We start from the raw sequence: 454,454 nt of genomic DNA on the forward strand, positions 1-454,454 counted from the left end.
GCCCGCCCGGCGGGCGCGATCCCGGTGGCCGAACCGGTGGCCCGGGTGACCGCCAGCGGCGAGAACCCGCCCAGCGAGACCAAGGAGAAGCTGACCGACGGCGACGCCAACACCAAGTGGCTGGTCCGCACCCCCACGGCCTGGGTGAGCTACGAGCTGGCCGCGCCGAAGCGGATCACCGGGTACGCGTTGACCTCGGCCAACGACTTCGTCGGGCGGGACCCGAAGGACTGGACCCTGCAGGGCTCCACGGACGGCCAGAACTGGTCCGACCTGGACACCCGCACCAACCAGACCTTTGCCGAGCGGTTCCAGACCCGGCGGTTTGACATCGCCACGCCGCAGGAGTTCAGCCGCTACCGGCTGAACATCACCGCCAACAGCGGGGAGCCGCTGATCCAGCTCGCCGACCTGCGCCTGTTCACCGGGACGGCCACCGCACCGCCGCCGACCCCGGTGAACCGGGCGGTGGTCGACATCACGGACCGCAAACACCCGGCCACCGCCTCGCTGCCGCTGACCCTCACCCGGTCGGACCGCTGGGACAACTGGGAGACGAACCCGATCGGCACGGTGCACACCCTCGCGCAGGTCGAGGAACGGCACTACGACCCGGGCCCGGGCGCCAACGGCCCGTTCCACCCGGTGTCCTGGTGCCGGGACTACGGCGGCGGCCGGTCGTTCTACACCGGCATGGGCCACACCGAGGGCAGCTACGGCGAGGAGGCGTTCCGTGCCCACCTGGCCGGGGCGCTGAACTGGACCACCGGCCGGGTACGCGGTGACTGCCAGGCGACGATCGCCGCGAACTACAAGATCGAGCGGCTGACCGCCGCGAACCAAACCGGGCAGCTCGACCAGATCGGCGAGCCGCACGGTCTGACCATCGCCCCCGACGGCACCGTCTTCTACGTCGGCAAGGCGGCCTGCCCGAGCGGCCCGATCGCCGACTGGAACGACCCGAACGTCGGCCTGGGCTGCGGCACCATCCACTCCTTCGACCCGCGCAGCAAGCAGGTCAAACTGCTCACCACCCTGCGGGTGATGGGTAACCGGGGCAGCGGCTCGGAGTTGGTGAAGAACGAGGAGGGCCTGCTCGGCATCGTGCCGGACCCGAAGTTCGCCGACAACGGCTGGCTCTACGTCTACTGGATGCCGCACGAGTCGATCGACCGGGTGAAGCGGGTCGGGCAGCGGACCATCTCCCGCTTCACCTACGACCTGGCGACCCAGACCATCGACCAGGGCACCCGCAAGGACCTGTTGCAGTTCCCGGTGCAGATCCACAGCTGCTGCCACGCCGGTGGCGGCATGGCCTTCGACGCCAAGGGCAACCTCTACGTCGGCTCCGGCGACAACAACTCCTCGGAGGGGTCGCAGGGCTACTCCGGCAACAACTGGACCGAGGAGTACCAGGGCATCTCGTTCCAGGACGCCCGCCGTACGTCGGGTAACACCAACGACCTCGCCGGCAAGATCATCCGGATCCACCCGGAGCCGGACGGCACGTACACCATCCCCGAGGGCAACCTCTTCCCGCCGGGCACCGAGAAGACTCGGCCGGAGATCTACGTGATGGGCGTACGCAACATCGCCCGCCTCCAGATCGACCCGGTGCACCAGTGGCTGACCGCCGGCTGGGTCGGTCCGGACGCCTCGTCGCCCAGCCCCACCCTCGGCCCGGCCAAGTACGAGACGGCCACCATCATCACCTCGGCCGGCAACCAGGGCTGGCCGTACTGCATGGGCAACCGGCAGCCGTACCGGGACCGCAGCAACACCGACGCCAGCGTGCTGACCGGCTGGTACGACTGCGACAACCTGAAGAACACCTCGCCGCGCAACACCGGCCTGGTGGACATCCCCGCCGCCCGGGACAACATGATCTGGTACTCGCCGGACGGCGGCGGCCCGGTCTTCCCGAAGCGGACCGACGGCAGCGGCCTGCCCACCTACGTCGCGGCCGACGCCACCTACACGCAGCCGTACCTGCGCGGCGGCGGGCAGGCCATCATGTCCGGCCCCACCTACCACCGCAGCCTCGTCGACACGAACAGCGGCGTCGCGTGGCCGGAGCACTGGGACGGCAAGTGGCTCATCGGCGACCAGTCGAACCCGGTCAACCGGGTCGCGGTCACCGTCGACCCCGCCGGCGTGCCGCAGGCCGCCCCGCCGGTGTACGCCGAGTCGCTGCGGGCCATCATCCCCAGCGGCAACGGTGACAACCGCTTGCAGAGCTGGATGGACGCCAAGTTCGGCCCGGACGGCGCCCTCTACCTGCTCGACTACGGAGGCGGCTTCTTCAGCCTCAACCCCAACCAGAAGCTGATCCGGGTCACCTACACCGGCGGCGCGCCCACCCCGGCACCGGCGGCGACCTCGGTGGCCGTGCAGAACAAGCCGCTGACGATCGCCTTCACCGGCTCGAAGTCCGGCGGGGTGAGCCACCGGTGGGAGTTCGGCGACGGTGCCACGTCGACCGAGGCGGACCCCCGACACACGTACGCCAAGGTGGGCACCTACACCGCGAAGCTCACCGTCACGTACGCCGACGGCGAGACGGCCACCGTACGGACCACCGTCACGGTCGGGTGCGCGGTGCCGGACGCCCGGGCCACCGTGTGGCTCGGCGACACCGACACCGGCGTGGCCAGTCGGACGGTCGGGCAGGGCTGCACGATCAACGACCTGATCGACGACGAGAGCACCTGGCCCGACCACAACGCCTTCGTCCGGCACGTCACCACGGTGACCCGCGCGTTGCAGGACGACGGTCTGCTCAACGCCCGCGAGGCGGGCACGCTCACCCGCCTGGCCGCCGCGTCCGACATCGGCCGGGACGGACGCACCGGGTATGAGCCGCTCTACGACGGCACCGCCGAGTCGCTGCGCGGTTGGGAGCAGGCGCCGACCGGGTCGTTCAGCATCCAGCCGGACGGGGCACTGCGCTCCAGCGGTGGTCTCGGCATGCTCTGGCACACCAAGGAGCTGGGTGACTTCTCGCTGAAGGTGCAGTTCAAGGACATCGCGCCGGGCACCAACCGGGCCAACACCGGGGTCTTCATCCGCTTCCCGGACCTGCGGGTCCCGCTGGAGCAGCGGCCGCCGGGCAGCTGCGGCACCATCGGGTCGGCCCGGACCTCGACCGCCTGGATGGCGATCTACTGCGGACACGAGATCCAGATCTACGACGGTGAGAGCGGCGAGCCGCAGAAGACCGGCTCGGTCTACAACTTCGACCCGGTGCCGCTCGCCCAGGCCGGCGTCACCCCGAAGAACGTCTGGAACGACTACGAGATCCGGGTGGTCGGGCAGCACTACACGATGATCCGTAACGGCGTGGTGATCAACGAGTTCGACAACACGCCGGGCAAGCAGTCCTCCCGGGCCGGCGATCCGCCGACCGACCTGCGGCAGTTCCTGCGCGGCTTCATCGGCCTGCAGAACCACGGTGACAACGACCTGACCGAGTTCCGCAACATCCGCGTGCGCGAACTCTAGGAGAGACGATGATCCGACGACTCACGGCCGCGTTGGCGGCGGTCCTGCTCACGGTCGCACCGTTGGCCGCGCCGCCCGCCTCCGCCGCCCCCCGTGCCGCCGCGGACCAGGTGCTGACCTGGACCGCCGACGACAACACCACCCGCTACAAGTCCGTGCCCACCACCGCGGTGGCCGGCACGACGACGATCGTCTGGGAGAACAGCGCGGCCACCGGCAACACCACCGGGATGCCGCACACGCTGACCTTCGACACGTCCACCGAGGGCTACAACCACGACGTCACCATCAACATCCTGGCCAGTCCGTTCGACGCCAACAACGGCCGCCACGAGGCGACCGTCACGCTGACCCCGGGCCGGTACCGCTACTTCTGCGCCATTCCCGGCCACAGCCAGATGGTCGGCGAGCTGGTGGTCACCGACGGCGGGGGAGGCGGCGACACCACAGCGCCGACCGTCACCGCCGCCGTGTCGGGTGACCGCGACGGCGACGGCAACTACGTCGGCGCGGCGACGGTGACCGTCACGGCCACCGACGCGGACTCCGGCGTCGACACCGTCGAGTACCAGGTCGACGACACCAGCTTCCAGCCGTACACCCAGCCGGTGCGGGTCACCGCGGTCGGCGACCACTCGGTGCAGTTCCATGCCACCGACCAGGCCGGCAACACCAGCGCCGTCGGCTCGGTGTCGTTCCGGGTCGTCGAGCCGACCGAGGAGGACACCACCGCGCCGGTGGTCACGGCCGCGCTGGCCGGCGACCGCGACGGCGACGGCAACTACGTGGGTACGGTCACCGCCACGCTGACCGCCACCGACGCCGGGTCGGGCGTCGCCACCATCGAGTACGCCCTCGACGGGGCCGCGTTCACCTCGTACACGAGCCCGGTCGTGGTGACCGCCACCGGGATGCACATGCTGCACTACCGGGCCACCGACGTCGCCGGCAACACCTCGGCCGAGCAGATGGCCCACTTCACCGTCGTCGCGCCGCCGGCCGAGGACACCACCCCACCCACCGTGACGGCCACGGTGGCCGGCGACCGCAACGATGACGGCGCGTACGTCGGCGCGGCGACCGTCACCGTGACGGCCACCGACGCCGACTCGGGCGTGGCGCGGACCGAGTACGCCCTCGACACCGGCGCGTGGACCGCGTACACCACCCCGGTCGTCGTCCGTACCGTCGGGGCGCACACCCTGCGCTACCGGGCGACGGACACCGCCGGTAACACCGCCGCCGAGCAGTCGGTGACGTTCACCGTCGTGGCCGACGGCAACGACGCCTGCCCCGCCTCCGACACGCGGGACACGGTGATCGTCGGCGGCGTCGACACCGGCGTGGCCAACGTCGACACCGGGAACGGCTGCACCATCAACGATCTGATCGACGAGGACGCCGACTATCCCGGTCACGCCGACTTCGTCCGGCACGTCGAGGCGGTCACCACCGCGCTGGTGACCGCCGGCACGCTCACCAAGCGCCAGCAGGGCGCCATCGTCCGGGCCGCGGCCCGATCGGACGTCGGCGCATGAGCCCCCGCATCCCATCGAGAGGGAGAACCACGATGCCCGGACGTACCGCCGCCAAGCTGGCCACTGTGAGCGCCGTCATCGCCGCCTCGGTGCTGGCCGTGGCACCGACCGCCCACGCCGACCTGGTCACCCACTGCATCGGCACCGGCGGTGCGGTGACCGTGCCCAACGACCTGCTCGTCCCGGCCGGTGAGTCCTGCGCGCTGACCGGCACCACGATCACCGGCAACGTCACCGTCGCCGCCGGCGCCAACCTGGTGGTCACCGGCGGCCGGGTCAGCGGCGAGGTACGGGTCGCCGCCGACGGCTACCTCGACGCCACCGAGACGACCGTCGACGGCCAGGTCGTGCTGGCCGCCGGAGGCTACGGCGTCTATCTGTCCGACGCCTCGACGGGCGCGTTGACCGTCCGGCCGAAGGGCTCGGCGACCATCGACAGCTTCCTGTTCGCCGAGGCGTCCACGATCAGCGGGAACGTCACCGTCGGCGCCGGTGAGGTACGGCTCGACGGCGGCACCCAGGTGACGCGCAACGTCAGCAGCACCGGCACCTACTACACGGACGTGCACGACTCGTTCGTCGACGGCACCCTGTCGGTGCTCAACAGCGCCACCGGCAGTGTCGTGTGCGGCAGCGCCGTCCGGGGCCGGGCCACCTTCGCCGGAAACCTCGGCGGCGTCCAGCTCGGTCCGAACGGCGCCCTGGACAGTTGCGCCTCCGGCGGCTACTGGGGCGCGGACGTCAGCGTCACCAACACCACCGGTGGCGTCACCGTCGACGACAACATCATCAACGGCCAGTTGACCGTGACGGGCAACGACCCGGCCGCGCAGGTGGCGGCGAACAACCGCATCCGAGGCGGCGTGACGGGCGACCAGGCCGCGCCGAGCGCCAACCGGGCGGCCCGGATGACCGCCCCGGACCGCGAGGAGGCGGGCGACGAGCGGGCCGAGGTCCGTCGTACCTCGGCGGTGCAGGACGCCACCGAGGCGGGCGCCGCCAAGCTCTGACGTACAGCTCACGAAGGCGGCCGGTCACCTTTCGGGGTGACCGGCCGACCCCGTAGACACGTGTGGAATGTGGTGCCGGAGCGCCCAGAAGTTGCCGGCGAGGGGGTTATGAGGGACTTGGCCGCTCGGTAGCGTTGATGCAACGTCGGCCCTGGATACGGCTGGTGTTGTCGCGCTACGAGGAGGTTCGGGATGGATTCCCTGCCGGAACTGACCTTCGGGCAGCGGCTGAAGGCCTACCGCGAGCGGTCCGGCAAGACCCGCGCGGTGCTTGGCGGGCTGGTCGGCCGAAGTGCTGAGTGGGTCAAGGCGGTGGAGACCGATCGGATCCTGCCGCCGCGCATTCACATGCTGGACCGGATCGCGCGTGCTCTGAAGGTCGAGGTGTCCGTCCTTGCCGGCGAGTTGGGGGCGTGGTCTGCTGCTGTCAATGGGCCGGAGCACCCGGCGCTGGCGTCGGTGCGGGACGCGGTGAACCGCTTCGCAACTTTTGACGAGACATCGCCAGAGTCGTTGACGAGACTGAGGGATCGGCTCGCGATGGCATGGCGTGCGCGTCATCAGGCGTCGGATCACCGTACGGTGCTGGGCGGATTGTTGCCGGGGTTGCTGCGCGACGTGCAGCGCGCAGCGTTGGCGTACGAGGGTGACGAGCGTCGGCAGGCTCAGGCACTGTTGGCGGAGACGTTCGGGCTGGCGCAGATGTTCCTCGCCTATCAGCCGGCCGCGGAGCTGTTGTGGCGGGTCGCGGACCGGGCGATGGTGGCGGCGCAGGAGTCCGGCGATCCGGAGGCGGTGGCGTGCGCGGGGTGGTTCCTGTGCCAGGTGCATCGGGACGCCGGTGATTGGGACACCGCGATGGCGGTGACAGTGAACCTCCTGTCGGCGCTGGAGTCCCGTGCCGCCGATGGGAACACGAACCTGATGGCGCTCTGGGGTGCGTTGAACTTCGAGGCTGCCTACACCGCCGCCCGCGCTGGTGAGGAAGGTAGGGCCTGGCGGTACTGGGATCGTGCGGATCGGGTGGCGCAGCGCCTGCCAACAGGTTTCTATCAGCCGCAGACATCGTTCTCGAAGGTCATCATGGGCGCTCATGCGGTGACCGTGGCGGTGGAGTTGCAGAAGTCCGGTGAGGCGGTGCGACAGGCGCGCCGTCATGATTCCGCGCCGATTCCGTCGAGGCCGCGCCGGGCACGCCATCTCATCGAGGTCGCGCGGGCGCACCACGGCAAGAACGACAAGGAAGCGACCGTGTCGACCCTCCGGCAGGCGTACGAGTCGGCACCGGAGACCATCCGCTTCAACGGGTACGCCCGCCAGATCACCGTGGACCTGCTCGACGGCCCACGTTCGACTCGTGACGACGTCCGTGACCTCGCAGTCAAGGTCGGGCTTCTCTCGTGATCCAGGGGTAGGAACTTTACCCATTCCGTTCCGCGACCCACCGTAGCTTCTTGCTCACGGGATGCGGTGGGCGGTGCGGGTATCGCCTGGTCGCCGTGTCCCTCAGCTTCGAGGGCAGAAAGCCGTCCTCGTGCTCGAACGAGGGGAGAAGTCGGTGCGGCGCGTCTCTTATGAGGAGTACCTTTCGGCCACCGCGCTGACGTTCGCCCGCAGGCATCGGCCGGTCTGGTCGTGGCGGCTCTGGCGACATGTCTGCCGCTGCGGAGCGGACCTGCCATGCCGTGCCCGGCACCGGATCCCGATCAGTCGTGGCCACTGGCCACAGGAGGGCGAGCAGTGAGCAGCGGGCGGCAAGAGGCGATCATCGCGGTTCACATCCGGGGCTTGGCCGACAGGTGTGACGGCTTCCGGACGTCGTGGACGTGGCTCACGTCGTACCCCTGCTGGCAGGGCGGATGGGCGACCAGGCGGCAGACGCCGACGATCATCGCTGGCCTCCTGGCGGGTGCGCGGTGACCGCCCACGGCCCGGTCATGCCGATCTGGAGCTGCGATGGGTGCGGCCTGCCCTGGCCCTGCATGACCCGGAAGCGCGAGTTGCGCGCGGAGTACGCGGATGATCCTGTGTCGTTGGCCCTCTACCTCGGGTCCTACCTGGTGCAGGCGACAGTGGACCTGCGCTGGACGCCGGCCGGTGCGCTGCACCGCCGATTCCTCGGTTGGACCAGGGATGTCCGCGCTTGCGCGCCGCTGCTGGCGTCGGAAGAATTCCCGGCCATGTCGGAAGATCATCAGCCGGAGCGCGGCGAGGACGAGACGGACATCGAGGAGCACGTCGCCAGCTGCCCCATCGGCGGGGAGTTGGTCGGTCAGCTCATTGGGTTGGCCGACCTGCCCTGGCACGATCCGGCCGTCACCAGCCGGGCGATGCGGAGCCTCGGCTGGTCCACCGACGGGGTGCCGACCGACGAGGCGCGTTTCGTCACGCCGGCCGGTCACGCCGTCTACACCGACTACGGCCTCTACCTGCCCTTCGTCCACTACTACGTGGTGGGCGGAGAGTTGTGGCCGGATGACTTCTGGGGTTCGCAGCCCGGCTGGTCGAGCGAGCGGGGCGCCGGACGCGTGGAGTTCGAGGCGTACCTGGATGCGGCGATCGACCGGTTTTCCGAACGGCTCGGGCCGCCGGAGTGTGACGTCCGGACCGAGGGCAGGTACCTCGCCATCGGTCACTACTCCTGGCGGTACGCCGCCTGGCGACGCGGCGGCACCATCATCGTGCTCGGTCCCGCCCTGGACGGTTACTCCTACGGTCAGGACGAGGAGGCCGTCGTCTACATCGGCGAGTTCGCCCCGGACCGTCCGTTCCCGGCGGCAGCCGACTTCCTGGGCCTGCTGCGCAAGTAGGTGATTACGTGAGGTCTCCGGCGTCGGGTTCGGCCCGGTCGCCCGAACCCGACCACTGGAGACCGCGCGGGTCAGGTCAGCTCAGAAGTTGCCAGCGGAGTTGCACTTCACGCCCTGGTCGAGGCAGTTGCGGACCCGTGCGGCCAGCGCCTCGTCCTTCCAGGCGTTGAAGAAGTCGGCGTGCATCGAGAACGAGGTGCCGGACGCGAGGGTGATGCCGTTCGTGTTCGCGCTCAACGGGTACGAGATCACGAAGGACACCGACGGGACGGGCACCGGGTGGCTCTTCGGGCAGGCTCCCGTGTGGTCGCCGTTGGCCATGTGCGCCTTGTGGTCGGGGCTGTCCAGGTGCTTGCCGTCCCAGCAGTCCGGGAAGGTGATCTGCCGGACGACGTGCGCGGTCTTGGCGCAGACCGGGAAGGTCTTGTCGGCGCTGCGGCCGATCTCGCCACCGATGCCGGCGCACCAGAAGTGGTTGCCCTGCTTGTCCGGGGTGTCCACCTGGTTCTTGGCGTTGCCGGTGATCATCCGCAGGCCGAACGGGAAGGGCTGGGTCCTGCTCGGGTCCTTCAGCCGGGAGCCGTAGTAGACGGTCACCTCCGTGGGGTCGACGACCTTGCCGTTCTGGTACATCGTCGGCACCCAGTAGGCGGACTGGTCGTCGGGCGAGTTGCAGGTGGTCGCCTTCGACGCCCGCAGCGACTCGGCGGTCGAGGTGGCGTCGGTCGACCTGTTGCCCCAGAAGGTGTGGTTGTGCGAGGCGCCCTTGAGGTTGGGCAGGACGATCGGGTCGTCGCTGTTGTGGTGGCTGACCGTGCAGCCGACGTTGAACTCCGGAACCTTGACCGGGTTGCCCGTCACCGGCTTCGGCTTGCGCGCGAAGAACGCCCTCGTCGCGGCGGCCTGCGCGGCGGCGTCGACGGTGATCCAGCCACCCGATGTGATCGGCGGCGCGGCGCTCGTGGACGAGGGGTCCGGCTTGGCCGGAGCGGGCGGGCTGGTCGAGGTGCCCGGTGCGCTCGGCGTGGTCGCCGGGGCGGTCGTCGGTGTCGCGGGGCCGGGCGAGCCGATGCCGGTGTCGCTGGACGGACCGGACGCGCCGGGCGTGCCCGGGGACTCCTTGCATCCGCCGGTGAATGCCAGGCCCACCACCAGCAGGGCGGTCAGGGCATGACGGTGTCGAGGGGTGGGTCGCAAATATGTCAACGGGGGTGCACCTTTCTTCCGAGGAAGAAGAGTACGAGTCGACCCTCTGCGTCGATCGCTTAGGCCGATTAAATGTGCCTTAAATATCGCTCCGGGATTGCCCGGTGGGCTCTGCGCGACGATCGCCGTGTCGATTGCGTATCGAATCTTAAAAAAACGTAATCGGTGGCTCCGTCGACGGTCTATCTCGTTGCTGCGCTGGTGGCGGTCATGTCCACAGCATTGCACGGAGTCGTCCGCCCCGGTGCCTCGCCGGCCTCACGAGGTGTCCGATGCCGTTCGATGTCAATCTTCTGCTTCGTGTTTGCCGAACCCGCGCGAGGTCCAGCCGACGCGCGCACTTATGCGGGAGCGACAAATGTGGGGGCGGGGTCCTATCCGTGCCGAAGAGCGCGTGTGCTTGCGGGGCGGCTCTACCGTCCAGGTCATGACGTACGAGCCGATAATGGTGCCCGCCTCGCCGCCCCGGACGGCTCGTCGGGTGTTGCTCGTCCTCGCCGGTCTGCTGGCGGTCTGCTGTGTCGTGGGCAGCTGCGTCGGCCTCTGGTTCTACCGCAGTCTCAAGCGGGAGGTCGGGCCGGCCCGGGCGGTCGCGGTCGGGTACATCGATGACGTGCGGGCCGGTGACTATTCGGGCGCGTACGGGCGGCTGTGCGAGCGGGTGCGCACGGCCATGACCCAGGAGGACTTCTCCCGGGTCCAGGCCGCGCAACTGGAGATCAGCAGTTACGAGATCACCGGTGTGTACGTCAACAACTACAACGGGCGGCTGACCGCCACCGCCACCGTGACCATGGTCCAGAAGTCCACCGGCGCCCAGGCCACCCAGACCATGGGTCTGGTCAAGGAGGACGACGAGTGGCGCGTCTGCCAGTGAGCGCCACCTCGCGCTCCAACGGCGACGGCCCGGCCGGGCCGTGATTGGGCGATGACATGAACGCGGCCTACGCTGGAACCTGACGTTGACGTGAGAGACAGAGCCGTGGCGCCCGTCACGGCCAGGGGGAGGGGTCGTGCGGATCGGGGAACTGGCGTCCCACACGGGAGTGTCGGTGCGCGCCCTGCGCTACTACGAGGAGCAGTCGCTGCTGGTCCCCGAGCGCAGCGGCGGCGGCCAGCGTCACTACGACCAGGGAGCGGTCGACCGGGTCCAGCTCATCCAGACGCTGTACGCCGCGGGTCTGTCCAGCCGGACGATCCTGGATCTGCTGCCCTGCGTCGACGCCCAGGTCAACACGCCGCAGTCCCGTGCCCTGCTGAACGCCGAACGGGACCGCATCACCCACCAGATCGACCAGCTCGTCCAGGTCCGGGATCGCCTCGACGCCGTGATCGGCGCCAGCGAGGACCCGGCCGGCGGCTGCGGCTACGCCGACACCGTCCCGCGGTAGTCGGCCGCGCGGTCCCGGGGCCGCTCAGCGGGCGCCGACGACGGCCTGTCGCACGATCGTGGGCGGGGTGCCGGAGGTGAGGTCCGGGATGCCGTAGAGCTGGTCGAGGACCTGCATCGCGGCTCCGGCGGCGATCACGTCCGCGCCGAGGCCGGACAGGGTCACGGTCGGGACCAGCCAGTCCGCGCGCCGGACGTCGGTGCGGACGGCCTGCTCGACGGCGGCGCGGTAGACCTCCGCGTGGCGCAGCAGGTCCGCGCCGGCCAGGACCACGTGGGCGAGGTCGAGGGTCTGGAGCAGGTTGACGACCCCGATCGCCAGCACCCGGGCGGCACGCGGCACGTCCCCGGCCTCGGCGGCGTGTAGGTGGACGACCTCCAGGCAGCCGTGGCGTCCGCAGACGCAGGCGGGCCCGTCCAGGTCGACGACCGTGTGCCCGAACTCGCCGGCGTTGGTGTGCGCGCCCCGATGCGCCGTGCCGCCCAGCCAGAACCCGCCCCCGATGCCGGATTCGACCATGATGAGCGCCGCGTCGCCGAACGTCGTGCCGTGCCGCCACGCCTCGGCGGTGACCCCGGCGGTCACGTCCTTGTCCAGGTGCACCGGCAGGCGTAGCCGCGCCTCGGCCAGCTCGCGCAGCGGTACGTCGTGCCAGTGCCGCAGGCCGTGCGCGTCCCGAACGAGGCCGTTGGCGTGGTCGAGGGGGCCGATCATGCCGAGGCCCACGCCCGTCAGTCGGTCCTGTGGGGCGGAGTCTGCGGTGATCGTCTCGATGCCGGCGCACAGGGCGTCGAGGAGTTGGTCGGGGGTGAAGTCCTCCGGCAGCGGGCTGACCGTCGAGTGGCGTACGGCGCCGGCCAGGTCGACCAGGACCAGTCGCAGCGTGCGCCGGGCGACGTGCGCGCCGATCGCGTACCGGCTGTCCGGGACCAGTTCGTAGACGACGGCCGGTTTGCCGATGCCCGGGCGGCGGACACCGGCGGGACGGATCAGCCCGTCGGCGGTCAGCCGAGCGATGACTTTGGAGACGGCCTGCGGGGTCAGGCCGGTGGCGGCGACCACCGTCGACCGCTCGAACGTGCGCGCCGTACGCGCGACGGCCAACACCTGCGCCTGGTTGTAGCCGCGCAGGAACGTCACGTCCGCTGTGGTCCGCGTCATCTCGCCACTCTATTACGCAACGCTGTTGCTAAATTCGCTCGGTGAACGAACTGAGCAGAGGTCAGCGACTCGCGGCGCTTGTCGCCCTGGCGCTCGGCGGCGTCGCGGTCGGCCTGACGGAGTTCGTGGCGATGGGCCTGCTACCCGAGATGGCACGCGACCTGCTGGCGCAGCAGTACGCCCGCTCCTCGTCGGACGCCGTTGCCCGCGCCGGTTGGATGATCACGGCGTACGCGCTGGGTGTCGTCGTGGGCGCGCCACTGATCGCCGCGCTCAGCGCGCGCCTGCCCCGCCGCAGGCTCGTGCTCGGGCTGCTCGTCCTCTTCGCCGCCGGCACGATCGCCTCGGCGACCGCCCCGAACTTCGAGCTGGTGCTGGTCGCGCGGTTCGTCGCCGCGCTGCCGCACGGCGCGTACTTCGGCGCGGCCGGCCTGCTCGCCGCGACCCTGATGGGCCCCGGCAACGAGGCCCGGGGCTTCGCCACCGTGCTCGGTGGCCTGACCGTGAGCAACGTGGTGGGCGTACCGCTGATCACGCGACTCGGGCAGGCAGCCGGCTGGCGTACCGCGTACCTGGTCATCGCCGGTGTCTTCCTGCTCACGCTGCTGGCGGTGCTGGCGGTCGTGCCGGAGGTGGCCGCGGCGGCGGACGGCTCGCCGGCCGCCGAGCTGCGGGCGCTGCGGACCTCGCAGGTCTGGCTGGTGGCGGCCACCGGCGCGATCGGCTTCGCCGGGTTCTTCGCGGTCGACTCGTACATCGCGCCGGTCACCACCGACGTCGCCGGCCTCTCCGCCGCGACGGTGCCGTGGGTGCTGGTCGCGGTGGGCCTCGGCATGACCGTCGGCAACGCCCTGGGCGGCTGGCTCGCCGACCGGGACCTGCGTCGCAGCATGATGATCGGCTTCGTGGCGATGATCGCCAGCATCGGCGTGTTCAGTCTCGTCGCGTCGCACCGGGTGGGCCTGTTCGTCGGCGCGTTCCTGGTCGGCGCGACGAGCCTCTACCTCGGTCCGGTGCTCCAGGCACGCCTCATCACGGTCGCCCCCGGAGCGCAGTTGATGGGCGCGGCCCTCAACCAGTCCGCCATGAACATCGCGAACAGCCTGGGCGCGGCGCTGGGCAGCGTCGGCATCGCCGCCGGGCTCGGCTACCTCGCGCCGGCCCGGGTGGGACTGGTCCTCGCGGTCGTCGGGCTGGGCCTGGGAATCGTCAGCTACGCGGGGCGTCGTCGGGACCGGGAACCGGCCACCGTGGCAGGCTGACCGCCGCCGCCGCCGCCGCCGCCGCCGCCGCCGCCGCCGCCGCCGGCGTCGGTCAGCGGACCGCTGCCGCGAGGAGGTCGCCGACGGCCGCGCGGACCGGATCGGGGTTCGCCCAGGACCAGTTCGGGTGGGCCCGGTTCGTGAGCAGGGCGAGGACCAGCCTGCGGCCCGGGTCGACCAGCAGCGAGGGGCCGGCGAACCCGGTGTGACCGAAGGTGCGGCTCGACGCGAGCCGCCCCATGAACCACGGCTGGTCGAGGACGACGCCGAGACCGTGGGCGGCCGTGCGCTGGGGACGCTCCGGGTCGACGGCCGGCTTGCCCGCGTTGTGGTTGGTCAGCATCCGGCGCACGGTGCCGGCGGCGAGGACCCGTCGGCCCTGGTAGGTGCCGCCGTCGAGGAGCATCTGGCCGACGGCGGCGAGATCGCTGGCGCTGGCGAACACCCCGGCGTGACCGGCGACGCCGCCGAGGTTGTTGGCGACGTCGTCGTGCACGGTGCCGCGGAGCAGGCCGCGCGACGAGCGGGCGTCGGTGGCGACCATCCGGGCCGCCCGCTCGGTGGCCGACAGCCAGGTCATCGGGTTGAAGCCGGTGTCGCGCAGGCCGAGTGGACCGGTGAGGTTGGCCTTGAGCGCCTGGTCGAGGCGTTTCCCGGTGACCTTCTCGACGATCTTGCCGGCGACCATGAGGCCGACGCTGGAGTAGCGGAACGTGTCCCCGGGCACGGCGCCTGAGACCAGCGGGGTGGCGAGCACCGCGTTCCACCGGGCGGCGTTGTCCGGCAGGCCGGTGACCTTGGCACCGACCGGGAGGCCGCCGGTGTGGGTGAGCAGCATCTCGACGGTGACCCGGTCCTTGCCCGTGCCGGTGAACGCCGGCAGGTAGTCGCGCACCGGGGCGCCCAGGTCGACACGACCCTTGTCGACCTGCTGGAGCAGCAGGATGGCGGTGTAGACCTTGGTGACCGAGGCCAGATCGAAGATGGAATCGGGGCGCATCGCGACCCGGCTCTTCGCCGCGAGCAGCTTCGGGCCGGCCGCGTAGCGCAGGGCCTCCCCGACAGCGGTGTGCACGGTCGTCCTGCCGTCGACCAGCACGACGGCGACCGCGCCGGGAAAGCCGTGGTGCGTGACGGTCTGCGCCGAGGCGGGCAGGTGCCGGCGCAGCAACGCGGTCACGTCCGCCGCGTACCGGGCCTGGTTGCCCGGCGCGCCCGTGCCGGCCGTGGGGGAGGTGCTCGGCGTACCCGCCGAAGGCGTCGTGGGTCTGCCGGCCGCGCCGAAACCCACCCGGTTCCCCGCCGCGTCGGTGGCGGTCACCGCGCCGCCCGGGTCGGCCCCACCCGCCGACTCACCGCCGCAGCCGGCGAGGGCGGAGGTCGCGGCGGCCAGACCAACCCCGAGCAGGGTACGACGGGCGACGGGCATGCCGGTGATGCTGACAGATCCGAACGGCGTGCGCCACGCCTCGTCAGCCGTACGCCGACCCCGTCCAGCGATGTGGCCGGTTTCCGACACCCGTGCGGGCCGTACGGGCAACCGACACTGCCTGTGCAACTATCGTCAGGCATCCTGTCGAACGGCCGGCGCCGCCGGTCTGTCCGTGCGGCAGACCCGGGGGAGGGTGCCCTGCCGCGTACTCCTTTGGAGAGCACCATGTCCCTCTCCCCGGTTCGGGTCTTCGCCGCGTTGAACGCCGTGCGACCTCCCGAGCAGCCCACTCCGATCCTGGGTAAGGCGGTGGTGGTCGGCGGCAGCGTCGCCGGCCTGCTGGCCGCCCGGGTCCTGTCCGACCACGCCGAGAGTGTCGTCCTCATCGACCGGGACGACCCGCAGCTCAGCGGCGCCCGGCCCGGCGTACCCCAGGGCACCCAACTGCACGCGCTGCTGCCCGGCGGCCTCCTTCAGTTGGAGCAGTTGTTCCCCGGTTTCCGCCAGCAGGCGCTGGCCCACGGCGCGATCGAGGCGCCACCCGCCACCCGGCGCAGCTACCTCGACGGCCGTCGCAAGGTGGTGGTACCCGACGATGACGACAGCCTGGCCGGCAGCCGGCCGCTGCTGGAGGGGCTGATCCGCCAGCAGGTGCTCCAACTGCCGAACGTCAAGACGGTCACCGCCCGCGCCACCGGGCTCCTCATCGAGAACGGCGCGGTCACCGGCGTGCGCTGCGAGGTCAACGGGGTCGCCGGCGTCGAGGGTGGCGACCTGGTGGTGGATGCCATGGGCCGGTCCAGCCGGCTCTCCGACTGGCTGGAGCAGGCCGGTTGGGAGCGCCCCGTCACCCGCCGGATGCCCGTGCACCTCAACTACGCCACCGCGCTGTTCCGACGCCCGGAAGAGACTCCGCAGGCGCGCGTCGTCATGGCCCTGCACACCCCACGGACCATGACGGACGTCGCCGGCGCCGCCTTCTTCGCCATCGAGGACGACCGTTGGATGGCGATGATGGCCGGCTACGGTGACGACCGGCCCGGACGCACCGCGCAGGACTTCGTCCGCCGGCTGCGCGAGCAGTTCCCGCCCGAGTTCGGCGAGATCGCCGACCGGGAGATGCTCGGTGACGTCCAGACCTACCACCACGCCGACAGCCGGCGACGGGACTTCTACGCGCTGCGGCGTTTCCCGGCCCGGCTCGTCAGCGTGGGCGACGCCGTCGCGTCGTTCAACCCGGTGTACGGGCAGGGCATGACGGCCGCGGCCCTGCACGCGGCCTGCCTGTCGGCGTACCTGCGCCCCGGACCGGACCTGAACGCGCCCGCCCGCCACTTCCTCGACCTGCAGAAGGTCGTGGTCGACGCCGCGTGGTCCACGTCGACCTCCGCCGACCTGGGGTTGCCGCACGTCGACGGTCCCTACCCGCGCGGCTACCGGGTCACGAGCTGGGTGAGCCGGCAGATCCTCTCGGCGACCGTGACGGACGTGGGGATCGCCCGCCGGTTCAACGAGGTCGTCTCCATGCGTGAGCACCCGCTGTCGCTGGCCACTCCCGGCGTGATCCTGGGCGCCCTGCGGGCCAATCGCCGGGCGGGCTGACGGCACACCCCCGCCGCCCGTCAGGCGTCTGACGGGCGGCGGGACCCGCCGGCTACCGCGCGGCGTCGCGCAGGATGTCGACGACGAAGCGGTGGTCGTCCACCTGCGGAAGCCCCGACACGCCCATCCAGCCCACCACGCCGGTGCCGCGCACCCGCAACGGCAGCGCGCCCCCGGCGGCGGCGTACCGGGCCGCCGGCAGGCCGTAGCGCTCGGTCAGCGTCACGTTCTTGTCCCGGCAGAGCCGGGCCATGTAGAGCGACGAGTGCTCGAACCGCATCACCACCCGGCCCTTGCGGCGCAGCCAGGCGTCGTTGTCCGCCGTCGATCCGGGCAGGCCACAGTGGAAGAGCTGACGTCCGGCCCGCCACACACCTACGGAGATCGGGAGCCCGCGTTCCGCGGCGGCGGTGACGGCCCGCACGCCCAGCTCGTACGCGTCGGTCTCGGTCAGGCCCGCGAGCTCCAGCTCGTTCTCCTCGCGCTGCAGCTCGTCAAGCGTCGGCCACTGGTCAGATGACATGTGTTTCTCCTCGTCGAGCGTCGTTCACCAGGCGCACGGCGCGTAGTCCTTCAGGAAGCAGCCGTACAGGTCCTCGCCCTGCTCGCCGCGCACGATCGGGTCGTACACCCGGGCCGCGCCGTCGACCAGGTCCAGCGGGGCGTGGAACCCCTCGTCGGCCAGCCGCATCTTCGTCGGATGCGGCCGCTCGTCGGTGATCCAGCCCGTGTCGACGCTGGTCATCAGGATGCCGTCGGTGAGCATCTCCTGGGCGCTGGTACGGGTCAGCATGTTCAACGCGGCCTTGGCCATGTTGGTGTGCGGGTGTCCCGGACCCTTGTAGCCGCGACCGAACTGGCCCTCCATCGCCGAGACGTTCACCACGTACTTGCGGCGGGCCTTCGCGGCGGCCATCGCCGGACGTAGCCGGCTGACCAGCACGAACGGCGCGGTCACGTTGCACAGCTGCACTTCCAGCAGCTCGACCGGGTCGACCTCCTGCACCCGCTGCACCCAGCTGTTGACCGGGTCGAGGTCCGGCACGAGGCCGCCGGCGTCGATGGCGGTGGACGCGGCGATCCGCTCCGGCGAGGCGGAGCCGCTGGTCAACGCCAACGCGGTGAGCGCGTGCGGCGTGAGAGCGGGCGGCTCCGACCCGGTGGTGAGGCTGCCGGCCGAGCCGGTCGGCTTGGCGAACGTGATCAGTTCCGGCAGCGGACCCTCCGGGAGGGCCGCGGCCTCCGCGGCGACGAGCTGGGCGTACGCCCCGGGCGAGCGGCGCACGGTCTGCGCCGCGTTGTTGATCAGGATGTCGAGGGGGCCCTGACTGCTGACCGAGTCGGCCAGGGCGATCACCTGCGCCGGGTCACGCAGGTCGATCCCGACGATCCGCAGCCGGTGCAGCCAGTCCGCGCTGTCCGGCATCGCGGCGAACCGGCGGACCGCGTCGTGCGGGAACCGCGTGGTCACCGTCGTGTGCGCGCCGTCGCGCAGCAGCCGCAGCGCGATGTACATGCCGATCTTCGCCCGCCCGCCGGTGAGCAGCGCCCGCCGGCCGGTCAGATCGGTACGGGCGTCGCGGCGCTCCCGGTTCAGCGCGGCGCAGGACGGGCAGAGCTGGTGGTAGAAGGCGTCCACCTCGCGGTAGCGCTGCTTGCAGACGTAGCAGCCGCGCGGGTTGTGCAGGAATCCCGCCGTCGCGCCGGTGGTGGGCGAGGCCAGCGGGATGCCCTGGGTCTCGTCGTCGATCCGGCCCGGGGCGCCGGTGGCGGTGGCCTCCGTCACCGCCCGGTCGGCGGCCAGGATGGCGTCCCGCCGCTCCTCACGCCGCCGCTGCTTGATCACCTTGTAGAGCCGCGCGGTGGCCCGCTGCACCCGCACCACGTCGGGGTGGTCCGGCGGCAGGGCCTCCAACGCCTCGAAGACGCTCAGGCAGGTCTCCAACCGGTTCCGGTCGATGCCGTTCTGAGCGTTGTCGGGAATGTTGTCCACCGTCATGCGTCGTTGTCTCGTCCCGTTTCCTGTGCCGGATTCTCCCGGCCCACCCCACGTCCGACCCGAAACTGTACGCACCACGGCGTCGAGGACGCACCCCACGCCGTCGGGCACCCCGCACGGCCCGTGGCGGCCGTGGGGGATGCTGGTCCCGTGCAGATCACGATCCTCGGTCCCCTTGCCGTCGACGGCCGGCCGGTCCGGGGCGAGCGGCTGGCCGCGGTGCTCCGCGCGCTCGTCGACGCGCGCGGCCGGGCGGTCTCCACCAGCCTGCTCGTGGACGCGGTGTGGGACGGGACCCCGCCGGACGACGCGACCGGCGCCGTGCAGGCGCTCGTGTCCCGCGTCCGCCGACTCGGGCTGCCCGTGGTTGCCGTGCCGGGGGGATACCGCCTTCCCGCCGAGGAGGTCACCGTCGACGCGGTCGAGGCCCGGGCGCTCGTCGAGGGCGGCCGGGTCGCCCTGCGGGCCGGCGACGCGCGTGCCGCCCGCGACGCGGCCGACCGTGCCCGTGCCCTGTTCCCCGAGGTCCCGGAGATCGTCGACGCGGACGACGCGCGCCTGTTCGCCGACGTCGCCGCGCTGCGGGCCGAGGCGGCGCTCGCCGGCGCGGGGCCGTACGACGAGACCGACCTGCGCCGGCTGGCCGCGCGGACGCCGCCGGACGAGCCGTCCGCCGCCCTGCTGGTCCGGCTGCTCGCCGCCCAGGGGCGGGAGGCGGAGGCGTTGGAGGTGGTCGAGCGTCTCCGGGACGACCTCGCCGACCGCTACGGCACCGACCCGTCCCCGGTGGTCACTCAGGCCCACCTGGCGCTGCTGCGCGGCGAACTGACCGCGCCGGCCGTCGTCGCGCCACCCCGGCCACCGGCGCGGGTCGTCCTGCCCGCGGCGTGGCGCCGGCCGATGACCGCCCTGGTGGGGCGCGAGCGGGACGTCGCGGCACTGGACGCGGCGCTCGACGAGTCGGCCCTGGTGACGATCGTGGCGACCGGCGGCGCGGGCAAGACCCGGCTCGCGGCCGAGGTGACCCGCCGTGCGGCGGCGGCCGGGCGGGGGGTACGGGTGGTCGAGCTGGCCGGCCTACGCTCACCCGACGAGGTGCTGCCCACCGTGCTCGCGGCGCTCGGCGGCGCGGACACCTCGTCCACCGGCGGCAACCTGGGCCTCGAACGCCGGGTGCTCAGCCCCGAGGAGCGGTTGGGTGCCCTCGCGCCGGACCTCGACGGGCTGGTGGTCCTGGACAACTGCGAGCACGTCCTCGACGCGGTCGCCACCGTCGTCGCCGACCTGCTGGCGGTGAGCTCACCGGAGGTGGCGGTGCTCGCGACCAGCCGCGCCCCGCTGGGCCTGGCCGGCGAGCGGGTCCACCGACTGACCGCCCTGCCGGACCCCGACGCGCTCGGACTTGTCGAATCCCGGGCCCGGGCCGGTGGCGCGGTGCCGACCTGGGACACCGCGCGGGCTCTCGCGCTGTGCAACCGGCTCGACAACCTGCCGTTGGCCCTCGAACTGGCCGCCGCGCGGCTGCGGCACATGCCGATCGACGACGTGCTGGCCGGCCTGGCCGACCGGTTCGCCCTGCTCGACGACGCGCTGCGCGGGTTGCCGGAACGCCACGCGAGCCTGTGGGCGATGGTCGACTGGAGCCGCGAACTGCTCGCCCCCGACGACCGGGCGCTGCTGGAACGGGTCGCGGTCATCCCCGCGCCGTTCACCGCCGACCTCGCCGCGGCGGTCGCCGGGACGCCGGACGTCCGTCGTGGCCTGGCCACCCTCGTGGAACAGTCCCTGCTGACCCTGGTCGAGGCCGACGGACCGCCGCGCTACCGGATGCTGGAGACCGTCCGCGAGTACGGCGAGGCCCGGCTGGGCGCGTCCGGCGACCGGGACGCGGCGATGGCCGGCCTGCTCGACTGGGCCCGGCGCGAGGCGGCCATGATCGCCGGGCGGTTCATCGGGCCCGGCCAGGTCGATGCGCTCGACCGCTGTGCCGCCGAGCAGGACAACCTGCTGGCGGGCCTGCGGTGGGCGCTCGCGGCGGACGACGAGCCGGCCGCCGTCGACGTGGCCGACGCGCTGCTGCACCTCTGGACGGTGCGCGGCCTGCACCTCGAAGTCCTGGTCTGGGCACGCCCACTGCTGCACGTCGACGACCCGGCACGGCGCCGACGGTCGGCGATCGTCGCTGGCCGGGCCAGCGGCCGACCGCTGCCCGACGCTGACCGGCTCGCCCGGACGTGCCTGCTGATCGGCGTGAACGCCGGCATCAGCGCCGACCTGCGGCCGGCCGTGCTCGCCCGGCGGGCCCTGCGCATCGTCCTGGGCGAACGGCCCGCCGAGGTGTCCCCGAGGATGACCGCGCTCGCGTCGGCGTTGCCCGGTTTCGACGCGTCCGACGTCGAGGAGAGCCTGAAGAGCGCGGACGAACTGGTCGCCCACCCGGACCCGTACGTGCAGGGGCTCGGTCTGTTCGCGCGCGCGGCCGTACGGGAGAACGGCGGCCTGCCGGAGTCGTCGATCGAGGACGCCGAGCAGGCGTACCACCGCTTCGAGGTCGCCGGTGACCACTGGGGCATGGCGATGGCGGCGGGCGCCGTGGGGCAGTTCCTGCTGCCCGGACGGGAGGACCGCTCGGCCGAGTGGCTGACGCGCAGCGTCCGGCACATGGAGATGGTGGGTGCCCAGCAGGACGCTCGGTCGGTGCGGGTACGCCTCGAGGTGCACCTCGCCCTGACCGGTGACGACGAGGCGGAGCGCCGCCTGGCGGAGATGGTCCGCTCGGGTCAGGCCGAGCAGGTGGACGTCGCGCAGGCGCTGCTCGGCCTGGCCCAGGTCGCCTGGCGGCGTGAGCGGTACGACGAGGCGCTCGCCCGCGCCGACGAGGTGAGCCGCACCCTCGTGGACTGGACGGGACCGCCGCCGCAGCCGCGGGTGATGCTGCGGACCGCGGCGGCGGTGCTCTACCTGCGGGTGGCCCACGCCCGGGGGGATACCGGCGGCGAAGCCGACGCCCGCGCCGCCGCGCTGCTGTCGTCCGCCCGCGAGGACGCGCTCACGTCACGGGACCTGCCGGTGATCGGCGCGTGGGCGTCGGGCGGGGCGGAACTCGCCGCCCACCGGGGTGACGTGGAGACCGCGCGGGAACTGACCGCGATCGCTCGGCGGATCGGCACCCACATGGAAATGTTCCTGCCGGTCGGGCAGGGTGAACGGCTCAACGCCGCTCTCGGGGACGAGAGTCGGCGTGAGCCGTTGCTGGCCGCGTGGCGCGAGCGCCCGGTCGGCGTCGCGGTCGCCCGCATCCGCGACCTGATGGACGACCTGCTCTAGCTACACCTTCTTGCGGTACGCGCGCAGCGCCATCGGCATGAACACCGCCACGAAGCCCGCACACCAGGCGAGGGTCCACCACACGTGTGCGTCGAGCGGGGTGCCGAGGAACAGTCCACGGACCGCCGCCACCAGGTGGGTCATCGGGTTGACCTTCACGAAGGCCTGCATCCAGCCGGGCAGGGTGTCGGTGCCCACGAACACGTTCGACCCGAAGCTCAACGGCATGATCAGGGCGAACATCAGGCCCTGCACAGCACCCGGGGTGCGCACCTTCATCGACACCCAGACCGGCAGCCAGCTCAGGCAGAGCGCGAACAGTACCGCGAGCACGCAGCCGGCGATGGCCCGGAACGGGTCGGTCTCGATCCGGAAGCCCATCAGGTAGCCGATCGCGAGGGTCGAGACCGTGACGATCACGTACCGGACGACGTCGCCGAGGACCGCGCCGACCAGCGGTGCGGAGCGGGGGACCGGCAGCGACCGGAAGCGGTCGAAGATGCCCTTGGCGATGTCGGTGTTGAGGTTCACGCCGATCGCGATCGCCCCGGTCGCGATGGTCTGCGCCAGGATGCCGGGCAGCAGGAACTGCAGGTAGTCATGGGTGGAGCCGGCGACCGCACCGCCGAAGATGTAGACGAAGATGACCAGGAACAGCACCGGTTGCAGCGTGACGTCGATCAGCGCTTCGGGCGTACGCCAGGTCTTGATGAGGCTGCGCTTGGCGAGCGCCAGCGAGTGCCGCACCAGCCGGAACGGTCGCGGGTGCGCGGCTGCGGTCGACAGCTTCGGGCCCGTCGTGGGTGGTGCGCCCAACAGGGTGCTCATGCCGCTACCTCCGTACGGGAAGTGGTGTCGTCCTCGGCCGCCGTACGCCCGGTGAGGGTGAAGAACACCTCGTCCAGGCTCGGCAGGTGCAGGGAGAGTTCGGTGACGGCGATGCCGGCGGTGGCCAGGCGCGCGACGCTCTCGGTCAGCGCGGTGTCGTCGGTGACCGGCACGGCGAGGACGCCCTTGCGGATCTCGTCGGCCTGTCCGCCCGAGCCGACCTCGGTCAGGATCGCCGCGGTCCGGGGAAGCTGCGCCGGGTCGGCGGGCCGGACCTCGAGGGTCTGCCCGCCGACGATCCGCTTGAGCCCGTCGGGCGTGTCGTGCGCGATGACCCGGCCGTGGTCGATCACGGTGATCGCGTCGGCCAGCGCGTCGGCCTCCTCCAGGTACTGCGTGGTGAGCAGCACCGTCGAGCCGTTGGTCACCAGGGACCGGACCACGTCCCACATGTCCTCGCGCTTGGCCGGGTCCAGCCCGGTCGTCGGCTCGTCCAGGAAAATCACCTCGGGTGAGCCGACCAGGCTCGCGGCCAGGTCGAGCCGCCGCCGCATGCCCCCGGAGTACGTCTTGGCGGGCCGGTTGGCGGCGTCGGTCAGGTCGAACCAGTCGAGCAGTTCGGTGGCCCGCCGCCGGGCGCCGGCGCGACCGAGGTCCAGCAGCGTGCCGAACAGCTCCAGGTTCTGCCGGCCGGTCAGGTCCTCGTCGACCGAGGCGTACTGGCCGGTGAGGCCGATGCGCTGTCGGACCCGCCCGGCGTCGCGGACGACGTCGAAGCCGCCGATGCGGGCGCTTCCGGCGTCCGGGGTCAGCAGGGTGGAGAGGATGCGGACGGCGGTGGTCTTGCCGGCGCCGTTGGGGCCGAGCACCCCGAGCACCGTTCCGCGGGGCACGGCGAGGTCGACGCCCTGCAGCGCCCTCGTCTGCCCGAAGGTCTTCACGAGGCCCTCGGCCTCGATCACCAGATCGGTTGTCATGCCGACCAGCGTGCGCGGCGCGCCTGACACGGCTCCGACACGGCGCTGACAGCCCCGCCGACGCGGGCTGACACCGGGGCGTCGCGCGCGGGCGGCCGTGGGTGCGGGGGCGCGATATGCTGACGGCGGCAGAGCGCCTGCCCGCGCCCGATGTGGTGGCCCACGCCCGACCACATGCCCGGGGCCAAGAGTCGCCGACTCCGCGCGATCGTGTCGATTCTCGGCGTGCCGGTCACGCCGCCCGCTCCGTGGAGCGCGTGGGGCTGCACCGGAGGCGTCATGTCCGATCACCCGTCCCGCCGTACCCCCGTTGCCGGCCGCGCTCGCAAACGCGCCATCCGGGAGCAGGCGGCTCGCAGCGGCGTCAGCTACTCGGTGGCCGCCCGGCAACTGGAATCGGTCGGTCTGGCATCCGGCGAGACCCTCGCCACGCACGGCCGGACGATCTATCCAACCGGCGGCGACCCGTACCGTCAGGGTCTCGTGGACCGCCGCGAACGGCGCTCGTTCGGCGAACGGCTGGCCGACACCCGCCGGGCGGCGACCCTGCCGGAGGGCCGGGCCGCGCATCTCGTCGAACGTTTCCCGCCCGGCCGCGGACCGGCCGGCACCGGCGTCGGCCGGCTCTACCACGGCGAGGGCCGGCAGGATCTGCTCGCCATGCTGTACCTCGTCGTCGCCGCCGAGTCGCCGGGACTGCTGCCCGAGGTGGGGGACGTCGCCTGGATCGCGGAGCTGGGCGAGGAGACGGCGGTCGACACGGCCTGCGCCGACGTCGACCGTGAGGCCCGCCGGCTGCTCGACCGGACGTCGACGCGGCTCTGGTCGGCGATCGAGGAGGCGTTGGCCGTCGTCGAGGCCGGCGTCGACGGGCAGCTCCGCCAGGCGGCGGTCCGCCAGGGCGCGCTGCTGCGCGCGATGATGACGCCGCGCCTGCAACACGGAGACGAGCCGTACGTGCCGGGACTGCCGACCACCGGGGTACGGCAGATCCTCGACGCGCTGCTCATCGTGGCCGACGACGGGCACGCGCCGGGCACCCGGGTACGACGTGTCGCCGGGGCGGACGACGCGCGACCGGCCACGATCGTCGGTGCGCGGTGGGGATCGGCCGGGCCGCCGATGGGCTACGTCGTCTGGCCCGACGGCGCGACGGCGTCGGTACCAGTCCCGCCTGACGGCCTGATCGTGCTGGCCGGGCAGGAGTCGCAGGCGCGGTGAGCCGGCCGGGTCGACGGCGCGGAGTCGGGGGTTGGTGCGGTCGCCGGCCACTGCCATAATGAGCGTGGCGCCCGTCGATGTCCGTGGGCCCGGGGGAAGCCCTCCGCAAGGCGCGGATGGTGGGGGTCGAAACCCGGAGGCCGCGATGGACCTTGTTCCCGACGCTACCGTCCTCTCCAGCCTGGTCGATCTGCTCGGCGCGGTGCTGCAACTCGCCGCGGCGGCGGTCAGCCTGGTGGCGGTCGCCGCCGCCCGGGGGCGTCGCCGTGGGCGGGACCGCGACGTCTAGGCGGTGTCTTCAAAGGATCCTGGTGGGGCAGGATATAGCACGTGCCTCGATGGACTGAGTCGGACTCTGGCGTTCGTGCTCTCGGGCGGCAACGTCAACGACTGCACCCGCTTCAGGCACACCGTGCGTCTTCGCGACCGCATGCCATGCGACCGGCGGCGACAACACCCTGATGAGGGTGATGCCTGTGAGTCATCTAGATGACTCACAGGCATCGCACTCATCAGCATTACCGCCGCCGCTCAGCGCCGCGGCCCGACCGCGCTGATCGCGGCCTCGTTCCAGGCCACCGCCACCATCGCCGCGCCACTTGAGTGGTTGTGAACCTTTGAAGACACGGCCCAGGTCCATAACTTCGGGGTACGACCCAGCGGGGATGACCCGCAACATCTATGTACATCAATACGATGGCCGCTATCGATCAGGCTCGCTCACGAGGCGTGCCGTACCGAAGCGGAGGAATGCATGGTTCGCTGGCGTACCCTCACCGGCCTGGTGGCCGCCGCGCTGGCCGCGGCCAGCCTCACCCTCGCGGCCCCCGCCGCGGCCGACAGCCCCGTCACGCCGAACGTGGTCGGCGGCACCCGCGCCGCCCAGGGCGAGTTCCCGTTCATGGTGCGGCTCTCGATGGGCTGCGGCGGGGCCCTCTACAGCTCCCGGCTGGTGCTCACCGCCGCACACTGCGTGGGTGCGACCGGCACCAACACCAGCATCACCGCGACGCTCGGGGTGGTCGACCTCCAGTCGTCCAGCCGGATCACCGTCCGGTCCAACTACGTCTACCGGGCGCCCGGCTACAACGGCAACGGCAAGGACTGGGCGCTGATCCGGTTGGCCACCCCCGTCACCGGGCTGAGCACGTTGAAGATCGCCACCACCACCGCGTACGACAACGGCACCTTCACCGTCGCCGGCTGGGGCGCGGCCCGCGAGGGTGGCGCGCAGCAGCGGTACCTGCTCAAGGCGACCGTCCCGTTCGTCAGCGACTCCACCTGCAACGCCAACTACGGTGGCGACCTCATCCCGGCCGAGGAGATCTGCGCCGGCTACGCCAGCGGCGGCACGGACACCTGCCAGGGCGACTCGGGCGGCCCGATGTTCCGCCGCGACGCCACCAACGCCTGGATCCAGGTCGGCATCGTCAGCTGGGGCAACGGCTGCGCCCGGCCCAACTACCCGGGCGTCTACACCCAGGTGAGCTACTTCGCCTCGTCGATCGCCTCGGCTGCGGCGAGCCTCGGCGGCTGACCGTACGCCATCTCGGGCGGCCCGGACGTCGGCGGTCCGGGCCGCCCGTTCGTGCCGGGCGGCCGGTCGACGGTCAGGCCCGGCCGGATGCGCGGCGACAGTGGGCCAGTCGACAGAATGGGCGGCCCGCGCATCCCCCGGCGATGCGGGCGGCCATGATGAGTCCGTGCAGATCCTGTCCATCCAGTCGTCGGTCGCGTACGGCCACGTCGGCAACTCGGCCGCCGTCTTCCCCCTGCAGCGTCTCGGGCACGAGGTGTGGCCGGTGCTGACCGTCCACTTCTCCAACCACACCGGGTACGGCGCGTGGCGCGGCCCGTTGCTGGCTGCCGCGGACGTGGCCGAGGTGATCGCGGGCATCGCCGATCGGGGCGTCCTGGGCAGCGCCGACGCGGTGCTCTCCGGCTACCAGGGCGACCCGGCGATGGGCGCGGTGATCCTGGACGCGGTGGCCCAGGTGAAGGCCGCCAATCCGGCCGCCGTCTACTGCTGCGACCCGGTGATGGGTGACGTCGGGCGGGGGATGTTCGTCCGGCCCGGCATCCCGGAGTACCTGCGCGACACCGTCGTGCCGCGCGCCGACATCATCACCCCGAACCACTTCGAGCTGGACTTCCTCGCCGGCCGTACGACCACCACCCTCGCGCAGGTGCTGGAGGCGGTCGACGTCGTCCGGGCCACCGGGCCGAGGCACGTCCTGGTGACCAGCGTGCTGCACGACGACGCGCCGGACGGCACGCTGGAGGTGGTGGCGGTCTCCGACGAGGGCGCCTGGGCGGTGACCACCTCGCTGCTGCCGATCAACCCGAACGGCGGCGGCGACGTCACCGCGGCGCTGTACCTGGCGCACCTGTCGACCACCGGCTCACCGGCCACGGCGCTGGAGCGTACCGTCTCCTCGGTCTTCACCGTCCTGGAAGCGACCCTCGCGGCGGGCACCCGGGAGATCCAACTGGTCGCGGCGCAGGACGCGATCGCCGAGCCACCGGCCCGGTTCACGGCCCGCCGAATGCGGTGACGACGCGCGAGGGCGCGCCCGGTCCGGCCGGCGCGAGTCGCGGCGGACGGACGCGCCCGCTCAGCGCAGCGCGTCGTCGCGCAGCACGGCGTGCGCGCCGACGGTCTGGTTGACGATCTGGGTCACCCGCACGTCGACGACGACGCTGGCCAGCGCCGCCGCGTCCGGCCGGCTGAGGCCGTGCAGCCGTTGCAGCAGGGTCAGCATCTGCTCCAGGGCCCGGAACGTCGCCTCGTCGAGGGACGCTCCCAGGCCCAGCGTCAGCCAGGCGTCGGCCGTACGGGCGACCGGGCCGGTGACCGGGAAGTCGTCGCGGACGTCGAAGGTCAGCGTCACCTCGTCCATCGGGCACTCGATCGCCGTGCCGCCGACCTCGCCGTCGCCCTGCGCGGCGTGCCCGTCCCCGACCGAGAACAACCCTCCGTCGACCGGGATCGGCAGCAGCAGCGTGCTGCCGGCGGTCAGGTCCTTGCAGTCCAGGTTGCCGCCGCAGTCGCGCGGCGGCGTGGTGGAGTGCCGCCCCGGCTCCGCCGGCGGCATGCCGAGCACGCCCATGAAGGGCCGCAGTGCCACCGTGTGGCCGTGCTGGTTTCGGCCGGTCATCGCCACCGGGTCCAGTTCCCAGGCGTGCACCACCTGCGTCGACTCGACGCCGTAGCGCTCGTTGAAGCCGCTCGGCCACCCGCCGGCCACCGTCGTGCCCCACCGGCCCGGGACGATCGCGTCGACGCGTACCGCGAGGGTCTGGCCGGCGCGAGCGCCGCGGACCGCGACCGGTCCGACGAGCGCGTGGCCGTCGCCGGTCCGGTACTGCGGGGCCCGGGGACGGTCCCGGTTCGCGCCGCCGGGATAGGGGCCGTCCGACCACCAGCAGTCCAGGGTGCGGTAGGTGACGGTGTCGCCGGGGTCGATGGTGAGCACCGGCTCGAGGTCGGGGGAGAAGTGGCCGTGCAGGGTCTCGTCGTCCGGTGCGAGGGTGTGTCGCATCCGCGCAGGTTACGTGGCCGCCCGGCGCGGCGCGATCCTTCGTGCGGGTGCGCGGCCGACCAGGTGCCGGCCGCGCACCCGCGCGGATCGGTCAGTCGACGGTCGGCGGCGCCGTCCGGGCCGCCTCGGAGAGGGCGGCGGCGGCACCGGCGTACGGGTTGTAGCTGTAGCTGCGCGCCAACCCGGCCGGAACGGTGAAGTACTCCACCGACAGCTTCGCCGGATCGCTGGCCAGCTCGCCCCGGGCGGGCACGTCGTTGCCGTCGTCCCAGCCCCAGGGGGCGTTCGCGGAGTTCGTGCCGCAGCTCCAGGTGCCCGAGCCGCAGCCGCCGGAGGTGTCGCCGGCGAAGGTGCCCAGGCTGGCGAAGAGGTTCGCGTTGGTCCGCTGCGCCCACAGACCGCCGGCGGCGAAGATGTCGACGAGCTGGTAACGGACGTTACGGTCGTCGCCGCTCTCCGGCGTCTCGGCCACTGTGGACGGGTAGTAGACCAGGCCGTCGCCGTTGATCGCGTACTGCGGGTACGCCTTCAGTCCGTGGCCCTGCGCCTCCTGTGCGGTGACCGGGTGCGAGAAGGAGTCGTGCGGCGACGACTGGAACTGCAGGGTGCCGTCGACGCTCTCCCGGCCGCTGGTCCAGGTGCTGCCGGCCGGCGTGTACGAGTAGAAGTCGCTGTGCGCGACGGTGACCGCCCCGCGCAGCACGACGTACGTGGAGCCGTCCCGCTCGATCGCGAAGAGCACCCCCTCGCCGTCGTTCTCGTGCTCGGTCTCGAAGAACGGGTGGTCGGTCCAGTCCCGGGGGTGGAAGAACAGGTACGTGAGGTACCAGTGCGTGCTCGTCTCCACCACGGAGTAGTACACGTGCGCGGCGAGCGACGTGCCGGACGTCCCGGCGCGGTCCCAGTTGTTGCGCCCGTTCAGGTCGCCGTCGAAGTCCACGGCGGTGAGGTAGTCGCTCCGGCCGCCCAGGGCGTGCGTGCGTCCGACGGGCTCGCGACACCCCGCTTGTATCGACATCCGTCGAATGCCATGCTGTGGTTCGGCCGCGCTCGGGAGCCGGCGCGGTCGACCCCTGTTCCGGAGTCGGGGACGCGCGAGGTGGCCCCACCACCCGCGCCCGGGCAGTCCCCGTCAGCGGCCGCATGCCGATCGCCGTCGGGCGGCCGCGCAGATCCGGATCCGTACGGTCGGCCGCCCACGCGTGGCCGCGACGGCGACGGCTTCTCGGAGGTACGGATGCGTCGCATCTTGCTGGCTCTCACGACCATCGCCCTGACCACCGCCATGACCGGCTGGGCCGCGACGACCGGTGTCGCCCAGGCGGCGCCGACACACACGGCGTCGGTCACGGTGGCGCCGACACCCACGCCCACGCCCGCCTGCCCGCCGGCACTGCCCATCGGCGGTCGGCTGTCCGCGGCCACCACCACCAGCCTGACGATCGCCTACTACATCGCGATGAGCCCGCCGTGCGGCTACCGACCGCCGATCACCGTCGGTCTCTTCGCCAGCCGCGACGACGCCTACTCGTGGCAGAACCCGGTGGCCGAGTTGGTCTCCACCGAGCGCGACGGCGTTGTCACCTTCGACCGGCTGACGCCCGACACCGAGTACTGGTTCGGGTTCCGCGACTCCGACGGCCGGTGGGAACCGTACTACGGTGGGTCCGTCCGGACCGCCCCGCTGGAGTCCTGCCGCGCGACCGCCACCATCGACTCCCGCTGGGGTACCGGCTTCGTCGCCACGGTGACGGTCCGCAACGTCGGCACGCAACCGATGGACCAGTGGCGCGTCTCGTGGCGCTGGGCGGGCGACGAGCGGATCCAGGCGGTGTGGGGTGGCGTCGTCGACCCGGCCGGCGCCGATGTGGTGGTGCGCAACGCACCGTACAACGGGACGCTGGCGCCGGACGGGGTGACGACGTTCGGTCTGCTCGCGACGGCCAGCGCGCCGCCGGCCGGGCTGACGCTGGCCTGCACGCGCTGATCGGGGCGACCCAGGCCGTGTGTCGAAGTCCCTGGACTCCGCCTCGGCTCGACCGAGGACTTCGACACACGGCCCAGCCGGGGTTCGGCGTCGGTCAGGGCTTGCGGGCCACCGCGCCGTAGGCGTCGATACCCCGGGCGTCGGCCTCGTCCGGACGCCACAGCGGGATCGGCACGAGACCGGGCTCCACCATCGTCAGCCCGGAGAAGCAGCCGGCGAGGTCCGCCGGGCTGCGCAGGATGTACGGGACTCCGCCGTTCTCGGCCAGTCGCTGCGCGCCGGAGACCACCTCCGGGCTGGTGTTGGTGCCGTCCCAGAGCACCAGGTAGCTGCCGGACGTGGTGGCGTCCATCGTCCGCCCGACGATCGAGCGCACCACCTCCAGGTCCGGCTCGTACCCCAGCACGCCCATGAACATCACGGCGATCGGCTGGTCGAAGTCGAGCGTCTTCGCTGCCTCGGCGAGGATGGCCTCCGGGTCGTGGTAGTCGGCCGGCACGTACGTCGTGACGCCCTGGGCGGTCGTGCTGGCCAGCAGCGCGCGGGCGTGCACGAGGACCATCGGGTCGTTGTCGACGTAGACGATCCGCGCGTCGGGTGTGCTGGCCTGGGCGACCGCGTGGGTGTTCTGCATGGTCGGCAGGCCGGTGCCGATGTCCAGGAACTGCCGGATGCCCGCCTCGGCGGCCAGGTACCGGACCGCCCGGACCAGGAAGCGGCGGGACTGCTGCGCCATCAGGACGATCTCCGGGTAGACCTCGGCGACCGCGTCACCGGCCGCCCGGTCGGACTGGAAGTTGTCCTTCCCGCCCATCCAGTAGTTCCAGATCCGCGCCGCGTGCGGCACGTCGGGCTGAAGCGTCGCGGTGAGTTCTGCGTCCGGGCCGGCCATGCCAGGCTCCTATCCGAGGGGTCCGTCGGGGGTAACCGGATTGTCCACTATCGACGCAGCCGGCCCCGACCGGGTCGCCCGCCGTAGGACGGGCGACCCGGCGACCCGTCACGGCACGTCGACGACCTCCCGGCCCAGCGGCCAGAAGGCGGCCGGGACGAGCTTGAAGTTGGCGACGCCGAAGGGGATCCCGATGACCGTCACGCAGAGCGCGATGCCGGCGAGGATGTGCGACAGGGCGAGCCACCAGCCGGCCAGCACCACCCAGAGCACGTTCGCCAGCCCGGAGCCGACGCCCGCGCCTGGCTTGGGCACCAGCGTGCGACCGAAGGGCCACAGCGAGTAGACGGCGAGGCGCAGCGAGGCGACACCGAACGGGATGGTGACGACCAGCAGGAAGCAGATCAGCGCGGCGAAGCCGTAGCCGATCGCCAGCACGAGGCCACCACCGAAGATGAGCCACAGGACGTTCAGGACGAAGCGAATCACCCTTCCAGCATGAGCGACGCCCGCCACCGGGGTCGGGCCGGCGGCCCGAGCCTCGGCGGCCGGGGTAGGTTCGCCGGTCGGGGTCAGTCCGCCAGACCGCCGCAGGCGACCCCGTCGATCGTGCACGCCGTCGGCGTCGCGCCGACCGCCGCGCCGTTGACCCGGAACGTCACCCGCGTCGAGGCGCCACCCGGCACCTGCCCCGCGCTGCCGTCCGGCACGAACGTCCACACGGCGCCGTCCTGCGTGGCTCGCGCGCCCTCGACCGCGCTGACGCGCAGCGACTCCCGGGGCAGCGTGACGGCCAGCGTCCACCCCGTCGCCAGCACCGGCCCCGGATTGCTGATCGTCACGGTCGCCCCGTAGCTCAGCAGGGCCTTGTCCTCGATGGCGAAGGCGGCGGCGAGGGCGGCCGGGGTCGGCGGGGCCGACGAGGGGGTCACGGCCGGCGCGCTCGTCGACGGCTCGGCGGGTGGCGGCGCGGCGCTGGCCGAGGGCGACCCCGCGCCGGTCGGGCTGGTGGCGGCCGGACGGGCCTGCCCCCGGGGCGTGCCGGGACCGGGCGTGCCCAGCTGGTCCACCGACGGCGGCGCGTCGAGGGTCACCGGCGCGAGCTGCTCCGGGGTACGCACCACGCCGACGATCGAGACCACCGTCGCCACCACCACCCCGAGCGCCGCGACTACGGCGACCCAGGTGGCCCGCGACACGTCGGCCTGGCCGGTGACCACCCGCCGTACGGCTGCGGCGGCGGCCACGATCCGGTCCAGCAGGATGATCGCCACAGTACGCCGTGGCTGCGGCGGTGTTGCCGGCACTGCCTTTCTCCCCTTCACTTCGTCACCGGACGCCCGCCCGCGACCGCTGGGTCGCGGTGGCACCCGAGCGGTCACAGGGCGCGCAGCCCGACGAGTATCGACTCGAGCAGCTCCTGCGACGGCACCTCCGACAGCGACGGCGGCTCGTGCGTCTCGATCAGTCCCGCCCCGAGCAGGTCACCGAGCAGGACCCGGACGGTGCCCAGCGGCAGGTCCAGTTCGGCGCTGACCTCAGCCACCGACACTGGATGGTGACACAGCTCGACGATTCGCGCCTGTTCGGGGAAGAGTGACGTCGGCGCTGTCGTCGATCTCCGCGCGACGACCAGCGAGATGAGGTCGAACCGGCCGCGCTCGGGCGTGGTACGCCCACCGGTCATCGTGTACGGACGGGCGACCGGGCCGGCGTCGTCGTCGTACCACGCCTCGTCAGCGGAGCCGGCGCTGGGCACCAGAATCTCCGCTCCTCGCCGCCGCAGCGGTCTGCAGGCGGATCGGCAGGTGCCGTTCGGCCTGCCCGACGAAGAGCGCGACCTCGTACGCCATGTCGCCCACCTCGACCTCGTCGCCGGAGATCCGGACGGTCAGGATGGTCCCGTTCGAGATGGTGGCGACGAACAGGAAGGCCCGCGACATCTGCACCACGATCTGGCGCAGCCCGCCCGCGTCGCAGGTCCGGGTGGCGGCCAGTCCCAGCGCCAACAAGCCGGCGACGATCCCGGAGATCTGTTCGGCCAGCTTCGCCTCCACCTGCCGGGAGCCGCCGAGCGGGAGCCCGTCCGGGGAGAGCACCACGGCGAACTCCGCACCGCGTACCCGGTCGACCAGGCGGTCCAGCGCGCCGGTCAGGCTGTCCTCGGTGACCACTGCGTGCGTCATCGATGTCTCCTCGTTGTTCTCGTGATCGGCAGCTCGACGGTCTCGGGGCCGGCGTTGCCGGGACCGGGCACGGTCGGCCCGGATTGGCGGACTCGCATCGGCAGCCCGTCGGCGCTGCCCGTCCGGCCCGCGTCGGCCGCAGCGGGCCGGGGCGGAGCGCCGGACGTGGGCCGGTGCGCGGCTCCGGCGGCCACCGGGCCCGGTCCGCCGCCGGTCACGGTGACCAACTCCGCCGGCAGGTACACGATCGCCGCCGTCCCGCCGCGCCGGCTGGGCCGCAGGGTGACCTGGGCACCGCACCGGGCGGCCAGCCGGGCGACCGCGTACAGCCCCCCGGCGTCGGTCGGCGCCTCGCTCGGCGGGCTGGCGAGCAGGTGGTTCAGCGCGTCGAGCGCGGCGGCGTCGAGGCCGGGACCGTCGTCGACCACCGCGATCGCGCAGCCGTGCGGCCGGTGCTCGCCGGTGACCCGGACCGTGGTGTCGGTGGCCGAGACGGTCAGCGCGTTCTCGATCAGCTCGGCCAGCAGGTGCACGACGTCCGTGACGGCGGGACCGGCGAGCGACCACGGCCAGTGCGGCGCCACCAGGACCCGGTGGTATTCCGGCACCTCGGCGACCGCGCCACGGGTCACGTCGAGCAGGGGGACCGGGCGTCGCCAGCGCCGCGCGGGCGTCGCGCCGGCCAGCGTGATCACCTTCTCCACGTTGCGGCGGATCCGGGTGGTGAGGTGGTCGAGCTGGAACAGTTCGTCGGCCTCCGTGGCGTCGCGCTCGCGCCGCTGCATCGCGTCCAGCAGGTCGAGCTGGTCGCGCAGCAGGACCTGGTTGCGCCGGATGATCCGTAGGAACAGCTCCGCGGTACGACGATCCGGCCCATCGCCACCGCCGTCGCTCACGGCGTCCGGCGGCACGGGGTCGACGGGTGCGGCCGGCGGCTCGGTGCCCGGCGCGGCCTGGTCGTCGGGCTCCCGGCGGACGGCCCCGGCCCAGCCGAACAGCACCGCCAGTACGGCGATCAGCCCGAGACCCACCACCAGGCCGGTCCGCCCCACGACCACCGCGGCGCCGGGCGTGGCCCGTTCGACGCTCGCGCGGGCGGTGCTGGTCACCGACTCGTGCAGCGCGTTGAGGGCCGGGTCCGCCGCCGCGCGCCAGTCCTGCGTGCTGACCCCGCGCAGCGCGTCGGCCCGGTCGGGGCGCAGCAGGGTGTTCTCCACGGCGAGCAGGCCCGCGAACTCGGGGCCCGCCACGAGCCGCTGGTGCTCGCCCTGGCCGCCGTCCGGCAGGCCGGCCGTCGCCTCGGCCCGGGCGTACCGCTGCACGGCCACCAGCTCGCTCAGCCGGCGGCGCTCCTCGCTGCCCAGCCGACCGCTCACCACGGCCGCCGTGACCAGGGTGTCCTCCCGGGCCAGCAGCTCACGGGCCCGGGCCAGCGCGATCACCGCACGGGTGTCGCCCGCCAGCCTGCTCTCGTACGCGCCCCACTCCGGTCCGTACACGTCGAAGGCGGCGTCGACGAGCGTGTCGTACCCGTCGACCGCCCCCGCCTGGTCGAGCTGACCGTCGTCCAGCCGGGAGCGGATCGCCCCCAGCCCGTTCAGCCGCCGGATCAGGGTGTCGGCCCGGTCGCGGACCGTGCCCGCGCTGAGCAGGCGCAGGTCGTGTCCGTTCCCGAACGCCCGGACCTGCGCCGCCGCCCGGTCGGTCGCCGCCCTCGCCTCGGCCAGCGTGGCCCGCGCGGGCGCGGCGCCGGCCAGTGTCTCGACGGTCGCCCGACGTTCGGTCTGCAGACTCAGGACCAGCCGGTCGATGGGCTGGCCCAGGGTGTCCGCCAGGGCCCGCACCCGCAGCAGGTCGACGGCGTCCTGGCAGGTCAGATAGGCCGCGTACGACCAGAGCGTGAGCAGCACCGCCGCTGCCGCGAGGAGCCGGACCCCTGGCCGTCCTGCGCGCGTCACCTGACGCTCCGTCCGGTGGGCCGGCTCATCGGGCCGGCCGCTGCGGCCACGGCTGTCCGGCGGCGTCGCTGGCCCGGTCGGCGACCATGGTGCGCAGCAACGCCAGCAGCTCCGCCCGGTTGGCGCAGTGCAGCCGGTTGCGCATCCGGGCGACGTGGTGCTCCACGGTCTTGGCCGAGATGAAGAGCCGGTCACCGATCTCCCGGTACGTCAGCCCGGCCAGCACCAGCTCGGCGACCTCGTACTCGCGGTCGCTCAGTCCCTGCTGGGTGGGGCCGGCGGCGGCGACCGGCGGGGCCGTCGCGCTGTCGCTCGGGCGCTGCCCGCCGGTCGCGCCGGCGGGCCGGCCCTGCAGCACCCGGGCGCACTCGAGCAGGGTGGTCATCGCCCGCCGGTCCGAGGTGCGGATCGCGGCCTGCCCGGCGAGGCGGGCGCCGTCCCAGCACAGTCCGGTGTCGTGCAGGCCCCGGGCGGCGGCCTCGACGCGTACCGGGTCGACCACGCCCCGCAGCACCTCGACCCAGCTCTCGGCGGCCGCCGCGACCACGCCGGCGTAGCGGCTGTGCGCGGAGGCGGCCAGCAGAGCGGCGACATGGTCGTCGGCGGCCGTCGGCTCACCGGTCAGGATGGCGGCGTGCAACCCGCTCCAACGCAGCGGCACGCTCCACAGTGTCGGTGTGCCGAGCCGGTCGAGCAGCGCGTCGCCCTCGCGCAGGTAGGGCGCCAACCGGGCGACGTCACCGAGGCGCGCGCCCGCGATGGCGAGCTCGCCCAGCGGCAGCAGCGTGAACAGGTCCACCCCGTGCCGGACCACCGCCTCCAGTGCCTGGCCCCAACCCCGCTTGAGCGCGCCGAGGTCGCTCGTGCGCCGGGCGATGCCCATCCGCAGCGCGGCGGCGAAGAGCAGGTCGCGGGACTCCAACGGACGTTCGTCGGCGGTGACCGTGGCGAGGCGTTCCGCCGCCGCGAGCGTCTGGCCCCGGACCATGAGGATCCAGGCCTGCAACAGCCGATGCCGGCGGGCCATCAGCGGACCGCCGACCCCGCCGGTCTGCGCACGGTGCAGGACTCGCTCGGCGATGTCCAACTCACCACAGTGCACGGCGGTCAACGCGGCCAGCGCTGCCGGACTGTCCGGCAGCAGGGCCGCCCGACCGTCCGGCTCCAGCAGGGCGGCGGACTGCACGAGCGCGGAGAGCGCCGCGCTCGGCGTGCCGGCGACGCTCTCGCGTACCCCGTCGGCCATCAGCCGGGCGGCGCTGGCGTGCAGGGTGGGCGGTGCGCCGCCGGGCTCGTCCACGGGCGGCGTGGCGGCGGTCAGGTCGCCGATGGCGAGCGCGCCCACGGCGGCGAACGCCACCGACGAGGCGGTGCCCGACCAGCGGTACAGCTCGACACTGCGGCCGGCGTGGCCCCGGTGCGCCAGCGCCGTCGCGGCCACCACCGCCGCCTCGGCGCGATCCGCCGGCTCGGCGGTGGTCAGCAGCCGGTCCGCCAGGCGCAGCGCGTCGTCGAGGTCGCCGGCGAGCGCGGCGGCGTGGGCCTGCCGGGCACCGGTCGGGTGCCCGGCGGCGGTGGCTGCCGCGAACAGGTCGGCGGCGAAGGCCGGTTCGTCGGCCAGCGCCTCCTGCGCCGCCGCAGCGAGCGTCGGGGCCGGACAGTCGCCGAGGACGCCCACCGCGAGCAGGGAACGGACCAGCGGCAGCACCGGGCCGCCCCGGGCGAGCTGCAATTCGGTGAGGCGACGCCAGAGGGCGCTGCGCTCGGTGGTCGGACTGAGCGTGGTGACGGCCCGACGGACCAACGGGGTGAGCCGGCCGTCCGCGCCGATCAGGCCGGCCGCCCGGGTCGTGGCGATCAGCTCGTCGACCGCCTCCGGCTCCTGGTCCAGCAGCGGGCCGAGCAGGGCCACCGGCAGGGGTACGCCGGCCGCGACCGCGAGCAGCAGCCGTCGTACGGGGGCGGGCTGGATCTCCAGCTCCGGCGCGAATTCCAGCACGACGGACCGGGGCGGCTCGGTCGGCACGGTGCTCAGGCTCGGTGCCGCGCGCAGCGCGCGGGTCAGCCGCTCGACGTCGCGGGGGACACCACCGGTCTGCGCGTGCACGAAGTCGACGAGTTCGGGACGCGGGGCCAACTCGGGGACGCCGGCGAGGCAGGCCGCGGTCTGCTCCAGAGTGAGCGGTCCGAGCAGCACGGCCTGCCCGTCGCGGCGCAGCGTGTCGACCAGTTCGGTGAGGGCCGCCGAGCGCGGCCACGGGCGGTGGGCGACGACCATCCGGTGCCGGCGGGTGGCGACCAGCCGCAGCAGCACGCCGATCCGCTCGTCGTCGAGCAGGTGCGCGTCGTCGACCAGGAGCAAATCGTCCGGGTCGACGGGCTCGCCGGGCCCGGGAACGCCCGTGCGTACGGTGCCGCCGGCCCGCTGCTGGATGCGCGTCAGCTCGGTGAGCAGGGCGGTCTTGCCGTGTCCGGCGGGGCCGGCCAGACCGACGGTGAGCGGCGCGACCGGATCGTCGGCGACCCGGTCCAGCAGGGCCCTGGGCGCGCGGCCCAACACCAGTCGGGACTCGACGAGGTCTTTTATGATCATTGTCGTCATCCTTCGCGTCCCCGGCTGAGCGTCAGTGCCAGGCGGGACGCCTTCGGCAGGTCGAGGGGCAGGATCCGGACCGGCGGTCGGGGTGGCGGGTCGCCCGGATCGGTGGCGTGGTCCCGGGGCCGCCGCAGGGCCGGGATGACGGCCCGGCCCCCGGTGGCGGCCGGTGCCGGGTCGCGGACCGGTGCCGGCGGGCGGGGGCGCGGCCGGGGGGACACCACCTGGCAGGCGGCGTGGGCGGCTCCGGTGGCGGCGGTGAGCTGCGCGTCCGGCTCCACCTCGACCGGCACACCGAGCGCCGTGGTGATCAGCTCGGTGACCAGCGGGATGCGGGCCGACCCGCCGGCCAACAGGACGCCGTCGAGCTGCGTCGGCGTCAGGCCGGCGCCGTGCACGGTGCGCAGCAGGAGGTCCACGGTGGCCTGCACCGTGGGTCGGATCATCGCCTCGAACTGCGCGCGGGTCACCGGGATCCGTGCCGGGCCGGTCGGCAGGCTCAACACCACGTCAGCGGCCGGTTCGACGGTCAGCGCCCGCTTGACCCGGTCACACTCGGCCGGCAGGCCGCGCAGCGCGGCGTGGTGGTCCCGCCGCCCGATGGCCGCCAGCTCCCGGGACAGCACCGTACGGACGTGGGTGGCCAGCAGCTCGTCGAAGTCGGCCCCGCCGATCGGGTCGAGGCCCTGCGGTGTGCCGAAGCTCTCGTAGGTGCCGCGGGGAGTGCGCCGGACCAGGGCCGCCTCGAAACTGGCGCCGCCCAACGCGTAGACGGCCGCCGTGGTGCCCGCGAAGCCGCGCGCCGCGTGACTCTCGGCGACCGTGACCGTGCGGGGGAGCAGGGTGACCGTGCGCAGTCCGAGGTCGACGAGCGCCCGGCGCAGCAGCTCCCGTCGGTACGGTCGCCAGCTCGCCGGGTGGCTGAGCACGACCGCCTCGGCCGGGCCGCCCTCCGCCGCGTGCACCTGCTCCACCACCCAGGCCGCCAACTCCGCCGTGAGCGTCTGCGGCGGGCACGCCTCGCCACCGAGCAGCAGGGGTACGTCGTCGCCGATGCGGCGGACGAAGTCCCTGGTGGTACGACTGCCGTCGTCGGTGGCGGGCCCGCCGATGTGCAACGCGCCGTCCTCGGCCAGGTGCAGCACCGACGGTACGAGCGGCGAGCCGGCGTTCAGTGGAACAGCCTCCGGACGCGTCCAGGTCCGGCCGTCCCGCCGAGCGACGGCGGCGGCGGTGTTGGTGCTTCCGATGTCTATCCCCAGGACGTACGGCATCCGTCTCTTCTCTTTCCGCGACTGGCCGGCTGATGGCGATGGCGTCGGCGCTGTCCGGCGACCCACCCCCGGCGAAACCCGCGGGCCCCTACGTTCGTACCAGAGATCACTGCGTGGTCGGCACCCTAATCTGACCGGGACGGTTTCCCCCAGTCCCCCTAACGGAGGAGCCGGCGAAAGCCCTAACGCGGCGTGATCGATTGCGGGCGCAGCCCCGATGTCCGGGGCCGGCCCCCGCCATAGCGTTCCTCTCGACGAACGACGGTCGCCGCTGCCAATCCGAGGAGAACCGGCACATGGACTCGCAACAGACCCTCCACGACTTCGTGCTCGACCTGCTGACCAACCCCGACGCGCGGTCGGCCTTCGACCTCGACCCGGAGGGCGCGCTGCACAACGCGGGGCTCAGCGACATCACCGCCGCCGACGTGCAGGACGTGGTGCCGCTCGTGGTCGACTACGCGCCCGGCGCGGGCCTCGCGCCGTTGGCCCCGGCGGTCGGGCAGCTCGGGTTCGACCCGCTGGTCACCGACGCCACCGACGTGGTCGGCCAGTTGCAGAGCGTGGCGCAGCAGATCAGCGTCACCAGCTCGCCCTCCGGTGTGGACGTCAAGGCCGGTGTGCTCGGCGCCATCGCCGTCGACCCGTCGACCGTCGCGGCCGGCGTGACCGTGCTGCCGGGTGTCGGCCTGGGCGTGGGCCCGAGCGGCCTCGACACCGACCTGACCGGTGTGGCCGACGTGGCGCACACGCTCGACGCCGACGTGGTGCAGCCGGTCGACGGCATCGTCGACCCGGTGCTCGGCGGCGCGACCGGCACGGTCGGGGACCCGACCGGGGTGCTCGGCGTCACCGACCCGGTGCTCGGCGGGGACGTGACCGGTGGTGTCCTCTCCGGCGTGCACGGTCAGGTCGACGGCATCGTCGGCGGCCTCGGTGTCCACGACACCCTGGGTGGCCTGGGCCTCGGCGAGGGCGCCGTCGGCGGCGTGGTGCCGCCGGTGGACGTGCCTTCCGTGGTGGGCGGTGTCACGCACCACGTGGACAGTCTCCTTCCCGGGGTCACCGGCACGGTCGGTGACGTGACGGGCGGACTCACCGACGGGGTGACCGGCGACTCGCACGACGGGGGGCCCGCCTCGTCGGACCACGGGTTGCTGGGCATCACCGGCGGTCTGCTCTGACGGGAATTTCCGTCGGAAGCGGGAGGCCGGGTCGCGTCGAGCGGCCCGGCCCTTCCCCGGTTCCCGTCCGGTACCTCTTGCTAATTGAGCCGAAATCCGCACACTTGGTGCGGTGATGGCGGGGATCTGGCTGGACGTACTGGACGAGATCGCCCGGACGTGCACGACACACGGTCGCGGTGATCTGCTCCAGACGGTCCGGCAGAAGCGGGCCCAACTGCTCGACCCGACGTTGCGGGTGCTCGTCGTCGGCGAGCCGAACCAGGGCAAGAGTCAGCTCATCAACGCGATCATCAACGCGCCGGCCTGCCCGGTCGGTGACGGTCGTACCACCGTCCTGCCGACCGTGGTGCGGCACGCCGAGACCGCCTGCGCCACGATGGTCCAGGCACCGCCGCCGCCGGCCGGCCGGCCCGCGGGGGCGCCGGCGGCGACGCTCGCCGAACGCACCCCCCTGGCGCTCGACCAGGTCGCGGCCGGGGTGTCCGGCGCGGTCGGTCGTCGGCCGGGCGGCGGTCCGGCGTACGTCGAGGTCGGCGTGCCCCGCGCGCTGCTCGCCGGCGGACTGGTGCTGGTGGACACTCCGGGCACCGACGAGGTGGCCGCGCTCGGCGCGGGCGCGGAGGTGGCCGCCTCGGCCCGCGCGGACGCCGTGCTGCTGGTCTCCGACTCCACGAGGGAACTCTCGGTGGCGGAGCTGAACATGCTGCTGCACGTCATGCGCTCGCAACCGAACGTGGTCGTGGTGCAGAGCAAGACCGATCTGGTGGCGGACTGGCGGGCGGTCGCCGAGCGCAACCGGCAGCACCTCGCCGAGGCCGGCATCCCGGCCCCGCTGATCCCGGTGTCGGCCACGCTGCGGCTGCGCGCGGCGGCGGCCGACGACCGTGGTCTGAACGCCGAGTCCGGCTTTCCGGCGCTCATCGCCCGCCTGCAACGGGATCTGACCGGCAAGGCCGACCACCTGGCGCGGGCGTCGGTGCAGGCGGTGGCCCGTACGGTGGTGGAGCAACTGGCCGCGCCGCTGCGCGCCGAGTTGGCCACCCAGGAGGCCGAGGAGCAGTCCGGGCCGATCTCGCGGCTGCACGCGGCCCAACGGGAGGTCGACGAGCTGCGTCGCTGCTCGACGCGCTGGCAGAACACCCTCACCGACGAGATGGCCGACCTGCTCTCGGACATCGAGTACGACCTGCGGGACCGGACCCGTCAGATCCTGCGGACGGTGGACGAGGCGTTCGACGAGGCCGACCCGCTCGTCGCCTGGGACACCTTCGAGGAGTGGTTGTCGCGCAGTCTCACCGAGGCCGCGGAGGCCAACCACGAGTGGCTGGTCCAGCGCTGTGACTGGATCGCCCGCCGGGTGGCCGCCAACTTCAACAGGTACGGCTACGACGTGCTGCCGCCCTGGTCGCTGACGATGCCGGACGATCTCGGCGATCGGCTGCCGGATCTGGAACGGCCGAGGGTCGACCGCTTCACGACGGGTCAGAAGTTGTTCACCGGCATGAAGGGCTCGTACGGCGGCATGTTGATGTTCGGTCTCGCGACCACCCTGGCCGGGATGCCGATGATCAACCCGGTCTCGGTCGGCATCGGCGCCCTGTTCGGCGGCAAGAGCATCCGCGACGAGAGCAAGCAGATGTTGCGCCGCCGGCAGGCGACCGTGAAGACGGCCATCCAGCGGCACGTCGACGAGTTCTTCGTCCGGATGGTCCGGGACTGCCGGGACGCCGCCCGACAGGTGCAACGCATGCTGCGGGACCACTTCACGGGTCTGACCGAGGAGTTGCAGGAGGCCATCGTGCAGTCGTTCCGCAGCGCGAAGCAGGAGGCGGACACCGATGTCGCCCTGCGCGAGCAGCGGCAGCGGGAGATCCGGTCGAAGATGACCCGCCTCGCCGCGCTCTACGAGCAGTCCCAGCAGCTCACCGCCGCCCGGTCGACGCCGGTGCTGCTGGAGCCCGGGGCGTGACGGTCGGGGTGCGGCTGGACGAGGCGGCCTGGGGGCTGTTGCACCAGGCGTTGGAGGTCTACCAGCACGACGCGCGGGCGGTCGGGCGGTTGCGGCGGCAGATCGCGCGGTTGGAGCAGCCGCTGCGGATCGCGGTCGCCGGGCCGTGGCGTGCGGGCAAGTCCACGGTGCTCAACGCGCTGATGGGGGAGGAGGTCGCGCCGGTCGAGGGCGCCGACGGCGCGTTCACCTGGTACGAGGACGGCGCGGCGCCGGGGGCCACCGCCTATCCGGTTGGGCAACCCGCGCAGGAGTTGGCGGTGGTCAAGTCGGCGACGGGCATGCGGGTGGATCTCGGCTGGCGGGCCGGGGAGGTACGCGACATCGTGGTGCGCTGGCCGACCCGGGCGCTGCGGCAGGTGACGCTGATCGACACTCCGGCGCTCGGGACGGTCGACGAGCAGGGACACGCCCCGGTGTTGGATCGCGTGCTGGCCGACGCGGACGCGGTGTTGTTCCTGACCCGGGACGGCCGCGACAGTGATCTGCGGGTGTTGGAGTCCGGTCGGGACAGTGCCGTCGGGCAGGCCGCCCCGGTCAACGTGATCATGGTGTTGTCCCGGGCGGACGAGGTCGGCGGCGGCCGGATCGACGGGCTGCTCACCGCCCGACAGCTGGCCCGCCGGCACCACCGGGATCCCCGGGTGGGTGCGTTGGTCGCCAACGTGGTGGCGTGCAGTGGGGCTGTCGGCCTCGCGGGTCGGCTGCTCGGCGAGTCCGACTTCGCCGCGTTGGCGACGCTGGCCGGGGTACCGCGCGCCGAGTTGGAGCCCCACCTGCTCTCCGCCGACCGCTTCGTCCGTGGTGACCTGCCGGTACGCCTCGACCCCGAGGTACGCGCGGGCCTGCTGGACCGGCTCGGCCTCTTCGGTGTCCGGCTGGCGACGACCCTGGTGCGCGGCGGGTTCGACACCCGGGTGACGATGTCGGCCGAACTGATCCGGCGCAGCGGGCTCACCGAGCTGCGCGAGTCGATGACCCGCTGTTTCGTCGACCGGCGCGACGCGCTCAAGGCCCGTTCGGCGCTGGCCGCGGTGGAGTCCCTGGTGCGGGCCGAGCCGGTCCGGGGCAGTGACGAGTTGGTCGGGGCCATCGAGCAGATCCTGGCCGGCGCGCACGAGTTCCGTGAGTTACGCCTGCTGGTGGCCCTGCGCAACGCCCGTCTCGGGTTCGACGCCGAGTTGGCCGCCGAGGCACAGCGGCTGGTCGGCGGCGACGGCGTCTCCCTGGCCGCCCGGCTCGGTGTCGAGCACGAGGCGACCGCGCAGCGGCTCTGGGAGGCCGCCGTGGATGCCCAGTGGCGGTGGCGGGACCGGGCCGAGGATCCGCTGCTGCCGCTGACCCAACGGCGGGGCGCGGAGGTGGTCGTGCGGAGCTGCGAGGGGATGGTCGCCGAGCTGGCCGCGGGCGGTCGCTGAGCGGCCGGGAGTCCACCCGGGACGCCGTGCTCGGGTTTCGCGGCGATCAACCCATTGACATGGCCGTGGTTGCGCGGCAGCATCTGCCCGACATCCATCTGATCTGCCCTCGCTTGTCAGGCACGCCCGATGACAACGATGTCAGACCCGGTTGATCGTCCACTACCACCGCCCCCTCACCCAGACGCTCGACGTCCTCGAACGGATCGAGTCGAAAGGTCCGCCCCCATGCCGTATCTCCCCCGTGCGCGCGCCGTCTCCCTGCGGATAGCCGTAGCGGCGACCGCCGTCCTGCTTCCCCTGGGGATGGTCGTCGCCGCGCCGCCGGCCGGCGCCGCGCCCAGCGCCCTGCCCCCGGGCGACTTCCGTTCCTCGTTCGAATCGGCCGACCCGCAGCCCGCCACCAGCACCGTCGAGGTCGACCGCTCAGGTCGGCCCGTGCAGGGCAACCTCAGCGGGTCGAGCAACGCGAACCTGCCCGGCAGCCTGCTCGGCCGGGTCGAGGCCGCCACCGCGAGCGCCCAGAACCCGCCGAACGAGATCGCGGCGAACCTCACCGACGGGAACCCGTCGACCAAGTGGCTGGCGTTCGAACCGACCGCCTGGCTGACGTACCAACTGGCGGAGCCCGCGGTCGTCAAGCGGTACGCGCTGACCTCGGCGGACGACGAGCCGGGCCGCGACCCCCGCGACTTCACCCTGCAGGGGTCCACCGACGGCAGCACCTGGGTCGACCTGGACCGCCAGACGAAGCAGCGGTTCGCCAAGCGGTTCGCCACCAACAGGTACGGCGTCACCAACACGACGGCCTACGGCTGGTACCGGCTGGCGATCTCCGCGAACTCCGGCGACTCCCTCACCCAGCTCGCCGGCTGGGACATCAGCGACGGCTCGGACGTCCGACCGCCGGCCACTCCCATGGTCACCGAGATCGGCCCCGGGCCGGTCGGCGGCTACACGACGAAGCCGGGCGTCGGCTTCACCGGGCTGGCCGCGCTGCGCTACCACGGTGGCGCGCAGACCGGCGGCCGCTCGTACGCGACGAACAAGCTGTTCGACGTCGACATCCCGGTCGGGCCGAAGACCCGCCTGTCGTACCGGATCTTCCCCGAGTTCACCGGCCAGGACGCCAGCTACCCGTCCACCTACGCCTCGGTCGACCTGCGCTTCACCGACGGCAGCTACCTCAGTGGACGCTCGGCCGTCGACCAGCACGGCAATTCGCTGACGCCGGCCGGTCAGGGCGCGGCCAAGGCGCTCTTCGCCGACCAGTGGAACGCGGTCAGCGCCGACCTCGGCGCCGTCGCGCGCGGCAAGACGATCGACCGCATCCTGCTCGCGTACGACGACCCGCAGGCCACCGAGGAGACCCTGTTCCAGGGGTGGCTCGACGACGTCGAGGTGACCGGGAGCCCGGCTGCGATCGACGGCTCCCGGCTGACGAACTACGTCGACACCCGCCGTGGCACCAACTCCACGAGCGGGTTCTCGCGCGGCAACAACCTGCCGATCACCGCCGTGCCCAACGGGTTCAACTTCTTCACCCCGGTGACCGACGCGACCTCGGACTCCTGGGAGTACGACTACCACCGCGCCAACAACGCCGCCAACCTGCCCACCCTGCAGGGCCTCGCGATCTCCCACGAGCCCAGCCCGTGGATGGGCGACCGCAACCAGATGTCGGTGATGCCGGTGGCCGGCGACGGGCCGCTCACCGGGTCACCCGCCGGCCGGGCGCTGGCCTTCCGCCACGAGGACGAGACGGCACGGCCGGACCTCTACCGGGTCGCGCTGCAGAACGGCCTGGTCGCCGAGATGACGCCGACCGACCACGCCGGCATCATGCGGTTCACCTTCGGGCCGGGACCGTCCACCGGAAGTCTCGTCTTCGCCAAGGGCACCTTCACCATCGGGACGGACAGCACGTTCACCGGCTGGGTCGACAACGGAAGCGGTCTCTCGGCCGGGCGGAGCCGGATGTTCGTGTCCGGCACGTTCGACCGGGCGCCGACGGCGGTGACCGCGACGTCCGCGACCTTCGACGTCGCCGCGAACCGGCAGGTCACGATGCGGATCGCGACCTCGTTCCTCTCCGTCGACCAGGCCCGGCGCAACCTCGACCTGGAGGTGACCGGCCGGAGCTTCGACGCGATCCGCGACGCCGCCACCGCCGCCTGGAAGGACCGCCTCGGCCGGGTCGAGCTGCGGGGCGCGACCGAGACGCAGTTGGTCACCATGTACTCCAACCTGTACCGGCTGAACCTCTACCCGAACTCGCAGTCGGAGAACACCGGCACCGCCGCCGCCCCGCGCTGGCAGTACGCCAGCCCGGTGTCCGCGCCGACCGGCACGTCGACCGCCACCCGTACCGGCGCGAAGATCGTCGACGGGCAGATCTACGTCAACAACGGGTTCTGGGACACCTACCGCACGGTGTGGCCCGCGTACTCGCTGCTCTACCCGGACGTCGCCGCGCGGATCGCGGACGGGTTCGTCCAGCACTACCGTGACGGTGGCTGGATCGCCCGCTGGTCGTCGCCCGGCTATGCCGACCTGATGACCGGCACCAGCGCGAACGTGGCCCTGGCGCAGGCGTACCTCACCGGGGTCAAGCTGCCCGACCCGCTCGCGGCGTACGACGCGGCCGTCAAGGACGCGACGGTCGCCTCCGGGCGCGGCGCGGTCGGCCGCAAGGGCATCGAGACGTCGCTGTTCCTCGGCTACACGCCGACCAGCACCGGCGAGTCGGTGTCGTGGGCGCTGGAGGGCTACATCAACGACTACGGCATCGGCAACATGGCCGCCGCGCTGGCCAAGGACCCGGCCACGCCGAAGTCCCGACGCGACCAGCTCAAGGAGGAGTCCCGCTACTTCCTGGAGCGGGCCCGCAACTACGTCCATCTCTTCGACCCGAAGACGAAGCTCTTCCAGGGCCGCGACGCGGCCGGCACGTTCCTCGCCGGTGACCCGCTGGACTGGGGTGGGGTGTACACCGAGACCAACGGCTGGAACTTCGCGTTCACCGCGCAGCAGGACCCCCGGGGCCTGATCAACCTGTACGGCGGGCAGCAGAGGTTGCGCGACAAGCTCGACACCTTCTTCGCCACGCCGGAGAACGCCGACCGCCCCGGCGGCTACGGCGGCGTCATCCACGAGATGATCGAGGCCCGCGCGGTGCGGATGGGGCAGCTCGGCATGAGCAACCAGCCGTCGCACCACATCCCGTACCTGTACGACGTCGCCGGCGCTCCCGCCAAGACGCAGGCGGCGGTGCGCGAGATCCTGCGGCGTCTCTACGTGGGCAGCGAGATCGGCCAGGGCTACCTGGGTGACGAGGACAACGGCGAGATGTCGGCCTGGTACGTGCTCAGCTCGCTGGGCATCTACCCGTTGCAGGCGGGCTCGACCCACTGGGCTATCGGCTCGCCGCAGTTCACCCGGATGACCGTGCACCGCCCGACCGGCGACATCGTGGTCAACGCCGCGAACAACAACAACCGCAACGTGTACGTGCAGAGCGTGAAGGTCAACGGCAAAAAGCAACGCGCCGTCTCCGTCGACGTGTCCGCGCTCGCCAAGGGCGGCACGATCGACTTCCAGATGGGACCGAACCCGTCCTCGTGGGGCACCGGTCCGGACGCCGCGCCCCCGTCGCTGACCAAAGGCAACGCCGTACCGCAGCCGTTGCAGGACGTCACCGGGCCGGGTCTGGGCACCGCCACCGTCGGTACGGGTCAGGACGCGTCGACGCTCTTCGACGACTCGTCCACCACCCAGTTGACCGCGTCGTCGGGTACGCCGCAGATCGGCTGGACCACCCGTGGCGGCCGGCAGCAGCCGACCTACTACACGATCACCTCCGGCGCGGCCGCGGGCGACCCGGCCGACTGGCGGTTGCAGGGTTCCACCGACGGCCTCACCTGGAACACGCTGGACTCGCGGGCGGACGAGGTGTTCCGCTGGCGCAACCAGACCCGGCCGTTCCGGATCGACAAGCCCGGGCGGTACTCCCGGTTCCGCCTGGTCGTGACGAAGACCGTCGGCGCGGCGCAACCGAACCTGGCCGAGATCGAACTGCTCGCCGGCGGCGACCTCGACCTGGGCGGCGGCGACATCACGGTGACCGCCACCGACGGCGCGCACGCCCGCTCCGGCGCGCCCGTCACGCTGGCCCTGGCCACCGTCACCGGTGGCGTCGCCGACGACTACCGCGCCACGATCGACTGGGGCGACGGCTCACCGGCCACCGAAGGCACGCTGACGCTGAGTTCCCGGGAGGTCTACCGGGTCAGCGGCGAGCACACCTACGCCACGCCCGGGTACCACCAGGCGAGCGTCACGGTGACCGACGGCGTCGGTCAGGGCTCGGTGACGGTCGGCGTCGACGTCGCGTACGCGGCGAAGTCCAGCCTCACCGCGGCGTTCGACACCGTGTGTGTCGGTGACGAGGGCACCCTCGCGGCGGACTGCGACGCGAAGTCGTGGGCGTACTCGCGGGCCGCGCTGGCGGCGGCCGGCGTGACCCGGGGGCAGCGGCACCAGGTGCCGGGCACCGCGCTGGGCTTCACCCTGCCGCAGGTCCCGGCCGGACAGCCGGACAACGCCACCGGCAACGGCGCGACGATCGCCCTGCGCCTGCCGGCCGACGCCACGAGCATCTCGTTCATCGGCGCCGGCACGCAGGGCAACCAGGACACCACCGGCACGGCGACCTTCAGCGACGGCAGCACCGCCAGCGTTCCGATCCGGTTCAGTGACTGGACGCTGGGCGGCAACGCCAACGGCACGCCGTCGTACGGCAACATCGTGGTGGCGAAGTCCGCGTACCGGCTCAGCGGCACCAGCCGCGACGGCGCCCAGCCGTTCCTGTTCGCCACCACGCCGTACCAGATCCCGGCGGGCAGGACGCTGGTGTCGGTGACCCTGCCGACGCAGACCGGCGATCCGCGCTCGGCGGGCCGGATCCACGTGTTCGCCGTCGCCGACGACGGCACTCCGGCCGCCGCGCTGGTAGCCAGCGCTCCGGGCGGCCAGAGCGTCGACGCCGGGCAGGTCCTCACGGCGAACCTCGGATCGGTGACCGGCGGTGTCCCCGACACCACCGGCTACCGGGCCCGCGTCCAGTGGGGCGACGGCAGCGTTCCGCAGGACGCCACGGTCGGCGCGGACGGCGCGCTGAGCGGCCGGCACACCTACGCCGGCGCGGGCACCTACACGGTGCGCGTCACCGCGTGGGACACGCTGTCCAGCAGCACCGCCACGTTCACCGTGACGGTCCGGCCGGCCGGGGCGGCCACCACCCTCGCTGTGTCCGGCACCCAGTCGGTCACCGCCGGTGACGCGGTCACGGTCGTCGGCAGCGGGTTCACCGCCGGCGAGCGGGTGACGGTGGGCCTCGCGGCCGGCACCACCCGCGAGGTGACGGTCTCGGCGTCCGCGACGGGCACGGTCCGCGCGACCGTCCCGACCTCCGGGGACACGCCGCCGGGGCGGTACGCGGTCCGCGCCACCGGAGCGTCGTCGAGCATGCCGGCGACGGCGACCGTGCAGGTGAGCGCGGGTTCGGCGGACCCGGCCTACCAGCCGCGCCTGACGGTGCCCACACCGACCGCGCCGCGCGGCACGGCGATCACCGTCGACGGTGCCGGCTTCGCGCCGAACGAGACGATCACGGTGAGCCTCGGCGACGGTCGTCGGGTCGGCACGGTACGCGCGAACGGTGACGGCATCGTCGCCGGTGGGACCGTGGCCGTTCCGGATTCGATGGAGCCCGGAGTCACCAGTGTGACGCTGTCCGGGGCCCGCTCGAAGGCGACGGTGTCCCAACCGTTCACGGTCACCGGCACGAAGTAAGCCGGGAGCACCTCAGTCGGGCGGGCCGTGCTCCACGGCCCGCCCGACATCCGTTCCGGTCCGGCTGCCCCGAATCTGGGGCAGCTCGACAGGGGCCGTGGTGAAGGTTCGTCACCCCTTCGCCCATGCCGGCGCCGCGTCCAGGCGGAGGTGCCAGTGTGGGCCGTGGTCGGTGAGGTGGACGATCGCCAGCGGCGCGACGTCGAACTGCCGGTACGTCGCCAATGGCAGACCCAGGGCGTGCACGAGCGCGACCCGGATCACGAGCGGGTGGGTGACGGCCGTGACCCGTCGGCCGACGCCACGCTGGGCGTCCAGCCACCGACCGACGCGCCGTCGCAGCGCGACGATCGACTCACCACCGTGCGGCGCGGCGTCCGGCGTGGACAGCCACTCGCGCAGCGCGTCGGGCCGCTCCGCCGCGATCTCCGCGAGGGGTCGGCCGGTCCAGTCGCCGTAGTCGCAGTCGGCCAGCGCCGCCTCGACGGTGGGCGCGAGGCCGAAGATCTCGGCGGTCTCGACGGCCGCCGCCGCAGGGCTGGACAGACATGCCACGGTGTCGCCCGCCCGCCGGCCGGTGTCGGCGGGGGAGAGGGCGAGGGCGGCCCGCCGGCCGCCCTCGTCCAGGTTGTCGTTTCCACCGAACCGGTTCTGCCGCAGGGCCGCGGTGTGACCGTGGGCAACCAGCCGTAGGCGGGTGACGCTCACCCGGCCAGTCGTGCGCCGGCGGCCGCCAGCCGCCGGTGCATCAGGGCGGCGAAGAGCAGGCCGATCCCGGTCCACAGCACGGTCTGGGTGCCGAGCGAGGCGAGCCGGAAGCTCCACAGCAGCGTCGCCGGGAAGTCACCGGGGACCTCCTGGAACGACGGCAGCACCACGTACGACACGACGGTGACCAGCAGGAACCCACCGACCGCGGCACTGGCCCGCAGCCAGACCGGCGCGTGCTCGCCCACCGATCGGTAGCCGAGCGAACCGGACCAGACCGCGACCAGGCCGAGCACCACCATCAGCAGGTAGGTGACCGTGCGCTGGTCGATGGTGGCGGGGTCGCCGACGGCCGGCGGATTCGGCGGGTACTTGAGGAACGGCACGATCACCGCGCCGAGCAGCGCGCCGGCGGCCAGCAGCAGCCCCGACCGGCCGTCGTCGACGGTGCGCCGACGACGGGCGAGCAGGACGTACGCGGTGGCCAACAGGCCGCCCATGGCGACTCCGAACAGGCCGGTGGCCAGGAAAAGACCGCCGCGTTGCCCGTTGCGACCGACCACGGCGTCCTCGCCGTGCTGGTGCCCGTCGGCGGCGGGCTCGGCGTGCGTGGCCGCCTCCTCGATGGCGATGGCCGCCTCGACGTGTGGCTCTCCGACGACGTAGGCGAACGTCCCGGCGAGCAGGCCGGCCACCAGGCCGGCGAGCAGCCCGCGCAGCAGGACCGTGACGAACGTGGGTGCGGTGCCGGTCAGTGGCACGGGACACCGAGCAGGTGCCGGCCGTCGTGCATCAGCTCGTGCAGGTACGTCCCGCTGCGCGAGACCGCCCCCTGGTCGAAGGCGACGAGGTAGGTCAGCAGGGCGAGCGCGGCGACGGTGGCCAGCACCGTCCACAGCAGACGGGTCGGGACAGCGGGGTGCGCCAGCGGCTGGCTGGACGTGGAACTGGACATGCGTGACGAACCTCCTCGGGGATGACGCGTCCCCATCGCAAGGCTGCGGACGAGCGAGCGTCCTGGCTCGCAACCCCCGGGCTGGGGGCCGCTCACAGTGGCGCGACCGCGCCGGATTCTCACCGGCTTCCCTCGCGTCGCCGCAGATAGTGGGTCGACCGTATCCGGGCCGGATGGGTCGGTCAAGCCGATGGCGGCGGTCGGCGGCAACGCCGGCCGATGGACCGATCGACGACGGCCGTCACCGTTGAGCGCGACACGCCGAGCCCGACATGTGGGGTGTGACAAACGTGCCCGCCCCTATATATGGTGTCGACCGCAGCTGGTTCGGTCGCTCGTCAGGAGTGGCCGAGGCAAGAGGGAACCCGGTGGAAATCCGGGACTGCCCCGCAGCGGTGAGTGGGAACGACCGCCGTCATCGGCACTGGGCCACCGGCCTGGGAAGCGACGGCCAGTAGGTGACCGGGTATGCCCGGGCGCGCCCGCGAGTCCGAAGACCTGCCAGCGCGCCGCGTACCCGAGCCCGGGCGCGCGGTGGTCCGAGGCCGCGTGGGACGGCCGACGCCAGCCGACCCATGCCGTACGGGCGTGGCGTTCGACGGTGTCGGTCTCCTCGTGTCCGAGGGCCCTGGAGGTCCCGAACTCGCGAGGAGCAAGTGGTGACAGTCACCGAGGTGGTCCCGGTCAACGGCGAAGCCCCGCGCTCGGTTCCCGTGCGGGTCCGTACCCGCGACGGCGGTACCGAGGCCGTGGACGTGCACCGGATCGTGCGGACGGTCGAGCGGTGGGCCGACGATCTGCCCGACGTCGACCCGATGCGGGTGGCGACCCGTACGATCAGCGGCCTGTACGACGGCGCGACGACGGCCGAGCTGTCCTGGTTGACCATCCAGACCGCAGCCGAGCTGATCGGCGTGGAGCCGCAGTGCTCGCGCCTCGCCGCCCGGCTGCTCGCCAGTGAGGTGGACCGGGAGGTACGCCGGCAGGACATCGCGTCGTTCAGCGCGGCGATCCGGACCGCTCATGCCCAGGGCCTGATCGGCGACGACACCGCCGCGTTCGTCGCCGCGCACGCCCGGGTGCTCGACGACGCCGTGGACGCCGACGGCGACCGCCGCTTCGAGTACTTCGGCCTGCGCACGGTCTACGACCGGTACCTGCTGCGCCACCCGACGAGCCGCCAGGTGCTGGAGACCCCGCAGTACTGGCTGCTGCGGGTGGCCTGCGGCCTGTCCCGCGCCCCGGACGAGGCAATCGACTTCTACCGGCTGATGTCCAGCCTCGCCTATCTGCCCAGCTCGCCGACGCTGTTCAACTCCGGCACCCGACACACCCAGATGTCCTCGTGCTACCTCGTGGACTCGCCGCGCGACGAGTTGGACTCGATCTACGCGCGCTACGCCCAGGTCGCCAGCCTGTCCAAGTTCGCCGGTGGCATCGGCATCGCGTACTCCCGGGTCCGGTCCCGGGGCGCGCTGATCCGTGGCACGAACGGACAGTCCAACGGCATCGTGCCGTGGCTGCGCACACTGGACGCCAGCGTCGCGGCGGTCAACCAGGGCGGCCGGCGCAAGGGCGCGGCCTGCGTCTACCTGGAGCCGTGGCACCCGGACATCGAGGAGTTCCTCCAGCTACGGGACAACACCGGTGAGGACGCCCGGCGTACCCACAACCTCAACCTGGCCAACTGGATCCCGGACGAGTTCATGCGCCGGGTCGAGGCGGACGAGATGTGGTCCCTGTTCGACCCGAACGAGGTGCCCGAACTGCCGGACCTGTGGGGAGAGCGGTTCGACGCGGCGTACCGGGCCGCCGAGGCGCAGGGCCGCTACGTGCGGCAGGTCCCGGCCCGCGAGCTGTACGGGAAGATGATGCGGACCCTCGCGCAGACTGGCAACGGCTGGATGACCTTCAAGGACGCGTCCAACCGGCTGTGCAACCAGACCGCCGAGCCGGGCAACGTGGTGCACCTCTCCAACCTCTGCACCGAGATCGTCGAGGTGTCCAGCGACGACGAGACCGCCGTCTGCAACCTCGGTTCGGTGAACGTCGCCGCCCACCTGACCGACGACGGCATCGACTGGGAACGGCTGCGTGCCACCGTCCGGACGGCGGTGACGTTCCTCGACCGGGTCATCGACATCAACTACTACCCGACCCCGCAGGCGGCGGCGAGCAATCCCCGCTGGCGGCCGGTCGGGCTCGGGCTGATGGGGCTGCAGGACGTGTTCTTCGCGTTGCGGTTGCCGTTCGACGCGCCGGCCGCCCGGGAGCTGTCCACGCGGATCAGCGAGGAGCTGTACCTGACCGCGCTGGAAACCTCCGCCGACCTGGCCCGCCGGTTCGGCGCGCACCCGGCGTTCGCGCAGACCCGGGCCGCGCGGGGGGACCTGCAACCGGACCTGTGGGGAGTCGAGGGTACGCAGACCGCGCGCTGGGACGCGCTGCGCCAGCAGGTGCGGGAGTACGGGCTGCGCAACTCGCTGCTGGTGGCGGTCGCGCCCACCGCGACGATCGCCTCGATCGCCGGCTGCTACGAGTGCGTCGAGCCGCAGGTGTCCAACCTGTTCAAGCGCGAGACGCTGTCGGGGGAGTTCCTCCAGGTCAATACCGCTCTCGTGCGCGAGTTGAAGGCCCGCGGCCGGTGGACCGAGCAGATCCGTTCGGCAATCAAGCGGGCCGACGGCTCGGTGCAGTCCATCGCGGAGCTGCCGGCCGACGTGCGGGAGCTGTTCCGTACCGCGTGGGAGCTGCCGCAGCGGGCGCTGATCGACCTGGCCGCCGCCCGCGCGCCGTTCATCGACCAGTCCCAGTCGCTGAACCTGTTCCTGGCGTCGCCCACCATCGGCAAGCTCTCCTCGATGTACCTGTACGCCTGGAAGTCCGGGCTGAAGACCACGTACTACCTACGGTCCCGGCCGGCCACCCGGATCCAGCAGGCCACCGTCAGCGCGGTGCCGCCCCTCGCTCCCGTCGCCGTCGACGCCGAGGCGCTGGCCTGCTCGCTGGAGAACCCCGAGTCCTGCGAGGCGTGCCAGTGACCGTCGCCGACACCACCACGACCGACAGCACCACCGACGCGAGGACCACGCACATGCTGCTCGACCCCGGGATGGACCTGACCCTTCGTCCGATGCGCTACCCGCACTTCTTCGACCGGTTCCGGGACGCCATCCGCAACACCTGGACGGTGGAGGAGGTCGACCTGCACGCCGACCTGGCCGACCTGGACCGGCTGTCACCGGCCGAGCGGCACCTGGTCAGCCGCCTCGTCGCGTTCTTCGCCACCGGCGACACGATCGTCGCCAACAACCTGGTGCTCAACCTGTACCAGCACGTCAACAGCCCGGAGGGTCGGCTCTACCTGTCCCGGCAGCTGTTCGAGGAGGCCGTGCACGTCCAGTTCTACCTCAACCTGCTCGACACGTACGTGCCGGACGAGAGCGAGCGGTTCGCGGCCTTCGCCGCCATCGAGAACATCCCCTCGATCCGTCGCAAGGCGGACTTCTGCTTCCGGTGGATCGACTCCCTGCACGACCTGCGGGAGCTGCGTACCCGCGAGGACCGACGGGCCTTCCTGCTCAACCTGATCTGCTTCGCCGCCTGCATCGAGGGGCTGTTCTTCTACGGCGCGTTCGCGTACGTGTACTTCCTGCGCTCGCGGGGTCTGCTGCACGGGCTGGCCTCCGGGACCAACTGGGTGTTCCGCGACGAGTCGATGCACATGGCGTTCGCGTTCGACGTGGTCGACACCGTACGCGCCGAGGAGCCCGACCTGTTCGACGACGACCTGGCCGACCAGGTCCGCCGGATGCTCACCGAGGCGGTCGAGTGCGAGGTCCAGTTCGCCGAGGACCTGGTGGGTCAGGGGGTGCCCGGGCTCACCCTGGCGGACATGCGCCAGTACCTCCAGCACGTCGCCGACCGCCGTCTCGCGCAGCTCGGGATCGCGCCGCACTACGGGTCGGCCAACCCGTTCGCCTTCATGGAGTTGCAGGACGTGCAGGAGCTGTCCAACTTCTTCGAACGGCGGGTGTCCGCGTACCAGGTCGGGGTGACCGGCACGGTCGCCTTCGACGACGACTTCTAGAACCCCCACCCCACCCCCGCCCCGCCCCGTCGATCATGAAGTTGTTGCGCCCCTATCGGCGTGTCGGGGGCATTAACTTCATGATCGACGTCGGCGGCGGACGGGGTGTGGGGATGGGGTGGGGGTGTTCTTGGGGGTGGGGAACGGGGGACGTGGGAGGGGTCAGGCGGGGGTGCAGGTGGGGGTCGTGGTGGGCGGACTGGACGAGGTGATGGAACTGAGGTAGCCGGCGGTGGTCGACGCGCCCGGCGCGAGTTGGCCGTTGTAGCCGGCGTTCGCGACGGTCACCTGACTACCCGACTGGGTGAGGGTGCCGTTCCAGACCTGGGACACCGTCTGGCCGCTGGCGAGCGTCCAGGTGACCCGCCAGCCGTTGAGCGCGGCCGACCCGGAGTTGGTGACCGTCAGCCGTCCCTCGAAGCCGCCCTGCCAGGTGTTCACCACCGTGTTGGTGACCCCGCAGGACGCCCCACCCGGACCGGTCGGCGTCGGCGTGGGAGTGGTCGTGGGCGTCGGAGTGGGCGTGGGCGTCGCGTCCACCGGCGGGGTCGGCGTCGGGGTCGGAGTCGGGGTGGGCGTCGTGCCGTTGGCCTGGAACTGCCACCAGTTGATGTTGAACAGGGTGCCGCTGCCGCCGGTGAACCGCAGGTACAGGTCCTGGGTGCCGGTGGCGCCGGAGACCGGGCAGGAGACGGTCTGCCAGGTCTGCCAGCCGCCGGTGCCGGGTACCGCGCAGCTGCCCACCCGGGTGCCGGTGGGACCACCGAGGCGCAGTTCGATGGTGCCGCCGGACGTCGCCGACGCGACTCGGGCGGAGAAGGAGGTCGCGCCCGTACCGAAGCCGACGCCCTTGACCTTGACGTAGTCCCCGTTCTCGATCCACCCGACGTTCATCCCGCCCTCGCTGGCGGCCTCGGTCTCGATGCCGGAGCCCCAGGCGATGGTCTCGGCCTCCTGCCGCACGTACGGGTTGAGCGTGCCGATCTGCGGCGCACCCGTCGTGGTCATGTTGATCGTCGGGATGGTGCCGTTGGTGTTGTAGGTGAACTTCTCCACGGCGACCGAGCGGGTGTAACCGCCACCGCCCGGCAGCGCCCCGTTGTGGTAGAAGAAGTACGAGCCGCCGTTGAAGTCGATGACTCCGGGGTGGTTGGTGAAGCTCGCTCCCTGGCGGGGCATGACCGTGCCACGGTAGGTCCACGGGCCGGTCGGGCCGGTGGCGGTCGAGTATCCGATGAACTCGGAGCAGCACTCCGCCGCGAACACGTTGTAGTAGATGCCGTTGCGCTTGTAGACCCACGGGCCCTCCTCGTAGAGGGTGGGCCGGCTCGCGTTGCCCGTCCGGGTGCCGAACCCGGCGGTGGTGAGCGGGATCTTGGTGGCGCTGCCGCTGTAGGAGATCATGTCCGCGTTCAGCCGGACGTACCACAGGTTCGGGTTGCCCCAGTACAGGTACGCCTGGCCGTCGTCGTCGATGAAGACCGTCGGGTCGATCTCGCCGTTGCCCACCAGGGGACGGCCGATGGCGTCCCGGAACGGTCCGGTGGGGCTGTCGGCGACCGCGACGCCGATGGCCATCGAGTTGGTGGCCCGGGCGGTGACCGGCACGTACCAGTAGAACTTGCCGTTGCGGGCGACGACCTGACCCGCCCACGCGTTGGCGCTCGCCCAGCTGAACGTGGCGACGCTCAGCGGCGAGCCGTGGTCGGTCCAGTTGACCATGTCGGCCGACGACCAGACCCGCCAGTCCTTCATGGTGAAGTACGTGGAGCCGTCCTCGTCGTGGCCGGTGTAGAGGTAGACCCGTCCGTTGTGGACCAGGGGCGCCGGGTCGGCCGTGTAGATGTGCTGGACGATCGGGTTGTCTGCGCGGGCGGCCGTGGCCGGCATCAGCGTCGAGACGAGCAGCAGGCTCGCGAGCCAGGCGAGGCCGCGCCGGAGCCGGCTCGTGGTCCGCGGTGGCGGGGTGGGGCGCATCGGTACCTCCAGGGTGGGTCACGACGGGCGGGGCGGCCCGCCGCGTGCGCTGGCGGCGTGTCGCGGGTGTCGTCGCGGGTCGTTCGGGGTGGGGCTGCGGGGTTTGCCGCGAGCACGGCGGGAGGCGCTCGCGTGTCCACCCGTGGCTCCCGCGTGCGGCGGCCCGCCGTACGTCGACGGCGGTGGTCAACGTCCCTGCGGGAGGCCCGGTCACCCACCAGTGGGCGTTGGTCATGCACTGCTCCATCGACCTCGCTGGATCGGATGGAGCGGTGAAGCGTGCCCTTCGCCTCTGCGGCCCGAGGGTAGTCTGTTATCGCTAACATTCTCAAGCGATGGATGGACCTGGATTTCACGCCGCCGTCACCGGCGGGTCGGCGCAGGGTCGTACGCAGCGATGGAAAGGCTGGTCAGCGCTGCAGTCGAGTCGGGCTTCCCGGTCCGCTGCGACGTACCAGCCACGCCTCGGTGATGTGCGTGAACATCGCCTGGGCCGCGCCGTCGGGGTCGCGGGCGGCGATGCGCTCGTAGATGCGCCGGTGCCCCTGGTTCGACGCCACGCACATGGCTCGTTCGGGCTGGCCCATGTAGCGCGCGGTGTTGACGACCTGACTCTCCAGGGACCGGACGACGCCCCGGGCGATGCGGTTCCCGGACGCCTGCATGACCGTGTCGTGGAAGGCGCGGTCGTGCTCCTGGTAGGTGACGTGGTCGTCGACCAACTCGTCCATCCGGTCCACCAGCGCCCGTAGCCGGTCGATCGTGCCCTCATCGGCGAGGCGGGCGGCCACGTTGGCCATGTCGGACTCCAAAACCCGGCGGGTGACCACCAGGTCGTCCAGGATCGCCAGGGTGTCGTCCTCGGCGATGGTCGCCGCGAGGACGAGTTCGTCGAGCATGTCCCACGACGAGGGTGGGGTGACGAGCGTTCCGCTGCCCTGGCGGACCTGCACGAGCCCCTTCTCCTGGAGGATCTTCACCGCCTCCCGGATGACGGTCCGGCTCACCGAGAAGGTCTCGCAGAGCACCGGCTCGGGGGGCAGTGGCGTACCCGAGGGGTGTGCTCCCTGAACGATGCGGGTCACCAGTTCGGCGGTGATCGCCTGAGCCAGATTCGTCGGGCGACGCGTCCAGGTCGGGGTCGCCGAGCCGTTGAGGGCCGACCGGTTCGATGTCGTCACGTTCACCTCCGCGTAGCCGCGGGAGCGGGCCCACGAGTCCGCCCCAGTGTACGGGCAACCGTTGACGTCAGACGTCATACGAGTTACGTTCTCGTCAATCTTGCATCGACGGCCGTTCCCAGGCCACTCCCCATATGAAGGTGAGCAACGATGAAGCAACGAGCAGTCTGGTCCGCGGTCCTCGTTGCAGGGCTGGCGCTGACAGGTTGTGGAAGCGCGACAGGTTCGGGTTCATCGTCCGGAGGCTCGGACAAGAAGCTGGTCGTCTGGGACTGGAAGTCCGGTGAGGCCAGCTCCGCCCAGTACGTGGAGAAGGCCAAGGCCGACTTCGCCAAGAAGCACAAGGACGTCCAGGTCGAGTTCGTGGCGCAGCCCTACGACGAGTACTACACGCTGCTGGGCGCGGCCATCCAGTCGGGCAAGGGACCGGACGTCATCCTGTTCAACGGTGGCGGCCAGATCCGCGACCGGGTGGACTCGCTCCAGCCGCTCGACGAGTACGTGGGCGAGGACCGCCAACGGCTGGCCGGCTGGGAGGCGTTCGCCAAGGGCGGCAAGACCTACGCCGCACCGGTGACGCTCCAGGGCCACCCGATCTACTACAACAAGACGCTCTACGAGAAGGCCGGCCTCGACCCGGCGAAGCCCGCCACGACGTGGCAGGAGTTCGTCGCCAACTGCGGTGTCATCACCAAGCAGACCGGCGCCAAGTGCTTCGCCCTGGGCAACAAGGAGGGCTACGGCATCCAGTTCTTCCTGTCGGCCATGGCGTCGGGCGTCCTGACCCCGCAGGAGTACGACAACTGGATCGCCGGCAAGCGCGACTGGAACTCGCCGAACGTCAAGCGGCTCTTCGAGCTGTGGAAGGAGACCGGCACCGCCAAGCTGAACAATGACGGGGCCAACTCCACCGCCATGTTCAACGACGCGTTCGCCGTCTTCCAGTCCGGCAAGGCCGCCCACATGATCGGCCTGATGTCGGACATCGGGCACTGGAAGGACTTCAACGAGTTCATCACGCCCGAGAAGCTCGGCGTGATGATGGCCCCGACGGTGACCAGCGGCGTGACCCCCAGCCTGCCGTACGACGGTGGCATCGGGTACGCGGTCGCCAAGTGGACCAAGGACCCGAAGGTCGCCGCCGACCTGGTGCGCTCGCTGACCTCCACCGAAGCGCTGAAGGCGTTCTACGCCAACGCGGGCGCGATCACCGCGGACACCACCGTCGACGTGTCCGCGGGTGGCCCGTCGGTCACCACGATCGTCGGCGCGCTCAAGGCCGGCAAGCCGGCGGTGCACGTGGCGCTCTCCTCGAAGTCGCTCGACCTGATGGGCCGTCTTTCGCAGCAGTTGCTCAGCGGCTCGATCAGCGTGGACGAGGTCGTGAAGCAGATGGCCGCCTCGGACACGGCGGGCTGATCTCCGTGACGATCGGCAACTCGCTCCCGTCGGTCCGCTCGGCTTCGGCCGGGCGGGCCGGCGGGGTCCCGCCCTCCACGCCGCCGCCGCGCGACCGCGCCGTCTCCCGGCGCGCCGCCGGCGGCCGCCGCGCCGAACAACTGGCGCCCTTCGTGCTGGTCGCCCCGGCCGTCCTGATCCTCGTGCTGCTGCGGCTGTATCCGCTGGCGCTGGGCGTCAACTTCTCGTTCACCGGCGACGGCGACCGGGACGGGGCCATGGTCGGCTTCGACAACTACCTGGACCTGCTCCACGACCCGCTGTTCCGGCAGGCGCTGCGCAACGTGGGCCTGCTGGTCCTTCTTCTGCCGGTGGCGGTGGCCATCCCGGGTCTGCTCGCCACGTTCATCTACCTGCGCGTGCCCGGGCACCGGTTCTACCGCAGCGTGTACTTCTTCCCGGCGGTGCTGTCCCCGGTCATCGTCGGCGCGATCTTCAACCTGCTGCTCTCGTTCGACGGTCCTGTCAACGTTGTCCTGTCCACCGTCGGCATCGGGCCCGTGGACTGGCTCGGTGATCCCGACGTCGCCATGTTCGCGGTCGTGGGCGTCCACGTCTGGGCGACCTTCGGGATGGCCCTGGTCGTCTTCCTCGCCGGCTTCGCGACTTTGGACGCCGCCCTGCTGGACGCCGCGCGGGTGGACGGCGCGTCACTGGCCCAGGTGATCTGGCACGTGATCATCCCCAGCCTGACCCGCACCATCCAGTTCGTCTTCGTGACCACGATGATCGGGATGCTCACCTCGATGTTCGGCCTGCTCTACGTCATGACCAGCGGTGGTCCGGAGGGCTCGACCTACCTACCCGAGTACTACATCTGGATCCAGCAGGGCCGGATGAACCGCCCGGCGCTCGCGTCGGCGGCGTCCACCGTCCTGTTCGTCATCATGCTCGTCGTCGGGTTGGTGCAGCTCAAGCTGCTCCGACGCGCGGGAAGGGAGGACTGATGCCCCGCGTCCGACTCGGTAGATGGTTGCTCGTGATCCCGATGGGGCTGCTCGCGCTGGCGACGATCTACCCCCTGCTGTTCACGGCCAACGTGGCCATGAAGACCCGCCGGGAGTACATCCTCGACCGCTTCACGCTGGCGGACTCGCTGCGCTTCGAGAACATCACCACGGCGTGGACCAGCGTCGGCATGGGCCGGTACACCGTCAATTCGGTCATCGTCGTCGGCTGCTCGGTGTTCCTGCTGCTGCTGTTCGGGTCGATGGCCGGCTTCGCGCTGAGCCAACTGCGCTTCCGCGGCTCGACGGCGCTGTTCATCGGCTGCCTCGCGGCGCTCTTCATCCCGTTCCAGGTGATCATGGTGCCGCTGGCCCGGGTCATGGCGGACAGCGGTCTGGTCGACACGTACCCGGGGCTGATCCTGGCGTACGTCGCGCAGTTCCTGCCCTTCACGGTCTTCCTGATGACCAGCTACTACCGGACCATTCCGGCGGAGATCGTCGACGCGGCCCGGATCGACGGCAACACCGTGTACGGCGTCTACCGGCGGATCATGTTGCCGCTGGGCGCCCCCGCGCTGCTGTCCGTCGGCATCCTCGACACGCTGTTCTGCTGGAACGACGTGCTCATCTCGCTGCTGCTGATGCCGTCGGCCGACCACCGGACCCTGATGGTCGGGGTGACCTCGCTACGCGGGCAGTACTCGGAGGACATCCCCACCTTCGCCTCCGGGGTGCTCATCGCGGCGATCCCCGTACTGGCGGTCTACCTGTTCCTTCAGCGCCAGATCGCCGACGGCGTCGCCGCTGGTTCCACGAAAGGCTGACATGCGCATCACCGGGTATCGAACCCTGACGACGGTCCAGGAGTGGGGCCGACCCGTCGGCGACGCCAACGGGGTGTACCCCGACGGCGTCACCACGGTGCCGATCACCATCGTCGAGACCGACGAGGGGATCAGCGGCGTCGGCCTGGGGCCGCACGTGGAGATCGACGCGATCTTCCCGGCCATCGAAGGGGAAGATCCCCGCGCGGTGTCCACCCTGTACGACCGGATGCTGCGGCAGACGTTCAAGGCCGGCCACGCCGGCCTGGTGTTCGGGACGATCGGTGCGCTGGACACCGCCCTCTGGGACATCAAGGCGCAGTTGGCCGGTGAGCCGCTGTGGCGGCTGCTCGGCGGACGGGACCGCCGCGTCCCGGCGTACGCGTCGGGCCTCGACATCGGGCTGACCGACGACGAGCTCGTCGCCGAGTACGAGGTCTACGCCGGGTACGGCCTGCGGGCCGCCAAGCTCAAGGGCGGCCTCGACATCGAGCGGGACCGGCATCGGCTCGGCCTGGTCCGGGAGGTGCTGACCGAGGCCGGGCACGGCCGACGGCCGGGCCTGATGCTCGACGTCAACGAGGCGTGGTCACGCAAGCAGGCCGTCCGGCACGTGGCCGAGCTGGAGCGTACCCTCGATCTGATCTGGATCGAGGAGCCGGTCCGCCGCTGGGACGCCGAGGGCCTGGCCGCGGTGGGTCGGGGCGTACGGGCCTCGATCGCCACCGGCGAGAACCTCACCGGGCTCGAGCAGTACCGTCCGCTGATCGCGGCCGGCGCGGTCGACATCGTCCAGACGGCCGCCGTCTGGGGTGTCACCCACTTCCTGCGGGTCGCGGCCCTGGCACACGCGCACGACCTGCCGGTCAGCCCGATCGGCAACATTCCGGTCGGGCTCCTGCACGCCGCGACCTCGGTGCCGAACCACCTGGTCAGCGAGTTGCAGGATCTGCGACCGCCGGCCGGCATCGGCCTCGACCTGCACGTCGAGGACGGCGCATTCGTCCTGGGCGAGGCGCCGGGCCTCGGCATCCGGGTGGACGAGGCGGCGATCGCGGCCGCCGAACACCGCCCGGCCACCCCGACCGCCGACAGCCCGAACGTCCGCCCCGAGCGGGCCGGCAAGCGTCTGCTGGCGGCGGCCGAGCACCCGGTCACCGCCGTGCCGGCCGGGGTCGAGGCCCTACTCGTCGACGCCGTCGCGGCCCCGAACGACGTTGCGCCGCTGCGGCACTGAGCCGGTACGGGCCGCATCCGCACTGGACCGCAATTGGTCGGATGATTACCGTGTCCGTGGCGGCGACACCGCGCGCGCGACTCCGGCCGCCCTGTCCCACGCACCGTGCGTACCAACCACGTCGAGACGGAGCAGCAGTGAAGGCAGTTGTCTACAAGGGAGCACGGGACCTCGGCATCGAGGACCGCGCACCGGAACCGCCGGGCCCCGGCCAGGTACGGATCGCGGTGGCGTTCACCGGGATCTGCGGTACGGACCTGCACATCTTCCACGGCGACATGGACGCCCGGGTCGGCGCGTCGGCGGTCCTGGGGCACGAGATGTCGGGCCACGTCGCCGCGGTCGGCGACGGCGTGACCGACCTGCGGGTCGGGCAGCCCGTCACGGTGATGCCGACCCGCGCCTGCGGGAAGTGCCCGGCGTGCCGTCGCGGCCACTCGCACATCTGTCACGCGATGGACTTCCTCGGCATCGACTCGCCCGGCGCGATGCAGTCGTCCTGGACGGTGCCGGCCGACCTGGTGCTGCCGCTCCCGGACGACCTGCCGTTGGACCGGGCCGCACTCGTCGAGCCCGTCGCGGTGGCGGTGCACGACGTCGGCCGGGCGCAGGTGGCGTCCGGTGAGCACGTGGTCGTCGTCGGCGGAGGGCCGGTGGGCGTCCTCATCGCGGCCGTCGCCCGCGAGCGTGGGGCCCGGGTCCTGCTCGTCGAACCGGACGGTTTCCGGCGCGGGGTCGCGTCGAGCATCGGCATCGATGCCGTGGACCCGGGGCCGACCGATGTGGTGGCGCTGGTCAACGACCGGACCGGCGGCGCGGGCGCGGATGTCGCGTTCGAGGTGTCCGGCGCCGCCGCCGGCGTCGGCACCGCGGTGGACGTGCTGACCACCCGGGGCCGGCTGGTGATGGTGGCGATCCACCCGCAGCCCCGTCCGGTGAACCTGCACCGCTTCTTCTGGCGGGAGCTGGAGTTGCTGGGCGCGCGGCTGTACCGGCGCGCGGACGTCGTCGAGGCGATCCGGCTGGTGGCGGCCGGCGTCATCCCGGCCCAGGAGCTGATCTCCCGGGTACTGCCGGTGGCCGGCGTCACGGACGCGTTCGAGGCCCTGGAGTCCGGCGGCGGCGTCATGAAGGTGCTGCTCGACTGGCGGGAGGAGGAGCGATGAGCACCCTGTTCGACCTGACCGGACGGACCGCCCTGGTGACCGGCGCCCGGCGGGGGATCGGCCTCGCGATGGCCGAGGCACTGGCGTCGGCCGGTGCGGACGTCATCGGGGTGTCGGCGCAGTTGGAGCCGGAGGGCAGTGAGGTCCAGCGGCGTGTCGAGGCGGCCGGTCGCCGGTTCACCGGCATCCGGACGGACCTCGGTGACCGGGCCGCGGTGTACCGGCTGGCCGAGGAGGCCGAGGCGGTCGCGCCGGTGGACATCCTGGTGAACAACGGCGGCACCATCGCCCGGGCGCCGGCCGCGGAGCACCCCGACGAGATGTGGGACCGGGTGGTGCAGGTGAACCTGTCCAGCCAGTTCGTGCTGACCCGGGAGATCGGCCGGCGGATGGTCGACCGGGGCCGGGGCAAGGTCATCTTCACCGCCTCCCTGCTCAGCTTCCAGGGCGGCATCAACGTCGCGAGCTACACCGCGGCCAAGTCCGGCCTTGCCGGGCTGACCAAGGCCCTGTCCAACGAGTGGGCCGGACGCGGGGTGAACGTCAACGCGATCGCGCCCGGGTACATCGCCACCGACAACACCCAGGCGCTGCGCGACGACCCCGTGCGCAACGACGCCATCCTGGGCCGTATACCGGCCGGCCGGTGGGGACGCGCCGACGACCTGGCCGGCGCCACCGTCTTCCTGGCCGCGGCCGCGTCGGACTACGTGCACGGCGCCGTCCTGCCCGTCGACGGCGGATGGTTGGGCCGATGACCGGGCCCACGCCGGCCGGGCGCCCCGGCATCGTCGACGCGCACCACCACCTCTGGGTCCGTGCCCGGCACCCGCAACCGTGGATCGACCCGGACACGATGGCGGCGATCGACAACGACTTCACCCCGGCGGACCTCGCTCCGGCGGCGCTCGCCGCCGGGGTGACCGAGACCGTCGTCGTGCAGTCCATCGCCTCCGTCGCGGAGACCGAACACCTGCTGGGCATCGCGGCCGACGATCCCCTCATCGGCGGCGTCGTCGGCTGGGTCAACCTCACCGCCGACGACATCGACGAGCGCCTGGACCGGCTGCGCGCCGCCCGTGGCGGGGAGCGGCTGGTCGCCATCCGCCACCTGGTCCAGTCCGAGACCGACCCGGCGTACCTGGACCGGCGCGACGTCCGGCGGGGCGTCGCCGCGGTCGGTGCCGCCGGTCTCGCCTACGACCTGCTGGTCCGCGACCACCAACTGCCGGCGGCCACCCGGCTCGTCCGGGACCTGCCCGAGGTGACGTTCGTCCTGGACCACCTGGCCAAGCCGGCGCTCGGCCGGGGAGACCTGGGGGACTGGCCGGCCAACCTCCGGGCGCTCGCCGCCGAGCCGAACGTCACCGCGAAGCTCTCCGGCCTGGTGACCGAGGTGGACGGCCCGTCCTGGTCGGCGGACGACCTGCGCCCCGCCGTCGACCACGCGCTCGACGCGTTCGGACCGCACCGGCTCATGTTCGGCTCCGACTGGCCGGTGTGCCTGCTCGCCAGCTCCTACACCCGGTGGGTCGGCGTCCTCGCCGACCTGCTGGAACCGCTCGGCGACCAGGAACAGGCGTCGATCTGGCGGGAGACCGCGGTGCGCGCGTACGGGTTGGGTGCGTCGTGACCGGCCGCGAGTTGCCCCGGCGACCGGGGGTACGCCTCAGCACGCTGGGCTTCGGCGCGGCGCAGGGCGGCAACCTGTACCGGGCGACGTCGGACGAGGAGTTCAGCGCGGCCGTCGACACCGCCTGGGACGCCGGCATCCGTTACTTCGACACCGCACCGCACTACGGCCTCGGCCTGTCCGAGCGGCGGCTCGGGGCGGCGCTGCGGTCCCGGCCCCGCGACGAGTACGTGGTGTCGACAAAGGTCGGGCGGCTGCTCGTACCGTCGCCGGAGAGCGCACGCGAGCGCGACCCGGAGGGCTTCGACGTGCCGGCCGACCACCGGCGGGTCTGGGATTTCAGCCGGGACGGCGTCCTGCGGTCGTTGACGGCCAGCCTGGAGCGCACCGGCCTGGACCGCGTCGACGTCGTCTACCTGCACGACCCGGACGAGCACTGGGAGCAGGCGGCGACCGAGGCGGTGCCGGCCCTGGTCGAGCTGCGCGAGCAGGGGGTCGTCGGCGCGATCGGGGCCGGCATGAACCAGTCGGCGATGCTGGCGCGGTTCGTCCAGGAGACCGACATCGACGTGGTGATGTGCGCCGGCCGCTACACCCTGCTCGAACAGGGCGCGCTCGACGACCTGCTGCCGGCGGCGCAGGCCGCGGGGGTGGGCGTGGTGATCGCCGGGGTCTACAACTCGGGGCTGCTGGCCCGCGACCAGCCACCGGCCGACGCGACCTACAACTACCAGCAGGCACCGCCGGAGGTGATCGAGCGGGCCCGGCGGATCGCGGCCGTCTGTCAGGAGTACGACGTCACGCTGCCCCAGGCGGCGCTGGCGTTCGTCCGCCGGCACCCGGTGGTGGTCTCCACGGTGGTCGGCCTCCGGGACGCGGCCCAGGTGACCGAGACGCTGCGTCGCTTCGACGCGGACGTCCCGGAGCAGCTCTGGGCGGCGCTGCGGGACGCCGGACTGCTGGGCTGACGGCCCGCCGCCGAAAGGCCGAAGCGCCGGCCACCCGTCGTCAGGAGCGGGTGGCCGGCACTTCGTTCACGCCCGGGCCGGTGGTCAGACCTGGGTGAACCGCCACTGCTGGTTGGCGGCGCTGTGGCAGCCCCACTGCAGCAGCCGGGCCCCGTCGGCGGTCGAGGCGCCGTTGACGTCCACGCAGAGCCCGCTGAGCGCGCTCTTGACCGTGTAGACCCCGGTCGTGCTGGTCGCCGTCACGGTGAACTTCTGTTGGTTGGAGTTGTTGCAGGTGGTGTGTTGCAGGAAGGCGCCCTGCGCGGTGGAGCCGCCGACGACGTCGAGGCACTTACCGCTGTGCACCGCCTTGAGGTAGACGGCGCCGTTGCCGGCGTCCACCGCCTGCCACTTCTGGTTGTTGCCACCGGTCGCCGCCCACTGCACGACCTGGGCGCCGTCGGCGGTGGAGACCCCACTGACGTCCATCAGCTTGCCACTGTGCTGGGCCGTGAGGGTCCAGGTCTTCCCGGCCACGCCGGTTCCGGTGCCCGTGCCGGGCACCCCCACGCCGTTGCCGCCGAAGGTGAACGCGTCGAGGTCGAACCAGTTGGACGAACTGCCCTTGAACACCATGTAGAGGGTGTGCGTACCGGACAGCGCCGCGACGTTCGTCGCCGCCGTGGACTGGTAGTTGTCCCAGCCGCCGGTGCTGGGCACCGACGTCGTCGCCAGCAGGGTGCCGGTCGGCGAGTCGGCCCGCAGCTCGATGGAGCCGCCACCGCTGGGCGACGACAGCCGGTAGCTGACGGTGCTGATGCCCGACAGGCTCATCGGGTTGAACGCCACCCAGTCGTTGTTGGAGATGTCGCCGACGCGCTTACCGCTCTCCGCGGCGCTCTGGTCGACGACCCGGACGCCGGACTGGCTGCTGAAGTACTCGGCCTGCTTGTGCTTGGGTTGCAGGATCGCCGTCGCGTAACCGGTCAGCGGCGCCGCGCCACCCGAGCCACCGTTGTCGGTGTAACGGGCGTTGAGCACGTAGTACAGGTTCGCGCCCTCGGGGTGCCCACCGAGCAGGTCGGTGGAGATGGTGCCCGAACAGCCCGGGTACTCGGTGGTCTCGTGGGCGTGGTCGTCGTGGCCCAGGGCCGGGTTGACGAACACCTTGGTGCAGTCGATGGCCGCGCCGCCGGGGTCGGAGACACTGACCGTGTACGAGACCTTGTCGCCGAAGTTCAGCATGCCTCCGTTGGGCGGCACGGTGATGGTGACCACCGGGGCGGTGTTGCCGACGGTGATCTGCACGTTGGCGAAGCCGGTCTTGCCGGTGTTGTCGGTGACCTTGAGCTGCGCGGTGTAGTTGCCGTTGGTCGTGTAGGTGTACGTCGGGTTCGCGGCGGTGGACGTGCCACCGTCACCGAACGTCCACTGGTAGCTCAGCGTGTTGCCCGGGTCCGGGTCGATGGTGCCGGCGCTGCTGAACTGGACGGTCAGCGGGGCGCTGCCGCTGGTCGGCGTGCCGACGGCCTTCGCGATCGGTGACCGGCCGCCCTGGATGTAGTCGATCCGGTAGAGCCCGGAGTCGTTGTTGCCGCCGCCGAAGTTCGAGCCCCACTCCAGCAGGTACAGCGAGCCGTCGGGGCCGAACTCCATGTCCATCGGCTTGTTGAAGTTGCCGCCGGGCAGGAACGGGTTGGTCCGGGTGACCGCCGTCGAGGAGTCGAAGTGGACCTCCTTGACGTAGTTGCGGGCCCACTCGTAGAAGAAGTGCACGCCGTCGTAGTACGGCGGGAACTTCGTCGCGGACGGGTTGTTCGCGTCGTACCGGTACACCGGGCCGCCCATCGGGGCGGACCCGCCGGAGCCCAGCTCGGGGAAGGTCGTCGAGGCGGGGTAGCCGTACCAGATGTTCGGCGCGACGATCGGCTTGAGGTTGACCAGGCCGGTGTTGTTCGGCGAGTTGTTGACCGGCGCGTTGCAGTTGAACTTCGCCCCGACCACGCCGGTGTCCGGGTTGAACGGCGCGTACGGCTGGTTGTTGCCGTGGCAGAACGGCCAGCCGTAGTTACCGGCGGACTTGATCACGTTCAGCTCGACGAGACCCTCCGGACCGCGGTTGGTGGTCGGCGGGTTGCGGTCCGGGCCGTAGTCGGCCAGGTAGACCCAGCCGGTGACCGGGTCGATCGAGAAGCGGAACGGGTTGCGGAAGCCCATGGCGTACACCTCGGGCTTGGTCTGCGCGGTGCCCTGCGGGTAGAGGTTGCCCGACGGGATGGTGTACCCGCCGCTGGCCGAGGGCTTGATGCGCAGCAGCTTGCCGCGCAGGTCGTTGGTGTTGCCGGCGGAGCGGGCGGCGTCCAGGTTGGACTTGCCCGAGCGCCAGTCCAGCGGGGCGTAACCCTGCCAGTTGGGGTCGAGGTTGGGCGGCGTGTCGTCGCCGGTGCCGATGTAGAGGTTGCCGTCCGGACCGAAGTCGATGTAGCCGCCGGTGTGCCCGGGCTCGGCGAAGGTCCGGTCCCGGTACGCGGGGATGTCGATGATCCGGGCCTCGGTGGACAGGTTGAGCGTGTCACCGGAGAGCGTGTAGCGGGACACCCGGTTGACGTCGGTCGAGCTGCTCGCCGGTGAGTGGTACAGGTAGACGTACCCGTTGCTGGCGAACGCCGGGTCGATCGCGACGCCGGTGAGGCCGTCCTCACCACCGGTGTAGACGCTCAGCGTGGCGGCGGTGACGGTGCTGTTGGTGCTCGGCTTGAAGATCTTCACCTGGCCGCCGCGCTGGACGTACAGCACCCGACCGTCGGGCAGTACGGCCAGCGCCATCGGGTCGGCGGTGTTGTCGTCGAGGGTACGCTTCTCGAAGTTGCCCCAGACGGTGCCGCCGCAGTCGCCGGGCACGTTGCCGGCGGCCCACTTGACGCCGCCGAGGACGTGGTTGCGGAAGTTCGTCTCGCTGTACGAGTCGATGGCGTGGCCCATCGCGGTGGCCCACACCCGGCCGCCGCCGGTGTTGCGGCACCACGAGATCGGGTGGTCCGGGCCCATCGCCCGCGAGCCCGGGTTGTACGTGCGCTCGTCGGCCGTCACCAGCACATGGACGTTGCCGCGCGGGTTGGCGTCGAAGTTGTACCACTCCTCGCTGCGGCTCCAGCGGTCCGGCAGGCCGGCCGTCGACGGGTGCTGCTTGTCGGCGACGATGGCGGTGCCGGCGAGCACTCCGGGGGAGTGCTCGGGCATGTGGGCGCCGCCGTTCATCATCTGGTCCCACCACGGGTACTCGGCCTCGATACCCATGTCGGTGGCGTTGTGCACGCCGACGATGCCCTTGCCGCTGGCGAGGTAGCCCTCGATGGCCTGGCGCTGGGCGGTCGAGGTCCAGACCATGCCGGAGGTCTGGAACATGATGACGACGTCGAAGGTGGCGAGGTTGGCGGGCGTGAAGACGCTCGAGTCCTCGGTCGCCACCAGCTCGAAGTTGTTCGCGGCGGCCTGCTGCTGGAACATCGAGATCCCGGCGGGGATCGAGTCGTGCCGGTAGCCGGCGGTCTTGGTGAACAACAGGGCGCGGAAGGCCGGGGCGGCCGATGCTGGCGGGGCCAGACCGAGGGCCACCAACAGGCCGACGATCAGTCCGATGATCATTGTGGGGCGACGCATGCCGTCTCCTAGGTCTGGGCGGGCAACTGGCGATTGCGGGCACGGACCGACAGCGCGTCAGGTCGTGCCTGGGCGCGCGGGGGTCACGAGTGTGCTGGTCGCGGTCGTCGTGCCGTCCGCCGAAACGGCATTCAGCCCCGCTGGATGTCACACAGCGTGATGTGGGCTGTGATCTCGTCCGTGGTCTGCGAGGTCAGGATGAGCCATCTATCGAAGACTGTCAATGCAACGTCGAGCGTCTGATGTTACCCCTCGGTAGGGGTGGTCGGGCCTGACTCGTCCGAGCCGACACTCGTGCCGATCGAGTGCCGGGCCTGGCAGTCGCCGCAGATCGAGGATTGCGGACCCGCATCCAAACATCTATCTTCATACGTGTGATGTTTCCTCGATGTCAAGGAAATGTTTGCACCATAAAAACGCAAGTTCTGCAGCAGCCTGCGAAAGTGCGTCGCTCAGTGCGTCGGACGGCCTACCAGCCGTTGTGCCGACCCCGTCTTTGACTACTATCTGTAAGGGCTATCGGGATGTCAGATCCACCACCGGCGCCGCTGCTGGCCCTGCGGGGCATCGGCAAGTCCTTCCTCGGCGTACGCGTCCTCGGCGACGTCGACCTCGACGTCGCCCCGGGTGAGGTGCACGCCGTCGTCGGGGAGAACGGCGCCGGCAAGTCGACGCTCATGAAGATCGTTTCGGGTGGGTACGCCCCGGACGAGGGCACCATCGAGTTCGCCGGTCAGCCGCGCGCGTTCCACGGCCCCCGCGACGCGCAGCGCGCCGGCGTCGGCATCATCCACCAGGAGTTCAACCTCCTGCCCGAGCGCACCGTCGCGGAGAACGTCTACCTGGGCCACGAACCCCTCCGGCGCGGGCTGGTCGACCGCCGCGCGATGCTCGACCGCACCCGCGAACTCCTCACCTCGATCGGGGAGACCGCCCTGCCGGCCGACGCCCGGGTCGGCCGCCTCGGCGTCGCCCAGCAGCAGGTCGTCGAGATCGCCAAGGCGCTCGCCCTGGACGCCCGGCTGCTCATCATGGACGAACCGACCGCGGCGCTCGCGGACCAGGAGGTCGAGCTGCTCTACGGGCTGGTACGCCGGCTCCAGGAGCGCGGGATCGGTCTGCTGTACGTCTCACACCGGCTCACCGAGGTCTTCGACCTGTCCAACCGGATCACGGTCCTCAAGGACGGCCGTCGAGTGACCACCGTGGACACCGCGAGCACGACTGCCGACGAGCTGGTCCGGCACATGGTCGGCCGCGAGCTGTCCAGCTACTATCCGGACCGGGCCGGCCCCGACGACCGGGGACCGGTACGGCTCACCGTCCGCGGCGGGGGAAACCGCAAGCTCAGTGGGGTGGACCTCGAGCTGCGCGCCGGCGAGGTGCTCGGGGTCGGCGGCCTCCAGGGCTCCGGACGATCCGCGCTCGCCCGCGCGCTCTTCGGCGTGGCGCCGTTCACGACCGGTGTCGTCGAGCTGGACGGCGAGCCGGTGCGGCTGCGCTCACCGCGCGCCGCCATGCGGGCCGGCATCGCGTACGTCACCGAGGACCGCAAGGGCGAGGGCATCGTGGCACGGCAGTCGGTGCTCGACAACGCGCTGCTGGCCAGCCGGGCCGTCTTCGCGGCACGGTCCGGCCGCGCCGCCCGCACCGCACGGGTACGCGAGCTGCTCGCCGCCGTGGAGGTCCGCGCCGCCGGTGACGACCAGGAGATCCGTTTCCTCTCCGGCGGCAACCAGCAGAAGGTCGTGCTGGCCCGGTGGCTGGCGCTGAACCCGCGCATCCTGATCTTCGACGAGCCGACCCGGGGCATCGACGTGGGCGCGAAGTCCGCCATCCACGACCTGGTCCGCCGCCTCGCCCGCGACGGCGCGGCGGTCCTGATGATCTCGTCGGAGCTGCCCGAGCTGCTCGGCATGAGCGACCGGATCATCGTGCTGCGCGACGGCCGGATCGCGGGCGAGCTGCCCGCCGGCGCGACCGAGGAGGACGTCGTCGCCCTGGCCGTCGGCACCGCTCGGGAGGTCGCCGCGTGAGCGCGAGGAGTGAGCCGGTTTTGCGAGCCCCGCAGTCGCGAACGGAAGGTGGCTCCGCGTGAGCGCGAGGAGTGAGCCGGTTTTGCGAGCCCCGCAGTCGCGAACGGAAGGTGGTTCGGCATGACCGCGCTGTCGTTGCGTCCGGCCCGCCGTGCCGTGCCGGGCGTGTACGTTGCCCTGGCCCTCACCCTCGTGCTCGGCTGGCTGATCGTCACGCTCGACGGCGGTCAGCTCTTCAACCAGTCGACGACGGTGAGTCTGCTGCACGTCGCCGCCGGCCTCGGCCTCGTCGCCGTCGGGCAGACCCTGGTCATCCTCGGTGGCTCACTCGACCTCTCCGTCGCCTACGTGATCAGCCTGAGCACGCTGGTGGCGGCCGAGGCGATGAACGGCAGCGACGGCGCCCTGCTCCCGGCGATCGGCCTGGCGCTCGCGGTCAGCGCCGCCGTCGGGCTGCTCAACGGGCTGCTCGTCACCAAGCTGCGGATCAACGCGTTCATCGCCACCCTCGGCGTCGGGCTGCTGCTCAAGGGTTACCTCGACAACGGGTACGACGGCCCGGCCGGCGAGAGCGCCCCCGCCCTGGTCCGGACGCTCGGCTACCAGCGGATCGGCCCGGTGCCGGTCTCCTTCCTGCTGCTGCTCGCGGTGACCGCGGTGGCCTGGTTCGCGCTCTCGCGCACCCGGTTCGGCCACCACCTGGTCGCCGTCGGCGGCGATCCGGAGGTCGCCCGGCTCTCCGGCGTCCGCAACGACCGGGTCCTCGTCACGGCCCACGTGCTCTGCTCCCTCTGCGCCGGCCTGGCCGGCGTCTACCTGGCCAGCCGGCTCGGCTCCGGCGCCCCGCGGGTGGGCACGGAGGGGCTCTACGACCTGGAGTCGATCGCCGCGGTGGTGCTCGGCGGCACCGCCCTCGCCGGCGGGCGCGGGGGCGTGCTCGGCACGATCGGCGGCGTGCTGCTGCTCGCCAGCATCGACGCGGTCTTCAACCAGCTCGAGGTCGACGCGTTCTTCAAGCAGGTGATCCGTGGGCTGATCATCATCGCCGCGGTCGCCGTCTACGCCCGACGGGCCATGCGAAAGGCGGGGTCCTGACCATGCGGGTCGCCGAGCGTCGTCCGCTCACCCTCCGGATCCGTCCCGACGGGATCGCGCCGATCGCCGCGCTCCTGGCGGTGCTGCTGATCATCATCGCCTTCGTCCAACCCGACTTCCTGGCTCCCGGATCGCTGATGTCGTTCCTGGGCCGCTCCGCGCCGATCATCCTGCTCGCCGCCGGTCAGTACTTCGTGATCGTCAGCGGGGAGTTCGACCTCTCGGTGGGCTCCCTGGTCACGGCGCAGGTCGTGGTCGCCGCCCGGCTCATCGACAGCGACCCGTCACGCACCTGGCCAGTGGTCGCGCTGCTGCTCGTCGGCGGCGCGTTCGTCGGACTGGTCAACGGTCTGGTCACCACGGTGTTGCGGGTGCCGTCCTTCATCACCACGCTCGGCATGTTCCTGATCCTGGTCGGCGCCGTCTACCTGTGGTCCGACGGCGCACCGAAGGGCGGGCTCTCGGAGGAGTTCCGCCGGTTCGGCCGACGGGCCATCGAGGACGTGCCGCTGCTCGGCCGGATCCCGTACGCGCTGCTCGTGCTGGTGGTCGTCGCCGCCATCGCCGTGCTGCTGACGCGGTCGGACTTCGGCCGCACGCTCGTCGCCGTCGGAGACAATCCGCGTACCGCCGAGTTGAGCGGCGTACGCGTCGAGCTGACCAAGACGATCGCGTTCGTGCTCAGCGGTGTCGCGGCGGCGGTCGCGGCGATCCTGCTCGGCGGGTACAGCGGTGTGTCGTTCCAGGCCGGCGTCGGTCTGGAGTTCGCCGCGATCACCGCGGTCGTGCTCGGCGGCGTCGCCCTCGGCGGCGGTCGCGGCTCGGTCGTCGGGGCGATGCTCGGCGCACTGACCCTCGAGACGCTCTTCGCGTTGATGAACTTCACCGGCGTCTCCGGTGCCCTCAGATCGACCGTCCAGGGCCTGATCATCCTGCTCGCCGTGGCGGTCTCGGCTTCGCGTTCCTCCTCCTCAAGATAAAGGTGATTCGATGAGACGATCCATGACCACCCTTGCTGCCGTGGGTGTGCTGACGCTGGCCGTCGCCGGCTGCGCCACCGACGAGCCGACCGCGTCCCCATCCGGCAGCGCGTCCGCCGCCGCCGGGTCGGGCACCGGGGAGCAGTCCAAGTTCTTCGTGCAGGCCGACTACGACAACGAACTGGCGCTGCTCGACGCCGCCCCGACGGGCCCGGCCGACAAGCCGTGGGAGCAGGTGCTCAACCCGAAGATGGTGGACACCGCGAAGTACAAGAAGACCGGTAAGCACAAGATCTGCTTCTCCAACGCGGCGCTGAACAACCCGTGGCGACAGGTCGGGTTCAAGACCATGCAGGCCGAGGTCGAGGCGCAGAAGTCGCGGATCAGCGAGTTCGTGCACGTCGACGCCGAAGGCAAGGACCAGAAGCAGATCGCCGACATCAACGATCTGCTCGGCAAGAACTGCGACGCGCTGATCGTGTCGCCGAACACCACCGCGACGCTCACCCCGGCCGTGGAGGCCGCCTGCAAGGCCGGTCTGCCGGTGGTCGTCTTCGACCGGGGCGTCAACACCACCTGCCCGGTGACGTTCATCAACCCGGTGGGCGGCTACGGCTTCGGCCACGTCGGCGCGGAGTTCGTCAGCCAGAAGATGAAGCCCGGCGGCAAGCTGCTGGCGCTGCGCATCCTGCCCGGCGTCGACGTGCTGGAGACCCGCTGGTCGGCCGCGAAGATCGCGCTGGACAAGGCGAAGGTCGACGTCGTCGGCGTGGAGTTCACCGACGGCGACCCGGCCAAGACCAAGAAGATCGTGAACGACTACATCCAGCGGTACGGCACGATCGACGGCGTCTGGATGGACGCCGGGGCGGTCGCCGTGGCGGCGGTCGAGGCGTTCCAGGACGCCGGCAAGCCGGTGCCCCCGATGAACGGCGAGGACCAGCTCGACTTCCTCAAGCTCTGGAAGGACAAGCAGCTCACCGCCATCGCGCCGACCTACCCGACGTACCAGTGGCGGACGCCGATCATCGCGGCGCTGAACATCCTCGACGGCACCCAGGTCTCCAACCCGTGGAAGCTGCCGCAGCCCACGATCACCCAGGACAACCTGGACCAGTACCTCGACGCGAGCATGCCGCCGCTGCACTACGCGATGTGCGGCTGCCGTGACCTGCCCGGCTACCCGCAGCGCTGGAAGTAGGTTGCGGTGTACGCCATTGGCGTCAACCCCTGGGTGTGGGCCTCGCCGGTCGACGACGAGGCCCTCGCCCGGCTGATCCCGCGGATCGCCTCGTTCGGGTTCGACGCGGTCGAACTGCCGATCGAGCAGCCCGGCGACTGGGATCCCGTCCGCACGCGGGACCTGTTGGCCGCGCACGGCCTCGCGGCGGCCGGGGTCTGCGCGGTCACCCCACCCGGGCGGGACCTGGTGGACGCCACGCCGGCCGTCGTCGAGTCGACCGTCGCGTACCTCATGGGGTGTGTGGCGAGCGCGGCGGCGGTCGGCGCGCCCTGCGTCGGCGGGCCGGTGTACGCGTCCGTCGGGCGCACCTGGCGGATGTCGGCGGCGGCCCGCGTGGCCTGCTACGCCGACTTCCGGCGGGCCCTCGCGCCGGTCGCCGACCGGGCCGGCGAGGTGGGCGTGACCATCGGCGTCGAGGCGTTGAACCGCTACGAGACGAGCGTGGTCAACACCGTCGAGCAGACCATCGAGGCCATCGACGGGCTGCCCGACAGCGTCGGCATCATGATCGATACCTACCACATGAACATCGAGGAGGCCGACCCCTACGCGGCCCTCGCGCTGGCCGGACCGCACATCAAGCACGTCCAGGTCAGCGGCACCGACCGGGGCTCGCCCGGCGCGGACCACTTCGACTGGCCCCGCTTCTTCACCGTCCTGCGGGGCACCGGCTACCGGGGCGCGGTCTGCATCGAGTCGTTCACGGCCGAGAACGAGACCATCGCCACCGCGGCCTCGATCTGGCGGCCCCTGGCCCCCTCCCAGGACCGCCTCGCCGTCGACGGCCTGCGTTACCTCCGCAAGGTCGTCGCCTGACCGGGCGTCGGCACGCCCGCGTTGTTAGCGCTAACCACCACCACTCCCCATCACCCCCAGGAGACCGTCCCGTGTCCGTCTCATCCATCTCCGTGGCGCGCCGGCTCCTCGCCGGCGCGGCCACGGCGGCACTGACCGCACTGGTCGCCGTCACCGCCTCGGCCACGCCGGCCGCCGCGGCGACCACCACCCTCTACGCGTCCCCGTCCGGCGGCGGCAGCACCTGCTCCGCCAGCCAGCCGTGCTCACTGGCCGGCGCCCAGGCGGCGGTACGGACGCTCAACAGCTCGATGTCCGGCGACATCGTCGTGGAACTGGCCGACGGCGTGTACCGGCTCACCTCGCCGCTGCGCCTGACCGCGGCCGACTCCGGCACCAACGGCTACCAGGTGATCTGGCGGGCTGCCGCCTCGGCCCGCCCGACGATCAGCGGGGCGCGGCCGGTCACCGGGTGGTCGCTCGTCGACTCCGCGAAGAACATCTGGCGGGCCAACGTCCCGGCCGGGCTGGACAGCCGGCAGCTCTACGTCAACGGCGCCATCGCCACCCGGGCGCGTACCGCGGTCAACCGCGCCGACTTCACCTTCACCACCAGCGGCATGCGGTTCAGCAACAGCGCGCTGAGCTACCTGAACAACGTCGGCAACCAGAACCGGGTCGAGGTGGAGAGCGTCGGCTCGTTCACCGACCGGTACTCGCCCGTGCAGAGCATCAGCGGGAACTTCCTGACGATGCAGCAGCCGGCCTGGAACAACAACACGTTCGGCTTCGACACCCTGTCCCGCCCGCACCGGGCCGGTCCGTTCTACCTGGCCAACGCGTACGAGTTCCTCGACTCGCCGGGGGAGTGGTACCTCAATCCGGGTAGCGGGCAGCTCAACTACATCCCGCTGTCCGGGCAGAACATGAACAGCGTGAGCGTGGAGCTTCCGCAGCTCCAGTCACTGGTCAACGTGGGCGGCACGTACGACGCGCCCGCGCACCACATCTCGTTCAGCGGCATCACCTTCACCGGCACGAGTTGGCTCGGCCCGAGCAGCAGCAACGGCTTCGCCGACCAGCAGACCGGCGCGCACATCGTCGGCACCTGGGCCCGCCCGTCCGACGCCTTGACCTCCTGCCAGGAGGGCTGCCCGCTCTTCGAGGCCACCCGGCCGAGCTGGGCCCAGATGCCCGCGGCCGTGCAGGTGTCGGCCGCCAACACCATCTCGTTCAGCGACTCCCAGTTCGTCAACCTCGGTCAGACGGCCATCGGCATCGGCAACGACGCCAACGCCCACGCCAGCGGTGTCGGCCTGGGCACCAGCAACATCACGGTCACCCGCTCCGAGATCGCCCGTAACTCGGCCGGCGGCATCGTGGTCGGCGGTGTGCGCGCCGACGCCCACCACCCCGGCGACCAGCGGATGGTCAACCGGAACGTCACCATCAGCAACAACCGGGTGCACGACCTGGGCGTGGAGTACCGGGGTGTGGTGTCGATCCTGACCACCTACGTCAGCACCTCGCTGGTCTCGCACAACGAGGTCTACAACATGCCGTACACCGGTCTGTCGGTCGGCTACGGCTGGGGTGCCAACGACGCCGGTGGCAGCCAGCACTACGCCAACCGGGGCCTCTACAACTACCAGCCGCGCTACTCCACGGCCACCACCGCGTCGAACAACCAGGTCATCGGCAACTACGTGCACGACGTGATGCAGCAGATGACCGACGGCGGGTGCATCTACACGCTCTCGGCGAACCCGGGCGGGACCATCAACCAGAACTACTGCCTGCGGACCAACGGCTGGTTCGGGCTCTACTTCGACGAGGGCTCGCGCTACTACACCGCCCGCAACAACGTGTTCTCCTCCACCGGCACCTGGGCCACCGCGAACTACTACTACGCGGAGAACATGGGCAACTTCACCGTCACCAACAACTGGTCGACGAACGGCAGCACCAACGTGACGAACGGCGACCGGGGCAACGTGGTCAACAGCAACGTCACGGTCTCCAACGGGAACTGGCCGTCGGGGGCGCAGTCCGTGATCGCGGCGGCCGGGGTCCAGAGCGGCGGCAGCACCAACCCGCAGAGCGGGCAGATCGTGGGCGTCCAGTCGGGCCGCTGCGCCGAGATCGGCGGGTCGAGCACGACCAACGGCACCCAGGCGCAGCTCTGGGACTGCATCAGCGGGGCCACCAACCAGCGCTGGACGGTGACCGCCAGCAAGCAGCTCATGGTGTACGGCACCAAGTGCCTGGACGCCTCCGGCCAGGGCACCACGAACGGCACCACCGTGGTGATCTGGGACTGCAACGGCCAGGCCAACCAGCAGTGGAACGTCAACGCCAACGGCACCATCACCGGCGTGCAGTCGGGCCTCTGCCTGGACGCGAACGGCGCCGCGACGGCGAACGGTACGAAGCTCATCCTCTGGTCGTGCAACGGCGGCACGAACCAGCAGTGGCAGTTGCGCGGCTGAACCCGGACCCGCCCCGGCCGGCAGCACCCCGGCCGGGGCTACCCGCGAGCAGCAGCCCGCCATTCACCGGTAGAGGTGGCGAGGTGCGGCGGTTCTTCGCGCAGTTCCAGGCGGGTGGTCCCGTCGGTCGACCGTGACCGACGGGGCTGCCCCGTGGCCGCTCGCCGACGGTCGGCGATTGTGCCAAGACATGGAAGTAGTTGAATTCGATGAAACGGCTCCGTAATATGACCGGCGTCTGCTGTTAACGCTAACAGTGGTCGTGCTCATGACGGTGCCCGCCTCATCCGGGCGGCCGTCCCCCGTGGACGGCACTATCGAAAGGACGCTCCCGTATGAAGCGAAACGTCCGAGCCCGCCACTGGGGGCGGGCCGCGGCGGCCGGGCTCCTGGTGGCCGCCGCCCTCGTGGGCCTGCGGGCCCCCGGGGCGCAGGCGCTGGAGAACGGCGTCGCCCGGACACCCCCGATGGGGTGGAACAGCTGGAACTCCTTCGGTTGCAACATCAACGAGGGACTGATCCGGCAGACGGCCGACGCGATCGTCAGTAGCGGAATGCGCGACCTCGGCTACCAGTACGTCGTCGTCGACGACTGCTGGTTCAACCCGAACCGCGACAGCTCCGGCAACCTCCAGGGCGACCCGACCCGCTTCCCCAGCGGGATGAAGGCGCTCGGCGACTACCTGCACGCCCGAGGGCTGAAGTTCGGCCTGTACCAGGTGCCTGTCGACAAGACCTGCGCCCAGTACTTCAACAGCTACCCCGGCGCGACCGGCAGCCAGGGCCACGAGGCGCAGGACGCCCGGCAGTTCGCCGCCTGGGGCGTCGACTTCCTCAAGTACGACTGGTGCTCCCCGAACGGCAGCATCAACGACCAGGTCACCACGTTCGCGAAGATGCGGGACGCGCTGGCCGCGACCGGCCGGCCGATCGTCTACAGCATCAACTCCAACAGCATTCACGCCAAGACCGGCCCGCAGCGCAACTGGGGCGACGTGGCGAACATGTGGCGTACCACCGAGGACATCACCAACGCGTGGGACACCGGGCAGACCAACGGCTACCCGATGGGCATCCAGAACATCATCAACGTGACCGTGCCGCTGGCCTCGTACGCGCGTCCGGGTGGATTCAACGACCCGGACATGATGGAGGTCGGCCGGGGCGGTATGAACGACACCGAGATGCGCAGCCACTTCGCGATGTGGGCGATGATGGCGTCGCCGCTGATCGCCGGCAACGACGTCCGCAACATGAACGCCGCCACGCAGACCATCCTCAAGAACGCCAACCTGATCGGCATCAACCAGGACGCCCTGGGGTTGCAGGCCGGCCAGGTGTCGTTCGACGGCACCCGTCGCGTGCTCGCCAAGCGACTGTCCAACGGTGACGTCGCGGTCGCGCTGTTCAACCAGGGCGGCTCGACCACGACGATCTCCACCACGGCCGGCGCGGTCGGGAAGTCGGGCAGCTCCTTCACCCTGTTGGACGCCTGGAACAACACCACCAGCACGAGCACCGGCACCATCTCCGCCAGCGTTCCGGCGCACGGCACGGTGGTGTACCGGGTCAGTGGCGGCGACACCAGCACCCCGCCGCCGACCACGCCGCCGCCGACCACCACGCCGCCGCCGACCACCTCCTTCGCGCTGGCGAGCGTCGCCTCCAACCGCTGCCTGGACGTCCCGCAGAGCAACACCACCAACGGCACCCAGCCGGTGATCTGGGACTGCAACGGGGCCGCCAACCAGCGGTGGACGGCCAACGGGCAGACCCTCCAGGCGCTCGGCAAGTGCCTGGACGCCCCCACCAGCGCCACCGCCGGCAGCAAGGTCCAGATCTGGGACTGCAACGGCGGAGCCAACCAACGGTGGACGTTCAACTCGAACGGCACGATCAGCAGCGCGTCGTCGGGCCTCTGTCTCGACGTCAACAACAACGCGACCGCCAACGGCACCACGGTGATCCTCTGGACCTGCACCGGTGCCTCCAACCAACGCTGGACCCGGCGCTAGCCACACCGCGCTGACAGCTCGACAGGTCCGGTCCGGGGCGGCACGGCCCCGGACCGGACCCGTCGCCGCGCGGACCGTCGAGCCGGACGCACGCGGGTACCGGTGGTCAGCTCGCCGCGTCCGTCTCCGTCGGGTGCAGGGTCAGCCCGGTCGACGGGTGGTAGCGCACCGGAATCGGGTCGCTGAGCGCGCCGACGAACACCCCGTCGACATGGTCGAGGAAGCCGATGAGGGACCAGCCGCCCGCCGGTCCCGGGACGAGCCGCGGCGCGTACAGGTGTGGATGGCTGACCGGCCGCGCGCCGGCCACGTCCCACGGGCCGCGCACGCTCGGCCCGGTCGCCACCCAGATCCGGTGGTCGCCGCGCCGGGCGTCGGCGGTGGCGTCGGTGCAGAACAGCAGCAGGGGCTGCCCGTCCACCACCGCGACCTGGGGTACCTCCAGATGGCCGAAGTCGGCCGGCGTCGACAGCGGCGGCCGGATGGTCCAGGTGAGCAGGTCGGGGGAGGTGGCATGGCCGACCACGCCCCGCGTGCCCGCCGGACCGGTGGCGGCGCGTGCGGTGACGAGCATGTGCCAGCCGTCGCCGTCCGGGTCCGGGAACACCCACGGGTCGCGCCACGCCTGCTCGTACCACAGGTCGGTGTCGAGTAGCTCGTACCACGTCGGGTCGGCCTGCACCACCGGCTGGTCGCCGTGTCGGTGCCAGGTGGTCAGGTCGTCGGAGACGGCCAGGCCGATCCGTTGGACGAGCCCGTCGTCGGCCCGGGAGACCCCGGTGTAGTAGAGGTACCACCGCCCGTCCGGGCCACGCACCGTGCACCCGGTCCAGGTCGCCAGGTCGTCCCACGCCGGTTCGTCCGCGGGGACCACGGCGTCGGCGAGCAGTTGCCAGGTGCGCAGGTCGGTCGAGACGGCGTGACCGATGCTGGCGCGGCGGTGCCGGCGGTGCGGGTCGTGCAGGGCACGGGACGCGCGCAGGAAGTACGCGTGCCAGCGCCCGTCGTCGTCGCGGGCGTACCAGCTGTCCCACACCCAGTGGTCGGCGAGCTGAAGCATGAGGGGGAACCTAGCACTAAACCGGTTTAGCGCCTCCCGGCAGGGGAGCGACCGGATCAGTGGGCGGGCGGCGCGAGGGACCGGCGGCGGCGCAGCGGCATCGCGACGAGCGACGGTTCGGCGGCACCACCGTCGAGGAGCAGTTCGACCGCGCGCCGCCCCATCTGCTCGTGTGGGAGCGCGGTCGTCGCCAGGCTGGGGCGGAGCCAGGCGGCGATCGGGTCGTCGTCGAACGAGATCACCGAGATGTCGTCCGGGACGGTAAGGCCCGCCTCGCCGAGCGCCTGGTAGGCGCCGAACGCCAGTCGGTCGTTCATGCAGATGATCGCGCTGGGTCGCTGGGGCCGGCTCAGCAGCCCGCGCGTGGCGGCGTAGCCGTGCTCGGGCAGCCACTCGGTGCAGAAGGACTCCGCGAGGAGGGTGACGCCGGCGTCGGCCAGCGTCTGCTGGATCCCGTGCAGCCGGGCCCGGGCGGCGAGGGAGATCTCCGGGTCGCCCTCCTTGAGCCGGTTGCGACCGATGAGCGCGATGGCGTCGCGGTGGCCGTACTCCAGCAGGGTGGTGGCGACGGCGCGACCGGCCCGGTCGTCGTCGGGAAGCACGCAGGGCAGGCTGTCGGAGCTGGTGGCGTTGAGCAGCACCACCGGGCCGCCGAGGATGGCCGGGGGCACCGCCAGTCGCCGGGTGGCCATCGCCGCGTAGATCACCCCGTCGACCTGCCGGTCGAGCATCGCCTCGATGGCGTACTGCTCGAAGGTGGCGTCGCCCTGCGTCTCGGTGATGAGCAGCACGTGGTCGCGTTCCCGGGCCGCGTCGAGGGCGCCGCGGATGAGGCCGCCGGCGAAGCGGGTGGTGGCGACGATGTCGGAGACGAACGCGATGGTCCCGGTCTTGCGGGTGCGCAGGCTGCGCGCCGCGAGGTTGGGTCGGTAGCCCAGCTCCTCGGCGGCGGCGAACACGCGCTGGTGCGCCTCGGCCGACAGCCGGGTGCCCTCCCTGCCGTTGAGCACCATCGACGCGGCGGTCTTGGACAGCCCGGCTCGCCGCGCGACGTCGGCCAGGGTTGCTCTGTTGCGGCCCATCAGTCCTCCGAATCAGGCGCGGCGCCACGGGCTCCGCTCCTGCCCATCATGATGCGTCGGTGCCCGGAGTCCGGCCCCGGTCGGGGTCGGGCGTGGTGTGAACCCGATGTTTCCGGACCGTTGCCGGCTTCTTCTTGACAGCCTCCCGTGTCACGCGCATGCTCTGCTAAATCAGTTTAGCGACCACTTTTGGCGCGTCGACAGACGCCGCCGGTCGCGCTGCTGAGTCGGTACGCGAGCGCGGCGGCGCGCCGCGGTCACGGCGTACGTGTCGTGGCCGCTCGCCCGTCGCGAAGGTCCCGGTGGAGCCGTCGCGCGGCCATGGGTCGTGGGACGCGCGGAGGAACATAGGAGTCATGACATGGCACAAACGCTGACGACATTCCCGCGACGCGGCGCGCTGGTCCTCGCGCCGCTACTGGCGCTCGGGCTCGCCGCCACGGCGTGCAGCGCGCCGGGCGCCGACCGGTCGTCGACCGGTGGCTCGGACGCCGCCGTCAAGACCGAGCTGGGCAGCGATCCGGTCACCCTCCAGATGTACGCGGAGACCGGCTTCCCCCTGGCCAAGGCGCTGGCCGACGAGTTCTCCAAGCAGCACCCGAACGTCACGTTCAACATCCGCGAGGACCAGTTCACGGTCATCGTGGAGAACGCGCCGCGGGTGATGGCCTCGGACAACGCGCCCGACATCATCCGGCTCCCCACGATGGTCGACCTCGTGAAGGACGACCTGCTCAAGAACCTCGACCCGTACGTCACCGCGTACGGCTGGGACAAGTTCCCCGCCTCGCAGCTGATGCAGTTGCGCGTGGGCGAGGGCACCCGGGGCACCGGATCGCTCTACGGCATGGGGCTCGGCTACAGCGTCACCGGCGTCTTCTACAACAAGAAGCTGGCCAGCCAGGTCGGCATGACCCAGCCGCCGGCCACGGTCGCGGAGTTCGAGCAGTTGCTGGCGAAGGCGAAGACCAGCGGCATCCAGCCGATCATGCAGTTCAACAAGAACACCGCCGGCATCAACTTCCCGCACCAGGCGCTGCAGAACCAGTTCGGCGACCCGGCCCAGGTGGCCGACTGGATCTTCCAGAAGCCCGGCGCCACCTTCGACACGCCGGCCGCGCTCAAGGCCACCCAGACCATCCAGAAGTGGGCCCAGGCCGGCTACTTCACCAAGGACGCCAACGCCCTGGACTACGCGGGCATGGTCGGGCAGTTCCAGAAGGGCAACGGCCTGTTCATGTTCAACGGCGACTGGGAGTCGGCGAACCTCGACAAGGCGATGCCGGGCAACGTGGGCTTCTTCCTGTTCCCCGGCGAGGCCCCCGGCGCCAAGCACGTCGCGATGTCCGCGCCCAACACCTTCGGCGTCTCCGCCAAGGCCAAGAACCCGGACGCCGCCGCGTTCTTCCTGAACTGGGTCCACACCAACGCCAAGGCGCGGGAGATCGCCGTGACGGTCGGCGGCTCCAGCCCGGGCGGCCCGAGCGACCTTCCGGTGCCGGCCGCCGCCCCGAACACCGTCCTGGCCGAGACCCTCAAGGCGGCGCAGCAGCTCGGGGCCGAGAACGGCGCGGTCGACTTCACCGCCAACGCGACGGGCGGCATCTTCGCCGCCGCGATCACGCCCGAGATGCAGAAGCTGATCGCCGGCCAGCAGACGCCCGAGGGGTACGTGAAGGCGGTCCAGGCCGAGTACGAGAAGGAACTGTCCCGATGACGTCTGCCCTCGGCAGCGCACCACCCGGGCGGGACGGCCAGGCGACGTCCGTTGGTCGTCCCGCCCGTCCCGCGACCGCGCGGGCCCACCGACTCCGGTGGGCCCGCGCGGCCGGGACCGGCTGGTTGTTCGTCCTGCCCGCCTTCGTGATGTACGCGGTCTTCGTGCTGCGCCCCCTCGCCCTGACCGTTCAGTACTCGCTCTACGACTGGAACGGGATCGGGGTGGCCCGCTGGGCGGGCCTGGACAACTACGTCACCGTGTTCACCGACAGCGACCTGCTGAAGATCATCGCCAACGCGATCATCCTGATCATCTTCTTCAGCCTCATCCCGGTGGCGCTCGGGCTGCTGGTGGCGAGCCTGGTCCGCCGGATCACCACCGGCGCGTTCGGCACCGTCGTCCGGACGGTCCTCTTCCTGCCCCAGGTCATCCCCCTGGTGGCGGCCGGCATCGCGTGGAGTTGGCTGCTGTCCACCAACGGGCTGGTCAACCAGGTGCTGCGCGCCCTCGGGCTGGGCGGCCTGGCCCGCGCGTGGCTGGGTGACTTCGACACCGCGCTGCCCGCCGTCGGGGTGATCGGGGCCTGGGTCCTGCTCGGCCTCTGCACGATCCTGCTGGTCACCGGCATGAGCAAGATCGACCCGGCGCTCTACGAGGCGGCCCGGCTGGACGGCGCGGGGCCGGTCCGCGAGTTCCTCGCGGTCACCCTGCCCAGCCTGCGCCAGGAGATCGGGGTCTGCCTCACGGTGACCATCATCGCGGCGCTGGCCAGCTTCGACATCGTCTACATCTCCACCAGCGGCGGTCCGGGTCTGCAGACCACCGTTCCCGGCCTGGAGATCTACCGGCTCGCCTTCTCGCAGCGTCAGGTGGGGTTGGCCTCGGCGCTCGCCGTCGTGCTGATGCTCCTGGTGCTGGCGTTCGTGCTGCCGATCCAGCGACTGACCCGGGGGGAGAAGCCGTGAACCTGAGCCGACGCGAGCAACTGACCGGACGGGTCTTCCTGATCGCCCTGATCGTGGTGACCCTGCTGCCGTTCGTGAGCATGCTCTCCGCCGCCCTGCAGCCGCGCGGCACCGTGCCCGACGGTCTCGCCTGGCCGTCGGACCCGCAGTGGGGAAACTTCGCCGACGCCTTCACCGCCGCCAACATGGGCGCTCTGCTGCGCTCCAGCCTGCTCATCGTGGCCGGCGTCGTACCGGTGTCCGTGCTCATCGCCACCATGGCCGGCTTCGGGCTGGGCCAGTTGCGGGTGCCCGGCGGCCGAATCGTCTTCGGTCTGCTGCTGCTCGGCCTCACGCTGCCCTTCGAGGCCGTCGTCACCCCGCTCTACTACCAGATGCAGGACCTCGGCCTGCTCAACACCCGGTGGGCCATCATCCTGCCGCTGATCGGCCTCTACATGCCGTTCGCCGTGTTCTGGATGCGCGCCCACTTCACCAACGTGCCGGTCGAGTTGTCCGAGGCCGCCCGGGTGGACGGCAGCAGCACCTGGCAGCTGTTCTGGCGGGTCCAGGTGCCGCTGGCCCGCCCGGCCATCGCCTCGCTGACGATCCTGATGTTCCTCTGGACGTGGAACCAGTTCCTGCTCGCGATCGTGCTCGTCGACGACGCCACCAAACGCACGATGGCCGGTGCGCTCGGCGCGTTCCAGGGCCAGTGGGGCACCGACCTGGTGCTGCTGTGCGCCGGCTCGCTGCTGATCCTCACCCCTACCCTCATCGTGTTCCTGATCTTCCAGCGACAGTTCATCAAGGCCCTGATCCAGGGCTCACTGAAGGGATAGGCAGTGGCCACGCAGCCGCAGATCCACGGCGACGTCGACGAGCGCTACGGGCGCGTCGCCGACGCGTTCCGCGACAACTTCACCTCCCGCGGTGAGGTCGGCGCCGCGGTCACCCTCTACGTCCGCGGCCGCAAGGTCGTCGACCTGTACGGCGGCCTGGCCGACACCCGCACCGGGCGGCCCTGGACGGCGCACACGCCGGCCGTCGTCTTCTCGTGCACCAAGGGGATCCTGGCGATCTGCGCGTACCTGCTCGTGCAGCAGGGACGCCTCGACCTCGACGCACCCGTGACGCGTTACTGGCCGGAGTTCGGCCAGCACGGCAAGGCCGACATCCCGGTGCGGTGGCTGTTCACGCACCAGTCCGGCCTGCCGGCGCTGGATCGGCCGCTGACCCTCGACGAGGTGCTCGCGTGGCACCCGGTCATCGCGGCGATCGAGGCGCAGACGCCGCTCTGGGAGCCGGGCACGGCACACAGCTACCACTCGATGACGTACGGGTGGCTCGTCGGCGAGGTCATCCACCGCGTCACCGGTCAGCTCCCCGGCGCGTACCTCCGCGACACCCTCGCCGGTCCGCTGGGCCTGCGCACCTGGCTCGGGCTACCCGCCGCCGAGCGCGACAGCGTCGCCTGGGACCTGGCCCCACCGCCGGACGCCGATCCCTTCGTCGACGCGGTCGCCCAGCGGGGGATCACCATGGGCGGCGCGTTCGCCTTCCCCGCCGACGCCGACGGTCTGGTCAGCTTCAACGACCCGGCCATCCAGGCCGCCGGCGTGCCGGGCGCCGGAGCGGTGAGCACCGCGGACGGCCTGGCGCGTCTCTACGCGGCCTGCGTGTCCGACCTGGGCGGTGGGCCGCTGCTCACCGCGGCGTCGATCGACGACGCGGTCGTCGTCCGTTCCCGGGGCCAGCAACGGCACGGCCCGCCCGACACCGGCCAGCGCTGGGGCACCGGTTTCCTGCTGCACTCCGAGCCGGCCCGCCCGCTGCTGGGCGAGCGCAGCTTCGGTCACGACGGGGCCGGCGGCAACCTCGCCTTCGCCGACGCGGACCACGAGGTCGGGTTCGGCTACGTCATCAACCAGATGTACGGCGCGGGCGACGAGCGCGCCAACCGGCTCACCGCCGCCGTCCGCTCCTGCCTCGACGCCTGACGCGGTGTCCCGGGCCCGGTGACGGCCTGAAGACGGCGAGCACCCCCGGGGCACGCGGTGGTCCGCGATGCCCCGGGGGTGCCCAGGGGGTGAGCTGAGAAGGGGACGGGTCAGCTCGCGGTGCAGGTCGGAGTGGCGGAGGGGCCGCTGCCGGTGCCCTGGAAACCGAACTCGGTGCTGCCGCCCGCGCCGACCTGGCCGTTGTAGTCGACGTTGCGGAAGTCCACCGCGCCCGAGGAGCCGCTGGCCTGCGCGCTCCACGTGTTGGTGACGGCGGCGCCCGAGGGCAGCGTGATCCGGACCGTCCAGCCGCGCAGGGCGGTGGATCCGGCGTTGACCTTGACCGTCGCGACGAAGCCACCGTTCCAGGAGTTCAGCGACACCGAGGCAGAGCAGCCGCTGCCGGTGGGCGGCGGGGTGGTCGGCGGCGGCGTCGTGGGCGGCGGGGTGGTCGGTGGCGGGGTGGTGGGCGGCGGCGTGGTGGGCGGCGGCGTGGTCGGGGTGCCGGTGCCCGCGTTGAGGGCGTTGAGGACGGAGGTGTACGCCGCCTTCTTGTTGCCCGAACGGTCGAACAGCAACGGGTTGTCGTTGCTGCGCCACGAGTCGCTGTCCCGTACGCCCCACACCGTGATGCCGGTGCAGCGCGGGATGGCCATGCAGGCCCGGGTGACCTGCGCGTACGCGTTGGCCTGGTTGGAGCCCTGGGCGATGTCCAGCTCGGTGATCTGGACGTCGACGCCCAGGTCGGCGAAGCGCTGCAGGTTGGCCTGGTAGTCACCCGGCACCGTGGTGCCGAGGTGGGACTGGAAGCCGACGCAGTCGATCGGTACGCCGCGGGACTTGAAGTCGCGCACCATGTTGTAGATGCCGGTGGACTTGGCGTTGATGCCGTCGGTGTTGTAGTCGTTGTAGCAGAGCTTGGCGCCCGGGTCGGCGGCGCGGGCGGCGCGGAACGCCGCTTCGATCCAGTCGTTGCCGGTGCGCTGCAGGTTCGAGTCGCGTCGGCCGCCGCTGCCGCCGTCGGCGAACGCCTCGTTCACCACGTCCCAGGCGTAGATCTTGCCCCGGTAGTGGGTGGCGACCTGGGTGACGTGGTTGATGGCGGCGTTGCGCAGCGCGGTGCCGGACATGCCCTGCGCCCAACCCGGCTGCTGCTGGTACCAGAGCAGCGTGTGGCCCCGCACGATCATGCCGTGCGACTGGGCGTGCGCGACGATCTGGTCGCCGCCGCTGTAGTTGAACCGACCCTGCTGGGGCTCGGTGGCGTCCCACTTCATCTCGTTCTCGGGAGTGAGCTGGTTGAACTCCCGGTTCACGATGCCCGCGAACTGGCTGTCGGACAGCTTGAAGGCGGGTACCGCGGCGCCGTAGTAGCGGCCCTTCTCGGCCGCCGAGGCGCCCAGCGTGGTGCCGGCGTTGGCGGTGGAGGTCACCGCCACCGTCGCGGCGACCGCCGCGAGGGTGGCCGCGAGCGGCACCAGCACCCGACGGCCCCGGAACCGGGGTCGCGGTGCGCGTTCGTCGGGGATCTTGTCCATGGTCCTGCCTTTCGACAAATGGTGGCGGCGGAGTCGAGGTCGGGGCTGCCCGACCGGTGGTGGGCTGCCCGGGGGACCCGTTCGGGGCGGGATTCGGCGGTGCCCGGAGCGGTCCGGCGGTCGACATCGGCGATGCCTGCGGGGCGGACGTCACGAAGGGCGACCGCGTGCGCGGTCGCGGAAACACGGCGTACGCCGGACAGGTGTGGCTCGGACAGGTCACCGGCCGTCGACCGGGTCAGAGGACCCGATGCCCTTCGAGGTGCCGATGATTCCGAACGGAGGGACGTGCCCTCGACTCCTTGGCGGAACATAGCATGTTATCGATAACATGCTCAAGGCGAGCGGGGACCGGCCAGCGAGCCGCTTCGATGACGATGTCCGCACCGTCCAGGTCGGACGTTACCGCTAACAGTGCGTCCGGACACGACGCTCACCAGCACCCGGTCGGAGGCAACGGGTTTTGGTCCGACGTATCGTTTCCGAGACGCGCATAACGATGCCACAACATGCCGGTAAGACCTTGGCAACACGAGTGTGACCATGGCAAGGTAACGCCTGATCACCGGAAACATCTGATCTATCGTGCAAGCGCTGCGGGTGTGACCCGTGCGTGACTTCCTGGGGAGGTCCGGTTGCGAAGGACAGCGTCGATCACCGGCGGCGGCGCGCGCCGACCACAGAACACAGTGGACGAGAGTCGGGCCGGGCGATGAGTGCCGCCGAGGCGACCGGGCAGGCCCAGGGCGGAGCGCTCAACGACTGGCTGCGCGAGCGCATCTCCCACGCGCTGTCCGAGTTCACCGCCGCGACGGCGCTCATCGTCCTGTTCATCGCGCTGAGCTTCGCCAGCCCCTACTTCCTGACCGCGGACAACCTGTTCAACATCGGCGCGCAGACCGCGGTGATCGCCATCATCGCCGCCGCGCAGACGATGGTGATCATCACCAAGGGCATCGACCTGTCGGTCGGCTCGGTCGCCGCGCTCGCCGGCGTGGCGGGCGCGATGGTCGTCCGGGACCTGGGCTTTCCGCTCCTCGCGGCGACGGCCGTCGCGATCGGCGTCGGCGCCCTGGCGGGGCTGCTGAACGGGTTGCTGGTCACCGTCGCCCGGATCCCCCCGTTCATCGCGACGCTGGGCACGATGTCGGTCGGCCGAGGGCTGGTCTTCATCATCACCGGCGCGGTCGGCGTCTACGGGCTGCCCAAGTCGTTCCAGCTCCTCGGCAACGGGGAGATCATCGGCATTCCCTTCGCCGTCGTGATCACCGCCGTGGTCGCCGTCGGGGTCGCCTTCGTGCTCTCGCAGACCCGGTTCGGGCAGTACACCTACGCGATGGGCTCCAACCTGGAGGCCGCGCGTCGTTCCGGCATCGCGGTGGGCCGTCATCTGACCTACGTGTACGTCCTGGCGGGCGTCCTGGTCGGCCTCGGCGGCATGATCGCCGCCTCCCGGGTCAACTCCGGTCAGCCGAACTACGGCATCTCGCTGGAGCTCGACGTCATCGCCGCCGCGGTCATCGGCGGCGCCAGCCTGTTCGGCGGGCAGGGCCGGCCGGATCGTCGGGACCATCATCGGCGCCTTCCTCATCGCGCTGGTCCGCAACGGCGCCGTCCTGCTCGACATCAGCATCCACTACCAGCAGGTGATCGTCGGCCTGATCATCTGGGCTGCCGTCTACTTCGACCAGTACCGCCGTCGGCGGCTGGAGTCACGGGGCTGACCTGCCGTTCCCTGAACTCACCTGAGGAAGGACGAACACCATGGCACACACCACCACCAGCCGACGTCCACGAGGTCGACTCCTGCGCGCGCAGGCCATCCTCGCCGCCGCCGCGGCGACCGCTCTGCTCAGCGCCTGCGGCGGGGTCGAGGTCCGGGACGGAGGCGACGGCGCGACCAAGGACGCGTCCGGTCCGCTGAAGCTCGCCGTCGTGCCCAAGGCCGTCGGCGCCGACTACTGGAACACCGTGAAGGCGGGCGCCGAGTGCGCCGCGCAGCGCGCCGGCAACGTCACCGTCCAGTGGGACGGGGTGACCACCGAGACCGACGTCGAGGGTCAGGTCAACCTGATCCAGAACTTCGTCACCAAGAAGGTCGACGGGATCGTCTACGCGGCCACCGACTCCCGCGCGTTGGCGCCGGCGACCGACCAGGCGATCGGCGCGAACATCCCGGTCGCGATGATCGACTCGGGCACCAGCCCGCAGCCGTCGAGCGTGCCGCTCTTCGCCACCGACAACAAGGCGTCGGCCGTCGAGGCGGCGAAGCTGCTCGCCACCGAGCTGGGCCCCGGCAACCACGACGTGGCGCTGGTGGAGTTCCAGCCCGGCTCGCAGACCAACACCGAGCGGGTCGACGGCTTCAAGGAGGGCCTGAAGCAGTTCCCCAACCTCAAGCTGGTCGGCCAGCAGCCCAGCCGCAGCGACGTGAACGAGGCACGGCGGGTCACCGAGAACATCCTCACCGCGAACCCCAACCTCGCCGGCATCTTCGCGGCCAACGAGCCGAGCGTGCTCGGCGCGGCGCAGGCGATCCAGGCGGCGGGCAAGTCCGGCAAGGTGGTCATCATCGGCTGGGACGCCGCCCCCGACGAGATCGCCGGGCTGCGCAACGGCCAGATCTCGGCCTTGGTCGTGCAGAACCCCTTCAAGATGGGCTACTTCGGCGTCGACAAGATGGTCAAGCACCTGCGGGACAAGGCGCCGCTGGCGTCGGCGGACACCGGGGTCACCTTCGTCACCAAGAAGAACATCGACTCGGCGGAGATCAAGGCGGTTCTCGAGCCGAGCTGCGCCAACCCCCCGGTGCAGTGATGGCGACGACCTCCGCGCCGACGGCCGACAGCGACCAGCAGCGGTCTCCCGAGGAGCCGCCGGTTCTGGAAGCCCGCGGGATCGTGAAGCGGTTCGGCCACGTCGAAGCGCTGCGCGGCGCCGACTTCACCGTCCACCGGGGCGAGGTCGTCGCGCTCATCGGCGACAACGGTGCTGGCAAGAGCACGCTGGTCAAGACGCTGTCCGGCGTACACGCGCCGGACGAGGGAGAGATCCGGGTCGGTGGACGCCCGGTCCACTTCGCGACTCCGGTGGACGCCCGGCGCGCGGGGGTGGAGACCGTCTACCAGGATCTCGCGGTCGCCGACGACCTCAGCGTCGCCGCCAACCTCTACCTCGGGCGGGAGATCCTGCGCACCGGGCTGCTCGGTCGGCTGGGGCTGCTGGACAAGCGGGCCATGCGGCAGGGTGCCGCTGCGGCCCTCGACGAGCTGGGCGTACGGATTCCGCGGGTCACCACGCCGATCGCGATGCTGTCCGGCGGGCAGCGGCAGTGCGTCGCCGTGGCCCGGGCGATCATCTGGGCGACGAACGTGGTCATCCTCGACGAGCCCACCGCCGCGCTGGGCGTCGTGCAGACCGAGCGGGTGCTCGACGTCGTCCGGCGGGCTCGCGAGGCGGGCATGTCCGTGGTGCTGGTGAGCCACAACATGCCGCAGGTGTTGGAGATCGCCGACCGGGTGGAGGTGCTGCGTCTCGGCCGGCGCGCGGCTCGGCTGCGCGCCGACGAGGTCACCACCGACGATCTGGTCGCGGCGATGACCGGAAGCATGGCCGCGGAGCGGGATGAGCGGTGACGGGGATCGCCCGCCCGTGAGCGCGCCCGGTGGACCGGCAGCGGTCCGACCGACGCGCGGCACGGGCGGGCGGTCACCCGCGTGCGTCGTTCAGCCCTCGTCGGGCAGCCCCTGGAGCGATTCCTCGACACCGATGAGGTGGTTGGCCATCCGGGTGCGGGCCCGCTCCGGGTCGCGCGCCCGGAGGGCCTTGAGGATCGCCACGTGCTCGTCGTGGGTACGCCGGTCGGCGCCCTCCTCGTGCAGGCTCCGCCAGAGCCGTCCGCGCAGGGTGCGCCCGGCGAACGCCTCGATCAAGCCGATGAGCACCGGGTTGTCGGCGTGCGCGGCGATGATCCGGTGGAACGCGATGTCGATTTCCATGATGCGTTCGTGGTCCTGCGGCGACCGGCCGGCGATCCGCGCCGCCTCGTCGAGCAGCTCCCCGGCCTGAGCCAGGGCCTCGTCGGTGATCCTGGTCGCGGCCAACCGGGCGGCCTCGCACTCGAGCAGGCGGCGCACGGTGTGGATGTGCCGCCCGTCGCCCTGCCCCTGAAAGTCGACCACGAAGCCCATCGGGGCCAGCAGTTGCGGCGCGTCGAGGTTCGTGACGTACGTGCCGTCACCCTGGCGGATGTTGACGATGCCGAGGATCGACAGCGCCGACATGCCCTCGCGCAGCGAGCCCCGCGAGACACCGAGGGACTCGGCGAGGTCCTTCTCGATGGGCAGCCGATCCCCGGGTTTGAAGGTCCCTTCGAGGATCATCCGCTTGATGCCGTTCACCACCTCGTCGGTGCGGGACATGACACCTCCTAGCGGCCGGCGGGGGTGGCCGTTCCACCCGCGATCACGTACGGCTCCGGAGATGACACGGTAGCCGTCTCGGTCGAGGCCCAGTAGCGCCCGTCCGGGAACCGGTACCGTTCGATCGACTCGGGGTGCATGCGGGTGGAGTAGCCGGGCGTGTCGGGCAGGACGTACCCGCTGCCCCAACCGGTGTCCCGGATGACACACGGGTCGGTGAAGTGCTCGTGCAGGTGGTCGACGAACTCGGTGACGCGGCCGGTGAGATCGCCGGAGACCGCGACGTAGTCGAGCACCGACACGTGCTGGACCATCTCGCAGAGCCCGACTCCGCCGGCGTGCGGGCACACCGGAACGCCGAACTTCGCGGCGAGCAGCAGCACCGCGACGATCTCGTTGATGCTGGCCAGCCGGCCGGTGTCCAACTGGCAGAAGTCGATGGCCTCGGCCTGGAACAACTGCTTGAACATCACCCGGTTGTGGCAGTGCTCGCCGGTGGCGACGCCGACGGGAGCCACCGCGCGGCGCACGGCCGCGTGGCCCAGGATGTCGTCCGGGCTCGTCGGCTCCTCGATCCACAGTGGTGTGAAGCGGGCCAGCGCGTTGACCCACTCGATGGCCTGGTCGACGTCCCACACCTGGTTGGCGTCGAGCATCAGGTTGCGGTCCGGACCGAGGATCTCGCGGGCGATGGTGCACCGGCGGATGTCGTCGTCGAGGTCGGCGCCCACCTTGAGCTTGACGTAACCGTAGCCGGAGTCGACGGCCTCCTGGCACAGTCGGCGCAGCTTGTCGTCGCCGTACCCGAGCCAGCCCGCCGAGGTGGTGTACGCCGGGTAGCCGGTGCGCGCGAGTTCGGCCAGGCGGTCGGCCTTGGTGCTCTGCTGGGCCCGCAGGATGGTCAGCGCCTCGTCCCGGGTCAGCGCGTCGGACAGGTAGCGCAGGTCCGCGATGTCGACGAGTTGTTCGGGGGACATGTCGGTGAGCAGCCGCCACAGCGGCTTGTCGGCCAGTCGCGCGACCAGATCCCAGGCCGCGTTCAGCACGGCCGCCAGGGACAGGTGGACGACGCCCTTCTCCGGGCCGAGCCAGCGCAGTTGGGTGTCGGAGGTGAGCAGGCGGTAGACCGCGCCCATGTCGGCGGCCATGGTGGCCACGTCCAGACCCACCAGGCGATGGGCCTGGTGTGCCGCCGCCGCCACGACGATGTCGTTGCCCCGACCGATGGTGAAGGTGAGGCCGTGACCCGCCAGCGGCACGCCGGCGCTGTCGACGCCGTCGGTGTGCAGGATGACGTAGGCCGCCGAGTAGTCGCCGTCCTTGTTCATGGCGTCGGACCCGTCAGCGGTCAGCGAGGTGGGAAAGCGGACGTCCTCGACGGTGACGCCAGTGATCTGCGGCATGCGCTCCTCGCCCGGCTCGGCTAAAGATCAGATGATCATTTGGAGTATACGGAGGGCGGTTTGGCCGCGTCAACGACGCCATCGGGCCGATACGCATAGACGTCTAACGTTTGGTCGCGCTCTCCGCAGTGGACGGCGGTGGTCACTCACGACGGCTCACGCCGTTGCGGGCAGGTTGTGGTAAGGGAACCTGCGAGTTGCGGGGAAGGTTCGACGTTCGCATTCGCGGCTCAATGAGCCGCCCGGACGGGCCGGCGTCGTCGAATCGATACATCACATCTTTCGGCGAGCGGACGCCGGACGTGCGGGACGTCGGTGAGCGCGGCGCGGGGCCGGCGTCCCCGCACGGTACAACTGTCTGAGACGACTGACCCGCGACACCGTCGAGGGAACATGTCCGACGCACAGATCGGAGCCCCACCATGGCCGAGATGACCCTGCGACCGATGAGCCCCGGCGACGCCGACCGCGTCCTGGCGATCTACCAGCTCGGCCTCGACGGCGGGGACGCCAGCTTCGAGGTCACCGCACCGACCTGGGCGGCGTTCGACGCCAGCCGCCTCGCCGCGCACAGGTTCGTGGCCGTCACCGACGGCCTCGTGCTCGGTTGGGTCGCCGTCACGCCGACGTCGAGCCGCCCGGTCTACGCCGGCGTCGTCGAGCACTCCGTCTACGTCGACCCGGCGGCTCAGGGTCGTGGCGTCGGTCGGCTGTTGCTCGATGCGCTGATCACCTCGACCGAGGCCGCCGGCATCTGGACGATCCAGTCCGGCATCTTCCCCGAGAACACCGCCAGCCTGGCTCTGCACCGGCGGGCCGGGTTCCGTGCCATCGGCGTGCGCGAGCGGATCGGCCGCCACCACGACCGCTGGCGGGACGTCGTCCTGTTGGAACGCCGCAGTCCCACCGTCGGCTGACCGGGAGCCGTCCCGGCGGCCCGCCCGGCACCGACCGCGCGGCGTCCGCCGGCCAGCCGGCCCGCGGGCGCCGCCACCGTCACCGGTGGCTGGCGCAGGCGACGCAGGTACGCGCCGACGGGCGGGCGGCGAGACGCTCGGCGGGGATCGGACGGGAGCACCGTTCGCAGACGCCGTAACCGCCCGCCGCGACCCGGTTCAGGGCCTCGTCCAGTTCGGCGAGGCGTCGACGTGCCGCGTCCAGGACGGCGCTGAGTTGTGCGCGCTCGAACGCGATGGTGCTGCCCTCGGGGTCGTGTTCGTCGTCGGCGTTCGACGACCGGGACGCCTCGAACAGGCTCCGCAGGTCGGCTTCGAGCGCGGTGATCTCGGCGGTGGTCTCGGCGCGCCGGCGCAGCAGGTCCGCACGGATCGCGGTGTGCTCGGTGTCCATGGCGATTCCACGCTACCCGTGCGGACGGGCGCGGGTCATCGTTCGGAGCGTGCCTGCACGCGGTGCGGTCGGCCGTGGGTGTCGTCCCGGTCGATCCGCAACTCCCGCTCCAACTCGCCGATGACCGCCCGCAGGTCGTCCAGCCGCTGGGTGAGTGCGATGCGGTCCACCTCGTCGGGTACGCCGTCGCCGTCCTCGTCGTAGCCGGGGGCCAACCGCTCGGTCATCTCCAGGCGGCGGGCCTCCTCCATGGAGTTGACGATGACCGCGATGAGGATGTTGAGCAGCAGGTTGACGGTGATCACCACGTAGCTGACGTAGTAGAGCAACGTCCACGGCGAGATGGCCAGACCCTGCTCGATCAGGTCCGGCAGCGTCTCCAGCGACAGCAGCACGAACAGTGTGAGCAGCGACCGGCCGATGTCCCCGTACTCGTCGGGGTACCGGTCGCCGAAGATCAGCCAGCCGGCCATCCCGTACACGTAGAGCGTCACCACGGCCAGCGCGAGGAAGCCGGTGACGCCGGGCAGGCTGCGCCACAGCGCGGAGACGATGGTCCGCAGGCCGGGCGAGAACCGCACCAGCCGGACCATCCGGGCGACCCGCACCACCCGCAGCAGCGCCGCGTCGCCGTGCAGGCCCGGTACGAAGATGGCGGCGATCACGACGAAGTCGAAGACGTTCCAGCCGTGCCGGAAGAAGTCCTGTGGACGCCGGCCGTACGCGGCCAACCGGATGCCGATCTCGACGGTGAAGACGGCGCGGAAGAACAGTTCCAGCGCGTGCAGCGCGCCGGTCCCGGGGAACAGTCCCTCGTACGTCTCCACACCGAGGACGATCCCGTTGGCGAGGATGACGACGACGATGCCGATCTCGAACGGCCGCGAGCGGGCGAGCCGAGCGCAGGCGTCCGTCACCGTGGGTCGGCGACCGCCGGTGCGTGCCCGGTCACCTCGTTGTGCGGGAGCGGACGGTCCGCTCACCGGGCGGCCGATGCGTCGGTCGGTGCCGAGGTCGCCGCGCGGGACCACCTCCGGTCGTCGTGGCGGCACGGAAGCATGGCGACCAGCCTAGTGCCTTTCGGGTAAGGAGTGCCGGGCCGCGCGGCACCTGAGCGGCGAACCCCGGGGCAGGCCCTAGAGTGGATCGGTGACCGACGCAGCGGGGAGGCCGGGCGACCGCGCGGCCGGTCGGCAGCCGATCTGGGCCAGACCCGAACGGGGAACCCGTGGCCCCGCGCCGACGCACAGCCGGGAGGCGATCGTCGCGGCGGCGATCAGCCTGGCCGACACCGAGGGGCTCGGCGCGGTCTCGATGCGGGCCGTCGCGGGCGCGCTCGGCACCGCCGCCGGATCGCTCTACCGATATCTGTCGTCCCGGGACGACCTGCTCGACCTGATGACCGACCGGGTGGTGGGGGAGTTGCGGCCGTACCCGCCGGAGCAGGACGACTGGCGGGACGAGATGCTGCTGGTGGCCCGGCAGCAGTTGGCCCTGTTCCGCGCCCACCCGTGGCTGGTGGACGTGATCCAACGGCCGTCGGGCGTCGGCCCGGAGAGCCTGGCCTGGTTCGACAACTGCCTCCGGATCCTGGCGCCCGTACGCTGTCCCGTCACCGCGAAGTTCGAGGCGCTCGCCGTGCTGACCGGTGTGGTGAGCCTGTTCGCCCGTAGCGAGGCGGCGGCCGGGTCACCGAGTTTCGCGGGCGTCGACCTCGGGGCGTACCCCCATCTCGTCGCGGCCCTCGGCCGGGTCGGGCCGCCGACGCCACCGGCGGACCTCTTCGGGCGGACGCTGCGCAGCCTGCTGACCGGCCTGCTGACCCCCGGCTGACCGGGCGGGCGACGGTGGGTGCGCCCCCGTCGCCCGCCGGCCCGACGAGACCCGGACCGGCCTCGGCCGGTCAGGCGTACGCGGCGCGGACGGCGTCGCGCAGCCCGGTCGGAGGCCGGCCGATCAACCGGCCGAGGTCGTCGCTCTCGGTGGCCAGTTCGCCGATGGCGATCGAGTGGTCGAGGGCGGCCACGAACCCGGCGGTGCCGGCGTCGAGCCCGACGTTCTGCAACGCGGAGGCCAGGTCGGCGGTCGACATGTCCCGGTGCGCGACGGCGGTGCCGGTGACCTCGGTGACGGCGTCGGCCAGCTCGTCGAAGGTGAACGCGGCGCCGCCCAGCTCGTAGACGGCGTTGCCGTCCTCGTCCCGGGTCAGCGCCGCCGCGGCGGCGGCCGCGTAGTCGGTCCGGGGTGCGGCGGAGACCTTGCTGCCGCCGGTGGCGCCGAGGATGGTGCCGCTGCTCAGGTACTGCGGGAGCTGATCGGTGTAGTTCTCGGTGTACCAGCCGTTGCGCAGCACCGTGTACGACAGCCCGGACGCGGCCAGCACCTCCTCGGTGGCCTTGTGCTCGGGAGCGAGCGGGTTCGTGGTCGTGTCGGCCTTCAGGATGCTGGTGTAGACCACGCGCTCGACCCCGGCGAGCCGGGCGGCGTCGATGACCGCGGTGTGCTGGGGGACCCGCTGCCCGGGGGTGTCCCCGGAGATGAGCAGCAGGCGGCGTACGCCGGCCACGGCGCCGGGCAGCGTCGACGGGTCGTCGTAGTCGGCCTGCCGGATCTCGACACCGCGCGCGGCCAGGTCGGCGGCCTTCTGCGGGCTGCGCACGACGGCGGCGATCTCGGCGGCGGGCACACCGGCGTCGAGCAGGTGCGCGATCACCAGCCGGCCGAGGCGGCCGGTGGCGCCGGTGACGGCGTAGGTAGGCATGGGGACCTCCGATGAGCGGTGACTACTAGTAAGCACTTACGAATCTATAGCACCGGCTGCTCAGTAAGTATCGGGTACCCTGGTGACGTGACCGACATGCCGGCCCGGGACCCGGCGGGGCCTACCCAGGAATTCGTCAGCGATGTCTTCGCGCGTAGCTGCACCTCCCGCGCCGCCTTCGAGGACGTCACCTCGAAGTGGGCCTCGCTCGCCCTGCTCGCGCTCGGCGAGGGCAGCTACCGGTTCAACGCCCTGCGGCGGCGCATCGAGGGGGTCAGCGAGCGGATGCTCTCCCAGACCCTGCAGACGCTGGAACGCGACGGGATGCTGACCCGCGAGGTGCTCACCGCGATCCCGCCGCGCGTCGAGTACACGCTCACCCCGCTCGGCGCCCAGGTCGCCGAGCAGCTCCGTGGCCTCGCCGACCTGCTGGAAGCCTCGGTGCCCGAGGTGCGGGCCGCCCGCGAGCGCGAGCGGAGCTAGTTGGTGTCCTGGGCGCAGATCTTGGTCATCTCGGCGAGGTAGCTCGCGAGGGTGGGCAGGCCGGCCTCGGCGCGGCGCCCCTCGACGCCCGCCTCGTCCCGGATCGGGGTCGCCGGGACCGGACCGTCCGGCCCGCAGCGGATCTGTGTCCCGTACACCTGGGGTTCGCCCTTGCCCGCCGCGACCCGGTCCTCGAGGTAGGCGAGGTTGCCGGGTGACGCCTGGTGGGCGGCGACGGCGGCGCGCAACAGCTCCAACGCCTCCTGCTGGAAGGCGGGATCCAGGTCGGAGTGCTGGGCGATGGCCCACGCGGCGTTGCCGCCGTCCTCGCCGACGAGAGCGAAGGTCGGCCAGCCGTGGTTACGGATGATCTCCTTGAGGCGGACGGTGCGCGCCTGGTCGGACTCGGTCTGCGGGGTGCCGTTACGGTCGGCCTGGTCGCGCTCCAGCATCGCGACCAATTCGTCGTGCAGCGCCTTGTCGAAGGCGGCGGGCGAGGTGGCAGCGGAGGCGGCCGGCGCGGCGGAGGCCGATCGGGTGTCGTCGGTCGAGCCGCCGGTGGGCCCGGGCGAGGTGCCGCAGGCGACGAGCAGCAGCAGACTCGCCAGCGGCAGGCCGGCCAGCGGGCGGGTCGTCCTCCACCGGATCGGCACGGCATCGATTGTTGTCGGTACCACGGCGCCTCACAAGGCGCGCGTCCGGGCCACCTCAGGCGTGCAACGTCTCGCGGGGCGGCACGCCGTAGCTGGCGTGGTACCGGGCGGTGAACCTGCTGTGGCTGACGAACCCCCAGCGGCTGGCGATGGCCGACACGGTCTCCCGTCGCGGATCGGCCCGGATCAGGTCGTGGTGCGCCCGGTCGAGCCGGATCCGGCGCAGGTACGCCATCGGGGTCGTGCCGAGGTGCCGGCGGAACGCGAGCTGCACCGCGCGCAGGGAGACGGCGGCGGCGTTGGCGATGTCGGCGGCGCTGATGTCCCGTTCGGCGTTCTCCTCCATGAAGGCGACGGCGCGACGCACCGTCGCGGTGCTGGCGTCGTGTCGGTCCCCGGCGGTGTCGTCGGTGAACGCCGTGTTGGGGAAGATCGCGAGCGCCGCCGCGGCGAGCATCCGGGCGGCGTTGCCGATCACCAGCGGCTGGGCGCTGGTGGCCGGGTTGTCCAGGACCACGTCGCTCACGTACCTGGTGGTCCGCCGCCACTGCCGGGCGAGGGCCGCGTCGACGCGGCCGAGGTCGGTGAACCGGATCGGGCCCGGCCGTCGGGCCGGCGCGGCGGTCGCCACCTGGGCGAGCACCCCGAGGTCCAGGACGCAGAGCTCCACCTCGCCGGGCTCCCAGCGCAGGGCGAACGGCTCAGCCGGTCGGTTGGTGAGGAACACGTCACCCGGTCCGAGGCGGTGGGGCATTCCATCGGCGACGCGGCTGATCCGGGCGCTGCGGGAATGACAGACGATCAGCCCGTCGATGTCGTCCACCTCGATGTCGAGATAGGCGCTCTGGCCGGTCGTGGCGAGGGCGAACGGCCCGGCGTCGACGCGTCGGTGGACCAGGCGGTAGCCCGTCTCGCCGGCACGGATGCGGAGGCCGGCGGTGTAGGTGCTGGCCAGGAAGCGGTGGATGGCCTCGGGGTCGTGACTGTCGAATCCTCGGGTCTGCACTGGTGACGTCATCCGCTGACTCCGTCCGGGGAAGAGACCGCCGGGTGGGGGCCAGTGCCGGCGGTGTGTCGGGACGTGCCTGGGCGTACGCGCCGGTGATGACGGCGCGTTGCCGACCGGTTCGGCGGTGGTGGCGTCCGGAGGGCCGTGCGAAGAATTCCCTCTAACTCACATATCCATTGATGGGAATTTCACCATACGGCAGCAAGCCCGCGCATCGCTGTCGATCCGCGATATTGCCGAGCCGACTTCGCTTTCCGGCTATCGCGCGTGGCGATCCTGCGCCCGCTGTCCTAGTCGCCCTCGATGGTCGCAGCGAAATCTTGTTCATGATCTGCCGGGCGTCCCCGGCGTCCGGAGCAGAGCCGGAGATCCGGCCGACAAACGGGGGTGAGTCGTTGGACAGTATCGATCCGGACCGCGTCGTACGACTGGCGGTGGCCGAGGCGTTGGCGCGGGTGGCGGACGAGGACAGCCTGGGACTGGGTGAGGGCGATGCGCTGATGAGCCTCGGCGTCGCCCTGCGGGAGGTGCTGCGTCGCGCGCTCGACGACCGCGTCCCGCTGACCACGCCCGAGTTCGTCGACCTCTGCCGCGACCTGCGGCTGAATCGCGACTCGTTCGACCTGCTGGGGCACTACCTGCTGACGGCGTTGCTGGCCCACCAGGTTGGGCCGGACGCCCTGGTCCGCGTCGGGGCGCTGCTGGGCACCGTCCGGCGCTACCTGCCCGCTCCTCGGCCACCCGCGCACCGCAACCAGGGGCCCGAACCCCGACGCCGCGACGTGCGCGCGGACAACAGCGTCGTGGGCCGCTACCGGCGCGCCAAGCTGCCCGAGCACCTGCCCAACCCGCCGAGCTGGACCTGCACCGGGTGTGGCCGCGAGTGGCCGTGCGCGACCAAGCAGAGCCAACTGCTCGCCGAGTTCGGCGGCGCGCGCGCCTCCCTCGCCGTCTACCTCGGCTCGTGCCTCGTCGCCGCCGCCCAGGATCTGCCGGCCCTGCCCCTGCCCAGCGCGCGGCACCGCTTCCTGGGCTGGCTGCCCCGCGCACGGATCTGACGTCGGCGCTGGGCAACGAGGCATCGATGCGGTGGAATGTCCTGGACGCGTCGCACCCCGGGAGGACACCGATGCCGACCGCCCGAATTCGCGCCCGGAGCGCCGCCGCCCTGACCGGCCTGCTGGTGGCGGCACTCGCCGCCGCTCCCGCGACCGCCGACCCGACCGACCGCCACCGGCCGACCCCACCCCACGTCGTCGGCACCGGCACGGTGCCCGCCTACTCCTACGCCGGGGCGATCCGGGAGAGCGTCTGGGTCGAGACCCGGACCGACAGTGACGGCGACGGGGTACGCGACCGGGTCGCGGTGGACGTCGTCCGGCCCCGGGAGGCCGCCGCCGCAGGGGTCCGGGTACCGGTCATCATGGAGGCGTCGCCCTACTACCGCTGCTGCGGCCGGGGCAACGAGGGCGAACGCAAGGCGTACGACGCGTCCGGTGTGATCACGAAGGTGCCGCTGTTCTACGACAACTACTTCGTCCCGCGCGGGTACGCCTTCGTCGCGGTGGACCTCGCCGGCACCGCGCGCTCGACCGGGTGCCAGGACGTCGGAGGCCCGGTGGAGGTGGGCAGCGCCAGGGCGGTGGTGGACTGGCTCAACGGCCGGGCCCGCGCGTACACGGCCGACGGGCGGCCGGTCGACGCCGGCTGGAGCACCGGTCGGGTCGGCATGATCGGCAAGTCCTGGGACGGTTCGGTCGCCAACGGGGTCGCCGCCACCGGCGTGCCGGGCCTGGCCACCATCGTGCCGGTCTCGGCCATCTCCAGCTGGTACGACTACATGCGTTACCAGGGGACGCTGGTGTCGCCCGACTATCCCGGCTGGCTGCACTCGGACGTCAGCAGCCGCCCCGAAGAGGCCTGCGCGAGCATGCTCGCCCGGCTGCGGGCGGACAGCGCCGAGCAGACCGGCGACTACAACGGGTTCTGGGCACAGCGCGACTATCGGCCGTCGGCCGACCGGGTGCGGGCCAGCGTCCTGGTGGCGCACGGTCTGAACGACCTGAACGTCACCACGAACCAGTTCGCCCGCTGGTGGCAGGAGTTGGCCGAGCGGGGCGTGCCCCGCAAGCTGTGGCTCTCCCAGGCCGGCCACCAGGATCCGTTCGACGTGCGACGCGCCGAGTGGGTGGCGACCCTGCACCGCTGGTTCGACTACTGGTTGCAGGGGTTGCCCAACGGGGTGATGGCCGAACCGAGGGTCGACCTGGAGACCGCGCCCGGCAGGTGGACGACGCAACGCGACTGGCCGGCGCCCGGAACCCGGGACGTACGGGTTCGGCTCGGCGTCGGCGACGGTGTGACCGGCACCCTCGGCGGGCGCGGCGCGCGGCCCGGCCAGCAGCGGGCGTACGTCGACGAGTGGCTGACCGAGGAGACGGTGGTCGCCGAGCCGAACACGGCTACCGCCGGCCGGCTGGTCTTCCTCTCCGGTCGGCTGGACGCCGCGCTGCGGATCTCCGGCAGCCCGTCGGTGCGCCTGCGCGTCCGGGTGGACCGCCCGACCACCCAGCTGACCGCTCGTCTGGTCGACTACGGCGCCGCCGAGCGGAGCTGGTTCGGGGCGGTGCGGTCGCTGGACACCGAGTCCTGCTGGGGAGCGTCCACGCAGGCCGACGATGCCTGTTACCGCGACACCGAGCAGATCACCGAGGTCACCGATCACGCGGTGCTGGCCCGGGGCTGGCTCGACGCCGCGCACCATGCCTCGCTGCGGTTCACCACGCCGCTGCGGCCGGACCGGTGGTACACGGTGACCGTGCCGCTGAACGGCTACGACGCGGTGCTGCCGGCCGGACACGTCCTCGGCCTGGTGCTCGGTCAGAGCGACCCGGAGTTCACGATGGCCGATGACCGGGACGCGACCGTGCGGGTCGACCTCGGACGCAGCGAACTGGTCCTGCCGGTCGCCGGCCGCAGCGGGCTGCCCGCCGTCGACGTCGCGCCGGTGGTGGCGACCGCAGCCGCCACGCCGTCGGCGGCCGGGTCGGCGCGTGTGGAGCGGGAGCGGCAGCGGCCCTGATCCTGGCGCCCCGCTGTCGTGCCGTCACCCGCCGCCGCCCGCCGCCGCGCCCTTCAACGGGCTCTGCCAGGGAGTTCACCGGGTACCCGTGCACCGTACGGCGACCGTTCACCGGCCTCTTCGAGGCTTCTTGATCGAAAGAGCATTCGCGTGATCGAGGAGAGGCTCTGACGTGAGAGACAAGCAAGCCGAAGAGGTCGAGCGCGCCCAGTTGTCGCGGCGCAAGCTGGTCAAGTACGCGGGTGTCGGCGCGACCCTGGCCGCCGCGAGCCCGCTGGTGGGTGCCGGGGCGGCGTGGGCCGACGAGGAGCGCCGGCCCGGCACCGACGAGGCCGACCGGGGCGCTGTCAAGAACCGGTCGTGGCGTGCGGGTGACCACCACGTCCACTCCGAGTACAGCGGCGAGTTCGACACCACCAGGAGCCCGATCGTCTTCCACAAGGGCGCGGACGCGGTCTACCCGATCGTCACCAACGCCATCATGGCCAAGAACTTCGGCCTGACCTGGGCGATGTGCACCGACCACGGTGGACCGACGCACTCGAAGGTCAACATCGAGCAGGCGTACCCCGACCTGCTGCGCTCGCGCAAGCTCGTCCCCGAGGTGCTCCAGTTCTGGGGCATGGAGTTCGACGCGCCCGCGCTGGACCACCACACGCTGATGATCCCGCGCCACGACGACGAGGCGAAGCAGCTCTTCGAGCTGGAGAGCCGCTTCGCCAAGTACGACGCGTTCCCCACCGACCCGGCCCGCGACACCGAGGCCAAGATGGTGGAGTTCCTCAAGGTCGCCCGGGGCATGCCGCACAAGCCGCTGGTGATCGCCCACCACGCCTCCCGTTCGGCGCCCGGCCTCGGCGTCTACGGCCAGGACACCCCGCGCGAGTTCCGCAACGGCAACAACGCCGCGCCCGACGTCTACATCGGGTTCGAGGGCGCGCCCGGCCACCAGGCCGGTCCGCTCAACGGCGGCAAGCGCGGCGGGTACGGCAACCACCCCACCTACGGCGGCTTCGACCAGATGACCGCGCGGGTCGGCGGACTCTGGGACTCGCTCCTCGGCGAGGGCCGGCGCTGGTGGATCACCGCGACGTCCGACTCACACGTGCACTGGACGCGCGGCGGCTCGGACTTCTGGCCGGGGGAGTACAGCAAGACCTACGTGTACGCCCGCCAGGACTACGGCGACATCATGGACGGCCTGCGCAACGGCCGGATCTGGGTGACCACCGGCGACCTGATCCGCAGCCTCGACGTCACCGCCACCTCCCAGGGGCGTACGGCCGAGGTCGGCGAGACCATCACGGTCAACCGTCGCAGCCGCACCGACGTCGAGATCGAGATCCGGTTCCGCCCGCTGGACGGCGTGAACGCCAACGGTGACCGTCCCGAGGTCCGGCGCGTCGACCTGATCGTCGGCCAGATCACCGGACCGAGCGCCAACCTGGACGCCGACACCAACCCCACGACCAAGGTGGTGGCCCGGTTCGGCCCGCGCGACTGGCGTCGCCAGGGTCACGACTACGTCATCCGGCACACCCTGCGCAACGTCGAGGCCGACACGTACGCCCGGGTGCGCGGCACCAGCACCGACGAGGCCGAGCCCCTCGCGGACGGGCTGGAGAGCCCGTGGGACGACCTGTGGTTCTACTCGAACCCGGTGTTCGTGCACGTCCGCTGACCCCACCCGACCCTCCCTGTTGATCAAGAGGTTCGCGTCACATTACCGGCCTTCGGTGACGCGAACCTCTTGATCAACGCTGTTCCCGGGCCGGATCGGGTCGTACCTCGGTTACCGCCTCGCAGAGGTCGCGGAGGGGGTCGGTGGCCTGGGTGGAGCAGGCCACCTTTTGCAGCAGGGTCCGCAGGGTCGCCGACTCGTGCGGCGTGAGCGAGCCCAGCAGGTGCGCCTCCACCCGTCGGAGCGCCTCGCGCCGCTGCTCCCACGCCGTCCGCCCGGCGTCGGTGACGTCCACCAGCCGGCTGCGCCGGTCGGCCGGGTCGGGCCGCCGGGTCACGAACCCGGGTCGTTCGAGGTCGTCGATCAGGTAGGTGAGCACGGTGCGGTCGAGCCCCAACTCCTCGGCGATCGCGCCCTGATTGCGGCCCGGGCCGGTGACCGCGGCGGTGAGCACCTGATAGCCGCGCGGGCCGCCGGGAAAATCGGTCAGCACGTGCTCGGCCGCCCGGACGTAGCCCCGGAAGACGATCCCCAGCATCCAGCCCAGATCGTCGTCGAGCGGATCGGGCCGGTCCGGCCGGTCGGTGGCACCCGTCATACCCCGACGATAGCCGAAGTCACAGATCTTGTTGGCAGGAGATGTTCTGTCTGACATAAGGTCGATTTCACGGCGCATCGCGCGGCGCGGCGTACGACAGGAGGCTCACCCATGAGCGACTACGGCCACGACCTGGTCTTCGGCTCGTTCACCACGCCCGGCAACGACGATCCGGACCGCACCGTCGGGCTCGCCGTCCTGGCCGAGCAGGTCGGCCTGGACCTGGTCACCTTCCAGGACCACCCGTACCAGCCGCGGTTCCTGGACACCTGGACGCTGCTGAGCTTCGTCGCCGCCCGCACCGACCGGGTGCACCTGTCCGCGAACGTCACCAACCTGCCGCTGCGTCCGCCCGCGGTGCTCGCCCGCAGCGTCGCCAGCCTCGACCTGCTCACCGGCGGTCGGGTCGCGCTCGGTCTCGGCGCGGGCGCGTTCTGGGACGCCATCGAGGCGATGGGCGGCCGGCGGCTGACCCCCGGGCAGGGCGTCCGGGCGTTGGAGGAGGGCATCGACGTCCTCCGGCAGATGTGGGACGCCGAGGCGCGCGGCGGTGTGCGCGTCGACGGCGAGTTCCATCGGGTGGTCGGCGCGAAGCGCGGTCCGGCCCCCGCCCACCCGGTGCCGATCTGGCTCGGCGCGTACAAGCCACGCATGCTCGCGCTCACCGGTCGGCGGGCCGACGGTTGGCTGCCCTCGCTGGGCTACCTCGAACCCGGTGACCTGGCCCGGGGCAACACGATCATCGACGACGCCGCCCAGGAGGCCGGCCGCTCACCCGCCGACGTCCGCCGGCTGCTCAACATCTCCGGCACGTTCGCCACCGTGGGACGCGGTCTGTTGCACGGACCGGCCGAGCAGTGGGCCCGGGAGCTGGCCGAGTTGGCGCTGGGAGACGGGATCGGCACATTCATCCTGGCCAGCGACGACCCCGACGCCCTGCGCCGGTTCGCCGGCGAGGTGGCGCCCGCCGTCCGCGAACTGGTCTCGGCCGAGCGTGACCGGGACGCCGCGTCGGTGCGTACCCCGGCCGAAGTCCTTGCGGACACGCAGCCGGCGGCGGTGGTCGCGCCCACCGCGCCGCCGGCCCGCGCCCGGGTAAGCGCCGGCGCCTTCGCGGTGGTGCCGACGCCCGACGACGGCCGCCGACTCAGCGACCGGCAGGTCTGGGACGAGGCGGCCCGCCCCACCGGGCCCACCCCCGACCCCGCCCGCACCTACACGGCGCACGAACAGGCCACCGGCCAGCACCTGGTGCAGGTGCACGACGGGCTGCGCGCCGAGCTGGCGCAGATCCACGACCTGATTGAGCAGGTCGCGGCGGGCGAGATCGATGCGGGCGCGGCGCGGTCCCAGATCAACACGATGACCATGCGACAGAACCGGTGGACGTTGGGCGCGTACTGCGAGTCCTACTGCCGCATCGTCACCACCCACCACACCATCGAGGACCAGGCGCTCTTTCCGCGACTGCGGCAGGCCGACCCGCGGCTGCGCCCGGTCGTCGACCGCCTGGAGCAGGAGCACCACGTCATCCACGAGGTGCTGGAGGGTGTCGACAAGGCGCTGGTGGCGTACGTCGGCGCGCCGGACGGGCTGGCCGAGCTGCGCGCCGCGGTGAACCTGCTGACCGACGCCCTGCTGTCGCACCTGAGCTACGAGGAACGGGAGCTGGTCGAGCCGCTGGCCCGCCTGGGGGTGCTCTGACCGGGTTGCCCCCGACAATCTGAGAGACTACTTTCGAAACATGTCTCTCAAGAATCCGTACGGGGATTTCGAGATCACCGAGCCGCAGGCGCTGCGGGCGCTCGCGCACCCCGTCCGCCTGGCCATCCTCGACCGGCTACAGCGGCACGGCCCGTCCACGGCCACCGGGCTGTCGTCGCACGTCGGGGCCACGCCGTCGGTGGTGAGCTGGCACCTGCGCCACCTCGCCACGTTCGGCCTGGTCACCGACGCCGACGGCGGCACCAGCAAACGGGAACGCTGGTGGCAGGCAGCCGCCCGCGGGTTCCGCTTCAGCCTGCCGGACGACGCCGAGGGGCAGGCCGCGGCGCGGCAGCTCCGCGGCGAGATGTTCGCCCGGTACGCCGACGCGCCCCAGCAGTGGCTGTTGCAGGAGGAACCCCGACTCGACGACACCTGGCGCGGCCTCGCCGGGGTGGCCGACACCCGCTTCGTCGCCACCCCCGACGAGCTGCGCCAACTCGAAGAGACGATCGAGGAGCTGCTCGCCCCGTACGTGCGGCGCAAGGACGACGAGACGCCCCCGGCCGGCGCGCAGGTCGTACGGATGCTGCGCTACCTGCTGCCCGAGGTCGCCGACGACGCATCCGCGTCATGACCGCCGTCGACGCCCCGGCCGCACCGGTCCTGCGCCGAGACCGGCGCTTCCGCACCTTCTGGATCGGTCAGACGATCACCGCGTTCGGTGACCGGATCAGCGAGCTGGCCCTGCCCCTGATCGCCGTCTCCCTGCTCGCCGCGACGCCCGTGCAGGTCAGTCTCCTCACCGCGCTGATCTGGCTGCCCAACCTGCTCGGCCTGTTCCTCGGCGCGTGGGTGGACCGGCGCACCCACAAGCGTCGACTCCTGATCATCGCGGACCTGGTCCGCGCGGTCGTGCTGCTCAGCCTCCCGGCGGCGTACCTGTTCGGCGCGGTCACCCTGACCCAGCTCTACCTGGTGGCGCTGCTCACCGGCGCCGGGGAGGTGCTGTTCGCCCTGGCGCAGCAGGCGTTCTTCGTCGCGCTGGTACCGCGATCGGCCTACGTGGACGCGAACAGCAAGCTCAGTGTCAGCCGCTCCCTGTCGTTCATCGTCGGTCCGGCCGTCGGCGGCGGGCTCGTCCAGGCGCTCAGCGCGCCGGTGGCGGTCCTCGTCGACGCGGTGTCCTTTCTCTGCTCCGCCCTGCTGCTGCGTCGCATCCCGGTCACCGAGACCCCGCCACCGCCACGGCAAGCGTCGACCCTCGGCATGGTCCGCGAGGGCATGACGTTGGTGCTGCGCCACCCGGTGCTACGCGCCGCGCTCGGCTGCACCAGCACCGTCAACTTCTTCACCTTCATCGCCTCGGCGCTGCTGGTGCTCTACGCCAACCGTGAACTCGGCCTGTCGGCCGGCGCGATCGGCGTCGCGTTCGGCGTCGGCGCGCTCGGCGGCCTGGCCGGCGCGGCCCTGGCACCCCGCGTCTCGCGCGCCATCGGGCTCGGCCCCACGGCGATGATCGGCGCGGTGGTGTTCCCCGCCCCGCTGGCGGCGACCGCGCTGATCGCCGGCCCGACCTGGGCGAAGATCGCCATGCTGGCGGCCATCGAGTTGGTGTCCAGCGTCGGCGTGATGCTGATGGACGTCAACCTCAACGCCCTGCTCGCCGCCGTCACGCCGGACGACGCGCGGGGTCGTCGAGCCGGTGCGTACAGCGCCGTCAACTACGGCATCCGGCCGCTCGGCGCTCTGGTCGGCGGTGCGTTGGGCACCACCCTCGGCCTGCGACCGACCCTGGTCGTCGCCGGCCTGGGCGGCGTGCTCGCCGTGCTGTGGCTGCTCGCGTCACCGGTGCGCCACATCAGGACCCTCGACACCGTCACACCCTGACGCCGGGGGGCAGTCGCCCCGGGTCACCGCCGCTTCGGCTGGTCCCGCTCCTGACCGGAGGCACCCATCCTCTGAACCGTGATGCCTGTGGGGCATTGTGATGACCCACAGGCATCACGCTCCTCGCACCATCCGCCCCCGGAACCGACCGTGCACGGCCCGTCGTCGGCACGCGCGCCGGTCAGCTCACCTGCGCCGCGAGCAGCGCGGCCAGCTCGGCGGGCTGGGAGAACATCGGCCAGTGACCGGTGGCCATCGTCACGAGCCGCCACCGTTCACTGTCGAGCGGCGCCGCGACGACGTCGTTGGGCTCCGGCCCGTCGAGCAGGCACTTGACGTACGTGGTCGGTGAGACCCTGGCCGTCGAACTCGGCCGGGGCGAGCGGCGGTCAATCGCCGCCGTTGGCGGCGAGCACGGACTCGAACGCCGCCTGACCGAACCGCGAACCCTACTGCTGCCCTCCGACAGGCTCGCGGGTCACGACCAGGTTCGGGCCTGGGCGTCGAACACCTCGGGTGGACTCTCGACCGGCAGGACGCAGAGCAGGTGCCCGCCGGGCGCCCGCAGGATGCGGCACTCCCGCCACCGCGTCACCTCGGTGGCGCCCAGGCCGACCAGCCGCGCGGTTTCGGCCGGCACGTCGTCGGTCTCGATGTCGAGGTGGTAGCGCGGCGCGTCGTTGACGGCCTGAACGGCGGTGACCAGGCCGGGCACCGCCTCGTGCAGACCGACGAACTGCGGCTCGTCCGGGTGGGACCGGGTGTCGACGCCGAGGGCCGCCGACCAGAACTCCGCCGCCCGCGCGGCCTCCGCCTCCGGTGCGTCGATGAGCAACGCGTACACACGGCTTCGATGCATGCGAGGCAGGATATCGAGGACTCCTGCTATCCGCCCGCCGCGCCGAGGTGAGTGGCGATCCGGGCCGGTAGCGGATAGGGAGTCTCGACCGGTAGCAGGTTCGTCGCCGCCCTCTCATCGCCCGTCCGCACCAACTCCCGTATCCGGTGGACGGTGGGGGTGATGTCCGTGACGGTGACGATCCAGTCGTCGACGTACCGGGCGACCGCCTCACCGGACAGTCCGACCTGGAGGGACCGGTGGGGTAGAGCCGTCATCCGCAGCGTCCGTTCCGGGTCCCACTGCACCCGTACCGGACTGCTCCTGAGCTGCTGCGACCAGGTCGCCCGGTCACCGTGCACGCCCCGGTCGTAGTGGCTCAGACAGGCTCGCGCCAGCGCCCACTCGAAGCCCTCCCGCGCGATGTCGATCGACAGCACGCGCTCCTGGCCGGCCTTGGTGGCCCAGCCGCAGCGGTACATCATCCACAGGAACGACGGCTTGATCCAGGTCATGCGGTCCCGCTTGAAGGGTGCCACGAAGCGGCCGGCGGCCACCGCCGGCAGCGCGACCTCCGGAGGGTACGCCTGGTACACGGTGATGGTCTCGGCCGAATGGCGAGCGCGGATCTGACGGGCGGGAACGGACACGCCGCGATCCTCGCCCATCCGGCCTGGCCCGATCCACCGGAATACCGCCCTCAGCCGGGCCGGTCGACCCGGGCGGCGAGCCGTTTGGGCGCCTGCACGCAGTAGCTCTCGGTGAGCAGCTCACCCACCTCGTCCCAGTCGGTCTCCGCGCCCAGGACCATGCCCATGACGGTCGGGCTCCAGTCCGGCTTGTAGAAGGGAGGCCCGACGCTCAGCAGACCGGCGATCTCGTCGAGCGGGGCGCGGAACACCAACAGGCAGGCCGGACGGTCGAGCGCGGCGGCGCGCGCGTGCACCGCCTGACGGTCGGGGTCGACGGTGAGCACATGGGCGAAGGTGCGCTTACGGATCCGCCACCGGGTGCCCACCCAGGCCGGCTCCTCGTAGGCCTCCGGCAATCCACAGCAGATCGGGCGCAGCCTGTCGAGGATCTCGGGCTCGACGTCTCCGGGTGCGGTCACGGGCAGGCACCCTAGTCGGCGGGTACGACAACGACGGCCGCCGCCGGCCGGCGGTGGTGTGCACCCGGCGTATCGGTCAGGATGGGTCGGGGCCGACGCCGCCCGCCGACCCGACCCACCCGAGCGCTGTCGAGGAGTTTCGTGCCGTCCACCCTGCTCTCCCGCCGTGACCTGGACTTCCTGCTGCACGACTGGCTGCGGGTGGCGCACCTCGTCGAGCGTCCCCGGTACGCCGAGCACTCCCGGGAGACCTTCGACGACGCCCTGGACCTCGCCGAACGCGTGGCGACCGACCAGTTCGCCCCGCACAACCGGGCCGCCGACCTCGCCGAGCCCACCGTCGACGGGGATCGGGTGCGGACGATCCCGCAGATCGCGGCGGCGTTGCGGAGCTTCGCCGAGACGGGACTGCTGACGGCGGCGATGGACGACGCGGTCGGTGGTCTGCAACTGCCGCACGCCGTCGCCGCCGCCTGCTTCGCCTGGTTCCAGGCGGCCAACGTGGCCACCTCCGCGTACCCGCTACTGACCCTCGGCAACGCCAACCTGTTGCTGGCACACGGCAGCGCGGAGCAGGTCGACACCTACGTGCGGCCGATGCTCCAGGGGCGGTTCTTCGGCACCATGTGCCTGTCCGAGCCGCACGCCGGCAGCTCGCTCGCCGACATCACCACCCGGGCCGAGCCGCAGCCGGACGGCACGTACCGGCTGTTCGGCACCAAGATGTGGATCTCCGGGGGTGACCACGAACTGGCCGAGAACATCGTCCACCTGGTGCTGGCGCGGATACCCGGCGGTCCGCCCGGGGTGAAGGGCATCTCGCTGTTCGTCGTACCCAAGGTGCTGGTCGGCCCGGACGGCTCGCTCGGCGAGCGCAACGACGTGGCGCTGGTGGGGCTCAACCACAAGATGGGCTTCCGGGGCACCACCAACGCGCTGCTCAGCTTCGGCGACGGCGGGCACACCCCCGACGGTCGGTCCGGCGCGGTGGGTCACCTGGTCGGCGCACCCCACCAGGGACTGGCCCAGATGTTCCACATGATGAACGAGGCTCGGATCGGCGTCGGCGCGGGCGCCACCGCGCTGGGCTACACCGGCTACCTCAAGAGCCTGGCGTACGCCCGGGAACGGCCGCAGGGTCGGCCGGTCGGCGCGAAGGACCCCGCCACGCCACAGGTGCCGATCATCGACCACCCCGACGTCCGACGGATGCTGCTGGCGCAGAAGAGTTACGTGGAAGGGGCGCTCGCCCTGGTGCTCTACTGCGCCCGGCTGCTCGACGAGGAGAAGACCGCGCCGGTCGCCGCCGACCGCGAGCGGGCGCACCTGCTGTTGGACGTGCTCACGCCGATCGCCAAGAGTTGGCCGTCGCAGTGGTGTCTGGCCGCCAACGATCTGGCCATCCAGGTCCTCGGCGGTGCCGGCTACACCCGCGACCACGACGTGGAGCAGCACTACCGCGACAACCGGCTCAACCCGATCCACGAGGGCACCCACGGGATCCAGGCGCTGGACCTGCTGGGACGCAAGATGACCATGCACGACGGCGCGGGCCTGCTCCTGCTCACCGGCACGATGACCGAGACTGTCGAGCGGGCGCGGCGGGCCGGCGGTGAGCCCGCCGAGTTGGCCGACCGGCTGGCCACCGCCGTAAACCGGATCACCACCGTGACTCGGCGGCTCTGGGCCGACGGGGACCCGGTGCTCGCGCTGGCCAACGCCAGCGTCTACCTCGAGGCGGTCGGACACGCGGTGATCGCCTGGATGTGGCTCGAACAGGTGCTGGCGCTGCCGCCCGCGGAGGGCGGCGACTCCTTCCACGCCGGCAAGCGGCAGGCGGCCCGCTACTTCCTCACGGTCGAACTGCCCCGCACCGGCCCCCAGTTCGACCTGTTGGACAGCCTCGACCGCACCGCGCTCGACATGCGCGCGGACTGGTTCTGACCATCACCGTCGGCGGGTCTGGTGGTGCATCGCCTGCCGGCCCTTGACCACGCCCAGGATGATCACGATCACCAGCGCGATCAGGCCGATGATGATCAGCCAGCGGACCGCCTCAAGGAGCAGCCCGAGCAGAATCAGCACGCCGGCGACCACGCCGACGACCCAGAGCAGGGCACGCATCGCGACCTCCCGTAACCCGGCCGCGGCGCTCGATGCGGCGACCCCAGGCCGCACCTTCCCGCCCCCGCGAAACCCAAACACCCCCGCCCACCCCACCCCCACCCCTTGCGCGATCTTGCACTTTCTGTCGCCGCAAAAGGGACTTCAGCCCGCGAATCACCAACAGAAACTGCAAGATCGGCGGGGGCGGGGGCGGGGGCGGGGGCGGGGGCGGGGGCGGGGGTGAGTTAGCGGCGGGCTACGTAGACGGTGTTGGCGGACTGGCCGCCGGTGAGGGGGTTGGCGAAGGGCACGATGTGCGCCTGGGCGGTCGTGAACACCGTCCCGAGGGCCGCGGTGAAGCTGTCGTCCGGTGGGTCGTCCGACCAGAGCGCGAAGACGCCCTCCGGGCGGAGCAGCCCGGCGAGCCGGCGGAGGCCGTCCGGCGTGTAGAAGGGCGCGTGGCTCGGGTGCAGGACGTTGCGCGGTGAGTGGTCGACGTCGAGCAGGACCGCGTCGAAGCGTCGCCCGGGCGCCTCGGCGTCGAACCCCTCGTCACCCGCCACGGCGGCGAAGAAGTCGGCCCGTACGAACCGGGTCCGCGGGTCCTCGGCCAGCCCGGCCGCGAAGGGCAGCAGCCCTCGCCGGTGCCAGTCGATGACGTCCTCGATCGCCTCCACGACCAGCAGCGTCCGTACCCGCGGGTCGGCCAGCGCGGTGCACGCTGTGTAGCCCAGCCCGAGACCGCCGACCACCACGTCGAGCGTGTCGCCGGTCAGGTCGGCGAGGCCCAGTCGGGCCAGCTCGATCTCGGCGACGGGGAAGAGGCTGGACATCAGGTACTCGTCGTCGAGCTTGACCTCGTACACCTCGACCTGGAGCGCCGGATCGCGACGCCGCCGCAGGCTGATCGCGCCGATCGGTGTCTCCCGCCAGGCCAGCTCCTCGAAACGCGCGCCCACGCTGCCCTCTCGCCGCCGGATTCGTCCCCGAATGGTACCGGCCGGGTTCCGCCCCGCCACGCAGGGTCCACGGGACATCGACGCAGCGCATATCCTGTGCGCGGTCGAACCAGCGGAAGGGAACCCATGCCGTCGCGGCAGGATCAGCTGCACTCCTACCAGTTCAGCGTCCAGCGGGCGGTCGCCGCGCTGGTGATGCGGGAGACCGATCCGGCCCAGTCGCCGTTTCGACGGCTGGCGGGCGCGGGCCTGGCCAGCGTCCTCGTGGCGGTGATCGCGCTCGGCGGCGCGGCGCTCTACGGCCTGTTCGCCGGTGGTGGCAGCCGCTGGCGCGACCCGGGCGCGGTGATCGTGGAGAAGGAGTCCGGCGCCCGGTTCGTGTACCGGGAGCAGAAGCTGCATCCGGTGCTCAACTACGCCTCGGCGTTGCTGATCGTCGGCGCCGACCAGTCGAAGACGGTGCTGGTCTCCCGGCGCTCGATCGACGGCGTGCCGCGCGGCCTGCCCCTGGGCATCGCCGACGCGCCGGACTCGTTGCCCGCGCCGGGTCGGCTCGCGCGGGCAGCCTGGACGGTCTGCTCGACGACGGTCGGCGAGGACTCCCGGTCGGCGTTGCTCATCGGCGTCGACCCGGCCGGCGGCCAACCACTCGGCGACGACGCGCTGCTGCTGCGCCACCCGGACGGCGGCCTGCACCTCGTGTGGCACCAACGTCGGTACCTGATCCGCGATCCCAACCGGGTGCTGGCTGCGCTGGCGACCACCCGCACGCGGGCCGTGCCCGTCGCACCTGCGCTGCTCAATGCCCTGCCCTCCGGCGTCGACCTGGCTCCGCCGGCGCTGCCCGGCGCGGGCCGGCCCGCCACCCGGGTACCGGGCGCCACCATCGGGCAGGTCTACCTGGTGCGCAACTCCGGCGGCGGCCGGCAGTACGCGGTGGCGCTCGACGGCGGGCTGGCCGGGATCACCGAGTTGCAGGCCGGGCTGCTGTTGGCCCGTACCGGGCAGGGGGAGGCGGAGCCGATGACGTTGGGCCGGTTCGCCGAGCTGCCCACCATGCCCGATCTCGCCCCGAGCGGCCCGACCGCTCCGCCGCCCGCCCCGCCGCGGCTCGCCGCCGTGGACGACGCGGCCATCTGCACCCGGGTCGGGGACGACGGCGCGGGCGAGGTGCGTCGGGGCGTACGCCTGCCGGACCTGGCGGCCGTGCCGCGGACCGCGTCGTCCGGCGGCGCGGCGCTGGCCGACCACGTGGTGGTGCAGCCCGGTGGTGGCGCGGTGGTCGAGGCGACCGCGACGCCCGGCGCGTCCGGTGGTGCGGTGTCCGTGGTGACCGACCTGGGCCGGCGGTACGTGTTGGCCGACCGGGAGGTGCTGCCGATGCTCGGTTACCGCGACGTGCGACCGGTACGGCTGCCCGCCGGCCTGGTCAGTCTCGTGCCGGCGGGGGCGACGCTCGACCCGGCCGCGGCTCGGGCCGTCGCCGCCCCGTCCTGACGCGCCCCGGCCCGGCGCGGCGTCGTGCTGCCCCCGGCCGTCGTTGGCGTCGTCCTGACGCCGTCCGGGTGTCAGGACGCCGGACGGCGCAGGATGCTGACCGCGAAGGGCGCGTCGTCGCGCCACGGGCGCAGGTCCCAGGTGGCGAAGCGATGTTCGAGGCGCAGTCCGGCGGCGACCGCGTCGGCGTCGAACGCGGTCAGCGGGTAACCGCGTTCGGTGCCGAAACCCACCGCGAGGACGCCGTCCGGACGCAGGTGCCCGCTGAGCCGGCGCAGCACCTCCGGTTCGGTGCCGACGGCGACGAACGCGAGCACGTTGCCGGCGAGCACGGCGGCGTCGAACGGCTCGCTCTCGCCCATCGCCGGCAGGTCCAGGTCGGCCAGGTCGGCCACCAGCCAGCGCGGGCCGGGGTGGTCGGCGCGGGCGGCGTCCACGAGGACGGGGTCGGCGTCCACCCCGACGACGGTGTGCCCACGCTGGGCCAGGGCCGCGCCGACCCGGCCGGTGCCGCTGCCGGCGTCCAGGATCCGCGACCCGGGCGCGACGAGCGTGTCGACCAGCCGGGCCTCACCGGCCAGGTCGGCGCCCTCTGCGGCGAGTTTGCGGAACCGGTCGACGTACCACTGCGAATGCTCCGGGCCGGTGTCGGTCGCCCAGCGGGTCGGGTTGGCCATACGGCCACGGTAACCGGGCCGGTGGGGGAAGTGGGCGGGAGTCAGGGCCGGGGACGCGGAGCCACCCGGAGGCCGTCGAGGACGAACCCGACGTGCCGACGCCAGGCATCGGGGTCGGCCTTCAGGTCGCTGCGCAGGATGCCGGAGTTCGCCAAGAAGATCGCGACGAGGTCGGCGGGGCCGAAGTCGTCACGCAGCGAACCGTCCTCCTGGGCGGCTTCGAGGAACGACGACGCGTACGCGACAGCTTCGTCGCACAGCCGCGCCAACTGCTCCGAACCGGGGTACCGGCGCGCCATGATGTCGTCGAGCGCGGGCAGCGTGGCCTGGAGTTCGAGCAGGCTCGTCAGGTAGAAGCGGAATCGGCGCCACGGGTCGGAGATGGTCCGAGCCTCGGTGGCGATCGTCGCCATCTGCTCCGCCGCGATGATCGGGACGACGGCGTCGATGAGCGCCTCGCGGGTCCCGAACCGGTTGTAGAGGGTGCCCGTGCTGACACCGGCGGTGCGGGCGACCTCCTCGAGCGGCGCGCCGAGGCCGTGCGCCCGGAACACCTGGACCGCGGCGTGTGTGAGCTTCGCGACGTTCTCCCGTGCGTCGCGCCGCAGTGTCGGCCCGCCCGTTCCACCCGTCCCCATCTGTGCCAACCTCCGTAAGTTGATGGTGGCCTCAACTTGATGCTAGCGTCGGCCCGGTCAATTTGAGGCAGTCCTCAAGTTATCACTCGAGTGGGGGAGTCCACACATGTCCAAGACCGTGGCGATCTTCGGCGCGGGAACCGGCCTCGGCCTCGCGGTGGCGCGACGATTCGGCGCTGAGGGTTACCAGGTGGCCCTCGTCGGTCGTCGGCCGGAAGCCCTCGACCGGCTCGTCGCCGAGCTGACGACCGATGGCATCGAGGCGGCCGCGTTTCCGGCCGACCTGACGCGAACCACCGAGGTGCCCGCACTCCTCGCCGCGATCACCGCACGGTACGGCGGCATCGACGTCGTGGAGTACGCGCCGATCACCACGGCGCCGTTCATCCCGGCGACGGAGTTGACGCCGGAGGCCGCACAGGGGTTCGTGAACCTGTACCTGCTCACCCCGTTGGAGATCGTGCGTCAGGTCCTGCCGGGGATGACCGAACGCGGCGACGGCGGCATCCTCATCACGCAGGGCGCTTCGGCGGTCAACCCGGCACCGTTCATGAGCGGTGTCGGGCCGGCGATGGCGGCGGCCCGCAACTACCTGCACAGCTTGCACGGCGAGGTCGCCAGCAAGGGTGTCTACGTCGGCACGCTGATGGTCAACGCGATGATCCCGGGCAGCGCCGGCCACCGGGCCATGACATCGGGTGAACTGGGCGTCCACGTGCCCGACGGCTTCGAGATCCCCACGGTCGACCCCGCCAACCTCGCCGATCTGCTGTGGAAACTGCTCACTGACCGCGACCGCGTCGAGGTGCTGCACCCCGAGGTCGACCACGGCGGCGCGTCCTGAACGCACCCGGCGGGCGCTGCGCGGTGCCGACACCGCTCAGCGCCCGACGCGGACGCCTCAGCCCTTCTCCGCGCCGCTGGTCAGGCCCTCGGTCAGCAGCCGTTCGCTGGCGAAGAAGAGGATCACGATGGGCAGGGTGAGGACGACCGACCCGGCCATCAGCACCGTCTTGGGCACCTCCACGCCGTCGGAGAGCAGGGACAGCCCCAGCGACACCGTCCACCGGTCGGGCTTGTCGACCAGGAACAGCAGGGCGAACAGGAACTCGTTCCAGGCGATCATGAAGTCGTAGAGCGCGACCGCCATGATCGACGGCGCGGCGAGGGGCAGGCTGACCCGGCGGATGATGCCGAGCCGGCCGGCGCCGTCGATGGCGGCCGACTCCTCCAGGCTGACCGGGATGGTCTCGAAGTAGTTCTTCAGCATGTAGACCGAGACCGGCAGGGTCTGCGAGATGTAGACCAGGACCAGCCCGAACAGTGAACCGCGCAGTCCGGCCAGGCTGAACACCACGAACAGCGGGATCGCGATGACGATCGACGGGAACAGGTAGACCGCCAGGAACAGGAAGTCGACCTGCCGCCGGCCGAAGAACCGCAGCCGGGCCACCGCGTACGCGCCGGGGATCGCGACGAGCAGCGTGAGCACGGTCGCCGCGACCGCCACCACCGCGCTGTTGCGGATGAAGGTGAGGAAGCCCTGGCCGCCGTCGCCGGTGGCCTTGAGCACCTCGGCGTACGTGGCGACGGTCAGCTCACCGAAGCCGACGCCCAGCGCGCCCGGGTCGAGCAGCAGCCGCTCGATGGGGCGTACCGAGAGCACCAGCATGTAGTAGAAGGGGAAGACGGTGACCAGCAGGAACGCGGCGATAACCAGGCGGCGCAGCCAGCGCAGGCTCACCGTCTCGACCATGTCCCGGTCCATCAGCCGACCCTCCGTCCGAAGAAGCGCAGGTAGATCAGCACGAACACGATCAGCACCACGGCCAGCACGACCGCCTGCGCGGCGGCCGCCCCGATGTCGGTACGGGCGGTGAGGAACTCGTAGACCCGGACGCTGACCACCTCGGTGCCGGCGGCCCCGCCGGTGAGCAGGTAGACGTCATCGAACTTGTTGAACGTCATGATGAAGCGCAGCACGCCCAGCAGGGCTATCACCGGCAGGAGTTGCGGCAGCAGGATGTGCCGGAACCGTTGGGTGGGGGTGGCGCCGTCGACGCGGGCGGCCTCCTCCAACTCGCCGGGCACCGCCTGGAGCCGGGCCAGCAGGAACAGGAACGCGAACGGGAAGTACCGCCATGCCTCGAAGGTGATGACCGTGGCCAGCGCGGTCGACTCCTGGGTGAGGAACGGCACCGGCGCGTCCCAGCCCAACAGGCGCTGCCCCCAGTGGTTCACGATGCCGAGCTGCGGGTCGAGCATCACCTGCCAGACGAAGGTCACCGCGACCACCGGCGCCACGTACGGCAGCAGCAGCGAGGCGCGTACCAGGGTGCGACCGCGGAACGGGCGACGGACGACGAGCGCGGCGACCAGGCCGAGCACGATCGACCCGACGGTGCCACCGACGCTGTAGAGCAGGGTGACCCAGAGCGTGTCGGCGAAGCCGGGGGTGTGCAGCACCCGGTCGATGTTGTCCAGGGTGAGGTCGCCGAACAGGCCGGTCTTGCGCAGGGTGGCGAGCCGGACCCGCTGGAAGGCGAGCACCACGGTCCAGATGATCGGAATGCCGATGACGGCGACGGTGACGAGCAGGGTCGGTGCGACCAGCGCCAGTCCGGCGCGGGACTCCCGGCGGCGCAGCGTCAACGGTCGGCGGCGGGTCCGCTGCGGGCGCTGCCCGGCGGGGGAGCGGCCGGGCGCGGTGGTGGTCAATTGACGCCCGCCTTGATCGCCTCGACGTCCTTCCTGGCCCGGCCGGCGGCGGCCGCCGCGTCGGACTTGCCGGCGGTGAGATCGCCCAGCACCTTGGGCACCGGAAGCTCGCCGAGCATCGCGCCGACCAGCTTGCCCTGGCCCTGGCTGAGCCCCCAGCGCCCGAACGTGTCCGGGCTGCGCCGCAGGGTGGCGAGCACGTCGTCGCCGTACACGTCGGTGAGGGGCTTCTTGGTGTCCACCCCGGCCGGGCTGGTGGTCCAGGCGGTGAGGAACGCCTCCGGGTCGGTCGGGGTGCCCTTGCGCACCGGGAACCTGCCCTCGGGGGACATGCCGAACCAGCGCGGGTAGCCGTCGCCGAGCAGGTACTCCACGAAGGACTTCGCCGGGTCGGTCACCGCGCCGTCCAGCACGGCCCAGGAGCTGATCTCGCCGTACTGGGCCGGCTCGGTGCCGTTCGGGCCCTTGATCGCGGTGACGAACCCGCTGTTCCTGGCCAGGAACGCCGGGGCCGCCTGGCACTGCGGGCAGGTCGGTCGGGCGTCGTTCCGCAGCCCGGCCAGCTCGTCGAGGATGAACGGCGACCAGATCACCATGGCCGCCTTGCCCGCGAAGTAGGTGGCCCGGGTGGTGTCGACGTCCTGTGCGCCCTTGACGGAGCTGGTGCGGATCAGGTCGCCGTAGAAGCGGAACGCCTCGACGCACTGCGGGGAGTCCAGGGTGACGGCGCCGGAGTCATCGGTGAGCTGGCAGCCGTTGGCCAGTGCCAGGTGTTCGAAGGTCTGCTGGGTGAAGACGTCGCTCGCCGAGGTGGCCGCGGTGATGCCGGCCACGCCGCCGGTGTTCAGCTTCGTCGCGGCGGTGGCGATCCGCTCGTACGTGTCGGGGGCGGGCAGGCCGGCGGCGTCGAACAGGTCCTTGCGGTAGACGAGCAGTTGCCCCCACCCGTCGCTGGGCACGGCGAGCTGCTTGCCGTCGTCGGAGGTGAGTTCCAGTGCCCGGGGGGAGAACGTCTGCCGGCCCAGCTTCTCGACGACCTCCGCGTTCGCCGAGGCGTGCAGCAGTTCGTTGGCCGCGAGCGTACGGACGCCGGCCAGGGAGACCGAGCCGACCACGTCGGGCAGGTCACCGGCGGCGGCGTTTGCGGCGATCAACGAGGGGAACTGGTCCTCGTTGACGGTCACCAGGTCGACCTGGATGCCGGTCTTGGCGGTGAAGTCCGCGATGATCGCCTTGGTGGCGGTCACCCGGTCGGCGACGTCCTCCAGGCTCCACACGGTGATCTTCTTGCTGTTGCTGTCGGACCCGTCGTCTCCGCAGGCCAGCAGGGTCGACGCGGCCGTTGCCAGGATCAGGGTGGTGGCGAGTATCCGCCTCGGAGGTGCTGACATCGGTGGCACTCCTCTCGAAGGGTACAAGACGGATTCAACACCTTCGATTGATCAATAGCAAGACATATGGCTATTTCTTGGCTATTCTGGAGCCCAGTGCTACCGGGATGTGACACATGGGCAACTGGGTGGTCTCCCTCGCCGGGCCTCGACAGATCAGTCTCGAGCCCTGCCCGCCAGATCCGCTCGGTCCCGGCCAGGTCCGGGTCCGCACCTGCTACTCGGGCATCTCCGCCGGCACCGAGCTGACCCTCTACCGGGGCAGCAATCCCCGGCTCCGCAAGGACTGGGACGACACCGCCCGCATGTTCGTCCCCCGCCAGACCCCCGTGCCGTACCCGTTGGTCGGCTTCGGCTACGAGGAGGTCGGCGAGGTCGTCGAGGTGGCCGCGGAGGTCACCGACCGGCATCCGGGCCAGCTCGTGTGGGGCATCTGGGGGCACCGCGCCGAGGCCGTGCTCCCCGCCGACGCGGTCCGTCCCCTGCCCGTCGGGCTGGACCCGCTCGCCGCGGTCTTCGCCCGGCCCGGCGCCATCGCGCTGACCGCCGTGCTCGCCGGTGACCTGCACCTGGGGGACTGGGTCGGTGTCTTCGGGCAGGGCGTCATCGGGCTGCTCGCCACCCGCCTCGCGGCGCTCTCCGGTGCCCGGGTGGTGGCCGTCGACCGGGTGCCCGGCCGGCTGGCCCACGCCACCCGCTACGGCGCCCGGTCCACCGTGGACGCCTCGGTCCGGTCCGCCGCCACCGTGCTGCGCGAGGCGACCGGTGGCCGGGGCGCGGACGTCTGCCTGGAGCTGTCCGGGGCGTACCCGGCGCTGCACGAGGCGATCCGCTCCACCGCACACGCCGGTCGGGTCGTGGCCGCCGGCTTCTACCAGGGCCAGGCCGACGGGCTCGGCCTCGGCGAGGAGTTCCACCACAACCGCATCCAGTTGGTGGCGGCCCAGGTAACCGGGCCCACCCCCGCGCCGGGCACGGCCGGCCGGTGGACCGGTGACCGGGTGGCGCAGACCTTCATGGAGCTGGTGGCCGACCGCAGCGTCGATCCGTTGCCGCTGGTCAGCCACATCGTCGACGCCAGCGCGGTCGCCGACGCCCTCGCGCTGCTCGACCGCGGCGCCGGTGACGTCCTCCAAGTGGTGCTGAGGTTCTAGATGACCACCATCGCGCTCGCCTGCCAGGAACAACTCCTGCCGGGCACCGACCTGATCCAGAAGTACGCCCTCGCCACCGCGCTCGGCTACCAGGGCATCGAGCTGCGCGGTCGGGGTGACCTCGCGTTCGCCCGCCGCCTGCCCGAGCTGCGCCGGGCCCGCGCCGCCGGCGTGGTGATGCCCACCGTCTGCGTCGAGATGACCCACTTCATCGGCGACTTCGACCCGGCCCGGTCCGCCGACGCCGTGGCCAACCTGCGCTCACAGCTCTCGGTCATCGCCGAGCTGGGCGGCGTCGGGGCGATGACCCCCGCCGCGTGGGGGATGTTCTCCCGGCGGCTGCCGCCGTTCGAACCGCCACGTTCGCCGGCCGGCGACCGGCAGGTGCTCCTGGACGCCCTCGGCGAGCTGGGCGAACATGCCCGCGCCGAGGGGGTCAGCCTGTTCCTCGAACCCCTCAACCGGTACGAGGACCACATGGTGAACCGGCTCGACGAGGCGGTGGCCCTCTGCGCCACCCTCGGGCTCCCCTCGGTCCGGGTGGTCGCCGACACCTTCCACATGAACATCGAGGAGGACGACCTGCACCGGGCGCTGCGCGCCGCCGCGCCGTACCTCGGACACGTGCAGGTCAGCGACTCCAACCGGTACCAGCCGGGCGCCGGGCACCTGGACTGGACCGGGCTCGTGCGGACCCTGCTGGAGCTGGACTACTCAGGCTGGCTGTCCCTCGAGTGCCGGCTGCGCGGCGACCCCGTCCGCGCCCTCGGTGCGGCCGCGACGGTGCTGCGGCACGCGCTGCCCCGGCGGGCCGCCGCATGACCGCCGGGGCCGTCCCGACCCGCATCGGTGGTACGGCCGAACCGGCCGGGCTGAGCCGACTGGCCGTCGCCACCCTCGACGCGAACTGGGAACACGACCACACGGTGCCCTCGCGCACCCTCTACCCGCACCAGTGGAGCTGGGACTCGGCATTCATCGCGATCGGGCTGGCCCACGTCCGGCCCGGGCGGGCCTGGCGGGAGCTGGCGAGCCTGTTCCGGGCGCAGTGGGCCGACGGGCGGGTGCCGCACATCGTGTTCAACCCGGCGCTGCGGGTCGGCGCGTACTTCCCCGGTCCGGAGCTGTGGCGCTCGGCCGACGCGCCGGGCGCGCCGAGCGCCGACACCTCCGGCCTCGTCCAGCCACCGGTGCACGCGCTCGCCGCGCTGCTCGCCTACCGGCGCGCGCCCGACCAGCACGGCCTGGCCGCGCTGCGCCAGCTCTACCCGGCGCTGGTCGCCCAGCAGCGCTACCTGGCGCAACGGCGGGACGTGGCCGGTGACGGGCTGGTGTGCGTCGTACACCCGTGGGAGTCGGGTCTGGACAACAGCCCCGCCTGGGACGAGCCGATGGCCGCGGTCGACGCCGAGGCGGCCGTCATGCGCGCGTACCGCCGGCACGACACCGCGCACGCCGACGCCGCGCACCGCCCCACGGACCTCGACTACGCGCGCTACCTGGCGATCGTCGCGGCCTACCGCGACCACGGCTACGCCGACCGCGACCTGGCCGACGACCATCCGTTCCTGGTGGAGTGCCCGCTGTTCAACGCCGCCTTCTCCTCCGCCGAGCACGCGCTGGCCGACATCGCCGCGCTGACCGGCTTCGACCCGGGCCCACACCGGGTCCGCGCGGACCGCGTCACCGAGGCGTTGGTACGACGGCTGTACGACCCGGGCACCGGCACGTTCCAGCCCCGCGACCTGCGCACCGACCGGCTCGTCGGCGCGCGTACCGTGCTCGGGCTCGCGCCGTTGCTGCTGCCCAACCTGCCGAACCGGCAGGCCGACGCGCTCGTTGCCGAGGCGACGTCGCCGCGCTTCGGGGTGGCCCGGCGGATGGACCGCCCGCTGCCCAGCCACGACCGCACCGCGCCCGACTTCGAACCGCTGCGGTACTGGCGCGGACCGAGTTGGCTGAACATCGGCTGGCTGGTCCGGCGGGGCCTCACCACCCACGGGCACCCCGAGTTGGCCGCCGGCCTGCGCCGTTCGATGATCGACCTGGTGGCCCGCGCCGGCTGCCACGAGTACTTCCACCCCGACACGGGGGCCGGGCTGGGCTCACCGGCGTTCGGATGGACCGCCGCGCTGCTGCTGGACCTGCTCGCCGACGAGCCGACGTGCTGACCTGCTGAACGGCGTCGGCTGGTAGCGTGCCCGGTCCCGCTGGCCGTGAAGGGGGACGACGTGCGCGAGATCGACAAGGTGGCCTGGATCCTGATCGAGGACGGGCGGGTGCTGAGCACCCGGTCGCAGGGCAAGGACGTGTGGTACCTGCCCGGCGGCAAGCGCGAGCCGGGGGAGAGCGACCTGGAGACCCTGCGCCGGGAGATCGGTGAGGAGTTGAGCGTCGAGGTGAACGTGCGCGGGGCGACCCACCTCGGCACGTTCACCGCCCAGGCGCACGGGCACGCGGCCGGCGTCGCCGTGCGGATGACCTGCTACCAAGCCGGCTACCGGGGACGGCTGCGGCCGGCCAGCGAGATCGCCGAGATGGCCTGGCTCGGGTACGCCGACCGGCACCGTACCTCCCCGGTCGACCAGCTCATCTTCGACCACCTGCGGGCCGCGGATCTGCTGCGCTGACCCGGTTCCGGCCCGTTTGCCCCCGCCGCGCGCGGGTAACCGCCCGGGCGTGACCGGCAGCGCGGGCGGCGACGGGTTTCCGCAGTTCATCGACGCGGTGTCCCGACGCTCCGGCCTACCCACCGGGCAGGCCGCCGCCCTCGCCCGCGCCGTGCTCACCACCATGGCCGAGCGCGTCACCGGCGCCACGCCCGACCCCGCCGGGCACCTTCCCGACCAGGTCGACGGCTACCTGTACGACTTCGCGCCGGACGCCCACCCGACCGGCTCGACCCCGATTCCGACGACCGGCGGTGCCGGGCTCGACACCGGTGTGGGTCTCGACGTCGGCGGACCGGTCACGCCGCCACCGATGGAACCCGGCCCGGTGGACTTCCTGCGCCGGGTCGCCCGGAGGGCCGGGGTGGACGCGGCCACGGCACGGCTCGGCACCGGCGCCGTCTTCGCGACCCTGCGCGAGGCGGTGACCGTCCGGGAGTTCCACGAGATGGTGGCGCGGCTGCCCCGCGACGAGGGTCCGTCCGATCTCGCCTGATCCACACCAGATCGCCGACGTAAGTGGATCCCGAAGCGCCGAAGCCGCCACATCGCCGACCTGGCATGGATCAACGGCTTCACCTCTCGGCGTCGGGCAGCTCCTCGGGCTCACTGACCCAGGCGGAGAAGACCGGCACCCCGTGCCATGGCCCGGTGGTCCCGTCCGCCCTGCTGTCGGTGGCGACGGCCACCACCGCGTACGGGTGGCCGAACCGCAGCTCGGCGGTCCGGGCGACCCCCTCCGGAGGCAGGCTGACCGTGCCGAACATGCCGGTCACCGCCGCCGCCTCGAAGCCGTACCGGCCGTACCGGGCCATCGCCACCTGCCGCGCCTCGAAATCCTGGACCGGTTGGTCGAGTGCCCGGGCCAGCGTCATGGTGGCGGCCTCGAAGCCCAGCGTCTCGGCGGTGAGATCGTGCTCGCTCCGCGCCGACCAACACGGGAGTACCGCCTGGTGCCGCTCCTCACGGCCGTCGCGGGCGCGGGTGCGTACCCGCTCCTCGCGCAGTGTCCACAGCGGGGTCTCGCCGAGCGGCAGGTCGAACAGTGAGCGCCGGCCCGCGGGTTGCGCGCCGTCGGCCGCACCGGCGCTGAGCCGGTACGCGGTGGCGAGCACGTCGACCGGCGGCACGTGCGCCTCGGCGGCCACCGAGAGCACCACCAGCCCCGCGCCGTCGACCGCCTGGGCCCGGGCGGCGTGCACGATCACGTCGCCGGCCCCCTCGGTCGTGACGATGGCACCCCGGTGCCCGTGGCCCGGGCTGCGCAACGCCTGGCGGAGGCCGCCCGCCCAGGCGCTGCCGGTGCCGAGCGCCCGCGCGTCGATGACGTCGAACGGCTCGGCCCACGAGATCCGGGTGGCGAGCGCGCTGGCCAGGGCGAACACCACATCCGGGCGGACCTTCAGGGGGAACGTCTCGATCAGGCCGTCGGTGTGCTCGCGCGCCCAGGCGTCCAACCCGGCTTGGTCGGGCAGCGGGCCGACCTCGGTCGTCGCGGGGAGCGCGGCGCGCCATCCGGCCGGCTCGTCGACGCCGCGACCCGCTCGGAGCCACAGCGCGGTGGCGGACGCGACCAGGGGGTGCGGCGCGTCCAGCAGGACACGGGCCGCCTCCGCGGCGCCGGCGAGGTCGCCGCCCAGCGCCGCCACCAGGGCCTCGGTCGCCGCGTCCCGGCCGGCCGTCGCGTTCGGGCCGCTGGCCCGGTCGGATTCGGTCGTCGCGGCGCTGAGCGCGAGCAGCAGCCAGGCACCGAGCGGGGAGGCGACGTGGTGCCGGTCGCCGATGGTGGCGTGCAGCCGCTCGGCGTACCCGGACAGCGGGCCGTGCAGGTCTGTCGTCATGCCCTCACTCTGCCCGGTGCGACCCGGTCTGGCATCCGCGCCGATCCTCCTCACGACCACAGCTCGAACGGCTCGTCGATGCGCTCGCCGGCCAGGAACGGCGTGATCAGCCGGGGGAGCTGGCCGGGGTAGAAGCGTTCGACGCTGGTCACCACGTCCGCCAGCGGCCACCAGCGGAAGCCGAAGTAGTCCTCCCGCTCGTAGTCGAGCCGATCCGTCTCGTCCACGTCGGGGCCAGGACCGGCCAGTCGTACGGCGACGACCACCTCGTCCTGGACGTGCCGCAGCTGACGGTGCAGGAAACTCGCCCGTCGTCGCCAGGTCGGTGCGCCCACCTGGTCGGCGGTGACGATGATGCCGGTCTCCTCGCGTAGCTCCCGCACGGCGGTCTCGCGGTACGTCTCGCCCGGGTCCATGCCGCCGCCGGGCAGCTCCCACCAGGTGCCCAACCGGGGGTGGTCCGGGTCGCGGGTGTGGAACAGCAGCACCCGGTCGCTGTCGTCGCAGACGACCACGCGTACCGCGCGCCGTTGGAGGATTGGCAGGTCGTCGGGCACCTCGTCCATCGGCCCAGTCTGCCGTAGTGCGCCGGCTCCGGGGGTCCGCGCCGGGGCCGGTAGGCTGCCCGCCGTGGCTGGTCTGTTGAGGAACGTGGCGCAACGTATCTCCCGGGTGGGCGCGGCGATCCCGTCGCCCCGGCGTACCGGGCCGTCTCCGGCGCGGGTGGCCCGTCCCCGCCAGGTGAGCGCGTTGCAGCGGCGCGAGCTGAGCTACGCGCCGGAGGTCGACGGCCAGGCCGACCCGGGTGAGATCGTCTGGACCTGGGTGCCGTACGAGGACGACCCCCGCCAGGGCAAGGACCGTCCGGTGCTGGTGGTCGGGCGACACAGCCGGACGCTGTTCGGGCTGATGCTGTCCAGCCAGAGCGAGCGCGACGGGCAGCGGCACTGGTTCGCGCTCGGCCCCGGCGAGTGGGACCGGGACAAGCGGCCGAGCTGGGTGCGGCTGGACCGGGTGCTCACCATGCGCGAGGACAGCATCCGCCGCGAGGGTGCCGTGCTGGACCGGCCCCGGTTCGACCGGGTCGGGCAGGCGCTGCGCGCCGGCTACGGCTGGCGCTGACCGTACCCCCTTGGGCCCGGGCCGGGACGGCCTCGCCGGCTCACCCGCGGCTCGGACCGACGGCGGCGTCCTGCGCCTCCGGCGGCGGGTACGGCTGCTCGGCGAGCAGCCGGGCCAGGTGGGCGCTGTTGAGCGCGAGGGCCTTGGTGGTGCGGCCGGTGGTGTCCGGCTTGGGGCCGACGTCGCGGTAGTCCACCGTGTGCAGGGCCTCGCCGACCCAGTAGGTCGCGCCGGCCGCGGCCACGGTGAAGCCCACCTCGTTGAGCGCCCCCTGCACCTCGGCGATGGTGTGGTGCGCGCCGTCCTCGTTGCCGACGACGGCGACGCCGGCCACCTTGCCGTAGGTGAGCAGCCGCCCCTCGTCGTCGGTCTCGGACAGCTCGGCATCGAGGCGTTCGAGGACCATCTTGGTGACGCTCGCCGGCTGGCCGAGCCAGATCGGTGTGGCGATGATCAGGATCCGGGCGGCGAGCAGCTTGGCGCGGATGGCGGGCCAACCGTCACCGTCGCCCTCGTCGGTCGACACCCCGAAGCGCACGTTGTGGTCCACCACCCGGACGATCTCGCCGTCCACGCCCTGCCGGGCCAGTTCGGCCAGCACCTCCCGGCCCAGCTGGTCGGAGCTGGAGGGGGCGGGGGACGGCTTGAGGGTGCAGTTGAGTACGAGCGCACGGATGCTCGGCACGAGGCTTCCTCTCGTCGGTCGGCTGGACCTTGCTGTCCCCGTACCCGCCCCCCACACCGAATCACCTGCCCTCCAACCGAAAAAACCAGGACGCGTGATCAAGAGGTTCGCGTCAGAATCCGAGCCGACAGTGAGGCGAACTTCTTGATCACCGCCGGCGGGCGGGGGACTGGGGACGTGGGGTGGACCGGGTGGACGTGGTGGCGTGGGTTCGGGAGGAGTTCGGGCTTTTGCTGTCCAGGGTGGACGAGGTGCCGTACGGGGCTGATCTGCGGGCTCGGCTGTGGCGGGGTGCGACGGGCGACGGCGCGCGGTACGCCGTCAAGCTCAGCGGAGGCGGTACGCCGGCCGGCCTGATCGTCACCGCGTACCTGGCCGAGCGGGGTGTGCCCGGTATCGCGCCGCCGGTGCGCACCCGCGACGGACGGCTCTACGCCGAGCGGGACGGGTACCGCCTCTCCGTGGTGCCGTGGGTCTCCGACCTGCGGGCGCTGGACGGCCCGATGACCGAGGCGCACTGGCGTGCCTACGGAGAACTGCTGGCCGCCGTGCACGCGGTGCCGGTGACCGACGAGCTGGAACGGCTGCTACCGCGCGGCGGTGACGCGTACCCCTCGATCGTGGCCGCCACCCGCGACGTGGCCGGACGGCTCCGCGACCAGGCCGACCACGACGATCCGTTGGTCTCCGAACTGGCCGCCGTCTGGTCGGCGCACGCCGAGCGGGTGTCCACCGTGCTCGGTGGGGTCGAACGACTCGCCGGCCACCGGGCGGGGCCGGCGGTGGTCTGCCACGGCGATCCCCACCTGGGCAACCTGCTGCTCGGCCCGGACGGCCAGGTCTGGCTGATCGACTGGGACGACGCGGTGCTCGCCCCGCCCGAGGGCGACCTGATGTTCGTGGTGGGCGGGGTGCTCGCCTTCGCGCCGATCACCCCCGAGCAGCAGCGGGCCGTGCTCGCCGGGTACGGCGCTGTCGACATCGACGCCGTGCGGCTGGCCTGGTTCCTCGCGGTACGCGCGCTCGACGACCTCAGCGACTGGACCCGCCAGGCGCTGGACCCGACCGCGAGCCTCGACGATCGGGCGACGGCCGCCCGGATCGTCCGGGGGCTCGTCTCGCCGGTCGGCCTGGTGACCCTCGCCGACACCGCGCTGCGTGACGTGGTGGGACGGCGCTGAGCGGGAAAAACAGAAATGGCAAGGAGATCACACTCCCTGCCACTCCTAACGTATACCGCACCCGGGGTCTTGCGGCAAGACCCGGGTCGTGCCGCAGAATCTCCACCCGAAGCCCAAACATGGGAAAATCGGGGGATCTCGTGATCGATGTGACGATTGCCGGCGGTGGACCGACCGGCCTGATGCTCGCCGCTGAGCTGCGGCTGCACGACGTACGCGTGGTGGTGCTCGAGAAGGAGGCCGAGCCGACCCGGCACGTCCGCTCGCTCGGGCTGCATGCGCGCAGCATCGAGGTGATGGACCAGCGCGGCCTGCTGGAACGCTTCCTCGCCCGGGGCACCCGGCATCCGCTCGGGGGGTACTTCGCGGCGATCCCCAAGCCGCCGCCGACCGGCCTCGACACCGCGCACGGGTACGTCCTCGGCATCCCGCAGACCAGCACGGACCGCCTGCTCGAAGAGCACGCCGTCGAGGTCGGCGTCGAGGTCCGGCGCGGCAGCGAGGTGGTCGGACTGAGCCAGGACGACGACGGGGTGACGGTGGAACTGGCCGACGGCACGCGGGTGCGCTCGCGCTTCCTCGTCGGCTGCGACGGCGGTCGCAGCACGGTCCGTCGGCTGCTCGGCGTCGGCTTCCCGGGTGAGCCCAGCCAGGTCGACTCGCTGCTCGGCGAGATGGAGGTGGGCGTACCCGCGCAGACGGTGGCCGAGGTGGTGGCCGAGGTACGCCGGACCCACCTGCGGTTCGGCCTCGGACCACTGGGCGACGGCGTGTACCGGGTCCTCGTACCCGCCGAGGGGGTGGCCACGGACCGCGCGGTCCCGCCGACCATCGAGGAGTTCCGACAGCAACTGCGGGCGTACGCGGGTACCGACTTCGGGGTGCACTCACCGCGCTGGCTCTCCCGCTTCGGCGACGCCACCCGGCTGGCCGAGCGGTACCTCATCGGCCGGGTGCTGCTGGCCGGCGACGCCGCGCACATCCACCCACCGACCGGCGGGCAGGGCCTCAACCTCGGCATCCAGGACGCGGTCAACCTCGGTTGGAAGCTGGCTGCCGAGGTCAACGGTTGGGCGCCGGACGGGCTGCTGGACAGCTACCACGCCGAGCGGCACCCGGTCGCCGCCGACGTCCTGGTCAACACCCGCGCGCAGATGTTCCTGCTGTCACCGGATCCGGGGCCGCAGGCGGTACGCCACCTGTTGGCGGAGCTGATGGACTTCGAGGAGGTGAACCGGTACCTGATCGAGAAGGTCACCGCGCTCGGCGTCCGGTACGACTTCGGCCCCGGCCACGACCTGCTCGGTCGGCACCTGCGGGACGTGCGGCTGGCGCGGGGGCGGCTCTACGAGCTGATGCGCGCCGGCCGGGGGCTGCTGCTGGACGCGACCGGCGGGCTCTCGGTCGCCGGGTGGGCCGACCGGGTCGACCACGTCGTCGACGCGGCCGAGGAGCTGGCCGTACCCGGCGTGCTGCTGCGGCCGGACGGCCATGTGGCGTGGGTCGGCGACGACCAGACCGGCCTGGTGGCGGAGTTGCGCCGCTGGTTCGGGGCGGGCGTCGCCTGAGCCGCTACTCCGCGAAGCGGGCGCTGTCGACGAGCTGACGCGGTGACCTTGGGCCGGAGAGGCTCTTCGCCTGGTACATGGCCGCGTCGGCGCGGCTGAGCGCGTCGGTGAGCTGGGCCGGGCCGGTCACCGGGGCGAGCCCCACCGACGCGGTGACCCGGACGCTGCACCCGCTGAGGCGGATGGGCGCGGCGACGGTCTCGCTGAGGCGTCGGGTGGCGTGCTCGATCCAGCGTCGGTCGACGGTCGGGCTGGCGAGCAGCCCCGCGAACTCGTCGCCGCCGAGGCGGGCGACGAGGTTGTCGCCGGCGAACCCGGCCAGTCGCTCGGCGACGCTGATCAGCACCTGGTCGCCGGCGGCGTGCCCGTACCGGTCGTTGATCTGCTTGAAGTCGTCGAGGTCGAGCACGATGGCGATCAGCGGCTGGCCGTCGGCGTTGGTGAGCAGGGCGGCCGCGAGACGGTAGAAGGCGCGGCGGTTGGGCAGCCCGGTGAGCGGGTCGTGGCTGGCGGCGTGCCGTTCGGCGGCGAGTTCGGCCTGGAGGTGCTCGATCTCGGCCTCGGCCCGCACGGCACGTCGGCGCAGTTGCCACGAGGAGAGCAGGGCTCCGGCGGCACAGACGCCGGAGGCGACGCTCATCGGATCCGGCAGGAGACCTCCCATCGCCGCGACCGCCTCCAGCCTTGCGTCTGCGCGGCGCGGTGCCGCGTCGGGGCCAGTTTTGCCTGGTCGCTACCCCGCTCGGGGTAACGCAAAGTGAACGGATAAGCACCGATCACGTGCGTTATCATGCTCGCCATCCGGTGCAGATGCAATAGCAGATGCACGTGCAGCACGGCCCGACCTCGATACCGCACCTCGCCGCGTCACCGCTCCTCCCACGGGCACCGGCGGGCTCGTGAGCAGAAAGACGCCTCTCATGCAACAGCCACCCAATGGCGTTCCGATCCCTCAGTTGCCCCCTCTGCGCTGGCAAAAGAGTCGCCGTAGCAACCCGAGCGGCAACTGTGTCGAACTCGCCGAACTGCCCGGCGGGGCCGGCATCGCCGTCCGCAACTCGCGGCATCCGGAGGGGCCCGCGCTGATCTACACAGTGGACGAAATCGCCGCCTTCGTGCTCGGTGCCCGGGACGGGGACTTCGATCACCTGATCAACTGACCGGCCGCGCAGACGGTCCCAGCGATGGGACTGAATCGCCGGTCCGGAGGAGTTCACCTCACTGTCGGTCCATGGCATGCTTACACGTCGGTCGGGCTCGGTGCCCGATCGCGTGGTCGGTATCCGGAGGTCCGCACAGTGACGATGGTTCCCGCCGAGGGCGGCCCGACAACCGGGCCAACCGTGCTGCGCATGCTGCTCGGCGCCCAGCTCCGTCGGCTGCGGGAGTCCAGCGGGGTGACCCGGGAGGGCGCCGGGTGGGAGATCCGCTCCTCCGAGTCGAAGATCAGCCGGATGGAGCTGGGCCGGGTCGGTTTCAAGGAGCGTGACGTCTCCGACCTGCTCACCCTCTACGGCGTCACCGACGCGGGGGAGCGCGAGGCGCTGCTCAAGCTCGCGCGGGACGCCAACAGCCCCGGATGGTGGCACCGGTACGGCGACGTGCTGCCGAGTTGGTTCCAGTCGTACCTGGGCCTGGAGGCGGCGGCGGCGCTGATCCGCAGCTACGAGGTGCAGTTCGTCCCCGGTCTGTTGCAGACCCCGGAGTACGCCCGGGCGGTCGTGCTGCTCGGGCACGGCGGCGCCGGCGTCGCCGAGATCGACCGCCGGGTGGATCTGCGGATGCAGCGCCAGCAACTGCTGCGCCGGGACAAACCGCCGCTGCTCTGGGCCGTGGTGGACGAGGCGGCGCTGCGCCGCCCGATCGGCGGCCCCGAGGTGATGCGGGGCCAGCTCATCGCACTCATCGAGGCGACCAAGTCGCCCACCGTCCGACTCCAGGTCATCCCCTTCGCCGCAGGTGGTCACGCGGCGGCCGGTGGCGCCTTCACCATCTTGCGCTTCGGTGACCAGGAGCTGCCCGACATCGTCTACATCGAACAGTTGACCAGCGCCCTCTACCTGGACAAGCGCGACGACCTCGACTACTACGCGGTGGCCATGGAGCGGCTCTGCGTCGAGGCCGAGCCGCCGGAGCGTACGCCGGAGATCCTGGGCCGGTTGCTGGAGGAGGTCTACCCGCAGTAGTGGTGCCCTGCTGAGGGCGCGTGCGGGTTCGTTCGTATTGACCGCTGCCGACGTGTCGGGCTAGTCTCTGTATCGATCCAGTCTGAATCGATACAGAGGGGCGTCGAGTGAAGCCGACACTGCAAGCCGTGGCGGACGCCGTCGGTGTCTCCCGCAGCACCGTGTCCAATGCCTACAGTCGCCCCGACCAGCTCTCCTCGGCCCTGCGCGAGCGGATCCTCGCCGCCGCGCGCCAGCTCGGCTATCCCGGGCCCAACCCGACCGCCCGCTCCCTGCGCCGTGGCTTCGTCGGCTCGATCGGGGTGCTGTTCACCTCGCAGTTGTCGTACGCCTTCACCGACCCGTTCGCCGTCCGCTTCCTCGCCGGGGTGGGCGCCGCGACCGAGCGGCACGGCACCAGCATGCTGCTGGTGCCCCTGTCGAAGGAGCAGGTCGACGCCCGGCGGGCCGTGGAGAACGCCGCCGTCGACGGCTTCTGCGTGTACTGCGTGGCCGACGAGGAGTGGGCGCTGGACCTCATCCGGGCCCGTGGCCTGCCGTACGTCAGCACGGCCGTCCGCGACGACGCCGCCGCCGACGAGCGGTTCGTCGGCATCGACGAGCGCGCCGCCGCGCACAGCGTCGCCGCGCACGTGGCCGGTCTCGGTCACCGGCGGGTCGCCCTGCTCGTGGACTCCGTTTTGCCCGACGCGCCCGCCGGCCCGGTGACCCTGTCCGGGTTCGACCGGGCCCCGCACCCGACCACCCGGGGCCGGCTCGCCGGGTTCGCCGACGCGTTCGCCGAGGTCGGCGTCGGCTGGTCGGAGCTGACACTGCTCAACGCCCCCGGCAACAGCGGTCACGCCGCGTCGGCCGCCGTGGCCGGACTGTTCGACCGGGCCGAGCCGCCCACCGCCGTGCTGGCCGGCTCCGACGTGCTCGCCCTCGGCGTGCTCGACTACCTGGCCCGGCGACCGGGCGGCAGCCACCCGCCGGTCTCGGTGACCGGATTCGACGACGTCCCCGAGGCGGCGGCGGCCGGCCTCACCACCGTCCGGCAGCCGGCCCAGGAGAAGGGCCGGATCGCCGCCGAGCTGCTGCTCGACCCGCCCGCGGACGCGGCCGCCGGCCATGTGCTGCTGCCCACCGAACTCGTCGTCCGGGCCTCCACCGGACCACACCTGAGGAGTTGACCATGGAATTCCCGACCGGGTACGTCACCGCCCTCGACGCGATGCACCGCCACGTCACCTCGGCCCGACCGGACGCGCCGGTCGTCGTCGAGCGTGTCCGCCGGCCGCTGTTCGCCCCGACCCGGCAGGTGACCGCCGTCGCTCTGCGCCGGCTCGCCGACCGGATCCAGCCCCGACCGGTGCCCCGCTGCTCCTGAGCGTCCGCCCATTGCGGCACTCCGGGGACGAACAGTACCGGTCCGGACACGCAGGGTGGTCGATCGGGCACTCGCCGGGCAGACTGGTCTGGCCATGTCACCCTTCACGCCCACCCTCCGCCTCCACGACCGCTACGTCCTGCGTGAGCGGATCGGGCTCGGCGGCATGTCCGAGGTGTGGCGGGCCGACGACGAGGTGCTCGGCCGGCCGGTGGCGATCAAGGTGCTCGCCGGCCAGCTCGCCGCCGACCCGCACCTGCGGGCCACCATCCAGCGCGAGGCCCGCGCGGCCGCCCGGCTCACCCACCCACACGTCACCCAGGTGTACGACTACGCCGAGGCGACCCTGACCGATGGCGTCGTGGTCCCGTACCTGGTGATGGAGCTGGTCGAGGGCCACAACCTGGCCGACCGGCTGCGCTCCGGCCCACTGCCCTGGCCGGAGGCGGTCCGGGTGGCCGGGCACATCGCGGCCGCGCTGGCCGCCGCGCACCGCATCGGGGTGGTGCACCGCGACGTGAAGCCGGGCAACGTCATGCTCACCGACACCGGCGCCAAGGTGCTCGACTTCGGCATCGCCGCGCTCGGCGGCCTCGACAGCCAGTCCGGCGAACCGGTGATGGGCACGCCCGCGTACTTCGCCCCGGAACGCCTCGCCGCCGGCCCGCCCGACCCGGCCAGCGACGTGTACGCCCTCGGCGCGCTGCTCTACCGCATGCTCAGCGGCGAGGCGCCCCTGCCTGTGCAGAGCTGGGAGGACGCCATCGAGGTGCACCGGCGCGGCACACCCGTGCCGCCGCTGCGCGTACCCGGCCTACCCGCCGACATCGCCGCGCTGACCCTCGCCTGCCTCGCCGCCGACCCGGCCCGGCGGCCCAGCGCCGCACAGCTGGCCCGCCGGTTCGGCGCCGGCCAGCCGGTCGAGCCCCCCACCGAGCTGCTCCGGATCGTCCCGGCGGCCCACCCGCCCACCCTGATCGACCGCTCGGCCGCCCGCCCCACGCCGGTCGTACCCCGGCCGGTCCGACGCCGTTCGCGGCGGCCCCTGGCGCTCGCCCTCGCGGCCGGACTCGCCGTGCTGGTCGGCCTCGGCGCGCTGCTCACCCAGGGCCTCGGCGCACCCGACACCACCGGCCCGGGGCCGGTGGCCGCCCCGTCGTCGCCCGCCAGCACGGCACCCTCGCCCCGGACCCAGTCGCCGAAGCCGGCGACCCCCACCTCCCCGTCGCCCCGGCCCAGCAGCGCGGTCCCGTCGACCGTCGGCCAGCAGCTACCGGTCAGCTTCCGGGAGGTCAGCGACGAGTTCGCGCGGGTGCTCGCCGCGGCCGTGTCCCGTGGCGATGTCGACCGCAGAACCGCCGAGGACCTGCGCGACGAACTCGCCGACGTGAACCGGCGTACCCGGGACCGCGAGCGGCGCATCGCCGACCTGCGGGACACCATCGCCGAGCTGGTGGACCGGGGCCGGCTGCCCCGACAGACCGCCGTCCAGCTCGACACGCTGCTGGCCCAGACCCGTGAGCTGCCCGCCGACCGCGGCGACTGAGTAGTCTCACCGGCATGCCGACGAAGCAGACGCACCGCCTCGCCGTGCCCGGCGCCGATCTGGCCTACGACGTCCGCGGCCCACTACCCCCGACCGGCGCACGTCGCGCGTTGCTCATGATCGGTCAGCCGATGACGGCGGAGGGCTTCGACGCGCTCGCCCCGCACTTCGCGGACCGGACCGTCGTCACCTACGACCCGCGCGGCCTCGGTCGCAGCACCCGCAGCGACGGTCGCCGCGACAACACCCCCCAGCAGCAGGCGGCCGACCTGCACCTGCTCGTCGCGGCGCTCGGCGGCGGCCCGGTGGACGTCTTCGCCAGCAGCGGCGGCGCGGTGACCGCGCTCGAACTCGTCGCGACCCACCCCGGCGACGTCGGCACGCTGGTGGCGCACGAGCCGCCGATCAACGCGGTGCTCCCCGACGCGTCGGCGGCCGAGCGCGCCCGGAACGCCTTCAACGAGGCGTACGAGGCGAAGGGGTTCGGCGCCGGCATGGCCGCGTTCGTCGCGATGACGTCGTGGCAGGGCGAGTTCACCGATGCCTACTTCGCCCAGCCCGCGCCCGACCCCGCGATGGTCGGCATGCCCACCGAGGACGACGGCAGCCGGGATAATCCGCTGCTGTCGAAGGACTCGTGGGCCATCACCGACTACCGCCCCGACGCGAGCGTCCTCACGGCCGCCTCGACCCGGATCGTGATCGCGGTCGGCGAGGAGTCGGCGGGCACGTACACCGCGCGTACCGCCCTCGGCACGGCGGCGCTGCTCGGCCGGGAGGCCGTGGTGTTCCCGAGCCACCACGGCGGCTTCCTCGGCGGCGAGTTCGGGTACGCGGGCAAGCCCGAGGAGTTCGCCGCGCGGCTGCGCGAGGTGCTGGACGCCGAGTGACGTCGTCGTCGGTCCGGACGGTTGATCCATCCGCGGGCGTCGCTGGCATGATGGGCCGATGCGAACACGGCTGATCTTCGTGCGTCACGGTGAGTCGGTCCACCAGATCGACGGGATCGTGGGCGGCCCGCACGGGTGCCGGGGGCTGACGCCGCTCGGCCACGACCAGGCCCACCGGCTGGCGCAGCGACTGGTCGACGAGTACGCCGTCGAGGGGCCGGTGGCGGTGTACTCGTCCGTGCTGCGCCGGGCCGTCGAGACCGCGCAGCCCATCGCCGCGGCGTTCGGTGTCCGCCCACTGGCCGACTGCGGCCTCTGCACCTGGCACACCCCGCCGTACGCCGACGGGCTGCCGGTCACCCGTTTCCGGACCGAGCACGCGGTGCCCGGCGGGGGAGTGTTCCGCCCGTTCGAGGACGGCAACGAGAGCTGGGCCGAACTGGTCGTCCGGGTCGGCCGCGCGGTCATGGAGATCGCGCACCGGCACCGGGGCGGCACCGTCCTCGTGGTCGGCCACAGCGAGACCGTGGAGGGCGCCTTCCACGCGCTCGCCGCGCAGCCGATCTTCCGGGCGTTCGACCTGGACGTGCCCCCGGCCTCGATCAGCGAGTGGGTCACCGACCACGACACCGGCGGTTGGCCGCCGGCCCGCTGGACCCTGCGCCGCTTCGGGGACACGGCCCGGGTCGGCTAGCCCTCGGCGAGGATCTGCTCGCGCAGGATCTCCGCGTGCCCGCAGTGCTGCGCCAACTCCCGCAGGACGTGCAGGTACACCCAGCGCAGCGGCAGCGGACCGCGCCGGTTGCCGCGCACCACGTCGTCCAGACCCAGCGACGCCGTCGCGCGGCGGGACGCCTCACACGCCTCGCGGTGGGCCTGCTGGACGCTGGCGACGGTGTCGCCGTCGTCAAGGATGAACGACTCGTCGGGCGTCGCCGGGATGCCGATCTCGGCACGCGAGCGGCAGGTGATCGCCTCGTCGAACCAGACCTTCTCCACGAAGGCCGCGTGCTTCACCAGGCCCAGCAGGGTTGTCCGCGACGTCACCAGCGAGCGTCGTGCCTGCTCCTCGGTCAGCCCGTCCAGGGACTCGTTGAGCGCGCGGCGGTGCTCGTCGATGAAGGTCTCGATCTGCGTCTGGGCGGGCTGACCGATGACGTCGTCGGCGAAGGTGGGCGGGAAGATGGTCATGGACCGAAGCATGTCAAAGGCCGTGGCCCGAGATCAACCACGGCTCACCCGCCGAACGAGACGAGTGCGCCGCGTTCGTCGAAGACCGCCGAACCCGCCCAGGCGATCTCCCACCGGTTGCCCTCCGGATCGGCGACGTACGCCGAGCGGCCACCCCACGGGCGGTCCGTGGGCGTCGCCACCACCGTCGCCCCGGCCGCGACGGCCGCCGCGAAAGCCGCGTCGACCTCCGCACACTGATCGACGTTGCAGGCCAGCGTCACGCCGGACCAGCCGCCGGCCGGATCGGGGACACCGGGTGCCGCCTCGGCCGCCAACTCGGACAGCGGGTAGAGGGCGAGCAGAACGCCCCCGAGCAGGAACGCCGACCAGCCGTCGTCGCTGGCCGGCAGCTCCGGCCAGCCCAGGGACCGGTAGAAGGATCGCAGCCGGCCCAGGTCGCGGGCGCCGAGGGTGATCACGGACAGCCGGGGAGGGATCGCGCTCACGGCCCGATACTGCCCTACCGGTACGACAGATCCATGTCCTCAATGGATCAAGGTTGCCGCCCACTCGCCCGGCCTCGTGCCGGCCCGGGCAGCCACCTCGGCGCGTGGTGTCCAGATGGCCGAGCGGCCGGCCGCCTCGGTGTAGCCGCCGCCGGTCGATCCGGCGAAGCTCGCCATCGCCACCCAGACCCCGTGCGTGGCGACGATCCGGCGTGCCCGCTCGTCCGGCACGGCGGCGTCCCGGGCCGACTCCAGCACGCCCGCCGCGTACACGTCGATGCCGAGTGCCGCCGTCGACTCCGCGTGCGCGGCGACCCCGGTGTCCTTGCAGACCGCCAGACCGACGCGCCATCCGTCCACATCGAGCACGCCCGGTGTATCGCCCGGCCGGAACCGCTGCGCCTCCGCGCCGCCCAGCCACATCTTCCGGTACGCCACGGTCACGCCGTCGCCGGTCACCGCCAGCACGGCGATGTGGTCACCGGCGATCGGCGCGCCGGCCAGCGCCAGCGTGCCCGCCTCGGCGCACGCGTCGACAAGCGGCGTCAACCGCGGGTCGTCCACCGGCACGATCGGCCCCTGCACCTCGTACCCGGTCAGGGACAGTTCCGGAAAGACCACCAGCCGGGCGCGCGCCGCGCGGACCGCGTCGGCGTGCGCCCGCGCGTTGTGCGCGACATCCAGGGGTACGCACGGCGGCTGCGCCACGGCCAGCCGCAACGGACCGCGCGGCGGCCCGTCCGTGGCGGTCTGCGGGGCCTCCGGCTCACGGGTGACTCTCAGGATCGCTTCGTAGCGTGTGCGCATGCTTCGAACGTCGCATCCTGTTCTCGCCACCGGAACCCCCGCCGCCGCGGCCGAACCGCCACAGGGCGGAATCGTCGGCTACGTCAGCGACCTGGTGGAACGGCTCGGCGGGCCGGGCGCAGGTCTGGCGGTGGCGCTGGAGAACCTGTTTCCGCCGATCCCCAGCGAGGTCATCCTGCCGCTGGCCGGCTTCGTGGCCGCGCAGGGTCGGATGAGCCTGGTCGGCGCGATCTTCTGGACCACGCTGGGCTCGGTGCTGGGCGCGTTGGCGCTCTATCTGATCGGCGCGTCCCTGGGCCGCGACCGGATGCGTGCCATCGTGGCCCGACTGCCCCTGGTGAAACTCAGCGACGTGGACCGGACCGAGGCGTGGTTCCTGCGGCACGGCGTGAAGGCGGTGTTCTTCGGCCGGATGATCCCGATCTTCCGGAGCCTGATCTCCATCCCGGCCGGCGTGGAGCGGATGCCGGTGCGGACCTTCCTGCTCTACACCACGCTGGGCAGCTTGATCTGGAACACCACCTTCGTGCTCGCCGGCTACCTGCTCGGTGACAACTGGCACCTCGTCGAGGGCTACGTCGGCACACTCCAGAACGTCGTCATCGTCGCGTGCGTCGCGGGTGTCGCCTGGTTCGTCGGCTCGCGGGTGCTGAAGGCGCGCCGCTCCGCCCGCAACCTCGGATCGGACTCGGACGTCTCCGGCCGGGGTGCGGCACCGGCGGGTACGCCGGACCCCGACGGTCGCGGCACCCTCTACCGGGGCGCCTCCTGGGCCTCGGACGAACGCTAGCCGCCGGTTCACCCCGCGCGGACGGGACGTCCTGCACGAGATGGCCCAGGGGCCGCCCGATCCGCTTGATCGACACGACTTCACCGATATGGGGGTGTCGACCGGTCCCGGATACCCCGAGTTCGGCGATCTCGAGTCGATCACCGGGTCGGATCGGCTCGGCTGGGCGCGATGTCCGGTTGTGGGGCCCGTGTGGTGACCGGCTGCACTCGTGGGCTGGAATCGTGGCGGGCCGGGGGCCGTTACACACCCTGACGATCGCAGGACCACGGGTCAGACGCCCCCACGGGCCGCCCGCCTGTGGGAATGGCCCCGGCCACCGGGTCGTTACACACTGACCGGCCGCCGCGAGCACCCCGCCCGCAGGCCGCCAGGCCCCCGGGAATGACCCCGGTCGTCGGGTCGTTGAACCCGGTCCGCGGCGCCCGAGCCCCCGCTCGCAGGCCGCCGCCCCCCAAGACTTTGCCAGCGCCCGGACGAGGTGCGCACATCCGCGTCGCCGCTCCCCCGTGGTGAGGCGGGTGTTTCCTACCCCCGAAGGAGCTACCCCATGAACACGATCTTCCGTAAGAGCATGCTGTCCGTTGCCGGTCTCGCGTTCGCCGGTGGGGTTTTCGCCGGCCCGATCGCGCACGTCGCCACCTCGCACACGGACACCCGGCCGGTGGCCGTGGTGCAGGCCGACAAGCCCGACAGCAGCAAGCTGATCCCGCACGGCACCCAGGGCGAGCAGTCGCACATCGACCTGAACGACGAGCAGATCGGCAACGCCAAGGCCATCATCGCGGCCACGAAGAAGGCCGGTCTGCCGGAGCGGGCGGCGGTCATCTCGATCGCGACGAGCCTGCAGGAGTCGAAGCTGGAGAACCTGGGCCACCTCGGCGATATGAACGACCACGACTCGCTGGGTCTGTTCCAGCAGCGCCCGTCCAGTGGTTGGGGTACGCCGGAGCAGATCACCGATCCCGAGTACTCGACGACGGCGTTCCTCAAGGGCCTGCGTCAGGTTGACGGTTGGCAGGACATGCCGCTGACCGACGCCGCGCAGACCGTGCAGGTCTCCGCGTACCCGGACGCCTACGCCCAGTGGGAGCAGCAGGCCGCCGACCTGGTCGGCCAGTACTGGAACAGCTGACCCATCGCACGACCCGCTCGATGGCCGGCATCCCCCGGGGTGCCGGCCATCGGCGTCACCGCCCGGCGGATCGTCTCTCCCCAACGACCTCGCCGGAGCGGGAACATCGGGCGGCCTCGGCTGGTTGTGAACCAGTGTCGGTGTGACTCAGTGTCCCCGGGCCTCACCTACATAGCCCTCGCGGAATACCGTTCGGCTGGAGCCGCGTCGCGCCACTCGCCGAGAGGCGACCTGCACACCGACACCGGCGCCGCCCCCGACCATCTGGTCGGGGGCGGCGCTTTCTTCCGGATGCCGTTCCGGCCGACCTCGCCGGCACCGCCGCCGCACCGCGGCAGCGGGCGCCGACCAGTAGCACGATCAGCAGCACAAGGGGCGGGGCTCCGGCGGCGCAAGCCACCCGGGCCCCGCCCCTTATTGTGTGCCCGCCCGCCCGCCCGCCCGCCCGCCCGCCCGCCCGCCCGCCCGCCCGCCCGCAGCCGAACCTCACCGGCGGCCGAGCGCCCCGCGTAATCGCCCGGCAACGTCGATGCGGCGGCCTCGGGTGCGCCCGATACCTCCATGTCCAGGATTGCGGGCTACCGAACGGGCCGAATGCCGCTGCCGCTGCCGCTGCCGCTGCCGCTGCCGCTGCCGCTGCCGCTGGGCGGCTGGCGGGCATGGGTCCGACGTCCTTTGCTCTGCTTACACGGAGGCAACACCCGAGGCCCACAAGTGTCGCCTCCGTGTAAGCAGAGCAAAGGACGGGCGTGCACCCCGCGCCACCCCTGCGGGGGTTACCGCCGGTGGTCAAGGTCCGCCTCGGCCGTCACCCTGAGGCATCGGTCGGGACAACGATGGTCCAGACCGACGGCCGGTGTTGTCCCGGAGCACGCCGAGCAGCAGTCCGCGTACCTGCCGGTCGGTGCCCGCGTACCGCTGCGGTCGGCGGGTCGGGCGGCCGGTCGGCGGCTCCTGCCCGGAGGCCCGCCAGGGGCAGACCGACTCGACCGGGCAGGCCGTGCAGCGCGGTGCGGTGCCCGGCGGGCACGAAGACCGGCCCCGGGCACGGCACAATGTGCCGGTGGATGCCGCACAGACCTGGCCCGAGCAACCCGGTGTGCTCGTACTGCCCAGCGGGGCGCGGGTACGCGGACGTCGCATCGCCGCCACCGCCTCGCCGGCCGACTTCGCGCTGCTGCTGGCACCCGGTCCGGAACCGGCCTGGCCACACCGGCGGATCAGGTGGCCCGACTTCTGGGTGCCGGTCGACCGGGCGGACGCCCTCGACGCGCTGCGTGCGGCGCTGCGGCGAGCGCACGACGGCGAACGCGTCGAGGTGGCCTGCCGGGGCGGGATCGGCCGCACCGGCACCGCCCTGGCCGCGCTGGCGATCCTCGACGGTCTGCCGGCCGAGCAGGCGGTGCCCTGGGTCCGGGCGGGCTACCACCCGAAGGCGATCGAGACACCCTGGCAGCGGCGGTGGCTGCGCCGCGTCACCTGAGCACGGCACCGCCGACCCGCCAACCGCCTCCGCAGGCCGATCTTGTTGACTAGGGTCGGGCACATGAGAGCTGCTGCGCTGCTGGCGGTCACGGCGTCCGCCGTCCTGCTCGCTCCCGCGCCGGCTGTCGGCACGGCGGCCGCGGCCACGCGTACCGCCGCCCCGCCGGCCGTGCGGTGCCCGCGGGTGCCGGCCCCGGCGATGTCCCGGCCGCCGCGCCCGTCGCCGCCGCCCGCCGTGCCCGAGGCGCGGGTGGTCGGCGGCGCCGGGCTGGCCACCAGCGGCCTGGTCGTGCCGGCCGGCGTGGACGCGCCACCGGCGATCACGGCCACCTCGTGGCTGGTCGCGGACCTGGACTCCGGCCAGGTGCTTGGCGGCTGCGGCCCGCACGAGTACGGCACGCCGGCCAGCGTCCAGAAGCTGTTGCTGGCGGCCACCATGATGCCTCGACTCGACCCGGCCGAGACGGTGACCGTCACCGCGGCGGACATGAACATCGAGCCCGGTTCGTCCGCCGTCGGCCTGGTCGAGGGTGGCCGCTACACGATCGAGACGATCTGGTTGGGGCTGCTGCTGAACTCCGGCAACGAGGCGGCGAACGCGCTGGCCCGCCTCGGCGGCGGCCCGGACGGGGCGGCCGGGGGAGTGCGCGCCATGAACGAGCAGGCGCACCACCTCGGAGCGCTCCAGACGCATGCCGTAACCCCGTCCGGCCTGGACGGCAAGGGCCAGTTCACCAGCGCGTACGACCTGGCACTGATCGCCCGGGCCTGCTTCGCGCAGCCGACGTTCCGCCGGTACGCGCTCACCGACCTGGCGACGATTCCCGCGCAGCCGGCGCAGCGGACGAAGGGCTTCCAGATCCAGAACGAGAACCAGCTCATCTACCGGTACCCGGGCGCGTTGGGCGGCAAGACGGGCTTCACCGATCTGGCGCGGCACACGTACGTCGGGGCGGCGCAGCGCAACGGTCGCCGGCTGGTGGTGACGTTGCTGGGTGCCGAGCCGGCGCCGATGCGCGGCTGGGAGCAGGGTGCGGCCCTGCTGGACTGGGGTTTCTCGCTGCCCCGCGACGCCGCCGTCGGTCGGCTGGTCGAGCCGGGTGAGCTGACCGCCACGCCGTCGCCGGCCTCGTCCGCGCTGGCCGCGCCCGGCCCGGCTCGTCCGGCGGCGGCCAGCGGTCCGGCGCACACCGGGCCCGGCTGGCTCTGGTCGGTGGTCGCGATCAGTGGCGCGGGGGTGCTGGTGCTGCTGGGCGGGCTGCTGTGGCACCGCCGCCGCCGGTTGGCCTGACGGGTCGGCAACCGGTCGCGGCGATCGACAACCGGCCCCGGCATCCATAGACTCCGGTCTTTCTGGCAGCGCGAGTCCCAGGAGGATCCCTGTGTCGAGTGAACGCGAAACGCCCTCCGGCGCGGCGGCACCCCGCCCGTCGGTGCGTGCGCTGACCCGCCTCGCGGGCGTGACGGCGATCGCCGCGGCGCTGGTCGTCGGCGCGTCGGCCACTGCGGTGGCCGCGCCGGGCCCCACCGTCGACGCGTCCGGTGGAGCCCGCGCGGCGGCTGCCCCGCCCGCCGATGCCCGCCCGCCGCGCACCACGCACGGCCCGTGCGCGTACACCGAGACGCCGGACGAGCCGGCCGCCCGGCCGGTACCGCTGCCGCCCGATCCGCGTCGTACCCCGGACCGGGGCCGCGTGCGCGTGACGCTCTCCACGAATCAGGGGCCGATCGGGTTGACCCTGGACCGGGCCGCCGCGCCGTGCACCGTACAGAGCTTCCTGCACCTGGTCGGAAAGCGGTTCTACGACCGCACCCCGTGTCACCGGCTGACCGCGTACCCCACGCTGAGCGTGTTGCAGTGCGGCGACCCGTCCGGTACCGGCGAGGGTGGACCGGGCTACCGGTACCGCGACGAGCTGCCCACCGACCTGCCGCCCGCGCCCACCGACCCGACCGGCGTCCGCCGGCTCTACGCGCGGGGTGTGCTGGCGATGGCCAACGCCGGGCCGGACACCAACGGCAGCCAGTTCTTCCTGGTGTACGCAGCCTCGGCGCTGCGGCCCAACTACACGATCTTCGGCACGGTCGACGCGGCCGGGCTGGACACGCTGGACCGGATTGCCGCCGGAGGCGTGGCGCCGACGGCCGAGGATCCCGCGCCGGTCGACGGCGCGCCCGCGCTGCCGGTGACCATCTGCCGGGCCGTACGCGCACACCACCACTGATCCGCTGGGCGCGGTGGGCGGCGCGGGCCGCTCACCGCGCGCCGGAATTTCCGAAAGCCCGACCGGTACCGCCGGAACCAGGTATCCGACCGATTCGGGCCGTCGGAACGACGCGGGTCAGCCGGTCGGCGGCGCGGTGGTGCTGTCCCGGACGACCATCTCGGTGGCGAGCTCCACCCGGGGGGAGTCGATGCCCTCACCCTGGGCCAGTCGCAGCACCGTCCGGGCCGCGAGGCGACCCATCTCGACCAGGGGTTGCCGGACGGTGGTCAGCGGCGGTGACGCCCAGCGGGCCTCCGGCAGGTCGTCGAAACCCACCACGCTCACGTCGTCCGGAACCCGCAGCCCACGGCGGCGGATGGCCTCGTAGACGCCGAACGCCATCTGGTCGCTGGCCGCGAAGATGCCGGTCGGCGGATCGGGCAGGTCGAGCAGCGCGGTGCCGCCCGCGAAGCCGGAGGCGTGGTAGAAGTCGCCCGGGTAGATCAGCGCGTCGTCCACCGGCACCCCGGCGGCCTCCAACCCGGCCCGGTAGCCGTCGAGCCGGGCCCGGCTGCACAGCAGGTGCGTCGGGCCGGCCACGAACCCGATCCGACGGTGACCGATCGCCAGCAGGTGCTCGGTCGCGGCGAGGCCGCCGGCCCAGTTGGTGGCGCCGATGGTCGGCACGTCCATCGCCGGCACGCCGGCCGGGTCGACGACCACCACCGGCACGTTGAGGCGGCGCAGTTGGGCGTGCAGCGGCGGGCTCAGGTGCGAGGTCACGAAGATGACCCCGTCGGTGGCCCGGGTGCGCAGGTTCTGCAACCACTGCCGGGCCGCGGTGGGCTGCCGGTGGATCGCGGAGACGACGGTGCCGACACCGGCGCCGTGCCCGACGTCCTCCACCCCCCGGATGATCTCCACGGCCCAGGGGCTGTCCAGGTCGTTGAAGACCAGGTCGACAAGGCCCGCGCGACGGACGCTGCGGCTGCTGCGGCGTCGGTAGCCGTGGTGGCGCAACAACTCCTCGACGCGTTCCCGGGTGTCGGGGGCCACATCGGACCGACCGTTGAGCACCCGCGACACGGTCGGCACCGAGACGCCGGCCTCCCGTGCGATCGCGGTGATGGTCACCCTGCGTCCGTCGTCCGCGTCCACCCGTGTCTCCTTCACCGCTCCGGGAGGGGCCGCCGCTCGCGTCGCCCGTCCCGTGTCCCGGAACGGCACGCCCGTTCCTCGGGTCATCTTGCCTCACCGAGGGGGGTTGACGACACGCCAGGTCGGTCATAGCGTTCGGCAGAGTTGCGGAAATGTTCCGGTAATTTGTCGGATGCGTCTCGGCGTACCGCCCCGCGCGACAGACAAGGACGCCATGTACACGGACCTGCCCGAGGAGCAGCTACGCGAGTACCGCGGCGTGGTGCGCGAGCCCGCCGACTTCGACGACTTCTGGGCGCACACCCTCGCCCAGGCGCGCGAGGCCGCGTGGCCGGTCCGGCTGGAACCCGTGGTGACCGGCCTGACCGCCATCGACGTGTACGACGTGACGTTCCCCGGCTTCGCCGGACAGCCCGTACGGGCCTGGCTGCGGGTTCCGCACGGCACCGGCACCGCGTTGCCGACCGTCGTGCAGTACGTGGGCTACGGCGGCGGGCGCGGGCACCCGCTGGAGAACCTGCTCTGGGCGACCGCCGGGCTCACCCACCTGCAGATGGACACCCGGGGACAGGGCTCGGGCTGGAGCCGGGGCGACACCTCGGACCTGGGCGCGACCGGCGCGCAGGCGCCCGGCGTGGCGACGCGGGGCATCGCCGACCCGCGCACCTACTACTACCGACGATTGATCACCGACGCGGTACGCGCCGTGGACGCCGCCCGTACCCTGCCGATGGTCGACCCGACCCGGCTGGCGGTGCTCGGGCACAGCCAGGGCGGCGCCATGGCGCTCGCGGCCGGCGCGTTGGCGCCCGGTGTGCGGGCGGTGGTGGCCCTCGTGCCGTTCCTCTGCGACATCCCGCGCGCGGTGGTGGTCACCGACGCTCACCCGTACCGGGAGATCCGCGACTACCTGGCGATCCACCGGAACGCCGAGGAGCGGACGCTGACCACCCTGTCGTACGTCGACGGGGTCAACTTCGCGCGGCGCTGCCGCCGGCCCACCCGGTACTCGGTGGCGTTGATGGACGACATCGTGCCGCCCTCGGGCGTCTACGCCGCCCACAACTCCCACGCGGGGCCGACGGAGCTGTCGGTGTGGCGCTACAACGGCCACGAGGCCGGGGGGATCGACGACGACGAGGCGGCCCTGCGCTTCCTCACCGCGCAGTTGGCCGCAGCGCCCGAGGCGGTGCCGGCCGCGGCCCAGCCGGTTCCGCTGACGCCCGGCGGGTGAGCGGGCCCGCCGGGCCAGGTCCAGGATGCCCGCACGATCCGCCGCGCGACACCGAGCGCCTTTGGTAGACAGGACTCGTGTGCAGGTCAGGGCGGTCGGCCGGGGTCGCCGTGCTGGCGCTCGTCGCGGCCCTCGTGGGCTGCTCCACGCCGCCACGCCCCGCGCCGACGGTCGCCACCCCGGCCTCGGCGAGCCCACCACCGGCGTCCGGCGGTCCTCCTACCCGGCCGAGCGCGACCCCGCCGGGCGCGGGCGGTTTGCCGGGCTTCGTGGTGCTGACCGACCTCGACCCGCGCATCCACGCCGACATCCGCTACGCCACGGCGCACAACTTCGTGGGCCGGCCGATCGCCGGCTACCGCGAGCCGCTGTGCCTGCTCACCCGGCAGGCCGCCGAGGCGCTGCGCCGGGTCCAGGACGCCGCGCTCGCCGGGGGTCGCAGCCTCAAGGTGTACGACTGCTACCGCCCCCAGCCGGCGGTCGACGACTTCGTCGCCTGGTCGAAGCGTCCCGGTGAGCAGCAGACCAAGGCCGAGTTCTATCCCGACGTGGCGAAGGACCGGCTCTTCGCCGACGGCTACATCGGCGCGCCGACCGCGCACAGCCGGGGCAGCACGCTGGACCTGACGCTCGTCGACGAGCCCGCCGCCAGCCAACCGCCGTACCGGCCCGGCCAGTCGTTGGTGGCCTGCACCGCGCCCCGGGCGCAACGTTTCCCGGACAACAGCATCGACATGGGTACGGGCTTCGACTGCTTCGACGCCCGGGCGCACACCGACGACCCCCGGATCACCGGTGCCGCGCGGGACAACCGGCACCTGCTGCGGCGGCTGATGACCGACGCCGGATTCGTGAACTACGACCGGGAGTGGTGGCACTACCGCCTGCGCGACGAGCCGTACCCGGACACGTTCTTCTCCGCGCCGGTCGCCCGCTCCTCGCTCGGGTGAGCCTTGGCCGTCAGGTCCAGTAGAGGACGCGGCAGGCGGGCACCCGCGCGGCCAGCTCGTCGGTGAACCACCCGCGCAGTTCGGCCATCGTGTCCCGGGGGTAGACGTACTTCACCGCGCCGAACCGGCCGTGCTTGCGGCTGCGCGCCGCCACGTCCATCTCCAACCGGGTACGCGGGTACCAGCCGAGCAGCACCTCCCTGCTGCCGGGCGTGAACCGGTGGGTGATCAGCTCGGCGGTCAGGTCCAGGTCCGGTACCCCGTCGACCGCCGCGCGGACCTGGTCCAGCAGCTCGCCGTACGCCTCGCGCCAGTCGGGCAGCGCGATGATCGGCGCGATGGTCAGCCCGACCGGGTAGCGGTCGAGCGCGAGCCGACGCAGGGCGGCGAGCCGGTCCGGCACCCGGGCGGTGCCGCCCTCGAACCGCTCGCTGACCGGGGCGCAGTTGACGCTGAAGCGGACCCGGGTGCGGCCGTGGTGGGGCAGGCCGACGAAGCTGTCCACGTCGGCGTACTTGGTGGTCCAGCGCAACTGCACGGGGGCGTCCCAGTCGGCGAAGTGCCGCACCGCCCGTTGCCAACTGCCGGTGAGGTGCTCCAACGCGAGGGGGTCGGTGTAGCAGGACGCCTCGAACGTGGTGCCCTCGTCGGCGCGACGCGCGTCGCGGCTGGTCACCGTGCCGCGCCCGGCGTACGGGGTCAGTCCGGCCAGGATGTCGTCGAGGTCCGCGTACACCCGGGTCACCGGCGGGCCGGAGAGCGAGCCGGCCAGGTAGCAGTACTGGCAGTGCGCGGGGCAGCCCTCGGCGAGGTCGACGCGCCAGTCGGCGCTGGGCGCGATGGGTTGCAGGTCGCGCCGCGACGGTGGACTCACCACGATCGCCAGGGTCCCCTTGGCCCGGGCGTACGTCTCGCGGTCGGTCTGTCCGCGCACCCCGCTGAGCCGGTTCGCCCTCAGCCGTTCCACCTCGATGCCGAGCGCCTGCACCCGGTCGACGATCCGCTGCCCGTGCGGGTGGTCCAGGGCGGCCGGGGTGGCCACCACCCGATTCGGGGTCCAGCGACGCGCGGGTCGCGCCGCCGGGGCGAGGCCGGCCAGGTCACGGGTCGGCACCCACTCGCTGCTGGCGTCGTGCGGCGCGGCGGGCACGTCCACGGCCAGCGGGGTGTCGACGTCGACGGCGTCCGGGCTGGTCACCGGGATGGAGTACCCGTTGCCGCAGGAATCCCACCCGATCGCCGGCCCGGCGATTGACGCCACAGGTTCGGAACGCATAATCTTTCGTCTATCTGTAAACCTTGTGAACAGATTTACCCCGACGCGGCGGCGCGCGTCCCGACCGAAGGGACGATCAGGTGATCGCAGAACTCTCCTCCCGTACCAGAAGGATCCTGTCCGTGTTCGTCGCCCTGGTCGTCGCGGTCGGCGCCGGCGTCGGCCTCGGCGTCGCGCGCAGCGCGCAGGCCGCGCCCACGTTCAAGGTCCTGGCCTTCTACAACGGCACCTGGGACGACGCGCACATCGACTTCGTCAAGGACGCGCGCGCCTGGTTCCCGCAGGCCGCCGCCCAGTACGGCTTCTCCTGGGAGGCCACCAACAACTGGAGCCTGCTGAACACCTCCAACCTGGCCCAGTACAAGGTCGTCATGTTCCTGGACGACGCGCCGCCGACCGCCCAGCGCGCCGCGTTCCAGCAGTACGTGCAGAACGGCGGGGCGTGGATGGGCTTCCATGTGAGCGCCTGGACCGACAACCCGTCGAGCTGGAGCTGGTACTACAACACCTTCCTCGGCTCCGGCGCGTTCCGTACCAACACCTGGCTCCCGACCCGGGTCACCATGCGCGTCGACAACCGCACCCACGCCGCCACCCGGAACCTGCCGGCGACGTTCTCGTCGTCGTTCAGCGAGTGGTACTCCTGGAGCAACGACCTGCGGCAGAACCCCAACATCGACATCCTGGCGTCGGTCGACCCGTCGAGCTTCCCGGTCGGCACCGACCCCAACCAGTCCTGGTACAGCGGCTACTACCCGCTGGTGTGGAGCAACCGCCAGTACAAGATGATCTACGCCAACTTCGGGCACAACAGGATGGACTACGCCACCAAGACCGGCCTGTCGTCCACCTTCGACAGCCCGCAGCAGAACAAGCTGCTGATCGACGGGCTGCACTGGCTCGCCGGCGTCGGCACGTCGCCCACGCCGACCCCCACCCCGACCGGCAGCGCCGGCCCGATCTCGCCGACGGCCTGGCACACCGTGGTCAACCGGGGCAGCGGCAAGTGCGTGGACGCGCGGGCCGCCGCCAGCGCGAACGGCACCGCGATCCAGCAGTACGCCTGCAACAACAGCGCCGCCCAGCAGTACCAGTTCGTGCCGACCAGCGACGGCTACCTGCGGATCAACAACCGCAACAACAGCGCCCAGGTGCTCGACGTGACGGATCGCTCGACCGCCGACTCGGCCCCCATCCAGCTCTGGTCCTACAGCGGCGGCACCAACCAGCAGTGGCGCGCGGAGTCCGAGGGCGGCGGCTACTACCGCCTGGTGAACCGCGCCAGCGGCAAGTGCCTGGACGTGCCCGGAGCCTCCACCGCGGACAGCGTCCAACTCATCCAGTACACCTGCAACGGCACCGCGGCGCAGTCGTTCCGGCTGGCGGTCGTGTCGTAGCTCGGCGGTAGCCTGCCGGCCATGGCGATTCCCGACCTGGTGCCGATCGCGCACGAGCCCGACTACCGCACCAGCACCATCGGCCACTACGACAAGGGTCAGTTCTTCGGCTCCGTCACCGCCACTCTCGAGGACGGTGTCGGAGCCGACGACGACTGGTACCGCCACAAGCGGTGGTACGCCGTGCTGCACCGGTTCGACGCCGACGGCACGCACACCGACTCCGACATCTGGTTCGCCGGCACCAGCGAGCACGAGGACGCCTCCATCGACCGGGCCGAGGCCCGCCTCATCGAGTGGCTGGACGCGCTGCCCGGCCGCGTCTTCGCCGACATCGCCATCCGGCTGTTCCAGGTCGAGGTCGACGGGCACGTGTTCGGGCTGGTCGACTGGTCCGAGGAGTACGACGGCGACGACCACGCCGAGTTCCTCCCCGACGACCTCGGGTTCGACCCGCCGTGGGACGGCTGCTACGACACCTGAACCGCCTCAGCGTGCGACCCGGGCCCGGCCTCTCGACGAGGGCCGGGCCCGGCCATGTCGACCCCTGCGGTGTGCTCCTGTCGAGCTGCCCCGGAAATGGGGCGCGCATCGCGGCCCCGAGGGCGACGCCGGGACCGGGCCGTCAGTCCGGCGCCCGCGCCCGTCTCGCTGCGAGTGGCGCTCGCGGGGCGCCTCGCCCCCGCGCCGGTCCCGCTGTGCGTGGCGCTCGCGGAGGGCCTAGTCCCCGGTCCGGATCGCGCCGGTCCCGCTGTGCGTGGCGCTCGCAGGCGCCTCGCCCCACAACTGGGGCAGCTCGACAGGACGCGCGGGTGACAGGGCCACCGGCCCGAGCAACCGGGCCGGCCGATATCCATTGCGGACGCGCTGCCGCCCTTCTACTGTCACCGGTGCCAGGTCGAGAGCAACCACGAGAGGAGTACGCCGTGTCGCGACGCGTCCGCACCGACGCCGCCCGGTGTCTGCTTCCTGCCCGTGGCTATCTACTCACCCCCTCCGCGACCATCACCTGTAACCCCTTGCGGGGCGCCGGGCCGGGGTGGCGCGCCTGACGCCGACGCTGATGCGTCCGCCGGCCGCCCCTCCCCACCGGGATCGGGCGGCCTTCTCGTATCCACGGCACGCCGCCCGATCGCCGACGCCCGCTCCTGATCGATATCGGTCACCCGCACGACAGAAGGAGACCATCATGGGATTCACCCCGCTCGCCGGCACCCGGGCGCCGGTCCGGGTCTGGACCGACCCGTACGCCATCGAGCCGCAGGCCGCGAAGCAGCTGCGCAACATCGGCGCGCTGCCCTGGGTGCAGGGTGTCGCCGTCATGCCCGACGTGCACTTCGGCAAGGGGGCCACGGTCGGCTCGGTGATCGCCATGCGGCAGGCCGTCTCGCCGGCCGCCGTCGGCGTCGACATCGGCTGCGGCATGTCGGCGGTGCGTACCTCGCTGACCGCCGCCGACCTGCCGGACGACCTGGGCGGGCTGCGATCCGCGATCGAGGCCACCATTCCGGTCGGCTTCGCGCAGCGGACCGAGGCGGTCAACCCGCGTCGGGTCCGGGGGCTGGAGCAGGCCGGCTGGGACGACTTCTGGGGCCGCTTCGCCGGCCTGGACCGGCGGGTGGCGCAGCTCGAGACTCGTGCCCAGCGGCAGCTCGGGACGCTCGGCGGCGGCAACCACTTCATCGAGGTCTGCCTCGAGCAGGGCGGCGACGACGAGGGCCGGGTCTGGCTGATGCTGCACTCCGGGTCCCGCAACATCGGCAAGGAACTGGCCGAGCGGCACATCGGCGTGGCCCGGGGCCTGCCGCACAACGCCGACCTGCCCGACCGGGACCTGGCCGTGTTCCTCGCCGGCACGCCGGAGATGGAGGCGTACCGGCGGGACCTGTGGTGGGCGCAGGAGTACGCGCGGCGCAACCGGGCCGTCATGCTGGCCCTGCTCTGCAACGTGGTGCGCGAGCAGTTCCCGCAGGTCGGCTACGACGAGCCCATCTCGTGCCACCACAACTACGTCGCCGAGGAGCGCTACGACGGCGTGGACGTGCTGGTCACCCGCAAGGGCGCGATCCGGGCCGGCCGGGGTGACCTGGGCATCATCCCCGGGTCGATGGGCACCGGGTCGTACATCGTGCGGGGTCGGGGGAACCCGGACGCGTACTGCTCGGCGTCGCACGGGGCCGGGCGGCGGATGTCGCGGGCGCAGGCCAAGCGGACGTTCAGCACCGCGGACCTGGCCGCACAGACCGAGGGCGTGGAGTGCCGCAAGGACGCCGGGGTGGTCGACGAGATCCCCGGCGCGTACAAGGACATCACCGCCGTGATGGCCCAGCAGGACGACCTGGTGGAGGTGGTCGCGCACCTCAAGCAGGTCGTCTGCGTCAAGGGCTGACGAGGGTACGCGCGGGCCGGGAGCACCGGCCCGCGCGACGCCTCAGAAGCCGACGAAGACCCGGCGCAGATCGTCCAGGGTCACCGGACCGCTGACCTGCACCCCGTCCGGGGTGTAGCGCGGGCCGAGCCGGCCGACCACCAGCCGCAGCCACGCCTCGGCCGGCAGGGACAGCTCACCGTCGGGCTGCTCCGGCACGTCGGTCAGGGTGACCTGCTCGCCCAGCCGCAGCCCGAACGTCCGCTCGGGGTCGCGCAGTCGTACCAGCAGGGTGCCCTCCCGGCCGGCCAGCTCCTGCGGCCGGCTGGTCCAGCCCAGCATGCCGCCGATCTGGTCGAGCAGCAGCGGCACCGCCTCCGGCGTCACCGCCGCGAACGGGTTGAACGCCACCTCGGCGTCCCACTGGTGCAGGGCGAACTCGCTGAGCCGGAACCGGGCGGCGGTGGCGACGTCGACCGGCTCGGGCAGGAAACCGAGGTCGATCCGCAGCGACCGGCGGGTCTCGGCGTCCAGCGCCTCGTACGCCTCGACCAGCCGCTCGTTCGCCTCCAGGAAGCCGGCGGCGTGGTCCTCGGGGGACATGGCGTCCCAGCGCTGCCACACGCCGCGGTTGAAGTCGCCGTCCGGCGCGGGCGTGCCCTCCCGCGCGGCGGTCAGGGCCGCGAGGCCGATCTCGGCGCCGCTGCCGAGGTGGCTGAGCACCTGGGAAACCTGCCACTCGCTGGCCCCCGAGGGCTGGCGCAGGTCCTCTTCCTTGAGGTCGCGCACGAGCGCGGCGAGCTCCTCGTGGCCCGCCCGTAGCGCGTGGATGATCTGGTCGGCAGGCGTGGACATGTGTCTCCTCAACGGATCTTCGACGATGCTCGGGACGCTACCCGGTTTCAGCCCATGTGCACGGCATTGCCGGCCGGGATGTCCTCCTTGCGCACCTTCACCAGGACCAGGGTGACCAGTCCGGCGAGCACGATCAGCACCGCGCCCCAGGCGAAGGCGACGCGGTAGCCGTGCACCAGCGCCTCCACCTGTGTCACCGGATTCGGCGTCCGGCCAACCAGGTAGGCGGTGACCGCGCTGGTGTAGAAGGTGTTCAGCAGCGCCGTGCCGAGCGAGCCGCCGACCTGCTGGGTGGCGTTGAGCGTCGCGCTGGCCGCGCCGGCGTCGTGCTCCGGCACCCCGACCAGGGCGAGGCTGGACAGCGGGACGAAGGTGAAGCCGAGCCCCAGACCCAGGATGACCTGGGCGGGCAGCAGGTGGGTGAGGAACGGGGTGTCGACGTCGATCTGGGTCAGCACCACCATGCCCAGGGCGGCGAGCACCGCGCCGGCGACCATCAGCGGCTTGGCGCCCAGTCGCGGCATGAGCTGGCTGGCGCCGCCCGCGGCGATCAGCACACCGGCGGTGACCGGCAGCGACGCCAGGCCCGCCTCCAGCGGCTTGTACTGCAGGACCACCTGGAAGTAGAAGGTCAGGAAGAGGAACGCCCCGAACAGCCCCGCGCCGATCAGCGTCGAGGTGAGGTACGCCCCGCCCCGGTTGCGGTCCAGGATGATCCGCAGCGGCAGCAGCGGGTGGTTGGTGCGTAGTTCGATCACCACGAAGGCGGCCAGCAGCACCACGCCGGCGGCGATGAAGCCGAGCGTCGCCGTGGCGTCCCAGCCGTCCTCGGCGGCCTTGGTGAAGCCGTACACGAGGGAGACCAGACCGGCGGTGACGACGACCGCGCCGGGCACGTCGTACCGGGTGTTGCCGTGCGCCCGGCTCTCCGGCACGAGCGGGAGGGCGAACGCGATGGCGATGGCGGCGACCGGGATGTTGACCAGCAGGCACCAGCGCCAGTCGGCGTACTCGGTCAGCACCCCGCCGAGCAGCAGTCCGACGGCGGAGCCGCCGCCGGCGATCGCGCCGTACACGGCGAACGCCTTGGCGCGCTCGGTGGCCTCGGTGAACAGCACCGTGAGCAGGGCCAGCGCGGCCGGCGCGAGCAGCGCGCCGAACGCGCCCTGCAACGCGCGGGCGGCGAAGAGCATCCCACCGGTGGTGGCCAGGCCGCCCAGCGCGGAGGCGAGCGCGAAGCCGGTCATGCCGACCAGGAAGGTGCGCTTGCGCCCCCAGTAGTCGGCGATCCGGCCACCGAGCAGGAGCAGACCACCGAAGGCCAGCGTGTAGGCGGTGATCACCCACTGCCGGTTCGCGTCGGTGATGCCCAGGTCGGCTTGGGCCTGCGGGAGCGCGATGTTCACGATCGTGGCGTCGAGGACGACCATCAGCTGCGAGACCGCGATGACCGCCAGAGCGATCCAGCGCCGCGGGTGCGGCGCGCCGGTCGCCGTCCCGGCGTCGGGCGCGCCGGGGGCGGTCGAGGTGGTTCCGGGCATGGTGAAGCCTTCCGTGGTGCGGATGTTGATGGATCAGGCCTGGGACGGGCGGTGCTGCCGGTAGGTCAGGACCGGGATCAGCACCTGGTCGACGACCTGGGTGAGGAACGCGTCGTCGGCGGGCAACCCGTGCGCGACCAGCCGGGACATCAGGAGCGCGGGCGCCAGGTCGTGGAACAGGTCCCGCTCGCCGGCCTCCGGGGGGATCTCCCCACGGGCGGCGGCGCGGACGAGGACGGCGGTGCTGGCCACCCGCCCGGCGGGCAGCACCTGGTGGCGTACCAGACGTTCCAGCTCCGGACTGGTCCGCATGGCGAAGGTCAGGGCCTGCATCAGGTCGCAGTCGGCGACGCAGATGGCGGCGGTGGCGCGCAGCAGTTCGAGCAGGTCGCCCCGGAGCGACCCGGTGTCGGGTGGGTTGAGCACACCGACCTGGCGGTCGCTCAGGGCGGCGACGACCAGCTCGGCCTTGCCGTCCCACCGCCGGTAGATGGTGGCCTTGCTCACATGGGCGCGGGCGGCGACGGCGTCGATGGTCATCCGGTCGTACCCGACCTCGCGCAGCACGTCGAGCACCACGCTGAACAGGTCGGTGGTCGCGCACCGGGCGGCCCGGGCGGCCGGTACGCCGACGCCCGCGCTCACCTGCTGATCCTCCAGCACCTGCACCCCCGTGAAACGATGTCGTACCGACACTAGTTCGCTCGATGCTGTCCTTGCAGGGTTTTATGAGGTGCGTCGCACCGGAGGAACGAAACGATCACGTTTCCCGCACGGCTACGGGGTCGGCGCGAGGAGCACCGGCACGGCGACGGTGTTGATCCGGGTGCCGTCGCGGGCCGACACCTCGTACACCTCGATCGTCCCGTGCTGCTTTCTGGCCGTCCGCCAAGTGACCACCACCCGGTAGTCGCCCCGGCAGCCGCTGCCGCAGCTCGCCGTGCCGAAGGCGGTGGCCACCTGGCGTCCGGCGTCGTCAAGCACCCGGACGCTCACGGTGGCCTCGAACGTGTCCGCCGTGCCGGTGACGGCGAGCGGAGCGGTGACCCGGTCGCCGACACTCGGCCCGGTGACCACGATCGGTGCGAGCAGGCCCGGATAGTCGGCCCGACCGACCGGCGCGGCACCGGCAAAGCGCACCCGCCGGACGGTGGGGAACTGGGTGAGCGTCCACACCACCTGCGCCTCGCGCAGCCGCCGATCCGTCGGGTCGTCGCCGGACGGGACGGGACCGAGGGTCGCCACCCCGTCGGCGATCCGGGTGACCTCGACGCCGCCCGGCAGCAGGGTCACCATCCCGGTGGCGGCCTCCGCCGGGGTCGGCCCGGCGGCCAGCTCGTCCAGGGCGAGCCGGGACGTCGCGACGGTGGCCGGTCGGGTGCGCCGGGTGGGCACGAGCCGGCCGGAGCGGACGTACCACAGCTCGATCGTCACCGTGTCCGGCCGGCGGGTCCCGGTGACCGCCGGCGTCGACGGACGCGGCGGGGTGGTGGTGGGCGTCGGGGGAGCCGGAGCGGCCGGCGGCGTCGTGGCGGGCGCGACGGCCGGCGGGTAGGTGCTGGGCGGGGGCGCGGTCGGCGCCGCGCCCAGGACGCCGGAGCGGGGGGTGCCGCAGCCGGCGAGGACGAGCGCGGCGACGAGCGCCACGCCCGCCGCGCGGGACCCGTCACGGCCGCTCATCCCGCACCGCCTCCCGCGCGTCACCGTCGGGACCCCGCGCGGGCAGCTCCAGACGGAACACCGTGTCGACGCCCGGCGCGCTGCGCACGCTCAGCACCCCGCCCAACACGGCCGCGTGTTCCCGGGCGATCGCCAGACCGAGGCCGCTGCCCGAGGTCGAGCGCGCGGCGTCGACCTTGTGGAACCGGTCGAAGACCAGCGGCAGGTGCGCGGCCGGGATGCCGGGTCCCTGGTCGGACACCTCGACGGCGACCATCCGGTCCGCCGCGCTCACCGTCGCGCGGATCTCGCCGCCGCCGTGCTCGACCGCGTTGGTGATCAGGTTGGCCAGGACGCGCTCCAGATGGCGGGGGTCCGTGGGCGGCGTGGCGGCGTCGCCGGTGATCCGCACCCGCTCCGACCAGCCGCGGGCCGCGACGATCGCGCGGAGCAGCGCCAGCACGTCCACCGGCTCGACGCTCGGCCGCTCCCGCCCGGCGTCCAACCGTGAGATCTCCATCAGGTCCTCGACCAGGTGGCGCAGCCGGACCACGTCGCCGACCAGCAGCCGGGCCGCCGGCCGGGCGTCGTCCGGCAGCCGGTCCAGCTGCTCGCGCAGCAGCGAGGCCGCCGCCACCAGGGCGGTCACCGGGGTACGCAGCTCGTGCGCGACGTCGGCGGTGAACCGCCGCTCCCGGGCCTGCGCCGCCGACAGGGCGACGATCTTCGCCTCCAGCGCCTCGGCCATCTCGTTGAACGACGCCGCCCAGGCGCTGAACTCGTCCCGCCCGCGTACCGGCAGCCGGGTGGCGAGCAGCCCCTCGGTGAGCGCTTGCGCGGCGCGGCTGGCCCGACCCACCGGCTCCAGGGTGCGGCGGGCCAGGAGGTTGCCCACCGCGGCGGCGACCAGGACGACGGCCACCCAGCCGGCCAGCAGCGCGGCGTACACCTCGTTCAGGTCGGCCGCGATGTCGTCCTCCACGGTGATCACGTAAAGCTCCGCGGTCGAACCGGGGATACGACCACCGACCACCAGCAGGCGGGGCCGTTGCCCCGGGGTCGAGCGCTGGAACGCGAGCCGCCCCTGGGCGACCGAACCCCGCAGCCGGTCGCCCAGGGCGGGGGAGTAGCCGGGGTGGGAGGGGCGGGTCGTGTCGTCGACGAGGATCACGTGCCGACCGCTGCCCTCGAAGCTGGTCAGCAGCTCGGCGCGGCGCTGCTCGGTCAACGGCAGGAACTGCCCGGCGAGCACGAGCTGGTAGCGGGCGTCGGCGGCGGCCTGGCGCAGCGAGGCGTCCCACCAGGACTGTCGCAGCAGCAGCCCGGTCCCGCCCGCGAGCAGCCCGGCGGACACCCCGGCGACCAGCACGAACGCGATCGTCAGTCGGCGACGCAGCCGGCCGGGCGGTACCGCGCGTACGGCCATCGCCGACCTCCCGTCAGCCGCCGGACAGCTTGTAGCCCGCGCCCCGTACGGTGCGGATGCGCCGTGGGTGCGCCGGATCGTCCTCGACCTTCGCGCGCAACCGCTGCACCGCCACGTCGACCAGCCGGGAGTCGCCCAGGAAGCGGTGGTTCCAGACCAGGTCGAGCAGCAGCTCCCGGGTGAAGACCTGGCCGGGACGTCGCGCCAGCTCCAGCAGGAGCCGGAACTCGGTCGCGGTCAGCTCCACCTCCCGGCCGTCCCGACGGACCACGAAAGCGCCCGGATCGATCTCCAGGTCGCCGACGGCGATGGCGCGTGACGGCGTCGGCGCGTTGACCCGCCGCAGCACCGAACGGACCCGGGCCACCAGCTCCGGCAGGTCGAAGGGTTTGCGCAGATAGTCGTCCGCGCCGCACTCCAGGCCGACCACCACGTCGAGCGTGTCCGTGCGGGCGGTCAGCATGAGGATCGGCACCTGGCTCGACCGCCGTATCTCCCGGCACACCTCCAGACCGTCCATCGCGGGCAGCATGACGTCGAGCACGATCAGGTCGACCGGGTGGGCTCGAAAGGTCACGAGCGCCTGTCGTCCGTCGCCGGCGGTGTCGACCCGGAAGCCGGCGCGACGCAGGCCGAGGGCGGTGACCTCCCGGATGGAGACGTCGTCCTCGACCACCAGTACGCGGCCCTCCATCAGTCGAGGGTAGACCCGTGACCACTGTGCGTGACCCTGGCGGAACGGCCGTCATCGGCGGCCGGTCGGATCCCCGGCAGGGCACCGTCCACCAGCTACGGTCAGGTGCCTGCGGGCACCCCCTCACACGAAAGGGCACGACGTGCAACGTCATGGCTGCGTGATTCGACTCCGCCCCGAGCAGCGGGAGACCTACCTGCGGTTACACGCCGACGTCTGGCCGAGCGTCGAGCAGACGCTGCGCGAGGCGAACTTCCGCAACTACACGATCTTCCTCCACGACGATCTGCTGTTCGGCTACTACGAGTACGTCGGCGACGACTACGAGGCCGACCTGCGGCTGATCGCCGCGGACCCGCAGACCCAGGAGTGGTGGAAGCTGACCGACCCGTGCCAGGAGTCGCTGGCCGAGCCCGGCTCGGGGGACTGGTGGGCGCCGATGCGCGAGGTCTGGCACCTGGCCGACGAGGCCCCGCAGGACTCCCGAGGCTAGGTCGACGCCGGCCGGCTCCCGCCGGGAGCCGGCCGGAGCCCCGGTCACTCGGCGATCTTGATGATCGTCTTTCCCGGGGCGCGACGGTGACGGGCGAACGCCGAGGCCGTCTCGGCGAGCGGCCGTACGTCGCCCACGACGGGCCTGAGTCGTCCGGTGCGGACGCGTTCGGCGAGGTCGACCAGCCGGGCCCGATCGGGTTCGACCACGAAGAAGACCGCTCGCCCCTGCCGGGGCTGGACGTCGGGCGGCGCGGTGATGGTCACGACGGTGCCGCCGGGGCGGACCAGCTCGGTCGAGCGGCGCAGGATGTCGCCACCGATGACGTCGAACACCACGTCCACCTCGCCGACCTGCCGCAGGTCGTCGGCGTTCAGGTCGACGAAGGTCTGCGCGCCGAGCGAGAGCGCGAGGTCCCGGTCAGCGGCGCGACCGGTGCCGATCACCTGAGCGCCCACCTCGCGTGCGAGTTGGACGGCGATCGAGCCGACACCCCCGGCGGCGCCGTGCACGAGGACGGTCTGGCCGCTCGTGAGGTGGGCGTGGTCGAACAGCCCCTGCCAGGCGGTCAGCCCGGAGATCGGCAGCGCCGCGGCCACGGTGTGCTCGACGTCGGCCGCCAGCGGGGCGAGGTTCCGCGCCTCCACCGCCGTGTACTCGGCCAGGGAACCGTCGCGGGCCCAGTCGGTCAGGCCGAACACCCGCTGACCCACCGTCAGGCCGGTGGTGCCGTAGCCGAGTTCGGCCACCACACCCGAGAGTTCGTGACCGGGGATGGTGGGCGTCCGGTCCCGACCCGCGCGGTCGGTCCACGTCGTCGGCCAGTCGAGCTCCCCGGGCGTGAAGCCGGCGGCGTGGACGCGCACGATGACGTCGTTCTCCGCCGCGTGCGGGTACGGCATGTCGGTCAGGGTGAGTCCCGGCACGCCGGCGTTCCGGTCGCGTACCGTAATCGCTCTCATGTTCGTGGCCTTTCAGCTCGGCCAGGGTGAGCCGACGATGCGCTCGACCGTCGTCACACGCTGGAAGCCGGGAACAAAATGTTCGAGATAGTCGGAGTTGACGGTGCCGTTCGTGGTTTCCGGTCGATTCTTCAGCCCGTCGACGGTGGTGCGCAGGAATTCGTTCTTGAAATCCCCGCGCGGATGGACGGCGAGGATTTCCGCCAACTGGTCGGTGTTGAGCCCGTCCAGGCCGAGGCCGAGGACGTCGGTCAGCACCCCGAGGTAGGTGGTCGCGATCTCCGGGCCCATCCGGTCGGGAATGCCCGGCGTGGTGTGCAGGGCGATCGCCGTCCAGACGGTCTCGGCGGCGGCCGCGGAGAACCCCCGGTCCAGCAGGAACTTGCGGGCATGGTCGGCGCCGTCGACCTCGAAGCGCTGCTGGAGGTCCGAGAACGGCGTCACCAGCCCGGCGTCGTGGAACATGGCCGCCAGGTAGAGCAGTTCCGGATCCGGTTCGACGCCCAGCCGTCGGGCGTGGATCAGACCGAAGAGGAAAACCCGCCGTGAGTGGTGGTAGATGAGCGGCCCGGTCGTCTCCTGAATGTGTCGGGTCGCCTCGGCGACCGCCGTTGTCCGCGGAATCTCGAATCCCGCGATGACCTCTGCCATTCCCGTTGCCTTCCGAGGAGGTGAGCCGACTGCCGATGACCCCATCGTGCCCACCGGCCGTCGTGGTCCGCCGCCCTCGTCGAGCCAGGAACCCCTCAAATCTGGACAGGGGGCGGCCGCCACACAGAGTGATGGAGACCGCGTTCGGTCCGGCCGGCGGCGTGCTACCAATGCAACGTGTGCACCCCGCCCGTCCGCCACCCCGGTAGTCGTCGACACCCGCCGCGTCCGGCTCCGCGCGGCGCGTCGGCGCAGGGCCGGACACCGTGACCGGCGGCCCGCACCGCGTCGCGATCTTCGTGTACGACGGGGTGACGCTGCTGGACGTCGCGGGTCCGGCCGAGGTGTTCAAGGAGGCGAATCGCTTCGGCGCGGACTACCGGATCATGCTGCTCTCGCCGAACGGTGCGGACGTCACGTCGAGCCTCGGCGTCCGGATGGCCGTCGACGGCGCGGTCACCCCCGCACCCGACGTCGACACGCTGCTGGTGGCCGGGTCCGACCGGTATCCGCGCGCCCTCGTCCCCGCCGACCTGGCGGACGCCGTACGCGCGCCGGCGGGCAGGGCCGCACGGGTCGCGTCGATCTGCACCGGCGCGTTCGTCCTCGCCGCCGCCGACCTCCTCGACGGCAGGCGCGCCACCACGCACTGGCAGGTCGCGCACGAGCTCGCCGTCCGGTGTCCCACCTGCCGGGTCGAACCCGACGCGATCTACGTACGCGACGGCGCGACGTACACCTCGGCGGGCGTGACGGCCGGCATCGACCTGGCGCTGGCTCTCGTCGAGGAGGACCACGGGCCGGACCTGACCCGCGAGGTGGCCCGCGCCCTGGTGGTGTACATGCAGCGGGCCGGTGGCCAGTCCCAGTTCTCCGCTCCGTTGCAGGGGCCCCCGCCCCGGTCGCCGGCGCTGCGCCGGATCGCCGACGTGGTGACGGCGAACCCCCGGGCGGACCATTCGCTCGGCGAACTCGCAAAACACCTCAACGTGAGCACCCGGCAGCTCACCCGCCTGTTCCGGGACGAGTTGTCCACGACACCGGCCCGCTACGTGGAGAACATCCGGTTCGACCTGGCCCGGGCGTTGCTGGACCAGAACCACACCGCGACGCAGGCCGCGATGCTGGCCGGATTCCCCAGCTACGAGAGCATGCGACGGGTGTTCGCCCGGAAGCTGGCGATCAGCCCCGCCGCCTACCAACGGCGGTTCGGTACGACCCGTCGCGGCCAGGTCGACGAGGACCCGTCAGGACGGTGAGGCCCGGCACCCGGGTCCGGTGGCCTGGCCGTCTACGCCGGGGCGGACGGCCAGGCGGATCGGTGTCCGACGCCGGTCACCACTGGTGGGCGACGTCGAGCACGATTCGGCTGTGCGCTCCCGGCCCGGCCAGCACGAGGGTGCGGAACGGCAACCGGGCCCGGACGCCGACGGCGAAGGTGGTGTAGCCCTCGAAGCTGCCGCCGAAGACCACGTCGCGCAGCGTCGGATAGCGCAGCAGGTTCGTGACGTGGCCGCCGACCGGGTACGGGACGGTGCCGAGGTGGTCGGCGTCGTACGCCGGGGCCCGCAGGGAGACCCGCAGCAGCGCGCCTCCGGCGGTGTACGGCGACAGCGCCAGCCCTTCGCCCTCGGTCCAGGTCTCGCCGTAGCCGACCGTGTACCCGTCGACCGGGCCGGCGAACTCGAACACCACCCGGTCGTAGCAGTCGTGCCGGCCCGTCCGCACGTCGACCAGGGGAGCGTCGCTCAGCGCGCCGGCCGACTTCTCCCCGCTGCCCCAGGTGATCCCGCAGTACGCCTCGGTCGCGGCCCGCGCCGGGCCGGTACGCGCCGCGCCGCTGGTGCCCGCCGCGCTGCTGCCCGCCGTGGCGAGCACTCCGGCGAGGACGACCGCCGTCGCGGTCAGCGCGCTCCTGATCCTCATCGTGGTTCTCCGTTCGGTGTCCCGGGGTCACGTCACGGCCGCCTGCCGGTGACCCTCGCCGCCACCGTCGTCCCGCACCGACACGGGCACCTCGCCGTGGCGTAACCGCCGGGTAACAACGGCCGGACACCAGGAGCGACGTCAGCCGTGGCGCGACACCCCACGGCGTCCCACACTGCGATACGGTGCCTGGCACCGGCACACCGGAGGTGGATGGATGCCCGCCGTCGTCGTCCTCGCGTTGACCCTCGCCCTCGCGCCGGCTCCCACGCCGTCGGTGACCGCCACGCCGGGGCCGATCGGCGAACTGGTGGGCGGTGTCGGCCGGCTGGTGGGCGACCTGCTGGGCGGCGGCGGTACGCCCACACCGATCCCGACGCCGAGCGGCACCCCCGCCCCGACCGCCGCGCCGGGCCGGCCACCGACGACCGCGCCGTCCGGCCCGGCGAAGCCCGGCGCGACATCCGCACCCGCCGGCTCGTCGACCGGTGGCCGGGCGACGGTCAAACCCGACCGCCCCGACCGGAGCGCCGACACCGACGGACGCGACACGGCCGTGCCCCCGCGCGGCGGAGACACTCCTGCGCCGGTCGTCGCGCCAGCCATCGCCGACCCCGTCCGCGATGGCTGGCCGCCGGCGTCCTATCTCCTGGTGGCGGTGGTCCTGGTCGGGCTGGCGCTACTGCTGCTGCGCGGCCGTGGCAGCAGCGGCTCCTCGGCTGTTCCCGCACCGACTCCCGACCCGACGCCGACTCCCGACCCCGACCCGGGGCCGGACAATGTCCGCCGCCTGCCGACCAGCCTCAACGGCGTCTACGAGCTGGGTCGGCTGGACGAGCGACTCGAGCAGGAGCGCCGCCGCCGACCCTGACCGGCGGTCTCAGTGCTTCGGGTACGCGCCCTCGCGCCGGGGGATCGCGTCGTCGTACGCCCCGGACGGGCCGTGGTAGCGGGTCGTGCCGTTCGGGTACGGCCAGGCGTTGGCCCGGCAACCGTGCAGGCCCAACGTCTGCTGCTGCATCACCGGCGCCGGCCGGCCCGCTCCCGGGCAGCGTTCGTGGCCGAACCCGAGTCGGTGCCCCACCTCGTGGTTGACCATGTACTGCCGGTACGTGGTCAGGCTCGCGCCGTAGTTCGGCACGCCCGACACCCAACGCGCCACGTTCAGCACCACCTTCGCGCCGTTGCGGCAGGACGTGTAGCCGTCCGGCACGTCCTGGCAGAGGGTGTCGCGGGTGCCGGGGGTCGCCAGGTAGATGGTGAAGTCCGCCGGATCGTCGGCGCCCACCCGCCGCAGCCGCCAGTTCCCGCCCCCCGTCCACCCACGGGGGTCGTTCAACGTCGCGGAGATCGCGTTGCCGATCTCGCCCGCCGGCAGACCACGGATGTCGCGTTCCACCGCGACCCGGTAGCGCAGCAGCGTGCCGCTCTCCGCGCCGCCACGCGTCGTCTCGGCCGGGGCCGTCGTCCAGCGGCTACCGCCGGTGGCGGGGTAGCTGACCGGGCTGTTGGGCGTGCTGCGGGTGCCGAGGATGCCGACGCCGGTCGGCCGGTGCGAGGCCGTCGCGTGGTCACCGGGCCCAGGTCCGGTGGCGGGGTCACCGGCGGGCTGCCCGGCCGCCGGCCCCGTGCATCCGGTGAGCAGCGCCACCGCCAGCAGTGACGCCGCCGAGGCCAGATGCCACCGGTGGGTACCCTTCGTCGACATGTCTCTCCCCTCGCGCGTCGCGTAATGGCGGCGCACAGGAGAAGACGGGTGGTGGCGACGAAAAGTTGAGGTGATCCGGATCTCAACCTTTCGGGAGTCCCACCCGTCTGAGGTGATGTGGCACGGGGGAGGGTGCGCGGTGGCGCGGGGTGACGCGGAGTTCGTCGAGTTCGCGCGGGCGGCGTCCGCGCGGCTGGTGCACGCCGCGTTCCTGATGACCGGCGACCACCACCAGGCCGAGGACGCCGCGCAGACCGCGCTGGTGCGGACGTACGCGTCGTGGTCGCGGATCCACGACGACGACGCCTACGGGTACGCGCGGCGCACGTTGGTCAACCACCTGGTGGACCGGTGGCGACGGCCGCTGCGGGAGTACCCGACCGACGAGGTGCCGGAGCAGCGCCGGGGCGACGTGGCCGACGACGTGGCCACCCGGCGCTGGTTGGTCGCCATCCTCGGGGCGTTGAGCCCTCGGGAGCGGGCCATCGTCGTGCTGCGGTACTACTTCGACCTGCCGGAGGCGCAGGTGGCGCGAGAGCTCGCCGTGTCCGTGGGCACCGTCAAGAGCACCAGCTCTCGGGCGCTGGAGAAGCTGCGCACCGCCGCCCCGCGCTTCAGTGACGAGGGGGCGCGCCGATGAGCGAGCTGGATCGGCTCCGCGACGCCATGCGGGCGACCGAACGCCCCGACGCCGTGATCGACCTGGCCCGGGTGATGCGCGAGGGACGGCGGTTGCGGACCCGCCGGCGGGTGACCGGGGCCGCGGCGGCGACGCTCGCGGCCGGGCTGGTCGCCGTCACCGCGGTGACGGTCGACCCGAGCGGGTCCCGCGATCCCGCGCCGGCCGAGCCCGCGTCCCCGGTCACCGTGGCCTCGACCCCGGCCGGCGTCACGCCGACGGCGGCGACGTCGGACGAGCCGACGCCACCGCCCAGCAAGGCCCGTGGCGTGCCGGATCCGAAGCCCATGGGTCAGGTGATCGACTCGGGGATCGGGTACGGCGCCGACCGGCGGGTCTACTACGTCGTCGCGGTGACCGTCCCGGAGGCGCCCAAGGTGACCATCGGGTTGGCCGCCGGTCGCCGTGCCGGGGACGGAACGGTGCGCACGGACATCCTGGTCAACGACGTCGACGGTGCCGACCGCAGCCCGGGCTTCCACCAGATCGGGTACGACGAGAGCGAGTCGGCTAATCCGGTGCCCACGTTCGGCTACTTCGTCGGCTCGGCGGCGCGGATCACCGGCACGGTCGACGGTCGGCAGGTCGACGCCACGCTGGCCCGCTGGAGTCTCGACAAGCAGGTCGTGATCTTCTGGTTCGATCCGGACACGCTCGCGCCCGGGAAGCGATTGGACGGCATCGTGGCCCACGACCGCGCGGGCCGCCGACTCTGATCCCCGGGACAGCGGTGACACATGTCACCGCTCCAAGCCGTAATCAGGACTAGCCGGGCGTAGGTATGGCGTACTGCTCCAGTCGGTCCCGAGCCCAGTCCAGCGACCGGCACCCGCCTGGCCGGCACCGGGGACAGCGGGTCTCCTGGTGCTCAGCGATCGTCCATGCGGCCAGCCGGGGGACCCAGACCTCCCGGGGTAGCTCCCGCTCGATCACGGCTTGGGGTCGGCGGCCAGGCGGTGAGCCTTCACTACGCCGATGGCCCAACTCAGCATGTCGCAACCGGCGTCCCGGCACTGAGCACAACGGCCAGTAGCGCGGGAGTCCTGGGCCGGCTCCCGGTGCTGGGTGATCACGCGCTTGGCGGTCCAGAGGACCAGCGCGGGGGTCACGGGGCCTTCGTCCATGGGCACGGCTCCACCTCCTGAAACGGCAGGTCCGGGCACGGAGCCCCGCTCGCGTACCCGGACCGCTCACCGGATGTAGCCGCATCAGCCTCCCTTGCAACGTGCACACCGTCAAGGTTGGAAGTGGCAACGTGTGCCCCTGGCACGTACTTACGGTCATGGCGTGAGACTCGTGGCTCTCTCCGATATCGCCGACATGCTCGGCGGTGTGTCGCGCACCAGGGCCACCGAGATCACCAACCGGGCCACCTTCCCCGCACCCATCGACACGGTGGCCAGCGGCAAGGTGCGGGTCTGGGACCGCGCGGACGTGGAGGCGTGGATCAAGGCCCATCGGCCCCACCAGACGCCGGAAGGCTGAGCGGACAAGAGAGCAGACACGGAACGGCCCGCCCTGGAGACCAGAGGGCGGGCCGTTGTCCGTGCGGGGCTCAGGCAGCGGCCTTCACCGTCCTGGCCGCCTTCGCCTGACGGTGGCCTGGAACGAGGCCGCGATCAGCGCGGTCGGGCCGCGGCGCTGAGCGGCGGCGGTAATGCTGATGAGGGTGATGCCTGTGAGTCATCTAGATGACTCACAGGCATCACATCCATCAGGGTGTTGTCGACGCCGGTCGCATGGCGTGGCGGTCGCGAAGCTGCACGGTGTGCCTGAAGCGGGTGCAGTCGTTGACGTTGCGGCCCGAGAGCACGAACGCCAGAGTCCGACTCAGTCCATCGAGGCACGTGCTATATCCTGCCCCACCAAGATCCTTTGAAGACACCGCCTAGCTCGGGCGGCCAGTCAGGGCTCAATCCCGCTGCCTAAGCGCCCGCCGAAGGCGGTCCAACAAAAGGGTTCGCAACTCCTGTGCGCTCTTCACGGCTTCTTCCGGTGTCTCCCCGAGGACATGCAGCTCTCCCTTTTCGACCAGGCCGGACCTCGTAATGGGCCTGGGAGGGCCGTCCGACTGGTCCATCACGAGGCCGTAGACCACCTCCACCTTCACCTTCTTTCGAGTCGGCGTTCGATGGTCACGGTCGTCCCCTCGGCGGTGGAGACGAGCCGTACGTCGCCGTAGGCGTTCATCAGCAGCGCGCCACGCCCCCGGTCCATGGCCGGTCGACGGTCCCGCCAGGTGCCGAAGTCGCGTACCGAGATCCGGACCAGCGCGTCGCCGACCTGGAGCCGGACCCGCACCTCGGGGCGGCTGGGTCGTTGCGCGTGCTCGACGGCGTTGTTCATCGCCTCGGAGGCGGCGAGCAGCAGATCCTCCGCCACCTCCCCGTCGACGTTGAGGTCGTCCAACGCCACCCGGACGTCCTTGCGCATGGCGGCCGCCGAGGTGGGCACCGACGGGTACGTCCACTGCTCGTCCAGCCGTTCGCCGAGCCCGTCGTCGGAGGCGCCGGCGGTCGACGTGCCGGCCGGATCGCCGGTCACGGGCTCGGCGACGCGATCCACGAGAGGCACGGCCGGACCGGGCTGGACCTCGATCGCCGTGGGCCGCTCAGGGGCCGGACCACCGTCGCCGGGAACCTCGATGCGCGCACGGCGGATGGCGGTCCGGACCCGGGCGATCAGCTCGGCGGCGGCGAACGGCTTCACCAGGTAGTCGTCGGCGCCCAGGCTGAGACCTGCCACGCTGGCCTCCTCGCCTGCCCGGGCGGAGAGCACGAGCACCGGCAGCGACCGGGTCGCGGGGTCCGCGCGCAACCGGCGGACCAGGTCGAAGCCGTCCAGCCCGGGCATCATCACGTCGGTGAGCACCAGGTCCGGTGGCTCCCGGTGGATCGCGTCGAGGGCCTGGCGGCCGTCGGTGACCGACCGCACCCGCCAGCCCTGGCCGGCGAGCAGCCGGCTCAGGTACGCGCGCATGTCGCTGTTGTCGTCGGCCAGCAGGATGCGTGCCCCGGCCAGTTCGTCGGCGGCCGGACCGGGTGCCGGGGCGGGCTCGGCGACCTCGCCGGCCGGGTCGGTCAGCCAGCCCATCGCGTCCTGCACGGCGGCGCGTGCCGCGTCGCCCCGCCCGGCGGCGGTCGGGCCCGCCGTGGCCGTACGCCGTGCCGCCGACCAGGGCAGGGCCACGGTGAACGTGGTGCCGACGCCCACCCGGCTGGCCACCCGGACCTCGCCGCCCTCCAGCCGGGTCAGCTCGTGGACCAGGGCCAGGCCGATGCCGGTGCCCTCGTGGCTACGCGACCGCGCGCCCTGCACCCGGTGGAAGCGTTCGAAGAGCTTCGGCAGGTCCGCCTCGCCGATGCCGATGCCGGTGTCGGCGACGGTGAGGCGTACCTCGTCGTGGTCGGCGTCCACGGCGACGCGGATCCGACCGATGAACGTGTACTTGAGGGCGTTGGAGAGCAGGTTGGTGACGATGCGTTCCCAGTTGACCGGGTCGACGGTGACCGGGCGGGGCAGCGGCGGGCAGTCGACGTCCAGGGTCAGCCCGGCCCGCTCGACGGCGGCGCGGAAGACGCTGGCCAGCTCGGTGGTGAGCGCGGGCAGGTCGACCTCGTGGGCGTCGCTGCGCGCCCGGCCGGCCTCCAGGCTGGAGAAGGTGAGCAGGCTGTTGACCAGGGTCAACAGGCGGGTCGCGTTGCGCCAGGCGGTCTCGACCCGCTCCCGCTGCGTCGGCGCCAGCGGCGCGGTGGTGTCGGCGAGGGCGTCGGCGAGCGGACCGAGCATCAGGGTCAACGGGGTACGGAACTCGTGGCTGACGTTGGTGAAGAAGGTGGTCTTGACCCGGTCCAGCTCGGCCAGCGTCTCGGCGCGGCGGCGCTCCCGCTCGTACTCCTGGGCGTTGCGCACCGCCGTGGACACCTGCTGGGTCAGCAGCTGGTGGAAGGAGCGGTACGCCTCGTCCAGCGCCCGGTTGGGGCTGACGCCGACCAGCAGGACGCCGAGTGGCTGGTCCTCGGTGGCCGAGGGCAGCGGCAGGGCCAGCGCGGCGCGGGCCGGGTCGCCCCACGGGCCGGAGGGCAGCGACAGCCGTTCGGCCAGGCCGGTCACGTCGCCGGGTCGACCCGACGCCGCGCCCGGTAGCGCCCAGGCGTGGGCCGTCGGACCCGGGTCGGCCAGGTCGACGAGGGTCGGCAGCGCCCCGGCTACGGTGGTCTGGCCCGGGTCGCCGCCCGTGCAGGCGATCCGCCGCAGGGTCGCGCCGTCGCGCAGGTAGATCGCGGCGAACGGCACGTCCAACGGGTGGCCGCCGATCGCGTCGACCAGCCGGGTGCAGGTCGCGTCGACGTCGACGGTGCGCCCGTCGCCGCGCAGGGACAGGTCCCGCAGCAGCCGCAGTCGCCGTTCGCCGACGACCTGCTCGGTGACCTCGCTGCACACCGTCAGCACACCCACGGTACGGCCGTCGTCGTCGCGGGCCGGGGCGTGCGAGACGCTGAAGTAGGCCTCCTCGCGGTAGCCGGCGCGGTCGAGCAGGAGTTGCAGGGCGGGTACCCAACTGGCCACCCCGGTCGCCATGGCCCGCTCGATCAGGGGAGCGAGGACGTCCCAGCCCTCGGCCAGGGTGATCCGCACGTCGTCGCCCAGCGCGCCGGGGTGCTTGTCGCCGATCAGCGCCGAGTACGCGTCGTTGTAGAGCTGGGAGAGGCGGTCGCCCCAGAGCAGCAGCATCGGGTAGCGGGAGGAGAGCACCATCCGTACGGCGGAGCGCAGGCTCTGCGGCCAGTCGGACACCGCGCCGAGTGGTGTGCGAGCCCAGTCCAGCTCCGCCATCAGCCGTCCGGTGGCCCCGCCGTCGTCGAACAGGTCGGTGCGGGGTCGTGTCACGCTCGACCCGGCCTCATCGCTAGCCCCCCGTTCCGGGCCCGACGACCCCTGCTGCTGTTACCTACCCATCCTGGCACCTTTACTCACCTGTGCTGACGCCGGTACCCACCGTCTAACGGGCGGGGGTTCGGGACGAACGACCGATGTCACAGACATAGATCTCTGTAAGTGTCTCGGTTATCTCTCCGACCCCCGAGGAGCCCCCATGAGAGGCAGAACGCTGAGCGCGGGAGTCGCGCTCGCCGTGTTCACCGGGATGACGGTGACGCTGGCCGCCCAGCCGGCGACCGCGTCACCCTCCGCCGCGACGACAGCGGCCCGGCCGATCGCCGCGTCCGCCGCCGTCCTGGCGGCGCCGGACATCTCCGTCAGCAACGTCCAGGCGCACCTGACCCAGTTCAACTCCATCGCCAGCAGCAACGGCGGCAACCGGCGGGCCGGCTCGGCCGGCTACACCGCCTCGCTCAGCTACGTCAAGACGAAGCTCCAGGCGGCCGGCTACACGGTCAGCGAGCAGTACTGCTCCAGCTGCACGTACCCCTCGAACAACCTGATCGCCGAGTGGCCCGGCGGCCCGGCCGACCAGGTGGTCATGTTCGGCGCCCACCTGGACGGCGTCTCGGCCGGCCCGGGCATCAACGACAACGGCTCCGGCTCGGCCACCCTGTTGGAGAACGCCCTGGTCCTCGCCGCGCAGAACCCGACCATGACGAAGAAGGTCCGGTTCGCCTGGTGGACCGACGAGGAGCAGGGGCTCAACGGCTCCCGCTTCTACGTCAACTCGCTGAGCTCCACCCAGCGCGGCTACATCAAGGGCTACTACAACTTCGACATGGTCGGGTCCACCAACGGCGGCTACTTCATCAACCGGGTCAGCTCGACCACGGCCGCACCGCTGAAGGCGTACTGGGACTCCCTCGGGCTGCAACCGGAGGAGAACGTCGAGGGTCAGGGCCGTTCCGACGACTACTACTTCCAGCAGGCCGGCATCCCCACCTCCGGGTACGCGGCGGGCGCGAGCGCCCGCAAGACCAGCAGCCAGGCGGCGAAGTGGGGCGGCACCGCCAACGCCGCGTACGACGCCTGCTACCACCGGTCCTGCGACACCACCGCCAACGTCAGCGCCACCGTGCTGAACCGGGCCGCGGACGGCGTCGCGTACGCGCTGTGGCAGCTCGCCGTGGGCGGCGGCACCCCGACCAACGACTTCTCGGTCGCGGTCAGCCCCACCGCGCTCACCGTGGCCCGGGGCGCCAGCGTCAGCGCCACGGTCAGCACCGCGACCACCTCCGGCTCGGCGCAGACGGTCAGCCTCAGCGCGTCCGGCGCGCCCAGCGGGGTGAGTGTGGCGTTCAGCCCGTCGTCGGTGACCTCCGGCGGCTCGTCGACGGTGACGCTGACCGCCTCGTCCAGCGCCACCACCGGCACGGTCACCGTCACGGTCACCGGCACCGGCTCGGTCACCCGGACCGCCAGCCTCACCCTCACGGTGACCGGTACCGGGGGCTGTGCCGGCGGGCAGGTGGTCGGCAACGGTGGCTTCGAGAGCGGCAGCACGCCGTGGACCGCCTCCTCCGGCGTGATCACCAACTCCAGCGGCCAGCCGGCCCGGACCGGGTCGTACAAGGCGTGGCTCGACGGGTACGGCAGCACCCACACCGACACCCTGTCCCAGTCGGTGACCGTGCCGGCCGGTTGCGCCAGCTACACGCTCTCGTTCTGGCTGCACGTCGACACCGCCGAGACGACCAGCTCCACGGCGTACGACAAGCTCACCGTGCAGGTGGGCTCGACCACCCTGGCCACGTACTCGAATCTGAACGCCGCCTCCGGCTACACCCAGCGCACGTTCAACGTGGCCGGGTTCGCCGGGCAGACGGTCACCCTGAAGTTCACCGGCACCGAGGACTCGTCGTTGCAGACCAGCTTCGTGATCGACGACGTGACGCTGCAGGCCGGCTGACCCCGTACCCGATGACGGGCCGCCGCCGGTGCTCCCGGCGGCGGCCCGTCGCGTTCGGCGGTGGGGGAGCGGTCAGGGGAGCTGCGGGTAGAGCGCGGCGACCCCGCCGGCGAGCCCGGCCTGCACCCGCCGGCTGACGTCGTCGGTGACGATCTCGTACGCGTCGGCCTCGATGCCGTCGACGCCGATCCGGGCGATCGCGGCCGGATCGGACTTCGGGCCGGTGACCGTCGCGGCCATGTCGGTGTCCATGTAGCCGACGTGCAGCCCGGCGACCCGGACGCCCCGCTCGGCGAGCTGGAGGCGCAGCGCGTTGGTCATCGCCCACTCGGCCGACTTCGCCGCGCCGTACGCGCCGTGCAGGGGGAAGTTGACCCAGGACAGCACCGAGAGCACGTTGAGGATGGTGCCGCCGCCGTTGCCGGCGATGACCGGCGCGAAGGACCGGATCATCGACAGGTTGCCGAGGTAGTGGGTCTCCAGTTCCAGCCGGATCAGGTCGAGGTCACCCTCCAGCAGGTCCGCCCGGCTGTCGATGCCGGCGTTGTTGACCAGCAGGTTCACGTCGCCGGCCAGCGTCGCGGCGGCGGCCACCGAGGCGGGGTCGGTGATGTCCAGCCGGACCGGCGTCACGCCGGGCAGGTCGACGGTGTCCGGGTTGCGGGCGCCGGCGTAGACCGTCGCCCCACGCGCGACGAGCTCGGCGGCCAGGTGTCGGCCGAAGCCCCGGTTGGCGCCGGTGACGAGGGCGGTGCTTCCAGCGATCTTCATGGGGACTGCTCCAGGGTTCGTGGCGGGGCTTGTCGCACCGAACGCTATCCGGCTGACTTATGTTAGGCAAAGTCAGCTAGGTCACCCGACCGGCGGGCGGGAATCGGGAATACGACCCGGAGGCGCACACACCCCCACCGGTGACGGCTCGTATCCTTTGCGCGAACCTCCGCACGAGCCGAGAAGGGAGACGGTGTGAGCAACCAGGCCGAGACGTTGGAGTTCCAGGCCGAGGCGCGTCAGCTCCTGCAACTGGTCGTCCACTCGATCTACTCGAACAAGGACGTCTTCCTGCGGGAACTCATCTCGAACGCGTCCGACGCCCTGGACAAGCTGCGGCTGGCGACGCTCGTCGACAAGGACCTCGTCGCCGACACCGACGACCTGCACGTCGCCATCGAGGTCGACCGGGACGCCCGCACGCTGACCGTCCGGGACAACGGCATCGGGATGACCCGCGACGAGGTGGTCCGGCTGATCGGCACCATCGCCAAGTCGGGCACCGCCGAGCTGCTGCGCCAGCTTCGGGAATCCGCCGACGCCCGCGCCTCGCAGGAGCTGATCGGGCAGTTCGGCGTCGGCTTCTACGCCGCGTTCATGGTCGCCGACCGGGTCACCCTGCTGACCCGCAAGGCCGGCGAGACCGGCGGCACCCGCTGGGAGTCCACCGGCGAGGGCACCTACTCGATCGAGTCGGTGGAAGAGGCCCCCCAGGGCACGGCGGTGACCCTGCACCTCAAGCCGGCGGACACCGAGGACAACCTGCACGACTACACCGCCGAGTGGACGATCCGCGAGATCGTCAAGCGCTACTCCGACTTCATCGCGTGGCCGATCCGGATGACCGTCGATCGCCCCGGCGCCGACGGCGAGGCCGCCACCAGCGAGGTGCAGACCCTCAACTCGATGAAGGCGCTCTGGGCACGCCCCCGCGACGAGGTCGACGCCGCCGAGTACAACGAGTTCTACAAGCACGTCAGCCACGACTGGGCCGACCCGCTCGAGGTCGTGCACATGAAGGGCGAGGGCACCTTCGAGTACGAGGCGCTGCTCTTCCTGCCCAGCCACGCCCCGCTGGACATGTTCTCCCCGCAGGGCCGCCGCGGCGTGCAGCTCTACGTCAAGCGGGTGTTCATCATGGACGACTGCGAGGCGTTGGTCCCCACCTACCTGCGCTTCGTCAAGGGCGTCGTCGACGCGCACGACCTGTCGCTGAACATCTCCCGGGAGATCCTCCAGCAGGACCGGCAGATCCAGATCGTCCGCCGCCGCCTGGTCAAGAAGGTCCTCGCCACCGTCAAGGACCTCAAGGCCAACCACGCCGAGCGCTACCGCACCTTCTGGACGGAGTTCGGCGCGGTGGTCAAGGAAGGGCTGATCGACGACACCGACAACCGGGACACCCTGCTGGAGATCCTGTCCGTCGCGTCCACCCACGACGCGGCCGAGCCCACCGACCTGGCCGGTTACGTCTCGCGGATGAAGGACGGCCAGACCGACATCTGGTACGCCACCGGCGACTCCCGGACCACCATCGAGAACTCCCCGCACCTGGAGGCGTTCCGGGCCAAGGGCCACGAGGTGCTGCTGCTCACCGACCCGGTCGACGAGGTGTGGGTCGAGCGGGTCGGCGAGTACGACGGCCGGCCGCTGCGCTCGATCGCCAAGGGCCAGGTCGACCTGGACACCGACGAGGAGAAGCAGCAGGCCGAGGCCGAGCGTGAGCAGCAGCGGCAGGAGTTCGCCGCGCTTGTCGACTGGCTGGGCACGACCCTGGCCGACAGTGTCCGGGAGGTCCGCCTCTCGTCGCGGCTGACCACCTCACCGGCCTGCGTGGTGGGTGACGCGCACGACCTCACGCCGACGCTGGAGAAGATGTACCGCGCGATGGGGCACGAGGTCCCCTCGACCAAGCGGATCCTGGAGATCAACCCCGGTCACCCGCTCGTCGCCGGGCTGCGCAAGGCCCACGAGCAGGGCGACTCCGGCCCGGCCCTGACCGAGACCGCCGAACTGCTGTACGGCCTGGCGGTCCTCGCCGAGGGCGGCGAGCTGGCCGACCCGGCCCGGTTCACCCGTACCCTCGCCGACCGGCTGGCGCGCACCCTGTAACCGTTCGACCCCTCCGGCCGGCGGGCCGCCCGCTCAGCGGGTTCCGCCGGCCGGTCCGGACCCGTCGACGTCCGCCAGCCGGCGACGGACCTCCGCCGCGTCCGGGTGGCCGAGGTCGTCCAGGATGCCCAGCGCGGTCCGCCAACTCCGCGCCGCTTCCGCCGGGTCGCCCGCGTCGACCTGCGCCTCGGCCAGGTGTCCCAACGTGTCCGCCTCGTAGTACCGGTCCTGGAACTCCCGGTACAGCGCCAGCGCGTGCCGGTAGGCGACAACCGCCTCCGCGGGCCGTCCGGCGCGGTGCTGCGCGTAGCCGAGGGTGTCCCAGGTGGGCGCCTGGCCCTGCCGGTCGTCGAACTCGCGTAGCAGCTCCAACGCCTGCTGGCACGCCTCGACCGCACTGTCGTGCGCGCCGAGTTGGGCCCGGTACCAGCCGACCGCGTTCAACGCCATCGCCTGCCCGTAGCGGTGGCCCGCCTCGCGGTACAGCGCCAACGCCGCCTCGGCGTGCTGGACCACCTCGGCGCGCCGGCCCTCCCGGTCGGCCACCTCGGCCAGGTCGAGGCAGGTGTGCGCCTGGTTGGCCAGGTCGCCCAGCTCGCGGAAGAGCTCCAGCGCCCGCCGGAGCTGGCCGGGCGCCTCGTCGAGCCGGCCCAGGCGGGCCTGCGCCCGCGCCAGGCTGCGATGGGCGTGTGCCTGCCCGACCACCGCCCCGCTGCGCCGCGCCGCCGCCAGCGCCGAACGCTGCACCGCCAGCTGGTCGTGCCAGCCGCCCTGACGGTCCAGGAAACTGGTCAGGCTCCAGGCGAGCTGCCAGGCGTGCCGGTCGGCCCCGCTGGCGGCGCACCGCTCCACGAGCGCGATCAGTACGTCGCGCTCGCGGGTGAACCACGCCACCGCCTCGTCGTGGTCGCCGAACTTCTCCGGCCGTACGCCCGCCACGGCCGGGGCGAGGGTGATCGGATCCCAGTGCGGATGCAGCAGCACGGCCGCCGCGTGCGCGCTGTGCAGGTAGTGGTCGAAGAGCCGGCCGCGCGCCTCGGCCCGGTCGCCGGCCGGGTCGTGCTCGGCGGACAGCTCGGCCGCGAACGCCCGCAACAGGTCGTGCATGGCGTACCGGTCCGGGGCGCGCTCCAGCATCAGATGCGCGTCCGCCAGCTCGGCGAACGCCGCCCGGACGGCCCGTCGGCCGGCGCCGACGAGACTGACCCCGGCCGCGGTACTCACCGTCACGTCCGTGCTGCCGCCGACCAGTCGGAACAGCCGCGCGGTCGGCGCTGACAGCAGCCGGTACGACCAGGACAGCGCCGCCCGCACGCTGCTGTCGTGGTCGCCCGTGTCGAGCCCGTCCAGCCGGCCGTCGGCCCGGAGTTGCGCGCCCAACTCGGCCAGCGGCAGCTGGGGCCGGACCACCGCGCGGGCCGCCACCACGACCAGGGCCAGCGGCAGCCGGTCACAGAGTCGTACCAGCTCGTCGACCGCCGTCCGTTCGGCCCTCGCCCGCGCCCCGATCCGCGCGTACAGCAGGGCCTGGGCGTCCTCGGCACTGAGCAGGTCCAGCACGATCGCCTCGGCGCCCTCGGTGGCCACCAGACCGGTGAGCCGGTCCCGGCTGGTCACCAGCACCAGGCAGCTCGCCGCGCCCGGCAGCAGCGGCCGGACCTGCGCGGCGTCCCGGGCGTTGTCGAGCAGCACCAGCATCCGCCGACCGGCGAGCAGGCTGCGGTACAACGCGGTCTGCGCCTGCTCGTCCGCCGGCACCTCGCGGGGCGGCACGCCGAGCGCGGCCAGGAAGCCCCGGACCACCTGCTCCGCGCTGCGGACGACGCCGCTGTGGCTGTAGCCCTCCAGGTTGGCGTAGAGCTGCCCGTCCGGGAACTGCCCGGCGACCCGGTGCGCCCAGTGCACGGCGAGGGCCGTCTTGCCGACGCCGCCCGCTCCGGAGAGCACGGCCAGCGGAACGCCCCCGGGTCGTTCCTCGGCGGACGCCCGCAGCACGTCCAGCCGGGCCAGCTCCGCATCCCGCCCGGCGAAGCCCCGCACATCCGACGGCAACTGCGCGGGGATCGGGCGGTCCGCCCGGGTCCGTGCGACGTCCCCCGCGCCGGCCGGTACGGGAAGCGCCTGCGCGGCCGGCACGGTGACCTCACCACGCAGGATGGCCTGGTGCAGCTGGCGCAGCTCGACGCCCGGGTCCACGCCGAGCGCGTCGGCGAGTCGGTCCCGCAGCCGGGCGTAGTACGTCAGCGCCTGCGCACCCCGACCGGCCGCGGCCAGCGCGTGCAGCAGCACGGCGGCGACCGGTTCGTCCAGCGGATGCTCGTCGGCGAGCCGGGTCAGCGGATCGATCACCGCATCCGGCTCGCCCCGCCGCAGCATCCCACGGGCCCACTGCACGGCGGTGTCGGTGTGCCGGCGGTGCCAGTCCTGTCGGACCCGGGCCGCCCACTCGCCGGGTAGTCCGGCCAGCGGCTCGCCACGCCACAGCTCCAGCGCCCGGCGCAGCAGGTCCACCCGCTCGGGGTCCTGGTCGGACAGAGCGTCGGCCCGGTGCCGCAACGCCTCGAAGTGCGGGCCGTCCACTGTCTCCGGTGGCAGGTCCAGGAGATAACCGCCCGACCGGCGGGCCAGCGCGTCGGGTGCGCCCGCGTCGGCCAGCACCCGGCGGAGCCGGGCGAGATAGACGTGCAGGTTGTGGCGGACGCGGGGCGGCGACGCGTCGCCCCAGACCCGGTCCACCAGAGCGTCCAGGTGGACCGGTCGGCCCACGTCGACCGCCAGCGCGGCCAGCACGGCGCGCTGCCGGGCCGCTCCGGCATCGACCGGATGACCTTCCGCCCAGACCTCGACCGGCCCGAGGACCCGAATTTCCATGAATCGCCGCTCGCTGTGCTGCCGGTCGCCCACCCGGTGCCGGGACACCCCGGATTGAGGTTCCGGCAGGAATTCGTCGACCTTCCGCGCAGATCATCGTTGGCACAACGACATCGATCAACGTGATGTCGGCAACTCGACTCACGGCCGGTCCCGGTCGTGACGACACCGGAGGTCATCATCGTGCGAACTGCTCTGCGAAGACTCACGTCGGCGCTGCTCGGCGTGGTCGCCGTGGGCGCCACACTCGGCGTCGCCCCGAGCCCGGCCCAGGCCAACTACGCCTGCCCGTCGGGTCTGCTCTGCCTGTACTCCGGGGCCAACTTCAGCGGCGACATCTTCCTGCTCGACGGGCCGTACAACTGGTGTAAGGACGTCACGCTGCCCTCGTACTTCCGCAACCAGGCTCAGTCGATCATCAACAACCGGCCGTCCGGCACCGTCTCCACCTTCTGGGACAACGCGAACGCCACCGGCCTGCTCGGCTACCAGCACGCGTACGGCTACCGGGCGAACCTGGCATACGACACGGCCGCCATCGGGGGGACCTGGAACAAGCGCATCGAGGCGGTCCGGGTCTGCTGATCCGACGGCTGCGCGGGGGCGGGGCTCACCCGGCGCAGCCGCACCTGTGGGGGCCACCACGGCGCCGGCCGGAGTCCACGGGGACCCCGGCCGGCGCTGCGGGTGGTGTCAGCCCGGGTAGTAGCAGACGTTGGGGATGACCGGACCGCCGTTGACCCCGAAGATCGCGAAGCCCATGTAGGCGCGGGTCTGCGGGCCGTACTCGCCGTCCTCGGCGATGTTCGCGTACACGATGTCCTCGTTGATCTTGTGCTGGGCGTACCGGACGGCCTCGCGGGTCTTCGAACCGTAGTTGCCGTCCAGGGTGAGCGACCGCGAGTAGCAGTTGTTCAGCGCCTCCTGCAACACCAGCACCGCCGAGTTCGAGTGGCCGTAGCTGAGGTAGCAGCTCTTGTTCCCGGTCTGCCAGCCGACGGTCGGCACGTGCATGTCCGCCCCGCCCGGGTAGCCGCCGACCCGGTAGAAGGTCAGGCTGGTGCACGGGCTGGCCGCCTGTGCGGCGGCCGGCGTGGACAGGGTCAGGCCCACGCCGGCCAGTACGGCGACGAGGGTGGCCGCGGCGCGGCGACGGCCGGTGCGACTCTGCTGGAGCGCCATGGGTTCCTCCTGCGTGTGGGGTCCGGGATGGACCCGGTGCGCTTCGGAGCATCGCGATCGGTTGTCTACGGTTTCCTGTCCGAACGTCAATTCACCAGGTACGCGTCACACCGTGATCGGAATCGGTCCATCGTGGTCGGTGCACAGGTGAACGTCGTTCGCAACCGCTGGCCGGGGTGCCCCGCGCGGGCCGGTGAACAACTTCACAAGCGGTGGGCGACCGTCGGCGACCGTGCCTACCGTCGGTCGGGTCCGCCACCGTGGACGCCGCGACCGGTAACGCCAAATCCTGCCCCCGGTCGTCGGAAACAGAACCCGGGCAGGAGCGGGGGACCCAGGTTCCTCGGTGCATGTCACCTCGGGGTGAAGCCGCAGCGCGCGGCCGGGCTCCTCGGCCCGAACCCGACAGCTCACCTCGCCGGCGTGGAGGAAAGTTCCATGACGTCTGCGTACACCCCCCGTCATCGACGGGTCACCACCCGCCGCGTCGCCGTCGGCACCCTGGCCGTCGGCGCGGTCACCGGCGCCGTCGCCCTCTTCGGCCCGGCGGCCCCGGCCCAGGCCGGTGTCAACTGGGACGCGATCGCCCAGTGCGAGTCCGGCGGCAACTGGAAGATCAATACCGGGAACGGCTACTACGGCGGGTTGCAGTTCTCCCAGGGCACCTGGGCCGGCTACGGCGGCAAGAAGTACGCCGCCCGCGCCGACCTCGCCAGCCGTGGCGAGCAGATCGCGATCGCCGAGAAGGTGCTCGACGGGCAGGGCATCGGCGCGTGGCCGACCTGCGGCCGCAAGGGCGGCTCGTCGGGCGGCTCCGCGACGAAGTCCACCGGCAAGTCCTCGACGACGTCGACCGGCACGTCGTCGTCGTCCACCGCCGGCAAGGAGCACTCGTCGCGCGGCGACCGGCCGGCCACCCGTAACCACGAGCGGACCGCCCCGGCGGCCAGCGGTGACACCTACGTGGTCCGGCCGGGGGACACCCTGTCCGAGATCGCCGAGCGGCACCGGCAGAGCGGCGGCTGGCACGCCCTGTACGAGCGCAACCGTCAGCTGATCGGCGCGGACCCGGGTCTGATCCTCCCGGGGCAGCGGCTCGCTCTCTGACGTACCACAGGCGAACGCTCGGCCGGATCCCCGGCCGAGCGTTCGTTCGTCTGTGCGCTGTCTCCCGGGGGACGCGTCAGGCCGCCGAGGCGGCCGTCCGCGCGTCGCGGCGGGCCATCACGTCGGCGTTCCAGCCCCAACGCGGCGCCGGCGCGGCCGTCCCGGCCGGCCACTCGGTGTCGGCCTCGCCGCCGTCGGCCGTCCCGGCCGCGTCGGGGGTGCTGCGGGCCAGTCGCAGCGACTGCTCGGCGGTGGTACGCGCCGTGCACGGCCAGGACTGGCCGGCGCACTGGAGATTGCGGCAGTGACCCTCGTCGTCGGGCTCGTGCACGTCGAGCACGTCGACCGCGAGCTGCCACAGCAGCGGGTCGGTCACGTCGTGCGGGCGTTCGGCGCGACGGCTCGGTCGGTTGCTGGTCTCGTCGGACATGGGCCCCCCTCGTCAGGCTTTCCGGTCAAGAATTCACCCGTGGGCGGTCGGCTAAACCGCCGACCTGCTGTGATGTGTCTCCGGTCGCAGCGGCTAGTCCGGCAATAGGGGCATCTCGACCCCGGGCGTACGGCCGAGCAGTACCGCCCGGGTGAGCGCCGTCGAGCCGAAACGGTCCCGGACCGCGTCCACGGCGGCGTCCAGGTCAGCCCCGGTGTCGGCCTGGAACGGCAACTCCGGCTGGACCGGGTTGTCGTCCAGGTTGCCCACCGAGACGCCGAGCAGGGTGACACCGCGCCGGTCGATCTCCGGCAGGGCGGCCCGCAGCAGCGTGCGCGCGGCGGCGAGCAGCGGGGTGGTGTCGGCGGTCGCCTTGCGTACGGTGTGCGAGCGCGTGGCGCGGGTGTAGTCGCCGAAACGTAGCCGCAGCACCATGGTGCGTCCGGACCGCCCGGCCGTACGCATCCGACGGGTGACCCGGTCGACCAGGCCGGCCAGGATGGCGTCCAGTTCCGCCGGCGTGTGCGGGGCACGGCCCAACGCGTGCTGCGCGCCCATCGAGCCCCGGCGGCGGCCCACCTGCACCGTTCGTGGGTCACGGTTGTGCGCGAGGGCGTGCAGGTGCCGGCCGGCGCCCGCCCCGAGCAGGGACACCAACGCGGCCTCGCCGAGCCGGGCCACGTCCGCGACCGTACGGATCCGGCGTTCCCGCAGCTTGGCAGCGCTGACCGGCCCGACGCCCCAGAGCCGTTCCACCGGCAGTGGATGCAGGAACGCCAGCTCGGCGTCGGGGGCGACGACCAGCAGCCCGTCCGGCTTCGCCACCGCGCTGGCCACCTTCGCCAGGAACTTCGTCCGGGCCACGCCCACCGTGATCGGCAGGCCGACCCGGTCGCGGACCTCCCGCCGCAGCCGCTGGGCGATGTCGGCCGGGGTGCCGACCAGTCGGCGCAACCCGCCCACGTCGAGGAACGCCTCGTCGATGGAGAGCCCTTCGACCAGCGGCGTGGTCTGCCGGAAGATCTCGAACACCGCCCGGCTGGCCTGCGTGTACGCCGACATCCGAGGTGGCACCACGATCGCGTCCGGACAGAGCCGTCGGGCCTGCTGACCGCCCATCGCGCTGCGCACACCCCGCGCTTTCGCCTCGTAGCTGGCGGCCAGCACCACGCCGCCGCCGACGATCACCGGCCGCCCACGCAGGCGCGGGTCGTCACGCTGCTCGACCGACGCGTAGAAGGCATCCAGGTCGGCGTGCAGGATGTGGGCCCCGTGCGACACGTACACATGTTCGCATGGCGGCTGGCCGGTGCGGCAGTGAGCTGGGAGAACGCCCGCTTCAGTCGAGGCAGAACTCGTTGCCCTCCGGGTCTGCCATGACGATGTGACCGGCGCCGAGCGGGGGAGCGGGCTCGTGTCGGGCGAGTCGCCTCGCGCCCCGGCCGACGAGGCGGTCGGCCTCCGCCTCCAGGGCCGCCATCCGGTCGTCGCCCGTCAGCCCGGGCGCGGCCCGCACGTCGAGGTGGACGCGGTTCTTGGCCTGCTTGCCCTCCGGCACCCGCTGGAAGAACAGCCGTGGCCCCGCGCCCGTGGGGTCGACCACCGCGGAGGCGTCGTTGCGACGCTCCGGCGGCACGCCCATCGCGTCCAAGGCGGCCTCCCAGGAGTCGAAGCCCTTGGGTGGGCCCTGCAACTCGTAGCCGAGAGTGTCGGCCCAGAACGTTGCCAGGGCGGACGGGTCGGCGGCGTCGAACGTTATCTGCACCTCACGAGCCATGGCAGTCTCCTCGTTTGCCGGTCTGGTGGGTCACGCCGCCATCCTCTCGTGGCCGACCGACAAGACCGGCCCACCGCGCGCCACCGTGGTGCGGGCGGGTCACAGGTCGTCGAAGGGACGGGCGTAGCGGAACTCGCCCCGGATCGACGCGCGCCACGCGGTCAGCGGTCGGGCCATGAAGTACTGCGGGCCCCAGGGCTGCGGCGGGGTGACGCCCAGCTCGACGGCGGGCCCGAACCCGAAGCGCGGGTAGTACTCGGGATGCCCGAGCAGCACCACGAGAGGCTCGTCGCGGGCGTCGGCGGCACCCAGGACCGCGTGCATCAGAGCGCTGCCGACGCCGCGCCGCTGCCACTGCGGCAGCACGCCGAGCGGACCGAGGCCCAACGCCACCGGCTCACCGGCCACGCGGCCGCGCGTGGCCACCACATGGCCCACGACCTGGCCGTCCGCATCGGTCGCCACCAGGGAGTACGCGGGCAGCCACCCGTCGTCGCCGCGCAGGGCGTCGACAAGCGTGGCCTCGACCGGCACGCGATCGTCGCGGCCCTGGTCGGGGCCGTGGTCGCCGTGGTCGGGGCCGTGGTCAGGGCCGTGGTCGCCGCCGTCGGGGCCGTGATCGGCGGAGGCGAAGGCGGCGGCGTGTACGGCCCGGATGGCGTCGATGTCGGCGGCGGTCTCGCGTCTGATCAGCACCGCGCCACCATAAGCGCGCTGGGTCCATGGCCTCCACGAGTTATCGCGGGGTTCCGACGGCGCCCCCGGTGCCTCGGGTCGGGCCCGCCACGAGAAGGGTGATGCCTGTGGGTCATCAAGATGACGCAGGGGCATCACGCTCGCACGGTGTCGGGTGTTGACGCGGCGGGGTGCCGCGGGCCGGGCTCGCCACGGAAAGGGTGATGCCTGTGGGTCATCAAGATGACCCACAGGCATCACGCTCATTGGGGCCGTGGGCCGTGGGCCGTGGGCCGTGGGCCGGCGACCAGGGGAGTCGGGCCGGGCCGGCGGGAGCTGGCGTGGGGTCAGCCGACGGCGGTGGGCGACGGCGGGGCGGTGCCGCCCTGGGGCGCCTCCGGTGCCATCAACCGGATGATCTCGGCCTGGTCGGCGGGCGACGGCAGTCCCCATTCCGGCCGGTAGCCGTACACCTCGTGCAGTGGGGTGGAGCCGGTGCGGCCGTCGAGGATCTCCACGGCGTCGGTGTCGATCAGGCCCGGGTGTTCGACACCGCACGCCTCGGCGACCTTGACCAGGTCCCGGCGTAGCGTCGCCAGGTAGTTGGCGGCCCGGACCGACTTCAGTGCCGGGTCCAGGCCCCGGGCCAGCCAGGCGTTCTGCGTCGCGACGCCGGTGGGGCAGGTGTCGGTGTGGCACTTCTGCGCCTGGATGCAGCCGATCGACAACATCGCCTCCCGGCCGACGTTGACGAGGTCGCAGCCGAGTGCGAACGCCACGATGGCGTTGTCCGGCAGGCCGAGCTTGCCACCTCCGACGAACACCACCTTCTCGTGCAGGTCGTGCTCGGCGAAGACCTTGTACACCCGGGAGAAGCCCTGTTGGAACGGGAGCGACACCGAGTCGGTGAAGATCAGCGGCGCGGCGCCGGTGCCGCCCTCGCCGCCGTCGATCGTCACGAAGTCGACGCCGCGGCCGGTGTCGCGCATCAACGTGGCCAGCTCCTGCCAGAACGTCAGGTCCCCGACCGCCGACTTGATGCCGACCGGTAGGCCCGTCTCGGCGGCCAGCAGCTCCACCCAGTCGAGCAGGCTGTCGCAGTCGGAGAACTCGGCGTGCCGGGATGGGCTGACGCAGTCCTGACCGGCCGGGATGCCCCGGGTGGCGGCGATCTCGGCGGACACCTTCGCTCCGGGCAGCAGGCCGCCGAGACTCGGCTTGGCGCCCTGGCTCAGCTTGATCTCCAACGCCCGCACGGGCGCGCCGGCGACCAGGTCCTTCAGCCGTTCGAGACTGAACCGGCCGTGCTCGTCGCGGCAGCCGAAGTACGCCGTGCCGAGTTGGAAGACGAGCTCACCGCCGTTGCGGTGGTATGGCGACAGACCGCCCTCGCCGGTGTTCTGCAGGCACCCGGCGAGCGCCGCTCCCTTGTTGAGAGCGGCGATGGCGTTGCCGGAGAGCGAGCCGAAGCTCATCCCGGAGATGTTGACCACCGACTCCGGCCGGAACGCCCGGGCCCGCCCGCGGGCCGCGCCGAGTACCTTGGCGCAGGGCAGTCGCACGTCGTGCCCGGCTGCCGGCGTGGACGGCGGCACCGCTCGGCCGAACGTGCGGTGCTTGATGATCGGGTACCCCGGCGTGAACTCGATGTCGTTGTCGGTGCCGAAGCCGAAGTAGTTGTTCTCCTGCTTGGCCGACGCGTACACCCAGCGGCGCTGGTCCCGGGTGAACGGGCGCTCCTCGTTGTTGCCGGCCACGATGTACTGCCGCAGCTCCGGTCCGATCGCCTCCAGCAGGTACCGGGCGCGGCCGAGCACCGGGAAGTTGCGCAGCAGCGCGTGGTCACGCTGGATCAGGTCACGCGCGGCGAGCGCCGCGACGGCGGCGGCGACGGCGGGTACGGCTCGACGGGCCCAGGTCATGACCGGGACTCTTTCCGCGCGCGCACCGGCTCAAACCGACCGTGCCGCATACCCGCTGGTGGTGGGCCTGGCGGCGGCGCGGGTCGGACCCGCGCCGCCGCCGGCCGGGCTCAGCGGTGTCGGTACGACTGGCGGACCGATCCGCCGACCAGGACGCACCACGTGCTCGTGCTGACCTTGCCGTTGCGGGGCAGGCCGTGCAGCGCCTGCAGGTCCTGCACGGCGGCCCGGGTGGCGTGGTCGTACGCCCCGGTGGCGGTGACCGCGTACCCCTTGGTCGCGAGGATCTCCTGGACGGCCGTGACCGGCGCTCCGGCGGCGTGCTGGTCCAGCTCCGGCGCCAGGGTCTCCCAGGTGGGCGGCGTGAGCGTGGCGTCCACGTCCACGGCGATGCCGTTGCGGGCCTGCCAGTCCTGCACGGCGGCCACGGTCGCGGCGTCGAAGGTGCCGCTGACGGTCACCGCGTAGCCCCGCTGGACGAGCAGGTGCTGCACCACCCGGACCGACGGAGAGTTGACGAACCGCCACAGGTCGGGCCAGCGACGGGCCGGCACGTCACCGAGCGCGGTGCCCAGGGCGGCGTGCACGCGCCGCCGCAGCTCCGGGAACTGCCGGTAGAAGGCGGCGCCGGGGCACTCGGTGGTGCGGAAGTCCCAGTGACCGAAGATGTCGTACGCGTGCAGGCCGTACTGCCGGCAGATCGCCACGCAGAGCTTGACCAGCGAGTCGGTCAGCGCCTGCGGCGGGGTCTCGGTGACGTAGGTGCCCTCGTTCTCGATGCCGATGGCCCGGCCGTTCTCACCCGGGCAGTGCGCCGCGATCATCTGACGGTCGCCGGCTTCGAGGCGTTCCAGGCTGCCCCGGCGACCCTCCAGCACGTAACCGCCCCGGCTCACCGTGAAGTGTTGGCCGGTGTCCGACCAACCGTTGCCGTCCATGTGCAGGTCCTGGCAGTCGTGGGCCAGCTTGACCGCCTGCTCGCGGGAGTAGTCGGTCACGTTCGGGAAGGCCATGTGATGCACGATGATCTTGTTGGTGGCGATGGCGCTGACCGACAGCGGGTCCGCGGGCGGGCGGGCGCCCCACTCGTCGCAGCTGATGATCCAGTCCAGGTCCGTGCCGGGGGCGGCCTGCGCCGCGCCGGGGAAAGCGAGCTCGCTTCCGACGACGGCGACCGTGGCCGCGCCGAGACCGGCGCGCAGCAGTGTCCGGCGGTCCACTTCGGAATGCTCGACGTGCATGACATCTCCTCCTGCGGCCGACGGCGGGGGGTTGAAAAGTAGCTCCAGTGGCCGCGCGCATCACGGAGAATATTGCCAAGACTCGCCCGCGCGCTAGGGCCTGTCGCGTTTCCGGGTCCGCTGGTGGGGGTAGGTCGGGGCGGACTGTCCGCGCTGCCCCTTAAGGAATGACCAGATGAGTGACAACGTCAGCGACGCGGTGGGTGACGCCCTCCGCTCGGTGATGCTCTTCCTGCCCAAGGCCGTCGCCTTCGTGGCGATCCTGGTGGTCGGATGGCTGATCGCCAAGGCCGTGCTGAAGATCGTGGAGAAGGTCCTGGAACGGGTGGGCTTCGACCGCGCCGTCGAGCGCGGCGGCATCCGTCGGGCTTTGAACCGTTCCCGGTACGACGCCAGCGACATCGTCGCGAAGCTCGTGTACTACGCGGTGCTGCTGCTCACCCTCCAGCTCGCCTTCGGCATCTGGGGGCCCAACCCGATCTCCGACCTGATCACTGCGGTGGTCGCCTGGTTGCCCCGGGCCTTCGTCGCGATCGTCATCGTGGTGGTCGCCGCCGCCATCGCCAACGCCGTCAAGGACATCATCGGCGGCGCGCTCGGCGGGCTGTCGTACGGCCGGGCGCTGGCCGGTATCGCCCAGGTGTTCATCCTCGGCCTGGGCGTCATCGCCGCGCTGAACCAGATCGGTGTGGCCACCGCGGTCACCACTCCGGTGCTGATCGCCGTGCTGGCCACCGTCGGCGGCATCCTGGTGGTCGGAGTCGGTGGTGGTCTCATCCGCCCGATGCAGAGTCGCTGGGAGTCGTGGCTGACCCGCGCCGAGCAGGAGTCGCAGAACATCGTCACGCACGCCCGCTCCTACCGGACCGCCCGCGCCGAGGCCGAAGCCGAGGCCGCCCGGGCCGAGGAGGCCCGCGCGGCAGAGGCCCGCGCGACCGCCGACGCCGCGCCGGAGGGTCGTCCGTCCGACCCCGAGGTCACCCAGGTGGTGACGCGCCCGTCGGAGTCGGACGCGGACGCCACGCAGGTGGTGACCTGGCCGTCCGACCCGGACGCCACCCAGGTGGTGCGGCCGTCGACCGATGACACCACCCAGGTCGTCAACCGGCGGACGCCCGTCGACGCCGCGTCGGCCCGCGACGACACGACGCAGGTGGTGGGTGCCGGCCGGGACGCCGACACGACCCAGGTGATCAGTGGCGGCGCGGTTCCCGGGCAGCGCACCGGCGACGACAGCGAGGCCACCACCGTCATCCCGCCGGTGGACCCCGAACGGCGCTGAACGACGCCCGGCCGAGTGGCCGGCCGCGGGGCGGGATCCACCCGGATCCCGCCCCGCCGCACGTTCCGCCGGGCGTCGAAGGCGCTGGCAGGCGTCGGGACGCCGGTCTACCATCGCCGACATGACCTGGCGACATTGATCCCGCCCCGTAGGCCGCGCCCGTGGGCCGCCCCGGACATCGCACATCCGGTGTCCGCGTCCACTCCCACGGGAAGGCCCCCATGATCCGCCTCGCCTCGCGCGTACCCGAACCGGCGGTGCGCCGCCTCTCGGCGACCCTCTACGGGTACGCGTTCCTCAGCGACCTCGTCCTGCTCTATCCGCTGTACGTGGTGCTCTTCGCCGACACCGGCCTGTCGGTGGGGCATATCTCGTCGTTGTTCGTCCTCTGGTCGGCCGCCGGGATCCTGTTCGAGGTGCCGTCCGGCGCGTGGGCCGACGTGGCGTCCCGCCGGCTGCTGCTGTGCCTCGCCCCGCTGGTGACCGCCGCCGGCTACGCGCTCTGGGTGCTGTTGCCGTCGTACCCGGCCTTCGCGGTGGGCTTCCTGCTCTGGGGCGCCGGCGGGGCGCTGGTCTCCGGTGCGCTGGAGGCGCTGGTCTGGACCGAGTTGGCCCGCCTCGATGCCGGCGACCGGTACGCCCGCGTGCTCGGCCGCGCCCGTACGGCGGGTGTGCTCGGTGTGGTGGTCACCGGGGTGCTCGCCGGTCCGGTGTTCGCCGCCGGAGGGTACCCGGCGGTCGGCGCGGGCAGCGTGCTCGCCTGCCTGCTCGCCGCGGCCGTCGCCACCCGCTTTCCCGAACACCGCCGGTCCCCGGTCGCGCCACCGCCACCGGCCGCGCAACTGCCACCCATGTCGCCGGCCGCGTCGCCTGCCGTGTCGTCCGCCGCGCCACCGCCGGCCCCACCCGAGGACGCGCCGGCCGGGGCGTCCAACCCGGACGGCAGCGACGACCTGACCTGGACCGAGACGCTTCGGGCGGGTCTGCGTCAGGTCCGTACCCGGCCACCGGTGCGGGCCGCCGTGCTGCTGGCCGCCGTGGTGGCCGCCGACTGGGGAGCGCTGGACGAGTACACGCCGCTGCTGGCCCTGGACACCGGCGTGGGCGCGCCGGCGGTGCCGCTGCTGCTCCTGCTGCTGTGGGCCGGCGTGACCGTGGGCGGGCTGCTCGCCCCGGTGGGAGAGCGGCTCGGCCGGCGGGGATACGCGGCGCTGCTGGCCCTGGTCGCGGTGGCCCTGGCCGCAGGCGCGCTGGTCCGGCATCCGGCCGGTTTCGTGCTGCTCGCGGTGGCGTTCGGCGCGGCGCAACTGGCCACCGTCCTGGCCGACGCGCGCCTCCAGGCCCGGATCACCGGCGGTAGCCGTGCCACCGTCACCTCGCTGGCCGGGATGCTGACCGACCTGCTGGTCATCGGGACGTACGCCGGGTACGGGCTGGTCGCCACGTCGGCCGGCAACGCGGTCGCGTTCGCGGCGGCCGCCGGGGCGTACCTCGTGGTGGCGCTGGTGGTGCGGGGCCGCCGACGCCGCCGCGCGGCCGTGCCCGGCGACGTCGCCGCGGCCGGTGCGCGCGGCCCGGGCTGAGGGTGTGGCCCGACGGCGGGAGGGCCCGCTCCCGCCGTCGGGCGTCCGCTCAACCGGCGATGTGCAGGAACGACCACTGGTGGCCGTCCGGGTCGCGGAAACCGCGCATGTACATCGGCCCGCTCGCGGACCCCGGGCCCAGCGACTCGCCGCCGGCGGCCACCGCCCGATCGACCAACTCGTCGACCTGCTCGCGGCTCTGCGCCGACAACCCCACGATGACCTCCCGGCTGGCCGCGGTGTCCGTCGCGGCGACCCCGGTGTACGCCTCGAAGATCGAGCGCACGTGCAGCACGAGCCGGGTGCCGTCGGAGACGGTGAGCGTCCTGCTGTCACCGGCCGGACCGGCCGGGTCGGCGTCGAAACCCAGCGCGCGGTAGAACTCGGCCGCGCTGGTCAGGTCACGCACCGGCAGGTTGATGAAGGTCATGGTCATCGGGCGTCTCCGTTCGACTCGAGCAGCGCCTTCAACGCGGTGAGCCGGTCCCGCCAGTACGCCTTGAGCTCGGCGGCCTGCTCCGCTCCGGTCAACTTCTCGTGCAGGACGTTGACCCGGGTCTTCGACTCGCCGACCGCGTCGAAGCCGACGACGATCCGGGTCGGTCCGCCGGCCCAGTCGGCCCGGAAGCGGCGCGGTGCGGTGGCGGTACGGACGCGCACCTCGACGTCGGGCAGCCACCGGGCGCGTACCGTCTCGTCGGCGACGGCCTCGAACAACCGTGCCGCCGGCACCGCCACCGTCCGACTGGCGCTGGCCTCGAAACGGCCGTCGCGCCGTTGGCCTGGCGAACGCAGGCCGCGTGCCTGCTCGTACCCGACGGTGATGGTCTGCGCCCACCATCCCGGCACCTCGTGCTCGGTCATCAGCAGGCGGGCGATCTCGGTGTGTGTCCGCTCGGCGGCGGACGCGGCGTCGAGCACGGCGAACCAGTCCGCCCAGCCCTGGCCGGTCCGGTCGCGAAGGAGGTCGTCGGCGATCCGCTCGGTCTGCGCGGCGGCGGATCCCGTAGCCGCGTCGGACGGCCGTTCGGTCGGCGCCGCGGGGGACACCGGAGACGGGGTCGGTCCGGCGGCCCGATTGATCAGGTGCCGGCGGGCCGTGGTGTAGCTCTCGCCGGTCTTCGCCACCCGGGCGCGGACCCGGGTCTTGAACGATTTCTGCTCGGTCATCACATGCTCCCGGTCAACGGCACGGTCACCGGGACTCACGCTCCCGCCGACCCCGCCGGAGTGGGGCATGTGGCATCACGTCCCGAGGGCGCCGGGGCCCCCTTTGCCTCCGCGTGGCCGGCGGCGTGAGCGCCGGGAGGGAGGTGCGGCGCAGGACTACGCCGCCGTCATCATACGCCCCGACCGGCCGTCCGCGCAGCCGTCAGAGCTGGTCACCGTCGAGGTAGACCCAGCGGCCGTCCTCGCGGGAGAAGCGGCTGCGTTCGGTCAGCGTGCCCGATCGGCCGCCCGCCCGGTAGTGGGCGTGGAACGTCACCGTGCCGGTGGCGTCCAGCAGGCCACCGCGTTCGGTCTCGACGATCTCCAGCCGGGTCCACCGCTGTGCCGGGTCCAGTTCCAGCCGCTCCGGCCGGGTCGAGGAGTGCCAGCTCCGCAGCAGGTGGTCGGTGTCGCCCCGGGCGAACGCGCTGAACCGGGAGCGCATCAGCGCCTCGGCGGTCGACGCCGGCGCAGCGTCGTCGTGCACGGGGGAGCAGCAGTCGGCGTACGCCCGACCGGTGCCGCACGGACAGGGTCCGCCGCTCGTCGCGTTCGCCCGCCGGCCTCGTCCTGCCTTGCCCACCGGACCATCCTGCCGCACCAGCAGGTGGTTCCGGCGACCGGCCGCCCGGTCGTCGACGGGACGCCGACGGTTGACGACCGTCCCTAGACTCCCCGGCATGACGCGTTCCCCGGCGGTCTCGCTCGCCCCGAACGTCTGGCGTATCCCCACCGTGGGCCGCTCGGCCGTCAACTCGTACGCCTTCGTGGACGACGACGGCAGCGTGACGCTCGTCGACTGCGGGCTGGCCAAGGCGCCAGCCAAGATCGTGCGTGGGCTGGCCGCGATGGGCAGGACACCGGCGGACGTCACCCGCATCGTGCTCACCCACGCGCACCCCGACCACGCGGGCGGGGCGGCCGAGATGTCCCGCCGTACCGGCGCGCCGGTCGCCGCGCACGCCGCCGACGTCCCGTACGCCGAGGGCGGCCACAATCCGCCCGTCGACCCGGCGGTGACCGGCGGCCGGTTCTTCACCCAAGTGGCCGGCGGGAAGTTCCCGGCCGTACGGGTGGCGCAACCGCTCGCCGACGGCGACGTGCTCGATGTCGGCGGCGGCCTGCGGGTGGTGCACACCCCCGGGCACTCACCCGGTCACGTGTCGCTCCTGCACGAGCCGACCCGGCTGCTGATCACCGGGGACGCGCTGTTCAACGTGCTCGGCATGCGCTGGGCCCCGAAGTTGTTGTGCAGCGATTTCCGGATGACGCGGCAGACCGCCCACGTGTTCGGGGAGTTGGAGTACGACATCGCGGCGTTCACCCACGGCCCGGAGCTGACCGACCGTCCCCGCGAGCGGATCCGCGCCTTCCTCGCCCGCCGCTGACCCGCAGCCGCTCCTCCCCGTCGCCGATCTTGCACTTACTGTCCCTGCATTGCCGGCAAAGGGTGCATATCGGCGACCGAAAGTGCAAGATCGCGGGGAAGGGGTCACAGCCAGCCCGAGCGGCGGAACAGCCGGTACAGCGCGAGCGCGGCCACCGCCATCAGGGCCAGCGCGCCCGCGTACCCGTAGCGCCAGGCAAGCTCCGGCATGTGGTCGAAGTTCATACCGTAGATGCCGGCGATGGCGGTCTGCGTGGCGGCGATGGCGGCCCACGCCGCAATCTTGCGCATGTCGTTGTTCTGCTCGACGGCGAGCTGCGCCAGACGGGACTGGACGATCGAGGTGAGCAGGTCGTCGTACGCGGCCACCCGGTCCACGGCCCGGCCCAGCCGGCCGTCGACGTCCACGAACCAGCGGTGCAGGGCGCGCGGCGGGCCGTCGCCGGTCGGGTCGAGCAGCGTCCGCAGGGGCGGCTGCAGCGGGAGGACCGCCCGCTTGAACTCCACCACCTCCCGCTTGAGCTGGTAGACCTGCTGGATTTCGGCCGACCGGTCGCGGGCGAAGACCGCCTCCTCGACGCGTTCCAGGTCGCGCTCGACGTGTCCGGCCACCTCCAGGTACGTGTCGACCATGCGGTCGCAGACCGCGTACGCCACCGCCCAGGGACCGGCGGCCAGCAACTCCGGCCGGCGTTCGATGTCGGCGCGGACGTCGCGCAGTGCCCCGGCCGCGCCGTGCCGCACGGTGACGGCGAACCGGTCACCGAGCAGCACCATCACGTCACCGGTGTCGATCACCTCGGAGGTGTCGGTCAGCTCGGCGTGTTCCACGTACCCGGCGGTGCGCAGCACCAGCAGGGTGACCGGCCCGTGCCGCTGCACGGTGGGCCGGTGCCCGTCGGCGAGCGCCTGCTCGACGGTCAGCTCGTCCAGGCCGAAGGTGCGGCCCACCGCCGCCAGCACGGCCGGCCCCGGCTCGTGCAACCCGAGCCACACGAACGCGTTGCGGCCACGCCGGGCGCGGGCGTACGCGTCGTCGTAGTGCGGCCGGCCCGGCTCGCGGCGACCGTTCACGTAGACGGCACAGTCGACGACCGCGTCCGGATTGGACCGGCGGGGCGTGGGAGTGTCACCGCCGGGGCGGCCGAGTAGTCGACGGGCCAGCGCCCGTACGCCCCGACCGGCCCGGTCCCGTACCGCTCGCTGATCCACGACGTGCCCCCTCCCGCGCACCGTCGCGGCCACGGTGCTCGCAGGGCATGGTGCCACCGGATTCTGCCCAGCGGCGTCCGGCGTCCGACAACCGGGTGTCACGCCTGACAGAGAATGCTTACCGCGCCGGGCACTTTGGTGGAAGCCTGCTCGCGCGTACCAGGATCTGTGTTTGCGGGCCGCGACGGCCGGACGGGAGGAGCTTGATGCCCTCGACCCAGATCCACTCGTCTTGGGGAGGGCGGTTGGCTACGAGCCGTACTCCCGTCACCCACAGCCGTAGCGGGCCGTCTGATGGCAGAAGGCGATCGGCCGCGTCGATGTCCAGTACTGCCCCGAGTTGTACTCGAACGTCAAACACCGCGTCTCCTCGTCGTTGGCGCCTTTTTGTGGTGAGGCGATGTGCTCGTCGTTCCTTGGATCTTGAGGCCGGAGATCTGGGCGAAGATCTCTCGTCGGGCCAGGGCCTCGCCGGTGCCTAGGTCGATGGAGTAGCCGGTCAGCCACACCCAGCCGGGATACGTCGGCTTGTCGCAGATCGAGGTCACGCGCAGCCACAGCGCCCGCTCACCGCTGAACTGCACCGACGCCCGGCCGTCGATCAACACCAGGTCGCCTGGAATGGGAACACCCGGCCGGTGCGGCGTGACTCTGCGCGGCACCGGGGCAGACGGCCCGTCGATGGATCGTCGTTCGGGTCGTGGTCCCACGCCAGCACCCACCCCGGGTCGGCTGGTCGATGCCTTCAGCCCTGTCACGGACACAGGTTGTGGCAGGTGATGCCCAGATACCCGGAAAATCCTTCCGGGGTTCAAGCCTGCGGAGGAGGGACGGTGAGCCGGTGCGCGGACGAACCAACAACCTGACCATCGGCGAACGCGTGGCCTGGTACCGCTACCGACGCGGCCTGTCCCAAGAGGTCCTGGCCGGTCTGATCGGTCGTACCGCCGATTGGCTGGGCAAGATCGAGAACAACCGGATAGAGCTGGATCGGCTCTCCGTGATCACGTCTCTCGCCGACGTCCTGGACGTCTCCCTCGGCGATCTTCTCGGCGAGCCCGGGTTGCTCGACTGGAACGGCGACACCGGCACCACGACCGTTCCGGCCCTGCGTGCTGCCTTGATGGACTACCGCGCCTTCGGCCCGTTGGGCGGCAGCACGGAAGCGGAGCCGACGAGCCTTGCGATGCTCCGGAAGGAGGTAGGCGGCCTCTGGGATGCCTACCAGGACTCCCGGTTCGGGTATGTCACCGGCCGCCTGCCCGAGCTGCTGCGCAGCGCCCAGACCGCTGCTGACCACCACGGTGGCGACGACCAGGACCAGGCTCGTCGGTTTCTCGGGCTGGTGTACCAGCTCGCCGCTACCCAGCTCACCAAGCTGGGTGAGAGCGACCTCGCCTGGATCGCCGCCGACCGCGGCTTGGCCGCTGTCCGACCGACGGGCGACCCTGTTGTCACCGGTTCCCTTTACCGCTCGGTCGGTCACGCTTTGCACGCCAACGGGCGTTACACCGAAGCGGTACGCCTCACCGAAGACGCTGCCGGCTACCTGGAGCCCCACCTAAAGCACGCCACACCAGCGCTCCTCTCCGTCTACGGGACGCTGTTCCTGTCCGGCGCGGTGGCCGCCGCCCGCGCCAACGACGCCACCACCACCCGGACCTTCCTCGCCACCGCCGACCAAGCCGCCGGCCAACTCGGGGCCGACGCCAACCATTTCTGGACCGCGTTCGGCCCGACCAACGTCGCGATCCACCGCGTCGCCACCGCTGCCGAACTCGGCGACCTACAAGTCGCCATCGACCTCGGCCCGCGCGTCAACACCGCCGGCCTGCCGATCGAGCGCCGGGTACGACACGCCCTCGAAGTCGCTCGCGCCTACAGCTCATGGAACCGGGTCGACGAAGCCCAAGCCGTCATTCTCGACGCCGAACAGATCGCACCCGAGCAGGTCCGCCATCATTTCCTCAGCCGCCAGCTCGCGCTGACCTGGATCCGCCGTCAGCGCGGCAAACCCTCAGCCGAACTGGTCGGCCTGGCCCAGCGACTCAAGGTGCTCGACTGAATCCAGTCCATCTAGGCTGCCCTGGTGACGGCCAATGAGATGCCACCCGTGGCAACCCCACGCGTCGCCGCCGGTGCCCTCTTCTTGGACAACGAAGGCAGGGTGCTGCTCGTGCACCCGAGCTACAAGGAGCACTGGGACATCCCGGGCGGCTACGTCGAACCCGGCGAATCTCCTCGTGCTGCGTGCATACGTGAGATTCGCGAAGAGCTTGACCTCTCCCCGGCGCTCGGTTCGATGCTGGTCTTGGACTGGGCACCTGCAGAACACGAGGGCGACAAGCTGCTTTTCATCTTCAACGGCGGATCACTCAGCCCGGAGCAGGAGCGCGACATCCGCTTCGCGGACGGCGAACTGACCGAGTGGCGTTATGTGAGCGCAGAGTCCCTGGAAGGGTACGTGCTACCCCGCCTCGCCCGTAGGATCCGCATTTCGATCGCAGCTCTGGAAAACGGCGCGCCCTCGTACGCGGAACACGGCAGCGTCATCTAGACGTAACTCCTAACCTCTCCTGGGGCGGATGCAGTTGTCTCTTCTCGAGTCAGGACTCGCCCTCAGGCGGTGCGGGTGGCGAAGACGACGATGTTGTCGACGTAGTTGCCGGTCGCGTCGTCGAACCGGCCGCCGCAGGTGATCAGGCGGAGCCCGGCGACGTCCGCCGGGCCGTAGACCAGGGTGCTGGGGAAGCTGCTCTTGGGGTACGCGTGGACACCGTCCACGGTGAACGTGGCGACCCGCGCGTCGGCCCGGGTGACCTGGATCTCCTGGCCGGCGCGCAGTCGGCCGAGGTCGAAGAAGACCGCCGGACCGGCGGGGGAGTCGACGTGTCCCACCAGGACGGCGTTGCCGGTCTCGCCGGGGCTCACCCCGTGCCGGTACCAGCCGGCGAGCGCCGGCTTGTCCAGCGGGGGTACCTCCAGCACCCCGGCGGCGTCCGCGCCGACGGCGACGATGTCGGCGCGTACCCCGATGGTGGGAATCTGGACCTGGACGGGCGCGGCGCGGGGCAGCGGCGCCAGGTCCGGCGCGGGTCGGGAGGGTGCCGGTGCGTCGGCCGGCGGGTGTGGCGGACGTGCCGGCCCGTCGGTGAGACCGACGGTGATCAGTCCGAGTCCGGTGACGCCGAGCAGGGCGACCACGGCCGGCAGGCTTCGCCGCCACCACACGTGCGCACCTCCGTCAGGGCTGGTCGGGGTGCCCGCGCCGGTTCTACCGGCACGGGCACCCGATCTCTTGGGATGGAGCGGTCGCCGGTCAGGCGACGGTGGACACCGGTCGGCGTCGGCGCAGCAGCAGCGCCGCGCCCGCGGCGGCGGTGCCGAGCAGGGTGCCTCCGGCGGCGAGCGCGCCCGCGTCACGTCCGTCCCGGCTGTCGCCGCCCGAGCCGGCCGGGGCGCCGCCGATCGGGGTGACGGTGAAGGTGGCGCTGCCCGCCGAGCTGCCGTCGCCGCAGGTCGCCGCCACCGTGTACGTGCCCAGGGTGAACCCGGCGGTGAACAGTTCGGCGCTGAGTCCGCCGCCCGCGGCGGCCGTGGTGGATCGGACGTTCTGGTCGCGGTTGGGTCCGGTGACCCGGAAGATGACGTCACCCGACTTCGGGTTGCAGGTCGTCGCGGTGAGCACGACGGTTCCTCCGACCGGGGTGGTGGCCGGTGACACGACGGTGTCGGCCAGTGCGGCGCCCGGCAACAGGAGCGTGCCGAGGCCCACGCCGAGCGCCGCCGAGCAGAGTGCTGTTGAGACCTTCATACGCGTCTTCCCTCACTTTTCGTCCGCTGACTGCGTGGGACGTCGTTCGGGTGGCCAACTCCGTGACTAGCACCGGTGTGCCCAACACTAGGTGGGTTGGGGCCCCGATCAGGTGAAAATGAGAAACCTTCGTTGCCGTCACGTGTCCACCCGAAGGCGGGTCCTGGTGCGGGCCGACAAGATTGCGCCGATCTTGCACTTTCGGTCGCCGACATGCGAGGGATGCCCTATATGTCGCCACAGAAAGTGCAAGATCGCGGGGTAGAAGGGCGTGTGGGAGCGTGGTGGCGTGAATGTGAGGCTTGAGGTTGACCTTGCGCTGGTGGGCGGCGGGGGCGCCGCCTCGTTGGTGCTCGCCGCGCTCGACCGGCACGGTGTCCGCGATCTGCGGATCGCCGTCGTCGACCCGGTCCGCCGGCGCGGCCAGGACCGCACCTGGGCGTTCTGGGGTCACCCCGACACCGACCTCGACCCGCTGCTCAGCGCGAGCTGGCACCAGGTCGAGGTGGTCACGCCCGCGCGGCGTCGCGTCCTGGACCTGACCCCGCTGCGGTACGCCATGCTCCGCTCCGGCCCGGTCTACGACCGGGCTGCCGCAGCCGAGCAGCGGCTCACCGCCCGCCGAATCGTCGCCCCGGCCGAGACGGTCATCGACGAGGGCGACCGGGTGCTCGTCCGCTGCGGCGACGGGTCGGTCGTGCGGGCCGGCTGGGTGCTCGACTCCCGGCCCCGCCCACCGGCCCGCGCCGGCCGGACCACGTGGTTGCAGCACTTCCGCGGCTGGTGGCTGGAGGCCGACCGGCCGGTGTTCGACCCGCGCCGGGCGGTGCTCATGGACTTCCGCACCCCGCAGCCGCCCCGGGGCGTCTCCTTCGGCTACCTGCTCCCGGTCAACGACCGGTACGCCCTCGTCGAGTACACCGAGTTCTCGCCCGGCCTGCTCACCGACGCCGGGTACGACACGGCGCTGGTCGGCTACCGCGACCTGCTCGGGCTCGACCCGACGGGGCTGCGGATCCGCGAGGTCGAGAACGGGGTAATCCCGATGACCGACGCGCCGTTCCCGGCCCGACCCTCGTCCCGCGTCGTCCGTCTCGGCACGGCCGGCGGGGCGACCCGCCCCTCCACCGGCTTCACCTTCTCCGCCATGCACCGCCAGGCCGACCAGATCGCCCGCGCGCTCGCCGCCGGCCGTCCGCCCGTTCCCCGGCCCGCGTACCCGGCCCGGCACCGCTGGATGGACGCGGTGGCGCTGCGGGCGCTGGACAGCGGCGGCGTGGGCGGTCCGGACTTCTTCGACCGGCTCTTCGACCGCAACCCCGCCGAGCGGGTCCTGCGCTTCCTCGACGGCGTCACCACCCCGACCGAGGAGATCGCGATCATGAACTCGACCCGGCTCGGGCCGATGATCGCCGCCACCGTCGGCGACGCGGCCCACCGCGCCCGCGACCGGCTGCGCCCCGTCCGTCCCGCGCCGGCCATCCCGGCGGCCGTGGTGGGCGGTCCGGTCCCACCCCGCGCCGACCCGCCGGCCTGAGCCGACCGGTCAGCGCCGGGCGGCCACCGCGTCGCGGATCCGCACCCGCAGGTCCTCCATCGGGTCGCCGTCGCCGGCTGCCAGCAGGGTCTTCGTCGCCGCGACCGTCAACCCCAACTCCGGGTACGCGAACCCGAGGCTGCCGCCGCTGCCGGCCGCACCGAACGAACCGTCGTCGTCCAGCGCGTACCCGAGTCCCCAGGTCGTCTGCTGCCCGAAGACCCACTCCGGCCCGGACGGCCCGTCCGGCGTCGTCACGGTCCGCAACCGGTCCGGCGAGATCAGTCGGACGCCGTCCACCTCGCCGATCAGCGCGGCGAGCATCCGGGCCAGCGCCCGGGCGGTCACCGTGCCGGTGGCCGGCACCTCGGCGGCGAGGACGTCGGCCCGGCTGCCGATCTCCGCGCCGGGTCGGACGCCGGCCGGGGCGACCCGGTCGAAGTGGGGCAGGTTCGCGCTGGCGAACGCGAACAGCGCCGACAGGTTGCGGTCCTCCACCCGGGCCAGCCGGTCCAGGTCAGCGGCCGGCACCGCGAGATACAGTTCGTCGGCCACCCCGAGCGGCCCGGCCACGTCCTCGGCGAGCACCTGCGAGACACGCCTGCCGGTCACCCGGCGGACCACCTCACCGACAAGCCAACCGAAGGTCCACGCGTGGTACGCGCTGACCGCTCCGGGCGGGGCGATCGGTTCGCTGTCGGCCACGATCGCGCACATCCGGTCCCAGTCGGTGAAGTCCTCCGGCGTCACGTCCGCCGGCAGGACGGGCACACCGGCGGTGTGGGTGAGCGCGTGCCGCAGGGTGATCCGCTCCTTGCCGTGCCGGCCGAACTCCGGCCACACCTCGGCGATCCGCAGGTCGTAGTCCAGCTCGCCCCGCTCGGCCAGCACGTGCACCACGGTCGCGGTGAGCGCCTTGCCGGTGGACGCGCTCCAGATCGGCGTGTCGCCACCCAGCGCCCGGCCGGTGGCCCGGTCGGCGCTCCCGGCGTGCACGTCCAGCATCGGCGACCCGTGCAGGTACGCGGCGACCTGCACCCCGGATTCCCGCCCGTCGGCGATCAGCTCGTCGATCGTGCGCCGTACGTCAGCCCGCAGGCTCTCCCAGTCACCGTCCACGGCGAACGACTCTGACAGATCGGACCGCTCCCGGGCGCGCGATTTTCCTCAGCCGGTCAGGAGTCGGTCGCGCAGTCGGGCGGTCAGCGCCTCGTCCACGCCGAGCCGGGCGGTGGCGTAGCCGACCACCGATCTGTACGCCTCGGTCAGGTCGGCCAGGAAGTGCCGGATGATGGCCTCCGGCGCGCGGCCGTACCCGGGCCAGAGCAGCTCACGGTCGGGGTTCAGGGCCCGCCAGTCGGCGACGAGGCGCTCGGTGGCCAGCTCGGTACGCGCGAAGTCGGCGGCGATCTGCTCCTCGTCCACGCCGAGCAGCGCGAGCAGCAGCGCGGCCAGCAGGCCGGTCCGGTCCTTGCCGGACGCGCAGTGGAAGACCAGCGGAGCATCGGCGGCGGCGATCACCGCCAACGCCTGCCGCAGCTCGGCCACCCCGTCCTCGGCCACCTCGGCGTACCGGTCGGCGAGGTACCGCCACGGGTCGAGCGCCGGGTCGATCGTCGCCTGGTCGTAGGGGCGGTGCTCGATGCTGAGGTTGTGCCAGGCCAGCCCGTCGAGCTGCGGCGCGCGGCCCCGCGCGGCGATCTCCCACGGATACCGCAGGTCGATCACCGTGCCGACGCCGAGGGCGTGGAACCGGTCCAGGTCGGCGTCGGCCAGCTTGCCCAACGAGTCCGAGCGGTAGAGCAGCCGCCAGCGGACCGTACGCCCGTCGTCGGTGCGGTAACCACCGAGATCGCGAAAGTTGTGCAGACGGTCGAACGCGACGTGCCGGTCCATCCGCCAGACCCTAGCGCCTGCGGCCCGGGCGTGGCGGCCCCCGACGGGCCGGCGCGGGGCCGCCGCCCGGTAGGTTGCCTGCCATGGCGGACGGCAGGGGCGTGCAGATCTGGACCGACGGGGCGTGCAGTGGCAACCCCGGGCCGGGCGGCTGGGGGGCGCTGCTGCGCTACGGCGACCACGAGCGGGAGCTGTGCGGCGGCGAGGCCACGCCGACGACCAACAACCGGATGGAGCTGATGGCGGCCATCCAGGCGTTGGAGAGCCTGAACCGACCGGTGACCGTCGAGTTGCACACCGACAGCACGTACGTGCGCAACGGCATCACGAGCTGGTTGGCGTCCTGGAAGCGCAACGGCTGGAAGACCGCCGCGAAGCAGCCGGTGAAGAACGCCGACCTGTGGCAGCGCCTGGAGGCGGCCTGCGCGCGGCACGAGGTGACCTGGCTGTGGGTCAAGGGGCACAACGGCCACCCGGAGAACGAGCGCGCGGACGGTCTGGCCAACAAGGGCATGACCGAGGCGCGTGCGGCGCTGGCGAGCCGCTAACCGCGGCGGGTCGCGTCGGGGTGCCCCGGCATGCTCGACCCGCCGCCGCTGCTGCCGGACGAGCCGCCGGTCATACCGGAGCTGTTGTCCTCGGTGACGATGTCCGGCCGCTCGTCCGTGTCGGCCGGCGCCGGGACCTCGGTGTCCGCCTCGACCTGCACCAACGGAACCTGACCGGCCTCGTCCTCGCTGTGCTGCGGGTCGCCCGGCAGCTCACCGTCGCGCTTTCGGTAGCCCACGCCGTGCCTCCCGTCGCTGCCGGTCCGCGTCGGCGGTGGCTACCCGGCGTCGTCACCTGCGAAACCTCGTCCGGCGGCAGCCGCCGGTTGGGCGACCGGGGCCGACCGTGGCGTTCGTCAGCCGCGGGGCCTGCCGGTCGACGCCGGACCCGTACCGTCGTCAGCGTCGCCGACCCCGGCGGCTCGCGGCGGGGGCGCGCACCGGTGTGAGCGCGAGCGCCGTCCAGTGCGCCGGCCGGGTCAGCGTCGCCGGCAGGACCGTGCGAGCGTCGCCGCGCGCGGCGTCGAGCAGGGCCTGGTGCAGGAACAGGGTGGTCCGCAGGTCCGTCCCGCGCAGGTCGGCGCCGCGCAGGTCCGCACCCGTGACGTCGGCCAGGGCGAGGTCGACGCCGCGCAGGTCGGCGCCGATCAGCAGCGCGCCGCGCAGGTTGGCCCGGCGCAGGTCCGTCCGGCGCAGGTCGACGCCGAAGAGGTGGGCGCCCCGCCGGTCGAGGCCTCCGGGAGCGCGCGCCGCGTCGCTGGCGCGCGACAGCAGTGGGTTGACCCGGGCCCGGTGTGCGTCGACGTCCACGGTCCGCAGGCGACTCGGCTCGCCCTCGGTGAGTCCGGTGATCTCGACGCGGGCGCGGTCCAGTTCGGCGCGCAGCCCGGCAGACGGGCCCAGCGACAACGCCTCGGTGAGATACCAGAGCAGTTCGTGCAACGGACGAAGCACCCGGAACGCCTCGGCCATCGCCGGCAGGGTGTCCGGAGCGTCCCGCCAGTCCCGCCCACCGAAGGTGACCTGCGCGACCTGCTGCCCCGCGCCGAAGCAGTCGAAGACGGTGCAGCCCGCGAATCCGCGCTCCCGCAGCTCGTTGTGGATGCCGCAGCGGTGGTCCGGGCGCAGGTTCGGGCAGGCGCGGCCGGCGGGCTTGTCGATGGCGAAGTCCGCCGACGCGGCGAAGGCGGGAACCACGCAGCACAACCCGAAGCAGCGCGCGCAGTCGGCGCGCAGCGGCGTCGGCCCGGGGCTGGGCGGCACGGCCGGTACTCCCTCTGGTCGTCGGTAGGCGGTGGTCACCAGGGTCCCGCCCGGCACCCGAGGGGCCGACGCGGGGTCACCCTCCGTGCGGGTCGCCGGCCGCCGCGGCGCGCGGAACGGGGGTACGCGGACCGTCCGGCGCGGGTACCAGCCGGCGTACCGCCCGCTGCCCGTCGCCGTGCCCGTACTTCTGGTCGAAGTGCCGGGCCACGACGGTGGCCGGCGTGGGGTCCCCTTCGGCCGGCTCGGCCAGCGCGAACACCGCCGGCGTCGCGCCCGGGCGGGGCGGCAGGATGGCGCGTACGGTCAGCGGGCCGGTCACCCGGAACGCCCGGCAGTCGACGTAGTGCTGCCCCTGGACCGTCACGTAGGGCACCTGCACCTCGACCACGTCGGAGTCCTCGTGGCGCAGCGTCACGGTCACCGACCAGTACTGGTCCAGGTTCGAGGTCTCCCGCTGGTGCTCCCACAATTCCTCGAACCGGGCGTGCACGAAACCGCCCCACGGGCTGTCCATGTCCACCTCGAGCTGGGGCACGTTGAACGACAACTTCCCGATCGGGAAGAACGAGATCAGCGCTCGGCTGTCCCACTGGTAGAGCTGGATCGACGGGGACGCGTCGTAGAGCCGTACCTGCAACCGGTGCCGCACCGCCGGATCGAGGGTGTCGGAGAACGCGGCCAGGTGACGCAGGTTGGTACGGATCTGGCGCGGCACGTCCACCCGCTGCCGTTCCAACTCCTCGGAGCGTTGCTGCGCGGCGGTGCAGTCGGGGTCGAGCAGGAGCAGTTGGACGTGGGCGCCGTTGCCGAGCGCCGCGCGTACGGCGTCGAAGGTCTCCTCGCGGTGCCGCTGCTCCAGCAGGATCGTCCAGGTGTCGAGGATGCGGACCCGCCGCGTGCAGCGGCGCAGCCGTGTCACGAACGCCGCCTGGTCGAAGCTCAGGTGCTCCTGCACCCGGGCCCTGCGGGCCTCTTCGAACAGCGGGTCGAAGATGACGTACGAGATCGCCGCGAGCACGACGCTGGAGCCGAGGTTGAGCAGCAGGTCGCTGAGGAAGCCGGTGCTGCGCCAGGCGGCCAGCAGCATCACGAGCGCGATACCGAGCAACGGCCCACCGACCACGACGGCGCGTCGTTGTCGGCCGCGACCTCCGCTCCGCCCCGCCCACTCGGGCATCCGGTCCCCTTCCGTCATGGCCCACCGAGATGCGGAGGATACGGGCCGGCTGTGCCGCTCGCTGTCCCGTTCGTGACCGTCCGGTTTCGTCGGTCGGGGCCGCCGTACCACTCGTAGGGTGACGGTATCGGAGTCAGGCGAGCGCGGAAGGTGACGGGGTGGACGACGCGGAACGCGAGAAGGCGCTGTTGAGTGTCCTGAACACCGAGCACTACGCGCTGCAGACGTCCCGGGCCGGCACGATCGACGAGGCCACCGGCCGCGCCACCATCTTCCTGTCCGTCCTCTCGGCGGCCCTGATCGGTCTCGGCTTCGCCGCCGGGAACGACCGGGTGGTCCGGCCCTACCTGGGTGCCGTGCTGCCGATCCTGGTGATCATCGGGTTGTTGACCTTCCTGCGGCTGGTCGAGACCACCGTGGAGAACTCGCTGGACCTGCGCAGGATCCAGCGCATCCGCGCCTACTACCACCATCGTCTCGCCAGCGAGCACGACTTCTTCGCGGACGCGGTGGTGTCCGAGGACAGCGCGGAGACGGCCTGGACGCTGGTGGGCACCCGGCCGGGGCGCTGGGAGTTCCTGCTCACCACGGCCGCGCTCGTGGGGGCGGTCAACGCGTCGTTGATCGGTTCGGGGGTCGCCCTGGTGCTCGGCGCGGTCGGGGGCTGGCACTGGCTCATGGTGGCCGCCGGGGTGGTGGTCGCGTTGGCCACGTTCGCGGCCCAGTTCCTGTACATCCTCCGGATGTCGGCGGGACGTCGGATGTGACGGACCGCGTCCCGCCACCGGTCGTGGCCGGGGCGGCGCCGCGAGGTAGCGTCACCTGATGATCATCACCCGGTTCACGCACTCCTGCGTCCGCGTCGAGCACGACGGCGCGGTGCTGGTGATCGACCCCGGCACCTGGAGCGAACCGCAGGCGCTGGTCGGCGCCGACGCCGTCCTGGTCACCCACGAGCACACCGACCACGTCGACGTGCTGCGGTTGGCCGGGCTCGGCGTGCCGGTGTACGTGCCCGAGGGCGCCCGGCTGCCCGACCTCGCCCCGCTGCCGGTCACCCGGGTACGCCCGGGCCAGCGCTTCACCGCCGCCGGCATCACGGTCAGCGCCCACGGTGGCCGGCACGCCGTGATCCACGAGGGCCAGCCCGACTGTGCCAACCTCGGCTACCTGATCGGCGACGGGCTCTACCACCCGGGCGACTCGGTGCACGTGCCGGACGAGCCGGTACGCACCCTGCTCGTGCCCGCCCACGGGTCGTGGCTCCGCCTCGACGAGGCGATCCGCTTCGCCCGTGCCGTGGGCGCCGAGGCCGCGTACCCGATCCACGACGCGCAGCTGAACGACCGTGGCCTGGCCAGTGTCGCCGGCTGGTTCGCCGAGACCATCCCCGGCTACCGCCACCTCGTGCCGGGCGACACCGCCTGAGCGACGCCGCGGTCGTAGGTGGCCGGGGCACACACCGACATCGACAAACGTGTCAGTCGGGCTCATGTCGGGTGTGGCCCGCGTCACGGTAGCTTCGGCGCGCGTCGACGTCCCGCCGGCGCTGCCGAGGAGAACGTCGATGACCACACCGCGCAGAGCCGCCACCGCCCTGACCGCCGTCCTGCTGCTGATCCTGACCGTCGCGGCTCCCGCCCGGGCCGCCAACCCGTCCACCAGGCCACCGGTCTCCGGGGCGCTGGGCACCTACAACGTCTCCGGGGTGTACGTCGCCGGGGTCTCCTCGGGCGGCTACCTGGCCACCCAACTGCACGTCGCCTACTCGTCCCGGATCCGGGGCGCGGCCGTCTTCGCCGCCGGCCCGTACTACTGCTCCCAGAACACCGTCGCCCAGGCCCTCTACGGCTGCGGCGACAACATCTACCCGACGAACGTGCCGGCGCTGGAGACGTACACCCGCACCTGGGCGTCGTACGGCTGGATCGACCCGGTCGGCAACCTCTCCGGTGATCCGGTGTACGTGTTCCACGGCGCCAACGACACCGCCGTCAAGAAGTCCGTCACCGACGACCTGGTCCGCTACTACCAGCGCTTCGGTGCGACCGTGCAGTACGACAGCGGCTCCGCCGCCGGTCACGCGTGGGTCACCCCGTACGGCACGGTGGGGTGCACGGCGACCGCGTCGCCCTACCTGAACGACTGCGGCACCGACCCGCAGAACGCGCTGCTGCGCAAACTGCTCGGTGGGGTCAACGCGCCGAACACTTCAGCGCTCGGCGGCACGCTGATCCGCTTCGACCAGAACACGTACGCGGTCAACGGGTGGGCCAACGGGCTGAGCATGGACGCCAACGGCTACGCGTACGTCCCGTCGGCGTGCGCGGCCGGCCAGTCGTGCCGGCTGCTGGTCGCCCTGCACGGCTGCGCCCAGGGGGCCGGGTCGGTGGGTACGGCCTTCGTCGACCGGGCCAACCTCAACCAGTACGCCGACACCAACAACCTGATCGTGCTCTACCCCCAGGCGGGCACCGCGCTGAGCAACCCGAACGGCTGTTGGGACTGGTGGGGCTACCTCGGCGCGACGAACTTCCCGATCAAGGGCGGCGCGCAGCTCGAAACCATCATGAACATGGTCCGCCGGCTGGACGGTTGACGGCGGTGGCCCCTCGGCCCAGGAGCGGTGGCCCTCAGCCCAGGAACAGTTGGACCAGGACGACCACCGCGAGCAGCGCCGGCCCCCGGGCACCCTGCCGCAGCAGGTCGACCGGGACCATCCCGAACGGCGTGTTGACCGTCGCGCCGCCGTAGTCGAGCGGCGGGCGGGTGCCGGCCCGGAAGGCGGCGGCCACCACCCCGAGCGCCAGCGTCGGCGCGAGCCAGGCCGGTCCGGCGTCGACACCGGGCAGGCTCGGCAGGGTCAGCAGCCACCACAGGCCCGCGCCGAGCGCCGGCACCACCACGTGTACGCCGCGCAGCAGGGCGTCGCTGCCGCCGAGCGTGCGGCGCAGCCCGGCCGACCTGCTGACCGCGCGCAGCCCACCGGTGAGCCGGCTGACTGCCAGGTAGGCGAACACCACCTGCGCGACCCCGGCCAGACCGGGCAGGGCGAGCGCGGCCGCGTACTGGACGCCGACGAGCCCCGCCCAGATCAGCACGGCGCTGGGGTGGCGGCGCAGCCGTCGCACATCCGCCTGGAGCAGCGCCCACCAGCCCGGACCGGCCCGGAACCGGCCGCTGCGCACCCGACCGACGCGCCGCCAACGACGGCTCTCCACCAGGCCGGCCAGCAGGCTCGGGTCGAGCAGGACGGTGGCCGTGGCGGCGGCGTTGGCGAACTGCGCGCCGGTGGTCAGGGTGGCCCGATCCACCCGGGGCAGCGCCCGTACCGCCAGGACCGTGGCGACGATGGCGAGCGGCACGGCGACGGCGACCAGCGCGATCGTCGGCGTCGCCGACGGTCGGGGCAGTCCCTCGCCGAGGCGACCGGTGAGCACCACGACGGCGGTGATGACGGCCGCCGCCACCATCGGCACCGCGCCGGCCAGCGTCGGCCACCGCCGTCCGGCCCGGCTGCCCTGTGCGACGACGCTGAGCGTGAGCGCGGCGGCGCCCCATCCCGCGCCGGCGGCGGCCGCCCAGCCCAGGGCCGCCGCATCGGTGACCCCGCCGAGGGCCGCCACGGCCACCCCGAGCGCGGCCGTGCCCACGGCGGCGCCGGTCAGCAGGACCGCGAGGCGCGGTGCCAACCAGGCCCGCCGGTCGATCGGCGCGCTGGTCACCCAGCTCTGCGTGGCCGGGGTGACCAGCAGCGGGCCGAAGGCGCGCAGGCCGCGCCAGACCAGCCCGGCGCCGGCGAGCAGCGCGGCGAGGGCCAGCCACCACCGCACGCCCGGCTCGGCCCGCCCGACGCTGGGGGAGTCCAGCAGGTCGCGGCTGGCGCTGATCGCGAACCAGCCGTACATGCCCACGAACAGCACCACGACGTACGCGCTGCCCAGCACGTCGCCCAGGGAATGGTCGTGGTGCCGGCGACGGGCGCGGCGCAGGTGGGTACGGACCTGGCGGGCGGTGGGCAGCCCGGCGGGCGCCTCCTCGGCGATCGTGGTCGGGACGGCCGTCACCGGCCGATCTCGATCCGCTCGTCGACGACCGCGTCGATCAGCTCCGGGTCGTGCGAGGCCATCAGCACGGTGGTGCCGGCGTCGCGTTCGCGCCGCAGCCGGTCGGCGAGCCACTGCCGTCCGGCCACGTCGAGGCGCTGCTCCGGCTCGTCGAGGATCAACACCCGGCGCGGCCGGACGAAGCAGGACGCCAGCGCGAGCCGGCGGCGCTGCCCGCTGGACAGGGTGACCGGAAGCTGATCACGAGCCGGCTCCAGGCCCAGCTCGGTGAGCACCTCCTCGACCGGCTCGGCACTGCCCCCGTGCGCGTACGCGACCAGTTCCAGGTGCTCGACCACGGACAGGTCGGGGAAGAAGTCGATGTCGTCCAGGGCGGCGGCCACCAGCGAACGCACCTGCGGGTCGGTCTCGTCGGCCCGGTACCCGTGCACCCGCACCTCGCCCGCGTCCGGCCGGTCGGCGCCCACCACGCAGCGCAGCAGGGTGGTCTTGCCGCTGCCGTTGGGGCCCAGCACCACCGCGATCCGGCCCGGCGGCAGCGTGAAGGTCACGTCGTCGAGCACCACCAGATTGCCGAAATTGCGGCTGAGTCCCCGCACCGAGAGAGCGTCCACGGTCACACACTCTCCCAGACCCGCGCCAGCGACCACGGTCCGCGATCGACATCACGCCCGCCGTCGGTCAGGGGGTGGCCGGCGGCGCGTCGACGTCGTGTTCCAGGCGTTCGTCGGCGGCGGTCAGCGCCCGGTCGTCGCCGACCTCCTCGGCCACCGTCGCCGCGTCCGCCCACAGCCGCCGCGCGTCGGCCTCATCGCCCAGCGCCGCGGCGGCGTCGCCCAGGTAGAGCAGGGTACGCCCCAACCCCGCCGTGGGCCGGACGTCCTCGCGCAGCCGTCGGCTCTCGGCCAGCAGCTCGTACGCCGTCCGCGCCTGCCCCGGCGCGCTGGTCAGCAGCGTCGCGCCGGCGTTGAGCAGTGCGGCGGCCCGACTCGTCGGGTCGTTGACCGACTCGTACTCGCGCAGGGCGGCCCGCCACGCCTGCGCCGCGTCCAGGTGCTCGCCGAGGCTGGCGTGCACCAGCACCAGGTTCGTCAACGCGGCGGCGTAACCGCGCGCGTCACCCACCGACCGGAACGTGTTCGCCGCCCGCACCAGATGGTGGTGCGCGGCGTCCAGCTCGCCCCGCGCCAACTGCGCCGCGCCGAGGCCCAGCTGGGTGAGGGCGTGCCCGGCCCGGTCCGCCGACGACCGGTGCCGGCGGGACAGCTCCAGGTGCTCCACCGCATCGTCGAGCTGCCCCAGGTCGAGCAGGGCCAGTCCGAGGTTCATCCGGGCCTGGGCGGTACCCCGCCGGCCGCGTTCGGCCACCGCGAGGGTGAGCGCCGCCGCCGCGCCCTGCGGATCGTGCCGACGTCGGCGCAGCACGCCCAGCTCGTTGTGCGCCCAGCCGGCGATCTCCGGCCGGTCGTCGGCCGTCGGCGTGGCCAGCACCGTGCGGCACACCTGCTCCCACTCGTCCAGCCGTTCGACGTGCGCGAGCCACCCGCACAGCGCCACGGCCAACCGGAACCACCACCGGCGTACCCGTCGGGGCAGCGTCTCGGCCGCCCCGGCGGGCACCCGTACGACCGCGAGCAGCAGCTCCTGGTGCAGGTCGAACCAGCCGTACGGGTCGTCGTCCAGCGGCAGCGACCACTCCCGGTCCGGCGGGGAGCCCAGCACGGCCAGGTTGGCGGCGTGCCGTTCTGCCCGCCGGGCCAGCTGCCGGGTGAGCCGTGCCTGCGCGGCGACCCGGGAACGGGCCGGATCGGCGTCGCGCAGGTGCAGGCGGGCGTTCGCGGCGAGCAGCGGACGGACCTCGTACCGGTCGCCGGGGGCGCCGACGACGAACGCGGCGGCGGCCAACTGGTCCAGCAGCCCGGTGATCCGCTCCGGGTGCCGGCGGGCCAGCGCGGCGATGGTCGGGCGGTCCACCGGGGCGGGCGCCAGGGACATCAGCCGGTACAGCCGGCGGGCCTCGCGGGTCAACGCCCGGTACGCGGTGTCCCGTTCGGTGACGAGCTGGGCCGCCGGCGAGACGGCGACCCGCTGGTGCGGCGGGGTGCGCACCGCCCGGCGCAGCGCGTCCAGCACGTCGGCGTGCCGCCAGCCGTGCTGGGCGGTGCGGTAGCCGAGCGCGCGGACGGTGCGCGGCTGCCGGCCGCACAGGTCGACGATCTCGCGCACCGCGGGGTCGGTACGCGGGTCGGCGCGGCGGACCCGGGCGGCCGGGGCGGCGCCGCCGGCGGCGGCGAACAGCTCGACCGCCTCCTCCGGGCCGGGCTCGGCGATCCAGTGCTCCACCACGCCGTTCAACCCGCTGAGCGCGGGACCACCGGCCAGCAGCAGCCGGCAGGTGCGCGCGGTCGGCGGGAGCAGCGCGCGGACCTGCTCCGGCCGGTCGACGTTGTCCAGCACCAGCAGGATCTTGCGCCCGTCGACCTTGCGGCGGATCGCGGCGGCCGCGGCCGCGAGGGCGTCCGGCCGACCGGACGCCGGCGGCGCGGTGCCCAGCACCCCCGCCAGCGCGGTGAGCACCTGTCGGGGCGACCGGGGTCGACCGCCCCGGCGCAGGTCGAAGTGGTACTGCCCGTCCGGGAAGTCCGCCCGGCACAGGTTCGCCGCCTGGATGGCGCAGGCGGACGTGCCCACCGCCCGCCGGCCCAGCACCGCCACGGCATGCTCGCGGGCGAGCAGGGCCAGCACCGCCTGGACATGCTCGTCGCGGCCGGTGAACCCCGCCGTGTACGGCAGGGTCGGCACGTCCTCGACCGGCGCGCTGACCACCTCGGTGGGCTCCGGGCCGGTTCCTTGCCGGGCCCGGCGCTGATGCGCGTACACCGCGAAACCGATGGCGCCGACGAACCCGACCACGATGCTCGCCGGACCGAGCAGTTCGGCGGCCGGGCCGAGCGCGCTGCTCACCAGCTCGGAGAGCAGGTTGATGCCCACGTTTCCGAGCACCCCGCCGAGCAGCGACACCACGGCGGCGAGCAGCGGCCACCGCGGCCCGCGGCCGGACGTGCCGGTGGGGCGGGTCACCGTACGCCCCCGGACACCAGGCCGGCGACGAGTTGCCGCCGGGCGAGCACCATGAGCGCCACCGGCAGCACCGAGGCGAGCACCGACCCGGCGGCGAGCACCCCGCTGTTGGACACGAAGCCACGGCTCTGCCCGGCCAGGAACAACCCGAGCGGAGTGGCCTCCGGGCCGCTGAACAGCAGGCCCACCGCCAGGTCGTTCCAGACCTGGACGAACTCCAGCACGGATACGGCGACCACGGCGGGCAGGTTGTGCCGGGCCAGCCGACGCAGGGTGCCCCACCAGCGTCGACCGCCCAGCCGGGCCCCCCGCACCTGCTCGGCCGGCAGGTCGGCGAAGGCGTTGCGCAGCACCAGCACCGCGAACGGCACCCCGAGCGCCACGTGCACCAGGGCCAACCCCCGCGCGGTGCCGGACGAGAGCACCAGGCCGAGCACCTCGTTGACCGGCCCGGCGATCACCTGCACCGGTACGACGGTGGCGGCCATCAGCAGCAGACCGGTCGCCTGCGCGGCCGGCCCGGTCAGCCACGCCAGCGGGTACGCGGCCAGCAGCGCCACGACGAGGACCGTGGCGGTGACGACGCTGGCCAGCAGCAGGGTGAAGCCCAGCGCCCGCCACAGCTCGCCGCCGCCGAGCAGGGCGGCGTAGGAGCCCGTGCCGGGCGGGGTCGACCACCAGCCCTGCGCGGCGGCGTCGACCTGCCCGTGCGCGGAGGTCGCCAGCAGCACCACGAGCGGAAAGAGCCAGGCCACCGCGGCGGCGGCGGCGAGCACCCGGAACAGCCGGCGCGGCGGCGTCACCGGAGTCGGGTCGGGCACCGGCTCGACGCGCGGCGGGGGCCACGCCTGACGGACGAAGAACGCCGCCACCAGCATGCCGGCGGCCACCGCCGCCAGCCAGATGACGCCGAGCGCGGCGCCCTGCCCGGTGGTGGTGCCGCCCGAGGTCTGCCAGACCCGCAGGGCGAGCACCGCCGCGTCGTCGCGGACCGACCCGGGCGTCATCACCAGGATCAGGTCGAAGGTACGGCTCGTGCCGAGCGCCACCAGGGCGAAGACCACCGCGACGGTACGCAGCAACAGCGGTCGCCACTGCGCGTCCCACAGGACGTGTCGCCGGCCGCCGCCGTAGGCGCGTACCGCGTCGGCCAGGCTCGGCGGTACGCGGTCCAGCGCGGCCCGGAAGACCAGCACCGCCAGCCCCACCCACGCCCAGACGAACGCCGACATCAACGCCACCGTCACCAGGCCCGGCCCGAGCAGTTGCGGGGCGTCCTCGGTGGAGCGACCGGTCACCCGCGCCGCGAGCAGGGTCACCAGGCCCCGGGTCGGGTCGGGGTCGTACATCAGCCGGAAGGTCACCCCGGTGACGACCAGCGGCAACGCCACCGGCACCAGCAGGATCAGGCGGACCAGGCCACCCTCCTGGGAGCGGCGCGACACGACGGCGAACAGGTAGCCCAGCGCCGTCACCACGGCCGGCACCAGCAGCGCCCACAACACCGTACGGCCGACCACCGCGCCGGTGTGCGGCGCGTCGAGGGCGGCCCGGAAGTGCTGCGCGCCGGCCCATTGGCCGTCGGTGGTGACGCTGGCGTGCAGCGTACGCAGCACCGGCCACAGCACCAGCGCGCCGAGCAGCAGCGCGGCCGGCAGCAGCAGCGCGGACGTCGCACCGGCCGCCGGGTAGGCCCGGCCCCGGCGGGGCGGGCCCACGTCGTCGAGCACCGCCAGCTCGCCGAGCACCCGGGTGTCGCTCACCGGTCACCGCCCGCCTCGCGGGCCGCCGTGGCGAACTGCCCGGTGGCGTCGTCGATCGCCCGGCGGGCCGGCACGCCGCCGGTGACGTCGGCGAAGAAGTCCTGCATGATGCGCCAGATGCCGACCCCGTCGGAGCCGGTGAACGCCCCGGGCAACTGGTCGGAGAGGTCGAAGTGCAGAGTGTCCGGCCCGCGCATCTCGCGGGCCAGTTGCCGGCGCACCGGGTCGGTGTACTCGCTCAGCGCGATGGTGGTGTTCGGTGACAGGTAGCCGCCGGCCCGCAGCCAGGGGCCGAACGAGTCGGCCAGGGTCAACCACTCGATGAGTTCCAGCCCGCCCCGGTCGTGGTCGAACGCCACCGCGACGTCGCCGCCGACGATCAACGCGCCGCTGCCCGCCCCGGTGCTCGGGAAACGGAAGGTGACCGGCTCCTCGGTGCCGCTGCGGAACCGGCCCACCACCTCGGCGGTGAAATCGGCCTCGAAGACCATCACCGCCCGGCGTGAGCGCACCACCTGGATCACCGACTCCTCGTACTGGGTGAGCAGGGCACGTCGGCCGCCGCCGGGGAACGCGCCGTCGATGCTCCACAGCTCGGCGAGCCGGTCGAGGGTGTCGCGCACCGCCCGGCCCTGCCAGTCGCCCTCGCCCGCGGCGAGCGCGTCGTAGGCGGTGGGCGCGAGGTCGGCCAGCACGTTCTCGAACCAGTCGGTGAGCACCCAGCCGTCCGCCGCGCCGATGGCCAGCGGCGCGGGGCCGCCGTGGCGGGCGAGCGCGCCGAGGCGGCGGGTCAGCGAGACCAGTTCGTCCCAGCTCTTCGGCGGCTCGGGCAGCATCGAGGGCAGATGCCAGACCAGCGACTTGTGCGCCGCCTTGACCCAGAGGCCGTAGCGCTGCCCCTTGGCCATCAGCAGGTCGCCGAGGCCGATCGGCACGGCGTACTCGGTCGACGGGCGCACCGGGCGCAGCCAGCCCCGCGCGGCGTACTCGGTGACCAGGCCGGGACGCGACAGGATCGCCACGTCCGGCGAGGTGCCGGCGAGGTGCCGGGCGCGCAGGAACGCGTCGATGTCGTTGCCGGCGCTGACCACCCGTACCGGTGCGGGGTACGCGGCCACGACGTCGCGGAAGCGGTCCAGCTCGCTGCCGCTCCAGACCACGGCCACCTGCACCGGACGGGCGCGGGGGGCGCACCCGGCCACGGTAGCCGCCGCGCCGGCCGCTGTGACGCGCAGCAGCGTACGGCGGGTGAGACCGCCGTACGCCGTCACCGTGGCACCTCGTCGGACTCGGTGACCAGGTCGTGCCGCGTCGGGATCTCGGCCAGGGTGGACGGGTCGGCGGTGCAGACGAGCGTGGCGATCCCGGGCGCGTTTCGTGGGGCGAGTCGGGGCAGCAGATCGCCGAGACGGCTGCCGCCGGCCGGCTCGACGGGCAGGTCGACGACGAGCACCTCGGGCAGGCAGACGGCCGCCCGGGCCAGCGCCACCCGGAACCGCTGCGCGTCGGAGAGCACATGCGGTAGCAGGTCGAGCGTCGGCGCCAACTCCAGCCGCTCCACCACCCTTGTCGTCCAGTCCTCGGCCATCTCGTGTACCCGTTCGCGTTTGCGCTGGCCGTACTCGATGTTGCGGCGCACGGTGAGCTGCGGCAGCAGCGCGCCGCCCGCCGGTACGTAACCGATCTGCCGGCGCGGTGGCGGCAGGGCCGTGACGTCCCGCTCACCCACCATGATCCGGCCGGTGACCGGGGCGGCCAGGCCGGCCAGCACCCGGGCCACGGCCGTGCCGACGCGGGGCGGCGCGACCAGGGCGGCCGTCTCGCCGGCCGGGACGTCGAGGGTGACCGGCCCGGTGCCGGGGACGGCGACCAGCGCGCGTAGTCGTAACGTTGCCCTCACCTCCGGTGACCACGGATGCCCGTCCCAGGGTGGCACACGTGGCCGACAGTCGACGTCCCGCCGATCTTCCACTGTGGAAGCGGTGCCGCCTGGACCGTGTCTTCAAAGGTTCACAACCACTGGAGTGGCACGGCAATAGTGACGGTGGCCTGGAACGAGGCCGCGATCAGCGCGGTCGGGCCGCGGCGCTGAGCGGCGGCGGTAATGCTGATGAGGGTGATGCCTGTGAGTCATCTAGACGAGTAAGTCCTAACGACCCCGGGGTGTGGGTATAGACGAAGGGTGTTGAAGATCCGTTTGTGACGACAGACCTCAACACCCTTCTGACCGCACTGTACGTGAAGATCGACGACTGGCTCGGGCGTCCTCGCCGGACGGGTAGGCCACCGAAGCTCTCCGACGCGGAGTTGCTGACCCTGGCCGTCGCGCAGGCGCTGCTCGGGGTGCGTTCCGAGGCCCGTTGGCTTCGGTTCGTCCCCGGGCATCTGCCCGGGGCGTTCCCGTACCTGCCTGGACAGTCCGGTTACAACAAGCGGTTGAGGGCGGCGTTGCCGCTGCTCAAGCGTGCCATTCGGGCGGTCGCCGAGGACACCGACCTGTGGTCCGACACGACCTGGGTCATCGACTCCACACCGGTGGAATGCGGCCGGTCCAGGCCGACGGTGAAACGCTCCGATCTGGCGGGGTGGGCCGGGTACGGCTACTGCGCCTCGCACTCGAGGTTCTTCTGGGGCCTGCGGCTGCATCTCATCTGCACCCCGTCAGGTCTGCCCATCGCGTGGGCGCTCGGCACCCCGAAGGTCGACGAGCGGGAGGTGCTGACCGCGGTCCTCGATCATGATCCGGACCTCGTCACCGACCGTCCGGGCCTGCTGATCGTGGCGGACAAGGGGTACGTCTCCGCCGAGTTGGACCGGTGGCTGGCAGAGCGTGGGGTGCGATTGCTCAGACCGTCGTACCGCAACCGCACCCCACGCCCGGACGAACACCTACTCAAGCCCATTCGTCAGCTCATCGAGTCGGTCAACGACACGTTGAAGGGCCAACTCGACCTTGAGTTACACGGCGGCCGGAGTATCGAAGGGGTAGCCGCCCGAGTCGCCCAGCGGCTCCTCGCGATGACCGCCGCGATCTGGCACAACCGGACCACCGGGCAGCCCGTGACCAGATCCCTGATCGCCTACGACCACTGACCCAAACTTCGGACTTACTCGTCTAGATGACTCACAGGCATCACACTCATCAGGGTGTTGTCGCCGCCGGTCGCATGGCGTGGCGGTCGCGAAGACGCACGGTGTGCCTGAAGCGGGTGCAGTCGTTGACGTTGCGGCCGGCCGCCGGGTGGGTGGTGCTGCACCGGGGCGCGGACACCGGCGCCTGCCTGCTGGCGTACACCTGGATGTGGGACAACGCGGTGCAGGTGCACATCGCGGTGGCCGGTCAACCGGCGCTGGACTGTCCGGACGACGACCCGACCCACTTCGTCGAGCTGGGCCGGCGCGAGGTCGGCTGCGTCTGGGAGCTGGCGGTGCTGGAGCACGAGCGGGCCGCCTGGGTGCGGCACCTGCTAACGCCTGACGACCCCGATCTGGCCGGTTATCTGCGGGACGCACGAGCGGAAGGACCGGTGGGCCCATGGGTTTCTCCGGGGCCACGATCAGGATCTTCGACCCGGTGGGCGAGCAGTGGTCGATCTACTGGATGAACAGCGGTCGCGGCGAGTTGGAGCAGCCGCCGATGGTCGGTCGCTTCGTCGACGGGGTGGGCCGCTTCTACGCCGACGACCAGCACGAGGGGCGTCCGGTCCGGTGCCGGTTCATCTGGTCGGGGATCACCGCGACGACGGCCCGCTGGGAGCAGGCGTACTCAGTCGACGGCGAACGCACCTGGGAGACGAACTGGATCATGACGTTCACGCGAGCGTCCACCGACTAGCCTGCGGGCCATGCGGAGATGGCGGCGGATGGATCCGTGGGGTGCGACGCAGGCGTTCGCCGGACTCATGGCGCTGGCCGGGTCGGCGATGGCTGTCGCCGTGGTGATCAGTGCCGGACGCGCGCTGGCGCAGGGTCGCATGGCCGCGCCGGCCGCCCTCGGCCTGGCCGTCGCGCTGCTGTTCCTCGGCTTGTGGCTGACCTTCGTCCTGCGGATGTACCTGGCTGGGATCTACGTCAACGACGAGGGCCTACGGCTGCGGCACGTGTTCCGCACGCACACGTTCCAGTGGTCGGAGGTCACCGGGTTCGAGGCGCGTCCCGCGCTGTTCCTCGACGAGCCCACCGTGCGCGACGCCTGTTGGGTGCGCACGACAAGCGGGGCGTTCGAGTCGGCGGTGCAGCGGCGTTCCCGGGAGATGGGCTGGCGCAAGAACAACGGGCCGGTCCTCTCCTCGGACGACTTCGACGGGATGCTGGCCCTGCTCGACGCCGAGTGGGCCGCCCACCGCTACGGCCCGCAGGTGGTCCAGTACTAGTTAACGGCCGTTCGGTCGCGGTGTTAGGGTCCGACCACCGCCCCGGATGGAGGAAGCGATGCCTTCCGACCACGTCGACGTGCTCATCGTCGGTGCCGGCCTGTCCGGCATCGGTGCGGCCTGCCACCTGCGCCGTGACTGCCCCGACAAGACGTACGCGGTGCTGGAGGCGCGGGACGCCGTCGGCGGCACCTGGGACCTGTTCCGCTACCCGGGCGTCCGGTCCGACTCGGACATGTTCACCCTCGGCTACTCGTTCCGGCCGTGGACCGACGCGCGGTCCATCGCCGACGGCGCGAGCATCCTCGAGTACGTGCGCGAGACCGCCCGGGAGTACGACGTGCAGCGGCACATCCGCTTCTCGCACCGGGTGACGCGCGCCGAGTGGGACAGCGCCACCGCCCGTTGGACGGTGCACGCCGAGCGCTCCGACACCGCCGAGACGGTGGTGCTGACCTGTTCGTTCCTGTTCGCCTGCACCGGCTACTACCGGTACGACGAGGGCTACACGCCCGTCCTGCCGGGCGTCGACGCGTACGCCGGGCGGTTGGTGCACCCGCAGCACTGGCCGGACGACCTCGACCACGCCGGCAGGCGGGTGGTGGTGATCGGCAGCGGGGCGACCGCCGTGACGCTGGTGCCGGCCCTGGCGGAGCGGGCCGCGCACGTGACGATGCTGCAACGCTCACCGACGTACGTCATCGCCCTGGCCTCGCGCGACCGGCTGGCCGACGCGCTACGGCGGCGGCTGCCGGCGGGCGTCGCGTATCCGGTGGTGCGGTGGAAGAACGTGCTCATGTCCACGGCCACCTTCCAGCTCAGCCGGCGCGCGCCGGGGCTGGTGCGACGGCTGCTGCGCCGGGCCGCGACGCGCCTGCTGCCGGTCGGGTACGACGTCGACCGGCACTTCTCGCCGCGCTACGACCCGTGGGACCAGCGGCTGTGCGTGGTGCCCGACGGGGACCTGTTCACCGCGGTGTCGCAGGGGCGGGCGTCGGTGGTGACCGACACCATCGACAGGTTCACCGCCGACGGCATCCGGTTGGCCTCCGGCGACGAGGTACGCGCCGACATCGTGGTCACCGCGACCGGGCTCAACCTGCTCGCCCTCGGCGGCCTGACGCTGCGCGTCGACGGGGTCGACGTCGACCTGTCGGACACCGTCGCCTACAAGGGCATGATGCTCTCCGGGGTGCCGAACTTCGCGCTGACGATCGGTTACACCAACGCGTCGTGGACGCTCAAGGCCGACCTGGTCGCCGGCTACGTCTGCCGGCTGCTGCGCCACCTGGACCGTACCGGCCAGCAGGTCGTGACCCCGCTGCCGCCGCCCGGTGCCGAGCGGGCCCCGCTGATCGACCTGCGGTCCTCGTACGTGCTGCGGGGCGTCGACGCCCTGCCCCGGCAGGGTGCGCGGACGCCGTGGCGGCTGCACCAGAACTACGTCCGTGACGTGCTGCTGATGCGGCACGGCCGGCTCGCCGACGAGGGTGTGCGGTTCTCCCGCCGCGCCCGCGAGGGAAGGAGCACCGATCGTGCGGAGGTTTGAGTTCGCCGGCGGGACGGCCGTGGTGACCGGCGCGGCCAGCGGCATCGGTGCGGCGCTGGCGCACGGCCTGGCCGACCGGGGCGCTGACCTGGTGCTGCTGGACCGGGACGCCGAGCGGCTGGACACGGTCGTCGCCGCGATCGGGGCCGCGCACCCGGACCGACGGGTGCACACGTACCGGGTGGACCTCGCCGACGCGGCGGCCACCGCCCGGGTGGCGGCCGAGATCGGCAAGCGTCATCCGCGGGTACGGCTGCTGGTGAACAACGCCGGCGTCGGCCTCGGCGGCCGGTTCGACCAGGTGACGTTCGACGAGTTCAGCTGGGTCATCGAGATCAACTTCCGGGCGGTGGCGCAGCTGACGCACGCGCTGCTGCCGGCGCTCAAGGCCGAGCCGGGCGCGCACCTGGTCAACGTCTCCAGCCTGTTCGGGCTGATCGCGCCGGCCGGGCAGGTCGCGTACGCGGCGAGCAAGTTCGCCGTCCGGGGTCTCACCGAGGCGCTGCGGCACGAGCTGGTCGACGACGGCATCGGCGTGACGTCGGTGCACCCGGGCGGGATCCGGACCCGGATCACCGAGAACGCCCGCGTCGGCAGCGGCGTGTCGATCGAGGAGTACACCGCCGGCCGGGCGCAGTTCGAGAAGCTGCTCACCATCGCCCCGGAGCGGGCGGCCGAGGTGATCCTGCGGGCTGTCGAGCGGCGTCGGGGCCGGGTCCTCATCGGCTGGTCGGCGAAGGTGCCCGACCTGCTGGCCCGGATCATGCCGGCGTCGTACCACCGGGTGCTGGTGGTCGGCCTGAACCGGGGCGTGGCGCGGCCCGCGCCGGCCCCGCCGCCGGTCGCCGACCCCACCTGATCACGGCGGGCTGCCGCCGCGCTTCTCCTCCTGGGCCAGCACCGCCTCGCGGTGCGCGGGCTCGTCGCGGCGGGCCAGCTCGGCGGCGAGTCGCGGGTCGGCCACCAGCCGCTCCCGGTTGCGGTGCAGGAAGCTCTCGAAACCTCCGGTGTACGGGCAGGCCAGCTCGCCGAGCGCCCGCTCCGGCGCGTACCGGCAGCCGGCGCAGTAGTCGCTGATCTCGTCGATGTCGGTGCCGTCCACCGCGTACGGGCGGGTGTCCACCCGGGCCAGGTCCGCGTACTGGCTCATGCCGAGCACGGTCGCGTTCATCACCCAGTCGGTGCCGTCGACGAAGCAGCGCTGGAACCAGTCCGCCACCTCGGCGGGACGCCAGCCGCGCTGCAACGCGTAGTTGCCCAGCACGAGCAGCCGGGGGCTGTGGTGCGTCCACGCCCGGTCGCGGACGGCGGCCAGCACGTCGGCCAGGCAGCGCGCCTCCACCGCGTCGGCGTCCAGGTCGGCGAACCACTGCGGTATCGGCTCGGTCGCGGCCAGCCAGTTCGCGCCCCGGAACTGCGGCTCGTGGTACCAGTACAACTGCCAGAGGAACTCCCGCCAGCCGAGCAGCCCGCGGATGAACGGCTCCACCGCCGTGCGCGGCGCGAGGCCGGACCGCCACGCCTGCTCGGCGGCGCGCACGGCTGGTTCGGGGTGCAGCAGCCCCAGGTTGAACGACGACGAGAGCGTCGAGTGCGCGAACAGCGGGTCGTCGGCGCTCATCACGTCGGCGTAGCGGCCGAACCCGGGCAGCCGGTACGCGAGGAAGTGCGCCAGCCGGGCCTGCGCCTCGTCGTGTGTGGCCGGGTACCGCCGAGGGCCGTCCCGACCGACGAAGCGCACCCCGTCGGCCGCCCACCCGTCGAGGTCGCGGCGGACCTGCGCGTCGATGTCGTCCTCGACGATGGGCGGAGGCGGCGGTGGGCTGGCGGGTACGGCGGTGGCCTCACCACGCGGGCGGCGCGGCGTCGGGGCGGTGGCGGGGAGCCGGGCCGGCCCGGTCAGCACGTCATGCCGGCGGCGGGCCTGCCGGTAGTAGTCGGCCATCCGGAGCGGGCCGCGGCGGGTGCGGTCCGCCCAGGCCACGAAGTCGGACTGGCTGGTGATGAAGCCACGCGGCGGCAGCACGGTGAGGCCGGGCACCGAGCGGACGAACCCGAGGGCGGCCCGGGAGTGCGGATGGCACACCTCCACCGGCTCGGCGACCTGGGCCAGGGCCTCGCGGAACGTGTCGGTGCGCAGCAGCAGCGCCCGGTCGCCCAGCTCGGCGGCGCGGTGGCGCAGGGCGGAGAGGATCAGGTGCGCCTTCTGCCGGTGCATCGGGCGACGGCGGAACAGTTCCCGGATCTCCACCAGGAGGACCGGTTGATCGGGGTCGTCGAGGAAATGTGGCCCGAGTTGGTCGGCCAGCAACCACCGGCGGCGTAACATCCCGCAATTCTGCCCATTTCCCGGCCGTCCCGCGCGCCGGCAGGCCGGATGATCGATGTCTGATCCAGATCGATGTCAGGTCGCGGGGTCCGTGGCGGCCCCGGCGTCCCGTCTCCGCAGCACCACCGTCACCGCCACGAGGGCGACCAGCAGCAGCGCGAGCACCGTCACCGGCGCCGGACCGAGCGGCACGAGCAGCGCCACCCCGGCGACGACGGGGTAGGCGACCACCACCGCGCCGTGCTGCTGGCGGCGGACGTGCAGCACCCAGACGGTCAGCAGGAAGACGGCGATCGGCACGGCCACCGCGTACGCGGCCGTCGTCGCCGAGACGTGCGCGAGGTGCCGCTGGTGGTCCGCCACCACGGGCAGGCCGGCCCCGACCGCGGCGATCGCCGCGAAGATGAAGTAGTGGCCGTAGCCCCAGATGAGGGAGTACGGCAACCGGTCCGGCGCCTCGACCGGGCGGTCGAAGTAGAGCCACCAGAGCGCGTACACGATGACCGCGCCGGCCGCCGCGAGCGCCCAGAGACCGTGCTCGCCCGCGTCCAGCCCGGTCTGGATCGCCACCGAGATCGCCAGCACCGCCTCGCCGAGCACGATCAGCGTGAACAGCCCGTACCGCTCGCCGATGTGCCCGGGATGCCACGGGGTCATGCCGGGCCGCTCGGCCACCGCCGGCACCAGCAGGTCGGCGAGCGCCAGCAGCACGAACGCCGCCATGCCCCAGCCGTCCGGCAGCACCAGCCGCAGCAGCCAGCCGAGCTGCACTATCGTCACGCCGACGGCGTACCGGCGGGCCGCGGCCCGGTGCGCCGGGTCACCGGCCGCGGCTCGGCTCCACTGCACGACGGCGGCCAGCCGCATGACCACGTACCCGTACGTGATGACGGTGAAGTCGCCCTCGGCGAAGGCGCGCGGCACCCCGGCCGCCAGGATCAACGCCCCGGTGATCTGCACCAGCGTGGTGATCCGGTAGACGTCGTCGTCGGTGTCGTACGCCGAGGCGAACCAGGTGAAGTTCATCCACGACCACCAGATCGCGAAGAACACCATCAGGTAGCTGCGCAGCGCGTGGCCGAGGTGCCCCTCGCCGACGTCGTGGTGCAGCGCGGACGCGGCCTGCGCCACGGCCACCACGAAACACAGGTCGAAGAAGAGCTCCAGCGGGGTGGCCGCGCGGTGCGGCTCGTCGCGGCGGCGGGGCCGCATGGGCCGGTAGAACGGCCGCACCGAACGACTGTGGGTCACCGCAGCTCCTCAGGCCGACCGTCGGGGTCGGGCCCACGATAACGGTCGCCGACGGCGCGGTACGGCCAGGTCAACCGTGCCGGCGGCGACCGTGGGTCAGCCCCTCCAGCACCAGCGTCAGGCCGGCGCCGACCAGCCAGACGTCCTTGGCCAGCCCGGCGCCCTGCTGGGTCGGCCGGATGCTGCCCGGCCGGCGCATTCCCGGCGTCTTCAGGTAGAGCTGCACCAGCCCCGCGCCGAACGCGGTCACGCCGAGCCCCACCAGCGGCGCCGGCACGAACGGCGCGAGCAGCGCCGCCCCCAGGGCGATCTCCGAGTACGACAGCAGCTTGGCGAACCGCGGTGGGTCCAGCTGGCCGAGCTGCGGCAGCGCCGCCACCGCCATCCCGTGCATGGCCTGGGCGGCCTCGCCCTCCAGGTTGCGCTTGCCGAGGCCCGAGTCGAGGAAGTACGCGCCGATGCTGGCCCGCAACGGCAGGTGCGCGAGTTTCATGATCACTCCCGGTGGCCGTGGTCCGAATCGTGGCCCGCGTACCCCGCGTGACCCGCGATAACCCGCCACCCGGCCGACTGGGCCGGCCGTGGTGATCGCGGTAGGTTCGCCCGGGGGCCCACCGCCGAGCCCGCTTCACCGCCCGGTCCCGGGTCCCGCCACCGACCACCACCAGGAGGCGCAGTGAGCCAGGAAGTCCGGGGAGTCATCTCCCGCAGCAAGGGCGCACCGGTCGAGGTCACCACCATCGTGGTGCCCGACCCCGGTCCCGGTGAGGCGATCGTCCGGATCCAGTCCTGCGGCGTCTGCCACACCGACCTGCACTACCGCGAGGGCGGCATCAACGACGACTACCCGTTCCTGCTCGGCCACGAGGCGGCGGGGATCGTCGAGCAGGTGGGGGAGGGCGTCACCGACGTGGCCCCGGGCGACTTCGTGGTGCTCAACTGGCGGGCGGTCTGCGGCGACTGCCGGGCCTGCCGTCGCGGACGGCCCTGGTACTGCTTCAACACCCACAACGCGAAGCAGCGGATGACCCTCACCGACGGCACGGAACTCACCCCGGCGCTCGGCATCGGCGCGTTCGCCGAGAAGACGCTGGTGCACGCCGGGCAGTGCACGAAGGTGGACCCGGCGGCGCGGCCGGCCGCGGTGGGCCTGCTCGGCTGCGGTGTGATGGCCGGCCTGGGCGCGGCGATGAACACCGGCAACGTGACCCGCGGCGACTCGGTCGCGGTGATCGGCTGCGGTGGCGTCGGCGACGCGGCGGTGGCCGGCGCGGCCCTCGCCGGCGCGACGACGATCGTCGCCGTGGACACCGACAGCCGCAAGCTGGACTGGGCCAGGAAGTTCGGCGCGACGCACACCGTGAACGCCTCCGACACCGACCCGGTCGAGGCCATCCGCGCGGCCACCGGCGGTTTCGGCGCGGACGTGGTGATCGACGCGGTGGGCCGGCCGGAGACCTGGCAGCAGGCGTTCTACGCCCGCGACCTGGCCGGTACGGTCGTGCTGGTCGGTGTGCCGACCCCGCAGATGCGGATCGAACTGCCCCTGCTGGACGTCTTCGGTCGCGGCGGCGCGCTCAAGTCCAGTTGGTACGGCGACTGCCTGCCCAGCCGGGACTTCCCGATGCTCACCGAGCTGTACCTGCAGGGCCGTCTCGACCTGGACGCCTTCGTCACCGAGGAGATCGCCCTCGACCAGGTCGAGAACGCGTTCGCGCGGATGCACGACGGCGACGTGCTGCGTTCGGTGGTGGTGTTCTGATGACCGTCCGGGTCGACCACGCCGTCACCGCCGGCACGTTCTCGCTCGACGGGCAGACCTTCGACGTGGACAACAACGTGTGGGTGGTCGGCGACGACGACGAGTGCGTCATCCTCGACGCCCCGCACGACGTGGCCGCGATCCTCGCGCTGGTGGGCGGCCGCCGCGTGCGGGCCATCCTCGCCACCCACGCCCACGACGACCACGTACGGGTGGCGCCCGAGCTGGCCGAGGCGACCGGCGCGCCGATCCTGCTGCACGGCGACGACCGGGTGCTCTGGGACCTGGTCCACCCCCAGCTGCCGCCGCACGGCGAGCTGCGCGACGGGCAGGACGTCGAGGTGGCCGGCACCGCCCTGCGGGTGCTGCACACCCCCGGGCACAGTCCCGGCGCGTGCAGCTTCCACGCCCCGGACCTGGGTGTGGTGTTCACCGGCGACACCCTGTTCCAGGGCGGGCCGGGCGCGACCGGGCGGTCGTACAGCGACTTCGACACCATCGTCGCGTCGATCCGTACCCGGCTGTTGACCCTGCCACCGGACACGGTCGTGCACACCGGGCACGGCGACGACACCACCATCGGCGCGGAGGCGCCCCACCTGTCGGAGTGGCTGGCCCGGGGACACTGACCCCGTCCGGGCTCAGCGTTCGTCGACCGGGCCCAGCACCGGTTTGACGTCCAGCACCGGGGTGCCGTCGAGGGCTTCCAGGTCGGCGACCTCGACGCGCAGCCCGTCGACCGTCAGCACCCGTACCCGGTGCAGTCCGATCGGGTTGGGCCGGTTCGGGGAGCGGGTGCTGAACACCCCCGTCAGTGGGCGGCTCTCGTCCCGACGGGGATGCACCGTCAGGACGTCCCGGCGGGCCCGGTCCAACCAGGTCAGCACCAGCAGTTCCGCGCCGACGTGCAGGTCACGCAGCGCGGGCTCGAGCTGTGGCTCGAACACCAGCCAGGCCGGTGGCGCGCCCTCATCGCCCTGTCGCGGGGCGCTGGCCGCGTCGGTCAGCGGCGAGGCGACCCGGCCGACCGGGCGCAGCAGGAATGTGTCGGCCATGCTCGCTCCTCTCGGGACAGTGTCGGCGCCAGCCTAGAGCGCGGGTCGACGTTCTCGGCCCGGATCGAGGACGCCGACCCGCGTCGGCGGGCGCTACGATCCGGCGCATGGTCGCCGAGCACCCCGTACCCGTCGTCCGTCAGCTCCGCCTCGTCGTGGAGGCAGCCGACCACGAGGCCGCCGTGGCGTTCTTCCGGGACGCCCTCGGCCTGCCCGTGGAGGCCGAATTCGTCAGCGACGGGGACGCGCGGGTGGTCATCCTGGACGCCGGCCGGGCCACCCTGGAGATCGCCAACCCAGCGCAGAAGCGGCTCATCGACGAGGTCGAGGTGGGTCGTCAGGTCGCTCCGCGCATCCGGGTGGCCTTCGAGGTGGACGACGCCGCCGCGACCACGACCCGGCTGGTCGCCGCCGGTGCGAGCGAGGTCGCACCGCCGACGCTGACGCCGTGGCAGTCGCTCAACGCGCGCCTCGACGCTCCCGCCGACCTGCACATCACCGTCTTCGAGGAACTGGAGACGAAGCCGGACACGCCGTGACGACGACCTCCACGAGCGGTGGGTCGCCGGCCGGCACTCTCACGCCGGCACAGGCCGCTGCCGTCGGGTACGTGCGGTCGTCGGCGGTGACCGCGCGTCCCGCCGCGCTCGCCGCGATCGCCGGGCACCTCGCCGCCGCAGGTGTCGACGACTCCGCGCACCGGCTGCTCGCCGCCGTCCGGCGCGCGCGGATCACCGTCAACTTCCACCCGGATCGACTGTGCGCCGACGGGCGCCCCGTCGCATCCGCCCTGTACGAGGACGGGGTGTACCGCAGCCAGTTCGTGACCGGGATCTCGGCGGGCGGGCTCACCGCGTACCCCGGCGGCGACCGCGACCGTTGGGAACGGCGGATGTTCGGCGGCGCGTACCAGCAGACCGGGGTGCTGCCGGCGGACCGCCCGGTCTACGGCGGCTTGAACCTGCTCGACCACGCCGACGGCGCGTGCCCGCGCTTCGGTTCCTGCCACCTGCGGCTGCGCCGGGCGGTGCTGGCGCGGTCGACCTTCTGCGTCGGCGACAGTTATCTCGGCCCCGACGTGCTGGGGACGATCGACGCCTTCGAGGTGGTCCTCGCCGGGCTCCTGGCCGATGTTGCCCGCACCGGCGTGTGCCTGGGCCGCGCCGAGACGGACGTCGCCTCCCTGACGCGGACGCTCCTGGACGCGTCGCCGCCGCCCGGGACGGTCGGTCGTGCGCTCGACGACTACGTGGAGACCCAGGTCCACGGCACCCTCGACCTGGCGTCCGACGTCCAGGAGTTGGTGGTGGACCCGTCCTTCGCCGGCACGGCGACCGGCGCGACGCTGGAATCCGTCGCGCGGCGGTACGGTTTCCCGCTGCGCTGGCACCCCGGCTTCGTGCTGCCCGTCGACGAGGTCGACGCCGAGTTCCGGGGTCCCGCGATTCCGGTGCTCGCGGCACGTCTGTACCGGGAGTTCGGCCAACCGGACGTTCCGGTGGATGCGGCGTTGATCGGTCGGGGCGCCGTGTCGGTGGTGGCCGAGCCACAGCGGTGGGCGGATCGGGGGCCGATCGCGGACACCCTCCAGCACCTCAAGCAGCTCTGGCACGTCCTCGTGCGGTTCGGCACGCCGCATCCGGGCTGACCCGCCCGCGTCGATCGTCCGGTTTCGCCCACCCGTGGCGCGGCCCCACGCCGGCTGTCCGAATTCCCGGGAGTGACCGGAACCCCAGCTCGGCGCGACCCCGGCATATCCGGAATGACCGACTCGTCAACCCGGTTGTGTCCCCCGTACCGCCGGAGCCCAAACCCCTTTTCCGCGGTCACTCCCGAGGGGCGTTCACCCCGGAACGCTCCGCACGATCGAAAGGAACCATCGTGAAGTCCGACTTCACTCGATGGCTCCCCGCCATCGCGAAGGACTCGTACCGCAAGACCGCGCTGAGCGTGGTGGGTGTGGCCGCCCTCGGCGGTCTGGCGCTCGCGCCGACCGCGACCGCCGCCCCGGTCACCTCCGGGCCGCACCAGGGCGCCGTCGCCGCCATCGACCTCGCCACCGGCAAGGCCGCCACCGCCGCCCAGCACCAGGAGCAGCCCGTCGAATCCGGGCTGACCACCGGCTCCGCCACCGGCAAGCCGCCGGCCGGCAAGCCGAGCCGCGACGAGCTGATCCCGCACGGCATCGAGGGCGCGCAGTCGCGCATCCCGCTCGACAAGGCGCAGCTCGACAACGCGCGGGCGATCGTCGACGCGGCCAAGAAGACCGGCGTCGGCGACCGTGGCGCGGTGATCGGTGTCGCCACCTCGTTGCAGGAGTCGAAGCTCTACAACCTCGGCCACCTCGGCGCGTACAACGACCACGACTCGCAGGGCCTGTTCCAGCAGCGTCCGTCGTCCGGTTGGGGTTCGCCCGAGCAGATCACCGACCCGGAGTACGCCGCCACGGCGTTCTTCGACGCGCTCAAGAACGTCGGCGGCTGGCAGGACCTGCCGCTGACCACCGCCGCGCAGACCGTGCAGGTCTCCGCCTTCCCGTACGCGTACGCGCAGTGGGAGGAGCAGGCGGCGGACATCGTCCAGCAGCTCTGGTAAACCACCTCGACGCCGGCCGGCTCCCACCACGGGAGCCGGCCGTCGTCGTCTTCTCAGCAGGGGGCGTAGAGGCGGCGGGTGCCGACCCCGGCGGCGTACGCCTCCCGGTCGCTGAACCGGCAGCCGTAGTCGGGCCGAGCCACCACAGCAGGATCGGTCACGGTGTCGCCGGCCGGGCGCTTGTCGGTGCGTACCCAGGACACCAGGTCGTCCCAGGCGGCGCCGGCCTCGGCCGGGCTGAACTCGCAGTGCTGCGTGGTCCGGATGGCCCGCTGCACCACCAGCCGGCTGCGACCGTGCCGTGCCACGTCGCCGGCGTACGCCTGCTCCATGCCGAACGGTACGAACAGGTCACCGAGGCCGTGCAGGCTGACCACCGGCGCGCTGGGACGGCCGGCGATGCGCGGCACCTCGGTCAGCGTCGGCAGGAGCCGCTGCACGACGTTCTCCGGCGCGACCCGCTGCACGGTGGAGTTCAGGTCCACGGGACTGTTCGGGCGGTAGCGGGTGAGCAGGTTGGTGGAGAGCTGCCCGGGCCGCTGGGCGGGGGAGTCCCCGCCGTCGGTGACGGTGATCGAGAAGAGGAAGTCCTTCCACACCGCGAACGCCGCCTCCGCGCCGGGACGCGGCCCGCCCGAGCGGTTCACCGTCACCGCCCGCAACTGTTTGCCGCGCTCGTTCGTCGTGTCGGGGCCGGTGGGCGTGAGCCCGGCCAGGCCCAGCGCCGCCTGGATGCGCGGCACCGCGTTGCTCAGGTAGTCGGCCGGCGTGGGGTAGGCACGCACCCCGCCGAGCGCCTGGGCGACCAGGTTGTAGTCCAGGTAGAAGTCGAGCAGCGTCTGGTCACCGAGCACCCCGCACATGGGCAGCGCGCCGTCGTAGTAGCCGGGATACTGCTCCAGCGAGCGGCCGATGACGTACCCGCCCATCGACACCCCGGCGAGGTACGTGCGGTGCGGCCGGCGCACCGTCCGGGCGAAGTGGTCCGCGAGGTCCTTCGTGCCCAGCACCCCGGAGCGGATGTCGAACCCGTTCCGGTCGTACGACGACGACGCCCAGGCGTACCCCTGGGTCAGCATCCGCTGGCGCAGATCGAAGGCCGGCGGTTCCGGCGAGAGCACCGTGCCCTGACCCCGGTAGCCGTGCGCCCACACCACCAGGTCGCCGTTCCACCGGGCGGGAACCTCGATGATGTACGCGGCGTGTCGGTGCACGCCCTGTCGTACCGTCGTCGGTCTGCCCGCCACCGTCAGCGGTGTGAGGGGCGGGTTCTGGAAGGTGTAACCGGGCAGCGGCTGGTCGCCGCCGGTGACGGGCGCGGTGCCCGCCGCTGCGGCGAGGCTGGGTGCGGGGCCGATCAGCCCGACGGCCAGGGTCAGTGTCGCGGTGGCGGCGACCAGGCGGCGCAGGGTGCGAACGGGTACGGACAGCATCGATGCTCCCCATCGGACGGATGTCGCCTGCGGGGCGACCAGGCGGGACGGTTGCCTACCGGCCGGTAGCGCCCTGAACCTAGGACCGCCGTCGACCGGAGTCAATGGCTACGCTGACCGACCGGTCAGGCCGCGGCTGTGGGGCCGGTCAGGCCGGGGCTGTCGGGCTGGTGCGAGTCGGCTCTCGACGCGGGTGCCGGTGTTCGGTCGGTGCGGCCCGTTGCGGTTGACTGTCGTCGTGGACGACTCGATCTGGGCGGCGGCCCGGGCTGCGCGGAGCTGGCTGGACGCCGCGAACGGCACCGGGGAGACCGAACTGACCTGCCGCATCCTCAAGCTGACCGAGGAGGCGGGCGAGGCGTCGGCCGCCTGGATCGGTCTGCTCGGGCAGAATCCGCGCAAGGGTGTCACCCACACGCGCGAGGACGTGGCGGCCGAGCTGGCCGACGTGGTGTTCACCGCGCTGGTGGCGATCGAGAGCCTGGGACTCGACGCGCGGACCGTCCTGGAGTCCTGCGCGAACAAGGTCCGGTCCCGCCTGAACGCGTGAGGGTCGGCCGCCGGCCAGCCGTGATGTCGTGATCGACACGAGTTCGCCGATGTGGGTGCATCGACCGGTCCCGGACACCCCGACTTCGGCGAAGTCGAGTCGATCACCCGGCCGGAGCGGGTGGTATGTCCGGTGATGGGCTTTCTGCGGTGACCGGACGCACGCGTGGGCCGGAATCGTGGCGGGCCGGGGGTCGTTACACATCCCGACGATCGCAGGACCACGGGCCAGTCGCCCGCCTGCGGGAATGGCCCCGGCCGTCGGGTCGTTACACCCGGACCGGCCGCCGCGAGCAACCCGCCGCAGGCCGCCGAGCCCCCCCGGGAATGACCCCGGCCGTCGGGTCGTTGAACCCGGTCCGCGGCGCCCGAGCCCCCGGCTCGCCGGCCGCCGCCCCCCTCAGACTTTGCAAGCGCCCGGACGAGGTGCTGAACACCCGCGCATCCCCCTGAAACGCGTGGGTGTTTCCTACCCCCGAAGGAGCAACCCCCTCATGAACACGATCTTCCGTAAGAGCATGCTGTCTGTTGCTGGTCTCGCGTTCGCCGGTGGCGTCTTCGCCGGCCCGATCGCCGCCCACGCCAACCCGGCCGTCGACGCCAAGCCCACCGCTGTTGCGGTGCAGACGACCGCTCCGAAGCCGCAGGGCGACCAGTCGCACATCACCCTCAACGGTGAGCAGACCGCCAACGCCAAGGCGATCATCGCCGCCACGAAGAAGGCCGGCCTGCCCGAGCGCGCCGCGGTCATCTCCATCGCCACCAGCCTGCAGGAGTCGAAGCTGGAGAACCTGGGCCACCTCGGCGATATGAACGACCACGACTCGCTGGGTCTGTTCCAGCAGCGCCCGTCCAGTGGTTGGGGTACGCCGGAGCAGATCACCGATCCGGAGTACTCGACGACGGCGTTCCTCAAGGGCCTGCGTCAGGTTGACGGTTGGCAGGACATGCCGCTGACCGTGGCCGCGCAGACCGTGCAGGTCTCGGCGTACCCGGACGCGTACGCCCAGTGGGAGCAGCAGGCCGCCGACCTGGTCGGCCAGTACTGGAACAGCTGACACGAACACCGATGGCCGGCACCCCACGACGGGTGCCGGCCATCGGCGTATCTCCAGATCAGGCAGCCCGCTCATCGGTGCGGTGCCGGGTGGCGACGTGGGATGGCGTCGAGCGGACCCGTCATCAGAGGCGTGATGCCTGTGAGTCATCAAGATGACGGAGAGGCATCACGCTCATTGGGGCGGTGCCGGCGGGCGGCCCCCGGTGAGGGGCGTGCTGTCTGCGAGTCATCACGAAGGCGGACGCTCTCCAGGTCCGACGAGGCGACGTAGCGCAGTGGCGTTGTCGGCGCGCAGTGATCCGATCGACGGCCGCGTCCGTACCCTCCTGCGGGGACCGACGGAGGGACAGGGTATGGCCGTGGTGGGTGACGGCAACGAGCCTCAAGGCGAGCATCGAAGCGAGCAGCAGACGGCGCGCCGCGCAGGTCGGCGACCCGCGCGGACGACGGCGGCGGCTCGGACGGCTGCGGCGCACCTGCCGGCCGACGACCCGCCGCCGAGCCAACCGGAGTCCGAGTCGGCGAGCCGGGACCGGACGACCACCACAGCGGAACCGCCGCCCGAGACAGAGCCACGACCATCGCAGGACACGGAGCCGGGGCCACCACAAGCGGGACGTTGGCCCGTGGGCGCCCGTCTGCTGCTGACGGCGGCTGCCGTCGTGCTGGTGCTCGGGGCCATGGCGGTCGCGGTGATCGTCAGCGATCCGTACCGTCTCGGTCAGACCCGGAGCGACACCGGTGCGGACCACACGAGGCGGGACGCCGCGGCGGCCTCCGACCAGACGATGACCGCCCCGCTGGCCGACCGGCAGCAGGCCACTTTCGTGCTCGTCGACGGGTTGACGTCGTTCGACCTGCGGGTGACGGACCTGGGCGACGATCTCTACCGGATCAGCAGTCCGTCCGGCACGGGTGTGGCGGTGCGGCCGGTGCTCGACGGCGCGACCGTCCGGCTCGGCGTGGTGGCCTCCGGCGCGTCCGAGGGACGGGCCGTACGGGTGCTGCTCAACGAACGGGTCGCCTGGCGGCTGCGCCTGGAGGGCGGGGTGAGCGACCAGGTGGTGGACCTGACGCGGGCGCGTCTGCTGGGGGTGGACCTCGTCGGCGGCTCCGCGCGCACCGATCTCATCCTGCCGCCGGTGGACCGGGGCGCGCTGACGGTGCGGTTCACCGGCGGGGCCAGCCGACTCGCCATCCGGGTGCCGGGCGCGCCGCCGGTGCGGGTGCGGGCGGGCGCCGGCGCCGGTTCGCTCGTGGTCCGTGACCAGCGGTGGAACGGAGTCGCCGCGGGGGAGGTGGTGAGTACGCCGGGATGGGACCGCTCGCCCAACCGGATCTTTCTCGACCTGGTGGCGGGCGTCGACGCGGTGACGGTGACCGAGACCCCGTGATCGGGCCGGTCCGCAGCGGTTGAGGTGGCGGTCACCCCGTACCGCAAGCGCCGCTGGCGGGGGAGCGCGCGAGCGTACAGTCGGGCGGTGGAGCGTACCGAATCGATGCTGGCGCAGACCCGACCGCCCGGCGTGGCCGACGTCGATCCCGGCAGCGTGCTGCTGCCGGGCCACGACGTGCCGCTGGGCCGGTACACGACAGTGCGGCGTCTGCTGCCGCAGCGGCCCCGACGGATGGTCGGCGCGTGGTGCTTCGTGGACCACTTCGGCCCGGACGACGTGGCGCAGCGACCCGGCATGGAGGTGCCGCCGCACCCGCACACCGGCCTGCAGACGGTGACCTGGCTGCTCGACGGCGAGATCATCCACCGGGACAGCCTCGGCAACGTCCAGGCGATCCGACCGGGCCAGTTGAACGTGATGACCTCCGGGCGCGGCATCGCCCACTCGGAGCGGTCGCCCGCCACGCACCCACCGGTGATGCACGGCGTGCAGCTCTGGGTGGCGTTGCCGGACCCGGCGCGGGCCGGCGCGGCCGACTTCGCCCACCACGCCGACCTGCCGCGCTGGCGCGACGGCGAGGTCGACGCGACCCTGCTGGTGGGTGAGTTCGCCGGGCAGCGCTCGCCGGCGGTGGTGCACACCCCGCTGGTGGGGGTGCAGCTCGAGCTGGGTGGGTCGGCGCCGACGACGCTGCCGTTGCGGCCCGACTTCGAGTACGCCGTGCTGGCGATGTCCGGCGCGGCCGAGGCCGCCGGGGTGGGGTTCGAGCCGGGGGCGCTGCTCTACCTGGGTACGGGCCGGCGGGAGCTGACCGTGCGCGGCGGCGCGGGGGCGCGGCTGTTGCTGTTGGGCGGTACGCCGTTCGAGGAGCCGCTGGTCATGTGGTGGAACTTCGTGGGCCGCTCGCACGAGGAGATCGCCGAGGCTCGGGAGGACTGGATGGCCGGGCGGCGGTTCGGGGTGGTGGCCGAGGACGCGGCGTCGCCGCTGCCGGCGCCGGCCCTGCCCACCACCCGGCTCAAGGCCCGGGACCGTAGCGGTGGCCTGCACGGCTGACCGCCCCCGTAGCGCGTGGCCGTCAAGGCGGGGCCGCCCACCCGGCCCGACGTGCCATGGCCCACAGTTCCGCAAAAACTGACCGTACGGAGGATGTTCTGTCGTATGGTTGTACCCGGCAGTGCTGACCGCTCGGTTCGGGCGGGCATCCACCGCCTGGTGGCCGCGACCGGTTCGGACGTGGTTCACCGCCTGGGCAGGTTTGCGTGGCGCCCCCGGTCGCGGTTCGTGGCCAAGGGGGCGCCCGCCTGTCCCGGCGAGCCCCGCCCGTGACGCAGCCGGGCGCGAGCGCTCAGCGTGCCAGCCCCGCCAACAGGTTCACCGTGACGGCGATGACGAACGCCCCGAACAGGTACGACACCAGCGAGTGCCGCAGTACCGTGCGGCGCATCTCGTTGCTGGTCAGGTTCGTGTCCGAGACCTGGAACGTCGTCCCCACGGTGAACGCCACGTACGCGAAGTCCGAGTAGCGGGGCGGTTCGCGCTGGTTGAAGTTCACCCCGCCGTCCGGGCCGGTGTAGTAGATCCGCGCGTAGCGGGCGGTGAAGACGGTGTGCACGACCAGCCAGGACAGCACCACGCTGAGCACGCCCAGCACGCCGTACAGGTCCTGGCGGAGGCCGGGTGGCGCCGTGTGCGCGCTGGCCAGGACCAGGCCGACGGCCAGCAGGCTGGCGAGGCAGGCGATCAGCAGCAGCACGTCCCGGATGGCCCGGTTGGGGTCCTCGTGCACGGCGAGTTGCGCGGTGCGGCGGGCGTCCATCGGCCAGATCTTGCGCCACACCAGCACCAGCCAGCTCAGCGCGGCGACGTCCCAGCCGGCGAGCGGGGCGAGCGCGGGTGACAGGGTGAGGGCGAAGACGCCGCCCACGATGACGCCGACCACCGCCACGATCACAAGCTGTGTCGCCGCGGGGGTGTGCCCGTCCGGCGGGCGGGACAGTGGACCTCTGCCGGTCATCCGCGACGCCGGTTCGCCACGGCGGACGTCCCCACCGCCGGGGTCAGATGCCGCGCAGGTGCTGCGACACCCGGTTGTGCTTCTTGTCCCGGGCCTGGGTCGCGCGTTGCGCCGTCGCGTGTTGCGCGGGGCCCACCTCGGGGGCGGCCTCGATGCCGGCCGAGCGCGCCACTTCGGTGCCGTTCGCGTAGTCGACCGGCGGCAGCGCGCGCAGCGCCTTGAGCACGTCCGGCGGGGCACCCTCGCGTTCGGCCTCGCGGATCACGTCGTCCTTCTCGGCCGGGTAGTCCAGGCTCGACAGGTACTGCAGGACGTCCGCGTAGCTCGCCATGGCTGAGGCTCCCTCGGGGCGTGGATGGGTCACGACCGGCGGCGGTTACCCGTCCGCCGCCCGGTCACGCCCGGGCCGGCGCAGGAAATCCGGCGTCGTTTCCCGCACGACGCCGCGGGTACCCGCAGGCGCCGCAGACAAAGCCCGAGGGAGTACGCGATGAACTACGACACCTTCGTCGACCAGGTTTCCCAGCGCACCCACACGTCGTCCGAGCAGGCGGTCGAGCTGACCCGGGCGGTGCTGGAGACGTTCGCCGAGCGGTTGACCGGCGGCGAGGTGCTGGACCTGGCGGCGCAGTTGCCGCAGCCACTGCAACTGGTGCTCAAACCGAGCCCGAGCACCGAGCAGGCGGACCGCTTCGGGGCGGCCGAGTTCGTGGCGCGGGTGGCGCTGCGGGCGTGCGTCGAGGAGCCGGCGGCGCGGGACGCCGTCCGGGCGGTGTTCACCACCCTGCGCGAGGCCATCACCGGTGGCGAGTTCGACGACGTGGCGACGCAGTTGCCGCGCGACTACCGGGACCTCGTGGAGCAGGCGATGGCCCCCGGCGCGACGCTGCGCCGCGCCTGAAGGCGGGGCCACACAGCGGTTGGCCAGGGCAACCATCGACGTCCGGCTTGGCGTGTCGATTCGGCCTGGCCTAACCTTGTCGTGCGAGGGGAGTACTTCCCACGAACCATTCCGGTCAGTACGGCACGCCCGGCGTGCCTCGGGTGGTTGCCCATCGAACGGTGGGTGAAGGAGACCTCGAACATGACACGGTGTTCGAGGAGACCCCATGACCGAATTGTCCCCCCTGGCCGCGGCGAGTGACCTGACCTCGGTCGGCACGCCCACCCTGTGGGCGCTGACGATCGCCGGCGTACTGCTCCTGCTGGTGCTGGACTTCCTCGTGACGCGCAAGCCGCACGAGGTCTCCATGCGCGAGGCCATCGGCTGGTCGACCTTCTACATCGCCCTGCCACTGGCCTTCGGCGGCTGGCTCTGGGCCCGCTACGGCTCCCAGCAGGGCGTCGAATACCTGACCGGTTACCTCGTCGAGAAGTCCCTCTCGGTCGACAACCTGTTCGTCTTCATGCTGCTGCTGGCCGCGTTCGCGGTGCCGGCCGTGCTCGCCCAGCGGGTGCTGCTCTACGGCATCGCCGGCGCCCTGGTGCTGCGGGCGGTCTTCATCGCCCTCGGCGCGGCGGCGTTGCAGACCCTCGACTTCGCGTTCCTGCTCTTCGCGATCATCCTCATCGCCACCGCGGTGAAGCTGCTGCGCGACGCCCTCTCCGGGCACGAGCAGGAGGTCGACATCAACAAGATGCGCTCGGTCAAGCTGCTGCGCAAGGTCATGCCGGTGGTCGACGAGTACCACGGCACCCGGCTGACCGTCCGGCAGGGCGCGCGCCGGGCGCTCACCCCGTTCGCCCTCGTGGTGGTCGCGGTGCTGGCCACCGACGTGGTCTTCGCCGTCGACTCGGTGCCGGCCGTGTACGGCATCACCGAGGACCCGTACCTGGTCTTCGCCACCAACGCGTTCGCCCTGCTCGGCCTGCGGGCGCTCTACTTCGTCCTGCACGCCGCGCTGAGCCGGCTGGTGCACCTCAGCTACGGCCTGGCGATCATCCTGGCGTTCATCGGCCTGAAGCTGGGCCTGCACTGGGCGCACGGCATCTGGGAGAGCGTTCCGCAGATCCCCACCCTGGCCTCGCTCGGCGTGATCATCGGTGTGCTGGTGGTGGTCACCCTGACCAGCCTGCGCGCCACTCGGGGCGGCACGCCCGCCGAGCGCGAGGTCGTCACCGACCGGCACTGACCGCGCCGCGCCGGGCCCACGAGGGGGTACGCGGGAAAGCTCCCGCCCCGGCCGGCCCGGGTGGTACGACTGTGCAATGGGAATCGTGTCACCGGGATTTCAGGGCCGGCCCCGATCACAGGAGCCGGCCCTGCCGCCCGGTCAGTACCTGACCGAGGATTTCCCGGTGCTCTCGGCCGGCCCGACACCCCGGGTCTCCCTGGACACCTGGGAGTTCGTCATCGCGGCCGAGAACGGCGCCGAGTACCGGTGGTCGTGGCAGGAGATGATGGCGCTTCCGCAGGAGACGCCGACCGTCGACATCCACTGCGTCACCCACTGGTCGAAGCTCGGCACCACCTGGACGGGCGTCTCGCTGGACACCCTGCTCGACGGGGTGGACACCGGCGCGCACTTCGCGCTGGCGCACTCGTACGGCGGGTACACCACCAACCTGCCGTTGGACGACCTGCGCGGCGGCCGGGCCTGGGTGGCGCACACCTTCGACGGCGCGCCGCTGCCGGCCGAGCACGGCGGGCCGGCTCGCCTGCTGGTGCCGCACCTGTACTTCTGGAAGTCGGCCAAGTGGGTACGCGGCATCCGGCTCAAGACCATGGACGAGCCGGGTTTCTGGGAGACCGCCGGGTACCACGACTACGGCGACCCGTGGCGCGAGCAGCGGTACCAGGGTGACTGAGCGGGCCGTGGCGACGGGTACGCCGGCCCGCGCGCCGATCAGATGGCAGGTGGCCCGGCTGGTGGAGCGCCGGGTGGAGACCCCGACCGCGCAGACGCTGGTCCTGGAGGTGCCGGACTGGCCGGGGCATCTGCCCGGCCAGCACGTCGACGTGCGGTTGACCGCCCCGGACGGCTATCAGGCGGCCCGGTCGTACTCGATCGCCGGGCCGGTGGTGGACGGCCCCGGCGGTCCGCGCGTCGAGGTGACCGTCCAGCGGGTGCCCGACGGCGAGGTGTCCCCGTACCTGATCGACGTCTTCGCCGCCGGCGACCCGGTGGAGATCCGCGGACCGCTCGGTGGCTGGTTCATCTGGCGTCCGGAGCAGACCGAGCCGGTGCAACTCGTGGCCGGCGGCTCCGGGATCGTGCCGCTGATGGCGATGATCCGGGCGCGGCGGGAGGTCGGCAGCAAGGTGCCGTTCCGGCTGATCTACTCGGTACGGACGCCGCAGGACGTGATCTACGCCGACGAACTGCGTCGTCGGGTCCGCGACGACTTCGGCCTCGACGTGGCGTACGTCTACACGCGCGAGGCGCCCGAGGGCTGGCGCGGCGAGCCGCACCGGGTCGGCCTGGCCGACGTCAACACGCACGGGTGGCCGCCGGACCTGCAACCGCTCACGTACGTCTGCGGTCCGACCGGTTTCGTGGAGGCCGTGGCCGACCTGCTGGTGGGGCTGGGTCACCCGTCGCGACGGATCAAGACCGAACGCTTCGGCCCCACCGGCTGAAAGTCAGCCCGCCCGCACATCGTTTCGTCGAGGAGATCCGATGACCAACATGTCGTACCTGGACGGCAACATGCTCGACGGCCCGCTGCGCGAGCTGTTCGCCGTCGACCTGAGCACCGCCCAGGGCCGCTGCGAGAACTGCGGGATGACCGGGTCGATGGCCAGCCTGCACGTCTACTCGCACGCCCCGGGTCTGGTCGGCCGCTGCCCGTCCTGCGAGTCGGTGATGGTGCGGCTGGTACGCGGGCCCGACCGGGCCTGGCTGGACATGCGCGGCGTCACCTACCTCCAGGTGCCGATGCCGATGGAGCAGACGCTGCCCGAGCCGCTGTGACCGACTCCTGCGCGTTCACGACCATCGACAACTTTTCACAGTCTTAAATATCCGAATCTTTCGTTGTATGCGCCGCCTCGGGTGCGGTCGGATGACCGGCAACTGTTAACGCAGTTTCCTATTAATCCTCCGACCCCCGAGGAGCCCCCATGCGTTGGCGCTCGATACTCCTGACGGCGGTGGTCACCCTCGCCGCGGCGGCGGTGCCGGTGGCTGTCGACGTGCCGGTGAGCGCGCAGGCCGCCCCGGCCACGTTCACCCACCCCGGCGTGCTGGTCAGCCGTGGACAGCTCGACTTCGTCAAGGCCAGGGTGCAGGCCGGCGAGCAGCCGTGGCGCAACGCCTACAACCAGATGATGGGCAGCCGGTACGCCTCGCTGTCCCGGGTACCCGCGCCCCGCGCGACCGTCGAGTGCGGTCCGACGTCCAACCCGAACTACGGCTGCACCGACGAGCGCGAGGACGCCATCGCCGCGTACACCGACGCGCTGGCCTGGTACATCACCGGCAACTCGGCGTACGCGCAGAAGTCGATCGCCCTGATGGACGCCTGGTCGGCAACGATCCAGCGGCACACCAACTCGAACGCCCCGTTGCAGACCGGCTGGGCCGGCTCGGTGTGGCCGCGCGCCGCCGAGATCATCCGGTACACGTACGGCAACTGGCCCAACCAGGCCCGGTTCGCCACCATGCTGCGCACCGTCTACCTGCCCGTGGTCATCGCCGGTGACTCGCGCACCAGCAACTGGGACCTGACCCTCGCCGAGGCGGCCATCGGCATCTCGATCTTCCTCGAGGACCGCACGTCGTACGACCGCGCGCTGGCCCGGTTCCGGGCCGCCGCCGCCGCGTCCATCTACATCGCCGCGGACGGTGCCCGCCCCCTGTACCCGCCGGCCTCCAGCGTCGACACGCCCGCCGAACTCGTCTCCCGCTGGCACGGCCAGGCCACCTACACCGACGGCCACGCGCAGGAGACCTGCCGCGACTGGGTACACACCGGCTACAGCATCTCCGCCATCTCGCACGTCGCCGAGACCACCCGCATCCAGGGCGGCGACCTCTACCCGGAACTTCAGGACCGGCTGCGCCACGCGCTCGGCTTCCACACCAAGTACGAGAACGGCACCGCCGTCCCGTCCAGCGTGTGCGGCGGCTCGGTGGTGCTCGGCCTCGGCCCCATCACCGAGGTCGGCTTCAACGCGCTGCACAACCGGATGGGCATCGGGATGGCCAACACCCAGAGCTACACCGAGCGCAAGCGGCCCCAGGGCACGAACAACCTCTTCGTTGCCTGGGAGACCCTGACCCACGCGAACAACCCGGCGTAGCCGGCGGCTCAGCCCTTGATCGACTCCGTTTCGCCGATGTCGGGGTGTCCGAGCGTCCGGGACACCCCGACATCGGCGATGTCGGGGTGGATCAGGGTGCTCCTCGTGTCGGGGTCACGCGGCAGACTGGCCGGGTGGGCACCGATCGTTGGCGAGGCGTTCCGGCGCGGGTCCGGCTGGTGGTGTCGGCGGCCGTACTGGTCTTCGCGTACGGCGGCGTGGTGCACGTACTCCAGCTGCTCGTCCCCGGTCTCCGACCGCAGCTCGCGCTGCCCGGCTGGCTCGCGGTCTACTTCGCGTCCCTGACCCTGTGGGATCCCCTGGCGGCGCTGCTGCTGGCGGCTCGCCGTCCGGCGGGGTTGGCGCTGGGCTGCGCCGTGCTGGTGACGGACGCCGCCGCGAACGGGTACGCGAACTACGTGCTCGACTCAGCCGGTGGCGTCACCCCGGGGCGGATCGGGCAGGCCGTCATCACCGCCCTCGCCCTCGCGCTCGTCGCGCTCACCCCGTGGCTGGCCCGCTGGTTCGTTCGCTGTGCAGGCCACCGCCCGCCTGGTCCAGACCGATGAGGACGCAATCCGGCGGCCAACGCCCGCCCGAGAAGCTGGGGCGGCCACTAGGCCGTGTCTTCAAAGGTTCACAACCACTCAAGTGGCGCGGCGATGGTGACGGTGGCCTGGAACGAGGCCGCGATCAGCGCGGTCGGGCCGGGGCGCTGAGCGGCGGCGGTAATGCTGATGAGGGTGATGCCTGTGAGTCATCTAGATGACTCACAGGCATCACCCTCATCGGGGTGTTGTCGCTGCCGGTCGCATGGCGTGGCGGTCGCGAAGACGCACGGTGTGCCTGAAGCGGGTGCAGTCGTTGACGTTGCCGCCCGAGAGCACGAACGCCAGAGTCCGACTCAGTCCATCGAGGCACATGCTATATCCTGCCCTACCAAGATCCTTTGAAGACACCGCCTAGGGCTCGAGAATGGCGGGCATGTTGAAGGCGGCGACGTGACGGGCGCCGATGAAGGCGTTGCTCTCTACGATCTTTCCGTTCTCGATCAGGAGTACGTCGACGACCAACGCCTCGTAGTGCGGGCTGCCGGGCCGGCGGAGATAGTTGATCAGTGCCGGGCGTCCGTTGGCCGAGGTGGGGAACGTACGCCAGTCGAGCGGTCGGGCAAGGAACTCCGCGGCCGCGTCGATCCCGACGACCGGCGGCTCGGGTGGCATCGTGATCCGTACGTCCTCGGCGAGTAGTGCCCGGATCGTCTCCGGGTCCTTCGCGTTGGCGTAGCGGCGCAGGATGTCTTCGTCCTCACTGGTGAGCTGCGGACGGCGCCAGTCCTTCGGGTCGGACGGAGCGCGCCCCCGGAGGGTGTGGCGGGCCCGCTGGAGGAGGCTGTTGACGGCAGCCACGGCGGTGTCGAGCGCGGCGGCGATCTCCTGCGGCGTCCAGCCGTGGACATCGCGTAGCACGAAGGCCGCCCGCTGCCGCGGCGGCAGGTACATGAGCGCTGCGATCACGGCCAGCTCGACGGTCTCCCGGGCGGCGAGATCGGTTTGCGGATCGTCGGCCAGCAGGGCGTCGGGATAGGGACCGAGCTCGGTGGACCACTCCAGCGGGTCACCGTACGGAACCGTCCGGTTACCGGCCGCCTTGCGGCTGTCGAGGAAGACGTTCGTGGCGATCCGGTAGAACCAGGTGCGCGCCGACGCCCGACCTTCGAAGCGGTCGCGAGCCCGCCAGGCACGAAGGAAGGTCTCCTGCACCAGGTCATCCGCGTCGGTGACGTTCCCGGCGAGGCGGTAGCAGTGGATGTGTAGCTCGCGCCGGTGCTGGTCGAAGGCGCGCTGCAGCCAGACCGACTGCTCGTCGGGCGAGTCGGACATGCGATCTCCCCGGGGCTGAATGGTCCTCACCACCGTACTGACGACCGCGGACCCGTCCGTCATCGGTCACCGATGACGATCGCCGACTCGCTCGTCTGTACCTGCGACCGATCCTCACTCCACGAAGGAGATAGCCATGACGACAACCCCCGCGTCCAGCGCCGCCGCGCCCTCGGTCGTCGACCGGGAGACCTGGCTGCGCGAGCGCGATGAACTGCTGGTCCGGGAGAAGGCCCATACCCGCGAAGGAGACGCGATTGCAGCAGCTCGTCGTCAGCTGCCGATGACCTTGATGCCGGAGGTGACGGTGCGGGGCCCTGGCGGGGCCACCCCGCTGGTGGAGGTGTTCGAGGGCCGCCGGATGCTCATCGCCTACTTCCACATGTGGCACGACGGCAAGCCGTACGAGCACCAGTGTGAGGGGTGCACCTTCTCGACCTGTCACATGCAGATGCTGGACTACCTACACGCTCGGGACGTCACCTACGCCGTGTTCTGCCAGGGTTCCTTGGACGAAAGTGCCCCGTTCGCTGAGTTCATGGGCTACCCGTTCCCCTGGTATTCGGCGAAAGACTCCGACCCGGCTCTGGCCGACGGTCGTGGCTTCGGGTTCATCGCGTGCTACCTGCGCGAGGGCGACAAGGTCTACGAGACCTACTGGACCACCGGGCGGGGCGTAGAAGCGTTGATGACCACCTACCATGCCCTGGACCTCACGGTGTACGGCCGGCAGGAGAACTGGGAAAACTCGCCTGAGGGCTGGCCGCGGGTTACCGGGCACCCGTGGCGTCTCAACGGCCGTCCCACCGCGCAATGGTCACGCCCGGGCGTCGCACCGCGATGACGTCCTGATGATCGAGGTGATCATGCTCGGGTCGGCCGCGGTGTCGGCCTGCTGCTGCGTCGTACCGCGGGCGGGCGCGTCCCGCAGCGCCCGGATGCTCGCGGGTGCGATGGTGGCTGTCATGGTCGCGGTGACCCTCGACGCCGCACCGGTTGTGCAGTACGCGGGCGCGCTGCTGCTCCTCGCCTTCACGGTGGCACTCGTCACCAGCGGTCCGACCGAGCGCGGCCCGGAGGTGGAGTGGCACCCTACGGCTGGGGCCATGCTCATGGCGCTCGCCGTGCTGATGCATCAACACGGGGGTCGATGGCTGCCCACCACATGACCGCCGGGCCTCGGACGGACAACGGCACCGTCACCGGCCATGACGCGGCGCTCGTGTTGCTACGCGCCGCGACGGCGGTTTACCTCTGCTGGATGGCGACCGCACTCGTCCGGCTGCGCAATCGACCGATCACGGACCTGCTCCGTTGGGAGCACCTGGCCATGGGGGCAAGCCTCACGGCCGTGATCTTCTTCATGAACTAGTGCGCTGACGACGAAGGTTCGCGGTGTTGGGGTGAGGCTGCGCTGCGTGTCCACCAACACCGTGAACGTTCGTGGTCACGGCACTGGGCGTGCTGCTACGGTGCTCTCCGGTCGGCCTCGGCGACGACGCGAATACGGCGTCGACCACCGCCTCGGGCTGGTCCGACTGCCCCCGGCACCAGGCGCGACAGAGCGGTGACGACCGGATCCTGCGCCCCCGTGTCCACCAGACCTCCCCGTCGCCGTCAGGCTCTGGACAGTACAAGCCGTCACAACGTCGGCGGCCCTGAGGAAGCCTCGGTGGTTCAGTCCGGCGCGATGAGTGGCCGGCGGTACGGGGTCCAGCCGACGAACCGCGCGAACATGGCCTGTGGCGCGGGCGCCTCGTCGGGATTGAGCCGGTAGAGGTCCCGGATCGCCTCGTGCAGTTGCCCGCACAGGTAGATCGACAGCCCGATCAGGTCGTGTTCGTGTTCGGCCTTGAGCACGAGCCGGGCGGTCGGGCAGGGCCACGGGCCACCGCAGGCACGGCAGCACCACATCGGACGCAGCGGCGTGTGCGGCGGTGTGCCGGTCGGCACGGGCGGTGAGGTCACCATGGATCACGCTCCTTCACAGGTGGGGGAGGGGCCACCGTGGTACGGGGGTTCGCGGTGGCCCCTCGTTCGGTTCCGCCCGTCGGTCGGCCGGGCCGGGCGGTTCCGCTACGTGACAGTCTGCTGACCAGGCCGCTACTGTCGGAAGGCGCGCGAGTCCCACCAGCGCCGATGTACGTGTCAGACGCCCCCGGTGTGCAGAGGTGTGCAGTGGATCGTTTGCCCATGCTGGAGCTGTTCGCCGGCGAGCTGCGTCGGCTGCGGACGGTCGCCGGTCTGTCCCAGGAGGCGCTGAGCGAACGGATCAACTACTCGGCGTCGCTCGTCGCGGCCGTCGAGCAGTGCCGCCGTCCGCCCCGCCTCGAGTTCACCGAGCGCAGTGACCGCGTGTTGGACGCCGACGGCCTGCTGCTGCGCATCCGGGAGACGATGATCCGCGAGTCGGTGATGCCGTGGTTCCGCGAGTGGGTGACGATCGAGCAGGAGGCGACGGCGCTGCGCTCGTTCCAGCCGCTGGTGCTGCCGGGGCTGCTGCAAACCGAGGGCTATGCGCGGGCGCTGCACCAGGGTGCCAGCCCTTTGCTGGGTGATGAGATGGAGCAGCAGGTCGCTGCCCGGATGCAGCGTCAGGGGATTCTCACCCGTGATAAGCCACCCCTTTTCGTCGCCGTGCTCGACGACACCGTCCTGGAACGGCCCGTGGGCGGACCGGCCGTGATGCGCGAGCAACTACAGCATTTGCTTGAGGTCGGTCGGCGGCCACGGGTGCACCTGCACCTCGTACCGCGCAGTGTGGGCGCCTATCCCGGCCTGAACGGGGCCTTCGTGATCGCCACGCCCGCCGACGGGGAGGACGTGGCCTACCTGGACAATCCTCTACAGGGGACGGTGATCGAGCGCACGGCCGACGTACTATCGCTGCGGCAGTCGTGGGAATCGGTACGGGCCGAGGCGATGCCGCACCGGCAGACCCTCGACGTGATCACGGAGGCGGCAGCGGCATGGACCTGACCGGCGCGATCTGGCGCAAGAGCACCCGCAGCAGCGGCAATTCCGGCGACTGCGTAGAGGTCGCGGGCAACCTGCCGGGCCTGGTGGGCGTCCGCGACAGCAAGGACCCGGGCGGCCCCGCACTGGTCGTCAGCCCGGCGGCCTGGCGGGCCTTCGTCACCTTCGTCACGCGCCACTGACCCCTACGCCGACGCCCGCCGGCTCGGCCGGCTACGTGATCGACTCCGTTTCGCCGATGTCGGGGTGTCCGAGCGCCCGGGACACCCCGACATCGGCGATGTCGAGTGGATCACGGCATCGGTGTCGGCCGGCGTCGATTAATCGGATGCGGACCGGCGTGCTCATCCCTAGGCTTCCGCCCACGGCGGGCCGCGCCAATTCGGATCGGAGATGAGCAGACCGATGACCTCTTCCCTGTTCGCGATCAGCTTCGATGCGCTCGAACCTCTGCGTCTGGCACGGTTCTGGTCCGGGATCCTCGGCTGGGACATCGTCGACGATCCGCGCGAAGGCGTGGGGCTCGTGCCCACTGACGACACCGGGTTCCGACTCCGCTTCGCGCCGACCGAGCAGCCGAAGGTCGTCCAGAACCTGATGCACTTCGACCTGACGAGCGCAGCGCCGCAGGATCAGGAGCGTACGGTCGCCAGGGCGATCGAGCTGGGTGGACGGCACATCGACATCGGCCAGGGCCCGGACGTCGACCACGTGGTGCTGGCCGACCCGGAGGGCAACGAGTTCGACGTCATCCCGGCGGGCAACAACTTCCTCGCCGGCTGCGGGTTCATCGGCGCGCTGGCCTGCGACGGCTCGCAGGAAGTCGGGTACTTCTGGGCCGAGGCACTGGGTTGGCCGCTGGTCTGGGACCAGGACCAGGAGACCGCCATCCAGTCACCGCGCGGCGGCACGAAGATCACGTGGGGTGGGCCGCCCTACATGTCGCGCGAGGGCGAGGGTCGGGTGCGCCTCGACCTCGCGCCGCCCGCCGACGGTGACCAGCAGGCGGAGGTGGACCGTCTGCTCGCCCTCGGCGCGACCCGGGTCGGCACCGACCCGGCCGGTCGAGTCGTGTTGGCCGATCCCGACGGTAACGAATTCTCCGTGCTGACGCCCCGCTAGGCCGTCGCCGGCTGGGCGTGTGGCCGGCACCAACGGCGGGCCGGTTGGACAAGTGTCGCGCCGGTCGTCAGAGTGGTGCGCCGTGAGATACCTGCGCAGTGGTGGTCCCGCCGCGATCCGGCGACCCCGGCCGACCGACGTCGACGAGTTCGTGGCGGCCGCGCGACGGAGTCGGGACCTGCACCATCCGTGGCTGGCCGCACCGGACACCGCCGAGGAGTACGACCGTTACCTCGCCCGGATCCGCCGCCGCGACAGCGCCGGCTACCTGATCTGCGACCGGGCCAGCGGAGCGATCGCCGGCTACGTGAACATCAGCGGCATCGTGCTCGGCGCGCTGCGCGGCGGTTACCTGGGGTACGCGGCGTTCGAGCCGTACAGCGGCACCGGGCACGCCTCGGCGGGCATCGCCCTGGTCATCGACCACGCGTTCACCAGCGTCGGACTGCACCGGTTGGAGGCGAACATCCAGCCGGGCAACGAGCCGTCCCGACGGGTCGCCCGCAAGCTGGGCTTCCGCCTGGAGGGCTTCTCCCCGGACTACCTGTTCATCGACGGCGCGTGGCGCGACCACGAACGCTGGGCCATAACCGCCCCCACCCCACTCACCCCACCTCCCGCGTGATCATGAAGTCAGTGTCACGACACGCCGAGGCGGGTGACAATAACTTCATGATCAACGAGGCGGGACCGGGCGAGGCCGGGCCGGGCGGGGCGGGTCAGGCGCCGGGGCGGGGGAAGGCTACCGGGCTGCGGAGGCCGGCGCGGCTGACGGCGCGGATGCCGAAGAAGACGTTGTCCTTGGACAGGTCGATGCTGACCTCCGTCACGTCACCGACAGCGATCACCCGCTGCCACTCGGCGGCCGTGGTCTCGCGCCACACCACCTCGTAGCCGGCCAGGTCCGGCTCGTCGCCGCGCTGCCAGCGCAGCGTGGTGTTGTTGGTCAGGTCGGTGGTCACGATGATCGCGCCCTTGGGCGTACCGGGGGCCTGGGCCAGGGACCACAGCGCCGCGCCGTTCACCCTCGCCACCCGCGCTATATACCCGAAGTCGCAGAACTCGGGCAGGTCACCGAACTGCTTGCCGTCCTGCACGCGGACGTCCTGGTGCTGGTGGGCGAAGTCCTCGTTCGGCTCGGTGAACCGGGCCGCCGGCCAGCCCTCGCGCAGGAACGAGATGTGGTCGCTGCCGCGCAGGTAGCGGTCCCGTCGGTAGATTACCCGTACCCGCATGCCGGTCGCGTCGTTGTCCGCCACGTCCCGGACGAACCGGGCGAGCTGGCGCGACGGCGAGTCGTTCTCACCGCCGACGGACTGCCGGGTGGTGGCCTCCGCCGGCGTCTCCGCGGTCGGCACGCCCTCGGCGAACAGCCGCACCGAGTACGGGTCGCGGGTGCCGTCGTCGGCGGTGCTGCTGCCCACGATGTCGTCGCTGAACATGCCCTGCACGTCCGCGCCGCCCGCCTTGAGCTGCGCGGCCAGGTACGCCGAGCCGTACAGGCCCTGCTCCTCGGCGGCCACCGCGGCGAACACGATGGTGGCGGCCGTCGGCCGGGTGGCCATCAGTCGGGCCAGTTCCAACACCACGGCCACACCGGAGGCGTCGTCGTCCGCCCCGGGGGCGTCGCTGACGGCGTCCATCACGTCGGTGACCCGGGAGTCGTAGTGACCCGCGACCACGTACGTGCGGTTCGGCGACGTCTGGCCGCGCAGAGTGGCGACCACGTTGGTGATCCGGGTGGCGGTGGGAATCCGCGACGCGGGCTGCTGGACGTACGACTGGAGTTCGACCGTCATCCGGCCGCCGGAGGTGGCCGCGTACTCCTGCAAGCGGGCGTGGATCCAGTCCCGGGCGGCGCCGATGCCCCGCGCGGGGTCGTCCTGGCTGGAGAGGGTGTGCCGGGTGCCGAACGCGGCGAGCCGGCGCACGATCGCCTCGATCCGGCGTGGGTCGACCTGGCGCAGCAGCTCGCGCAGCTCACGGTCGGGCCGCTGCGGGTGTGCCGCGCGACCGGGGCCGGCGGGGCCGGGGTCAGCGGCGGCAGGCGTGGCCAGGGCCGGCAACGCGACGGTGGCGGCGGTCGCCGCGGTGGCGGCGGAGGCGGACAGGAAGGTGCGGCGGGTAGGCCTCGTGGGCCGTCCGCCGATGTCGTCTGATCCCATTGGGGCATCCTGCCCATCGATGATGGTGTCTGTCCATATCGTTGGACGTGGATGGTGGTCGAGCCGCCGACCGAACCGACGTTTGTCCTGGCCTGCGACGGGAAACGGCCGGCAATGACGAAACCTCGTGTGGTGATCGTGGGGGCCGGGTTCGCCGGTTACCACGCGGCGAAGACGTTGAGCCGGATCGCCCGGGACCGGGCCGAGATCGTGGTGCTGAACTCCACCGACTACTTCCTGTACCTGCCGCTGCTGCCCGAGGTGGCCGCCGGGGTGGTCGAGCCCTCGCGTATCGCGGTGCCGCTGACCGGCACCCTCAAGGGCGTCCGGGTGGTGATCGGCGAGGCGGACCACGTCGACCTGCAGAACCGCTGGGTCGGCTTCACCCAGCCCGAGGGGGAGAAGAACCGCCTGGCGTACGACCGGCTGGTGCTCGCCGTGGGCAGCGTCAACAAGCTGCTGCCGATCCCGGGCGTCACCGAGTACGCGCACGGCTTCCGCGGCCTGCCCGAGGCCGTCTACCTGCACGACCACATCGTCCGCCAGGTGGAGTTGGCCGAGCAGGCCGAGGACCCGGCGGAGCAGCAGGCCCGCTCCACCTTCGTGGTGGTCGGCGCGGGCTACACCGGCACCGAGGTCGCCGCACACGGTCAGCTCTTCACCGACGCCCTGTACGCGCAGCGGCCCCGGCTGACCGTCCGGCCCCGCTGGATGCTGCTCGACGTCGCTCCCCGGGTGCTGCCCGAGCTGGACAAGAGGATGTCCGACACCTCGCACAAGGTGCTCAACAAGCGTGGCGTGGACGTACGGATGGGCACCTCGGTGGCCGAGGCGACCTGCGACGGCGTCAAGCTCACCGACGGCGAGTACGTGCCGACCTGCACCCTGGTGTGGTGCGTGGGGGTACGCCCCGACCCGTTCGTCAACGAGCTGGGTCTGCGCACCGAGCGGGGCCGGCTGGTCACCGACGAGTATCTCAACGTCCCCGGCTATCCGGAGGTCTTCGCCTGCGGCGACGCGGCCGCCGTGCCCGACCTGGTCAACCCGGGGCAGATCTGCGGCATGACGGCGCAGCACGCCCAGCGGCAGGGCAAGCGGGTGGCGCACAACATCGCCGCGTCGTACGGCTTCGGCAAGCGCCGGCCGTACAAGCACCACGATCTGGGCTGGGTGGTCGACCTGGGCGGCAAGGACGCCGCCGCCAACCCGTTGCAGGTCAACCTGGGCGGGCTGGTGGCCAAGGCGGTCACCCGGGCGTACCACCTGATGGCGATGCCGGGTAACCGCACCCGGGTGAGCGCCGACTGGGCGCTCGACGCCGCGCTCACCCGCTCGGCCGTGCAGTTGGGGCTGGTCCCGGCGAACGCCGTGCCGCTGGAGAGCACCTCACCCGAGGTCGCGGCCCGCGGTCGCTGAGCGGCGGCGCGGGCCGTACTCGCGCAGCAGGATCTGCACGATGCCGGCGGCGGGGATGGCCAGCAGCGCGCCGAGCAGTCCGGCCAGTTCCGCCGCGAGCAGCAGGCTCAGCAGCACGGTCAGCGGGTTGAGCCGGACCGCGCGGGCGAGGATGAGCGGCTGGAGCAGGTGGTTCTCCACCTGCTGGTAGACGACGAAGAAGACCAGCACGACGATCCCGGCGGTGGGGGAGTGCAGGAACCCCGCCCCGGCGGCGACCACCGCGCCGATCGTCGCGCCCACCAGCGGGATCAGGTCGGCCACCGCGACCAGCAGCGCGATCACCGCGGCGAACGGCACCCCGGTGACGGTCAGCACCAGGAAGGTCAACGCGCCGCAGATCACGCTGATCACCAGGTTGCCGGTGAGGTAGCCGGTGACCGTCCGGGACACCTCCCGGCCGACGCGGCGCAGCCGCTCGCCCGGACCGTCCCCGGCCACCGTGAGCAGGCCGCGGGTGATCCGCGGCGATTCCAACACCATGAGGTACGCCAGCACGACGACCGTGACCAGCCCGGCGACCCCCTCCACCACGCCGCGCAGCACCCCGACGGCGGGTTGCCGCAGCCGACCGCCGGCGGCGCGCAGCTCGTCGGCGTGCGCGGTGGCGTAGCGCCGTACCCCGGTGCGTTCCAGGAACCCACCCAGCGGGCCCCGGCCGGCGCGCGCGTCGCGCAGCAGCTCCGGCCCCCGCTCGGCGAACCGGCCCACCTCGTCCAGCAGCGGCACCAGGATCACCGCGGCGAGGACCGCCAGCACGACGAACGCGGCGAGGAAGACGAGCAGCGTGGCCAGCGCCCGGCGGCGCACGAGGCGGCGTTGCAGCAGGTCCACGGCCGGTTTGAGGGCGACCGCGAAGAAGGCCGCCACCACTGTCCAGACCAGTACCCGCCGGGTCGCGTACCCGAAGGCCAGCGCGAGCGCGGTGGCCAGCACCAGTCCGATCACGATCAGGGTCCGGCGGGCGGTGGTCCGATCGTCGGCGTTGCTCACCCGCCGCGCCTTCCCCGCGCAGACGGCAGGAAACCCGGCATTGCGGACGGTACCGCCGGTCGGCCGGCGTCCGGGTGCGAGCGGTCAGCGGCCGGCGTCGTCGGCGTCGGCCAGCGGGCGGGCGCCGGCCACGAAGGTGTCGAGGGCGGCGGCGTGCAGCAGCCCACCCGGGATCGGGTCGCGCAGGGCGGCCACGGCGAGCCGACCGACCGGCAGCCCACCGGGGTGGTGCGATGCGGCGAGCACGAGGTTTCCGTAGCGCCGGCCCCGCAGCATCCGGCGGTCGCCGACCACGCAGACGTCCCCGAAGACCGCCCGCAGCGTCGCCACCTGCACCCGGGTGCCGACCAGCGGCGGCAGGTCCGTGACGTTGACCAGGTAGAGCCCGCCGGGCCGCAGCACCCGGGCCACCTGGGCGGCGAACTCCACGGTGCGGACGTGCCGGGGCATCCGGGCGGCCCGGTAGATGTCGGCGATCACCAGGTCGTACGCGTCCGTCCCGGCGGCGGTGACCGCGTCCCGGGCGTCGGCGACCTCCACCCGTACCTCGGGCGGCAGCGGCGGCAACTCCCGCGCCACCAGGTCGACCACCGCCTGGTCCCGTTCGACGACCCGCTGCCCGGAGCCGGGCCGGGTGGCGGCCAGCCAGCGCGGCAGCGTCAACGCGCCACCGCCGAGGTGCAACACGCGCAGGGGCACCCCCGCCGGTGCCGCCAGCTCCACGGCCGAGGCGATCCGGCGGACGTACTCGAAGTGCAGGTGCCGGGGATCCTCGACGTCGACGTACGACTGCTCGACGCCGGCGGAGAGCAGCGTCCGGCCGGTCCGGCGGACCGGATCGGCGACCAGCTCCAACCGGTCGGCGGCACGGTTCATGCCGGCACGCTAACCGAGCGTCCGACGGGCCGGCGGCGCGGGAGCACCCGCGTCCGCCGGCCCGCGTACGCCACGACGGGGGTCAGCCGCCGGCCATCCCGGCGCCCACCTCGTCGATCGCGTCGTCGATGGCGTGCGCGAGGTCCACGTCCAGCGCGGTCACCCCGTCCGCCTGGTTGGTGCGGACGGTCAACACGGCCGCCGTGTCGCCCGGACGCCCGATGCTCGCGCCACGCCCGTTCTCCTGACGCAGCCGGTCGAGCCGGGCGAGCACCCGGTCGAGGTTGTCCGGCGGCAGCGCGACCACGCGGTACAGGGCGGAGGTGTCGCCGGCCCAGTACGGCAGGTCGTCCAGCGCCGCCTGGACCTGCTCGTCGTCCAGGGTGGGCGTGGTGGTGGCTGCCCCCACGATTCCGCCGCCGGCCGCCGGCGGGTTCAGCAGCTCCCGCAGGCCGTCCGGGACGTGCAGGGACTCGATCAGGTCGCCGTCCTGCTCGGCGAGCGCGGCGATCGTCGCCTCCGCCTGGTAGCGGGCCTGCTCCGGGGTACGTCCGCTGATCCGGCCCACCTCGGCCAGGAAGCCGGGCAGGTCCCGGTGCCGCTCGATGCCGTCCACCGGCACCACGTCGTGCAGCGAGTTCGGCACGGCGGCGAGCAGTCGTTGCCGCTCCGCCGCGTCGAGCGCGAAGGCCAGTACGAGCACCGTCGCCTCGGCGCCCACCTTCGCCGTCGGGAAGTCGACCCCGGACCGGCGTCCGACGTCCTCGACCAGATCGCGGTACCCCACGCTCGTCACACCGGCCGCGCCGCCGGGCGGCGGCTGCGGTCGCGGATTGTCCGGGGTACCCCTCGACGGCGGCGCCGGTCCACCACGCGTGGTGTCCGACTTGTGGCGGCCCGCCGGCGGTGGACCGGTCCGCCTGCCCTGGTCCAGGCTGGTGAGCTGCTTGGAGGCGCTCAGGCTCGCGCCGTACTCACTGGGCTGGCCGCCCTGCTCGCGGGCCTGCCGGGCCAGCGCCCGGCGGCGCTGGTTGTCGCCCTCCATCTGCTTGCGCATGGTGACGCCCCTTCCGCTGGGGATCGATCCTGCGCCGGTCGCGTTCCCGCCGTCCCCGGAGCCGAAACGGACGCTGCCGGCCGAGTAGGGCTGCGCGTCGGCCGGGCTTCATCCGCCCGGGGTGAGGGGTGCTCACCCGTGCGCCGCGCAGGATCGGGGCAGGAGGCAGTTCTTCCGAGGTACGCGGAAGGAAGGTCGTCATGAAACGGATCGTCGAGATCGTTCCCGCTCGACCCGGCTGGTACGCCCGCTGGCAGCTCACGCCCGATGCCACCCGGTGCTACCCGGTGAGCCTGTGGGCGCTGCTGGAGGAGGCCGACGGAACCGGCCGGGAAGTGGTCGGAATGGACTGCATCGGCCAGTGGCCCGGTGCGGACGACAACGAGGCGGGTGGGGAGTTTGTCCGCTACCTGTACCAGACGCCCGACTCCGGGGAACCAGACGACATCGAACCCCCGTCGACCGTCGAGCTGCGCGACGCCGGCCCTCGACTCCAGCCGATGACCGCGCCCTAGGCATTTCTCCGGCCCCCGACCCCAGGTCCCAGGGTCGGGGGCCACCCCCTGCCCGGGGTGGCGGCCGTCAGCCGGTGGCGCGCAGGTCGTCGCCGTCGTCGACGGTCAGCAGCTCGGTGAGGCCGGTGCGGTCCAACAGTTGCTGCACCTGCGGGCTGACCCCGGTGAGGCGGATCGCCCCAACGCCCCGGCGCACCATCAGCAGGGCGCTGAGCCCGGACGAGTCGCAGAGGCCGACGCCGTTCAGGTCGATCGTCACCTGCTGCTCGCCGCGCAGCTCCGCCGCCGCAGCGACCAGCTCGGGCGCGGTGTCGTAGTCGAGTTCGCCGGTCAGCCGTAGCCGGACGTGGCCGGCGTCGGGCCGGCTCACCTCGATGGTCAACAGCTGGTGGGGCATTGCTCCATGTTCCCAGTCCGCACGCGGAACGCAAACCCCGGGGCCGCGCACCGCCGGATCACGCGGTGGCGGCGGACGCCTCGGCGTCGGGGCCGACCCCTGGGCCGGTGGACGGCAGCGGTCGGCCGATGAGCGTCGCCACTCCGGTGATGTCCAGGATCGTGGCCAGGAACCGGGGGACCGCGCGCAGCCGCAGCGCGGCACCGACCGCCTGACCCTCCCGCCACGCGTGCACGATCACGGCGAGACCGGTGCTGTCGATGAAGACCAGGTCGGCGAAGTCCAGCACGATGGCGCGCGGCGCGTCGGCGAGGATTCGGTCGACCTCGGTCTGTAGCGGGGCCGATGTCGCGTACGCCAGCTCACCGCCGACGCGGATCAGGGGCACGTCCGGGTCGGACCGGTCGACGGACATGATCAGCGGCTTCGCTTCGGGTCTACGCCCTTCCGACAGCACGATCACGCCCTTCCGCCCGCCGCTTTCCGGTCGGTGCGAGGGGATCGTAACAACCGCCGGCCGGGTCCGCTCGCTACGCGAGCAGGCCGCCCGACCTGCCGTCGGGTGCCGGTCGCGGCATACCGGCGTAGGGTGGGGAGGAAGGTACGGGTTCGGGTGGACGACAAGGAGTGAGGCTCAGCTGGTGACTGCTTCCGACGTCAGGGACTGGGACCCGGGCGACGGACGGATCTCCACGCCGAGTACCACACGGGCCGCGGCGTGGTCCGCCGCCGACGCACGGTCCTGGCCGCCGCCCGCGCTGCCGCCGCTGGCCCCCGACCGCGACCAGGCCACTCCCGACTGGTCCGAGGTCGTCGAACACTTCCGCGAGGGCCTGGTGGTCTGTGACGCGGACGGGGTCGTCCGGCACCTGAGCCCCGTGGCCGAGCGGCTGTTGCCCGAGGTGGTCCCCGGTGAACCGCTGGCCGCGTCCGGCGTGCCAGGGCTGGGCGAGGGCACGCCGGGGAGCTTCACCCACCACGACCGTCGGCTCACCGCCCGCCAGGTGCCGCTCTCCGCCGGCCGCTGCTGCTGGTACGTGGAGGACGTTACCGAGAGCGTCAGCCGCGCCGACGCGCTCCTCGCCGAGCGGGCCCGGTCGGCCTTCCTGGCCGTGGTCGGCGACAAGCTGGGCAACCCGCTGCACCCCGACCGGGCCGCCGCCGCGGTCGTCCGGCTCGCCGTGCCGACCCTGGCCGAGGTGGCCGTGCTGGTGCTCGCGCCCCGCGCGGGGCGGGCCCGGTGGTGGCGGGCGTCCCGGGTCGACGACGAGGCCCCGATGGTGGACAGCGGCGTCCTGACCGGCGTCACCCTCCCGCCGGCCATCGCTGACGGGCTGACCGGTGTCGAGCCGCACACCGTCGACTGGCTGGTGGAGCAGGCGGTCGACGCCGGCTGGCTGCCCGGCCTCACGGGCGCCGACAGCACCGCCCGCGTCGTCCCGCTGCCCGGCCGCGACGCCCCCGCCGGGGTGTTGTTGGTCGCCCGGCGATCCAGCCGCTGGTACGACGAGGACGACGTCGAGCTGATCCGGGCGTTCGCGGCCCGGGCCGGCGCGGCGCTGACCACCGCCCAGCTCTACCGCGACCAGGCGGAGGTCGCCGACACCCTCCAGGCCAGCCTGCTGCCGGTCGAACCGACCGAGACCGCGGGCGTGCAGTGGGGCACCGCGTACCGCCCGGCGCAGGCGGGACTGCGCATCGGCGGCGACTTCTACGGCTCGCACCGGCTCGCCGACGGCGGTTCCGTCTTCTTCCTCGGTGACGTCTCCGGCAAGGGCGTCGAGGCGGCCGTGTTCACCGGCCAACTCCGCCAGTGCCTGCAGGCGCTGCACCGGGTGGAGTCCCATCCCGGGCGGCTGCTGCGGCTGCTCAACGACGCGTTGCTCGAGACGACCCAGGCGCACGGTCAGGGCCGCTTCGCCACCATCGTGCTGGGCGTGGCCCGTCCGCAGCGCGACGGCGGGGTGACCCTCACGATGGCCGGCGGCGGGCACCTGCCGCCGCTGGTGCTGCGCGACTCGGGCGAGGTCGAGACCGTACCGCTGCGCGGCATGCTGATCGGGGTGGTGCCCGACCCCCGGGTCGGCGAGGTGACCGTGCGGCTCGCGCCCGGGGAGACCTGCCTGCTCTACAGCGACGGCGTCACCGAGGCCCGTGGGGGTCGTCGCGGCGACGAGCAGTTCGGCGCTGAGCGGCTGGTCACGGCCGTGACCGGGTGCCAGCGCATGCCGGCGCCGGCCCTGGCCGAGCGCGTCGAGCAGGTCACCTGTGACTGGCTGGGGCACGGCGACCACGACGACATCGCGGTCCTGGCGCTGCGCGCGGTCAGCCCCGGCGGTCGCGGCGCGCGGCACCTGCACGCCGTGCCCGAGCCGACGAGCGCCGACGAGCAGAGGATGAGCCCCGCGTGACCGTCCCCACCACGTCGACGGACCTGATCGACGCCTACCCCGGCTATCTGGCCTGCCTCACCGACGCCGACGAGTACGCCGCGATCGACGTGGCGATCGGCCTGCTCGACGGGGGCGTGCCGCCGGAGCGGGTGCTGCTCGACCTGGTCGCGCCGGCCCAGGCCGAGGTGGGCGAGCGGTGGGCCCGCAACGAGTGGAGCGTGGCCCAGGAGCACGCGGCCACCCACATCAGCGAGCGGGTCGTGGCCGCCGTGGCGGCGCACGCCAACCCGCGGCCGACCGGCGGACGGGTGGTGGTGGCCTGCATGGACGGCGAGTGGCATGCCCTGCCGCCCCGGCTGGTGGCCGAGGTGCTGCGGCTGCGCGGCTGGCAGGTGACCTTCCTGGGCGCCAGCGTGCCGGCGGCGCACCTGGTGTCGTACCTGCACCGGCACGACGCGCAGGCGGTCGCGCTGGCCTGCGCGCTGCCGATGCGGCTGCCGCACGCCCACCGCATGATCGAGGCGTGCCGGCGCTCGGACGTGCCGGTCGTGGTCGGTGGGCGGGGCTTCGGCGCGGACGGTCGGTGGGCGGCCAAGCTCGGCGCGGCCTGGGCGCCGAACGCGCCGGCCGCGGCCGAGGTGATCGCCGACGAGCGGGCGCTGCGGCGGGTGCCGCCGGCGCAGCTCGGGCACCTGGCCGACGACGAGTACGCGAGTCTGGTCCGCCGCCGTGGCGAGCTGATCGACAGCGCGCTGAGCGACCTGCGCGAGCGGGTGCCGGCGACCCGGGAGTACACGGCCGCCCAGCTCGACTCGACGGCCAGCGACCTGGGTCACATCCTGGACTCGCTGGCCGCCGCGCTGTACGTCGACGACGCGTCGCTGTTCACCGAGTTCGTCGACTGGCTCGCGGAGATCCTGACGAGTCGGCGGGTGCCGGCCAGCGCCGTCGCCCTGACCCTGGAACACCTCGCCGACGCGCTGCGGGACTATCCCCGGGCGGCCCGCACGCTGGCCCTGGGGCGCGCCGGTCTGGCCGCCGTGTCCCGTCCCGCCGGCTGACCAGGTCCGGTCAAACGATCACCGCGGACTGCGGGCCGTCGTACCCCCCTGCGTATACTTGCCGCACTGCAAACGTCCCACCCGCCGGTGGAGCGAGCGAGGGGGGAGACGGTGACGTTCAGTGTCAGCGACGCCGAGCGTGACGGCGGTGTCGCCTGCCTGCGGCTCGCCGGTGAGCTGGACCTGAGCACCGCCGACGAGCTGGCTGCCGCCATCGACCGGCTCAGCGCCGCAGGCGAGCGCCGGGTGCTGCTCGACCTCACCGACCTGACCTTCTGCGACTCCACCGGGATGGCCGTGTTCGTCCGGGGCGACAACCAGGCCACCGCCGACGGGGGCTGGTTGAGGATCACCGGCGCCACCGGACGGGTCGAGCGCGTGTTGCGGATCACCGGTCTGGCCGACGTGCTCCGCTACGTTCCGGACACGGCCGACCCGGCGTCCCACAGCGCCCCCTGATGGGCTAGATTTCCCCGCCAGCACGGTGACCGTCCGGTCGCCTTCTTCGCCGACCCGAGGCAGGTAGTGATGGGCGACAGCCCGCAACCGGTACGCATCCTGGTGGTCGACGACGATCCCGGCGACGTGCTGATGATCGAGGAAGCCCTGGCCGACTCCGACGTCGAAAAGATCATCGACGTGGTGAGCGACGGCGAGGAGGCGATGGAGTTCCTCCGGGCCGAGGGTCGCCACTCGCAGGCCCGCCGTCCGGACGTGATCCTGCTCGACCTCAACATGCCGCGCATGGACGGGCGTCAGGTGCTCGGTGCGGTCAAGCAGGACGAGGATCTGCGGACCATTCCGATCGTGGTGTTGACCACCTCCAACGCGGACACCGACATCGTCGGCAGCTACACGTTGCAGGCCAACGCGTACGTCACCAAGCCGATCGACCTGGACGACTTCAACGACGTGGTACGCCGCATCGACGAGTTCTTCGGCCGCGTGGTGGTGCTGCCCAAGCGCCCCTGATCCGCCCGTCCCGCGCATGCTGAACAATTTTCCCGAACCGCCTCGGTCGGTGTCGCCGCGGCCGAGGATCCAGGTGGGGAAGTAACACCGGCTGCCTGGGGGCGACAGTATGAGGTTCTCCGTCGTGAAGACCGGCTACGACCAGCGACAGGTGGACTCCTGCCTGGATGAGTTGGGGATCAGGTTGTCCCGGCTCGCGGCGCGGGCGGAGGGCGCCGCCGGGGCGACCCGGGAGTGGGACGAGATCCGCCAGGAGGCGACCTGGCTCAGCGGGCTGCTCCAGCGACTGGACCTGGGCGACGCCGCGACCGCCCGCCGGACCGGCGACGCGGTGCGGCAGGAGGCCGACGAGATCCTGGCACAGGCCCGCTACGCGCTGGACGAGGCCCGCGAGGAGGCGCGTCGGGTCCGCGAGCAGGCGTACGCGGATGCCGTGCAGGCCCGGCGCGAATTCGAGGAGGCGCTGCACGCGCGCCGCCGTCGGGAGGCGCTGGCGGACGAGATCCTCATCGGGGTGACGGTCGAGCCGGTGCCGGCCGACACGCCCACCGCGGCGGCCGGCACGGGCGTACCCGCGACCCGGGTGGCGGCCGGCGGTCGGGACAGCGGCGCGCAGCCGCCCACCGGGCGCACGGCCCACTGAACCGGCCTCAGGCCAGCAGCGCCGCCGCCACGGTGGTGGCGCGCTCCTCGTGCGGGGCGTACGCGTCGGGGTACGCGGAGACCTGTACGGCCTGGGCGGCGGCGGTGAGGCTCATGTCCTGCCAGCCGGGGATCTCGGCGAGGGCGGTGTAGAAGGCCCGGGCGGCGTACGACGGGCGCATCAGTTCGGCGACCGTGCCCCAGCCGCTGCTGGGCCGCTGCTGGAACAGTCCGACCGAGTCGTGGTCGGAGCCGCTGCCCTGGTGCGGGTACTCGCTCGACTCCGGCAGCACGTCGCTGGCGAGGTTGTAGAGGTTGCTCTCCTGCATCGCGGTCGCGAGCGCCACCACCAGGGCGCGGCGCGGCATCTTCAGCTCCAGGCCGACGTCCACGATGATCTTGGCGTTGTCCATCTGTTGCTGGTCCAGCCCGGCGACCGGGCGCGGCCGGCGCGGCTTGACCGGCTTGCGCGGGGCCTTGCGGGTGACCGTGGGCCGGGGGGTGGGCGACGCCGTGGGGGTGGGGAGGGCCCGGGGCGGGGCGACGTCGCGGTCCAGCGACCGGCTGGCGCGTTCGTCGGCGATGGCGGCACGGTCCGCCAGCGCGTCGGCTATCGGTCGTACCGGCTGCGGGGCTTCCTGTCCGTCGCGGGCGGCGGCGAACGCGCCCAGGCCGAGGCAGCAGGTGACGCCGGTGGCCAGGGCGACCCGTACCGGGGTGGAGCCGAGCAGGGCACGGCGCGGCGGTTCGGGGGCCCGGTGACGGCCGATCGTCCGTTCGGTTGATACGGCGTCCCTCGTCCGGGTGGTCGAGGGCGCGTCGGTCAGCTTCTGGGCGGAGGGGTCGTCGGGATGCACCCGCCGAGGCTAGATAGTCGTCCGCCCGCTGCCATCGGCCCCAAGAGTGGCATGCGCCACAATTTGCCCGAATCTGCGACGGATTACTGGGTGAAAGCCGGTTATGCCGGCAAACCTCGCCGATCAGGCGAGCCGGGTATTCCCGATTTACCCGGTGAACGCGGTCATCGTGCCGCGCGGAGAAGCGGCTTTCCCGCATAGCTGCGGGCATCCCCCGATCGGCCGATGGTGGGTTCCACCGAACGCCCGACCATGCCGCCGGCGGCCGGTGGATGAGCCAGCCCGGTCCGGGGCCGTCCCATGAACGAGCGTGATGACTCCCAGGCATCAAGATGCCCCAGAGTCATCAGGCTCATCGGGAGGATGCCGGCCGCCGAGCACGCCGTCCGCGCCGGAGCGCGGGAACGGCCGGGACGGTCGGCACCGAAGGAGGCGGTCGCCGTCCGCGTTCAGTGCCGGCCGTTCTCCGCCGGCGTGACGGTCAGCCGGTGCCGGGTGCTGTCGCTGCTGGAGAAGGGCCAGAGCCGGTCGGCGTACTCGACCAGGTCGGCCAGCTGCGCCCGGCTCAGCCCGGCGGAGGAGATCGAGGCGTGCACGTCGGCCCGGTAGCGGCCGTCGTCGTCGCGACCCAGCTTCGCCTCGGCGCGCACCTGGACCGTGTGCGCCTCGTCGGTGATCTCTCCGGCCGCCTCCACCGCCGCGTGGTGCAGGCAGGACGCGAAGGCCGCCGCCAGCAACTGCTCCGGTCTCAGGCCGGTGCAGTGCGCCGCCAGCGGCGACGCGAGCGGCGTGGAAAGCCCGCCGTCATCGGTTCGGACGTGGCCACCCTCGGCGGTGGCGGTGGCCTCATGCAGCCAGGAACTCGGACTCGGCATCGCGTTCCTCCCGTCGCTCACCCGCCCGGCTACCCGACCGGGGGCGGGCGAAACGCCCAGGTCAGCTCCTGTCGACGACCGACAGCGCCTCGGTGGCCTGCGCCGCCGCCCGCTCCGTCCACGGCGACGGCGCCGCCGACGGTGGCCGCTGCGTGGGAATCACCATCGGCACGTACACCCGGGCGTCCACGACCTCGGCCAGCAGCAGGGCCGCGACCAGGCTGGTCGGCCGCTGCGCCGGATCGTCCGCCAGGCAGGAGCGGCACAACTCGGACACCTCCGGCGGCAGCCCGTCGATCTCCGGCAGCGGTTCGGGTGGCCGGGACCGGCGCGTCGCCAGCAGCTCGGCCGGGGTCTGGGCCCGGTACGGGAGCCGGCCGGTGAGGCAGTAGTAGAGCAGCACGCCGAGGGCGTACATGTCGGCGGCCGGGGTGGCGGGCGCGCCGTCCAGCTGTTCGGGCGCCAGGTACGCCGGCGTGCCGAGCAGCATCCCGTCGGGCATCGGGTCCGCCGTGCCGGTCGGGGTGGCGATGCCGAAGTCGAGGACCTTCACCCCGGCCGGAGTGAGGATGACGTTCGCCGGTTTGACGTCGCGGTGCACGATGCCGCTCGCGTGCGCGGCGGAGAGCGCGGCGGCGACCTCCGCGCAGACCCGTACCGAGATGCGCCAGTCCAGCGGACCCGTCCGCAGGTGCGCGGCGAGCGTCTCGCCCTCGGCCAACTCCATCACGATGTAGGGCATCCGCCGGCCGGGAAGTGTCGAGGAGGTGCCGAAGTCGTGCACGCTCGCCACGTTCGGGTGCACCAGCCGGGCCGCGGAGCGGGCCTCCGTGCGGATCCGCTCCACCGTGTCGTGGTGGCCGTCCGGGCCGGGCGCGATCAGCTTCACCGCGACCGGGCGGTCCAGCACCCGGTCGTGCGCCCGCCACACCTCGGACATCCCGCCGACGCCGATCCGCTGTTCGAGCTGGTACCGCCCGTCCAGCGTCCGCATCGACAAACTCCTCGTCCTCGTCCCACCGGCGGCGGGCCTGGGGATCGCGGTACCCGGGCACCGAGCTGGGCAAACCGCGACGGCCGCCGGTCCCGCCGTACCTCGGCCCGGGTCGGCGCCGGGTGCGGTAGCTTGCGAGCCAGGGCCGCGCGCACCGAGCGTGCCGGCACCGTCACGCAAAGGGGCCGCGATGGGCGAGGTCACCGTACGCTTCGTCGGCGGTCCGGCGGACGGCCTGGTCCGCGCCGTACCGGCCGAGCCGGACGGCGCCCCGCCCCAGCGGTGGATCATGCGGCATCCGGGCGGCACCGGCCCGACCCAGCCGGGCCCCGACCATCTCTACGAGCGCGACCAGCCCGACGGCCACGGCGGGTGGAGCATGCGCTTCGTCCGGACCGACGCGTACGGGGTGTCCGAGTGACCAGGGTCGGAGGCTGAGCGGTGGCCCGGCGGCCCGGCCGTACAGCTGGCACACAGGCGGCGCAGAGGCGCGACTCAGCGGGCGCGTCCACGATGGGGGGCATGGTCATCCAGGGGCAGACCGTGCCGGGCCGGATCGAGTTGCGCCGCCCGGACGGTGAACCGGTGCGGGTGCTGGTGGTGGACGACGAGGCGACGCTGACCGACCTGCTCTCGATGGCGCTGCGCTACGAGGGTTGGCAGGTGCGCAGCGCCGGCAACGGGATGGCGGCGTTGAGCGCCGCGCGGCAGTTCCAGCCGGACGCCGTCGTCCTCGACGTGATGTTGCCCGACCTGGACGGCTTCCAGGTGCTGCGTCGGCTGCGCGAGCACGCTCCGACCGTGCCGGTGCTCTTCCTGACCGCCCGGGACGCGGTCGAGGAGCGCATCGCCGGGCTGACCGTGGGTGGCGACGACTACGTGACCAAGCCGTTCAGCCTGGAGGAGGTGATCGCCCGGCTCCGCGCGCTGCTGCGCCGCTCGGGCTTCGCGGTCGCCGCCCACGAGGAGGCGCTGCTGACCGTCGGCGACCTCAGCCTCGACGAGGACAGCCACGAGGTGCGCCGCGCCGGCCAGCTCGTCACGCTGACCGCGACCGAGTTCGAGCTGCTGCGCTACCTGATGCGGAACCCGCGCCGGGTGCTGAGCAAGGCGCAGATCCTCGACCGGGTGTGGAACTACGACTTCGGCGGCCAGGCCAACGTGGTCGAGCTGTACATCTCGTACCTGCGCAAGAAGATCGACGCCGGGCGACCGCCGATGATCCACACGCTGCGCGGCGCGGGCTATGTCCTCAAACCCGCCGACTAGGGTGCTCGCCCGGCTGCGGCGCTGGTGGGCCGCCCGGCCGCTGCGGACCCGACTGGTGCTCGCCCTGGTCGCGCTGCTCGCCCTGGTCAGCGTCGCGATCGGCGGGCTCACCACGCTCGCCCTGCGGCACGTACTTGTCGCCCAGGTCGACACCCAGTTGACGATGGGGGACCGGCCCCGCGACGTGCCGCCCTGGTTGCGCCAGGGCGGTGGCGACCCCGGACGGCCCGTTCCGTGGCCGGGCATGGCCGCACCGTCCCCGCCGGAGCCTCCGCGCGGCTTCCCACCGGGCTCGCTCGCCGTACGCCGCGCCGACGGCGTCACCGCGGCGACGCGGAGCACCGCGAGCGGCAGCCTCGCCGATGTGCCCGCCGCCGACGTCGCACGGCTGACCGCGCTGCCCACCGACGGTCGGCCCCGCACGGTCGCCCTCGACGAGGGGGACGTCCGGGCGGTGGCCCGGCAACTGCCCAACGGGACGGTGGTCGCGGTGGCGATTCCGCTCAGCAGCGTGCAGGACACCATCTGGGCGCTGGTCGCCGCCCAGGCCGGGGTCGTCGGCCTGGGCCTGCTCCTGGCCGGTGGCGCGGGCGCGCTGATCGTGCGGGCCACGCTGCGACCGCTGACCCGGGTGGCCGCGACCGCCACCCGGGTCACCGAACTGCCGCTGGACCGGGGCGAGGTGGCGCTCGCCGTCCGGGTGCCGGCCGCCGACACCGACCCGCGAACCGAGGTCGGCCAGGTCGGCGGGGCGTTGAACCGGATGCTGGGCCACGTCGCCGACGCGCTGGCCGCGCGGCAGGCCAGCGAGACCCGGGTACGCCAGTTCGTCGCCGACGCCAGCCACGAACTGCGCACCCCCCTCGCCGCTATCCGCGGGTACGCCGAGGTGGCCCGGCGGGGCCGCGACCAGGTCCCCGCCGACGTGGCGCACGCCCTGCGCCGCGTCGAATCCGAGAGCACCCGGATGACCAGCCTCGTCGACGACCTGCTGCTGCTGGCCCGGTTGGACGCCGGCCGACCGCTCGCGGCGGACCCGGTCGACCTGTCCGCGCTGGTGGTGGACGCGGTCAGCGACGCGCACGTCGCCGGCCCCGAGCACCACTGGCGGCTCGACCTGCCCGAGGTGGTCATCCGGGTGCCCGGCGACGCCGCCCGGCTGCACCAGGTGGTGGCGAACCTGCTGGCCAACGCCCGCGTGCACACCCCGCCCGGCACGACGGTCACCACCACCCTCGCGGTCGAGGCGGACACCGCCGTCCTCACCGTCGCCGACGACGGGCCGGGGGTGCCGCCCCAGGTACGACCGGAGATGTTCGAGCGGTTCGCCCGGGGCGACAGCTCCCGGTCCCGGGCGCACGGCAGCACCGGGCTGGGCCTGGCGATCGTGGCGGCCGTGGTGGAGGCGCACCACGGCACCGTCGGCGTGGACAGCCGTCCGGGTCGGACGGTGTTCGCCGTCCGGCTGCCGAATCCCACAGCTGACGCATAGTCGGCGCACGGGGTCCCGCCAGTCCGGCCGCCGAGGCTGGCCGCATGGACCGAACAGACACCCAGCCGACGACGCCCGCCGAGCCGGTCGGGCTGCCCGACCCGAGCGCCCGTGTCGAGGAACCCCCGCCGCCGGCTCGCCCGGCGACCTGGACCCGGCCCGCGCTGCTGGCCCTGCTCCTGGGCACCGGCCTGCTCTACCTCTGGGGCCTGGGCCGCTCCGGCTGGGCCAACTCGTTCTACGCCGCCGCCGTGCAGGCCGGCTCGGTGAGCGGGAAGGCGTTCTTCTACGGCTCGTCGGACGCGGCCAACTCGATCACGGTGGACAAGACGCCCGCCTCGCTGTGGCTGATGGCCCTGTCGGTGCGGATCTTCGGGCTCAACAGCTGGGCGATGCTCGTCCCGCAGGCGCTCTGCGGCGTCGCCTCCGTCGGCGTCCTGTACGCGAGCGTGAAGCGATGGTACGGGCCGGTCGCCGGCCTGATCGCCGGGACGGTCCTCGCCGTCACCCCGGTGGCGACGCTGATGTTCCGCTTCAACAACCCCGACGCGCTGCTCGTGCTGCTGCTGGTCGGCGGCGCGTACGCGACCGTGCGCGCGGTGGAGACCGCCAGCACCCGATGGATCGTGCTGGCCGGCGTGCTGGTCGGCTTCGGCTTCCTGACCAAGATGCTCCAGGCGTTCCTGCTGGTGCCGGTGTTCGCCGGTGTCTACCTGCTGGCCGCGCCGACCGGGCTGTGGCGGCGGGTACGGCAACTCCTGCTGGCGGGTCTCGCGGTGGTGGTGTCCGCCGGCTGGTGGGTGGCCGTCGTCGAACTCGTCCCGGCCGGCGCACGCCCGTACGTCGGCGGGTCGCAGGGCAACAGCATCCTGGAGTTGACCCTCGGCTACAACGGCCTCGGCCGGATCACCGGCGACGAGGTGGGCAGCGTCGGCGGCGGCGCCGGACGGATGGGCGGTGGCGGCGGCCCGTTCTCCGGGCAGACGGGCCTGCTGCGGATGTTCGGCGGCGAGGTCGGCGGTCAGATCTCCTGGCTGCTGCCGGCCGCGCTGATCCTGCTGGTCGCGGGTCTGCTCGTGGCCGGTCGGGCCGCGCGTACCGACCGCACCCGGGCCGGTCTGCTGCTGTGGGGCGGCTGGCTGCTGGTCACCGGTCTGATCTTCAGCTTCATGTCCGGGATCTTCCACGCCTACTACACCGTGGCGCTCGCCCCGGCCGTCGGCGCACTGGTCGGAATCGGCGTCACCCTGCTCTGGCGCCAGCGCCGACCGCGCTCCGCCCCGGCGAACGAGCCGCACGACGAACCGATGACGGTGTCCCGGTGGCGTCCGCCGGCCGCCACGGCGACGCTCGCCGTCACCCTCGCGGTCACCGTCTGGTGGGCGTGGGTGCTGCTCGGGCGCAGCCCCGACTGGTACCCGTGGTTGCGTACCGTCGTGCTGGTCGCCGGCCTGCTCGGCGCGGCCCTGCTCCTGCTGGCCGCACGGCTACCCCGGTGGCTGGTGCCGGTGGCGCTCGGCGTCGGCGCGGCGGCGGCCCTCGCCGGGCCGGCGGCGTACGCGGCGCAGACCGCGGCGACCCCGCACACCGGCTCGATCCCGAGCGCCGGCCCGGCCGGGGCGGGCGGTTTCGGCCGCGGCCCCGGCGGGCGACCGCCGGGCGGCATGGCGTTCCCCGGCGACGGCCGCAACGGCAACCAGCACGGCGCTCAGCCGCGCGGCGGCGACGGCCGCAACGGCAACCAGAACGGCGGGCAGTTCCCGGGCTTCCCCGGTGGCGGGCAGGTGCCAGGTGCTCCCGGTGGTGGGCAGACGCCGGGCTCCCCGGGCGGCTTCCCCGGCGGCGGTCAACTGCCTGGCTTCCCCGGCGGCGGGGGATTCCGGGAGGCCGGCGGCGGCATGGGCGGTCTGCTCGACGCCCGCGAGCCCAGCGCCGCGCTGCGTGCGCTGCTGGAGCGCGACAGCGACGACTACACCTGGGTGGCGGCCACCATCGGCTCCAACAACGCCTCCGGCTACCAGTTGGCGACCGGCGACCCGGTGATGCCGATCGGCGGGTTCAACGGCAGCGACCCGTCCCCGACGCTCGCCCAGTTCCAGCGCTACGTGGCCGACGGGAAGATCCATTATTTCGTGGGTGGAGGTGGCTTCCGGGCCAACGGTGGCAGCTCGGCCTCGCAGGAGATCGCCGCCTGGGTCGCCGAGACGTTCACGGCGCAGACCGTGGACGGGGTCACCGTCTACGACCTGAGCACCGGCGCGGACGCGTCATGACCGCGCTCAGCGGCCCGCGTCCCGCCGTCCGGACCCGGTCCACCACCGACGGCGCGGTGCTGGACGTGGTGATCCCCGTCCACAACGAGGAGGTGGACCTCGGGCCGTGCCTCCGCCGGCTGCACGCGCACCTCACCGAGCACTTCCCGTACCCGTTCCGGATCACCGTCGCCGACAACGCGAGCGTCGACGGCACCCTGGCGGTCGCCGACGGGCTCCGCGGTGAACTCCCGGGCGTCGAGGTGCTGCACCTGGACGCCAAGGGGCGGGGGCGGGCGTTGTCCACCGCGTGGTCGGCGTCGTCCGCGCCGGTGCTGGCGTACATGGACGTGGACCTGTCCACCGACCTGGCGGCGCTGCTGCCGCTGGTCGCGCCGCTCATCTCCGGCCACTCCGACCTGGCGATCGGCACCCGGCTGGCGCGTACCTCCCGGGTGGTGCGCGGCACCAAGCGGGAGGTGATCTCCCGGGCCTACAACCTGCTGCTGCGTGGGGCGCTCGCGGCACGGTTCTCGGACGCGCAGTGCGGGTTCAAGGCCATCCGCGCGGACGTCGCCGGTGAACTGCTGCCTCTCGTGCAGGACACCGGCTGGTTCTTCGACACCGAGCTGCTGGTCCTCGCCCAACGGGCCGGGCTGCGCATCCACGAGGTGCCGGTGGACTGGGTCGACGACCCGGACAGCCGGGTCGACATCGTCGCCACCGCCCTGGCCGACCTGCGGGGGATGGGTCGGCTCGGGCGGGCTTTGCTGACCGGCGCGCTGCCCCTGGCCGAGCTGCGCGCGCAGCTCGGCCGGGAACCGCTGGCCCCGCCGCCGGCGCAGGTGCCGGTCGGGCTGCCCGGGCAGCTGGTCCGGTTCGCCGCCGTCGGGGTGGCCAGCACGCTGGCCTACCTGCTGCTCTTCGTGGCCACCCGGGGCGTGCTCGGCGCGCAACCGGCGAACCTGCTGGCGCTGCTGCTCACGGCGGTGGCGAACACGGCGGCGAACCGGCGGCTGACGTTCGGCATCACCGGCAGCCGGCACGCCGGTCGGCATCACGCCCAGGGACTGCTGGCGTTCGCGCTCGGCCTCGCCCTGACCAGCGGCGCGCTGGCGGTGCTGCACACCGTCGACGCCGCGCCCGCCCGGACGGTGGAGCTGGCGGTGCTGGTGGCCGCGAACCTGGCCGCGACCGCGCTGCGGTTCGTGCTGCTGCGCCTGGGCATGCACCACCGGCGTAGCTAGGCCGATCAGCCGGTCAGCATCTGCGCGAGGACCTCGACGACGCGGCGGGTGTGCCGCCCGTCGGGGTCCTCGTCGGTGTTCAGGTCGGTCACGCTCATCCCGAGCAGCCGGTCGGCGCGGGCCAGCGGAGTGAGCAGGGCGACCAGGTCGGGCCAGCGCAGCCCGTCCGGCTCCGGGTACGTCACCGCCGGCAGGTCCCGCGGATCCACCACGTCCAGGTCGAGGTGCAGCCAGGCCAGCCCGTCGCCGTCGGCGGCCAGGCGCGCGCCGACCGCCCCGGCGTCGGCACGCAGCAGGTCGGCGGCGGGCACCTGGTGGATCGCCGGGTCGATCCGGGCCGCCTCGACGCGACTGTCCTCGTCGGTGGCCGGTCGGTGACCGAGCAGGTGCACCCGGGCGGGGTCGAGCAGCGCGTCGTCGACGCCGATCGCGGCGGCCGGGCCGTGCCCGGTGACCACCGACAGGTCCATGTCGGCGGCCTCGCCGGTCGGCGACGTGGCGCCGTCGAGGAAGTCGGGATGCGCGTCGACGAACCACAGCTCGGTCGTGCGGGGCAGGGCGCGGCAGATGCCGGGCAGGATCGCGCAATCCCCGCCGAGCACCAGTGGCCGGTGGCCGTCCGCGATCAGTCCGCCGATCCGCGCGCTGATCGCGGCGCCGGCCCGGACCAGACCGGCGGCCCCGATCACTCCGCTCGCCCGGTCCCGGCGCGGGTCCCGCAACCGGGCCTCGTCGATCTGCCCGTCGTCGTCGGCCGCCACGGCGTCGAGCAGGCCGGCCCGGCGCAGGGCGGCCGGTGCCCGCTCCTCACCGCGCCCAGCGCCGGAGGAGTCCAAAGGCGCGTCCACGACCATCCAGCGCACGCTTCGCAGCCTACCGACGGGGGCTGCTTCCTGTGGTCGGCCTGGGAGTCCTCGGATGTGCCCGCGACGGCGCGGACGAGCAGCGTACGGTGTTGGACAAGTCCGGCTTTCCAGTCAAAAGCCTCAAGGCTGTCGTCCTGGAACGCCGATGTCGAGACGGGCGAGGGGAAGGAGCGGTCGGTGATCCATCTGGCCTACCTGGACGCGGGATCGGGCAGCCTCATCGTGCAGGCCGTCGTCGGCGGGGTGGCCGGCGCCGCGGTCGCCGCCAAGCTCTACTGGCGGCGGCTGGTCGACCGGTTCCGCCGGCAGCCCACCGACCAGCGGTAGCGGTCACGGCGACGATGACGACCACACCCACCGGGGTACGCCCCGAGCCCGCCTCCTTCCGCGACCCCGCCAACCGGGTCTTCCACGTCGGCGACGAGGTGCTGCGCGGGCTCGACGCCCAGGCCGCCGCGCACTGGCGGACCCTCGCGGCCAGCCCGTTCTTTCCCGCTCTCGTGTCGGCGGGCAAGGTGTGCGCCACCGAGGACGCCCCACCGACCCTCGCGCCCGCCGACGCCGGCTGGGCGGCGGTGCTGCGCCACGAACGCATCCCGTTCGTCTCCCACCCGTACGAGTGGTCGTTCGCCATGCTGCGCGACGCCGCGCTGCTGCACCTGGAGATCCTGCGTACCGCCCTGGCCGACGGTTTCACCACCAAGGACGGGTCCGCGTACAACCTGCAGTGGCGCGGCGCGAAACCGGTCTTCATCGACATCGGCTCCTTCGAACCGGTCCGGGACGGCGAACCGTGGGCCGGCTACCGACAGTTCTGCCAGACCATGCTGTACCCGCTGCTGCTCACCGCGCACCTGGGCGTGGACTTCCAGCCCTGGCTGCGCGCCCAGGTCGACGGCATCGAGGCCGAGCAGCTCCGCCCCCTCTTCGGCGGAACCCGCCGACTGCGCCCCGGTGTGCTGACCCACCTGCACCTGCACGCCGCCATGCAGCAGCGCAACGCCGCCGCCAGCACCAGCGACGTCAAGGCCCAACTCCGGGCCGCCGGCTACTCGCGCCAGTTGCAGGCGGCCACCGTACGCGGCATCGAGAAGCTGGTCCGCCGCCTGGAGCACCGCCCGACCGGCAGCCACTGGGCGGACTACCAGCGCACCTGCGGCTACTCGGCCCGGGACCGGGTGGCCAAGGAACAGTTCGTGGTCGCCGCCGTGGCCGCCGCCGGCCGTCCGCGCCTGGTGCTCGACCTCGGCGCCAACGACGGCCGATACGCCCGACTGGCCGCCGGGCACGCCGACTACGTGGTCGCCGTCGAGCAGGATCCGGCCGTGGTCGACGAGCTGTACCGGGCACTGCGCGCCGAGGGACAGCAGCGGATCCTGCCACTGGTGGTCGACCTGGCCGACCCGTCCCCGGGCGGCGGTTGGCGTGGCGTCGAGCGCGCCGGCTTCGCGCAGCGGGCCTCGGCGGACGTCGTACTCGCCCTGGCCCTCGTGCACCACCTGGCGATCGGCCGCAACGTGCCGCTGCCGGAGGTCGTCGACTGGCTGACCGGGCTGACCGCGCCCGGCGGGGCCGTGGTGGTGGAGTTCGTCCACCCGGACGACCCGATGGCCGCCCGGCTGCTGGCCAACAAGCCCGACGGACTCTTCCCCGACTACCGGCGGGACACCTTCGAACGGCTCCTCGCCGCCCGGGGACGGATCACCGACCGGCTGGAACTGCCCACGGGCACCCGCACGCTCTACCGGACGGTGATGGGTGGCTGAACCGGCCTCGGCGACTCCGCCCGCTGCACCGCCACCCCGGACGGCGGACGGGCGGTGGGAGCGGGGCTGGCGCGGCGAGCTGGGCCGGCTGCTGGAGATCGTCGCGCTGGTCGGGCTGGTCGTCACCCAGCCACTGCTGGACGTGCTCGGGCGCAGCCCCGACTTCTTCCTCTTCCACCGCGCCGACACCGGCCAGATCCTGCTGCTGGTCGCGCTGGTGGCGCTCGTGCCCACGGTGCCCGTGGCGGCGCTGGGCGCGCTCAGTCGACTCGCCGGCCGGACCGCCCGGGCGCTCACTCACACCGTGCTGGTCGGCCTGCTGGTCGCCGCCCTCGCCGTGCAGGTGGGCCGGCACGCGACGACGCTTCGGGGCGTACCCCTGCTGGTTCTCGCGGGTCTGGCCGGGGTGGCCGGCGCGGCGGCGCACCGGCGGTGGCGGGCCCCGGGCCGCGCGTTGCGACTGGCCGCCGCCGGACCGGTGGCGTTCGTGGCGCTGTTCCTGTTCGTGTCACCCACCTCGGCGGTCGTGCTGCCGCGCGGCGACGGCGGCGCGGCCGGCACCGCCCAGGGCACGACCGTGCACCCGCCGGTGGTCATGCTGGTCCTCGACGAGCTGCCGCTGGTCAGCCTGCTCGGCGGCGACGGCCGGATCGACGCCGCACGGTTCCCGCACTTCGCCGAGCTGGCCGACGCCTCCACCTGGTACCGCAACGCCACCGGGGTCAGCGGGTGGACGCCCTACGCGCTGCCGGCGATGCTCACCGGTCGCTACCCGGCGCGGTCGGTCGCGCCGCACTACTCGCAGTACCCGGACAACCTCTTCACCGCCTTCGGCGGCCTGTACGACATCCAGGCCGAGGAGAGCATCACCCGGCTCTGCCCGCCCAGCCGCTGCGAGCAGCCGGTCGCCCCGGAACAGGGCCTCGGCGTGCTGGTGCGGGAGACCGGCAAGCTGTTCGGCCGGATCGCCGGGCCGACGGAGAGCGCCGTCGACCCGGAGGACTCGTACCGGGAGCGGACGCGGGCCGAGGCCGGCCTGGACGCCGCCGAGCCGGTGCCGGCCGACCCCAAGTTCCGCTGGGACAGTCTCGACGACAACCAGCCCGCCCGGTTCACCAGCTTCCTCGCCGGACTGAAGCCGCAGCCCCGACCCGCGCTGCACTTCCTGCACCTGCTGATGCCGCACTCCCCGTGGGCGTACCTGCCGTCCGGGGCACGGTACGACGCCCCCGAGGACCTGCCCAACGAGGGCGCCGGCTGGATCGACCTGGCCCGTCAGCGCCACCTCGCCCAACTCGGCTACACCGACCGGCTGATCGGCGAGACGCTGCGTACGCTGCGCGCCAGCGGCCTCTGGGACCAGGCCCTCGTCGTCGTCACCGCCGACCACGGGGTGAGTTTCACACCGGGCGCGCAGGGCCGGGGAATGGACGCCATCAAGGCCGCCGCCGACGAGGTGGCCTGGGTGCCGATGTTCGTCAAGCAACCGCGCCAGCAGACCGGCCGGGTGGACGACCGCAACTGGGAACACGTCGACCTGCTGCCCACCGTCGCCGACGAGGCCGGCATCCGCCTGCCCTGGCGGGTCGACGGCCGCTCCGCCCGAACGGCGCCGCGCACCGACGGCCTCAAACACTTCTACGACACCCCCGGCCAGGCGGTCACCTTCCCCGGCGGGGTTCCCACCCCTCCGCCGCTGCCGACACCGCACCCGCTGGTCGGCACCGAGGTACGCGCCGGACCGAGCGGCGGCAGCGCCCGGGTCGCCGACCTGGCCGCGTTCCGGGCCACCGATCCGGACACCGGCACCCTCCCGGCGCTCGTCTGGGGTGACGTGCCCGCCGCCGTACCGGACGGCACGCTGCTGGCCGTCGCCGTCAACGGCCGGATCGGCGCGGTCGTCCCGGTGGTGCCGACCGACCCGGGCGGCCGTCGCTTCGCCGCGCTGCTCACCGACGACCGGCTGTTCCACGCCGGCACCAACCAGCTCGACGTCTACCAGGTCACGTCCACGGGTACGCTGCGCCGCCTGACGCTGTCCTGAGCTGTCCACCGGACTGGTCGTTCGCGCCTTTGGTGGGCTTCCCGCCTGCCGGGATTGCGGGTTTCCCGGCCTGCTGGTCGGGAATCGGGTGACGCATACCTCACCGCCGAACCACGGCGGGCAGTGTCCCCCGAGCCGCAATTACGGTAGAAGCGAAGGCAATTCAACGTAGATCTGCCGGCGAAGCGAGGAACCACATGACGGAAGTCAAGCTCGACCACCCCGGCGGGCAGCTGTCGATGCCGGTGCATTCCGCGGTCGAGGGCCCCGCTGGCATCGGGGTGAGCAAGCTGTTGAAGGAAACCGGGATGACCACGTACGACCCGGGTTTCGTCAACACCGCCGCTGCCTCATCCGCGATCACCTACATCGACGGCGACGCGGGCATCCTGCGTTACCGGGGGTACCCGATCGAGCAGCTGGCCGAGAAGTCCTCCTTCCTGGAGGTCTCGTACCTGCTCATCTACGGTGAGCTGCCCACCGAGCAGCAGCTGACCGAGTTCACCGAGTGGATCCGGCGGCACTCGCTGCTGCACGAGGAGATGCGTCGGTTCTTCGACGGCTTCCCCCGGGACGCCCACCCGATGGCGGTGCTGTCGTCCGCCGTGAGCGCGCTGTCGACCTTCTACCAGGACAGCCTGGACCCGTTCGACTCGGAGCACGTGGAGATCTCCACCGTCCGGCTCATGGCGAAGGTCCCCACCATCGCCTCGTACGCGTACAAGAAGTCCATCGGGCAGCCGCTGCTCTACCCGGACAACTCCCTCGGGTACGTGGACAACCTGCTGCGCATGACGTTCGGGGTGCCGGCGGAGCCGTACGAGGTCGACCCGGTCATGTCGAAGGTGCTGGACATGCTCTTCGTCCTGCACGCCGACCACGAGCAGAACTGCTCCACGTCGACCGTCCGGCTGGTCGGCTCCAGCAACGCCAACCTGTTCGCCTCCGTCTCGGCGGGCGTGAACGCGCTGTTCGGCCCGCTGCACGGCGGCGCCAACCAGGCGGTGCTGGAGATGCTTCAGCAGATCCACTCCGGCGGTGACGACGTCCGGTCCTTCGTCCGCAAGGTCAAGGCCAAGGAGGACGGCGTCAAGCTGATGGGCTTCGGCCACCGGGTCTACAAGAACTACGACCCGCGGGCGGCGATCGTCAAGAAGGCCGCCCAGGACGTGCTGGGCCGGATGGCCAAGCCGGACCCGCTGCTGGACATCGCCATGGAGCTGGAGGAGATCGCGCTCGCCGACGACTTCTTCGTCTCCCGGCGGCTCTACCCGAACGTGGACTTCTACACCGGCCTGATCTACAAGGCCATGGGCTTCCCCACGAAGATGTTCACGGTGCTGTTCGCGCTCGGCCGGCTCCCCGGCTGGATCGCCCAGTGGCGCGAGATGATCAACGACCCGGAGACCAAGATCGGCCGTCCGCGGCAGGTCTACGTCGGCGCGGCCGAGCGGGACTACGTCCCGTTCAACGAGCGCTGACCTCCGCTTCGCGCACCACCCGCACGAGCACGACCGCAGGCCGTCGACCCGATTCGGGTCGGCGGCCTGCGCCGTGTGCGGTCGGCCTTGATCGAACCGGCTGCCGTGAAACCGGTGTGTCCCCAGGACGCCCCGGTTTCCGTGAAGTCGAGTCGACGATGTGCCGGCTCGGCGGCCCGACAGCAGCGCAGCCGCGACAGCGGCGAGGCGATGGCCGGGTGGTCCCGGCCCCGGCTGTCTGTTGCGGCTCCTGTCGAGCTGCCCCAGATATGGGGCGCGGGTTGGTGGCTGCGCCGGCACGCCCGCGCCCCTGCCCCGTTCTTGCTGCCGCGCCGTGGCTTGACCCTGACGGCCGGTCGCGCCGCGATCGCCAATGATCGACTCCAGTTCCCCGATACCGCGGTGTCCAGCTCACCGGGACCCCCCGACCTCGGCGAAGCGGAGTGGATCAAAGGGTTTCCGGTGGGGACTCCCGACCTGGTGCCGCGGATGACCGTTGTGGCGGGGCGTCGGGCGGTCGTTGGGTGTTGTGGCGGGGCGTCGGGCGGTCGTTGGGTGTTGTGGCGGGGCGTCGGGCGGTCGTTGGGTGTTGTGGCGGGGCGTCGGGCGGTCGTCGGCCGTCGTGGCTGGGCGTCTGGCGACCGCGTCAGGTCTGGCGGCGGACTCCCGGGAGCCGCCCCACATCTGGGGCAGGTCGACAGGAGCCGAATCAGACAGCCGGGGTCGTGACCCGAGCGCCGCTGTCCGGCCGGGGCGGGCGCAGCGGTCGGCGAACCTGGGGCTCAGAAGGCGGAGATGTCGCGGGCTCGTTCGCTGCGGCTGAGCGCGCCGATCAGCGCGGACTGACCGTGCCGGCGGACGGCAAGCCGGACCAGCAGATCGCGGACGGGGTCGAAGACCTCCGCGGGGAAGACCGGCGTGGGTACGCCGACGCTCACCGCCAGGTCGTCGGAGTGCACGACGATCTCCAACTGGCGGGTGAGCAGGAAGTCGGCGCGGCGCAGGGCCCAGCCCTGCCACGGAATGGGTACGACGTCCCGGGCCGCGCCACGCCCGAGCAGGTCGCCCGCCTCCTTCAGCGCGGCGGCGGAGCTGGCGTGCAGATCCGCAGGACCTCGGGCCGCGTCGGATTCGTCGTTGCTCGCGGCGACCGAGGCTTCGTCCGGGGTGCCCTCGGTGACCCAGGCGGCCCGCTCGTAGTGGTTGTCGGCTGACTCCAGGACCGGCAGGTCGCTCGGCGTCGGCAGCAGCTCCGCCGCACGGATCGCCTGCCGTCCGAGGTGGCACGCGAGGCCGCCGACGGACAGGTGCGGCAGGGCGCTCGGGCGCGACCACTGTGCGGAGACCTCGGGGTGTCGGATCAGGTCCAGCGCGATCGAGGCGGCGACCGGGAAGGCGGAATCGAGGGCGTCAACGGAACGGGACATCCGCACAGTCTGGCAGGACCGGCCGACAGGCTCCGGGCGACGGGGCCCGCTCGACGGGCACCACACCCGCCGCGCCAAGGGTGATCGACTCGGCTTTCAGGAAGTCGGGGCGTCCCCGGCACTGGGACACCCCGACTTCAAGGAAACCGAGTCGATCAACCGCAGACGGGGGGCGGGTCAGCGCAGGCCGGCGGCGGCGAGCAGGTTGCCCTCGGGCAGCGCCGGCAGGGCCCGGCCCTGGGACATGCGCTGTTCGGCACGCTCGGTCGTGAACGCGGCGTCGGTGGCGATCGCCGCGCCGTAGCTGGCGGCGGTGCGCTGGGCGATGGCGGACCAGCCGTACTGCTCGGTGACCATCCGGCGGGCACGCCGGGCCATGGCGCGGGCGCGTTCCCGGTCGGACAGCAGCGCGTCGACGGCGTCGGCGAGGCTGTCCGGGTCGTGCGGGCGGAACGTCATCCCGGTCGCGCCCGGCTCGACGATCTCGGCGAGGCCACCGGTGGCGGCGACGGCCAGGGGCGCTCCGGCGGCGGCCCCTTCGAGGGCGACCATGCCGAACGGCTCGTAGATGCTCGGCACGGCGAAGCAGTCGGACGCGGCCATCAGCGCCGGCAGGTCGGTGCCGCCCAGGAAGCCGGGCATGGTGACCATGCCGCCGAGGCCGCGGCGGTGCACCTCGGCCTCGAGTTCGGCCCGGTACGGGCCGTCGCCGGCGATCACGGCGCGCAGCCCGGGGTGCCGCTCGCGCAGCCGGGGGAGGGCGGCGACGAGGTGCTGGACGCCCTTCTCGTACACCAGTCGACCGGCGAAGGTGACCAGCGGGCCGTCCCCGGCGAACCGGGCCCGGGCCGCCGCCACGTCGCGTGCCGGCACCTTCCAGCGGTACGACTCGACGCCGTTGGCGACCACGTCGACCCGCCCGGTCGGCACGCCGAACAGGGCGTTGACCTCGTCGCGCATGTAGCCGGAGCAGACGATCACCCGGTGGGACTCGCTGGCGAGCCAGTGTTCGACGCCGTGGATGGTGCGGTTCATCTCCTCGGGCAGCCAGCCCTGGTGCCGCCCGGCCTCGGTGGCGTGGATGGTGCTGACGAGGGGGATGTCCAGATGGTCGCGCAACGTCATCGCGGTGTGGGCGACGAGCCAGTCGTGGGCGTGGATGACGTCGTACGCGCCGGCCTGGGTGGCGCGCAGGGCGGTGCGGGTCAGGGTGTGGTTGAACGCCATGGTCCAGGCGAGCAGCGAGCCGGTGGCCAGGGGGAAGGCGACGGGGTCTTCGGGGGCGCGCAGGATGCGCACGCCGTCGGCGTACTCCTCCAGGGGTGCGCCTTCGGCGTGGCGGGTGACGACAGTGACCTCGTGCCCGGCGGCGGCGAGGGCCACGGAGAGCGCGTGGACGTGGCGGCCGAGGCCGCCGACGAGCACCGGCGGGTACTCCCACGACAGCATGAGGATGCGACGGGTCTGCGGCGGCACACCAGGACCGCGCTGCGGCGGCACCGGGGAGCCCGGCTGCGCGGACGGACCGGGCGAGGTCGAAGGCTGGGGCCGGGAGGTCACGGTGGGCCGGTGGGTCCGGTCCTTGGTGGCAGCGAGCTGCTCATCGACCCGCAGGGTCGTCACATCTGTCTCCGTCCAGGCATGGTGGGGCGCGCCGGCGTCAGTGGCGGCGGAGAGGGTGGAAAAAGGGCGGCCGAAGGCCAAAGAGCACACGCGGGTGCGTGTCCCCCGACAAGCAAAGGCCATCGGACGCGGGTTCGCATCTCGAAATCGGCCATCGTGACGGAAGACACCTGAGGGTGTAGCGCACATCAGACGGGTGGATTCCGGTCACCGCCTGAAAGGATGGATTGGCGCGCCCGGGGCGGGGGCACTACCCGCTTGCGCGCGGGCGGCTCAGCCGGCGCGCACATCACCATGGCTTGAGGGAGCGACATGCAGGTCTGGCCGGGCGAGCGGTATCCCCTGGGCGCCACGTACGACGGGATGGGCACCAACTTCGCCATCTTCTCCGAGGTGGCCGAGCGGATCGAGCTGTGCCTGTTCGACGAGTGGGACACCGGCGCGGAGCGCCGCGTGGAGCTGCGTGAGGTCGACGCGTACGTGTGGCACGCGTACCTGCCGGGCATCGAGCCGGGGCAGCGCTACGGCTACCGGGTGCACGGGCCGTACGACCCGGCGAACGGGTTGCGCTGCAATCCGCACAAGCTGCTGATCGACCCGTACGCCAAGGCCATCGACGGTGACGTGACGTGGGACCCGGCGGTGTACGACTACGAGCTGGGCGACCCGGAGCGGATGAACGAGACCGACTCGGCGCCGTTCATGCCCAAGTCGGTGGTGGTGAACCCGTACTTCGACTGGGGCAACGACAAGCCGCCGCGCACCCCGTACCACCACTCGGTGATCTACGAGGCGCACGTGCGCGGGCTGACCATGCGGCACCCGGACATCCCGGAGGAGCTGCGCGGCACGTACGCGGGGATCGCCTCGCCGCCGATGATCGAGTATCTGACCCGGCTCGGGGTGACGGCGATCGAGCTGATGCCGGTGCACCAGTTCGTGCACGACCACCGGCTGCACGACCTGGGGCTGCGCAACTACTGGGGTTACAACACGATCGGCTTCTTCGCCCCGCACCACGGCTACTCGGCGCTCGGCCGCCTGGGTCAGCAGGTGCAGGAGTTCCGGGGCATGGTGAAGGCGCTGCACGCGGCGGGCATCGAGGTCATCCTCGACGTGGTCTACAACCACACCGCCGAGGGCAACCACCTCGGGCCGACGTTGAGTTTCAAGGGCGTGGACGCGCCGAGCTACTACCGGCTCAGCGAGGAGGACCGGCGCTACTTCGTCGACTACACCGGCACCGGCAACAGCCTGAACGTGCGCTCCCCGCACTCGCTGCAACTGATCATGGATTCGTTGCGGTACTGGGTGACCGAGATGCACGTCGACGGGTTCCGGTTCGACCTGGCGGCCACCCTGGCCCGCGAGTTCTACGAGGTGGATCGGCTCTCCACGTTCTTCGAGGTGGTGCAGCAGGACCCGGTGGTCAGCCAGGTGAAGCTGATCGCCGAGCCGTGGGACGTCGGCCCGGGCGGCTACCAGGTGGGCAACTTCCCGCCGCTGTGGACGGAGTGGAACGGCAAGTACCGGGACACCGTGCGGGACTTCTGGCGCGGTGAGCCGGCGACCCTGGCCGAGTTCGCGTCGCGTATCTCCGGTTCGGCCGACCTCTACCAGGACGACGGCCGCCGCCCGTTCCACAGCATCAACTTCGTGACCGTGCACGACGGGTTCACGCTCACCGACCTGGTGTCGTACAACGACAAGCACAACGAGGCCAACGGCGAGGAGAACCGGGACGGCGAGAGCCACAACCGGTCGTGGAACTGCGGCGTGGAGGGTGACACCGACGACGAGGCGGTGCTCGCCCTGCGGGCCAAGCAGCGGCGTAACTTCCTGGCCACGATGATGCTGTCGCAGGGCGTGCCGATGATCGGCCACGGCGACGAGTTGGGGCGTACCCAGCACGGCAACAACAACGCCTACTGCCAGGACAGCGAGCTGGCCTGGATCGACTGGGACAACGCCGACGAGCAGTTGCTGGACTTCGTGCGGATGCTCACCGACTTCCGTAAGCGTCACCAGGTGTTCCGCCGCCGCCGGTTCTTCACCGGCCTGCCCGTCGGCGGGCGGGACGTCGACGCCCCGCTGCCGGACCTGGCGTGGCACACCCCGGACGGGCGGGAGATGACCGGCGAGGACTGGGGCAACGACTTCGGCCGCTCGGTGGCGCTGTTCGTCAACGGCGAGGGCATCCGCGAGCGCGGCCAGTACGGCCAGCGGCACCACGACGCCTCGTTCCTGTTGTGCTTCAACGCCCACGACGCGCCGCTGGACTTCACCATGCCCGGCGGCGAGTACGGGCAGAAGTGGGAACGGGTCATCAGCACGGCCGACCCCGACCCGGACGACGCCACGGTGATCAGCGCGGGCGGCACCATCCGGGTGCCGGACCGGTCCCTCGTCGTGTTGGAGAGGATGATCTGACATGCCGGCCACCCCTCCCAAGGCCACCTACCGCGTCCAGGTCCGCCCCGGGTTCGACCTGGACGCCACCGCCGCGATCCTCGACTACCTGCACGATCTCGGCGTCAGTCACCTCTACACCGCCCCGCTGCTGGCCGCCACGCCCGGCTCGCAGCACGGCTACGACGTGGTCGACCACCGCGTTGTCAACCCGGAACTGGGCGGGGAGGCGGCCCGGCAGCGGCTGCTGCGCGCCCTGCGCGACAAGCAGCTCGGCCTGGTCGTCGACATCGTGCCGAACCACGCCGGGGTCGCCGTCCCGCCGGCCAACCCGGCCTGGTGGGACGTGCTGCGCCGGGGACGCGACTCGTCGTACGCGAGCTGGTTCGACATCGACTGGGACCGGGGCCGGCTGCTGCTGCCGGTCCTCGCCGACGACCCGGCCGCCCTGGACGACCTCAAGGTCGTCGACGGCGAGCTGCGCTACCACGAGCACCGCTTCCCGATCGCCGACGGCACCGGCGACGGCAGCGCCCGCGAGGTGCACGACCGGCAGCACTACGAGCTGGTCTCCTGGCGGCGTGGGGACGCCGAGCTGACGTACCGCCGGTTCTTCGCCATCGCGGGCCTGGCGGGCCTGCGGGTGGAGGACCCGGCGGTGTTCGCCGCCGTACACGAGCTGATCCTGCGCTGGGCCGCCGACGGCGAGGTCGACGGCATCCGCGTCGACCACCCGGACGGCCTGCGCGACCCGGCCGGCTACCTCGCGCGGCTGCGCGAGGCCGCGCCGGACGCCTGGCTCGTGGTGGAGAAGATCCTGGAGTACGGCGAGGAGCTGCCGGACTGGCCGGTGGACGGCACCACCGGCTACGACGCCCTGGCCATGGTCGGTGGGCTCTTCATCGACATCGACGCCGAGGGCGACTTCACCGCCCTGGACAACCGACTCACCGGGCAGCGCACCTCCTGGGAGGACCTGACCCATACGACCAAGCTGGCCGCCGCCACCCAGCTGCTCTCCGCCGAGCTGACCCGGCTCGCCGCCCTCGCCCCCGAGGTGCCGACCGAGCAGGCCCGCGCGGCGCTCGCCGAGCTGGCCGCCGCGTTCGACGTCTACCGCGGCTACCCGCCGCACGGCGCCCGGCACCTCGCCGCCGCCCGCTCCGAGGCCGGCCGCCGCCGCCCCGACCTGACCGGCGCCCTGGACGCGATCACCCGCCGGCTGCGCGACCCCGACGACGAGCTGGGCATGCGGTTCCCGCAGCTCACCGGCGCGGTGATGGCCAAGGGCGTGGAGGACACCGCCTTCTACCGGTGGACCCGCTTCGTGGCGCTCAACGAGGTGGGCGGCAGCCCCGCCCACTTCGGCGTGCCGCCGGCCGAGTTCCACCGCTTCGCCGGAGCCCGCCAGGTCCGCTGGCCCGCCAGCCAGACCACCCTCTCCACCCACGACACGAAGCGCGGCGAGGACGTGCGCGCCCGCCTCGCCGTACTCAGCGAGCTGCCGGGTCGGTGGGCGGAACAGGTCACCACCTGGATGGAGTACGCGCCGCTGCCCGACCCGGCGTTCGCCCACCTGCTCTGGCAGACGGCCGTCGGCGCGTGGCCGATCGAGCGGGAGCGGCTGCACGCGTACGCCGAGAAGGCCGCCCGGGAGGCCGCGGCCTCGACCAGTTGGGCGGACCCCGACCCGGGCTTCGAGCAGGCCATGCACGCGGTCATCGACCGCATGTACGACGACCCGAGCCTGCACGACGAGCTGACCGAACTCGCCGCCGCGATCACCCCGGCCGGCTGGTGCAACTCCCTCGGGCAGAAGCTGATCCAACTCACCATGCCCGGCGTCCCGGACACGTACCAGGGCACCGAGCTGTGGGACAACTCCCTGGTCGACCCGGACAATCGCCGGCCGGTCGACTTCGACGTACGCCGAGAGATGCTGGCGCGGCTCGACGACGGCTGGCGTCCCCCGGTCGACACCGACGGAGCGGCGAAGCTGCTCGTCGTGTCGCGGACGCTGCGCCTGCGGCGGGCGCACCCGGAGCTGTTCACCACCTACCGGCCGGTGCCGGCGCACGGCCCGGTGGGCCGGCATGTGGTGGCCTTCGACCGGGGTGGCGTGATCGCCGTGGCGACCCGACTGCCGCTCGGCCTGGCACGCGCTGGCGGCTGGTGTGACACAGCTCTGTCGCTTGGTGTTCACGAGGTGAAGGACCTGTTCACCGGTCGGGTCTACAGTGGCGGGGAGGTCCCGTTGGACAATCTCCTTGCGGACTATCCCGTTGCTCTGCTGGCTCCTCCCACCGCTGCCGAGGAGGCCTCGTCATGACCGAATTCTCCGTCTGGGCGCCGGACGCCAGCCGGGTGCGCCTGCGCCTGGCCGGCGACACCGACCACGACATGCGCGCCACCGCCGACGGCTGGTGGACCGTCGAGGTGCCCGACGCCGGCCTCGACTACTCCTTTCTGCTGAACGACGACGAAACCCCACTGCCCGACCCCCGCTCCCCGTGGCAACCTGCGGGTGTGCACGGGCCGAGCCGCCGCTACGACCACAGCGCCTTCGCGTGGTCCGACACCGCGTGGACGGGGCGGCAGCTGCCCGGCAGCGTCCTGTACGAGCTGCACATCGGCACCTTCACCCCCGAGGGCACCTTCGACGCGGCCATCGACCGCCTCGACCACCTGGTCGACCTCGGCGTCGACCTGATCGAGCTGCTCCCGGTCAACGCCTTCAACGGCGAACACAACTGGGGGTACGACGGTGTCTGCTGGTACGCCCCGCACGAGCCCTACGGCGGCCCGGACGGCCTGAAACGGTTCGTCGACGCCGCCCACGCGAAGGGGTTGGGGGTGATCCTCGACGTCGTCTACAACCATTTCGGGCCCTCCGGGGCCTACGCGCCGCGGTTCGGCCCCTACCTCGCCGAGCAGAGCAACAGTTGGGGTCGCTCGATCAACCTCGACGGCCCGCACTCGGACGAGGTACGCCGCTACATCATCGACAGCGTGCTCATGTGGCTGCGCGACTACCACGTCGACGGGTTGCGGCTCGACGCCGTGCACGCGCTGCCGGACTCGCGGGCTGTTCCGATCTTGGAGGAGCTGGCGGTTTCCGTCGAGTCCTTGTCGACGCACCTGGGCCGGCCGCTGTCGCTGATCGCGGAGTCCGACCTGAACGACCCGCGGCTCATCACGCCCCGGGAGGCGGGCGGGTTCGGCCTGCACGCCCAGTGGAACGACGACGCTCACCACGCCCTGCACACGCTGCTCACGGGGGAGCGGCAGGGCTACTACGGAGACTTCGGCTCGCTGGAGACGCTGTCGGACGTCCTCACCGGCGGGTTCTTCCACGCGGGCACCTGGTCCAGCTTCCGCAACCGCCACCACGGACGGCCCCTGGACTCCCGCGTCCCCGGTCACCGGCTGGTCGCCTATTTGCAGAACCACGACCAGATCGGCAACCGGGCCACCGGTGACCGGATCTCGGCCTCGTTGTCGTCTGCGCTCGTGCGGGTCGGGGCGATGATCCTGCTGACCGCGCCGTTCACGCCGATGCTGTTCATGGGGGAGGAGTGGGCGGCCTCCACGCCGTGGCAGTTCTTCACGTCGCACCCCGAGCCGGAGTTGGCTTCTGCGGTGCGGACCGGGCGGCGGCGGGAGTTCGCGTCGCACGGGTGGCCGGAGGGGGACGTGCCGGACCCGCAGGACCCGGAGACGTTCGTGCGGTCCCGGCTGGACTGGGCCGAGCTGGACAAGCCTGAGCATGCGTCGATGCTGGCGTTCTACCAGCGGTTGATCGCGTTGCGGCGGTCGGTGGCTGACCTGTCGGATCCTCGGATGCATGCTGTTTCCGTGCAGCACGGGGACCAGTTCCTGCTGATGCGGCGGGGGGACACGTTGGTTGTCGCCAACTTTGCGGGGCGGGGGCAGGGGGTGTCGTTGCCTGGGGTGGCTCGGCGGGTGTTGCTGGCCACCGGTGAGGGAGTCACGGTGATGCGGGACCGGATCGAGCTGCCGGCAGAGACAGCGGCGATCGTGGCGTTGTAGGCATTCGTGACACTTTTTCGAGAGCATACGGTTTCTCCTATGGCGTAGATGACAAATGGCTGTTCCTACTTAACAGACGGAATTAGCCAGACTGTTGCCGCCAGCCATAAGAGTCCCGTTGTGACTGCTATAAATAAGATGATGTATGTTTCATACCACCGGAAAAAGTTCCGCATGCGCGGCGGTTCGCGGAAGCCCTTGATAACTGCGAGATCGGTGAGCTTGCATTCCTCCTGCCTGTAATCGAGCCAAGTCGCCACGCCCGCGACTATTAGCAGGACGACAAAAAGGCCAACCGTGGTGACAAGCGTGACGGCGCCGATGATGCCCGATTTCGCGAGCGCTGGATCTATTCCCCATCTCTTGTAACCAACCAGGAGGGCTAGAGCCGCACCGGCTAGCGTTGTTGCCAACGTTTGATAGATCGCGAGAAAGCGGTAAACGTTCTCATTTGCCGCATGCATTTGTTGAAGTATGAACTTGTAGCGCTCTAAGTAAAAGTCCTGTGATTGATTAGACGGAACTCGGTCCTCGTTGACGCTGGCATCTTCGTCGCTATTAAGCGTAGTCACTCACTCGCCCGATCTTCTTGGTGCTTCGATCTCATGTCGATTGAGAGTAAGGGCGTCGCCATAGATGACTTTTCCATCGTAGATGGATACCGCAGTAGATTCGCGTCTGTAAGGGGGCTCCTTCAGGAATGTTTCCGGCAGCGACCATGCCTCAATCAGCAGTGAATAAAAACGTTCCGATCGATCGAAAGCGAGCCGGTCACCATCGTTCTGTGGCCAGCCGTCTGGGCCACCCATGATGGCGCGGTATCCGCCGCCTTCGAACCAGACCGTGTTCGGAAGCGGAGTCGCCCACGCTGTCTCCATCCCCAAACTAGTTCTCAAGTAGACCGGATGTACAACAATCACACTCTCCCGCGCGCGTAGCCATTCTGTGAGTTCGGAATCGTTGAGCCACCCATCACCGACATTCCAATGAGGAAAAGATCCGAGGTGTGCTCCAAGGCTGCCCATGGAAAGTGCAAAGTAATTACACCACTTGCCTGGAATGCGGCCAATGCGATCCTGGCCGACTCTCTCGGCCTCGGAGGTCGACCATACCTCGAAAAATTCTTTATCTAGTACCGGCAAGGCAAAATCGCGGGCTGCTCGGGTGGGGCGACCGATTAATAGACCAGCCACCCCGGTGACGCCGGATGCTGTTCTTGCTGGCCCGGCTGATACGACCGATGCGAAGCCGCTGCCCCAACCGATGAAGTTAATGCCGATATCGTCTAATGCGCAGATCCTTCCTAATGGTGACTCGGCGTTGGAGCCGACCAGTCGTAGCCTCGGGCCGTAGTGTTCAGCGATTAGGGAGAATTCGTCGTACGCTCCGCCTCCGTCCAGCTCTTGGAAATCGTCTACCCCCGCTATCAAGCGAGACAGTAGCGTCTTGCCGTCGATCCGAGTCCAATCATTTCCCTGCATCGCTAAAACTGGAGCCAGGTCCGTCCGCCCCTGAACCCATATATCGACCTCAGGTGCTGGAACGAGATACTTAACGGTTTGCAAGAGGCTTCTCGAGCGATCTCGGAATTCAATCCCTCGCCCAGTCAGGTTCGATATCTCACACTCAAGATCCTCGCAGTTGTACATCTGAGGGTCTAGTCGCACGAGCACTCTTGTGCCAGGGTCATCCAGTAGTTCGCTAGCTGTAGCTTGACGAATGATCGGCCTTGCGTTTAACCCATCGCCGAATTCCAACACCGCAGTTGATTCGCGGCTAGCGGTATGTGATCTTGATATAACTCTTACTTGGTTTCCAAGCATAAAGACGGAGAAGAAGCCAATCCCGAAGCGCCCCGTCGGCTCGAACTTGCTCGCTAGAAGGCCCTGATTCTCTCGAACAACTTCGCGCGCTAGCCAGGACGAGCTTCCAAAGTCTAGGAGAGGACCTGTAAGCACGTCGTGTGACATTCCAATTCCGTTATCTGCTACTTCAAACCACCAGCCGTCTTCTGTCTCCATAGATCTAACCAGAACCTTGGAGGATAACGACGACGTCCCCCCGCGGTAACTGAGCAGAGCGGCCCGTGCCTTGATTGCATCACAGGCGTTCATAATCAACTCTCTGACTGCGTGTGATGAATCGTTCCCGTACAACTCCTTCCCACCAAGCCGTCGAACTAGTGAAGCGACGTCACTAACTTGGACCTTTGCGTTGATAGGCTCCCAGCCTATACAGGGAACCAGGCGGCTAAAGGTGTAAGGAGTTTCCACGCCAGCAACGTGTTTGACCGCAAGGCGCTGCCTGTTGTGGGATTGGAGCAGCTTGTCTACTCCGCGAATCTCATCATCCACTGAACCGAGCATCTCGTATGCGAGCCACCATGATTCGGCTTCGTCAAAAGAGAAGCCCGATGGAGCAGTGTAAATCAAGTTGTCGTCGTCTCGATAGGGTCGCTGTAGCTTGCTCTGGAAAACCCAATGACTCCGAGATTCTTTGGGGAGGTGCTCAGTAGACGCAAGAACTGCTGGCGTGCGAGATCCATCTAGATGCGATGCATCTGCAACTCGCAAGAGGCTTGCAATTAGCAATGGATCCACCCTCCAGCCTGTTGGGCAGAAGGGTGGTGCCCCGACCGGTGTTGATAGCTCTCGGCCAAGCCTATCCCGCATCCAATGGTGGCTTGCTGCTAAGAGTCCAATTAGCCGTCCGTATGCACCTCTTAAATCAGCATCGCCCAAGAGGTAGATCGTTGACCCGTCTAGGCTCTCCCATTTACCCTCTGGCAGAAGCTCTGCTTGGTCGGCGTGGAGGTCGCGCAGCAGTTGAGCCTCAGTTCGAGCCGCGACATCTTCTGGCGGGTTAACTAGTTCACTCGGGAGCGGAGGTCGATTATTTCGTTCGCGGAGATTTGCGGCTAGGCAATCGGCCCACTGTTCATGGCTGCGCAAGTTTGAGCCGGCAATTTTATATGCGGCCCTGCTCATTGCCAGGTCATGGACGAGTGCAGCCGCTCCGAATGTGAAGGCTTCAGCAGGATTTAGGGCAACTTCGTCGCCGCCGATCAGGCCGGCCCGCTCCCAGAGTTCATCAATATGCCCAATGTCATGCATGGTGAACTCGGGGAGGTCGCGCCTGATCTCGCCCGCCAGTAGCGAGGTCTTTTCGCGCATGTCCAATAAGGCTTGAATGAGACGATTGGACGCCGGCCGGCTTTCTTCATGCCCATTTCCATCGAATGATCTTTTCCATAAGGTGGACCTCTGCATCGCGTTCTCCGTCACGATCCCTCTCTCGATCATGAATATCTTCTGAAAGACCACTAGTGTGTCACATTGAAGCCATGCGAGGTAGATCCAAAATCAGGTCGTGCTGGGACGCCGCGAAGGCGATGGTTCTGTAAAACTTCTGGCAGAACCATCGCAATCCCCTCGTCATTCTGCTAGCGCCCTAGCGCCCTAGCGCCCTAGCGCGCTAGCGCTCGCCGTGAGGGGTGACGTGAGTCCGTCTGCGGCCGACTGCCCACGCCCTCCAGGGCGATCGGAAGCGTTTTGTCAAGTGCTGGCGGGGCAAGCGAGCGCGTCGCCCTCCCGCTCAGCGAGTACTGTCGGGGCCACAGCGTTGTCTGCTGTAGAACCCGCTAGCGGCAGGTGTGAGGATAGGAGCGCCGCCATGCCCCCACGCGCAACCACTATCGTCGACCCGCGCTTTCCCGCTGAGCTACGGCGCCTTCGGGAGGCGCGAGGCCTATCCCTGCGGCAACTCGCCGCTGCGGTTAACCATGGCAAGAGCCTCATTCACCAGCTAGAAGCCGGGCAGACGAAGCCAACGGCGGATGTAGCCTCACGGTTGGACGACGCCCTTGCGGCGTGTGGTGCTCTGGCGACGCTGGTAGCCGATGCCCCTGCCGGCGGCAGCCGCATAGCGTTCGTGACAGCATATCCTCGCAGGTGTGATCGTGCCGCGGTGGACGCGCTCTGTGGCCTTCTCGGTGGCTACCGGCGGCTGGAGGACGCCCTGGGTTCAGGCCCCATTATTGGACCGGTTCGAGCGCACCTCAATACCGTGGAGGGTCTGCTGCGCGATGCGCCTTATAATGTGCGCCTACAGATGGTCGACGTCGCTGCACAGTGGGCGCAATTCGCAGGGTGGTTGAGCATCGCGCGAGGTGAGGTGCGCGCGGCCACAGTCTGGAACGCGAGGGCTCTGCAATGGGCCACTGAGGCCGGCAATAGAGATCTGATCGCCACCGTGCTGTCCTTTCAGGGGCACCATGCCGAGTTGCGCCACGACTTGCCGACCATGATCGAGCTGTCGCAGGAGTCGCGGCGAGACGAGACGGTGAACACCGCCCTACGCGCCTATTGCGCAGGTCAGGAGGCCAGAGGGCTAGCCATGGCCGGTGCTGCCTACACGGACGTGCTCGCGCGTTTGTCCGAGGCATCCGACCTGTCGGCTCAGGCTGCAGAGGAACCGCTGTCCCCATGGGGCTACTGGTACACCCCATCGTTCTTCGCCGTGCAACAGGGGAGCGTCTGGCGGTACCTCGGTGCTGTGGACAGTCGTGCCAACGATCGCGCACTGGAGCTGCTGACAGTCGGTGTTGCGGGCGTCAGCGAGGAGGCCAGCGGCGCGGAGTGGCACGGCCGAAACCTGGTGCACCTCGCCGTGGCGCAGGCGCAGGCTGGCGACGCGGCGGCGGCTCGCGAAACCTTGGCGGCAGCGAACGTCATTGCGCTTGCCGCAGCGTCTCGTGAACTCGCCCGCGAACTGACCGAGGCTACCCACCACCTTCGACTGTCCGCTACGCCGTAACGGACGCGTTTCGCCTGGTATACCACGGATCGTCGCCCAGACGATGACGGTGGGTGACGGCGCTGGTGGTTATTCCGAGACCGACGTCGCCCCACTGTTCAACGGAGGTGGGCATGCAAGGCGATGAGTCGGTAAGCAAGGGCGAACAGGCAGAAGCTGCCGAGCGGGAGGCTGCCAAGCAGCGGATTCTTGCTCAGGCCGAGGCGGAACGCGTACCCGTGGAGGACACGACCCGCGCGGTCCCGGACCGGCGGTGGCGGCGTGACCAGCGATGACATCCCGATCGGGCGGCGGGTGGCGAGCTGGCGGGTACGGCGGCGGATGACCCAGCAGGTGCTGGCCGACCGGCTGCGCAGGTCGAAGAGCTGGGTCGACAAGATCGAGCGGGGCGTCCGCCCCCTGGACCGGTACTCGGTGATCCAGGAGGTGGCCCACGTCCTGCGCGTCGAGCCGGAGGCCCTGCTCGGCCAGCCGCGCAGCATCCCGGCGGGCACGCCGGACGGGGTGGACGACATCCGGGCCGCGCTCGCCCGCTACGACACCCCAGAAGCCACACAGCAGACGCCGGAAGAGGCAAGAAGGCGGGTCGGGCACGCCTGGTTGTCGTACCAGCACGCGCGCTACGGGGAGTTGCTGCGGGTGCTGCCCGGTCTGCTCGACGCCGCCCAGGGTGCGCGGTCGGCGGGGCTGCTGGTGTCGGCGTACCGGATCACCTCGTCGTTGCTGGTCAAGCTCGGCGAGGCCGACCTCGCCTGGCTGGCCGCCGACCGGGCGATGGGCGCCGCCGGTGACGACCCGGTCCTCGCGGCGACGGCGGCCATCTCGGTCGGGCAGGCGCTGCGGGCGTCGGGCCGTGACCGTCTGGCCCCGGCCGCGACGCTCGCCGCCGTGAGCCGCGTCCGGCCGCAGCGGTCGGCGGGGGAGTGGGCGGTGGGCGGGACGCTGCTGCTCCAGGCCGCCCTCGCCGCCGCCGGCTGCGGCGAGCACCGGCACGCCGCCGCGCTGACCGACCGGGCCGCGGGCGTCGCCGCAAACCGTCGGGGGTACGACGATCAGCACCGCACCAGCTTCGGCCCGGTCGCCGTCGAGCTGGTACGGGTGCTGCTGACGGACGCCCGGGACAACTCGGTGGAGGCGCTGCGCCGGCACTCCATGGTGGTGCGGCGGGAGGGGTGGCGGCGGTTGCCGGCCGAGTATCGGGGTGCTTACCTGCTGGATGCCGCGCGGCTCTACCTGCACGCCGGAGACGTGCGAGGGGCGGCACGCGCGCTTGTCGACGCGGACAGTGTCGCGCCGGGTGAGGTTCGGGGGCGGCCTCTGGCGCGTACCCTCATCGCCGATTGTGCCTGCGCGCAGCCGGCGCCGGCCGGCGTGGCGCGACTGGCGACGCTGGTCGGCCTCACCCGCTGAACGCCCCGCCGAGCTGATCGGCCTCAAGATCCGCGCAACTTCAGGGAAACTGCTGTCTCCCGCGCGCCCGAGGCAGCAGTTTCGGTGAAGTTGTGCGGGCGCGCGGATCGGCGTCTCTGCCGGGCGTGAGTGCTGCGCGGCGGTGACGACTGGTCGGCGGGTCGGTCGCACCAGGGCGTGCCGGCAGGTACTCCGATGAGGCTGATGACTCAGCGGCATTGTGATGCCTCAGAGTCATCAGTCTCAATCGCACGTTGCCTCGGGCACCGCGACACGCCGCCGCCGAAGGTGCGCGGCACCCGCGCGGGACGCGAATCTCGGGGTCGGCGAGCCGCCCGCGCATGTGGTCTCCTGTTCCTGACGGGACGTGCGGCCGGGGGAGGTGCGCGCAGTGGGCAGATGGTTCAACCGCAGCCGTAAACGCGACGACGAGCCACCGCGCGAAACGGAGTCGACCGTCCCGGTCATCAAGATCACTCTCAACCACGACGGCCGCTCGATCAGCGAGACGGTCGGTGGTCTGCCCGCCTTCGGCTTGCAGTACCACGCCTTCCACGACGAGTACGGCGCAACCGACCCGCGGACGTTGGCGGCGGGCACCCGGTACGCGCAGGAGTTGATGCGCAGCAACGACATCGCCGAGGCAGTGGCCGTCTATCAGCAGATCGTCGGGTTGCGCAGTTCGGCGCTCGGGCCGGAGCATCCCGACACCCTGCGCAGCAAGCACAGCCTGGGCTACGCGCTCTGGCAGCTCGGCGCGCACGCCGAGGCGGAACCGGTGCAGCGGGACGTCTACGAGGCACGCCGTCGGGTGCTGGGTGACGACGACGCCGAGACGTTGCGCAGCGGCAACAACCTGGGCTGGCTGCTGATCGAGCTGCGTCGGATGGACGAGGCCGAGCCGCTGTTGCGGCGGGTCGCCGACGGTATGGCGCGGACGCTGGGCAGGGACGACGCGGACACCCTGGCCTGCCAGATGAAACTGGCCGGGATCCAGCACCTGCAAGGGCGCAGCCGGCAGGCCGAGCGGGCGATGCGGGACGTGGTCCGGCGGATGACCAGGACGTTGGGGCCTACCAACCCGGTGACGCTCCAGGCGCGCAGCAACCTGCTGGTCGTCCTGCTCGACGCCGGCCGGGCCGCCGAGGCGGTCGACCCGGCCCGGGCGCTCGCCGACGACGCCGGGCGCGTGCTCGGCACCACCGACGGGGTACGCCTGCACGCCCGGCACTCCCTGGCCAGAGCCCTCGCCGGCGCGGGACGGCGGGCCGAGGCGATCCGGCTGCTGACCGACACGCTGCCGGACAGCGAGCGGGGCCGGGGCGTCGACCATCCCGGAACCCTGGAGATGCGCACGCTCTTCGCCCGACTGCTCATCGAGGCGGGTGACCGGCGGGCGGGCAGTGCGGCGCGCGCCGCGCTGGCCGGGTGCGAGCGCGTGCACGGCCCGGGTCACCCCGACACGGAGCGGGCCCGGGCGCTGGTCCTGCGTACCCGCTGATTTCAGCCTCCGGTGTGGATGTGCGCGGCCCACAGCGTCGGCGCCAGCGGGTAGCGGTCCCGCAGCCCCCGTACGGCCGAGTGCAGCGCGTACGCCGCCGACCCGGTCGGGTCGCCGTGCGCGTAGAAGGCGGTGGTCAGGTCGAGGGAGATCGCGTCGTCGACCTCCCACAGGGTGCCGATGACATTCCGGAACCCGGCCAGCTGGAACGCGCCGGTGATGTGCAGCGCCTCGTCGACGAGGGCCGGCGGTGCCTGGGTGGTCGCGCAGGCCGACAGGAAGGCGAACTCCGCGTCCAGGTCGAGCCGGGACACGTCGGCGACGGTGAGCGGACTGTCCTGGTGGTCGTGCACGAGCAGCCGGCCCTGCGCCGGATCGTGCGGGTCGGCCACCGCGTGGCACGCGAAGTGCGCGTACGCCGAGTCGGCCAACCGGTCCAGGACCTGGTCGCGGGTGGCCGCCGCGTCCAGCCCGAGCCACGCCCGGGGCAGCGCCCGCGCCGCCGACGCGGCCTCACGTTCCGCGCTGGGCAGGCCGGCCGGGCCGCCGGGGGTGGCGCGCATCGCCACGACGCAGGACCGGGCGTCGGGCCGGGGCCGGCGCGACCCGGTGCGTTTGCGGGCGAGCGCGGTCACGGTCGGGGTGTAGGAGGAGACCACCCGGTCGAGGGCGGACCCGGCGGCACCGGCCTGCGCGGCGTGCAGGGGAAAGAACGCCAGCGGACCCACCGGACACCACCAGACACGCGGCAGCTCGCCGCCCGCTCCGGGCGCGTCGATCCGCTCCAGCACCGGACCGACCAGGGCAGACCACAACCATTCGAGTACGCCGGTGAGCGCCGACTGGGCGCGCAGGCGGCTCCGTGCGTCCGCCGTCGGATCGGACGCCGTGGTGGTGGCCTGCTGGAGCAGCCGCAGCTGCGTCATCGCGTCGGCCAGCGACAGATCGGGCAGCGGGAGCACCGTGACGTGGTGCCGGTGCAGGATCAGCGCGTCGCAGCGCAACCCGCTCGCGATCGGCACGACCACGGTCCCGTCGACCTGGTCGAGCAGTTGCCGGGCGCTGGGCGTACGCAGGAAGTCGCCCAGGCCGGGCAGCTCCCGGATCGTCTCCAGCAGCACGTTCCACTCGGTTTCCCGATCCCGGCCGAAGGTGGTGGGCCGGGACGCGTCGGGGGCGGGCGCTTCGAAGTCCCGGCGCATCCGCTGGAAGTCGGCCGCCAGCCGCCCGTCGGCGCGTTGCAGCGCCGCCCACTCGCCGTCCGCCGTCAACCGTTGCTGCAGCAGCAGGCCCCGGCCCCGCTCCAGCAGCTCCAAGGCACGCTCCGGCTGCCCCGCGTTGATCGCGCAGGAGGCGGCCGTTGCCGCCAGCCCGGCCGTCGAGCCGAGGTCGGCGTACTGGTCGTGTCGGGTACGCCCCCGCGAGGCCAACCGGGGCAGCAGCGCGATGGCCTCCTCGAAGGCATCCGCCGCCTCCTCCCACCGGTCCAGCGTGGTCAGCGAGTAGGCCGCCTTGTCGAAGGCCTGAATCCGGACCGGTACGGCGCCGGACTCGATGCGGCCGGCGGTGAGCGCCCGTTCGGCCGCCTCGGTGAGCAGGGTCTTCTCACCGGTACGCAGGTAGGTCGCCCGCAACGCCTGGGCGATGGACAAGCCGGTCTCGACGCGCTGCGGATGGCGCGGGGGCAGCGACTCCAGCGCCTGGCGCAGCAGGACGAGCGACTCTTCCAGGTAGGCGGGCTCCCCGGTGGCGTCGTGGAGCAGCCGCAGGCTGTAGCCCAACTCGTCCAGGTACAAGGCGTGGTTGGGCTCCCCGCGTACGGACAGCGCGAGCGCCCGTCGCAGCAGGCCGATCGCCGTCTCCAGGGCGGAGATGTCACCGGTCAACCGGTGCGTCTTCATGCCGACGGTGGACAGGCTTGCGAGCGCCATCCGATGATGCGGATGGCGCTCGCCGACGGTGGTCAACACGCCGGCGAATTCCTCCCAGGCCTGGCCGAGCAGGTCCGACCGGCCGGTGCGGTCGACAAGGGTGAGCAGCGTCTGACCGAGCAGGAAACGCGCGTCGATGCTCTGCGGGGTGTGGTCCCGCAGCACCGCGACGGCCCGTTCGACATCGGCGGTGTGGGTGGTCCCGGCCGCCCTGGCCAGCAGGCACCGGGCGCGCAGCATGACGATCATGTCCTGGTTGGGCCCGACGGTGCCCACCGACGACAGCAGATCCAGCGCCTCGTCGACGTAGTCCTCCACACCGGTGAGCTGGTAGGCGCGTAACAGCGCCTCCGCGTGGATGCCCCGCAACGCGGCCCGGTTCTCCTCGCTGATCCAGTTCTCGGCCATCTTGGCGATGGCGGTGAGCCGGTAGAGCGTGTCGACCGAGCCGTCGAAGTCGTGCCGGACCCGGTAGACCTGGCACTTCTTGAGCATCAGCATCGCGCTGTTGCCCAGGTCGGCCGAGGCGTCCTCGGCGAACCGCAGATACTGCTCGGCGACGTCCAGGAGCTGCGGCTCACTCTCGATCCGGGCCCTGGCCAACAGCACATCGGTGTACGTGACCAGCGCGAGCAGACCGTGCGTCGTACCCAACTCTGCGGCCAGAAAGGAGTCGGCCATCGTGCGGATCGCGGCCTCCAGCACGACGGTGGCCTCGATCAGGTCCTGCCGCGCCAGGTCCGCGTGGTACCGGTCGAGCAGCGCGGCCCCCAGCTCCACCTGGGCCTCGGTCCAGCGCCGGTCGCCGCGCCGCTGGCCGGCCGCGACACGACGCCAGTCGTTCACGGCGTCCCCTGCGTAGCGACCCATCGGCGCACCTTCCCGTCGCGGATGCTCCCCAGCCTGCCAGCCGTGCGCCACATCGACGGTAGATAATCAGCCGATGAGCCAAGCGGCGCCGGACAGGCGACTCGACGACGACCGGGCGGCTCGACTGGCCCGGGTCTGCGCGGACATCGCGCAGGTGGGCGACCTGCTCGGGCCGGAGCCGGCCCGGGCCCTGACGCGACTGCGGGACCGGTCACTGTCCGACCAGGGCGTGGACGAGGTGCTCGCCGAGGTGACCGAGTTGATGCGTGTCGGTGGCCTCGTCGGAGGTGACTCCACCGTCCGGGGAGATCGTTACCTGCCGTTGGCCGGCATCCACGGCCGCCGCCCGGAAGTCGTCCAGGTGTGCCCCGGCGACCTGTGCGACCGGGTCGAGATCCCCCGGCCGGACGCCGAAGCGCCGCGCTGCGCCGTGTTCGACTGCCCACTGCCGACGTTCCGGATGGACCGGTGAACGCGCTCATCGCCTCGCTCGGCGGGAAGCTGGCGGAGCGGTGGCTCGCCGGACTGGCGTTGCCCGGTGTGGTGTTCGTGGCGATGGTCGCTGTCGCGCTGCGACTCGGCCACACCCACTGGTGGGACCTGCGGCTGCTGCGGCAGGAGGTGGACCGACTCGCCCTCGCGACACCGGCCCGGAGCACCGGTTCCGCCTTGCTGATCGTCCTCGGTGTCGTGCTGGGCGGTGTCGTCGCCGCGATGGCCGCGCAGAGCCTGGAACGCCTGGTCGTGGCCCTGTGGACCCAGCACTGGGGTCGCGCCGGCGACGCGGTGACCCGCCGACGGCGACGCCGGTGGAACGCCGCCATGGACCGCTACGAGAACGCCCTGCGGGACAAGGCACGCCGGCTGCGGTCCGCCGACGGCGACGCCGGACCACTGCCGGACACCCAGGCGCTCGCCCGCGCCTGCGACCGTATCGCGTTGACCGAGCCGGACCGCCCGACCTGGATCGGTGACCGGATGCAGGCCACAGCGGTACGGGTGCGGGCCTGCTACGGCCTGGACCTGGCCGCCGCCTGGCCCCGGCTGTGGTTGCTGCTGCCCGAGGAGACCAGGGGACCGCTCGCCCTCGCGCAGGCCGACTTCGCCGCCGCCGCCCGACGGGTGGGCTGGGGGCTGCTGTATCTGGCGCTCGGCCTGCTGTGGTGGCCCGCGGCGATCGTCGGCCTCGGCCTGTGCGTGGCGGGCTGGCGACGGGGCCGCAGCACGGTGGCCGTGCTGGCCGACCTGGTGGAGGCGGTGGTCGACCTGCACGCACGCACCCTCGGCGCGGCGTTGGGCCATCCCACCGACGGCACCTTCGGCCCGGCCGACGGCGAGGCGGTCACCCTCCTGCTGCGCAAGGACCGGTGAGTCCCGGGGTCAGTTGCCGGCGGTCCGGACGGGCCTCCGTCGTCAGATGGCGGGAACGGGAGGAACGTCGAGCAGGGTGCGGTCGCCGTCGACGCCCTGGTCCAGTGCGGCCGCGACATCCTCGTACGGGGCTCCGGGCCGGACGGCACTGACGTCGTCCAGACGCTGGTAGTGCTGGTCGCTGAGGTCGAGGCCGAGAGACTTCAGGTATTCCTCCAACTGGGTCGGGGTGCGCGGGCCGACGATCGGGATCAGGGCCGTGGAGGCCAGTGCGGCACGGCGGAGCAGCCAGGCCAGGGAGACCTGGGCCGCGCTCACACCGAGGTCCTCGGCAATCGCGAGTACGGCGTCGACGATGGCGGTGCGCTGCGCCGTGCCCTCGACCGCGTCGCCCCGGGCGGTCAGCCGGCCCGGTGCACCCTGCCGGTACTTGCCGGTGAGCAGGCCGCCGGCGAGCGGGGAGTAGAGGACCGCGCCCAGGCCATGGGCCTGCGCCATCGGCAGCAGCTCCCGGTCGGCGGATCGTTCGGCCAGGCTGTACTCGGTCTGTATGCCGACGAGGGGGGCCAAGCCGCGTAGGTCGGCGTGGACCGCGGCACCGGCGACGCGCCAGGCGGGGAAGTTGGACAGGGCGCCGTGCAGGATCTTGCCGGAGCGGGTCAGGTCGTCGAACCCGGCCAGGATCTCCTCGATCGGGGTGACGCCGTCGGGGAAGTGCGGCATGAAGATGTCGACGTAGTCGGTGTTCAGGCGGCGCAGACTCGCCTCGAGCGACCGGACCATGATCTTGCGGCTGTTGCCGGTGGTGCCGGGATGCGGCTGAGCCTGCCTGGTCCCGCTGTACTTGGTGATGATCACGAAGTCGTCCCGCTGACGCCCGAGGAGTCCGCCCAGCACGGTCTCGGCCTCCCCGTTTCGGTACAGGTTCGAGGTGTCGAACGTGGTGCCGCCGGCGTCGACGAAGGCCTCGAAGATTTGTCGGGCGGCCTCCGGGCCGGCGCCGGCGGTGTCCGAGGTGCTGAAGTTCGCCGTCCCGAGCGCGTACTGCGACACGCGCAGTCCGGTCAGACGGCCGAAGGTCTGGTAACGCATGGCGGCTCCTGAGTTCCGGTGCGAGGAGGTACGCTCTCGACAGTAGCAAGAAAAACGAGGGGTCACTCTTTATGCCCAGGGTCAGTCAAGCCCATCTCGACTCTCGCCGCCAGCAGATCGTGGCTGCCGCCCGCGCTCGGTTCGCCAGCCACGGCTTCGCCCACACGTCGATGGCAGACATCGTCGCCGAGTCCGGGCTCTCCAACGGAGCCATCTACCGGTACTTCACGAGCAAGGACGAGATCGTCGTCGCGGTCTGCGAGCAGGGGACCGACGCCCTGCCGAGGGCACTCACCGCCGAGGCGGTGGGGGGTTTCCTCGAGCATGTGCGTACCCAGGCCCGAGACGCCCACCATGCCCGCCTGGTTGCCCAGATCTACGCCGAGGCGGCGGTGTCACCGCTGCTGGCGACCGTTGTGCAACGACAGCTCTCGGCCATGCGGGCCGCGATCGCCGAGCTGGTGCCCGACCGCCAGCGTCCGCGAGCCGGACACATCGCCGAAGCGTTCGTGGCCCTGTGCGTCAGTTACAGCCTGCAACTGGCGGTCCGCGGCGACGTCGACCCCGCACCCTATGCGGCGGGGTTGATGGCGATCATCAACAGCCCCGGTGATCATGAAGTTGTTGCCTCGACACGCCGATGACGGTGGCAATAACTTCATGATCACCACGCCCGGGAAGGCGACGACGGCCGCGCGGAGATGGCCGTGCCCTAAAGAGAGTGGATCGTCAGTTTGGGTGCTAGGGTCGATCAGCGTCCCGCCCTTTGGAGGAGTCATGCCGGTAGCTCACATCGCCGCGATCAACCTGGACTGCGCCGACCCGGCCGAGTTGGCCCGCTTCTGGGCCGTCATGCTCGATGGTGAGGTCGCGGTCCAGACACCGGACTTCTGTGCGGTCAAGGCGGGTCCGCTGTTCCTCGGTGCCGTTCGCGTCGACGACTACCAGCCACCGACCTGGCCCTCGGGCGAGCGGTCGCAGCAGATCCACTTCGACCTGGCCGCCGACGACCCCGACAGCCTCGACGACGCTGAGGCGCGCGCCATCGAACTCGGGGCCGTCAAAGAGGAGCAGCAGTTCGCGCCGGACCGTTTTCGCGTCCTGCGCGACCCGGCCGGCCATCCCTTCTGCCTACGCCGCTGACGCGACGCTGGTCGGCCGCTTCACGACCAGCGGGCACACTCGGCGACCAGGCGTGGGTCGGTGCGTACCCAGACCTCGCCTGCGACGGCGTCGGCCGGGGCGTCGACTCGTTCGAGTCCGAGGAATGCGAGCAGCGGGAGCAGGGTGGCTCGTTCGGCGCGGTCGTCGTCGACGTCGTGTGAGTCGAAGAAGACGTAGTACTTGTCGCTGGGGTCGACGTAGCCGGCGTCCGCCCAGATCCGGGCGACCTCGTCGAGCGCCGCCGCTTCCGTCGTGATGGTGGCGGCGCGGGCGGCACCGCGGGTCTCCGGTGCCGCTTCGAGGTCGGCGAGGTCGGGGAACCACTGGCCGAAGTGGTCGAGGCCGCGGTAGCCGTTCTCGAAGAACAGCATCGCGCTCGGCAGGTAACGGTTGGCCCGGTCGACCCGCAGGTGCGCCGACCGGGACGGGTCCGCCTCGTCGATCCGGGAGATCACTCCCAGGCGGGGCATGAGCACCAGGCTCTGCCGCGCCGGCTCGTCCCTGATCGTGTACGTGTCGGCCTCGCGGGCTCGGAAGAACGCCGAGAACGCCATATAGGCCTCCTGCGCATCGCCCACCGAGACCTGCTGCGCGGTGCCGTCACCGGCGGTGAAGACGAACTGCTTGGGTCCGGGGCGGTAGGGGCCGGCCATGAGTGTCCTTCCGTGAGAGGCCCGTCAGCCTAGCGGGGCGGGGTTTCCGGGAACGTGAACATCGGGCATGTATCCCCGCACTGCTGGAAGGGGAGAGACGGCATGCTGGTAACCGGTTATCTCGGCGCGGTGCTCATCGGCGCACTCGTCGGCCTGCTCGGCCGGCTCATCCTGCCGGGGAGGCAGCGGATCGGCATCTTCGCCACGTTCGTTCTCGGCGTCGGCTCGGCGGTGCTCGGCACCGTGGTCGCCAGGGCACTGCACGTCGACGACGACGCCGGCGTGAAGGTGTGGGTGCTGCGCTGGGACTGGATCGTGCTCGCGATCCAGGTCGGCCTCGCGATCGTCGCCGTGGCGCTGGCGAACATGCTCACCTTCACCCGACTTGCCGGCGGCGACGAGGCTCCCCGTCGGCGTACCCGGCGCACCAAGGCCAAGCGCGAGTCCTGACTGCCGAGCGGGCGCGGGTGCTGGCGGCGTGCTGCAACGGCGTTCGGCCGTGGTGCGGCGGTTTCGGAGGGTCACGACGCGGGGCGACGCCCAGGACGGCAATGATGACTCGCCTGACAGTAGGGTCGATCACAGGAACAACGGGTTGAGACGTCGGAGCCGAGGTGTATCGCACGTACCACCATCGCCTCCGATTCCTCGCACTCGTGGTACTGCTGACGATCGTTCCCAGCACATCGGCATGTTCGAAGCGCGAGGAGAACTGGTCGTGTGAGCGGCAGGACGAGATTGTCGACGCACTGCGGAAGGACGATGTCTGGAGCAAGGTGCGGGGTGCCGGCACCGACCTGGGGGACTACTCCGAGTCGCCCTGCACCGGCGACGAGGCCAGCATCACCTATGGCCAGAGGTTCCGTACCGAGGGGCAGTTGTCGATGGCCGACGTGCAAGAGTGGGGTCAGCGGCTGACGCAGGGGACGCCGTGGCAGCTCAAGACGACGTCATCCCGCGACGAAGGCGCTGCTGACGCGGCACATGTCTGCTACAGCTCCTCGATCGGGCGGGACCCGACCTACCTACGGTTGCACTCGGTTCCGGATGCCGCACCGGAACCGAATCTGTACGTCGAACTCACGGTCGCCACGCCCAACGTGGAGGTCTGTGTCTGAGACTCGCCTTCCGGGAAATCGGGGTGTCCCAGCGCTGCGGACACCCCGATTTCCCGGAACCTGAGTTGACCTTGCGGCTGAGAGGTCAGTCGAGTACCGACTCGCCGCACGGGTAGGCGAACGACCCGCCCGGCCCCTGTGCGATGACGGTCGGCGTTCAACTCGTGGCGAACCGGCCGAGGAGGAACAGCGTCGTGGCGTCGATGACGTCGTCGAAGTGCCCGCTGGTGCCGGGGTAGTGGAAGCCGTGCTCGGCGTCCTCGTACTCCAGGAGGGCGCACTCGTTGCCGGCGCGCGTCATCGCGTCGCGGAAGCGCCGCGCGGAGTCGATCGGCTCGACCTCGTCGCGGGTGCCGTGGTGGATCTGCGTCGGCGGACTGCCCGGCCGAACCCACTCGATCAGCGAACACTCGATCAGCCTTCCCGCGTCGAGGCCAACCTGCCGTTCCAGGCGGCGCTGCGCCTCGGGCGCGAGAGCGCCCAGGTCGAGTCCTGCCGGATTGAGGGCCACCACGGCCGCGCCGCCGAACTCCGGTGCCGTCAGGGCCGCCAGCATCGCCAGGTGAGCGCCGGCCGAGCTGCCACCCGAGGCCAGCCGCGACGCGTCGAGCCCGCGCGACGCGGCCAGCCGGCCGAATCGCGCGACCGCGCGCCGCACGTCCGCGAGGCAGTCGTCGATGCTGGTCGCGCCCTGGTCCAGCAGTCGGTACCCGGCCGACACCGCGAGGATTCCCCGCGACGCCAGTGCCCGGCAGTGCGGGGCGAGGCCGTCGGGCGATCCGCCGCGCAGGGCGCCGCCGTGGAAGAGGACGACGCCGGCGCGCGGCGGTGTGCCGTCACCCGGCTCGACGACCAGCAGGGGCAGCTCAGTGCCATCGGCGGCCCGGTAGCGCGTCGAGGACTCGCGACAGCCCCGCGTCATGACGGCATCCGACCATCCGCGACGTGAGCCCGCAAGCTGGTCGACGTGGTGGCCGGTGGCCACCGCCGACCGCGTCGGGCTCAGGAGCGGGGCAGCAGGCCGACGAGCGACGTGATGATCGCGATCCGCAGGGCTGTCCTCAGGTCGATGTGGTAGACCGCGAGCGCCGGCTCCGACTCGTAGACGGCGAGCAGGCTCGGGGGCGGCGTGTTGTAGGCGGAGAACGCGCCGGCCACCAGGAGGACCTGAAGGCAGAAGAGGTCGGCGCGGTCGCCGACCTCGGGCAGGTGCCGCCGGACGAGGTCGGCCATCACCGCGAGGTTGGCCAGCGAGGCTTGCTTGTGCCGGCGGGCCGCCTCGACCGAGACGTTGTGTTCGAGCACCCCGCCCTGCGCGCCGAAGAGATCACAGAGCACCGTCTGGTCGGCGAGCGACCGGCTGAGCACGTCGGCCACCTGCTCGGCCCGCTCCGACGCCGATCGGCTCGGGTCGACGCCCTGGGTCAACTCCGGCTCCAACCCGGCCAGCCAGGTCGCGGTCCGGTCGTCCAGCAGGTCGAGCAGCACCGCCTCACGCGACTCGAAGTAGCGCAGCACCGCGGTCTTGGCCAGACCGACCCGCCGGCTCAGCTCGTTGAGGGTCACGTCGGCCACCGGCATCTCGTCGAGCATCGCCGAGGTCGTCTCCAGGATCGCCTGGCGTCGGACCGCACGCTGCTCCTCGCTGCGCGCTCGCTGGAAGGTCATGAGGTGAACCCTAACTTAGGTACCGGCGGTCTCTTGACAGTGTACCGGCGGTACATTAGCGTTTCGAGCATAACTTACCGGCGGTACCTTGGGAGCCTGAGATGAAGTGGACCGAGCAGCAGATTCCGCGCCAGGACGGCCGGGTGGCCGTGGTCACCGGCGCCAACACCGGCCTGGGCTTCGAGACCGCCCGGCTGCTCGCCGAGCGCGGAGCGTCGGTCGTGCTGGCCGTGCGCGACACCGAGAAGGGCAAGCGCGCCGCAGCCCGGATGAGCGGCGACGTCTCCGTACAGGAAATGGATCTGACCTCGCTGGATTCGGTCCGCGCCGCCGCCGCCGACCTGCGTGCCAGCCATCCGCGTATCGACCTGCTCATCAACAACGCCGGCGTGATGTACACGCCGAAGCAGATCACGCGCGACGGCTTCGAGATGCAGTTCGGCACCAACCACCTGGGCCACTTCGCGCTCACCGGCCTGCTGCTCGATCTGCTGCTGCCGGTGCCCGGCTCCCGGGTGGTCACGGTCAGCAGCGTCGGGCACCGCATCCGCGCCGCCATCGCGTTCGACGACCTGCAGTGGGAGCGGTCGTACAGCCGGGTCGCCGCCTACGGCCAGTCCAAGCTCGCCAACCTGATGTTCACCTACGAGTTGCAGCGTCGGCTCGCCCCGCACGGCACCACCGCCGCGGTGGCCGCACACCCCGGCGTCTCCAACACCGAACTGGTCCGCAACTCACCCGCGTTCGTCCGCGCGCCGATCACCGCGCTCGCCCCCGTGATCACCCAGCCCGCCGCGGCGGGTGCGCTGCCCACCCTGCGCGCCGCCACCGACCCGGCCGTGCTCGGCGGGCAGTACTACGGCCCCGACGGCCTGGGCGAGGTGCGCGGCAACCCGAAGCTCGTCACGTCGAGCCCCGAGTCGTACGACCTGGCCGTGCAGCAGCGGCTCTGGGACGTCTCCGAGGACCTCACCGGCGTACGGTTCCCGATCGGCCGGGCGGCCGCCGAAGGGTGACCGTAGGTGAGCCGATCGCGATCAGCGGGCCGCGATCGCCCGCCCTCGGCCGAGCTGCCAGGTGGCGGCGGGCCAGGCCGCGACGAACCCGGCGATCAGCCCGAGCTGGCCGACGAACCAGAACGTGGGGCTGTCCGGCTGCAGGAGTGGCTCCCCGGAGACCATGTGGTGCGCCAGCGTCAGCCACACGAACAGCGCCACCTCGAACGTGGTGATGGTCAGCAGTTCCACCTTCGCGACCGTCCTCAAGGCCGGCCAGATCCGCGCGACACTGCGCCGAGGGCCCTCGAAGAGCCGGAAGAGCACGGCGATCGTCACCGCCATCAGGTAGTCGCCGGCGTAGTCGATCCACAGCAGGTCCGGGGACAGGTCGAGTCCGTACAGGGCGACCTCGGCGACGATGAAACCGAGAGCGCAGTGCGCGCCACAACGGGACACCTGGGTCACGACGACCCCCCGCCGGTTCGGGGCGCGCGCCCCGGGTCTACCCCAGTTCCAGTAGAGGCGGACGGCTACCGGACCGACGTACAGGACGGTCACCAGCCAGACGATCTCCATGACCCTGGCCGGCTGGCGGTGCCCGTAGAGGTAGGTGTCGACCAGGACGATCACGAAGCTGACGACGCCGACCGCGAGCGAGATCCAGGAGAGCGTCGAGAGCCAGCCCGGCTGCATCCTCGCCCCCTTTCCACCCGGCGCTGGCGGGCCGAACGTGAGGGGTTCGCTGGCTGGTGTCGACGGCCGAGGGCAGCCCACAGTCTGCCATGCCGCGTCCGTCCGTACCGGTGGATCGGGCGTTCGTCGCGCGGGCCGTGCCCCCGGACACGGGACCCGACTCCCTCTGGCGTACCCGGGTGCCGCGCTGACGCTTCCTGTCCCTAGCGGGCGAAGTCGACGCCGGCCAGCGTGGTGGACCGGTGCGTGGCGAGGCGTTCGGCCTGTGCGCTGATGGCGGCGCGCGCGCCGGCCGACAGCGTGCGCCAGGGCTGGACCGCGACCGTCAACGTCTTGCCGGACCTGCGGGGACGCCAGGTGCCGACGATCTCACCGTCGACCAGGACCGCGCCGGGGCGACCCAGCACCGGCCACAACTCCTTGACGTGGGCGGCGTCGGGCACCAGCGTCGCCCGGTCCTTCGCCTGCAGGAACAGGTCGAACGGGCCGAGCAGGCGGGTCGCGCTGACCTCGGCCGACGTCAGCGCCTCGGCGTCGGCGGCCAGCAGCGAGCGCGTCTCGCCGTCCACCGTCACGTCGACCACGTCGTCGGGCCAACGCGCCTTCACGTCCTTGACCGGCGCGTCGAGGTAGTCGGCCACCTGCTTCGGCGTGGCCGGACCGAGTAGCCGGAGGTACGCGCGGACGAGGTCGAACCGGTCACCCGGCGCGGACGCCTTGCGGAATCCCGTGATGCGCCGCAGGACCGGCGGTGACGTGTCGAGCTGCAACTCCAACCCGGCCCGGGCCGCGGCGAGCCGGAACGGCATCTCGTAGAGGTGGGTGGCGTCGCACGGCCGGCAGAACCGCAGGTACGGCTCGGGCAGCAGGGTGGCCAGGCGGCCGGAGACGTCCCCCTTGACCGTCGGCGTGGTGACGATCTTCCGCATGGCGGCGGCCACCTCGTCGAGGGCGGCGAGGTTGCTGATGCCCGCGGCCTTCAACGGCTTCGACGCGTCGTAGATGCGCTTGCCCGCGTCGGCGTCGGAGAACGGCTCGACGGCGGCCACGACGCGCCCGACGTCGGCCCTGCGGTAGAGGTGGGGAGCGCCCCGCACCGTCCACAGCAGGACCACGTCGGCGTCGGACAGCGCGGTCACGTCGACCCCGCGGACGGCCAGGGCCCACCGGGCGCCGTCCGGGCCGGTGTTCTGCGCGCCGAGGTCCAGGACGGCGGTGTCGGCGAGCGTGCCCGTGTCCCGGTCGAGCTGCTGGGCCCGGACCCGGAAGTTCATCACCTGGCGACGATCGACCATGACCGCACCCTAGCCGCGGTCGGTCAGTTCGCGGTGAGTGGCTCCGCCGGCCCGCCCTGGCGTACGCAGATGGACATGTCCGTGTAGTGCCTGGTGATGAGGGCCGCGTCGCGCCGTGGGTTCGCCACCTCCACGGTCAGACAGCGACCGGCCGAGCCCTCACCGTTCCACCACAGGCTGTGGATCGTCACGCCGCGACGCTGCCAGTAGCTCATATCGGCCTGGACCCGCTCGAACCACCCGACGAGCGTCCGCGCGGAGTGGGCGGTGTCGACGAAGCGCACGGTCACCCCGCGTACCAGCGGGCGGATCTCCGCGTCGAAGCCGGCGGTGGGGACGCGGTGGACCAGCAGCACCCCTGCGGGTACGTCGAGGCTGACCGAGGTGTACACACGCGACCAGTTTCGGGCGGCGTGGTCCTCCACCACCCCGGCGGCAGCCATCAACTCGTCCTGGCCCGGCCAGTACGACTGCGCGGGTGCGGGCGTAGTGAAGGCCGGCGGTGCCTGCGGTGTCGCCGATGCGGCGGCGCACGCGGCGGAGAGGGCGAGCAGCGGTACGGACAGCAGAGCGGTCAGGCGTCGACGCATGATCACAATTCCTCGCGGCAGCAGGTCACCTTCTGGGCACTACAGACTTAACGAGCGATCATCGGTGAGACGCCCGCCCGCCTCGGCCGGTTCCCTGGAGCCCGCCGTCCTGGAAGGTGTGGCGTCGGGTTGTCGTGATCCGGACACTGCTTGAGTGTGGCAGCTGACCTGCTTGGATGGGTTGCCATCGATCCGCTGCGCCGGCTCGGGCAGCCCGCGCGGGTGTCCGCCTGTGGCGGCCGGGTGGTGCAATGGGGGCATCGCAACGGTGTCGATGACGGAGGCGCGCGTGGATGGTGTGGAGTTGCTTCTCGCCGCCCTGGCGCTCGGCGCGTCGACCGGCGTCGCCGACGCGACGAGTGCCACGGTCCGCGACGCGGCCGAGAGCTTCCGCGCTCTGGTGCGGCGGCGGCTGAGCGGCGACGGCCAGCAGGCGCTGCGGTCGTTGGACGCCGAGGGCGATGAGTCGGGCGTCTGGCAGGTACGCCTCGCCGACGACCTCACCCGTGCGGGCGTGGACCGGGACGAGCAGATCCTCCGCCTCGCCCGAGACCTGTTGGCGCAGGCCCGGGCCGGGGCGCGCACAGAGATCGGGCATGTCGACCTGCGGGGGGCCAAGGGCGTCCAGGTCGGCGATTCCAACATCCAGTACAACACCTTCAACTGAGGTAGCTGGGCGGATGGGCGCGAGCGGGCAGCCGGAGGACGACCGGTCGCGCGACGTGGACGCCCGCCAGGCGCGTGGTGTGCAGTTCGGCGACCACAACGTGCAGTACAACAGTTTCGGGCCCGTGGTGCGGTCGGCGTACCTGGCCGAGGTGGACCGGATCGCCCCCGCGGACCTGCGCGACCGGGACGACGAGCTGGCGCGGCTCGCGGCGTTCTGTACCGGCGACGGACCGGACGGCTACCTGCGGTGGGAGGCGGGCCGGGGTGCCGGGATGACGGCGCTGCTGTCCTGGTTCGTCCTGCACCCGCCGCCGGGCGTACGGGTGGTGTCGTATTTCGTCGTCGCCGGTCGCACCGAGCGGGAGACCCGCGACGCGTTCGTGGACGTGGTGTTGGAGCAGTTGGTCGAGCTGACCGACGGGTCGATGCCGGGGCATCTCACCGGCTCCACCCGGGAGGCGCACCTGTTGGGCCGGTACGCCGACGCCGCCCAGGCGTGTGAGCGGCGGGACGAGCGGCTGGTGCTGGTCGTCGACGGGCTGGACGACCGGCGCAACGCCACCCGGGTCGCGACGCTGCTGCCGGACCGTCTGCTCGGTGGGATGCGGGTGGTGCTCGGTACAGGCTTCGGGTGGCAGGCCCCCGCCGAACTCCCGGTGCGGCACCCGCTGCGCCAGCACAGCCGTCCCGTCGTGCTGGCGCCCTTCGTCACTCCCGACGAGCGGGCCCGGCGGCAGGCGCAGGACGCCCGGCGGGCCGACGAGCGTGCCCGCCGGGAGGCGGAGCGACGTCAGGCTGCCGACGAGCGTCGTGCCGCGCAGGAGCAGATCGACAGGTGGCGCAGCGCTGAGGCGGACCGGAGCGCCCCGGCGGCTCGGGCCGCGGCCGTACGGCGGGCGATGGTGTTCGTGGCCGGCTGGACCGGCCTGCTCGTCCTGGTCAGCTGTTACGCGTGGGGCTGGTCCTCTCCCCGGGTGGCGGGCATCCTGAGCCTTCAGCTCCTGGCGGGCGGGCTGGCGGCCGCGCTCGTGCTCGGCGCGACCGCGTTCCGGCTCGGTGGCGCCTACCGGGCTTCCCCGACCTCGTTCGCAGCCTGGATCGATCGGTCCCGGTACGGGCTGCTGCTACAGCTGATCACCTTCTCGCTCTTCCTCATGCTGGCCGGCGCTGCCGCCAGCGACTATCTCGACGCCCGGGACCACCACCGGTTGGAACAGTCCCTCGGCCGGGCCGGGACATGGCCCTCCTTCGCGGAGGTGGTGGCGTTCATGTTCCTGGTGCTCATCACATTCGGCTGCGTGGCGGCCGGGGTCTACCTGGCGGGCCGGTCCGGCCGCGCCTGGTACGAACGCCACCGCGAACAGGAGCGTGCGTACCGGGCGGCCGTCGACGCGTTGGCCGCCGCGACCGAGCGGGAGGAGTACGCGCGAATGAGCGTGGATGGACTGTCCCCGCAGCCGGCTGACCGGGCCAGGGCGTATCAGGGCCTGATGGCCCGGATAGCGGGGCAACACCACCGGCGTCAGCGACCCCGCTGATGCCCACTCCGCACGACGGCGGCGGTCGTCAGGCCACCAGTGAGACCCGCCCGTTGTCCAGGTCGTAGCGGGCGCCCACGACCCGCAGAGCGCCCTGGTGCACCTTCTCGGCGATGATCGGGCTGCGGGCCGAGAGCGCCCGCACCTGGGCGGCGATGTTGGCGCGGACGCCGTTCTCCACCGGGTCGCCGGGCTGGTTGAGCACCGGCTCGACCACCGGACGCAGGCTCTCGACGATGGTGCCGATGTGCCCGGGAGCGGTGCCGCCGGTGCGGATGGTGTCGATGGTGGCCGTGATCGCGCCACAGCGTTCGTGCCCGAGGACGACGATCAGCAGGCTGCCGAACTCCTCCACGGCGAACTCCACGTTGCCCAGCAGCAGGTCGTCGACGATGTTGCCGGCCACCCGGTTGTCGAACAGGTCACCGAGCCCCTGGTCGAACAGCACCTCGGGCGCGACCCGGGAGTCCGCGCAGCCGACCGTGACGGCGAACGGGTGCTGGCCGGCGGCGAGGCGGTGCAGGTCGTCCAGGCTCTGGTGCGGGTGTCGGCCGTGACCGCTGGTGAAGCGGTGGTTGCCGGTGAGCAGTCGACGCAGCGCCTCGGCCGGCGTACCGACCGGATCGTCGGCGGTCGGCGCGGCGGCGCTCGCCGACGACGGACCCGCGACGGCCGCGCCGAGCGCGACGGCCGTCGCGCCACCGGCGGCCAGCAGGGAACGGCGAGACAAATGAGTACGACCCACGGCGGTCCTCCCGGGTGTGCGGCGAATCGTCTCCTTCCTACGATGATCCCTCCACAGTGGTTGTTCGACGTTCTGCCGCCGCCCTCGCCGCCGGCCGCGAGGATCGTGGGTGGGTGCGTGGATCCTTTGGAGCTGATGTCACAGGCGAATCAGACGCCCCGGCCACCACGCGACGGCGAGGCGGCCGGGGGTCGGGGGCTGCGGCTGCGAGGGCCGGGGCGGGTGGCCGGCGGCTCAGCGGTCTGCGCTGTCGAGGGCGGCGACCTCGCGTACCGCCTGGGCGACGGTTGCGAAGTCCTTCTTGAGGATCGCGCCGTGGTTGCTGGCCACCTTGGCGTGGACCTTGATGTTCGGGTTGCGGACGGTCACCGCGTCGAGGCTGGTGCGGATGCGTTCCTGCTCGTCACCCTTGCTGCCGAGGGACCTTCCCGAGGCGACCACGTACCGCACCGGGACGGTGATGGCGTCGAGCACCGGGCCCAGCTCGCGTTCGCGGGAGAGCCGGCCCAGCTCGATGTTGCTCTCCGCCTGCTGGGCGGCGCTCATCCGGGGCATCAGGCCGGTCGGCCGCAGCAGCGGCGCGAGGAAGCGCATACGCCGGAACAGCTTGCGGATCCGCTGCTCGATGGCCTCGTCCAGCCAGTCGTGCGGGAACGCGCCGTCGACCAGCACCGTGCCGATGGTGCGCTCCGGGTTGCGGTTGGTCCAGTGGGCCGCGACCACGGCCCCGTAGGACCAGCCGACGATAACCGCCCGCTGCACGCCGCGGGCGGCGAGCACGGCGTCGACGTCCCGGACGGCCGCCTCGAACGAGTAGTCCGCCGAGCGCCCCGACTTTCTGCCGCGCGCCCGCTCGTCGTAGGTGATGTGCCGCCACCCGGCGCCCAGGTCGGCGAGGACCTGCCGCCAGTAGCCCTGGGTGGCGAACTGGCCGTTGAGGTAGAGCACCGGCACGCCGGTGCCGCCGGTGTCGGTGACGGCCAGGGCGGTGTCGTCGACCGGCACCATGCCGGTCCAGGGCGAATGGGAGGGGGAGGGGTTGTGCGTCGTCACGGTCGTACTCCTGTGGGGTTGGGGTGTCAGAGGCTGCGGGCGGTGATGTCGCCGTGCGCGGTGGTGGCGTGGATGTCGAGGTCGGCGCTGCCCTGGTTGACCAGGGCGTTGCTGACGCGGCCGTGGCCGGTGCCGGCGTCCAGGGCGGCCGAGACGCCGGTGGCGGCGGCGACCGAGATGTCGCCGGACTGGGTACGCAGCACGACCCGGCCGCGCGTCGCCTGCGCGACGCGGATGTCGCCCCGCGTGGTGCTGATCTCGGCGGGGCCGTTGAGCCGACCGACCTCGACGGTGCCGTCGATCGCGGTGAGGCGCATGCTCGCCGCCTCGTCGACCTTGATGTGGCGGTACGCGCCGTCCACGGTGACGTCACCGAGGCGGCCGACGCCGCGCAGCTCGGCGCTGGCGGCCCGGACCTCGACGCGGGAGTCGGCGGGCAGTTGGACGGTGACCTCGACCGAGCCGCTGGCGCCCAGGAGCTGGTGGGCGGGGGCGGCGGCCGTGACCCGCAGGACGCCGTCGGTGTACGTGACGGTGGTCTGCTCGGCGGCCCGGGCGTCGCGGCCGCGGCCGGCGTCGGCGGGCCGGACCTCGACGGTGGTGTCGGCGCGGTCGGCGGCGATGAACTGGACGCGCCCGGCGGGGATGTCCAGGACGGCGGCGATGGGGGCGGGGGTGGTGAAGCTCTGCACGGCGTGCTCCGATGCTCGTTCCGGTCTTTCTGACATCAGAAACGCTACGTTGCTTTCCATGTTGTGGCAACAAGCGAGTTGCATCCAAGTCGAGTCATAGCAGTTCAGTGAGCTAATACCGTTGCAACGGTCTTGCTGATAAAGCAACGCGCGCCGGTGTTGCCATTGCAATAGGCTGATGGTGAACGCTATGGTGGCGGGGCCGCGCAGGACGACCACACCGAGGAGACCACCGTGCCGGGAGGCAGGCTCACCCAGCAGGAACGTCAGCAGATCGCATCGGGCTTGGCCGACAACCTCCCGTACGCCGAGATCGCCCGACGCCTCGATCGTCCGACCTCGACCGTCACCCGCGAGGTGTTGCGCAACGGCGGCCCGAACGCCTACCGCGCGGACCTCGCCCACCGTGCCACCGAACGCCGCGCCCGCCGCCGCGCACCGGCCGCCACCCGGACCAGCGGGTCGGTCCCGCAGCCGCACGGCCGCGATGCCGAGGCGGTCGCCGAGTACGCGGAGACGTTCACGACGGTCCTCATGTCATCGGGCCTCAACAAGATGGCGGCCCGGGTGCTGACCTGCCTCTTCACCACCGACACGGGCAGTCTCACCGCAGCGGAGCTGGCCCAGCGCCTGCACGTCAGCCCGGCGTCCATCTCCAAGGCGATCAGCTTCCTGGAGAGTCAGAGCCTCGTGCGCCGGGAGCGCGACGAGCGCCGCCGTGACCGCTACGTCGTCGACACCGAACTCTTCTACCAGGCGACGATCGCCAGCGCCCGGGCGAACGACCAGCTCTCCGCAACGGCACGCCAGGGCGTCGCCGTCCTCGGCCCGCACACCCCCGCCGCCGCCCGCCTGGAGAACGTCGCCCGCTTCCTCGACTTCATGAGCGAGAGCATCACCCGCGCCGCCGAACAGGCCCGCGACGTCCTGCGCAGCAGCTAGTTCCGGTCCGGGCGGTGGCGGGCGTACGCGTCGACGCGCCCCCAGCGCCCGGGAATGTCCAGCAGCGCGATCCGGTCGAAGGTGGACGGCAGCGCGGGGTTCACCGCCAGGTGGTCCTGGTGCGGCTCCAGGCCGAGCAGGGTGCGCAGCAGCAGCATCGGCGCCCCGCTGGACCACGCCTGCGGGCTGCCGGCGGTGGGATACCGGACCGGGTACCGGGTGGTGCTGCGGTCGAAGCCGCCGAACGCCTCGGGCAGCCGCCCCTGGAAGTAGGTCGCGGCGGACAGGATGCCCTCGGCGATCCGACCCGCCTCGCTGAGGAACCCGTACCGGCGTAGGCCCCACGCGATGAACGAGTTGTCGAACGGCCAGACCGTGCCGTTGTGGTAGCCGAGCGGGTTGTAGCGGCTCTGCCCGGCGGCGAAGGTCCGCACGCCCCAGCCGGAGAAGAGCGCCGGACCCATCAGGTGCTCGACCACCCGCGCGGCCCGGTCGGGCGCCACGATGCCACTCCACAGCAGGTGCCCGATGTTCGAGGAGAGGCTGTCCACGGGCGTACCGTCGTGGTCGAGCGCGAGGGCGTAGTAGCCGCGGTCCTCCAGCCAGAAGTCCCGGTTGAAGCGCTCGTACAACGCCGCCGCCTCGCGTTCCAGCCGCTCGGCGTAGGCCGGGTCACCCCAGAACGCGCGCGCCAGCCGCGCCCCGCGGAGCTTGGCGTCGTAGGCGTACCCCTGGACCTCGCAGGTTGCCCTCGGGAAGCCGGGCAGCCGACCGTCGGCGTAGGAGATGCTGTCCCAGGAGTCCTTCCAGCACTGGTTGTCCAGGCCGGTGGCCCGGTTGCGGCGCCGGTACCAGACGTAGCCGGTCGACGTCAGGTCCGCGTACGCGTCGATCCAGGTCAGGGCCGCGCGGGCCTCCTGCTCCAACTCCATCACCAACGCGGTGTCGCCGCTCCACCGCTCGTACTCGTCGAGCAACACCACGAACAGCGGCGACGCGTCGACGGTCCCGTAGTAGGGGGAGTGTGGCTGTTCCTCGAACGCGGCCGACTCCCCGTAGCGCAGTTCGTGCAGGATTCGGCCGGGATCCTCCTCCAGCACGTCGTCGGTCCGGGCCCCTTGCAGCGAGGCGAGAATCCGCAGGGTCGGTGGGGCCAGTGACGGTGTGACGGGCAGGGTCTGCAGGCAGGTCAGCAGACTGTCCCGGCCGAACAGGGTCATGAACCAGGGCAGCCCGGCCGCGGGTACGGCCGCTCCGCTGAGCGACAGCGGCGCGAAACGCAGCGCCGCGAGGTCCACCAGGCTGCGGTGGTACACCTGTTGGAGGGTCGCGCTCTCGGTGTCCAGCGTCGGAGCCTGCGCCACCCACTCGCGCACGCTGTCCGGCAGCGTCGACTCGCTCGGGCGCTGGGCCCGCAGGGGAGCGCGCAGGTCGACGTCGTCCGGTCGCAGTGCCCGCATGACCACCTGCAACCGGGTGTCCCACTGCTCCCCGGGCCGCAGCCGTATCGCGAACCGCAGTCCACGCGCGTCGATGCTGGCCGCCTCGCTTGTCGACACGACGACCTCACGCCGGTACGTCCCGCGCCGATAACCCACCCGCAACTCGTTCGCCTCGACGTCGGTGTAGTAGCTGCCCGCCTTGTCCTGGATGTCGAACTTGATCTCGAAGATGTCGGCGAAGTCTGCCTCCACCTCCAGCCGTACGTCGAGGTCGACGACTCCCTGACCGTAATTGAAGATCGTCAGCGTCTCGACCAGGTCCGGACCGATGCGTCGCCGCCGGATCGCCGACACGTCCGCCTCCACGTAGTCGACGGCCCCGCCCGGCACCACGAAGAACGTGACCTCGTAGTACTGGCTGTCGTCCACCGACAGGGCGTCCAGTCGTTCGCCGTTGACGGTGAGCACCCAGCGGGACAGGAAGCGCGTGTCGGCGGCGAACAGTCCCACCGGTGTGCCGGGCGACGACTCCACGTCCCCACTGGCGTCCGACACGATGAAGGTGTTGCCGTCGATGCAGGACACCGTGCCCGGGATGTCCCTCACGGCGCACTGGTCGCCGTCGGTCGATCCGCCCCCGCGTCACCCTCGGCCCCGCGGGGAAACAACCGCCCGAGACGCAGCGCCAGGGAGAGGTCGCCGTCGACCAGGATCTCGCCGCGCTCGATCGCCGCCAGCCCGTTCACCTCGCCGCGCGCCATCGCCTCGGCCACCTGCGCCGAGACCCGGATGACGGTGGTGGCGGGGTCCCCACTCTGCGACACCCGTAGTTTCCCGTGGTCGATGACCAGGAGCCACTGCTCCAGGTCGTCCCCGGCGGAGATGTCGAAGCGCACACTCCCGCACACCTTGCTGAACCGCGGATCCTGGCACGCGGCGGCCAGCCGCTCGAAGAACTCGCTGGTCGCCGTCATCCCACCTCCCTGGCAAAAGCGGATGACGGCTACCCGTTGCGGGCTGTTCCTAACGCTCCGGCCGACGGAATTGACGTATCGCCACGGCGGGCGCACGGCACACAATGTGCGCCGTGGCGAAGGAACAGGTGCTGGCGAAGGTGGCGGCCGATCTGGAGCGTGGGCACGTGCACCCCGCGATGCAGCGGCTGGCGAGCCTGACCACCGCGTACCCCGACGACCTGGACCTGCGGGCCCGGCGTGCCGCGCTCTACCGGCAGGTGGGCAACGTGGCCGAGGCCGGGCGGTGGGGCTTCCTCGGCGAGGACGCCAGCGCGCGGGAGGTCGCGGCGTTCGAGCGGGCCTACGGGAACGCCTGGCGGCGTCTGCGCGCGTTGCGGGTGACCACGGACCCGAGCGGCCGGCTCGGGCCGGTGGCGGGCGCGCGCTTTGCCCGGTTGCTGGAGCAGGCCGGGCGGGACGCGCCCGTCACCTGGACCGATGACGGGCCACGTCCCGAGGAGCCGACTTCGTGGCGGGACGAGCTGGGCTGCCTGGTGGCGGCGGTGCTCGGCGTGGTGCTGGTAACGCTGTGCGTGGTCGGCCTGGTCACCGTGCTCCGGTGGGTGTTCTAGTCGAGGTCGAAGTCGACCACGACCGGCGCGTGCCGGACCCGCAGCGGGGCCGCGGTGTCGAAACCGGCGGCGTCGCGGTGCCACACCGGTTGAGCGTACGAGCAGTCGCAGCGCAGCTTCACCCGCTGCCCGGGGAGCAGGCGCAGGGCGTAGACGTCGCCCGCGTCCGCCACGCCGGCCAGGTCCCCGGTCACCGCGTCGAAGGCGAGCACCTGGGCGTAGGTGAGCAGCTCGTCGACGTGTACCGCCCCGCTGACCGGCGTGCCGGCGGGCAGCGCCTGGTTGAGCGTCACCGTCTGGTGCGCACGCACCCGCACGCCGCGCGCCTGCGCCCGGGTGCCCACTCCGCCGGACCACACGGTCGCTCGCCCGTTCGCGGCGAACTGCACGGGCCAGTGGTACGGCCCGAGTCCCGTGATCGTGTAGCGGCCGTTCTCGTCGGTGGTGGGCCCGTGGTCGTCGTACTTGGGGTGCGGCACGTACGGCACCACCATCACCAGCGCTCGCGGGACCGGCGCGCCCGTCGCCGCGTCGGTCACCACCCCGACGACCGTGCCCGGCGGATCGAGCCGGATGTCGGGTGCGCTGGTCACCGCGCCGGCCCGGACCCGGACCACGAACGCGCGCTCGCGCTCGCCGGTGCCGCCGTGCCGGCCGACCCACTGCCAACCGTGCCGGGTCGTGTCGTAGGGCTGCACGAGCAGCCGGTACTTCCCCGGGGCGACGTTGTCGGCCACCAGGTTGCCCTGCTCGTCGGCGCAGCCGCCGTACCGGCCGTCCTGGTCCTCGCCGAGGGTGACCGCCGCGAGCGCCGCGGCGTCGATGGGCACGAGTGCGGCGCAGGCCCGGGGCACCGGCGCGCCGGTGGCCGCGTCGCGCACGACGGCGCGGACGCCGCCGGGTGCGGGCGCGGGATCGGGGGTACGCGCCACCGCCGGATCGGCGGCCTGCACGACGAGCAGGGCGATGGCGATGGTGCTGGTCAGTTGGCGCAGGAGGGTACGGCTCACGGGCATGCTCCTCGCGGCGACGGGACAGGGGGTGAGTCGACCGTAACGGCCCGTGCTTGATCTAAATCGGTCAATGTCGTGATGCTGACTGAAGGTGCCGGTGCGCTGCCGGCGGCTGTGTTCTGCCCGAACCGGGCGCACGTTCCACAACTACCGCTTACCGTCACCAGAGCGGACACCGCTGCCCGCGGCGGCGATCGCCTACCGGAAGGGACCGGACATGAGCCGTGTCGAGACCGTGCTCCTGCCCGAGCTGGACGGGCCGGCGTCGCCGGCCCTGCCGCGCGCCCTCGGCCTGCTGAGCCTGGCCCTGGGGGTGGGCGCGCTGGCCGCGCCCCGACCGCTCGCGCGACTGACCGGGGTGGACGACTCCCCGGCGGCGCAGACGGTCATCGGGGCCGTCGGCGCCCGCGAACTGGCACACGCCGTCGGCCTGCTCACCGGTCGCCGCTCCACCGGCTGGACGTGGACGCGGGTGGCCGGTGACGCACTCGACCTCACCCTGCTGGGCCGGGCGATGGCCGACCGGCGCGGTGAGCGACGCCGCCGCCTGGCGCTGACCACCGCCGCGATCGCCGGCATCGCCGCCCTGGACGTCGCCGCCGCGATCGCCGCCGGGCGTGCCCACCGGGCCCGGGCGCGGATGATCCGGATGGAGATCGCAGTGACGGTCAACCGGTCGCCCGCCGAGGCGTACCGGTTCTGGCGGGACATGGAGAACCTGCCCCGGTTCATGGCGCACCTGGAGTCGGTACGCGCCGACGACCTGCGCATCTCGCACTGGGTGGCCCGCGGGCCGGCCGGTCGCCGCGTCGAGTGGGACGCCGAGATCATCGACGATCAGCCGAACAGGTCGATCACCTGGCGCTCGCTGCCCGGCAGCCGGGTGGCCAACGCCGGTCGGGTGGCGTTCGTACCCGCTCCGGGCGACCGGGGCACCGAGGTCTGGGTGCAACTGCGCTACGCGCCACCGGCCGGCGCGCTCGGCCGGGCCGTGGCCAAGCTCTTCGGCGAGGAGCCCGAGCAGCAGGTCCGCGACGATCTGCGCCGGTTCAAGCAGGTGCTGGAGGCGGGCGAGGTGGTCCGCTCCGAGGGCAGCCCGAACGGCATCTCCGTACGCCAGCAGGCCATGCAGCGGCCCGCGCAGCCGCTGCCGACGTCCCGTCGTTGACCGCTTCTTGAAGGGGCGAAGGAATGAAGGCCACCGCCTGGATGGGCACCGACACCGTCAAGGTGATCGACGTGCCCGATCCGACGATCATGAACGCCCGGGACGCCATCGTACGGGTCAGCACCACCGCGATCTGCGGCTCCGACCTGCACCTCTACCACGGCTACATCCCGGCGATGCGCAAGGGCGACATCCTCGGCCACGAGTTCATGGGCGAAGTGGTGGAGGTCGGTCCGCAGGTGCGCAACCTCAAGCCCGGCGACCGGGTGGTGGTGCCGTTCCCGATCGCCTGCGGGCACTGCTCCTCCTGCCAGCGCGGCCTCTACTCGGTGTGCGAGAACTCCAACCCGAACGCCGGCATCGCCGAGAAGGTCATGGGTCACTCGCCGGCCGGCATCTTCGGCTACTCCCACCTGCTCGGCGGGTACGCGGGCGGCCAGGCCGAGTTCGCGCGGGTGCCGTTCGCCGACATCGGCCCGATCAAGGTGCCCGACGAGGTCCCCGACGACCAGGCCGTCATGCTCGCCGATGTCTTCCCGACCGGCTACATGGGTGCCGAGATGTGCGACATCAAGCCCGGACAGGTCATCGCGATCTGGGGCGCGGGGCCGGTGGGTCTGCTCGCCGCGGCCAGCGCCCGGCTGCTCGGCGCGGAGCGGGTGATCGTCATCGACCGGTACCCGTACCGGCTGCGGCTCGCCGCCGAACACGCCGACGCCGAGACACTCAACTACGAGGACGTCGACGTGCTGGACGCCCTCAACGAGATGACCGCCGGTCGGGGCCCCGACGCGTGCATCGACGCGGTCGGCCTGGAGGGCCACCACGGCAACTCCGCGATGTACGCGTACGACCGGGCCAAGCAGGCCACCCGGACCGAGACGGAACGGCCGTTCGCGTTGCGGGAGGCGATCCTGGCCTGCCGATCCGGGGGAGTGGTGTCGGTCGTCGGCGCGTACGGCGGCTTCGTGGACAAGTTCCCGATGGGCGCCTTCATGAACCGCTCACTGATCATGCGTACCGGCCAGTGCCATGTACAGCGCTACACCCGACCCTTGCTCGAGCGCATCCAACGCGGCGAGATCGACCCCAGCTTCATCGTCAGCCACCGCATGCCGCTGCGCGACGCCCCCAAGGGCTACAAGATCTTCCAAAAGAAACAAGACAACTGCACCAAGGTCCTCCTCAAGGTCTAACCGCCCCACCCCTCCCGCCCCCGCCCCGCCCGGCTCCCCGCGATCTTGCACTTTCGGTGGCGACAAAGGGTGCGTATCACCCCAACTCGGCAACCGAAAGTGCAAGATCGGCGCGGGAGGGGGGTGGGGACGCGCGCGGGAGGGGGTGTGTTTGTGGTCCGTGGGCTTGGGAACGCGGCTCGTTCGTTCCGGAGACGGGAGGGAGCGGGTCATGGATTACGAGCAGATGATCGCGACCGTACGACAGCGCGGCGGGCTCGGGGAGAACGAGGCCGTGCGCTCGGTGCAGGCCGTCCTGTCGGTGCTCGGCGAACGACTCGCCGGACAGGAGGCCGACAACCTCGCGGCACAGCTGCCCGACCGGTTGAACGCGTCCGTCACCCGTAACCCGCAGGGCCGCAGGTGGGACGTCGGCGACTTCCTGAAGCACGTCGGGGACCGGGAGCAGGTCGCCAACGCGGACCAGGTACGCGAACACGCCCGGGTCGTGCTGACCACCGTCGCCGAGGCGCTCGACGACGACGACCGTAACGACCTGCTGGCCCAGTTGCCCGGAGGCATCACCGACCTGTTCGGCGTACCCACTCCACGGGGCTGAGCGTCGAGGCGCACGGCCACCGGTGTCAGCGGGCGCGGACCCCGGCCTCCACGGTCAGGGTCCCCGCCTCGGCGTCGATGGTGGCCCGCGCGCCGAGCGGAACGGTGAGCTGCCCGACGCCGTGCCCGAGGCGCAACCCGCCCAGGACGGGCACGCCCAGGTCGTACAGGCGGTCCTTGAGCACCGCCGCCGCGTCCCACTCGCCGGCACCGCCGACGCTGTTGGTGATCTGACCGACGACCACCCCGGCGACCCGGGACAGTACGCCCACCCGGCGCAGCTCGGTCACCATCCGGTCGATGCTGTACGGGGCCTCGTCCACGTCCTCGAAGAACAGGATCGCGTCGTCGAACCGCGGCGCGTCCGCCGCGCCGAGCGAGGTGGAGAGCATCGTCAGGCAGCCCCCGAGCAGCGGACCCGACGCGCGCCCCGGCACCAGCACCGGGGCGGCCGTCTCGGCCGGGTCCCGGGTGATGGTGACCGGCGCGGTCGTCATCACCGCGTTCCGCAACGCCTCGGCCGACTCGGGGCCGGTGCGGCTGTCGCTCCAGTTGACCATCGGCCCGTAGAAGGTGACCAGGCCGGTCTCGCGCCAGAGCCTGCCGTGGATGCTGGTGATGTCGCTGAAACCGACGACCACCCTGGGGTCGCGGCGTAGACCGGACACGTCGATCGCATCGACGATCCGCTGGGTGCCGTAGCCGCCACGGGCGGCGAAGACACCGCGTACGCCCGGGTCGTTGAGTGCGGCGCTCAGGTCCGCCAGGCGCTGCGCGTCGGTGCCGGCCAGGTAGCCGTACTTCGCGTAGACGTGTTCACCCAGCTCCACCTCCAGGCCCCAGCTCCGGAGGATCTCGATGCCGCGCGCCATGTTCGTCGGGTTGGGGGTGCCTCCGGGCGACACCACCCGCACCCGGTCGCCGGGTGCCAGCGCCGGAGCCCGCAGCGCTCGTCGGGTGCGCGAAGCGGGCGCAGCGTGCGCGGACGCGGCGTCCGGCTGCCCGGCGAGCACCACGCCGCCGGCGGCCGCCGCTCCCATGCCCAGCATGCGACGCCGCGACAGGGGCGACCGAGCGGGCGTGCGGGTCGGAGCGGGATCGGTGCCGGAACCGGCCACAGTCGTGCCTCCACCGTCAGCGCCGTGCGAGCCGCTACAGTTTATGACGATGATCGATGCCGTGGGGGGTCCACAGAGGACGAATGATGGTCAGGGAATGGGCCACTCGTGCACCGGTCGGTTGCTGTGCATCAGCTCCACGTAGTGCCGCACCACCTCGCGCAGCGCCTCGGGTCGGTCCAGGTGGTCGGCGGACTCCAGCCGGTGCAGCGTCGCCACCTGCCAGGTCGCGCCGTTGCGGCTGGTGAGGCAGCGCTGCTCGATGACGCCCAACAGCCGGTCCCGCTCGGTCGGGTCGAGACCCCACCGGTCCAGACCGTGGTGCGCCATCGGCAGCAGCCGGCGCAGCACCAGTTCGGTGACCGGCAGGTAGCCGAGGCCGGGCCAGAAGACCTGCGCGTCGATGCCGTGCCGGGCGCAGCTGGTGAAATTCTCCTCGGCGGCGCTGAACGACATCTGCGACCACAGGGGCCGGTCCGACTCGGCCAGGGCGCGGACCAGCCCGAAGTAGAAGGCGCCGTTGGCGATGGTGTCCAGCACGGTCGGCCCGGCCGGCAGCACGCGATTTTCCACGCGCAGGTGGGGCCGGCCGCGCGACACGTCGTACACCGGGCGGTTCCAGCGGTAGATCGTGCCGTTGTGCAGCCGCAGTTCGGCGAGGTTGGGCACCTCGCCGGCCGCCAGGGTCTGCGCCGGGTCCTGCGGGTCGCACACCGGCAGCAGCGCCGGGAAGTATCGGACGTTCTCCTCGAACAGGTCGAAGACGCTGGTGATCCAGCGTTCGCCGAACCAGACTCGGGGGCGTACCCCCTGGGCTTTTATCTCTTCCGGCCTGGTGTCGGTGGCCTGCTGGAACAGCGGGATGCGGGTCTCACGCCACAGTTCCCGGCCGAAGAACAGCGGCGCGTTCGCGCCGAGCGCCACCTGGATGCCGGCGACGGCCTGCGCGGAGTTCCAGTAGTCGGCGAACTGCGCCGGGCTGACCTGGAGGTGGAACTGGGTGCTGGTGCAGGCCGCCTCCGGGGTGATCGTGTCGGCGGTGACCGCCAGGCGCTCCACCCCGGAGATGGCGATCGGCAGGTCCTCGCCGCGCGCCGCGAAGATCTGCTCGTTGAGCAGCTTGTAACGCGGGTTGGCCGAGAGCGTCTCGGCGGTCAGGTGCTCGGGGCGCAGCGTCGGCAGGATGCCGATCATGACCATGTGCGCGCCCACCGCGCGGGCCTTCTGCTCGGCCGCGTTGAGGCTGGCCCGCACGTGCTCCTCGAAGTCGAGCGTCCCGGTGCCGGTCAGCCGGCGCGGCGGCACGTTGATCTCGATGTTGAACTGGCCGAGCTCCGTCTGGAAACTCGGATCCTCGATGGCCGCCAACACGTCGGCGTTGCGCATCGCCGGATTCGACGCCTCGTCCACGAGGTTCAGCTCGATCTCCAGCCCCGTCATCGGCCGGTCGATGTCGAACCGCGACTCCCGCAGCATCTCGGCGAAGACATCCAGGCAGTTCCGCACCTTTTCCCGGTAACGGGCCCGATCCTCCCGACTGAAGGTCCGTACGCCGACGTCTTCGCCCATGGTCACCGCCCTGTCACCGCTGGTTCCCCCTAACCTCGCACGGGGCCGGGCGAGCGGGGAAGACCCGAGGGTTCTTTCCTACCCAGCCGTGGCCCCGGTGACCCCTGTCGCACGCTGCGTGGTCGGCGGGGGTGCGAACGACCGGCACCGTTAGCATTGCCGGATGCGCGAGAAGGTGACCCGGCTGTTCGTCGTGGCGGCGATCGCCGAAGCCTGCTCCTGGCTGGCCCTGCTGGCCGGGATGGCCGTCAAGTACGGGCCGCCCGGCAACGAGCTGGGCGTGAAGATCTTCGGCCCGATCCACGGCGGCCTGTTCGTCGCGTACGGGCTGCTGGTGCTCGCGGTGGCCCGGCTGCGCCGCTGGCGCCTGCCGGTGACCGTCGTGGCGCTGGCCTGCGCCGTGCCGCCGTTCGCCACCCTGATCTTCGAGCGTTGGGCACACCGCCGGGGCATGCTCGGCACCGCCGACCAACCGACCCGCGAGCCCACCCCGGTCGGCTGACCGGCCGCCGATCCGGCGCGCTCGGGCCCGCCGGCTCTCAGGTCAGCGCGGAACAGGCCACCACACCGGCCAGCAGCAGCGCGCCGATCATCGCCTGCAACAGCAGCGGCGGCCCGAGGTGTGACCAGAGGGTCGCGGTGCGCGGGGTGAGCAACTGCCCGGTGGTCAGGTTGACGATCCGCTCGATGCGCGGCGGCAGGTCCGGATCACGCTGCGGGCGAAGCGTGAGCTGCACCTGGTCGGCCGGGTGCAGGGCGCTCTGCGGCAGGTGCCCGTGCAGCTCGACCTCGCAGAGCTGACCGGCGGTGTTGCGCAGGCGTACCGGGGTGACCAGGTACTCCGGGCCCTGCTTCAGCTCCTTGAAGCGCCGGCGGGTGCCACCGCCGCCGAAGGAGAACAGCGCGCGCAGCAGCAGGGCCGGCAGCCGGGCGAACGCGGCGGCGGCGAGCACCGCGACGAGCACCGGTTGGCCGACCCGTATCTCCCGGGTGTAGCCGTCCAGCAGGCGGACCAGCCGCCCGGTGACGATCCGCTCCGTCGGGTGCACGATCCGTCGGGTATCGAGTCCGCTGTCCATCTCCACCACCGAGAGTCCGCTTGTGTTCACTGATCGTATCGATGTCCTCGGTTGAACGACGTGAATGAAACCTGGTCACGGGCTCACGCCCGCCAGGTGACATCCCGGACGACCCGGGTAAGCGGGGGGTCGAGCTGGAAAGGGGTCGAGCATGCAGCTGTCCTTCCTGCGCCCGCTCTACGACCGACCCGGGCCGTGGTGCTCGGTGTACCTGGACGCCTCGGCGGACACCGAGGACGCCCACCCGGCGCTGGACCTGCGCTGGCGCGCCCTGGAACGCCGCCTGACCGAACAGGGGGCGGACGAGGCGAGCGTCGCCGCGCTGGACCGGGTGATCCGGGGTCACGACCCGATGGCCGGGGACTACGGCCTGGCGGTCTTCGCCAGCCACGGTCGGGTGGCGCTCTCCGAGTACCTGTCCGCGCCGCCGCTGCGCGACCTGGCCAGTTTCGGGCCGTTGCCGCACGTCATGCCGCTGCTCGCCCAGCGCGGCGAACAGGTGGCCTGGGTCCGGGTGCTGGCCGACCGCACCGGCGCCGACGCCGTCGCGGTCAGCGCGGGCGGGGTGCCCCGCCGGGCGCACGTCGCCGGCCGGGAGAGCTTCCCGCTGCGGCGGGTCCAGCCCGGCGGTTGGTCGCAGTCGCGCTACCAGCGGGCCGCCATGGAGGCGTGGCACCAGAACGCCGGCGACGTCACCGCCGCGACCGTGGAGCTGGCCGACCGGGTCGGTGCGGACGTCGTGGTGGTGGCCGGTGACGTCCGGGCCACCGGGATGATCGCCGCGCAGATGCCGCCGCGCTGGCAGGACCTGGTCGTCCGTACGGACGCGGGCTCCCGGGCCGGCGGCGCCGACCAGAGCCTGCTGGACGACCTCACGGTGCAGACCATCGCGGAGGTCGCCGACCAGCGGATCACCGCCGCGCTGGACAAGTTCGGCGTGCAGGAGGACGTGGGCGCCGGACTCGACGCGGTCGTCTCGGCGCTGCAACGCAACCAGGTCGACACGATGATCATCGTCGACGACCCGTCGGCCAACGGCGAGCTGTGGATCGGCCCCGAGCCGACCGAGATCGCCGTCGACCCGGCCCAGTTGAGCGCGATGTCGGTCGACGACCCGCAGCGGGTACGCGCCGACGCGGCGCTGGTCCGGGCGCTGGTCGGCACCGACGCGGCGTTGACGGTGCTCGGCGCGGACGAGGCGCCACAGCTCACCGACGGCGTCGGAGCGGTGCTGCGGTACGTCGACGCCGGCACCCCGGGGCGCGGCAATGGCTGAGCGCCGGGTCGCGGACCTGGTGGTCGAGCGTCTGCGGGCCTGGCGGGTCCCGCGCGTCTTCGGCTACCCCGGCGCGGCGATCACCCCGCTGATCGAGGCGCTGGAGAACGCCGGGGGCGACCCGGCGTTCATCCCGGCCCGGCACGAGGAGACCGCCTCGTTCATGGCCACCGGGCACGCCAAGTTCACCGGCGGCATCGGGGTCTGCCTGGCCACCCAGGGACCGAGCGCGGTGCAACTGCTCAACGGCCTCTACGACGCCAAGCTCGACAGCAAGCCGGTCGTGGCGATCGTCGGTGAGGACGTCACCGGGCCGTTGGGCGGCGCGCACCAGCAGATCGGGCTGAGCCGGCTGTTCGGCGACGTGTGCAACCAGTTCGTCCAGTACGGCCGCAGCCCCGCCTCCGTACCCGCGCTGTTGGACCAGGCGTTCCGCACCGCGGCGGCGACGCGCAGCCCGACCTGCGTGGTGCTGCCGCGCAATCTGCAGGAGTCCCTGGTGCCCGACCTGGGGACACACGCGGCGGGCGTGATCACGGCGACCCCCGGTGAGCCGCTGGCCCGGGTGTTGCCGCACGAGGTGGACCTCGACGCCGCCGCCCAGGTGCTCGGCAACGGCCGGCGCACCGCGATCCTGGTGGGCCAGGGCGGCCGGGGCGCCGCCGCCGAGATCGTCGAGCTGGCCGACCGGCTCGGCGCCGGGGTGGCGACGTCGCTGCTGGGCAAGCCGATCCTGGACGAACGCCTGCCCTTTCACGCCGGGGTGCTCGGCGAGGTCGGCACCCCGGCCGCGGCCGAGCTGATGGGCGGCTGTGACACCCTGCTGCTGGTCGGCACGAACGACCCGTGGACCGACTACTTCCCGATGCCCGACCAGGCCCGCACGGTGCAGATCGACATCGACGGCACCCGCATCGGCAGCCGCTACCCGGCCGACGTGCCGCTCGTCGGGGACGCCACCGAGACGCTGCGGGCACTGCTGGAACGGGTGCCCGCCCGGCCCCACCAACAGTGGCGCGCGACGGTGGAGAGCACCGTCGACCGCTGGCGCGCCACCGCCGCCGACCGGGCCGCCGCGCCGGCCGAACCGATCAACCCGCAGCTCGTGCTCCAGGAGCTCTCCACCCGGGTGCCGCCCGCCGGGTCGGTCGCGGTCGACGTCGGCTCGGTCCTCTACTGGTACGCCCGGCACCTCGTCCTGCCGCCCGGGGTGAACGCGCAACTGTGCGGCACGCTCGGCTCGATGGGCTGCGCCCTGCCGTACGCGGTGGCCGCCAAGCTCGCCGCGCCCGACGCGCCGGTGATCGCGCTGCTCGGCGACGGGGCCATGCAACTCAACGGCCTCGCCGAGATGATCACGGTGTCGCACCACTGGCAGGGGTGGGCCGACCCACGGTTGGTGGTGCTCGTGCTCAACAACCGCGACCACAACGGGATGGGCGGTGGGCGGGAGCCGTCGGCGGACCTGATGCGCCGCCGCCCCGATGTCCCGTACGCCGGCTGGGCCCGGCTGCTCGGGCTGCACGGTGTCCGCGTGGACCGGCCGGAGCTGGTCGGCGCGGCCTGGGACGAGGCGCTCGCCGCGGACCGACCCTGCGTCCTGGAGGCCGTGGTCGACCCGGCGGTCTCGTTGGCGCCCCCGGAGCCGGCCTTCGCCGACCTGCGGGGCCTGTACGCCGAGGGGGAGCCGGCCCGGCGCGTCCGCGAGCAGGTGGAGCAGGCCGTGGCCGTCGAGGATCTCGTTTAGGCCCATCCCGCCAGGGCATCAGTAGCGGCCCGACGATGCTGGAGGTCCCATGCCGGAACCCGCCGACCGCCGCTACGGTCCCGCGCCCCTACCGCTGCCGCGCGGCCCGCTGTCGGCGGCGGTGACCGCTGCGCTGCGCCGCGCGCCGGACGACCTGCCCGCGGACCTCGGCGTCGATCTCGACCCGGCGGACCCGCTGACCGACGAGGACCTGCAACTGACCCTGTTCCTCTGCTACGAGCTGCACTACCGGGGATGGCAGGGCGTCGACGAGGGCTGGGAGTGGCAGCCCACCCTGCTCGCCCTGCGGGCCCGCGCCGAGCGACCCTTCGAGGCGGCGCTGCGCCGACTGGCCGGCGTACCGGCGGTGCCCGCCGAGGGAGTCGCCGCCGGGCTGGCCGAGCTGGTGGCGGCCGACGACGGGCCGTCGCTGGCCGCCGCGCTGCAGAGGCGGGCCGACCTCACCCAGTTCCGCGAGTTCGTCGCCCACCGCTCGATCTACCACCTGCGCGAGGCGGACCCGCACAGCTGGGCGTTGCCGCGCCTCGGCGGCCCCGCCAAGGCAGCCCTGGTGGAGATCCAGACCGACGAGTACGGCAACGGTCGGCTGGACCGGATGCACGCCGAGCTGTTCCGGCGCACCCTCGACCGGTTGGGAATGGACACCGGCTACGGCGCCCACCTGGACGTGGTGCCCGCCGTGACCCTGGCGACCAACAACCTGATGTCCCTGTTCGGGCTGCACCGACGGCTGCGCGGGGCGCTGCTCGGGCACCTGGCGGCCTTCGAGATGACCTCGTCCCTGCCGAACCGCCGCTACGGCAACGGGCTGCGCCGCCTCGGTCTGGACGAGGTGGCCACCCGCTTCTACGACGAGCACGTGGAGGCGGACGCGGTGCACGAGCAGATCGCCGCGCACGACCTGTGCGGCGGTCTGGTCCGGACCGAGCCGGCGCTCGCGGAGGACGTGCTCTTCGGCGCGGCGGCGGCGCTCGCGGTGGACCGGCTCTTCGCGGCGCACCTGCTGGACAGTTGGGCGGCCGGCCGCAGCTCCCTGCGCTCACCCGCGTTGCCGTCCCCGCCGCCGACCGTCCCGCTCGTCGGGTCGACACCGGTGACCACCGCGGTGCCGGTCGCCCCGCTGGCGCCGACCGCGTTCGTCTGACCCCACCCGGACCCGCTGGCGGCGTGGCTTTCCGGGTGGCGGCGTGGCTTCCCTGGTGGCCGTCTCCTGGTTGGCGGCGTGGCCAGGGGTCCGCCTGGTCCATGTTCTCCCTTTGCTCTGCTTCACCCGAGGCAACGGTTGCGGGGCGTTTGTGTTGCGTCCGTGTAAGCAGAGCAAAGGGGCCGAGCGACAGAGTCGAGCGACGGGGCCGGGCGACAGAGTCGAGCGACGGGGCCGGGCGACGCGGGCTCGATCAAGGGAGCCGAGCAACGCGGGCTCGAACGACCGACGGGGGCGGGGGTCACCCCTCGCGGGTGACGCCCGCCCGGAAGTTGACCACCTTGTGCGTGCCGTCGCAGAACGGCTTGAGCGCCGACTTGCCGCAGCGGCACAACGCCACCGTGCCCCGGCGGGCGTCGATCCGCTCGCCGTCCGGGGTCACCAGCGCGAAGTCCCCGCGTACGAGCAGCGGACCGTCCTCGTACGGGGTGATCGTGGCGGCGGCGGGCGAGCTGGTGTCGTCGGTGCGCATGGGCCCCGATGTGCCCGCCCCAGCCCGGGTGAAACCTGCGCGGCCGATCGCCGGTGATGACCGCCGCACCCCGCTGACCAGCGGATTGTGCCGCCGGGTGGGTGATGCCCCGTTTGAACCCCATCGGGACGGGAAGCCGGGCCGCGTGGTGAGCGAACGAGGCAAGGTGGGGCCGGTGCACAAGGTGCACAAGGTGCACAAGGGGCTCACGGCCGATGGCGCCGGCCTGGCCGGCGACCGGGTCGTGACCCAGGGCAGCGCCGCCCGGGTGCTGGTCGCCGCCACCGCCCGCGCGCTGCGTGGCGAGGACTGCGCCGACCTCGGGCACACCGGGCCCGTCTCGCGGTTCCCGACGGCGCCCGAGCCGGTACGCCGGGCCGCCGTGACCCGGGCGGCCGGCCGGGTCGCCCTCACCGTCGAGCAGGTCGGGGAGGTGGACGCGGCCCGGGTGGCGCGCTGGTTCGTCGACCAGTACCCGCGCCGCAGCTACCCCGGGGTGCTCATCGGCTCGCCGCACGGCGCGGCCGCCCATCTCGCGGTGGCCCTCGGCGTGCCGTGGCTGCCCGCCGGCTTCGAGATGACCGCGCACTGGACCGACGGGGCGGTGGACCGTCCCCGGGAGGCGCTGGAGCACGGGGGCGCGCTCGCCCAACGGCTGCTCGGCGGAAACCCCGACCTGCACCTGCGGCAGGTGCACTGCCCGGCCAGCCGGGGAAGCCTGACCGGCGTCACCGTCTCGCTGGCCGCCCGCTGGCGGTCGCTGCCGGTCGCGTACGCGCGGTTTCTGACCGACCGGCTGAGCGCCGGAGCGCCGGTGCTGCTGGTGCGCGACGCGCGCACCTGGCCCGTGCTGGAACGCGGTCCCGGGCACAGCTTCCAGGTCGGCTCTCCGGCCAGCGGGCTGGACCCGGTGGACTTCCACCCGGACAGCCACGCCCTGCGGCAGGTCCTGCGGGCGGTGGGCGGGGACGCGACCCGGTGGGCGCCGCCGGAGGTGTCGGTGCCGTCGGGCGACGCCGAGCACGGCATGGACCCGGGGTTCGAGCGGGCCGCCCGGGACTTCGCGACCCGGCACGGCCACCCGCTGCACCGGCTGCTGGTGCCCCGGCCGGCGGCGTTGAGCGCCGCGGTGGCCGACCTCTACCGGCGGTGGCTGCGGGCCGCCGGTAAGACCGGTGACCGGTTGGTGGTGGAATGCGGTCGGCTGCTCGATCCGTGGCAGGTGGTGCGGGCGGGGCTGGTGCCCTACTGGTGCGAGAACGCCACCCGTCGCACCGTGGACGAGGCCGAATGGTGGCTGGCCGGCAGCGAGACGTTCAGTTCGGTGGACGTGCTGCCCGAGCCGCCCGGGATGCGCTCGCCCGCCCTGGCCGGCCTGCCGCAGTGGTTGGCGGTCGCCGGCTTCGGTCGGCGTCGCCGGGCGCTGGACCGGACCTCGGCGCGGGGCTACCCGGTGACGTCCGTACCGACCCGCCGGGCCACCGAGGTCATCCGCGCCCAGCCGTACGACCTGCCCGTCCCGCCCCCGCTGGGGGCCGCCGAGGCCCTGGCGGTGCTCCGGGACACCGGCGGCCACCAGGGATTGCTCGTCTCCTGAAGGGGAGGACGCCGAAACTTCCTCGCGAACCCGGGGTCCCGTGATTGAGTACCTGAGGAGCGGGAACATCGCTCGCTGCGACGCTCTGATCGCGCTGCGTAGAGATGTTGTCGCCCGCTGGCATCCCAGTCACAGACCCACTTTCCGGCCCGGTGCGTGGCCCGACCACGCGCACGACCGGTTTCCCGATCCGGGCGGGGGACCTTCCTGAGGGAGGCGCGGATGTTCGGACAGACGAGCACGACCACGACCACACCACCACCCACCGAGCGCGGTCTGGAGGACCTCGACGCGGCGGCGCTGGCGTACGCCGCCCGGATCGAAGGGCTACCCCCGGAGCGGCGACAGGAGGCGCGGGACGATCTGGTCCGCTTCGCGCTGCCGTTCGCCGGCCGACTGGCCCGCCGGTACCGGGGCAGGGGCGAACCGCTGGAGGACCTGGAGCAGGTGGCCCGTCTGGGGCTGGTCAACGCCGTCGACCGGTACGACCCGGAACGGGGTTCGTTCACCGCGTACGCGGCGATCACCATCGTCGGTGAGATCAAGCGCCACTTCCGGGACCGCACCTGGGGCGTGCACGTACCCCGGCGGCTGCGCGACCTGATCCTCGAGGTGGGACAGGCCACCGCCGCGCTGACCAGCGAGTTGTCCCGCGCGCCGTCGGTGGCCGAGCTGTCGGCCCGGCTGGAGACGCCGGAGGAGGAGATCCTCGCCGCGTTGGAGTCGGCGGCCGGTTACAGCCCGGCGTCGCTGAACGCGCCGGTCGGCGGGGAGAGCTCGGCGGAGTTCGGTGACCTGGTCGGCGAGTCGGACAACGCCCTCGAATCGGTCGACGACCGGGTGACGGTGAGCGGACTGCTGCACCGGCTGCCCTGGCGCGAGCGCCGCATCCTCGCCATGCGCTTCTACGGCAACCAGACGCAGGCGGAGATCGCCGCCCGGTTCGGCATCTCGCAGATGCACGTGTCCCGACTGCTGTCGCGGGCACTGACCTGGCTACGGCAGGCCATGCTCGCCGACGCGCCGCCGCCCTGGCAGAACGGCGCCGCCGAGCCGGACCCGGGCAAGACCCGCATCTCGGTACGACAGAACGGCGACCGGGTGGTCGTCGAGGTGGGCGGCGAGGTCGACCGGGACGGCGCGGACCAGTTGCGCCGGGCGATGCTGGAGGCGGTCACCGGTCAGCCGAGCGAGGTGGTCGTCGACCTGGTTGGCGCGGGCGGGTTCGACGCCGGCGGGATCGCCGCGCTGGTGGCGGGTCGGGAGGCCGCGGAGCGTACCGGTGTGCCGTTGCGGCTGACCCGGGTCCAACCGGCGGTGCGCCGCTCGCTCACCGCCGCCGGGCTGCCGCCCGCCCGGGACTGACCACCCGAATACGCATGGGGCCCGACACCGGTCCGGTGTCGGGCCCCATGGCGCGTACCGCAAAATCTCACCGGTCCTTGTTCTCGCCGTCGCTGTGCGGGTGCCGCCAGCGTTCGTGCGGCTTGGGCGCGTCCTGCGCGTCCTGCGGCGCGTCGCTGCCCTCGAAGCTGGGCCGCCGGATGCCCTCGGGCTCGGGCACGTCCACCGGGCGGGCGCCGGACTCGGGCGCCGGCTGGTAGCGGGCCGCCTCCGCCGCGCCGTGCGCGCCCTCGGGGGCGGGCGACTCCGGCGCGTGGTGCTCCAGGTGGAACTCCTCGCCGAACTCCTGCGGCGGCTTCGTGGTGCGCTGCGGCAGGTCCCGGCCCAGGTCGGCGACGAGCGGACCGTACTTGAGGTCGAACGCCGGACGCTCGGAGCGGATTCGGGGCATCTTGTCGAAGTTGCGTAGCGGCGGCGGACAGGTGGTCGCCCACTCCAGGGAGTTGCCGAAACCCCACGGGTCGTTGACCGTGACCATCGCCCCGTACCGCCAGGACTTCCAGGCGTTGTAGATGAAGAAGAGGGTGGACAGGCCGAGGATGAACGCGAAGATGCTGGAGATGGTGTTCAGCGTGGTGAAGCCGTCGCTGGGCAGGTAGTCGGCGTACCGGCGGGGCATGCCCTCGGCGCCCAGCCAGTGGTGCACCAGGAAGGTGCCGTGGAAGCCGATGAACATCGTCCAGAAGTGCGCCTTGCCGAGCCGCTCGTCGAGCAGCCGCCCGGTCATCTTCGGCCACCAGAAGTAGTAGCCGCCGAAGAGCGCGAAGACCACCGTGCCGAACACCACGTAGTGGAAGTGCGCCACCACGAAGTAGCTGTCGTGGGTGTGCCAGTCGACCGGCGGGCTGGCCAGCAGCACGCCGGTGAGGCCACCGAGCAGGAAGGTCACCAGGAAGCCGATGGCGAACAGCATCGGCGTCTCGAAGGTGAGCTGCCCCTTCCACATGGTGCCGATCCAGTTGAAGAACTTCACTCCGGTGGGCACCGCGATCAGGTAGCTCAGGATGCTGAAGAACGGCAGCAGCACCTGCCCGGTGGCGAACATGTGGTGCGCCCACACCGTCATGGACAGCACGGTGATCGCGACGGTGGCGAGCACGATACCGGTGTAACCGAACAGCGGCTTGCGGGAGAACACCGGAATGATCTCGGTGATGATGCCGAAGAACGGTAGCGCGATGATGTACACCTCGGGATGCCCGAAGAACCAGAACAGGTGCTGCCAGAGCATCGGCCCACCGGTCGCGGCGTCGTAGACGTGCGCGTTGAGCAGCCGGTCGGCCGAGAGCGCCAGCAACGCGGCGGCCAGCAGCGGGAAGACCAGGATCACCAGCACGCTGGTGAACAGCATGTTCCAGGTGAAGATCGGCATTCGGAACATGGTCATGCCGGGCGCGCGCAGGGTCAGGATCGTGGTGATCAGGTTGACCGCGCCGAGGATGGTGCCGAGGCCGGAGACGACGAGGCCGAGCACCCACATGTTCGCGCCCACGCCGGGGCTGTTGTCGACGTCGCTGAGCGGGCTGTACGCGGTCCAGCCGAAGTCCGCCGAGCCGCCCGGCGTGACGAACCCGCCGATCACCATGAGGCCGCCGAACAGGTACAGCCAGTACGCCAGCGCGTTGAGCCGGGGGAACGACACGTCCGGCGCGCCGATCTGGATCGGCACGATGAAGTTGGCGAACCCGAAGGCGGCGGGCGTGGCGAACAGCAGCAGCATCACCGCGCCGTGCGAGGTGAAGAGCTGGTTGTACTGCTCGGAGGAGAGGAACTGCAGGCCCGGCCGGGCCAGTTCGGCGCGCATCACCATCGCCTGCAGGCCGGCCACCAGGAAGAACCCGAAGGAGGTCAGCAGGTACAGCACACCGATCTGCTTGTGGTCGGTGGTGGCGAGGAACTTGATCAGGGAGTTGCCGGGGACCGGCGTCCGCAACGCCCCGGGAAACCCCCCGAAGCGGGCCGGTGCCAGGATCGCCGGGCCCCGATCGCGAACGGGTTCCGTGGTTACCCGCTTGGGCATGGCTGCTCACCCCGTCGTGACGGCAGAAAGGACGGGCGTGCCTACCCGACCCTCGCACCATGTAACCAGGCTTAAGCGGTAATTTCGGTCAGATCGCCGGTACCGGTCGAAGCGCCCCAGGGCCTCAGGTGGCCGGCAGCATCGCCCAGACGGCCTTGCCCTGCCCCGCCGGTACGCTGCCCCAGCGCTGCGCCAGCTCGCGGACCAGCAGCAGTCCGCGGCCACCCTCGGCCCGCAGGTCCAGGCCGGCGGGTTGGGCCGCCGCCGAGCTGCCGTCCACCACGGCCAGGTGCAGGTACGGCCGTCGCAGCGTCACGGTCACCTGCATGGGCGTGCCCACGTGCCGGACCACGTTGCCGACCAGTTCGGTGAGCACGAGCGCGGCCGGGCCGGCCGCGTCGGGCAGGTTCCACCGGGCACACGCGTCGCCGACCAGCTCCCGGGCCCGCCGGCAGGCCTCCGCCACCGGCTCCAACCGGGCCCGGATCCGCAGCGCGCCCTCCGCGCCGGCCATCCGGGTCGCCTCGGCGCAGTCCCGCGACACCGGGACCACCCTGCACGTCGTCGATTCGGCCAGCCACCGGGCCGCCGCCGGCGGCGGGGCGCAGAGCACCACCGGCACGGCCGGCCACTCCTCGGCCCGCCGGACCGTCGCCGCGAAGACCGACAGCGCCAGCCGGTCCCGCACGGTCACCTGGGCGAGATCGACCACCAACGCCTCCGGCTGGGCGGCCAGCGCGCCGTCCAGCGCCTGGTGCACCGAGCGCATGGTGCCCAGGTCCAGGGCACCGGTGAGCCGGACGACCGCCACCGGCGCGGAGTCGCGCACCTCGCAGGTGATCCGGCTGGCCATCGGGGCGCCCTCGATTCGCTGGTCGGTCGGGATCTGCCCACTACCCGGGGTCCCGCGTCAGCAAACCGGACCGATCGGTCGGGGCGACGCGGGTCACGGCCGCCGGGGCCGCGCGGTCAGCAGGCCCAGCGCGATCAGGCCGAGGCCCAGGCCGAGGTGCAGCCAACCGTCGGCGGAGTTGACCGGCAGGACGTTCGCGCCGGTGTCGTGGTCCACCGCCAGCCCGTAGAGCCAGAGCACCAGGTAGATCGCGCCGCCGCCGACGAGGAAGGCCCGCGCGCCGCCGACCGTCCGCGCAAGCGCCAGACCGACCACCCCGAACAGCAGGTGTACGAGGTTGTGCAGCACCGACACCTGGAAGGCGCCGAACAGGAACGCGCCCGAGGTGTGCCCGGCGAAGCGCAGGTTCGGCGTACCGCTGGTGATCCCCGGTACGAAACCGAGCACACCGATCAGCAGGAACAGCACGGACGCGGCGCTCGCCGCGCGGCGTACCGGCGGCTTGCCGTCGGCCGGGTTGGCCCGGGCCCGGGAGTGCGCCATCGGTCCGACCATCACCGGCTCCCTCGCTGCGCGGCAGGCGTGCGGCGTGCGCCTACCCGTCACCGCCAGGGGCAAACGTGCCGGCGACGGGGCTCAGACCGGTTGCAGGCGGGGCGCGGCGGCCAACTCGCGGACCCGCTGGTACAGCTCGACGTAGCGTTCGGCCATCACGGCGGGGGTGAACCGCCGGGCCGCGACCCGACGGCACTCCTGCGGGTCGAGCAGGTCCGCGGCCAGCACCAGCTCGGCCAGTTCGTCCTCCTCGGTGGTGAGCAGGCCGGTGCGTCCGTGCTCGATCAGCTCCGGCAGGCAGCCCCGGGCGGTGGCCACCACGGGCGTACCCAGGGCCAGCGACTCGACCACGGCCGTGCCGCCCGGCTCCTCCCAGCGCAGCGGGAACAGCGACGCGCGGGCGCCGGCCAGCAGGTCGTCGCGCTCCTGCCCGGCCACGGTGCCGATCCAGCGGACGAGGTCACCGTCGACGTACGGCGCCACCTCGTCGAGGAAGAACCGGACGTCCGGGTTCTGCCGGGCCTCGTCGCCGGCCGCGGCCAGGTCCGCCGGGCGGTGGTACGGACCCACCGGACCGGCCAGCACCAGCGGTACGCCGATCCGCTGCGCGAGCCGCGCGCCCACGTCCTGCCCCTTGCCCGGGTTGATCCGACCGAGGATGAGCAGGTGCTCGCCCTTGGCCGGGCCGGGCCGCCGGTCGGCGTCGACGGCCAGCGGCGTGGACAGGTGCACGTGACCCACCGAGTGCTCGCGCAGCGCCAGCGGCGCCCGGGCCAGCTGCGACGCCGAGACGCCGTTGACCCGTACCCGGTCGCCGCCGTCCAGGCTGCCGTAGAGCGCGGGATGCTTGGCCAGGTCCCAGTGCAGGGTGTGCAGGACCGGCGGTCCGGACGGCCCCATCGCGGTGAGCGTGGCCAGCCCGACCGCCTCCACGTGGTCGTGCACCAGGTCGATGTCGTCGCGGGAGTGCAGCTCGCGGACCACCCCGGCCAGGTGCGCCTGCGCGATGCCACAGACCTGGTTGTACGGCCGTTGCAGCGCGCCGAACTGCCCGTCGGGGAAGACCGACACCTTCTCGTCCACCGGCAGGGCGCTGGACTCGACCGAGGCGAGCACCACCCGCACGCCGAGCCGCCGCAGTTCCGGCACCAGGGTGGCGATCACGTTCTCGATGCCGCCGTACCCGGGCGGCGGCACCGACAGCCACGGGCCGGCGTTCATCAGCACGGTGAGGCTCATCGGTGGTCCCTTCGTCCTTCGGCGGCGATCTGCCGAGCCGGGGCGCTCACGCGGCCGCCACCGGTCGCCGGGGGAGCCGGTGGCGCAGCTCGGCCAGCGGCGGACGCTCCTCGATGGACACGTCGCTGACCACGATCTCCCGGTCCAGGTTCGGCAGGGTGTCGGAGCCGCCCCGGCGGAACTGGGTCAGCAGCGCCTCCGGCACCAGGCCGGGGGTGGCCCACCCGCGTCGTTGCAACCGCGACCACGCGGTCAGCATGATCTGCGCGGACATCCGGCCCAGCGCCGCCGTGTCCTGGTGACGGTGCTTCCGCTCGCCCAGGTCGACCTGCGCCAACGCGTCCAGGCCGACCAGGTCCAGCAGGTCGATCATCATGGCGGTCTCCACGCCGTACCCGGAGACGAACGGCACCCGGGCCAGCACGTCGCGGCGGCCGGCGTACTCACCGGCGAGCGGCTGCACGAAACCGGCCAGCTCGGGCCAGAAGAGATTGAGCAGCGGCCGGGCCATCAGCTCGGTCACCCGCCCGCCGCCGTCCTGCTCCACGGTGGCGGATCCGACGAGCGGCCGGTGGTAGAAACCCTTCACGAAATCCACCGACGGATCGGTGAGCAGCGGCCCGAGCAGACCGGTGACGAAGTGCGGACGGAACTCCCGCAGGTCGGCGTCGATGAACGCGACCACGTCCCCCTCGGCGGCGGCCAGCCCCGCCCAGAGCGCGTCGCCCTTGCCCGTGAGCCGGGGCAGCCCCCGGGTCATCGCGTCCTGGCTGACCACCTCCGCGCCGGCAGCCCGCGCCACCTGGGCGGTGCGGTCGGTCGACCGTGAATCCACCACAATCAGCTCGTCCACGAGGGCGACCCGGTCCATCAGGTGTTCCCGGATGGTCGACACGATTGCGCCGACCGTCGCCTCCTCGTTTCGGGCCGGCAGCACCACGCTGACCCGGCTCTCGCCCTTGGCGCGCAACAGCCGGCGTACCGGCCAGTCCGCGGCCGACGTGGTCCGGTATGTGGCCCAAGCCTCCACCACCGGTGACACGGTCGTATCCCGCACGGGCACCCCTCCGTTCGTGCGTGGAACAAGCAGGGCACTAGTTCCCACTCGCCGCCACGCGCTAACCGTTCCCAGGGCAACAGCTTGATCACGACGTGGCATCGCTGCGTTCCCGGGGGATGAACGTTTGATTGCGCACACGCCAGGGGACTGCTCCCGGCGGAGCCGAAACCTTCTCGAAAGAGGTTGTCGAATGGTGAGATGCCGGGTGGGCCTGATCGGGGCCGGCGGGGTGACGCAGCGTCACGCGCGGGTGCTCTCCGGATTCGACGACGTCGAGATCGTCGGGGTCACCGACGTGGTGCCGGACGCGGCGGCCGCGCTGGCCGCGCGGCACGACGCGCCGACCTGCACCGACGTGGCCCAACTGCTGGCCGCCGGTCCGGACGCGGTGTACGTCTGTGTGCCGCCCTTCGCGCACGGCCCCGCCGAGGAGGCGGTGATCGACGCCGGGGTGCCGATGTTCGTGGAGAAGCCCGTCGCCGTCGACCTGGGCACCGCCGAGCGCATCGCCGACCTCGTCGCCCGGCGCGGGCTGCGCACCGCCGTAGGGCACCACTGGCGTTACCTGAGCGTGCTCGACCAGGCCCGCGAGCTGTTGGCGGACCGTCCGGTGCGGATGGTCAGCGGCGCCTGGCTGGACAAGGTGCCGCCGGTCGCCTGGTGGTCGCGACGGGACCGCTCCGGCGGCCCGGTCGTCGAGCAGGCCGCCCACGTCCTGGACCTGATCCGGGTGCTGGCCGGCGAGGTCACCGAGGTCACCGCGTACGGCGACGGCACGCCGCCGCCGGTCGAGGGGGCCGACATCGACTCGGTGACCACCGCCACGCTGCGCTTCGCCACCGGAGCGGTCGGTACGCTCAGCGCCGCCTGCGTGCTCGGCTGGAAGCACCGCGCCGGCCTGGAGATCCTGGCCGACGGGCTGGCCCTGGCGCTGAGCGAGGACGGTCTGTCGATCCGGGACGCCGACGGCGAGCGGCACGTACCCGCCGACCCGGAGGCCGCCCGGGTGGCGGTCGACCGCGCGTTCGTCGACGCGGTCCGTGGTGTCGGCGACGACGTGCGGGTCCCGTACGCCGAGGCCCTGAACACCCAGCGGCTGGCCCTCGCGGTGGCCGACTCGGCCCGCAGCGGCCGGACGGTGCGGCTCACCACGCCCGCCGGGACGGTCGTGCCGACGACCGGGGTGACCGTCGATGCGTGATCGGGTCGTGGCGGTCACCGCCCCCGGTCGGGTGGCGCTCGTCGCCGAGGAGGCCGCCGCGCTGCGGCCCGGCACGTTCCGCGTCGAGACGCTGTTCAGCGGCGTCTCCGCCGGCACCGAGCTGAGCTACGTCAAGGGCACGAACCCCTACCTGAACGTCACCTGGAACGCCGACCTCGGGCTGTTCCAACCCGGCGCGGCCAGCACCCCGTACCCGGTGACCCGGCTGGGTTACATGCAGGTGGGCCGGGTGGTGGAGAGCGCCACCCCGGCGGTCGCGGTCGGCGCGGTCGGCGCGATGACGTACGGGCACCGCACCGGCTGGCTGGCCGACCCGGTCGCCGAGCGGTTCGTGCCGTTGCCGGACGACCTGGACCCGTTGCTCGGCGTCTACGTCGCGCACATGGGTCCGATCTGCGCCAACGGTCTGCTGCACGCCGCCGCCGACCTGCACGGCGCGCAGGTCCGGTCGCTCGGCGACGGGGTACGCGGTCGGCGGGTCGCGGTGGTCGGCGCCGGAGTGGTGGGTCTGCTCACCGCCCTGCTGGCTCGCCGGCACGGCGCCGCGTCGGTGGTGGTGCTCGACCCGACCCCGCAGCGACGGCAGGTCGCCGAGGCGCTCGGCCTCGAATCGCTCGACCCGGAGGCGGACGACCCGGCCGTGGTGCTCAAGACCCGGTGGGCGCACGTCGCCGGCGACCGGGGCGCCGACGTGGTGTTCCAGTGCCGGGGGCAGGCGTGGGCGTTGCACCTCGCGCTGCGGTTGCTGCGCCCGCAGGGCACCGTGATCGACCTGGCCTTCTACCAGGGCGGCGCGGACGCGGTCCGGCTCGGTGAGGAGTTCCACCACAACGGGCTGGCGCTGCGCTGCGCCCAGATCGGGCGGGTGCCCCGCGGCCTCGCGCCCACCTGGGACCGGGAACGGCTCTCCGCCGAGACCGTCGACCTGCTGCGGACGTACGGGGACGTCATCCGTAAGCACCTGATCTCGGCGGTGGTGCCGTTCGACGAGGCGCCCACCGTGCTCACCGACCTGGCCGAGCGCCGCCGACAGGAGCTCCAGGTGGTCCTGGCCGTCTGAGGCGCCGTCGCGGCGTGACCTGGCCCGCTACCGTTCGCCCCATGAGCACCCCGACGGCCACGCCGCCCGAGAGCCGACCGGTAGGCCTGCGCTCCCTGCTGCCGTACCTGCGGGAGCACCGGGGCACCCTCGTCGTGGTGGGCGTGCTGTCGCTGGCCGGTTCGGCGGCGTCGCTGGCCCAGCCGCTGCTCACCCGGTCGGTGCTCGACCGGATCGGCCGCGCACACCCGGTCTGGTGGCTGGTGGTCGCGCTGGTGGGACTGGTGGTGCTCGGCGCGGCGATCGGCGGGCTGCGCGACTACCTGCTGCAACGCACCGCCGAAGGGCTGGTGCTGGGCACCCGGCGACGGCTGGCGGCCCACCTGCTGCGGCTGCCCATCGCCGAGTACGACCAGCGGCGCACCGGTGACCTGCTCTCCCGGGTGGGTTCGGACACCACCCTGCTGCGGGCGGTGGTCACCTCCGGGCTGTTCGAGGTGGTCACCGGGGCGGTGATGGTGGTCGGGGCGGGCACCGCGATGGTGCTGCTCGACCCGCTGCTGTTCGGCGTCACCCTGCTCGGGGTGGGCCTCGGGCTGGGCTTCGCGGCGACCTTCGCCCGGCGGGTCCGGGCGCTGGCGCGGGCCGCCCAGGAGCGGGTCGGCGAGATGACCTCGGCGGTGGAGCGGGCCATCTCGGCGGCCCGGACCATCCGGGCCAGCCGGGCCGAGGCCCGGGAGGCGGACACCGTCGCCGGTAGCGCCCGCGAGGCGTACGCGGCGGGGCTGCGGGTGGCCCGGGTGCAGGCGCTGATCGGCCCGATCGGCTCGGTGACCGTGCAGGGAGCGTTCCTGCTGGTGCTCGGCATCGGCGGGGCGCGGGTCGCCGCCGGGGCGATCTCCGTCGGCGACCTGGTCGCCTTCGTCATGTACCTGTTCCTTCTGGCGTTGCCGCTGGGTCAGGTGTTGCGCGCGTACACCCAGTTGCAGTCCGGTCTGGGCGCGTTGCAGCGGATCGAGGAGATCCTGGCCGTGCCGGCGGAGGGCGCGGTGGACGCGCCGACGGCCGGAACCGCGACGACCACCCCGCGCCGGCCGGTGCCCATGATCGAGTTCGACCGGGTCGGGTTCGGCTACCCGGGGGGCGCGCCGGTGCTGCACGACGTCAGCTTCGCGGTGCCGGCCGGCACCCGTACCGCCCTGGTCGGCCCGTCGGGCGCCGGCAAGTCGACGCTGCTGGCCCTGGTCGAGCGCTTCTACGAGGTGAGCGCCGGCGCGGTCCGGGTCGACGGCGTCGACGTGCGCGAGCTGCCCCGCGACGCGTTGCGGGCCCGGCTCGGCTACGTGGAGCAGGAGGCGCCGGTGCTCGCCGGCACGCTGCGCGAGAACCTGTTGATCACCGCCCCCGACGCGACGGACGACCGGCTGCGTGAGGTCCTCGACGAGGTCAACCTCACCCACCTGGCCGAGCGCACCCCGCTCGGCCTCGACGTGCAGGTGGGCGAGGGCGGGGTGCTGCTCTCCGGGGGCGAGCGGCAGCGGCTGGCCATCGGGCGGGCGCTGCTGGCCGGCCCGCCGGTGCTGTTGCTCGACGAGCCGACCAGCAACCTGGACGCGCGCAACGAGGCCGCGCTGCGCCGCGCCATCGACGCGGTGGCGGTCCGCCGCACGCTGTTGATCGTGGCGCACCGGCTCGCCACCGTGGTGGACGCCGACCAGATCGTCGTGCTCGACGGCGGCCGGGTGGTGGCCGTGGGCACCCACGCCGAACTGACCGCCACCGACCCCCTCTACCGGGAGTTGGCCACCCACCAACTGCTGGTCGCCTGACCGTCTCCCCGACGCGGGCAACTTGCCGGGCAGCCGGGCCGCCCGTGTCGGCCAGAATCGCGTACCGTTGCCGCTCATGGGTGTGTCGCAACGGTTCAAGAGCAAGTTCCGGCGTTTCCTCCAGCGCCCGGGATCAACCGTGGATCTTGCTCCGCTGGAGAAGCTGCTGCCGGCGATCGAGGCGCGCGAGGACAACCTCGCCGCGCTTGACGACGCCGAGTTGACCGAGGCCGCCGGCACCGCCGTCGGCTACGAGGAGATCTGCGCGGTCGGCCGCGAGGCCGCCCGTCGGGGCCTCGACCAGCGACCGTACGACGTGCAGCTGCTCGGCGCGATGGCGCTGCTCTCCGGCAAGGTCGCCGAGATGGCCACCGGTGAGGGCAAGACCCTGACCGCCACCATCGCGGCGTACGGGCACGTCCGGCTGGGCAACGGGCCGGTGCACGTGCTCACCGTCAACGACTACCTGGCCCGCCGCGACGCCCAGTGGATGGAGCCCGTCTACAAGCTGCTTGGCCTGACCGTGGGCTGGGTCAACGAGGCGTCCACGCCGCAGGAGCGCCGGGATGCGTACTCCTGCGACGTCACCTACGTCTCGGTCAGCGAGGCGGGCTTCGACTACCTGCGCGACCAGCTCGTCACCGACGTCGAGGACCGCGTGCAGCCGGTGCTCACCACCGCGATCATCGACGAGGCCGACTCGATCATGATCGACGAGGCCCGGGTGCCGATGGTGCTCGCCGGCGCGGTGCCGGGCGAGCAGGACCCGGTGCACGCCGCCGCCGCGCTGGTGCGCGGCCTGCGCAAGGGTCGGCACTACACGATCGCCGAGGACGGGCGCAGCGTGGCCTTCACCTCCACCGGCCTGGCCGCCGTCGAGGCCAAGCTCGGCATCGACCTGTACGACGAGGAGCACGTCGAGCAGCTCTCCGCGGTCCACGTAGCGCTGCACGCCCAGACCCTGCTGCACCGTGACGTGGATTACATCGTCCGGGACGGCTCGGTCGAGCTGATCGACGAGATGCGCGGCCGGGTGGCCCAGCGCCGTCGCTGGCCCGACGGGCTCCAGGCGGCGGTCGAGGCCAAGGAGGGGCTGGACGCCACCGCCGAGGGCGAGGTGCTCGGCACCATCGCCGTGCAGGCGTTCATCGCGCTCTACCCGAAGGTGTGCGGCATGACCGCCACCGCGGTGCTGGTCGGCGACCAGTTGCGGGAATTCTTCGACCTCGAGGTCGCGGTGATCCCCCCGAACACGCCGTGCATCCGCGAGGACGAGCCGGACCGGATCTACGCCACCCGCGCCGAGAAGGACGAGGCGCTGATCGACGAGATCCGCCGCTGCCACGACGCCGGGCGGCCGGTGCTCGTCGGCACCCTGGACGTCAAGGAGTCCGAGGCGCTGGCCGCCGGGCTCAACGCGGCCGGCGTGTCCTGCGTGGTGCTGAACGCCAAGAACGACGACGAGGAAGCGGCGATCATCGCCGAGGCCGGCGCGTACGGCGCGGTGACGGTCTCCACCCAGATGGCCGGTCGGGGCGTCGACATCCGACTCGGCGGCAGCGACCAGGCCGACCGGGACCGGGTGGCCGAGCTGGGCGGCCTCTACGTGATCGGCAGCGGCCGGCACGACAGCCGCCGCGTCGACGACCAGTTGCGGGGCCGCGCCGGCCGGCAGGGCGACCCGGGTGGCTCGGTCTTCTTTGTCAGCCTGGAGGACGACCTGGTCGTCCGGCACGCCGCCGACGCGGTGCCGCCGTCGCCACGGATGAACGCGGACGGCCTGGTCACCGACGAGCAGGTCGACTACGCGGTGGAGCACGCCCAGCGGGTCGCCGAGGGCGTCAACCACGAGATCCACCGCAACACCTGGCGCTACAGCGTGGTGATCGAGCAGCAGCGCAAGGCCCTCGCCGCCCGCCGGGAGCGGCTGCTCACCAGCGACGTCGCGGCGCTGATGCTGCTGGACAAGGTGCCCGAGAAGGCCGGCGAGATGGACGAGGACCTGCTCGCCCGGGCGGCCCGGTCGATCGCCCTGTTCCACCTGGACCGGCTCTGGGCCGAGCACCTGGCCGAGCTGTCCGAGGTGCGCGAGGGCGTGCACCTGCGGGCCCTGGGGCGGCTCGACCCGCTCGACGAGTTCCACCGGGCGGCCGTGCCGGCGTTCAACAACCTCGTCCCGGAGATCGAGGCGCGCACCATCGCCACCTTCACCGAGACCGAATTCGATGAGGACTGGCAGCCCGACGACGGCACCCTGGTCCGGCCGACCGCCACCTGGACGTACCTGGTCCACGACAACCCGTTCGGCTCCGAGCTCGACCGGCTGATCGCCTCGATCGGGCGGCGGCTCAGCGGCGCCTCACGCTGATCGGCTCGCGGGGCCTCCGCCGTACCCCCGGGTAGGGCGGAGGCCCCTCCTTGCGCCGTTTCGATCCCGGTTTGCGAGGGTAGTAGGGCGGGTCGGTCAAGGCGGAAGAGAGCAGACGATGGCACACGTGACGACGATGTCCGGATGCGCGCGAGGGCACACGAGGGCAGTGCGACGGTGAACCTGGACACGCAGGAACCCGTGGTCGAACGACTCGGTGTGCTGGAGACGGCCGCGCTGCTGCGGGAGTTGACCGCCGGCCTGATCGGCCTGACCGATTTCGATGAGGCGCTGCTGGCGCTGGTCCGGGTCACCCGGGACGCGGTGGCCGGGGTGCGCTGGTGCGGATTCACCGCGCTGCGCGCCGGCGAGCCGGCCGGCGTGGCCGCCTCCGACGACCGGATGGCCGGCCTCGACGACCTGCGCCACGGACCGGACTCCCCGGCCATGGAGGCGATCCGACGCCGCGAGATGATCCTCGCGGTCGACCTGACCGGCGAGGCGCGGTGGCCGGACTGGACGCCCCGCGCCCGCGACCTCGGCGTCCGTGGGGTGATCTCCGCGCCGGTCGACATCGACGACCAGGTGATCGGGGCGATCAACCTGTACGCCGCCGCGCCCGACGTGCTCACCCCGCAGCACCAACTCACCGCGATGCTGCTCGCCGAACACGCCGGTCTGTTGCTGGCCGCCGTCCGGGACCGGGGCCGCCAGCAGGCGCTCGCCGGTGAGCGCGACGCGTCGCTCCTGCACGAGGGTGTGGTGGGCCAGGCGATCGGGGTGATCATGACGCAGCGGGGGTGCCCGGCCGTCGAGGCCCTGGACGTGCTGCGTACCGCCGCCTCGTCGCTGGACATACCGCTGCGTGAGGTGGCCGAGCGGCTCGTCCGGACGGTCTCCCGTCCCCGCGAGAGCTGACCGCCGACCGGCCCGGTGATGCCCGTTCTCCCGGTCGGCGGCGAGTCGGGCGGCATCGTTTCACCGCCCGAGGGCTCGGGTAGCAGTCTGGTACCGATGGACTGCACTGACCCTGGGGAGGACCGATGCAGAGCCGGCTGCGGGTGCAGGGGCACCCCATCCAACCGATGTTGGTGACGTTCCCGCTCGGGCTCTTCGTCAGCGCCACGGTCTTCGACCTGACCGACGTGATCGGCGGGCCGGTCTTCCTCGGCGAGGTCGGCTACTGGACCGGCGTCGCCGCCCTCTTCGCCGCCGCCATGACGGCGATCGCGGGCATGGTCGACCTGTGGGACGTGCCGGTCGACGGCACCCGCCGTACCGCCATCGCCTTCAACCTGGTGAACGCGGCCATGGCGGGCCTGTTCCTGGTCACCAGCCTGGTCCGCGCCCACTCGCCGGACCGTGGCGCGACGGCCGCGATCCTGACCACCGAGCTGCTCGCGCTGGCCGCCGGCGGGGTCGGCGTGTACCTGGGCGCGCGGCTCATGCGCCAGTTCGACGGCGGTCGCGTCGAGACCGGCAGCCTGGACACCCTCGCCGGTGGCACGGTCGAGGTCGTCCGCCCCCGCCCGTGACGGGGGCTGTGCCGCGTCGCCGTCTCCGGTTCGCGTGATCGACTCGGCTTCTGGAAAGACGGGGCGTCGGCGGTTCGATGACAGGACGGCTTCCAGGACCCCGAGTCGATCAAGCCCTGGGTAAATGGCTTGTCGCCCGGGCGGCGGGCCGGCGAGGCTGAGCGCCGTGACTGACGCGCGTACCGCCGACGAACTGATCGCGGAGGCCGCCGCCGCGCCCGTCGACGGCTGGGGGTTCGAGTGGTTGGCCGGACGGGCCACCGAGGAGCGTCCACCCTGGGGGTACGCCCGGCTGGTCGGTGAGCGGATGGCCCGCGCCCACGCGGCGCTGGACGTCGACACCGGCGGCGGCGAGGTGCTTGCCGAGACCCCAGACCCGCCGAAGGTGCTGGTGGCCACCGAGGCGTGGCCGCCGAACGTCCCGGTGGCACGGCGGAACCTGCGCCCGCTCGGCGCGACGGTGGTGGCCGTCGCGCCGGACTCGGCGCTGCCGTTCCGGGACGACGCGTTCGACCTGGTGGTCAGCCGACACCCGGTACGCACCGACTGGGCGGAGACGGCCCGGGTGCTGCGCCCGGGCGGGACGTACCTGTCGCAGCAGATCGGCGCGGGCACCATGCGGGAGTTGAGCGAGGCGATCCTCGGCCCGCTGCCCCCGCCGGACAGCCGGCACCCCGAGGACGCGGTGGCCGCCGCCGAGGCCGCCGGCCTGACGGTGGTCGACCTGCGCCGGGCCACGCTGCGCGCGACGTTCCACGACATCGGCGCGGTGGTCTGGTTCCTGCGCAAGGTGGTGTGGACCGTGCCCGGCTTCACCGTGGACCGCCACCGCCCCGCCCTGCTGGCCCTGCACCGCCGCATCACCGAGCAGGGCCCCTTCGCCGCCCAAGCCCACCGCTTCCTCCTACAAGCAACCCACCCCTAACCCGCGCCCCGCGCCCCCATCACCTCGCCGATCTTGCACTTTCTGTTGGCGTTATGCCCCCATCAGCACCTTTGGTCGCCACAGAAACCGCAAGATCGACGCAAGAGACAGCGCGCCGCCGTCGATCATGAACTTGTGGTGGGCGTTATGCGCCTGAGCACGCCCTTTGTCCCCACCACAACCCCATGATCGACGGGGGCGGAGGGCGGAGGGCGGAGGGCGGAGGGCGGGGGACGGGGGGCGGGGGAGAAGGAGGGGGAGTGTTAGTGGGGGTGGGTTTTGTGGTGGGTGGCTAGGAGGTCGGCGCCGAAGTCGCTGGTGGGGCGGCGGAGCACGGTGTGTGCGTGGTTGCCGTCGTCGCTGGTGTTGTCGTACTCGATCAACAGGTCATCGCCCTGCACCCGGTAGTAGTGGCGCTGCCCCGGGGTGGTCGGGCCGGCCCAGGCGAAGTGCAGCGGGCTGCCGGCCAGGCGGGTCGCCTCGGGTACGGCCAACTCGGGCGGCAGCCGGTCCAGGTAGAGCGCGACGATCTGGTCGAGCAGCGCCCGGCCGGTGGGGCCGAGCCGGTCGGCCGGTACGCCGAGGGGTTCCAGTGGCCCGTCGACCCGGGAGCGGGTGGCGCTGATGATGTCCGTCGGCGCGTCGTCGGCGATGATCGCGGCGGCCCGTCCGGCGGGGCCCAGCGCGTCCAGCAGGGCGCGACCCAGATCCTCCTCGACGCCGAGCGGTCGGGAGACGGCCCGACCGGCGTAGCGCACCGCGGCCGGGTTGGCGCCGAAGAAGACCGGCGCGGGCGAGACCTGGTCGTCCACCACCGTCATGGTCACCGACAGGTGGTGCCCTTCGAGCCGCCACGCCCAGCGGTCGTCGCGCGTCGGGTCACCGAACACGGCGATCCAGTAGTCGCCGCTGTGTCGTCCGCGACGCCACCCCTCGGCCCGGTCCAGCACCTCTTCGAGCGCGATGATCACCATGGCCTGGGCGTACGCCGACGGGCTGAGCGCGGTGGCCAGCAGCCGGTGCGCGGCCTTGCGCCCGGCGATGTCCAGCCCGGCGAGGCAGACGCCGGGGCGCGGGCGTGGCCGGTACTCCAGCCAGCGCCGGGCCGGCTCGTCGTCGAACGGGTACGTCGCGTCGACGCGGGTCGCGGGGTCGAGCGCGGTCAGCAGAGCGCTGCCGGCGGCGCGCATCTGTTCGGGCAGAGGATCTTCCACCGCCTCTGTATACCGTCAGTCGGCCTGTAGCAGCCGCACCATCTCCGGCAGGTCGAAGAACTGCGCGGTCTCCAGGGCGGAGGGATTGCCGTACGCCGGGTCGGCCCCGGCGGCGAGGAGCGCGCGGACCGCGTCGGCGCTGCTGCGAAAGACCGCGGCGGCCAGGGCGCTCTGCCCACGGTCGTTGGTACGGGTGTGGTCCGCACCCCGGTCCAGCAGCGCGGCCACCGTGTCGGGGTGGGAGTGGTAGGCGGCCAGGATCAGCAGGGTGTCGCCCTTGTCGTTGGTGAGGTTGACCGGCAGGCCGGCGTCGACCTGGGCGGCCAGGTCCTCGGTGGCGCCCGCGCGGGCCAGGTCGAACATCCGGTGCGCGAACGCCAGGGTCTCGGCGTCGAGGTCGTCGGTCACCGGTCCAGGTTAGGGCGCTGACCCGCGTCCTGTCGCCGAGGCCCTGATAGGTTGCTCGGCCGGTACGTGGGGGAGGGCCTGATGGACGAGATGGTCTACGTGGGCAACGCGGGCGTCGACGGCGTCGGCAATGGCGGCTGGCTGCTCGGGCACTTCGCGCCGCCGGGCGAGATCCGGCACAGTACCGACGTCGAGGTGAAGTGGGGCGTGCATCCGCCCGGCGAGGCCCGTTCGCGCTGGGCGACGGGGGAGCGCCGCACCACCCTGCTGGTGCTCGTGGAGGGATGTTTCCGGGTGGAGTTGCCGGACCGGACGGTCCGGTTGGCCGCGCCCGGGGACTACGTGGTGTGGGCGCGCGGGGTGGACCACTCCTGGTACGCCGAGCGGGCTTCGGTGGTGCTGACGGTGCGGTGGCCGTCGCTGCCGGGTTACCGGGTGGAGCCGCCAATCCTGCGCTGAGCGAAATGCGGCTCGGGTCCCGGCATGTGGAATTACCTACTAAACCTATAGGCTTTGCCGGCTAGAGTACGGAGGCACCCCCCGCACCGACCTGCGAGGAACCACCGATGACCCACGATCGCCCGGCCACCGATCTGCTCGCCGTCGCCGCCCGCTGGGCCGACCCGGCCGGCTGGCCGGTCCCACTGTGCTTCGATCCCAGCGAGCGCTGGTACGCCCGGCTCGCCACCGCCGACGACCACGAGGTGTGGGCGCTGAGCTGGCTGCCCGGCCAGGGCACCGACCTGCACGACCACGGCGGCTCCGCGGGCGCGTTCCGGGTGGTGTCCGGCGCGCTCACCGAGGAGACGGTGAGCCGGGGCCGGCTGCTGCCCCGGGTGCTGCCCGCCGGGACCGGCCGGCGCTTCGGCGTCCGGCACGTCCACCGGGTCACCAACCGCGGCGCGGAGCCGGCGGTCAGCGTGCACGTCTACCGGCCGGCCCTGCGCCGAATGACCCGCTACGACCTGCACGACGGGCGGCTGCGCGCCGCCGAGGTCGCCGAGGCCGGCCGCTCCTGGTGATTCGCCCCAACCCTCTCTCTCCCGGAAGGAACCGATAATGCAGCTCACCGCCGAGCACTGTCCGGCGCCCGTGCCACCGCCGGGCTCCCGGGGCATCGACGAGATCCTGGCCGCCGCGCGAGCCCGGCTCGACCGGCTGGACCCGGAGCGGGCGCACCTGGCGTACCGGGCCGGAGCCCTGCTGGTCGACATCCGACCGGCGGCCCAGCGCGGCGCGCACGGCGTCGTGCCCGGCGCGCTCACCGTCGAGCGCAACGTGCTGGAGTGGCGCTTCGACCCGCGCTGCCCGGCCCGGCTGCCCGAGGCCGTCGACTACGACGTGCCGGTGGTGATCCTCTGCCAGGAGGGCTACACCTCGTCGCTGGCCGCCGCCGCGTTGCAGGACATCGGCCTGCACCGGGCCACCGATGTGGACGGCGGGTTCGCCGCCTGGCGCATCGCCGGCCTGCCCGCGCTCGGCCCGACCCCCCTGCACCGCGCAACCCCCCTCGCGCCCCCGGTCACCGCCGGCCGGGCGCGCCGCTGACCCCCACGCCGCACCGGGCGTGGCGGGCGTACCGCATCTCAGGAGGCACGATGTCCGTCGTCGCGATCCCCACCCGTCCCTACTCGCCCGCGCACCCGGGACGGGTCGTCGGCCGTCCGCGTACCGGCCCGACCCTCACCATCACCCTCGACCTGGCCCCCGGGCCGATGAGCCCCCGCCTGGCCCGGTTGGTGCAGTTGCTCGGCGAGCTGGCCGAGTCCGGAGAGGGTCGGCTGGACCCGACCGACGACGTACCGCCGACGCCGCGACCGCTCGCGCGCCCCGCCGCCGTCGAACCGCCCGCGGCGGCCGACGCCGCCGACGTGCGCATCCTGGCCGGCTCGCGGACCGTCCGGCACGGCGACCGGGTGGTCGCCCTCACCCGCATCGAGTACGACCTGCTGCTCTTTCTCGCCGAACGCCCGCACCGGGTCTTCACCCGCCTGCAACTGCTCTCGAACGTCTGGGGCTACGAGCACGCGGTGGCCCGCACGGTGGACGTGCACGTCCGGCGACTGCGCGCCAAGCTCGCCGGTGCGGAGGTGGTCACCACCGTCTACGGGGTGGGTTACCGCCTCGGTGACGAGGCGCGGATCAGCGTGGACCACACCCGCTGAGCGGGTCGGGTGGCCGGCGGCGAAGGCGGCGGCATCCGCATGGTGAACAGGACGGGGACCCCCGTAACGGGGCATCTTGGCGGCTCTGCTGTAATCATCTGGCTTCGTACGCAGAGCGAGCGTCTGGCTCCGATGCGTCCGTCAATTGTCACATTCATGCAACGCAGCCGCCTCTTGACCCTCGCCCGGGCGCCGGGAAGCATCGATGAAGCGGCGTCCCGGGCCGTGGGGAGATACCCGGACCAGCCCAAGGAGGACCATGTCGGTCAGCCCCGCCTCGTCGCGCGCCGGATGGCATACGTCCCAACCCGCGGTGCCCGGTCGGCCTCCCGGCGGTCAACGCCGCCCGGCGAACACCGCCGCGCCCGTGCTCACCGTGACGCTGTCCATCCCGTTGACCTGCGAGGAGTCGCTGACGCCGCCGGCCCTGCGGCTGCTCGAAGCCGCCCGTGAGCTGCTCGAACGCGGCGAGGGTGTGATCACCAGCTCCGTTCCGGCCGAGCGCCGCGCCGACGGTGTGCCGGCCAACCGGTCACCCGTACGGGCGCTCACCCCGACGATTCCCTCCCTGCACATCCTGGCGTCGTCCCGGTCGGTGCTGCGGGACGACGAGCCGCTGCCGCTGACCCGGTTGGAGTTCGACCTGCTGCTGCACCTGGTCGCCCACCCCCGCCGCGTCTTCACCCGGCTACAACTGCTCAACGCCGTGTGGGGCTACGAGCACGCCGGGGTGCGCACCGTCGACGTGCACGTGCGCCGGCTGCGCGGCAAGGTCGGCGTCGACGTACCCCTGGTCACCACCGTCTACGGCGTGGGCTACCGGTTGGCCGACGACGCGCGCGTCACCGTCGACCGCACCGGCTGACCGCCACCACCCGTTCGACCGGCCGGCCGGGCCGTCACCGCTGTCCGCGCGCCCGGGCAGGATGGACCCGTGCGCATCCGTCCCATCTCGCCCGACCTGCTCGTCGCCGAACTGACCGGCCGCCTCGCCGACGCCTCGGCCACCGTCGAGCCCGCCCGGCTGCGGGTCGCCGTCGACGGCGCTCCCGCCGCCGGCCCGGACGAGCTGGCCGCCGCGCTGGTCGACCCGCTGCGCGCCCGGGGCCGCCCGGTGCTGCACGTCCGCGCCGCCGACTTCCTGCGACCCGCGTCGCTGCGCTTCGAACTCGGCCGCACCAACCCGGACGCCTACTACGAGGGCTGGCTCGACGAGGCCGGCCTGCGCCGCGAGGTGCTCGACCCGGCCGGTCCCGGCGGCGACGGGCGGATGCTGCCGTCGCTCTGGGACCCGGTCGCCGACCGGGCCAGCCGTGCCGCGTATGTCGATCTGCCGCCGGGTGGCGTGGTCCTGGTCAGCGGCGCGCTCCTGCTCGGCGGCGCGCTGCCGTTCGACGTGACCGTCCACCTTCAGGTGTCCGCGCCGGCGCTGCGCCGCCGCACCGATCCCGCTCAGGGGTGGACCCTGCCGGCCTTCGACCGGTACGCCGACGAGGTGGTCCCCGCCAGCTTCGCCGACGTGGTCGTCCGCGCCGACGACCCCCGCCATCCCGCGCTCGTCGAGGCCACCGACGCGGGCTGAAATTGGCTCGTTTGCGGGCCCCGTCCGGCGGGTACTCGCCCGGCTCACAGAGCGCGGGTGATCGCCCGCGTACCGCATGCGACCGCTACCGGGGCTCCACGCCGCCGGACCCGGTTCACGTGAACGACAGGCCAGGAAAGGCAGGCAGCGATGCTCGTCCACGACACGGTCGGCACCGGCCGCTCCCAGACGGAGATCGACCAGATCCGGCAGTCCCTCCAGGCGCGGTACGACGAGTTGACCGCCGAGTACGACCAGGCCGTCCTGCAGAGCCAGGTGCTGCGGCTGGTGGAGGTCGGTGACACCGCCGGCGACGACCAGGCCGACAGCGGCACCAAGACGGCCGAGCGGGACACCGCCCAGTCCCTCCTGCGCACGATCCTCGACCGACGCGCCCAGTACGAGCACGCCCTGGGCCGCCTCGCCGAGGGCACCTACGGCTGGTGCGAGGGCTGCAAGGCGGCCATCCCGGTCGAGCGGCTGGAGATCTTCCCGGCCGCCACCACCTGCGTCACCTGCAAGCAGACCCGCGAACGACGGGCGGCCTGAGCGAGAAGCAGCGGTTGCCGGTCGGTCCACGACGCGATGGACTCCACCCATGGGTGACATCCTGGTGGGTACCGCGTCCTGGACCGACCGCACACTGCTCGACTCGGGTTGGTATCCGCAGACCGCGGACAACCCCGAGAAACGTCTCGCGTACTACGCGCGGCAGTTCCCGCTGGTCGAGGTGGACGCGACCTACTACTCGCCGCCCGCCGAGTCGACCGCTCGCCTGTGGGTCGACCGCACGCCGGCCGGGTTCACCTTCAACATCAAGGCGTTCAGCCTGCTGACCGGCCACCCCACGAAGGTCAGCGCGCTCTACAAGGACCTGCGGCCGGAGACGGACAAGAAGAACGTCTACCCCGACGACCTGCCCGCGCAGTCGTACGAGGAGGTGTGGACGCGGTTCCTGTCCGCGCTGGACCCCCTCGTCGAGGCGGGCAAGCTGGGCGCGCTGCTGTTCCAGTTCCCGCCCTGGTTCACCATCAAGCGGGCCAACAAGCAGTACCTGCTGGAGGTGGCGAAGCGCTGCGCGCCACTGCGTCCGGTCTACGAGTTCCGGCACGCGTCCTGGTTCGACGGCGACAACGCCGACGAGACGTTGTCGTTCCTGCGCGAGCACGACCTGTCGTACGTCTGCGTGGACATGCCGCAGGGGCACCGCTCGTCGGTGCCCCCGGTGCTGGCCGCCACCGGCGACCTGGCCGTGATGCGCTTCCACGGCCACAGCGACAAGTGGACCAGCAAGGACATCCACGAGAAGTTCGGCTACCACTACTCCAAGCGGGAGCTCAAGGACTGGGCGCCGAAGCTGCGCGAGCTGGCCGACTCCGCCGGCCAGACCCACGTCCTCATGAACAACTGTTACCGCGACTACGCGCAGACGAACGCGTCAACACTCATTGGCTTACTGAACGGGTAGGACCTGCTTGCCTCCGCATGCTGGGTGGGAAGCTGTTCGCGGCTCGGTTCGGGGACATGGCACGGACCCAGACGCTGTTGGGGTACGCGATTGAGACCTGATACGGGGTGCTGGCCTCGGCGTGCCGGAGCGTGACGAGCCACGAACAAGGGCGGTACCTTCGGCATGGCGGCCCGGTGGGCAGAGGCCGACAGCGCCGCCATAGGGCCCTCCACCCCGAAAGCAGGCTCGCCGTGACCGAACCGTCATTCGCCGAGCGGATGCGAGAGCTTCGCCAGGCCCGGCGCATCTCCCTGCGCGATCTCGCCAAGCTCACCTTCCACGGCAAGTCCTACCTCCACGAGCTGGAGACCGGCGTGAAAGCGCCCACCGCTCACGTCGCGCAGCGCGTCGACGACGCGCTCAATGCCGATGGGGAACTCGTGGCGCTCGCTGCCCGGCCCACCATCCGGCGTCGTGAATTCGTGGCCGCCGCTGGCCTTGCCGCGGCCCTCCCGCAAGCCTTGCTCAACCACGGCCGTTACGTGAGCCCGGGCACCACCGCGAGGCTGGCGGAGCGGACCGCCCGGCTACGCCGTCTCGACAACTTCCTGGGCGGCGCCGACACCCAGCACCTGTACGCGGCCGAAGTCGACTCCACCACCCGGCTCCTGAAGAACGGCTCCTACAGCGAGTCCGTAGGCCTGCAACTCCTCGCCATTCTCGCCGAGCAAGCGCAACTTGCAGGATGGGCGGCATTCGACGCCGGTCGGCACGCCGAGGCTGACCGGCTGTACCGCCGCCGCCCGAGACGCCGTCGCCCACGCCCTCGCGGGCAACGCCTACGCGTTCCTCGCCTACCAGCAACTCGCACTGGGCCACCCCGCCGCCGAAACCGCCACCGCCGGATGCGACGCCGCAGCCTCGGCCACACCCACCGTTCGGGCGCTACTGCACCTGCGGACCGCCTGGGCGTACGCGGTAGCCGGGAACGCCGATGCAGCCGACCGGCATCTCGGCCAGGGCACCACCTGCCTCACCGAACAGGACAGCCGGCCTGAACCCGACTGGGTGTACTGGGTTGACCACGTCGAAGGAGAGATCATGAGCGGGCGGTGCTGGACGGTTCTGCACCGACCGATGCGCGCCATCCCCGCGCTGGAGGGTGCGCTCGCTGGCTTCGACGACACCTACTCTCGCGATAAGTCCCTATACCTGTCGTGGCTGGCGGACGCCTACCTCGACGCCAACGAGCTCGAACAGGCGTGCACTACGGCCGCCGTCGCCGTGCGGCTCGCGGGTGGCGTCGGGTCGGTGCGGCCTGCCCAGCGCCTCAACTCGTTCCTCAGCCGCTTAGCGCCGCACGCCACCATGGCCTGCGTCGTTGAGCTGCGGGCGCTGGCCGCCGAAACGTCTAACCGCCCTCGACCGTCCGTCTGACCCACTCGAGGTAGGCGGCCGAGCCGTGAAGGACAGGCACGGCGGTGATCTGCGGGTTATCCCACGGGTGGGCGTCGGTCAGGTACGCCTCCAGTTGTGGGTACCGGGCGGCTGTGGTGTACAGCAGCACCGGCCACTCCTCGCCGTTGCCCTGCTCGCCGAGGTGCCAGAACACGCAGGTGACTGGGCCGGTCACCTGCGCGCCTGCGGCCAGGCGCGCCGCTGTTGCTCCTTCGGCTAGCTGCACTGCCGCCTCGCGGGTGGGCGCGGCTGTTGACACCTGCACGTAGTCGCTCACCGGCACAGGCTAGCGGGGTGGGTGTCCGCGGACAGGTACGGACAGGCGGCGGACAGCCGCTCTCTCCCGACCACAGTTGTCGGTCCGTAGCGTTCCATCTGCGGGACGGCAGTGGTGAATATCCGAACGCGACACGATGGCCGATCAACTGCCGGGGTCCCGTCAGGACAGGTGGGGCGCCAGCGCTGGACAGGGACGGCCGCCTTCGCTCCCAAGCCGAGGGACGTGTAGATGATCTACAGAATCGTATCCGTCGTGACCGACCGAATGGCTGCTCGAGGTGGCCCGCCCGGCACCGGCCAGCGCATCCACAGCGTCGAGCAGGCGTGGGCGAAGCAGTTGCTTCCGGCCCACGTCCGGGCCGTCACGGCGGCACACCGACGTGCCAGCAGCACCGACGGGCCAGTCCGGTGACCAGTCAGCGGCCAATGCCCGACCCCGGCACCCGGGTGTCGGTGCGGCCCACCGAGTGGCAGCCCAGTCCCGGCATCGAGGGCCAGACCTCCCATGACATCGTCATCGTGTCCGTCCACGACTCCCACGACCCGCGCTTTGCCTGGGTCTACGGGCACGGCCCGGAGTGCAGTTGGCCCACGGCGGACTGCACCACACCGTTCTGCTGGGAGCTCCTGATCAGCGTCGACGTGCTGGCCGCCACCGCCGGCGAGCGTCCGTGAGCGCCGCCCCCACCCCCGGGGCTCCGCTCGCTCTTCGCTGGTGGCAGACCATCATCGCGCACCGGCCCATAGACGGCCGCTGTCCCCGTTGCCGGACTCGGGGACGGTGCTGGCTGTGGGCGGACGCGTTCGGCCAGCTCATCGCGCACGACCTGTGGCACCTCGGACCACCCGCACACAGGACCACCAGCACGGACGACCAGCCGTGCCAGGACGGACAAGCCTCCGTTCAGACGTCTGAATCGGTGTGACAACTCCGGTTGACACCGCCCACGTCTCACCCGATTCGGGTGGGGCCGGCTCACCCGCTCGCCCGGCAGGGTGGGCACGGTGGGTACAGCCGCCCGACGGCCGGCGACGACACGGAGGTGAAGGGGATGACGGTTCGACTGGTGACGGACAGACGGCGTGGGGCCGTCCTGCACGTTGTCGGCGCGGCGGACACCGCCCGACGCGCACCGCAGGGCAGCCCGGTACGGGCCCGGCGCGGCCCGGTGGGACCGCCGCGACGCACCGATGAGCGACGCTGGGAGGCCACGGAACGGGGGTCGACCGATGCCTGACTCGATGATCTCCGCGTTCGAGAGTTCGCTGGACAAGACCAACCTGATCCTCAAGGACATCGAGGACGCCTACGGGTGGCCGAAGGAGCGGCGCAACCAGTCGTACGCGGCGTTGCGCACGGTGCTGCACCTGCTGCGGGACCGACTGGCGGTCAACGAGAGCGTCGAGTTCGCCCAGCAGTTGCCCGTGCTGGTCCGCGGGATCTACTTCGACGGCTGGAACCCGTCCGACGTGCCGATCAAGCTCAACCGCGACGACTTCCTCTACGAGGTCCGCCAGGGCTTCCCGTACGACGCCGAGGGCGGCGCGGAGCGGGTGACGCAGGTGGTGCTGGACACCCTGCGACGGCACGTCACCCAGGGCGAGTGGCAGGACGTGAAGGACACCATGCCCAAGGACATCGCCATGATGCTGCCCTGAGACCGGCCTATCGGGCGGCGCTGTCCGGCGGGGACGGCACCCGGGACACCGGGTGGCCGGCCCCGCGGGCCAGCGCCGCGAACGCGACGGCGTCGGTGACCGCCGCGCCGCCGGGGTCGTTGTTGAAATAGACGTACGCCGGCTCGTCCGCGCCGAACGCGTCGGTGAGCCGGCGGACCCACGAGCCGAGCGCGGTACGCCCGTAGTGCGGCCACGGCCGGGCCCGCCCCTCGTGCAGCCGCAGGTAGCCGAAGTCGGTGGTCCGCCAGCGCGGCGCCACCGGCCGACCGAGGCGATCCGCCCAGACCAGCGCCGCCCGCCGCCGTTCCAGGACGGCCCGGGTGGCGTCGGTCCACCACGACGGGTGCCGGGGCTCGACCGCCACCCGCACCTGCTCCGGGAACAATCGCAGTGTCGCGTCGAGCGCGTCGACGTCCGCCCGCAGGTTCGGCGGCAGTTGCAGCAGCACCGGGCCGAGTCGGTCACCGAGGGCGGTGGCCCGGCCGAGGAACCGGGCCACCGGCTCGGCCGGCTCCCGCAGCCGCTTGATGTGGGTGAGGTAGCGGCTCATCTTGACCGCCACGCAGAAGTCCGCCGGGGTCCGTTCCCGCCACGCCGCGAACGTCTCGCGCTCCGGCAGCCGGTAGAACGCGTTGTTGACCTCGACGGTGGCAAAACCCGACGCGAAGTGCTCCAACCAGAGGCGCTGCGGCAGCCCCTGCGGGTAGAAGCGGCCCCGCCAGTCCCGGTACTGCCAGCCCGACGTGCCCACCAGGATCACCGCCTCATCCTGGCACTCTGCGCCGCCGCCCGCGAACCGACCGTGTCGTCCCGGTTCGGCGTCTACGGTGTGGGTTAGAGAAGATCGCGCGTGGGGTACCACCCGCAGCACGACGGACCCCGGCGTACGGCGGGGCGGCACACCCGAGGGAGTACCGATGGCACTCAACGACGACGACATGCAGACCATGGGCGGCGGCGGCCTGGAAGGCCCGGCCGACGGCGGTGCGACCCCGGGTCACCAGGACGGTGGCGCGGACGGTGGCGCGGAGGGTCCGGCCGATGGTGGTGCGACGCCGGGTCACCAGGACGGTGGCGCCGATGGTGGCGCGGAGGGTCCGGCCGATGGTGGTGCGACGCCGGGTCACCAGGACGGTGGCGCCGATGGTGGCGCGGAGGGTCCGGCCGATGGTGGTGCGACCCCGGGTCACCAGGACGGTGGCGCCGACGGCAGCGCCCGGTAGCGGCACGTCATGACATACCTCGACCCGCCGGGCGGCCACGGCCGCCCGGCGGTTCCGTCCGTGGCCCCCGACGACGTGTCCGCCGCGGCGACCGCCGCGCTGGCGCGTTGCGTGTCGGTCGAGCCCGCGAAGTTCGCCGCCGCGCACTGGGGCCACACCCCGCTGCTCTCCCGCGCCGCCGAACTGCCCGACCCGGCCGGCTTCACCGACCTGTTCAGCCCGGACGACGCCGACGAACTGCTCAGCCGGCGCGGTCTGCGTACCCCTTTCCTGCGCGTCGCCAAGGACGGCCAGCTCGTGCCGGCGGCCCGCTGGACCGGCGGCGGCGGGGCCGGCGCCGAGATCGGCGACCAGGTGCTGGACGAGCGGGTCCTGGAGCAGTACGCCGGTGGTGCCACCCTGGTGGTGCAGGGCCTGCACCGGATCTGGCCGCCGCTGGTGGACTTCGCCCGCGACCTGGGCCTCGCGCTGCGCCAGCCGTTGCAGGTCAACGCCTACCTCACCCCGGCGGGCAGCCAGGGCTTCGCCACCCACTACGACACCCACGACGTGTTCGTGCTCCAGGTGGACGGTCGCAAGCACTGGCGGATCCACCCGCCGGTGCTGCCCGACCCGCTGGAGAAGCAGCCGTGGGGCGGCCGCGCCGACGAGGTCGGCGCCACCGCGCAGGGCCCCGCCGCGCTGGACGTGGTGCTCGCGCCCGGTGACGCGCTCTACCTGCCGCGCGGGTGGCTGCACAGCGCCCAGGCGCAGGAGGCCAGCTCGCTGCACCTGACCGTGGGCATCCGCGCGCTGACCCGGTACGCGCTGGTCGAGGAGTTGCTCGCGCTGGCCGCCGAGGACCAGCGACTCCGGGCCAGCCTGCCGTTCGGCACCGACGTCGCCGACCCGGACGCGATCGAGCCGGAGCTGACCGAGACGGTGGAGGCGCTGCGCGACTGGCTGCTGCGGGCCGACCCGATGGCGGTCGCCGCGCGGCTGCGCCAACGGGCCTGGCCGGCGGCCCGTCCGGCGCCGATCCGCCCGCTCGCCCAGGCGGGCGCGCTGGCCGCGCTGGATGCCGACGCCCGGCTCGTCCTGCGGCCGGGCCTGCGCTGGCAGCTCACGCCGCACGGAGACGGCCAGGTGGCGCTGCGGCTGTTCGACCGTACGATCACGCTGCCCGCCGACTGCGAGCCGGCGACCCGCGCACTGCTCAGCGGCGCCGCAACCCGGGTCGGCGACCTGCCGGGCCTGCCCGACGACGCCGACCGCGTCACCCTGGCCCGCCGGCTGCTGCGCGAGGCCGTGGTCGTGCCGGCCTGAGCGCGGGTGCGGGTGATCGACTCGGTTTCCCGGAAACGGTGCCGTCCCTGCTCACGGGACAGCGCGACTTCCTGGAAACCGAGTCGATCCTGCCGGCGGCGCGGGCGGAGGGGCTAAGGGGCGCGACCCGCGAGCGACGCGGTCAGCGGCCGAGGGCCAACAGCAGCACCGTCGTGACCAGCCCGGCGCCGAGCACCACCATGATCGGTCGAGGGCCGAGCATCGCGTGCCGGCGGTCGGCCAGCACCCGCGCCGGCGCGAGCCCCATCAGCGGCCCGAGCAACGTCACCACCAGCGCCAGCACCGGCATCCCGACCGCCAGGTCGCCGCCGTAGCCGACGCCGAGCGCCCGGGCGCCGACGCCCAGCGCGTACCCGAGCACCGCGCCGCCCACCCCGCACAGCGCCAGCAAGGGGTTGACCGACCCCGGTAGCTCACCGGGCTGTCCGGCCAGGTTGAGCAGGTCACGGACCCGGCCGAGGAGCACCGCCGGGTCGCCGACCGCGGTGCCGTTCGCCGGCACCGGTGGGCCGCCGACCCGACGGGCGCCCAGCCGGGCACGGGCCTGCTGCCACAGGTGCGCCACCTCGGCGTCAACCCGTTCCTGCTCCTCGCGGGCGTCGACCAACTCCTGCTCGGCCCGCCGCACCTCGACCACGGCCTCGTCGACCGCGCGCTCGGCCGCCGCGCACTGCCGCTCGTACCAGGTGTGCGCCTCGGCGCGCTGCTCCCGTACCCGGGCGGTCAGCTCGGCAAGTCGGCGGAGCTGCGCGGTGTACGTCTCACTGGTCACCGGCTCGTTCATCTCGACGGTCCATAAGGGATGATCACATGGCCGGTGCGGTGCACGGCCCGGTCGAAGAAGAGCCCGCGCCACGGGCGGGGATACCAGTCCGGGCCGCCGGTGCCCGGGTAGAGCGACGCGCCCAGTTCGCCACCGTGCGCGTCCAACGCCACCCAGGCCCCGATCTGGTCGGTACGGGCTGCCGGGCCGCCCAGGTCGGCACGCATCCGCGCCACCCCCCGCCACCAGGCCAACACGTGGGTACGCCGCTCCGGACCGTCGTGCAGGATCCGGCGCAGCTGCTCCAGGCCGGTACGCCGGCCGGTGCGCGCGGCGAGGGCCCCGGCCGCCGCGTCGACCGCGAACAGCAGCAGGTAGTGCGGGCTGCCCGTGCCGGACAACCCGTCGGCCGTCTCGGTCATCAACTCGCCGACGGTCTCCTCGTCGTACCAGGCGGCGTCGTCGGCCAGGTCGTCGTAGAGCGCGCGGGCGATGCCGTCGGCGTCCGGGTCGAGGCAGGCGATGGAGAAGCGGGCGGTGCCCGGCGGGTGCTGGCGGGCCAGCGACCGGGCCGCCGCGTCCAACACCGCGCACGCCTCGTCCACCCGGGTGCCGAGCACCGCCAGGTTGCGCCCGGGCGCGCGGGGCAGCCGCAGCGCCGCCGACCGCGCCTGCACGTCGATGATCTCGCCGAGCAGCGCCACCGGGTTACGCGGCGCGCGTCCGTCCGCCGGGGCTTCGAGGGCCCGGAAGTCGGGGGCGTCGGTCAGCCGGGGGATCGCGTCACCGTCGAAGAGCCGGGCCGGGGCCGCGTCGGGCGGGCGCATCCGCCACAGGCGGTGTTGCAGGCCGCTCCACGTCTCCCAGTCGCTGGCGGCCGGGATCCGGGCGACCTCGTTGCCCTCGACCATGCCCGACTCGGCGTTGACGACGGCGTGCCAGCGCGGCAGCGACTGCGCCGCGTCGTTGCGTTCGGCGAGGATCCGCAGCGCCTTGGGCAGCGCGATCCGCAGCGCGAACTGGGCCACCAGCGCGGGACGCCCCCACAGCGCCTCGATGCCCCGTACGTCCTGAGAGGCGAGTACCAGGTGGATGCCCTGTGAGCGGCCGCGGCGGGCCAGGTCCTCCAGCAGGTCGGCGGCCTCGCGGGCCACCACGTCACGGCCGGCCAGCAGCATCTGGAACTCGTCGACCACCGCGACGATCCGCGGCCAGTGCCCGGTCGGGTCCACCGCGCGCAGCTCGGCGAGCTTGGTGACCTCGTGCTTCTTGGCGGCGTCGGCCCGCCGCCGCAGCTCCTCGGCGAGGAAGCGCAGCAGCGCCAGCCCGAACTCCCGGTCGGTGTTGACGTTGATCCCGACCAGCCGCATGTGCGGCAGCCAGCTCGGGTCACGCCGGCCCTGCGCGAACCGCGCGAAGGACACGCCCTCCTTGAAGTCGAGCAGGTAGAACTCCAGCTCGGCGGGGGAGTAGCGGGCCGCGAGGGCGCCGATCCACGCGAAGATCAGGTTCGTCTTGCCCGTGCCGGACGGGCCGCCGATGAGGGCGTGCGGCGGATAGTCGCCGAGGGTCAGGCGTACCGGCCGCCCCTGCGGTCCCTCGCCGATCGGCACGGTCAGGCCGTCCGCCGAGTTCTCCCGCCACATCGACTCCGGTGGCGGCAGCAGGTCGCCGAACGGTGTCGGCGGCGGGCCGGCGTTCACCTGGGCGGCGATCTCCCGGCAGGTCTCGGTGACGAGGCTCGCCGGCGGCGGTGGATCCAGCCGGACCGACAGGCCCGACGGGCCACCGATCCGGATGTCCGACGCGTTCGCCACCACCCGGGTCACCGTCGGGTCGTCGGGCAGCGGCACGCCACGCACCACCAGGTGCACCCCGCAGGCGGCGCCGGCGCGGACCACCCGGTCGAGCTGTCCGCGCTCGTGCCGGTTCAACTCGTCGCCGCCGAGCAGCACCGCCACCCGCCACGGCTCGGGGCGGCGGCCGGTCGCCGAGGCCAACTCCCGCAACGACCCGTACTCGCCGGCCAGCACCGTCTCGTTGATCCGCCGGATCTGCTCGACCAGGTCGTCCAGGAGCGCACCCAACCCGCCCGGGCCGACGAAGGTGAGCAGCCCGGCCGTGCCCAGCGGCGCGAACCCGGCCAGGCCGCCGCCGAGGTGCTCCGGGTCGTACCCGATCAGTCGTACCCCGCCGGGGTCGGCGCGGCCGACGGCCCGCAGCAGCAGCGCGGACACCACGGCGTCGCAGCCGGCGCGGTCGTTGCCGGACAGGTGGACGTGCCCGGCGTCGAGCAGCGGCACCAGCGCGGGCACCGGCTCGACGTCGTCGAGCCGGACCGTGCCGACCCGCAGCGCGCCGGGCGGCTCGGCCCGGCGCAGGGGCGTGGGCGTCCAGCCCGGCCAGTCGGCGCCGGCGCAGCCGGGCGCCTCGCGGCGGGCGGCGTCGGCGGCGTGCCGGGCCAACTCGGCGATGCGGGTCGCGTGCCGGGCGTCGATCTCGGCGAGGCGGCGGTCGCGCTGGCCACCCACCCGCTCGGGTACGGCGGCGGCGGCCCGACGGACCCGGGCGAGTCGTTCGCGTCCGGCGCTCAGGTCGGCCTGTGCCGCCGACAGGCGGGTACGGGTGACGCCCAGCGCCTCGGCGAGGGAGTCCCGGACCCGGCCGGCGAGCTGTCCCCGCCGGTCAGCCATCGGAACCCCGACGGGCCGGCGCGTCCCGCCACGGGCTGCCCGTACGCTGCGGCACGACTCCGCCCGACGCCTGGCCGCCCGCCGTGCCGGAACGCGGACCGGCGGCGCGCGGGACGCTCGGTCGTGGACTCGCGCCGCCGTCGCGTGGACCGCCGGAGCGGGGGACGCCGACGCGCTTGTCGTCGCGGCGCTGGGCCGGGGAGGCGCCGGATGACTCTGGTTCGGCGGGCACCCGGGGCGTGTCGGGCAGGTCCCGGCCCAGCCGGGCGAGCAGCAGCCCGGCCGTCACGCCGGCGGCCACCGCGGAGTCGGCGGCGTGCGGCGGCTCCCCGGACGACCGTGGCGGGGGCATCCGGCACACCCGGGTCAGCAACGTCTCCAGCACCGGCGGCGGCAACCCGGGCAGCAGGTCCCGAACCCGACCGTCCAGCTCCCCACGCAGCCGGCCCAGGTCGCTGGCGCGGGGCGGATGCCCCAGCAGCTCACCGGCGAACTCGCGCAGCAACGGGGGCGCGAGCGCCGCCATGCCGAGGCCCACGTCGGCCGACGCGCGGCGCAGCTCGGTCCGCAGCCGGTCGCGGTCACCGGCGCGTACGCCCCGCACGACCCGGCGCAGCAGCTCCTGCGAGTCGCGCAGCTGCTCGTCGGCCTCGTCGGCGTCGCCGTCGCGCCCACCGGTCAGCTCCGCCACCCGGACGGACCACCAGCGACGCATCCGTACCTGCTCGGCCCGCTCCGGCGGCACGGCCGTCGGTCCGTCCGCCGGGGCGGCGTCGTGACGCGGATCGCGCTCCTGCTGCGGCCGGGGCGGCGGGGCGCCGTCGGCGGCCAGGCCGATCGCGGCCAGGTACGCCGACAGCTGCTCCTGGGCAACCCGCAGCGCGTAGTTGGCGCTCTCGGCGTGCTCGGTGGCGGCGGACAGCTCGGGTACCCCCATCGGGTTGGCCGATTCCTGCCGGACCCACCGCAGCCGCTCGGCGGCCAGGCCGAACTTCTCCAGGGCCTGACCGAGCAGACCGACCGGGAACTCCTCGCTGGCCGCGCGGACCTGGCCGCCGATGTCCTCGATGATGGACATGTCGGCCTACAGGGTGGAGACGTAGAGCTGGGCCTGCTCCACCGCGACAAGTGTCGCGGCGAGACACTCCTCCAGCTCCTGGCTGGCCTGTGTCAGCGACGCCTGGGCCGCCTCGACCGTTTCGTGCCCGCTGCCCTCCAGCGCGCCGGCCAGGGTCTGCTGGGCCTCGGCCAGCTTCTCACCCGCCGCCTGGACGGCTGTCTGCCCGTCACCGATCTGTTGGAGGGCGACATCGATGGCAGCCTTCAGCTCGGCGACGCTCGCCACGGCGGAACCTCCTGGGGGCGGGGAGATCTCCATTAGAGCCTATCGACGGCCACGGGAGAACATCCGCCCTGGCGGTGTTGATACCCGCCTGACCGTTAACCCCCGTGAAGTGCCGGGAGTCCGTTCTGTGGGAGTCCCAGTGCGAGAATCTTTCAGTTGTCGCGGAGCCAGCGGGGGCCGTACACCTCGGCGCCCAGGGCGGTGACCCGCTCCCGCAGTTCCCGGTCGGCGGTGACCACCAGCCGGCGGCGCTGCGGGGCCTCCTGCACCAGCTCGACCACCGTGTCGTCACCCGAGCCGGGGGCGGAGACCACGCGCACCTCGTCGATGCCGGGCACGTCCCGCGCCGCGCCCTCGACCACGAGCACCACCTCCACCGGCGCCGTCAACCGGGCGGGCAGCCCTTCGGCGGCCACCGGCGCGAGGGCGTCCCGCAGCCGGGCGGCGGCCCCGGCCCGGTCCCGCCACCAGCCGTTCGGGCGCGAGCCCACCACGTTGGCGCCGTCCACGATCAGCAGCGGGTTCTCCGTCATACCGCCAGCCTGCCACCACCTGCCCGAACCGGCCGGACGCCACTCCACAGCGAGGTGCGCCACCGCCTGCGGCGTTTGTCGGGCCGGGTGCCGGGTAGCCCCTGCCGACCGTGCCGCGCCCCGACTGCGGAGGAGAGACATGATGGGACCCGGTGATCTCGGCTCCGACCCGTGGGACGAATTCCTGGCCCGGTACTTCGGCCGGGGAGAGGGAGGACGCCGACCGCCGCACCGGGTCGACATCACCCGACTGATGACCGCCGACGCGCGGGAGATGCTGGCCGACGCGGCCCGTCGTGCCGCGCAGCGGCAGAGCAACGACCTGGACACCGACCACCTGCTCTGGGCCGCGTTGCAACGCGAACCCCTGCGTGACCTGGTCCGTCGGGCCGGCGCCGACCCGGACACCCTGCTCAACGCGCTCGGCGGCAAGGGCGACGGCGCGCCGCGCGGCGAGGTGCCGCCCAACCTGTCGCTCACCCCGGCGGCCAAGCGGGCGCTGCTCGACGCCCACCAGCTGTCCCGGGCGATGGGCGCGAACTACATCGGCCCCGAGCACATCCTGATGGCCCTGCCGCTCAACCCCGAGTCGCCCGCCGGGCGGATGCTGGCCGCCGGCCGGATCCAGCCCGAGTCGTTGCAGGCCGCCAACGCCGAGCGCGGCCCGATGAACGGACCGAAGCCGGACCGGGGCACGCCCACCCTCGACCAGTACGGCCAGGACCTCACCGACCTGGCCCGCGCCGACCAGATCGACCCGGTGATCGGACGGGCCGACGAGATCGAGCAGGCCGTGGAGATCCTGTCCCGGCGGACCAAGAACAACCCGGTGCTGATCGGCGAGGCCGGTGTCGGCAAGACCGCCATCGTCGAGGGGCTGGCCGAGCGGATCTGCGACGGCGACGTACCGCAGACCCTGCTCGGCAAGCGGGTGGTCCAACTCGACCTCGCCGGCCTGGTCGCCGGCACCCGCTACCGGGGTGACTTCGAGGAGCGGCTGAAGAAGGTCATCGACGAGATCCGGGCGCACCGGGACGAGCTGATCATCTTCCTGGACGAGATCCACACCCTGGTCGGCGCGGGTGGCGCCGGCAGCGAGGGCGGGATGGACGCGTCCAACATGCTCAAGCCCGCCCTGGCGCGGGGCGAGCTGCGGGTGATCGGCGCGACCACACTCGACGAGTATCGCAAGAGCATCGAGAAGGACGCGGCGCTGGCCCGGCGCTTCCAGCCGGTGCTGGTGCCCGAGCCGAGCATCGACGACACGATCGCGATCCTGCGCGGGCTGCGGGACCGGTACGAGGCGCACCACCAGGTGCGCTTCACCGACGAGGCGCTGGTCACCGCCGCCGAGCTGTCCGACCGGTACGTCACCGACCGGTTCCTGCCGGACAAGGCCATCGACCTGATCGACCAGGCCGGCGCACGGGTGCGGCTGCGCACCCGCACCCCGGCGTCCGACGTGCGCGAGTTGGAGCAGGAGCTCGACGACGTACGCCGGGACAAGGAGCAGGCCGTCACCGACGAGCAGTATGAGCGGGCCTCGGCGCTGCGCGACCGGATCGCCGAGCTGGAACAGCAGATCCGCCAGGCCAACGGCGAGGACGGCGCGTCCTCCTCACAGGTGCCGGAGGTGGGTCCGCAGGAGATCGCGGAGGTGGTCTCCCGGGCCACCGGCATCCCGGTCAGCCAGCTCACCGAGGAGGAACGCGACCGACTGCTGCGCCTGGAGGGTCACCTGCACGAGAAGGTCGTGGGCCAGGACGACGCCGTCACCGCGGTGGCCGAGGCGGTCCGCCGGTCCCGCGCGGGGCTGGCCGACCCGGACCGTCCGATGGGCAGCTTCCTGTTCCTCGGCCCCACCGGCGTCGGCAAGACCGAGCTGGCCCGGGCCCTGGCCGAGGCGCTGTTCGGCGAGGCCGACCGGATGGTCCGGGTGGACATGAGCGAGTTCCAGGAGCGGCACACGGTCAGCCGGCTGGTCGGCGCCCCACCCGGGTACGTCGGCTACGAGGAGGCCGGCCAGCTCACCGAGGCGGTGCGCCGCCGCCCGTACGCGGTGGTGCTGCTCGACGAGATCGAGAAGGCGCACCCGGACGTGTTCAACATCCTGCTCCAGGTGCTCGACGACGGCCGGCTCACCGACAGCCAGGGCCGTACGGTGAACTTCAAGAACACCGTGCTGATCATGACGAGCAACCTCGGCTCCGAGTTGATCACGGGGACCCAGCGGGCCGTCGGGTTCGGCACCGGCGCGCCCGGCAGCGAGCAGGAGAACGACGAACTGCGCGAGCGGCTGATGCGTCGCCTCCAGGAGAACTTCCGGCCGGAGTTCCTCAACCGCATCGACGAGATCATCATCTTCCGCCGGCTGGAGGCCGAGCAGTTGCGGGACATCACCGCGCTGCTGCTGGAGGACACCCGCCGCCGGATGCACGCCCAGGACATCCAGGTGGAGGTCACCACCGCCGGGGTGGACTGGCTCGCCGAGCACGGCTACCAACCGGAGTTCGGCGCCCGTCCGCTGCGCCGGGTGATCCAGCGCGAGGTCGACAACCACCTGTCCCGGATGCTGCTGGAGTCGGCGATCTCGCCCGGACAGAAGGTCGTGGTGGACGCCCGCGACGGGCAACTCGCCTTCGACGTGACCGCGGGCGAGCGGGGGTACACCGCCGCCACGACAACACACCCGCGATGAGCGGGCCGGCGGGACGCGAGGACCACGACGAGCCGCGCGAGGACGCGGACGCCGCGAAGCACCGGGACGAGGACGACCACCCCGACCCGATCCTGGCGCCCCCGACCGCGAACCCACGTCGGACGCGGGTGCCCGCCGAGGGCCTGCATCCCAAGACCGACAAGGACGACCCGGAGACGCGAGAGGAGACCTGATGGTACGCGACACGCGGCTCGACCCCGAGGTGGAAGTGCTCTGGGAGGACTTCCACGCCGAGGTCAACGTCCCGTCGGAGCAGCTGCGCACCTGGCTGCTGACCCGGGGCTCGGGGGAGGAGTCGTTCAGCCCGAACCCGGACCTCGACCTGCCCCAGCCCGGGCGGGAGATCCTCAAGGTGCTGAACAAGCGGAAGGTCGACCTCACGCCGGAGGACATCGAGGTGATGCGGGAGGCGGTCGAGCGGATCCGCGAGCTGATGGACGCCAAGCCCCGGCGCGGCAACGCCGACGACGAGTGGCGGCACTCGCTGCTCGACCTCGGGCACGATCCGCTCGTGGAGCGGTGAGCACGGCCGTACGCGACGGCGCCGTCCCGGGTCGGGGCGGCGCCGTCGGCACGCCCTACTGGCCCTGGTCGGACTCCAGACTGCCGATGGTCAACCCCGCCGCGTCGGCGGCGGCGTCGCGCTCGCCCCGGGTCTGGTCCTCGCGGGTGAGCAGGTTGGCGTACTCGGTGACGTCGGCCGGGTCGGGCACCTCCGGCAGCCGGCGCAGGAACGCCTCCACCTGGCGGGTGGCGGCGGTGTGCGCGGCGGCGGCCTGGCGGAGCAGCTCGCGGTCGTCGGCGGGCGGGTAGAGATCGGTCATGTCCGCCAGATACCCCGACAGCGGCGGTTCGCACCGCCGGCGGCCCTCGTCTCGTCCCGCGTCGCCGGCGGCTCTCGTCGCACCTCAGCGGCCGGCGATGCCGTCCAGCAGGGTGGTCAGGTTGTGCTCGAAGGTCTCCTCGGCGTCGAGGTGCGCGCCGTCGACGACGAGCCGCGCGACGGTGGGGTAGCGACCCGTGTCGAGCATCCGGGTCAGGTAGGGGCCGAGGCTGGCCTGCCAGGCGCTCAATTCGGTGCCGGTGGCCCGGGCGGTGCGCCGCTCGGTGACCTCCCGCCGCAGCGCCCCGACGATGAACGCGTTGAGGGCGCCCAGGGCCCGCTGCAGGTCGTCGATGCCGCCGATGCCGGGGGCCCGGCTGAGCGCCGCCGCCGTCGACTCGCCCACGGCGAGCGCGTGCGGCCCGAGCTGGGGCCGGCCGCCGAGCAGGTCGGCGAACCACTCGTGGTCCAGGGCGGCGACGCGGGTACGTCGCGCGACGGCCAGCACCGTGGCCCGCCACCCGGACTGCGGGCCGTCCCCGGCGATCTCGGCGTAGACGGCGTCGACCATCAGGTCGAGCAGCTCGGACCGGTTGGCGACGTAGTCGTACAGCCGCATCGGGCCGACGCCGAGTTCCTTGGCGATCCCGCGGACCGACAGTCCGTCGAGGCCGTGCGCGTCGGCGAGCCGGATCGCCGTGTCGGCGATCTTCGCGCGACTCAGCGGCACCGGCGTCGCCCGGGGGCGGGGCTCGGGCCGTTCCCACACGGGCATCCGTTCGCTACCGTACGGTGTATCCACGCGATACAGCGTACGGTAAGGAGCATGGCGATGCGACTGGCGATCGTGGGCGGCGGCCTGGGCGGGCTGACGCTGGCACGGATCCTGCACCTGCACGGCATCGAGGCGGTGGTCCACGAACGCGAGGCGGACCGGTCCGCGCGCTCGCAGGGCGGGATGCTCGACCTGCACCCGGAGTCCGGGCAGCACGCCCTCGCCGAGGCCGGCCTCGGCGCGCAGTTCCGGTCGTCGGCCCGGCCCGAGGGCGAGGAGCACCGCATCCTCGACCCGGCCGGGCGTACGCTCGTGCACCACACGCCGCGCCCCGGCTCGTTCGACGGACGCCCGGAGATCGACCGCACCGTCCTGCGCAACCTCCTGCTCGACGCGCTGCCGCCCGACACGGTCGCCTGGGGACGCCGCCTCGTCGCGGCGACGCCCCGGCCCGCCGGCGGCTTCCTGCTGACCTTCGCCGACGGCGACCGCGCCGAGTGCGACATCCTCGTCGGCGCGGACGGCGCCCGCTCGGTCGTCCGACCGCTGCTGATCGACGCGCCACTGTCGTACGTCTCCACCCACGTGGATCTGACCATCGGCGACGCCGACCGACGCCACCCGGATCTCGCCGAGCTGGTCGGCCCCGGCAACCTGTGGTGCGTCGGCGACAACCGGATCCTCGCCGCGCAGCGCCTCGGCGACGGCCGCATCCGGGTCGGGATCTCGCTGCGTGCCGAGGACCGTGACCTGGACACCTACCGCAGCAAGGAGGCGCTGCGGGCTCTGTTCGACGGCTGGGACCCGCGCCTGACCGCCCTCATCGACGCCGGCGACGACACGCCGACGCCCCGCCGGGTCGAGGCGATGCCGGTCGGCGCGCGCTGGACACACCGCCCGGGGGTCACCCTGCTCGGCGACGCCGCGCACCTCATGCCCCCGATGGGTGAGGGCGCCAACCAGGCCATGCGGGACGCCGCCGAACTCGCCCGCGAACTCGTCGCCCACCCCGGTGACCCGGACGCGGCCACCCAGGCGTACGAGGAGGCGATGTTCGCCCGCATCCAGCCGATCGCCGAGATGTGCGCACGCGTTGCGGCGATGATGCTGTCGCCCACGGCGGCGGACGACCTCGTCCGCTTCTTCACGCCGCGTACCGCCGAACCCGTCGGGCCGTAGACCTCACGCCGCGCTGGGCTGCCGGACACCGAAGGCCGGGTTGCGCACCAGCCAGTCCAGGTAGGTGGGGTGCGACGCCAGCGAGTCGGTGTACGCCGCCTTCGCCGTCGACAGCAGCAGATCCGCGTCGCGGGCGGCCGGCGAGTCCGGGTGCCAGCCCAGCAGCAGTCGCCAGCGCAGCGGGACACCGGCCAACCGCCGGGTGACCAGACCGGCCACCGGCCGGAACGTCGCCTGGCACAGGGCCACCGCCACGCCCGCGTCCACCAGGTCGATGCAGCCGCGGATGTCGGTCTCGTACACCTTGCGGGGGGTGAAGCCGGCGCGGGCGCACGCGGCGGCGAAACAGTCGCCGAAACAGCCGTCGCCGGGCGCCGCCACCCACTGCTCGTGGCGCAGGTCGGCCAGGTGTACCTCGTCCCGGTCGGCGAGCGGGTGGCTCGCCGGCAGCAGGACCAGCACCGGGTCGACGGCCACCTCCCGCCACCGCAATCCGAACTCGGCCGACGGGGTGGCGTCGCCGCAGACACCGGTGAGGGCGAAGTCCAACCGCCCGCCGGCCACCAACTGCGCCAGCTCGTCCACCGACCACGAGGCGTACGTCGTGATCTGGGCCGGCGGGTCCTCGGCGGCCAGCCGGTGCACCAGCCGGCCCAGGATTGGGCTGTTCACCCCGCCGAGCCGGCAGCAGCGCGATGTCACGCCGCCGCCGGCCAGTCGGGCCGCCTCGTCCTGGAGGCCCTTCATGGCCGGCAGCAGCACCCGGGCCCGGGCGAGCACCAGCTCACCGAGCGCGGTGGGCCGCGCGCCGCGCCGGTCCCGGTCGAACAGCGGCCCGCCGAGGGTCCGTTCGATCCGCTGGAGCTGGGCGGTCAGCGCCGGCTGGGCGAGCCCGAGCGCCGACGCCGCCTTGGTCACACTCCCTGTCTCCGCGATCGCGCAGACCACCCGCAGGTGTCGCAGCTCCAGGTTCATACGGTGACGGTAGGACCACGCCGCAGCCTGCGGAAGGGGCCAAGTGTATCGGTGACATTGAATGCATCTTGTGGTGCGGCCCGCGCGTTCAGTCGCGCGGTGGTTCCGGCAGGTCCTTGAGGTACGTCGGCCGCCGGGTCACCGCGTCCATCACCTTGTCCACCACGCCCACCGCCGGCTCGACGATCCGGTTCCACGGCGGGGTGGCCGGAGTGCCCGGGTGCGGCCGGGTCGGCGCGGCCTCCTCGGCGATCTCCAACCGGTTGCCGAGCCGGATCAGCTCCTCCGGGGTCGCCACCGCGCGCAACTCGGTGACCAGAGCTCCCACCCCGTCGACGTGCCGGCGCACCCGCTCGGCGACCTCGGCCACGCTCTCGTCGTTCAACCCCTTCAGGGCGGCCAGCAGCGCCGCGTCAGCGTCGATCTCCGCGTCCACCCGGGCGGTCTCGGCCGGCAGCGCCGCCCGTACCGCCGGCAGCAGGTACTGCTCCTCGGCGGAGATGTGCCGCGACAGCGCGGCGGTGAGCACCGCCAGCGCCTCCTGCGGCGTCGCGTCCGGACCGGCCAACTGGTCCACGAGGGTCAGCAACTGCCGGTGCTCGCGGTCCACGATGTCGGCGACGCTGCGGCCGCCGGGCCGGTAACCCTCCTCGGGTGCGGGCGCGGGCGGCAACGGGGGTAGGGGAACGGCGGACATGGTGCCCTCCTCGACTGGCGGGCGGAAGCTCCGGCAGGGGATGTGCGGTCGTGGGCGGCGGTACCCGAACCCGGCCGCGACGAAACCGTCCGGCGATTCGCCGAGCTGGATGCCCCGCCGTGTCTCGTCGGTGCGCCGGCCCGCCGGTGCCGCCGGGCTGGTATGAAGGGGCGATGACGAGCGACCCCGCCTCCGCCCGACCGGACCCCACCGCGGAGGTCGTGGACCTCTGCCGCGACCTGCTGCGCATCGACACCACCAACACCGGCGACAACGACACCAGCGTGGGCGAACGCCGCGCGGCCGAGTACGTGGCGGAGAAGCTCGCCGAGGTCGGCGTCGAGTCGGTGCTGCACGAGTCCGCGCCCGGGCGGGCGAACGTGGTGGCCCGCATCCCCGGCGCCGACCCGAGCCGGGAGGCCCTGCTGGTGCACGGCCACCTCGACGTGGTGCCCGCCGACGCCGACGAGTGGTCGGTGCACCCGTTCTCCGGCGAGCAGCGCGACGGCTACCTGTGGGGTCGCGGTGCCATCGACATGAAGGACTTCGACGCGATGGTGCTCGCCGTGGTACGGCACTGGCAGCGCACCGGCGTCCGGCCCCCACGGGACATCGTGTTGGCGTACACCGCCGACGAGGAGGCGGGCAGCGACCACGGCGCGCGCTTCCTGGTCGAGAACCACCGCGACCTCTTCGACGGCTGCACCGAGGCGATCGGCGAGGTCGGCGGGTTCTCCTACTCGGTCAACGACAGCCAGCGCCTCTACCTCATCGAGACCGCCGAGAAGGGCATCGACTGGCTGCGGCTGCACGCCAAGGGGCGCCCCGGGCACGGGTCGATGGTGCACGACGACAACGCGGTCACCGCCCTCGCCGAGGCCGTGGCGCGCATCGGCCGGCACCGCTTCCCGGTGGTGGTCACCGACACCGTACGGGCGTTCCTGACCGAGGTCTCCGACCTGCTCGGCATCGAGCTGGACCCGGACGACCCGGAGACCGCCATCGCCAAGCTCGGCCCGATCGCCAACATCATCGGGGCGACCATCCGCAACACGGCCAACCCGACCCGCCTCGCCGCCGGCTACAAGGACAACGTCATCCCGGGCCGCGCCACCGCCACCATCGACTGCCGCAGCCTCCCCGGCCAGTCCGAGCTGCTGGAGCAGCAGCTGCGCGAGCTGGTCGGTCCGGACATCGCCATCGAGTACGTCCAGCGGCAGCCCGCGCTGGAGACCACCTTCGACGGCGACCTCGTCGCGGCCATGTCGGCGGCGCTGCGCGCCGAGGACCCGGGCGCCCGGCCGGTGCCCTACATGCTCTCCGGCGGCACCGACGCGAAGGCGTTCTCGACGCTCGGCATCCGCTGCTTCGGCTTCGCGCCGCTGCGGCTGCCCGCCGACCTGAACTTCTCCGCGTTGTTCCATGGCATCGACGAGCGCGTTCCGGTCGACGGACTACAGTTCGGCGTGCGGGTTCTCGACCGGTTCCTCCGCACCTGCTAGCAGTGTCCGCGTTACCTCCCCATCGTGAAGGGACTGCCCCACATGACCGACCAGCACGGTGAGCTGGACGCCGCACTCGAGCGGGTGATCGAAGCGGCCCGCCACCACCTGGCCGCCGTACGCGCCGCGCAGGGCCGCGTCGACGACGACGATGTCTGGCAGGCGTACGTGGCGTTGAACAACGCCTCCTTCGCCTACGACGAGCAGCTCCTCGACGCCTTCGGTGAGGTCACGCCGTGGGACGTCGACTCGATCGACCCGGACGAGGCCGACGAGCGCTTCGGCGCGGAGAGTGTCGAGGCCAGCGACCCGCACCCGCGCGTGATCTCGGTGCGCCAGCGCCGCGACTACCGGGTGCCGAGCATCTCCGCGCTGCTGCGGGCGGCCGAGGCGGCCCGCCGCGAGGGGACCCCGGAGGACGACGAGCCGGCCCCGGTGGAGGGCGTCGGCGAGGCGGTGCTGGAGCTGCTGCAGAGCGGCGACGGTTCGCTCGGCGCGCTGGACGTCCCGGAGCTGGAACCGCTCGACGGGGTGGTGATGGTCAGCGAGGTGGGCACCCCGGTCGACCTGGAGTCCTTCGACGACGACGACGCGGTCGGCCCGTTCCAGCCGGCCGGTGACGACCGGCTCGTCGGCCGGCTCGACGAGCACCCGTTCCTGGAGCTCGACGACGACCACGACCACGACCACGCCGGGCACCAGCACTAGTTCGCCCCCGGGCCGCACGACGCCCGGGGCCCGACCGAGCGCGGTTCGGGCCCCGGGCGTTTCGTCGCGGTGTCCCGGCGGGGTGCCGGTCAGTACGACAGGCCCGGCTGCGGCTGGTTGACCCGACGACGGCGCAGCATGACCTGCCGCGTGCCGTCGCGGAACAGCCGTACCCGGGCCAACTCCCATCCGGAGAACTCCGCCTGGATCGCCAACTGCGCCGCGGCGGTCAACCGGTCGACGTTCGGCGGCAGCCGCAGCGGCGCGTACTCGTAGTCCATGACGTCCATGCTGCCCAGCCCGGCGGTCGTCCGCCACCCCCTGGCGGGTGACCAACGCCGCTGCCGCGCGTGGTTCGTGCCGCCCTGACCGACCTCGCGGCCGGAACCTGCTCCGGTCACCCGTCGCGTTCGGGGTAGCCGACCGGCACCGACGAGACGTCCTCCAGCGCGGTGGTGATCTCCTCGGGCAGCGTGATCCGTTCCACCTGCAACGCGCCGAGCAGTTGGCCGACGGTCCGGGCGCCCAGGATCGGGGCGGTCACCCCGGGCCGGTCCCGGATCCAGGCCAGCGCTACCTCCAGCGGCGACACGCCCAGGCCGCCGGCCGCGGTCGCCACCGCCTCGACGATGCTGGAGCAGCGCGGCTCCAGGTAGGTGGAGACGAACCGCTCGAAGTGCGGGGAGGCGGCCCGGGAGTCCGCCGGCCGCCCGTGCCGGTACTTGCCGGTGAGCACCCCCCGACCCAGCGGCGACCAGGGCAGCACGCCGAGGCCCAGCGCGTCGGCGGCCGGCAGCACCTCGCGCTCCACGCCCCGCTCCAGCAGCGAGTACTCCACCTGGGCGGCGACCACCGGCGCCCGGCCCGGCCAGGCGGTCTGCCAGGCGGCGGCCCGCGCGGTCTGCCAGCCGGAGAAGTTCGACACCCCCACGTAGCGGACCTTCCCGCTGGCCACCGCGTGGTCCAGCGCCGCGAGGGTCTCCTCCAGGGGGGTGTCCGGGTCGTACCCGTGCACCTGGAACAGGTCGACGTGGTCGGTGCCGAGCCGCCGCAGCGACGCCTCCAGGGTGCGCAGCAGGTGACCCCGCGAGCCGTCGCGCCGCCGGGCGCTGCCCGGACGCAGGCCCGCCTTCGTGGCGATCAGCAGCTCGTCACGCGGGACGAGCGTGCCCAGCAGCGACCCGATCACCGACTCGGCGTCGCCGTCGCCGTACACGTCGGCGGTGTCGATCAGGTTGCCGCCGGCGTCCAGGAAACTCTTCAGCTGGGCGGCCGCATCGTCGGCGTCGGTGTCCCGGCCCCAGGTCATGGTGCCGAGCGCGAGCCGCGAAACCGCCAGCCCGCTTCGGCCGAGCGGTCGCTGTTGCATGGGTGAACCTTATTTCGAACCCGCCGCCACGGATATCCTCGCTCCCGTCATCTCTGCCGGTTCTGCCGGTTCCGCCGCCGCGAGACACCGCGACGGAGGGGGGATCATTGGCGGTGAGCCGGTGATCGGGTCCGTTTTCGGCATTGCGTAACCTGGTGCGACCTGTGCCACGGATGGGGGAGGACCAGTGCGACTCGGGCTCAGCCTCGGATACCAGACAGCGTGGAGTACGCCCGCCGACCACCTGGCGCTGGCCCAGGAGGCGGACCGCCTCGGCTACTCGGTGGTGTGGGCGGCGGAGGCGTACGGCTCCGACTCGCCCAGCATGCTCGCCTGGATGGCCGGTCAGACGCAACGGATCGACGTGGGCGCGGCGGTGATGCAGATCCCCGCCCGTACGCCGGCGGCCACCGCGATGACGGCCGCCACCATCGACGCCCTCTCCGGCGGCCGGTTCCGGCTCGGCCTCGGCGTCTCCGGCCCGCAGGTCTCCGAGGGCTGGCACGGTGTGCGGTTCGCCAAGCCGCTCGGCCGCACCCGCGAGTTCGTCGACATCGTCAAGCTGGCCATCGCCCGCAAGGAGGTGGCGTACGACGGTGAGCACTACACGCTGCCGTTGCCCGACGGCCCCGGCAAGGCGCTGCGGCTGAGCTTCCACCCGCCCCGCGAGCACATCCCGATTTACCTGGCCGCCGTCGGCCCGAAGAACCTGGAGCTGGCCGGCGAGATCGCCGACGGCTGGCTCGCGGTGTTCTACGCCCCGGAGTTCGCCGACGAGCACCTCGCCGCCGTCTCCGCCGGTCGGGCCAAGGCCGGCAAGGAACTGGCCGGCTTCGACGTGGTGCCGTCCGTGCCGGTCGTCATCGGCGACGACGTCGCCTCCTGCGCCGAGCTGGTCCGCTGGTACGCCGCGCTCTACGTCGGCGGGATGGGCAGCCGGCAGCAGAACTTCTACAACCAGCTCGCCACCCGGATGGGCTACGGCGACGCCGCCCGCGAGGTTCAGGACCTCTACCTGGCCAAGCGCCAGCGCGACGCCGCGGCCGCCGTACCGATGGAGTTCATCGACCGTACGTCGCTGCTCGGCCCGAAGGAGCGCATCGCGGAGCGAATGCGCGAGTACGCCGCCTCCGGCGTCACCACCCTGTCGGTGAGCCTGTTCGTGGCCGACCGGGACAGCGGCGTGCAGACCCTGCGGACCGTCGCCGAGGCTCTCGAACTCTCGGGAGTCGGCGAGTGACCTGGGTTGAGGCCATCGTCCTGGGCATCGTCCAGGGGCTGACCGAGTTCCTGCCGGTCAGCTCGTCGGGGCATCTACGGATCACCTCGGCGATCTTCTTCGACCGCGACGCGGGCGCGTCGTTCACCGCGGTCACCCAGCTCGGCACCGAGGCGGCCGTGCTGATCTACTTCGCGAAGGACATCTGGCGGATCACCCGTACCTGGCTGGTCGGGCTCAAGGACAAGTCCGTGCGCTCCAGCCTCGACTACCGGATGGGCTGGTACGTGATCGTCGGCTCGATCCCCATCGGGCTGTTCGGGTTCCTCTTCAAGGACCAGATCAAGACGGCCGGGCGCAACCTGTGGGTGGTGTCCACCACGCTGATCGTGTTCGCGTTTGTGCTGGCCTTCGCCGAGTACTGGGGTCGGCAGACCCGCACGCTGGAGAACTTCCGGATAAAGGACGGCATCGTGATGGGCTTCGCCCAGGCGATGGCGTTGGTCCCCGGCGTGTCCCGCTCCGGGGGGACGCTCACCGCCGGCCTGCTGCTCAACCTCACCCGGGAGGCGGCGGCGCGGTACTCGTTCCTGCTGGCCATCCCGGCGGTGGTGATGTCGGGCGTGTTCAGCCTCGGGGACGTCTTCGAACCGTCCGCACCGGGCACGTCCGCGCCCTCGGTCGCCCAGATGATCGTGGCCACGGCCATCGCGTTCGGCATCGGGTACGCGGCCATCGCCTGGCTGCTGCGCTACGTCGCGCACCACACCCTGTACGTCTTCGTGCTGTACCGGGTCGCGCTGGGCACCCTGGTCCTGGCCCTGCTGCTGACCGGCACGATCAGCGCCACCTGATCCGGAGATACGCCGATGGCCGGCACCCGTGGTGGGGTGCCGGCCATCGGTGTTGGTGTCAGCTGTTCCAGTGCTGGCCGACCAGGTCGGTGGCCTGCTGTTCCCACTGGGCGTACGCGTCGGGGTAGGCGGAGACCTGGACGGTCTGGGCGGCGTCGGTCAGGGGCATGTCCTGCCAGCCGTCGACCTGCTTGAGGCCCTTGAGGAATGCGGTGGTGGAGTATTCGGGGTTGGTGATCTGCTCCGGCGTGCCCCAACCGCTGGACGGGCGCTGCTGGAACAGGCCCAGCGAGTCGTGGTCGTTCATATCGCCGAGGTGGCCCAGGTTCTCCAGCTTCGACTCCTGCAGGCTCGTCGCGATCGAGATGACCGCCGCCCGCTCGGGCAGACCCGCCTTCTTCGTGGCCGCGATGATGGCCTTGACGTTGGCGGTCTGCTCGTCGTTGAGGGTGATGTGCGACTGGTCGCCCTGCGGCTTCGCAGCGGTGCTCTGCACGGCAACAGCGGTGGGCTTGGCGTCGACGGCCGGGGTGGCGTGGGCGGCGATGGGGCCGGCGAAGACGCCACCGGCGAACGCGAGACCAGCAACAGACAGCATGCTCTTACGGAAGATCGTGTTCATGAGGGGGTTGCTCCTTCGGGGGTAGGAAACACCCACGTCACCCGTTCGGGGGGATCGGTGACTTGGGTGTCAGCACCTCGTCCGGGCGCTTGCACAAAGTCTTTGAGGGGGGCGGCGGCCGGCGAGCCGGAGGGCTCGGGCGCCGCGGACCGGGTTCAACGACCCGACGGCCGGGGTCATTCCCGGGGGGCCGGGCGGCCTGCGGCCGGGGTTGCTCGCGGCGGCCGGTCCCTGTGTAACGACCCGACGGCCGGGACCATTCCCGCAGGCAGGCGGCCCGCTGGGGCTCGTCGCGCCGGGACCGGGTGCAACGACCGGCGGCCCGGGGTCATTCCCCGGGGTCCTTTGCTCTGCTTCAACCCGCGCAACACCCAGTGTCCGGATATCGGACGCTAGCTGGTGCGTCCGTTGAAGCAGAGCAAAGGGACACGACGCCAACAGCCACGCCCCCGCGGGTGGGCATCGACCCCCGACCCGCGATGATCACGCGCCCACCCGCTCACCCCACACGGCCCATCACCGGACACAGCGCCCAACCGGCACCGTCGGCGGCGGTCTGCGGCGTGCGTCCGGACGGTGATCCACACGACTTCGCCGAAGTCGGGGCATCCAGGACCGGTCAATGCCCCCAGATCGGCGAACTCGTGTCGATCATGCCCATTCCCGGCCGAGTGGCGTGGCCTCCGAGCCCGTGGCGATCGTGAGCGCGGGGGAAGCCCTAGGGTGATCGTGTGGCGACCCTCCTGCTTCTGCGACACGGCCGTACCACCGCGAACGCCGACGGCGGTCTGGCCGGTCGGCAGCCGGTCGAGTTGGACGACACCGGGCGCGCCCAGGCCATCGCGGTCGGCGAACGATTGCGCGCGGTGCCGCTCGCGACGGTCGTCACCAGTCCGCTGATCCGCTGCCGGCAGACCCTGGAACTGGCGTTGCCGCAGGCCACGCCGGTGGTCGAGGAAGGGCTGATCGAGTGCGACTACGGCAGCTGGGAGGGTCAGCCGCTGAAGAAGCTCGCCAAGGAGCCGCTCTGGCCGGTGGTTCAGCAGCACCCCAGCGCGGCGGTCTTTCCGCAGGGCGAGGCGATGGCGGCGATGGCGGCCCGCGCGGTGGCCGCCGTACGCGACTGGGATGCCCGGGTGAACGCCGACCACGGGCCCGAGGCGGTCTGGCTGGCGTGCAGCCACGGCGATGTGATCAAGGCCATCGTGGCGGACGCTCTCGGCGTACACCTGGATGCCTTTCAGCGGATCGTCGCCGACCCGGCGTCGGTGACCGCGATCCGCTTCACGCCGCTGCGACCCTTCCTGGTGCGGCTCAACGACACCGGCGGTGACCTCGCCGCGCTGGTCCCGCCGCCGCGCAAGCGGCGTCGGCGGACCGCGCGGGCGGCCGACTCGGACGCCGCCGTGGGCGGCGGGGCGGGCGCGGCCGGGTGAGGCGCGCCGTGAGTGCCGCCCGGCCCACCGCCGCCACGCCCGGGTGTGGCCGCCGTTACCCCGGGCGCGTTGCCCCTGCGGCGATTCGGGTCGGTGGGGTGCGCGATGCCATGGTGGGCCGGATAGGGTCGTGGGTATGACCCACCAGGTGCACGCCTTCGAACCGCCGGAGCGGTTCGTCGCCGGGACCGTCGGGCCGCCGGGGGAGCGCACGTTCTTCCTGCAGGCCCGCGGCGGCGGCAGGCTGGTCAGCGTCGCGCTGGAGAAGGTCCAGGTGTCCCTGCTCGCCGAGAAGCTGGAGGAGCTGCTCACCGAGGCGCAGCGCCGCTTCGGGGTGGAGCTGCCCGAGCTGGCGCCGGTGATCGGCGACAACGAGCCGCTGGACACTCCGGTCGATGAGGAGTTCCGGGTCGGGACGCTGGGGCTGGCCTTCGACGTCGACACCGCGACCGTGGTGATCGAGGCGATCGCCGCCGGCGAGGCGGAGCCCGAGGTCGAGCTGGGCGACGAGGACGACGAGGACGACGACGAGGACGAGGAGCCCGACGAGGATCTGGACCGGCTGCGCGTCCGGCTCACCCCGCAGGCCACCCGCCAGTTCATCGAGCGCGCCCGGCGCGTGGTCAACGCGGGCCGGCCGCCGTGCCCGCTGTGCGGCCAGCCGTTGGACCCCGCCGGGCACCTGTGCCCGCGGCACAACGGTTACCACCGGTGACCTTGTCCGGCCTCCAGCCCCTGCGTGACGGCGACGCCGCGCTGCGGCTGCTGCGCGACGGCACGCTCGACCTGGAGGGTCGGCTGGTCGACGCCTCGAACACCACGTTGCGGGGCATCCTGACCCTCGACGGCGTCACCGCCCGCTGTGTCTACAAGCCGGTGCGCGGCGAGCGTCCGCTGTGGGACTTCCCGGACGGCACCCTCGCCGGCCGGGAGGTGTCGGCGTACCTGGTGTCCGCTGCCACCGGATGGGACCTGGTGCCGCCCACCGTGCTGCGCGACGGCCCGTTCGGCCCCGGTTCCTGCCAACTCTGGATCGACGAGCCGGAGGACGCGGAGCCGCTGGTCGGGTTCGTGCCGGCCGAGGAGGTGCCGCCGCGCTGGTTCCCGATCGCGGCGGCCCGGGACGACGACGGCGCCGCGTACGCCCTCGCGCACGCCGACGATCCCCGCCTGGCCCGCCTCGCCGTCCTCGACGCGGTGATCAACAATGCGGACCGCAAGGGCGGGCACGTGCTCGTCGGCGCGGACGACCGGATCTACGGCGTGGACCACGGGGTGAGTTTCCACGTCGAGGACAAGCTCCGTACGGTGCTCTGGGGTTGGGCCGGCAAGCAGGTGCCGCCGGACGCCATGGAGATGCTCACCGGTCTCGCCGGGCAGCTCGCCGGGGCGCTCGGCGAGGAGTTGGCCGACCACCTGACGATCCGTGAGATCGCCGAAGTGGCCGCCCGCGTCGAGAGGTTGCGCGAGACCGGCCGCTTCCCGCAGCCGCCGGAGGACTGGCCGGCGATTCCCTGGCCGCCCATCTGACCCCGCTGTCATCTTGATCACCCGTGGGGCGTCCCGGTGTCCCCTGAGGGCTGGTTAGGCTGAGGTCATGGAGTCTTGGGCGGGACACGAGGTGCCACGGCTGCCGGGTCGAGGCGAGCCGTTGGCGTTGTACGACTCGGCGCGGCAGGGTGTCCACCCGAGCGACCCGGCCGACGCGGCGAGCATGTACGTCTGCGGCATCACGCCCTACGACGCCACCCACCTCGGTCACGCCGCCACCATGATCACGTTCGACCTCGTGCAGCGGATGTGGCGCGACGCCGGCCGTCCGGTGCGCTACGTGCAGAACGTCACCGACATCGACGACCCCCTGCTGGAGCGGGCCGCCCGCGACGGTGAGGACTGGGTGGTCCTCGCGATGCGGGAGACGGCCCTGTTCCGCGAGGACATGGAGGCGCTGCGGATCATCCCGCCGGAGCGGTACGTGGGCGCGGTCGAGTCGATCCCGGACATCGCCGACAAGGTCGAGGTGCTGCTCAAGGACGGTGCCGCCTACCGGCTCGACGACGGCACCGGCGATGTCTACTTCGACATCTCCGCGACCGGTCGGTTCGGTTACGAGTCGAACCTGACCCGTGAGCAGATGCTGGAGATCTTTCCCGAGCGCGGCGGTGACCCCGACCGGGCCGGCAAGCGGGACCCCCTCGACCCGCTGCTGTGGCGCGGGGCGCGCGAGGGCGAGCCGTCCTGGCCGGGCGGGGAGCTGGGCACGGGTCGTCCCGGCTGGCACATCGAGTGCGCGGTCATCGCCCTGAACCTGCTCGGCGACCGTATCGACGTGCAGGGCGGTGGCAACGACCTGCTGTTCCCGCACCACGAGGCGTCCGCCGCGCACGCCGAGCGACTCACCGGGCAGGCGCCGTTCGCCGGGCACTACGTCCACGCCGGGATGATCGGCCTGGACGGCGAGAAGATGTCCAAGTCCCGCGGCAACCTGGTCTTCGTCTCCCGGCTGCGCGCCGACAAGGTCGACCCGATGGCGATCCGGCTCGCGTTGATCTCCGGCCACTACCGCAGCGACCGCACCTGGACCGACGACCTGCTCACCGCCGCGCAGGAGCGGCTGGACCGCTGGCGGCGGGCCGCCGCCGCGCCCGCCGGGCCGTCCGGGGCAGAGCTGCTGGCCGGAGTACGCGCCAGACTGGCCGACGACCTCGACACCCCGGGCGCCCTGGCGGTGGCCGACCGCTGGGCCGACTCGGCACTCTCCGGCACCACCGACGACCCCGAGGCCCCGCCCCTCTTCGCAAAAACCGTAGACGCCCTCCTAGGCATCCACCTCTAACACCCCTCCCTCGCCGGCCAGCCCTCTCGCGCCCGCCGTCCCGGCCCACCCCCACCCGCCCGCCCCGCACCCGCCCCGCCCCGCACCCGCCCCGCCCCGCCCGCCGATCTTGCACTTTGTGTTGCCCTTTTGCCCCGGTTGGCACCTTTCGCCACGACAGAAAGTGCAAGATCGACGCGCCCGGGGGGTCGACGCTCGCGTCGATCATGGAGTTGTGGTGCCTCGCAGAAGGGGCGTAACGGCTGAAATTGGCCACCACGGCTTCATGATCGACGTGAGCGGGGGCGCCGTGAGTGGGGGGGTTAGCCGAGGACTAGGCCGGGGTCCGGGTTGGGCTCTGGGGTGGGGCCGGGGATCTTGTACTCCTCGGTCAGAGTGGTCATCGGGCCGGGCCAGGTGGCCTGGGCGACCTCGATCGGCTTGCGGCTCGCGTCGTACGCGATGTGCAGCAGGTGCAGCACCGGTGTGTCGGGCCGGATCTGGAGGGTCTCGGCCTCCTCCCGGCTGGGCTGGCGGGCGCTGATCGTGTCGGTGGCCGACACGTACCGCCGGCCGGTGGCCTCCTCGGCCTCCTGGTAGAGCGGCCGGCCGAACGCCTCGGCGCGCTCCAGCGAGGTGCCGTCCGTGTCCCGGGGCAGGAACCAGGAGGCGCCCACCTCGACGGGGGAGTCGTCGGTACGGACGAGGTGGCGACGGCAGAGCAGGTTGGTGCCGTCGGAGACGCCGAACGCGTCGGCGACCTCGGCGGGCGCGGGGGAGAGGCCGACCGAGACGAGTTGTTGGCGGTACCGGGCGGCGAGGTCGGTGTGGTAGCCGCGGAAGCCGCCGTACCGGCCCCGGGAGAGGCGGTTGAGTCGACGCCGCGTGCCCCGGACGTACGTACCGGAGCCGGGTTTGGTGATCAGGACGCCCTCGACCCGTAGCTGGTCGACGGCGCGCTGCACGGTCTGCTTCGCGACGCCGAACATCTCGGCGATGGCCGGGATGGACGGCAGCCGTTCGCCGGGTCCCCAGTCGCCGCGGCGGACCTGGGCCTTGAGCTGCGCGGCGATCTGCCGGTGGGGGAACTCGGCGGCGCCGGGATTGATCTGCACACCCGCCTCCTTGATCACATCTAGGTTCCTAGGATGCCCTAGCGGGTGTGACGGCGCCACCCCGGACACGCGAAAGCGGGGCCTCGACCGCGAAGACGACCCTGAACGCGAAGACGGGCCCCCGAACCAGCGAAGGTTCGAGGGCCCGTGCGACAGCGCAGCTACCAGGAGCCGGCGGTGGGGCCGGCCGAACCGCCCCGCCGGCGCAGGTACTTCTCGAACTCCTGGGCGATCTCGTCACCGGTCAACGGGGTGATGCCCTCGTCGCCGACACGCTCCTCCAGCTCACGGACGTACTCGCCCAGCTCGGCGTCCTGCTCGGCGGCACTGCGGACCCGCTGCTCCCACTCGGCGGACTCCTCGGCCAGGTCGGCCATCGGAACCGGCAGGTCGACGACCTCCTCGACCCGGTGCAGCAGGGCGAGGGTGGCCTTGGGGCAGGGCGGGTTGTTGGCGTAGTGCGGTACGTGCACCCAGAACGAGACGGCGTCGACCTCGGCGCGGGCGCACGCGTCGTGCAGCACGCCGACGATGCCGGTCGGCCCGTCGTAACGGGTGGGGGTGAGCTGGTAGCGCTCCGCGGCCTGCGCGTCGGAGGCGCTGCCGCTGATCGGCAACGGCCGGGTGTACGGCACGTCGGCCAGCAACGCGCCGAGCAGCACGACCCGCTCCACCTCCAGGCTGTGGCAGATCTCCAGCACCTGCTCGCAGAACGTCCGCCAGCGCATGCTCGGCTCGATGCCCCGGATCAGCACGACGTCCCGGTCGGTGCCCTCGGGGCTGGCCACCATGAACCGGGTCGTCGGCCACTCCACCCGCCGGGTCTCCCCGTCGGCCATGGTGATGGTGGGCCGGCTGACCTGGAAGTCGTAGAAGTCCTCCGGGTCCAGCTCGGTGATCTGTCGGGCGTTCCAGACCTGTTCCAGGTGCTCGACGGCGGCGGTGGACGCGTCCGCGGCGTCGTTCCAGCCCTCGAACGCGGCGATGGCCACGGGGGACCGCAGGACCGGCAGTCCGTCGAACTCGGTCACGCCGTCACCTCACCCTGCTCGTCGCGGCCGAGTCCGGGACCGCGCCCGGTTGTCGGACCGTGGTGCACGATGGCGTCCCTGTTCTCCTTCACGTCCGTCAGCCTACGTGTCGGGCAGGGATGCGGCCCGTCGGCCGCGCCGGTCCGCCCGCTGTCCGACCGGGCATACGGCGGCGAACCGGACAGCGTGATCCGGCTGACACAATATGGGATCGGGCGCGGAGGGCGCTCGGGTTCGCCGAGGGTCGCACTAACCTGAACGGGTGCGGACTTCGTTGCTGGATGTGCTGGCCGACCGGATCCTCATCGCCGACGGGGCGATGGGCACCATGTTGCAGGCCGCCGACCTCACGCTCGACGACTTCGACGGTCTCGAAGGGTGCAACGAGATCCTCAACGTCACCCGCCCCGACGTGGTGCGCGGCGTGCACGACGCGTACCTGGCCGCCGGCGCGGACTGCGTGGAGACCAACACGTTCGGGGCCAACCTGGCGAACCTCGGCGAGTACGACATCCCGCACCGGATCCGCGAGTTGGCCGAGGCGGGCGCGCGGATCGCGCGGGAGGCCGCCGACGCGGCGAGCACCCCGCAGCGGCCCCGGTTCGTGCTCGGCTCGATGGGGCCGGGCACCAAGCTGCCCACCCTCGGGCACGCCGACTACGCGACCCTGCGCGACGCGTACCAGGAGAACGCCGCCGGCCTGATCGCCGGTGGCGCGGACGCGCTGATCATCGAGACCTGCCAGGACCTGTTGCAGGTCAAGGCGGCCGTCATCGGGTCGAAGCGGGCGATGGTCGAGCTGGGCCAGCAGGTGCCGATCATCTGCCAGGTGTCCGTCGAGACCACCGGCACGATGCTGGTGGGCAGCGAGATCGGCGCGGCCCTGGCGGCCATCGAGCCACTCGGGGTGGACCTGATCGGGCTGAACTGCTCGACGGGCCCGGCCGAGATGAGCGAGCACCTGCGCTACCTGTCGCAGCACTCCCGCATCCCGGTGTCGGTGATGCCGAACGCCGGCCTGCCGGTGCTGACCGCCGACGGGGCGTACTTCCCGCTGACTCCCGTGGAGCTGGCCGAGGCCCTGGAACGGTTCGTCACCGAGTACGGCGTGGGGCTCGTCGGCGGCTGCTGCGGCACCACCCCGGAGCACATCCGGGTGCTGTCCGAGCGGTTGCACGGGGTCACCGCGCCGGCCCGCGAGCCCCGGCACGAGGCGGGCGTGTCATCGGTCTACCACCCGGTGCCGTTCGCGCAGGACGCGTCGGTGCTGATGGTGGGGGAGCGGACCAACGCCAACGGCTCCAAGGCGTTCCGGGAGGCCATGCTCGCCGCCGACTGGCGGGCCTGCGTCGAGATCGCCCGCAGCCAGGCCCGCGACGGGTCGCACCTGCTCGACCTGTGCGTCGACTACGTCGGGCGGGACGGCACGCAGGACATGCGGGAGCTGGCCGGCCGGTTCGCCACCGCCTCGACACTGCCGATCATGCTGGACTCCACCGAGCCGGCGGTCGTCGAGGCCGGCCTGGAGATGCTCGGCGGCCGGTGCGTGGTCAACTCGGTCAACTTCGAGGACGGCGACGGCCCCGACTCCCGGTACGCGCGGGTGATGCCCGTCGTGCGTGAGCACGGCGCGGCGGTGGTGGCGCTGCTCATCGACGAGGAGGGGCAGGCCCGGACGAAGGAGTGGAAGGTCCGGGTCGCGGCCCGACTGATCGACGACCTGACCGGCCGATGGGGGATGGACCGGGCCGACATCCTGATCGACGCGCTGACCTTCCCGATCGCCACCGGGCAGGAGGAGACCCGCCGCGACGGCCTCGAGACGATCGAGGCGATCCGGGAGATCGCCGCACGCTACCCGGGGGTCAACTTCACCCTGGGCATCTCGAACATCTCCTTCGGCCTCAACCCGGCGGCCCGGCAGGTGCTCAACTCGGTGTTCCTGCACGAGTGCGTGCAGGCCGGTCTCACCTCGGCCATCGTGCACGCCAGCAAGATCCTGCCGATGTCGAAGATTCCCGAGGAGCAGCGCGAGGTCGCGCTCGACCTGGTCTACGACCGGCGGCGCGACGGGTACGACCCGGTGCAGCGGTTCCTGGAGCTGTTCGAGGGCGTCGACGTGACCAGCGCCCGGGCCACCCGCGCCCAGGAGTTGGCCGCGCTGCCGCTGGACGAGCGGCTCAAGCGGCGGATCATCGACGGCGAGCGCAACGGCCTGGAAGCCGACCTGGACGACGCGATGGCCGGCGGCCGGTCCCCGCTGTCGATCATCAACGACATCCTGCTGGACGGCATGAAGGTCGTCGGCGAACTGTTCGGCTCCGGGCAGATGCAACTGCCGTTCGTGCTCCAGTCCGCCGAGGTGATGAAGACCGCCGTGGCGTACCTCGAACCGCACATGGAGACCAGCGAGGACGGCGGCAAGGGCCGCATCGTCCTCGCGACCGTGCGCGGCGACGTGCACGACATCGGCAAGAACCTGGTCGACATCATCCTGTCCAACAACGGCTACGAGGTCGTCAACATCGGCATCAAGCAGCCGATCAGCGCCATCCTCGACGCCGCCGAGCAGCACCGCGCCGATGCCATCGGCATGTCCGGGCTGCTGGTCAAGAGCACCGTCATCATGAAGGAGAACCTGGCCGAGATGGCCACCCGCGGGGTCGCCGAGCGCTGGCCGGTCCTGCTCGGTGGGGCGGCGCTGACCCGCGCGTACGTCGAGGACGACCTGCGGTCGATGTTCCCGGGCCAGGTGCACTACGCGCGGGACGCGTTCGAGGGTCTGTCCCTGATGGACAGGGTGATGACCGCCAAGCGTGGCGGCGCGCCGGTGATCGATCCGGAGCGGGAAGCGGCACTCGCGGCCCGTCGGGCCCGCCGGGAGCGGCAGCGGACGATGGTCACCGAGTCGCTGCCGGAGCTGTACGACTCCTCGACCCGCTCCGACGTGGCCGTCGACGTGGAGGTGCCCACCCCGCCGTTCTTCGGCACCCGGGTGGTCAAGGGCGTGCCGATGGCCGACTACGCGGCGCTGCTCGACGAGCGGGCGACGTTCCGTGGACAGTGGGGCCTCAACGGTGCCCGCGGCGGCAACGGACCCTCCTACGACGAGCTGGTGGAGACCGAAGGTCGGCCGCGTCTGCGGTACTGGCTGGACCGGCTGACCGCCGACCAGGTCCTGGAGGCAGCCGTGGTGTACGGCTACTTCCCGGCGTACTCCGAAGGTAATGACCTGGTGGTGCTCGACGAGAACGGGCACGCGGAGCGCGCCCGGTTCTCCTTCCCCCGCCAGCGGCAGGAGCGACGGCTCTGCCTCGCGGACTTCTTCCGGCCCAAGGGCGACCAGCTCGATGTGGTCGCGCTGCAACTGGTCACCGTCGGGCAACCCGTCAGCGAGTACGCGGCGAAGCTGTTCGCCCGCAACGAGTACCGCGACTACCTGGAGGTGCACGGGCTGTCGGTGCAGCTCACCGAGGCCCTCGCCGAGTACTGGCACCGGCGCGTGCGCGCCGAGCTGACCCTGCCCGACGGGCGCCCGCTCGGCCACGACGACCCGAGCGACCTGGCCGGCATCCTGCGCAACGACTACCGGGGCTGCCGGTACGCGTTCGGCTACCCGGCCTGCCCCGACCTGGAGGACCGGGCGAAGATCGTGGACCTGCTGGGCGCGGACCGGATCGGCGTGGAGCTGTCGGAGGAGTTCCAGCTCATGCCGGAGCAGGCCACCGACGCCATCGTGGTCCACCACCCGGAAGCGAGCTACTTCAACGCCAAGTAGCGGGCGCGGCGTCGGCGGCATCGACGGTCGTATCCGCCCGACGGTCGTAGGAGGATGGGGGCATGCCTGAAGCCTTCGTCGCCGAGCCGCCGTGCGCAGTGTGTGGGCGACCGGCGACCCACCTGGAACTCGTCGCGCCGGATGGCCGGCCGATCGAATGGCAGCGCTGGTCGCCGGCGCAGCGCGACGCCTACACCGCCGCGCGAGAGCGCCACACCGGCCAGGGGTGGTGGCTGCTGTATTCCGGGGTCGCGGCGGGTAACGGGCTCGGACGACCGGCGGACCCGGCAGAGGCGCAGCGCATCGTCGACGCCTTCACCCCGCCGTACCGGTACGCCGCCGTCACGACGGCCGGCTTCTACGACGACGCCGGATTCTGTGCGCGGTGCGACTCCCCGTACTGCTCCCACCACTGGAACGTGTCGGGCGCCGGCTACGGCCGCTGTCCCCGCGGGCACGGCAAGAGCCTCGACCCGCACTGGTCGCCCTAGTAAGCCCTGAGGCTGCGCCCTGACGGTGTGTGCATGGGTGTGGTACTGATCGAGGTCGCTGGTTGCTGGCTCGGAGGGTGAGGGCTATGGATCCGGATGTGACTTCGCTGGCTGGTGCGGTGGTGCCGTACGTGGCGGCGGCGGCCGGGGCGTACGGGGCGGGCGTCGTGGCGCGGGTGCAGGAGGTGGCCGCGGACGCGACGGTCGGCCTGGGCGGGCGGTTGTTGCGTCGGTTGCTCAGGCGGCCGGAGTCGGCGCCGTTGGTGGAGGCGGCGGTGCTCGACGTGGCCGAGGACCCGGATGACGAGGATCGGTTGGCGGCGTTGCGGTGGCAGATCCGCAAGGCGGTCGCCGCCGACGCGCGGCTGGCTACCGAGTTGTCGCAGCTGTTGACGTCGGCGGGGGTGACGATCACCGCGTCGGGTGAGCGGTCCGTCGCCAGCCAGACGATCAGCGGGGTGGTGATCACCGGAGATGACGGCCAGGTGACCCGATGAGCGACCGGGATGCGGCCGGCCCCGACGACGTCAGCGCGGCGGGCGGCCGGTCGATCGCGGCGGATGAGATCAGCGGCTTCGCCATCACCGGCGACGGCGCGAAGGTCGATGCCCGGCGGATCGAACTGCATCGGGAGTCGACGCCCGCCGAGCCGGGGAAGCGGTTGCACAACCTGCCCAAACCGGCGACGCGGTTGTTCGTGGGCCGTGAGGAGGAGTTGGCCGCGCTGGAGGCGGTGATGTCCGTCGGCAGCGGTGTCATCTGCCAGGCCGTGCACGGCCTGGGTGGGGTGGGCAAGACCGAGTTGGCGTTGCAGTACGCCCACCAGCGGCGTGATCGGTATCCGGTGCGGTGGTGGGTGACCGCCGACAGCCCGGCGGCGATCGAGAACGGCTTGGCGGCGCTGACGGCTCGGATGAACCCGGAACTGGTGCTGACGGCGACCGCGGCGGAGGCCGCGAGTTGGGCGATCGGTTGGCTGCAGAACCAGTCGGGCTGGTTGCTCGTGCTGGACAACGTGGAGCAGCGCGCGCATGTCGAGCCCCTGTTGGCGCAGCTCGACACCGGGCACCTGTTGATCACGACGCGGCGTGACGTGAACTGGGAGACGCTCGTCGACGGGTGTCTACGTCTGGACATGTTGGATCGTGCGTCCGCGGTGCGGCTGTTGCTGGAGCGTGGTGAGCAGCAGGACCCCTTGGCGGCGGCGGTGTTGGCCGACGAGTTGGGGTATCTGCCGTTGGCGCTGCAGCAGGCCGCCGGCTATCTGCGGCAGACCCGCCTGCCGGTGTCGGTATACCTGGATCGGCTGCGGGCGCAGCCCGCCGAGGCGTTGAACACCATCGCGGAGGGCGATCAGGCCGAGCGGGCGGTGGCCCAGGTGTGGCTCCTCACCCTCGACCAGTTGCGCGGGGTCCGGCCGACGGCGATCGACCTGCTGCGGATCCTGTCCTGCTACGCGCCCGACGACGTTCCGCGGTCGATCTTGACCGGCTACACCGAACAGCCTGGTGCAGTCGACCAGGGGTTGGCGGCGTTGGCGTCGTACAACCTCGTCACGCTCACGCTGACCACCGTCAGCATGCACCGACTCCTGCAGACGGTGGTCCGCAGCCAGACACAGACACAGACTGACCCCCACGACGAGTCCACCGACCCTGGTGGGTCGTTGTGGCAGGAAGTCCTCGACCGCGCGTTGGCTCTGCTCGACCGAGCCCGCCCACCAGGTAACCCCGCGCAAGACGTCGACATCTGGCCCCAGTGGAGAGCATTCGTTCCACACGTCGAGGCGCTCGATCACCACATGCCCGAGGACAGCGTCAATCTGACCCTTGCGTACCTGTTGGGCCAGGTGGCGTTCTTCCACTACACGCAGGCGAGGTACGGCCAGGCTCTACAGGCTGAGGAGCGGGTGCTCGGGATCAGTGAGGCGGCGTTGCCGGCGGGACATCGGGACATCGCGCTGAGGCTGGACAACCTCGCGTCCACGTTGGTGGCTCTAGGACGGGCGGGCGAGGCACTGCCGTTGCGGCGGCGGGCGTTGGAGATCAGCGAGGCGGCGTTGCCGGCGGGGCATCCCATCATTGCTACCAGATTGGACAACCTGGCGTACACGTTGGGGGCTCTGGGGCGGGCGGGTGAGGCGTTGCCGTTGCAGCGGCGGGCGTTGGAGATCAGTGAGACGGCGTTGCCGGCAGGGCACCCGGACATCGCGCTCAGGTTGGACAACCTGGCGGGAACCTTGAGGGCGTTGGGGCAGGTGGAGAAGGCGCTGTCGCTGCGGCGGCGGGCGTTGGAGATCAGCGAGGCGGCGTTGCCGGCGGGGCATCCCATCATTGCTACCAGATTGGACAACCTGGCGTACACGTTGGGGGCTCTGGGGCGGGCGGGTGAGGCGTTGCCGTTGCAGCGGCGGGCGTTGGAGATCAGTGAAGCGGCGTTGCCGGCAGGGCACCCGGAGATCGCCCACCGACTGAACAACCTGGCGGGAACCTTGGCAGATCTGGGGCAGGCGGAGGAGGCGCTGCCGTTGCAGCGACGGGCGCTGGAGATCAGTGAAGCGGCATTGCCGGCCGAACACCCCGACATAGCGACCCGGTTGAACAACCTGGCGGGCACGTTGGTGGATCTGGGGCAGGCGGAGGAGGCGCTGCCGCTGCGGCGGCGGGCGTTGGAAATCAGTGAGGCGGCGTTGCCGGCCGGGCATCCCACGATCGCGGTCCGATTGGACACCCTGGCTTACACCTTGAGCGCTCTCGGGCGGGCGGAGGAGGCGCTACCGTTTCAGCGGCGGGCGGTGGAGATCAGTGAGGCGGCGTTGCCGGCGGGGCATCCCACGATAGCGCTCCGGTTGCACAACCTGGCGTACACGTTGAGCATTCTGGGGCTGGTGGAGGAGGCGCTGCCGTTGCAGCGGCGAGCCGCCGAGATCAACGCGGAGATTCAGCGTAGGAGATCCAGTGTGGACGACGTCGCTGGGTGACGATCACGTCGCACTCAGATCGAAAAATACTCATCGTGCTCGGTGCCGCTAGAGTTCGCGCCGTGAATCTCGTGATCGATGAGCGCAGTCGCCAGGTGCGCGAGTTCGTGTGCCAGTGCTGCGACACGCAGGCGGACCGGACGTGGGCCAACGTCTACGAGGGCGACACCGCTTTCGCTGTCTACTTCGCTAGCTGCTATCACCACAACGGGGTTCACGAGGCATGGATCGATGCCATCCTGGGGACGTGGGGCCAGGATCGCTTCGACGACCACGTCACGTTCGGCTGCCGGGTCGGTCCCGTGGTCGGCTCCCCGAACCCTGCTGCGACGCTCGTCAACGGTGGCGAGGTTGGCGGCGACAGTCCGATCTTCGGGCGCAAGCTCAGCCGGGAAGAAGGGCTGAATCACCCGAGGATCGCCGAGTTCTGGCAGGTCATCGACGTGATCCTGGAACGGGATGACCTCGTGCGCCACCACGTGTACGGCCCGGACGACTCCCGGCCCGGGCAGTAACCAGCATCGAGCGTCAGGGGTTCGCGCCGACCGCCGGGCCGAACGGTGCCGGTGGACGGCGGTCGGCGAGCGAGGCAACCATGGTGTCAGCGTCGTCGAACGACTCCACCGTGTGGAAGCCTTCGCTCGCGTACAGCTTTGCGGCGAAGTTGGCCCGCTCCACGCTCAACGACACCTTCGGTAGGCCGCGCTCGGCGGCGACGGACAGCACGGCGCGCAGGAGCGCCCGGCCCACCCCGCGATTGCGCCAGGAGTCCACCACGCCGACGGTCAGCTCGGGTACGTCGTCACCGACGTACCCGTAGCCCGGATCGGCGGCGGTCAGCTGTCGGCACCACGCCGCGCCGACCGGCCGATCAGCCGGGTCCACCGCGACGACCCCGAAGTCTGCCGGTCGCATCCAATCGGCGACGTAGTGGACCAGCTCGGGCTTCGTCAGGATCTCCTCGCGTGACCAGTTGCGCTCGGGCAGCCAGTTGACGGCCTGCACGAGCATGTCGACCAGGAAACCGTGGTCAGCCGAGGTGGCGGTACGGATGCGGAACGTCGTCACCGCCGCAGCTTTTCACAGGGGATCGGGCCAGCGCACCGTCGATGCCGAGGTCTACCGTTATCGGCATGATCGTGCGGACGCGCTGGACGATGCCCCACCCGCCCGAGGTGTTGTGGCCGGCGCTGTGCGACTCGCGCCTTGAGTTGCAGCCCCGGTGTCCGGTCTTCTATCTGGGTACGCCCCGGCCGACGACGTGCCGGCTGCCGGAGGGCCCGGGTGAGGTGGGCGCCGCCCGGCAGTGCGTGTCCGAACAGGGCGTGGTGCGCCAGCGGATCACGACGTGGGAACCGCCGACCCGCTTGGCGTTCCACATGGAGTCGACGGATCTCGGCTTCCACCGCTTCGTCGATCAGCTCGGCGACGTGTTCGAGTTGACTCCGACGGCGCGCGGCACCCAGGTGACCCGGACGACCACGGTGACGGTTCGCGGGTTCGGCCGGGCGGCTCTGTATCCGGCGCTGTGGGTCGGGTTGAAGTCGGTGCACCGCTTCGTGTTCCGCAACTGGCAGAAGATGGAGTTGTCGCCGACGGCGACGGTGTGAGGGGTCAGCCCGAGGCGCGGCGAACGGCTCGCCTCAGGCGCGGAACGCTCTGATCGCGAGCGCGGCGAACCGGCGGGACGCGGCGACCCGGGCGTCCGTGGAGGTGGCGTGCAGGCCGCCGTTGACCATCAGGACGAGGATGAGGTCGTCCAGGACGAAGTCGGACCGCAGATGGCCGGTGGTCCTGGCTCGGCGGGCCAGTTCGGCGAGTGCGGCCAGGGCCGCTTCGCGTTTCGCGGCGAGATCCACGGCATGCGGGAAGGCTGTGGTGAACGCCGTGGTGTAACCCCGATCGCGGGCGTGCAGCTCGCAGAGCTTCTCGATCACCAGACACAGGCCACGCCACGGGTCGGGGTCGGCAAGCCCTTCGTCGACGATGACCTGGCAGGCGTCCATCTGCTCGGCGAATGCCTCGGTGGCCAGCGCCTCCTTGGTGGGGAACCGTCGGTAGAGGGTGGCGGGGCCCACCCCGGCCCTGCGGGCGATTTCGCGCATCGGCACATCCATGCCGTCGGTGGCGAACATCGCCCGGGCGGCTTCGAGGATCCGCTGGCGGTTGTCCCGAGCGTCCGACCGCAGGTTTCGAGTCAACTGCTCGGTCACGCTCTCACTTTAGCTAAACGGACGCCCGCGTCCACTACCGTTCGCTGACCACAGGGCGGTCCGGCTCGAGGAGAGGCACACGTGAGAGCAGTCATGATCAGGGAGTTCGGTGATCCTCGGGGCTTGGCGGTGACCGACATCCCCGACCCGGTTCCGGCGCCGGGGCAGGTGATGATCACCGTCGAGGCGGTCGGTGTCGCGGGCGCCGATGTCATGATCCGAAGCGGCGCCCTCGCCGCGTACGGCTTCCTCGAGGGTCACATCCTCGGCGGCGAGGTGGCGGGGACGGTGGCCGCCGTCGGCGAGGGTGTCGACGCGGCGTGGCTCGGGCAGCGCGTGTGGGCGTTCACCGGCACCGGTGGTGGGTACGCCGAGCGTGCGGTCGCCCCGATCGCGGAGGTGCTGCCCGTCCCCGCCGGCCTGTCCCTCGTCGATGCCGTGACGCTCGGGAGCTCCGGGGTCGTGGCCCACTTCGGTCTCGCCCACGCGCACGTCGCCGAAGGGGAGACCGTCCTGGTGCGCGGTGCCGCCGGCAGTATCGGGATCATGACGGTGCAACTGGCGGCCCGCCAGGGCGCCGGCGCCGTGGCGGTCACCACCTCGTCGCCCGAGCGTGGTCGTCGGCTGCGCGACCTTGGCGCGACCCACGTGCTCGACCGCTGCGGAGCAGGAGGTTCCGGCGCTCCCCGAGGTTATGACGTGATCATCGACGTTGTGGCGGGCGACGGCATGCCCTCGTTCTTCGACAGGCTCAATCCCAACGGCCGCCTGGTGCTCGTCGGCGCGGTCGGGGGCCAGCCACCAGCGGACTTCGGGGCGGCGCTGATGACGGCCTTCCAGAAGTCGATGTCGTTCGCCACGTTCAGCGCCGCGACCGTGCCCGAACCCGCTCGCCGGGCCGTGCGGCGGGACCAGTTCGCCGCGGCGAGCCGTGGCGAACTGGTCCCCGTGGTGCACGAGGTGCTGCCCTTGGAACGGGCGGTGGCCGCCCACCAGAAGATGGACGCCGGTCAGGTCTTCGGGCGGATCGTCCTCACCCCGTAGCGGGGCCGGGCTGTGCAGGGCCGTGGCGCGCGGCTCTCACGCGAGCAGGGTGCCGCCGTCCACGGTGACCAGCGTGCCGGTGGCGTACGTCGACCGCAGGAGGTAGACGAACGCTTCGGCGACCTCCTCGGGCTCGCCCACCCGACCGAGCGGCAGTGACGCGCTGAGATGGGCGTACATCTGCTCTCGGGTGTCGTCGGGCAGTGCGTCCCACAGCGGTGAGCGGATGACGCCGGCGGAGACGGCGTTGACCCGGATCGGTGCCAGTTCGACGGCGAGCGAGCGGACCAGCGCGTCCATCGCTCCGGTGATGCCGGCGACCACCGACCAGCCCGCCTTCGGCCGGTGACCGGCGGTGCCGGTGGTCAGGGTGATCGACCCGCCGGGCCGCAGGTGCGGGAGCGCAGTGTGGACCGCCGCCAGCGAACCGAAGTAGCGCAGGTTGAAGGCGGTACGGGCGGCGGCGAGGTCCAGGGCGTCGACGGACATCAGCGCGAGCGGTTCGCCGGCGGTGTAGACGAGGTGGTCGAACGGGCCGAGCCCCTGGAACAGGCGCGTGACGTCGGCCGGGTCGGCGAGGTCGGCGACGTACCCCTGGGTGCCGGCCGGCAGGGCGGCGAGGGCGCGGTCCACGCTGTGCCGGTTGCGCGAGGCGACCACGACCTGGGCGCCCTCCTGGGCGGCCCGGGCGGCGGTCGCGAGCCCGATTCCCGAGGTGCCGCCGAGGACGACGACGCGCTGGTCGGTGAGGGTCATGATGGTCCTTCCGGATGTTCGGCTGACGTTCACCACCATGCGTCCGCACTGACGCTCACGTCCAAGACCTCTTTGAGCTGCTGTGATACCCGACGGGTATTTATAGACTGGTGGGACGCGAGCGAGTCGAGCGGGAGGGCCGGATGGACGTCGATCTGCGTAAACTCCGCTACTTCGTGGCCGTCGCCGAGGAGCTGCACTTCGGCCGGGCCGCCGCGCGGCTGCACATCGCCCAGCCGGTCCTGTCGCGGCAGATCCGGGCGTTCGAGCGGGAACTCCGCGCCGAGCTGTTCGTTCGGGATCGCCGCTCCACCGTGCTGACCGAGGCCGGTCGTCAACTGTTGGCCGACGCCGGTCCGCTGCTGGCCTCGGCCGAGGCCCTGGGTCGGCGGGTGCAGCGGGCGGCACACGGCCGGCCGACGTTCACCATCGCGTTCATGCCGGGCATCATCGTCACGGCCGAGGCCCGTGCCATCGCCCAGATGCACCCCGAATTGGCTGTCGGTGTCGTCCGCACCTCCCGGTACGACCAGGCCGAGGTGCTCCGCGAGGGGCGCGCCGACGTCGGCTACGTGCGGCTTCCGGTCGACCAGCGGGGCTTGCGCCTCCGCCCACTGTTCACCGAACCTCGCGTCGTGGTCCTGCCCGGCAACCATCGTCTGGCGGGCAAGGAGTCGGTCGACCTCGCCGAACTGGCCGAGGAGCGCCTGCTTCAGGACCCGGACGTGGTGCCGGAATGGCGGGACCTGCCGAACCGTCCGGCGGACCGGGAGCCCCGCCCCCGGCCGGTGCTGACCTCCGTCGAGGAGAAGCTGGAGCACGTCGCCGCGGAGGCCGGGGTGGTGATCCTGCCGCTGTCGATCGCGAGGTTCTACACCAGGCCGGACGTCGTTCACGTGCCCGTCCGCGACCTCGCCGACAATCAGGTGTGCCTGGCCTGGGCCGAGAACAACCGGTCACCGCTGGTGCGGGAGTTCGTCGACATCGCCGCGCGGCAGGGCGGCGACGTCGGTCCCGGCGATCGCACCTAGAGCAGGGGGAACCAGCATGGCGATCCGACGGATGGACAACGTCCTCATCGTGGTCGAGGACCTCGACGCGGTCATCGCGTTCTTCGTCGAGCTCGGCATGGAGCTGGAGGGCAGGGGACCGGTCGAGGGGCGCTGGGTGGAGCGCGTCATCGGTGTCGACGACGTGCGGCAGGAGGTCGCCATGCTGCGCACCCCGGACGGTCACGGCAAGGTCGAGCTGGCGATGTTCCACCGGCCGACGGCGATCCGTCACGAGCCGCGGGACGCGCCGGCGAACACCCTCGGCATCCGCCGGATCATGTTCGCCGTGGACGACGTGGAGGACACGGTCGCCCGGCTGCGTCGTCACGGGGCGGAACTGGTCGGCGAGGTGCAGCGGTTCGAGGACATCTTCCTGCTCTGCTACGTCCGCGGTCCCGAGGGCATCGTCGTGGGGCTGGCCGAGGAGCTGAACTGAGCCCCACAACCGACCACGGGCGACGGCTCGTACCTCGACCCACCCAGGCCGGGCCCGCACGTCACGCGGGGGGTGGAGTCCGGGACGGCCACCGCCGCCCCGGACTCCACCCGTTCACGCGGTCCGGTAGGCCCGCAGCACCGTCTGTGTCACCGTGTTGCCGGCGGTGTCGGTGGCCGTCACGCGCAGCCCGACGAAACCGGGCTTGCGGGGATGGGCGATCAGGGCGACGCCGTGCAGCACCGGCAGCGTGACCCACGTCTTTCCGTCGTCGAACGACGCGGCGACGCCGAGCTTGCGGTTGGGTGCGGCCGCTGAGCCGGCCTGCCGGTCCAGGCTGACCGGGATGGGCATGACCCTTCCCGCCCGGGCGGTGTTGGTGTCGTCGAGCTTCGGTGTCGGGCGGGCCGTGGTCAGGGGCAGCCGCTGCGGAGCCGAGGTGTGCGCCGAGGTGAACGTCCAGGCCACCGAAACGGACGTCGACAGCGTGTCCGGGGCGCCACGCCTGGCGGTCGCCTCCAGCCGGTAGTCGGCCTTGTCTGCGGGCACCGCGAACTCCGCCCACGGGCTGTCCGCTGTGCCGATCCGCGTGCCGTTGCGGAACAGCCGGAACTCGACGGGCAGGTCGTCGCGGCCGGCGGGACGGCCGGTCGCGTCACCGAACAGCGGCAGGGACGCGATCGAGATGGTGTCGCCGTCGCGTCCCGCGTACCCGAGGGGACTCAGGGATGGCGCCTGGGCCACCGACGGGCCGAACGGGGCCGCGTTCCAGGTCTGGGTGTACGTCCGCCCGGGCTGGAAGACCGACTCCTGCGTGGTGGAGTTGTCGCCCTCGACGAAGGTGGACGTCCAGGTGAGACCGCCGTCGGTGTTGTAGTACTCGGTGCCGTGGAACGGCAGGTCGATGGGTGTGTGGGACCCGATCGGGCCGGATCCGCCGGCCGCCGCCGCGCGGTGGAACCGTACGGCCGTCGTCGTGGTGGACTGGCGGCGGTAGGTCGCGTCGACGGTGGCGAGGTTCTTCGGCGTCAGCTTCGTGGACAGGCCGGTGAACATGTCGCCCTTGCGGACGTAGGCGAGGTCGTACGTGTAGGGGCTGTTGCGGAAGGTTCCGTCCTGACCGGGTCGGCCGAGCCCGACGCCGAGTGTCGCGGCGAACTCGGGTGCGGTGACGGCGGGCCCGATCCGACCGAAGAACGTGTCGGCGAACGACACCCCGCTGAGCTGTACGCCCGGATAGCGGAAGCCGTCGTCCCAGTTGGCGCTCACGTTGATCGCGATGGGAGCGGCGTCGCGCTGCGGTACGGTCAGCGCGACGGGCTTGGCGGTACGGGCGTCGATGGCCTCGGTCACCGGCCCGTGGACGTCCAGGACCGGCTGCACGAGCAACGTCGAGGTGTCGCCCCCGTGGATGGTGCTGTAGAGGGCGTAGCGGCCGGTGGGCAGTCGCAGGGTGCCACCGCCCGGCGTGGCGTCGAGGGTGCTGAACTCGCCGGTGGCGAGGTTCGCCGCGACGGTCGTGTACTCGGTGGCGGGCTTGCCGTCCCGGCCGGTGTGGGGGAGCGCGACGTCGTAGCTCTCGATCTCCCGGTTGAGGGCGAACGGCGTACGTACCCGCAGGTCGCCGGCGCCGGTGGCGACCACCGCGCCCTGGTAGACGCCGTCCGGGGCGTCCACCCGGGTGTCCACGGTGATCGTGGCCTCGGCCCGGCCGCCGGGCGGCACCACAAGCGTGCTCGGGTTGACGGTGAGCATGCCGGCCGGCGCGGGCGCAACGGTCAGCGACAGGGTGACCGGCGCGGCGCCGGTGTTGCGGTAGCCGACGACCCGGGTGACGGGGGTGTCGTCGGCGTGCGGCCAGCGCTGGACCGGAAAGTCGATGGCGGCCACGTCGGCGGCGACCGGCTGGGCGACCGCGCGGGCGACGTCGACTCGGCCCGCGCCCTGCTCGTAGAGGGTGTCCGCGCCGGTCGGCTTCGCCGAGTCCATCAGCGCGGCCTTGAGTTGCGGGCCGGTCCAGTCCGGGTGCTGACCGGCGAGGATCGCGGCGGCGCCCGCCACATGCGGGGTGGCCATCGACGTACCCGACATGGTGGCGTAGTCGCCGCCCGGGGCGGCCGCGACGATGTCGACGCCGGGAGCGCTGATCTCGGGCTTGATGTGGTTGTCGCCGATGCGCGGGCCGCGGCTGGAGAAGTACGCGCGTTGGTCGTCGGCGTCGACGGCCGCCACGGCGAGCGCGTCGTCGGCGGACGCCGGCGACGACACCGACTTGGGTTTGCCCTCGTTGCCGGCGGCGACCACGAACAGCGTGCCGTACCGGCGGCTGAGGTCCTGTACCGCCGTTTCCAGGGGGTCGAGGCCGGGCGTGTCGTCGCCGCCCACGCTCAGGTTGACCACCCGGGCCTGCGGGGCGAGCCACTGCATGCCGGTGATGATGTCCGAGTCCTGGCACTCGGTGGTGGCGCAGACCTTGCCGACGAGCAGCTTCGCGCCCGGCGCCACGCCGCGGTAGCGGCCACCGGAGACGGCGCCGCTGCCCACGATCGTCGACGCCACGTGGGTGCCGTGACCGACCGAGTCGGCGGGGTCGTCGCCGCCCGTGAAGTCCCGGACCTCGGTGAGGTGCCCGGCGAAGTCGGGGTGCGCGGCGTCGATGCCGGTGTCCAGCACGCCGACGGTCACGCCCGTACCGTCGAAGCCGGCCTGCCAGGCCGCCGGAGCGCCGATCTGCGGCACACTGCGGTCCAGCGTCACCCGCCGTTTGCCGTCGAGCCAGATGGCGCTGACCCCGTCGGCGAGGGTGCGCGCCATCGACGTACCCCGCGTGAGCGACGACCACAGCGTCACCCGGTCGTCGCGGCCCGCCCGCACCGCGAGGGTGTGGGCGGCGGAGAGGTCCGCCCGCACGCGCCCGTCGCCCCCGACGGTCGCGGTCCGCGCTCCCGCCGGGTTGTTCTCGGGGTACGCCACCAGCAGCGGCAACTCCGCCGTCCGGTCGTCGTAGCCGAATTCGGCGAGCGTGGTGAGGTCGAACAGCCGCCGGTCGAGCCGACCGTCACGCAGCAGTGCCATGGCGTCCACCGGGATGACGAACTGGTGCCCGTCCTCCCGGCTGGTCACGAACCGCATAGTGGTCCGCCCCGTGCCCCGCTCGATCGCCAGGTGGCCCGCCGCGTCGACGGACACCCGGTCGCCGGTGACCAGCGTGTAGGTGCCGGGTGTGCCGGAGACGGTCGCCGCCGGCCGCACCTGCGCGCTCGCCGGGTTGGCCGTCAGGGCCGCCGCGACCAGTGCTGTGGTGAGCACCCCGGCCGTCAGGGCCCGTCGTTGACGTCGTCGCACATCGTCCTCTCCGCCACGGGCATCTCCCGGGACGGCACGATGACGCTCGGGCCCGCCACCCGGTTGATCTTCACCGGTGTGACCGTGGTCACAAACCGACCCGGGCGGCGGCCGGCCGGATTGCCGTAGCGGGTTCCATGCGCGGTGACCAGGGGGACGACGCTTCGGAGGACGCGGGTCGGATGCGTGATGCTGAGGAGTTCGACGCCCTCTACGCCGCCTGCGCCGGGCGGATCGTGGGTCACGTCTACGCGCTGACCGGCAACCGCAGCGAGGCCGAGGACGCCGTCGCGGAGGCGTTCATGCGGGCCTGGCAGCGCTGGCACACCGTCCGGGAGGCGGACAGCCCCGAGGCGTGGGTCCGCACGGTGGCCTCGCGGGCGGCGGTGAGCAGTTGGCGCAAGACGTTCAACCGGATCCGCGCCCACCGCCGGGCGGCCGTCGACCAGAGCGTGCCCGGCCTCAGCGAGGACCATGTGGCGTTGATCCAGGCACTGCAGCGGCTCAGCGCCAACGAGCGCCGTGCCGTCGTCCTGCACCACCTGAACGACCTCACCGTCGCCGAGGTGGCAGCCGAGATGCGCAGGCCCGTCGGGACCGTCAAGACGTACCTCGCCCGTGGTCGCCGGGCGATGGCCGGACTGCTGACCGAGGTGAACCAGGAGGGGACCTCTCATGGCTGATCCGCACGACGACCTGCGAGCGATCGTCGACGAGGTCCGGCGCGTCACGACCCTGCCCACGGCCCGGACGCTGCGCGGGCGCAGTGACCGACGCCGACGACGTCGGGTCGCCGTCACCGGCGTCGGGCTGGCCGTGCTGGTCGCGGCCGCCGGCACCACCCTGGTACGGGTGCGCGCGGACGACACGACGCCGCCCGTCGGCTCGGCGGGTGTGGCGTCGCCGTCGCCGTCGCCCCTCGCTCCGACCGTGACCGTCCCGGCGGGTCCGCAGGACATTCTCGGCGGACGCCGGCAGGTGCGGATCGCGGTGCCCGGTCTGGGTGGGGCGGCCCTGGCGACCGACCCCGACGGCGACCGGGTACGGGCCACCGCCGGGGTGGGCGTCGACACCGGGGCGCTGTGGATCCTGCGCCCGGCCGGGAAGGCGTACCGGATCGTGGCGGCCGGTCCGGCCGGAGCTGGCGAGGTCTGCATGACCGTCGTGCACGACGCCGCGCCGGGCAGCGTCCGTACCCGGCCCTGCGAGCCGGACGCGGCGACGCAGCTGTTCCTCATCGACAAGGTCGTCGACGGCAGCTACTCGATCCTGCAGGGCAGGCGCTACGTGCAGGTCGTCGACGGCACCAACGCGCTCGTACCCGACCTGCCGGAGGCGTTGACCACCACCTACGAATTCGAGGATCGAGGCCCGTCGGGCTCCTGACCGCGCTCGGGGCGACACGCACGCCCGAGCGCGTTCACCCGGCTAGGCGGGGAAGGTCTCGCGCAGCGCCGGTTCCAGCGCGCGGCCGGTCGTCGGCTCGATGAACAACTCGGTGAGCAGCAGGTCGGCGAGGAAGGTGGGGTTGATCCCGGACTCCTTGCGACCGAGCGCCTGCGCCGCGCCGCCCAGTCGCAGCGCCGTCCGCGCCGCGCCGGCCGGCAGCCGGCCGACCCGGCGGCGACGGCCGACCGCCCCCGCGATGCGCGCGAGCATGTCGTGCCAGGTCAGGTTCTCGTCGGCGACCGGGATGTCCGCGCCGCTGGCCGCCTCGAGGGCGTCGGCCGTGACCTCGGCCACGCTGCGCGCCGACGCCGCGGCGCTTCCGCCGGTGGGGGCGACCAGAGGGGTACGAGAGCGCGCCCACCGGTCCAGCGGACCGGCCCAGTTCGGCAGCCGGTCACCGACCCGTCCGAAGACGAAGGGCAGTTCGAGGACGGCGACCGGAAGCCCCGGGCCGGCGGCGGCGCGCCCCTCGGAGGCCTGCTCCAGCCGGCAGCGGATGTACGTGTGCCGCTCACCGAGCCGCCACTGCGGATGGCGCCGGTCGAAGTAGGTGTAGTACGAGCCCATGATCACCCCACGGGTGAGCCCTTCGGCGCGGGCGGCGGTGAACAGGCGTACCACCGGGTCGACGTTCTCGCGCCGGAACTGCGGATAGATCGGCTTCGGCAACGGGCGCTGCTCGTCGGTCCGGGTGGCGTACACGACGCCGTCGTGCCCGGCCAGCACCGACCGCAGGTCGTCGACCGAGGCGGACCCCACGTCGAGCAGGTGGTCGACGCCCGGCTGGGCGGTACGCGCCACCGAGGTCGCGGCGTGTCCGCGCTCGCGCAGCACCTCCACGACGTGCGCGCCGATCAGGCCACTGCCACCCACCACGAGAATCCGCACGCTGAATCGTCCACTGTCCAGCGGGGTGCGTGTCAAGTACGGCGTCGCTGCGGATGCGACGGCCGGGTGGTCCGGCCAGAATGGCGTCCGGAGGTGAGCGAGGATGGTCGATCAGGAGAGTGTTCCCCGGCTGACGTCGGTGGTGCTCGACGGCACCGACGCGCGGGAGTTGGCGGAGTTCTACCGGCAGCTCATGGGCTTCGTCTACCGGCCCGGCGACGAGCCGCCGACGGACGGCCGACCCGACGAGCGCGGTCGTGACTGGTTGGTGCTGAGGTCACCGTCCGGCGGCCCGCAGATCGCCTTCCAGCAGGTCGACAGCCTGCCCGAGACGACGTGGCCGAAGAACGACGTGCCCCAACAGTTGCACCTGGACCTGACCGTGGATTCCGTCGACGACCTGCTGGTCCAGCACGAGCGCGTGCTGCGCCTCGGCGGCCGGCTGCGGTACGACCGGATCGAGGACCCGGTGGAGCCGTTGCGCGTGTACGCCGACCCGGCCGGCCACCCGTTCTGCATCATGGTGGGGTAGTGCCGTCCGGATCCGTGCGCGGCACCTGTGCGACCGTGGTACCCACGATCGTCGAGAACGGGGACGGGCATGCCGGAACCACGCGCCTTCTGGCTGGACGAACAGTTCGACCGTGAGCACGGCACCGACGGCCACGGCCGCTACGAGGCCGAGGTGCTCCGCCGCATCGGTGACTTCGCCGAGACCTGGGGGGACTTCGCGCCGGTCGCGTTCGCCGCGACGGCCTGGCGGGTGGCCAGCGAGCTGTCGCCCGGCTTCGTCCGGTGGCACCGACGGATCATCTCGGCGACCTGCGAACGCAGCCCGTGGGACGGCGGCATGGTCTGCGTGGTCGCCGTGGCCTCCCGCTGGCCCGCCGAGCTGACCTGGAGCAAACAGTGGCAGCGCGACCGTGGGTGGCAGGACTGGCCCCGACTGTTCGGCCAGTTCACCACCCCGACCGAGCAGGACCGGACGCGCCGCCCGTACCTGCGGGCGCTGCTCCAGGTGGAGGCGCCGCTGCCGCTCGACGGCCTGCCGCCGACACCCGACGGCCCGGACGACGACGTGCCCGCCGCGGCGCGGCGGGCGGTCGTGGTGTTGGCCCGGGAGCTCAACGACCTGCTGGCGCCGGTGATCGGGCAACTCGACAGCGGGGTCCCCGCCGACTCGTGACGGCGGGGACCCCTTGTCGACGCGGGTGCGTCGGTGGTCGATGGTGCGGTGGGTCCGGCCCGGTCACCGAACGGGCCGGGCCCACCACGTGTCAGCCGGTGGTCAGGTAGAACTTCTCCCAGGCCCCGGCGGACGTGCGGTTGGCGATCAGAGACCCGGCCCCGGAGTTCTCCGCGCACACGAACTGGTTGTTGATCGTGGCACGCAGACTGACCGTCCCGTCCGAGTTGTTGACGATCTGGAAGGTCTGCGCCGCCCCGATCGACGTGCCGGTGGCGACCAACGGTGCGGTATTGCTCGTGGCCGAGACGTAGAGCCCGTTGGACCGCGACTTCAGGGCGATGTTGCCGTTACCGGCATCCACCCGGTCGAACTGCTCGGTGCTGCCGACGCTGGCCTTGTTGGCGATCAGCGCGGTGGTGCCGACCGCCGACACGTACTGGTTGTTGATCTGCGCTCGCAGCGTGGTCACCGGCGTGGTGCCACCGGTGCCGGTGGTGAAGGTGAACGCGTCCACGTCGAACAGGTAGCCCGACCCGCCCTTGAACACCAGGTACAGGGTGGTCGACGCGCTGGGCGGGTTGCTGATCGTGCCGGACACCTCGGTGAAGGTCTCCCAGTTACCGGTCACCGGCACCGTGACGGTGCCCAGCAGGGTGCCGGTGGCCGAGCCGGCCCGCACCTCGATGGTGCCGCCCGCCCCGGCCGACGACGCCCGCACGGTGATGCGGTTCGCGTTGGCCAGGTTGTACGGCTGGTACGAGATCCAGTCGTTGTTCTCGATGAACCCGGCGGTGCGGCCACCCTCGGCGCTGGTGTGGTCGGTGGCCTGCACGCCCGACGTGGCGCCGAAGTGCTCACCCTGGCGGTGCTTCGGTTGCAGCGTCTTGATGCTGTGCGTGGTCAGCCCGCCGTTGTCGGTGTAGGCGGCGTCGAAGACCCCGTAGATGTTCGCCGCGGAGTCGTGCTCACCGTCGGTCGGGAGGGTGATCGAGCCGCTGCACCCGTTCTTCGAGGTGATCTGGTGGGCGTGACTGTCGTGGCCCAGCGCGTACGTCAGGCTCACCTTGGTGCAGTCGATGGTGCCGTCCTGCGGGTCGCTCACACTGATCTGGTACGACACGGTGTCACCGAAGCTGAACAGCTGCCCGTCGGCGGGCGTCGTCAACGTCACCGTCGGGGCCGTGTTCCCCACGGTGATGACCAGGCTCGCCGTACCGGTCAGCCCGGTCGGGTCGGTGACCTTCAACGTCGGGGAGTACGTGCCGTTCGTGGTGTACGTCTTGGTGGGGTTCGCCGCCGTCGACGTGGTGCCGTCACCGAACGTCCACAGGTAGCTCAGCGCCCCGCCCTCGGGGTCGGAACTGCCCGCCGACGAGAAGTTCACCGTCAACGGGTTGGCCCCCGACGTCGGGTTCGCCGAGGCGACCGCGATCGGGTTGCGGTTGCCACCGCCGATGTACTCGATCCGGAACAGCGCCTGGTTGTTCGAGCCCGTGCCGTAGTCCAGCACGTACAGCGCGCCGTCCGGGCCGAAGGCCATGTCCATCACCTGCGTGCCGGACCACGGGAAGCTGGAGATCTCGCCACGGGAGCCGTCGGCGTTGATGGCGATGGGCTTGATCCAGCGGCGACCGTACTCACCGGCGAAGAACAGGCCGTTCAGCGACTGCGGGAACTTGACGCTGGAGTTGAGCGAGGCGTCGTACCGGTACACCGGTCCGGCCATCGGCGACTCGGAGCCGCTGCCGAACTCCGACGGTGAGCCGGAGTCGCCCGCGTACTTGATCCAGGCCGGCTTCGCCGCTGGCAGGGTCTGCAGCCCGGTGTTGCGGAACGAGTTGTTCGTCGGCCCACCCGTGCAGTTGTACTTCGACTGCGACGGCCCGGACGGGAAGGTGTATTCGTTGTATGTTTCGTTGCTGGTGTTGCTGCCGGTGCAGTACGGCCAGCCGAAGTTGCCCGGCCCGGTGATCCGGTTGAACTCGACCTGACCCTGCGGGCCCCGGCTGGAGTTCGTGCTCCCCGCGTCCGGGCCGTAGTCGCCGACGTAGACGACGCCGGTCGCCTTGTCCACGCTCATCCGGAACGGGTTGCGCATACCCATCGCGTAGATCTCGGGACGGGTGTTGGCCGTGCCGGGCGCGAACAGGTTGCCCGACGGGATGGTGTACGTCCCGTCCGCCTGCGGCGTGATCCGCAGCACCTTGCCCCGCAGGTCGTTCGTGTTGCCCGCGGAGCGCTGGGCGTCGAACTGCGGGTTGCGGTTGGTCCGCTCGTCCAGCGGCGCGTAGCCCGAGGACTCGAACGGGTTCGTGTCGTCGCCGGTGGTCAGGTACAGGTTGCCGGCGGCGTCGAAGTCCAGGTCACCACCGACGTGGCAGCACTGCCCACGGTCGTTGGCGACCTGGAGCACGATCTTCTCGCTGCCCATGTTGAGCGTGTCGTCACTGTTGAGGGTGAACCGGGACAGCCGCAGGTGCCCCTTCCACCGGTCCCAGTCGGACTGCGAGCCGGTGGTGGGCGCGTCCCCGGACGGGGTGCTCAGCGTGGGCGAGTAGTACAGGTAGATCCACCGGTTGCTGGCGAAGTTGGGGTCGACAGCGACGCCCTGCAACCCCTCCTCGTCGTGCGTGTAGACGGACAGGGTGCCGGAGACCTTGGTGTTGCCGGCCACGTCGGTGACCCGCAGGACGCCGTTGCGGGCGGTGTGCAGCACCGAACGGTTGGGCAGGACGGCCAGCGACATGGCCTCGCCCAGCTCGGCGGAGCCGGTGGCGAGTTTGATCTGCTGATAGTCACTGGCGGGAATCACCACCGCCTGCGCGGCGGGGGAGTTGGCGGCCACGGCCAGGGTCACACTCGCGACGGTGGTTACCGCCGCGACGAGTGCCCGGGACCAGCGCCGGGATTTCGAAAGCATGATCGTCCTTCCTCGACGACCAGGGCCGGGGCGTGCTGGGGCGCACCACGACCAGGTGTGGGTGGCGGGGTGTGGGTCGTGGTGCGGTCAGTTGGTGGTGACGAGGTCGAACTTCTCCCACTGGCCGATGGAGGTCCGGTTGGCGATCAGCGGGGAGGAGCCTCCGTTGTCGGCGGCCACGTACCGGCTGTTCACCGTGGCCCGCAGGCTCACCGTGCCGTCGGAGTTGCGGATCAGCTGGAACGTCTCCCACGAGCCGGCGGTGGCCCGGTTGGCGATCAGCGCGGAGGCCCCGGCGTTCTCCGCCGCGACGAACTGCCCGTTGCTCTTGGCCTTCAGCGCGACGTTGCCGTTGGCGAGGTTGACCAGCTCGAACCGCTCACTGGTGCCGACGGAGGTCTTGTTGGCGATCAGCGGGGTGCTGGCGTTGGCCGCGCTGACGTACTGGTTGTTGGCGCGGGCACGCAGGGTGGAACCGGCGACGGCGGGCGGCGGGGTGGTCGGCGGGGCCGTGGTCGGCGGCGCGGTCGTCGGCGGAGGAGTGGTCGGCGGGGCCGTGGTGGGCGGGGCCGTGGTGGGCGGCGGGGTGGTCGGGTTGGTCCCCGGCGAGCAGTTGGCGCTCACCGAACCCGCGGCGACCTGCAGACCACCGAGCAGCATCCGGGTGAAGTTCGGGTCGGTGTACGACGCCTCGGTGTGCCCGAGACCGGTGTACCAGGCCCGGCCACCGCCGTACGCCTTGCACCAGGTGATCGGGTGGTCGCCGTTCATGTTGCCGCCGCTGTAGGACGACTCGTCGAGGCTGGCCAGGACCCGTGCGCTGGACCGGGGGTTGGTGCGGTAGTTGTACCACTCGTCGGAGCGGACCCAGGTGGCGCCGAGGTGCGCGGTCGACGGGTTGCTCCGGTCCTCGATCTTCACGGTCGCGGTCTGGATCGCCGGGTGCGAGTCGAACCAGGCGCCGACCAACTGCCCGTAGAACGGCCAGCTGTACTCGGTGTCCGCGGCGGCGTGCACGCCGACGTACCCGCCGCCGGCGGCGATGTACTGCTCGAAGGCCGTCTGCTGGCTGGAGTTGAGCACGTCGCCGGTCGTCGACATGAAGACCACCGCCTGGTACTGGGCCAGGTTGGAGGTGGTGAACTGGTTGGCGTCCTCGGTGGCGGTCACGCTGAAGCCGTTGGCAGCGCCGAGCTGCTGGATGGCCGCGATGCCGTTGGGGATGGACGAGTGCCGGAAGCCGGCGGTCTTGCTGAACACCAGGACCTTGGTCAGCGGCGCGGCAGAGGCGGTGGTCGGCAGTGCGACCAGGCCGGCCATCAACACGGCCACCCCGGTGACGAGTGCCAACAGGCGGGGACGGGAACGCATGGTGATGCTCCTTAGCTGAGCGTCGACCCCGGAGAGTGCGCGAGAGCACGCCCGGGGCCATGGTGGCGGTGGTGCGGAAGCCGGGCCGCCGATGCTCGGCTGAGGTGATGTGGAGCGGTGATGGTGGAGCCGTGCTGCGGTACACGAGCCAGCCGACGACCCCGACCGGCCAGTGTGGACGGACGAATAGCATCGACTGGTGTCGTTGAGGCAGTAAACCTCCGATGTCTGCGCCCGTCAACCCCACCCGCTCCGGCCTGCGGCCCGTCGAGACGCGGTCGGCCCCGACGTCGGGCCGGGCATAGGGTCGGCGGCATGTCGACCGACGAAGACCGTCAGCGCCTCGCCGAACAACTCGCCTCGTCGCCGGTGCGTGAGCTGGTCGACGTCCTGCGGCGTGCCCTACCGCAGTTCACGCAGGAGGCGTACGGCATGCGGACGGTGTTGAGGTCACCTCGAACGCCAAGCGCGCGCACTGCCCGTACTGCGGAAGCGCCTGCACCCTGACCTGACGGTGCGCCGAACTTCCGGCACATCGCCGGCCGGGAGCGGGGGCGTACGGCAGGATCGGGCTGGTGGACGCGGACGTGTCACCGCCGTGGCGGCCGCCGACGCGGCAGGAGGTCGCGGCGGCGGCCGGTCGCGGCCTGGTGGATGTGATCGGCCCCGGCCTGCGGGTGCTGTTCTGTGGTTTCAACCCCGGGCTCTACTCGGCGGCGGTGGGGGAGCACTTCGCCCGGCGGGGCAGCCGTTTCTGGCCGGCCCTGCACGGCGCGGGCTTCACCGACCGGGAGCTGCGCCCGTGGGAGCGCGCCGAGCTGTTGCGGCAGGGGCTGGGCATCACCAGCCTCAGCAACCGGGCCACCGCACGGGCCGACGAGCTGACCGCCGCCGAGCTGGTCGCCGGGGTGACCGGCCTGGCGGTCAAGGTCGAGCGGCACCGGCCACGGTGGGTGGCGGTGCTCGGGGTGACCGCGTACCGGATCGCGTTCGTCCGGCCGACGGCCGCGCTCGGCCCGCAGCCGGAGCTGCTGGGCCCGGCCCGGGTCTGGGTGCTGCCCAACCCCAGCGGCCTGAACGCCCACTTCCCGCTGCCGGCGTTGACCGCCGAGTTCGCCCGACTGCGCCGGGAGGTCGACCCTCAGGCCCCGGCGGCCAGCGCCTCGTAGTAGGAGCGCATGGCCGGGTGGTACTCGTCGAACTCCGGTCGGCGCGTGCCATCCCGGGCGGCGACCAGCATGTCGAGGTAGTACTCCCAGCCGGCGCCCACCTCGGCGACGCCGTCGAGGCTGCTGAGGTGCTGGGTGAAGCGCAGCTCGGTGCTGACGTCGGTCTCGGTCAGCGTGAACCCCAGCAGCCAGGCACCGTGGTCGTCGACCATCGACACGGCCAGGCGACGCGGCGCTTCGCACTCCTCGACGCGAACGTCGCACCAGGGCTGCTGCTCCTCGTAGGCCATCTGCACCCGGATGGTGTTGCCGGGCCGGGCGTCGCCCTCCCACGGGCCGAACCAGCGGGCCGTGCGCTCCGACTCGGTCAGGCTCGCCCACACGTCAATCGCCGGAGCGCGAAAGGTGCGGGTGAGGACGAGGTCGTGGCCGGTGGCGGTGCGGAAAAGGCGGCCGGCGGGGGTACGGGTCATGCGGTGCGCTCCGTTCGATGATCGGCCGGGCCGCCGGCGCGGCGTTCCCGGCGGGTGCGATGGACCTCGGTCTCCAACGCGTCGAGGCGCTGCTCCCACGTGTCGGGTGTGACGAGCCTCTCGGGTGCGACGAGCCCGCCGAGCCAGTCGACGAGCGGGGCGAGCGGGCCGGGATCGAGCCGGTAGATCCGCGTGCGGCCGACCAGCTCGTCGCACACCAGGCCGCTCTCGCGCAGCACCCGCAGGTGACGGCTCACCGCCGGGCGGCTGATGGCGAACCGTTCGGCGATCGCGCCCGCGGTCAACGGCGTGTCCCGCAGCATGCCCAGGATGTGCCGCCGTACCGGGTCCGCGATCGCGGCGGCCACCTCGTCCACGCCGGAAAGCGTAACCCACGGGTTACGCTTTCCGCGACCCGGTGCGTCGATGGTGGGCGCATGATCAGGTGACCTGGCACTCTTGACGCATGCCAGCCCAGCTTCGATCCCGCCTGCTCGATTGGACCGTCGCCGTACCCGTGCTCGCGGTGCTGGTGTTGCTCGTTACCTGGGGGCGAGATCTACCCGGCCCGGTCGTCGTGGTGGTCGCCGCGCTGCTGGGCGGCGCGGTCCTCGCGGCCGTGCACCACGCGGAGGTGGTCGCCCACCGGGTGGGGGAGCCGTACGGCTCGCTGGTGCTCGCCGTCGCGGTCACCGTCATCGAGGTGGCCCTCATCGTCACGCTGATGATCAGCGGCCCGGAGAAGACCCAGTCGCTGGCCCGGGACACCGTCTTCGCCGCCGTCATGATCACGTGCAACGGCATCCTCGGCCTGTCCCTGCTGCTCGGCGCGCTGCGCCGGCGGGTGGCCGTGTTCAATCCGGAGGGCACCGGCGGCGCGCTGGCGACCGTGATCACCCTGGCCACGCTGAGTCTGGTCATCCCGACCTTCACCACGGCCCGCCCCGGCCCGGAGTTCAGCCCGGCCCAGCTCACCTTCGCCGCGGTCGCCTCGCTCGCGCTGTACGGGCTGTTCGTGCTGGTGCAGACCGGCCGACACCGCGACTACTTCCTGCCCGTCGACAGCAAAGGGCAGGTCATAGACGCCGAGGAGCACGCCAAGCCGCCCACCACCCGCGCCGCGCTGCTCAGCCTCCTACTGCTGCTGGTGGCGCTGGTCGCGGTGGTCGGCGACGCCAAGACCGTCTCACCGACCATCGAGGCCGGGGTGGCGGCCGCGAACCTGCCGCACGCCTTCGTCGGTGTGATCATCGCGCTGCTGGTGCTCCTGCCGGAGACCCTCGCGGCCGCCCGCGCGGCCCGCCGCGACCGCGTACAGATCAGCCTCAATCTCGCCCTCGGCTCCGCCATGGCCAGCATCGGCCTGACCATCCCGGTGATAGCTGTCGCGTCGATCTGGCTGGAGGGCCCACTGCTGCTCGGCCTCGGCGGCACCCAGCTCGCGCTGCTGGCCCTCACCGCCGTGACGGCGGTGCTCACCGTCGTGCCGGGGCGGGCCAACGTCCTGCAGGGCGGCGTCCACCTGGTGCTGCTGGCCGCGTTCGTCTTCCTGGCCGCCAGTCCCTGACCCGCCGGCTCAGCCGGCGACCGGCGGATCGTCGGCCAACCGGTCCGCGCGGGCGTTGAGGTAGCGCTGCTGTGCCAGGTTCGTCGAGCGTGCCGCCGCCATCCGGTACGCCTCGCGCGCCGCGACCCGCGCACCGGTCAGTTCCCAGAGGTGGGCGCGGGCGGCCGGCAGCCGTGGATCGTCGGCCAACCGGGCGTCGTCGGCCAGCTCGGCGAGGAGCGCCAGGCCGGCCGACGCGCCCCGACTCATCGCCACCGCCACGGCGTGGTTGAGCGCCACCACCGGGTTGTCGGAGAGGCCGAGCAGGATCTCGTACAGGGCGGTGATCTGCGCCCAGTCGGTGGCCGCCGCGGTCGGCGCCTCGTCGTGCACGGCCGCGATGGCCGCCTGAAGCTGGTACGGCCCGACCGGCCCACGCGGCAGCGCCGCGCTGACCAGCGCGACCCCCTCGGCGATCTGGTCGGCCCGCCACCGGCTGCGGTCCTGCTCGGCCATCGGCACCAACTCGCCGTGCGGGCCGGTCCGTGCCGGAGCGCGGGCATCGGTGAGCAGCATCAACGCGAGCAGTCCGGCGACCTCGGGGTCCTCGGGCAGCAGTCGGCGTACCAGCCGGGTCAGCCGGATCGCCTCGGCGGTCAGGTCGGTCCGCAGGAGTCCCGGCCCGGCGGTACGCGCGTACCCCTCGGTGAAGACCAGGTAGAGCACGTGCAGCACGGCGGCGACCCGATCGGCGCGCTCGGCCGCGGTGGGTGGCGCGAACCGTAGGCCGCTGTCGCGGATCCGCTGTTTTCCCCGGCTGATCCGCCGGGTCATGGTCGCCTCCGGCACCAGGAACGCGCGGGCCACCTCGGCGGTGCTCAGCCCGCCCACCGCGCGCAGTGTCAGCGCGATCTGCGACGCCGGGGTGAGCGCCGGGTGGCAGCACAGGAACAGCAGAATGAGCGTGTCGTCGGCGTCCTGGAGTCGGTCGGCGGCCGGCGCGAGCCACTGCTCCGGCAGCATCCACCGGGCCACCGTCTCCTCCCGCCGCGCCCGCGCCTGGTCGCGCCGGAGCAGGTCGGTGAGCCGCCGGGACGCCACGGTGATCAGCCACGCCCGGGGATCGTCCGGTACGCCGTCGCGTGGCCAGCGCTCCGCCGCCGCGATCAGCGCCTCCTGCACCGCGTCCTCGGCCGTGGCGAAGTGCCCGAAGCGGCGTACCAGCGCGCCGAGGACCTGCGGCGTCAACTCGCGCAGCAGGTCCTCGGCGGGGATGGCGGGCACGTGCTCAGCCGGCCAGGTCCTCGACGCCGTCCAGCACCGGCCGCACGTCCACGTACGCCCCGGGAGCGTCCGGGTCGACCAGGCCGGCGGCGATCTCGGTGGCCCGGTCGAAGCTGGCGCACTCCACGATCGTGTAACCGGCCAGGACCTCCTGCGTCTCCGCGTACGGGCCGTCGGTGATCACCGCCGTCCGGTCCCGCACCTGCACGCGGCGGGCGTGCACCGGCTCGCTGAGCCCTCGCGCGTCGACCAGTTCCCCGGACTCGGCGAGCGCCTGGTGGAACGTCTCCATGTGCTGGTGCATGGCCGCCACCTGCTCGGCCGACATGGCCGGCCGGTCGGTGGGTCGCCCCGACAGCGCGTCGTAGTCCTGCTGCGACCCGTAGAGCATGATCATGTATTTCATGGTGGCCTTCCTGTCCCCGGTGCCGCCCCGGCACCGCTCACCGGGAACGTCGAACCCAACCCCCACCCACCGGACACCCCCGGCCCCACCTCACCCACCGCACCCCACCCTGACTCGTCCTGGCCCGTTGATCATGAAGTTATTGCCCCGACACGCCGAGATCGAGGGCAATAACTTCATGATCAACCGGGTGGGGGTGGGGGTTACTGGCCGTAGGAGAGGCGGAGGCGGTTGTTGATCAGGTAGTTGAGGCGGTGGCGGAGGTAGCCGAGGGTGCTTTCGCTGGGCAGGTCGGCGTCGGGGGTGGTCAGTGTCCAGCGCAGCGCGCAGTCGCCGCCGGGCAAGCGTCCCGAGATGTCGAACCGGATCTCGTCCAGCGGTCGGTGCGGCCACAGCGACGACCACACCAGCAGCACCGGCGCGTACCCCGCCACCACCCGTGGCGCCACCTCGTCGTCGCGCAGCTCCAACCAGGGCCGGCTGCCGACCTCGTACGGGTCACGCAGCGAGCGCCACACGACATGCGCCGGCGCCGGCTGGCTCCGCTGACGGCTGCCCAGCACGTGCACGTCGCCCCCTCCAACCAGACGGCCACCTCCGCCCCGGCCCATTGTGGCGGCCCGCCGCACGCCCCGTGAACCACCCGAACCCGTCGATCAAGAGGTTCGCGTCACGACACGCCGGACGGGCTGACGCCAACCTCTTGATCACCGGGCTGGGTGGGAGGCCGGGTGGGGCCAGGGCGCGTGAACCGGTCGCGGCGGTTGCGCGTGAATTCGGTGGCGGGCGTGCGGGTCGTACCGTCGGGGTATGGCGTGGTGCGAGCGCCGAGGTCTGGGGAGGCACAGTGGGGGCATGGTCGGGACGCGTCGCGCGGGGTCCCCTGGCGGGCCTTGTGGTCGTCGCGCTGGTGTCGCTCGCCTGCGCGGGCGGCGGGCTGGCCGAACCGGAGGGCGAACGCCCGGGGGCGAACCCGCCGGCCACCTCGCCGGAGGCGAACACCACCCGCGCCGACAGCACCACCAGCGTGGCCGAGTTCAAACAGGACGTCGCCGACGCGCAGGCGGTCGCGGAGCGCTACTGGGCGGCCCAGTTCAAGGCGTCCGGGCAACGCTTCACGCCCATCCGGCGGGTCACCCCGTACCAGCGGGCCGGCGAGGTCTCCTGCGGCGGTCAGCCACTGCCCCGCAACAACGCGGTCTACTGCTCGCAGGGCGACTTCATCGCGTACGACGTGGCATGGTCGGTGGCGGCCTTCCGCGAGGTCGGTGACGCCTTCGTGTTCTACCTGCTCGGTCACGAGTACGCCCACGGCATCCAGGTGCGCCTGGGCATCAACTACAGCTTCACCATCCAGCAGGAACTGCAGGCCGACTGCATGGCCGGGGCGTACCTCGGCGACTCGGTGCGCGCCGGCGACCTCACCCTCGCCGAGGGTGACCTGGACGAGTTCCGGGAGGGGGTCGCGGCGGTCGGTGACGACCCGGACCAGCCGTGGTTCGCCGAGGGCGCGCACGGCACCGCCGAGCAGCGCACCGACATGTTCTTCCGCGGCTACGAACGCTCGCTGAAGGAGTGCAACCTGAGCTGAGCGGGGTTGCCCCGGTCACCCTCGGAGCCGTTGCCGCCACCGGCGGCGGGCTCGGCTGGCAGGATCGCCGGTGTCGGTCACGACCCCCTGGAGGATCCGCTGAGCAGCCAACCCCCCGCCGCCGTGCTCTTCGACATGGACGGCACGCTTGTCGACAGCGAGAAGCTGTGGGACGTCGCGTTGCAGGAACTGGCCCACGAGTACGGCGGGGAGCTGTCCGTCGACGCCCGTCAGGCGATCATCGGCACCGCCATGGCCGAGTCGATGCGGATCCTGCACGACGACCTGGGCCAGCCCGAGCGCGACCCGGAGATCAGCGCGGCGTGGATCAACGCCCGGATCCTGGAGCTGTTCCGTACCGGGCTGCCCTGGCAGCCGGGCGCCTTCGAGCTGCTGCGTGCGGTCCGCGCGGCCGGGATCCCCACCGCGCTGGTCACCTCCAGCCCTCGGGCACTGGTCGAGATCGCCCTGGACACCCTCGGTCGGGACAACTTCGACGTGGTGGTCGCCGGTGACGAGGTGGTCGCCGCCAAACCGCACCCGGAGCCGTACCTGACCGCCGCCCGACGCCTCGGCGTGCCGATCGAGCGGTGCGTGGCGATCGAGGACTCACCGACCGGGGTGGCCAGCGCGCACGCCTCCGGCGCGGCCGTGCTGGCCGTACCCGCCGAGGTGCCGCTGCCGCCCATCGAGGGCGTACACCAGGTGGAGAGCCTGACGGGCGTGGGCCTGGAGGTGCTCGCGGCCCTGGCGGCGGACCGGGCCGGCGCGACCGGCTGAGCCCGGCCGGCGCGGTTCAGGGACGCTCGGCGAAGACCGCCGCGACCACCTGGTAGCCGTCGAACGCCCGCGCGGCCCCAGCGTAGGCCGCGAGGTGGATGAACAGTTCGACGAGTTCCTCCTTGGTCACCCCCGACTGCAGGGCGATGCGGAGTTGACCGCGCAGCGGTTCGTGGGTGCCGAGGGCAGCGGCGATCGCCACCGACACCAGGCTGCGGCTGCGGAGGTCCAGACCGGTGCGGGGCCATGCCTCGCCGAAGGTCTGCAGGGTGGCCAGGCGGCGGAAGTCCTCGCCCACCGGGGGCTCGCCGTCGCCGAGGGGCAGCACGAGCGGTTGGCCGAGCAATCGTTCGGCAGTGGCGAGCGCTCGCTGGTAGGCGTCCTGGTCGGTCATGTCATCCGCCCCGGTATCGGCCGCCTCAGGTCGCCGGCGGGCCGACGCCATGCCGGCCCGACCAGCCTGGCAGCCGCGCGCCGATTCGCGCGGACGAATCGACCAGGTCAACGCCGAGGCCCCCGACCGCGCAACGGCGGTCGGGGGCCTCGGTGAGCCGGTCAGTCGTGCGCGATCGCGCCCAGGACGTTGATCCGGGCCGCCCGTACGGCGGGGACCACCGCGGCCACCACCCCGATGATCGCGGCGAGACCGAGGAAGACGCCCATCTGCCCCCAGGGCAGGATCAGGTCGGTGATGCCCTCGTCCTTGAGCGCCTCGACCACCGCGGCGCCCAGGCCGGTGCCGACCGCCACGCCCAGCAGCGCGCCGAACACGGAGATCACCACCGCCTCGACCGTGATCATGCCCATCGTCTGCCCACGGCGCAGTCCGATCGCCCGCAGCAACCCCAGCTCCCGCGTGCGCTCCAACACCGACAGCGCGAGGGTGTTGACGATGCCCAGGACGGCGATCACGATGGCCAGCGCCAGCAGGATCTGGATCATCGTGAGCAGCCCGTCGAGCGAACTCGTCTGCTGCTTGATGAACGCGTCCCGGTCGGCCACCGACACCTCGGGGCTGTCCGCGAGCAGCGTCTCCACCTGCGGTTGCACGTCGGCCACCCGGGCACCCGGAGCGAGCTGGATGAAGCCCTGGATGGGCTGCGGAATCGCGAAGTCCTTCGCCGCCGTCGCCGGCAACGTCACCGGGTTGGTCAGCTGCGACGACTCGTAGATGCCGCTGATCGTGTAGGTGCGGGCCTCACCCCGGGTCAACTGCACATTGACGGTCGAGCCGACCGACCAGTTGCGGGACTTCGCGGTGTCGGAGCTGACCAGCATCTGCGTCGGCGAGAGCCGGTCGATGTCACCGGCGGTGGCCTTCGCGCCGAAGATCTGCCGCAGTGACGCCACGTCGCTGCTCGCAGCCACCCAGGTGCCCTTGCCGTCGATGCGTGCCATGTCGCCGTACTCGCCGTCGACCATCCGTACGCCGGGCAGCGCCTTCACCTGGTCCAGCACGCTCGGGTCGAAGCTGGGCGGACGCGGGCCGCCCTGCTGACCGGCGATCACCAACTCGGCCTTGATGGTGTCCTGGGCGAGGGCGCTGATGCTGCCCTTGGCCGAGTCGAGGATCACCGTGACGCCGGTGACCAGCGCGATGCCGACCATCAGCGCGGCGGCCGTGATGGCGGTACGGCGCGGGTTGCGACCGGAGTTGAGCCGTCCCAGCTTGCCCGGCACCGACCAGGAGAAGATCGCGCCGAGCAGGTTCACCACCGGCCGACTGATCAGCGGGGTCAGCAGCGCCACACCGATGAACGCGAACAGCACCCCGCCCAGGATGGTGGTGAGCGTCTGGCCGCCCGCGTTGCCGCTGAGCCCCAGGAAGAGCAGCACCGCGCCGATGCCGGTGACCACCGAGCCGGCCACCGTGACCTTGGTCAGCGGCCGGTCCGGGGTCGCCACGTCCTGCATGGCGGCGATCGGCGGGATCCGGGACGCCCGCAGCGCCGGCAGCAACGCCGCCACCACGGTGATCACCAGGCCGACGCCGAACGAGCCGATCACCGCGGCCGCCGGCACGCCGATCCCGGCCAGGGTCAGCCCACCGGCCAACTTGCCGAACAGGAACGCCAGCAGCGCGCCCACCCCGATGCCGGCGGCCAGGCCGAGCACCGACGCGATCAACCCGACCGCGATGGCCTCCAGCACCACCGAGCCGATGATCTGGCGGCCGCTCGCCCCGATGGCGCGCATCAGCGCCAACTCGCGGGTGCGCTGGGCCACGATGATCGAGAAGGTGTTGAGGATCAGGAACGTGCCGACCAGCAGCGCCACCGCCGCGAAGCCCAGCAGGATCTTGTTGAAGAAGGACAGGCCCTCCTTCAGGCTGGCCGCGGCGTCGTCGGCCACCTGCTCGCCGGTCTTCACGTCGTAGTCCGCGCCCAGGGTGCGGGCCACGTCGTCGCGCAGCGCCTCGTCCGAGACGCCACCGGCGGCGGTCACCGTGATGCTGCTGAACACACCCGGCTCACCCAGCATCAGCCGCTGCGCCACCGGCGTGGTGAAGAAGACCTCGTTGACGCCGCCGATCGAGTCCCGGTCACCGCTGTAGCCGGCGACACCGACCAGGGTGAACTCCCGCTTCTTCGACTCGAACGCGGTCAGCACGCCGACCTTCTCGCCGACGCGCACCTTCGCCGTCGTGGCCAACGACTTGTTGATGACGATCTCGTCGTCCGCCTGCGGCGCGTGCCCCTCGCGCAGTTGCAGCAGGTCGCTCTCGCCGACCCAGTTCTCGCCGAGCTGCGGCGGACCGAACGACGTGACCACCTTGCCGTTGCTGCCGATCACCCGCGCGCCGTCGGCGTTGACCACACCGGTCGCCGAGGCCACCCCCGGCACCTGCTTGACCCGGTCCACCACGGCGGCGGGCAGCGGAGCGGCGGTCTGCTCGCCCTCCATCTCACTGACCTCGACCTTGGGCTTCGCCGCGACGTTCACGTCGATCTCGGAGAAGCCGTCGGCGAAGACCGAGTCGAAGGATCGACCCAGCGTGTCGGTCAGCACGAACGCGCCGGAGACGAACATGACCCCGAGCACCACGGCCAGACCGGACAGGATCAGCCGGACCTTGCGGGCCAGCAGACTCTTGAGTGTCGCCCGGAACATCAGTTGCCCACCTCGGCCGGAGTGTCCAGCTTCTTCATGGTGTCCAGCACCGTGTCGGCGGTCGGCTCGATCAACTCCGACACGATCTGCCCGTCGGCCAGGAAGACCACCCGGTCGGCGTACGCCGCGGCGGTCGGGTCGTGGGTGACCATGACGATGGTCTGACCGTGCTGGCGCACCGAGTCGCGCAGGAAGCCGAGCACCTCCGCGCCGGAGCGCGAGTCCAGGTTGCCGGTCGGCTCGTCCGCGAAGATCACCTCGGGACGGGAGACCAGCGCCCGCGCGCACGCCACCCGCTGCTGCTGACCACCCGAGAGCTGCGCCGGCCGATGGTCCAGCCGGTCCTGCAGGCCCACCGTCTTGATCACCGTGTCGTACCAGGCCGGGTCCGGCCGGCGGCCGGCGATCGACATCGGCAGCAGGATGTTCTCCTTGGCGGTGAGCGTCGGCAGCAGGTTGAACTGCTGGAAGATGAAGCCCACCTTGTCCCGGCGCAGCTTCGTCAGCCCCGAGTCGCCCAGCCCGGTGACCGTCGTCTCACCGATCGACACCGTTCCCCGGGTCACCGAGTCCAGACCGGCGAGGCAGTGCATCAGCGTCGACTTCCCAGAACCCGACGGGCCCATGATCGCGGTGAAGCGGCCACGTTCGAACTCCGCGCTGACCCCCCGCAGGGCGATGACCTGAGCCTCGCCGCTGCCGTACACCTTCCACACGTCGTTCGCCCGGGCCGCGGCCTGCGCCTGCCGGCCTACCGTCGCGGTCACGTCATCTACCTCTTCCGTCTGCTTCGACAATGCACGCCGCCCCCCGATGGTCCGGCGTGCCGTTCAATCATCGGCGCTGCGCGCGCCCGTCCCGTCCGCCCCTGGGGGGACCCGGAGCGGATTTCCCGCTGCGGGTGCACCCCCATGCCGCCTCAGGGTTGCCCCTGACCCGACAGCCGGTCGACCGGTTTTGCACACACTTCCCCCGCACGCCACAGGAGGGTCAACCCCGCCGTGCCGTCTCTGGTCACGGTAGGTGAGCGCGGCAACCCCGCCGTCCCTCTCCGGGGGGATCTTCGGGTACGCCGGGTGAGGTAGCCGCCGCGCTGCGGCTACGCCCGTGGGCGGACCAGACCCGACTCGTACGCCAGCACGACCGCCTGCACCCGGTCGCGCAGCCGCAGCTTGGTCAGCAGATGACCCACATGGGTCTTGACGGTGGTCTCGCTGACCGACAGCACTGCGGCGATCTCGGCGTTGGACAACCCCCGGGCCACCTGCACCAGCACCTCACGCTCGCGGTCGGTGAGCGCGTTGAGCGCCGCCGACGGCGTCGCCGCCGGATCGGGCAGCAGCTGAGCGAAACGTTCCAGCAGTCGCCGCAGGATCCGCGGCGCGACCACCGCATCCCCGCCGGCCACCGTGCGGATCGCCGCGATCAGCTCCTCGGCGGGTACGTCCTTGGCCAGGAACCCGCTCGCGCCCGCGCGCAGCGCCCCCACCACGTACTCGTCGAGGTCGAACGTGGTCAGCACCAGCACCCGCACCGGCAGGCGGGAGTCGACGATGGCGCGGGTCGCCGCCACCCCGTCCATCCGCGGCATCCGGATGTCCATCAGCACGACGTCGGGCAGCAGCCGTCGGGACAGCTCCACCGCCTCCACGCCGTCACCGGCCTCGGCCACCACGTCCAGGTCGCCCTCGGCGCCCAGCACCATCCGGAAACCGGTCCGCAGCAGCGGCTGGTCGTCGGCGAGCAGGATGCGTACCGGCCGCGCCGGGGCCACCCGATCGCTCATCTCGTCTCCCGTCCCGCGTCACCTGCCTGTGCGTCGCGGACCACGGTAGAGGCACGCCCGGGTGCCTGTCCCGACCCGGACGGCACCGCTCCGGTCGGGCGGTCCCGGGCCGGGCCCACCCCAACGCCGCCGATCTTGCACGTTCTGCTGCGACAAAGGGTGCGTATCCGATGAAGTCGACAACCGAAAGTGCAAGATCGCCGGCGTTGGGGCGGGGCGGGGCGGGGCGGGGCGGGGCGGGGCGGACCGGACCGGACCGGGGCGGGGCGGGGTGGGGTGGGGGTGGGTGGGGTGGATGGGGTGGTTACTCGTCGGCGCCGGGGGGTGTGGGGGTGGTGCGGGCGTCGCGGAGGGGGTCGGCGGTTGCCGCCGTGACGGGGAACGGGGGTGGCGTGCCGCCGAACGTGGGGCACAGCGCCTGGTGGCTGCACCAGTCACACAGTTTGCTCGGCCGGGGCCGGAAGTCCTGCCGGGCGGTGGCCTGCTCGATCGCCCGCCACAGCGCCACCACGGTGCGCTCGAAGCGGACCAGCTCGTCGGCGTCGGGGGTGTAGTCCAACACCTCGGCGTCGCGCAGGTAGAGCAGGCGTAGCACCCGGGGCACCACGCCCCGGGTGCGCCACAGCACCAGCGCGTAGAACTTCAGCTGGAACAGCGCCCGCGCCTCGAACGCCTCCCGGGGCGCGCCGCCGGTCTTGTAGTCGACGACCCGCAGCGCACCGTCCGGAGCCACGTCGAGCCGGTCGAGATAGCCCCGGATCAGCAGTTCCTCGTCGACGACCGCCGAGATCAGGCTCTCTCGCTCGGCCGGCTCCAGGCGGGTCGGATCCTCCACGGCGAAGTAGCCCTCCAGCAGCCCCGCCGCGGAGCGCAGGAACTCCACTGGGCCGGCCGGCTCGGCGTCGTCGAAGATCGCGGCCAGCTCCGGCTGCTCGGCGACGAGCCGGTCCCACTGGGGGGCCACCAGGTCACCGGCGGCGTCCGGTGTGCGACTCGACGCGGGCAGGTCGAACAGCCGCTCCAGCACCGCGTGCACCAACGTGCCCCGGGCCTGCTCGATGGTCGTGCGCTCGGGCAGCCGGTCGATGCTGCGGAACCGGTAGAGCAGCGGGCAGGTCTTGAAATCCGCCGCCCGCGACGGCGACAGCGAGGCCCGCACCGTCGGCGGCGGCTGCGCCGGGGAGGAGGACTGGGGGGTGGTGACCGGTTCCGCCGTCATGTGGGCAAAGGTTAGGGCACCGGTGTGACACCGCCCGCCGCCCGTCCCACCCCGGGCCGGTCCGTAGCATCGGTGCGATGGAGCAGACATCCCGGCCGCCGCGTCGGTCCGACCGGCGGCCCGGTCTGAACGTGGGTCGGGTCTTCGGGGTGCCCCTGCACCTCAACGCCTCGATGCTCCTGCTGGCCGTGCTGGTCGCCGTGCTCTACGCCGAGTTCGCCCGCCGACAACTGGACCTGCCGCAGCTCAGCGGCTACCTGATCGGCTTCGGGTTCGTGGTGTCCCTGCTCGGCTCGGTGCTGCTGCACGAGCTGGGCCACGCCCTCACCGCCCGCCGCTACGGCATCGGTGTGCGCGGAATCACCCTCGAACTGCTCGGTGGGTACACCGAGATGGAACGGGACGCTCCGACGCCCCGCATCGACCTGCTGGTCTCGCTGGCCGGCCCGGCGGTCTCCGCGGTGCTGGGCGTCCTCGCGGTCGCCGCCACCCTCGCCCTGCCGCCGGGCACCGTCGGCCACCAGCTCGCCTTCCAACTCGCGCTGAGCAACGTCATCGTCGCGGTGTTCAACATCCTGCCCGGGCTGCCGCTGGACGGCGGCCGGGCGCTGCGCGCCGCCGTGTGGGGCCTCACCCGTGACCGGCACCGCGGCACCGAGGTCGCCGGCTGGGCCGGCCGGGTCGTCGCCGTCGGCACCGCCGCCCTGGTCGGGCTGCTGACCGCGACCGACCATCTGGCGCCGGTGGCGCTGCCGCTGATGCTGCTGGTCGCCGTCACCCTCTGGCGCGGCGCCGGGCAGTCGATCCGCGCCGCCCGGGTCAGCCGGCGGTTCCCGCTTATCGACCTGGCCCACCTGGCCCGGCCGGTCTGGCCGGTGACCAGCGGCACGCCGCTGGCCGAGGCCCAGCGCCGCCGCGCCGAGGGCGGGCAGCCCGCCGCCGCGCTGCTGGTCACCAACTCCGCCGGCCACCCGGTGGCGCTGGTCGACCCGGCCGCCGCCGCGGCCGTACCCGCCGAGCGTCGCCCCTGGCTGGCGGTCGACTCGGTCGCTCGGCCGCTGACCGCCCTTCCCACCCTGGCGCTCGGGCTGGACGGCGAACGGGTGATGGAGGCCGTGCAGACCCACCCGGGCGCGCAGTACGTGGTGACGTCAGGCGAAGATGTCGTCGGCATTCTGCACATCGGGGACCTGGCACAGCTCCTCGAACCCAACCGGAAGATGACATCGTGACCGCAACTGACTCCACCGTCGGCGCCGACGCCGCCCCCCGGACGCTGACACCCGTGCACCGAGGCCCGTTCCGGCCCGGCGACCGCGTGCAGCTGACCGACCCCAAGGGGCGGATGCACACCGTCACGCTGGAGCACGGCAAGGAGTTCCACACCCACCGCGGCATCCTGGCGCACGACACGCTCATCGGGCTGCCCGACGGCAGCGTGGTGACCACCGCCGGCGGCGGCACCGCCTTCCTGGCGCTGCGCCCGCTGCTGTCGGACTACGTGCTCTCCATGCCGCGCGGCGCCCAGGTGATCTATCCGAAGGACTCGGCGCAGATCGTCGCGATGGGCGACATCTTCCCCGGCGCCAAGGTCCTCGAGGCCGGCGCGGGTTCCGGCGCGCTGAGCTGTTCCCTGCTGCGCGCCGTCGGCACCGAGGGCGAGCTGCACTCGTTCGAGCTGCGCGATGACTTCGCCCAGATCGCCAAGCGCAACGTCGAGGCGTTCTTCAACGGGCCGCACCCCTCCTGGCACCTGCACGTCGGCGACGTCGCGCAGTGCCAGGAGACCGGCTTCGACCGGATCATCCTGGACATGCTCACCCCCTGGGAGACCCTCGACATGGTCGAGCGGGCGTTGGTGCCCGGCGGCGTGTTCATCGGCTACGTCGCCACCACCCCGCAGCTCTCCGAGCTGGTCGAGGCGCTGCGCGAACGCGGCGGCTGGACCGAGCCGCGTGCCTGGGAGTCGCTGGTGCGCGACTGGCACGCCGAGGGCCTCGCCGTCCGCCCGGACCACCGCATGATCGCGCACACCGCGTTCCTGGTCTCCGCGCGCAAGCTCGCCCCGGGCGTCACCGCGCCGCCGCGTCGCCGCAAACCCAGCAAGGGCACCGAGGCGTACGCGCAGCGCCGCGAGGACCTGCGCGCGGCCGAGGCGGCCCGGCAGGCCGCCGCCGCCCAGGCCGCCGGCGCGCAGCCCGACGCGACGGGGGAGATGGACAGGCCGTGACCATCGGTGAGCGGGGGGAGGCGGCCCGATGAGCCGACCGGGCTACGGCGGCGGCGACCTGCCCGCCGTGTTTCCGGACTGGTCGCCCTACCAGGACCTGGAGTCGGCGGCGCGCGCCTATCTGCGGGACCCGGACGTCGCCCTGGAGGCGCTCGGCGGCGTGCTCCGCGGCGCCTCGGTGCTCGGCTTCACCCTGGAACGCTTCGTCAACGAGGTCAACGGCGTGTGGCAGGAGGTCGTCGTCTGTGACGGCAGCCGGCTCATCCTCTGGCACGGCGAGGACGTGCCGCCGGGGGAGGGGCCGCCGGGTTCGATGACGTCGTCGCTGCGGGTCGTGCCGGCCTCCACGGTCACCGAGGTGGGCTGCCGACGCCGGCTCAACCGCCTGGAGAACGGCGAGATCCGGGTCGACAGCATCGACGTCTACCTGCTGCTCACCTCGCTGGACGAGGCGCCGCCGAGCGAGGAGATGGCCGGTACGCCCCGGCACGACGCGCTGCGGTTCGGCAAGACCCTCGACGACGGCGGGGCCGGGCAGATCGCCCGGCTGGAGGAGTTCGCGCGGCTGGTCGCCTCGGTGGTCGGCCGGCCGATGCTCTGAGGCGTACCCCTGCTCGGGTCGGCGTCGCGCGGACCGCGCGACGCCGGCTCAGTCCTCGGCGTCCGGACCGGCGACCTCGACACCGTCGCCGCGCACCACGTGGATGCAGTCGCCCGGGCACTCCTTCGCGGAGTCGATCACTTCGAGCCGCAGGTGCGCGGGCACGTCGACCCGGCTGCCCGGCGCCATCCGCAGCTCGCCGTCGACACCCTTGACGTACGCCAGGCCGTCGATGTCGAACTCGAACACCTCCGGCGCGTACTGCACGCAGAGCCCATCGCCCGTGCAGAGATCCTGGTCCACCCAGACCTGCAACTCGTCGGTCGCGACCTCGGCCACCGGTGCACCCCCCATGTTCTCCCGTACCAGCCTCCGACGGTACCCGAACGCCGGTACCGGCCCCGCAGACCACCCCTTGGCGATCAAGGTTCAGTGACGAGGGTGTTGCGTGGGACCGAATCGGGCTCATAGCGGCTAGTGTTAGCTCAGAACGTTCAAGCCCCCCGGGGAGGTGGGACGTGGCAGCACGCAGCGACGACGCGGACTCGCGCGCCGCACGGTGGGAGAAGGAAGCCCACGATCTCTCCACGCAGGTCGCGTTCCTTCAGGAGGAACTCGCCCTGGTGCGGCGCAAGTTGACCGAAAGCCCCCGACACGTCCGGCAGCTCGAAGAGCGGCTGGCGGCCACCCAGGCACAGTTGGCGCGGCTGACCGAGAACAACGACCGGCTGGTGAGCACCCTCAAGGAGGCTCGCACGCAGATCGTCACGCTCAAGGAGGAGATCGACCGGCTCGCCCAGCCACCGAGTGGCTACGGAGTATTCCTGGCCAAGCACGACGACGGCACGGTGGACGTGTTCACCGGCGGCCGCAAACTGCGGGTCGCCGTCTCGCCCTCGCTGGACGTGGCCGAGCTGCGGCGCGGCCAGGAGGTCCTGCTCAACGACGCGCTCAACATCGTCGACGCGTTCGGGTACGAGCGGGTCGGCGAGGTGGTGATGCTCAAGGAGGTGCTGGAGGGACCGAACGGCGGGCCGGGTGACCGGGCGCTGGTGGTCTCCCACTCCGACGAGGAGCGCATCGTGCACCTCGCCGAGACGCTGATCGGTTCGGCGATCCGGGCCGGCGACTCGCTCATGATCGAGCCCCGCTCGGCGTACGCGTACGAGCGGATCCCGAAGAGCGAAGTCGAGGAGTTGGTCCTGGAGGAGGTGCCCGACGTCGACTACTCCGACATCGGTGGCCTCCAGTCCCAGATCGAGCAGATCCGCGACGCGGTGGAGCTGCCGTTCCTGCACGCGGACCTGTTCCGTGAGCACCAGCTCCGCCCACCCAAGGGCATCCTGCTCTACGGGCCACCCGGCTGCGGCAAGACGCTGATCGCGAAGGCGGTGGCCAACTCTCTGGCCAAGAAGATCGCCGAGCGGCAGGGCAAGGAGAAGCACACCAGCTTCTTCCTCAACATCAAGGGCCCGGAGCTGCTCAACAAGTACGTCGGCGAGACCGAGCGGCACATCCGGCTGATCTTCCAGCGGGCTCGGGAGAAGGCCGGCGAGGGCACCCCGGTAATCGTGTTCTTCGACGAGATGGACTCGATCTTCCGGACCCGTGGCTCCGGCGTCTCGTCCGACGTGGAGAACACCATCGTCCCGCAGCTGCTCAGCGAGATCGACGGCGTGGAGGGGCTGGAGAACGTCATCGTCATCGGCGCCTCCAACCGGGAAGACATGATCGACCCGGCGATCCTGCGCCCGGGCCGGCTCGACGTGAAGATCAAGATCGAGCGGCCGGACGCCGAGGCGGCCAAGGACATCTTCTCCAAGTACATCCTTTCCGGGCTGCCACTGCACCCGGACGACCTCGCCGAACACGGCACCGACGCGCAGGCCACGGTGGCCGCGATGATCGACGCCGTGGTCCTGCGGATGTACTCGGAGACCGAGGAGAACCGCTTCCTCGAGGTCACCTACGCCAACGGTGACAAGGAGGTCCTCTACTTCAAGGACTTCAACTCCGGCGCGATGATCCAGAACATCGTCGACCGGGCCAAGAAGATGGCCATCAAGGAATTCCTCACCTCCGGTCGCAAGGGGCTGCGCCTGCAGCACCTGCTCGACTCCTGCGTCGACGAGTTCCGCGAGAACGAGGACCTGCCCAACACCACCAACCCCGACGACTGGGCGCGCATCTCCGGCAAGAAGGGCGAACGGATCGTCTACATCCGCACGCTCGTCTCCGGCGGCAAGGGCGCCGAGGCCGGCCGGTCCATCGAGACCGCCAGCAACACCGGCCAGTACCTGTAGCCAGGCGCTGACACCAGCGGGGCCCGGAACGCGACGCGTCCCGGGCCCCGCTCGTCACACCGCCCCACACACACCCAGCCGACCCGGTACGCTGTGGCGCTTCCAACCCTGCGAACGTCGAGGAACCGCGTGCCGTCCGAACTCACCGTCACCGACCCGCCGGCACGCGCCGCAACCGACCCGGAAACCCCGCCGCCCGGCCACCCGTACCGCCGACTGCTCGTCGCGCTCGCGGTGGCCTGGCTGGTACCCACCGTGGCGTACCCCCTGCACCTGGCCTGGCTGCTGCCCCCGCTCGTGCTACTCGCCACGGCCAGCCTGCTCCGCGGCGGCAGCACCCTGCTCGACCGGCTCGTGCTCGCCATGCTGCTGCTCGTCGGCGCCACCACCATCGCCGGGCTGTTCTTCACCGTCTGGCCCTGGGGGCTGCACCCCGTCGCGGTCAGCGGCACCGCGCTCACCGCCCTCGCCCTCATCGCCACGGTGACCGGCCGACGTCCCACCCTGCCCCGACCCGGTTGGACCGACCTGCTGCCGGTCGCCGCCACCATCGCCGTCGTCGGCTACCTCGCGTCGCCCTGGCTGCGGGCCGGCACCCTCGCCGGCCGCCTCAGCCTGCTCGCCCTCGGCGAGGACAACTTCCGCCACGTCGCCCTCGTCGACGCCATCGGCCGGCTCGGCGGGTACGTCTTCCTCGACCCGTCGGCCTCCCGCGACGACATCGTCTCCCTGCTGGCCCGCTACCCGCAGGGTTGGCACCTCACCACCGCCCTGCTCGACGCGCACCTGCGTTCGGCCACCGGCACCGCCAGTGGCGCCAGCAGCATCAGCCACTACGAGTGGTGGTTCCTCGCCACCTTCGCCCTGCTTGTGATCACCCTCTTCTGGGCCGCCCAGCGCCTTCCCGGCCCCCTGCATCCGCTGCACCGAGTCGTCCTGACCGTCGTCGTCGGCGCCCTCGTCCTCGGCAGCCAACTGCCCCGGCTGCTGATTGCCGGCTACCCCAGCGAGGTCCTCGGGCTCGCGCTCGCCGTCGCCCTGACCGCGCTCGTCGTACGCCCGCTCGGCGGTAACCGGGAACAGCTCGTCCTGCTCGGCGCGCTGCTCACCGGCATCGGCTTCACCTACTACCTGTTCCTGCCCCCGGCCGGGCTGCTGGTGCTCGGCTGGCTCGTCGCGCACCGCCGAGAGTTGCTCCGCGTCCGCCGGACCGTGCTCGTCGTCGGCCTGGTCACCGCCCTGCTCGCACCGCTGCCCCTGCTGCTGGGCATCTTCGCCGCGAACCAGACCGAAGCCCTCGACGCCAAGGCCGGCCTGGAACTCGCCGAGGCGTGGCGGGCCCTGCTCGGCCTCACCCCGATCGTCCTGATCGGCCTCGTGATCCAGGCCCGTCGCGCCGACCGGGCCTGGCGCCGGCACATCGCCGCCGTGCTGGTGGCCGTCGGCTTCGCCCTCGCCATCGCCCTGGCCAACGTCCTCACCGGCGTCCAACCCGCCTACTACTTCATGAAGGGCGTGCACCTCGCCACCGTCGGGCTCGTCGTCGGTGCGGCCGCCCTCGTCGTGCTGCTGCCCGTCCCGTCCGGCGACGCCGGCCGCCCCCGAGCACGCGCCGCCGTCGCCGCTCTCGCCGCCGTCCTGGCCGGGCTCACCGCCGTGATCCTCTGCGGGCTCACCGGTTGGAGTCGGAGCCTGCTCGTGGTCGACAAGCAGAGCTGGACGCAGAGCTGGGTCGACCACGACGTCGACAACCCGATGAGGGTCGCCCAGGTGTGCGCTGCGGCCTACCACCGTTACCTCGAGAAGCCGGGTACGGTCACCGTCGTGCTCGACCGGACCGGCTACCGGGGTTACGTCGAGTCGATATGTCTCTCCGCCCTGCAGGGCACCACCGGGCAGACCGAGAAGGCGATCTATCTGCCGACGTTGTTCGAGGAGCCCGAACGCACCCGGATGATGCTGCGTACCACCCGAGGTCCGCTCCGCCTGGTGATCAGCGATCCCGCCGCGCAACGACGCGTCGACAAGCTGCTGACCCAGTACCCGGACCTGCGCGGCCGGGTCACCACCGTTCCCATGACCATCAAATACTGAGCCCGGCGGGCGGGCGCGTGGAACGACACCCGTGACCCGCCCGCACCGGCGCGCCCCCCTCGGAGAACAGTCGGACTACGCTCGACATGACGGGGACCGGGTCGGGCGAGCGAAGCGGGTAGGTCGATGAGCGTAAGACGGATCATGGGTACCGAGGTCGAGTACGGCATCTCCGTACCCGGCCAGGCCGGAGCCAACCCGATGGTCACCTCGTCCCAGGTGGTCAACGCCTACGGAGCCCGGCCCGAACTCAACCGGGGTGGGCGCGCCCGCTGGGACTACGAGGAGGAGTCGCCACTGCGCGACGCCCGCGGCTTCACCTACTCCGGAGCCGCCTACGACCCCGCCGAGGCCCTCGCCGACGAGGACCTGGGCCTGGCCAACGTGATACTCACCAACGGCGCACGCCTCTACGTGGACCACGCGCACCCGGAATACTCCACCCCCGAGGTCACCACCCCCCGGGACGTGGTGCGCTGGGACAAGGCCGGCGAGCGGGTGATGGCCGAGGCGTCCCGCCGGGCCGCCACCATTCCCGGCAGCCAGCCGATCCACCTCTACAAGAACAACACCGACAACAAGGGCGCGAGCTACGGCGCCCACGAGAACTACCTGATGCGCCGGCAGACCCCGTTCGCCGACATCGTGGCGTACCTGACGCCCTTCTTCGTGACCCGCCAGATCGTCTGCGGCGCCGGCCGCGTCGGCATCGGGCAGGACGGCGGCCAGAGCGGCTTCCAGATCTCCCAGCGCGCGGACTTCTTCGAGGTCGAGGTCGGCCTCGAGACCACCCTCAAGCGACCGATCATCAACACCCGCGACGAGCCGCACGCCGACGCCGACAAGTACCGCCGCCTGCACGTCATCATCGGCGACGCCAACCTCTCCGAGATCTCCACCTACCTCAAGGTCGGCACCACCGCGCTCATCCTCACCATGATCGAGGAGAAGGCGCTCGGCGCCGACCTCGGCATCGCCGACCCGGTCAGCGAACTGCGCGCGGTCAGCCACGACCCCAGCCTCACGCACCTCATGCGGCTGCGCGACGGCCGCCGGCTGACCGCCCTGGACGTGCAGTGGGCGTACCTCGAACGGGTCCGGTCCTTTGTCGACGACCGGTACGGCGCCGACGTCGACGAGCAGACCGCCGACGTGCTGGACCGGTGGGAGGGCGTCCTGGACCGGCTCGGCCGCGACCCCATGCTCTGCGTCGACGAGTTGGACTGGGTGGCCAAGCTGCGGCTGCTGGAGGGCTACCGGGAGCGGGAGAAGCTCGGCTGGGGCTCCCACAAGCTCCAGCTCGTCGACCTGCAGTACTCCGACGTACGCCCGGAGAAGGGCCTCTACAACCGGCTCGTCTCCCGGGGGGCGATGAAGACACTGCTCACCGACGAGGAGGTCCGCAGCGCGATGACCGAGCCGCCGGAGGACACCCGGGCCTACTTCCGGGGCCGCTGCCTCGCCCAGTACGCCTCCGAGGTGGTCGCCGCGAGCTGGGACTCGGTCATCTTCGACGTCGGCCGGGAGTCGCTGGTCCGGGTGCCGATGATGGAGCCGGAGCGGGGCACGCGGGCGCACGTCGGAGCGCTGTTCGACCGCTGCGCCAGCGCCAAGGACCTGCTGGAGACGTTGACCGGCGGCTGAACCCGCCAACCGAATGCCCGCTGTGCGCCGCAAGCCGGCGCGCGGCGGGCTTTTCGTCGCCTGGGCGAGGTAAGTTCATCGCAGACGATCGTGGAGGAGGCAGCAATGGCCACTCATGACAGCGGCGGCCAGTCGCAGTCCGGCAAGTCCCGCCAGGGCGAGGAGATCGAGGACGTCACCACCGAGGCCAACCCCGAGGTGGCCGAGCGGCACGCCGAGATTACCGAGGACGTCGACGACCTGCTCGACGAGATCGACTCCGTCCTGGAGGAGAACGCAGAAGAGTTCGTGAGAGGTTACGTGCAAAAGGGAGGTCAGTGAACATATAGGGTTAATTCGGACATGCCCTACGCGAGTGATGACCGCGACGGACTTCGCCGCTGCCGAGACTGTGGCGAGTGGAAGTCGCTCGATGTTTTCTGCGCCAGTTCGAAGAGGCCGGGTGGGCGGGGCAGCTACTGCAAGCCCTGCTTCAACGAGCGCTCCAAGGCAAGTTATGCGCGTCGGGTGAAGGCCAAGTTCGACCGTGAGGTGCGGCCAGCCCGCGTCGTGCCAGAGGGGCACAAGTACTGCCCGACCTGCGATGCGGTCAAGCCGTTCGATGCCTTCCCCCGGAACCGGGCGGACAGCTCCGGGTACGCCAGCTACTGCAAGCCCTGCCACAACACAAAGACCAGAGAGACGAAAGAGCGGCTGTACGGGGGTATCCGCGAATACCACCTGCGGCATCGCTACGGCATCGGGGAGAAGGAGTTTCAGGAGCTCCTGACCGAGCAGGGCGGGGTCTGCGCGATCTGCGGCGGCACGGACCCGCAACATCTGGACCACGATCATCGCACCGGATGGGTGCGCGGGATACTCTGCTTCAACTGCAACGGTGGTCTTGGCCAGTTCCGTGACAGTCCTACGAGGCTGGCCAGGGCGATCACGTACCTGAGAGGAACCACGTGGCAGCGGGCTTTGATCCATCCGGGCGTCTACCAGATGTGTTCACCAACGCGGGGACGTCCTCCTTCACCACGTTCTTGAGCCGGGTGGCGCCCGAGATGCTGCCCGGTCGTCGACCGCTGCCCCCGGGCATGGCCGCCGACCTGGCGCCGCACGCGACCACGATCGTTGCCATCTCGGCCGCCGGTGGCGTCGTGATGGCCGGCGACCGGCGGGCCACCATGGGCAACCTGATCGCCCAGCGCGACATCGAGAAGGTGCACCCGGCCGACGCGTACTCCCTGGTCGGTATCGCGGGCACCGCGGGCATCGGCATCGAGCTGATGCGACTGTTCCAGGTGGAGCTGGAGCACTACGAGAAGATCGAGGGCGCGATGCTCTCGCTCGACGGCAAGGCCAACCGGCTGGCGTCGATGATCCGGGGCAACCTGGGCGCGGCCATGCAGGGCCTCGCCGTGGTGCCGCTGTTCGCGGGCTTCGACCTGGCCGCCGGTGACCCGGCGCGGGCCGGGCGGATCTTCAGCTTCGACGTGACCGGTGGTCCGTACGAGGAGACCGGGTACGACGCTATCGGCTCCGGCTCGCTGTTCGCCAAGTCGGCGCTCAAGAAGCGTTTCCGGACCGGGCTGTCGCTCGAGGACGCGACCCGGCTCGCGGTCGAGGCGCTCTACGACGCGGCCGACGACGACACCGCGACCGGCGGACCGGACCTGACCCGCCGGATCTATCCGGTGGTGATGACCGCGACCGCCGAGGGCACCCGCCGGTTGACCGACACCGAGACGGCGGCGATCGCCGAGGGTGTGGTCGCCGGTCGGATGGAGAACCCGGGCGGATGAGCGCCGTCCACCCCCACCAGTCAGCAGTCGTCAGCACAGCGCCGTAAGGAGAACCGCCGCCGTGGCCATGCAGTTCTACGCCTCGCCCGAACAGATCATGCGCGACCGCTCCGAGCTGGCCCGCAAGGGCATCGCCCGGGGGCGCAGCGCGGTGGTCCTGAGCTACTCCGGCGGGGTGCTCTTCGTCGCGGAGAACCTCTCCAGCGCCCTGCACAAGGTCAGTGAGATCTACGACCGGATCGGCTTCGCCGCGGTCGGCCGGTACAACGAGTTCGAGAACCTGCGTCGCGCCGGGGTGCGGATGGCCGACCTGAACGGCCTGAGCTACGACCGGCGGGACGTGACCGGGCGCGCGCTCGCCAACGCCTTCGCGCAGACGCTGGGCGCGATCTTCACCGAGCAGTCGAAGCCGTTCGAGGTGGAGATCTGTGTGGCGGAGGTCGGGGCCACGGCGGACGACGACGAGTTGTACCGGCTCACCTACGACGGGTCGGTCAACGACGAGCCGGGCCGGATGGCGATGGGTGGTCAGGCCGAGGCGATCACCGGCGTGTTGAAGTCGCAGCACCGGGCGGACATGTCCCTCGGCGAGGCGGTCCGGGTGGCGGTGCAGGCGTTGAGCACCGTTGGCGGTGAGGGCGGCGCGGCCCGTACGATCGCCGCCAACCAGCTTGAGGTGGCGGTGCTGGATCGTCAGCGGGTGGGGCGTACGTTCCGGCGGATCACCGGGGCGGCGCTGACGGCGCTGCTCGACGGTGACGTCGCGGCGGCGGAGCAGTCGGTCGAGGCGGGTGGGCCGGACACGCCGACGCAGCCGACCACGGAGGCGCACAAGCCGACGACGTCGGCGGGCTCCGCCGACCTGGAGGACAAGCCCGCAGACGGCAAGTAAGCGACAGCGACAGCGGCGGGCGAGCCCTTCGGGCTCGCCCGCCGCGTGCGTTCCCCACCCCACCCCACCCCACCCCACCCCACCCCACCCTGCCCGCCCCACCTCACCTCGCCGATCTTGCACTTTCGGTTGCCGTTGCGCACCTTTTGCGGGCATTAGTCACGACAGAAAGTGCAAGATCGACGAGGTGGGGGCGGGGTGTCATGGGGACTCGGTTTTTAGGGCGGGTCCTAGGAGCAGTCCGCCGTCGACGACGTGCTCGGTGCCGGTGATGAAGGCGGCGTCGGGCGAGGCGAGGAACAGCAGCATGGCGGTGATGTCGGCGGGCTGTCCGAGTCGGGGGACGGCGAACGGCTCCGGGGTGTAGAAGTCGGCGATCGGGGCGGCCGCGCCCGCTGCCGGTTCGGTGATGAACGCGGTGGCGACGACGCCGGGGTGGATGGTGTTGACGCGGATGTTGTCGCGGCCCAGTTCGAGGGCGGCGGTCTGGGTGAGCCCGCGGATGGCCCACTTGCTGGCGACGTAGGGCGCGTAGTGGGCGGTGCCTCCAAAGCCCATGACGGAGGCGATGTTGACGATCACCCCACCGCCGGCTCGGCGCAGCGCTGGTGCGGCGGTCTTGATGCCGAGGAACGTGCCGGTGAGGTTGATGTCCAGGATGCGCGCCCAGGTGGCCTGGTCGGTGGACTCGATGAGGGCCGGCGGGTTCTGCACGCCGGCGTTGTTGACCAGGATGGTGAGCGCGCCGAACGCGTCCTCGGTCGCCGCGACGGCGGCGGCCCACGACTTCTCGTCGGAGACCTCGAGGCGTACGAAGAGCGCGCGGTCCCCGAGTTCGGCGGCGAGGGCGGCACCGCGATCGGCGTTGGTGCCCCCGATGACGACGTTGGCGCCCTCGGCGTGCAGGGCGCGTACGTGGCTGGCACCCTGCCCGCCGGTGCCGCCGGTGACGAGGGCGGTGTGCGCGGTGAAGCGGGACATGCGGTCCTCCAGGAAAGCCAATGGTGAGTCGTGTGACTCACCATGGCAACGGTACGTCGCCTCCGGTGGTGAGTCAACCCACTCACCTCGCTATGATGGCCGCATGACGACCTATCACCAGCGGGTGGCTCAGCAGAAGCGCGCGCTGATCGTGCAGGCCGCCACGCAGCTGTTCCTGGAGCTGGGCTACGACCGGTCGTCGCTGGCGCGCATCGCCGAGGAGGCCGGGGTGTCGAAGGCGACGCTCTTCAAGCAGTTCCCGACGAAGGCGGCCCTGTTCGACGCCATCGTCGTCGACTCCTGGGCCGGCGGTGACGACGCCGCGGTGCCGTCCGTGGGTGACCTGGAAGCCGGTCTGACCGCGCTCGGGCGGCACTATGCGACGCTGTTGGGCCGGCCGGGGATGGTGGATCTGTTCCGCATCGTCATCGCCGAGTTGCCCCGCTTCCCGGAGCTGGCGAAGGCGCACTTCGCCGGGGGGAAGCTGCCGTACTTCGAGACGGTTCAGCGCTACCTCGTGGCCGAGCGCGACGCGGGAACGGCGGACATCGCCGACCCGCAGATGGCCGCCACGCAGTTCCTCGGGATGATCTCCAACTACCTGTTCTGGCCGTGCCTGCTGGTCCCTGGCTGGACGGTGACCCCGGACCGCGCCGGCGGGGTGGTGGACGACGCCGTCCGCACGATGGTCGCACGGTACGACCGGCACGCGAACCGGTAGCACCGAGGGTTCAGGTCACCGCGCAGCCGACCGGGCCGCGCGCCACGTGACCACGCACGGGCACGGTGCCCCGGATGCCAGAGATCTTGGAACGAATCGGCCCCGCCCGGGGCGGGTGCCCTCCAAAATCTCTTTGCTGTTGCTGCCCGAGGCAGCGCGGGGGCCGGTGGCGGGTGCCCGGGCGGGGCGGGTGTGGGCGCCGCGTGGGTCAGGGGGCGGTGGTCACCCGTGCGACTGCTTCGCGGGTGGGGGTGAGGGCCGGCGCGGTGGTGCGGGTGCCGCGCAGCAGGACCGCCATGGTGGCGGCGACCACGACGGAGCCGATGGCGTAGCCGAGTTCGACCCGCAGGGCGGTCGCGACCGGGGCCAGGGTGGCGGCGACCAGCGCGGCCACGCCGACCGCCCAGGCGACCGCCTGGGCGCGGTGCCGGTCGAGGGCCAGCAGCGCCTGGCCGAGGACCATCGCCCAGAGGTAGGCGACGGTGGCAGCGGCGAGCCAGGCGAAGTCGCCGTGGCCGAGGACGTCGGGGGCGTCGAAGAGGGTCTGCACCAGCCACGGGCCGAGCAGGACGGCGAGCACGGCACCGGTGAGGCCGAGCGCGGTGACGATGCCCAGGGCCCGGCGCAGGAGACTGTTGAAGGCCGTGCGGTCGCCCGTGGCAGCGGAAGTGGCGAGGCCGGGCAGCAGGGACGCCTGGAGCGAGGCGAAGACGAACAGCGGGATCCGGACCAGCACCAGGGCGGAGAGCAACGCGCCGGCGGTGGCCACGTCGGAGGGGTCCAGTACCTTGACGTTGATCACGCCGATGTTGACGACCACCTGGGAGAGCAGGCTGGACGTGATGAGCAGGCCGAGGCCGCGCAGGAACGCGGCCCAGGCGACGGGGACGCCGCCGCCGACGGCCCGCAGCACGGGCGGGGCGCTGAGCGCCACGCCGATCAGCGGCGCGGCGATCAGCACCGCGCCGAACCAGATGGGGGAGGTGACGCCGGTCAGGCCGAGCAGGGCGACGAGGGCGATGCGCAGGCCGCCGTCGACGGCGAGTTGGGTGCCGTACCAGGGGAACAGTTGCAGGCCGGAGAGCACGCCGCGGGTGGTGTGCGCGACGGCCAGCGCGGCGAGCGACCCGATCAGGACGGCGACCATGCGGTCGTCGCCCGCGAAGAGCCGGTCGGCGAGCGGCGCCCGGGCGACGATGATCAGCGCGACGACCGCGACGAGCAGGCCGAGGGCCAGGGCGGCCCCCCGGGCCAGGACCGGCCCGGGGGTGAGGCCCTGGCTGTGCCGGGCGGCGACGAGGCGGGCGACCTCCTGTTCGACGGGCATGAACAGGCCGATGCCGAGGGTGAAGACGATCGTCCAGAGCGCCGCGAGCGACGAGTAGTCGGCCTCGGTGAGGCTGTGCCCGGCGACGGCCAGGTGGACGTAGGAGGCGAGCCCCAGCAGGGCCAGGCCGGCGCCGACGGCGATGGTGCCCGGTGGGACGAGACTCAGGAGCCGGCGGATCACCGGCGAATGAGCGCCAACGTGAGGACGGCGAAGGCCCGACCGAGGTAGATCATGGCCTTGGCCGGTGAGTGGCTGGGGGTGCCGGCCATCCGCTTGCGCATGGCCACCGGCACCTGGCGGATGGTGTAACCCCGCCGGGCGGTGTGCACGAGCGTCTCGACCGTGTCGCCCAGGTACTCCACGGGATACCAGGTGGCGAACATGTCGATCACCCGGCGGTTGGCGGCCCGGAACCCGGAGGTGGTGTCGGTGAGCTTGGTGCGGGCGACGCGGGACAGCACGCCGGAGAGCATGACCATGGCCCAGCGGCGGGGGCCGCGGACGTTGTAGTCGCCCTCGCCGGCGAACCGGGCGCCGATCACCAGGTCGGTCTCGTCGAGCAGGTCGACGAGCTTCGGCACGTACCGGGGGTCGTGCTGGCCGTCCGCGTCGATCTGGATGGCCACGTCGTAGTCGTGGTCGCGGGCGTACCGGTACCCCACTCGCATGGCGCCGCCGACACCAAGGTTGTACGGGAGTTTCGCGACCCGGGCGCCGGCGGCGGAGGCGACGGCGGCGGTGCGGTCGGTGGAGCCGTCGTCGACGACGAGCACGTCGACGCCGGGCAGTTCGCCGCGGACCTCACCGACGACGTCGGCGATCGAGCCGGACTCGTTGAGCGCCGGGATGATGATCAGGACCCGCTTGCCGTTAACCATCGTGCGACACCAGTTCGTCTCGGGCCGCCCGGTCCGCGTCGATCTCGGCGCGGAGCAGGGCGAAGTCTTCTGCCAGGGTCCGGGTCTCTTCCTCCAGGGCGCTGACCTCCCAGCTGAGGTGCACGCAGACCAGCAACAGGAAGACGATGCCGAGGAAGAGCACGAGGCTGACACCGGAGGCGACGCCGAGGAGTTCGGCGACGTTGTCGAGCAGCCGGGGGAACAGGGACAACGGGATCACGATGATCAGCACGGCGAGCCAGAGCATGCCGTACTTCTCGCGCAGCTGACGACGGCGCAGCAGCTCGACGATGGTGCCGAGCAGAATCAGGCCGGTCAAGCCGGTGACGAGGGTGAGCTTCATGCGACCTTCCACGGGGCGGGTGGAGCGGGGGAGTGGAACGCGTCAACCAGGGTGGAGTGCCAGTCCGGAAGTGGCGGCAGACCCGCGGCCGCCCAGCGGTTGTGCCCTAGCACACTGTACGCCGGACGGGGAGCGGGACGAGGATACCGGTCGCTGGTGGTGGGTTGGATCCGGTCCGGGTCCAGACCGGCCACCGTGAACGCGGCGCGGGCCAGCCCGTACCAGGTGGTCTCGCCGGCGCAGGTGCCGTGGTAGACGCCGGGAGCCGCGCGACCGGCCAGGGCGGCGTCGGCGAGCGCGACCAGACGCTCGGCGAGCCGGTACGACCAGGTGGGCTGCCCGTGCTGGTCGTCGACCACGTCGAGGTGCTCGCGTTGGCCGGCCAGCCGCAGCATGGTGGCCACGAAGTTCGGCCCGTGCGCGCCGTACAGCCACGCGGTGCGGACGACGTACCCGGTGTCCGGCAGCAGGCGGGCGACGGCCTGCTCACCGACCAGCTTGCCGCGCCCGTACGCGTTGACGGGCGCGGTCGGCGCGTCCTCCGGGTAGGGGGAGTCGGCGTCGCCGGCGAGGACGTAGTCGGTGGAGACCTGGATCAACCGGGTGCCGCCGGTGGCGCACGCCGCAGCGAGGTTCGCCACGCCGTGGCCGTTGACGGCGGTGGCCGCCGCCTCGTCGGCTTCCGCACCGTCGACGTCGGTCCACGCGGCGGCGTTGATCACGACGTCGTGTCCGGCGACGGCGTGGCGGACCGCAGTGGGGTCGGTGATGTCCAGGTCGGCACGGGCGGCGGCGGTGACCTTCAGGTCGGGCCGGGCCTCCAGGACGGTGACCAGGTCCCGGCCGAGCATCCCCCCGGCGCCGGTGACGAGTAGTCGGGTCATGCGGTGGGGGCCGACTTCAGCGGCTCCCACCAGGCCCGGTTCTCCTGGTACCAGCGCACGGTGTCGGCGAGGCCGTCGTCGAGAGTGATGCTGGGCTGGTAGCCCAGCTCTTCGCTGATCTTGCCGATGTCGAGGGAGTACCGGCGGTCGTGGCCCTTGCGGTCGGTGACCGGGACGACCCGGTCCCAGTCAGCGCCGCAGGCGTCCAGCAGCCGACCGGTCAGCTCCTTGTTGGTCAGCTCGGTGCCGCCGCCGATGTTGTAGACCTCGCCGGCGCGACCCTTCTGCTGGACCAGCGCGATGCCCCGGCAGTGGTCGTGCACGTGCAGCCAGTCGCGGATGTTGCCGCCGTCGCCGTACAGCGGAACCGTCCCGCCGTCGAGCAGGTTGGTCACGAACAGCGGGATGACCTTCTCCGGGAACTGGTACGGACCGTAGTTGTTGGAGCAGCGGGTCACGACCACGTCCATGCCGTGGGTGCGGTGGTAGGCCAGCGCGAGCAGGTCGGAGCCGGCCTTCGAGGCCGAGTACGGGGAGTTCGGGGCGAGCGGCCAGGTCTCCGTCCAGGAGCCCTCGTCGATCGAGCCGTACACCTCGTCGGTGGAGACGTGCACGAAGCGGACGGTGCCGTGCCGCAGCGCCGCGTCGAGCAGGGTCTGCGTGCCGAGCACGTTGGTGGTGACGAACGGCGCGGCGCCGGCGATCGAGCGGTCGACGTGCGATTCGGCCGCGAAATGCACGATCACGTCGTGCCCGGCGACCACCTCGTCGACGACGGTCGGATCGCAGATGTCGCCCTGCACGAACCGCAGCCGCGGGTCGTCGCGCACCGGGTCGAGGTTCGCCAGGTTGCCCGAGTAGGTCAACTTGTCGAGCACGGTCACGACCGCCGGTTCGAGCGGGGGCACGCCCTCGGCACTGCCCAGGGGTTTGCCCAGCAGCAGTCGAACGTACTCCGACCCGATGAATCCGGCTCCGCCGGTGACGAGGATCCTCACGGGTCCGAAAGTGTACGCGACGTTCGTCGGCGGACGTGGGACGCGACCCCCACGCACGTTCCGTAGCCGTGCCGGTAGGCTTCGCCGGTGCGTGGAATCCTACTCGCCGGCGGCACCGGTTCCCGGCTCTGGCCGATCACCCGGGCAGTGTCCAAGCAGCTGATGCCGGTCTTCGACAAACCGATGATCTACTACCCGCTCTCCACACTGGTGATGTCCGGGGTCCGGGAGATCCTGGTGATCACGACACCGGAGGACCAGGACCAGTTCCGTCGGCTGCTCGGCGACGGCAGCCAGTTCGGGTTGCGGCTGGAGTATGTCAGCCAGGAGCGCCCGGAGGGCATCGCGCAGGCGTTCATTCTTGGTGCGGATTTCATCGGTGACGAGTCGGTGGCGTTGATCCTCGGCGACAACATCTTCCACGGCGTGGGGCTGGGCCGGCAGCTCGCCGACCACGGTGACCCCGTCGGCGGCCGGGTCTTCGCGTACCAGGTGGCCAATCCGCAGGAGTACGGCGTGGTCGACTTCGACGCCGACGGCCGGGTGCTCTCGATCGAGGAGAAGCCGGCCCTGCCGAAGTCCCGCTACGCGGTGCCCGGCCTGTACTTCTACGACAATCGGGTGGTCGACATCGCCCGCAAGCTCACCCCGAGCGCTCGGGGCGAGCTGGAGATCACCGCCGTCAACGAGGTGTACCGGGAGACCGGCGAGCTGTCGGTGACGGTGCTCGATCGCGGCACCGCGTGGCTGGACACCGGCACCTTCACCTCGATGATGCAGGCCGGCGAGTTCGTCCGGGTGGTCGAGGAGCGACAGGGCCTCAAGATCGGTTGCGTGGAGGAGGTGGCCTGGCGGGCCGGCCTCATCGACGACGACCAGCTCCGCGCGCTGGCCGAGCCGCTGGTCAAGAGCGGTTACGGCGACTACCTGTTCGGGCTGCTGGCCGAGAAGAACGAAGCGCGGGTGGGTCGGTGAAGATCCGGGAGCTGAGCATCGAGGGCGCCTGGGAGATCACCCCCCAGCAGCACGGCGACCCGCGCGGCATGTTCATGGAGTGGTACCGCTTCGACAAGCTCGCCGAGGCGGTGGGGCATCCGCTGCGCCTGGCCCAGGCCAACCTGTCGGTCTCGGCGCGCGGCGTGGTGCGCGGTGTCCACTTCGCCGACGTACCCCCCGGGCAGGCCAAGTACGTGACCTGCGTGCGGGGCGCGGTCCTCGACGTGATCGTCGACCTGCGGGTCGGCTCGCCGACCTTCGGCCGCTGGGAGGGCGTCCGGCTGGACGACACCGACCGGCGGGCCGTCTACCTCAGCGAGGGGCTGGGGCACGGGTTCTGCGCGCTGACCGACGACGCGACGCTGAGCTACCTCTGCTCGGCCACGTACAACCCGACGGGCGAGCACGCGGTGCACCCGCTCGACGAGGAACTGGGCATCGAGTGGCCCGCCGACACCCCGCTGCTGTCCGCGCGCGACGACGCCGCGCCGACCCTCGCGCAGGCCCGCGAGAGCGGCCTGCTGCCGGAGTACGACGCGTGCCGGCGGTTCGTGGCGAGCCTCGGACCGGACGGAATGTCGCACTCAGCCGGTATGTGACCACCCCTCGGGCACGACCTGTGGTGTGACAGTGACGAACCGGGCCTCCGGGCGGCTAATGTCTCATCATGGAGCGGCGAATCTTCGGCCTCGAGACCGAGTACGGCGTCACCTGCACCTATCGCGGGCAGCGGCGGCTGTCCCCGGACGAGGTCGCGCGGTATCTGTTCCGGCGCGTCGTGTCCTGGGGTCGGTCGAGCAACGTGTTCCTGCGCAACGGGGCCCGTCTCTACCTGGACGTCGGGTCACACCCGGAGTACGCGACACCGGAGTGCGACTCGGTGACCGACCTGGTGGCCCACGACCGGGCCGGCGAGCGGATCCTGGAGGGGTTGCTCGTCGACGCGGAGAAGCGGCTGCACGACGAGGGCATCGCGGGTGAGATCTACCTGTTCAAGAACAACACCGACTCGGCCGGCAACTCGTACGGCTGCCACGAGAACTACCTGGTCTCCCGGCACGGGGAGTTCGGTCGGCTCGCCGACGTGCTCATCCCGTTCCTGGTGACCCGACAGTTGATCTGCGGAGCCGGCAAGGTGCTGCAGACCCCGCGCGGCGCGGTCTACTGCCTGTCCCAGCGGGCCGAGCACATCTGGGAGGGCGTCTCGTCGGCGACCACCCGCAGCCGTCCGATCATCAACACCCGCGACGAGCCGCACGCCGACGCCGAGCGCTACCGCCGGCTGCACGTCATCGTCGGCGACTCCAACATGAACGAGGTCACCACGCTGCTCAAGGTCGGCACCGCCGACATCGTGCTGCGGATGATCGAGGCCGGTGTGGTCATGCGGGACCTGTCGCTGGAGAACCCGATCCGGGCGATCCGCGAGGTGTCGCACGACATCACCGGCCGCCGCAAGGTGCGCCTGGCCTCCGGCAAGGAGGTCAGCGCGCTGGACATCCAGCAGGAATATCTGGCCAAGGCCACCGAGTTCGTCGAGCGGCGCGGCGGCGACCAGGCCGCCAAGCGGGTGGTCGAGCTGTGGGGCCGGGTGCTGCACGCGGTGGAGACCGGTGACCTGGAGCCGGTCTCCCGTGAGATCGACTGGGTGAGCAAGCTGCGGCTGATCGAGCGGTACCAGCGCAAGCACGACCTGCCGCTGTCGCACCCCCGGGTGGCGCAGATGGACCTGGCGTACCACGACGTGCGTCGCGGTCGTGGTCTCTACGGGCTGTTGGAGCGCCGCGGCGAGGTGGACCGGGTCGCCACCGACCCGGAGATCTTCGAGGCCAAGGAGACCCCGCCACAGACCACCCGGGCGCGGCTGCGCGGCGAGTTCATCCGGCACGCCCAGGAGAAGCGGCGCGACTTCACCGTCGACTGGGTGCACCTGAAGCTCAACGACCAGGCGCAGCGCACCGTGCTCTGCAAGGACCCCTTCCGGGCGTACGACGAGCGGGTGGAACGGCTGATCGCCAGCATGTGAAGGGTCCGCCGGCCCCGCCGACGGTGTACGTCGACGGGGCCGGCGCAACCGGTAGGCTGAGCGCGCCATGACGACTTCTGGACCATCCGACCCCACCGAGCGCGGCACCGAGCGGCAGAACTGGGTCGAGCGCCGGCGGGAGAAGATCCGCGCCGAGATCGAGCGCAACCGGCGCGGTGAGTACACCGTGCCGACCTGGGTGCTGGCCGTGGCGCTGGTGCTCATCGTGGGCGGCTGGCTCGCCCTGATCTTCCTATCCTGAACCGCGCCTGTCGGCTCCGGTCAGCGTTCGCTGCCGTGCTCACCCGCCCCGCCCCGCTGGTCGTGGCGGCCGTCACCGGTGTCGATCGCCCAGTCGGTGTCGGCCGTCGTCGGGGCGGTCGTCTCGCGGGGTGCGTGTTCGCTCATGGACGCGACGGTACCGACGACTTGTCATGAACCTGTGAGGCTTCGGTAGGGATCCGATGGCGCGACGCCATGCCCTGCCCACCCCGCTCGGCCGGTTTCCGTACCTGACCCGTCGGGGCCAGCGGTTGGCCCGGCCGGGTCGGCTCGTCGGGTACCCGCCCGGCGTCGCCGTCGCCGGCAGGTCCGTCTGCCGTGCGCGTCGGCGACACCAGGACGTGACGACGCGGGAGGCGATCATGAACGACCGGACGGTGCCGCAGCCCGAACGCGGCGGTGGGGGATGGGTGGACCCCGGGCCACGCGACGTGGTCCGCGACCGGCAGAACCCCGACCTGTTGACCCCACCGAGCACGGACGCGGGCACCCTGCCCAACCTGCGGTTCTCCTTCTCCGACGCGCACACCCGGGTGCAGCGCGGCGGATGGACCCGGGAGGTGACCGTACGGGAGTTGCCGATCGCCACCGAGCTGTGTGGCGTGGACATGGCGCTGGAACCGGGCGGGTACCGGGAGATGCACTGGCACAAGCAGTCCGAGTGGGCGTACGTGTCGCGCGGCAGCGCCCGGATCAGCGCGGTCGACCAGGAGGGCCGCAACTTCCTCGACGACGTACGCGCCGGTGACCTCTGGTTCTTCCCGCAGGGGGTGCCGCACCACATCCAGGCCCTCGACGAGGGCGTGGAGTTCCTGCTGGTCTTCGACGACGGCGCGTTCACCGAGAACGGCACGTTCCTGATCAGCGACTTCTTCGCGCACACCCCGAAGGAGGTGCTGGCCAAGAACTTCGGGTGGCGGCTCGACCAGCTCGACTCGATCCCCGAGCGGGAGAAGTACATCTTCGCCGGGCAGGTACCGCCGCCGCTGGATGCGGACCGAGTCGTCAGCCCGACCGGGGACGTGCCCCGCAGCCTCAGCCACCGGCTCCTCGCGCAGAAGCCGCAGCGGTTCCCGGGCGGGCAGGTGCGCATCGCCGACGTCACCCAGTTCGCCGCGTCGACCACGATCTGCGCCGCGCTGGTCGAGGTGGACCCGGGCGGGATGCGGGAGCTGCACTGGCACCCCACCGACGACGAGTGGCAGTACTACCTGTCCGGCCACGGTCGGATGGGCGTGTTCGCCAGCTCCGGGGTGGCCGGCACCTTCGACATGCGCTCCGGTGACGTCGGGTACGTGCCGTTCGCGTACGGCCACTACATCGAGAACCTCGGCACCGAGCCGCTGGTGTTCCTGGAGATGTTCCGCAAGCCCCGGTTCGAGTCCGTGTCGCTGACCCAGTGGATGGCGAACACCCCGCCCGAGGTCAGCGCCGACACCCTCAACCTGCCCCGAGAACTGATCGAGGCCCTACCCCGCGACCAACGCCCGGTGATCCGCTGACCCCACTGGCGGCTCCCGGTGATCAAGAGGTTGGCGTCAACATCCCGCCGGATTCTGACGCCAACCTCTTGATCAACGAGGTCAGGTTTGGGGGAGGTGGGCGGTGGCGTGGCGGCCGGCTGCTGCCGCTGCCAGGAAGTAGGCGTGGTCCGCGTCCAGGGGGCGGCCCATGGTGGACAACGGGACGGGGCTGGCGCGTAGGGCGGCGTCGAGGCCCGCCGTGGGCACCCGCACGATCCGGTGCCTCGCCGCCAGCGGCGCGAGCGCCGCGTCGACCTCGGCCGTCAGGGCCGGATTCAGGCCGTCGGGCACCACCAGCTCCGCCGGAGCGAGGGCCACCCGGCCGTACGCGGTGAGGCTGTGGTGCGACACGCCGTTGTGCCGGGGGCGGGGGTCGGCGTCGGAGATGCGCAACGAGCCGACCGGCTGCCCGCCGAGCGTGGCGATGGCGTTGACCGCCTCGCCGACGGCGACGCCGGAGAAACCCCACCGGGTGCCGGTGCCCAGGTTGCCGGGACCCTGCGCCACGATGGCCACGTCGGCGTGCAGCACATGGCGGGCGGCGAGCAGACCGCCGTGCAGGGTGGTGGCCTCCAGGTCGCCGCCGAACGCCTGCCCGACGGTGATCGTCCCGGCCAGTTCGTCGCGCAACCCGGCGAGGGTGCGGGAGAACCAGGCCGGTAACGCCCCACCGTCGGTGAGCAGGTACGCGACCCGTGCCTGCGGGGCGTCGGCCCGGATGCCGGCCAGGATCGCCGGCAGTGCCGAGTGCAGGTCGGCGGTGACCACCGGCAGGCCACCCAGGTCGTCGGCGTCGGCCAGCACGGCGCGGTGCGGGGACGCCTCCTCGTCGACGCCGAGCAGGATCGGCTGCAACGGCGTGTAGCGGGCCTTGACCAGGTGCCCGGCGTCGCGGTTGTCGACGGCCTCCGGCGGGTCCGGCGGCAGCCGGTCCGGCACCGCCACCACGAGGGCGTACCCGCCGGTCCCCAGGCCCATCAACAGCGCGCCGGCGTTGAGCAGCACCCGGTCACCGGGCTCGGGTGTGCCGACCAGTTCGGGATAGGCCAGGGCCCGCATGCGCGTGCCGTCGGGCAGGTCGACGTCGAGTTCCACCGCCCCGGTCCACTGCCGCCGCAGCGCCGCCACCGTCCCCGTACGCCATCGCACCATGACCGGCACGCTAGCCGCGCGGGCCCGGCGGACCGCGACCGGGTACGACGACGCCGCGATCAGGTGGGCTCGTCGGCGGGCGGCGCGGCCTGGGTGTGTCGGGCGTTGCCGGTGACGCCCGGCGCTGAGCGGGTGGGGTCGAGGAAGACGAACCGGATCTCCGGGTACCGCTCGGTGAGCCGCCGCTCGGCCTCGTCGGCGGTGGCCTCGATCTGCGCGCCGGTCGCCTCGTCCCGGAAGTCGACCTTCGCGGCCACGAGGATGTCGTCCGGGCCGAGCTGCATGGTCAGCAGGGTGTCGATCCGCTCCACCTCGGGCAGGCCGGCCAACTCCTGCTCGATCTCGCGGCGCAGCCGCTCCGGGACGGCCCGGCCGACCAGCAGCGACAGGTTGTTGCCGGCGAGGATCCCGGCCACGGCCAGCAGCAGGAGCCCGATCAGGATGGACGCGACGCCGTCCCACAGCTCGTCGCCGGTGGCGTGCGACAGACCCACGCCGAGCCCGGCCAGCACCAGGCCTATCAGGGCCGCGCTGTCCTCCAGGAAGACGGCCTTGACGGTGGTGTCGGCGGTAAGGCGCAGGAACCGTCGCGGGGTGGTCTGCCAGCGCGCGGACTCACGGCGGATCTGCCGGACGGCCCGCGCCAGCGAGATCGACTCGATGACGAACGACACCGCCAGCACGATGTACGAGACGAGGTAGTTGCCGCTGTGCTCGTGCACCAGGATCGTGGTGACGCCGTGGGTGACGGCGAAACCGGCACCGGCCACGAAGGTGAACATCGCGGCGAAGAACGCCCAGACGTAGCTCTCCTTGCCGTACCCGAAGGGGTGTCGCCGGTCGGCCGGCCGGGCTCCCCGGCGCAGCGCCTGGAACAGCAGCACCTCGGTGGTGGTGTCGGCGACCGAGTGCGCCGCCTCGGAGAGCATCGCGGCCGACCCGGAGATCAGCCCGGCGACCAGCTTGGCGACCGCGATGGCGAGGTTGGCGGCGCCCGCGACGACCACGGTGCCGACGCTCTCGCTCTCGGTCTTCATCCCGCCCTGCGCCATGAGGCAAACCCTATGGCCGCGGGCGGCGGCCCGCCGGGGGAGGACCCGATCCGAACAAGTGTGCGGCACGCCCCGTGTGGATGCACGATGCGGGCGCGTCGGCTGCTAGCGTCTACCGCGTGTCGCGGACCCGCACCGAACGCCTGGTCAACCTGGTGATCTGCCTGCTGTCCACGCGACGGTTCCTGACCGCCGCGCAGATCGCCGCGACCGTGCCCGGCTACGAACACGATCCCGACGACGCCCGGGACCACGAGGCGTTCCAGCGCAAGTTCGAGCGCGACAAGGCCGAGCTGCGCGAGTTGGGCGTCCCGCTGGAGACCGGCACGGCCAGCGTCTTCGACGCCGAGCCCGGCTACCGCATCGCCCACCGCGAGTACGCGCTGCCCGACATCCCCCTGGAACCGGACGAGGCCGCCGCCGTCGGCATCGCCGCCCGCCTCTGGCAGCACGCCGGGCTGGCCGCCGCCGCGTCCTCCGGGCTGGCCAAGCTGCGCGCCGCCGGGGTGGACGTCGACCCGCAGGCCACCCTCGGCTTGGAGCCGATGGTCACCGTCGACCCGGCGTTCGCGCCGCTGACCGCCGCCGCCCGGGACCGCCGCGAGGTGGGATTCGACTACCGGGTACCCGACCGGGACGCGCCCAGCCGTCGCCGGCTGCAACCGTGGGGCGTGGTCTGCTGGCGGGGCCGGTGGTACGTGGTCGGCCACGACCTGGACCGGGACGCGACCCGCTGCTTCCGCCTCTCCCGGGTGGTCGGCGCGGTCCGGGTGACCGGCGCGCCCGGTGCCTACGAGCCGCCGGCCGGCGAGGACCTGATCAGTCACGTGGCCCGCTGGTCCGGGCCGGTGGAGCGCACCGGCCGGGCGACCGTGCTGGCCGCGCCGGGCCGGGCCGCCGGCCTGCGCCGCTGGGCGGTCGAGGTCACCGCCGGGCCGGACGGGGACCGGCTGGTCCTGCCGTACGCCGACCCGGACGGTCTGGCCGGCCACCTCGTCGGGTACGGGCCGGACGTCCGCGTGCTCGACCCGCCCGAGGTCCGCGAGGCGGTCATCCAGCGGCTCAAGGAGATCGCGGTCCGGCACGACGAGCTGGCGGTCTCCGGGGGTGCCCGGTGACCCGCCCGGCCGCCGCCCGGGGCGGTTCCCGTGCCTCCGCCGACCGGCTGGCGCGCCTGCTCAACCTGGTGCCATACCTGCTGGCCCGACCCGGCATCGAGGTCGCCGAGGCGGCCGGTGACCTGGGCGTCACCGAGCGGCAGCTCCGGGAGGACCTGGAGCTGCTGTGGGTGTGCGGGTTGCCCGGTTACGGCCCCGGTGACCTGATCGACATGGCCTTCGACGGCGACCGGGTGACCATCACCTACGACGCCGGTATCGACCGGCCGCTGCGCCTCACCCCGGACGAGGCCCTCGCGCTCGTGGTGGCGCTGCGGATGCTCGCCGAGACCCCCGGCGTGGCGAACCGGGACGCCATCGAACGGGCCCTGGCGAAGATCGAGGACGCCGCCGGTGACCTGGTGGGCGCGCCGGTCGCCGTCCGGCTGCCCGGGGACACCCGGCGCGTCGAGGCGCTGCGTGCCGCCGTGGAGGGCGGCCGGGCGCTGCGGATCACCTACTACACGGCCGCCCGGGACGAGACCACCGAGCGGGTGGTCGACCCGCTGCGGATGTTGATGGTGGGTGGCCGGGCGTACGTGGAGGCGTGGTGCCGGCGCGCGGAGGCGGTACGGCTGTTCCGTGCCGACCGGATCGACGCGATCACCGAACTGGACGAGCCGGCCGTCGTGCCGCCGCAGGCCGTCCCGCACGACCGCACCGAGGGCGTCTTCCGCCCGTCGCCCGACCTGCCGCTGATCACTCTGCGGATCGGGCGCGGCGAGCGGTGGATCACCGAGTACTACCCGTGTGAGCGGGTCGAGGCCGGTGACGGCGACCAGTGGCTGGTCTCGTTGCGCGTGACCGACCTGGGGTGGGCGCGACGGTTCGTGCTGGGCCTCGGCCCGGACGTCACCGTGGTCGCCCCGGCCGAGTTGGCCGAGCAGGTGCGGGGTGCCGCGTCCGCCGCGCTCGACGCGTACGCCGTGCCCGCGCCGGTGACGCGGCTGCCCGGCGGCGAAGGGGCTTCCGGCGCGCCGTCGGGCGATCCGGCGGTGGCCGGCCGCACCCAGTAGGCTGGCCGGCGTGCTGATGTGGATCGTGCTCGCGCTGGTGCTGCTCCCGCTCGTGGCGCTCGCGCTGGCCGTACGTCCGGTGCTGGCCCGGCTGCCCCAGCTGCGCCGCGCCGCCGTGGCGCTCCAGCGCAGGGCCGGGGAGGCGGAGGCGCTGCGGGAGACCGCCGAGGCGTTGCAGCAGCGCGCCGAGGGCGTCCAGCGCCAGCTCGACACCGCCCAGCAACGCCTTGAGCTGATCAAGGCAAAGCGCGGCTGACCGAGCGGTTCACCCGCGTGGTTGACGGATCATCGCGCGTTGGTCAAGACTTCACCGGCCGGGCCGGACCACTACCACCCGGCGGGTGGCATCCGACCGATCCGCACGTACGATGGGCTGCGTACCACCCCCGGACACAGAGCGACTGGAGCTTCTCATGGGTGCCCTCAAGCCGTGGCACATCGCCGTTCTCGTGGTTGTGCTGATCCTGCTCTTCGGTGCGAAGCGGCTCCCCGACGCGGCCCGCTCGCTGGGTCGCTCGCTGCGGATCATCAAGGCCGAGACGAAGAGCCTGCAGGACGACGACCGCGACCTGGCCGAGAAGGCCGACGCGCAGGCCGGCTACCAGCCGCTGCCGCCGCACGCCGGTCAGCAGGCGCCGTACGCCGGGCAGCCGCAGCAGCCGCCGTACCAGCAGGCGCCGGCGCAGCAGCCGGTCGTCGACCCGGTGCACCGCGTCCGCGACAACTGACCGAAGGGCCTTCGCACCGTGGCCTTCGCCCTGCGTAAGCGCGGCCCGAGCACGTTCGAGCGGGCCGCCGACGGCTCGATGACGCTCATCGAGCACGTCCGCGAGCTGCGCAACCGTCTCTTCCGCGCCTCGCTGGCGATCCTCGTCGGTTTCGGCTTTGGTATCTGGCTGGCGACGCCCGTGCGGGAGTTGCTGTCCAAGCCGTACTGCGACCTGCCGCAGTCGATCGATCTCGCGACCGGGAAGTGCAAGTTCGTTCAGCTCGGTGTGGCGGACGTGTTCCTGCTCAACCTCAAGATCGGCCTGTGGGTGGGCCTGATCATCGCGGCGCCGATCTGGCTCTACCAGCTCTGGGCGTTCATCGCGCCGGGCCTGCACCGGCACGAGCGGCGCTACGCGTACGTCTTCACGGCCCTCGCCGCGCCGCTGTTCGCGGCCGGCGCGGTGCTGGCCTTCTTCGTCACCACGAAGGGCCTCGAGTTCCTGCTCAACGTGTCCGGCGACGACATCGCGACCAACCTCGAGGTCACCCGCTACATCTCGTTCGTCACCAATCTGATCCTGCTGTTCGGGGTGGCGTTCGAGTTCCCGTTGATCGTGCTGATGCTCAACTTCGTCGGCCTGGCCAGCGCCAAGCGGTTGCTGAGCTGGTGGCGGGTGGCGATCTTCGTGTTCTTCGCCTTCTCCGCCGTGGTCACCCCCACGCCCGACCCGTTCGGGATGACCGCCCTGGCGATCTGCCTCTCCGCGCTGTACTTCGGCGCGGTGGGCGTGGCGTTCATCAACGACCGGCGGCGGGGTCGCGGCAAGGAGGTCTACGCCGGTCTCGACGACGACGAGGTCTCGCCGCTGGAGTTCGACACCGACCCGGTCGTGGCCGGGCAGCGGGTCGACGCGACCGCGCCGATCGGCGCTCCGGAGCCGGTGGCGAAGCCGGCGCCCATTGACCGCCGCTACGACGACATGACCTGACGGCCCCGCGCCGCCGGAGTTCGCCGACGCCGTCCCCGCCGAGCGGGGACGGCGTCGCCGTGTCCGCCGTCGACCGAATCGAGCCGCCCGGTGGGCTGGGAGCGCTACCTCCGCACGATGAACATCAGATGTACGACGAGTACGGTGCTGGCCGTGACCGTGAAAGAGTTTCGGCCCGGACCGGCGGAGGACGCCGCGTCGGCCGCTGGCCCGGTGGCTGTGCTCGCCAACCCGACGGCCGGCCGGGGACGGCGTCGGGCCCTGTTGCCCCGGCTGCTGGACGGGCTGTCCGCCGCCGGCCGGCCGGTGACGGTGCTGTCGGCGTCCACCCCCGATGAGGCGGAGGTGGCCTGTCGCACGGCGGTCGCCGAGGGCGCGGGCGCGCTGGTCGCGATCGGCGGGGACGGCACCGTGCACCGGGCGCTGCAAGCCGTGGCCGGCACCGACATCCCGTTCGGACCGGTGCCCGCCGGCACCGGCAACGACTTCGCGATCGACACCGGCTTTCCCGCCGATCCCGTCGCCGCCGTGGAGGTGATCGCCGAGGCGCTGCGGGACGGTCGGAGCCGCGAGGTCGACCTGGCCCGGATGACGGGCGTCGACAGCGCGGAACGCTGGTACGGGGCCGTCCTCGCGGCGGGCTTCGACGCGATCGTCAACGAGCGGGCCAACCGGATGCGGTGGCCGCGCGGCCCCCGCCGGTACGACCTGGCGATCCTCGTCGAGATGGCTCGCCTGCGGCCCCGGCGCTACACGATGCGCCTGGACGGGGTGCTCCACGAGATGGACTCGGTGCTGGTGGCGGTGGGCAACTGCCCGTCGTACGGCGGTGGGATGCGAATCTGCCCGGACGCCGACCCGACCGACGGGCTGCTGGACGTGGTGGTGGCCGGACGGGCGAACCGGCGCACCATGATCCGCGTCAAGCCGCACATCTACCAGGGCACCCACGTCGAGCACCCGATCGTGAGCAGCTACCGGGCCCGGACGGTGGAGTTGGCCGCCGACGGGATCATCACGTACGCCGACGGGGAACGTTCGCTCGGACTGCCGGTGACCATCACCGCAGTGCCCGGGGCCCTGCGGCTGCTGCGCTGACCCGTACCGCGCCGATGCTGGCGGCGATCACCAGCACGATGGCGACGCATTCGGTCAGGGTCAGCGTCTGCCGCAGCACCAGCCAGCCGGCGAGGGTGGCCACGGCCGGGCCGAGGCTCATCAGCACCGCGAAGGTCGACGTGGGCATCCGGCGCAACGCCAGCAGTTCCAGGGTGTACGGCAGGCCGGAGGCGAGCACCGCCAGGGCCGCGCCGAACGCGAGCACCTGCGGGTCGAGCAGGACGGCGCCGCCGTCGGCGATGCCCAGCGGCAGGGTGACCAGCGCGGCCAGGGTGAGCGCGAGGGCCAGCCCGTCCGCCCCCGGGAACCGGCCGCCGACGCGGGCGCTGAGCACGATGTACGCGGCCCACATGGCGCCCGCGCCGAACGCGAAGGCCACCCCGGCCGGGTTCAGCCGGTCGAAGCCGCCCTGCCCGAGCAGCGCCACCCCGGCCAGCGCGAGCCCGGCCCAGCACCAACTCGCCAGCCGGCGGGCGGTGAACACCGACAGCGCGAGCGGGCCGAGCACCTCCAGGGTCACCGTGGGGCCGAGCGGGATGCGTTCGATGGCCTGGTAGAACAGCGAGTTCATGCCGGCCAGCGCCAGCCCGAACGCCCCGGCCGCCAGCCAGGCCGAGCGGTCGTGCCCGCGAAGCCGGGGCCGGCACACGACGAGCAGCAGCACCGCCGAGATCGTCAGGCGCAGGGTCACCGCACCCGCCACCCCGGTACGCGGGAAGAGCAGGGCGGCCACGGCGGAGCCGAACTGCACCGACAGCGCCCCGCCGAGCACCAGCCCCACGGCGAGGACACCACCGTGGCGCTGCGGGGGCGCGTCGGTCGGTGTCGACGCAGGCAGGAGGGTGTCCGTCACGGCCCTGACGCTAGGCGGTCGGCTTGCCGGACCCGCGAGCGGCCTCCACGCCGATCAGCCGGGGGTCAGGACGGCAGGGCCAGGTCCAGGACCGCGCCCAGCCCGTTCTCCCGGCCGGGCTCGGCGGCCGGCAACACCAGCACCGCGCAGCCAGCGGCCACCGCGCCCGCGTCGGCCGGGCTGTCGCCCACCATCAGCGTCTGCTCCGGGTCGACGCCCAGCATCCCGCACGCCCGCCAGAAGATCGCCGGGTCGGGCTTGCAGCGCCCCACCTCGTACGACAGCACGAACGCGTCGACGAGGTCGGTCAACCCCCAGGCGTCGAAGTGCGGGCGCAGGTCGAAACCGATGTTGCTGACCACCGCGATCCGTATCCCGGCGTCCCGCAGCGCCGCCAGCGTGGGGGCGGTGTCCGGGTAGGGCACCCAGCCCTCGGCGACGAGCAGCCGCTCGTAGAGCGCGTCGGCGAAGCCCTCGATGCCGGCGTCCACGGTCTCGGCCAGCCCGGTGTACGCGCCCCGGTGGGCGTGCGGGTAAAGGTCCCGGTCGGCCCACAGCTCCGCCAGGCGCGGCGGCACCCGGGCCGGTAGCGGGCCGCCCGCGCGGCCGGCGGTGAGCAGGCGGTCGGCCAGCGAGGTGGCGCGGACCCGGTCCAGGGTGACGCCGCACGCCGCCGCAGCCTCCGACACCCACTGCCGAGGCTCCTCCACCTGGGCGAGGGTGCCGTGGAAGTCGAAGAGCACCGCCTTGACGGGCCGTCGGGACGCCCGAGGGGCGGCGGCGTCGGTGGCGCTGCCCGGCGGACTGGTCTGAGGCGGTTCGGCATGGTCCGGCACGCCGTGCACCCTACCTACCCCCGCCGACGGCCCCACCGGACGGCCTTGTGGGGTGCACTGTGCCGGCACGCACTAATCTTGGTGCCATGTCGAGCCCCGCCGAGCGGTACGCCGCAGCGCGCCGCCGGGCCGCGCAGGCCTCAGAGTTTCCGGCGCTGGACGAGTTCGCCCTCGACCTGGGGTTCGACCTCGACGACTTCCAGCGCGAGGCGTGTCAGTCGCTCGAACGGGGCAGCGGTGTGCTGGTGTGCGCCCCCACCGGCGCCGGCAAGACCGTGGTCGGCGAGTTCGCCGTACACCTGGCTCTGCGGGGGCGGCCCGACGACCCGGCGGCGGCCGGCGGCGCGACACGGCCGGCGGCCCGGCGCAAGTGCTTCTACACCACGCCCATCAAGGCGCTGTCCAACCAGAAGTACCACGACCTCGTCGACCGGTACGGCGCCGAGCAGGTCGGCCTGCTGACCGGGGACAACGCGATCAACGGCGACGCGCCCGTGGTGGTGATGACCACCGAGGTGCTGCGCAACATGCTCTACGCGGGCTCCAGCACCCTGCAGGGGCTCGCCTACGTGGTGATGGACGAGGTGCACTACCTCGCCGACCGGTTCCGTGGCGGCGTGTGGGAAGAGGTGATCATCCACCTGCCGGAGTCGGTCACCCTGGTCTCGCTGTCGGCGACTGTCTCGAACGCCGAGGAGTTCGCCGACTGGCTGGTCACCGTGCGCGGCGAGACCGCCGTGGTGGTCAGCGAGCACCGGCCCGTGCCGCTGTGGCAGCACATGCTCGTCGGCAAGCGGATGTTCGACCTGTTCCACGACGCCGACGCCGCCCGCAAGCACGACGTGCACCCGGAACTGCTGCGCTACACCCGCGACACGATGCGTCGCCTGGAGCTGGGGGAGGGGCGCAGCGCCGGGCCGGGTGCCGGACGCCGTGGTCCCCGCTGGCGGGGCCCGATCCGCCCGGACATCGTGGACCGGCTGGACCGCGAGGGTCTGCTGCCCGCCATCCTGTTCATCTTCAGCCGCGCGGGCTGCGCCGCCGCCGTGCAGCAGTGCCTGGCCGCCGGGCTGCGGCTCACCTCACCCGAGGAACGCGCCGAGATCCGCCGGGTGGTCGAGTCCCGGGTCACCGCCATCCCCGGTGAGGACCTGACGGTGCTGGGCTACTGGGAGTGGCTCGACGGCCTGGAGCGCGGCCTCGCCGCCCACCACGCCGGCATGCTGCCGGTGTTCAAGGAGGTCGTCGAGGAACTGTTCGTCCGCGGCCTGGTCAAGGCGGTCTTCGCCACCGAGACCCTCGCCCTGGGCATCAACATGCCGGCCCGCTGCGTGGTGCTCGAACGTCTGGTCAAGTACAACGGCGAGGCGCACGTCGACCTGACCCCGGGGGAGTACACCCAGCTCACCGGCCGCGCCGGCCGGCGGGGCATCGACGTCGAGGGGCACGCCGTGGTGGTGTGGTCCCCGGAGACCGACCCGCGCCACGTCGCCGGGCTCGCCTCCACCCGCACCTATCCGCTGCGGTCCAGCTTCCGGCCGTCGTACAACATGGCGGTGAACCTGGTCGGCTCGGTCGGCGCGGAGCCGGCCCGGGCGCTGCTGGAGTCCTCGTTCGCCCAGTTCCAGGCGGACCGGTCGGTGGTCGGCCTGGCGCGGCAGGTGCAGCGCAACACCGAGACCATCGAGGCGTACGGCGCGGAGGCCGCCTGCCACCACGGCGACTTCGACGAGTACTTCGCGCTGCGGGTGGCGATCGCCGACCGGGAGAAGGCCATCGCCCGGCAGGGGCAGACCCAGCGCAAGGCGGCGGCCGTGGCGTCGCTGGAGCGGCTGCGCATCGGCGACGTGATCCGGGTGCCCGCGGGCCGGCGGGCCGGTCTGGCGGTCGTGCTGGACCCGGCGACCGGCGGGTTCGGCGAACCCCGTCCACTGGTGCTCACCCAGGACCGCTGGGCCGGCCGGGTCAGCCCGGGTGACTTCACCACCCCGGCCGAGGTGCTGGCCCGGATCCGGGTGCCCAAGCACTTCAACCACCGTTCGCCGGCCGCGCGGCGGGATCTGGCCGCCGAGGTCAGCGGCACCGGCCTGGACCGGCACGGCGGCCGCCGCGGCGGCCGCTCGCGGCAGACGCCCGGCGAGGACCACCGGCTCAGCCAGCTCCGCACCGAGCTGCGTAACCACCCCTGCCACGCCTGCCCCGAGCGGGAGGAGCACGCCCGCTGGGCGGAGCGCCGTCGCCGTCTCGAACGGGACACCGACGAGCTGCGCCAGCGGGTGTCCGGGCGGACCGGGTCCCTCGCCCGGACGTTCGACCGGATCGTCGCGCTGCTGACCGACCGTGGTTACCTGGGCCGTGACGGCGCGGTCACCGACGCCGGTCGGATGCTCGGCCGGATCTGGACCGAGGCGGACCTGCTGGTCGCCGAGTGTCTGCGCCGACGGGTGTGGGACGGGCTCTCCCCGGCCGAGCTGGCCGCCGCGGTGTCCGTGGTGGTCTTCGAGGCCCGTCGCGACGTCGACGAGCGGGCGTCGCTGCCGCGCGGCCCGGTCTCCGACGCGGTGGACGAGACGCTGAAGCTGTGGGGCGAGATCGAGGCCGACGAGGCCGCCCGTGGGCTGACCGCGACCCGGGAGCCGGATCTGGGCTTCGCCTGGCCGGTCTACCGGTGGGCGCGGGGTGAGGCCCTGGCGAAGGTGCTGGGCAGCGGGCACGAGATCGACGGCGAGATGCCGGCCGGCGACTTCGTTCGGTGGGCGCGGCAGGTGGTCGACCTTCTTGGTCAACTTTCCGACTCCGGTGGCGCGTCGCCGGAGCTGCGTTCCACGGCCCGGCAGGCGATAGCGGCCATCAACCGGGGAGTGCTGGCGTACCACACCTCGGCCTGATGATCACTTTCGGTCAACACCGCTGACGAATCGACGCATCGGACGGTCACCGTGACGGCACCCCGCGAATAGCCCGAGGGGGCTATTGCGCCTGGTCGGAGCACCCCTGATCATTGCCCGGGCGCTGTGCTTACGCGCCGGTAACGAATGGGGGGAAGAACCGCCGTGGCGGACATCAATCACTTTGAGTACGGGTGGATCACGCCCGCGCTGAGCTACGC

The 454,454-nt window shown here is 72.2% G+C and carries 427 protein-coding genes, 5 pseudogenes and 3 riboswitches (2 of these 435 running past the window's edge); of the genes and pseudogenes, 247 read left to right on the top strand and 185 right to left on the bottom strand.

Going from position 1 to position 454,454, the window contains the following annotated elements; translation table 11 throughout:
• The 5 genes and pseudogenes from ACN263_RS11275 to ACN263_RS11295 form a co-directional block, all read left to right on the top strand.
• Positions 1–3,501, top strand: partial view of a ThuA domain-containing protein gene (locus ACN263_RS11275; RefSeq protein WP_422739740.1) — the 3' portion only. It extends 444 nt beyond the left edge of the window; the window shows 3,501 of its 3,945 coding nt (coding positions 445–3,945); the start codon falls outside the window, past its left edge; its stop codon occupies positions 3,499–3,501.
• Positions 3,502–3,509: 8 nt separating this feature from the next.
• A pseudogene (locus ACN263_RS11280) lies at positions 3,510–4,835 on the top strand (OmpL47-type beta-barrel domain-containing protein); the annotation flags it as partial.
• A gap of 236 nt (positions 4,836–5,071) precedes the next feature.
• Positions 5,072–6,049 carry a hypothetical protein gene (locus ACN263_RS11285; RefSeq protein WP_422739741.1) on the top strand — a complete coding sequence of 326 codons (978 nt, stop codon included), beginning with the start codon at positions 5,072–5,074 and terminating at the stop codon, positions 6,047–6,049.
• A gap of 192 nt (positions 6,050–6,241) precedes the next feature.
• Positions 6,242–7,453 (top strand): helix-turn-helix domain-containing protein, encoded by a 1,212-nt coding sequence (locus ACN263_RS11290; protein WP_422739742.1) that lies wholly within the window; start codon positions 6,242–6,244, stop codon positions 7,451–7,453.
• Positions 7,454–8,031: 578 nt separating this feature from the next.
• On the top strand, positions 8,032–8,859 hold the full coding sequence (locus tag ACN263_RS11295) for a hypothetical protein (RefSeq protein ID WP_422739743.1): 828 nt from the start codon (positions 8,032–8,034) through the stop codon (positions 8,857–8,859).
• 81 nt (positions 8,860–8,940) lie between these two features.
• Here ACN263_RS11295 and ACN263_RS11300 read toward each other — a convergent pair whose 3' ends face one another.
• Positions 8,941–10,065 (bottom strand): DUF1996 domain-containing protein, encoded by a 1,125-nt coding sequence (locus tag ACN263_RS11300; RefSeq protein ID WP_422739744.1) that lies wholly within the window; start codon positions 10,063–10,065, stop codon positions 8,941–8,943.
• Positions 10,066–10,492: 427 nt separating this feature from the next.
• Between ACN263_RS11300 and ACN263_RS11305 the strand changes: the two genes are divergently transcribed.
• A complete protein-coding gene (locus tag ACN263_RS11305) occupies positions 10,493–10,942 on the top strand; it encodes a hypothetical protein (protein WP_422739745.1) in 450 nt (149 codons plus the stop codon).
• A 136-nt stretch (positions 10,943–11,078) separates the two neighbouring features.
• Positions 11,079–11,456, top strand: a complete 378-nt coding sequence (locus tag ACN263_RS11310) for a MerR family transcriptional regulator (protein WP_422739746.1) — start codon at positions 11,079–11,081, stop codon at positions 11,454–11,456.
• A gap of 24 nt (positions 11,457–11,480) precedes the next feature.
• Here the strand turns inward: ACN263_RS11310 and ACN263_RS11315 are convergent, their stop codons facing one another.
• Positions 11,481–12,617 (bottom strand): ROK family protein, encoded by a 1,137-nt coding sequence (locus ACN263_RS11315; protein ID WP_422739747.1) that lies wholly within the window; start codon positions 12,615–12,617, stop codon positions 11,481–11,483.
• Between the two features lie 41 nt (positions 12,618–12,658).
• On the opposite strand from ACN263_RS11315, the gene ACN263_RS11320 reads away from it, so the two are divergent.
• On the top strand, positions 12,659–13,879 hold the full coding sequence (locus ACN263_RS11320; RefSeq protein WP_422739748.1) for an MFS transporter: 1,221 nt from the start codon (positions 12,659–12,661) through the stop codon (positions 13,877–13,879).
• 52 nt (positions 13,880–13,931) lie between these two features.
• On the opposite strand, the gene ACN263_RS11325 is transcribed toward ACN263_RS11320, so the two are convergent.
• Positions 13,932–15,308: a serine hydrolase domain-containing protein gene (locus ACN263_RS11325; RefSeq protein WP_422739749.1), complete on the bottom strand. Its 1,377-nt coding sequence runs from the start codon at positions 15,306–15,308 to the stop codon at positions 13,932–13,934.
• A gap of 228 nt (positions 15,309–15,536) precedes the next feature.
• On the opposite strand from ACN263_RS11325, the gene ACN263_RS11330 reads away from it, so the two are divergent.
• Entirely contained in the window at positions 15,537–16,913 is a 1,377-nt protein-coding gene (locus ACN263_RS11330; RefSeq protein WP_422739750.1) for an FAD-dependent oxidoreductase, read from the top strand.
• A 52-nt stretch (positions 16,914–16,965) separates the two neighbouring features.
• On the opposite strand, the gene ACN263_RS11335 is transcribed toward ACN263_RS11330, so the two are convergent.
• The gene (locus ACN263_RS11335; RefSeq protein ID WP_422739751.1) at positions 16,966–17,436 is read right to left on the bottom strand and encodes a heme-degrading domain-containing protein; all 471 of its coding nucleotides are present in this window, start codon (positions 17,434–17,436) and stop codon (positions 16,966–16,968) included.
• A gap of 24 nt (positions 17,437–17,460) precedes the next feature.
• Complete coding sequence (locus ACN263_RS11340; protein ID WP_422739752.1) at positions 17,461–18,912, bottom strand: SDR family NAD(P)-dependent oxidoreductase; 1,452 nt, start codon at positions 18,910–18,912, stop codon at positions 17,461–17,463.
• A gap of 150 nt (positions 18,913–19,062) precedes the next feature.
• On the opposite strand from ACN263_RS11340, the gene ACN263_RS11345 reads away from it, so the two are divergent.
• Positions 19,063–22,239 carry an AfsR/SARP family transcriptional regulator gene (locus ACN263_RS11345; RefSeq protein ID WP_422739753.1) on the top strand — a complete coding sequence of 1,059 codons (3,177 nt, stop codon included), beginning with the start codon at positions 19,063–19,065 and terminating at the stop codon, positions 22,237–22,239.
• Here the strand turns inward: ACN263_RS11345 and ACN263_RS11350 are convergent, their stop codons facing one another.
• Together ACN263_RS11350 and ACN263_RS11355 are read right to left on the bottom strand one after the other, a co-directional pair.
• Positions 22,240–23,067: an ABC transporter permease gene (locus ACN263_RS11350; protein WP_422739754.1), complete on the bottom strand. Its 828-nt coding sequence runs from the start codon at positions 23,065–23,067 to the stop codon at positions 22,240–22,242.
• The gene (locus ACN263_RS11355) at positions 23,064–24,044 is read right to left on the bottom strand and encodes an ATP-binding cassette domain-containing protein (protein ID WP_422739755.1); all 981 of its coding nucleotides are present in this window, start codon (positions 24,042–24,044) and stop codon (positions 23,064–23,066) included. The genes ACN263_RS11350 and ACN263_RS11355 overlap by 4 nt, the downstream gene beginning before the upstream one ends.
• Positions 24,045–24,323: 279 nt before the next feature.
• Here ACN263_RS11355 and ACN263_RS11360 point away from each other — a divergent pair, with 279 nt between their 5' ends.
• The 4 genes from ACN263_RS11360 (at position 24,324) to pdxY (ending at position 27,820) form a co-directional block, all read left to right on the top strand.
• Positions 24,324–25,265 carry a hypothetical protein gene (locus ACN263_RS11360; RefSeq protein ID WP_422739756.1) on the top strand — a complete coding sequence of 314 codons (942 nt, stop codon included), beginning with the start codon at positions 24,324–24,326 and terminating at the stop codon, positions 25,263–25,265.
• Between the two features lie 145 nt (positions 25,266–25,410).
• Positions 25,411–25,554, top strand: a complete 144-nt coding sequence (locus ACN263_RS11365) for a hypothetical protein (RefSeq protein WP_422739757.1) — start codon at positions 25,411–25,413, stop codon at positions 25,552–25,554.
• A 465-nt stretch (positions 25,555–26,019) separates the two neighbouring features.
• Positions 26,020–26,802: a S1 family peptidase gene (locus tag ACN263_RS11370; RefSeq protein ID WP_422739758.1), complete on the top strand. Its 783-nt coding sequence runs from the start codon at positions 26,020–26,022 to the stop codon at positions 26,800–26,802.
• Positions 26,803–26,968: 166 nt separating this feature from the next.
• Entirely contained in the window at positions 26,969–27,820 is an 852-nt protein-coding gene (pdxY, locus tag ACN263_RS11375) for a pyridoxal kinase PdxY (RefSeq protein WP_422739759.1), read from the top strand.
• 60 nt (positions 27,821–27,880) lie between these two features.
• Here the strand turns inward: pdxY and ACN263_RS11380 are convergent, their stop codons facing one another.
• Positions 27,881–28,807 (bottom strand): acetamidase/formamidase family protein, encoded by a 927-nt coding sequence (locus tag ACN263_RS11380; RefSeq protein ID WP_422739760.1) that lies wholly within the window; start codon positions 28,805–28,807, stop codon positions 27,881–27,883.
• A gap of 91 nt (positions 28,808–28,898) precedes the next feature.
• The gene (locus tag ACN263_RS11385) at positions 28,899–29,825 is read right to left on the bottom strand and encodes a hypothetical protein (RefSeq protein ID WP_422739761.1); all 927 of its coding nucleotides are present in this window, start codon (positions 29,823–29,825) and stop codon (positions 28,899–28,901) included.
• A 219-nt stretch (positions 29,826–30,044) separates the two neighbouring features.
• On the opposite strand from ACN263_RS11385, the gene ACN263_RS11390 reads away from it, so the two are divergent.
• Complete coding sequence (locus ACN263_RS11390) at positions 30,045–30,794, top strand: cellulose binding domain-containing protein (protein ID WP_422739762.1); 750 nt, start codon at positions 30,045–30,047, stop codon at positions 30,792–30,794.
• 94 nt (positions 30,795–30,888) lie between these two features.
• On the opposite strand, the gene ACN263_RS11395 is transcribed toward ACN263_RS11390, so the two are convergent.
• From ACN263_RS11395 to ACN263_RS11430, 8 genes are all read right to left on the bottom strand, one after another.
• A complete protein-coding gene (locus ACN263_RS11395; protein WP_422739763.1) occupies positions 30,889–31,686 on the bottom strand; it encodes an SAM-dependent methyltransferase in 798 nt (265 codons plus the stop codon).
• A 108-nt stretch (positions 31,687–31,794) separates the two neighbouring features.
• Positions 31,795–32,175 (bottom strand): YccF domain-containing protein, encoded by a 381-nt coding sequence (locus ACN263_RS11400; RefSeq protein WP_422739764.1) that lies wholly within the window; start codon positions 32,173–32,175, stop codon positions 31,795–31,797.
• Positions 32,176–32,258: 83 nt separating this feature from the next.
• Entirely contained in the window at positions 32,259–32,993 is a 735-nt protein-coding gene (locus tag ACN263_RS11405) for a cellulose binding domain-containing protein (protein ID WP_422739765.1), read from the bottom strand.
• 71 nt (positions 32,994–33,064) lie between these two features.
• The gene (locus ACN263_RS11410) at positions 33,065–33,445 is read right to left on the bottom strand and encodes a DUF742 domain-containing protein (RefSeq protein ID WP_422739766.1); all 381 of its coding nucleotides are present in this window, start codon (positions 33,443–33,445) and stop codon (positions 33,065–33,067) included.
• The gene (locus tag ACN263_RS11415) at positions 33,423–33,872 is read right to left on the bottom strand and encodes a roadblock/LC7 domain-containing protein (protein ID WP_422739767.1); all 450 of its coding nucleotides are present in this window, start codon (positions 33,870–33,872) and stop codon (positions 33,423–33,425) included. Before ACN263_RS11415 ends, ACN263_RS11410 begins: the two co-directional genes overlap by 23 nt.
• Positions 33,869–35,830 carry a nitrate- and nitrite sensing domain-containing protein gene (locus tag ACN263_RS11420; RefSeq protein WP_422739768.1) on the bottom strand — a complete coding sequence of 654 codons (1,962 nt, stop codon included), beginning with the start codon at positions 35,828–35,830 and terminating at the stop codon, positions 33,869–33,871. The genes ACN263_RS11415 and ACN263_RS11420 overlap by 4 nt, the downstream gene beginning before the upstream one ends.
• 25 nt (positions 35,831–35,855) lie before the next feature.
• On the bottom strand, positions 35,856–38,423 hold the full coding sequence (locus ACN263_RS11425) for a LuxR C-terminal-related transcriptional regulator (RefSeq protein ID WP_422739769.1): 2,568 nt from the start codon (positions 38,421–38,423) through the stop codon (positions 35,856–35,858).
• A gap of 5 nt (positions 38,424–38,428) precedes the next feature.
• Positions 38,429–39,700, bottom strand: coding sequence for an Hsp70 family protein (locus ACN263_RS11430; protein ID WP_422739770.1), 1,272 nt, complete (start codon positions 39,698–39,700; stop codon positions 38,429–38,431).
• Positions 39,701–39,996: 296 nt separating this feature from the next.
• Here ACN263_RS11430 and ACN263_RS11435 point away from each other — a divergent pair, with 296 nt between their 5' ends.
• The 4 genes from ACN263_RS11435 to ACN263_RS11450 all read left to right on the top strand — a co-directional run bounded on the left by ACN263_RS11435 (position 39,997) and on the right by ACN263_RS11450 (position 50,166).
• Positions 39,997–40,884, top strand: a complete 888-nt coding sequence (locus tag ACN263_RS11435; protein WP_422739771.1) for an IniB N-terminal domain-containing protein — start codon at positions 39,997–39,999, stop codon at positions 40,882–40,884.
• Between the two features lie 115 nt (positions 40,885–40,999).
• Entirely contained in the window at positions 41,000–42,856 is a 1,857-nt protein-coding gene (locus ACN263_RS11440; protein WP_422739772.1) for a dynamin family protein, read from the top strand.
• Complete coding sequence (locus tag ACN263_RS11445; protein ID WP_422739773.1) at positions 42,853–44,313, top strand: hypothetical protein; 1,461 nt, start codon at positions 42,853–42,855, stop codon at positions 44,311–44,313. Before ACN263_RS11440 ends, ACN263_RS11445 begins: the two co-directional genes overlap by 4 nt.
• Positions 44,314–44,541: 228 nt before the next feature.
• Complete coding sequence (locus tag ACN263_RS11450) at positions 44,542–50,166, top strand: GH92 family glycosyl hydrolase (RefSeq protein WP_422739774.1); 5,625 nt, start codon at positions 44,542–44,544, stop codon at positions 50,164–50,166.
• A gap of 111 nt (positions 50,167–50,277) precedes the next feature.
• On the opposite strand, the gene ACN263_RS11455 is transcribed toward ACN263_RS11450, so the two are convergent.
• The 3 genes from ACN263_RS11455 to ACN263_RS11465 are packed head-to-tail and all read right to left on the bottom strand — an operon-like array spanning position 50,278 to position 51,829.
• On the bottom strand, positions 50,278–50,874 hold the full coding sequence (locus ACN263_RS11455; RefSeq protein ID WP_422739775.1) for a histidine phosphatase family protein: 597 nt from the start codon (positions 50,872–50,874) through the stop codon (positions 50,278–50,280).
• Entirely contained in the window at positions 50,871–51,635 is a 765-nt protein-coding gene (locus ACN263_RS11460; RefSeq protein WP_422739776.1) for a CbtA family protein, read from the bottom strand. Before ACN263_RS11460 ends, ACN263_RS11455 begins: the two co-directional genes overlap by 4 nt.
• A complete protein-coding gene (locus tag ACN263_RS11465; protein ID WP_422739778.1) occupies positions 51,626–51,829 on the bottom strand; it encodes a CbtB domain-containing protein in 204 nt (67 codons plus the stop codon). The genes ACN263_RS11460 and ACN263_RS11465 overlap by 10 nt, the downstream gene beginning before the upstream one ends.
• A gap of 57 nt (positions 51,830–51,886) precedes the next feature.
• A riboswitch (cobalamin riboswitch) is annotated at positions 51,887–51,960 on the bottom strand.
• A 175-nt stretch (positions 51,961–52,135) separates the two neighbouring features.
• A riboswitch (cobalamin riboswitch) is annotated at positions 52,136–52,349 on the top strand.
• Between the two features lie 139 nt (positions 52,350–52,488).
• On the opposite strand from ACN263_RS11465, the gene ACN263_RS11470 reads away from it, so the two are divergent.
• Positions 52,489–54,870, top strand: coding sequence for a ribonucleoside-diphosphate reductase subunit alpha (locus ACN263_RS11470; protein WP_422739779.1), 2,382 nt, complete (start codon positions 52,489–52,491; stop codon positions 54,868–54,870).
• A 53-nt stretch (positions 54,871–54,923) separates the two neighbouring features.
• Positions 54,924–55,919, top strand: coding sequence for a ribonucleotide-diphosphate reductase subunit beta (locus ACN263_RS11475; protein ID WP_422740679.1), 996 nt, complete (start codon positions 54,924–54,926; stop codon positions 55,917–55,919).
• A gap of 162 nt (positions 55,920–56,081) precedes the next feature.
• Here ACN263_RS11475 and ACN263_RS11480 read toward each other — a convergent pair whose 3' ends face one another.
• A complete protein-coding gene (locus tag ACN263_RS11480) occupies positions 56,082–57,896 on the bottom strand; it encodes a family 43 glycosylhydrolase (RefSeq protein ID WP_422739780.1) in 1,815 nt (604 codons plus the stop codon).
• A gap of 410 nt (positions 57,897–58,306) precedes the next feature.
• Positions 58,307–59,077 carry a FadR/GntR family transcriptional regulator gene (locus tag ACN263_RS11485; protein WP_422739781.1) on the bottom strand — a complete coding sequence of 257 codons (771 nt, stop codon included), beginning with the start codon at positions 59,075–59,077 and terminating at the stop codon, positions 58,307–58,309.
• Positions 59,078–59,227: 150 nt separating this feature from the next.
• Between ACN263_RS11485 and ACN263_RS11490 the strand changes: the two genes are divergently transcribed.
• From ACN263_RS11490 to ACN263_RS11525, 8 genes are all read left to right on the top strand, one after another.
• Positions 59,228–60,496 carry an ABC transporter substrate-binding protein gene (locus tag ACN263_RS11490; protein ID WP_422739782.1) on the top strand — a complete coding sequence of 423 codons (1,269 nt, stop codon included), beginning with the start codon at positions 59,228–59,230 and terminating at the stop codon, positions 60,494–60,496.
• A gap of 5 nt (positions 60,497–60,501) precedes the next feature.
• A complete protein-coding gene (locus ACN263_RS11495; protein ID WP_422739783.1) occupies positions 60,502–61,482 on the top strand; it encodes a carbohydrate ABC transporter permease in 981 nt (326 codons plus the stop codon).
• A gap of 41 nt (positions 61,483–61,523) precedes the next feature.
• Positions 61,524–62,309 carry a carbohydrate ABC transporter permease gene (locus ACN263_RS11500; protein WP_422740681.1) on the top strand — a complete coding sequence of 262 codons (786 nt, stop codon included), beginning with the start codon at positions 61,524–61,526 and terminating at the stop codon, positions 62,307–62,309.
• Position 62,310: 1 nt separating this feature from the next.
• Positions 62,311–63,546, top strand: coding sequence for a mandelate racemase/muconate lactonizing enzyme family protein (locus tag ACN263_RS11505; protein ID WP_422739784.1), 1,236 nt, complete (start codon positions 62,311–62,313; stop codon positions 63,544–63,546).
• Between the two features lie 137 nt (positions 63,547–63,683).
• A complete protein-coding gene (locus ACN263_RS11510) occupies positions 63,684–64,712 on the top strand; it encodes a zinc-dependent alcohol dehydrogenase (protein ID WP_422739785.1) in 1,029 nt (342 codons plus the stop codon).
• Complete coding sequence (locus ACN263_RS11515; protein WP_422739786.1) at positions 64,709–65,470, top strand: SDR family NAD(P)-dependent oxidoreductase; 762 nt, start codon at positions 64,709–64,711, stop codon at positions 65,468–65,470. Before ACN263_RS11510 ends, ACN263_RS11515 begins: the two co-directional genes overlap by 4 nt.
• Positions 65,467–66,345 (top strand): amidohydrolase family protein, encoded by an 879-nt coding sequence (locus tag ACN263_RS11520; RefSeq protein ID WP_422739787.1) that lies wholly within the window; start codon positions 65,467–65,469, stop codon positions 66,343–66,345. The genes ACN263_RS11515 and ACN263_RS11520 overlap by 4 nt, the downstream gene beginning before the upstream one ends.
• Positions 66,342–67,313, top strand: coding sequence for an aldo/keto reductase (locus ACN263_RS11525; protein WP_422739788.1), 972 nt, complete (start codon positions 66,342–66,344; stop codon positions 67,311–67,313). Before ACN263_RS11520 ends, ACN263_RS11525 begins: the two co-directional genes overlap by 4 nt.
• Before the next feature lie 84 nt (positions 67,314–67,397).
• Here the strand turns inward: ACN263_RS11525 and ACN263_RS11530 are convergent, their stop codons facing one another.
• Positions 67,398–70,952 carry a ThuA domain-containing protein gene (locus tag ACN263_RS11530; RefSeq protein ID WP_422739789.1) on the bottom strand — a complete coding sequence of 1,185 codons (3,555 nt, stop codon included), beginning with the start codon at positions 70,950–70,952 and terminating at the stop codon, positions 67,398–67,400.
• Between the two features lie 524 nt (positions 70,953–71,476).
• On the opposite strand from ACN263_RS11530, the gene ACN263_RS11535 reads away from it, so the two are divergent.
• The 7 genes from ACN263_RS11535 to ACN263_RS11565 all read left to right on the top strand — a co-directional run bounded on the left by ACN263_RS11535 (position 71,477) and on the right by ACN263_RS11565 (position 81,605).
• A complete protein-coding gene (locus ACN263_RS11535) occupies positions 71,477–72,988 on the top strand; it encodes a sugar ABC transporter ATP-binding protein (RefSeq protein ID WP_422739790.1) in 1,512 nt (503 codons plus the stop codon).
• A gap of 120 nt (positions 72,989–73,108) precedes the next feature.
• Positions 73,109–74,083: an ABC transporter permease gene (locus tag ACN263_RS11540; protein WP_422739791.1), complete on the top strand. Its 975-nt coding sequence runs from the start codon at positions 73,109–73,111 to the stop codon at positions 74,081–74,083.
• A gap of 2 nt (positions 74,084–74,085) precedes the next feature.
• Positions 74,086–75,063 (top strand): ABC transporter permease, encoded by a 978-nt coding sequence (locus ACN263_RS11545; RefSeq protein WP_422739792.1) that lies wholly within the window; start codon positions 74,086–74,088, stop codon positions 75,061–75,063.
• A 10-nt stretch (positions 75,064–75,073) separates the two neighbouring features.
• Positions 75,074–76,264, top strand: a complete 1,191-nt coding sequence (locus tag ACN263_RS11550) for a substrate-binding domain-containing protein (RefSeq protein ID WP_422739793.1) — start codon at positions 75,074–75,076, stop codon at positions 76,262–76,264.
• 6 nt (positions 76,265–76,270) lie between these two features.
• On the top strand, positions 76,271–77,122 hold the full coding sequence (locus tag ACN263_RS11555) for a sugar phosphate isomerase/epimerase family protein (RefSeq protein ID WP_422739794.1): 852 nt from the start codon (positions 76,271–76,273) through the stop codon (positions 77,120–77,122).
• Between the two features lie 71 nt (positions 77,123–77,193).
• Positions 77,194–79,590 carry an RICIN domain-containing protein gene (locus ACN263_RS11560; protein ID WP_422739795.1) on the top strand — a complete coding sequence of 799 codons (2,397 nt, stop codon included), beginning with the start codon at positions 77,194–77,196 and terminating at the stop codon, positions 79,588–79,590.
• A gap of 335 nt (positions 79,591–79,925) precedes the next feature.
• On the top strand, positions 79,926–81,605 hold the full coding sequence (locus ACN263_RS11565; protein ID WP_422739796.1) for a glycoside hydrolase family 27 protein: 1,680 nt from the start codon (positions 79,926–79,928) through the stop codon (positions 81,603–81,605).
• 106 nt (positions 81,606–81,711) lie between these two features.
• Here the strand turns inward: ACN263_RS11565 and ACN263_RS11570 are convergent, their stop codons facing one another.
• Both ACN263_RS11570 and ACN263_RS11575 read right to left on the bottom strand, forming a co-directional pair.
• Positions 81,712–82,725: a family 43 glycosylhydrolase gene (locus tag ACN263_RS11570; protein ID WP_422740683.1), complete on the bottom strand. Its 1,014-nt coding sequence runs from the start codon at positions 82,723–82,725 to the stop codon at positions 81,712–81,714.
• Positions 82,722–83,747, bottom strand: a complete 1,026-nt coding sequence (locus ACN263_RS11575; RefSeq protein WP_422739797.1) for a LacI family DNA-binding transcriptional regulator — start codon at positions 83,745–83,747, stop codon at positions 82,722–82,724. The genes ACN263_RS11570 and ACN263_RS11575 overlap by 4 nt, the downstream gene beginning before the upstream one ends.
• Before the next feature lie 361 nt (positions 83,748–84,108).
• Between ACN263_RS11575 and ACN263_RS11580 the strand changes: the two genes are divergently transcribed.
• The 4 genes from ACN263_RS11580 to ACN263_RS11595 are packed head-to-tail and all read left to right on the top strand — an operon-like array spanning position 84,109 to position 88,411.
• A complete protein-coding gene (locus ACN263_RS11580; RefSeq protein ID WP_422739798.1) occupies positions 84,109–85,464 on the top strand; it encodes an ABC transporter substrate-binding protein in 1,356 nt (451 codons plus the stop codon).
• Positions 85,461–86,432: a carbohydrate ABC transporter permease gene (locus ACN263_RS11585; protein ID WP_422739799.1), complete on the top strand. Its 972-nt coding sequence runs from the start codon at positions 85,461–85,463 to the stop codon at positions 86,430–86,432. The genes ACN263_RS11580 and ACN263_RS11585 overlap by 4 nt, the downstream gene beginning before the upstream one ends.
• Positions 86,429–87,253, top strand: coding sequence for a carbohydrate ABC transporter permease (locus tag ACN263_RS11590; RefSeq protein ID WP_422739800.1), 825 nt, complete (start codon positions 86,429–86,431; stop codon positions 87,251–87,253). The genes ACN263_RS11585 and ACN263_RS11590 overlap by 4 nt, the downstream gene beginning before the upstream one ends.
• A 3-nt stretch (positions 87,254–87,256) precedes the next feature.
• Positions 87,257–88,411 carry a serine hydrolase domain-containing protein gene (locus tag ACN263_RS11595; RefSeq protein ID WP_422739801.1) on the top strand — a complete coding sequence of 385 codons (1,155 nt, stop codon included), beginning with the start codon at positions 87,257–87,259 and terminating at the stop codon, positions 88,409–88,411.
• Positions 88,412–88,521: 110 nt separating this feature from the next.
• Here the strand turns inward: ACN263_RS11595 and ACN263_RS11600 are convergent, their stop codons facing one another.
• Positions 88,522–89,949 (bottom strand): endo-1,4-beta-xylanase, encoded by a 1,428-nt coding sequence (locus ACN263_RS11600; RefSeq protein ID WP_422739802.1) that lies wholly within the window; start codon positions 89,947–89,949, stop codon positions 88,522–88,524.
• A 712-nt stretch (positions 89,950–90,661) separates the two neighbouring features.
• On the opposite strand from ACN263_RS11600, the gene ACN263_RS11605 reads away from it, so the two are divergent.
• The 3 genes from ACN263_RS11605 to ACN263_RS11615 are packed head-to-tail and all read left to right on the top strand — an operon-like array spanning position 90,662 to position 93,584.
• Positions 90,662–91,873, top strand: a complete 1,212-nt coding sequence (locus ACN263_RS11605; protein ID WP_422739803.1) for an ABC transporter permease — start codon at positions 90,662–90,664, stop codon at positions 91,871–91,873.
• Entirely contained in the window at positions 91,771–92,766 is a 996-nt protein-coding gene (locus ACN263_RS11610; protein ID WP_422740684.1) for an ABC transporter substrate-binding protein, read from the top strand. The genes ACN263_RS11605 and ACN263_RS11610 overlap by 103 nt, the downstream gene beginning before the upstream one ends.
• Complete coding sequence (locus ACN263_RS11615) at positions 92,766–93,584, top strand: ATP-binding cassette domain-containing protein (protein WP_422739804.1); 819 nt, start codon at positions 92,766–92,768, stop codon at positions 93,582–93,584. The genes ACN263_RS11610 and ACN263_RS11615 overlap by 1 nt, the downstream gene beginning before the upstream one ends.
• A gap of 90 nt (positions 93,585–93,674) precedes the next feature.
• Here ACN263_RS11615 and ACN263_RS11620 read toward each other — a convergent pair whose 3' ends face one another.
• A complete protein-coding gene (locus ACN263_RS11620) occupies positions 93,675–94,370 on the bottom strand; it encodes a FadR/GntR family transcriptional regulator (protein ID WP_266241432.1) in 696 nt (231 codons plus the stop codon).
• Between the two features lie 8 nt (positions 94,371–94,378).
• Positions 94,379–95,773 (bottom strand): enolase C-terminal domain-like protein, encoded by a 1,395-nt coding sequence (locus ACN263_RS11625; RefSeq protein ID WP_422739805.1) that lies wholly within the window; start codon positions 95,771–95,773, stop codon positions 94,379–94,381.
• A 422-nt stretch (positions 95,774–96,195) separates the two neighbouring features.
• On the opposite strand from ACN263_RS11625, the gene ACN263_RS11630 reads away from it, so the two are divergent.
• Positions 96,196–96,690, top strand: a complete 495-nt coding sequence (locus tag ACN263_RS11630) for a GNAT family N-acetyltransferase (protein ID WP_422739806.1) — start codon at positions 96,196–96,198, stop codon at positions 96,688–96,690.
• Between the two features lie 79 nt (positions 96,691–96,769).
• Here the strand turns inward: ACN263_RS11630 and ACN263_RS11635 are convergent, their stop codons facing one another.
• A complete protein-coding gene (locus ACN263_RS11635; protein WP_422739807.1) occupies positions 96,770–97,123 on the bottom strand; it encodes a TraR/DksA family transcriptional regulator in 354 nt (117 codons plus the stop codon).
• A gap of 35 nt (positions 97,124–97,158) precedes the next feature.
• Complete coding sequence (locus tag ACN263_RS11640; protein WP_422739808.1) at positions 97,159–98,175, bottom strand: ion transporter; 1,017 nt, start codon at positions 98,173–98,175, stop codon at positions 97,159–97,161.
• Between the two features lie 97 nt (positions 98,176–98,272).
• On the opposite strand from ACN263_RS11640, the gene ACN263_RS11645 reads away from it, so the two are divergent.
• Positions 98,273–98,956, top strand: a complete 684-nt coding sequence (locus ACN263_RS11645; RefSeq protein ID WP_422739809.1) for a TetR/AcrR family transcriptional regulator — start codon at positions 98,273–98,275, stop codon at positions 98,954–98,956.
• Between the two features lie 70 nt (positions 98,957–99,026).
• Here the strand turns inward: ACN263_RS11645 and ACN263_RS11650 are convergent, their stop codons facing one another.
• Positions 99,027–99,884, bottom strand: coding sequence for an SDR family oxidoreductase (locus tag ACN263_RS11650; RefSeq protein ID WP_422739810.1), 858 nt, complete (start codon positions 99,882–99,884; stop codon positions 99,027–99,029).
• A gap of 96 nt (positions 99,885–99,980) precedes the next feature.
• Between ACN263_RS11650 and ACN263_RS11655 the strand changes: the two genes are divergently transcribed.
• Complete coding sequence (locus ACN263_RS11655) at positions 99,981–100,367, top strand: winged helix-turn-helix transcriptional regulator (protein ID WP_422740686.1); 387 nt, start codon at positions 99,981–99,983, stop codon at positions 100,365–100,367.
• On the opposite strand, the gene ACN263_RS11660 is transcribed toward ACN263_RS11655, so the two are convergent.
• Together ACN263_RS11660 and ACN263_RS11665 are read right to left on the bottom strand one after the other, a co-directional pair.
• Entirely contained in the window at positions 100,364–101,020 is a 657-nt protein-coding gene (locus ACN263_RS11660; protein WP_422739811.1) for a DUF6624 domain-containing protein, read from the bottom strand. The genes ACN263_RS11655 and ACN263_RS11660 overlap by 4 nt on opposite strands.
• Positions 101,021–101,075: 55 nt before the next feature.
• Complete coding sequence (locus tag ACN263_RS11665; protein WP_422739812.1) at positions 101,076–102,038, bottom strand: helix-turn-helix transcriptional regulator; 963 nt, start codon at positions 102,036–102,038, stop codon at positions 101,076–101,078.
• Positions 102,039–102,424: 386 nt separating this feature from the next.
• On the opposite strand from ACN263_RS11665, the gene ACN263_RS11670 reads away from it, so the two are divergent.
• The 3 genes from ACN263_RS11670 to ACN263_RS11680 all read left to right on the top strand — a co-directional run bounded on the left by ACN263_RS11670 (position 102,425) and on the right by ACN263_RS11680 (position 106,792).
• Positions 102,425–103,087: a hypothetical protein gene (locus tag ACN263_RS11670; protein ID WP_422739813.1), complete on the top strand. Its 663-nt coding sequence runs from the start codon at positions 102,425–102,427 to the stop codon at positions 103,085–103,087.
• A 71-nt stretch (positions 103,088–103,158) separates the two neighbouring features.
• Positions 103,159–105,111 carry a Xaa-Pro dipeptidyl-peptidase gene (locus tag ACN263_RS11675; protein WP_422739814.1) on the top strand — a complete coding sequence of 651 codons (1,953 nt, stop codon included), beginning with the start codon at positions 103,159–103,161 and terminating at the stop codon, positions 105,109–105,111.
• A gap of 172 nt (positions 105,112–105,283) precedes the next feature.
• Positions 105,284–106,792, top strand: a complete 1,509-nt coding sequence (locus tag ACN263_RS11680; RefSeq protein WP_422739815.1) for a phosphoesterase — start codon at positions 105,284–105,286, stop codon at positions 106,790–106,792.
• Between the two features lie 73 nt (positions 106,793–106,865).
• Here ACN263_RS11680 and ACN263_RS11685 read toward each other — a convergent pair whose 3' ends face one another.
• On the bottom strand, positions 106,866–107,390 hold the full coding sequence (locus ACN263_RS11685; RefSeq protein ID WP_422739816.1) for a MarR family winged helix-turn-helix transcriptional regulator: 525 nt from the start codon (positions 107,388–107,390) through the stop codon (positions 106,866–106,868).
• A gap of 111 nt (positions 107,391–107,501) precedes the next feature.
• Here ACN263_RS11685 and ACN263_RS11690 point away from each other — a divergent pair, with 111 nt between their 5' ends.
• The 3 genes from ACN263_RS11690 to ACN263_RS11700 are packed head-to-tail and all read left to right on the top strand — an operon-like array spanning position 107,502 to position 110,984.
• Positions 107,502–109,094 carry an LLM class flavin-dependent oxidoreductase gene (locus ACN263_RS11690; RefSeq protein WP_422739817.1) on the top strand — a complete coding sequence of 531 codons (1,593 nt, stop codon included), beginning with the start codon at positions 107,502–107,504 and terminating at the stop codon, positions 109,092–109,094.
• A gap of 40 nt (positions 109,095–109,134) precedes the next feature.
• Positions 109,135–109,731, top strand: coding sequence for an ArsR/SmtB family transcription factor (locus ACN263_RS11695; RefSeq protein ID WP_422739818.1), 597 nt, complete (start codon positions 109,135–109,137; stop codon positions 109,729–109,731).
• Entirely contained in the window at positions 109,728–110,984 is a 1,257-nt protein-coding gene (locus ACN263_RS11700; RefSeq protein ID WP_422739819.1) for an MFS transporter, read from the top strand. The genes ACN263_RS11695 and ACN263_RS11700 overlap by 4 nt, the downstream gene beginning before the upstream one ends.
• Before the next feature lie 478 nt (positions 110,985–111,462).
• Here ACN263_RS11700 and ACN263_RS11705 read toward each other — a convergent pair whose 3' ends face one another.
• From ACN263_RS11705 to ACN263_RS11715, 3 genes are read right to left on the bottom strand one after another with little or no spacing between them, the layout of a single operon-like run.
• Positions 111,463–111,843 carry a VOC family protein gene (locus tag ACN263_RS11705; protein ID WP_422739820.1) on the bottom strand — a complete coding sequence of 127 codons (381 nt, stop codon included), beginning with the start codon at positions 111,841–111,843 and terminating at the stop codon, positions 111,463–111,465.
• Between the two features lie 26 nt (positions 111,844–111,869).
• Positions 111,870–112,472 (bottom strand): DUF4291 domain-containing protein, encoded by a 603-nt coding sequence (locus tag ACN263_RS11710; protein ID WP_422739821.1) that lies wholly within the window; start codon positions 112,470–112,472, stop codon positions 111,870–111,872.
• A gap of 50 nt (positions 112,473–112,522) precedes the next feature.
• Positions 112,523–112,933, bottom strand: coding sequence for an MmcQ/YjbR family DNA-binding protein (locus ACN263_RS11715; protein WP_422739822.1), 411 nt, complete (start codon positions 112,931–112,933; stop codon positions 112,523–112,525).
• A 141-nt stretch (positions 112,934–113,074) separates the two neighbouring features.
• Between ACN263_RS11715 and ACN263_RS11720 the strand changes: the two genes are divergently transcribed.
• Entirely contained in the window at positions 113,075–114,877 is a 1,803-nt protein-coding gene (locus ACN263_RS11720) for an acyl-CoA dehydrogenase (protein ID WP_422739823.1), read from the top strand.
• 3 nt (positions 114,878–114,880) lie between these two features.
• Here the strand turns inward: ACN263_RS11720 and ACN263_RS11725 are convergent, their stop codons facing one another.
• Positions 114,881–115,057 (bottom strand): hypothetical protein, encoded by a 177-nt coding sequence (locus ACN263_RS11725; RefSeq protein WP_234583914.1) that lies wholly within the window; start codon positions 115,055–115,057, stop codon positions 114,881–114,883.
• 227 nt (positions 115,058–115,284) lie between these two features.
• Positions 115,285–115,998, bottom strand: coding sequence for a spermidine synthase (locus tag ACN263_RS11730; RefSeq protein ID WP_422739824.1), 714 nt, complete (start codon positions 115,996–115,998; stop codon positions 115,285–115,287).
• A gap of 126 nt (positions 115,999–116,124) precedes the next feature.
• Here ACN263_RS11730 and eccB point away from each other — a divergent pair, with 126 nt between their 5' ends.
• A complete protein-coding gene (gene eccB, locus ACN263_RS11735) occupies positions 116,125–117,495 on the top strand; it encodes a type VII secretion protein EccB (protein ID WP_422739825.1) in 1,371 nt (456 codons plus the stop codon).
• Between the two features lie 71 nt (positions 117,496–117,566).
• Here eccB and ACN263_RS11740 read toward each other — a convergent pair whose 3' ends face one another.
• Both ACN263_RS11740 and ACN263_RS11745 read right to left on the bottom strand, forming a co-directional pair.
• A complete protein-coding gene (locus ACN263_RS11740) occupies positions 117,567–118,172 on the bottom strand; it encodes a class I SAM-dependent methyltransferase (protein WP_422739826.1) in 606 nt (201 codons plus the stop codon).
• 41 nt (positions 118,173–118,213) lie between these two features.
• Complete coding sequence (locus ACN263_RS11745; RefSeq protein WP_422739827.1) at positions 118,214–118,810, bottom strand: TetR/AcrR family transcriptional regulator; 597 nt, start codon at positions 118,808–118,810, stop codon at positions 118,214–118,216.
• A 106-nt stretch (positions 118,811–118,916) separates the two neighbouring features.
• Between ACN263_RS11745 and ACN263_RS11750 the strand changes: the two genes are divergently transcribed.
• Positions 118,917–119,654: an SDR family NAD(P)-dependent oxidoreductase gene (locus ACN263_RS11750; RefSeq protein WP_422739828.1), complete on the top strand. Its 738-nt coding sequence runs from the start codon at positions 118,917–118,919 to the stop codon at positions 119,652–119,654.
• A gap of 57 nt (positions 119,655–119,711) precedes the next feature.
• Here the strand turns inward: ACN263_RS11750 and ACN263_RS11755 are convergent, their stop codons facing one another.
• Genes ACN263_RS11755 through ACN263_RS11765 form a run of 3 tightly spaced genes read right to left on the bottom strand, consistent with a single transcriptional unit; the run spans position 119,712 to position 122,919 of the window.
• A complete protein-coding gene (locus ACN263_RS11755) occupies positions 119,712–120,578 on the bottom strand; it encodes a carbohydrate ABC transporter permease (RefSeq protein WP_422739829.1) in 867 nt (288 codons plus the stop codon).
• Entirely contained in the window at positions 120,578–121,528 is a 951-nt protein-coding gene (locus tag ACN263_RS11760) for a carbohydrate ABC transporter permease (protein WP_422739830.1), read from the bottom strand. The genes ACN263_RS11755 and ACN263_RS11760 overlap by 1 nt, the downstream gene beginning before the upstream one ends.
• Positions 121,525–122,919, bottom strand: a complete 1,395-nt coding sequence (locus ACN263_RS11765; RefSeq protein ID WP_422739831.1) for an ABC transporter substrate-binding protein — start codon at positions 122,917–122,919, stop codon at positions 121,525–121,527. The genes ACN263_RS11760 and ACN263_RS11765 overlap by 4 nt, the downstream gene beginning before the upstream one ends.
• Positions 122,920–123,035: 116 nt before the next feature.
• On the opposite strand from ACN263_RS11765, the gene ACN263_RS11770 reads away from it, so the two are divergent.
• From ACN263_RS11770 to ACN263_RS11790, 5 genes are read left to right on the top strand one after another with little or no spacing between them, the layout of a single operon-like run.
• A complete protein-coding gene (locus ACN263_RS11770; RefSeq protein WP_422739832.1) occupies positions 123,036–124,073 on the top strand; it encodes a zinc-dependent alcohol dehydrogenase in 1,038 nt (345 codons plus the stop codon).
• Positions 124,074–124,895 carry a TIM barrel protein gene (locus tag ACN263_RS11775; RefSeq protein ID WP_422739833.1) on the top strand — a complete coding sequence of 274 codons (822 nt, stop codon included), beginning with the start codon at positions 124,074–124,076 and terminating at the stop codon, positions 124,893–124,895.
• Complete coding sequence (locus ACN263_RS11780; RefSeq protein ID WP_422739834.1) at positions 124,892–126,244, top strand: MGH1-like glycoside hydrolase domain-containing protein; 1,353 nt, start codon at positions 124,892–124,894, stop codon at positions 126,242–126,244. The genes ACN263_RS11775 and ACN263_RS11780 overlap by 4 nt, the downstream gene beginning before the upstream one ends.
• Before the next feature lie 60 nt (positions 126,245–126,304).
• The gene (locus ACN263_RS11785; RefSeq protein WP_422739835.1) at positions 126,305–126,703 is read left to right on the top strand and encodes an NUDIX hydrolase; all 399 of its coding nucleotides are present in this window, start codon (positions 126,305–126,307) and stop codon (positions 126,701–126,703) included.
• Between the two features lie 49 nt (positions 126,704–126,752).
• Entirely contained in the window at positions 126,753–127,238 is a 486-nt protein-coding gene (locus tag ACN263_RS11790; RefSeq protein WP_422739836.1) for a DUF2267 domain-containing protein, read from the top strand.
• A 79-nt stretch (positions 127,239–127,317) separates the two neighbouring features.
• Here the strand turns inward: ACN263_RS11790 and ACN263_RS11795 are convergent, their stop codons facing one another.
• Positions 127,318–128,583 carry a hypothetical protein gene (locus ACN263_RS11795; protein WP_422739837.1) on the bottom strand — a complete coding sequence of 422 codons (1,266 nt, stop codon included), beginning with the start codon at positions 128,581–128,583 and terminating at the stop codon, positions 127,318–127,320.
• A 50-nt stretch (positions 128,584–128,633) separates the two neighbouring features.
• On the bottom strand, positions 128,634–129,149 hold the full coding sequence (locus tag ACN263_RS11800) for an NUDIX hydrolase (RefSeq protein WP_422739838.1): 516 nt from the start codon (positions 129,147–129,149) through the stop codon (positions 128,634–128,636).
• Positions 129,150–129,213: 64 nt separating this feature from the next.
• On the opposite strand from ACN263_RS11800, the gene ACN263_RS11805 reads away from it, so the two are divergent.
• Positions 129,214–129,705, top strand: coding sequence for a type II toxin-antitoxin system PemK/MazF family toxin (locus ACN263_RS11805; protein ID WP_422739839.1), 492 nt, complete (start codon positions 129,214–129,216; stop codon positions 129,703–129,705).
• Between the two features lie 40 nt (positions 129,706–129,745).
• On the opposite strand, the gene ACN263_RS11810 is transcribed toward ACN263_RS11805, so the two are convergent.
• Positions 129,746–130,390: a flavodoxin family protein gene (locus tag ACN263_RS11810; protein WP_422739840.1), complete on the bottom strand. Its 645-nt coding sequence runs from the start codon at positions 130,388–130,390 to the stop codon at positions 129,746–129,748.
• 182 nt (positions 130,391–130,572) lie between these two features.
• Here ACN263_RS11810 and ACN263_RS11815 point away from each other — a divergent pair, with 182 nt between their 5' ends.
• On the top strand, positions 130,573–131,571 hold the full coding sequence (locus ACN263_RS11815) for a phosphotransferase enzyme family protein (RefSeq protein WP_422739841.1): 999 nt from the start codon (positions 130,573–130,575) through the stop codon (positions 131,569–131,571).
• A gap of 140 nt (positions 131,572–131,711) precedes the next feature.
• The gene (gene rox, locus ACN263_RS11820; RefSeq protein ID WP_422739842.1) at positions 131,712–133,139 is read left to right on the top strand and encodes a rifampin monooxygenase; all 1,428 of its coding nucleotides are present in this window, start codon (positions 131,712–131,714) and stop codon (positions 133,137–133,139) included.
• 4 nt (positions 133,140–133,143) lie between these two features.
• On the opposite strand, the gene ACN263_RS11825 is transcribed toward rox, so the two are convergent.
• A complete protein-coding gene (locus ACN263_RS11825) occupies positions 133,144–133,791 on the bottom strand; it encodes a GGDEF domain-containing protein (RefSeq protein ID WP_422740687.1) in 648 nt (215 codons plus the stop codon).
• Between the two features lie 268 nt (positions 133,792–134,059).
• On the opposite strand from ACN263_RS11825, the gene ACN263_RS11830 reads away from it, so the two are divergent.
• The 7 genes from ACN263_RS11830 to ACN263_RS11860 all read left to right on the top strand — a co-directional run bounded on the left by ACN263_RS11830 (position 134,060) and on the right by ACN263_RS11860 (position 139,824).
• Positions 134,060–134,299 (top strand): DUF397 domain-containing protein, encoded by a 240-nt coding sequence (locus tag ACN263_RS11830; RefSeq protein ID WP_422739843.1) that lies wholly within the window; start codon positions 134,060–134,062, stop codon positions 134,297–134,299.
• A gap of 138 nt (positions 134,300–134,437) precedes the next feature.
• The gene (locus ACN263_RS11835) at positions 134,438–135,325 is read left to right on the top strand and encodes a helix-turn-helix domain-containing protein (RefSeq protein ID WP_422739844.1); all 888 of its coding nucleotides are present in this window, start codon (positions 134,438–134,440) and stop codon (positions 135,323–135,325) included.
• Between the two features lie 128 nt (positions 135,326–135,453).
• On the top strand, positions 135,454–136,497 hold the full coding sequence (locus tag ACN263_RS11840; protein WP_422739845.1) for a LacI family DNA-binding transcriptional regulator: 1,044 nt from the start codon (positions 135,454–135,456) through the stop codon (positions 136,495–136,497).
• Between the two features lie 2 nt (positions 136,498–136,499).
• On the top strand, positions 136,500–136,694 hold the full coding sequence (locus ACN263_RS11845; RefSeq protein WP_422739846.1) for a hypothetical protein: 195 nt from the start codon (positions 136,500–136,502) through the stop codon (positions 136,692–136,694).
• 94 nt (positions 136,695–136,788) lie between these two features.
• On the top strand, positions 136,789–138,240 hold the full coding sequence (locus tag ACN263_RS11850; protein ID WP_422739847.1) for a serine/threonine-protein kinase: 1,452 nt from the start codon (positions 136,789–136,791) through the stop codon (positions 138,238–138,240).
• A gap of 14 nt (positions 138,241–138,254) precedes the next feature.
• Positions 138,255–139,130 carry an alpha/beta fold hydrolase gene (locus tag ACN263_RS11855; protein ID WP_422739848.1) on the top strand — a complete coding sequence of 292 codons (876 nt, stop codon included), beginning with the start codon at positions 138,255–138,257 and terminating at the stop codon, positions 139,128–139,130.
• A gap of 58 nt (positions 139,131–139,188) precedes the next feature.
• Positions 139,189–139,824, top strand: coding sequence for a histidine phosphatase family protein (locus ACN263_RS11860; protein ID WP_422739849.1), 636 nt, complete (start codon positions 139,189–139,191; stop codon positions 139,822–139,824).
• Here ACN263_RS11860 and ACN263_RS11865 read toward each other — a convergent pair.
• From ACN263_RS11865 to ACN263_RS11875, 3 genes are read right to left on the bottom strand one after another with little or no spacing between them, the layout of a single operon-like run.
• Positions 139,821–140,321: a DinB family protein gene (locus ACN263_RS11865; protein ID WP_422739850.1), complete on the bottom strand. Its 501-nt coding sequence runs from the start codon at positions 140,319–140,321 to the stop codon at positions 139,821–139,823. The genes ACN263_RS11860 and ACN263_RS11865 overlap by 4 nt on opposite strands.
• A 44-nt stretch (positions 140,322–140,365) precedes the next feature.
• Positions 140,366–140,809, bottom strand: a complete 444-nt coding sequence (locus ACN263_RS11870) for a VOC family protein (protein WP_422739851.1) — start codon at positions 140,807–140,809, stop codon at positions 140,366–140,368.
• Between the two features lie 39 nt (positions 140,810–140,848).
• Positions 140,849–141,529 carry a carbon-nitrogen hydrolase family protein gene (locus ACN263_RS11875; protein WP_422740688.1) on the bottom strand — a complete coding sequence of 227 codons (681 nt, stop codon included), beginning with the start codon at positions 141,527–141,529 and terminating at the stop codon, positions 140,849–140,851.
• Between the two features lie 85 nt (positions 141,530–141,614).
• Between ACN263_RS11875 and ACN263_RS11880 the strand changes: the two genes are divergently transcribed.
• Both ACN263_RS11880 and ACN263_RS11885 read left to right on the top strand, forming a co-directional pair.
• Positions 141,615–142,406, top strand: a complete 792-nt coding sequence (locus tag ACN263_RS11880; RefSeq protein ID WP_422739852.1) for a DedA family protein — start codon at positions 141,615–141,617, stop codon at positions 142,404–142,406.
• Positions 142,407–142,956: 550 nt separating this feature from the next.
• A complete protein-coding gene (locus ACN263_RS11885; protein WP_422739853.1) occupies positions 142,957–143,541 on the top strand; it encodes a hypothetical protein in 585 nt (194 codons plus the stop codon).
• A gap of 855 nt (positions 143,542–144,396) precedes the next feature.
• Here ACN263_RS11885 and ACN263_RS11890 read toward each other — a convergent pair.
• Positions 144,397–144,555, bottom strand: a pseudogene (locus ACN263_RS11890) (A/G-specific adenine glycosylase); the annotation flags it as partial.
• A 49-nt stretch (positions 144,556–144,604) separates the two neighbouring features.
• On the opposite strand from ACN263_RS11890, the gene ACN263_RS11895 reads away from it, so the two are divergent.
• From ACN263_RS11895 to ACN263_RS11905, 3 genes are all read left to right on the top strand, one after another.
• Positions 144,605–145,024: a protein-tyrosine phosphatase family protein gene (locus ACN263_RS11895; protein WP_422739854.1), complete on the top strand. Its 420-nt coding sequence runs from the start codon at positions 144,605–144,607 to the stop codon at positions 145,022–145,024.
• Positions 145,025–145,087: 63 nt separating this feature from the next.
• Entirely contained in the window at positions 145,088–146,317 is a 1,230-nt protein-coding gene (locus ACN263_RS11900; protein ID WP_422739855.1) for a D-alanyl-D-alanine carboxypeptidase family protein, read from the top strand.
• A gap of 151 nt (positions 146,318–146,468) precedes the next feature.
• Positions 146,469–147,251: a peptidylprolyl isomerase gene (locus ACN263_RS11905; protein ID WP_422740689.1), complete on the top strand. Its 783-nt coding sequence runs from the start codon at positions 146,469–146,471 to the stop codon at positions 147,249–147,251.
• Positions 147,252–147,368: 117 nt separating this feature from the next.
• Here the strand turns inward: ACN263_RS11905 and ACN263_RS11910 are convergent, their stop codons facing one another.
• Positions 147,369–148,391 (bottom strand): LacI family DNA-binding transcriptional regulator, encoded by a 1,023-nt coding sequence (locus ACN263_RS11910; RefSeq protein ID WP_422739856.1) that lies wholly within the window; start codon positions 148,389–148,391, stop codon positions 147,369–147,371.
• A gap of 214 nt (positions 148,392–148,605) precedes the next feature.
• Between ACN263_RS11910 and ACN263_RS11915 the strand changes: the two genes are divergently transcribed.
• Positions 148,606–149,625, top strand: coding sequence for an acetylxylan esterase (locus tag ACN263_RS11915; protein ID WP_422740690.1), 1,020 nt, complete (start codon positions 148,606–148,608; stop codon positions 149,623–149,625).
• Positions 149,626–149,702: 77 nt separating this feature from the next.
• The gene (locus ACN263_RS11920; protein ID WP_422739857.1) at positions 149,703–150,575 is read left to right on the top strand and encodes a M15 family metallopeptidase; all 873 of its coding nucleotides are present in this window, start codon (positions 149,703–149,705) and stop codon (positions 150,573–150,575) included.
• Positions 150,576–150,585: 10 nt separating this feature from the next.
• On the opposite strand, the gene ACN263_RS11925 is transcribed toward ACN263_RS11920, so the two are convergent.
• Entirely contained in the window at positions 150,586–151,851 is a 1,266-nt protein-coding gene (locus tag ACN263_RS11925) for a spore photoproduct lyase family protein (protein WP_422739858.1), read from the bottom strand.
• Positions 151,852–151,931: 80 nt separating this feature from the next.
• On the opposite strand from ACN263_RS11925, the gene ACN263_RS11930 reads away from it, so the two are divergent.
• From ACN263_RS11930 to ACN263_RS11940, 3 genes are all read left to right on the top strand, one after another.
• The gene (locus ACN263_RS11930) at positions 151,932–153,248 is read left to right on the top strand and encodes an RICIN domain-containing protein (RefSeq protein WP_422739859.1); all 1,317 of its coding nucleotides are present in this window, start codon (positions 151,932–151,934) and stop codon (positions 153,246–153,248) included.
• Between the two features lie 21 nt (positions 153,249–153,269).
• Positions 153,270–153,731, top strand: a complete 462-nt coding sequence (locus ACN263_RS11935; protein WP_422739860.1) for a hypothetical protein — start codon at positions 153,270–153,272, stop codon at positions 153,729–153,731.
• Positions 153,732–154,437: 706 nt separating this feature from the next.
• Positions 154,438–155,637: an RtcB family protein gene (locus ACN263_RS11940; protein WP_422739861.1), complete on the top strand. Its 1,200-nt coding sequence runs from the start codon at positions 154,438–154,440 to the stop codon at positions 155,635–155,637.
• Between the two features lie 42 nt (positions 155,638–155,679).
• Here the strand turns inward: ACN263_RS11940 and ACN263_RS11945 are convergent, their stop codons facing one another.
• The 6 genes from ACN263_RS11945 to ACN263_RS11970 all read right to left on the bottom strand — a co-directional run bounded on the left by ACN263_RS11945 (position 155,680) and on the right by ACN263_RS11970 (position 161,791).
• Complete coding sequence (locus ACN263_RS11945) at positions 155,680–156,471, bottom strand: maleylpyruvate isomerase family mycothiol-dependent enzyme (protein WP_422739862.1); 792 nt, start codon at positions 156,469–156,471, stop codon at positions 155,680–155,682.
• Between the two features lie 47 nt (positions 156,472–156,518).
• A complete protein-coding gene (locus ACN263_RS11950; protein WP_422739863.1) occupies positions 156,519–158,012 on the bottom strand; it encodes an MFS transporter in 1,494 nt (497 codons plus the stop codon).
• 33 nt (positions 158,013–158,045) lie between these two features.
• Positions 158,046–158,657 (bottom strand): TetR/AcrR family transcriptional regulator, encoded by a 612-nt coding sequence (locus ACN263_RS11955; RefSeq protein WP_422739864.1) that lies wholly within the window; start codon positions 158,655–158,657, stop codon positions 158,046–158,048.
• Between the two features lie 132 nt (positions 158,658–158,789).
• Positions 158,790–159,692, bottom strand: a complete 903-nt coding sequence (locus ACN263_RS11960; protein WP_422739865.1) for a Gmad2 immunoglobulin-like domain-containing protein — start codon at positions 159,690–159,692, stop codon at positions 158,790–158,792.
• Positions 159,679–161,097, bottom strand: a complete 1,419-nt coding sequence (locus ACN263_RS11965; protein ID WP_422739866.1) for an ATP-binding protein — start codon at positions 161,095–161,097, stop codon at positions 159,679–159,681. Before ACN263_RS11965 ends, ACN263_RS11960 begins: the two co-directional genes overlap by 14 nt.
• Positions 161,098–161,110: 13 nt before the next feature.
• Positions 161,111–161,791, bottom strand: coding sequence for a response regulator (locus tag ACN263_RS11970; RefSeq protein WP_422739867.1), 681 nt, complete (start codon positions 161,789–161,791; stop codon positions 161,111–161,113).
• A 160-nt stretch (positions 161,792–161,951) separates the two neighbouring features.
• Here ACN263_RS11970 and ACN263_RS11975 point away from each other — a divergent pair, with 160 nt between their 5' ends.
• Positions 161,952–162,284, top strand: coding sequence for an L-rhamnose mutarotase (locus tag ACN263_RS11975; protein ID WP_422739868.1), 333 nt, complete (start codon positions 161,952–161,954; stop codon positions 162,282–162,284).
• Between the two features lie 44 nt (positions 162,285–162,328).
• Here the strand turns inward: ACN263_RS11975 and ACN263_RS11980 are convergent, their stop codons facing one another.
• Positions 162,329–163,246, bottom strand: a complete 918-nt coding sequence (locus tag ACN263_RS11980; RefSeq protein WP_422739869.1) for an NADP-dependent oxidoreductase — start codon at positions 163,244–163,246, stop codon at positions 162,329–162,331.
• 12 nt (positions 163,247–163,258) lie between these two features.
• On the bottom strand, positions 163,259–163,897 hold the full coding sequence (locus ACN263_RS11985; protein WP_422739870.1) for an HD domain-containing protein: 639 nt from the start codon (positions 163,895–163,897) through the stop codon (positions 163,259–163,261).
• Positions 163,898–164,163: 266 nt separating this feature from the next.
• On the opposite strand from ACN263_RS11985, the gene ACN263_RS11990 reads away from it, so the two are divergent.
• A complete protein-coding gene (locus ACN263_RS11990) occupies positions 164,164–165,156 on the top strand; it encodes a GlxA family transcriptional regulator (RefSeq protein WP_422739871.1) in 993 nt (330 codons plus the stop codon).
• Between the two features lie 76 nt (positions 165,157–165,232).
• Here ACN263_RS11990 and ACN263_RS11995 read toward each other — a convergent pair whose 3' ends face one another.
• Entirely contained in the window at positions 165,233–165,823 is a 591-nt protein-coding gene (locus ACN263_RS11995; RefSeq protein WP_422739872.1) for an AMIN-like domain-containing (lipo)protein, read from the bottom strand.
• Positions 165,824–166,040: 217 nt separating this feature from the next.
• Here ACN263_RS11995 and ACN263_RS12000 point away from each other — a divergent pair, with 217 nt between their 5' ends.
• Complete coding sequence (locus ACN263_RS12000) at positions 166,041–166,694, top strand: hypothetical protein (RefSeq protein ID WP_422739873.1); 654 nt, start codon at positions 166,041–166,043, stop codon at positions 166,692–166,694.
• A gap of 9 nt (positions 166,695–166,703) precedes the next feature.
• Here ACN263_RS12000 and ACN263_RS12005 read toward each other — a convergent pair whose 3' ends face one another.
• Entirely contained in the window at positions 166,704–167,531 is an 828-nt protein-coding gene (locus ACN263_RS12005; protein ID WP_422739874.1) for a DUF3152 domain-containing protein, read from the bottom strand.
• 139 nt (positions 167,532–167,670) lie between these two features.
• Between ACN263_RS12005 and ACN263_RS12010 the strand changes: the two genes are divergently transcribed.
• The 3 genes from ACN263_RS12010 (at position 167,671) to ACN263_RS12020 (ending at position 169,695) form a co-directional block, all read left to right on the top strand.
• On the top strand, positions 167,671–168,171 hold the full coding sequence (locus tag ACN263_RS12010; protein ID WP_422739875.1) for a SigE family RNA polymerase sigma factor: 501 nt from the start codon (positions 167,671–167,673) through the stop codon (positions 168,169–168,171).
• The gene (locus ACN263_RS12015) at positions 168,168–168,926 is read left to right on the top strand and encodes a hypothetical protein (protein WP_422739876.1); all 759 of its coding nucleotides are present in this window, start codon (positions 168,168–168,170) and stop codon (positions 168,924–168,926) included. The genes ACN263_RS12010 and ACN263_RS12015 overlap by 4 nt, the downstream gene beginning before the upstream one ends.
• 571 nt (positions 168,927–169,497) lie before the next feature.
• A complete protein-coding gene (locus tag ACN263_RS12020; RefSeq protein WP_422739877.1) occupies positions 169,498–169,695 on the top strand; it encodes a helix-turn-helix transcriptional regulator in 198 nt (65 codons plus the stop codon).
• Between the two features lie 621 nt (positions 169,696–170,316).
• Here the strand turns inward: ACN263_RS12020 and ACN263_RS12025 are convergent.
• Positions 170,317–173,100, bottom strand: a complete 2,784-nt coding sequence (locus ACN263_RS12025) for an ATP-binding protein (protein WP_422739878.1) — start codon at positions 173,098–173,100, stop codon at positions 170,317–170,319.
• Between the two features lie 205 nt (positions 173,101–173,305).
• Between ACN263_RS12025 and ACN263_RS12030 the strand changes: the two genes are divergently transcribed.
• A complete protein-coding gene (locus ACN263_RS12030; protein ID WP_422739879.1) occupies positions 173,306–175,063 on the top strand; it encodes a M28 family peptidase in 1,758 nt (585 codons plus the stop codon).
• A gap of 72 nt (positions 175,064–175,135) precedes the next feature.
• Here the strand turns inward: ACN263_RS12030 and ACN263_RS12035 are convergent, their stop codons facing one another.
• Positions 175,136–175,834 carry an SDR family oxidoreductase gene (locus ACN263_RS12035; protein ID WP_422739880.1) on the bottom strand — a complete coding sequence of 233 codons (699 nt, stop codon included), beginning with the start codon at positions 175,832–175,834 and terminating at the stop codon, positions 175,136–175,138.
• Positions 175,835–176,029: 195 nt separating this feature from the next.
• On the opposite strand from ACN263_RS12035, the gene htpG reads away from it, so the two are divergent.
• On the top strand, positions 176,030–177,946 hold the full coding sequence (gene htpG, locus ACN263_RS12040; protein ID WP_422739881.1) for a molecular chaperone HtpG: 1,917 nt from the start codon (positions 176,030–176,032) through the stop codon (positions 177,944–177,946).
• 33 nt (positions 177,947–177,979) lie between these two features.
• On the opposite strand, the gene ACN263_RS12045 is transcribed toward htpG, so the two are convergent.
• On the bottom strand, positions 177,980–180,817 hold the full coding sequence (locus tag ACN263_RS12045; protein ID WP_422739882.1) for an AfsR/SARP family transcriptional regulator: 2,838 nt from the start codon (positions 180,815–180,817) through the stop codon (positions 177,980–177,982).
• Between the two features lie 183 nt (positions 180,818–181,000).
• On the opposite strand from ACN263_RS12045, the gene ACN263_RS12050 reads away from it, so the two are divergent.
• Positions 181,001–181,402 carry a peptidase inhibitor family I36 protein gene (locus tag ACN263_RS12050; protein ID WP_422739883.1) on the top strand — a complete coding sequence of 134 codons (402 nt, stop codon included), beginning with the start codon at positions 181,001–181,003 and terminating at the stop codon, positions 181,400–181,402.
• 108 nt (positions 181,403–181,510) lie between these two features.
• On the opposite strand, the gene ACN263_RS12055 is transcribed toward ACN263_RS12050, so the two are convergent.
• Positions 181,511–181,999, bottom strand: a complete 489-nt coding sequence (locus ACN263_RS12055; RefSeq protein ID WP_421470655.1) for a peptidoglycan-binding domain-containing protein — start codon at positions 181,997–181,999, stop codon at positions 181,511–181,513.
• 270 nt (positions 182,000–182,269) lie between these two features.
• Positions 182,270–182,438, top strand: a riboswitch (cyclic di-AMP (ydaO/yuaA leader).
• On the opposite strand from ACN263_RS12055, the gene ACN263_RS12060 reads away from it, so the two are divergent.
• A complete protein-coding gene (locus tag ACN263_RS12060; protein WP_422739884.1) occupies positions 182,438–183,106 on the top strand; it encodes a transglycosylase family protein in 669 nt (222 codons plus the stop codon). Its footprint overlaps the riboswitch before it by 1 nt.
• 76 nt (positions 183,107–183,182) lie before the next feature.
• Here ACN263_RS12060 and ACN263_RS12065 read toward each other — a convergent pair whose 3' ends face one another.
• The 6 genes from ACN263_RS12065 to ACN263_RS12090 form a co-directional block, all read right to left on the bottom strand.
• Complete coding sequence (locus ACN263_RS12065) at positions 183,183–183,536, bottom strand: hypothetical protein (protein ID WP_422739885.1); 354 nt, start codon at positions 183,534–183,536, stop codon at positions 183,183–183,185.
• 93 nt (positions 183,537–183,629) lie between these two features.
• The gene (gene dinB, locus ACN263_RS12070) at positions 183,630–184,817 is read right to left on the bottom strand and encodes a DNA polymerase IV (RefSeq protein ID WP_422739886.1); all 1,188 of its coding nucleotides are present in this window, start codon (positions 184,815–184,817) and stop codon (positions 183,630–183,632) included.
• Positions 184,818–184,875: 58 nt separating this feature from the next.
• Positions 184,876–185,313 carry a VOC family protein gene (locus ACN263_RS12075; protein ID WP_422739887.1) on the bottom strand — a complete coding sequence of 146 codons (438 nt, stop codon included), beginning with the start codon at positions 185,311–185,313 and terminating at the stop codon, positions 184,876–184,878.
• Between the two features lie 99 nt (positions 185,314–185,412).
• Complete coding sequence (locus ACN263_RS12080; protein ID WP_422739888.1) at positions 185,413–186,009, bottom strand: GNAT family N-acetyltransferase; 597 nt, start codon at positions 186,007–186,009, stop codon at positions 185,413–185,415.
• A 326-nt stretch (positions 186,010–186,335) separates the two neighbouring features.
• Entirely contained in the window at positions 186,336–187,910 is a 1,575-nt protein-coding gene (locus tag ACN263_RS12085) for a glutamate synthase-related protein (RefSeq protein WP_422739889.1), read from the bottom strand.
• A gap of 110 nt (positions 187,911–188,020) precedes the next feature.
• Positions 188,021–189,151: a peptidoglycan recognition protein family protein gene (locus ACN263_RS12090; protein ID WP_422739890.1), complete on the bottom strand. Its 1,131-nt coding sequence runs from the start codon at positions 189,149–189,151 to the stop codon at positions 188,021–188,023.
• Between the two features lie 175 nt (positions 189,152–189,326).
• Here ACN263_RS12090 and ACN263_RS12095 point away from each other — a divergent pair.
• Positions 189,327–189,972 (top strand): annotated as a pseudogene (locus tag ACN263_RS12095) (mechanosensitive ion channel family protein); the annotation flags it as partial.
• Between the two features lie 682 nt (positions 189,973–190,654).
• Complete coding sequence (locus ACN263_RS12100) at positions 190,655–192,016, top strand: MFS transporter (RefSeq protein WP_422739891.1); 1,362 nt, start codon at positions 190,655–190,657, stop codon at positions 192,014–192,016.
• A 49-nt stretch (positions 192,017–192,065) separates the two neighbouring features.
• On the opposite strand, the gene ACN263_RS12105 is transcribed toward ACN263_RS12100, so the two are convergent.
• From ACN263_RS12105 to ACN263_RS12115, 3 genes are all read right to left on the bottom strand, one after another.
• Positions 192,066–192,452 carry a VOC family protein gene (locus tag ACN263_RS12105; RefSeq protein WP_422739892.1) on the bottom strand — a complete coding sequence of 129 codons (387 nt, stop codon included), beginning with the start codon at positions 192,450–192,452 and terminating at the stop codon, positions 192,066–192,068.
• Positions 192,449–193,186 (bottom strand): hypothetical protein, encoded by a 738-nt coding sequence (locus ACN263_RS12110; RefSeq protein WP_422739893.1) that lies wholly within the window; start codon positions 193,184–193,186, stop codon positions 192,449–192,451. The genes ACN263_RS12105 and ACN263_RS12110 overlap by 4 nt, the downstream gene beginning before the upstream one ends.
• Positions 193,187–193,388: 202 nt before the next feature.
• Positions 193,389–193,808 (bottom strand): YchJ family protein, encoded by a 420-nt coding sequence (locus ACN263_RS12115; protein ID WP_422740691.1) that lies wholly within the window; start codon positions 193,806–193,808, stop codon positions 193,389–193,391.
• Between the two features lie 97 nt (positions 193,809–193,905).
• Between ACN263_RS12115 and ACN263_RS12120 the strand changes: the two genes are divergently transcribed.
• Positions 193,906–194,613, top strand: coding sequence for an MBL fold metallo-hydrolase (locus ACN263_RS12120; RefSeq protein ID WP_422739894.1), 708 nt, complete (start codon positions 193,906–193,908; stop codon positions 194,611–194,613).
• Between the two features lie 104 nt (positions 194,614–194,717).
• Here ACN263_RS12120 and ACN263_RS12125 read toward each other — a convergent pair whose 3' ends face one another.
• Both ACN263_RS12125 and ACN263_RS12130 read right to left on the bottom strand, forming a co-directional pair.
• Positions 194,718–195,824: a magnesium and cobalt transport protein CorA gene (locus ACN263_RS12125; protein ID WP_422739895.1), complete on the bottom strand. Its 1,107-nt coding sequence runs from the start codon at positions 195,822–195,824 to the stop codon at positions 194,718–194,720.
• A 353-nt stretch (positions 195,825–196,177) separates the two neighbouring features.
• Entirely contained in the window at positions 196,178–196,432 is a 255-nt protein-coding gene (locus tag ACN263_RS12130) for a hypothetical protein (protein WP_422739896.1), read from the bottom strand.
• 233 nt (positions 196,433–196,665) lie between these two features.
• Between ACN263_RS12130 and ACN263_RS12135 the strand changes: the two genes are divergently transcribed.
• Together ACN263_RS12135 and ACN263_RS12140 are read left to right on the top strand one after the other, a co-directional pair.
• Positions 196,666–197,889 (top strand): helix-turn-helix domain-containing protein, encoded by a 1,224-nt coding sequence (locus ACN263_RS12135; protein WP_422739897.1) that lies wholly within the window; start codon positions 196,666–196,668, stop codon positions 197,887–197,889.
• 24 nt (positions 197,890–197,913) lie between these two features.
• Positions 197,914–198,381, top strand: coding sequence for an NUDIX domain-containing protein (locus ACN263_RS12140; RefSeq protein ID WP_422739899.1), 468 nt, complete (start codon positions 197,914–197,916; stop codon positions 198,379–198,381).
• 62 nt (positions 198,382–198,443) lie between these two features.
• Here ACN263_RS12140 and ACN263_RS12145 read toward each other — a convergent pair whose 3' ends face one another.
• Together ACN263_RS12145 and ACN263_RS12150 are read right to left on the bottom strand one after the other, a co-directional pair.
• On the bottom strand, positions 198,444–199,055 hold the full coding sequence (locus ACN263_RS12145; protein WP_422739900.1) for a class F sortase: 612 nt from the start codon (positions 199,053–199,055) through the stop codon (positions 198,444–198,446).
• A gap of 88 nt (positions 199,056–199,143) precedes the next feature.
• Complete coding sequence (locus tag ACN263_RS12150) at positions 199,144–199,638, bottom strand: hypothetical protein (RefSeq protein WP_422739901.1); 495 nt, start codon at positions 199,636–199,638, stop codon at positions 199,144–199,146.
• A 271-nt stretch (positions 199,639–199,909) separates the two neighbouring features.
• Between ACN263_RS12150 and ACN263_RS12155 the strand changes: the two genes are divergently transcribed.
• Positions 199,910–201,175 carry a lycopene cyclase family protein gene (locus ACN263_RS12155; RefSeq protein WP_422739902.1) on the top strand — a complete coding sequence of 422 codons (1,266 nt, stop codon included), beginning with the start codon at positions 199,910–199,912 and terminating at the stop codon, positions 201,173–201,175.
• A 9-nt stretch (positions 201,176–201,184) separates the two neighbouring features.
• Here ACN263_RS12155 and ACN263_RS12160 read toward each other — a convergent pair whose 3' ends face one another.
• Both ACN263_RS12160 and ACN263_RS12165 read right to left on the bottom strand, forming a co-directional pair.
• On the bottom strand, positions 201,185–202,294 hold the full coding sequence (locus ACN263_RS12160) for a serine hydrolase domain-containing protein (RefSeq protein ID WP_422739903.1): 1,110 nt from the start codon (positions 202,292–202,294) through the stop codon (positions 201,185–201,187).
• Between the two features lie 48 nt (positions 202,295–202,342).
• Positions 202,343–203,071, bottom strand: a complete 729-nt coding sequence (locus tag ACN263_RS12165; RefSeq protein WP_422739904.1) for a tyrosine-protein phosphatase — start codon at positions 203,069–203,071, stop codon at positions 202,343–202,345.
• Between the two features lie 83 nt (positions 203,072–203,154).
• Between ACN263_RS12165 and rnhA the strand changes: the two genes are divergently transcribed.
• Positions 203,155–203,619, top strand: a complete 465-nt coding sequence (gene rnhA / locus ACN263_RS12170) for a ribonuclease HI (RefSeq protein ID WP_422739905.1) — start codon at positions 203,155–203,157, stop codon at positions 203,617–203,619.
• Here rnhA and ACN263_RS12175 read toward each other — a convergent pair.
• From ACN263_RS12175 to ACN263_RS12185, 3 genes are all read right to left on the bottom strand, one after another.
• Positions 203,616–203,858 carry a preprotein translocase YidC gene (locus tag ACN263_RS12175; RefSeq protein ID WP_422739906.1) on the bottom strand — a complete coding sequence of 81 codons (243 nt, stop codon included), beginning with the start codon at positions 203,856–203,858 and terminating at the stop codon, positions 203,616–203,618. The genes rnhA and ACN263_RS12175 overlap by 4 nt on opposite strands.
• Before the next feature lie 160 nt (positions 203,859–204,018).
• Positions 204,019–204,882, bottom strand: a complete 864-nt coding sequence (locus ACN263_RS12180) for a pentapeptide repeat-containing protein (protein ID WP_422739907.1) — start codon at positions 204,880–204,882, stop codon at positions 204,019–204,021.
• Between the two features lie 76 nt (positions 204,883–204,958).
• On the bottom strand, positions 204,959–206,062 hold the full coding sequence (locus tag ACN263_RS12185; protein ID WP_422739908.1) for a hypothetical protein: 1,104 nt from the start codon (positions 206,060–206,062) through the stop codon (positions 204,959–204,961).
• 158 nt (positions 206,063–206,220) lie between these two features.
• On the opposite strand from ACN263_RS12185, the gene ACN263_RS12190 reads away from it, so the two are divergent.
• The 3 genes from ACN263_RS12190 to ACN263_RS12200 all read left to right on the top strand — a co-directional run bounded on the left by ACN263_RS12190 (position 206,221) and on the right by ACN263_RS12200 (position 208,661).
• A complete protein-coding gene (locus ACN263_RS12190) occupies positions 206,221–206,829 on the top strand; it encodes a hypothetical protein (protein WP_422739909.1) in 609 nt (202 codons plus the stop codon).
• A 58-nt stretch (positions 206,830–206,887) separates the two neighbouring features.
• Positions 206,888–207,490 (top strand): MBL fold metallo-hydrolase, encoded by a 603-nt coding sequence (locus ACN263_RS12195; RefSeq protein WP_422739910.1) that lies wholly within the window; start codon positions 206,888–206,890, stop codon positions 207,488–207,490.
• 139 nt (positions 207,491–207,629) lie between these two features.
• Positions 207,630–208,661 (top strand): poly(3-hydroxybutyrate) depolymerase, encoded by a 1,032-nt coding sequence (locus tag ACN263_RS12200; protein WP_422739911.1) that lies wholly within the window; start codon positions 207,630–207,632, stop codon positions 208,659–208,661.
• 34 nt (positions 208,662–208,695) lie between these two features.
• Here ACN263_RS12200 and ACN263_RS12205 read toward each other — a convergent pair whose 3' ends face one another.
• The 6 genes from ACN263_RS12205 to ACN263_RS12230 all read right to left on the bottom strand — a co-directional run bounded on the left by ACN263_RS12205 (position 208,696) and on the right by ACN263_RS12230 (position 216,873).
• Positions 208,696–210,129: a DUF6297 family protein gene (locus ACN263_RS12205; RefSeq protein ID WP_422739912.1), complete on the bottom strand. Its 1,434-nt coding sequence runs from the start codon at positions 210,127–210,129 to the stop codon at positions 208,696–208,698.
• On the bottom strand, positions 210,126–210,749 hold the full coding sequence (locus ACN263_RS12210; protein WP_422739913.1) for an ABC transporter ATP-binding protein: 624 nt from the start codon (positions 210,747–210,749) through the stop codon (positions 210,126–210,128). Before ACN263_RS12210 ends, ACN263_RS12205 begins: the two co-directional genes overlap by 4 nt.
• A 61-nt stretch (positions 210,750–210,810) precedes the next feature.
• Positions 210,811–213,210, bottom strand: a complete 2,400-nt coding sequence (locus tag ACN263_RS12215; protein ID WP_422739914.1) for a tetratricopeptide repeat protein — start codon at positions 213,208–213,210, stop codon at positions 210,811–210,813.
• Positions 213,207–214,973 carry a hypothetical protein gene (locus tag ACN263_RS12220; RefSeq protein WP_422739915.1) on the bottom strand — a complete coding sequence of 589 codons (1,767 nt, stop codon included), beginning with the start codon at positions 214,971–214,973 and terminating at the stop codon, positions 213,207–213,209. The genes ACN263_RS12215 and ACN263_RS12220 overlap by 4 nt, the downstream gene beginning before the upstream one ends.
• Positions 214,970–216,244: an extracellular solute-binding protein gene (locus tag ACN263_RS12225; RefSeq protein ID WP_422739916.1), complete on the bottom strand. Its 1,275-nt coding sequence runs from the start codon at positions 216,242–216,244 to the stop codon at positions 214,970–214,972. Before ACN263_RS12225 ends, ACN263_RS12220 begins: the two co-directional genes overlap by 4 nt.
• Entirely contained in the window at positions 216,241–216,873 is a 633-nt protein-coding gene (locus tag ACN263_RS12230; protein ID WP_422739917.1) for an ATP-binding cassette domain-containing protein, read from the bottom strand. The genes ACN263_RS12225 and ACN263_RS12230 overlap by 4 nt, the downstream gene beginning before the upstream one ends.
• A gap of 299 nt (positions 216,874–217,172) precedes the next feature.
• Here ACN263_RS12230 and ACN263_RS12235 point away from each other — a divergent pair, with 299 nt between their 5' ends.
• The 6 genes from ACN263_RS12235 to ACN263_RS12260 all read left to right on the top strand — a co-directional run bounded on the left by ACN263_RS12235 (position 217,173) and on the right by ACN263_RS12260 (position 221,754).
• Positions 217,173–218,066 (top strand): IS982 family transposase, encoded by an 894-nt coding sequence (locus ACN263_RS12235; protein ID WP_422736145.1) that lies wholly within the window; start codon positions 217,173–217,175, stop codon positions 218,064–218,066.
• A 101-nt stretch (positions 218,067–218,167) separates the two neighbouring features.
• On the top strand, positions 218,168–218,578 hold the full coding sequence (locus ACN263_RS12240) for a hypothetical protein (protein ID WP_422739918.1): 411 nt from the start codon (positions 218,168–218,170) through the stop codon (positions 218,576–218,578).
• On the top strand, positions 218,548–218,808 hold the full coding sequence (locus ACN263_RS12245) for a hypothetical protein (protein WP_422739919.1): 261 nt from the start codon (positions 218,548–218,550) through the stop codon (positions 218,806–218,808). The genes ACN263_RS12240 and ACN263_RS12245 overlap by 31 nt, the downstream gene beginning before the upstream one ends.
• A 10-nt stretch (positions 218,809–218,818) precedes the next feature.
• Positions 218,819–219,346, top strand: coding sequence for a PH domain-containing protein (locus ACN263_RS12250; protein ID WP_422739920.1), 528 nt, complete (start codon positions 218,819–218,821; stop codon positions 219,344–219,346).
• A gap of 58 nt (positions 219,347–219,404) precedes the next feature.
• On the top strand, positions 219,405–220,895 hold the full coding sequence (locus tag ACN263_RS12255) for a flavin-containing monooxygenase (RefSeq protein ID WP_422739921.1): 1,491 nt from the start codon (positions 219,405–219,407) through the stop codon (positions 220,893–220,895).
• Complete coding sequence (locus ACN263_RS12260) at positions 220,882–221,754, top strand: SDR family NAD(P)-dependent oxidoreductase (RefSeq protein WP_422739922.1); 873 nt, start codon at positions 220,882–220,884, stop codon at positions 221,752–221,754. The genes ACN263_RS12255 and ACN263_RS12260 overlap by 14 nt, the downstream gene beginning before the upstream one ends.
• On the opposite strand, the gene ACN263_RS12265 is transcribed toward ACN263_RS12260, so the two are convergent.
• From ACN263_RS12265 to ACN263_RS12275, 3 genes are all read right to left on the bottom strand, one after another.
• On the bottom strand, positions 221,755–223,224 hold the full coding sequence (locus ACN263_RS12265) for a cryptochrome/photolyase family protein (protein WP_422739923.1): 1,470 nt from the start codon (positions 223,222–223,224) through the stop codon (positions 221,755–221,757).
• Between the two features lie 75 nt (positions 223,225–223,299).
• On the bottom strand, positions 223,300–224,475 hold the full coding sequence (locus ACN263_RS12270) for a low temperature requirement protein A (protein WP_422739924.1): 1,176 nt from the start codon (positions 224,473–224,475) through the stop codon (positions 223,300–223,302).
• Between the two features lie 70 nt (positions 224,476–224,545).
• Positions 224,546–224,968: a hypothetical protein gene (locus ACN263_RS12275; protein WP_422739925.1), complete on the bottom strand. Its 423-nt coding sequence runs from the start codon at positions 224,966–224,968 to the stop codon at positions 224,546–224,548.
• 183 nt (positions 224,969–225,151) lie between these two features.
• On the opposite strand from ACN263_RS12275, the gene ACN263_RS12280 reads away from it, so the two are divergent.
• Together ACN263_RS12280 and ACN263_RS12285 are read left to right on the top strand one after the other, a co-directional pair.
• Positions 225,152–226,237 carry an S-(hydroxymethyl)mycothiol dehydrogenase gene (locus tag ACN263_RS12280; protein ID WP_422739926.1) on the top strand — a complete coding sequence of 362 codons (1,086 nt, stop codon included), beginning with the start codon at positions 225,152–225,154 and terminating at the stop codon, positions 226,235–226,237.
• A complete protein-coding gene (locus ACN263_RS12285) occupies positions 226,237–226,866 on the top strand; it encodes an MBL fold metallo-hydrolase (RefSeq protein ID WP_422739927.1) in 630 nt (209 codons plus the stop codon). Before ACN263_RS12280 ends, ACN263_RS12285 begins: the two co-directional genes overlap by 1 nt.
• A 12-nt stretch (positions 226,867–226,878) precedes the next feature.
• On the opposite strand, the gene tsaA is transcribed toward ACN263_RS12285, so the two are convergent.
• Entirely contained in the window at positions 226,879–227,292 is a 414-nt protein-coding gene (gene tsaA, locus ACN263_RS12290; protein WP_422739928.1) for a tRNA (N6-threonylcarbamoyladenosine(37)-N6)-methyltransferase TrmO, read from the bottom strand.
• A gap of 107 nt (positions 227,293–227,399) precedes the next feature.
• On the opposite strand from tsaA, the gene ACN263_RS12295 reads away from it, so the two are divergent.
• The 3 genes from ACN263_RS12295 (at position 227,400) to ACN263_RS12305 (ending at position 229,887) form a co-directional block, all read left to right on the top strand.
• Positions 227,400–227,831: a VOC family protein gene (locus tag ACN263_RS12295; RefSeq protein WP_422739929.1), complete on the top strand. Its 432-nt coding sequence runs from the start codon at positions 227,400–227,402 to the stop codon at positions 227,829–227,831.
• Positions 227,828–228,940, top strand: a complete 1,113-nt coding sequence (locus ACN263_RS12300) for a DUF3626 domain-containing protein (protein ID WP_422739930.1) — start codon at positions 227,828–227,830, stop codon at positions 228,938–228,940. The genes ACN263_RS12295 and ACN263_RS12300 overlap by 4 nt, the downstream gene beginning before the upstream one ends.
• Before the next feature lie 233 nt (positions 228,941–229,173).
• Positions 229,174–229,887 (top strand): hypothetical protein, encoded by a 714-nt coding sequence (locus ACN263_RS12305; RefSeq protein ID WP_422739932.1) that lies wholly within the window; start codon positions 229,174–229,176, stop codon positions 229,885–229,887.
• A 53-nt stretch (positions 229,888–229,940) separates the two neighbouring features.
• On the opposite strand, the gene ACN263_RS12310 is transcribed toward ACN263_RS12305, so the two are convergent.
• A complete protein-coding gene (locus ACN263_RS12310) occupies positions 229,941–231,320 on the bottom strand; it encodes a hypothetical protein (protein WP_422739933.1) in 1,380 nt (459 codons plus the stop codon).
• A gap of 238 nt (positions 231,321–231,558) precedes the next feature.
• On the opposite strand from ACN263_RS12310, the gene ACN263_RS12315 reads away from it, so the two are divergent.
• The 4 genes from ACN263_RS12315 (at position 231,559) to ACN263_RS12330 (ending at position 235,382) form a co-directional block, all read left to right on the top strand.
• Positions 231,559–231,870: a MazG-like family protein gene (locus ACN263_RS12315; protein WP_422739934.1), complete on the top strand. Its 312-nt coding sequence runs from the start codon at positions 231,559–231,561 to the stop codon at positions 231,868–231,870.
• A gap of 493 nt (positions 231,871–232,363) precedes the next feature.
• On the top strand, positions 232,364–232,927 hold the full coding sequence (locus ACN263_RS12320) for a hypothetical protein (protein WP_422739935.1): 564 nt from the start codon (positions 232,364–232,366) through the stop codon (positions 232,925–232,927).
• Positions 232,928–233,555: 628 nt separating this feature from the next.
• Positions 233,556–234,323, top strand: a complete 768-nt coding sequence (locus ACN263_RS12325; protein WP_422739936.1) for a hypothetical protein — start codon at positions 233,556–233,558, stop codon at positions 234,321–234,323.
• Between the two features lie 87 nt (positions 234,324–234,410).
• Positions 234,411–235,382, top strand: coding sequence for a pirin family protein (locus ACN263_RS12330; RefSeq protein ID WP_422739937.1), 972 nt, complete (start codon positions 234,411–234,413; stop codon positions 235,380–235,382).
• 292 nt (positions 235,383–235,674) lie between these two features.
• Here ACN263_RS12330 and ACN263_RS12335 read toward each other — a convergent pair whose 3' ends face one another.
• Positions 235,675–236,343, bottom strand: a complete 669-nt coding sequence (locus ACN263_RS12335; RefSeq protein WP_422739938.1) for a DUF1345 domain-containing protein — start codon at positions 236,341–236,343, stop codon at positions 235,675–235,677.
• Between the two features lie 43 nt (positions 236,344–236,386).
• Positions 236,387–236,674, bottom strand: a complete 288-nt coding sequence (locus ACN263_RS12340; protein WP_396799496.1) for a DUF2795 domain-containing protein — start codon at positions 236,672–236,674, stop codon at positions 236,387–236,389.
• A gap of 159 nt (positions 236,675–236,833) precedes the next feature.
• Between ACN263_RS12340 and ACN263_RS12345 the strand changes: the two genes are divergently transcribed.
• The 7 genes from ACN263_RS12345 to ACN263_RS12375 all read left to right on the top strand — a co-directional run bounded on the left by ACN263_RS12345 (position 236,834) and on the right by ACN263_RS12375 (position 242,157).
• The gene (locus tag ACN263_RS12345; protein ID WP_422739939.1) at positions 236,834–237,244 is read left to right on the top strand and encodes a DUF2267 domain-containing protein; all 411 of its coding nucleotides are present in this window, start codon (positions 236,834–236,836) and stop codon (positions 237,242–237,244) included.
• A 208-nt stretch (positions 237,245–237,452) separates the two neighbouring features.
• Positions 237,453–238,475 carry a TerC/Alx family metal homeostasis membrane protein gene (locus ACN263_RS12350; RefSeq protein WP_422739940.1) on the top strand — a complete coding sequence of 341 codons (1,023 nt, stop codon included), beginning with the start codon at positions 237,453–237,455 and terminating at the stop codon, positions 238,473–238,475.
• A 76-nt stretch (positions 238,476–238,551) separates the two neighbouring features.
• On the top strand, positions 238,552–239,151 hold the full coding sequence (locus ACN263_RS12355) for a sulfite oxidase-like oxidoreductase (protein ID WP_422739941.1): 600 nt from the start codon (positions 238,552–238,554) through the stop codon (positions 239,149–239,151).
• A 7-nt stretch (positions 239,152–239,158) separates the two neighbouring features.
• Entirely contained in the window at positions 239,159–239,923 is a 765-nt protein-coding gene (locus ACN263_RS12360) for a ferredoxin reductase (protein ID WP_422740692.1), read from the top strand.
• A gap of 40 nt (positions 239,924–239,963) precedes the next feature.
• The gene (locus ACN263_RS12365) at positions 239,964–240,257 is read left to right on the top strand and encodes a DUF6510 family protein (RefSeq protein ID WP_422739942.1); all 294 of its coding nucleotides are present in this window, start codon (positions 239,964–239,966) and stop codon (positions 240,255–240,257) included.
• A gap of 149 nt (positions 240,258–240,406) precedes the next feature.
• Positions 240,407–241,588, top strand: a complete 1,182-nt coding sequence (locus ACN263_RS12370; protein ID WP_422739943.1) for an alginate lyase family protein — start codon at positions 240,407–240,409, stop codon at positions 241,586–241,588.
• A 134-nt stretch (positions 241,589–241,722) separates the two neighbouring features.
• Positions 241,723–242,157, top strand: coding sequence for a hypothetical protein (locus ACN263_RS12375; RefSeq protein ID WP_422739944.1), 435 nt, complete (start codon positions 241,723–241,725; stop codon positions 242,155–242,157).
• Between the two features lie 393 nt (positions 242,158–242,550).
• Here the strand turns inward: ACN263_RS12375 and ACN263_RS12380 are convergent, their stop codons facing one another.
• The gene (locus ACN263_RS12380) at positions 242,551–243,471 is read right to left on the bottom strand and encodes an RNA polymerase subunit sigma-70 (protein ID WP_422739945.1); all 921 of its coding nucleotides are present in this window, start codon (positions 243,469–243,471) and stop codon (positions 242,551–242,553) included.
• Positions 243,472–243,607: 136 nt separating this feature from the next.
• Here ACN263_RS12380 and ACN263_RS12385 point away from each other — a divergent pair, with 136 nt between their 5' ends.
• Genes ACN263_RS12385 through ACN263_RS12395 form a run of 3 tightly spaced genes read left to right on the top strand, consistent with a single transcriptional unit; the run spans position 243,608 to position 244,843 of the window.
• Entirely contained in the window at positions 243,608–244,315 is a 708-nt protein-coding gene (locus ACN263_RS12385) for a DUF899 family protein (protein ID WP_422739946.1), read from the top strand.
• A 7-nt stretch (positions 244,316–244,322) separates the two neighbouring features.
• Complete coding sequence (locus tag ACN263_RS12390) at positions 244,323–244,640, top strand: hypothetical protein (protein ID WP_422739947.1); 318 nt, start codon at positions 244,323–244,325, stop codon at positions 244,638–244,640.
• Complete coding sequence (locus tag ACN263_RS12395; protein ID WP_422739948.1) at positions 244,637–244,843, top strand: hypothetical protein; 207 nt, start codon at positions 244,637–244,639, stop codon at positions 244,841–244,843. The genes ACN263_RS12390 and ACN263_RS12395 overlap by 4 nt, the downstream gene beginning before the upstream one ends.
• A 305-nt stretch (positions 244,844–245,148) precedes the next feature.
• Here the strand turns inward: ACN263_RS12395 and ACN263_RS12400 are convergent, their stop codons facing one another.
• Positions 245,149–245,442, bottom strand: a complete 294-nt coding sequence (locus tag ACN263_RS12400; protein WP_422739949.1) for a hypothetical protein — start codon at positions 245,440–245,442, stop codon at positions 245,149–245,151.
• A 207-nt stretch (positions 245,443–245,649) separates the two neighbouring features.
• Here ACN263_RS12400 and ACN263_RS12405 point away from each other — a divergent pair, with 207 nt between their 5' ends.
• The 4 genes from ACN263_RS12405 to ACN263_RS12420 all read left to right on the top strand — a co-directional run bounded on the left by ACN263_RS12405 (position 245,650) and on the right by ACN263_RS12420 (position 248,194).
• On the top strand, positions 245,650–246,450 hold the full coding sequence (locus ACN263_RS12405) for a helix-turn-helix domain-containing protein (protein WP_422739950.1): 801 nt from the start codon (positions 245,650–245,652) through the stop codon (positions 246,448–246,450).
• On the top strand, positions 246,441–246,629 hold the full coding sequence (locus ACN263_RS12410) for a DUF397 domain-containing protein (protein WP_422739951.1): 189 nt from the start codon (positions 246,441–246,443) through the stop codon (positions 246,627–246,629). The genes ACN263_RS12405 and ACN263_RS12410 overlap by 10 nt, the downstream gene beginning before the upstream one ends.
• 223 nt (positions 246,630–246,852) lie before the next feature.
• Positions 246,853–247,569 carry a VOC family protein gene (locus ACN263_RS12415; protein WP_422739952.1) on the top strand — a complete coding sequence of 239 codons (717 nt, stop codon included), beginning with the start codon at positions 246,853–246,855 and terminating at the stop codon, positions 247,567–247,569.
• Between the two features lie 82 nt (positions 247,570–247,651).
• Positions 247,652–248,194, top strand: coding sequence for a GNAT family N-acetyltransferase (locus ACN263_RS12420; protein ID WP_422739953.1), 543 nt, complete (start codon positions 247,652–247,654; stop codon positions 248,192–248,194).
• Between the two features lie 94 nt (positions 248,195–248,288).
• On the opposite strand, the gene ACN263_RS12425 is transcribed toward ACN263_RS12420, so the two are convergent.
• Complete coding sequence (locus ACN263_RS12425) at positions 248,289–249,734, bottom strand: M20/M25/M40 family metallo-hydrolase (RefSeq protein WP_422739954.1); 1,446 nt, start codon at positions 249,732–249,734, stop codon at positions 248,289–248,291.
• Positions 249,735–249,848: 114 nt separating this feature from the next.
• Here ACN263_RS12425 and ACN263_RS12430 point away from each other — a divergent pair, with 114 nt between their 5' ends.
• Positions 249,849–251,150, top strand: a complete 1,302-nt coding sequence (locus tag ACN263_RS12430) for an NAD(P)/FAD-dependent oxidoreductase (protein WP_422739955.1) — start codon at positions 249,849–249,851, stop codon at positions 251,148–251,150.
• Here the strand turns inward: ACN263_RS12430 and ACN263_RS12435 are convergent.
• The 3 genes from ACN263_RS12435 to ACN263_RS12445 all read right to left on the bottom strand — a co-directional run bounded on the left by ACN263_RS12435 (position 251,121) and on the right by ACN263_RS12445 (position 254,115).
• On the bottom strand, positions 251,121–252,182 hold the full coding sequence (locus ACN263_RS12435; RefSeq protein ID WP_422739956.1) for an AI-2E family transporter: 1,062 nt from the start codon (positions 252,180–252,182) through the stop codon (positions 251,121–251,123). The two genes, ACN263_RS12430 and ACN263_RS12435, sit on opposite strands and share 30 nt — an antisense overlap.
• A gap of 84 nt (positions 252,183–252,266) precedes the next feature.
• Complete coding sequence (locus ACN263_RS12440; RefSeq protein ID WP_422739957.1) at positions 252,267–253,058, bottom strand: spermidine synthase; 792 nt, start codon at positions 253,056–253,058, stop codon at positions 252,267–252,269.
• Between the two features lie 82 nt (positions 253,059–253,140).
• Positions 253,141–254,115, bottom strand: coding sequence for a DUF2267 domain-containing protein (locus tag ACN263_RS12445; protein ID WP_422739958.1), 975 nt, complete (start codon positions 254,113–254,115; stop codon positions 253,141–253,143).
• A 200-nt stretch (positions 254,116–254,315) separates the two neighbouring features.
• Here ACN263_RS12445 and ACN263_RS12450 point away from each other — a divergent pair, with 200 nt between their 5' ends.
• Positions 254,316–254,630, top strand: a complete 315-nt coding sequence (locus ACN263_RS12450) for a hypothetical protein (RefSeq protein ID WP_422739959.1) — start codon at positions 254,316–254,318, stop codon at positions 254,628–254,630.
• 67 nt (positions 254,631–254,697) lie between these two features.
• On the opposite strand, the gene ACN263_RS12455 is transcribed toward ACN263_RS12450, so the two are convergent.
• Complete coding sequence (locus ACN263_RS12455; protein ID WP_422739960.1) at positions 254,698–255,027, bottom strand: STAS domain-containing protein; 330 nt, start codon at positions 255,025–255,027, stop codon at positions 254,698–254,700.
• 58 nt (positions 255,028–255,085) lie between these two features.
• On the bottom strand, positions 255,086–255,442 hold the full coding sequence (locus tag ACN263_RS12460; RefSeq protein ID WP_422739961.1) for an STAS domain-containing protein: 357 nt from the start codon (positions 255,440–255,442) through the stop codon (positions 255,086–255,088).
• A gap of 226 nt (positions 255,443–255,668) precedes the next feature.
• Between ACN263_RS12460 and ACN263_RS12465 the strand changes: the two genes are divergently transcribed.
• The 5 genes from ACN263_RS12465 (at position 255,669) to ACN263_RS12485 (ending at position 260,096) form a co-directional block, all read left to right on the top strand.
• Positions 255,669–257,438: a SpoIIE family protein phosphatase gene (locus tag ACN263_RS12465; RefSeq protein ID WP_422739962.1), complete on the top strand. Its 1,770-nt coding sequence runs from the start codon at positions 255,669–255,671 to the stop codon at positions 257,436–257,438.
• Positions 257,435–258,481 (top strand): cobalamin B12-binding domain-containing protein, encoded by a 1,047-nt coding sequence (locus ACN263_RS12470; protein WP_422739963.1) that lies wholly within the window; start codon positions 257,435–257,437, stop codon positions 258,479–258,481. Before ACN263_RS12465 ends, ACN263_RS12470 begins: the two co-directional genes overlap by 4 nt.
• A gap of 111 nt (positions 258,482–258,592) precedes the next feature.
• Positions 258,593–258,940, top strand: a complete 348-nt coding sequence (locus ACN263_RS12475) for an STAS domain-containing protein (RefSeq protein ID WP_422739964.1) — start codon at positions 258,593–258,595, stop codon at positions 258,938–258,940.
• Positions 258,941–259,009: 69 nt separating this feature from the next.
• A complete protein-coding gene (locus ACN263_RS12480; protein ID WP_422739965.1) occupies positions 259,010–259,453 on the top strand; it encodes a response regulator in 444 nt (147 codons plus the stop codon).
• Positions 259,454–259,562: 109 nt separating this feature from the next.
• Positions 259,563–260,096 (top strand): ATPase, encoded by a 534-nt coding sequence (locus ACN263_RS12485; protein ID WP_422739966.1) that lies wholly within the window; start codon positions 259,563–259,565, stop codon positions 260,094–260,096.
• A gap of 7 nt (positions 260,097–260,103) precedes the next feature.
• Here the strand turns inward: ACN263_RS12485 and ACN263_RS12490 are convergent, their stop codons facing one another.
• From ACN263_RS12490 to ACN263_RS12500, 3 genes are all read right to left on the bottom strand, one after another.
• On the bottom strand, positions 260,104–260,952 hold the full coding sequence (locus ACN263_RS12490) for a hypothetical protein (RefSeq protein ID WP_422739967.1): 849 nt from the start codon (positions 260,950–260,952) through the stop codon (positions 260,104–260,106).
• 449 nt (positions 260,953–261,401) lie between these two features.
• On the bottom strand, positions 261,402–261,827 hold the full coding sequence (locus ACN263_RS12495) for an OsmC family protein (protein WP_421470731.1): 426 nt from the start codon (positions 261,825–261,827) through the stop codon (positions 261,402–261,404).
• Between the two features lie 61 nt (positions 261,828–261,888).
• Entirely contained in the window at positions 261,889–262,821 is a 933-nt protein-coding gene (locus tag ACN263_RS12500; RefSeq protein WP_422739968.1) for a serine/threonine-protein kinase, read from the bottom strand.
• 190 nt (positions 262,822–263,011) lie between these two features.
• On the opposite strand from ACN263_RS12500, the gene ACN263_RS12505 reads away from it, so the two are divergent.
• The 5 genes from ACN263_RS12505 to ACN263_RS12525 all read left to right on the top strand — a co-directional run bounded on the left by ACN263_RS12505 (position 263,012) and on the right by ACN263_RS12525 (position 269,081).
• The gene (locus tag ACN263_RS12505; protein WP_357121824.1) at positions 263,012–263,242 is read left to right on the top strand and encodes a hypothetical protein; all 231 of its coding nucleotides are present in this window, start codon (positions 263,012–263,014) and stop codon (positions 263,240–263,242) included.
• 101 nt (positions 263,243–263,343) lie between these two features.
• Positions 263,344–264,090 carry a response regulator transcription factor gene (locus ACN263_RS12510; protein ID WP_357172268.1) on the top strand — a complete coding sequence of 249 codons (747 nt, stop codon included), beginning with the start codon at positions 263,344–263,346 and terminating at the stop codon, positions 264,088–264,090.
• Positions 264,068–265,582, top strand: a complete 1,515-nt coding sequence (locus ACN263_RS12515) for a sensor histidine kinase (protein ID WP_422739969.1) — start codon at positions 264,068–264,070, stop codon at positions 265,580–265,582. The genes ACN263_RS12510 and ACN263_RS12515 overlap by 23 nt, the downstream gene beginning before the upstream one ends.
• 44 nt (positions 265,583–265,626) lie before the next feature.
• The gene (locus ACN263_RS12520; protein WP_422739970.1) at positions 265,627–267,855 is read left to right on the top strand and encodes an ArnT family glycosyltransferase; all 2,229 of its coding nucleotides are present in this window, start codon (positions 265,627–265,629) and stop codon (positions 267,853–267,855) included.
• Complete coding sequence (locus ACN263_RS12525) at positions 267,852–269,081, top strand: glycosyltransferase (protein ID WP_422739971.1); 1,230 nt, start codon at positions 267,852–267,854, stop codon at positions 269,079–269,081. The genes ACN263_RS12520 and ACN263_RS12525 overlap by 4 nt, the downstream gene beginning before the upstream one ends.
• 5 nt (positions 269,082–269,086) lie before the next feature.
• Here ACN263_RS12525 and ACN263_RS12530 read toward each other — a convergent pair whose 3' ends face one another.
• Positions 269,087–269,935: an arginase family protein gene (locus ACN263_RS12530; protein WP_422740693.1), complete on the bottom strand. Its 849-nt coding sequence runs from the start codon at positions 269,933–269,935 to the stop codon at positions 269,087–269,089.
• 189 nt (positions 269,936–270,124) lie between these two features.
• Here ACN263_RS12530 and ACN263_RS12535 point away from each other — a divergent pair, with 189 nt between their 5' ends.
• The 4 genes from ACN263_RS12535 to ACN263_RS12550 all read left to right on the top strand — a co-directional run bounded on the left by ACN263_RS12535 (position 270,125) and on the right by ACN263_RS12550 (position 275,238).
• Positions 270,125–270,274: a hypothetical protein gene (locus ACN263_RS12535; protein WP_007459587.1), complete on the top strand. Its 150-nt coding sequence runs from the start codon at positions 270,125–270,127 to the stop codon at positions 270,272–270,274.
• Positions 270,275–270,288: 14 nt separating this feature from the next.
• Positions 270,289–271,713, top strand: a complete 1,425-nt coding sequence (locus tag ACN263_RS12540; protein ID WP_422739972.1) for a class I SAM-dependent methyltransferase — start codon at positions 270,289–270,291, stop codon at positions 271,711–271,713.
• On the top strand, positions 271,706–273,757 hold the full coding sequence (locus ACN263_RS12545; protein WP_422739973.1) for a sulfatase-like hydrolase/transferase: 2,052 nt from the start codon (positions 271,706–271,708) through the stop codon (positions 273,755–273,757). Before ACN263_RS12540 ends, ACN263_RS12545 begins: the two co-directional genes overlap by 8 nt.
• Positions 273,758–273,954: 197 nt before the next feature.
• Positions 273,955–275,238: a citrate synthase gene (locus ACN263_RS12550; protein ID WP_422739974.1), complete on the top strand. Its 1,284-nt coding sequence runs from the start codon at positions 273,955–273,957 to the stop codon at positions 275,236–275,238.
• Between the two features lie 782 nt (positions 275,239–276,020).
• Here the strand turns inward: ACN263_RS12550 and ACN263_RS12555 are convergent.
• Positions 276,021–276,665 carry a maleylpyruvate isomerase N-terminal domain-containing protein gene (locus ACN263_RS12555; RefSeq protein WP_422739975.1) on the bottom strand — a complete coding sequence of 215 codons (645 nt, stop codon included), beginning with the start codon at positions 276,663–276,665 and terminating at the stop codon, positions 276,021–276,023.
• A gap of 177 nt (positions 276,666–276,842) precedes the next feature.
• Positions 276,843–278,288 carry a glycosyltransferase family 4 protein gene (locus ACN263_RS12560; RefSeq protein WP_422739976.1) on the bottom strand — a complete coding sequence of 482 codons (1,446 nt, stop codon included), beginning with the start codon at positions 278,286–278,288 and terminating at the stop codon, positions 276,843–276,845.
• A 312-nt stretch (positions 278,289–278,600) separates the two neighbouring features.
• Between ACN263_RS12560 and glgX the strand changes: the two genes are divergently transcribed.
• The 3 genes from glgX to treZ are packed head-to-tail and all read left to right on the top strand — an operon-like array spanning position 278,601 to position 284,747.
• The gene (gene glgX / locus ACN263_RS12565) at positions 278,601–280,718 is read left to right on the top strand and encodes a glycogen debranching protein GlgX (protein ID WP_422739978.1); all 2,118 of its coding nucleotides are present in this window, start codon (positions 278,601–278,603) and stop codon (positions 280,716–280,718) included.
• 1 nt (position 280,719) lies between these two features.
• Positions 280,720–283,026: a malto-oligosyltrehalose synthase gene (gene treY, locus ACN263_RS12570; RefSeq protein ID WP_422739979.1), complete on the top strand. Its 2,307-nt coding sequence runs from the start codon at positions 280,720–280,722 to the stop codon at positions 283,024–283,026.
• Complete coding sequence (treZ, locus tag ACN263_RS12575; protein ID WP_422739980.1) at positions 283,023–284,747, top strand: malto-oligosyltrehalose trehalohydrolase; 1,725 nt, start codon at positions 283,023–283,025, stop codon at positions 284,745–284,747. Before treY ends, treZ begins: the two co-directional genes overlap by 4 nt.
• Positions 284,748–284,812: 65 nt before the next feature.
• Here treZ and ACN263_RS12580 read toward each other — a convergent pair whose 3' ends face one another.
• Together ACN263_RS12580 and ACN263_RS12585 are read right to left on the bottom strand one after the other, a co-directional pair.
• Entirely contained in the window at positions 284,813–285,319 is a 507-nt protein-coding gene (locus ACN263_RS12580) for a hypothetical protein (RefSeq protein WP_422739981.1), read from the bottom strand.
• Positions 285,320–287,920 carry an HD domain-containing protein gene (locus ACN263_RS12585; protein ID WP_422739982.1) on the bottom strand — a complete coding sequence of 867 codons (2,601 nt, stop codon included), beginning with the start codon at positions 287,918–287,920 and terminating at the stop codon, positions 285,320–285,322.
• Positions 287,921–288,419: 499 nt separating this feature from the next.
• Between ACN263_RS12585 and ACN263_RS12590 the strand changes: the two are divergent.
• From ACN263_RS12590 to ACN263_RS12605, 4 genes and pseudogenes are all read left to right on the top strand, one after another.
• Positions 288,420–288,617, top strand: a pseudogene (locus ACN263_RS12590) (helix-turn-helix domain-containing protein); the annotation flags it as partial.
• A gap of 96 nt (positions 288,618–288,713) precedes the next feature.
• Positions 288,714–289,562 (top strand): transcriptional regulator, encoded by an 849-nt coding sequence (locus ACN263_RS12595; RefSeq protein WP_422740911.1) that lies wholly within the window; start codon positions 288,714–288,716, stop codon positions 289,560–289,562.
• A gap of 261 nt (positions 289,563–289,823) precedes the next feature.
• A complete protein-coding gene (locus tag ACN263_RS12600) occupies positions 289,824–290,972 on the top strand; it encodes a helix-turn-helix domain-containing protein (protein ID WP_422739983.1) in 1,149 nt (382 codons plus the stop codon).
• A 391-nt stretch (positions 290,973–291,363) separates the two neighbouring features.
• On the top strand, positions 291,364–292,473 hold the full coding sequence (locus tag ACN263_RS12605; RefSeq protein WP_422739984.1) for a tetratricopeptide repeat protein: 1,110 nt from the start codon (positions 291,364–291,366) through the stop codon (positions 292,471–292,473).
• Positions 292,474–292,475: 2 nt separating this feature from the next.
• Here the strand turns inward: ACN263_RS12605 and ACN263_RS12610 are convergent, their stop codons facing one another.
• Positions 292,476–295,274 (bottom strand): CHAT domain-containing protein, encoded by a 2,799-nt coding sequence (locus ACN263_RS12610; protein ID WP_422739985.1) that lies wholly within the window; start codon positions 295,272–295,274, stop codon positions 292,476–292,478.
• Between the two features lie 73 nt (positions 295,275–295,347).
• Here ACN263_RS12610 and ACN263_RS12615 point away from each other — a divergent pair, with 73 nt between their 5' ends.
• Together ACN263_RS12615 and ACN263_RS12620 are read left to right on the top strand one after the other, a co-directional pair.
• Complete coding sequence (locus tag ACN263_RS12615) at positions 295,348–295,746, top strand: hypothetical protein (protein WP_422739986.1); 399 nt, start codon at positions 295,348–295,350, stop codon at positions 295,744–295,746.
• Positions 295,743–296,645: a hypothetical protein gene (locus ACN263_RS12620; RefSeq protein ID WP_422739987.1), complete on the top strand. Its 903-nt coding sequence runs from the start codon at positions 295,743–295,745 to the stop codon at positions 296,643–296,645. The genes ACN263_RS12615 and ACN263_RS12620 overlap by 4 nt, the downstream gene beginning before the upstream one ends.
• A 42-nt stretch (positions 296,646–296,687) precedes the next feature.
• Here the strand turns inward: ACN263_RS12620 and ACN263_RS12625 are convergent, their stop codons facing one another.
• The gene (locus ACN263_RS12625; RefSeq protein WP_422739988.1) at positions 296,688–297,737 is read right to left on the bottom strand and encodes an aldo/keto reductase; all 1,050 of its coding nucleotides are present in this window, start codon (positions 297,735–297,737) and stop codon (positions 296,688–296,690) included.
• 71 nt (positions 297,738–297,808) lie between these two features.
• On the opposite strand from ACN263_RS12625, the gene ACN263_RS12630 reads away from it, so the two are divergent.
• Both ACN263_RS12630 and ACN263_RS12635 read left to right on the top strand, forming a co-directional pair.
• Positions 297,809–298,381 carry a TetR/AcrR family transcriptional regulator gene (locus tag ACN263_RS12630; RefSeq protein WP_422739990.1) on the top strand — a complete coding sequence of 191 codons (573 nt, stop codon included), beginning with the start codon at positions 297,809–297,811 and terminating at the stop codon, positions 298,379–298,381.
• A 133-nt stretch (positions 298,382–298,514) separates the two neighbouring features.
• Positions 298,515–298,880 carry a VOC family protein gene (locus tag ACN263_RS12635; protein WP_422739991.1) on the top strand — a complete coding sequence of 122 codons (366 nt, stop codon included), beginning with the start codon at positions 298,515–298,517 and terminating at the stop codon, positions 298,878–298,880.
• A gap of 20 nt (positions 298,881–298,900) precedes the next feature.
• On the opposite strand, the gene ACN263_RS12640 is transcribed toward ACN263_RS12635, so the two are convergent.
• On the bottom strand, positions 298,901–299,554 hold the full coding sequence (locus ACN263_RS12640; protein ID WP_422739993.1) for a hypothetical protein: 654 nt from the start codon (positions 299,552–299,554) through the stop codon (positions 298,901–298,903).
• 102 nt (positions 299,555–299,656) lie between these two features.
• Here ACN263_RS12640 and ACN263_RS12645 point away from each other — a divergent pair, with 102 nt between their 5' ends.
• Complete coding sequence (locus ACN263_RS12645) at positions 299,657–300,004, top strand: GlsB/YeaQ/YmgE family stress response membrane protein (RefSeq protein ID WP_422739994.1); 348 nt, start codon at positions 299,657–299,659, stop codon at positions 300,002–300,004.
• 206 nt (positions 300,005–300,210) lie between these two features.
• Positions 300,211–300,672 (top strand): hypothetical protein, encoded by a 462-nt coding sequence (locus tag ACN263_RS12650; RefSeq protein ID WP_422739995.1) that lies wholly within the window; start codon positions 300,211–300,213, stop codon positions 300,670–300,672.
• 157 nt (positions 300,673–300,829) lie between these two features.
• On the opposite strand, the gene ACN263_RS12655 is transcribed toward ACN263_RS12650, so the two are convergent.
• Positions 300,830–301,594, bottom strand: coding sequence for an alpha/beta hydrolase (locus tag ACN263_RS12655; RefSeq protein WP_422739996.1), 765 nt, complete (start codon positions 301,592–301,594; stop codon positions 300,830–300,832).
• Positions 301,595–301,674: 80 nt separating this feature from the next.
• Positions 301,675–302,340, bottom strand: a complete 666-nt coding sequence (locus tag ACN263_RS12660; protein WP_422739998.1) for a TetR family transcriptional regulator — start codon at positions 302,338–302,340, stop codon at positions 301,675–301,677.
• Between the two features lie 101 nt (positions 302,341–302,441).
• Between ACN263_RS12660 and ACN263_RS12665 the strand changes: the two genes are divergently transcribed.
• The gene (locus ACN263_RS12665; protein WP_422739999.1) at positions 302,442–303,356 is read left to right on the top strand and encodes an SDR family NAD(P)-dependent oxidoreductase; all 915 of its coding nucleotides are present in this window, start codon (positions 302,442–302,444) and stop codon (positions 303,354–303,356) included.
• A gap of 21 nt (positions 303,357–303,377) precedes the next feature.
• On the opposite strand, the gene ACN263_RS12670 is transcribed toward ACN263_RS12665, so the two are convergent.
• From ACN263_RS12670 to ACN263_RS12680, 3 genes are all read right to left on the bottom strand, one after another.
• Positions 303,378–304,031 carry a DUF4396 domain-containing protein gene (locus ACN263_RS12670; RefSeq protein ID WP_422740000.1) on the bottom strand — a complete coding sequence of 218 codons (654 nt, stop codon included), beginning with the start codon at positions 304,029–304,031 and terminating at the stop codon, positions 303,378–303,380.
• Between the two features lie 203 nt (positions 304,032–304,234).
• On the bottom strand, positions 304,235–305,326 hold the full coding sequence (locus ACN263_RS12675; RefSeq protein WP_422740001.1) for a winged helix DNA-binding domain-containing protein: 1,092 nt from the start codon (positions 305,324–305,326) through the stop codon (positions 304,235–304,237).
• A gap of 23 nt (positions 305,327–305,349) precedes the next feature.
• Complete coding sequence (locus tag ACN263_RS12680; RefSeq protein WP_422740002.1) at positions 305,350–305,916, bottom strand: hypothetical protein; 567 nt, start codon at positions 305,914–305,916, stop codon at positions 305,350–305,352.
• A 274-nt stretch (positions 305,917–306,190) separates the two neighbouring features.
• On the opposite strand from ACN263_RS12680, the gene ACN263_RS12685 reads away from it, so the two are divergent.
• Positions 306,191–306,583, top strand: a complete 393-nt coding sequence (locus ACN263_RS12685) for a hypothetical protein (protein ID WP_422740003.1) — start codon at positions 306,191–306,193, stop codon at positions 306,581–306,583.
• Between the two features lie 13 nt (positions 306,584–306,596).
• Positions 306,597–308,123 carry a hypothetical protein gene (locus ACN263_RS12690; RefSeq protein ID WP_422740004.1) on the top strand — a complete coding sequence of 509 codons (1,527 nt, stop codon included), beginning with the start codon at positions 306,597–306,599 and terminating at the stop codon, positions 308,121–308,123.
• A gap of 28 nt (positions 308,124–308,151) precedes the next feature.
• Here the strand turns inward: ACN263_RS12690 and ACN263_RS12695 are convergent, their stop codons facing one another.
• The 3 genes from ACN263_RS12695 to ACN263_RS12705 all read right to left on the bottom strand — a co-directional run bounded on the left by ACN263_RS12695 (position 308,152) and on the right by ACN263_RS12705 (position 310,649).
• Positions 308,152–308,868, bottom strand: a complete 717-nt coding sequence (locus tag ACN263_RS12695; RefSeq protein ID WP_422740005.1) for a carbonic anhydrase — start codon at positions 308,866–308,868, stop codon at positions 308,152–308,154.
• A 234-nt stretch (positions 308,869–309,102) separates the two neighbouring features.
• Positions 309,103–309,921 (bottom strand): alpha/beta fold hydrolase, encoded by an 819-nt coding sequence (locus ACN263_RS12700; RefSeq protein ID WP_422740006.1) that lies wholly within the window; start codon positions 309,919–309,921, stop codon positions 309,103–309,105.
• A 26-nt stretch (positions 309,922–309,947) separates the two neighbouring features.
• On the bottom strand, positions 309,948–310,649 hold the full coding sequence (locus tag ACN263_RS12705) for a DUF4097 family beta strand repeat-containing protein (protein WP_422740007.1): 702 nt from the start codon (positions 310,647–310,649) through the stop codon (positions 309,948–309,950).
• A 198-nt stretch (positions 310,650–310,847) separates the two neighbouring features.
• Here ACN263_RS12705 and ACN263_RS12710 point away from each other — a divergent pair, with 198 nt between their 5' ends.
• On the top strand, positions 310,848–311,555 hold the full coding sequence (locus tag ACN263_RS12710) for a helix-turn-helix domain-containing protein (RefSeq protein ID WP_422740008.1): 708 nt from the start codon (positions 310,848–310,850) through the stop codon (positions 311,553–311,555).
• Here ACN263_RS12710 and ACN263_RS12715 read toward each other — a convergent pair.
• Together ACN263_RS12715 and ACN263_RS12720 are read right to left on the bottom strand one after the other, a co-directional pair.
• On the bottom strand, positions 311,552–313,594 hold the full coding sequence (locus tag ACN263_RS12715; RefSeq protein ID WP_422740694.1) for a glycogen debranching N-terminal domain-containing protein: 2,043 nt from the start codon (positions 313,592–313,594) through the stop codon (positions 311,552–311,554). The genes ACN263_RS12710 and ACN263_RS12715 overlap by 4 nt on opposite strands.
• A 5-nt stretch (positions 313,595–313,599) precedes the next feature.
• Positions 313,600–313,971: an SCP2 sterol-binding domain-containing protein gene (locus tag ACN263_RS12720; RefSeq protein ID WP_422740009.1), complete on the bottom strand. Its 372-nt coding sequence runs from the start codon at positions 313,969–313,971 to the stop codon at positions 313,600–313,602.
• Between the two features lie 113 nt (positions 313,972–314,084).
• On the opposite strand from ACN263_RS12720, the gene ACN263_RS12725 reads away from it, so the two are divergent.
• Entirely contained in the window at positions 314,085–314,585 is a 501-nt protein-coding gene (locus ACN263_RS12725) for a DUF6584 family protein (protein WP_422740010.1), read from the top strand.
• Here ACN263_RS12725 and ACN263_RS12730 read toward each other — a convergent pair.
• Positions 314,582–315,595, bottom strand: coding sequence for a carboxypeptidase regulatory-like domain-containing protein (locus ACN263_RS12730; RefSeq protein WP_422740011.1), 1,014 nt, complete (start codon positions 315,593–315,595; stop codon positions 314,582–314,584). The two genes, ACN263_RS12725 and ACN263_RS12730, sit on opposite strands and share 4 nt — an antisense overlap.
• A 220-nt stretch (positions 315,596–315,815) precedes the next feature.
• Between ACN263_RS12730 and ACN263_RS12735 the strand changes: the two genes are divergently transcribed.
• The 3 genes from ACN263_RS12735 to ACN263_RS12745 all read left to right on the top strand — a co-directional run bounded on the left by ACN263_RS12735 (position 315,816) and on the right by ACN263_RS12745 (position 318,560).
• On the top strand, positions 315,816–316,766 hold the full coding sequence (locus ACN263_RS12735; RefSeq protein WP_422740012.1) for an SRPBCC family protein: 951 nt from the start codon (positions 315,816–315,818) through the stop codon (positions 316,764–316,766).
• A gap of 23 nt (positions 316,767–316,789) precedes the next feature.
• Positions 316,790–317,962: a zinc-dependent alcohol dehydrogenase gene (locus tag ACN263_RS12740; RefSeq protein ID WP_422740013.1), complete on the top strand. Its 1,173-nt coding sequence runs from the start codon at positions 316,790–316,792 to the stop codon at positions 317,960–317,962.
• Positions 317,963–318,173: 211 nt separating this feature from the next.
• Entirely contained in the window at positions 318,174–318,560 is a 387-nt protein-coding gene (locus ACN263_RS12745; protein WP_422740014.1) for a DUF2267 domain-containing protein, read from the top strand.
• 25 nt (positions 318,561–318,585) lie between these two features.
• Here the strand turns inward: ACN263_RS12745 and ACN263_RS12750 are convergent, their stop codons facing one another.
• A complete protein-coding gene (locus ACN263_RS12750; protein WP_422740015.1) occupies positions 318,586–319,599 on the bottom strand; it encodes a S66 peptidase family protein in 1,014 nt (337 codons plus the stop codon).
• Positions 319,600–319,767: 168 nt separating this feature from the next.
• Complete coding sequence (locus ACN263_RS12755; protein WP_422740016.1) at positions 319,768–321,246, bottom strand: glutamate--cysteine ligase; 1,479 nt, start codon at positions 321,244–321,246, stop codon at positions 319,768–319,770.
• Positions 321,247–321,409: 163 nt separating this feature from the next.
• Between ACN263_RS12755 and ACN263_RS12760 the strand changes: the two genes are divergently transcribed.
• On the top strand, positions 321,410–321,748 hold the full coding sequence (locus tag ACN263_RS12760; RefSeq protein ID WP_422740017.1) for a DUF3817 domain-containing protein: 339 nt from the start codon (positions 321,410–321,412) through the stop codon (positions 321,746–321,748).
• A 37-nt stretch (positions 321,749–321,785) separates the two neighbouring features.
• Here ACN263_RS12760 and ACN263_RS12765 read toward each other — a convergent pair whose 3' ends face one another.
• A complete protein-coding gene (locus tag ACN263_RS12765; RefSeq protein WP_422740695.1) occupies positions 321,786–322,334 on the bottom strand; it encodes a hypothetical protein in 549 nt (182 codons plus the stop codon).
• 142 nt (positions 322,335–322,476) lie between these two features.
• Between ACN263_RS12765 and ACN263_RS12770 the strand changes: the two genes are divergently transcribed.
• The 3 genes from ACN263_RS12770 to ACN263_RS12780 are packed head-to-tail and all read left to right on the top strand — an operon-like array spanning position 322,477 to position 326,513.
• A complete protein-coding gene (locus tag ACN263_RS12770; RefSeq protein WP_422740018.1) occupies positions 322,477–323,601 on the top strand; it encodes a Vms1/Ankzf1 family peptidyl-tRNA hydrolase in 1,125 nt (374 codons plus the stop codon).
• Entirely contained in the window at positions 323,594–325,348 is a 1,755-nt protein-coding gene (locus ACN263_RS12775; RefSeq protein WP_422740019.1) for a thiamine pyrophosphate-binding protein, read from the top strand. The genes ACN263_RS12770 and ACN263_RS12775 overlap by 8 nt, the downstream gene beginning before the upstream one ends.
• 49 nt (positions 325,349–325,397) lie before the next feature.
• The gene (locus ACN263_RS12780) at positions 325,398–326,513 is read left to right on the top strand and encodes an iron-containing redox enzyme family protein (protein WP_422740020.1); all 1,116 of its coding nucleotides are present in this window, start codon (positions 325,398–325,400) and stop codon (positions 326,511–326,513) included.
• Positions 326,514–326,814: 301 nt separating this feature from the next.
• Here ACN263_RS12780 and ACN263_RS12785 read toward each other — a convergent pair whose 3' ends face one another.
• A complete protein-coding gene (locus ACN263_RS12785) occupies positions 326,815–327,045 on the bottom strand; it encodes a CDGSH iron-sulfur domain-containing protein (RefSeq protein ID WP_422740021.1) in 231 nt (76 codons plus the stop codon).
• Between the two features lie 184 nt (positions 327,046–327,229).
• Between ACN263_RS12785 and ACN263_RS12790 the strand changes: the two genes are divergently transcribed.
• Together ACN263_RS12790 and ACN263_RS12795 are read left to right on the top strand one after the other, a co-directional pair.
• Entirely contained in the window at positions 327,230–328,642 is a 1,413-nt protein-coding gene (locus ACN263_RS12790) for a hypothetical protein (RefSeq protein WP_422740696.1), read from the top strand.
• 222 nt (positions 328,643–328,864) lie between these two features.
• Positions 328,865–330,007, top strand: a complete 1,143-nt coding sequence (locus ACN263_RS12795; protein ID WP_355052419.1) for a SigB/SigF/SigG family RNA polymerase sigma factor — start codon at positions 328,865–328,867, stop codon at positions 330,005–330,007.
• 67 nt (positions 330,008–330,074) lie between these two features.
• Here ACN263_RS12795 and ctaD read toward each other — a convergent pair whose 3' ends face one another.
• From ctaD to ACN263_RS12820, 5 genes are all read right to left on the bottom strand, one after another.
• Positions 330,075–332,066, bottom strand: a complete 1,992-nt coding sequence (ctaD, locus tag ACN263_RS12800; RefSeq protein WP_422740022.1) for a cytochrome c oxidase subunit I — start codon at positions 332,064–332,066, stop codon at positions 330,075–330,077.
• Positions 332,067–332,190: 124 nt separating this feature from the next.
• On the bottom strand, positions 332,191–332,919 hold the full coding sequence (locus ACN263_RS12805) for an STAS domain-containing protein (protein WP_422740023.1): 729 nt from the start codon (positions 332,917–332,919) through the stop codon (positions 332,191–332,193).
• Between the two features lie 93 nt (positions 332,920–333,012).
• Positions 333,013–333,474 (bottom strand): DUF4383 domain-containing protein, encoded by a 462-nt coding sequence (locus tag ACN263_RS12810; RefSeq protein ID WP_422740024.1) that lies wholly within the window; start codon positions 333,472–333,474, stop codon positions 333,013–333,015.
• An 81-nt stretch (positions 333,475–333,555) separates the two neighbouring features.
• Positions 333,556–334,713, bottom strand: a complete 1,158-nt coding sequence (locus tag ACN263_RS12815) for a glycosyltransferase (protein ID WP_422740025.1) — start codon at positions 334,711–334,713, stop codon at positions 333,556–333,558.
• Positions 334,714–334,759: 46 nt separating this feature from the next.
• Positions 334,760–335,743: a glucosyl-3-phosphoglycerate synthase gene (locus tag ACN263_RS12820; RefSeq protein WP_422740697.1), complete on the bottom strand. Its 984-nt coding sequence runs from the start codon at positions 335,741–335,743 to the stop codon at positions 334,760–334,762.
• Between the two features lie 220 nt (positions 335,744–335,963).
• Here ACN263_RS12820 and ACN263_RS12825 point away from each other — a divergent pair, with 220 nt between their 5' ends.
• From ACN263_RS12825 to ACN263_RS12855, 7 genes are all read left to right on the top strand, one after another.
• On the top strand, positions 335,964–336,974 hold the full coding sequence (locus ACN263_RS12825) for a Gfo/Idh/MocA family protein (protein WP_422740026.1): 1,011 nt from the start codon (positions 335,964–335,966) through the stop codon (positions 336,972–336,974).
• Entirely contained in the window at positions 336,967–338,055 is a 1,089-nt protein-coding gene (locus ACN263_RS12830; protein WP_422740027.1) for a zinc-dependent alcohol dehydrogenase, read from the top strand. Before ACN263_RS12825 ends, ACN263_RS12830 begins: the two co-directional genes overlap by 8 nt.
• A gap of 41 nt (positions 338,056–338,096) precedes the next feature.
• Positions 338,097–339,863: an ABC transporter ATP-binding protein gene (locus ACN263_RS12835; protein WP_422740028.1), complete on the top strand. Its 1,767-nt coding sequence runs from the start codon at positions 338,097–338,099 to the stop codon at positions 339,861–339,863.
• 76 nt (positions 339,864–339,939) lie between these two features.
• Positions 339,940–342,231, top strand: coding sequence for an accessory Sec system translocase SecA2 (gene secA2, locus ACN263_RS12840; RefSeq protein ID WP_422740029.1), 2,292 nt, complete (start codon positions 339,940–339,942; stop codon positions 342,229–342,231).
• Positions 342,232–342,408: 177 nt separating this feature from the next.
• Entirely contained in the window at positions 342,409–343,149 is a 741-nt protein-coding gene (locus ACN263_RS12845) for a GAF and ANTAR domain-containing protein (RefSeq protein WP_422740698.1), read from the top strand.
• Between the two features lie 125 nt (positions 343,150–343,274).
• Entirely contained in the window at positions 343,275–343,766 is a 492-nt protein-coding gene (locus ACN263_RS12850; RefSeq protein ID WP_422740030.1) for a DUF2231 domain-containing protein, read from the top strand.
• 166 nt (positions 343,767–343,932) lie between these two features.
• Positions 343,933–344,691, top strand: coding sequence for a class I SAM-dependent methyltransferase (locus tag ACN263_RS12855; RefSeq protein WP_422740031.1), 759 nt, complete (start codon positions 343,933–343,935; stop codon positions 344,689–344,691).
• Between the two features lie 263 nt (positions 344,692–344,954).
• Here the strand turns inward: ACN263_RS12855 and ACN263_RS12860 are convergent, their stop codons facing one another.
• Positions 344,955–345,905, bottom strand: coding sequence for a DUF3500 domain-containing protein (locus ACN263_RS12860; RefSeq protein ID WP_422740032.1), 951 nt, complete (start codon positions 345,903–345,905; stop codon positions 344,955–344,957).
• Positions 345,906–345,920: 15 nt separating this feature from the next.
• Entirely contained in the window at positions 345,921–346,313 is a 393-nt protein-coding gene (locus tag ACN263_RS12865; RefSeq protein ID WP_422740033.1) for an ankyrin repeat domain-containing protein, read from the bottom strand.
• Between the two features lie 81 nt (positions 346,314–346,394).
• On the opposite strand from ACN263_RS12865, the gene ACN263_RS12870 reads away from it, so the two are divergent.
• From ACN263_RS12870 to ACN263_RS12910, 9 genes and pseudogenes are all read left to right on the top strand, one after another.
• Positions 346,395–346,772, top strand: coding sequence for a signal peptidase I (locus ACN263_RS12870; protein WP_422740034.1), 378 nt, complete (start codon positions 346,395–346,397; stop codon positions 346,770–346,772).
• A gap of 107 nt (positions 346,773–346,879) precedes the next feature.
• Complete coding sequence (locus ACN263_RS12875; RefSeq protein WP_422740035.1) at positions 346,880–347,335, top strand: cysteine dioxygenase; 456 nt, start codon at positions 346,880–346,882, stop codon at positions 347,333–347,335.
• A 37-nt stretch (positions 347,336–347,372) separates the two neighbouring features.
• On the top strand, positions 347,373–347,861 hold the full coding sequence (locus tag ACN263_RS12880; RefSeq protein WP_422740036.1) for a rhodanese-like domain-containing protein: 489 nt from the start codon (positions 347,373–347,375) through the stop codon (positions 347,859–347,861).
• A gap of 50 nt (positions 347,862–347,911) precedes the next feature.
• Positions 347,912–348,478, top strand: a complete 567-nt coding sequence (locus ACN263_RS12885) for a winged helix-turn-helix domain-containing protein (protein ID WP_422740037.1) — start codon at positions 347,912–347,914, stop codon at positions 348,476–348,478.
• Positions 348,479–348,737: 259 nt separating this feature from the next.
• Positions 348,738–349,343 (top strand): winged helix-turn-helix domain-containing protein, encoded by a 606-nt coding sequence (locus ACN263_RS12890; protein ID WP_422740038.1) that lies wholly within the window; start codon positions 348,738–348,740, stop codon positions 349,341–349,343.
• Between the two features lie 69 nt (positions 349,344–349,412).
• Positions 349,413–350,060: a uridine kinase gene (locus tag ACN263_RS12895; protein WP_422740039.1), complete on the top strand. Its 648-nt coding sequence runs from the start codon at positions 349,413–349,415 to the stop codon at positions 350,058–350,060.
• A gap of 150 nt (positions 350,061–350,210) precedes the next feature.
• Positions 350,211–350,609, top strand: coding sequence for a TraR/DksA family transcriptional regulator (locus tag ACN263_RS12900; protein ID WP_422740040.1), 399 nt, complete (start codon positions 350,211–350,213; stop codon positions 350,607–350,609).
• Positions 350,610–350,658: 49 nt separating this feature from the next.
• Positions 350,659–351,528, top strand: a complete 870-nt coding sequence (locus ACN263_RS12905; protein WP_422740041.1) for a DUF72 domain-containing protein — start codon at positions 350,659–350,661, stop codon at positions 351,526–351,528.
• A gap of 260 nt (positions 351,529–351,788) precedes the next feature.
• A pseudogene (locus ACN263_RS12910) lies at positions 351,789–352,947 on the top strand (helix-turn-helix domain-containing protein).
• Here ACN263_RS12910 and cutA read toward each other — a convergent pair.
• Complete coding sequence (gene cutA / locus ACN263_RS12915) at positions 352,922–353,245, bottom strand: divalent-cation tolerance protein CutA (RefSeq protein ID WP_422740042.1); 324 nt, start codon at positions 353,243–353,245, stop codon at positions 352,922–352,924. The pseudogene ACN263_RS12910 and the gene cutA sit on opposite strands and share 26 nt — an antisense overlap.
• Before the next feature lie 255 nt (positions 353,246–353,500).
• Between cutA and ACN263_RS12920 the strand changes: the two genes are divergently transcribed.
• The 3 genes from ACN263_RS12920 (at position 353,501) to ACN263_RS12930 (ending at position 354,906) form a co-directional block, all read left to right on the top strand.
• Complete coding sequence (locus ACN263_RS12920; RefSeq protein ID WP_422740043.1) at positions 353,501–353,659, top strand: hypothetical protein; 159 nt, start codon at positions 353,501–353,503, stop codon at positions 353,657–353,659.
• Between the two features lie 14 nt (positions 353,660–353,673).
• Complete coding sequence (locus ACN263_RS12925) at positions 353,674–353,922, top strand: hypothetical protein (RefSeq protein ID WP_422740044.1); 249 nt, start codon at positions 353,674–353,676, stop codon at positions 353,920–353,922.
• A 555-nt stretch (positions 353,923–354,477) separates the two neighbouring features.
• Positions 354,478–354,906, top strand: coding sequence for a DUF2267 domain-containing protein (locus tag ACN263_RS12930; RefSeq protein ID WP_422740045.1), 429 nt, complete (start codon positions 354,478–354,480; stop codon positions 354,904–354,906).
• Between the two features lie 7 nt (positions 354,907–354,913).
• Here the strand turns inward: ACN263_RS12930 and ACN263_RS12935 are convergent, their stop codons facing one another.
• Positions 354,914–355,687, bottom strand: a complete 774-nt coding sequence (locus ACN263_RS12935) for a DUF72 domain-containing protein (protein WP_422740046.1) — start codon at positions 355,685–355,687, stop codon at positions 354,914–354,916.
• A gap of 157 nt (positions 355,688–355,844) precedes the next feature.
• Here ACN263_RS12935 and ACN263_RS12940 point away from each other — a divergent pair, with 157 nt between their 5' ends.
• Both ACN263_RS12940 and ACN263_RS12945 read left to right on the top strand, forming a co-directional pair.
• Positions 355,845–356,150 carry a hypothetical protein gene (locus ACN263_RS12940; RefSeq protein ID WP_421470805.1) on the top strand — a complete coding sequence of 102 codons (306 nt, stop codon included), beginning with the start codon at positions 355,845–355,847 and terminating at the stop codon, positions 356,148–356,150.
• A gap of 9 nt (positions 356,151–356,159) precedes the next feature.
• Positions 356,160–357,455 (top strand): cupin domain-containing protein, encoded by a 1,296-nt coding sequence (locus ACN263_RS12945; RefSeq protein WP_422740047.1) that lies wholly within the window; start codon positions 356,160–356,162, stop codon positions 357,453–357,455.
• A gap of 142 nt (positions 357,456–357,597) precedes the next feature.
• Here the strand turns inward: ACN263_RS12945 and ACN263_RS12950 are convergent, their stop codons facing one another.
• The 5 genes from ACN263_RS12950 to ACN263_RS12970 form a co-directional block, all read right to left on the bottom strand.
• The gene (locus tag ACN263_RS12950; protein ID WP_422740048.1) at positions 357,598–358,260 is read right to left on the bottom strand and encodes a hypothetical protein; all 663 of its coding nucleotides are present in this window, start codon (positions 358,258–358,260) and stop codon (positions 357,598–357,600) included.
• Positions 358,257–360,932: an FtsK/SpoIIIE domain-containing protein gene (locus tag ACN263_RS12955; protein ID WP_422740049.1), complete on the bottom strand. Its 2,676-nt coding sequence runs from the start codon at positions 360,930–360,932 to the stop codon at positions 358,257–358,259. The genes ACN263_RS12950 and ACN263_RS12955 overlap by 4 nt, the downstream gene beginning before the upstream one ends.
• The gene (locus tag ACN263_RS12960) at positions 360,925–362,010 is read right to left on the bottom strand and encodes a hypothetical protein (protein WP_422740050.1); all 1,086 of its coding nucleotides are present in this window, start codon (positions 362,008–362,010) and stop codon (positions 360,925–360,927) included. The genes ACN263_RS12955 and ACN263_RS12960 overlap by 8 nt, the downstream gene beginning before the upstream one ends.
• A 6-nt stretch (positions 362,011–362,016) precedes the next feature.
• Complete coding sequence (locus ACN263_RS12965; protein WP_007076395.1) at positions 362,017–362,277, bottom strand: hypothetical protein; 261 nt, start codon at positions 362,275–362,277, stop codon at positions 362,017–362,019.
• A gap of 152 nt (positions 362,278–362,429) precedes the next feature.
• Positions 362,430–362,810, bottom strand: coding sequence for a hypothetical protein (locus tag ACN263_RS12970; protein WP_422740051.1), 381 nt, complete (start codon positions 362,808–362,810; stop codon positions 362,430–362,432).
• Between the two features lie 139 nt (positions 362,811–362,949).
• On the opposite strand from ACN263_RS12970, the gene ACN263_RS12975 reads away from it, so the two are divergent.
• Genes ACN263_RS12975 through ACN263_RS12985 form a run of 3 tightly spaced genes read left to right on the top strand, consistent with a single transcriptional unit; the run spans position 362,950 to position 366,052 of the window.
• Positions 362,950–365,508 carry an ATP-dependent Clp protease ATP-binding subunit gene (locus ACN263_RS12975; protein WP_422740052.1) on the top strand — a complete coding sequence of 853 codons (2,559 nt, stop codon included), beginning with the start codon at positions 362,950–362,952 and terminating at the stop codon, positions 365,506–365,508.
• Positions 365,505–365,702 (top strand): hypothetical protein, encoded by a 198-nt coding sequence (locus ACN263_RS12980; protein ID WP_422740053.1) that lies wholly within the window; start codon positions 365,505–365,507, stop codon positions 365,700–365,702. The genes ACN263_RS12975 and ACN263_RS12980 overlap by 4 nt, the downstream gene beginning before the upstream one ends.
• Positions 365,702–366,052 carry a DUF3140 domain-containing protein gene (locus ACN263_RS12985; protein ID WP_234582023.1) on the top strand — a complete coding sequence of 117 codons (351 nt, stop codon included), beginning with the start codon at positions 365,702–365,704 and terminating at the stop codon, positions 366,050–366,052. Before ACN263_RS12980 ends, ACN263_RS12985 begins: the two co-directional genes overlap by 1 nt.
• Before the next feature lie 55 nt (positions 366,053–366,107).
• On the opposite strand, the gene ACN263_RS12990 is transcribed toward ACN263_RS12985, so the two are convergent.
• A complete protein-coding gene (locus ACN263_RS12990; protein ID WP_234582022.1) occupies positions 366,108–366,353 on the bottom strand; it encodes a hypothetical protein in 246 nt (81 codons plus the stop codon).
• 84 nt (positions 366,354–366,437) lie between these two features.
• Positions 366,438–367,154: a TetR/AcrR family transcriptional regulator C-terminal domain-containing protein gene (locus ACN263_RS12995; protein ID WP_422740054.1), complete on the bottom strand. Its 717-nt coding sequence runs from the start codon at positions 367,152–367,154 to the stop codon at positions 366,438–366,440.
• A 24-nt stretch (positions 367,155–367,178) separates the two neighbouring features.
• Here ACN263_RS12995 and ACN263_RS13000 point away from each other — a divergent pair, with 24 nt between their 5' ends.
• Entirely contained in the window at positions 367,179–368,306 is a 1,128-nt protein-coding gene (locus ACN263_RS13000) for an FAD-dependent oxidoreductase (RefSeq protein WP_422740055.1), read from the top strand.
• 3 nt (positions 368,307–368,309) lie between these two features.
• On the opposite strand, the gene ACN263_RS13005 is transcribed toward ACN263_RS13000, so the two are convergent.
• A complete protein-coding gene (locus ACN263_RS13005; RefSeq protein WP_422740056.1) occupies positions 368,310–369,281 on the bottom strand; it encodes a LysR family transcriptional regulator in 972 nt (323 codons plus the stop codon).
• An 88-nt stretch (positions 369,282–369,369) separates the two neighbouring features.
• The gene (locus ACN263_RS13010) at positions 369,370–369,978 is read right to left on the bottom strand and encodes a hemerythrin domain-containing protein (protein WP_422740057.1); all 609 of its coding nucleotides are present in this window, start codon (positions 369,976–369,978) and stop codon (positions 369,370–369,372) included.
• Between the two features lie 173 nt (positions 369,979–370,151).
• Here ACN263_RS13010 and ACN263_RS13015 point away from each other — a divergent pair, with 173 nt between their 5' ends.
• Both ACN263_RS13015 and ACN263_RS13020 read left to right on the top strand, forming a co-directional pair.
• Entirely contained in the window at positions 370,152–371,480 is a 1,329-nt protein-coding gene (locus ACN263_RS13015; RefSeq protein WP_422740058.1) for a M20/M25/M40 family metallo-hydrolase, read from the top strand.
• Positions 371,481–371,522: 42 nt separating this feature from the next.
• On the top strand, positions 371,523–372,188 hold the full coding sequence (locus ACN263_RS13020; protein WP_422740059.1) for a hypothetical protein: 666 nt from the start codon (positions 371,523–371,525) through the stop codon (positions 372,186–372,188).
• Positions 372,189–372,277: 89 nt separating this feature from the next.
• On the opposite strand, the gene ACN263_RS13025 is transcribed toward ACN263_RS13020, so the two are convergent.
• Positions 372,278–372,469 carry a DUF5703 family protein gene (locus ACN263_RS13025; RefSeq protein ID WP_039906151.1) on the bottom strand — a complete coding sequence of 64 codons (192 nt, stop codon included), beginning with the start codon at positions 372,467–372,469 and terminating at the stop codon, positions 372,278–372,280.
• 116 nt (positions 372,470–372,585) lie between these two features.
• Positions 372,586–373,557, bottom strand: a complete 972-nt coding sequence (locus ACN263_RS13030; protein WP_422740060.1) for an aldo/keto reductase — start codon at positions 373,555–373,557, stop codon at positions 372,586–372,588.
• Between the two features lie 187 nt (positions 373,558–373,744).
• On the opposite strand from ACN263_RS13030, the gene ACN263_RS13035 reads away from it, so the two are divergent.
• Together ACN263_RS13035 and ACN263_RS13040 are read left to right on the top strand one after the other, a co-directional pair.
• Positions 373,745–374,797: an LLM class F420-dependent oxidoreductase gene (locus ACN263_RS13035; RefSeq protein WP_422740061.1), complete on the top strand. Its 1,053-nt coding sequence runs from the start codon at positions 373,745–373,747 to the stop codon at positions 374,795–374,797.
• Complete coding sequence (locus ACN263_RS13040; protein WP_422740062.1) at positions 374,794–375,630, top strand: undecaprenyl-diphosphate phosphatase; 837 nt, start codon at positions 374,794–374,796, stop codon at positions 375,628–375,630. The genes ACN263_RS13035 and ACN263_RS13040 overlap by 4 nt, the downstream gene beginning before the upstream one ends.
• A 58-nt stretch (positions 375,631–375,688) precedes the next feature.
• Here the strand turns inward: ACN263_RS13040 and ACN263_RS13045 are convergent, their stop codons facing one another.
• Positions 375,689–376,252, bottom strand: a complete 564-nt coding sequence (locus ACN263_RS13045; RefSeq protein WP_422740063.1) for a hypothetical protein — start codon at positions 376,250–376,252, stop codon at positions 375,689–375,691.
• A 731-nt stretch (positions 376,253–376,983) separates the two neighbouring features.
• Between ACN263_RS13045 and ACN263_RS13050 the strand changes: the two genes are divergently transcribed.
• The 4 genes from ACN263_RS13050 to mshC all read left to right on the top strand — a co-directional run bounded on the left by ACN263_RS13050 (position 376,984) and on the right by mshC (position 380,524).
• Positions 376,984–377,688 (top strand): MSMEG_4193 family putative phosphomutase, encoded by a 705-nt coding sequence (locus ACN263_RS13050; RefSeq protein WP_422740064.1) that lies wholly within the window; start codon positions 376,984–376,986, stop codon positions 377,686–377,688.
• 136 nt (positions 377,689–377,824) lie between these two features.
• Positions 377,825–378,403, top strand: coding sequence for a DUF3090 domain-containing protein (locus tag ACN263_RS13055; RefSeq protein WP_422740065.1), 579 nt, complete (start codon positions 377,825–377,827; stop codon positions 378,401–378,403).
• Entirely contained in the window at positions 378,400–379,218 is an 819-nt protein-coding gene (locus tag ACN263_RS13060; RefSeq protein WP_422740066.1) for an SCO1664 family protein, read from the top strand. The genes ACN263_RS13055 and ACN263_RS13060 overlap by 4 nt, the downstream gene beginning before the upstream one ends.
• Positions 379,219–379,285: 67 nt before the next feature.
• Positions 379,286–380,524: a cysteine--1-D-myo-inosityl 2-amino-2-deoxy-alpha-D-glucopyranoside ligase gene (gene mshC, locus ACN263_RS13065; protein ID WP_422740067.1), complete on the top strand. Its 1,239-nt coding sequence runs from the start codon at positions 379,286–379,288 to the stop codon at positions 380,522–380,524.
• A gap of 302 nt (positions 380,525–380,826) precedes the next feature.
• Here the strand turns inward: mshC and ACN263_RS13070 are convergent, their stop codons facing one another.
• Together ACN263_RS13070 and ACN263_RS13075 are read right to left on the bottom strand one after the other, a co-directional pair.
• The gene (locus ACN263_RS13070) at positions 380,827–381,618 is read right to left on the bottom strand and encodes a GntR family transcriptional regulator (RefSeq protein WP_422740068.1); all 792 of its coding nucleotides are present in this window, start codon (positions 381,616–381,618) and stop codon (positions 380,827–380,829) included.
• Between the two features lie 161 nt (positions 381,619–381,779).
• On the bottom strand, positions 381,780–382,649 hold the full coding sequence (locus tag ACN263_RS13075) for a PAC2 family protein (protein WP_269678735.1): 870 nt from the start codon (positions 382,647–382,649) through the stop codon (positions 381,780–381,782).
• Positions 382,650–382,911: 262 nt separating this feature from the next.
• Between ACN263_RS13075 and metH the strand changes: the two genes are divergently transcribed.
• The 5 genes from metH (at position 382,912) to ACN263_RS13100 (ending at position 390,413) form a co-directional block, all read left to right on the top strand.
• Positions 382,912–386,427, top strand: coding sequence for a methionine synthase (metH, locus tag ACN263_RS13080; RefSeq protein ID WP_422740069.1), 3,516 nt, complete (start codon positions 382,912–382,914; stop codon positions 386,425–386,427).
• A 62-nt stretch (positions 386,428–386,489) separates the two neighbouring features.
• On the top strand, positions 386,490–386,918 hold the full coding sequence (locus ACN263_RS13085) for a hypothetical protein (protein ID WP_422740070.1): 429 nt from the start codon (positions 386,490–386,492) through the stop codon (positions 386,916–386,918).
• 86 nt (positions 386,919–387,004) lie between these two features.
• Positions 387,005–387,415, top strand: coding sequence for a hypothetical protein (locus ACN263_RS13090; RefSeq protein WP_422740071.1), 411 nt, complete (start codon positions 387,005–387,007; stop codon positions 387,413–387,415).
• Positions 387,412–389,898, top strand: coding sequence for an FxSxx-COOH system tetratricopeptide repeat protein (gene fxsT, locus ACN263_RS13095; protein ID WP_422740072.1), 2,487 nt, complete (start codon positions 387,412–387,414; stop codon positions 389,896–389,898). The genes ACN263_RS13090 and fxsT overlap by 4 nt, the downstream gene beginning before the upstream one ends.
• 62 nt (positions 389,899–389,960) lie before the next feature.
• The gene (locus ACN263_RS13100; RefSeq protein ID WP_422740073.1) at positions 389,961–390,413 is read left to right on the top strand and encodes a hypothetical protein; all 453 of its coding nucleotides are present in this window, start codon (positions 389,961–389,963) and stop codon (positions 390,411–390,413) included.
• A 13-nt stretch (positions 390,414–390,426) separates the two neighbouring features.
• Here the strand turns inward: ACN263_RS13100 and ACN263_RS13105 are convergent, their stop codons facing one another.
• Complete coding sequence (locus tag ACN263_RS13105) at positions 390,427–390,966, bottom strand: GNAT family N-acetyltransferase (RefSeq protein WP_422740074.1); 540 nt, start codon at positions 390,964–390,966, stop codon at positions 390,427–390,429.
• Positions 390,967–391,031: 65 nt separating this feature from the next.
• On the opposite strand from ACN263_RS13105, the gene ACN263_RS13110 reads away from it, so the two are divergent.
• A complete protein-coding gene (locus ACN263_RS13110; protein WP_422740075.1) occupies positions 391,032–391,508 on the top strand; it encodes an SRPBCC family protein in 477 nt (158 codons plus the stop codon).
• A 33-nt stretch (positions 391,509–391,541) separates the two neighbouring features.
• Here ACN263_RS13110 and ACN263_RS13115 read toward each other — a convergent pair whose 3' ends face one another.
• Positions 391,542–392,111: a TetR/AcrR family transcriptional regulator gene (locus tag ACN263_RS13115; RefSeq protein ID WP_422740076.1), complete on the bottom strand. Its 570-nt coding sequence runs from the start codon at positions 392,109–392,111 to the stop codon at positions 391,542–391,544.
• 81 nt (positions 392,112–392,192) lie between these two features.
• On the opposite strand from ACN263_RS13115, the gene ACN263_RS13120 reads away from it, so the two are divergent.
• Positions 392,193–393,155: a zinc-dependent alcohol dehydrogenase family protein gene (locus ACN263_RS13120; protein ID WP_422740077.1), complete on the top strand. Its 963-nt coding sequence runs from the start codon at positions 392,193–392,195 to the stop codon at positions 393,153–393,155.
• Between the two features lie 36 nt (positions 393,156–393,191).
• On the opposite strand, the gene ACN263_RS13125 is transcribed toward ACN263_RS13120, so the two are convergent.
• A complete protein-coding gene (locus ACN263_RS13125) occupies positions 393,192–393,911 on the bottom strand; it encodes an SDR family oxidoreductase (protein ID WP_422740078.1) in 720 nt (239 codons plus the stop codon).
• Positions 393,912–394,054: 143 nt separating this feature from the next.
• Here ACN263_RS13125 and ACN263_RS13130 point away from each other — a divergent pair, with 143 nt between their 5' ends.
• Together ACN263_RS13130 and ACN263_RS13135 are read left to right on the top strand one after the other, a co-directional pair.
• Positions 394,055–394,942 carry a LysR family transcriptional regulator gene (locus tag ACN263_RS13130; RefSeq protein WP_422740079.1) on the top strand — a complete coding sequence of 296 codons (888 nt, stop codon included), beginning with the start codon at positions 394,055–394,057 and terminating at the stop codon, positions 394,940–394,942.
• Between the two features lie 16 nt (positions 394,943–394,958).
• Positions 394,959–395,399 carry a VOC family protein gene (locus ACN263_RS13135; RefSeq protein ID WP_422740080.1) on the top strand — a complete coding sequence of 147 codons (441 nt, stop codon included), beginning with the start codon at positions 394,959–394,961 and terminating at the stop codon, positions 395,397–395,399.
• Positions 395,400–395,513: 114 nt separating this feature from the next.
• Here the strand turns inward: ACN263_RS13135 and ACN263_RS13140 are convergent, their stop codons facing one another.
• On the bottom strand, positions 395,514–398,744 hold the full coding sequence (locus ACN263_RS13140) for a S8 family peptidase (protein WP_422740081.1): 3,231 nt from the start codon (positions 398,742–398,744) through the stop codon (positions 395,514–395,516).
• Between the two features lie 182 nt (positions 398,745–398,926).
• On the opposite strand from ACN263_RS13140, the gene ACN263_RS13145 reads away from it, so the two are divergent.
• On the top strand, positions 398,927–399,427 hold the full coding sequence (locus tag ACN263_RS13145) for an RNA polymerase sigma factor (RefSeq protein ID WP_422740082.1): 501 nt from the start codon (positions 398,927–398,929) through the stop codon (positions 399,425–399,427).
• The gene (locus tag ACN263_RS13150; RefSeq protein WP_422740083.1) at positions 399,420–400,130 is read left to right on the top strand and encodes a hypothetical protein; all 711 of its coding nucleotides are present in this window, start codon (positions 399,420–399,422) and stop codon (positions 400,128–400,130) included. Before ACN263_RS13145 ends, ACN263_RS13150 begins: the two co-directional genes overlap by 8 nt.
• 42 nt (positions 400,131–400,172) lie before the next feature.
• Here the strand turns inward: ACN263_RS13150 and ACN263_RS13155 are convergent, their stop codons facing one another.
• The gene (locus ACN263_RS13155) at positions 400,173–401,081 is read right to left on the bottom strand and encodes an NAD-dependent epimerase/dehydratase family protein (protein WP_422740084.1); all 909 of its coding nucleotides are present in this window, start codon (positions 401,079–401,081) and stop codon (positions 400,173–400,175) included.
• Positions 401,082–401,184: 103 nt separating this feature from the next.
• Here ACN263_RS13155 and ACN263_RS13160 point away from each other — a divergent pair, with 103 nt between their 5' ends.
• Positions 401,185–401,613, top strand: a complete 429-nt coding sequence (locus ACN263_RS13160) for a VOC family protein (protein ID WP_422740085.1) — start codon at positions 401,185–401,187, stop codon at positions 401,611–401,613.
• Positions 401,614–401,682: 69 nt separating this feature from the next.
• On the top strand, positions 401,683–402,267 hold the full coding sequence (locus tag ACN263_RS13165; protein ID WP_422740086.1) for a hypothetical protein: 585 nt from the start codon (positions 401,683–401,685) through the stop codon (positions 402,265–402,267).
• Positions 402,268–402,358: 91 nt separating this feature from the next.
• Here ACN263_RS13165 and ACN263_RS13170 read toward each other — a convergent pair whose 3' ends face one another.
• Together ACN263_RS13170 and ACN263_RS13175 are read right to left on the bottom strand one after the other, a co-directional pair.
• Positions 402,359–405,190, bottom strand: coding sequence for a PQQ-dependent sugar dehydrogenase (locus ACN263_RS13170; protein WP_422740087.1), 2,832 nt, complete (start codon positions 405,188–405,190; stop codon positions 402,359–402,361).
• An 87-nt stretch (positions 405,191–405,277) separates the two neighbouring features.
• On the bottom strand, positions 405,278–406,561 hold the full coding sequence (locus ACN263_RS13175; RefSeq protein WP_422740088.1) for a ThuA domain-containing protein: 1,284 nt from the start codon (positions 406,559–406,561) through the stop codon (positions 405,278–405,280).
• Between the two features lie 315 nt (positions 406,562–406,876).
• On the opposite strand from ACN263_RS13175, the gene ACN263_RS13180 reads away from it, so the two are divergent.
• Entirely contained in the window at positions 406,877–407,068 is a 192-nt protein-coding gene (locus ACN263_RS13180) for a hypothetical protein (protein ID WP_422740089.1), read from the top strand.
• Positions 407,069–407,136: 68 nt separating this feature from the next.
• The gene (gene mug / locus ACN263_RS13185) at positions 407,137–407,730 is read left to right on the top strand and encodes a G/U mismatch-specific DNA glycosylase (RefSeq protein WP_422740090.1); all 594 of its coding nucleotides are present in this window, start codon (positions 407,137–407,139) and stop codon (positions 407,728–407,730) included.
• On the opposite strand, the gene ACN263_RS13190 is transcribed toward mug, so the two are convergent.
• The gene (locus ACN263_RS13190; protein WP_422740091.1) at positions 407,703–408,203 is read right to left on the bottom strand and encodes an SRPBCC family protein; all 501 of its coding nucleotides are present in this window, start codon (positions 408,201–408,203) and stop codon (positions 407,703–407,705) included. The two genes, mug and ACN263_RS13190, sit on opposite strands and share 28 nt — an antisense overlap.
• Positions 408,200–408,580, bottom strand: coding sequence for an ArsR/SmtB family transcription factor (locus tag ACN263_RS13195; RefSeq protein ID WP_422740092.1), 381 nt, complete (start codon positions 408,578–408,580; stop codon positions 408,200–408,202). The genes ACN263_RS13190 and ACN263_RS13195 overlap by 4 nt, the downstream gene beginning before the upstream one ends.
• A gap of 89 nt (positions 408,581–408,669) precedes the next feature.
• Between ACN263_RS13195 and ACN263_RS13200 the strand changes: the two genes are divergently transcribed.
• A complete protein-coding gene (locus tag ACN263_RS13200) occupies positions 408,670–409,770 on the top strand; it encodes a calcium:proton antiporter (RefSeq protein WP_422740093.1) in 1,101 nt (366 codons plus the stop codon).
• A gap of 9 nt (positions 409,771–409,779) precedes the next feature.
• Here the strand turns inward: ACN263_RS13200 and ACN263_RS13205 are convergent, their stop codons facing one another.
• The 3 genes from ACN263_RS13205 to ACN263_RS13215 all read right to left on the bottom strand — a co-directional run bounded on the left by ACN263_RS13205 (position 409,780) and on the right by ACN263_RS13215 (position 412,008).
• Positions 409,780–411,033 carry an RNA polymerase sigma factor gene (locus ACN263_RS13205; RefSeq protein WP_422740094.1) on the bottom strand — a complete coding sequence of 418 codons (1,254 nt, stop codon included), beginning with the start codon at positions 411,031–411,033 and terminating at the stop codon, positions 409,780–409,782.
• 4 nt (positions 411,034–411,037) lie between these two features.
• Positions 411,038–411,439 carry a YciI family protein gene (locus ACN263_RS13210; RefSeq protein WP_422740095.1) on the bottom strand — a complete coding sequence of 134 codons (402 nt, stop codon included), beginning with the start codon at positions 411,437–411,439 and terminating at the stop codon, positions 411,038–411,040.
• A gap of 203 nt (positions 411,440–411,642) precedes the next feature.
• Positions 411,643–412,008, bottom strand: coding sequence for a hypothetical protein (locus tag ACN263_RS13215; RefSeq protein ID WP_422740096.1), 366 nt, complete (start codon positions 412,006–412,008; stop codon positions 411,643–411,645).
• 278 nt (positions 412,009–412,286) lie between these two features.
• On the opposite strand from ACN263_RS13215, the gene ACN263_RS13220 reads away from it, so the two are divergent.
• Positions 412,287–413,030, top strand: a complete 744-nt coding sequence (locus ACN263_RS13220; protein ID WP_422740097.1) for a neutral zinc metallopeptidase — start codon at positions 412,287–412,289, stop codon at positions 413,028–413,030.
• 123 nt (positions 413,031–413,153) lie between these two features.
• Complete coding sequence (locus tag ACN263_RS13225; RefSeq protein WP_422740699.1) at positions 413,154–413,810, top strand: HAD family hydrolase; 657 nt, start codon at positions 413,154–413,156, stop codon at positions 413,808–413,810.
• Positions 413,811–413,826: 16 nt separating this feature from the next.
• Here ACN263_RS13225 and ACN263_RS13230 read toward each other — a convergent pair whose 3' ends face one another.
• From ACN263_RS13230 to ACN263_RS13250, 5 genes are all read right to left on the bottom strand, one after another.
• Positions 413,827–414,204: a carboxymuconolactone decarboxylase family protein gene (locus ACN263_RS13230; RefSeq protein ID WP_422740098.1), complete on the bottom strand. Its 378-nt coding sequence runs from the start codon at positions 414,202–414,204 to the stop codon at positions 413,827–413,829.
• Between the two features lie 161 nt (positions 414,205–414,365).
• Positions 414,366–416,921, bottom strand: a complete 2,556-nt coding sequence (locus ACN263_RS13235; protein ID WP_422740099.1) for an ABC transporter permease — start codon at positions 416,919–416,921, stop codon at positions 414,366–414,368.
• On the bottom strand, positions 416,921–417,688 hold the full coding sequence (locus ACN263_RS13240) for an ABC transporter ATP-binding protein (RefSeq protein WP_422740100.1): 768 nt from the start codon (positions 417,686–417,688) through the stop codon (positions 416,921–416,923). Before ACN263_RS13240 ends, ACN263_RS13235 begins: the two co-directional genes overlap by 1 nt.
• A 332-nt stretch (positions 417,689–418,020) precedes the next feature.
• Positions 418,021–418,707, bottom strand: a complete 687-nt coding sequence (locus tag ACN263_RS13245; RefSeq protein ID WP_422740101.1) for a response regulator — start codon at positions 418,705–418,707, stop codon at positions 418,021–418,023.
• A 304-nt stretch (positions 418,708–419,011) separates the two neighbouring features.
• On the bottom strand, positions 419,012–419,926 hold the full coding sequence (locus ACN263_RS13250) for a RecB family exonuclease (RefSeq protein ID WP_422740102.1): 915 nt from the start codon (positions 419,924–419,926) through the stop codon (positions 419,012–419,014).
• Positions 419,927–420,099: 173 nt separating this feature from the next.
• Here ACN263_RS13250 and ACN263_RS13255 point away from each other — a divergent pair, with 173 nt between their 5' ends.
• The 3 genes from ACN263_RS13255 to ACN263_RS13265 are packed head-to-tail and all read left to right on the top strand — an operon-like array spanning position 420,100 to position 422,757.
• Entirely contained in the window at positions 420,100–421,158 is a 1,059-nt protein-coding gene (locus ACN263_RS13255) for a site-2 protease family protein (RefSeq protein WP_422740700.1), read from the top strand.
• A complete protein-coding gene (locus ACN263_RS13260) occupies positions 421,155–422,156 on the top strand; it encodes a tRNA (adenine-N1)-methyltransferase (RefSeq protein WP_422740103.1) in 1,002 nt (333 codons plus the stop codon). Before ACN263_RS13255 ends, ACN263_RS13260 begins: the two co-directional genes overlap by 4 nt.
• 28 nt (positions 422,157–422,184) lie before the next feature.
• Positions 422,185–422,757: a hypothetical protein gene (locus tag ACN263_RS13265; protein WP_357948206.1), complete on the top strand. Its 573-nt coding sequence runs from the start codon at positions 422,185–422,187 to the stop codon at positions 422,755–422,757.
• A gap of 48 nt (positions 422,758–422,805) precedes the next feature.
• On the opposite strand, the gene ACN263_RS13270 is transcribed toward ACN263_RS13265, so the two are convergent.
• Positions 422,806–423,096 carry a ferredoxin gene (locus tag ACN263_RS13270; protein ID WP_355421412.1) on the bottom strand — a complete coding sequence of 97 codons (291 nt, stop codon included), beginning with the start codon at positions 423,094–423,096 and terminating at the stop codon, positions 422,806–422,808.
• 179 nt (positions 423,097–423,275) lie between these two features.
• Between ACN263_RS13270 and arc the strand changes: the two genes are divergently transcribed.
• The 7 genes from arc to prcA all read left to right on the top strand — a co-directional run bounded on the left by arc (position 423,276) and on the right by prcA (position 431,477).
• Positions 423,276–425,060: a proteasome ATPase gene (arc, locus tag ACN263_RS13275; protein ID WP_422740104.1), complete on the top strand. Its 1,785-nt coding sequence runs from the start codon at positions 423,276–423,278 to the stop codon at positions 425,058–425,060.
• A 129-nt stretch (positions 425,061–425,189) separates the two neighbouring features.
• Complete coding sequence (locus ACN263_RS13280) at positions 425,190–427,154, top strand: hypothetical protein (RefSeq protein ID WP_422740105.1); 1,965 nt, start codon at positions 425,190–425,192, stop codon at positions 427,152–427,154.
• A gap of 126 nt (positions 427,155–427,280) precedes the next feature.
• Positions 427,281–428,798, top strand: coding sequence for a depupylase/deamidase Dop (dop, locus tag ACN263_RS13285; protein ID WP_422740106.1), 1,518 nt, complete (start codon positions 427,281–427,283; stop codon positions 428,796–428,798).
• 105 nt (positions 428,799–428,903) lie between these two features.
• Entirely contained in the window at positions 428,904–429,119 is a 216-nt protein-coding gene (locus ACN263_RS13290) for a ubiquitin-like protein Pup (RefSeq protein ID WP_030332902.1), read from the top strand.
• A 186-nt stretch (positions 429,120–429,305) separates the two neighbouring features.
• Positions 429,306–429,827: an endonuclease VII domain-containing protein gene (locus ACN263_RS13295; protein ID WP_422740108.1), complete on the top strand. Its 522-nt coding sequence runs from the start codon at positions 429,306–429,308 to the stop codon at positions 429,825–429,827.
• Positions 429,746–430,585 carry a proteasome subunit beta gene (gene prcB / locus ACN263_RS13300; protein WP_355053022.1) on the top strand — a complete coding sequence of 280 codons (840 nt, stop codon included), beginning with the start codon at positions 429,746–429,748 and terminating at the stop codon, positions 430,583–430,585. The genes ACN263_RS13295 and prcB overlap by 82 nt, the downstream gene beginning before the upstream one ends.
• Before the next feature lie 61 nt (positions 430,586–430,646).
• Entirely contained in the window at positions 430,647–431,477 is an 831-nt protein-coding gene (prcA, locus tag ACN263_RS13305; RefSeq protein WP_422740109.1) for a proteasome subunit alpha, read from the top strand.
• A 201-nt stretch (positions 431,478–431,678) separates the two neighbouring features.
• On the opposite strand, the gene ACN263_RS13310 is transcribed toward prcA, so the two are convergent.
• Entirely contained in the window at positions 431,679–432,458 is a 780-nt protein-coding gene (locus ACN263_RS13310; RefSeq protein ID WP_422740110.1) for an SDR family NAD(P)-dependent oxidoreductase, read from the bottom strand.
• 103 nt (positions 432,459–432,561) lie between these two features.
• Between ACN263_RS13310 and ACN263_RS13315 the strand changes: the two genes are divergently transcribed.
• Positions 432,562–433,179, top strand: coding sequence for a TetR/AcrR family transcriptional regulator (locus ACN263_RS13315; RefSeq protein ID WP_422740111.1), 618 nt, complete (start codon positions 432,562–432,564; stop codon positions 433,177–433,179).
• Positions 433,180–433,387: 208 nt separating this feature from the next.
• Here the strand turns inward: ACN263_RS13315 and ACN263_RS13320 are convergent, their stop codons facing one another.
• The 5 genes from ACN263_RS13320 to rfbB are packed head-to-tail and all read right to left on the bottom strand — an operon-like array spanning position 433,388 to position 437,633.
• Positions 433,388–434,689 carry a polysaccharide biosynthesis protein gene (locus tag ACN263_RS13320; protein ID WP_422740112.1) on the bottom strand — a complete coding sequence of 434 codons (1,302 nt, stop codon included), beginning with the start codon at positions 434,687–434,689 and terminating at the stop codon, positions 433,388–433,390.
• Positions 434,686–435,387, bottom strand: coding sequence for a glycosyltransferase family 2 protein (locus ACN263_RS13325; protein WP_357119253.1), 702 nt, complete (start codon positions 435,385–435,387; stop codon positions 434,686–434,688). The genes ACN263_RS13320 and ACN263_RS13325 overlap by 4 nt, the downstream gene beginning before the upstream one ends.
• Positions 435,380–435,751, bottom strand: coding sequence for a DUF2304 domain-containing protein (locus tag ACN263_RS13330; protein ID WP_422740113.1), 372 nt, complete (start codon positions 435,749–435,751; stop codon positions 435,380–435,382). Before ACN263_RS13330 ends, ACN263_RS13325 begins: the two co-directional genes overlap by 8 nt.
• The gene (rfbD, locus tag ACN263_RS13335) at positions 435,748–436,635 is read right to left on the bottom strand and encodes a dTDP-4-dehydrorhamnose reductase (RefSeq protein WP_422740114.1); all 888 of its coding nucleotides are present in this window, start codon (positions 436,633–436,635) and stop codon (positions 435,748–435,750) included. Before rfbD ends, ACN263_RS13330 begins: the two co-directional genes overlap by 4 nt.
• Complete coding sequence (rfbB, locus tag ACN263_RS13340) at positions 436,632–437,633, bottom strand: dTDP-glucose 4,6-dehydratase (protein ID WP_422740115.1); 1,002 nt, start codon at positions 437,631–437,633, stop codon at positions 436,632–436,634. The genes rfbD and rfbB overlap by 4 nt, the downstream gene beginning before the upstream one ends.
• Before the next feature lie 87 nt (positions 437,634–437,720).
• On the opposite strand from rfbB, the gene rfbA reads away from it, so the two are divergent.
• From rfbA to ACN263_RS13360, 4 genes are all read left to right on the top strand, one after another.
• Entirely contained in the window at positions 437,721–438,608 is an 888-nt protein-coding gene (gene rfbA, locus ACN263_RS13345) for a glucose-1-phosphate thymidylyltransferase RfbA (protein ID WP_422740116.1), read from the top strand.
• On the top strand, positions 438,605–439,228 hold the full coding sequence (gene rfbC, locus ACN263_RS13350; RefSeq protein WP_422740117.1) for a dTDP-4-dehydrorhamnose 3,5-epimerase: 624 nt from the start codon (positions 438,605–438,607) through the stop codon (positions 439,226–439,228). Before rfbA ends, rfbC begins: the two co-directional genes overlap by 4 nt.
• A 68-nt stretch (positions 439,229–439,296) precedes the next feature.
• Complete coding sequence (gene pafA / locus ACN263_RS13355; RefSeq protein ID WP_089021075.1) at positions 439,297–440,655, top strand: Pup--protein ligase; 1,359 nt, start codon at positions 439,297–439,299, stop codon at positions 440,653–440,655.
• 67 nt (positions 440,656–440,722) lie between these two features.
• Entirely contained in the window at positions 440,723–440,917 is a 195-nt protein-coding gene (locus ACN263_RS13360) for a hypothetical protein (RefSeq protein ID WP_422740118.1), read from the top strand.
• A gap of 20 nt (positions 440,918–440,937) precedes the next feature.
• Here ACN263_RS13360 and ACN263_RS13365 read toward each other — a convergent pair whose 3' ends face one another.
• A complete protein-coding gene (locus tag ACN263_RS13365; RefSeq protein WP_422740119.1) occupies positions 440,938–441,063 on the bottom strand; it encodes a hypothetical protein in 126 nt (41 codons plus the stop codon).
• 56 nt (positions 441,064–441,119) lie between these two features.
• Here ACN263_RS13365 and ACN263_RS13370 point away from each other — a divergent pair, with 56 nt between their 5' ends.
• Positions 441,120–442,439 (top strand): oxalate decarboxylase family bicupin, encoded by a 1,320-nt coding sequence (locus ACN263_RS13370; protein WP_422740120.1) that lies wholly within the window; start codon positions 441,120–441,122, stop codon positions 442,437–442,439.
• 81 nt (positions 442,440–442,520) lie between these two features.
• Here the strand turns inward: ACN263_RS13370 and ACN263_RS13375 are convergent, their stop codons facing one another.
• Together ACN263_RS13375 and ACN263_RS13380 are read right to left on the bottom strand one after the other, a co-directional pair.
• Positions 442,521–443,612, bottom strand: a complete 1,092-nt coding sequence (locus tag ACN263_RS13375; protein WP_422740121.1) for a DUF3866 family protein — start codon at positions 443,610–443,612, stop codon at positions 442,521–442,523.
• Between the two features lie 59 nt (positions 443,613–443,671).
• Positions 443,672–444,664 (bottom strand): cation diffusion facilitator family transporter, encoded by a 993-nt coding sequence (locus tag ACN263_RS13380; RefSeq protein ID WP_422740122.1) that lies wholly within the window; start codon positions 444,662–444,664, stop codon positions 443,672–443,674.
• Positions 444,665–444,783: 119 nt separating this feature from the next.
• Between ACN263_RS13380 and ACN263_RS13385 the strand changes: the two genes are divergently transcribed.
• From ACN263_RS13385 to ACN263_RS13410, 6 genes are all read left to right on the top strand, one after another.
• Positions 444,784–445,782 (top strand): helix-turn-helix transcriptional regulator, encoded by a 999-nt coding sequence (locus tag ACN263_RS13385; RefSeq protein WP_422740123.1) that lies wholly within the window; start codon positions 444,784–444,786, stop codon positions 445,780–445,782.
• The gene (locus ACN263_RS13390; RefSeq protein WP_422740124.1) at positions 445,779–446,837 is read left to right on the top strand and encodes a helix-turn-helix transcriptional regulator; all 1,059 of its coding nucleotides are present in this window, start codon (positions 445,779–445,781) and stop codon (positions 446,835–446,837) included. Before ACN263_RS13385 ends, ACN263_RS13390 begins: the two co-directional genes overlap by 4 nt.
• 10 nt (positions 446,838–446,847) lie before the next feature.
• Positions 446,848–447,093, top strand: coding sequence for a hypothetical protein (locus ACN263_RS13395; protein WP_422740125.1), 246 nt, complete (start codon positions 446,848–446,850; stop codon positions 447,091–447,093).
• Positions 447,094–447,250: 157 nt separating this feature from the next.
• Positions 447,251–447,565: a Sec-independent protein translocase subunit TatA gene (gene tatA / locus ACN263_RS13400; protein WP_355233542.1), complete on the top strand. Its 315-nt coding sequence runs from the start codon at positions 447,251–447,253 to the stop codon at positions 447,563–447,565.
• An 18-nt stretch (positions 447,566–447,583) separates the two neighbouring features.
• Positions 447,584–448,537 carry a twin-arginine translocase subunit TatC gene (tatC, locus tag ACN263_RS13405; protein WP_422740126.1) on the top strand — a complete coding sequence of 318 codons (954 nt, stop codon included), beginning with the start codon at positions 447,584–447,586 and terminating at the stop codon, positions 448,535–448,537.
• A 144-nt stretch (positions 448,538–448,681) separates the two neighbouring features.
• Positions 448,682–449,635: a diacylglycerol kinase gene (locus ACN263_RS13410; RefSeq protein ID WP_422740701.1), complete on the top strand. Its 954-nt coding sequence runs from the start codon at positions 448,682–448,684 to the stop codon at positions 449,633–449,635.
• Here the strand turns inward: ACN263_RS13410 and ACN263_RS13415 are convergent.
• A complete protein-coding gene (locus ACN263_RS13415; RefSeq protein WP_422740127.1) occupies positions 449,598–450,509 on the bottom strand; it encodes an EamA family transporter in 912 nt (303 codons plus the stop codon). The two genes, ACN263_RS13410 and ACN263_RS13415, sit on opposite strands and share 38 nt — an antisense overlap.
• A 65-nt stretch (positions 450,510–450,574) precedes the next feature.
• On the bottom strand, positions 450,575–451,345 hold the full coding sequence (locus tag ACN263_RS13420; protein ID WP_422740128.1) for an HAD family hydrolase: 771 nt from the start codon (positions 451,343–451,345) through the stop codon (positions 450,575–450,577).
• Positions 451,346–451,431: 86 nt separating this feature from the next.
• Between ACN263_RS13420 and ACN263_RS13425 the strand changes: the two genes are divergently transcribed.
• Together ACN263_RS13425 and ACN263_RS13430 are read left to right on the top strand one after the other, a co-directional pair.
• Positions 451,432–454,233 carry a DEAD/DEAH box helicase gene (locus ACN263_RS13425; RefSeq protein ID WP_422740129.1) on the top strand — a complete coding sequence of 934 codons (2,802 nt, stop codon included), beginning with the start codon at positions 451,432–451,434 and terminating at the stop codon, positions 454,231–454,233.
• A 165-nt stretch (positions 454,234–454,398) separates the two neighbouring features.
• Positions 454,399–454,454 carry the beginning of an MHYT domain-containing protein gene (locus ACN263_RS13430; RefSeq protein WP_422740130.1) on the top strand. Its footprint extends 829 nt past the window's final position, so 56 of the gene's 885 nt are visible here — the first part of the coding sequence; it begins with the start codon at positions 454,399–454,401; the stop codon falls past the right edge of the window.

The organism is Micromonospora sp. WMMD729, assembly GCF_049315225.1.
Classification (GTDB): domain Bacteria; phylum Actinomycetota; class Actinomycetes; order Mycobacteriales; family Micromonosporaceae; genus Micromonospora.

Excerpts from the sequence above, each read along its gene's own strand:
- ACN263_RS12735 (WP_422740012.1), top strand. The coding sequence starts at position 315,816 with ATGAGCCGTGTCGAGACCGTGCTCCTGCCCGAGCTGGACGGGCCGGCG.
- ACN263_RS12585 (WP_422739982.1), bottom strand. The coding sequence starts at position 287,920 with ATGCGCGAAAAGACCTCGCTACTGGCGGGCGAGATCAGGCGCGACCTC.
- ACN263_RS12450 (WP_422739959.1), top strand. The coding sequence starts at position 254,316 with ATGAAACGGATCGTCGAGATCGTTCCCGCTCGACCCGGCTGGTACGCC.
- ACN263_RS13310 (WP_422740110.1), bottom strand. The coding sequence starts at position 432,458 with ATGTCCCGCTTCACCGCGCACACCGCCCTCGTCACCGGCGGCACCGGC.
- ACN263_RS12015 (WP_422739876.1), top strand. The coding sequence starts at position 168,168 with ATGAGCGAGCTGGATCGGCTCCGCGACGCCATGCGGGCGACCGAACGC.
- ACN263_RS12950 (WP_422740048.1), bottom strand. The coding sequence starts at position 358,260 with ATGAACGAGCCGGTGACCAGTGAGACGTACACCGCGCAGCTCCGCCGA.
- ACN263_RS12835 (WP_422740028.1), top strand. The coding sequence starts at position 338,097 with ATGAGCACCCCGACGGCCACGCCGCCCGAGAGCCGACCGGTAGGCCTG.
- ACN263_RS11315 (WP_422739747.1), bottom strand. The coding sequence starts at position 12,617 with ATGACGCGGACCACAGCGGACGTGACGTTCCTGCGCGGCTACAACCAG.
- ACN263_RS12875 (WP_422740035.1), top strand. The coding sequence starts at position 346,880 with ATGACCCACGATCGCCCGGCCACCGATCTGCTCGCCGTCGCCGCCCGC.
- ACN263_RS13015 (WP_422740058.1), top strand. The coding sequence starts at position 370,152 with ATGACGAGCGACCCCGCCTCCGCCCGACCGGACCCCACCGCGGAGGTC.
- ACN263_RS13110 (WP_422740075.1), top strand. The coding sequence starts at position 391,032 with ATGATCGTGCGGACGCGCTGGACGATGCCCCACCCGCCCGAGGTGTTG.
- ACN263_RS13210 (WP_422740095.1), bottom strand. The coding sequence starts at position 411,439 with ATGAAATACATGATCATGCTCTACGGGTCGCAGCAGGACTACGACGCG.
- ACN263_RS13265 (WP_357948206.1), top strand. The coding sequence starts at position 422,185 with ATGAGCCGACCGGGCTACGGCGGCGGCGACCTGCCCGCCGTGTTTCCG.
- dop (WP_422740106.1), top strand. The coding sequence starts at position 427,281 with ATGAGCGTAAGACGGATCATGGGTACCGAGGTCGAGTACGGCATCTCC.
- ACN263_RS12090 (WP_422739890.1), bottom strand. The coding sequence starts at position 189,151 with ATGCACGTCGAGCATTCCGAAGTGGACCGCCGGACACTGCTGCGCGCC.
- ACN263_RS12740 (WP_422740013.1), top strand. The coding sequence starts at position 316,790 with ATGAAGGCCACCGCCTGGATGGGCACCGACACCGTCAAGGTGATCGAC.
- ACN263_RS11515 (WP_422739786.1), top strand. The coding sequence starts at position 64,709 with ATGAGCACCCTGTTCGACCTGACCGGACGGACCGCCCTGGTGACCGGC.
- ACN263_RS13055 (WP_422740065.1), top strand. The coding sequence starts at position 377,825 with ATGACCCACCAGGTGCACGCCTTCGAACCGCCGGAGCGGTTCGTCGCC.
- ACN263_RS11950 (WP_422739863.1), bottom strand. The coding sequence starts at position 158,012 with ATGCCCGGAACCACCTCGACCGCCCCCGGCGCGCCCGACGCCGGGACG.
- ACN263_RS12890 (WP_422740038.1), top strand. The coding sequence starts at position 348,738 with ATGTCGGTCAGCCCCGCCTCGTCGCGCGCCGGATGGCATACGTCCCAA.
- ACN263_RS12445 (WP_422739958.1), bottom strand. The coding sequence starts at position 254,115 with ATGCGCAAGCAGATGGAGGGCGACAACCAGCGCCGCCGGGCGCTGGCC.
- ACN263_RS12985 (WP_234582023.1), top strand. The coding sequence starts at position 365,702 with ATGGTACGCGACACGCGGCTCGACCCCGAGGTGGAAGTGCTCTGGGAG.
- ACN263_RS12100 (WP_422739891.1), top strand. The coding sequence starts at position 190,655 with ATGATCCGCCTCGCCTCGCGCGTACCCGAACCGGCGGTGCGCCGCCTC.
- ACN263_RS12970 (WP_422740051.1), bottom strand. The coding sequence starts at position 362,810 with ATGACGGAGAACCCGCTGCTGATCGTGGACGGCGCCAACGTGGTGGGC.
- pafA (WP_089021075.1), top strand. The coding sequence starts at position 439,297 with ATGGAGCGGCGAATCTTCGGCCTCGAGACCGAGTACGGCGTCACCTGC.
- ACN263_RS12460 (WP_422739961.1), bottom strand. The coding sequence starts at position 255,442 with ATGTCCGTCGACCGGTCCGACCCGGACGTGCCCCTGATCCGCGTCGGC.
- ACN263_RS12075 (WP_422739887.1), bottom strand. The coding sequence starts at position 185,313 with ATGGCTCGTGAGGTGCAGATAACGTTCGACGCCGCCGACCCGTCCGCC.
- ACN263_RS12495 (WP_421470731.1), bottom strand. The coding sequence starts at position 261,827 with ATGCCGAGTCCGAGTTCCTGGCTGCATGAGGCCACCGCCACCGCCGAG.
- ACN263_RS13250 (WP_422740102.1), bottom strand. The coding sequence starts at position 419,926 with ATGACGGCGGAACCGGTCACCACCCCCCAGTCCTCCTCCCCGGCGCAG.
- ACN263_RS11960 (WP_422739865.1), bottom strand. The coding sequence starts at position 159,692 with ATGAGCGGCCGTGACGGGTCCCGCGCGGCGGGCGTGGCGCTCGTCGCC.
- ACN263_RS11985 (WP_422739870.1), bottom strand. The coding sequence starts at position 163,897 with ATGGCAGAGGTCATCGCGGGATTCGAGATTCCGCGGACAACGGCGGTC.
- ACN263_RS12200 (WP_422739911.1), top strand. The coding sequence starts at position 207,630 with ATGACCACACCGCGCAGAGCCGCCACCGCCCTGACCGCCGTCCTGCTG.
- ACN263_RS12425 (WP_422739954.1), bottom strand. The coding sequence starts at position 249,734 with ATGGGATCAGACGACATCGGCGGACGGCCCACGAGGCCTACCCGCCGC.
- ACN263_RS11650 (WP_422739810.1), bottom strand. The coding sequence starts at position 99,884 with ATGCCTACCTACGCCGTCACCGGCGCCACCGGCCGCCTCGGCCGGCTG.
- ACN263_RS12150 (WP_422739901.1), bottom strand. The coding sequence starts at position 199,638 with ATGAAGGTCTCAACAGCACTCTGCTCGGCGGCGCTCGGCGTGGGCCTC.
- ACN263_RS12400 (WP_422739949.1), bottom strand. The coding sequence starts at position 245,442 with ATGGTGACCTCACCGCCCGTGCCGACCGGCACACCGCCGCACACGCCG.
- ACN263_RS11705 (WP_422739820.1), bottom strand. The coding sequence starts at position 111,843 with ATGCATCGAAGCCGTGTGTACGCGTTGCTCATCGACGCACCGGAGGCG.
- ACN263_RS13330 (WP_422740113.1), bottom strand. The coding sequence starts at position 435,751 with ATGAAGCTCACCCTCGTCACCGGCTTGACCGGCCTGATTCTGCTCGGC.
- ACN263_RS11750 (WP_422739828.1), top strand. The coding sequence starts at position 118,917 with ATGTCCAAGACCGTGGCGATCTTCGGCGCGGGAACCGGCCTCGGCCTC.
- ACN263_RS12455 (WP_422739960.1), bottom strand. The coding sequence starts at position 255,027 with ATGCCCCACCAGCTGTTGACCATCGAGGTGAGCCGGCCCGACGCCGGC.
- ACN263_RS12665 (WP_422739999.1), top strand. The coding sequence starts at position 302,442 with ATGAAGTGGACCGAGCAGCAGATTCCGCGCCAGGACGGCCGGGTGGCC.
- ACN263_RS11665 (WP_422739812.1), bottom strand. The coding sequence starts at position 102,038 with ATGACGTCACCAGTGCAGACCCGAGGATTCGACAGTCACGACCCCGAG.
- ACN263_RS12685 (WP_422740003.1), top strand. The coding sequence starts at position 306,191 with ATGACGGAGGCGCGCGTGGATGGTGTGGAGTTGCTTCTCGCCGCCCTG.
- ACN263_RS12690 (WP_422740004.1), top strand. The coding sequence starts at position 306,597 with ATGGGCGCGAGCGGGCAGCCGGAGGACGACCGGTCGCGCGACGTGGAC.
- ACN263_RS12120 (WP_422739894.1), top strand. The coding sequence starts at position 193,906 with ATGACGCGTTCCCCGGCGGTCTCGCTCGCCCCGAACGTCTGGCGTATC.
- ACN263_RS13235 (WP_422740099.1), bottom strand. The coding sequence starts at position 416,921 with ATGTTCCGGGCGACACTCAAGAGTCTGCTGGCCCGCAAGGTCCGGCTG.
- ACN263_RS12385 (WP_422739946.1), top strand. The coding sequence starts at position 243,608 with ATGACGACAACCCCCGCGTCCAGCGCCGCCGCGCCCTCGGTCGTCGAC.
- ACN263_RS11425 (WP_422739769.1), bottom strand. The coding sequence starts at position 38,423 with ATGATCATAAAAGACCTCGTCGAGTCCCGACTGGTGTTGGGCCGCGCG.
- ACN263_RS13125 (WP_422740078.1), bottom strand. The coding sequence starts at position 393,911 with ATGACCCTCACCGACCAGCGCGTCGTCGTCCTCGGCGGCACCTCGGGA.
- ACN263_RS11655 (WP_422740686.1), top strand. The coding sequence starts at position 99,981 with ATGCCGGCCCGGGACCCGGCGGGGCCTACCCAGGAATTCGTCAGCGAT.
- ACN263_RS12275 (WP_422739925.1), bottom strand. The coding sequence starts at position 224,968 with ATGAAACTCGCGCACCTGCCGTTGCGGGCCAGCATCGGCGCGTACTTC.
- ACN263_RS11685 (WP_422739816.1), bottom strand. The coding sequence starts at position 107,390 with ATGACGGGTGCCACCGACCGGCCGGACCGGCCCGATCCGCTCGACGAC.
- ACN263_RS13165 (WP_422740086.1), top strand. The coding sequence starts at position 401,683 with ATGCCGGAACCACGCGCCTTCTGGCTGGACGAACAGTTCGACCGTGAG.
- ACN263_RS12795 (WP_355052419.1), top strand. The coding sequence starts at position 328,865 with ATGTTCGGACAGACGAGCACGACCACGACCACACCACCACCCACCGAG.
- ACN263_RS13180 (WP_422740089.1), top strand. The coding sequence starts at position 406,877 with ATGTCGACCGACGAAGACCGTCAGCGCCTCGCCGAACAACTCGCCTCG.
- ACN263_RS11880 (WP_422739852.1), top strand. The coding sequence starts at position 141,615 with ATGCTTCGAACGTCGCATCCTGTTCTCGCCACCGGAACCCCCGCCGCC.
- ACN263_RS12825 (WP_422740026.1), top strand. The coding sequence starts at position 335,964 with ATGGTGAGATGCCGGGTGGGCCTGATCGGGGCCGGCGGGGTGACGCAG.
- ACN263_RS12485 (WP_422739966.1), top strand. The coding sequence starts at position 259,563 with ATGAGGTTCTCCGTCGTGAAGACCGGCTACGACCAGCGACAGGTGGAC.
- ACN263_RS11575 (WP_422739797.1), bottom strand. The coding sequence starts at position 83,747 with ATGGGCCGCAACAGAGCAACCCTGGCCGACGTCGCGCGGCGAGCCGGG.
- ACN263_RS11545 (WP_422739792.1), top strand. The coding sequence starts at position 74,086 with ATGCGGGTCGCCGAGCGTCGTCCGCTCACCCTCCGGATCCGTCCCGAC.
- ACN263_RS13005 (WP_422740056.1), bottom strand. The coding sequence starts at position 369,281 with ATGAACCTGGAGCTGCGACACCTGCGGGTGGTCTGCGCGATCGCGGAG.
- ACN263_RS11465 (WP_422739778.1), bottom strand. The coding sequence starts at position 51,829 with ATGTCCAGTTCCACGTCCAGCCAGCCGCTGGCGCACCCCGCTGTCCCG.
- ACN263_RS13170 (WP_422740087.1), bottom strand. The coding sequence starts at position 405,190 with ATGCTTTCGAAATCCCGGCGCTGGTCCCGGGCACTCGTCGCGGCGGTA.
- ACN263_RS11475 (WP_422740679.1), top strand. The coding sequence starts at position 54,924 with ATGCTGCTCGACCCCGGGATGGACCTGACCCTTCGTCCGATGCGCTAC.
- ACN263_RS13425 (WP_422740129.1), top strand. The coding sequence starts at position 451,432 with ATGTCGAGCCCCGCCGAGCGGTACGCCGCAGCGCGCCGCCGGGCCGCG.
- ACN263_RS12065 (WP_422739885.1), bottom strand. The coding sequence starts at position 183,536 with ATGTCCGACGAGACCAGCAACCGACCGAGCCGTCGCGCCGAACGCCCG.
- ACN263_RS12410 (WP_422739951.1), top strand. The coding sequence starts at position 246,441 with ATGGACCTGACCGGCGCGATCTGGCGCAAGAGCACCCGCAGCAGCGGC.
- ACN263_RS11355 (WP_422739755.1), bottom strand. The coding sequence starts at position 24,044 with ATGACAACCGATCTGGTGATCGAGGCCGAGGGCCTCGTGAAGACCTTC.
- ACN263_RS12365 (WP_422739942.1), top strand. The coding sequence starts at position 239,964 with ATGACCAACATGTCGTACCTGGACGGCAACATGCTCGACGGCCCGCTG.
- ACN263_RS11725 (WP_234583914.1), bottom strand. The coding sequence starts at position 115,057 with ATGCGTGCCCTGCTCTGGGTCGTCGGCGTGGTCGCCGGCGTGCTGATT.
- ACN263_RS11550 (WP_422739793.1), top strand. The coding sequence starts at position 75,074 with ATGAGACGATCCATGACCACCCTTGCTGCCGTGGGTGTGCTGACGCTG.
- ACN263_RS12945 (WP_422740047.1), top strand. The coding sequence starts at position 356,160 with ATGACATACCTCGACCCGCCGGGCGGCCACGGCCGCCCGGCGGTTCCG.
- secA2 (WP_422740029.1), top strand. The coding sequence starts at position 339,940 with ATGGGTGTGTCGCAACGGTTCAAGAGCAAGTTCCGGCGTTTCCTCCAG.
- ACN263_RS11625 (WP_422739805.1), bottom strand. The coding sequence starts at position 95,773 with ATGCCGCAGATCACTGGCGTCACCGTCGAGGACGTCCGCTTTCCCACC.
- ACN263_RS12505 (WP_357121824.1), top strand. The coding sequence starts at position 263,012 with ATGGGCGAGGTCACCGTACGCTTCGTCGGCGGTCCGGCGGACGGCCTG.
- ACN263_RS12925 (WP_422740044.1), top strand. The coding sequence starts at position 353,674 with ATGCCCGACCCCGGCACCCGGGTGTCGGTGCGGCCCACCGAGTGGCAG.
- ACN263_RS11770 (WP_422739832.1), top strand. The coding sequence starts at position 123,036 with ATGGGCAACTGGGTGGTCTCCCTCGCCGGGCCTCGACAGATCAGTCTC.
- ACN263_RS11855 (WP_422739848.1), top strand. The coding sequence starts at position 138,255 with ATGCCGACGAAGCAGACGCACCGCCTCGCCGTGCCCGGCGCCGATCTG.
- ACN263_RS12510 (WP_357172268.1), top strand. The coding sequence starts at position 263,344 with ATGGTCATCCAGGGGCAGACCGTGCCGGGCCGGATCGAGTTGCGCCGC.
- ACN263_RS12380 (WP_422739945.1), bottom strand. The coding sequence starts at position 243,471 with ATGTCCGACTCGCCCGACGAGCAGTCGGTCTGGCTGCAGCGCGCCTTC.
- ACN263_RS11335 (WP_422739751.1), bottom strand. The coding sequence starts at position 17,436 with ATGTCATCTGACCAGTGGCCGACGCTTGACGAGCTGCAGCGCGAGGAG.
- ACN263_RS11780 (WP_422739834.1), top strand. The coding sequence starts at position 124,892 with ATGACCGCCGGGGCCGTCCCGACCCGCATCGGTGGTACGGCCGAACCG.
- treZ (WP_422739980.1), top strand. The coding sequence starts at position 283,023 with ATGACCGAATTCTCCGTCTGGGCGCCGGACGCCAGCCGGGTGCGCCTG.
- ACN263_RS13200 (WP_422740093.1), top strand. The coding sequence starts at position 408,670 with ATGCCAGCCCAGCTTCGATCCCGCCTGCTCGATTGGACCGTCGCCGTA.
- ACN263_RS13315 (WP_422740111.1), top strand. The coding sequence starts at position 432,562 with ATGACGACCTATCACCAGCGGGTGGCTCAGCAGAAGCGCGCGCTGATC.
- ACN263_RS11630 (WP_422739806.1), top strand. The coding sequence starts at position 96,196 with ATGGCCGAGATGACCCTGCGACCGATGAGCCCCGGCGACGCCGACCGC.
- ACN263_RS12960 (WP_422740050.1), bottom strand. The coding sequence starts at position 362,010 with ATGTCCATCATCGAGGACATCGGCGGCCAGGTCCGCGCGGCCAGCGAG.
- ACN263_RS11520 (WP_422739787.1), top strand. The coding sequence starts at position 65,467 with ATGACCGGGCCCACGCCGGCCGGGCGCCCCGGCATCGTCGACGCGCAC.
- ACN263_RS11350 (WP_422739754.1), bottom strand. The coding sequence starts at position 23,067 with ATGAGCACCCTGTTGGGCGCACCACCCACGACGGGCCCGAAGCTGTCG.
- ACN263_RS12055 (WP_421470655.1), bottom strand. The coding sequence starts at position 181,999 with ATGGCGCTCCAGCAGAGTCGCACCGGCCGTCGCCGCGCCGCGGCCACC.
- ACN263_RS11980 (WP_422739869.1), bottom strand. The coding sequence starts at position 163,246 with ATGAGAGCGATTACGGTACGCGACCGGAACGCCGGCGTGCCGGGACTC.
- ACN263_RS12550 (WP_422739974.1), top strand. The coding sequence starts at position 273,955 with ATGACGGAAGTCAAGCTCGACCACCCCGGCGGGCAGCTGTCGATGCCG.
- ACN263_RS11970 (WP_422739867.1), bottom strand. The coding sequence starts at position 161,791 with ATGGAGGGCCGCGTACTGGTGGTCGAGGACGACGTCTCCATCCGGGAG.
- ACN263_RS11695 (WP_422739818.1), top strand. The coding sequence starts at position 109,135 with ATGTCTCTCAAGAATCCGTACGGGGATTTCGAGATCACCGAGCCGCAG.
- ACN263_RS13025 (WP_039906151.1), bottom strand. The coding sequence starts at position 372,469 with ATGGACTACGAGTACGCGCCGCTGCGGCTGCCGCCGAACGTCGACCGG.
- ACN263_RS11360 (WP_422739756.1), top strand. The coding sequence starts at position 24,324 with ATGTCCGATCACCCGTCCCGCCGTACCCCCGTTGCCGGCCGCGCTCGC.
- ACN263_RS12640 (WP_422739993.1), bottom strand. The coding sequence starts at position 299,554 with ATGGCCGGCCCCTACCGCCCCGGACCCAAGCAGTTCGTCTTCACCGCC.
- treY (WP_422739979.1), top strand. The coding sequence starts at position 280,720 with ATGCCGGCCACCCCTCCCAAGGCCACCTACCGCGTCCAGGTCCGCCCC.
- ACN263_RS11565 (WP_422739796.1), top strand. The coding sequence starts at position 79,926 with ATGAAGCGAAACGTCCGAGCCCGCCACTGGGGGCGGGCCGCGGCGGCC.
- ACN263_RS12555 (WP_422739975.1), bottom strand. The coding sequence starts at position 276,665 with ATGTCCCGTTCCGTTGACGCCCTCGATTCCGCCTTCCCGGTCGCCGCC.
- ACN263_RS12415 (WP_422739952.1), top strand. The coding sequence starts at position 246,853 with ATGACCTCTTCCCTGTTCGCGATCAGCTTCGATGCGCTCGAACCTCTG.
- ACN263_RS12395 (WP_422739948.1), top strand. The coding sequence starts at position 244,637 with ATGACCGCCGGGCCTCGGACGGACAACGGCACCGTCACCGGCCATGAC.
- ACN263_RS12760 (WP_422740017.1), top strand. The coding sequence starts at position 321,410 with ATGCGCGAGAAGGTGACCCGGCTGTTCGTCGTGGCGGCGATCGCCGAA.
- ACN263_RS12520 (WP_422739970.1), top strand. The coding sequence starts at position 265,627 with ATGGACCGAACAGACACCCAGCCGACGACGCCCGCCGAGCCGGTCGGG.
- ACN263_RS13255 (WP_422740700.1), top strand. The coding sequence starts at position 420,100 with ATGCTCCTGCTGGCCGTGCTGGTCGCCGTGCTCTACGCCGAGTTCGCC.
- ACN263_RS11740 (WP_422739826.1), bottom strand. The coding sequence starts at position 118,172 with ATGGCCAACCCGACCCGCTGGGCGACCGACACCGGCCCGGAGCATTCG.
- ACN263_RS12185 (WP_422739908.1), bottom strand. The coding sequence starts at position 206,062 with ATGCCCGAGTGGGCGGGGCGGAGCGGAGGTCGCGGCCGACAACGACGC.
- ACN263_RS12110 (WP_422739893.1), bottom strand. The coding sequence starts at position 193,186 with ATGACCGAGCAGAAATCGTTCAAGACCCGGGTCCGCGCCCGGGTGGCG.
- ACN263_RS11440 (WP_422739772.1), top strand. The coding sequence starts at position 41,000 with ATGGCGGGGATCTGGCTGGACGTACTGGACGAGATCGCCCGGACGTGC.
- ACN263_RS12930 (WP_422740045.1), top strand. The coding sequence starts at position 354,478 with ATGCCTGACTCGATGATCTCCGCGTTCGAGAGTTCGCTGGACAAGACC.
- ACN263_RS13190 (WP_422740091.1), bottom strand. The coding sequence starts at position 408,203 with ATGACCCGTACCCCCGCCGGCCGCCTTTTCCGCACCGCCACCGGCCAC.
- ACN263_RS13020 (WP_422740059.1), top strand. The coding sequence starts at position 371,523 with ATGACCGACCAGCACGGTGAGCTGGACGCCGCACTCGAGCGGGTGATC.
- ACN263_RS11620 (WP_266241432.1), bottom strand. The coding sequence starts at position 94,370 with ATGTCCCGCACCGACGAGGTGGTGAACGGCATCAAGCGGATGATCCTC.
- ACN263_RS13090 (WP_422740071.1), top strand. The coding sequence starts at position 387,005 with ATGGATCCGGATGTGACTTCGCTGGCTGGTGCGGTGGTGCCGTACGTG.
- ACN263_RS11430 (WP_422739770.1), bottom strand. The coding sequence starts at position 39,700 with ATGCCGTACGTCCTGGGGATAGACATCGGAAGCACCAACACCGCCGCC.
- ACN263_RS12515 (WP_422739969.1), top strand. The coding sequence starts at position 264,068 with ATGTCCTCAAACCCGCCGACTAGGGTGCTCGCCCGGCTGCGGCGCTGG.
- ACN263_RS11845 (WP_422739846.1), top strand. The coding sequence starts at position 136,500 with ATGGAATTCCCGACCGGGTACGTCACCGCCCTCGACGCGATGCACCGC.
- ACN263_RS12355 (WP_422739941.1), top strand. The coding sequence starts at position 238,552 with ATGGGAATCGTGTCACCGGGATTTCAGGGCCGGCCCCGATCACAGGAG.
- ACN263_RS13375 (WP_422740121.1), bottom strand. The coding sequence starts at position 443,612 with ATGGTGCGATGGCGTACGGGGACGGTGGCGGCGCTGCGGCGGCAGTGG.
- ACN263_RS12810 (WP_422740024.1), bottom strand. The coding sequence starts at position 333,474 with ATGGTCGGACCGATGGCGCACTCCCGGGCCCGGGCCAACCCGGCCGAC.
- ACN263_RS12815 (WP_422740025.1), bottom strand. The coding sequence starts at position 334,713 with ATGAGCCTCACCGTGCTGATGAACGCCGGCCCGTGGCTGTCGGTGCCG.
- ACN263_RS11700 (WP_422739819.1), top strand. The coding sequence starts at position 109,728 with ATGACCGCCGTCGACGCCCCGGCCGCACCGGTCCTGCGCCGAGACCGG.
- tsaA (WP_422739928.1), bottom strand. The coding sequence starts at position 227,292 with ATGGCCGACACATTCCTGCTGCGCCCGGTCGGCCGGGTCGCCTCGCCG.
- ACN263_RS13175 (WP_422740088.1), bottom strand. The coding sequence starts at position 406,561 with ATGCGTTCCCGTCCCCGCCTGTTGGCACTCGTCACCGGGGTGGCCGTG.
- ACN263_RS11885 (WP_422739853.1), top strand. The coding sequence starts at position 142,957 with ATGAACACGATCTTCCGTAAGAGCATGCTGTCCGTTGCCGGTCTCGCG.
- ACN263_RS11995 (WP_422739872.1), bottom strand. The coding sequence starts at position 165,823 with ATGAGGATCAGGAGCGCGCTGACCGCGACGGCGGTCGTCCTCGCCGGA.
- ACN263_RS11940 (WP_422739861.1), top strand. The coding sequence starts at position 154,438 with ATGGGATTCACCCCGCTCGCCGGCACCCGGGCGCCGGTCCGGGTCTGG.
- ACN263_RS12005 (WP_422739874.1), bottom strand. The coding sequence starts at position 167,531 with ATGTCGACGAAGGGTACCCACCGGTGGCATCTGGCCTCGGCGGCGTCA.
- ACN263_RS11385 (WP_422739761.1), bottom strand. The coding sequence starts at position 29,825 with ATGTCGATACAAGCGGGGTGTCGCGAGCCCGTCGGACGCACGCACGCC.
- ACN263_RS12345 (WP_422739939.1), top strand. The coding sequence starts at position 236,834 with ATGAACTACGACACCTTCGTCGACCAGGTTTCCCAGCGCACCCACACG.
- ctaD (WP_422740022.1), bottom strand. The coding sequence starts at position 332,066 with ATGCCCAAGCGGGTAACCACGGAACCCGTTCGCGATCGGGGCCCGGCG.
- ACN263_RS12320 (WP_422739935.1), top strand. The coding sequence starts at position 232,364 with ATGAACACGATCTTCCGTAAGAGCATGCTGTCTGTTGCTGGTCTCGCG.
- ACN263_RS11340 (WP_422739752.1), bottom strand. The coding sequence starts at position 18,912 with ATGACGGTGGACAACATTCCCGACAACGCTCAGAACGGCATCGACCGG.
- ACN263_RS11900 (WP_422739855.1), top strand. The coding sequence starts at position 145,088 with ATGAGAGCTGCTGCGCTGCTGGCGGTCACGGCGTCCGCCGTCCTGCTC.
- ACN263_RS12430 (WP_422739955.1), top strand. The coding sequence starts at position 249,849 with ATGACGAAACCTCGTGTGGTGATCGTGGGGGCCGGGTTCGCCGGTTAC.
- ACN263_RS11635 (WP_422739807.1), bottom strand. The coding sequence starts at position 97,123 with ATGGACACCGAGCACACCGCGATCCGTGCGGACCTGCTGCGCCGGCGC.
- ACN263_RS13370 (WP_422740120.1), top strand. The coding sequence starts at position 441,120 with ATGGCGCGACGCCATGCCCTGCCCACCCCGCTCGGCCGGTTTCCGTAC.
- ACN263_RS11600 (WP_422739802.1), bottom strand. The coding sequence starts at position 89,949 with ATGGACAAGATCCCCGACGAACGCGCACCGCGACCCCGGTTCCGGGGC.
- ACN263_RS12350 (WP_422739940.1), top strand. The coding sequence starts at position 237,453 with ATGACCGAATTGTCCCCCCTGGCCGCGGCGAGTGACCTGACCTCGGTC.
- ACN263_RS13130 (WP_422740079.1), top strand. The coding sequence starts at position 394,055 with ATGGACGTCGATCTGCGTAAACTCCGCTACTTCGTGGCCGTCGCCGAG.
- ACN263_RS11505 (WP_422739784.1), top strand. The coding sequence starts at position 62,311 with ATGCGCATCACCGGGTATCGAACCCTGACGACGGTCCAGGAGTGGGGC.
- ACN263_RS13145 (WP_422740082.1), top strand. The coding sequence starts at position 398,927 with ATGCGTGATGCTGAGGAGTTCGACGCCCTCTACGCCGCCTGCGCCGGG.
- ACN263_RS11380 (WP_422739760.1), bottom strand. The coding sequence starts at position 28,807 with ATGCGACACACCCTCGCACCGGACGACGAGACCCTGCACGGCCACTTC.
- ACN263_RS12530 (WP_422740693.1), bottom strand. The coding sequence starts at position 269,935 with ATGGTCGTGGACGCGCCTTTGGACTCCTCCGGCGCTGGGCGCGGTGAG.
- ACN263_RS11450 (WP_422739774.1), top strand. The coding sequence starts at position 44,542 with ATGCCGTATCTCCCCCGTGCGCGCGCCGTCTCCCTGCGGATAGCCGTA.
- ACN263_RS11285 (WP_422739741.1), top strand. The coding sequence starts at position 5,072 with ATGCCCGGACGTACCGCCGCCAAGCTGGCCACTGTGAGCGCCGTCATC.
- ACN263_RS12770 (WP_422740018.1), top strand. The coding sequence starts at position 322,477 with ATGCAGCTGTCCTTCCTGCGCCCGCTCTACGACCGACCCGGGCCGTGG.
- ACN263_RS12625 (WP_422739988.1), bottom strand. The coding sequence starts at position 297,737 with ATGCGTTACCAGACCTTCGGCCGTCTGACCGGACTGCGCGTGTCGCAG.
- ACN263_RS11295 (WP_422739743.1), top strand. The coding sequence starts at position 8,032 with ATGACCCGGAAGCGCGAGTTGCGCGCGGAGTACGCGGATGATCCTGTG.
- ACN263_RS11480 (WP_422739780.1), bottom strand. The coding sequence starts at position 57,896 with ATGCGCCCCACCCCGCCACCGCGGACCACGAGCCGGCTCCGGCGCGGC.
- ACN263_RS11745 (WP_422739827.1), bottom strand. The coding sequence starts at position 118,810 with ATGGGGACGGGTGGAACGGGCGGGCCGACACTGCGGCGCGACGCACGG.
- ACN263_RS11540 (WP_422739791.1), top strand. The coding sequence starts at position 73,109 with ATGACCGCGCTGTCGTTGCGTCCGGCCCGCCGTGCCGTGCCGGGCGTG.
- ACN263_RS12440 (WP_422739957.1), bottom strand. The coding sequence starts at position 253,058 with ATGAACCGTGCCGCCGACCGGTTGGAGCTGGTCGCCGATCCGGTCCGC.
- ACN263_RS12540 (WP_422739972.1), top strand. The coding sequence starts at position 270,289 with ATGACGACCACACCCACCGGGGTACGCCCCGAGCCCGCCTCCTTCCGC.
- tatA (WP_355233542.1), top strand. The coding sequence starts at position 447,251 with ATGGGTGCCCTCAAGCCGTGGCACATCGCCGTTCTCGTGGTTGTGCTG.
- ACN263_RS12805 (WP_422740023.1), bottom strand. The coding sequence starts at position 332,919 with ATGGCCAGCCGGATCACCTGCGAGGTGCGCGACTCCGCGCCGGTGGCG.
- ACN263_RS12030 (WP_422739879.1), top strand. The coding sequence starts at position 173,306 with ATGAGAGGCAGAACGCTGAGCGCGGGAGTCGCGCTCGCCGTGTTCACC.
- ACN263_RS12000 (WP_422739873.1), top strand. The coding sequence starts at position 166,041 with ATGCCCGCCGTCGTCGTCCTCGCGTTGACCCTCGCCCTCGCGCCGGCT.
- ACN263_RS11675 (WP_422739814.1), top strand. The coding sequence starts at position 103,159 with ATGCCGACCGCCCGAATTCGCGCCCGGAGCGCCGCCGCCCTGACCGGC.
- ACN263_RS13150 (WP_422740083.1), top strand. The coding sequence starts at position 399,420 with ATGGCTGATCCGCACGACGACCTGCGAGCGATCGTCGACGAGGTCCGG.
- ACN263_RS12060 (WP_422739884.1), top strand. The coding sequence starts at position 182,438 with ATGACGTCTGCGTACACCCCCCGTCATCGACGGGTCACCACCCGCCGC.
- ACN263_RS13045 (WP_422740063.1), bottom strand. The coding sequence starts at position 376,252 with ATGAACACGATCTTCCGTAAGAGCATGCTGTCTGTTGCTGGTCTCGCG.
- ACN263_RS11850 (WP_422739847.1), top strand. The coding sequence starts at position 136,789 with ATGTCACCCTTCACGCCCACCCTCCGCCTCCACGACCGCTACGTCCTG.
- ACN263_RS11395 (WP_422739763.1), bottom strand. The coding sequence starts at position 31,686 with ATGGCCGGCCCGGACGCAGAACTCACCGCGACGCTTCAGCCCGACGTG.
- ACN263_RS12880 (WP_422740036.1), top strand. The coding sequence starts at position 347,373 with ATGCAGCTCACCGCCGAGCACTGTCCGGCGCCCGTGCCACCGCCGGGC.
- ACN263_RS12105 (WP_422739892.1), bottom strand. The coding sequence starts at position 192,452 with ATGACCATGACCTTCATCAACCTGCCGGTGCGTGACCTGACCAGCGCG.
- ACN263_RS12755 (WP_422740016.1), bottom strand. The coding sequence starts at position 321,246 with ATGGGCGAAGACGTCGGCGTACGGACCTTCAGTCGGGAGGATCGGGCC.
- ACN263_RS12045 (WP_422739882.1), bottom strand. The coding sequence starts at position 180,817 with ATGGAAATTCGGGTCCTCGGGCCGGTCGAGGTCTGGGCGGAAGGTCAT.
- ACN263_RS11330 (WP_422739750.1), top strand. The coding sequence starts at position 15,537 with ATGTCCCTCTCCCCGGTTCGGGTCTTCGCCGCGTTGAACGCCGTGCGA.
- ACN263_RS12285 (WP_422739927.1), top strand. The coding sequence starts at position 226,237 with ATGACCGTCCGGGTCGACCACGCCGTCACCGCCGGCACGTTCTCGCTC.
- ACN263_RS12085 (WP_422739889.1), bottom strand. The coding sequence starts at position 187,910 with ATGACCTGGGCCCGTCGAGCCGTACCCGCCGTCGCCGCCGCCGTCGCG.
- ACN263_RS13365 (WP_422740119.1), bottom strand. The coding sequence starts at position 441,063 with ATGAGCGAACACGCACCCCGCGAGACGACCGCCCCGACGACGGCCGAC.
- ACN263_RS12705 (WP_422740007.1), bottom strand. The coding sequence starts at position 310,649 with ATGTCAGAAAGACCGGAACGAGCATCGGAGCACGCCGTGCAGAGCTTC.
- ACN263_RS12830 (WP_422740027.1), top strand. The coding sequence starts at position 336,967 with ATGCGTGATCGGGTCGTGGCGGTCACCGCCCCCGGTCGGGTGGCGCTC.
- ACN263_RS13360 (WP_422740118.1), top strand. The coding sequence starts at position 440,723 with ATGACGACTTCTGGACCATCCGACCCCACCGAGCGCGGCACCGAGCGG.
- ACN263_RS12785 (WP_422740021.1), bottom strand. The coding sequence starts at position 327,045 with ATGCGCACCGACGACACCAGCTCGCCCGCCGCCGCCACGATCACCCCG.
- ACN263_RS11305 (WP_422739745.1), top strand. The coding sequence starts at position 10,493 with ATGACGTACGAGCCGATAATGGTGCCCGCCTCGCCGCCCCGGACGGCT.
- ACN263_RS12615 (WP_422739986.1), top strand. The coding sequence starts at position 295,348 with ATGAGCCAAGCGGCGCCGGACAGGCGACTCGACGACGACCGGGCGGCT.
- ACN263_RS12255 (WP_422739921.1), top strand. The coding sequence starts at position 219,405 with ATGCCTTCCGACCACGTCGACGTGCTCATCGTCGGTGCCGGCCTGTCC.
- ACN263_RS11615 (WP_422739804.1), top strand. The coding sequence starts at position 92,766 with ATGGCGACGACCTCCGCGCCGACGGCCGACAGCGACCAGCAGCGGTCT.
- ACN263_RS12750 (WP_422740015.1), bottom strand. The coding sequence starts at position 319,599 with ATGGGAGCGGCGGCCGCCGGCGGCGTGGTGCTCGCCGGGCAGCCGGAC.
- ACN263_RS11925 (WP_422739858.1), bottom strand. The coding sequence starts at position 151,851 with ATGCGTTCCGAACCTGTGGCGTCAATCGCCGGGCCGGCGATCGGGTGG.
- ACN263_RS11860 (WP_422739849.1), top strand. The coding sequence starts at position 139,189 with ATGCGAACACGGCTGATCTTCGTGCGTCACGGTGAGTCGGTCCACCAG.
- ACN263_RS12250 (WP_422739920.1), top strand. The coding sequence starts at position 218,819 with ATGCGGAGATGGCGGCGGATGGATCCGTGGGGTGCGACGCAGGCGTTC.
- ACN263_RS12630 (WP_422739990.1), top strand. The coding sequence starts at position 297,809 with ATGCCCAGGGTCAGTCAAGCCCATCTCGACTCTCGCCGCCAGCAGATC.
- ACN263_RS13030 (WP_422740060.1), bottom strand. The coding sequence starts at position 373,557 with ATGCAACAGCGACCGCTCGGCCGAAGCGGGCTGGCGGTTTCGCGGCTC.
- ACN263_RS11755 (WP_422739829.1), bottom strand. The coding sequence starts at position 120,578 with ATGGACCGGGACATGGTCGAGACGGTGAGCCTGCGCTGGCTGCGCCGC.
- eccB (WP_422739825.1), top strand. The coding sequence starts at position 116,125 with ATGCCGTCGCGGCAGGATCAGCTGCACTCCTACCAGTTCAGCGTCCAG.
- ACN263_RS11290 (WP_422739742.1), top strand. The coding sequence starts at position 6,242 with ATGGATTCCCTGCCGGAACTGACCTTCGGGCAGCGGCTGAAGGCCTAC.
- ACN263_RS12905 (WP_422740041.1), top strand. The coding sequence starts at position 350,659 with ATGGGTGACATCCTGGTGGGTACCGCGTCCTGGACCGACCGCACACTG.
- ACN263_RS12990 (WP_234582022.1), bottom strand. The coding sequence starts at position 366,353 with ATGACCGATCTCTACCCGCCCGCCGACGACCGCGAGCTGCTCCGCCAG.
- ACN263_RS12265 (WP_422739923.1), bottom strand. The coding sequence starts at position 223,224 with ATGTTACGCCGCCGGTGGTTGCTGGCCGACCAACTCGGGCCACATTTC.
- ACN263_RS12675 (WP_422740001.1), bottom strand. The coding sequence starts at position 305,326 with ATGGTCGATCGTCGCCAGGTGATGAACTTCCGGGTCCGGGCCCAGCAG.
- glgX (WP_422739978.1), top strand. The coding sequence starts at position 278,601 with ATGCAGGTCTGGCCGGGCGAGCGGTATCCCCTGGGCGCCACGTACGAC.
- ACN263_RS11915 (WP_422740690.1), top strand. The coding sequence starts at position 148,606 with ATGTACACGGACCTGCCCGAGGAGCAGCTACGCGAGTACCGCGGCGTG.
- ACN263_RS12660 (WP_422739998.1), bottom strand. The coding sequence starts at position 302,340 with ATGACCTTCCAGCGAGCGCGCAGCGAGGAGCAGCGTGCGGTCCGACGC.
- ACN263_RS12775 (WP_422740019.1), top strand. The coding sequence starts at position 323,594 with ATGGCTGAGCGCCGGGTCGCGGACCTGGTGGTCGAGCGTCTGCGGGCC.
- ACN263_RS12645 (WP_422739994.1), top strand. The coding sequence starts at position 299,657 with ATGCTGGTAACCGGTTATCTCGGCGCGGTGCTCATCGGCGCACTCGTC.
- ACN263_RS13135 (WP_422740080.1), top strand. The coding sequence starts at position 394,959 with ATGGCGATCCGACGGATGGACAACGTCCTCATCGTGGTCGAGGACCTC.
- rfbD (WP_422740114.1), bottom strand. The coding sequence starts at position 436,635 with ATGACCCGACTACTCGTCACCGGCGCCGGGGGGATGCTCGGCCGGGAC.
- ACN263_RS13160 (WP_422740085.1), top strand. The coding sequence starts at position 401,185 with ATGGTCGATCAGGAGAGTGTTCCCCGGCTGACGTCGGTGGTGCTCGAC.
- ACN263_RS12635 (WP_422739991.1), top strand. The coding sequence starts at position 298,515 with ATGCCGGTAGCTCACATCGCCGCGATCAACCTGGACTGCGCCGACCCG.
- ACN263_RS12900 (WP_422740040.1), top strand. The coding sequence starts at position 350,211 with ATGCTCGTCCACGACACGGTCGGCACCGGCCGCTCCCAGACGGAGATC.
- ACN263_RS12295 (WP_422739929.1), top strand. The coding sequence starts at position 227,400 with ATGGTCGCCGAGCACCCCGTACCCGTCGTCCGTCAGCTCCGCCTCGTC.
- ACN263_RS11605 (WP_422739803.1), top strand. The coding sequence starts at position 90,662 with ATGAGTGCCGCCGAGGCGACCGGGCAGGCCCAGGGCGGAGCGCTCAAC.
- ACN263_RS11800 (WP_422739838.1), bottom strand. The coding sequence starts at position 129,149 with ATGGACGAGGTGCCCGACGACCTGCCAATCCTCCAACGGCGCGCGGTA.
- ACN263_RS11585 (WP_422739799.1), top strand. The coding sequence starts at position 85,461 with ATGACGTCTGCCCTCGGCAGCGCACCACCCGGGCGGGACGGCCAGGCG.
- ACN263_RS11535 (WP_422739790.1), top strand. The coding sequence starts at position 71,477 with ATGTCAGATCCACCACCGGCGCCGCTGCTGGCCCTGCGGGGCATCGGC.
- ACN263_RS13325 (WP_357119253.1), bottom strand. The coding sequence starts at position 435,387 with ATGGTTAACGGCAAGCGGGTCCTGATCATCATCCCGGCGCTCAACGAG.
- ACN263_RS12480 (WP_422739965.1), top strand. The coding sequence starts at position 259,010 with ATGGGCGACAGCCCGCAACCGGTACGCATCCTGGTGGTCGACGACGAT.
- ACN263_RS13380 (WP_422740122.1), bottom strand. The coding sequence starts at position 444,664 with ATGGCGCAGGGCGGGATGAAGACCGAGAGCGAGAGCGTCGGCACCGTG.
- ACN263_RS11435 (WP_422739771.1), top strand. The coding sequence starts at position 39,997 with ATGGACTCGCAACAGACCCTCCACGACTTCGTGCTCGACCTGCTGACC.
- rnhA (WP_422739905.1), top strand. The coding sequence starts at position 203,155 with ATGGCGGACGGCAGGGGCGTGCAGATCTGGACCGACGGGGCGTGCAGT.
- ACN263_RS12165 (WP_422739904.1), bottom strand. The coding sequence starts at position 203,071 with ATGGACCGGCACGTCGCGTTCGACCGTCTGCACAACTTTCGCGATCTC.
- ACN263_RS11500 (WP_422740681.1), top strand. The coding sequence starts at position 61,524 with ATGGGGCTGCTCGCGCTGGCGACGATCTACCCCCTGCTGTTCACGGCC.
- ACN263_RS12980 (WP_422740053.1), top strand. The coding sequence starts at position 365,505 with ATGAGCGGGCCGGCGGGACGCGAGGACCACGACGAGCCGCGCGAGGAC.
- ACN263_RS13010 (WP_422740057.1), bottom strand. The coding sequence starts at position 369,978 with ATGTCCGCCGTTCCCCTACCCCCGTTGCCGCCCGCGCCCGCACCCGAG.
- ACN263_RS12885 (WP_422740037.1), top strand. The coding sequence starts at position 347,912 with ATGTCCGTCGTCGCGATCCCCACCCGTCCCTACTCGCCCGCGCACCCG.
- ACN263_RS12870 (WP_422740034.1), top strand. The coding sequence starts at position 346,395 with ATGGACGAGATGGTCTACGTGGGCAACGCGGGCGTCGACGGCGTCGGC.
- ACN263_RS12335 (WP_422739938.1), bottom strand. The coding sequence starts at position 236,343 with ATGACCGGCAGAGGTCCACTGTCCCGCCCGCCGGACGGGCACACCCCC.
- ACN263_RS11490 (WP_422739782.1), top strand. The coding sequence starts at position 59,228 with ATGAAGCAACGAGCAGTCTGGTCCGCGGTCCTCGTTGCAGGGCTGGCG.
- ACN263_RS12390 (WP_422739947.1), top strand. The coding sequence starts at position 244,323 with ATGATCGAGGTGATCATGCTCGGGTCGGCCGCGGTGTCGGCCTGCTGC.
- ACN263_RS11365 (WP_422739757.1), top strand. The coding sequence starts at position 25,411 with ATGGACCTTGTTCCCGACGCTACCGTCCTCTCCAGCCTGGTCGATCTG.
- ACN263_RS11325 (WP_422739749.1), bottom strand. The coding sequence starts at position 15,308 with ATGCCCGTCGCCCGTCGTACCCTGCTCGGGGTTGGTCTGGCCGCCGCG.
- ACN263_RS12195 (WP_422739910.1), top strand. The coding sequence starts at position 206,888 with ATGATCATCACCCGGTTCACGCACTCCTGCGTCCGCGTCGAGCACGAC.
- ACN263_RS12610 (WP_422739985.1), bottom strand. The coding sequence starts at position 295,274 with ATGGGTCGCTACGCAGGGGACGCCGTGAACGACTGGCGTCGTGTCGCG.
- ACN263_RS11935 (WP_422739860.1), top strand. The coding sequence starts at position 153,270 with ATGGCGATTCCCGACCTGGTGCCGATCGCGCACGAGCCCGACTACCGC.
- ACN263_RS12955 (WP_422740049.1), bottom strand. The coding sequence starts at position 360,932 with ATGGCTGACCGGCGGGGACAGCTCGCCGGCCGGGTCCGGGACTCCCTC.
- ACN263_RS12525 (WP_422739971.1), top strand. The coding sequence starts at position 267,852 with ATGACCGCGCTCAGCGGCCCGCGTCCCGCCGTCCGGACCCGGTCCACC.
- ACN263_RS11415 (WP_422739767.1), bottom strand. The coding sequence starts at position 33,872 with ATGACGCACGCAGTGGTCACCGAGGACAGCCTGACCGGCGCGCTGGAC.
- ACN263_RS12680 (WP_422740002.1), bottom strand. The coding sequence starts at position 305,916 with ATGCGTCGACGCCTGACCGCTCTGCTGTCCGTACCGCTGCTCGCCCTC.
- ACN263_RS13245 (WP_422740101.1), bottom strand. The coding sequence starts at position 418,707 with ATGAGCGATCGGGTGGCCCCGGCGCGGCCGGTACGCATCCTGCTCGCC.
- ACN263_RS12975 (WP_422740052.1), top strand. The coding sequence starts at position 362,950 with ATGATGGGACCCGGTGATCTCGGCTCCGACCCGTGGGACGAATTCCTG.
- ACN263_RS12310 (WP_422739933.1), bottom strand. The coding sequence starts at position 231,320 with ATGCTGTCCGTACCCGTTCGCACCCTGCGCCGCCTGGTCGCCGCCACC.
- ACN263_RS12780 (WP_422740020.1), top strand. The coding sequence starts at position 325,398 with ATGCCGGAACCCGCCGACCGCCGCTACGGTCCCGCGCCCCTACCGCTG.
- ACN263_RS12500 (WP_422739968.1), bottom strand. The coding sequence starts at position 262,821 with ATGCGGACGCTGGACGGGCGGTACCAGCTCGAACAGCGGATCGGCGTC.
- ACN263_RS11690 (WP_422739817.1), top strand. The coding sequence starts at position 107,502 with ATGAGCGACTACGGCCACGACCTGGTCTTCGGCTCGTTCACCACGCCC.
- ACN263_RS12340 (WP_396799496.1), bottom strand. The coding sequence starts at position 236,674 with ATGGCGAGCTACGCGGACGTCCTGCAGTACCTGTCGAGCCTGGACTAC.
- ACN263_RS13230 (WP_422740098.1), bottom strand. The coding sequence starts at position 414,204 with ATGACCGACCAGGACGCCTACCAGCGAGCGCTCGCCACTGCCGAACGA.
- ACN263_RS12035 (WP_422739880.1), bottom strand. The coding sequence starts at position 175,834 with ATGAAGATCGCTGGAAGCACCGCCCTCGTCACCGGCGCCAACCGGGGC.
- ACN263_RS13085 (WP_422740070.1), top strand. The coding sequence starts at position 386,490 with ATGCCTGAAGCCTTCGTCGCCGAGCCGCCGTGCGCAGTGTGTGGGCGA.
- ACN263_RS11765 (WP_422739831.1), bottom strand. The coding sequence starts at position 122,919 with ATGTCAGCACCTCCGAGGCGGATACTCGCCACCACCCTGATCCTGGCA.
- ACN263_RS11865 (WP_422739850.1), bottom strand. The coding sequence starts at position 140,321 with ATGACCATCTTCCCGCCCACCTTCGCCGACGACGTCATCGGTCAGCCC.
- ACN263_RS11530 (WP_422739789.1), bottom strand. The coding sequence starts at position 70,952 with ATGCGTCGCCCCACAATGATCATCGGACTGATCGTCGGCCTGTTGGTG.
- ACN263_RS11830 (WP_422739843.1), top strand. The coding sequence starts at position 134,060 with ATGCAACAGCCACCCAATGGCGTTCCGATCCCTCAGTTGCCCCCTCTG.
- ACN263_RS12670 (WP_422740000.1), bottom strand. The coding sequence starts at position 304,031 with ATGCAGCCGGGCTGGCTCTCGACGCTCTCCTGGATCTCGCTCGCGGTC.
- ACN263_RS11945 (WP_422739862.1), bottom strand. The coding sequence starts at position 156,471 with ATGTCCACGCCTGCCGACCAGATCATCCACGCGCTACGGGCGGGCCAC.
- ACN263_RS13000 (WP_422740055.1), top strand. The coding sequence starts at position 367,179 with ATGGCGATGCGACTGGCGATCGTGGGCGGCGGCCTGGGCGGGCTGACG.
- ACN263_RS11580 (WP_422739798.1), top strand. The coding sequence starts at position 84,109 with ATGGCACAAACGCTGACGACATTCCCGCGACGCGGCGCGCTGGTCCTC.
- ACN263_RS11965 (WP_422739866.1), bottom strand. The coding sequence starts at position 161,097 with ATGGCCGTACGCGCGGTACCGCCCGGCCGGCTGCGTCGCCGACTGACG.
- ACN263_RS12850 (WP_422740030.1), top strand. The coding sequence starts at position 343,275 with ATGCAGAGCCGGCTGCGGGTGCAGGGGCACCCCATCCAACCGATGTTG.
- ACN263_RS11775 (WP_422739833.1), top strand. The coding sequence starts at position 124,074 with ATGACCACCATCGCGCTCGCCTGCCAGGAACAACTCCTGCCGGGCACC.
- fxsT (WP_422740072.1), top strand. The coding sequence starts at position 387,412 with ATGAGCGACCGGGATGCGGCCGGCCCCGACGACGTCAGCGCGGCGGGC.
- ACN263_RS11370 (WP_422739758.1), top strand. The coding sequence starts at position 26,020 with ATGGTTCGCTGGCGTACCCTCACCGGCCTGGTGGCCGCCGCGCTGGCC.
- ACN263_RS13290 (WP_030332902.1), top strand. The coding sequence starts at position 428,904 with ATGGCCACTCATGACAGCGGCGGCCAGTCGCAGTCCGGCAAGTCCCGC.
- ACN263_RS12745 (WP_422740014.1), top strand. The coding sequence starts at position 318,174 with ATGGATTACGAGCAGATGATCGCGACCGTACGACAGCGCGGCGGGCTC.
- ACN263_RS11390 (WP_422739762.1), top strand. The coding sequence starts at position 30,045 with ATGCGTCGCATCTTGCTGGCTCTCACGACCATCGCCCTGACCACCGCC.
- ACN263_RS12940 (WP_421470805.1), top strand. The coding sequence starts at position 355,845 with ATGGCACTCAACGACGACGACATGCAGACCATGGGCGGCGGCGGCCTG.
- ACN263_RS12370 (WP_422739943.1), top strand. The coding sequence starts at position 240,407 with ATGCGTTGGCGCTCGATACTCCTGACGGCGGTGGTCACCCTCGCCGCG.
- ACN263_RS12720 (WP_422740009.1), bottom strand. The coding sequence starts at position 313,971 with ATGACGGCGACCAGCGAGTTCTTCGAGCGGCTGGCCGCCGCGTGCCAG.
- ACN263_RS11795 (WP_422739837.1), bottom strand. The coding sequence starts at position 128,583 with ATGACGACAGACCTGCACGGCCCGCTGTCCGGGTACGCCGAGCGGCTG.
- mshC (WP_422740067.1), top strand. The coding sequence starts at position 379,286 with ATGGAGTCTTGGGCGGGACACGAGGTGCCACGGCTGCCGGGTCGAGGC.
- ACN263_RS12655 (WP_422739996.1), bottom strand. The coding sequence starts at position 301,594 with ATGACGCGGGGCTGTCGCGAGTCCTCGACGCGCTACCGGGCCGCCGAT.